Genomic DNA, 455860 nt, shown 5'->3' on the forward strand with positions numbered 1-455860 from the left:
CCCCGGCGAACGAGCCGTGAACAGCCGGGTCTTTGCGTGTTTTTCCCGCACCATGCCCGGCCGCTGCCGAACGCTGACCATTCCCGACGCCGCCCGCCGCCGAATCCTCCCGCGGAGGCCGCGCGATCTTCCCCGGCCATGGTCCCGCTCGTCCGGCGGGCCAGGGCGGCACGCCACCGAAACCGACAGAACGGTCACGTACCGTACGGAACTTTTTACGGATGGTTGCCTGTCGTGCACGTCCCCGTAGCGGACGGCGGGAATTGCTGATCTAGATGTCTCCAACACACCCGGGGTGACCCATGCACGGCCAGCCGAACAAACCCACCAACAGCACGTCCGACCAGGTCACCGGGCCGCAGGCGGCCGTCCGGCTCGGCCGGGGAGCGGCCGGCGCGCCGGCCGCGGGGGCGGTCCCCGACCCGTTCGGCGAGGAGAGACCGCGTACACCGCACTGGTTCAAGACGGCGGTGTTCTACGAGGTGTCGGTGCGCGGGTTCGCCGATTCCAACAACGACGGCTACGGCGACCTGCGCGGGCTGATCTCCCGCCTGGACCACCTGCAATGGCTGGGCATCCAATGCCTGTGGCTGCTGCCCATCTACCAATCCCCCCTCAAAGACGGCGGCTACGACATCTCCGAATACACCCAGATCCTCCCCGAATTCGGAGAACTCGGCGACTTCGTGGAACTCATCGAACAAGCCCACGCCCGCGGCATCCGCGTGATCGCCGACCTGGTCATGAACCACACCTCCGACCAGCACCCCTGGTTCCAGGCCTCCCGCACCGACCCCACCGGCCCCTTCGGCGACTTCTACGTCTGGGCCGACGACGACACCGGCTACCCCGACGCCCGCGTCATCTTCATCGACACCGAATCCTCCAACTGGACCTACGACCCCATGCGCGGCCAGTACTACTGGCACCGCTTCTTCTCCCACCAACCCGACCTCAACTACGACAACCCCGCCGTCCAAGACGCCATGCTGGAAAACCTGCGCTTCTGGCTGGACCTGGGCATCGACGGCTTCCGCCTGGACGCCGTCCCCTACCTGTACGCCCGCGAAGGCACCAACTGCGAAAACCTCCCCGAAACCCACACCTACCTCAAACGCGTCCGCGCCGAAGTCGACCGCCTCTACCCCGACCGCGTCCTGCTCGCCGAAGCCAACCAATGGCCCGACGACGTCGTGGAATACTTCGGCGACCCCGCCGCCGGCGGCGACGAATGCCACATGGCCTTCCACTTCCCCGTCATGCCCCGCATCTTCATGGCCGTCCGCCGCGAACAACGCTACCCCATCTCCGAAATCATGGCCCAAACCCCCAAAATCCCCGAATCCTGCCAATGGGGCATCTTCCTCCGCAACCACGACGAACTCACCCTGGAGATGGTCACCGACGAAGAACGCGACTACATGTACACCGAATACGCCAAAGACCCCCGCATGAAAGCCAACATCGGCATCCGCCGCCGCCTGGCCCCCCTCCTGGACAACGACCGCAACCAACTCGAACTGTTCACCGCCCTGCTGCTGTCCCTGCCCGGCTCCCCCGTCCTGTACTACGGCGACGAAATCGGCATGGGCGACAACATCTGGCTCGGCGACCGCGACGCCGTCCGCACCCCCATGCAATGGACCCCCGACCGCAACGCCGGATTCTCCGCCTGCGACCCCGCCCGCCTCTACCTGCCGGTCATCATGGACCCCATCTACGGCTACCAGGCCGTCAACGTCGAAGCCCAGGCCAACAACCCCGGATCCCTGCTGCACTGGACCCGCAAAATGATCGAGATCCGGCAACGCCACCCCGTCTTCGGCGTCGGCTCCTACGTCGAACTGTCCGCCTCCAACCCCTCCGTCCTGGCCTTCACCCGCGAGATCACCGAGGACGAGAGCCCGTGGGGCCAGATGGACACGATCCTGTGCGTCAGCAACCTGTCGCGCTTCCCGCAGCCGGTCGAACTCGACCTGCGGCGCTTCGAGGGCTACTTCCCCGTCGAGTGCATGGGCGGCGTCCAGTTCCCGGCCATCGGTGAGCTCCCCTATCTGCTGACGCTTCCCGGGCACGGCTTCTACTGGTTCCAGCTCGTCCCGCCGGACGACGACGACGCGGAGCAGATCGTGGGCGCGGGAAGGACCGTCTGACCGTGCTGCCACCCCGAACGGACCTGACCCGAGACCTCGCGGAATGGCTGCCCCGGCAGCGGTGGTTCGGCGCCAAGGACGGCGACATCGGCGACGTGTCCGTCGGCGCCGCCACCGAACTCCGCGCCGGCGACCCCGCCCTGCACCACCTCGTCCTCGATGTCCGGCGGAACGGAGTCCCCGACCGCTACCAGCTGCTTCTCGGCGTCCGCAGGCACCTGCCCGACCGGCTCCGGCACGTGGAGATCGGCGGCACGCCCGAGGCGCGCCTGTACGACGCCGCCCACGACCCGGAGCTGACCCGTGTCCTGCTGGACGCGCTGGCGGGCGGGGCGTCCATCGGGCCGCTGCGGTTCCATCACCTCGACGGCGCCCGCATCCGCACCGACCTGGCGAGCCTGCCCATCACCGCCGAGCAGACCAACACCTCGCTGCTGTTCGGCGACGCCTACATCTGCAAGCTGTTCCGCCGGCTCGGCGACGGCGTCAACCTCGACCTGGAGGTCAACCTCGCGCTGACCCGCGGCGGCTGCGCGCACGTCCCCGCCGTGCGCGGCTGGATCGAGCTGGAGCCCGGCCCGGACGGCGCCGGACCCGTCACGCTCGGGCTGCTGTCGGACTACCTGTACACCGGCGCGGACGGCTGGAGCCTGGCGATCGCGAGCGTCCGCGACTGGTTCGCCCACCCGCCGCCGCCCGGCGACGAGTGGGCGGAACTGGATGCGAGCGCCGCCGGCGGCGACTTCGCCGCCGAGGCGGAGCGGCTCGGCGCGGCCACGGCGCAGGTGCACCGGGCGCTCGGCGACGCGTTCGGCGTGACGGTCATCCCCGCGGAGGAGGTGCGCGCCATGGCGGCGCGGATGCACGCCGAGCTGACCGCCACCTGCCGCTCCGTGCCCGGCCTGGCACCGCACGCGAGGGCGCTCACCGCGGTCTTCCTCGATCTGGCCGCGCAGGCGTCGCCGCTGACCGTCCAGCGGCTGCACGGCGACTACCACCTCGGCCAGGTGCTGCGGACCGAGTCGGGCTGGGCGCTGCTGGACTTCGAGGGCGAGCCGGCCCGCACGCAGAGCGAGCGCCGCGCCCTCGCGCATCCGCTGCGGGACGTCGCCGGGATGCTGCGCTCCTTCGAGTACGCGGCGCGGTTCCTCATCACCAAGGCGGGGACGGTGCCGACCGAGTCGGGGCCGCATCTGGAGACCCGGGCGCACGCCTGGGCGGCGCGGAACCGGGCGGCGTTCTGCCGCGGCTACGCGGCCGCCGGCGGGCCCGACCCGGCCGCGCATTCGGTGCTGATGCACGCGTTCGAATTCGAGAAGGCCGTCTACGAGGTGCGGTACGAGGCACGAAACCGGCCGGCCTGGCTGCCCGTCCCGCTGAAGTCGCTCGCCCATCTGATCACTTGATCAAAAACACCGATGCGCGCATCCAATTCCCCGCCATGATCATGTAAAACCATCCGGCTCTCTCAATTCCGCGGCGATCAGCGGGTACCCGGGTTCTCGGCAGGTTGTTGATCTGCCACCGGAGAAAACCCGACAATGGGAACGGAGAGCACGGAAATGTTCATCGCACGCAACTCGCATGACGACCGCACCGGAAACGAAATATCCGGCGGCCATTCCGGCCACACCCGGACGTCCGGGCGAAAACAGGGAATGCTCCTCGCGGCCGTCACCGCGACGGCGACCGGGCTCGTGCTGGCCGTCCCGCCGAGCGCGCCGGCACGGGCGGTCCCGCTGAGCGCGCCGGCGCAGGCGGCGGTCAATCCCATGGCGGTCAATCCCATGGCCGTCAATCCCACGGGACTCGATTCCATGTCGCCGCAGAGCCTGCGTCTGGACGCCGGAACGCTGGCGCAGGTGCGGGCGTACGACAGGTACCGGGAGAGGGAGGCGGCCCAGCGTGCGAAGGCGAAGAAGGCGCTCGGGTTCGCCCGCAAGCAGATCGGCAAGCCGTACCGGTGGGGCGCCGAGGGCCCGGACAGCTACGACTGCTCCGGCCTCACGATGGCGGCCTGGCGCAAGGCGGACGTGAAGATTCCGCGCGTCACCTACGACCAGTACCGCGAGGTCAAGCGGAAGGTGAAGCTGAAGAACCTTGAGCCCGGGGATCTCATCTTCTTCCACGGCCGCGGCCACGTCGGCATCTACGCCGGTCACGGCCGATTCCTGCACTCTCCCCACACCGGTGCGAGAGTGCGCATCGACGAGCTCTCCGCATGGCGGAAGAGCCAGTTCGCAGGTGCGGTACGCCCCGGCGCCCCCGCCTATAAGAAGTGGTCGCCGTCGGTGAAGGAGCTCGCCAGGGAAACCGGCCGAAAGGGCGTGCGGGAGACGGCGCTCCGGAAACCGCCAGATGATCAGCGGACCCCCCAGTCTCCGCCCGCCGCCGACGCATTGCCCGCTGCGACTGGCACTCCCCGGATGACCGCCCCCCGATACACCCCGGCACAACAGGACGCGCCACCCGGCCGTCCCGCATCAAAACCGAACACTCGCCCATGGGCCGAATACACCGCCCTGTGACATCCATTGCGCCGTCCCGGTGCCGGGCATCCGGCGCCGGAAGGCGTTCGCCCGCCGGGTCCGCCGCCGGCCCGTAAGGACCTGGCCGACGATCTGCGCGTACACGCGTTCGGGACCGGGTGCCGGCGGCGTGGACGGCGCCCATTCCGCCGCGGCCGAGGGGGAGCTCGGCCAGCTCATACCTGTCCGCGATGAGCATCGTCCTCCCGGGGGCCGAGGTGGCCGTCGAGCAGGCCGTCAAAGCTCAGCCGGACCAGGGCCTCCCCCAGGGTGGACATTTCGCGCAGTGTCTCGGTCAGGCCGGTCAGCTCGCGGAGGACGCGGCCGTAGGCGCGCTGGCGTTCCAGGGAGAGGCGGGGGACGCGCGTCCGGCGGACGTCCATGCGGCTCGACGAGGTGGTGCCGGTGCGGGTGTTGTGCGCGAACGTGAGGACGCCGGCGAGGAAGTGCGCGTCGAGCCGCTCCGGGTCCGGCCGGTAGAGGGTGAGGTGGGGGCCGAGGGCGGCGCCGGGTTCCTCGACCACGCGGGCCGAGCCCGCCGCGGTGGCGACGACGTCGCCGGATTCGAGCATGATCAGGCCGGGGCCCGCGGCGGCCGTGCCGGAGGGGCCGGTCCCGGCGCGCACGTCGTCCACGGTGAGGACGGGGACGCCGCCGCCCGCCGGTGGCCGGGCGGGGGCGTGGCTGATCGCGACGGCGCCGGCCTTGGCCAGCTCGGAGATCGTGGTGACCGGCAGCGGGCGGGGCGGGATGCGCAGTTCCAGGCCGGGTGGGGCCGGGGCGGTGGCGCGCAGGCGCTCGGTGACCTCGGTGAAACGGCGGCCGAACGCCTCGGCGGTCTGCCGGGGGCGGTGCCGGGCCGGGCTGAGATCGACCTCGTCGTCGAGCAGGTCGATGACCGGTACGCAGAACTCGCCGTCCGGGTGCCGCGCCAGTTCGTCCTCGGCTCGCGCGGGGTCGCCCCCGGCGTCCAGCAGCAGGACGGCGGCGGGCGGACGCTCGCCGGGGCGGGGGCGGCGCAGCAGCCACAGGTCGGGGCCGCCGGGGGCCGCCGTGATCACGGCTCGCAGCGCGCCCGCGCGCAGCAGGTTGCCGCGGATGCGGCGGCCGGGCCGGCGGCTCGCGGCGGCCGCGGGCATCAGCACCGCGGCGTGCCCACCGGGCCGGACGCGGGCCAGGCAGTGCTGCGCCCAGGCGAGCTCGGGCTCGCCGCGCGGCGGCAGCCCGTACTCCCAGCGCGGGTCGCCGGCGAGTTCCTCGTGGCCCCACGCGCGGTCGCCGAACGGCGGGTCGCAGACGACCGCGTCGGCGGCCTCGCCGGGGAAACCGTCGGCGCGCAGGGAGTCACCGGGGACGATCTCGGCGGGCGTCCCGGCGAGCCGCAGCCTGACCGCGGCGATGCGCGCGGCGGACGGGTCGCTCTCCTGGCCGAGCGCGCGCCGCGCTCCGGGGGCCGCCAGCAGCAGCGTGCCGAGGCCGCAGGCGGGGTCGAGGACGGTGCCGAGGACGGTGTCGCCGCCGCGGCACACGAGCCGTGTCATCAGCCCGGCCACGTCCGCCGGGGTGACGCCGAGCCGCCGCGAGTGCGCCCGGACGTAACGCTGGAGGAGCAGGTCGAACGCGGCGGCGTGGCCGTGTTCGGCGGCGAGGTCCGCCAGCATGCCGGGAAGGCCGGGATCGTCGGGTTCGAGGTCCGGCCACGGGAGTTGCCCGGCGTCGCCGCGCAGGTCGAGGAGGCGCAGCCCGGCCCAGCCGACGAGGTCGGCGAGACCGAAGTCGTCGCCGGACGCGCGGAGCCGCTGCCAGACCCGGTCGCCGAGGGACACCTCGAAGGGCTTGCCGTTGCGGCGGAGCCAGTCCTCGACGTCGGCGAGGGAGAACAGCGGGCTGGCCGCCGTCCCGCCGGCGGGGCGCGGGAAGTCGTCGTGCCGGCGGCGCCAGTTGCTGACCGTCGCGCGTCCCACCCGCGCCAGCCGGGCGATGTCGCCCGCGGTCACACCCGGATCGCCGCTCATGCGCGGCGGAACCGGCGGCCGAGCCCGGCCGGGCGTCCGGAGCCGGTTCCGGACGCGGCGCCGAGCAGCAGCGGTTCCGCGGCCGGGGCGTCCGCGGCCGGGACGACGTCCGCGACGACGCAGGTGATGTTGTCCGGGCCACCGGCGCGGTTCGCAAGGTCGATGAGACGCGGGACGGCGTCCGCCGGACGGGCCGCCGCGGCCAGGGCGGCGCGGAGCGCCTCGGGCGGGACGACCCCGGACAGGCCGTCGGAGCACAGGAGGTACCGGTCGCCGGGCAGGGCATCGTGCCGGAACACGTCGGGCTCACCGCTGCCGCCGCTCTGCAGCGCCTTGACCAGCGCCGATCCCGCCGGATGCTGTGCGGCCTCGGCTTGTGTGAGCTGCCCGGCGTCCACGAGCGACTGCACCACCGTGTGGTCGCGCGTCAACTGGAACAGGTCACCGCGGCGCAGCAGGTAGGCGCGGGAGTCGCCGATGTGCGCCACCGCGAACCGCGTCCCGTCCCACGCCATCGCGGTCAGGGTCGTGCCCATCCGGGCCAGTTCGGGCTCCTGGCGGCCGAGTTCGTCCAGCCGCGCGGCGATCTCGGCCACCGCGGCGGCGAGGCCGGCGGCGGGGTCGCCGGTGAGCGGGCGCCCGGCCAGCGTCGTGATCGCCGTCCGGCTGGCGAGGTCGCCGTGCGGGTGGCCGCCCATTCCGTCCGCGACCGCGAGCAGCCGGGGGCCGGCGAACGCCGAGTCCTCGTTCACCTTGCGCCGCCTGCCGATGTCCGTTCCGGCGGTGAACCTGAGCGCATGGTGAGCCATGCACCTCAGGGAAACACGCTAAAACTCAATTCACAAGCATTTCATGGGCATACTCGGCTTGCGGCAGCACAGTTGCCCTCCCCGCCCACGCCCCCGGTGCGGCCGGAGCGGTGCGGGTGCGGCACGGGTGGACGCCTGGCACGCGGCGCTCCGGGCATTCCGGGTCCCGGGTCGCCAGGACGTTGCCATTCACTTACCCGGCCATGAGCATCACCGCAGGTCACAAGGGCATCAACAAGACTCTTGCGACTTTCGGGGCGATTGGGAGGACGCGATGTGGGATTTCGCGGGCCGCGACACCGCTATCGACCTGGGCAGCGCCACCGTGCGGATGCACGTGCGGGACCGCGGCGTCGTGTGCCGGGAGCCGTCCGTGCTCGCGCGGTCCCGGGAGACGGGGCGCATCCTCGCGCTGGGGCTGCCCGCGCGGGAGATGGCCGGCCGCAATCCCGACGTCACGATCGTCCGGCCGATCCGCGAAGGTGTGCCGACGGAGACCGAGGAGGCCGAGTACCTGATGCGGCACCTGGTCCGGCGGCACCACAAGCGGCACCACACGGCCCGTCCCCGGATGGTCATCACGGTGCCGAGCGGGATGACCTCCGTCCACTACCGGGCCCTGCAGTTCTCCGCGTACCAGGCCGGGGCGCGGCATCTCACCCTCGTGCCGACGCCGATCGCCGCCGCCATCGGCATGGGGATGACCTCCTCCAAGCGGCCCGAGATCGCGGTCATCGCCGACATCGGCGCGGACATCACCGACGTCGGTGTGATCGCGTTCGGCGGCCTCGTCACCGCGCACACCGCGCACGTCGGCGGCTCGGCGATGGACAGGGCGATCGTCGCGCTGGTGCGGCGCGAGCACCGGGTGGCGCTGTCGCCCTCCGCCGCCGAGGTCGCGAAGCTGGAGGTCGGGGCGGTCCCGCCGCTCGACCGCCGCCCGGTCCGGGAGATCGTGGTGACCGGGCGCGACCTCGCCACCGGGATGCCGCGCGGGATCGTCCTCACCACCCTGGACGTCGGCCGCGCGATCGCCGGTCCGGTGGCGCGGATCGTGGACGCGATCTGCACCGGGCTGACCGGCTGCTCCTCGGAGATCTCCGGCGAACTGCTGCACGTCGGCATCACGCTCACCGGCGGCTGCGCCCGGCTGCCCGGCCTGGAGCGGCTGATCCGGGAGCAGACCGGGCTGGAGGCGCGGCCCAGCGACGACCCCGGCGACGCGGCCGTGCTCGGCGCCGGGGAGGTACTGCGTTCGGCCGGGTCGCAGGAGCCGTCCGCGCGCATTTCGTCGCCGCGTCCCAGCGTGCTGACGACCGTGCCCGAGTACTGACCTGCCCCGCCCGGCCTGCCCCGCCCGGCCTGCCCCGCCCGACGCGTCAGCGGAGTTCGGCCGTGGTGAGGAGCCGGATGTGCGCGCCGGCTCAGGCGCGCACGGTGCGGGCTGGCTCGTCGGCCGTCAGCGCCGCCGCCAGGTGTCCGGAATCGTCGGTGTGTCCTCGTCGGGGAAGTGATCTTCCATGGCGGCCAAGGTAGAGGAACAAGCCGGCGAATCCGTAGGATCCTGCACATGATCGACGCGGTGTGGCAGCGCGGCGATGTCGTGCTCGATCTGTACGAGGTGCGCGACGTGGTCGCCACCGGCGGCATGGGGCTGGTCTACCGGGTGCGGCACCGCGGCTGGGACGCCGAGCTGGCCATGAAGGTGCCCCGTCCCGAGCTGGTCAGGTCCGAGCCGGCGCTGCGGGAGTTCGAGGCGGAGGCGGAGACGTGGGTCGGGCTCGGCATGCACCCGCACATCGTGAACTGCGCCTATGTGCGCCGGCTCGGCCCGCTGCCCGGCGTGTTCGCCGAGTGGGTCGGCGGCGGCAGCCTCGCCGACGCGATCCGGGACCGGCGGCTGGGCGACCCGGACCCGCGCCGCGCCACGGGCCGGATCATCGACATCGCGATCCAGTTCGCCTGGGGGCTGGACCACGCGCACCGGAACGGGCTCGTCCATCAGGACGTCAAGCCCGCCAACGTGATGCTCACCCCGGACGGGACGGTCAAGGTCACCGACTTCGGGCTGGCGAAGGCGCGGATCCGGGCGGGTGAGGACGGGATCCCGCGCCCGGACGCCGACCCGGCGGTCAGCTTCGCCGGGCTGACCCCGGCGTACTGCTCCCCCGAGCAGGCACGGGCCGCGGCGGGCGACCGGGCGCCGCTGACCCGCGCGACGGACGTGTGGTCGTGGGCGCTCAGCGTCCTGTCGATGTTCACCGGCGGCCCCCCGACCCGGTCGGGCGCGCTGGGCGGGCAGGTGTTCGAGGAGTTCGCGGTGCGGGCGGCGGGAATCCTGCCGCCGGGCCTGGCGGAGCTGCTCCGCGCGTGCTTCCGGCCGGACCCCTCCTCGCGTCCCGACCGGATGGACGAGCTGGCCGACGCGCTCGCCACTGTGTACGCGCAGGTCACCGGCGCCCCGTATCCGCGGGACCGGCCCGCCCCCGCGACGCTGCTCGCGGACGGGCTGTCGAACCAGGCGCTGTCCATGCTCGACCTCGGCCACCCCGAGGAGGCGGAGGCCCTGTGGGAGCGTGCGTTGCGGGCGGACCCGCACCATCCGCACGCCGTCTTCAACCGGGGCCTGCGCCTCTGGCGCGCGGGGCGGATGACGGACGCGCAGCTCATCGGTGAGCTGGAGCAGGTCCGCGCGGCGCACCGGGACGGCTGGATCGGCGATCACCTGCTCGGGCTCGTCCATCTGGAACGCGGCGACACGGCCGAGGCGGCGGCGCTGCTGGAGGCGGCCGCCCGGCGGGCGCCGGACGCCCCGGAGCCCGCCGCCGCGCTGGAACGCGCGCGGCGGCTGCCCGCCGCGGCGCCGCCCGCGGTCCTGGCGGGTCACGCCGGCTCGGTCAGCGCCGTCGCGCTCGGGGCCGACGCGGACCTGGCGGTGAGCGGCGGCCGGGACGGCTCGAACCCTCCCCCGCCCGGTTCCGAAGGCGGCACCGTGCGCGTCTGGGACCTGGCGACCGGACGCTGCGTCCACACGCTGCCCGCGCATTCCGCCGGGCTCGCGGGCGGGGTGAGCGCGGTCGCGCTGAGTCCCTGCGGCCGGTTCATGGCCTCCGCCGGCGCGGACCGGGCCGTGCTCGTGTGGGACGTCCGGTCCGGAACCCTCCTGCACCGGCTCGGCGACCACGCCGGCCGGGTCGACTCCCTCGCGTTCACCTCGGACGGCTCACACCTGGTGTCGGCCGCGGAGGACGGGGCGGTCCGGCTCTGGGAGACGGGCGGCGGGCGCTGCGTCCGCACCCTGCAGAAGGAACAGGACCTCGCGCACCGCCTCGGCGGAGCCGTCGCGGTGACCGGCGACGGCCTTGTCGTCAGGTGGGAGCCCACCACCATGCGCCTGCGAGTGTGGGACGCCGCCAAGGGCATGCTCGTCCGGACGACATCGATACCGCGAGCGCGCGTCGCGCTCAGCGCGGGGGGACGTATCGCGCTCGCCGTGACCGGGACGGAGCTGCGCGTCTGGGACGCCGTGGCGGGCCGCCCGCTGCGGACCGTGGAACTCCCGGTCGGACGCGACACCCGGTTCGCGGTCAGCGGCGACGGCACGCGGGCACTGGCGAGCGGCCCGGACGGACTGCAACTGTGGGACCTGGACGAAGGGCGGTGCCTCCGCACGCTGCCGGGCCGCGGCACCCTCGCCGGGGCGCTGACGCTGAGCGACGACGGGCGCCACGCGGTCACCGCCCCGGGCGGATCGACCGTCCAGGCGTGGCGGCTCGCGGACGCCGGGCCGCGCGCACCGTGGAGCCACGCCCGTCCGCGCACGGCGGCGGAACTGGCACGGGAGGCCGACATGGTGGGCCTCGCCCTCTCCCGGGCCCGCCGCCTCGCGGAGGGCGGAGACTGGGCGCGGGCCTCGGCGGAGCTGCGCGCCGCGCGGAACGTTCCCGGTCACGAACGCAGCCGCGAGCTGCTCGCCCTGTGGCGTGCGGCCGGGCGGCGCGGCCGCCGGACGGACCTGCTGGGAGCCTGGCGGGGGCGGGAGCTTCCGGACACCGAACGCAAGGCGGTGAGCAGGAGCGTCCTGAGCCCCGGCGGCGTCCTCGCGGTGGCGTTCGGCGGCTGGTCGATCGTGTGGCTCGTGGACGCGGCGTCCGGCGACCTCCTGCACAGACTCCAGGTGGGCGGCACGTCCGTCGACTGCGCCGCCTTCACCCCCGACGGCCGCCGGCTGCTGACCGGGGCGAGCGACGGGAGGGTCCGGGTGTGGGACGTGGCGTCCGGCGAATGCGCCGACGTCCTCGGCGGGCACCGCGCCGAGGTCAGGGCGCTGACGGTGAGCCCGGACGGACGTTTCGCCGCATCGGGCGACGAGGACGGCGTCGTCCGTGTCTGGGACCTCGCCAAGGGCAAGCGCAAACACGTCCTCAAAAGGCACAACGGGATCGTCTTCTCCCTTCGCTTCGGTCCCGACGCCCGGACCCTCCTGGTGGGCGATCTCGGCCGTGTGGTGAAGCTGTGGCGGCTGGACGAGCGGCGCGCGCACATCCTGCCGGGCCAGACACCGGCCGCCATGAGCGCGGACGGCCGCACGGTGGTGTCGTGCGGGCACACGGTCGGCACCCTGTGGACGGCGGACGGGACGACCGGCGAGGCCACCGGCTACGTCCGGGGCCCGTCGCAGAGCCTCGCCTCGATCCGCGTGCACGCCGACGGCGGCATCGCCGCCACCGTCGGCCCGAACCACGCCCTGCGCGTCTGGGACCTGCGCGCCGAACGCCTCCTGCACCACCCGCCGGAGCCGGTCACCTGCCTGGCCCAGGGCACCGGCGACAGGTTCGCGGTCTCCGGCGGGGCCGACGGGACGCTGCGCGTCTGGGACCTGCCGGCCGGGCGCTGCCTGCACACCCTCAAGGCGCACACGACCGCCGTCGAGTGGGTCGGCCTCAGCGCCGACGCCCACCTCGCGGTGACGCGCGGCCGGGACCACGTGATGCGGGCCTGGGAACTCGACTGGGACCACACGTTCGAGGACGGAAAGGGACGACCATGATCCTCAGCTGTTCGGGCTGGGCGTGCACGCGGCTCATCTCGGTGTCTAAGGTGCCGGGTGGCAACCCGGTGGCGCGCAACGACCCCGAGGGCTTCGCGATCAAGTTCATGATCTGCGCGGACTGCGGGAACAACTACTGCGACCGCTGCCACGCGCCCGGCTCCCTCTTCCGCGTGCCCCGGTGCGCGGCCTGCGGAGGCAAACTCATCCCCGGCGCGCAACTGGAGCGGCTCAGCGGCCGTCCCCGCCCGGCCGAGGTCGAACACCACAGGAGAGGGGTCGAACTGGTCGAGTCCGGCCGCCCCGGGGACGCCCTGCGGGAGTTCGACGCGGCCGTCCGGCTCCGCCCCCGCTACGCGGCGGCCCACTACTGGCGCGGCGGCGCGCTGGTCCAGCTGAACCGGAACGCCGAAGCCCTCGCCTCCTTCGAGGAGGCCCTGCGCTGCAACCCGTCCGACGTGGCGGCGCTCTACGAGAGGGCCGGCGCACTCTCCCGGCTGGAACGGACGGACGAGGCGCTCGCCGCCTACGACCAGGCGATCGCCCTCCAGCCCGGCTATCCCGCCCCGCAACTCAGCCGGGCCCTGCTGTTCCTCGACCTCGACCGGGACGCGGACGCGCTGGCCGCCGCCGACCACCTCATCGCCCTCATCACCGCCGGGCGGGCGGTCGGCGGCCGGCGGTACGACGCCGCCAACGCCCACAGCGTCAGGGGCGCCGCGCTGGTCCGGACGGGCCGCTACGAGGAGGCGCTGCCCGCCATCGACTACGCCATCGACAACGGCCCCGACTCCTGGAACAACTACTACAACAAGTCCTACGTCCTCGAACGCCTCGGCCGCCTGGAGGAATCGGAGGTGGCCCGAGGCATAGCCGACTCTCTTCGCAGCTCCTGACTCCCCCGCGAGGAGTACGGCGTGATCTCCGGAGGCGGCGGGTCTTAGCGCGGCCCGCCATGAGCGTCAAGGGGGCGGTGGTCGGCCGGTCAGTGTCCGTAGCGTGAGGGCGGTGAGGTCGGCCTCCATGCCGTGCCCATCGCCCAGGACCGCCGTCCGGAACCGCCGCGCGGAGAGCAGCGACAAGATCCACCACGCGCCGGTACCGGGGTCGAGGTCCGGGCGGATGTCACCGTCCTCCTGGCCGCGGCGCAGCAGGCCGGTGAGCATGGCGGCCATCCTCTGCACGGCGCGCCGGGCGGCGTCGGCCACGCCGGGCTCGTCGGTGAGGGCGGCGGCGTCGGCGAACAGCATCCCGAGGGACCCCGGGGCGTGCAGCGCCTCGACATGGCCCGGCGACAGCGCCTCGGCCAGCGACTCCGACACCGATCCCGCCTGGTCGGCCATGGCCGAGAGCGTCGACTCGACCGCGGCGAGCGCCCGGTCCAGCACCGCGGTGAACAGGGCCGCCTTGGACCCGAAGTTCTGGAAGATCACCGGCTCGCTGACCCCGATCCTGTCCGCCACGTCCCGGACCTTGCCGGCCCGGTATCCCGTGGCGGCGAAGACCTCGGTGGCCGCGGCGAGGATCGACTCGCGGCGCTGCTCGGGGCTCAGCCGCGCCCGGCGAGACCGGCCGGACGTCTCGGTGCTGTCGTTCACCCCGGCAGTCTAGAGCCCCCATCCCCCGACTTAGTCGCGACTAAGTTAGAGTCGTACTTAGTCGCGACTAAGCAAGGAGGTCGTCATGGGACTCGGACGGTTCCTGCACACGCACGGCGAACGCGAGGACGCCGGTGGCACGATCGAGCGCGCCCGCGCCTACGAGGTGATGGCCGCGGTCTGGTTCGCCGGACGACGCCGCCGGGTCTTCACCCGGCTGGCGGCGCTGGCGGACGCCCGCAGCGGCGACACGGTGCTGGACGTCGGCTGCGGCACCGGGTATCTGACGTCGCTGCTGGCCGCCCGGGTCGGCCCGGAGGGCCGGGCGACGGGGCTCGACCCGTCCGGGCCGATGATCGACTACGCCCGGCGGCGCGCGCCCGGCAACTGCTCCTACGTCCTCGGGGAGGCCCAGGACCTGCCCTTCGGCGACATGGCCTTCGACCGGGTGGTCTCAAGCCTGGCCGTCCACCACATCCCCGTGGACGCACGCGACGCGGCGATGCGCGAGATGTTCCGGGTCCTGCGCCCCGGGGGCCGGCTGCTGATCGCCGACTTCCGTCCGCCCACCGGGCGGACGGGTGCGCACCTGACCTCGGCGCTCGCGGGCCCGGCCATGGCCCGCAATCCGATCGGACGGCTCCGCGGCCTCATCACCGATGCGGGATTCGACGTCCGGGACGAAGGCGACCAGCGGCCGCTGCTGCACTACGTCCGGGCGACCCGGCCGCGATCGTCGACCCCGGCCCCGCCCCTCGCACGGGACGCGGCCGAATGAGAGCCGCCATGAGCGCCGGACGCCGCCCCGCGCACGTGCTCGCCGCCCTGCTCCTCCTGATCTGCTCGATCGCCACTCATCTGTGGATCAGCAGCCGGCTGGGCCTGGTCTTGCTGGCCTGCTGGGGTGCGCTGCACGTCGCCGCCGGAGTGACCGCCGTCCACCGGCTGCACCGCAGGGCTGCGGGCCGCGGCGCCGAGACCGGGAGGGACGAGCACGGTCCACCCGACCGCTGACCAGGGGACGGGTCGGAGGTGAACCCGAGCAGGGCCTGGCTAGGGAACGGTGAGGTTCGTCAGGTCGGTGAGGAGTTCGGAGACGAGGACGGGGTCCATGTCCGCGAAGCCGCCCTCGATCACGAGAGACGGCACATGGTCTCCGGGCGCCCTGCCGACCCAGACGCGCTCGATCGTCTGGACGGGATTCAGGTCCACGTAGCCGACCACGATGCCTGGATCCAGGTTGACCACGACGGTCATGCCGGGGGCGAGCGTCCAGGAGATCCAGTGCTCGATGCCGTTGTCCTGGGATGCGCCGCGGCGCCACGAGGTCCGGGAGAACGACAGGTCCCACACCTCCGCCCCGAAACGGGCCCCAAGGGGACGGAGCGAATGGGCGATATCCCATGTCACGTCCGGGTGCCAGTCGGCCAGGAGCGGCCGTGCGAGGTGCTCGGGCGCCTGCGCGAGGAACGCGGCCTGTGTGGGGACGTAGTGCATCCGCCCGTCCCGGAACCGCTCGGCGGCTTCCTCCCGCTCGTCGTCCCGCCGGGATTCGTCGGGCCGGATCTCGGCCCATTGCCCGCGCTCCCCGGGTGCCCACAGGATCGTGCGGTCATCCGATGTCTTCCGCGTGTTCTCATCGGCCGCCGTCGTGCTCATGGCGCCCCGCGTTAGGGGAGAACACCGACATACCGGATCGAGATCGGGCACACCTGTCGCCGCGCCCGGCCGGACGGCACCTGGTGGATCATCGATGACGGGGGTGCGGCACCGTGTGCCGCACCCCCGTTACCGGACGCCGATCAGGCGCGGCCGTCGTCGACGATGGCCACGATGCTGGCGGTCTGGAACTTCTTGTGCCCCTTGGCGTTGGAGCCGACCACCTTCCGGTAGGTCTTGTTCGTCCAGCCCAGGCTGTACACGATCCTCAGCTTCTCCCGACGCTTGCACCGGTTGTGCCAGTACACGGTGACCGAGGTGTTGCCGTCGCCGTAGGACCAGGCGAAGCAGCCGGAGACGCCGCGGTGGACCTTGGCCATGGCGGGAGTGGCGCCGACACCGACGCCGAGACCGGCGGTCGCGACGGCGGCCGTGGCGATGACGGCCGCGCGGGTGCGCAGACCGGTCTTACGTGAACGCGCGGACATGCTTGGTCCCCCTGATGCGAGTTCGCTGGCGGGTGGGGCGTGTCAGCAGGAGCCGCCGGGCAGGATCGTGACCTTGTACGGCATGCTGTTCTGGATCTTCTTGTGGCCCTTCTTGCGGGCCGGCGCGACGAAGCACTTGTTGAAGTACGTGCCGTTGCTGCGCCTGAAGTCGAGTTCGATGGCCCGCTTCTGGTTGCAGTGGTTGTTGTAGTAGACGGTCGTAGAGACGTTGCCGTCGCCCCAGGAGATGTTGATGCGCTGGCCCCTCGGCGTCTTGCAGGCCGCCGACTTGTGGTGGGTCGCCTTGGCGGAGACGCCGGTGGTCGACGCCGAGGCGACCGCCGGGGCGCTGACCATGGCGGCGGTCAGCCCGGCGCCGAGCAGAACGGGAACGATCGTGCGGTACTTCACGTGCACCCTCCGTTGATTCGGACCCTGGCCCGCGGATTGGTCCTGCCGGATTGGCTCCCAGTCGATCCGCGGACGGACCAACCCTGCCACTTGATGATCTTCGCGGCAAGATCGCACGGCATCCCCCGCCGGGCGCGGGCCGCACCGCCCGCGCATGTCACCGGGAACGGTCCAGCTCAGCGTGATGACCAACCGGTCATTGTGATCTTGGCCGCGTTGCCGGCCCGCCCTGAGCCCCGTCCGAGGACGGGTCACGTCCCGGAGCGCATGTCCGCTTCGACGGCGTCGGCGGCCTTGCGGGCGGCGATCAGGACGGGATCCCAGACGGGCGCGAACGGCGGCGCGTAGCCGAGGTCGAGCCCCGTCATCTGCTCGACCGTCATCCCGTTCCACAGCGCGATGGCCAGGCCGTCGATCCGCTTGGCGGCGTTCTCCTCGCCGACGATCTGCGCGCCGAGCAGCCGCCCCGACCGCCGCTCGGCGATCAGTTTGGTCTTCATCGTGGTGGCGCCCGGGTGGTAGCCGGCGCGGGTGGTGGACTCGACGGTCACGCTCAGCGTCTCGAACCCGGCGGCGGCCGCCTCCCGCTCGTTCAGCCCCGTCCGCGCGACCTCCACCCGGCAGATCTTGGACACGGCGGTGCCGACGACGCCGGGGAAGGTCGCGTAGCCGCCGCCGAGGTTGATGCCGGCGACGCGGCCCTGCTTGTTGGCGTGCGTGCCGAGCGCGATCGCGACCGGGGCGCCGGACACCAGGTGCCGGGTCTCGACGCAGTCGCCCGCCGCCCACACCCGCTCGGCCGGGGTCCGCATCCGCCGGTCGGTGACGATGCCGCCCGTCGGGCCGATCTCGATTCCGGCGTCGCGGGCCAGGGCGGACTCGGGCCGCACGCCCAGGCCGAGGACGACGAGGCCGGCGGGCAGGGTCCGGTCCGCGGTGCGGACGGCGCTGACATGCCCGTCCGGGCCGGTGTCGAAGCCCTCGACCGGCTCCCCCAGGTACAGCTTGATCCCCAGGCCGCGCATCGCGTCCGCGACGACCGCGCCCATGTCCGGGTCGAGGGTCCGCATCGGCTGGTCGACGGCGTCCACCAGGGACACCTCCAGGCCGCGCCTCACCATCGCCTCGGCCATCTCCAGGCCGATGTAGCCGCCGCCCACGACGACGGCCCGGCGCGGCGCGCGCTCTTCGAGGAGGCGGCGGATCGCCACCCCGTCGTCCAGGATCTGCACGCCGTGGACGCCCTTCGCGTCCGCTCCGGGCAGCCGCGGCCGGGCCGGGACGGCACCGGTCGCGACCATGAGGTCGTCGTAGGGTTCCCAGCGCTCGCCGCCGCCGTCCACGCCGCGGACGCGCACCCGGCCGCCGGCCAGGTCGATCTCCACGGCCTCCTCGCGCAGCCGCAGGTCGATGCCGCGGTCGCGGAACTCGGCGGGGGTGCGGGCGATCAGCTTGCCGAGGTCGTCGACCACGCCGCCGACGAAGTACGGGATGCCGCACGCCGAGTAGGACGCGTGGTGCCCGCGCTCGACGACGGTGATGTCCAGTTCGTCCGGGCCGCGCAGCCTGCGGGCCTGGGACGCGGCGCTCATCCCGGCGGCGTCGCCTCCGATGACGAACAGGCGTGCACGTGCGGCCATGCCGGTCTCCTCCCAGAAAGATCGTCTCGTTCACCGGCCGTAGACACGGCGGGCGTTGCCGGACGCGACCATTCCCGCGACGCGCTCGGCGTCCCGTGCCGTCCAGGCGCCGTCCTCCATCCCGCCCGCGAGGAAACCCGCGAGGCCGCGCCGGAACAGCAGTGCGCCCAGGTGGTACAGCTCGGCGAGCCCGAACGCGTCCGAGGAGTACAGCACCTTCCCGAACGGCGCCAGCTCCAGCAGTTCGGCGATCAGCGCGGGCGACCGGTGGCCCAGGTTGTGCGTCGCGAGCCCGGCGTCGACGTAGACGTTGGGGAGCACCTGGGCGAGGTAACCGGCGTGCCGGTGGAACGGATAGTTGTGCAGGAGGAGGGCCGGGGCGGGGTCCATGGCGCGCAGCAGTTCGGTCAGCAGCAGCGGGTCGCCGCGGCGCAGGTCGGCGTCCACGTCCCCGTACCCGACGTGGAACTGGACGGGCAGCCCCGCGTCGACCGCGCACCAGACGAGGAACCGGTGCAGGACCTCCTCGCACACGCGCGGCCCGGTGCCGCCCGCCTCCGCCGCGCGCATCAGCCGCCCGGCCGCCCGCGCGACCTCGGTCTCGGACGGCCGCGGGCCGGACAGCTCCAGCCCCGCCCGGTAGGCGGCGATCGACTTGGCGCCGGCGGCGTCCCGCGCGTCGAGCCGGGCGCGCACCTCGCCGGCGAAGCCGGCGGCGCCGGTGCCGCCGGCCGCGACCTGCTCCGCCACCGTCTCCAGCCGGACGATCTCGCGGGCGTCCGCGCCGGCGAGCCGGCCCAGCTCGGGCGGGCCGAGTATCGCCTCGGGTGTGTAGCCGGTGTCCACATACAGCGCGTCCAGCCGGGCGGCGGCCAGGAAGCGCCGGTTGACCTCGGCGGCGCCGAGTTCGGCCCGGCGCGCCAGGTAGTCGTCCGGTTCCGCGTGCGCGTCGAGGTCCAGGACGGGCGGGCACCAGCGCCGCAGCGCGAACCCCACCTGCGTGTCGAACATGCTCACGCCGGGCGGGCCCGCCGTCTCCGCCTCGGTCAGCGACTCCTCGAACGCCGTCCGGTCCAGGTCGCGGCCGAGGACGCCGTGGCAGTGGTGGTCGACCAGCCGCAGCGACTCCAGATGTTCGAGCATGGCACCCGCCTCCCTCCCAGAACCCCCTTCCCTGCGCCGGGGCGGGGTTCTCCCTACGATGCCCTTACGGACCCGTGCCCGCGTCCTTCGCCGCCACTCCGACCGGGAGCCAGCACCGTGGAACAGAGCCAGGAGACCACCGCCGCCGATCCCGGCCTCGCCGCGTACGCGCTCAGCGGATCCACCCGCGCGCGGCTCGGCGAGCGGGCCGCCGAGACGGCCCGCAGGCTGGCCGGGGAGGGCATCGTGGCCGTCGCGCTGACCTGGGTGGACGTCAGCGGCATCACCCGCACCAAGACCGTCCCGGTGGACCGGCTGGAGCACGCCGCCAGGTGGGGCGTCGGGATGTCCCCGGTGTTCGACGTGTTCCTGCTGGACGACTCGGTCGTCTCCGGCCGCTACATCGGCGGCCCGACCGGCGATCTGCGGCTGCATCCCGTCCTGGAGCGGCTGGTGCCGATGGCGGCGCTGCCCGGCTGGGCGCACGCGCCGGCGCTCCGGTACGCGCAGGACGGCTCCGCCCACCCGCTGGACGCGCGGACCCTGCTGCGCCGCGAGACCGACCGGCTCGCCGCGCTGGGCTGGTCGGTGAAGGCGGCGTTCGAGATCGAGTGGGCGGTGTCGAAGGGCGGCGGGGACGATTTCTCGCCCGCCTGCAAGGGCCCCGCGTACGGGATGACGCGGGTCACCGAACTGGCCGGCTACCTGCGGGACGTCCTCGGGGCGCTGAAGTCGTCGGGCGTCACGGTCGCCCAGTTGCACCCCGAGTACGCGGCCGGGCAGTACGAGGTGTCGGTGACCGCCGAGGACCCGGCCGGCGCGGCCGACACCGCCGTCCTGGTCCGGGAGACGGTCCGGGCGGTGACGCTGGAGCACGGCCTCGCCGCGTCCTTCTCCCCCAAGGTCGAGGCCGGCTCGGTCGGCAACGGCGGCCATGTCCACCTCAGCCTGTGGCGGGAGGGCCCGGCCGGCGGCACGGCGAACGCGACGGCACGCGGCACGGCCAATTCCCTGCCGGGCGGGCCGGCGAACGCGACGGGGCGCGGCTCGGTGAACGCGATGGCGGGCGGCTCCGGCCCGTACGCGATGACGGGCGCCGGGGAGTCGTTCACCGCCGGCATCCTGCACCGGCTGCCCGCGCTGCTGGCGATCGGCGCGCCGACGGTCGCGAGCTACCTGCGGCTGATCCCGTCGCACTGGGCGGGCGCGTTCGCGTGCTGGGGGCTGGAGAACCGGGAGGCGGCGCTGCGGCTTGTCACCGGCGCCGAAGGCGAGCGGGAGACCGCGGCGAACGTGGAGGTCAAGTGCGTGGACGCCGCCGCCAACCCGTACCTGCTGCTCGCCGCGCTGCTCGCCGCCGGACGCGACGGGCTCGGCACCGGCCTGCGGCTCCCCGAACCGGTCGACGTCGACCCGGCCGCCCTCGGCGAGGACGAGCGCGCCGCCCGGGGCATCGCGCCGCTGCCGGCGTCGCTGGCGGAGTCGGTCGCGGCGTTCGAGGCGGACCCCGTGCTGCGGGACGCGCTCGGCGAGGCGGTGATCGACACGGTGTCGGCGGTGCGGCGCGGGGAGATCGCCCTGCTGGACGGCGCGACCCCGCAGCAGATCGCGGCCGCCACCCGCTGGCGCCACTAGGGGCGGCCCGTGCGGATCCCCGGGTACAGGAGCCACGGCGTGGCGGCGGCGGTGGCGCTGGTCAACGCCGTGACCAGCACCGGCGGCGACGCCTCGGCCGGCGCGCTGCGCCGTCTCCTGCGCGAGAACCGGTTCTTCTCGGAGGAGTTCGAGGACGCCGACGCCGCGGAGTTCCGCCGGTGGGGCCGGACGCTGCGCCCGTTCTTCGAGGCCACCCGGCTCCAGGAGGCGACGGCGCTGCTGAACCGGCTCATGCTGGAGAGCCCCCCGCGTCCGCACCTGTCCGACCACGGGCCGCACGGCCTGCACCTGCACTACGCGCCGCCCTCGTCCCGGCTCCCGGACCGGTTCCGCGCGACCACGCTGATGAACCTGGCCGAACTGCTCGTCGAGCACGGGCTCGGCCGGACCGGCGTCTGCGCCGCCGGGGGATGCGACCGCGTGTACGCCGACACGTCCCGCTCGGGGCGGCGCCGCTTCTGCTCGGAGACGTGCGCGAACCGGACGAACGTCGCCGCGTTCCGCGCCCGGCGAAAAGAGTGACCCGTCCGATCACGCGGGAAGACCGACGGCATGTCACTTCCGTTCTTGCGCCGCCGTCCCGGCCGCGGTGACCGCGCCGGCCGCTCGCCACTGCGCGTCACGACGGAGGCGCAGTCCACGGTCTACCGCATCGCCCGGCTGACGCTCACCGCCGTGCTGTCGTTCGTGCTGGCGACCGCGGTCCTGCCGCCGGGCGGGCCGCAGCCGCTGCTGTCGCCGCTGACCGCGCTGCTCGTCGTGCAGTTCTCCGTCTACCAGACGATCAAGGCGAGCATTCTGCGGGTCGCGGCGGTCACCTCCGGGGTGCTGGTCGCGGTGCTGGCCGCGTCCACGATCGGGTTCTCCTGGTGGACGCTCGGCCTCACCCTCCTCGCCGCCCTGGTCATCGGGCACGTCCTGCGGCTCGGCGAGCACGTGCTGGAGGTGCCGATCTCGGCGATGCTGATCTTCGCGCTGGGCGGGGCCAGCGAGCTCGGCGCGACCGAGCGGGTGCTGGAGACGCTGATCGGCGCCGCGACGGGACTGGCGGCGACGCTGCTGGTGCCGTCGGTGCGGGTGCGGCCGGCGGAGGATGCCGTCCAGGAGACCGCGGAGAAGCTGCGGGCCCTGGTCGAGGACATCGCCGACGGGCTGCGCGGCGAGCGCACCGACGGCGAGGCGGCCCGCTGGCAGCACGAGGCGGAGCGGCTCGCCCGCGAACTCGGCCGGACCGACCGCGAACTCGGCGCCGCCGAGGAGAGCGTCCGGCTCAACCCGCGGGCGCGGCGGCTCGTGGACGCCGGCGTCGCGCTGCGCAACGCGATGGAGACGATGGAGCACTTCACGCTGTCGCTGCGCGGCCTGACCCGGTCCCTCGCCGACGACGAGCGGTTCGGCGAGCGGGGCCGGCTGCTCACCGACCCGACGCTGCGCCACGAACTCGGCGACGCGCTCGCCGGGATCGCCGCGAGCATCGCCGCCTACGGGCGGCTCGCCCGCTCCGACCTGGCCCGCGACGCCCGGCCGTTCCACGCCGAGCACGACCTGGAGATGCGGGTGGACGTGGCCCGCGAGCGGCGCGCCCGGCTCACCCGCAGGCTGCACCAGCGGGCCGCGGGCGGCGACCTGTGGCCGCTGTACGGGGAGGTGTCCATGGACGTCGACCGGCTCATCGAGAACCTGCGCGTCGAGCACCGGGCCCGCGCCCGCGAGCACTGGCGGCGGCATCGCGGGGCGGAGCGGCACCTGCCGGCGCGTCCGGTCCGCGCCGTCCAGCAGGCCGGGCACCAGCTGCGCCGGGCCGCCGGGTCCGCCGTCGCGGCGGCCGAACGCAGCGCCCGCGCCCCCGGCGACTCCGACGACGAACCCTGACGGTGGAGGCCGGCCGGGCCCGCGTCCGCCGGACCGCTACCGCTGAGCCAGGCGGTGCGCCAGGGCGGTGTGGCGGCGGCCCGCGCCGGCGGTGCGGACGGCGGCGGCGAGGGCACGGCGCGAGCCGACCAGGACGACGAGCTTCTTCGCCCGGGTGATGCCGGTGTAGAGGAGGTTGCGGCGCAGCATCATCCACGCGCCGGTGGTGAGCGGGACGACGACGGCCGGGTACTCGCTGCCCTGCGACCGGTGGATCGTGATCGCATAGGCGTGGGCGAGTTCGTCCAGCTCGTCGAAGGCGTAGTCGATGCTCTCGTCCTCATCGGTCAGGACGGTGAGCGACTGCTCTTCGAGGCCGATCTTCGTGACGACGCCGACCGTGCCGTTGAAGACGCCCGCCTCACCCTTGTCGTAGTTGTTGCGAAGCTGGGTGACCTTGTCGCCGACGCGGAAGACGCGTCCGCCGTAGCGGCGTTCGGGCCGGGCGTCGTCGTGCGGGGTCAGCGCCTCCTGCAGCAGCGCGTTCAGGGTGCCCGCCCCGGCCGTGCCGCGGTGCATGGGCGCGAGGACCTGGACGTCGCGGCGCGGGTCGAGACCGAACCTGCGCGGGATGCGGTTGGCGACGACGTCCACGGTCAGTTCGGCGGCCTCCTCCTGCTCCTCGCAGGGGAACAGGAAGAAGTCGCCGTACCCGCGCGTATGGGGGTGGTCGCCGGCGTTGACGCGGTGCGCGTTGACGACGATGCCGGACTCCTGCGCCTGCCGGAAGATCTTCGTGAGCCGGACGCGCGGGATGACCTCGGCGCCGAGCAGGTCGGCCAGCACCTCGCCCGCGCCGACCGACGGCAGCTGGTCGACGTCCCCGACGAGCAGCAGGTGCGCGCCGCGCGGGATCGCCTTGACCAGCTTGTTCGCCAGGATCAGGTCGACCATGGAGCTTTCGTCCACCACGACCAGGTCGGCGTCGAGCGGGTTGTCCTGGTCGAACTTCGGGTCGCCGCCCGGCTGGAGCTGGAGCAGCCGGTGGACGGTCGCGGCCTCGTGGCCGGTCAGCTCGGCGAGGCGCTTGGCGGCGCGTCCGGTCGGCGCCACCAGGACGATCTTGGCCTTCTTCGCGGCGGCCAGTTCCACCACCGAGCGGACGGTGAAGCTCTTGCCGCATCCCGGCCCGCCGGTCAGCACCGCGACCTTGGCGGTCAGCGCGAGCCTGACCGCCTCCTCCTGCTCGGGGGCGAGCGCCTGACCGGTGCGCCGCTTGAGCCACGGGAGGGCCTTGTCCCAGTCGACGTCCGCGAAGGCCTTGAGCCGGTCGACGGGGGCGTTCAGCAGTTCGAGGAGGCCGCGGGCCAGGGAGCGTTCGGCCCGGTGGAACGGGACCAGGTAGACGGCCGGGATCGTCGCCGCGTCCTCGCCCGCCCCCGGGATCGGCTCGCGGACGACGCCCTCGTCGCGGGCCAGCTCCTCCAGCGCCGGGACGATCAGCTCCCGCTCCACGCCGAGGATCTTCTCCGCCGCCGTGACGAGGTTCGGTTCGGGCAGGAAGCAGTGCCCGTCGTCGGCGGCCTCCGACAGCGTGTACTGGAGGCCGGCCTTGATCCGCTCGGGGCTGTCGTGCGGGATGCCGACGGCCTGCGCGATCGTGTCGGCCGTCTTGAACCCGATGCCCCACACGTCCGACGCGAGCCGGTAGGGCTCCCGGCGGACGGTGTCGACCGACGTGTCGCCGTACTGCTTGTAGATGCGGACGGCGAGGGAGGTGGAGACGCCGACGCCCTGCAGGAAGACCATCACCTCCTTGATGGCCTTCTGCTCCTCCCACGCCTCCCCGATCCGCTTGGTGCGCTTCGGGCCGAGGCCGGGGACCTCCACGAGCCGTTCCGGCTCCTCCTCGATGATCCGCAGGATGTCGGTGCCGAAGTGCTCCACCATCCGGTCGGCCATCACCGGCCCGATCCCCTTGATCATCCCGGAGCCGAGGTAGCGGCGGATGCCCTGCACGGTCGCCGGCAGGACGGTCGTGTACGACTCGACCTCGAACTGCCTGCCGTACTTCGGATGCGAGCGCCACCGGCCGGCCAGCCGCAGGCTCTCCCCCACCTGCGCGCCGAGCAGCGCGCCGACGACGGTGAGCAGTTCGCTTCCGGTCTTGGCGGTCGCCACGCGCGCGACCGTGTAGCCGGTGTCCTCGTTGGCGTAGGTGATGCGTTCCAGGACGGCCTCAAGCTCCGCAGGCCGCGGCGCGGGGTGGGATGTCGGGGAGGACGGCACGCTCACCATGATGGCCGATCGGACCGACGGGACGGCCGGACCCGGCGGTCACCGGGCGTGACGCCCGCCGCGACCTCCAGCACGCCCGTCTCGGTGACCAGCGCGGTCACCAGGCGGGCGGGCGTGACGTCGAACGCGGGGTTGACCGCGCCCACGCGCTCCGGGGCGGTCCTCTCGCCGCCCCAGGCCAGGATCTCCGCGGCGGGACGTTCCTCGATCGGGATGCCGTCCCCGGCCGGGAGCGCGAGGTCGACGGTGCTCCACGGCGCGGCGACGACCAGCGGGATCCCGGCGGCGTGGCAGGCCAGCGCCACGCCCACCGAGCCGATCTTGTTGGCGGTGTCGCCGTTGGCGGCGATCCGGTCCGCGCCGATGATCGCCGCGTCGACGAGGCCGCGCAGGATCGTGCTGGGCGCGGCCCCGTCCGCCTGGACGACGCAGGGGATGCCGGCCCGGTCGAGTTCCCAGGCGGTGAGCCGGGCGCCCTGCAGCAGCGGGCGGGTCTCGTCGGCGTAGACGATCTCGACGCGCCCCCGCCCGTGCAGTTCCCGGACGACGCCGAGCGCGGTCCCCCATCCGGCCGTGGCGAGCGCACCGGCGTTGCAGTGCGTGAGAACGCGCAGGGGGCGGTCGCCCACCCGGTCCCGGAGCCAGTCGGCGCCGTGGGCGCCGATCGCCCGGTTGCCGCGCACGTCCTCCTCCAGCAGCGCCTGCGCCTCGGCCGCCACCGCGCCGGCGCCCTTGCGGGCGAACGGCAGGACGCGGTCGACGCCGGCCGCCAGGTTCACCGCCGTCGGACGGGCCGTGCGGATCCGCGCGATCGCCGCGTCCCGCGCCGCGTCGTCCCAGCCCTCGCGGCCGGCCTGCAGGACGGCGAGGGCGACGCCGAACGCGCCCGCGACGCCCAGCGCCGGCGCCCCGCGCACGGCCAGCCGCCGGATCGCGTCCACGAGCGTGCCGACGTCGCGGGCCACGAGGTACTCGACCCGCCCCGGCAGGGCGGTCTGGTCCAGCAGCCGCAGCCCGTCGCCCGTCCACTCCAGGGTCCGCACGTCGCTCGTCATACCGCCCATCATGCCCGCGCGGTGTCGCGGACCCCGTCGAAGATCGGAGGGCGGACGCTAGAACCTCAGCCCGCCCTCTGCCATCGTATGGAAGCGTTGGGGTCGCGTGCCGCCGTGGGGCGGCCGCCAAGACGCGGCTCCATGGGGGCGGAAAGGATCACTCCATGGATGGGCCGCGAGCGTCATCCCAGCGCGACCCGCGTCCGGACGACCCCACGCGGATCGGCCGGTACCGGATCGAGAGCAAGATCGGCGAAGGCGGGATGGGCGCGGTCTACCTGGGCCGCGACGAAGCCGGGCACCTCGTCGCGGTCAAGGTCGTCCGGGCGGAGCTGGCCGGCGACCGGACGTTCCTCGCCCGCTTCCACGACGAGGCCGCCAACGCCCAGCGGGTCGCGTCGTTCTGCACCGCGCAGGTCCTCGAACACGGCGAGGACCGCGGCCTCGCCTACATGGTCACCGAGTACATCGACGGGCCGTCACTGCTGGAGCACGTCAGCGAGAAGGGCGCGCTGTCGCCCGGGATGCTGCACGGTGTCGCGGTCGGCGTCGCCGCCGCGCTCGTCGCCATCCACAGCGCCGGGCTCGTGCACCGCGACCTCAAGCCGAGCAACGTGCTGCTGTCCATCTCCGGTCCCCGCGTGATCGACTTCGGGATCGCCCGCGCGCTGGACATGGCCTCCTCCCACACCCGGACCGGGCAGGTCGTCGGCACGCCCGGGTGGATCGCGCCCGAGCAGATCACCACGCAGCAGGTCACCCCGGCCGTGGACGTGTTCGCCTGGGGCTGCCTCGTCGCCTACGCCGCGAGCGGCCGCAACCCGTTCGGGCAGGGCTCCTTCCAGCTGCTCGCGGCCCGCGCCGTGCACGCCGACCCGGAGGTCGGCGACCTGCCGCCGTCGCTGTCCGGGCTCGTCCAGGCGGCGCTGCGCAAGGACCCCGGCGCCCGGCCGAGCGCCCGCGACCTGCTGCTCGCGCTGGTCGGCGGCGCCGGTGAGGCCGCCGTGCCGACCGAGCTGGGCGAGTCGTGGACGGCGGTGGTCGGCGGCCCCGGCGGCACGTCCCGCGACGTCCCCGCTCCCCCTCCGCCGCCGGTACCGGTGCCCGCGACCCGGCCCGGCCATGAGCACCCCGCCGAGCGCCCCACCGAGCGCGAGTACGCGGTGCCCCCGCCCGTCCTTCCCACAACTCCGGGGCGGGGCGACCGGCCGTCCCGGCGCACCGCGTTCATCGCCTCGACCGTGGCGGGCGTACTGGTGGCCGGGGCCGTGGCGGGCGGCATCTACTATCTGACCCGGCCGTCCGAAAAGGCGAAGAACACGGCCGCGCAGGCGGCGGCGTTCCCGTCCGAGCCGCTGCTCGTCCGCATCGACACCGCACCCGGCTGGCCGAAGACGTGCCACGCCGACATCGGCCTCTACACGCCCGGCAAGCCCGCCGTTCAGACGCTCGCCGGCGGGTCGCCCTGTGACATCCTGCCCGAACGGTCGCCGGACGGCAGGCTGATCGCGTTCACCCGGTCGGACGGCGGGGCCAGTGAGGCGTGGGTGATGAACGCCGACGGCAGCGGCCCCCGCAAGGTCACCGACATCGCGGGCGGACGGGTGACCTGGTCGCCCGACGGCAAGCACCTGGCCTACATGGGCCGGCAGGGCGACACCAAGCAGATCTTCGCCATCGGCCTGCGGGACCGCAAGGTCACGCAGCTCACCGATGACGCCTCGGTCAAGGACGACCCGATGTGGTCGTCCACCGGACGGCTCGTCTTCTGGAGCAAACGCGACGGGGTCGAGCAGATCTACACCCTCGACCCGGACCGTCCCGGCGCCCCCTGGACGCGGCTGACCAAGGACGGCGTCCGCTCGGTGGACCCGGAGTGGTCCCCCGACGGGTCGAAGATCGCCTTCGCCCGGGGAACGCCCGACGACGGCACCATCTGGACGATGAGCGCCGACGGGTCCGGGCCGCGCGCGGTGACGACCGGCGGACGGCACGACATGGACCCCGCCTGGTCGGCCGACGGCCGCTGGATCTGCTACGTGCGCGGCGCGGTCGAGGACCCGGTGATCCACGCCGTCCGCGCGGACGGCACCGGCGACCAGGTCATCACGCCGGCGGGTCGCGCCTTCGGGCACCCGAACTGGTCGTGACCCCCGCCGCGCTCAGCCGGTGATCATGTCGAGGCGGCGCAGGATGACGCCCTCGCGCAGCGCCCACGGGCAGATCTCCAGCTCGGCGAGGCCGAACAGGTCCATCGCGGCGTCCGCGACGATCGCGCCCGCGAGCAGCTGCTCGGCGCGGCTCTCCGACACGCCGGGCAGCTCGGCGCGCTCCGCGGACGGCATCGGCGCGAGTTTCTCCGCCCAGTCCGTCACGTCGCCGCCGGCCAGCGTGCGCCGCTGGTAGGGGCCCTCGGCGCTGGGCGCCGCCCCGGCGATCCGGGCGAGCTGCTTGAACGTCTTGGACGTGGCGACCGCGTGATCGGCGGGCCCGTACCGGGCGACGTCCCCGACCCGCCGCGCGATCTCCGTCCGGACGTGCCGGCGCAGCTCGCGGATCTCCTCGGGCGGCGGCGGGTCGGCGGTGAACCGGTCGCGGGTGAGCCGGCCCGCGCCGAGCGGCAGCGAGATCGCCACGTCCGGTTCCTCGTCGATGCCGGAGGCGATCTCCAGCGAGCCGCCGCCGATGTCGACGACCAGCAGCCGCCCCGACGACCAGCCGAACCAGCGGCGGACGGCGAGGAACGTCAGCCGCCCCTCCTCCTCGCCGGACAGCGCGCGGATGTCGATCGACTTGTCGGCGCGGATGCGGGCCAGCACGTCATCGCCGTTGGCGGCGTCGCGGACGGCGGAGGTGGCGAACGCGACCAGGTCCTCCACACCCTTGTCCTCGGCGACCTGCAGCGCCTCGTCGACGAAGTCGCGCAGCAGCGTCTCGCCCTCCTGCGACAGGCGGTCGGCGTCGTCGAGGTGGGCGGCGAGCCTCAGCTCCGCCTTGTGGGAGTACGCGGGGAGGGGCCGCGCCCCCTGATGGGCGTCCACCACCAGCAGGTGCACGGTGTTCGAGCCCACGTCCAGTACTCCAAGTCGCATAAGTGCGACGGTAGCGGACGGCCCGGCGGCCCCGGTGGCCGCCCGCTGCGGCTACGGTGGCGGGCATGAACGCGGGAGCACAGCGGCGGTGGCGGGTACCCCCGGGTCACGTGGCGGTCAAGTGCGCCGCCGCGGCGGCCGTCACGGCGCTCATCGTCCTCTACAGTCACGATCCGCAGTTCCTGTTCCTGGCGGGCGCGGCGGCGGTCGGGCTGAACGCGCTCGCGCTGCGCGACCTGGTCGCGCCGGTCCGGCTCGCCGCCGACAGGGACGGGCTCACGGTCGTCACCGGCTATGCGGGGCATCGCCGGATCGGCTGGGAGGAGGTGACGACGATCCGGGTGGACGAGCGGCGCCGGCTGCTGCTGCACACGCGGATGCTGGAGATCGAGACCGCCGGCGGCGGCCTGCACCTGCTGAGCGCGTTCGACCTCGGCTCCGACGTCCACGACGTCGCCGACGAGCTGTACCGGCTGCGGGCCCGCACGAGCCGCTAGGGCGCGGGCAGTTCGTCCGGTGTGGGGAAGGAGCTTTGCGCTCCCCGTCTGCGGACGGCGGCGGCGCCCGCGCGGGCGGCGTACCGGGCGGCGGCGCGCAGCGAGTCGCCGCGGGCCAGCCGGAGGCAGAGCGCGGCGGTGAACGCGTCGCCCGCGCCGGTGGTGTCCACGGCGTCCGCCTTCGGGGACGGGATCGCGGTCGTCCCCTCCCCGTCCGCGACCACGGCGCCGTCGGCGCCGAGCGTGACGACGGCCGAGCGGGGCCCGGAGCCGGCGAGCGCCGCCGCCATCGTGCGGGCGTCGCCGCCGCCGTCCAGGAGGAACGCGGCCTCGTGCGCGTTGACGACGAGGGGGTCGCAGAGGGCGAGCAGCTCGCCGGGGACGGGCGCCGCCGGCGACAGGTTGAGGACGACCCGCACGCCCGCCCGCGCGGCGATCCCGGCCGCGGCCCGCACGGCGGGCAGCGGCACCTCCAGCTGGACCGACACGACGGACGCGCCGGTGACCATCGCGCGGGCGGCCGCGACGTCGTCCGGGCCGAGCCGGGCGTTGGCGCCGGGCGAGACGATGATGCTGTTGTCGCCGTCCGGGCCGACCGTGATCAGCGCGACGCCGGTCGGCGTCCCCGGCGTGGTCACCAGGTGGGCGAGGTCCACGCCGTCGCCCGCGAGCGCGCCGCGCAGCAGCTCGCCGTGCCCGTCGTCGCCGACCCGCCCGACGATCCCGGCCCGGCCGCCGAGCCGCGCCGCCGCGACCGCCTGGTTGGCGCCCTTGCCGCCCGGATGGGTGGCGAGATCGGAGCCGAGGACGGTCTCCCCCGGCGCGGGCCGCCGGTCGACACCGACCACGAGGTCCGCGTTGACCGATCCAACGACGACGACATCCCAGCGCTCACCCACGAGGTACGGACTACAGGTGCCGGGGCCGTTCCCGCAACCGCGCTGTACTACCGCGCCCGCCGACCGGGTACGACGGCATGGAGTTCTCGGCCGCGGCGGCCGTCCCGCTCGGTCCGGGCGCGGCGGCCCATCCGCTTTCTGGAGGCGCCGCTTGAAAGTCGCGTTGTTCCTCACCTGCGTCAACGACACGATGTACCCGGGGACGGGCAAGGCGGTGGTGCGGCTGCTGCGGCGGCTCGGTCATGACGTCGAGTTCCCCGGGTCGCAGACCTGCTGCGGGCAGATGCACCTCAACACCGGCTACCGGCGGCAGGCGCTGCCCCTGGTGAAGGGGTTCGCGGAGACGTTCGAGCGGTACGAGGCGATCGTGACGCCGTCCGCGTCGTGCGGCGCGATGATCCGCGACTGGCATCCGAAGCTGGCGCCGCGCACCGCCGGGGTCGCCTCCCGGGTGCATGAGCTGTCGGAGTTCCTGGTGGACGTCCTCGGCGTCACCGATGTCGGCGCCCGGTTCCCGCACCGCGTCACCTACCATCCGACCTGCCATTCGCTGCGGATGCTGCACGCCGGCGACCGTCCGCTGCGGCTGCTGCGCGAGGTCCGCGGCATCGACCTGGTGGACCTGCCGGACGCGGCGGAGTGCTGCGGGTTCGGCGGGACGTTCGCGCTGAAGAACTCCGAGGTGTCGGCGGCGATGTGCGCGGACAAGGTCACCGCCGTCCGGGAGACGGGGGCGGAGGTGCTGTGCGCGGCCGACAACTCGTGCCTGATGCACATCGGGGGCGCGCTCACCCGCACCCGCGCGGGGGTGCGGACGCTTCATCTGGCCGAGATCCTCGCGTCCACGGAGGAGGACCCCACAAAATGAGCGGAGCAGGGCCGGCCATGCCCACGTATCTCGGGATGCCGTCCTTTCCGGACGCCGCGCGGCGGGCCGTGGCCGATGCGCGGCTGCGCGGCAACCTCGCGCACGCGACCACCACGATCCGGGAGCGGCGGGCCGCCGCGGTCGCCGAGCTGGACGACTGGGCGGCGCTCCGCGAGGCCGGCAAGCAGATCAAGGACCACGTCCTGGAGAACCTCGGCCACTACCTGCGCCTGCTGGAGGAGAAGGTCACCGAGGCCGGTGGGACGGTGCACTGGGCGCGGGACGCCGGCGAGGCCGGCCGGATCGTCGCGGACCTGGTGAAGGCGACCGGCGAGACCGAGGTGGTCAAGGTCAAGTCGATGGCCACGCAGGAGATCGGCCTCAACGAGTTTCTCGCCGGGGAGGGCATCACCGCCTACGAGACCGACCTCGCCGAGCTGATCGTCCAGCTCGGGGACGACCGGCCGTCGCACATCCTCGTCCCGGCCATTCACCGGAACCGCGCCGACATCCGCGCCATCTTCCTGCGCGCGATGGAGGACGCGCCCGGCGACCTGACCGACTCCCCCGCCGCGCTGGCGGAGGCCGCGCGGCGGCATCTGCGCGCCAAGTTCCTGTCGGCGAAGGTCGGGGTGTCGGGCGTGAACTTCGCCGTCGCCGACACCGGCACGCTCGTCGTGCTGGAGTCGGAGGGCAACGGGCGGATGTGCCTCACGCTCCCCGAGACGCTGATCTCGGTGATGGGCGTGGAGAAGATCGTGCCGAGCTGGCGGGACCTGGAGGTGTTCCTCCAGTTGCTGCCCCGCTCGTCCACCGCCGAGCGGATGAATCCCTACACCTCCGCCTGGACGGGCGTCTCCCCGGGCGACGGGCCGCGCGACTTCCATCTCGTCCTGCTCGACAACGGCCGCACCGGCACCCTCGCCGACGAGGTGGGCCGGCAGGCGCTGCGCTGCATCCGCTGCTCCGCGTGCCTGAACGTGTGCCCGGTCTACCGGCGGGCGGGCGGCCACGCCTACGGGTCGCCGTACCCGGGGCCGATCGGGGCGATCCTGTCGCCGCAGATCCGGGGCGTCGGGTCGGACGTGGACGCCTCGCTGCCCTACGCGTCGTCGCTGTGCGGCGCGTGCTTCGAGGCGTGCCCGGTCGCGATCGACATCCCGGAGGTGCTCGTCCACCTGCGGGCCCGCGTGGTCGAGCAGGGGCCGCGCCATCGGCTGGAGCGGATGGCGATGGCGGCGGCGGGGTGGATACTGCGCTCCCCCGCCCGGCTCGCGCTCGCGCAGCGGGCCGCGTCCGCGAGCCGCCGGATCGTGGCGCGCGGCGGCCGGATCCGGCGGCTGCCGGGCCCGCTGCACGCCTGGACCGAGACGCGGGACGCGCCCGCGCCGCCGCCGGAGTCGTTCCGCGCCTGGTGGGCCCGGACGGGCGGCGGCCGGAGGGGAGGGAACGGGTGAACGCGCGCGAGGAGATCCTCCGCCGGGTCGAGGCGGTGGCGCCCACCCGCCCGGCCGCCGACGTCGCGGCCTCCTACGCCCGGATCGACCGCGGCTACCTGCGCCGTCACCATGAGGGCGGCGTGCTGGACCTGTTCGCCGAGCGGGTCGCCGACTACCGCGCGACGGTCCTGCGGGTGCCGCCGTCCGAGGTGCCCGCCACGGTCGCCGAGCGGCTGTCGGCGCGTCCCGGCTCCTACGGCGTTCCCCCGGACCTGCCCGCGCAGTGGACGTCCGCGACGGACGCGCCCCTGGTGCGGGACTTCTCCGTCGCCTCCCTGGACCGGCTGGCGGGGACGGTCACCGGCTGCGCCGCGGCCGTCGCGGAGACCGGCACGATCGTCCTGGACCACGGCTTCGCGCAGGGGCCGCGCGCACTGTCGCTCGTGCCCGACTTCCAGCTGATCGTCGTCCGCGCCGCTCAGATCGTCCCGGACGTGCCGGAGGTGCTCGAACGGCTCGACCCGTCCCGTCCGCTGACGTTCGTGTCGGGGCCGTCGGCGACGAGCGACATCGAACTGTCCCGCGTCGAGGGGGTGCACGGGCCCCGCACGCTGGAGGTGCTGGTCATCGAATGAGCCGGGCGAACGGGGCGGTCTCCCGGCAGCGCCCTTGCCCGCCCACTCGCCCGCCCGCCCGCCCGCTTGCCCCCGCGGATGTCACGGCTACGGAACGGTTACCCTCCCGATGTTGACAGGGGGCGCCCGACAACGGTTGATAGCTATGTACATACGGTCACGGAGGAGGCCGTTTCGTAGAGATCACGCATGAGCTGGGGCGTGTTGGCCCGGCTCATTGACGTTGTCGCCGATAAGGTAAATCCCGTCAATTCTCAGGGACCACGACGAGAAGCATGATCACGGCGTATCGACCCTCCTGGCGCTGTTGGGGTGTGGACGTGACTCCCCGCACGCGTGAACGCCCTGTGCGCACCCGCCTCTCACGATGCGGCGCGCACCGGCGAACCGTGGTCATCGAGGTCCGGCGGCGTCCGGCGGCGGGGACGGGGAAGCGATGCACCGGCCGGCCGAGGACGGCGCTCCTCCTGCTCGAAGAGGCATGATGGGCGGTTCCGGTAATCCCCCGCTGGTCGGACGGCGGGAGGCGCTCCAGGAGATCGGCCGCGTCCTCGACGCCGCCGAGGACGGCTACGGCTTTCTCGCGATGGTCGGCGAGCCCGGGGCCGGCAAGACACGGCTGCTGAACGAGCTGGCCGACGGGGCGATGGCGCGGAAGCTGCCGTTCGTGGCCGGGCGGGCGGCCGAGTTCGAGCAGGAGATGCCGTTCGGCGCCGTCGTCGATGCCCTGGACGACCGGCTCGAAGAGCACACCTTGAGCCTGCCACCGGCCGCGCTGCGGCTGCTGGGGACGGTGTTCCCCGCTCTTGCCGACCTGACCGGCGAGCCGCCGGCCGCCTCTCCCGAATCGCAGGTGGCGCGGTATCAGCTGCACCGCACCGTCCGGCATCTGCTGGAGGAGCTGGCCGAGCCGTCCGGGCTGGTGCTGATCCTGGACGACCTGCACTGGGCCGACGACGCGACGATCGAGCTGCTGGACCATCTGGTGCGGCATCCGCCGCGCGCGCGGGTGCTGGTGGCGGTCGCCTACCGGCCGGCGCAGGCGTCGCCGCGGCTGGCGGCGCTGGTGGACGCGGCCGGGCCGCAGGGCGTGCGGGTCACGGTGGAGCCGTTCACCCAGAGCGAGGTCAGGGAGTTCCTCGGCCCGGACGTCAGCCGTTCGCGGTGCCAGGCGCTGTTCAAGGCCAGCGGCGGGAACCCGTTCTACCTTGAGGCGCTGGCCAAGATGGCGGACGGCGCGCCCGCGGCCGGCACCGCCCTGGACCGGCACTGGGAGAAGGGCGTCGCGCCCCTGACCGAGATGCCGCCGGCGGTGCGGGCGGCGCTGCAGGTGGAGCTGAGCGCGCTGCCGCCGCAGGCGCTGCAGATGGCCCGCGGCGCCGCCGTCGCCGCGGACGTGTTCGAGCCCGCGCTCGCGGCGGTGGCCGCGGAGATGGAGCAGAACGCCGCGCTCACCGCGCTGGACGTGCTGACCGGGCACGACGTGGTGCGTCCCACCACCGGCGGCCGGTTCCGGTTCCGGCATCCGCTGGTCCGGCACGTCGCGTACGCCTCGACGGCGGCGGGGTGGCGGATCGCGGCGCATTCGCGGGTCTCCTCGCGGCTGGCCGAGCTGGGCGCGCCGGCGGCCGTGCGCGCCCACCATGTGGTGCGGTCGGCGCGGTTCGGGGACACCGAGGCGATCCGGACGCTGGTGGAGGCCGCCCGCGTCGTCGCGCTCCAGGCGCCCGGCACCGCCGCGTACTGGCTGCGGGCCGCGCTGGATCTGATGCCCGACAACGCGGACGGGACCTACCCCGACCGGGCCGAGCTGCTGGTCGAGCTGACCCACATGCAGGCCGTCAGCGGCCACGCGGAGGAGGGCCGCGAGACCGCGCGGACCCTGCTCGGGCTGCTGCCCCTGGACGACACCGTCCGGCGTGCGCGGACGGTGCACATGTGCGCGGTGATGGAGCGGCAGCTCGGCCGCATCCACGAGGCGCGGGCGCTGGTGCTGGACGAGCTGCGCCGCATCACCGACCGGCAGACCCCCGAGGCCGTGCTGCTGCGCATCCGGCTCGTCGCCGACCGGATCCAGAAGATCGACACCCGCGGGGCCCAGGCCGTCCTGGACAGTCTCCCCGAGAGCGCCCCCGGCTGGGGTCCTGGGCTGACGGCTGCCGTCACGTCGATGCGGACGATGGTGTCCTACGGGCGCGGCGAGGTGGAGGAGGCGATCGGCTACGCGCGGACCGCCGACCAGCTGTTCTCCGCCGCGTCCGACAACGACTTCGCCGACTGCCTGGACTGCTTCGCCTGGCTGGTGTTCGCCGAGTCGTTCCTCGGCATGTACGACGAGGCGCTGCGGCACGCGGAGCGGCTGGTGTCGATCTCCCGGACGACCGGGCAGACGTTCATCCTCGGCTACATGCTGACCGGGCGGTCCCGCGTGCTGGCCCAGCTCGGGCGGCTGGAGGAGGCCACCGCGGTCGCCGACGAGGCCACCGCGGTCGGCCGTGACCTGCGCTCGCAGGAGGTCCTCGCCTACGGGCTGATCCAGCAGTGCCTGACCGCGTCCTGGCGGGGCGATCACGAGCGGGCGGTGCGGGCCGGGGACGAGGCCGTCGCCAACGACACCGGCTCGGGCGAGTGGTGGACGCACATGGCCCATGTCGCCCGCGCCCTCGCGATGATCAACGAGGGCCGGCTGGAGGAGGGCGCCACCGCGCTGATCGCCACCTGCGGCGACGGCACCCTGGGCCTGGACTTCAGCACGCTGGTGATCTGCGCGGAGGCGCTCGCGTGCGTCCGCGCCGCGCAGGAGAACCCCGCCGACGCCGCGAACTGGGCCGACATCGCCGAGGCGATCGCCAATCCGGCGCTCACCGGCGATGTGGGGGTGGCCCGGCTGGCCCGCGCGCACGCGATGCGGGCCGCCGACCCGGCCGGGTCCGCCGTGGTGGCCGCCGAGGCGGCCGGGCTGCTCGCCAAGGTGGGGCGGCGGCCCGAGCAGGGACGGGCCGAGCTGGCCGCCGGGCTCGCGCACGCCGCCGCCGGCGACCGTTCCCAGGCGCGGGAGCGGCTGCGCGCGGCGGCGGAGATCTTCGAATCGTGCGGGATGAGGGGCCTGCACGCCCAGACCCTGCGCGAGCAGCGCAAGATCGGCGTCCGGGTGCCGGCCACCGGGCCGCCCGCCAAGGGTTCCAGGGGCGGCAGGAAGAACCTGCCGTTCGGGCTGTCGCCGCGCGAGCACGAGATCGCGCTGCTCGTCGCGGAGGGGCTCGGCAACCAGCAGATCGCCGAGCGGCTGTACCTCAGCGTCCGGACGGTCGAGACCCATCTGTCCCGCGTCTTCGCCAAGATCGGCGTCTCCTCGCGGGTCGGTGTCGCAACCGCAATGAACCGTTCCATGGAGATCTGACTCTTAATTCGCGTAGGTCCCGTACGTTCCGTGGGCCCGGTGACGCACGTAAGTACGGGTTCTCCACGATGCCGCGCCGATATCCGCGTTTGGCAGGGTTGGAGCGGCAGGAAGCGGAGGGGATGACCATGGAACAGCAGCGGATCGCGCGCTTCACGCTCGCGGGCGTCACGGACGCCGAGGCGTCCGTGCATCCCTTCGCCACCGACGACGGGCTGGGCCTGTACCTCACCCGGTTCCGCCGCGCGGACTGCGACGACGTGGTCCTGCTGGTGCACGGCCTGACGACGTCCAGCGACATGTTCATCATGCCGGAGCACACCAACATGGTGAACTTCCTGCACGACGCCGGGTTCGGCGACGTGTGGACGGTCGACTTCCGGATCAGCAGCCGCTTCCCCTACAACTCCGAGACGCAGCGCCACAACCTCGACGCCGTGGCGCTCCACGACCACCCGGCGGCACTCGCCGAGCTGCGGCGCCACATCGGGGACCGGCGGGTGCACGTGATCACGCACTGCCTGGGGGCGGTCTCGTTCGCGATGGCGCTGTTCGCCGGCACCGTCACCGGTATCACCAGCCTGACCTGCAACAGTGTCGCGCTGACCCCGCGCACCCCGCGCTGGTCGAAGATCAAGCTCGGGTACGGGCCGCCGCTGATGGAGTACCTGCTCGGGCCGTACCATCTGGACCCCCGGTACGGGACCGCTCCAATCATGACGCGCGGCTGGATGCTCGCCAAGGCGGTCGCGCCGTTCCACCGCGACTGCGAGGAGCCCGCCTGCCACATGCTCAGCTTCATGTGGGGCGGCGGGAAACCGATCTTCACGCACGCGAACATCTCGCCGGTCACGCACGGCCGGCTGCCCGACCTGTTCGGGGCCTGCAACGTCAACTACTACCGGCACATCCGCAAGATGGTGTGCTCCGGCCGCGCGGTGAAGTACGACCCGCGCGACCCCCGCTACGCCGCCCTGCCGGACGACTACCTGTCGCGCGCCGAAACGGTCACGACACCGATCCTGTTCCTCACCGGAGACCGCAACCACGTGTTCACCGACTCCAACATCGTCTGCCACCGGTTGCTCGAAAAGGCCACGCCCGGCCTGCACGAGCTGGCGATCCTGCCCGGCTACGGCCACCAGGACCCGTTCATCGGGCTGCGCGCCGACACCGAGGTGTTCCCCCAGGTCGTCGACTTCCTGAAGCGGAAGGCGGGCTGAGCGATGGCCGGAGCAGAGCATGTCGGCGCCGTGGTCGTCGGGTCCGGGTTCGGCGGGTCCGTCGCCGCGTTCCGGCTGGCGGAGGCCGGTGAGCAGGTCGTCCTGCTGGAGCGCGGGCAGCCCTACCCGCCGGGCACCTTCCCCCGGTCGCCGGCCCAGATGGGACGGGCGTTCTGGGACCCGGCCGAGGGCCTGTACGGGATGTTCGACGTCTGGGGCTTCCAGGGCTGCGACTCGGTGGTGTCGTCCGGGCTCGGCGGCGGATCGTTGATCTACGCCAACGTGCTGCTGCGCAAGGACGAGCGCTGGTTCGTCGACGAGCGCCCGGACGGCGGCCACACCCCCTGGCCGATCTCGCGTGCCGACCTCGACCCGCACTACGACGCGGTCGAGAAGATGCTGGGCGCGACGCCGTACCCGCTGGAGCAGGCCCCCTTCGACGACACGCCGAAGACGCACGCGATGCAGGACGCGGCGGCCGAGCTGGGGCTGCAGATCTCGCTGCCGCCGCTCGCGGTCAGCTTCGCCTCGCGGCCGGGCGGCGCCCCGGGCCTGGGCCTGCCGATCGCGGACGCCGGCTACGGCAACATCCACGGCGCCGGGCGGCGGACGTGCAGGCTGTGCGGCGAGTGCGACATCGGCTGCAATGACGGTGCCAAGAACAGCCTCGACCACACCTACCTGTCGGCGGCGGCGCACCACGGCGCCGACATCCGCACGTGCCGCGAGGTGAAGGCGATCCGGCCGCGGCCGGGCGGCGGGTACGAGGTCGACTACGTCCACCACGCCGACCTGACCGCGAAGAAGCGGCGCCTGCCCGTCCGGACGATCTCCTGCGACCGGCTGATCCTCGGCGCCGGCGCCTACGGCACGACGTACCTGCTGCTGAAGTCGCGGGAGGCGTTCCCGGGGCTGAGCAAGGCGCTCGGCACCCGGTTCAGCGGCAACGGCGACCTGCTGACGTTCCTGCTGCGCGCCAAGGACCGCAACCGGGTCCGCCCGCTGAACGCCAGCCGCGGCCCGGTGATCACCACGGCGATCCGGCTGCCGGACGAGCTGGACGGCGTGCCCGGCGCGGGCCGCGGCGCCTACATCGAGGACGGCGGCTACCCGGGGTTCACCGACTGGATCGTCGACAGCCTCGACCTCCGCAACGACTTCGAACGCGCCGTGAAGTTCCTGTGGAACCGGTTCACCGAGTTCTTCAAGGACGCGCCCGACACGAACATGTCCAAGGAGATCTCCGACCTGATCGGCGACGGCGCCCTCACGGTCAGCTCGCTGCCGCTGCTCGGCATGGGCCGCGACACCGCCGACGGGCGGCTGCATCTGCGGGGCGGCCGGCTCGCCGCCGACTGGACGGCCGAGAGCAGCGAGGCGCTGTTCCGCCGCCTCCGCAAGACGATGCGGGGTATCGCGGACGTGCTCGGCGCCGACTACGCCGACAACCCGATGTGGTTCCGCAAGCGCATCATCACCGTTCATCCGCTGGGCGGCGCCCCCATGGGCGGCCACCCGGGCGAAGGCGTCTGCGACGCCTTCGGCGAGGTGTTCGGGTTCCCGGGCCTCTACATCGCCGACGGGGCGGCGATGCCGGGACCGGTGGGCCCGAACCCCGCGCTCACCATCGCCGCGCACGCCGATCGTATGGCCGCGCGGCTGCTGGAGGACGTGCCCGCACCACGCGGTGCGGCCCCCTCCGGCACCGTCCCGTCCGCCACGGGGGCCGAGCCGGCCGGGGGCGCCGGCTCGCTGGGCGGGGCGGGGAACGGCTCGGCGTACGGCCCGGACTCGGGGGGCCGCGGTGCGACACGGGGACCGTCCACCGCGGCCGCGGGCCGTACGTCGCTGTCGTTCACCGAGGAGATGAAGGGGTTCGTCACCTACGGGGAGATCGACCCGCGGGCCGGCGGGCTGGCGGAGGGGCGCCGGCACCTGTCGTTCCGCCTGACGATCACCGCGGAGGACGCCGACCGGTTCCTGGCCGATCCCGATCACGAGGCGAAGGCCGAGGGGTGGGTGGACGCCGCCGGGAACGGGGGCCGCTGCCCGGTCGAGCGGGGCACGTTCAACCTGTTCGTCGCCGGCGGCGCCCAGGACCGGCGGCTGATGAGGTACCGGCTGCTCTACACCGACGGCGAAGGCCGGCGGCGGACGCTGAGCGGGCACAAGAACGTCCTGCACGGGCCGCCGACACGCATCTGGCCGGACACGTCCACGCTGTACGTGCGGCTGCTGGACGGCCATGTCGGCGCGGACGAGGAGGACGGCGCGCGGGTCGTCGCGGCGGGCGTGCTGCACATCCAGCTGTCGGACTTCGCGCGGCAGCTCACCACGCTCCGGGCGATGGGCCCGGACGGGGCGGGCAAGCTCCTCGACTTCGGGAGGTTCTTCGCCGGGGAGCTGTGGGAGGTGTACGGACCCGATCCCGCCTGACGGGTTCCGCACGGGGGTCACGATCGTGCAGGCCGAGAGAACTGCGGGGTGCTCTCGGCCTGCACCTTTTCACCGGGGGCCGCACCGGGGGTGGTGCGGCCCCGGCCCGTTCAGAGGTCGGCCCGGCGCGCGGGGCAGCCGGCGGGACAGTGCTCCAGGTGCGCGGGCAGCCACCGGGTGAACATCGACAGCAGCGCCCGCAGCATGAACCGGGCGACCGGGCGGGTGCCGGGGACGAGCGGCTCGAACACCGCCTCCCAGCGGATGGAGGTGCCGGAGCCGCTGGCCTCCAGGTGGACGTCCGAGCGGTAGCGGCGCACGGGCAGCCCCGACAGGGCGACATAGCCGAAGTGCGTGTACGGCTCGTAGGCGACGGTCTGCTCGCTGACGGGCCAGATCTTCTTGACCGTCCCGACGCCGTAGGTGGTGGTGTCGCCGTTGCGCACCTGCTTGGCGGGCGCGGGGAACCTGCCCCAGGCGCCCCACGCCTCGGGGACGGCCAGGTGCCGGAACACCTCTTCGGGCGCGGCGCTGGTGGTGGCTGTGGCCTGGATCACCGTCAAACCGTAACCACTCGCGCACCACCGGCACAAACGAACCCGATGACCGGCCTCGCGGCTGATCAACGAACGGCCAGGGCGGGGAGCGTCAGGACGCGTGCGTGCCGCGGGGCGGACCGGGATGCCGGTCCGCCCCGCGCGCCGTCGGCGTCGGCCTGGCGGCGGGCCGCGCGGCCGGTGTGGATGTGGCCGCGGAACGCGGTGCCCTTCGCGACGACCTTGACGGCCTGGAAGTCGCGCGGCGGCAGCGCGCAGAACCCGGTCCGGACGACGTCGTCGAACAGCGAGTCCGATACCACGTAGGCCAGGTCGCGGCCGGCGTCGCCGGACAGCAGGCGGCGCAGCGGCGTCGCGTCCAGCAGCCGCTGGACGACGATGGGCGCGTCGCCGGCGGGCCCGAACGGCCCGGCGGTCAGCGTGCCGTGGTGCAGCGCGAGCCGCACCCGCAGCCGGAACCGGCCGGCGTCCTGGTTGACCTCGCCCAGTGCCTCGTCGAGGAGGATCACGAAGTCCCCGGCCACCGGCGCGGGGTCGACCCCCTCCGGCAGCGTGGCGAGCTCGCCGTCTCCGCCGACCTGCTTGTCCCAGGCGGCGCGGTCGAGGCCGACGCCGCGCGCGGCGTGGTCGAGCGCGTCCGACAGCTGCCGCTGCGCGAGCAACTGCTCGCGCGTGTCGCGCCTGCTGTACCCCTGGATGTCCACCGCCAGCAGCAGGCGGTAGCTGAGCTGTGCTTCCCCGTTCCCTCTCACTGTGCCGATCCCGCCCCTCGGTCCTCTTGGGCAAATGGGCCCGATGCCCGCATTCGCTCCAAAGCGTGGAGTGAGCGTTGCCCCGTGGAAGACGTCCGCGCCGGAATCTCGTCGCTGACCGTACGCACCTTTGGACGCCGCGCAGCGATCGCCCGCACCGGAGGTAAGAGAAAGGTGGCGAACTAGTTAGGGATCTTCTGGAAAATCCGTCTCGGACCGGTCCCAGTTGAACCGGGCGTCACCGGAGCACGTACTACCTTCCAACGTGACGCCCTGCTCACATCGCTCCCAATGTGGCATCCGGCTCACGGTCACCCGCGCTGTCCTGTCCCCGCACCCCGCCCGGAGACCCCGATGGCCCACAGAGCACCGGCCGCCCCGCCGGCCACCCGCGAAAGCCTGCCCGGACCGTGGAGCTGGTTCCACGGTCCGCGGCCCGCCGGCGACGTGGACGACCAGGTGATCGTGACCGAGCTGTACCGCGTCTACGGCCGCCCGCTGCTGTCGTTCGTCCTGCGGCTGACCGGCGGTGACCGGCACTGGGCCGAGGACGTGGTGCAGGAGACCATGATCCGCGCGTGGCGCAGCGCGCACCAGCTGGACGAGAACGCGGCCTCGCTGCTGCCGTGGCTGGCGACGGTCGCCCGCCGGATCGTCATCGACGACCAGCGCCGCAAGAACGCACGGCCGCAGGAGGCGGGCGAAGGCCCGCTGGAGAACATGCACGTCCCCGACGGGTTAGAGGATCTGCTGCGCTCCGTCGTGGTGTCCGAGGCCCTCCTCGCGCTGTCGCCCGCCCACCGCGAGGTCCTCAACGAGACCTTCTTTCGGGACCGCTCGGTCAACGAGGCGGCCGAACGTCTCGGCATTCCCGTGGGCACGGTGAAGTCCCGGGTCTACTACGCCCTCAAGTCACTGCGCATCGCCCTGGAGGAGAGAGGCGTGACGCCATGAGCGCGGACACGCTGCACATCGACGTCGGCGCCCACGCCCTCGGCCTGCTGGAGGAGCCCGACCGCCGCGCGTTCGAGGCGCATCTGGCCGCGTGCCCGGCCTGCCACGAGGAGCTGGGCACGCTGCGGGAGGTCGCCCGGATGCTGGACGGCGTCGAGCCGATCACCGACGGATGGCAGGCACGACCGGAGACCCGCGTCTCATAGGCTGACGTGGTGAGTGCGAGCCGATCTTCCACCGGCCCCGAGCTGATGCTGCCGGGGCTTCGCGAGGTGTACGCGGCCTTCGTCCGGGAGGCTGACGCGTTGCCGGCGCTGCCGGGCCCGCTGCAGGCGGAGGTGTGGGCGTCCGCGCAGCTCGGCGCGTTGGAGGCCGCGGCCCCGCACGCGCAGGCCCGGCGGGCCGCGCTCGGTGACCTGATCGGCTGCCTGCGGGCGGCGGCGACCCCGGGGGCGCGGGCGTTCCTGCGGGCGATCGCCGCGATCGGCCCGGTGGAGGGACGCCGGGCCGCGGGCCGCGCGGCGGACGGGCTGGGCGGCACCCCGCCGGCGCCCTGGGAGGGATCGCTCGGGCGGGTCGTCCCCGGCGCGGTGTGGCTGATCCAGGAGGGGCCGCTGGACGGCGACCGCCTGGTCTGCGAGTTCCGCTACGAGGGTGCCGGCATCGCCGGGATGCACGCCCTCGCCGTCCGGCTGGCCCATGCGGACGCCCCCGCCGAGATCGTGATCGTCGGGGACGTCCCGGCGCTGATGGGGGCGGCGCGGCAGGCGATGCGGGCCGAGCTGTGCGTGGTCCAGCCCTGCGACGCCGCCGCCGCGGGCGCGAGGCTCCGCACCGCCTTCGCCAATGCGGTTCCGGCGGGACGCGGGGGGTCCTCCCCCCGCACGGGAACCGGCGCGGAGCCTCTGCCCGAGGCGTGTTATCCGGCGCTGGCGCTGGCCCGCCACCGCGCCGCGCTCCTGCCCTAGCGGCCGAGGGCGCGGTAGCGGCGGACCGACAGCGGGGCGAACACCGCCGCGATGACCAGCGGCCACACGACCGCCATCAGCACGCTGTGCTGCGCCGCCCACGAGCCGCCGGCCACCGGGTCGCCGAACAGTTCGCGGCACGCCGTCACCGTCGCCGACATCGGGTTCCACTCGGCGACCGCGCCCAGCCAGCCGGGCATGGTGCTCGGCGCGACCAGCGCGCTGGACATGAACCCGACCGGCCACACCAGGATCTGCACGGCCACGACCGACTCCGGCCCCCTGGCGACCAGGCCCAGGTAGACGCCCATCCAGATGAGCGAGAACCGCAGGAGCAGCAGGAGCCCGAACCCGGCGAGCGCCTTCGCGGCGCCGTCGTGGACGCGCCAGCCGATCAGCACGCCGCAGCCCGCCATCACGGCCAGCCCGGCGACCGAGTAGACCATGTCGGCGGCGGCCCGTCCGGTCACCACGGCCGAGGGGGACATCGGCATCGTGCGGAACCGGTCGGTCACGCCCTTCGCCGCGTCGCCCGCGACGCGCACGAACGTCTCCTCCATGCCGAACGCCATCGTCAGCGCGAACATGCCGGGCACGATGAACGCCCGGTAGCTGCCGCCGCCGGGCACGTCCATCTGGCCGCCGAACAGGTAGCCCATCATCAGCACGACCATCACCGGGAACAGCAGTCCCATGGCGATCTGGCCGGGCTGGCGCGCCCAGTGCGCGAGGGCGCGGCCGGTCAGCGTCCACCCGTCCGCGACGGCCCACCGCAGCGTCTGGAGGCTTCCCGCCGCCTGCGGGGAGGCGGCCGCCCCCCGGTTCGCTCCGCTCATGAAGACACCTCCTCCTTGTCGGTGAGGTGCAGGAACACCTCGTCCAGCGTGGGGCGGCGCAGGCCGATGTCGGCGACCTTGACGCCCGCGTCGTCCAGGGCCCGGACGGCCTCGGTCAGCGCGGCGGCCCGTCCGGACACCGGCGCCCCGATCCGCAGGGCCTCGGCGTCCACGTCGACCCCGCCGGACGCGACCCGGCCGACGATCTCGGCGGCGGCGGTGAGGGAGCCGGGATCGTCCAGGGCGACCTCGATGCGGTCCCCGCCGAGGCGCTTCTTCAGCTGGTCGGGGGTGCCCTCGGCGATGACGCGGCCGCGGTCGATCACCGAGATGCCGGCCGCGAGCCGGTCGGCCTCCTCCAGATACTGGGTGGTCAGCAGGACGGTCGTGCCGCCGTCCACCAGCGCGCGGATCGCGTCCCAGACCTCGTTGCGGGCGCGCGGGTCGAGGCCGGTGGTCGGCTCGTCCAGGAACAGCACCGGCGGCGCGAGGATCATGGACGCGGCCAGGTCGAGGCGCCGCCGCATGCCGCCGGAGTACTCCCCCACCGCCTTGCCGGCGGCGTCGGCCAGCCGGAAGCGCTCCAGCAGCTCGTCCGCCCGCCGCCGCGCCCGCGCGGCGCCGAGGTGGTAGAGGCGGCCGAACATGACGAGGTTCTGCCGGCCGCCGAGGATCTCGTCGACCGCCGCGTGCTGCCCGACGAGCCCGATCCTGCCGCGCACCGCGCGCGCCTCGCGCACGACGTCGTGCCCGGCGACCCGCGCGGTCCCGCCGTCCGGCCTGGCCAGCGTCGTCAGGATGCGGACGGCGGTGGTCTTGCCGGCGCCGTTCGGGCCGAGCAGCCCGTGCACGGTGCCGGCGGGCACGCGCAGGTCCAGCCCGGCGAGCGCCTCGGTGTCGCCGTACCTCTTGCGCAGCCCCTCGGCGACGACCGCGAACCGTGGTTCCGCCACACGCCCTCCCAAACTATGTACACAGTACGGATTTACCATCGCGACCAATATAACGTACGGCGTACAGAGTTTCATCCTGGGAGGATCGGACGGTGACCGAGTACAGCGGGAGCGGGGACCCCAAACGCAGCCTGGAGCTGCTGTGGGGGGTGCGGGAGAAGCCGAAGCGCGGGCCGAAGCCGCGGCTGACCGCCGAGGAGATCGTCCGGGCCGCGATCGGGCTGGCCGACGCCGAGGGCCTGGACGCGGTGTCCATGCGCCGCATCGCCGACGAACTGAGCGTCTCCCCCATGTCGATCTACACCTACGTCCCCGGCAAGGCCGAACTGATCGACGTCATGGTCGACCGCGCGTTCGGCGAGCTCACCCCGCCCGAGGGCGAGACATGGCGGGCCCGGCTGGAGCACATCGCACGCGGCGGCTGGGCGCTGTTCCACCGGCATCCGTGGATGCTGCAGATCACGACGGTGCGCCCGCCGATGGGCCCGAACCTGCTCGCCAAGTACGAGTACGAACTGCGCGCCGTGGACGGTCTCGGTCTCACCGACCTGGAGATGGACTCGGTCGTCGCGCTCGTCACCGGCTTCGCCGAGAGCGCCGCCCGCGTCTCGGTCAACGCCGCCGAGGCCGAGCGCCGCAGCGGTATGAGCGACGAGCAGTGGTGGGAGTCGGTCGCGCCCGTGCTGGACACGCTCGTCGACGAGGCCGACTACCCGCTCGGGACCCGGGTCGGGACCGCCGCCGGGCAGGAGTACAACGCGGCCGTCGCGCCCCGGCGGGCGTTCGAGTTCGGGCTCGCCCGGGTGCTGGACGGCATCGAGGTCCTGGTCAGCTCCCGCTAGCGCGCCTGGTCCGTCTCGTCGGGACGGCGCTCGCGGGGTCCTGCGGCCAGGGGTGTTTCGGGTAGCGTCCGCGCAGCTCGGCCCGGACCGCCCGGTAGCCGTCGCGCCAGAACGAGGCCAGGTCGGCGGTGACGGCGGCGGGTCGTCCCGCCGGGGACAGCAGGTGCACCACCAGCGGGACCCGGCCGCCCGCGAGCGCGGGCGCGGCGTCCCAGCCGAACAGCTCCTGCAGCTTCACCGCGAGGACGGGCCGCTCACCCGAGTAGTCCACCCGGATCCGCGACCCGGAGGGGACCTCGACGCGTTCGGGCGCGTACTCGTCCAGCCGCCTGGCCTGGTCCCAGGGCAGGAGGCCGCGCAGCATCCCCGCGACGTCGACGCGCGCGAGGTCGGCCCGGCGCCGCGCCCCCGCCAGCCACCCGGGAACCCGCTCCAGCAGTGCCGCGTCGTCGACGGCGGGCCACGGCCCGCCCAGTTCACGGTGCAGGAATCCCAGCCGTTCCCGCAGCGCGACGGCGGCCGGCGGCCAGGTGAACAGCCCGAGCCCCTCAAGGCGGACGCCCTCCAGCAGGGCGGCCCGGACCAGTTCCGGGTCGGGATCGCGCAGCGGCCGGGCGTCCAGCTCGATCGCGCCGAGCCGCTCGACACGGCGGGCGGCCACGTCCCCGTCCCGCCAGGCGACCTCCTCGGCCGTCTCCAGCAGCGGCGCCGCCGCGGACCGCGCCACCTCCTCGTCGATCACCACGGCCCGCCGCACCCGCGCCGACGCCGACCCGGCCGGGCGGTCGGCCTCGGCGATCACGAGCCATTCGGGCCGCGCCCCGGCCAGCGCCGACCCCTCCGCGAGCACGGCCCCCGTCCCGGACGCCATCAGATACCCGCTCCCCCGCCGCGCCCGCGCCACCCGCTCCGGAAACGCCAGCGCCACCACGGTCCCCGCCACGTGATCGTCCGTCCGGCCACCTGGGGCCTCGGCCGGGGGGAGGCCGGCCGGGGAGAGGGCGGCGCGGAGCCGGGCCGCCTCGTCGTGCCAGCGGGCCGCGTGCGCGTCGGCGGGCCGGTTCCGGCGGCGAAGGGTGCGCCAGACGGCGGTCAGGTCGTCGCCGGCGGAGCGGGGCGGGGGCTCCGACAGCAGGGCGACGATCTGGGCCGCGTCGCGCGCGCCGACCTCGGCGGCACCGTCGACCAGCGCGCGGGCGAGCCGGGGGTGCAGGCCGACGCGGGCCAGGCGCCGGCCGCGGCCGGTCACCCGGCCGTCCTCGACGGCGCCGAGGGCGCGCAGGGTGGTGCGGGCGGCGTCCATCGCGGCGGGCGGCGGCGGGTCGGGCAGGGCCAGGCCGGTGGCGTCGGGGTCGCCCCAGCAGGCCGCCTGGAGGGCGAAGCCGGTGAGATCGGCCAGTTCGATCTCCGGGCGCGGGCGGGCCGGGAGCCGGTCGTGCTCGGCCCGCGTCCAGCAGCGGTAGACGGTGCCGGGGGCCTCGCGCCCGGCGCGTCCCGCCCGCTGCCCGGCGGTGGCGCGGGACGCGCGGACGGTGGTGAGCGACCCGAGCCCGCGGGCGTGGTCGGTGCGGGGCTCACGGGCGAGGCCGCAGTCCACGACCGCCCGGACGCCCGGGACGGTGAGGCTCGACTCGGCGACCGAGGTGGCCAGCACGACCCGGCGGCGGGACGCGGGCGCGAGCACCGCGTCCTGCACGGCGCGGGGCGCCTGGCCGTGGACCTGCAGGACGTCGGCGGACACGTCGCCGAGCATCCCGGCGACGCGGGCGATCTCCCCGGCGCCGGGCAGGAAGCACAGCACGTCGCCGTCGCGTTCGGCCACGGCACGGCGGACGGTGGCGGCGACATGCGCGAGGAACGCCGGGTCGACGCGCATGCCGTGCGGCGGCGGGACGGGACGGGCCGGCGGCGCCCAGATCGTCTCGACCGGGTGCAGCGCGGCCTCGGTCTCCACGACGGGCGCGCCGCCGAGCAGGCGCGCCCACGGGCCGGTGTCGGCGGTGGCGGACGCGGCGACCAGCCGCAGGTCGGGGCGGAGCGTGCCGCGGACGTCCAGCAGGAACGCCAGGGCGGTGTCGGCGTCCAGGTGCCGTTCGTGGCATTCGTCCAGGATCACCGTGCCGACGCCGGCGAGTTCGGGGTCGGCTTGCAGGCGCTGCAGGACGACGCCCGTGGTGACGACGTCCACCCGGTCGCCGGGCCGGCTCTCCCCGCGGACGGTGACGCCGACCCGCCCGCCGACGCGTTCGCCGAGGAGCCAGGCCATCCGGCGGGCGGCGGCGCGGGCGGCGAGCCGGCGGGGCTCCAGGACGAGAACCTTCCCGGCGGCGGGCGGGCCGCCGAGGGCGAGGCCGGCGAGGGCGAGCGGGACGAGAGTGGTCTTGCCGGTGCCCGGCGGCGCCGCCAGCACCGCCGCGCCGCCGTCGTCCAGGGCCGCGCGCAGTCCGGGGACGGCCTGGCGGACGGGCAGGTTCTCGGCGGCGCTGAGGTGCATCGTCCCAGTCTGCCGCGCCTTCCCGGCACCCTGAAATCAATGGCGATGAAAAAGGCTCTGTTTGTTGCGGTGATACTTGCACCGCGCCTTTCATCCATTCATCTTCGTGACGTTACGAATTCTTCCCGTCACCATCCCGCTCCAATCATCGCAAAAGGGCAGGTGAGCAATGACCGACGACCGGGAAGTGACTTCGGAGTTTGATTTAAGTCACCCTGCGAACTGTAGCGGCAATGCCGACCAGGTCCTCATAATGAGGGCGTCATCGCAGGTGCTGGGAGGAACGTCATGTTCGGCAGCTCCATCTACCTCAGAGACAGGCCCGCGTTCACCGGCGGTTCGCCGCAGGCGGTCTACGAGGAGCTCTGGCAGCGCGGCCGAAAAGGGAGATTGCGGACCCGCGTATTTCTGGCGGCGGCGACGCTCATACTGTGCGGGCTGCTCGTCAACGCTGTTTTCGGAATCATCATGGCCGTTTTGGTGGCGGCTGCTGACGTGTTCGTCCATTGGCGCGTTTACCGCTCGTCGCGGGTGTGGCGGCTCGGGTTGCGCGGCGAGGAGCGCATGAACCGGCTGCTGCGCCACACGCTGGAGCGGCGCGGGCACCGGGTGCTGCACGCACGGACGGTCCCCGAACACGGCTCCGCCGACGAACTGGTGATCGGGCCGGGCGGGGTGTGGCTCGTCCACAACGAGGCGTGGCACCCGGACATGGAGATCTCCCAGCACGGCGGCAAGCTGTTCATCGACGGCCGCACCCAGTCCAAGCTGGTGGGCGCGCTGACCGCCCGCACCGCGGCCGCCGCCGCCGCGATCTCGGCGGTCGCGGAGGTGCCGGTGCAGGTGACGCCCGTGCTGGCCGTGCACGGCGGCCGGCTCGCCCGCCCCCCGTTCACCGCGGACGGCATCGTGTTCGCGCCGCCGCTGAAGCTGATCCGCTGGATGCTGCGCAACCCGGCCACCGACCTGTCGGCCGACGAGGTGGAGGCGATCACGCGCGCCGCCGTGCACGCCCTCCCGATCGGCGGCCGCTCCCTGTCGGCAGCGGCCTAGGCGACGGCATGATCATCAGACACCTGTGGCCGGAGGGCTCACGCACCGCCGCCCACAGGGCGCCCACCGCCCGCGGGGGTCCCGCCGACCCGGCGGGCGGTGCGGCGCAACCAGAGCAGCCCCGCGACCGGCAGCACCAGGGGAACGAACCCGTAGCCGCGCCCGTACATGGACCAGACGGTCTCGTCGGGGAACGCGGCGGCGTCGGCGACGCTGAGCGTGCCCACGATCAGCACCCCGGCCAGCTCGGTCGAGCAGGCGGCAACGGCGACCCGCAGCGAGGTCCGGCCGCCGCGGGCCAGCGCGACCGTCGCCAGGACGTAGACGGCCGCGGCGAACGCCGACAGGGCGTAGGCGAGCGGCGCCTCGGAGAACTGGACGGCGATCTGCACACCCGCCCGCGCACTGGCCGCGAGCGCGAAGATCGCATAGACGGCGACCAGCAGCCGTCCCGGCCCGGCCGCGGTACCGGGACGGGTCCCGCCGCCCGTGCGGACGGCGGCGCCGGCGCGGGCGCCGCCGTCCGCGCGGGTCTCGGACCGGACGTGCTCAGGCTCAGACACCGGTGCCACTCCACAGCTGGTTCATCCGGACGATCATGACGGCGACGGCCACCCCGGCGACGACCAGCACCGCCGACCCCCAGCGCGACCGCTCCAGCAGCCCCCACCCGGCACCCGCGACCGGGATGAGCAGCGAGCCCAGCAGATAGCCGACGAAGGTGGCCGGGCCGTCCGGCCCCTCGCCGCCGGACAGCTTGACGAACCCGACGACGGCCTGCGCGATCAGCAGCACCTCCAGGGCGCCGAGGGCGGCGAGGTGCCCGGCGTCCATGGCCCGGTTGCGCAGCGCCGCCACCAGCGCATAGGCGGCGACCAGCAGCGCCACCACGATGATCGGGGTCGCCAGGGCATTCGTCACGGCCCCGAGAGTACTACCGGGTGTAGCGGACGGCCGCATCACCCGAGGCTCCCCGCCGCGCGGGCATGGCAGCATGGCGGGCGTGAGATCGCTGCAGTGGCTGAACCTGACCCGGCACGGTGAGAGCACCGGCAACCTCGCCCACCAGGCGGTGCAGGGCACCGACGCGGAGGAGGCCGGCATCCCCGAGCGGGACGCCGACGTCCCGCTGACCGGCACCGGCCGCGCCCAGGCGGCGACGCTCGGCCGCCGGCTCGCCACGCTGCCGAAGGAGGAGCGGCCGACGCTGGTGATCGCCTCCCCGTACCTGCGCGCCGTCGACACCGCGAAGATCGCGCTCGCCGAGACCTCCTACGCCGCCCCGCAGGATCCGGGCGGCCTGCGGCTGCGGGTGGACGAGCGGCTCCGCGACCGGGAGCTGGGCATCCTGCAGGGCCTCACCCCGCTCGGCATCCGGCGCCGGTTCCCCGACGAGGCGGCCCGGCTGCGGCAGCTCGGCAAGTTCTACTACCGTCCGCCCGGCGGCGAGTCCTGGGCCGACCTGGCGCTGCGGCTGCGCAGCTTCTACCGCGACCTGGAGGCCGACGCCCCCGGCGGCCGCGTCCTCCTCGTCACCCACGACGCGATCATCGTCATGACCCGCTACCTGGTGGAGGACCTGACCGAGCGGGACATCATGGAGATCGAGAAGGTGCCGGTCGCCAACGCCTCGCTCACCCGGTGGCGCGACGACGGCTCCGGTCTCCAGGCCGTCTGCTACAACGACTGCTCCCACCTCACCGACGCCGGCGCGCCCCTGCGCTAGGGGTGCTGCCGGGTCTCGGCGCCGAGAAGGCGGTCGCTGCGCGAGGCGACGGCGGCGCGGCGCGGGTCGCCCGCGGGCAGGACGGTGCGCAGCCGTTCCAGAACCTCCAGGTCGGCGTGGCCCGGCTCGGTCTGGACATAGGCCCACAGCGTGTCGGCGCCGCCCCGCTCCAGCGCCTGCCGCCGGACCCGCACCGCCAGCTCGTCGCGTTCCGCGCGGATCGCGGGCGCGTCGGAGCGGGGCAGCAGTTCGCCCCCGTACAGCCGCACGGCACCGGCGACGTCGCCCTCGTCCAGCAGCCGCCGGACGGTGCGGAAGTCGGCCTCGACCGCGCAGTCCAGCCGGTAGGGGCGGGCGCGGACGAGGCCGCCGAACCGGCGGCGCAGCCGGTGGATCTCGGGACGGACGGTCGCGGGGCTGCCCACGTCGCCGTACAGGTGGAACGAGAGCCGGTCGCCGCTCAGCCCGCGCGGGTGCAGGGCGAGCAGCGCGAGGATCTCGGCGTGCCGCAGCGTCAGGTCGAAGCGGCGGCCGTCCAGCAGGGCGTGCGGCTGCCCGTCGCCCAGGAACGACAGCGTCAGCAGCGGCCCGTCGCCGCCGGACTTCGCCACCGCCCGCGGACGCGGGACGCCCGCGCCCGCCCGCCGGCCGCGCAGCCGCAGCAGGAACGCCTCCCCGAGCGGCTCGGCGACGGCGGTGCGGCCGTCCGGCAGCGTGACCGTCCCGCCCGGCTCGGGGGCGGCCACCCGCAGGCCGCGCCACTCGGCCGCGCCCGCCGCGAGGACCCGCCCGGTGGCGGTGACGAGCAGTCCGGCCCCCTCCAGCCCGCGCAGATGGGGAAGCAGGCGCTCGCGCAGCCGCTCGTCCCGCGCGAGCATCGCGTTCTCCAGCCGCGACTCGGCCAGCCGCGCGGCGGCGGTCACGAGCGCGACCGCCGCGGGATGCAGCGCCCGCGCCGTCGCGCTGACGTCGATGCAGCCGATCACCCGCGCCGAGTCGGGGTCGACGATCGGCGCGCCGGCGCACGACCAGCGGTGCAGGACGTGCGCGACGTGCTCGGCGGCGTAGACGTACTCGGGCCGCCCGGCGGCGAGCGCGGTGCCGATCCCGTTGGTGCCGACGGCGTCCTCCGACCAGCGGAACCCCTCCGTCAGCCCGACCGCGTCGGCGGCACGGCGGACCGCCGGCGGGCCCTGCGTCCACAGCACGTGCCCGTCCGCGTCGCTGATCACCATCAGGTGCTCGGTCTCGTCGACGACGCCCCGCAGCAGCGCCTCCAGCATCGGCAGGTGCGGTTCGAGCGGATGTGCGCCGCGGGCGTCGGCGATGACGTCGCGGTCGAACACCAGCGGAGCCGCCTGGACGGAGGCGTCCACACCCGCCGCCCGGGAGCGCCGCCAGGACGCGGAGATGGGCGGGCGGGCGGTCACCCGATCGTGCATCGACCCTCAGTCCTTCCCCCGCGAGAACCTCGGCTCGTCTGAGAATCGGGCCGGCCGCGGGTTCGGCGCAACCGATTCCACGAATCCCGCACGGCCGGATCCCGACACACTTTGTACAGATTTGACCGCAACCTGCATGCAACCCGCGGGCGCCTACCGTGCCCGGAGGCCGGGAGGGGCGCTCCAGGCCCGTGGGGAGGACCTGGGCCGGCCGCCCGGGAACCCGCTCGTTCCCCGAAATAAACATCTGAGTTCATAAAAGCTTCACGGGCGGGTCGCCTAGAGTTTAAGAACAATCCTTCGACCGGCCCCAGGAGGGAGCGCCATGACCGTGATCCCGGGTCTCGTCCGCCGCGTCGCCGCCGAGGCGGAGCGCCATCTGCGGGAGGGCGTCGTCCTTCTCGTCAGAGTAGGGCGAGATCTGGAACGGTCTGCCGAGCTCGGGCGGCTCCTGCCCGCCTACATCGAACGCGTGGCGCTCCTGGAGCAGGCCGTCCGCGACCAGGACGCCGAGCTGCACACGATCCGCACCGAGCTGGACTCCCTCGTCGTCCAGCTCAACGACCGGCTGCTGCCGCGCATCGACGAGCGGATGGACGACACCGAGCGTGACCTGGCCGCCGTCGCCACCAGCCTGATCCGCACCGGCCGCGACACCGCCGGCCACGGCACCCGGCTGGAGACCGCCGAGCGGCGCATCGGCGACCTGCGCACCAAGATCGCCCAGCTGGAGCAGCGGACCGGGCTCTGGCGCGACCTGCAGTCCACCGTCGCCCGGTTCGGCGACGACCTGGACGCCATGCGCGCCCGGATGGCGCTGCGCTCCGCCGAGCCCCCGCCGCCCGCCGAGACCGCGCCCGCCCCGGTGCAGAACATCACCGAACGCCCCGCCTGAGAACGCCCGCCCGGGAAGGGCGCGCCCGGCGTCCTGGAGAATGGGCGCATGACGCAGCCGACCGAGAACCGTCCCGCCGCGCGCGGATTCGCCAGTGACAACCAGGCGAGCGTCCACCCGGACGTCCTCGCGGCCCTTGCCGAGGTCAACGACGGGCACCAGCCCGCCTACGGCGAGGACGCCGTCACCGGCCGGCTCCGCGACGTCGTCCGGCGGCACTTCGGCGCGCGGGCCGAGGTGTTCCCGGTGTTCAACGGGACGGGCGCCAACGTCGTCTCGCTGCAGGCGATGTCGGAGCGGTGGAGTTCGGTCGTGTGCCCGGAGTCCGCGCACATCAACACCGACGAGTGCGGCGCCGCCGAGAAGATCGCCGGGCTGAAGCTGATCACCGTCCCGACGCCGGACGGCAAGCTGACGCCCGACCTGGTCGAGCGGTACGCGGTCGGGTTCGGCAACATCCAGCGGCGCCTGCCCGCCGTCGTGTCGATCACCCAGAGCACCGAGCTGGGCACCGTCTACACGGCGGAGGAGACCGCGGCCGTCGCGGCGGCGGCGCACGAACGCGGCCTGACCGTGCACATGGACGGCGCCCGCATCGCCAACGCCGCCGCGTCCCTCGGCGTCCCGCTGCGCGCCCTCACCACCGACGCGGGCGTGGACGTCCTGTCGTTCGGCGGCACCAAGAACGGGCTGCTGCTCGGCGAGGCGATCGTCGTGCTGAACCCGGACACGGTGCGCGGGATGGCGTACCTGCGCAAGTCGAGCATGCAACTGGCGTCCAAGATGCGGTACGTGTCGGCGCAGCTCGTCGCGCTGCTGGACGGCGACCTGTGGCTGCGCAACGCCTCCCACGCCAACGCGATGGCCCGCCGCCTGGAGGCCGCCGCCCGCGCCGTCCCCGGCGTGGCGATCACGCAGGCCGTGCAGGCGAACACGATCTTCGCGCTCATCCCGAAGGACGTGGCGGAGCGGCTGCGCAAGCGGTTCCCCTTCTACACCTGGGACGAGGCGACCGGCGAGGTCCGCTGGGTCTGCTCGTTCGACACCACCGGGGACGACGTGGACGCGTTCGCCGCCGCGCTCGCCGCCGAAATGGCCGGCTGACCGGTCATCCCGATCATCGGGATGCGGCCCGGCCCGCCGCCCGGCCCGCGCGTTATCGTGACGCCGAACAGGATTCGGTACAGGAGGCGAACCCGATGGCCAACCGCACCTTCGTCGTCGGCGTGGGCATGACCAAGTTCGAAAAGCCCGGCTCCCGCGACTGGGAGTACCCCGACATGGCCAAGGAGGCCGTCGGCAAGGCCCTGGAGGACGCGGGCGTCGGCTACGACACGATCGAGATGGCCTACGCCGGGTCGATGTACGGGTCGATGGGCCAGCGCGCCCTCTATGAGACCGGCATGACCGGCATCCCCGTCATGACCGTCATGAACGCGTGCGCGACCGGGTCCAGCGCGCTGTTCCTCGCCCGCCAGGCCGTCCGCGGCGGCCTCGCCGACTGCGCGCTCGCGCTCGGCATGGAGAAGATGAAGAAGGGTTCGCTTGGCGCCGGCATGGGCGAGTCCAAGGTCACCATCATCGACCACCACCTGCGCTCCATGGCCGCGGGCCGCGAATGGGAGCTGGACAAGGCCCCCATGCCGCAGATGTTCGGCAACGCCGGCCGCGAGCACATGGAGAAGTACGGCTCCACCCCCGACCACTACGCCTGGATCGGCTGGAAGAACCACAAGCACTCGGTCAACAACCCCTACGCGCAGTTCCAGACCGAGTACTCGCTCGACGACGTCAAGAACGCCACGATGATCTTCGACCCGCTGACCAAGCTGCAGTGCTCCCCCACCTCCGACGGCGCCGGGGCCGCGATCGTGGCCAGCGAGCGCTTCGTGGACGAGCACGACCTGTGGGACCAGGCCGTCGAGATCGCCGGCCACCACATCGCCACCGACACGCCGCAGAGCTTCGCGGACCACTCCTCCATCCAGGTCGTCGGGTTCGGCGTCTCCCAGCTCGCCGCCCGCAAGGCCATGGACGAGGCCCAGGTCTGCATCGAGGACGTCGACGTCATCGAACTCCACGACTGCTTCAGTGCCAACGAGCTCATCACCTACGAGGCCCTCGGCATGGCCGAGGTCGGCGAGGGCCACAAGCTCGTCGACGACGAGGCCACCACCTACGGCGGCACGTGGGTCGTCAACCCGTCCGGCGGCCTCATCTCCAAGGGCCACCCCCTCGGCGCCACCGGCCTCGCCCAGTGCGCCGAACTCACCTGGCAGCTCCGCGGCAAGGCCGGCGACCGCCAGGTCGAGGGCGCCCGCGTCGCCCTCCAGCACAACATCGGCCTGGGCAGCGCCTGCGCGGTCGCCGTCTACAAGCCCGCATCGGCCTAGATCGCGTTCCTCCTCGCGGCGCACCGCCCCTCTCCGGGCGGTGCGCCGCTTCACGCCGGCCGCACCCCTGCCGCAACGTGCGACAGAAGTTGACTCTTGTCTCAGGCTCGTTACGCCGAACATAAGTGTCCACTTGCCAGGAGGTGCGATGCCCGCCTCGTCCCCGCCGGTCGCCCCCGTCCGCCCCCGCGGCATCCGGGACCGGCACCGGCACCGGCACCGGCACCGGCACCGGCCGCGTGACGCTCACCCGGCCGCGACCATCCGGGGACGCAGATCCTCGCACGCGGCCAGGATCCGGTGGACATCACCGTCGGTCAGGCCCGCGTGGGCGGACAGGCGCACCAGCGTGCGCCTGTCCGCCGACGCCGCCGGCGGGAACAGGGCCGCGCTGAAGATGCCGCGGCCCGCCAGGGCGTCCCGCATCAGCGTCGCCTCCGCCTCCGAACCCGCCTCCAGCGCGATGATCGGCGCATCCGACTCGACGAGCCGGTAACCGAGCCCCGCCAGCCCGTCCCGCAGCCCGGACGTGACGGCGCGCAGCCGCGCACGCCGCCGGCCCTCCCGCCGGATGACCTCCAGCGCCGCGGCGAGACCCGCGATGTCGTGCGGCGGCAGCGCCGAGCCGCACCCGGCCGGGAGCACGGGGTGCGGGAAACGGCCCCCGAAGCCGGAACGGTCACAGGTGATCAGCCCGGCACGCCCCGGGAAGACCTTCGCCAGGCTCGCCGTGCGGAAGTCGACACGGCCGGTGAGACCGAGCGCGGCCACCAGGCCCTCGCCGCGCTCGCCGTACGTGCCGAGTGAGTGCGACTCGTCCACCACCAGCAGGCAGCCGTGCTCCTCGGCCACCTCCACCAGGCGGGCCAGCGGGCACACCGAGCCGTCGGTGCCGTAGACGGCGTCCACCGCGATCACGCCGGAGCCGCCCGCCTCGATCCGCCGCCGCAGGTGGTCGAGGTCGTTGTGGCGGAACCAGACCGGCTCCGCGCCCGCCTCCCGCGCCCCCGCCCACAGCGACCTGTGCGCGAGGACGTCCAGGTAGACGGGGACGTCCGGGCCGGCGACCAGCCGCAGCAGCCCGGCCCCGGCGGCCCGGCCGGAGGGGCACAGGACCCCGGTCCGCGCGCCCAGATGCCGCGCGAACCGCTCACCGACGACGGTCTGCGGGTGGTCGCCGGCCAGGCGGCCGGTCGCGGGCACCGCGGCGTCCGCCGCCCGCAGGCCCGCGAGCGCCGCCTCGGTGATCGCCGGATGCTCGGCAAGGGCGAGATAGTCGCTACAGGTCAGCACGATCGCCCGGCCACCGGGGGGATCGGCGGACGCGGCCCGGCGCCCGCCCCGTGTGTTGCGGAACACCCTGATGCGTTCCCCCAGCCGCTGGTGGGCGCTGGTCATGGTCGTCACCCTCCCCGATCAAATAATGGTCACGTCCTGTAGCGGCCTCAAATCATAGTGTGAATAGGATCTCAAGCGAGGACCAAAACCCGCGCGCCACGCGGGAAAGTTCGCCAGCGCGGAAGGGAACGTCCACGTCGCGACCGCCGATGCGCATCGGCGGTTGCGTACTCTTGAACGACGCAGCCGAACACTGAGGTGTGGAGACGATCACCGCCGGTGCCACACGCGCGGCGTCCGCCAAGTTCCCCGGCCTTGGCGCCGGCGCTCCGCTGTTCTCCATCCTCCAGCGGATCCGCCGGACCCGCTGGGTCGGCCTCGGAGTGCTCCTGGCCGGGCTCGCCGCGGTCCTGCTGACGGCGGGCGACCCGCTGCGTCAGGCGGTGTCGGCGCTCGGCCATATGCGCTGGGAGTTCCTGCCGGCGCTCGTCCTGCTGTCGCTGCTGCACTACGTGTTCGCGGCGGTCGCGCTGCGCGGCGCCGCGGGCCGCCGGCTGCCGCTGCTCCCCACGACGCTCGCCCAGTTCACCGCGTCCGCGGCCAACCGGATCACCCCGAGCGGCCTCGGCGCCGCCGCCGTCAACACCCGCTACCTCGTCTGCCGCGGGCTGCCACTGCCGCGCGCCGCGGGCGCGGTCACCGTCCTGCAGGTGGCGGGGGTTCCGGCGGACCTGCTGCTGATGAGCGCCGTGCTCGGCGTCAGCGGCGGGAACGGCCGGACGCTGCACGCGCTCGGCGCGCACGCCGCGCGGGTCGCCGAGCTCGTCCCGCCCCTCCCGCTGCTGATCGCGGGCGGGGTGCTGCTGCCCGCCGCGGCGCTGTGGGGCCGGCGCCTGGTCCGCTCCGCCGCGGTGAGACGGGCCGTCGCCGGGTTCACCGGCCTGTGCCGCCGCCCGCGCGACCTGGTGATCACCCTCACCGCGTCCGCCGGGACCACCTTCGTCCTGGGGGTGGCGTTCGCGCTGAGCGTCCTCGCGGTCCCCGGGACCTTCGTGAGCCCCGCCGACATCCTGCCGCTCGTGGCCGCCTACCTGGTGGGAGCCGCCGCGGGCTCCGCGATCCCCCTGCCCGGCGGCATCGGCTCCACCGAGGCGCTCCTCGTCGCCGCGCTCGCCGCCCTGGGCATCGCCGCGGGCCCGGCCCTGCCCGCCGTGCTGCTGTTCCGGGCGATCACGTTCTGGGCGCCGGTTCCGCTGGGGCTGCTGTCCTACCGGACGCTCCGGCGCTGACCTTTACGTTGTAGATCACAAGAAGACCTTCCGGGCGTTGCCCGCCAGGAACGCCTCCCTGGCCGCATCGCTCAGGCCCAGGTCGTCCAGGCCCTTGAGCGCCCGCTCCGCCGTCAGCATCGGGAAGTTGGTACCGAACATGACCTTGTGATGACTGTCCTGGGTCATGTACCGGACGAGTTCGGGCGGATACCTGCGCACCGTGTACGCGGACGTGTCGATGTAGACGTTCGGGTGCTTGCGGCAGACCGCGACCATCTCCTCCGTCCACGGGTAGCCGATGTGCCCGCCGACGATGACGAGTTCGGGGAAGTCGAGCGCGACCTGGTCGATGTAGGGAATCGGCCGCCCCGTCTCGCTCGGACGCAGCGGACCGGTGTGACCGACCTGCGTGCAGAAGGGAACGCCCAGCTCCACGCATTCGGCGAACAGCGGATAGTAGCGGCGGTCGGTGGGCGGCAGTTCCCAGAGCCACGGCACCACCCGCAGCCCCTTGAACCCCAGGTCGCGCACACATCGCCTCAGCTCCCGCACAGCCTCCATGGGCTTGTGCAGGTCCACCGACGCGATTCCCACAAGGCGGTCTGGGGCGTGTTCGACGAACGAGGCGACCTCGTCGTTGCTCACCAGGGCGCCTTCCGGCCCGTACCAGGCACTGATGAGGCCGACGTCCACTCCCCCGGCGTCCATGGCGGCGACCGTGGCCCCCACCGGAACCTCCTCCGCCGGAGGCTTCTGCCCGGTCCACCGCCACAGCGAATCCAGCATCTCGTGCTGCAGGAACCGGAGCGTTCCATGCTGCATCCACGCGTCAATCACCATCGTGCCTCCCCACCGACCGCCATGCGGCCTCGCTCAGCTCCCTGACCTGCTCGTCGCCCGGCTCGGCGCTCTGCCCGTTCAGCCACAGCCGGCACAGCTCCTGCGCGGGGCCGAGCCATAGGACGAACGCGGTCACTCCATCGGCATCTCTCAGCGCGCCATGCCGTGCCTGGACGCGCCACCAGCTCCGCACTTCGCGGAAGAACATCCTGTTGCGCTCGGCGAGCGCCTCACTTCCGGCAGGACGCTCGGTGAACATGAAGCGGGCCCGGTCCCGATGCTCCCGGCACCACCGCACATGGAAGGCCACGACGCCCTCCACGGCCGCACGCGCACTGTCGTGCGCCTTCAACTCGGCGAGGAAGGCGTCCTGGTACATCGCGACGCACTCGACGAACAGTGCCTCCGCGACCTGCTCCTTGCCCGAGAAGTGGTGGTAGAAGCTCCCGACGCTCACCCCGCTCGCCGCCCGCAGCGCGCTCAGCGTCGTCCCGGTGACGCCGTCCCGCCCGAACAGTTCCAGCGCCGTCCGCAGGACCCTCTCCCGCCCGTCCGCACTCACAGAACAAGATTCTGGCATGACAGAACATCATTCTGTCAACGGCCGCCGGCCCGGCCACCGGGGGACGGTGGCCGGGCCGGCGTGATCGGGCTTCCGGTCGCTCAGGCCTGCTTGCGCAGGGTGAGGCCCGCGGAGCCTGTCAGGGCGGGCAGGTAGCCGAGCCGGTGGCCGCGTGCGGTCGGGTGGTAGGACGACTCGATCGGGATCGTCACCGCGTTGAGCCAGTCGTCGCCCGAGCACAGCTCGTGCCCGGCGAACTCGTCCCGGACGTCCGACCAGGTGAACCCGGCGCGCCCGGCCGCCTTCGCGATGACGCCGTCGAGCGTGTCGGCGGCCTCGTTCAGTGCGGTGCGCTTGGCGTTGCCGAGCCCCGCGCACACGGTGACGATCTTGTAGAGGTGGGGGTAGCCGAGCACGACCACGCGCGCGGACGGCGACTTCGAGCGGATCTGGGAGTACAGCGAGTCGAGCCGGCCGGGCAGCGTGCCCGTCATGTAGGCCTCGGCCTTCGCGACCCTGCTCTGGCACGTCGACGTCGAGTACAGCACGCAGGTCTCCATGACGTCGCTGAACCCGGCGTCGTTGCCGCCGACCGTGACGCTGACGAGCGTCGTCGAGGAGTCGAGCGCGCCGAGCTGGCCGCTGGAGACGCTCGACGTGGTCGCCCCCGAGCAGGCCACGAACTTGAACGACTGCGTCGTGTGCGCCCCCGCCCACAGGCTTGGGTAGGCGTTGGCGCTGCGGTTGCACGACCCGCTGGCGGGGTCGTAGCTTCCGGCCCCCGTGCCGGACGAGTAGGAATCCCCCAGTGCGACGTAGTTGGTGCCGGCCGCCGAGGCGGAGCCGGACCCGAGCAGTGAAGCGGCGGCGAAGACCACCGCACCGAAAGCGACCAGACAGGGGTGGGCGAGGCGCATCTGCACTCCGGAGCGACGAAGCGAATTGTGATGCCCGCATTATACCCGGGCCACCATTCCTTGAAGTCCAGTCTTGATCATTAGTGTTTGTCAGAATATGCCCTTGCGATCTGCAATATCAGAGAATCTCCGGCCGCCAGGACAAGGGGGTGATAACCATTTTCCGATGATTTCCGCCGGCCCCGGAGATCATCCGGCCTCCTCGTCATCCCACGCCGCTCCGCCAGGGACCGGTTCCGGCCGTCCGGTGGCCGCGGACGCGGAGGGTGTCGCCGAACACGCGCTGGCGCGCCGGGATCCCGTGGACGAGCATGATCTCCCCGGCCGCCACCTCATCGGCGATGTCGAGAAGGCCCCGGCGATCGGCGTGCACGGAAAGGCGCATGGTGTCCACGCGGGCGCGGACCGGGACGGTGATCTCGCGGCCGTGATCACAAAGCCGGAATTCCCCGCCCTTTCGCGCGAGGTCGAGCAGCGCGCGTCCGGGCGACTCCTCGTCCTGATATCCGGAGAGGAAGAGCGCGCTGCCGGGTTCGGGGAGGATCCGGCTCGCCCACTGGACGGCCGGGCCGCCGGTCAGCATGCCGGAGGTGGAGATGACGACCCCGGTCCGGAAGGCGTCCAGTTCGGCGGGACGGTTCGCGACCGCGGTGCCGCCCTCGAACACCCGCAGCGCCGGGTCCAGGGACTCGAAGACCGCGGCCAGGTCGGCGGCCATGCCGTCCACCCGGACGGGAACCTCGGGCAGGTGCCGACGCATGATCAGCGCGATCTCCTGGGCGCGGCCGAGCGCGAACGCGGGGATCAGCACCCGGCCACCGCCCCGGTGGATCTCGGCGACGGCGCGCACCAGCTCACCGACCCGCAGGTCCCGGCCGTCGTGGTCCTCGGCGCAGCAGGTGGACTCCAGCACCAGCAGGTCGGCGGCACGGGCCGACTCGGGGACGGCGTGGCCGCCGACGGTCTCCTGCCGGAAGCCCGAGATGTCGCCCGTGACGACGACGCGGCGGTCGCCCGCGCGCACCACCGCCCCCGCCGCGCCCAGGATGTGCCCGGCCGGGAACAGCTCGGCGGTCAGCGCCCCGATCCGGCGGGCCACGCCGAACGGAAGCTCCTCGCAGCGCCGGGCCGCGGCCTCGGCGTCCGCCCGGCCGTAGAGGACGTCTCCCGCCTCGCCCCAGCGGGCCCTGCCGCGCTCCCTCTCCGCGAGCACCTTGGCGGTGTCCGCCCACATCACCGGCATGAGCACCGCGGTCTCCGGCGACGCGATCACCCGCAGGTCCGGGCGGCGGGCGACCAGGGCGGGCACGTAGCCGCAGTGGTCGTTGTGGGCATGGGTGACGATCACCGCGTCCAGCGGGCCGTCGAGGGCGCGGCCGATGTCGCGGGGCGGCTCGGCGCGGTCGCCCGGCCGGAGCCCGGCATCGACGAGGATCCGCGTCCCGCCGGCCTCGATGAGCAGGCAGGACCCGCCGATGTGGGTGTCACCGCCGAGCGGGACGACCCGCAGGTCCAGTTCGGCCGTCACGGTGACGGGCGGCGGGGCCGGGTCCGCGACGGCGCGCAGGAACGCGAGTACCTCCGCCGGGGGCGCGGCCATGCCGGGTGCCGTAGCCCCGGGCGGGCGCCGTTCGAGCGCGCCGAGGAGGGCGGCGGCGAGGGCCCGCGGGTCCCGCCACCGCCGCCGCTCGGTCACCAGCCGCCGGGTCAGGTCGCCGGCCCGCTCCTCCTGCTCGGCGAGCGCCTCCCGGGCGCCGGCGAGCAGCCGGGACGCGTCCCGCACGTCCCGCCGCGCGTACTCCAGGCGGCCCTGCTCGGCGCTGAGGCGTTTCCGCAGCCGGTCGATCTTGCGGGCGGCGCGTTCGGCGTCCCGCCGCGCGCGCTCGGCCGCCCGGTCGCGGCCCCTGATCCAGGCCAGCCCGGCCCGGACGACGCCGTCATCGGGATGCAGCAGGACGGCGGCCAGCGCGCGGGCCTCGTCCCCGGCGTCCCCGGCGTCCGCGAGACGCCCGGCGGCCCGGTCGCGCACCGCGGGGAACCGCTCGACCGCGTCCAGCAGCAGCGGGGTGTGCTCCCTGACCAGCGCGCCGGGGTCGGACGGGAGCCGGGCGGCGGACGGGCGCTCCAGCATCACGAGCGCGACGGCGCGCAGCACCGGTTCGAGCGCTCCCCCGGCGGCGGCGGGTTCGCCGGCGGTCACGCGCCCTCCGCCCACCGGGTGACCTCGGCGAGGACGGGCTCGCAGCACAGCGCGCCGTCCACGGGCTCCAGCGCGCCGAGCACCCGCAGCGCCTCGACCAGGTCGCCTGTCCCGGCGTAGCCGTGGTCACGCAGCGCATCGGGGGTGAGCCCGGGCCAGTCCTCCTCCCCGTAGGCGGTGAGGAGCGCGCCGAGGTCCTCGGCCGTCCCGCGGTCGTCCTCCCGGACGAGGACCCGCCACGCGATGGCCAGGCACGGGTCCGCCCGCATCCCGACCCCGGTGTCGTCCAGGAACGCCGCCGGCCTGCCGCGCACCTGCCGCAGGACGTTCTCCAGCGCCTGGTCGCGGTCGCGTCCGGCGAGGGCGGTGACGACCCGTCCGACCAGCACCGGCCAGCCGCCGGTGCGCCGGAGGAGCTCGCGCTGCCCGGCGTCGTCGGGGAAGCCGAGCGAGTCCTCCAGCATCCACTGCCGGATCGCGGGCGGGTCGAGCCGCCGCAGCGGCACCAGCTCGACGTCGTCGTCGCCCGCGTGCCGGAGCCAGCCGGCGGCCGAGGCGGGACCGGCGACGAGCACCACCGCGAGCGTGCCCTCCCCGGACCGGTCGGCGACCGCGAGCCGCGCCTCGGTGAACCGCCGTTCGAACTGCTCACCGTCCCGCACCGCGTGCAGGTCGAGGACGATCACGTCGTGGCCGCGGTGCCGGCGGGCGCGCAGCACCGCGCTGTCGAACGTCCCCTCCCCCGGCCGGACGACCCGGATCTCCAGGTCGGACCGGCCGGACGGCATCGCCTCCAGCGACGCCACGACCCGCTCGGCGTGCAGCGCCGCCGACCCGGCCACCACGTGGACGAGCCGGCCCGGCCGCAGCAGCCCGGTGATCTGCCCGATGCTGAGCGGCGCCCGGTCCGGCCCGTTCAGGTGCACCATCCGGTAGGAATGCGCGTCGAATTCGTCCGGGCCGTCGAAGTCGGCCGCGTTCTCCAGCGCGTTCTCGATCTCCCGGACGCCGCCGAGCAACCGCAGGACGTGCGGGGTGCGCAGCCGGTACCGGCCCTCGTCCACCCCGAGGACGCCGAGGTTGACGCATTCGGCGAGGAGGCTGCGGAAGTCGTCGCCGCTGCAGCCCTCGAACCCCCGCGCCCACCAGTACCGGCACTCCTCGCGCAGCCGCCGCACGGTGAGGGCCTCCCCGGCGCCGTCGCCGAGGGCGTGCAGCGCCACCGTGTAGGCGATGACCTTGTACCGCTTGTCGAGGTCGAGCGTGTAGTCGAACCGTTTCTGGAAGCCGTCCACGAGCTTCTGGTCGCGCCACACCTCCGCCACGTCCGCCGCGGTGATCTCGTACGGGAGGGGCCGGTGGCCCTCCCGCAGCCGGCCGAGCAGCTTCTCGGCGAACAGCTGGACGAGCGCCGGGGCGTTGTTGGCCTCGGCGATCACGCGGGCGGCGAGCGTCTCGGGGAACACGAAGCCGAGCGTGGCGAGCGGCCGGACGAGCAGGTTGAACGCGTCCTGCGGGTCCAGCGGGCCGATCGCGATCGGCTCGCCGAGCTGCGCGAGCGGCTGGTTCGGCAGGCCGTGGAACCGCGCGGTCTGGTGCAGGCCCGCCCACACCACCTTGACGCGGCGGCCGGTGTCCTCCATGAGGGTGCGCAGGGCGGTGACGTCCTCGAAGCGGCCGCCCTCGGCGTCCCGGTTGAGGAAGCCGTCGGCCTCGTCCAGCAGGATGAGCAGTTGCCGGTTCCCGTCGGCGTCCGCCCACCCGCGCACCGCCTCGATCACCTGGTCCCGGCCGGTCAGCCCGGACCGCACGACCCCGGCCCTGGCGAGCCGGTCGCCGAGGATCGGCCACAGCGACAGCGACCGGACCTTCCCGACCGTCTGGATCGTCTCCAGGATCACCGTCCGGTTCGGGTCGGACGCCAGATCGCGTTCGGCCTTGCGCAGCAGCGCCGACTTGCCGAGCTGCCGCCCGCCGAACACGAACGACGGCCCCATCCGGTCGGTGACCTTGCGGAGCTGCTCGGACCGCCCGTAGAACATCTCCTCCGGGACACCGCCGGTCGGGGTGTAGGGGTCGGTGGCGGTGAACGGCGCCATCAGCGCCACCGCGACCGACCAGTCCTGCGGCCGGCACGCCAGGTAGGCGATCGCGGCGTCGTCGAGCACCCCGGCGACCGGCGCCGGGCGGCTGCGGGCGGCCTGGCCGAGCTGCGCGCGGTCGCCCGCCGACAGGACGCCGAAGTAGAACACGAGCACGGTCTCGCCTTCGGGCTGCCCGCCGAGCAGGTCGAGGAGCTGCTGCGGGCCGGGGCGCCCCCAGTGCAGCAGCAGCCGGAGCCGTCCCCCGGACGGGCTCTTCTGCGAGCCGAACGCGGGCAGCAGCGCCCCGCCGACCGAGCCGACGTGCCGGACGTCGTCCAGCACGATCCACATCCGGTCGGGGGCCTGGTCGGTGTCGCCCTGCGTCCCCTCCAGCCCGACCATCTTGAGGATCGCGTCGATCAGCGACCGCAGGTTGCCGGGGGTCTTGGCCCGGCCCTCCCGCAGGTTCAGCCACTTGCGCAGCCCCTCCCCCGCGACCCGGCGGGACGCCTCGCGCAGTTGCGGGATGTCGAGGCCCGCCCCGGCGAGCAGGTCGTACAGCTCCGGTTCGGCGACGTCGTGCCCGGCGATCAGGGCGTCCTTCAGCGCGTCGATGTACCCGCTGGTCTCCTGCTTGCGGGCGCGTTTGCCGGTCCGCCGGGAGTGCCGGTGGAACACGTCGGGGAACGCGGGATAAAAACGCCCGAAATCGGGGTTCTCACGCTGTTCCGGGAGCTGTTTGCCGGCCTTCAGCTGCGCGAGGAACTCCCGCGCGGTCGTCAGGTCGCGGGCCTCGATGTGCCGTTCGATGCGCCGCACGTCCGCCTCGCGGAGATTCCCGGCGCGGCGCGCTTCGGCGAGCGCCTCCCGCGCCTTCCGGGCGCTCGCCTCGCAGCACCGCTCCAGCCGGGCGAGCAGCGCGTCGAGTTCGCGTCCGATCCGGTCGAAGTCGTGCCGGTCGCCCGCGATGAGGAGCCGCACCGCCTCCTCGGCCCCGCGTTCCTCGCCCTCGGTGAGCAGCCCGTCCCGCCGCGCCATCGCGACCAGGTCGCGGACCTGCTCGACGCGCTCGTCCCGCGCGGCGCGGGCGCCGCGGACCAGGCCCTCCCGGCGGACCCGCAGCCGCGCGGCGGCGTCGGGGTCGAGCGTCCGCAGGACGGAGACGACCGCCTGCGTGCCGTCGTGATCGAGCCGCGCGGCCCGCGCCTGGAACACCTCCGCCCAGTCGGGCGGGCCGGCGTGCGCGACGGACGCAAGGCCGGCCACTGCGACCTCGCCCTCCGGCTCCAGCGTGCGCGGGTTCACCGGCAGGTCGGCGGCCGGCAGCAGGTCCCGGTGCAGGACATGGCCGGCGGGCGGCTCGGTCTCGGGCAGCTCCGCCCCGTCCAGCAGGCCGAACGCGCAGTCGAGCAGGAACCGCGCGGCGTCCGCGGCGGCCTCGCCCACGGTGTCCGCCATCGCGGTGAGCGCCTCGCCGATCTCCCGGCGCCGCCCCGCGATCGCGTCCCGCAGTTGCTGCAGCGGCCCGGTCCGCCAGTCGCGGTCACCGGACGCGGCGTCCTCATGCTCCTTGACCGCCACCGCCCACTGGCCGGCGGTGTCGAGCGCGCCGTCGATCCACGCGTGCAGCTTCGCCCGCGCGCCCGCGATGATCGGCTTGCCCTTCTGGGGGTCGTTGACACGCGCGTCGGTCTCGTCGATCAGCCGGTCGACACCGGCACCGCCGCGCAGCCGGACGACCTCCGCCGCCACCTCGGCGGCCCGCGCCGGATCGTCCTCGGCGGCCGGTCTCAGCAGCTCGCGGAGTACGCCGTCCGGCAGCAGCAGCGACTTCCACACCTCGGTGGCGCGGGCCAGCTTGATCGTCCGGTGCGGCGCCTCCTCCAGCAGCCGCGCCGCCTCCCGGGCCGCGGCGCCGCGGGCCCGCGCCAGCTCCGCGGCGCCGCGGAGCTGGCCGTCCATGCCGGGGCTCAGGTACAGACCGGCCCGTGCCGCCTGCGTGAACGCCTCACCGCACTCCCTGAGGACGGTATGCCGCGACACGACCACGTTCAGGTTCTCCACCAGCCGGGTCGCCTCCGGATGCACGAGCCCCGCCCGGATCGCGGCCGCCCACGCCAGCAGCCCGCCGGCGGGGTCGTCGGCGAGCACCTTGGCGTCCAGCTCCCGGGCCGCGGCGGCGAACTCCGCCGACAGCGGCCCCGCGAACACCGCCGTCTCCGGCGCGAGCGCCGCGCACCATCGCGCGTTGACCTCGGCGTCCGGCCGCCCGGCCGCCCTGCGCAACCAGCCCGCGAGCCCGAACCGCCGGGCGTTCAGCGCCGCGGCCTCCGCCTCGTCCGGCTCACCGGCCGACTCCGGCTCGGCGGGTCCGGGCTCCGCCGGCACCTCCTCGGCCGGAGGCGTCCCGGCGCCGGCGTGCGGTTCGGCACGCGGACCGGACGGCTCCGGCGGGGGTTCGGTGCCCGCGGGAACCGCTTCTTCCAGGAAGGCGTCGAGAGCCCTCAGCGCGGCCTCGTCCTCCCGGACGGTCTCGACCGCGGGCGCCTGCCGGGGAGCGGGCACGCCGGGCACGCCGGGATCGTCCACCGCGCGGGTCTCCGCCTCGCGTTCGGGTTCCGGCTCGGCCGGTGTCCGCGCGGGGGCGGGCTCGCCGGGGTCGATGCCGATCGCGAGCTCCCCCATCAGCGCCACATCGATGAGGCGGTGCCAGCGCTCCGGCAGCTCCGCCCGCGCCCGATCCGCCAGGGCCGGGGCGCGCAGCCGGTCCTCCGCACGCACCTCGATGAGCTCGGCCAGCACGGTCAGGCCGTCGCTCTCATCCCCGGCCTCGGCGGCCTGCCGCACCTCCGCCAGCAGGCCGGCCACGACGTCCGGCCCCTCGATCCCCCGCAACGCGCGCACCCGGTCGTCCCGCAGGCCCGCCTCCGCCGCGGCCTGGACCGCGGCGGCGAGAGCGGCCAGCTCGGCGGGGCGCTCGCCGGGGGCGGCGGTCTCGATCCGCGCCCGGAGCCCATCGAAGTCGGCGGCGGCACATTGGAGGAGGATCAGGTCGCCGTCCTCGGGCCGATGCCCGTCCCGCAGGAGCACGGCGGTGCGCTCGGCCGCGTCCGCCGCGCTCTCGAACCGGCCGCGCAGCTCGTCCAGCTCCACGGCGAGCTCCTCGGGGCCGGGCACGGGCTCCGCCGCGCCCCCGGCGGCGATCTTCCCCAGCTCCAGTACACCGGCGGGCCGCGCGGGCAGTTCGGGATGCTCCTCCCTGACCGCCTCCCACACGGCCCGCGCGCCGGGCATCCTCTCCACCGGCTCCGCCGCCAGCAGCCCGAGCGCCACCACCGCGAGCGGACGGTCCGCCAGCACGACCCGCACCAGCCCCCAGCGCACGAAGGCCGCGGGCACGCCCCATCCGAGGAGGACCCGCAGGCCGGGGGCCCGCTCCAGCACCTCCGCGGCCGTGTCCGCGACGAGCAGCTTCACGCAGTCGTCCGGGTCGAGCCCCTCCGAGTTCCCGAAGCCGTGCACGAAGAAACCGCCGAGGAGCTGCCGCAGCGGGTTCCGGCGTCTTTGCTCGCCGTGCCGCATGGTGCGCAGCACCAGCTCAGGCGCCCTGGCGGGCATCTTCTTCCCGCCGCCCAGCCGCACGATGTCGAGCACGGCCCGCACCAGCTCGGGCGGCCCCAGCCGCAGGACCTCCCGCACGTCCTCGGCCGACAGCAGCGCCAGCGCCACGTCCTCAAGCTCGGTCAGGTCACCGGCCCGTGCACCGAGAGCCCCGAAGGGCGCGGCCCCTTCATGACACTCATCACATCGAAACCCCTGGCCCATGTCGCCCCACCCCTCACCGTCCGAACACTGTGTGATCAGCCGATGACAAAGTAACGCGATCTTTCATCAGTTGCCATCAAAACGCAAACTTGATGTTGATCGAGTTCACAAGAACACCACTCTCTGGTCCCCGCCATCGACCCGCTGACCAGGGCCGGTGGGCTCTGCCACCACCACGCGGCCACTAGCGGCCACATGGGGGACAATTCCCACCTTGTCCGACCTTGCCGGACCGATCGGCCGCCCCATCTTCTCTCCGGCTGTTAATCTGCGCGTTGATCGGGTTCACGCAACACACGGGCGACGGCCGGACCGCCACGGGCTCCCGGTGCCTCCGCCGCCCCGGCACGGCAGAAAGGGCGGCCCCCGCATGCACGGTCACGGCCGGCGAGCATGACGACGAGCAGACCGCTGACCTCCCGCGACCCCGAGCGGATCGGCGGCCACCACCTGCTCGGGCGGCTCGGCGAGGGCGGCCAGGGCGTCGTCTACCTCGCCGAGGACGAGAGCGGCGCCCGAGTCGCCCTGAAGGTCCTCCACGATCGCGGCGGCTCCCACGACACGTTCCTCAAGGAGATCTCGGCGGCCCGCAAGGTGGCCTCCTTCTGCACCGCGGAGATCCTCCACGTGGACGAGGACGAAGACCTCCCCTACGTCGTCACGGAGTTCATCGACGGCCCGTCCCTCCGCGAACTCGTCGAGGAGAAGGGCCCCCAATCCGGCCCCGCCCTGTACCGGCTCGCGATCGGCACGGCCACCGCGCTCGCCGCCATCCACCAGGCCGGCATCGTGCACCGCGACTTCAAGCCCGGCAACGTCCTGGTCGGCCCGGACGGCCCCCGCGTCATCGACTTCGGCGTGGCCCGTTCCATGGACGCCACCGTGACCGCCGCGAGCACGGTCATCGGCACGCCGTCCTACATGGCCCCGGAGCAGCTCGCCGGCGAAGTGGTCGGCCCCGCCGCCGACGTGTTCGCCTGGGGCGCGACCATCGCCTACGCGGCGAACGGCCGCCCGCCCTATGGCCAGGACACCATCCCCGCCGTCATGAACCGCATCGTCACGGGCAAACCCGACCTGGGCGGCCTGGCCGGCCCGCTCCGCGAACTCGTGACCCAGGCCCTGCACAAGGACGCGGCCAAGCGCCCACACAGCCGCGACATCCTGCTCCGCCTGCTGGAGCACTCCCAGGGCCCGATCTCCGCCCCCGAAGCCCTGGCCCAGGGCCGCGCCCTGGCCATGGCGGACGACGTGACCCTCACCAGCGCCCGCACCGCCCGCTGGGCCACGCTCGAACTCCCCACCGAGCCCATTCCTCGTTCCCCGGCCTACCGCCGGGTCATCTTGATCGGCATCGCGGCAGCGAGCATCCTCCTCGTGATCACCACGGCGATCGCCATCAGGCTGGGACTGGACGACCATACTGAGCCACTCGCCACGGATTCGGCCCCTGGCACCTCCTCTAGAGACCTCAGGGCGAAGCCACTCTCGTCCAGTCCCGCTCCGGCCACCATTCCGTCGGCACCCCCCGCCGTCGCGGCCGCGGTCGAGCAAGCCATAGCCCTGCATAAGACAGCCGCGTTCTACGCAACAGGTGCGATAAGCCAGGGGGACGACTCTTTCCGTGCCCATGGGCGGCTGGAATATCGATCGCCGCAGAACACCAACTACGATCTCACGGTCGGTAACCGCGATGGATACGACCTTACCCCGCCGGCACATGTCGTACTCATCGGAAAATGTGTGTATCTCACTGCTTACCCTCAGGCCTGCCATATCGCACGAAGCACACCCTCCGGCCAGGACGATGATCCGCACATCTGGCTGGCCAGCGAGGTGCGATGGGTGAGCTCCCCGAACAACATTTTCGCACTGCTGCATAACTCGACGTCACTCGAACGGGAGACCAAGGATGGAAACATCACCTACCGCGGTACGGCCCATATCGAGCAACTCACGAAAGGCCCAGGGGCGCTCTTTTACGAGACTTATGCAGCGGATAAGACCGAGCTCAGTTACAGGCTGGTCACCGGGCCCGACAATCTACCTCAGCGGCTGGACATCGACCTGGCGGTCACCCTTGAGCCGACCAGCATTGTCCGCTCGCTCTACTCTGCCACTTACCGGGATTGGGGCAAAGGCGGCCGGATCGACGCACCAACGCTGAAGCCCTAGAAGAGCGACTACCCCCAACTGCGAAAAGCCACTTCAGGAGCGAGCGATGGACAACGAGATTCAGCTGATCAGTGACGGTGATGGACTGGCGGTCATCGGGGATGCGCCGGATATCGAACGCTTCCTCGTCTCGGAGAGACTGCCGTCGAAGGACCTCGGACTGCAACGGCTCAAGTCCGTCGCCGCTACCGGGGCTGTAGCCGCGCAGGCAGGTTCGGAGATCGCCGCCAACTCCGGTCGCTGGGTGAAGCTGACTCAGGAGTCGGCACAGGCCATCCAGAAGTACGGGCTGAGGGAAAGCTCGAAGTCGGGTCTCAGCACAGGTGTGGTGAAGGGGAACAAGGGCCAGATCAGGGGGTTCGTCGAGTTCGCGAAGGCGCCCGGGTCGCTGCTGACCAACCCGGCGATGCTCGCCGGCGCTGCGGGGATCATGGCGCAGATCGCGATGCAGCAGACCATGGACGAGATCACCGACTATCTCGCCACGATCGACGAGAAGGTCGACGACGTGCTGCGCGCCCAGAAGGACGCCGTGCTGGCCCGCATGATCGGAGTGGGCTTGGTCATCGAGGAGTCCATGACCATCCGAGAGAAGAGGGGCCGGGTCGACGAGGTCACGTGGTCGAAGGTGCAGACCGCGCCGGCGACCATCGCAGAAACCCAGGCGTACGCATTGCGGCAACTCGACGCACTCGCGGAAAAGATGGAGCGCAAGACCAAGATCGGTGATCTCGCTACGACGGCCAAGGAGGCCGAGTCCGCGGTTCGGGAGTGGCTCGCAGTTCTGGCACGCTGCTTCCAACTGCAGGACGCGATCGCCGTGCTCGAACTCGACCGGGTGCTGGACGCGTCTCCGAAGGAACTGGACGGGCATCGCCTCGGACTGATACGGCAGCTGTAGATCGTGAATTTGGGGATGTCGCTGCTGGTCAGCGGGGCAGCTTGAGATGATCACGATCGGGTGGAGTCCCGGACATGCGGGACGGCCGCCGTGATCTTTGCTTTGTGTGACGAAAACCAAAACCCCGACGACCGTCGGGGGCACGATAGCGCATGCCGAACAGCAGCGGCGGGCCCGGTTTCTGGACGCGGTGATGACCCGGATCGCGGGGTGTTTCCGCAGGTGTGAGCCGCGACGGCTGGCCCGGGAGTTCGTGCTGGGCCTGCTGATGGAGCTGGAGGACCACAACTGCTGGACCTTGGGCGAGGCGCTCGGGCACACAGGCCCGCACCGGCTGCAGCACCTGCTGTCGAGGGCGAAATGGGACGAGCGGCAGGTCCTGGACGAGGTCGCGGCCTGGGCCGTTGAACACTTGACCGGCGGCGACGGTGGCGCCGACGGTGACCAGGACGCGGTGTTCATCGTGGACGAGACCGGCGACGCCAAATCCTCCACCGATTGTGTCGGGGCGGCGCGCCAGTATTCGGGGAGCCTGGGCGGGGTCGCGTTGTGCCAGGTGACGGTGAATCTCACCTACGCCACCGGCCATGGCCACACCATCATCGACCGCCGCCTGTACCTGCCCAGAGACTGGGCGGCCGATGAGGAACGCCGCGAGCTGGCCGGTGTCCCCGAACAGGTCGAGTTCGCCACCAAACCGCAGTTGGCCGCCGCGATGCTCGCCCGCGCCCGCGGCCGCGGGATAGGCGCCGGGTTCGTGGCCGGGGACGAGGTCTACGGCGGCCGAGACCTGCGCACCTGCGTCCGGAGCCTGGGCATGGGCTATGTGATGGCCGTCAAGCACGACCACACCGTGGCCCTCGGCCCGCACACCACCACCGCCCGCAGGGCCGTCCGGCTGATCAGTGACGGCGGGTGGCAGCGCATGCGCACCGGCACCGGGACCAAAGGCGTCCGCTCCTACGACTGGGCCATGCTCGCCATCACACCCGACGACACCCCCGACAGCCACCAGGCCGGTGACCAGGCCGGATGCACGGTCCTGCTGGTGCGCCGGCACCGCTACACCCGCAAACTGTCCTACTACCGCTGCTACAGCCCGACCCCGGTGCCGCTGGCCCGGCTGGTGGCCATCGCCACCGTCCGCTGGAAGATCGAAGAAGACCACCAGCTCGCCAAACAGGCCTGCGGCCTGGACAAAGGCCAGACCACCCGCTGGGTCTCCTGGCACCGCTGGACCTGCCTGGCCCTGCTCGCCTACACCTACCTCGCCGTCACCACCGCCACCGAACGCCACCCCGGCGACCCCGAATTGATCCCCATCACCGTCCCCGAACTGCTACGGCTCATCCGGGGGACCGTCGTACCCCCGCCCCGCACCGACCCCCAGCACCGACACGCATGGTCACTATGGCGCCGACGCCACCAGCAACGAGCCCGAGCCTGCCACCACGCCTGGCACACCTACGCCGAAACCACCCCATGATCACAGCAGGTCAGAGCCGAAATTACAGCTGCCGTAACTGAAGGCCGCTCGGCAGGACCGGCTGGAACTCATCTTGCGGTGCACCGAGCGTCTGGTGGCCCGGATGGATGCGGCTGCCGGTACGGCCAACGCGAAGGTGCTGCTGCACCCGACCAAGTCCCCGGCTGTAGTCCAGGCGAGCAACCATGTCGCGACCGGCGTCTATGACTTCCACGGGCGGCTTGGGATTGAGTCTGGTCAGCGGTCATCGGAGGCGCGACGATGGGCGGACGCGGCCTCAGAGGTGAGGGACAAGGCGCTCGAGACAGGAGCAAAGGGAGTCGATGCGGCCAGAAGCCGCGGCAGCGAGACCCTCGACCGGGCCAACTCGGTAAAGGGCAAGCTCTCCAGCGGGATCGCCGAGCGAGCGCGCCGTTGGCGTGGGGACGAGGAGGAACGCGATGAGGAAAGCTGAGTGAGCGCCGACCGTCAGCCACGTGCGCAGCCCGACTACACCCTCAACTGCGAAGAGCCCCGTTTCCGTCTCCTGCCCGCCCAGGCGCCGACCGGGAGGCGTTCACCGCATGTGCGGAGAATACGAAGGCCGGTGTCGCGTGCCGGACGACGTGCTGTCAGGGCTTTCTCGTGCCGAGGCCAGGCATAACGGTCCGGAGTTTGTGCCAGGCGGTGCGGGCCTGGGTGTTCAGGGTCGTGCTGATACGGCGGGCGGTGGGGAATTCGGTGCCGAGGAGGCCGAGGCCGGCGAGGATGGCCACGATGCCGGGGCCCGGCAGGACGAGCATGGCGACGCCCGCGACGATCAGAGCGAAGCCGGCGAGCGCGACGGCGGTCTTGCGCAGCAGGCGGACCGGTGCCCGGCGCCGGGGCTCTGCCCGTGTCTCGATGCGTTCGATCGTGGTCGTCGTCACAGCGTCCCCCTGTCACTCGGCCTTTTGTCTGGGACGAACGACGGTGCCGCCGGGGATCCCGATCCGACGCGATGTGACCAGTCCCATAGCGGACGGCCGGTGCGCGTCGGGGCGGCTAGCATCTCGGTGATGAAGATCCCGTTCGGCGTGGTGCGTCGTGCGCGCGGCCGGCTCGGGCGGGTGGCCGCGCCGGTGTGGAGGCGGCTCGGCGGGCGGGTGCAGTGGCGGATCGCGCGGCTCCGGCATCAGACGTTCCTCGTCTACGCGGGCGGGGTCGTCCGGGACGAGCGGGGGCGGATCCTGCTGCTGCGGCACCGGCTGTGGCCCGGATACCGCGCCTGGGGGCTGCCCGGCGGCTACGTCAACGCGGGTGAGCGGCTTGAGGACGGGGTCGTCCGGGAGGTGCGGGAGGAAACGGCCCTGCGGGTGGAGGTCACCGGGCCTCCGCTGCGGCTGGCCAGCGGTTTCCGGCACCGGATCGAGGCCTACTACGAGGCCCGGGTCGTCGGTGGGCGGCTCGAACTGGACACGGCGGAGATCCTTGAGGCGCGCTGGTTCCCGCTGGACGGGCTGCCGGCCGAGATGTCGCCCCGGCTCCGGAACGTCATCCGCACGCTTGACCTCAAGTCAAGTTGAGGTCACAGGCTGGGGGCATGAGCCTCACCGATCTCGAACGCGAATACCTGTCCGCTCAGCGCCTCGGGCGCCTGGCCACCGTGGGTCCCAAGGGCGATCCGCAGAACAACCCAGTCGGGTTCGCCTACAACGAGGAGACCGGCACCATCGACATCCGCGGCTGGAACCTCGCCGAGAGCCGCAAGTACCGGAATCTGCGCGACAACGACCAGGTGGCCTTCGTCGTCGACGATCTGGCGTCCGTCCAGCCGTGGCGTGTGCGCGGCGTCGAGATCCGGGGACGTGCCGAGACCGCCGTCGTGGAGGCGCCGGAAGGCTCGCCTTTCGGCGGTGACGTCATCCGGATCCATCCCCGCACCGTTTTCTCCTGGGGCATCGACCCGGACGCCGAAGGCATGGTCAAACGCATCGTTGCCTAGGCGCGGGCGGCCTTCTCCTTGTAGCCGTCCAGGTTCGCGGGCAGCGACCCCGCGAGCGGGCGCAGCGCGTCCAGGAGAAGGTCGGCGTCCGCTTGCGGGAGGCGCAGCAGAGGACGCCGCAGACGGACGCTCCAGCTTCGGACGTCGGGAAACGCTTCGAGCCGTGCCACCAGCGGACGCAGCTCCACGCCCCGCCCCCACGGAGCCAGCGATTCGACGCGCAGATCGCAGCCGCGCGGATACACGCGTTCGGCGAAGCTCACCGGCTCCTCCAGCGGGGAGACGGGGGAGGTGACGACGGCGTGGCCGATGACGCGTCCTCGGTTCCGGGCCGGGTTGCCGAACGCGCCGCGGGTCGCGTAGATGAGGAGGTCGTCGCCTTCGGAAAGGCGGTCGACCTCGGCCCTGGCGGTGGCGGGGAAGGCCGTTCGCTCCTCGCCCAGCACCCACGCGATCGCGTCCCGGTCCCCCAGGATCAGCAGGTAACTCTCGCTCACACGGCCACCGTAGCGGCGGTTCCTCAGGTGCCGGGAAGAGGTTCCTGAAGATCGAACCGGTCGGCGGCGGCGTGGCATTTGGGGCAGCGGGCCGGCGGGTGCTCACCGCGGACGATCTCACCGCAGGCGGCGCACGCCCATTCGGTGGTCAGCAGCGCCATGACGTCCGAGCGGGCGACGACGCCGACGAGGTCGCGTCCCGCCAGCACCGGGACGCGGCGGATGCGCCGCTCCAGGAGCAGGTGGCGGGCCTCCTCGACGTCGGTGTCCTCGGTGACGCTGATGACGCCGGTGGTCATCACGTCGGCGGCGGTCTCCCCCTCGCGGGCCAGCAGGTCGTACTCGCTGACCAGGCCCACCACGGCGCCGTCCGGGTCGACGACGGGGACGGCGCTGATCCGGCGGCCGCGCAGCAGGGCCGCGACATCGGGCACGGGCGCGTCCCGCTCCACGGTGATCACCGGACTCGTCATGATCTCTTTGACCTTCACAGCTGCATCCCCAGAGCCGAACGGGCTTCGCGCACCATCCGGTGCCTCCGCCCATTGTCGTACCGACTAGTAACTTTTGTCGAAGTGCCGTTCACCACATCTGCCGCCGCCCCTCCTCATCCGACGACATGACTCCTTCCCCGCTACCGCCCGGTTGATCCATTCGCCCGCCGGGCACCTCGCGCCGGCCCGGCCGCCGGAAACTCGATCTTGCGGGCGCGGCCACCTCGATCTACAACTGGTAGTACTACTAGCCGTAGAGGACGGATCATGCGTGTTCTCATCGTGGGGGCCGGAATCGCGGGACTCGCCGCGGCCCGGGGGCTGCTCGCCGCCGGGCACGAGGTGACCGTCCTGGAGCGGGCGCCGGCCCCGCGCGACGGTGGCTGCGCGATCGTGCTGTGGTGCAACGGCACGGCGATCCTCCGCGATCTCGGGGTGCGGCTCGGCGGGGCCGGCGAGCGGATCACCGCCATCGATGTGCGCAGCGTCCGGGGGCGCCCGGTGATGACGGTGGACGCCGAACGGCTGCAGGCCCGGTTCGGCGCCCCGGTGATGGGCGTCCGCCGCCGCGCCCTGCACGCCCGGCTCGCCGGTGGACTGCCGGACGGCACCGTCCGGTTCGGCGCCGGCTTCGCCCGCCTCCACGACGACGGCGCGTCCGTGCGGGTCGAGACCGAGGACGGCGCGGAGTACACCGCCGATCTGCTCATCGGCGCCGACGGCATCCGTTCCCGGGTGCGTCCGGCGCTGCTCGGCCCCCGCGATGGCGCGGACGCGCGGCCGACCGGCACCGTCACCTGGCAGGGGTTGGTCCCCGCCCCCTTCGAGGCCGGGTCCCGGTCCCGGCTGTTCCTCGGCCGCCACGGCGACATCGGGCTGAACCCGGCGGGCGACGGCCTGCTGCAGTGGTTCTTCAACATCGCGGGACGGCCGGGCGACGGCACCGACCACCCGGGCCGCACCCTCGCGATGCTCCGGGAACGCTCCGCGAACTGGGCCGCGCCCGTCCGGGAGTTGCTGGCCGCCCTGTCAGAGGACGACTTCGAGTACTTCCCGCACCACCGTCAGCGCGTCCCGTGCCGGTGGGGGCGCGGGCGGTGCGTCCTGATCGGGGACGCGGTCCACACGATGCCGCCCAACCTGGCGCAGGGCGCGGGCCAGGGGCTGGAAGACGTCGCCGCGCTGCTGCGCGCGCTCGGGGACGTCGACGGCGCGTCCCGGTCCGCTCTGGCCGCGGCCCTGCGCTCGTACGGCACGAGCCGCCGCCGGCGGGCGAGGCTGGCCTCGGCGGTGGCCGCCCGGAGCGTCGTGACCAGCGGGCCGCGCACCCTGCTCCAGAGCGAGCCCGCGCTGCGCGCCGGCACGATGCCCGGCGGCGTGGCGACCCGGACCGTCGGGCTGCTCCTGCGGCGCACCAGCAACCGGCTGTCGGCCCCCTGCCCGGCCGCGTGACCGCGCCCGGCACCCGCGCCGGGACCGGCCGGGGCCGGCGGCCGGTGCGGGCGGCGGCGCCGTGCGGGGTGCGGCGGTCACGCGGCCCAGTGCCCCGCGAAGACGGCGGTGACCGTGCGGCCCTCGCCGTTGCCGTGCCAGCCCCAGCTCGCGGCGGTGAGCGAGATCGTGCGCAGCCCGCGGCCGGACTCGGCGAGGTCGCCGGCGTCCAGGGCGGCGGGCTCGCCGGGGCCGCCCTGGTCGGCGACGGAGACGGCGACCATGCCGCCGTCCTGGGCGACCTCGACGACGAAGATGCCGCCGTCCTGCCCGGACTTGGTGTGCCGGAGGGCGTTGACGACCAGCTCGTCGGCGGCGAGCAGGACGTCGTCGAGGAAGGGGCAGCCGGCCAGCAGGCAGCCGACGAACCGGCGGACGTCGCGGGCCTGCTCGGGCCCGCCGGGGAAGGAGCGCCGCCAGCGCAGCGGCGCGGGCTGTGCTGCCGGGAGCAGCGTCGGGGTCATCGGTAACACCTCGGGTCGCATCGGACGTGGTGGACGTATGGCGGTTCGTTCGGGTCACCCCTGGTCCGCACAGCGATCGTCACAGAAAGTCGCCCCCCGGTCACGAAGAATCCGCACAATGCGTGCCCCGCCCCGCGGATCGGCACAGGCGTCTCTCACATGCCCAAATCCCGCACGTGCGGTATTCGCCCACGCGTTCCCCATGGGCACAATCGCCGCACGCACATTATTCAAACGCTCACATTCCCCATCCGAGCCATTCCATGATGGCAAGAAGCACGACATTTCGCCAATGTTGGCGATGCCCACGTAAGGCGTGATAAAAAATGCCGCGTGGTCGCGACCGCGAACCATTCCGCAGGGCCGCCGGCGCAGGTGGCGGCCCGGTGTGGACGACCGTCAGGGAGCACGATGAACAGAGAGCCGGAAGGGCCGCGGCCCTGGTCGCCGGCGGTGCGCACCGACTGCCCGGTCGGTGTGGCGCACCAGGCGTGGATCGAGGCGTCGATCACCTGGTTCGTCCGCCAGTTCGGCCTGGAGCCGGTGTTGCGGGGGATCGCCGTGCCGGGTCCGGAGCTGTGGTCCGCCGCGTACACGGGGACGCCGGAGCAGATCGACGGCCTGGTCGCCAAGGTGTGCGAGGTGATGGGGATCGACCCGTCCGGCCTCGTCGTGGAGCTCTTCGGCCGGGCGGACGAGGGCACCGCGGCGACACGGGACCAGCGGCGCGCGGTCGGGCACCACCACGTCCGGGACGGCCGCGCGGTGATCGGGCTGGACATGACGGAGGCGTCCGACGCCGCCTACCTGATCGCCGTCATCGCACACGAACTGTGCCACGTCCGGCTGCTGGGCGAGAGGCGGATCACCACCGAACGCAAGGACCACGAGCGGCTGACCGATCTCCTCACCGTGTTCTTCGGATTCGGCGTCTTCGCCACGAACGCGGCGCTGCGATTCGGCGAAACCGGCCGCGGCTTTTCCGTCCAGCCCCTCGGCCATCTGGACGAGCGCACCCTGAACGCGGCCCGCAACGACGGCTGTTCGCGGCTCGGTTATCTGACGGAGCGCGAATTCGGTTACGCGATGGCCTGCTACGCCTGGCTGCGCCACGAGACCGAACCCGCGTGGGCGGCCCATCTCGACCCGGGCCCGCGCGCCTTCCTGCGGCAGGGCCTCGCCTACCTGTCCCGCGGCGCCGGACCGGGCGAGTTCCCGACCCGCGGGCCCGGCACCGCCGCGATCGCGGTCCGCGTGGTGCCGAAGACCGACCCGGTATGGCTCAGCGGGCTGCACTGAGGCCCGCGCGGCCCAAGCGGCCGCCGGAACCCCCGGGGCACCGGCCGCGGTGACTCCGTCACCTCGGCGAACCCGCCCGGCACGCCCGACTCCGAAGTATCTGGATTTTTTGTGTTATCGCCCGTCCTGGCCGGGGTCTGCACGGTGTCCACACACCCCGACGAGAAAGGATGGGGCATCGCATGAGCACCCCCACTCCCCCCAAGAGCGAAGGGCCGGGTCACCGGCGGCCGCGGAAGGCGTCCAGGCGCGCAGTGGCGTGGACGGCCGCGGGCGCGGCGGGGCTGGTGCTGGCCGGCGGGATCGCCGGGACGGTGAGCGGCGCGTTCGGGGACGGCTCCGACGCCGTCCCGGCGGCGGGCACCTCATCGGTGTCGCCCGCCGCCACCAAGCTGGCGGTCCCCGCCGTGACACAGCCGTCGCCCACGGGGACGGCCCGCCACAAACAGGCCCGCAAGGAGAATCGGAAGACCTCGAAGCCGCACCCCCGGGCTTCGCGCACGCCGGTTCCGCGCACGCCACGGCACCGTCCGACCGCCCCCGTGCCGTCCCGGCCGAAGGCACCGGCGAACGGCCGGGCCGGAAGTTACGCCGCGCAGATCGTCACGCTGGTGAACGAGGAGCGCGCCAGGAGCGGATGCGGCGCGCTGACGCCCAACCCGCTGCTGGAGCGGGCCGCGCAGGGCCATTCGGAGGACATGGCCCGGCGGAACTTCTTCGACCACACCAACCCCGACGGGCAGGGCCCCGGCGACCGGATCACCGCCACCGGGTACAACTGGTTCACCTACGGCGAGAACATCGCCATGGGGCAGCCGACCCCCGAGAGCGTGATGCAGGCCTGGATGAACAGCCCCGGCCACCGGGCCAACATCCTGAACTGCCGCTTCGCCGAGATCGGCGTCGGCGTGGTGACGTCGGGCGGCCCGTACTGGACCCAGGTGTTCGGCAGCACCCGCTGATCAGCGGGGCGTCGCGAAGACCTGGGTCCACCACGGTCCTCCGGCGCCCCGCACGACCCCGATCCCGACCATCGTGAGCCGGCAGTCGAGGATGTTGGCCCGGTGGCCCGGGCTGTTCATCCAGCCGGCCACGACGGCGGGCGGGGTCGAGGGGCCCTGGGCGATGTTCTCCGCCCAGACGCTCCAGCCGAAGCCGGCGGCGGTGATCCGCTCCCCCGGGTCGTCGCCGCCGGCGCCGCCGTGGTCGAGGACGCCGCGGGCCGCCATGTCCGCGGAGTGCCGCTGCGCCGCCCGGTGCAGGGCCGGGGAGACGCGCAGCGGGCGGCATCCCGCTCCGGCCCTCTCCGCGTTGATCAGCTCCACGACCTGCTGCTCGGCGGTGGGGCGCGGCGCGACCCAGCCCTTGTCGGTCTCGCGTGCGGGCGTGCGCGGCGGCGTCCGCAGGAGGGGTGCCGTGACGGGAGGCGCGGGAGGCGCCGGGTCGGGCGGGTCCGGCAGGCTCCAGTAGACGACCGAGGCGGCGACACCCGCCACCGCCGCTCCCGCCACCCAGCGGGCGGCGCCGGCCGGCCCGAATCCCGTCCCCGCACTCGCGCTCGCGCTCGCCGTGGCCTTCGCGCCGGTCAGCACGGCGTGCAGCGGGGAGTCGGCGGGCAGCGGCACCATCACCAGGCCCGCCAGCAGCGCCTCGGGCGGGACGAGATCCCGCTGCCGGGCGGCGCAGTGCCGGCACCCCCGGATGTGCTTGGCGATCCGCTTGCGCCACAGCGGGGACGGCCGCCCGTCCCAGCCGGCGAGCACCGGGCCGAGCCCGTCGCAGCGCCGGCCGCTCACCACCCGGACGACCGCGCGGCACGTCACGAGCTGCTTCTTCATCCGCTGCACCCGGACGGCCGCGTGCGGGACCGACAGCCCCAGCCCGTCCGCCAGTTCCGTGCGGGTGAGGTGCCCGGACGCCTCCAGCCACCACAGCGCGAGCAGGTCGCGCTCGCCCGGGTCCAGCCAGCGGGTCGCCTCGGCGATCTCCCGGCGCTGCTCCGACAGCTCCAGCCGCAGGACGGCCAGCTCGGCGAAGTCGCCTTCGGCGCCCGCCACCTGGGCCATGGCCTGCGGATCCATCGGCGTCCTGCCGCGCTGCGCCGACCAGCGGCGGCGCACCTGGTTCATGGCGATGGAGATGAGCCAGGACCGGAACCGCGCCGGCTCCCGCAGCCCGCCCAGCCCGCCGAGCGCGCGCAGCACCGACTCCTGGACGACGTCGTCCACGTCGGCGTGGCCGCTGAGCGCCCAGCCGACCACGTTGTACAGCAGCGGGAGATGCTCGGCGACCAGCCGCTCCCGGGCGTCGGCATCTCCGTCCTGTGCCGCCCGGACCAGCAGGTCCACATCCGTGCCCACACTCATCCTCGTCCTCCAGAGTCTCCGCCGATCCCTCTGGAGACCTCACGAATCACCACAGATAACAAGAATCCCGCCGATTCTCCTCGCCCCGCCCCCGGGCGGCAGGCGTATCGCTGGAACGACGACCGCCCCCGCCCGTCTCCGTCCCGCGGACCTGTCCGAATAGGCTGCGCGGATGACGGAGATCGTGACGTATGTCGAGATGACGGCTCGCGACCAGCTCGCCCCGGCGGCCCCGGTGCCCGGCCTGGCCCTGGCCCCCCTGGAGCCGGACTCACCGCTGATCGTCGAACTGCACGCCGGGGTCGGCACCCCCTACGGCTGGACGAGCGCCAGCCGGACGCAGGAGGAATGGGCCACCGGGTTCCCGGCCCGGACGGTCTGGATGCTGTCCTTCGAGCGCGAGCCCGCGGGCACGATCTCCTACCGGCTCCACCCCGGCGAAGTGGAGATCGAGACCTTCGGGCTCCTGCCCCGGTTCATCGGCCACGGCCTGGGCGGATACGCGCTGACGCTCGGAGTCCGGCGAGCCTGGGAACTGGCCCCCGCCGTGACCAGGGTCTGGCTGCACACATCGTCGCTGGACCACCCCCGCGCACTGTCCAACTACCACCGCCGAGGCTTCCGCACCTTCAAAACCGAAAAAGGCGACCCCACCTGACCGAAGCGGCCCCCTCCCGAGCACCGTGAAAGATCGAGGTCAGCGTTCGTCGGTCACCGGGGTTCGATGGCCAGACCGGTCTTGATCAGGCATCCCTTTCGGCTGGGGCCGGTACTGGATCTTCTTCAGCCTGCGTTCGACGATGCGGACCAGCCGGCAAGGCCCGGTGGCGGCGAAGCCGGCCATGGCCGCGCTTGAGCAGCGCCCAGACGTCCTCGGCGGGGTTGAGCCCGGGTGCATGCGTGTCACCGGCCGCATAGGAGACCGGGTTCGCGTGATCGGATCGCGGGTGCCGGGACGCCGGCATCGTCGCCGGGGACCTGACCGCGCACGTGCCGTGCGCCGCCGCAGCGGTACCGGTCATCAGCCGGGCCGGTCGCCGGAGCGCCGCAGGCGGTGCGGATTTCAGCGATGAGTTCGTCATCGCTTTTCGTCAGCGGTAGATCCGAGCTCGCCCGGAACTCCTTGAAAAGTTCTTGCAATATTCCGGCGGTGGCGCCCTCGTTTCGATGTCCGCTGGATGGGGTGTGCGGGGTTTCGCTCATGGGCGTGTCGTTTCTGGATCGGGTCCTGATCTCCAGCGTCATGGGATGGGGAATCGCATCGCAAAAGGGAGCGGAGTGTGGCCAGTGCCCGGGAGGTTTGGCTGCGCACCGTCGCTGGTGCGCAGCCTAGGGCATCCGCAATTTCACGTACGGTCAGTTGCTCCCAGTAGCGCAGCACGATGGTCGCGCGCTGCCGGTGACCGAGCCTGTCAAGAGCTGACAGCAGCAGCCGATGGTCGAAGTGATCCCGGTCAACCGGCTCGGGCTCGGGATTGTGCTCGGTGAGAACCTCCCGTGACCATCGGGCGGCTCGATGATCGCTGATGTAGGTGCGAACCATGACCGTGCGAGTGAAACCGGTCAGTTGCCGGCGGTTGTCCAGTTGCGGCCATTGAGAAAACACCTTGACCAGGGTCTTCTGAGTCAGGTCGTCGGCCTCGAACCAGTCGCCGCAGAGCAAGAACGCCCTCCGCCGCAGTTCGGGCCTGACCTGCTTGACGTACTGGGAGAAACCATCGTCGGAGTTCGGATCCACAGGGCACATCCAAGATCTTGAGCCACCGATGCAACGGACGGCTTCGGATGATGCGTGTAAGACGGTAAGGCAGTCAACAACGACATTGACAGACAGGTCGAAAGCTACTGACAGACCCGCCTGTACGACCATCGTGGAAAACCCTTACGTGGGCGCCCGTCAGAAGCGAGGCAGGAGGGGAGGCGAGACACGCGCCCTGTCTTCATGTCCCGAACCGAACCCGCTCCGGCGTTTGGTCAGCACAGATCAAGATCCGAGCAATCAGCCGATTCGATACCCTGGAGGTTGATCAACCGATGCGCTCTGTCCTTCTGGTCGCCGCTGCGACCATCGCGGCCACCACCAGCACGGTTCTCTCGCCCATGGCGGCCAGTGCGTCCCCGTCACCGACCAATGGAACAGTTCCGAAGCCCGGCCGGAACTGTGTAGTTCATTTGGCCGCATCCGGCAGCGTAAGCTGCTACGACACGTTCACCGAGGCCATCAACGACGCGACCAACGGGAAGATCACAGACGCTCCCCGAAACGCCCGTACCGCCGTGGCCAGTGCAACCTTCAACGACCGCATCAACGCCATCGCTCAGACAAAAGGCCAGTCGGCCGGACAGAAAGCCGCGACCGTCATCGAAATCTCGTACGAACACATCAATTTTCAAGGCGCCTCTCTGACATGGGAGACGTCCGGCGGCTGCGACAACTCGAGTGACGTGGACTGGCAGGCCGGCAGCATCACCGGATGGTGGAACGACCGAATCTCATCGTTCAGGACCTATGCCAACTGCCTGAGCAGGCATTGGGAGCACACGAACTTCCAAGGCGCCAGCACCGGCTACTGGGGCACCACCGGATACATCGGCGATGCCATGAACGACAGGGCTTCGTCCATCAAATGGATCTGAATTCCTGTTCTGAACCCCGCGGAACCATATGACCGTAGTGCGGAGCCGCAGCAAATTCTACGGCTCCGCACCGCGGTCCCACATCGTGCCGACAGACGGCGGATCGGCCGGCTTGCCGGTGGTGGGCGGCCTCGGCACGGCGGGCTGTTCCCATCGCTCCCCCTCAACGACGGCAGAGGCTTGGAAGCAGGTTCTGAGGCGACCTTATTCGGCCAGGTCGGACAGTTTCAGTTGCCGGCACGTAGTGCCCGGGAACACCGCGACCTGCCCGGAGGGCAGTACGCACGCCGCCAGCCTCGGCGTCGGCCGGGTGGGCTCACCGTCCGTTTCGTGATGCAAGCGAGGGTCTCCCTCACGCAGGAAACCTTGCCGGAACAAGGTCGCACAGGCGTCAAGCACATCGTTGACATCGGCGGGACCGGCACCGGCTCCCGCGGGAACGGCCTGAGCCACCTCGCTGTAGAAACTCTTGTTGTCCCACTCGCCGGTGCTGTAGCAGCGAATGGTGTGCCGCTGCGCCGCGGGCTCCTGGTGGGCGACGAACGCGAACGCGCCGGTGGTGCCGAGTGCGACGGCACCGGCGAGAGGCATCGCGATCGCCAACCGTCGCCGCCATGACCAGCGGCGGCGGGCGACCGCCCGGGTCAGCAACTCGGTACGGGCCGCACGCCGGTGCGGCGGCATGGGCCTGGGCCGTGGGATACGGGTCTCGTCCATCGGGTCGTTCATCGCAGTTTCCTCTCCTGACCGTCTTCGAGGGTGTCGTCGGGGAGCATCTGACGCAGCCGCGACCTGGCCCGCGCGAGCCTGGACTTCACCGTGCCGACCGGTACCTCCAACACGACGGCGGCGTCGGCGTAGGACAGCCCCGACCATGCCACCAGCGACAGCACTTCCTGATCGGCTGCCGGCAGGCGGTCGAGTCCCTCCCGGATCCGCCGCATGGTGCGCTCGTCGTCGAGCCGGGCCGCCAGTTCCTCCCCCATGTCGGGCTCGGTATCGGGCTCGGCGGCGGGCCGCAGCCGAGCCAGGAGCCGCCGTTGCCGGCGGCTCATGCGGTCGGCGTTGCGCAGCAGGTTGTTGGCCACCGCCAGCAGCCACGGCAGGATCGACTCGCCGGTCATGCGGACCGCGCGGCGGCGGCGCCACGCCTGTAGGAACACCAGCGAGGTGAGGTCCTCGGCCACGGCCCAGTCGGCGGTGCGGCGGAAACAGTGGTTGTAGACCGCGTCCGCATGCCGCTCGAATAACGCGCCGAACGCATCAGCGTCACCACCGGCCGCAGCCGACCACAGCTCTGCGTCGGCGCGCGGCCAGTCGTGGGCGCTCCCGGGCTCGGGGGTGTCGACGAAGATGTTCACATCCTCTTATGTCCGCCCACGGCAACGGGGTTCCGTGTCCGGGCGGCGGGGACACGTGTCCGGATCGGGCCACCGGGGCCTGCGCACGACGAATCACCGCACCCATCACCGCGGCGGTAGCCGGTGACGCGGGCGATGTGCGCGTCGGCCGGACCGGCGACACCAGTCGCGGCGGCGCGGGCACGGCGTTGCTGGAGGCGGTGGAGCGATGGGGCATCGTCTTCGCCAAACCGCTCACCCGCTGACACCACGTCCTGTTGCCGCCGCCCATTGAACGGCTATGCGGAATTTTCCATGGCCGGGGGCCGGGTCGCCGGCCGGGCTCGGAGGACCAGAGCCCCGGCATCCCGCAGCAGCGATCACGCACGGCGATCTGGACGTTGCCCAATTCCCTACGGTCACCCTGGCAACTTCTGTGAAGTCCCAGATTACGGCGGGAATCGCCGCGCGGACGGCCGGTCGGTCACTGGACGGCGCGTATAGTGCGGCGGCCGTCCCGCCGCTACGGTAGTGCAATATGAAACCGTACTGGTCCCTCCCCGCCCTCGCCATCGCCCTTGCCGCCGCGCTCGCGCCGGCGGGCGCCGCCCAGGCATCGCCAGTGTCCCCCGCCGACGGCGGGCACCAGGCCCGGTGCGTGTTCACTCCCACCCCCGACAACCCGGCCGCGAAGCCGGTGCGTACTCCCCGTCCCAAGGCCCGCGCCCACGGCAAGGTGGACGTCGTCATGGTCACGAACTTCGGTCCCATCAGCATCCGGATGGACAGGGCGAACGCGCCGTGCGCGGTGCACAGCTTCGTGAGCCTGTCCCGGCAGAAGTTCTACGACCACACGCGGTGCTGGCGGCTGACCAACTCGACGCGGCTCGGCGTCCTGCAGTGCGGCGACATCTACGCGGCGGAAAAGGGCGGCCCCGGCTACAAGTTCGACGACGAGCTCACCGGCGAGGAGACCTACCCGCGCGGGACGGTCGCCATGGGCAACTGGGGTCCCGACACCAACGGCAGCCAGTTCTTCCTCGTCCACTCCCGCGCGGACATCCCGCCCGCCTACACCGTGCTCGGCCAGGTCACCCGGGGCCTTCCTGTCCTCGACCGGATCGTGAAGGTCGGGATCATCCCCGGCGAGAACGGCCCCCTGGACGGCGAGCCCGCCGAGCCCGTCAAGATCCACCGCGTCTTCATCCGGGGCTGATCACCAAAGCCGATGCCACCCGCGACCGGCTCATAGTGGCCGGGGTGCTCCCGAACGTCGATCCCGCGCCGACGATGCTAGCCGGCGAGGCTCACCGACTGACGGACGTAGCCGGGCAGGGCGTTCCACCATCGGCATTCGTCGCGGACGGCGAGCGCCTGGTCCCGGTCCTCCGCCAGCAGGCGGAGGACGTCGCGCCGGTCTCGTCGGCCGCATGCCGCCACGGCCGATCTCAGGGCCGTGGTGGCCTGGGCGCCGAAGGAGCGGCCGCGGCAGAACTCCAGCATGGTGTCGGGCACGTCCGGGGGCATCCGGGGGGCGGCATTGGCGAGTGCCCAGCACGCTTGGACGCGCGTGTCGGTTTCGATCCGGTCCGCACCGATCATGTTCAGGAGCGTCCACCCGTCTTCGCGTCCCTCGGCGACCTTGCCGAACAGACGGATGACGGCCCGCAACAGGCCAGGGTCCTGGTGGTCTGCGCCCTGGTGCAGCCAACGGGCGAGAGTGTGCCGTAAGGCGTCGCGATACCCGGAGTTGACCAGCAGCGTCGTGTACACCGACCGGGTGGTGTCGTCGTGGCCGAGCAGGCTCTGGACGAGGATGTGCCCGAGCAGCGAGTCCTCGCCCTGCTCCCATTTGGCCTGCCAGACCAGGCCGATGCCCTGGATCTCGGCGGCCAGGCGCAGGCATGCGGCCTGGTACCGGCTTGTTTGCGGGTCCATGCGGGCGGGCTTGGCGAGATAGACGAGGTCGGGTCCCACTTCCCCGTGCAGTCCCAGGTGCGGGGCCGGGTGCAGGCGGCGGGAGAGCTGCACGGCGGCCCGGCGGACTTCCAGCTCGACCTGCGCGTCGTTGATCGTCTCCTGGCACTCCCTCCGCAGCGTGTTCAACTGCTGCGCGGAAGGCCGCCAGGATCCCGCGTCGACCAGTGCCGCCACGGTGGTGAACAGCTCACGCAGCAGCCAGCGGTCCGGCGGATCCAGCAGCGCCCGCACCACCCAGGCGGCGGGTGCCCGCGAAGGGGCGCGCTGGTAGATCTTCAGGGGCTGGAAGGATGCCGGGTTGCCCCGCTGGGTCATGGCGCCGATGGCGACCTCCCCGGCGAGGCCGACCGCGATCTCCGCCCGCCCGATCCGCAGCAGGGCCTCGGCCCTCAACTCCTGATCGATCCCCTGGGCGGCGCAGATCTCCAGCATCAGCCGCTCCACCAGGGCGCCCCAGGTGCGCCTGCCGAGTCTGCGTCCCGTCGCGAGCAGATGCGCCGACAGCAGGTCCCAGTCGGCGGCCGTGACCGTGTCGGCGGCGAGGACGCCGTCGATGATGTCGGCGGCCCGCTGCTCGGCCGCGGCCGCGGACCGGAGCCACGACCGGTCGTCGCCCCGATCGCCGTGCGCCCGCAGCACTTTCTGCGCGGGGCCCGCGAGCCGCCCTCCGGGCAGGCCCAGCGCCCGCTCGTAGGACGCCAGATGCTGGGCCTGCCAGGACGCGGTCCCGCGTTCCAGGCGCGAGATCATGGCCGGGCCGATGCTCCGGGGCGCTCCTGCGGCGGTCATCCGCGCGGCGAACGTGGCGGCGGTCGCCGATTCGGCGTCGGACGCGTTGTAGCGGTGGGTCCGGGCGAGCCAGCCCACCAGTGCGTCCGCGCCGGCGCGGGCGGGATCCGCCGCCTTGGCCGGTCGTCCGAGTTTCGCCTCCATGAACCGCCCGCCGCGTGCAGGGCCCCGGGCACCGGGACCGGACTTATTTACCGTCTGCGTCACCGATTCAAGCACCGGCCTCGGGACGTCCACAGACATCAAACTCGACACATGTCGCTCACCACGGCAGACCACCGGCGAAGCATCGGAGGGGGCACGACCATGCACGTTTCAGGCCACGACACGTTGATGAATCCCCGGGGCATCACACCGCCGCCCGCGTTTCGCCCGATCTTCGGCGTGGACATCGCCGGTTTCGGCGCGCCCGAGCGTGACGACGAGGTGCAGCTCGCGGTCAGGGAAAGGCTGTACGAGGTGCTGCTGGAGTCGTGGGAGGGGGCGGGCCTGTCGTGGGGTGAGGCGATCCGGGAGGACCGCGGCGACGGGGTGCTGCTCATCGGCGGCCCGCAGGAGTCGCCGGGCCTGCTCATCGACCCGCTGCTGGATCTCATCCGAGCCCGGCTTCAGCGTTACAACAGGTTGTCGAGCACCGCCGGACGGATCCGCTTGCGAGCCGCGCTGCACCTTGGCCCCGTCCACCAGGACGATCACGGCGTCGTCGGCACGGCGATCAACCACATGTTCCGTCTGCTGAACGCCCCGCAGTTGCGCGAAGCCTTGGACGAGCCCAACGTCGACCTGGCGTTCATCGCCTCCCAGCAGGTTTATGACAGCGTCATCGTCACCCACGGCTCTCTGGGGCCCGAAAACTACCTGCCTGTCGAATGTCATGTGAAGGAGACCGCGGCACCGGCCTGGATCACCATCCCGGTACGCGGCCGCCGTCCCCTGATCACCCACTCGCGAGCCGGCGTCGCCAGCGTGATCCCCCTGGACCGGCGAGCCGACTGACGTCCGCCGACCCGGCTTCCACCGTCCCGGCGGACGGCCATTCGCGACGAAGTCGCGGTACTCGCCGGACAGCACTCCTTGGCCGCCCATCGTCCGGTGTCGGAAGCCGGAGGTAAGGGCGCGGCGGCCGGGGCTGCGGGCGTGGTTGGCGGCGGTTGGCGGGCCTCAGCCTTGAGTGCTGGGTGACGGCGGCGGGTCATCTTTGCCGGGCCATCCTGGACTCTCGGGACGCCGGGCGCGGTGCTCAGTGCTGAGCGAATTGACACTCACAAAGGCGGGGGCACAAATCCGGCACATGCGGACATGTGGGCTTTGTGATTAGGATTTTTGCGACCGAATCAGACACACAAAGGCCGCACGTGCGGATTTGAGCGTGGCGATATGGCTTATGGCGCTGTTAGCGGTGTGCGTGTCGAGCATTTGCCCGAATGTGACCATACGATTACTCCACAGCGGTTGACCGTGAAGAGTTAACGAACAGCACGGACTGTGTTCGACGCGATATCGGGAGGACGGCCATGCCGATCCCCTACGTCCGCCGCCGCCGGCTGGCGGCCGAGATCCGCAAACTCCGGGAGAGCCGCGGCCTCACGACCGATGGCCTGGCCCGCCTCATGTTCTACAACCGCGCGAAGATCTCCCGGCTGGAGAACGCCCAGATCCGCCCGGACCTCATCGAGATCATGAACATCCTTGACGCCCTCGAAGTCACCGGCAGCCAGTACGACCGGATCTGCCAGCTCGCCCGCGAGGCCGGACAGAAGGGCTGGTGGGACCAGTACGGCATGTCCATGGGGCCGCGCCAGAAGCTCGCGGCCGATCTGGAGTACAACGCCGCTACTGTCCGCAGCTACGACCAAACCGCGATGCCTGGCTCCCTACAGTGTCGCCCGTTCATCGACGCCCTCGTTAAGCTCGATGAGAGCCAGCGGACGCTCGACTACCAGCCGGAGCGGATGGCCGAGGCTCGCGCGGCCCGGCAGCGCCAACTGCTCAGACCAGACGGCCCGACCTACGAGACCATCCTCGACGAATGCGTGATCCACAGGCTGGCAGTATCTCCAAAAGTGATGGCCGCCCAGCTCCGCCACATGATCACGACGGTCACGAAGAGAAATCTGATCAGCGTCCGGGTACTCCTACACAACGCCCGCATTCCCGGCGGTCTTCCTCCCCAGTCGTCGTTCTACCTCTACGCCTTCGCTGAGCCCGGTGATCCGCCGATAGCAGTAGTCGATACCGTTACCACTGACCTCATCCTCACCCAGCGCGGCGAACTCGCGAGGTACAACGTTATGTACGACCGACTGCGAGAGGCCGCCCTGCCCCCAGAAGACAGCATTGCCTTCCTTGAACAGGTAGCCAACCGGGTGACCGACCAGGCATGATCGGGAACATGAACAAGCACTATTCCGGATGGCGCAAATCCACTCACAGCGCTCCGGACGGCCACTGTGTCGAAGTTGCCCAAGCCAACGACGGGAGCATTGGCGTCCGTGACACCAAGCTCAACCACAGCCCTATCCTCGAGTTCACCCCCACCGAGTGGCGCGCCTTCCTCAAGGCCGTCCGGCCCGATCAGCTCTGACGGAATCGAGCGATGAACGAACACTTCACCAACTGGCGCAAGTCACGCCACAGCGAACCCAACGGCCACTGCATCGAAGTGGGCCGAGCCACCAATGGCACCATCTGTGTCCGCGACACCAAGCTCAACAGCAACGGCCCAACCCTGGAGTTCACCAGGGACGAGTGGCGGATCTTCCTTCACAAGATCCGTGCGGACGACCACTGACCCCCTACGGACATCATCGGCCTTGAGACGAGCCTGCCCCGTCTCAAGGCTGCTGGCGTTTTGAAGCTCCCACGTTCACCTGTCCGGGTGGCGCGGCCCTTCTCCTGGAGGCGGATCGAGGATCGTCTTGTACGGCTCCCCTGTCTCCATGGCCCGCGCCATCGCGTCATACACATCCAAGATCAGCGCCTTGGTCCGCGCGAACCGTTCAGGATCGTTGCGCTGGAAGGCACCAAAGCTGTCCATGATGTAGCCGACATCATCACGACCGACGCCGCAGAGGTGGAAGTACGCAGCGTCCAACTCAACTCGCATCGCAAACCGCCGCTCCTCATCCCAGATAAAGGGCGCCCCGTTGGTGAGCAGGATGTCCGGCTTGGCGCTGATGACGCGGTCGCGCTCCTCCGGGAGCTCCTGGCCGGTGCAGCAGGCGAACGTGACGGGACAGTCACCGGCGGCCATCCCCCACGTCAGATACTTCTCCAGCTCGTGGAGCTGGCTGTTCGCCAGCGCGTTCATCGGGTAGACGACGATCGCCTTGATCCGGCCGGGCTCCGGGTCGCGCAGCACCGAATCGACGATGGGGACGATGTAGGAGAGGCTCTTACCCGAGCCGGTGCCGGTGGTGAGAACGTAGCTGTCCTTCTCGCGCGCCGCCTCGATCGCCTCGCGCCGATGCCTGTGCAGGATGAGGGGTGCGCTCCCCCTCGTCCTCGACGAGTTCGCAACGGTGCCGCCGGGCTCGAAATTCGGGTTGAGCGGCAGCCAGGGGTCGGGCCAGCGGACCTTGCCCTTCTCCTCCTCCCGCAGGTGCTCGGCGATGCGCTCGTCGCGGACCTCGACCAGGGACGCGGCGAAGGCGGAATAGTCCCTGATCAGCCGGTCGTGTACCTCGACACGTCCATGTGCCGGTCACCGCACCCGGCGTGGCCGACAGCGCGAGTATGACCGAAACACTTCTTCTGATCGCGGGGTGGAGACCCGCAGAATGTAGGGTCCCGTCCGATCAGACGCTCGGACGGGGACCCTTTCTCTGTCATCTTACGGAAGGAATTCCAGAGGGCTTCCAGTCAGACGTGTCCGGCTTCGCAGAAGGTGCCGGGAATTGTCTTCGTCTTGGGCGGCTGGTCGGCGACTTCCGCGAATATCGAGGCAGAGAACGGCCATAGACCGTCGCCGCCGTTGAGGTCCGCTCCATCCTCTCCGTAGTCGTTGAAGTCCAGCATGATTTGACGCTGCGGCTTGCCGTAGGTGAGGCAGACCTGCACCAGCGGGCCGGTCTGCTCACTATCGATTTCCGCCTGGACCGGACCACTGAGCGGCTCGGCGAAGTACCGGACCAGCCAGGCGGCGCCCCTGTCGGCGTCCGGGCCACCACGTCGGCCCTTCTCGTCCAGGTCGAGATGGGCCAGCCCAGCGGTGTCCCGCTGACGGATCTTGGTAATGACCTCGCCGACGCGGGCACGAAGGTCGGCGTCGTCGTAGCCGGTGAAAGTGACATTCGCCGGCGGTTCAGGCGCGCTGTCATGCTGCGAGCACGCCGCCATGGCCAATGTCCCGGCCAGGGCGGCCGAGGCCATCAGGAGACGGCCGCGCCGATGCCCTGTGCACCGAACCGGGATCACCACGCCACCCAGGCAAAGCCGACGCCACCCTTATAGATCCCGTAGACCTGCCACAACGGCTTATAGGTGTCGCCGTGCGGCTTATGGTTCACGCGATTTTGCTGATCCATACAAATCCCGTACACGCTGTTCGCGGTCTTCTCCTGCCGTTGTCCACAACGTCCATGGGCCGTAGGGCTAGCAGATGGTGCCGGTGAGGTCGATGGTGCGAGAGGAGGTGCCGACCATGGCCTTGGCGCAGCCGGGTGCTCTCTTCCATGCCCGGGTGCGCTGGTCCCAGTAGGCGAACGCGCGGGCGTCCAGCGGGAAGGTCACCTTGACCGACTGCCCCGGCGCGAGGCCGGCCTTGGTAAAGCCCTTGAGCTGTTTGGGTGGCTGGGCTGCGCCGGGGGCGGCCCGCAGGCCCAGGTACAGCTGCGGGACGGCGAGGCCGCGGCGCTTGCCGGTGTTGGTGACGGTCACGGTGACGGCGGTGCGGGTCGCCTTCAGGCCGGTGAGTTTGAAGGTGGTGTAGGACAGGCCGTGGCCGAAGGGAAAGGCTGGGGTGATCTTGCGGGTGTCGTAGTGGCGGTAGCCGATGTTGACGCCCTCGGCGTAGGTGACCTTGCCGCCGGTGCCGGGATAGTGGGCCGGGTCGCCGGAGGCGGGAGCGTCGCCCTCGGTGGCGGGGAAGCTGACGGGCAGGCGACCGCCGGGGTCAGTGTCGCCGTACAGGACGCGGGCGATGGCGGCGCCGCCGCGCTGGCCCGCGTACCAGGTCTCCACGATGCCCTTGGTCTTGGCCGCCCAAGGGGTCAGGACGGGGCCGCCGGTCTGCAGCACGACCACGGTGTTGGGGTTGGCGGCGGCGACGGCGTCGATGAGGGCGTCCTGGTCACCGAGGGTCTGGTCCTTGGCGGTACCGCACTTGAGCGTCAGACAGGTCACGTCGGCGTCCTCGGCGCGGGCGTCGGCGGCGACCACGACCGCGACCTGCGCGGCGCGGGCGGTGTCGGCCGCGGCCTGCGGGTCGCTGCCATCGTTGTAGGTGACGTTGCCCGCGCCGGCGCGGGCGATGATGCCCTGCAGCGGGGTGGTGGTGGAGGTCGGCTTGACGTACATCGAGCCGATGCCGCTGCGGAACTGGTCGGCGGCCCTGCCGATCACCGCGACCTTGGTGCCGGTGTTCAGTGGCAGGACGCCGCCGGTGTTCTTCAGCAGGGTGATGCCCTGCTCGGCCAGGTCCTGGGCGGTGGCGGCGTTGCGGGTGTAGCCGGCCTCGCCGTCATTGGCGCGCTTGGGCTTGTCGAACATGCCGTAGGCGAACATCACCCGCAGCCTGGCCTGTAGCCGGGCGTCGATGTCGGCCCATGTGATCTTCCCCGATGTCAGGGCCGAGGCCAGCGCCGGCGGGGTGTAGCGCACCCCGACCGGCATCTCCAGGTCCAGGCCGGCCTTGATCGAGCCTTCGGTGTCCTTGGCGGCCAGCCCCCAGTCGCTGACCACCATGCCGTCAAAGCCCCACTGCTTGCGCAGGACGCCGTCCAGCAGGGTCTTGCCCGAACAGCTGGGCCGGCCGTTGACCAGGTTGTAGCCGCACATCACGCTCGCCACCTTGCCCTGGCGGACGGCGGCCTCGAACGGCGCGAGGTAGATCTCACGCAGCGTGCGCTGGTCGATGACCGCGTTCACGGCGTAACGGTTCTCTTCCTGGTTGTTGGCCGGGAAGTGCTTGACCTCGGCCAACAGCCCGGCCTTCTGCACCGTCCTGATCCAGGCCACGCCCATGCGCGAGGCCAGCAGCGGGTCCTCGCCGTAGGACTCGAAGGTGCGTCCGCCCTTGGGGGTGCGCACGATGTCCACCGCCGGGCCCAGCACCACGTCGTTGCCGCGGTGCGCGGCCTCGTCGGCCACCACCCCTGCCGCCCGTCCGGCCGCGGCGGTGTCGAACGTCGCCGCCAGCGACAACCCGGCCGCGAGCGCGGTGTTGGGGCCCTGCTTGACGCCCATCGACCCCGCGTCCACCAGGTACAGGTCCGGGATTCCGAGGCGGGCGACCCCGTGCACGGTTCCGGCGCGGAACCGGGCGTCGTCGGTGGCGCGCAGCGGCCCCACCAGGTCATCGCCTGCCAGCAGGGCGAGCTTCTCGTCCCCGGTCAGCGCCTTCACCACCAGCTTCGCCCGGGTGCCCGGAGGCAGCGAAGTGTCGCACCACGGGCGGCCCTTCGGCGTCGCGCACGGCGCGGCGGAGGTGCCGGCGGTCAGGGAGGCCGGACGGGAAGCGCCGGTGTCCGAGAACGCGAGGGAGGTCAGGCCCGTGGCCACAACAGCTGCCCCGACGGCAGCCAAAAAAGTCCGCTTAGGCACGAGCTGAAACAGTAGACCAGGAAAGCGATCTTGTACACGGGTTCAACAAGGAAAGTTCCTGACAAGCAGACACCGCGACACGACCCCGCGCGACCTGGGGTTTGCGTGATCACGCCACGGTACTTGATTGGCCCTTCCACGCTGCTTAGTGCAACCAGCCATTGCGGCCGCCTCCGGGCGGCGAGATGCCCGGACGGCCGCTGAACATGACTTTGGATCAGTCGATGTGTCCGGACTCGCAGAAGGTACCGGGAATTTTCTCCATCTTGGGTGGCCGGTCAGGAAGGTCTGCGAATCTCGAGGCAGAGAAGGTCCATAGCCCGGGACCATGGTGGATGGTCAGTCTATCCTCTTCATAGTTGTTGAAGTCCAGCATGATTTGACGCTGCGGCTTGCCGTAGGTGAGGCAGATCTGCACCAGCGGGCCGGTCTGCTCACTATCGATTTCCGCCTGGACCGGGCCACTGAGCGGCTCGGCGAAGTACCGGACCAACCAGGCGGCGCCCCTGTCGGCATCCGGGCCACCACGCCGGCCCTCCTCGTCCGTGTCGAGATGGGCCAACCCCGCAGCATCCCGCTGCCGGATCTTAATGATGACCTCACCGACGCGAGAACGGAGGTCTGCGTTGTCATAGCCGGTGAAAGTGACATTCACCGGCGGTTCGGGCGCGCTGTCGTGCTGCGAGCACCCCGCCATGGCCAATGCCCCAGCGGCGGCGGCCGAGGCCATCAGGAGACGGCCGCACCGGTGCCCTGTATGCCGGACCGGGATCACCACGCCACCCACGCAAAGCCGACGCCACTCTCATAGATCTCGTGGACCTGCCACAACGGCTTATAAGTGCCGCTGTGCGGCTTACCGTTCACGCGTCTTTGCCGGGCCATGTAATCTCGTCCATGCTGTTCGCGGTCTTCTTTGACACGATCATCGCATGACTTAGGATTTTATCCTTGAAGCGCATGAAGTGGATCGTATCCCTCGCCAGATAGCACCCCAACTCGGTGATCGAGCCGGGCAGGTTGAGGAAGTTGTGCGTCTCGTCGATATAGGCGGCCGCATCGCGCTGCTCGTGCCGGGTGGCGCGCGGGTGATCACGGCTCGGGCGGCAGAGGCGGGCTCCTGGTAGGAGGCCCAGAACCGCACAGCAGCTCGCCGGTGAGCCGTGTGGTGACGGGGGTGCGGTAGTGCCTGACCCGCACGCCGGGGTCGGACGGTTCGGAACGGAGGCCGCACGGCTGGCGCCCATGAGCCCGCAACAGCTTGGGGCGTCTGGAGCGCGGCCCACGTCGTCCCACAGGCGCTACTGGCCCCGATACGCGGCTCGCAGCGGCACGGCGGCGATGGGCCTGGTCGCGCGGCTCGCGGCACGGGGGCCGAGGTGGCACCCGAATTGGCGGGCATCGATCTCGTGCCGGGTGAGCCGCCGGTCGTTGTCCGCAGCCGGACAGCGATTGCCGGAGACTCGTCCAAGGTTCAACCACCGGCTGATTCGGGTGGCTCCTAGGATGTGAGGTTGAAGTGGGCGTCGATTGTTAGGCGGTGCGGGGTGGCTCAGCTTGCTATTGCGGATTCGTTCATGCCGCAGTATGCGAAGTTGCAGCCGAAAGTACGCAGGAGTGTGGACGCGGCGGTGGCGAAGTTCGCCGAGCACACGCACGCGGGGCTGCACCTGGAGAAGATCAGCAATGCCAGGGACCCGCGGATCCGGACGATACGGATCGACCAGTTCTGGCGCGGGGTGGTGCTGGCGCCGGAGAAGGGCGACGTTCACTGTCTGCTGGCGGTGATGCCTCACGATGACGCGATCACGTATGCGAGGAGCAAGAAGTTCTCCGTCAACCAGGCGCTCGGGGTGCTGGAGGTCCGGGACCAGGTCGCCCTGGAGGAGATGTCACCCGCGCTTGAGAAAGTCGCCGAGCGGACGAACTTCCGGCTGCTGGGGCATGTTTTCGACAAGGATCTGGTGCGGCTCGGGATCGACAGGGAGCTGATCCCGCTCGTCAAGCTGCTGACGGAGGAGTCGCATCTGCAGGCGATGGAGAAACTGCTGCCGGAGCCGCAGTACATCGCCTTGCTGGCGCTGGCGCAGGGCATGAACGTGCAGCAGGCGTGGGACGAGGTCGCGCAGTGCCTGCCGGTCGAGGAGAAGCCGAAGGCGGTCGATCCGGACGATCTGGTGACCGCCATGCGGCGGACGCCGGGGAAGGTCGTTTTCGTCAACGGGCCGGAGGAACTGCGGGACGTTCTGGCCCACCCGTTCGACATGTGGCGGGTCTTCCTGCATCCGGTGCAGCGGCGGGTGGCGCTCCGGCCGTCCTACAGCGGCCCCGCACAGGTGACGGGTGGCGCTGGGACGGGGAAGACCGTGACGGCGCTGCACCGGGCGAAGTTCCTGGCGGGCAGGGGCGGGCGGGTTCTGCTGACGACGTTCACGCGGAATCTGGCGGAGGCGCTGGAGAAGCAGCTTTCCCTGCTCGTGGACGATGAGGACGTTCGCGGGCGGATTCAGGTCAAGAACGTGGACGCGCTTTCGTATTCGATCGTCGGGCGGCACCACAAACCCGGTATCGCCGGGGCCGACGTGCTGGAGCCACTGTGGGAGGAGGCGGCGGAGGGGACTCAGTTCTCGCCGACGTTCCTGGAGCGGGAATGGGAGCAGATCATCCTGGCTCAGGGGCTGGAGAGCGAGGAGGAGTATCTCGGGTGCACGCGGGCCGGGCGGGGGGTTCCGCTGGGAAAGGCGCAGCGGTCGGTGGTGTGGCGCGCGATCGGGCATGTGGCGGACGGGCTGGCGGCCGAGGGGAGGTCGACGTTCCACCAGCTCGCCAACGAAGCGGCCGAGTTGGTGCGGCAGCCCGAATACGACCATGTGATCATCGATGAGGCGCAGGACATTCACACGGCGCAGTGGCGGCTGCTGCGGCGGCTCGTCGCGGAAGGGCCCGATGACCTGTTCATCGTCGGGGATCCGCATCAGCGGATTTATGACAGTCACGTGTCGCTGGCCAGTCTCGGCATCAATGTGCGGGGGCACAGTACCAAGCTGAAGCTGAACTACCGGACTACGCAGGAGATCCTGGCGTGGTCGGTGCCTTTGCTGGGGCATGCGCCCGCTCATGGGCTCGATGATTCCGCGGACACGCTGGACGGGTACCGGTCGCCGATGCATGGGCGGCGGCCCGTGGTGAGGGCGTATCCGGATATGGACGCGGAATTGAACGGGCTCGTCGAGCAGGTGCGGTCCTGGCTGGACGCTGAGGTCGAGCCCGGCGCGATCGGGGTCGCCACCCGGTATGTGTGGGTGGCGCGGAAGGCCGCCAGGCGGCTGAAGGAGGAGGGCATCACGGCGTATCAGGTGCCCAGTAAGTCGCCGGGTGTTCAGGTCGGGTCGATGCACAAGATGAAGGGTCTGGAGTTCCGGTGCATCGCCGTCATCGGGGCCGATGAGAACTCGCTGCCGTCGGTGAAGGCGATCACGCCGGAAGACGAGGACCCGAAGGCGCACGCGCAGGACGTCCAGAAGGAGCGGTGCCTGCTGTTCGTGGCCTCTACGCGGGCGCGGGACCACCTGTATGTGTCGTATTCGGGGTCGCCTAGCCCGTTCCTGCCTGGCTGAGGTCGTAGAGAAGGGTTTGCAGGCCGGCGATCTGCGGATGGCCGTCGCCGTACAGGCCGGTGATGTCGGCCAGGAGTTCGGTGAGTTCCTTGTGGGCCTCGCCGGTGCGTCCCGCGGCGAGTTTGAGGCGCGCTATGCGTTCGCGGACGCGCAGGGTGAGGGTGTCGTAGGGGCTGCCGGGTGAGAGGTCGTCCAGGAGTTCTTGCAGGTGGGTGAGGGCCGTGTCGGTGGCTCCCAGGTGGGCTTGGCTGACGGCCTCTTGTTCGCGGCAGTCCAGGACGTGCGGGTCGTCCGGCCCATAGAACTCGGACAAGGTCACGGCGGCGGCGCGGTAGGCGTGGACGGCTCGGCGGTAGTCGCCGCTCTGGAACAGGACATCGGCCAGGTCCAGGCGGAGCCCCATGTATTCGGGGTCGTCGTCGCCCAGGGCGAGGCGGGCGGGTTCGGTGAGGCCGGAGAGGAGTTCGGCCGCCTGCGTGTAACGGCCCGCGTCGGCCAGGTCGCCTGCTTCCGCGCGCGCTTGGACGACTTCATCGAAGGTGGGCAGTTCCACCGGTTCTTCGGGGCGGGGTGGAGTGGCCGTGCCGGTTATGCGGATGCGGCTGAGGGCGGTCGAGTACAGGTGCTGCGGGGCGATCGTGTCGACGATTCCCGGCAGCGGGTTCAGGGAGGAGACGAACTCCAGGAGGCGGCGGTGGACCTCATCGGCGTTCGCGGGGCGGCCGGCCGGCTGCTTGGCGAGGAGTTGCAGGATGAGGGCGTCCAGGGCGGGAGGCACGTCGGGGCGCAGGACGCGGGGTGGCGTCGGGTCCTCGTCCTCGTGGCGGCGCAGTACCTCGTATGGGGTGCCGCCGAGGAAGACCTGGCGGCCGGTGAGCATCTCGTAGAGGACGCATCCGAGCGAGTACAGGTCGCTCTGCGGGCCTGGGCTGCCGTACACCTGCTCCATGGCCGTGTAGCCCGGCGTGTAGGGCGCACCCAGGCCGGTGGTGGTTCGGCGTACGTCGCCTGGGCCGAGACCCACCGCGGCACCGAAATCGAGGACCTTCACCGAGCCGTCCCGGCACAGCATCAGGTTGCTGGGCTTGAGGTCACGGTGGACGAGCGGGCGGCGGTGTGCGACGTTCAGCACGGCGCACACCTGAGCGGCTATGAGGGCGGCCCAGGAGATGGACAGCTTCTCTTCGGCGTCCAGGACGTGGTCGACCGTCGTGCCTTCGACATACTGCATGACCAGGTAGAAGCACCCGTCGTGGCTGCCGAAGTCGTAGACCGTCGGGACTCCGGGGTGCTCGAACCAGGCCGTGCTGCGGGCCTCCTGCTCGAACCGTCCGACGAGCGACTCGTCCGAGACGCGGGTGAACTTGACGGCCAGGCGCCGGTCGAGGAAGCGGTCGTAGGCCCGCCACACCTCGCCCATCCCGCCGCGCCCGATCGCCTGGTCGAGCTCGTACCGTTCGCGTTCCCCGAGGAGATCGCCCCGCCGCAACGCCCACCTCCCCTGGCCCGTGCAGGCAGCGTACCGGCGTCAGCCGGACGGGCGGAGGGTGCCGGCGCCCAGTCCTTCGAGGCCGAGGCGGAGGACGTCGGCGCCGCGCCGGTACGTCTCGCGGAGGGCGGCTTCGAGGTCGGTGAGCTTGCGGAACGCCCTGCCGAGTTCGGTCTGCTCGTCCAGGGTGAGGCGGGGCAGCCGGGCGCGGCGGACGTCGAAGCGGGCGGAGGAGGTGGAGCTGCGGAGCGAGGCGCCCTGCGCGCCGAGGAGCAGCCAGCCGGCGACGAAATCGGGGTCGAGGCGGGACGGTTCGGCGCGCACGAGGGCCAGGCCGGGGCCGAGGACCGCACCGCCCTCTCTCATGACGCGGGCCACGGGATGGCGGGCGGCGAGCGAGACGACGACATCGCCGGCGGCTGTCTGCACGTGGTGCGGGTCGTGTGCGGCCGTTCCCGTGGGCTCCTGGCCCAGAGCGATGTCCTCCAGGGTGAGAACGGGGACGTTTCCTTCGCCGGTGCGTACCTTGGCCGAGGGGCGGAGTATCTGCAGCACACCTGCCTTGGCCAGCTCACCGATCGTCGTCATGGGGACATCGGCGCGCGCGCGGGCCTGGGCGAGGAACGACAGGTCGGCGACCGTTTGCGGTAGTGCGGCGGCCCTCTTCTCCAGGGCTTCGCGGGCGGCGATGAACGAGCCCTCCGCCGTGGGCGTGGTTCGCTGCGGAAGGTAGCGGGCCGGGGTCAGGTCGACCTCGTCATCGAGCAGGTCGATGATGCGTACGACGACACTGGAGTCGGTCTTGGCGGGCTTGCCCTTCGCGTAGCGGCCCCAGGCGTCCAGGGCCGTCTTCTGGAAGTTCTCGGGGTCGGCCGACGTGTCGACCATCAAGACGTCGTCCGCCGGGGTGTCGCCTGAAGCCGGACGGCGGAGCACCCAGATGGCGAGCGCGACGGCCATGTTCGGCACCGCGCCCGGGGGCAGGCCGATGACGGCGCGAAGCGCCCCGCGGCGGAGCAGTTCGGAACGGACACGGCGTCCTGAACGGCGGTTCGCCACGGCCGGAGGCATGAGCAGGACGACATGCCCCCCAGGGTGGACGTGGGCAAGACCGTGTTGCAGCCAGGCGAGTTCCGATTCCATGCGCGGTGGAAGCCCGTACTCCCAGCGTGGGTCGCCGGTCAGTTGCTCGTAGCCCCAGCCACGGTCGTTGAAGGGCGGGTTGGAGACGACGAGGTCGACCGTGCGTCCGGGGAAGGCGTCGGCCAAGAGCGAGTCGCCTGGGCAGACCTCGGCGGGGGCGCCGCGTAGCGCCAGCTGTATCGCGGACATGCGGGCGGTCGTGTCGTCGATCTCCTGGCCGAGGAGCCGATCGACGTCCTTGAACAGCTCGTGGGCCGTCTTCAGGAAGGTGCCCGTCCCGCAGGCGGGGTCGAGGACGGTCCGGGCGGGGCCGCCGAGTTCGAGCATCAGCCGGACGACCGGCTCCGGCGTCAGGTAGACGCGGCGGCTGTGATGCTCCAGGTAGCGGGTGCGCAGGAACTCGAACGTCTCCGAGACGCCCAGTTCGTCCACGAGCTGGGCGAGGGCGCGGGCGATCGCGGCGCAGGACGGCGGCACCGAGCCGGTGCGCGCGCGCAGGGTGCGCGCGATCTCCTCGTCCGAGGCGTCCGGCAGCTCCCGCCAGTGGCCGGGGTCGTCGCGCAGGGAGAGCAGGAACGCGCCGGCGAAGGTGAGGACGTCGGCGAGGTCCATGCCCTCGGACCCCGCCGCGCGCAGGGACTGCCAGACGCGCTCGCGGACGGGCGAGTCGGTCAGCTTCCCCTGGCCGCGGAGCCAGTTCTCCACCTCGGCGAGGGAGAACGTCGGGCTGACCGCCGTCCCGCCGACGGGCTGGGGGAAGTCGTCGTGGCGGCGGCGCCAGTTGCTCACGGCCGCGCGCCCCACCGCGGCCAGGCGGGCGATGTCCGCCGCGGTCACCGTCGCGTCGTTCGACACCAGCACTCCCCTCAGCCGACATGCACGATGGCCTCACCCTAGCGCCTGCGATACCGGTTGATCTGATTCACGTCCTCCCCGGCGAGCATCTCCGTTCGCGCACATACGCATCGCACTTCATAGGTTGATCACATTCACATATACATGTGTACAGCCGTTCCGCCGAAGGCCGGCGAACTGCACGACTCGATGTTCTCCGGCGGCGATCACCTCGCGCGTAATCGACGGGCGAGGGCGATGATCGTCGTCCGGGGGTGCTGCGGGGTGCGGGAGAATCGGGGCATGCAATTCGGCATCCTGGGGCCCGTCGAGGTTCGCGTGGACGGGGCCGCCGTGCCGGTCGGCGGGCCGCTGGTCCGGGCGTTGCTGGCGATGCTGGTCCTGGACGCGGGACGGGTCGTCCGCACCGGCAGGCTCATCGACGGGCTCTACGGGGAGGACCCGCCGCAGGGGGCCGCGAACGCCCTGCAGTCGCAGGTGTCGCGGCTGCGGAGGGGGCTCGGGAACGCGGGCCTGGTCGAGGGGCACCCGGCGGGGTACCGGCTGGCCGTGAAGCGGGAGGACACCGACGTCCACCGGTTCCAGTCGCTCGTCCGGGACGGGCGGCAGGCCATGGCGGAGGGGCGGCACGAGGCCGCGGCCGTCCTGCTGGAAGAGGCGCTCGGCCGGTGGCGCGGGCCCGCCCTGGCCGATGTGAGCGCGCCGTTCGCCGCGGCGCAGGCGGCGCGGCTGGAGGAGGAGCGGGCGTCGGCCGCCGAGGAGTACGGCGAGGCGCGGATCACCGCCGGTGACCCGGCGGCGGTCGTCGCGGTGCTGCGCGACCTGGTGGACGCCCGGCCGCTGCGCGAGCGGGCGCGGGCGCTGCTGATGCGGGCGCTGCACGGCGGCGGGCGGCAGGCGGAGGCGCTCGCGGTGTTCGAGGACGGGCGGCGCGTCCTCGCGGGCGAGCTGGGCGCCGACCCGTCCAGGGAACTGGCCGAGGTGCATCTGGCGATCCTGCGGGGCGACCTGGAGGCGGGGCCGCGGGCCGTCCGACCGGCCCTGCCCGCGCAGCTCACCAGCTTCGTCGGGCGCGAGGGGGAACTGCGGCGCGTCGGGAAGATGCTGGCGAGCGGGCGGCTGGTGACGCTGCTCGGCCCCGGCGGGGCGGGCAAGACGCGGCTGGCGATCGAGGCGGCGGGACGGCGGGACGGCGAGGTCTGCTTCGTCGACCTGGCGCCCACCGTGCCGGAGGAGGTGCCGAAGACGCTGCTCGCGGCGCTCGGGCTGCGCGAGGCCGGGATGCTGCCGGTCCCCGGCGAAACGCAGCCGGACGCGGTGGAGCGGCTGGTCACGGCGCTGAACGGGCGGCGGCTCCTGCTCATCCTGGACAACTGCGAGCACGTCGTCGCGGCCGTCGCCGGGCTGGCGCACCGGCTGCTCAGCGCGTGCCCGGACCTGCGGGTGCTCGCGACCAGCCGGGAGGCGCTCGCGATCACGGGTGAGGCGCTGTGGCCGCTGCCGCCGCTGGCGCTGCCGCCCGAGGGCGCGCCCGCCGGCGAGCTGGCGGAGTACCCGGCGGTGCGGCTGTTCCTGGACCGGGCCGAGGCGGTCCGTCCCGGTTTCGCGGTGGACGAGGGGAACGCCGGGGCCGTCATGCGGATCTGCCGGGCGCTGGACGGGCTGCCGCTGGCGATCGAGCTGGCGGCGGCGCGGCTGCGGTCGCTGCCGGTCACCGACGTCGCGGCGCGGCTGGACGACCGGTTCCGGCTGCTGTCGCGCGGGAACCGGGCCGCGGCGCCGCGCCACCAGACGCTGCGGGCGGTCGTCGAGTGGAGCTGGGACCTGCTGGACGAGGCCGAGCGGACCCTCGCGCGGCGGCTGACGGTGTTCTCCGGCGGGTTCACGATGGACGCGGCCGTCGGCGTGTGCGACCTGGACGACGCCGACGAACTGCTCGCCGAACTGGCCGACCGGTCCCTCCTGCAGAGCGACGGCGTCCGGTACCGGATGCTCGACACGATCCACGCGTTCTGCGCCGAGCGGCTGGAGGAGGCCGGGGAGAGGGACCGGTTCGAGCGGGCCCACGCGGAGTACTTCACCGGGCTCGCCCGGCGCGCCGACCCGCACCTGCGCGGCACCGGGCAGCTGGAATGGCTCGGGCTGCTCGCCGCCGACCACGGGAACCTGCACGCGGCGCTGCGGTGGTGCGTCCGGTCCGACCCGGCGCTCGCGCTGCGGCTGGTCGCGTCGCTGTCGTGGTACTGGTGGCTGCGGGGACGCGTCGAGGGCGCGCCGCTGGCGTCGGAGCTGCTGGAGGTGATCGGCGCCGATCCTCCCAAGGGGTCCGAGGAGGAGTACGTCCTGTGCGTCGCGAACGCGCTGTCGGGCGGAATCACGGGTGAGCGCACGGCGGCGTGGCTCGACCGCGCGGAACGGCTGCTGCACGGCGTGGGCGGCCCGCTGCGGTACCCGGTCGTGATCGTGCTGTGGGCGCTGACCGCCGGGCCGGCCCGCACCGACATCGCGGTGTTCGCCGAGCAGATCGGGGACGACCCGTGGTCCCGGGCTCTGGTGCGCATGAGCGACGGGTTCCTGGCCCAGTACGGCGGCGACATCGCCGGGGCGGAGGAGGCGTGCGGCGAGGCGCTGCGCGGGTTCCGCGCCTGCGGCGACCGCTGGGGTGCCGCCAACACGCTCGACACCCTCGCGCAGATGGCGGCCTGGCGCGGCGACCGAGACCGGGCGCTGGCGCTCCTGGACGAGGCGCTGGACATGCTCGGGAGGCTCGACGCGCTGGAGGACACCTCCGACCTGCTCTACCAGCGCGCCCTCGTGCTCCTGCACGGCGGGAGGCCGGACGCGGCGCGGGCGGCGCTCGAACGCGGCGTCGAGCTGGCCCGCCGGGCCGGCACCCCGGACAAGGTCGCCGGCTGCTGCCAGGGGCTCGGCGAGGTGGCGCGGCTGACCGGGGATCTCGGCGAGGCGCGGCGGCTGTACGACACGGCGCTGACCGGCTACACCTCCGACCGGTTCATCGTCGTCGCGGTGCGGGGGGCGGCGCTGGTCGGGCTGGGGTGGGTGGCGGTCGCGGAGGGCGACACCGCGCGGGCCCGGGAGCTGTTCTTCCAGGCGCTGGACATGTCGTTCGACCACCCCATCTTCATGTACCAGGCGGCCGCGGCGACCGGGCTGGCGGGCGTGGCCGCCGCGGAGCGGGACGGGGAGCGCGCGGCTCACCTGCTCGGCGTGGCGGCGGCGCTGCGCGGCGTCCAACCCGCCGGGGACCTCGACGTCCGGCGCGTCTCCGCCGCCGCCCGCGCCCTCCTCGGCGACCGCGCCTACGAGACGGCGTTCGGCCGGGGCGCCGCGCTCCCCCGCGACGAGGCCATCGCCCTGCTGACCGTCCGCTGACGGCCCGGCCGGCCGCGGCGGTCAGCGGACGGTGCGGGGACGGTCAGCGCCGGCGGCGAACCTGCGGGCATGAACTCCTCAGCCCGTAAATGGGGCACGTTCGCGATCTGCCTGCTGGTGTCGCTCGTGCCGAACATCGACCTGACCGCGCTGAACCAGGCCGTCCCGCACCTGAGCGCGGACCTGCGCCCCTCTGCCACGCAGATCCTGTGGATCGCCGACGCCTACGGGTTCGCGCTCGCCGGCCTGCTGATCACCATGGGGGTGGTCGGCGACCGCATCGGCCACAAGAAGCTGCTGCTCGTCGGGACGGCGGTGTTCGCCGCCGCGTCCGCCGTGACCGCCTACGCGCCGAGCGCCGAGTCGCTGATCGCGGCTCGCGCGCTGCTGGGCGTGGCGGGGGCGACGCTGATGCCGTCCTGCCTGTCGCTGATCCGCCGGGTGTTCACCGACCCGAAGGAGCGGACGGTCGCGATCGGCGCGTTCAGCGGCGTCGCCGGTCTCGCGGTCGGTCTCGGGCCCGTCATCAGCGGTGCGCTCCTCGACCACTTCTGGTGGGGCTCGGTCTTCCTGATCAACGTGCCGCTGATGGCGGCGGCGTTCCTCGCCGGCGCGGTCGTCCTGCCGGAGTCGCGCAACCCCGCCCCGGGGCGGCTCGACCTGCCGAGCGTGCCGCTGTCGATCATCGGCGTCATCGGCCTGGTCTACGCGGTCAAGGTGGCGGCGGCGGACGGCCCGGGCGAGCCCCGCGTCCTCGTCTCGGCGCTGGCCGGGGCGCTGGCCCTGGCGGTGTTCCTGGTCCGGCAGGGGCGGCTCGCCGAGCCGCTGATCGACATCCGGCTGTTCCGCCGTCCCGCGTTCGCCGGGGCGGTCGGCACCAACATGATCGCGATGTTCACCCTGGTCGCCCAGTCGCTGATCTTCTCGCTGTTCTTCCAGCTGGCGCTCGGCTGGTCGCCGCTGAAGGCGGGCCTGGCCGGGCTGCCCGGCGCCGGCGGCGCGATCATCGGGGGCGCGGCACTCGCCCCGCCGCTCATCACCGCCCTCGGCCGCGCCCGCGTCGTCGCGATCGGCATGCTGGTCGCCGCCGCCGGCTTCACCCTCTACCTGACGATCGGCCTGCACACCTCCTACTGGCTGATGCTCCCGGCGATGCTGCTGGGCGGCTGCGGGATGGGGATGGCGATGACGGTCACCGCCGACACCGTCCTCGCGTCGGTGCCGAAGGACCGCTCCGGTGCCGCGTCCGCGATCTCCGAGACGGCCACCGAACTCGGCGGCGCGCTCGGCATGGCGGTGCTCGGCAGCATCCTGACCGCCGTGTACCGCAACGTCCTGGACCTGCCCGCGGGCCTGCCCGCCCCGGCCGCGTCCGCCGCCCGCGACGGTCTCGGCGCCGCCCTCCAGGCCGCCGCGGAGCTGCCCGGGACCCTCGGCGCCCAGGTCGCCGCCGCGGCGCGGGGGGCCTTCGTGGACGGGATGCACGCCGCCCTGGCCTGCAGCGCGGGGTTCGCCGCCCTGGTCGCGGTCTTCGCGCTGGTGACGCTCCGCGGCGTCCCGAAGGTCATCTCCGAGCCCGAAGAGCCCGAGCTGACCCCCGTCCGCTGAGCGGCCGCCCGATCCCGCCCCGGCCGGCGCGGTATCGGACATTTCCCCCACTCGAAAAATGTGATATCACTTTGCTATGACAGTGATAACACAGCAGGAGGACGGCATGACGGATGCGGCGGGGACGGTGGAGATGCCACGGCCGAAGATCGCCGAGCGGGCGGCGGCGGACCGCGGCGGGTGGGCGATGCTGGGGATCGCCCTCCTGCTGATCGCGGCGGGGGCCGCGGCGACGCTCGCCGGGGTCGCGGCCGGCGGGAGCGCCGCCATCGCGGCGGGGATCACGGCGGGGGTGCTGTCGGCGCTCGCCGGGCTCGTCATCGCGGCGGGGCTGACACCGGTGGCGCCCGGTGAGGCGCGGGTGCTGCAGCTGCTCGGCCGGTACACCGGGACGGTCCGCACCGACGGGCTGCGGTGGGTGAACCCGCTGACCGGGCGGCGCCGGGTGTCGACCCGGATCCGCAACCACGAGACCGGGCTCGCCAAGGTCAACGACCTGGACGGGAACCCGATCGAGATCTCCGCCGTGGTGGTGTGGCAGGTCGCCGACACCGCGCGGGCCATGTTCGAGGTCGACGACTTCGTGGAGTTCGTCGCGTTCCAGACCGAGGCGGCCGTCCGGCACATCGCGGGCAGCTTCCCCTACGACGCCGCCGACCGGACATCGCTGCGGGACAATGCCGACGAGATCACCGCGCAGCTGTCGGAGGAGCTGGCGCAGCGCGTCGCGTCCGCCGGAGTGGAGATCATCGAGTCGCGGATCACCCGGCTGGCGTACGCGCCGGAGATCGCGCAGGCGATGCTGCGCCGGCAGCAGGCGGGCGCGGTGGTGGCGGCGCGGCAGCGGATCGTCGAGGGCGCGGTCGGCATGGTGCAGTCGGCCCTGGACAAGCTGGACGAGGAGAACGTGGTCGAGCTCGACGAGGAGCGCAAGGCGGCGATGGTCAGCAACCTTCTGGTCGTGCTGTGCGCCGACCGGGACGCCCAGCCGGTGGTCAACACCGGCACTCTCTACCAGTGACCCGGGCCATTGAGCACGGAGCGCAAGAAGATCCTGCTGCGGCTCGACCCCGCCGTCCACGACGCGCTGGCCCGGTGGGCCGGGGACGAGCTGCGCAGCACCAACGCGCAGATCGAGTTCCTGCTGCGGCAGGCGCTCGCCGACGCGGGCCGGATGCCCGGATCGGCGGGACGGATGCGAAGGCCCGGGCGTCCGCGCAGGCGGCCCGGGGACGGGGAGAACGAGGACCCGCCGCCCGGCGGGGGCGAGGACTAGCGATGGTCGAGGTTCCAGAATCGCTGCCGGCACGGATGTACCTGCTGGCGTACGACCTGCGAAAGCAGAAGATGGCCAAGGGCGGCACGCGGCTCGGCTACGTGCTGCGTGCCGCCGCGCTGACGGAGCTGTACCTGGACGGGCGGCTCGGCGAGGAGCGGCGCGGCCCCGTCCCGGGGACGCCGGGCGACGATCCGTACGGGGTGGTGGCGCAGATCGCGGCGTCGCGGCCCCGGCCGTGGCGGCACTGGGTGCGCAAGGACGCGAGGGCCCTGGTGGGGACGGTCCGGGACGAGCTGATGCGGGACGGCTGGATCAAGGTGCGCGACCGCCGCGTGCTGGGCCTGTTCCCGCACCGGCAGATCACGGTGCGGGACCCGCGGGTCGTGAAGACGCTGTACGGCGGGGCGTCGTCGGCGCTGCGGGGACGTCCGGTGGCGCATGTGCACAGCTACGACGCGGCGGCGGCCGCGCTGGCGGCGGCGGGCGAGCTGACACCGGTCCTGACGGGGCGGGACCGGCGGCGGTACAAGCGGCGGATCGAGGAGCTGTCGGCCCGGACGGGCCCGGCCGTGCCGGCGGTCCGCGCGCTGAACGCCTCCGCCGCGGCGGCCGGCGGCTGACCGGCAAGCGCGGAATCATACAAATTCCGCAGCATTGACCTTGTATCGGGCATTAACGGCGGCGAGGACGACCCGCCCCATAGCGTGATCGGACATGGACCCCGAACGCCTGATCTATCCGCTGCTGAAGCACGTCCTCATGGGCCCCGCGATGCGCGCCGCCTTCCTGCCCCGGGTGAGCGGCCTGCGGCACGTCCCGCGGATCGGTCCGGTGATCCTCGCCGCGAACCACCTGGCGTTCCTCGACTCGTTCGTCCTGCCGCTGATGGTGCCGCGGCGGGTGCACTTCCTCGGCAAGCACGAGTACTTCACCGAAGCGGGGCCGAAGGGCCGCGCCACGGCGGCGTTCTTCCGCAGCCTCGGGGCGATCCCGGTCGACCGGTCCGGCGGGCGGGCGGCGCTGGACGCGCTCGACACCTCCGCGGCGGTGCTGGAGCGCGGCGGCGTGTTCGCGATCCACCCCGAGGGCACCCGCTCCCCCGACGGGCGGCTCTACCGGGGCCGGACGGGGGTGGCGCGGCTGGCGATGCGGACCGGCGCGCCCGTGGTCCCGGTCGCGATCCTCGGCACCGACAGGGTGCAGCCGCGGGGCCGGGCCGTCCCGAGACCGGGGCGGATCGGGCTGCGCATCGGCCCGCCGATGCACTTCGGCGGACGGGACGAGGGCGTCCCGCGCGGCAGGGCGGCCCGGCAGGTCACCGACGAGATCATGGTGGCGATCCAGGGCCTCTCAGGTCAGGAGTACGTGGACGGCTACGCGCCCCGGCCGGGCGATCCGGCGTGACCGGCCCCATGTTTGAGCGTGCCCGGAAGGGCACGATTCAGGGGGACGGACGGAGATGATGTGGAAATCAGCCTGGACCTCCAGCTTCCCCGGGACGCCGCGAGCGTCCCGGCCACCCGGAGGCTCCTGGACGCGGCGCTCGCCGCACTCGGAGTGGAGGACCACATCCGCGACGACATCGAGGTGATGCTCACCGAGGCGTGCACCAACGTGATCAAGCACGCCGAGCACGGGGCCGACTACACGGTGCGGGCCACGATCCAGGGCCGGCGGTGCGTGATCAAGGTGATCGACTCGGGCGTCGGGTTCGACGCCGGGAGCATCCTGCGTCCGGAGGCGTCCGCCGAGCACGGCCGCGGCCTGCTGATCATGCGGTCGCTGGCGGACGACGTGCGGTTCCGCTCGTTCGCCGAGGACGGTGCGCTCGTGTCGCTGGAGAAGCGCCTCAGCTACGGGGAGGACAGCCTCGGCGGCGTGCTCCTCGCCGGAAGCCGAATGCAGGTGCTGACCGGGGCGGGGCCGGAGACGGAGGAATTCGCGTCCCGGCTGTTCCAGATGGCGCGGGCCGGCGACACCGCGGGCCTCGTCGGGCACCTGGACACCGGGACGCCGGTGAACCTGGCCGACGACAGGGGCGACACCCTGCTCATGCACGCCGCCCGCCACGGGCACGCCGGCACCGTCCGGGCCCTCGCGGCGCGGGGCGCGGACCCCGAGCGCGCGAACGACCGCGGCCGGCGGCCCCTCGCGGGCGCGGTGTTCGGCAACGAGCCGGCGGTGGTGCGGGCCCTGCTGGACGCGGGCGCCGACCCGCGGGCGGGGTCGCCGTCCGCCATCGACACGGCGCGGATGTTCGGCAACACCGAGTTCCTCGCCTGGTTCTCCCAGGAGGCTCCCCCATCCGCCTGACCCCGGCGGATCAGTGCCGGACGCGCCGGCGCCGGCCCGGACGCGGCGGGTCAGAAGGCCAGTTCGTCCTTGCGGGGGACGCCGTTCGCGCGGGACGGGTCGTCCACGACCACGCGGTGGTGCCAGTACGGCGGGGCGATGCCCTCCTCGCGGAGCACCCGGTGCAGGCGCTTGAGGAACTCGTGCTTGATCGCGAACTGGTCGCCGAACTCGCTGGACCGCAGGATCACGTGGAAGCCGACGGTCGCGTCGTTGAAGTCGTCGAACCGCACCAGGACGTTGGAGTCCTCCACCCCGCCCTGGACGTCCTTCATGACGTCGTGGCCCACCTGGAGGAGGAGCTTCTCCACCTCATCGAGGTCGACCTCGTAGTGCACCTTCGCGTACACCATCACCGACATGTCCTGCGCGGGACGGTGGTAGTTGGTGAGGATCGTGTCGGAGAAGCGCTGGTTCGGGATGACCTCGATGTTGTCCGACAGCGTCCGGATGGAGGTGTTGCGCCAGTTGATGTCGACGACGTACCCCTCCTGGCCGGTGGCCAGCCTGATGTAGTCGCCGGGCTCGATCGTCTTGGACGCCAGGACGTGCACGCCCGCGAACAGGTTGGCGAGCGTGTCCTGGAGGGCCAGGGCGACCGCGAGACCGCCGACGCCCAGCGCGCCCAGCAGCGGCGTGATCGACACCCCGATGCTCTGCAGCATGATCAGGATGCCGATGCCGAGCACGATCACCCGCGTGATGTTCGCGAAGATCGTCACGTTCGCGGCGACGCCCTGCCGGGCCATCGCGATCGAGGTGACCGACGCCGCGATCAGCCGGGCCATCGCCAGCGAGATCACCAGGATCGCCACCGCCGTCAGCACCTTGGCGATCACGTCCAGGGTGCCGCGCGGCAGTTCCAGCACCCGCGCCGCCGTCCACAGGCCGAGCAGCAGCGCGAGCGGCATCGCCAGGTCCTTGACGAGGCGGGCGACGAGGTCGTCCCAGGCCCACCTGGTGTCGCCCGCCCTCCGGAACAGCCGTCCGGTCAGCAGCCGCAGCAGGACGGCGATCACCAGCGCCGCCGCAATCACGACGGCGGCGCCGATGACTCGCTCCCACCTCAGGTCACCCAGGTCAACCATCACGCGTGAAACTCTCCCTCCGCGGTACGTCCGCGAGATCCCGTTTTGTCGTCTTGCGGGTCCCGATCGTAGTGAAGACCCGGCATGGTGCGAGGCACATCACGGACATGTGGCTCCGAGTGCGGCGGGCCTGGCGGTTACGATCGACCAGGTGGTAAGCGTGGGAATGATGCGCCGGCTGGGGGTCACGGCGCTGGGACTGCGGAACGGCCCCCACCGCGTGACGGTCGAGCGGGACCTGGAGGTCCCCACCGCCGACGGCGTGACGCTGCTGGCCGACCGGTACGCCCCCGTGGACGTCGAGAAGGCGCCGACCGTCCTCGTCCGCTCCCCCTACGGGCGGCGCGGGCCGTTCGGGCTCATGTGCGGGCAGGCGTTCGCGTCGCACGGGTTCCAGGCCGTGGTGCAGAGCGTCCGCGGCGGATTCGGCTCGGGCGGCGTGTTCGAGGCGCTCGACGAACGCGAGGACGGCCTCGCCACCATCGAGTGGCTGAAGGCGCAGCCGTGGTTCGGCGGCACGTTCGCCATGCACGGCCCCAGCTATCTCGGCTACGTCCAGTGGGCCGTCGCCGCCGAGGCCGGGCCCGAACTGAAGGCGCTGTCGATGCAGGTCACCGCCTCGACGTTCCGGGACGCCGTCAACGTCGGCGGCACGTTCGCGCTGGAGTCGGCGCTCATCTGGGTCGACCTGACCGCGCGGATGAAGAACTCCCTGTCCGGCATCACGACCGGCATCATGTCGCCGCGCCGCGCCCGCCGCGCCACCCTGTCCGGGCGCCCGCTCGCCGAACTCGACCGGCTCGCGACCGGCGCGCAGCAGCGCTTCTTCCAGGAACTCCTCGTCAACGGCCCCGACACCCCGTTCTGGGACAAGCGCGACTTCTCCCCGACCGTCTCCACCGTGACCGCGCCGGTGAACATGACGGGCGGCTGGTACGACATCTTCCTGCCCTGGCAGATGAAGGACTACGCGGCGCTGCGGGCCGCGGGCCGCCGCCCCTACCTGACGATCGGCCCCTGGTTCCACGCCGACCAGCGGATGATGCGCGGCTCGGTCGCCGACTCCGTCAAATGGTTCCGCGCGCACCTGCTGGACGACCCGTCCGAGCTGCGGGAACAGCCCGTCCGGCTCTACATCACCGGCGCCGGCGAGTGGCGCGAGTTCCCCGACTGGCCGGTCCCCGGCATGCGCGAGGAACGCTGGCACCTGCACCCGGCCGGAGTCCTGTCCCCCGGCGCCCCACACGACTCGGCCCCCGACACCTACCGCTACGACCCGAACCACCCGACGCCGTTCCTCGGCGGCCCCACGCTGCTCGGCGAGACCCGGCCGTCCACCGACCAGCGGCGGCTGGAACGCCGGCAGGACGTGCTGACCTACACCTCCGCCATCCTGGACGACGACGTCGAGATCATCGGCCCGGTCACCGCCGACCTGCACATCCGCTCGAACCGCGAGCACACCGACTTCGTCGTCCGGCTGTGCGACGTCACCCCGGACGGCGAATCCCTGAACCTCTGCGAGGGGATGCGCCGCCTCGTCCCCGGCAGCCCGGAACCGGGCGCCGACGGCGTCCGCCGCGTCGCCGTCGAACTGTGGCCCGCCGGCCACCGCTTCCGCCGCGGCCACCGCATCCGCGTCCAGGTGGCGAGCGGCGCCTACCCGCGCGTGGCCCGCAACCCCGGGACCGGCGCCCCCATGGGCACCGCCACCGAGATGCTCACCGCGGATCAGGAGATCTTCCACACTCCCGCCCACCCGTCGGCGATCACCCTCCCCATCGTCCCCTGACGGCGCGGACACCCGCCGGGGCCGCGCCGGCGAGGCGGCGGCGCAATTAGAATCGTGTTCATTTCGGCGCGGCGTTCCCGCAGGCCAGCGGGGTTTGCAGAGGCCGAGCCCGGGGAGACGGCGATTCGTCAGGTTTGACGGCGGGCGGGGAGGGATATGAAACTGGCCGAGCAGGTGTCTACGACGCAGATACCTCCGTGCTTCCCCTGTGTTGTCCCGGAGGATCCGTCATGCATCGCTCGCTCAATATCGCTCTCGTGTCCGCCTCCGACCTTGACGGCGAACACCTGGAGTCCATCCACGTCCGGGATCTCGCTCGTTCGCTGACCCGCCCGCTCCTCGCGGACGGGAAGCCGAACCAGGTCACGGTGTACGCGCGGCGGCACAACACGTCCGCCCGCGGCCGGGTCCGGCTCGCGCCGGGCGCCGCACTCGTGCACCTTGACGCCGGGCCCGCCCGGCCGCTGTCCGATGACGAGCTGCTGCGGCACCTCCGCGACTTCGCCGACGGGCTGCGCCGCCGCTGGAGCGGTGCCGCCCGGCCCGACATCGTGCACGCGCACGGCTGGATCGGCGGGCTCGCCGCCTGCGCCGTCGCCCGCGAACTGGGCATTCCGTTCGCGCAGAGCTTCCACGGCGTGGCCGCGTCCGAGCGCCGCGCCGGGCACCGCGTGCACCCGCACCGCGACCGGCTGGAGAAGGCCATCGGACGGGACGCCGACGTGGTGCTCGCCGGGCACGTGGAGGAGGCCCAGCAGGTCGTGCGGATGGGCGTCCCGCGCCCGTCGATCGCCGTCGTGCCCTACGGCGTGGACGGTGAGCACTTCACGCAGGTCGGCCCGGCGATGCCGCACGGCGGCCGGCCCCGCCTCGTGCTGGTGTGCGACGACCTGGAGAGCGGGGACGTCGCGACCGCGCTGCGCGCCCTCGTGCACGTCCCGGACGCCGAGCTGGCCGTCGCCGGCGGCCCGGAGCGCGAGGACCTGGAGGGCGACCAGGACGTGCACCGGCTGCGCATGCTCGCCAAGGAGCTGCACGTCGCCGACCGGGTGATCTTCCTCGGCCGGGTGCCGCACAAGAACCTGCCGAAGCTGCTGCGGACGGCGAGCCTCGCGCTGTGCCTGGCCCCGTACCAGCCGTGCCCGTCGGTGCCGCTGGCGGCCATGGCCTGCGGCGTGCCCGTCGTCGCGGCCCCGGCCGGCGGGAACGCCGACGAGGTCCTCGACCAGATCACCGGCCTGCACGTCCCGGCGGGACGCCCCGTCGTGATCGGCCGGGCGGTCCGCCGGCTGCTGACCGAGGAGACGACGCTGCACGGATACTCGATCGCCGCCGCCGACCGCGCCCGCTCCCGCTACTCGCTGGAGCGGGTCGCCGCCGAGACGCTCCGCGCCTACCACAGGGTGCTGCCCGTCCCCGAACCCGCGCCGGCGGAGGAGGACGCGGCGGGGCGCGACACCGGCAAGATCCCCGCCCTGGTCGGCTGACACGCCCCGTCCCCGCGGGCCCCGGTTCCCTCCCCGGTTCCGGGGCCCGTTCACGTCCGCTCCGATGCGATACTCGACGGGACGAGCGGAGGGGCATGCTGATCGGCAGGGCGGCGGAACTGGCGGAGCTGACCGCCGCGCTGGAACGGGCCGCGGGCGGCAGCGCGGCCGTGGTACTGGTCAGCGGCGACGCGGGCGTCGGCAAGTCGCATCTGGTGGCGGCGCTGACCCGGGCCGCGCGCGGCAAGGGCTGCGCGGTGCTCGTCGGGCAGTGCGCCGAGCTGGGCGAGAGCATGCCGTACCTGCCGCTCGCGGACGCGCTGTGGGCGGCCGCGCAGGACGGCACCCCGGAGGCCGCGCAGATCCGCGCGGCGCTCGACGCCCGTCCGGTGCTGAAGAGCCTGCTGCCGGACGGTGACGGCGGCGTCGGCGCGGCGTCGGAGCTGGGCCAGCAGCGGCTGTTCGGGGCGGTGCTCGGGCTGCTCGGCGAGCTGGGCCGCGACCGGCCCGTCCTGCTCGCCCTGGAGGATCTGCACTGGGCGGACCGCTCGACCCGGCATCTGCTGACGTTCCTGAGCCGCGTCCTGCAGCGCGAGCGGGTCTGCCTCATCGGGACGTACCGGTCGGAGGACCTGCACCGGCGGCATCCGCTGCGGCCGGTGGTGGCCGAGCTGCTGCGGCTGCCGAACGTGACCGGCGTCGAGGTGCCGCCGTTCGGCCCCGGCGAGACCGCCGAGTATCTGGCGGAGCTGGCGCGCGGCGCCGCGCCGGTGACGCCGGAGGCCGTCGAGCGGGTGCACCGGCGCTCGGAGGGCAACCCGTTCTACGTCGGCGAGCTGTACTCGGCCGATCCCAAGCTGCGGGACGGCGGGGCGGAGCTGCCGTCCGGGCTCGCCGATCTGCTGCTGTCGCGGGTCGAGCGGCTGTCGGACGGCGGGCAGCGGGTGGTGCGGGTCGCGGCGGTGGCGGGGCGCCGCGTCGACGACGAGCTGGTCCGCCGCGTGTCCGGGCTGGACGAGGCGGCGGTCGGCGAGGCGCTGCGCGAGGTCGTGTCGCACCAGCTGCTCGTCCCGTCCGGGGCGGGGTACACCTTCCGGCACGCGCTGCTGCGCGAGGCCGTGTACGCCGACCTGCTGCCGGGCGAGCGGACCCGGCTGCACGCCGACTTCGCCCGCCTCCTCGCCGACCTGCCCGCCGGGACGCGCGGGTCGGCGGCGGAGCTGGCCCATCACAGCCTCGCCGCGCACGACCTGCCGGCCGCGTTCGCCGCGTCCGTCCGGGCGGGCCGGGAGGCCGACCGGCTGGGCGCGCCCGCGGAGGCGTTCGAGCACTACGAGCGGGCGCTGGAGCTGTGGGAGGCCGTCCCCGGCGCGCAGGAGGCGGCCGGCACCGACCGGATCCGGCTGTCGCTCACCGCCGCGCAGGCGTCCGCGCGGGCCGGGGAGCCGCGGCGGGCCGTGCACCGGCTGCGCCGCCTGCTGGACACCGCCGCCCCCGTCGACGTCGCGCTCGGCTCGCAGATCCGCGAGCACCTCGCGTCCTACCTCGGCGACATCGACGAGGACGAGGAGTCGCAGGTCATGGCGCGGGAGGCGGTCACGATGCTGCCCGCCGACCCGCCGACCCCCGAGCGCGCCTGGGCCCTGGCCACCTACGCCCGCACGCTGCTCTACCGGGACGAGGACGGCGAGCTGCCCGCGTTCGCCGAGAAGGCGGTCGAGGAGGCGCGCGCGGCCGGGAACACCGGCGCGGAGGCCAGCCTGCTCGTCACGCTCGGCCTGTACCGGGAGTCGCGGGAGGCCGCCGCCGGCGTCGCGGACGTGTTCGCCAGGGCCCGCGACCTCGCCGCCGCGGACGGCGAGACCTCGATGACCGCGATGCGGGCCGCGTTCCACTACGCGCGGACGAAGTTCGACCGCGGCGACGTCGCCGGCGCGGTCCGCGCCGCCGACGAGGGCGTGAAGTTCGCGCTCGACAACGGGGTCGGCTGGAGCATGTTCGGGATCGTGCTGCGGTGCCTGCGGTACCTCATCCACTACACGAGCGGGAACTGGGCGGAGGCGGACCGGCTGGCCGATGAGTTCGCCGTCCATGTCGTCCGGCCGGCCGAGGCGGAGGTCTCCGCGTACGCGCTGTTCACCGAGGTCGCCCAGGGCGGCCCCCGGGTGGCGGAGCGGCTGCGGTGGATCGAGCCGCTGTGGGGGCGGGACCCGTTCCTGAACTACGTCGCCCGGGGTCTCGCCGCCGAGCACGCGCTGTGGCGCGGCGACCCGGACACGGCGATCGAGCACGTCCGGAGCATCCTCGGCACCGTCTACGCCCGCAGCGCCGGGGCGATCCGCATCGCCGCGACCGGGCTGTGGGCGCAGGCCGAGCGGGCGGCCCGGGCCCGCGCCGCCGGCGACGAGGACGCGCTGCGGGCCGCGGCCGCGGCCGGGGACGCGCTGCTGCAGGTGGCGCGCAGCGTCGGCGCGCTGAACGTGGACGGCCTGCCCCGCACCTGGCTCGGATACGAGGGACAGGCGTGGCTGGCGCGCGCGGAGGCCGAACGGCGGCGCATCGACGGCCTCTACGACGTGGAACTGTGGCGCAGGACGGTCGACCTGTTCACCTACGGCGACCCGGACGGCGGGTTCGTCTACGAGGTGGCGCGGTCGCGGTGGCGGCTGGCGGAGGCGCTCGCCGAGAACGGCGACCGGGACGAGGCGGCGGCCCAGTGGCGGTCGGCCGTGCGGACCGCCGAACGCCTCGGCGCCAAGCCGCTGCTCGCGGCCCTGCACGACCTCGGCACCCGCGCCCGCCTCGGCGGCGCCGCCCGCACGCCGTCCGCCCCGTCCGGCCCGCTCTCCTCCCTCACCGCACGGGAGCGGGAGGTGCTGAAGCTGGTCGCGGAGGGCCACAACAACCGAGAGATCGCGGCGGCGCTGTTCATCTCCCCCAAGACGGCGAGCGTGCACGTCTCCAACATCCTCGCCAAACTGAACGTCACAAGCCGCACCCAGGCCGCCGCCCTCGCCCACCGCGAAGGCATATGACCCCGCGAAAACTCCCGCTCATGGCTTGAGGTGATCTGGCGGTCGGCTCGTGCAGGGCCCGCCTCAGGGCTTGTGTGCCATGATCGGGCTACCGGCCGTTATCGTCGGCGGGGAACCTGTTTCCGTCTGTTCCGCGTCGGACGGAGGAAACCGCCCTCGCCCCTGGAGAACGTCAATGCCCCTCGAACCGCGTTTCCGGCGGGTCGCCGCTCTGCACCGCCCGTTCGTGGACAGAGAGGCAGTGATGGCCGCCTTCGCCGACGTGTTACGAGCCGGGCAGGGCTCGCCCCGCGTGTTCAACGTGGTCGGGGTCGGCGGCATCGGCAAGTCCCGGCTCCTGCAGGAGCTCAGGCAGCGCAGCACCGAGACACACCGGACCGCGACGATCGACCTGCAGGTGCCCGCGATGCGGCAGCAGGAGGACGCTCTCGCGGTTCTGCGCGTCGAACTCGGCCGCCAAGGTGTCCGATTCGACCGCTTCGACATCGCCTACGCCGTCCTCTGGCAGCGGCTCCACCCGCACCTGCGGCTCTCCCGCAATGAACTTCCGTTCGTGGACGAAAGCGAAGCCCTCTCCCAGATCATCGACGGCGCGGCCGGTGTCCCGGTGTTCGGAACCGGTGTCGGACTCCTCCGCCTGCTGGGCAAGGCCACGAGCGGAATGCGGCAGCGGCACCGGATCAAGGCCGACGACACGCTCAGCCAGTTGGACGACCTCACCAACGCCGAACTCGCCGACGCCGTCACCTACCTGTTCGCCGAAGACTTGCGCGACGGCTCCGACCGCCCCTACGTCATCTTCGTGGACGCCTACGAGGCGCTCGTCCCCGCGTCGGCACACTCTGGCAGGGCCATGGCCCAGGACGTCTGGCTCCGTGACCTGATCGCCCAGCTCGACAGGGGAACGGTCGTCCTGGCCAGCCGTGAACCGCTCTCCTGGGCGTCCCACGATCCCGGCTGGACGGAGGTGATTCACCATCAGCGCGTGGACGGCCTCCCGATGGCGGCCAGGCTGGAACTCCTGGCGGACGGCGGCATCACCGACCACTCAGCGCGCGAGGCGATCGCGACCGCCAGCCAGGGCCTGCCCTTCTACCTCCACCTGGCCGTGGACACCCGCACGACGGCCAGGCAGGCGGCGGCGGTCTCCTCCGAGGAGATCCTGCAACGCTTTCTAGCCCACGTCGCCCCCGACGAGATCCGCACGCTGGAACTGCTGAGCATCGCCCGGATCTTCGACTACGAGATCTTCCAGTCCGTGGCGGACGCGTTCGACCTGCCCCGGCACCGGATGGCCTGGGAGTCACTGACCGCCTACTCCTTCGTCTACCCGGCCGGCGCCAACGGGCGACGCCTCCACCAGCTCATGCGGGCCGCACTGCACGACCGGCTGTCCCGCGACACCGTCCGGGACGTCCACGCCCTTCTCCGCAGCGTCTGGGACTCCCGCGCCGGCGGCGACCACACGGCCGAGGACGGTGTCGCCACCCGGGCCCGCGCCGTTCGCGAGGCGGCGTACTGCGGCCTGCACGCGAGCGTCCTCGACGGCGCGGACATCCTCGCGTACGCGGACAGGGCCATGACGTACGGCGGCAAACAAGGTATCGACGGCGTGACCCAGGACCTGCGCGACTACCTGGACGCGGGTCTCGGCGACCTGGACCTCGCCCAGACTGCCCTCTGCCTGGAGGCCGAGTCGGCCGTCCTCCTCGGGGACGCGGAGGCCGCCACACGGCTGACCCCGTCGATCGACTGGCCGCTGGACGGCGCACCGGGCGCACGCCTCGCCCTGGCGGGCGCGCACGGCCGCCGCATCGCCGGAGCGACCAGCGAAGCGCAGCGACTCTTCCGCCAGGTATGGAACCACCACTCCGGCCCCGTTCGCCTGCGGGCGGGGTTCTGCATGGCGGACCTTGACATGTGCCAGGGTCGATTCGGCGACGCGTTGTCCATCACGCAGCAGCTCCTCACCGAGGCCCCGCAGGACGACCTCGTGCTGCGCGGCGACGTGGTCCGCCTCCAGCACCTCGGGTATCGGTTCGGGTTCGACCTCGACGCGTCCGCCCGATCCCTGGAGACGGCCGCCGCGCTCTACACCCGGGCGGGCGCCATCATCGGCCAAGCCGACATCAAGACCAACCGGGCGGAACTGCTCGCCTGGACCGACCCGTCACGCGCCCTTGACGCCGCCGCCGAGGCCATCGACGCGCAGACCGACCTCGGCGCCCACCACGAGATAGGCAAGGCGTTCACCGCGCTGGCCATCGCGCAGTTCCGGCTCGGACAGCACGCCCCGGCGGCGGCGTCGTTCCAGGCGGCCACCGAGGCCCTGGACCGGGCGCGCTACCGATCCGGCCGGGCCCGCGCGGAACTGTTCCGCGCCTTCCTGCACGCCCGGACGGGCGACACCGGCGCCGCCGTGGCGTCCGCCCGCTGGGCCGTCGCCGAGCTGGTCGCCGCGGAGGTCTACCCCACCCTGCTCATGGTCGCCGGTCACCTGCTGGACGCCCTCGGCGCGGCCGACGAGCACACCACGGCGGTGACGGACCGGGCCCGTGCCCAGATCAGCCCACCGAACCTGCCGCCATTCTTGGACGACCGGGCGCGCGCCCTCGTGACGGCCATGCTGGAGGACGGATGAACTGGCGGGACCTGTACGAGCGCGCACGCGCACACGGCGACTCGGCGGCCGGGTACTACAACGACAACATCCGGGTCGACACCCCCGACGGGCCGGTCATCGTCCGGATACCGATCCACGGCGCCGACATGATGGACCTGCGGCCATGGCGTGAGGACCGCGTCCTCGCCGCCATCGCCCCGCACGTCCGGGACGCCCCCCGGCTGCTCCACGCCTCCGACGCCCCGCCATTCCAGGTCCACGAGTTCATCGCCGGCGACGTCCTCAACGACGTCGCGCCGCGCGGCATCCCCGTCCCACCGCACGTCCTGGACGATGTCGTGCGGCTGTTCACACAGCTCACCCGCGTCCCCAGGCTCCCCGACATTCCCGCCTCCTGGCCGGCCGACAAGGATACGACCGCCTTCGCGCGTCTCCTGTCCGGCCTGACGCAGCGCGTGTACGACACCTTCAGCGCCGAGTACGCCGCCCTCTTCACCGCCCTGGCGATCCCTGCCGACCCCCTCACCTCGGTGGGCGACCTGTGGCGCGGCCTCACCCCCCGCCCCTTCACCTGCGTTCACGCCGACGTCCACCGCCGCAACATGATCGTCGGCAACGGCGTGACCACGTTCCTCGACTGGGAACTCGCCCTCTGGGGCGATTCCGTCTACGACCTGGCCGTCCACATCCACAAGATGGGCTACCAGCCGGAGGAACAGGACACCCTCATAACCCGCTGGCAGGCCGCCATGCCCTCCGACCACACCACCGGCTGGCGGAAGGACCTGGACGCCTACCTGACCCACGAACGCATCAAGTCGGCGATCGTCGACTCCGTCCGCTACTCCCAGCTCTTCGCCCGCGGCGGCCCCTACCCGTATCCGGAACATCAGCTGGTCGAAAGCATGACCACCAAGCTCAACGCCGCACGGCGATGCTGGCGTATCCCGGAGCCCGCCGCCCCGGACATGGTCGAGGCGGCTTTGCGGGGCGGGGGAAGGTGATCTTGCGTTGGAGGGTGGGGTTCAGTAATCTGCGGTTTGTGACTGCCGGGTCGGCCTTGGGCCATGAGCGAGTGAGGTTCCCGGCCTCCGAGTGAGGCCGGGGCGGGCACGCGGCCCGCCTTTTCCGCTTGCGTTCTCCCCTCTTCTCTTTACGCACGTCGTGCGACGTCAGCGGGCATGCCCGTGTCTTCGGCGTGTCGTTCTTCATTGTTTCTTCAGCCATGGGCGCGTGTCGTTTCTGTGGCTTATTCGTCATGCCCGAAAACAGGTCAGGAGACAGATGGATTTCAACAGGCAGGTCATTGCGGAGTTCCGCGCCAACGGCGGGCGGGTCGGCGGGCCGTTCGAGGGTGGGCGGCTGCTTCTGCTGACGACGACGGGGGCGCGGTCCGGCGCCCGGCACACGACGCCGCTCGGGTATCTGCCGGACGGGGACGGACGCGTCCTCGTCATCGCGTCGGCCGGAGGCGCGCCCAAGAACCCGGCATGGTTCCACAACCTGGTCGCTCACCCGCGCGTCACGGTCGAAAGCGGCGCCTTCACGTATGAGGCGGACGCCGTCGTCCTCGAAGGGGACGAGCGGGATGCCGCGTTCGCGCGGGCCGTGGAGGCCGATCCCGGGTGGGGCGAGTACGCGGCCAGGTCGGGGCGGACGCTGCCCGTCGTCGCGCTGGTCCCGGTGGTGGCCGGGCCGCCCGCCGGGCCGGAGTCGCCGAGCGCCATGCTGGTCGCTGTGCACGACGCGTTCCGCAGGGAGCTGGCGCTGATCCGCGGGGAGGTCGCGGCGTCGGGGGCCGGGGTGGGCGCGCAGCTGCGGGTCAACTGCCTGACGCTGTGCCAGGGCCTGGGCAACCATCACATGGGCGAGGAGCAGCAGATGTTCCCGCTTCTGGAGCGGCGGCATCCGGAGCTCGCGCCGGCGCTGGCGCGGCTGAAGGACGAGCACGAGACGGTGAAGGGGCTGCTGGACGAGCTGCGCCGGGTCCTCGACGGGGGTGAGGCGGCTTCGCTGCTCGCGGAGGTCGAGCGGCTCACCGCCGCGCTGGAGGCGCACCTGGATCACGAGGAGGAGCGGCTCGTCCCGCTGCTGGACACGCTCGGCCTCTGAGAGCAGGCCGGAGGCGGCACGTGCGCGCGGTGCCGTGATCGGCGCGTGACAGGGGCCGGTAGATCTTCACGGGGCATTCGTTATTTCCGCTACTAGCCGCTCCCCCGGCGGTCCTGCAATTCTTTGTTCCGGACACGCCAACGGGCGGGCCAAAGCGGAAGGGAATGCGGCCGTGGACAAGGGGTATGAGCTTTACTGCCTCGCGGATGAGGTGTTCTATGACGCTCCCCCTGTCACCCGCCGCACGGACTTCGCCATCACGGGACGTGATCTTCCGGAGGGCTGGGAACAGGTCTTCGGCGACGAATGGGTGGTCTATGTTCCGCCGGAGCAGCGCGCCCCGGCGCAGGGCTGGAAAGTACATGTCACCGGGTGCGCGGAAAGCGCCGAGCGGATTCTTTCCGGGACGTGGGAGTACTGCGTCGCGGGCGGCATCGAGTTCAAGCACCTGCGCGGTCCGGGAACGCTGCGGATGCGGAACGCCAAGTACGCGCCGCGCGGCGCGAGCGGCAAGCTCGTCACCATCTACCCCGCGGACGAGCGCGAACTGGAGCGGGTGCTGACCGGACTCGGCGCGGCGCTGGACGGCCTTCCCGGCCCCTACATCCTCAGTGACCTGCGCATCGGCGGCGGGCCGCTGCACGTGCGGTACGGCGGGTTCGCCGAGCGGCGGTGCCTGGACGAGCAGGGCAGGCTCGTGCCCGCGCTGGAGAACGGCGCCGGCGAACTGGTGCCCGACCGCCGCGCTCCCGTCTTCTCCGTCCCCGACTGGGTGAGTCCGCCCGCCTGTCTCGAACCGCACCTCAAGGCGCGCGGCGCCACGACGACGGCCGATCTTCCGTACCGGATCGAGAAGGCCCTGCATTTCTCTAACGGCGGCGGGGTTTACGCGGCGACCGACACGAGGACCGGGGCCAGAGTCGTCCTGAAGGAAGGGCGGCCGCATGCCGGACTCGCCGCCGACGGGGCCGACGCCGTCACCCGGCTCGAACGAGAACGCGATGTTCTCCGGAGGCTCAGCGGAATCGAGGGCGTGCCCGCCGCGCTCGACTGGTTCACGCTCGGGGAGCACCATTTCCTCGTCCAGGAGTTCATCGAGGGACGCACGCTCAACACGTTCTTCGCCGAACGCCATCCGATGCTCGATCCCGAACCGGATCCGGGGAAGACCGCCGAATACACGAAATGGGCACTGCGCGTCCACGAAGGAGTGGAACGCGTCGTCACCGCGATCCACGAGCGCGGCGTGGTGTTCAACGACCTGCACATGTTCAACGTGATGGTCCGCCCGGACGACTCGGTCGCGCTGATCGACTTCGAGACGGCGGCGCCCGCGTCCGACGGCGGGCGGCAGACGCTGGCGAACCCCGCGTTCCTCGCCCCGCGGGACCGGCGCGGCATCGACGTCGACCGCTACAGCCTGGCCTGCCTGCGGCTCGCCCTGTTCGTCCCGCTGACGACGCTGTTCGTCATCGACCGGGGCAAGGCGCGGCAGCTCGCCGACCTGATCGCCGAGAACTTCCCGGTGCCGCGGCCGTTCCTGGACGAGGCCGTCGCGGAGATCGCGCGGGACGTCCCGCCGGTGGCCGTGCCGGAGTTCGTCCCGGATGCGCCCGGCTGGGTGCGCGCCAGGGACGCCCTGTCCCGCGCCGTCCTCGCGAGCGCGACCCCGGACCGGGACGACCGGCTGTTCCCCGGCGACGTGGAGCAGTTCTCCGGCGCGTCCCTCGGGCTCGCGCACGGCGCCGCCGGCGTCCTGTACGCACTGGACGTCACGGGCGCGGGCCGTTTCCCCGCGCACGAGGAGTGGCTGGCCGAGCACGCCGCCGCCCCAAGGCGCGGCACCGGCCTAGGCCTCTACGACGGGCTGATGGGCGCCGCCCACGTGCTGGCCCGCCTCGGTCACGAGGACGCGGCGCTCGCCGCCGTCCGCCACTGCCTCGGCGAGAAGTGGGAGCGGCTCGGCGACGACCTCTACGGTGGCCTGCCCGGTTTCGCGCTCGTCCTGGACGACCTCGCCAACAGGACGGGCGACGCCTCCCTGCGCGCGGCGGCCCGCCGCGCCGCCGGGATCGTCGCGGAGCGGTCGCCGGACGGGCCGAGCGCGCGTCCCGGCCTCATGCACGGCGGGGCCGGTGCGGCGCTGATGTTCGTCCGGGCCCATGAGCGCACCGGCACCCCCCGGCTTCTCGACCTCGCCGCCGCCGCGCTGCGCCGCGACCTCGCCGCCTGCGTCACCGACCACAACGGCGCGCTGCACGTCGACCAGGGCAGCCGGGTGCTGCCCTACCTCGGGCGCGGCAGTGCCGGCATCGGCCTGGTCCTGGACGAGTACCTCGCGCACCGGCCGGACGAGGAGTTCGAGACCGCGCGCAAGGCCGTCCGCACGGCCGCGATGTCGCGGTACTACGCGCAGCCCAGCCTGTTCAGCGGGCGCGCCGGGATGCTGCTCTACCTGGCCCGCCACGACCGCGACGACCGGCGCGTGGCGGGGCACGTCCGCGACCTGGCCTGGCACGCGCTGCCGTACGGCGGCGGGCTGGCGATGCCGGGAGAGCACATGTACCGGCTGTCGATGGACCTCGCGACCGGCACCGCCGGGGTGCTGCTCGCGCTCGGCACGGCCCTGCACGACACGCCGGCCGGGCTGCCGTTCTTCGGGACGGCTCACGAACCCCCCGCGGGAACCCCCGCGGCGGTCACCTCTATCCAGCCCGAAAGGGGGTGAAGGATATGGCGCTTCTCGACCTTCAGGGAATGGTGAGCGAGAACGGCGGTGGCGGCGGTAACAGCAGCCTCAGCCTGCTCTGCCACAGCTCTCACAGTGTCACCATCTGCCTGTGACGGCCGCTGACGGCCATGGTCCCCTCCACGGGGGGCCATGGCCGTCCTCGTCATGGAGACCCTCATGACCGCTGAACCCGTGCCGGCCGGTGCGAACCGGCTGCTGCTGCGCGCCACCGGGCGCGCCCGCGGCTGGACGGCGCTCGTCGCGGCGGCCGCGCTCGCGGACGCGGCGGCGGCCGTGCTGCTGCCGTACGCGCTCGCCCGCGCGATCGACGCGGTGCCGCCCGGCGGGTCCCCCGCGTCCGCCGCGCTGTGGCCGTGCGTCGCGCTCGTCGCGGTGGCCGCGCTGGCCGAGGTGCTGTCGGAGCTGGCGGCCGGCAGCGCCGCCGCGCGGGCGACGGCCTGGCTGCGGCACACGCTGGTGCGGCACATCCTCGCGGTGGGGCCGGCGCTGCGCGTCCCGCCCGGCGACGTCGCGGGGCGGACGGTCGGCGGCGCCGCCGAGGCCGGGGTGGCGCCCGCCGCCGCGCCGGAGGCCGCCGCCGGGCTGCTGCCCGCCGCCGGCGCCCTGGTCGCCCTCTACCTCATCGACTGGCGGGCGGCGGCGGCGATCGCGGTGGCGCTGCCGGCGGTGGCGCTGCTGATGCGCGCGTTCGTCCGCGACATCACCGCGTCCGCGACCCGGTACCTGAACGTCCAGGGGACGATCGCGGGACGGCTCGCCGAGGCGCTCGGCGGCGCCCGCACGATCGCCGCGGCGGGCACCGCCGGGCGCGAGACGGCACGCATCCTGGAACCCCTCCCGGACCTGCGCGCGGAGGGCGAGACGATGTGGCGGGTGCAGGGCGGGGTCGCCGCCCGGGGCCTGCTGGCGCTGCTGCTCCTGCAGGTCGCCGCGGTCGCGATCGCCGGGGTGGAGCTGGCGGCGGGCCGCATCACGCCCGGCGAGCTGGTCGCGACCGTGCAGTACGCGGGGCTCGCCGCCGGGTTCGGGCCCGTCCTCACCCAGGTGCTGCGGCTCGGCCGCGCCCGCGCCGGGGCCCGCCGTGCCGCCGAGATCCTCGGCCTGCCCGCACCGTCCCACGGCACCGAGCCCGCCCCGCCCGGCCCCGGCCGCCTGGAGTTCCGCGATGTCGCCGGCCTCGGCGTGCTGGACGGCCTGGACCTGACCGTCCCCGGCGGGCTGGCCGTCGCCGTCGTCGGACGCTCCGGCTCCGGTACCTCGGAACTCGCCGCGCTCGCCGGGCGCCTCACCGACCCCGACCGGGGCGAGATCCGGCTGGACGGAACACCGCTCCCCCGGCTGACGCGGGCGGCGCTGCGCCGCGAGATCGGCTACGCGTTCGCCCGCCCGGCGCTGTTCGGCGCGACCGTCCGGGACGCGATCGCGTTCGGCCCGGCGCGCCCGCCGGAGGCGTGGCTGCGCGAGTCCGCGCGGGCCGCCCGCGCCGACGGCTTCGTCCAGCGTCTCCCCCACGGCTACGACACGCCGCTGGCGGACGCGCCGATGTCGGGTGGCGAACTGCAGCGGATGGGCCTCGCCCGCGCCTTCGCGCACACCGGCCGCGTCCTCATCCTGGACGACGCCACCTCCAGCCTCGACACCGTCACCGAGGTCGAGATCACCGACGCGATCCTGGACCGCTTCGCCGGCCGCACCCGTCTGATCATCGCCCACCGCGCCTCCACCGCCGCCCGCGCGGACCTGGTCGTCTGGCTGGACGGCGGCCGCGCCCGCGCCGTGGGCCGCCACGCCGACCTCTGGCGCGATCCGGCCTACCGTGCCGTCTTCACCGCCGAGGACGCCGGGGAATGAGGGGGAGGCGGGAGGCCGCGCGGGTCCTGTGGCGGACGGCCGGGAACGCCGTCGCGGCCCGGCCCCGGGCCGCGGCGCGGGCCGCGGCGTGGTCGGTCGTGGAGGCCGTGCCCGCCGCCGTGTTCGGCCGGGCCGTCGGGGAGGCGGCCGACGCCTTCCGGACGGGGCGGACGCGGGACGCGGCCGGGTGGCTCGGGATGCTCGCGGTCGCGGCGGTCGTGGGGGCGGCCGGGAGCCGGCGGCTGTATCCGGCGCTGGCGGCGATCGTGGAGCCGTTCCGCGACGACCTGGTGCGGCGGGTCACGGGCGGGGCGCTGCACCGGTCGCTGCGGGGGCGGCCCGACACGGGCGCGGTCGCGCGGCTCACGCACCAGGTGGAGATCGTCCGCGACACCTTCGGCGGGCTGCTCGTCGTCGCACGCGGGTTCGTGTTCTCGGCCGGCGCGGCGCTGCTCGGGCTCGCGACGATGATGCCGGAGGTGGCGGCGCTGGTGGTGGCGCCGCTGCTGTTCGGGCTGGTGCTGTTCGGGGCGGTGTTCGGCGCGGCGGCCGTCCGGCAGCGGAACCTCGTCGTCGGCGAGGAGGACATCGCCGAGCGGACGGCGGCGCTGGCGGAGGGGCTGCGGGACGCCGTCGCGTGCGGCGGCGAGGAGGCGCTGGAGGCCGAGTTCGGCGCGGCGGTGGAGGCGCAGGCGGCGGCCGGGCGGGCGGTGGCGCGGTTCGCGGCGCTGCGCGCGGTGGCGCTGGCGGTGAGCGGATGGCTGCCGCTGCTGCTCGTCCTCGCGGCGGCGCCGTGGCTGATGCGGCGCGGCGCCACGGCCGGGACGGTGATCGGCGCGCTGACCTATGTCCTGCACGGGCTGCAGCCGGCGCTGCGGACGCTCGTGCAGGGCATGGGCGGCAGCGGGCTGCGGCTCGCGGTGACGCTCGGCCGCATCCTGGAGACGAGCGCGCCGGACGCGCCCGCCCGGCCGGCGGCGGGGGCGGCAGCCGCGGACGCGCCGGCGGTCGAGCTGCGCGGGGTGACGTTCGGCTACGGGGCCGGCGCCCGGCCGGTGATCGAGGACCTCGACCTCGTCGTCCCGCGGGGCGGCCACCTGGCCGTGGTCGGGCCGAGCGGGATCGGGAAGTCGACGCTCGCGGCGCTCATCGCGGGGCTCGCCGTCCCGGACGCGGGCGAGGTCCTCGTGGCGGGACGGCCGGCGGGCGACCCGGAGCACCGGGTGCTCATCCCGCAGGAGGCGTACGTGTTCACCGGCTCGCTGCGCGACAACCTCGCCTACTACGCGCCCGGCGCCGATCCCGGGCAGATCGGGCGGGCCGTGGACGCGCTGGGGCTGGCGGGGCTCGTCCGCGACCTCGGCGGCTACGGCGCACGGCTGGAGCCGGGCGCGCTGAGCGAGGCGCAACGGCAGCTCATCGCGCTGTGCCGCGCCTACCTGGCGCCGCAGCCGCTGGTCGTCCTGGACGAGGCCGCGTACCGGCTGGACGCCGCCGCCGAGGCACGGGCGGAGGAGGCGTTCGCGCGGCGCGGGGGCACGCTTATCGTCATCGCGCATCGGATCAGCTCCGCCGTGCGCGCGCGCCGCGTCCTCGTTCTGGACGGAACCCGCCCATACCTCGGCCGGCACGCGGATCTGCCCGCGGTCTGCCCGCTCTACCGGGACCTCATCGGCCGCTGGGAGGCGGGTTCACAGCCATCCGGCGTCCTCGGCGATCCGGATGGCCTGGACCCGGTTCTGCGCGCCGATCTTGCGGTTGATGCGGGACAGATGGTTGCGGACGGTGCCGATCGTCAGGACGAGGTCCTCGGCGATCTGCGCCGCGGAGGCGCCCCGTGAGGCGAGCGAGAGCACCTCGATCTCCCGCTCGGTGAGCGGGCTCGCGGCGGAGCTCAGCTCGGTGAAGGCGATGTCGGGGTCGAGGACGCGCGCCCCGTCCGCGGCCCGCCGGATGGCGTCCACGAGGTCGCCGGGCGAGGTGTCCTTCAGCACGAGCCCGGACGCCCCCGCGGCCACCGCGCGGCGCAGGTCGCCGTTCCGGCAGCGGCCCGCCATGAGGACGGTGCGGCACTCGGGCACGGCTTCGCGGAGCGCGCAGGCCACGGTGAAGCCGTCCACCCCGGGGAGCCCGGCGTCGATGAGCGCGATGTCGGGGCGCTGCCCGCGCGCGGTGCGCAGCGCCTGCTCACCAGAGCCGACCGCGGCGACGACATCGAGGTCTTTCATACCTTCGAGCAACGCGACCAGCCCGCCGCGGAGGAGAGGCGCCCCCTCGGCGAGAAGAATCCGAATCATTTTCGTCTCCATTGGCCGGCCACCCACAGTGGCCCTGGAAGGACATCATTACCGAACACCATTCGAGGGGTCGCGGTGATCATGGAGGCGATCGCGAAGGCAGACCGGGGATTCGGCCGGGAGGTAAACAGGGGTTCATGGGTCACCTGGCGTGGGGTGGGTGATCTTACCGAGAGGAGTCAACTTTATTCGGGGCGTCATTGCAAAGCGGCGTATGCATCGATCCACGGACCGGTATTCCGCGAAAAAAGCGGTACACACCTGATCACGCCAAGAAATCGAACTTCGTCCCGGTACCGGTCGCGCGGGCCGCCTCGTAGGCGGTCCAGCCGAGCGCGAGGTCCTGCCAGGGCAGCCCGACCGGCGCGTACACGGTGACCTCGTCGCCCTTCACCCGGCCCGGCATCCGGCCGCGCAGCAGGTCGCGGAGCGTCCCGGCGGCGTGCCCGGCGCCGAGTCCCGCGGCGGCCAGCACGCCCATCTCGGCCGCGAGCGGGACGTCGTCCACCACGACGCGGGCGCCCTTCAGCAGGTCGGTGCCCAGCTCGGCCTTGCCGGGCTCGTCCGCGCCGAGCGAGGTGACGTGCGTCCCGGGCAGGACGTCGGCGGCGTGCAGGAGGGGGCGGCGCGCCCAGGTCGCCATGACGACGATCCCGGCGTCCCGGACGGCGGCGCGCGGGCCGGCCGCGACGGCCGCGCCGATTCCGAGCCGGGTGCCGTGCCGTTCGGCGAAGGCGGCGGCGCGGCCGGCGTCCAGGTCGCAGACGGTGAGCCCGCGCACCTCGCGCAGCTCCGCCAGTCCCCGCATGACCAGGTCGGCCTGCGCCCCCGCGCCGATCACCGCGACGGTGCCGGCACCCGGACGGGCCAGCGCGTGCGTGCCGAGCGCGGCGGCCAGCCCGGTCCGCCACGCGGTCACGGTCGCCGAGTCGAGCTGGGCCAGCAGCTCGCCGGTGCCGAGGTCGTGCAGGCAGACGACGCCGCGCAGCGCCGGGCGGCTGCCGGGGAACTTGGCGTTGACCTTGACCGTGTAGGCGGGGATGCCCGCGACCAGGCCCGGCAGCAGCGCGGTCGCGCTGCCCCGGCCGGGCAGTCCCGCGATCACCCGGCGCGCGACCGTCCCGTCCCGCTCGGCCGTGAATCCGCGGCGCAGCGCGTCGAGGCACGCGCCGGGATCGAGCAGCGCCTCCAGGTTGGAACGAGCCAAAAGGAGCGTCACCAAGCCATTCTCACATCTGGCCCGTCCGGTGACCACCCGGGCATTTTGCTCCCTGGGAACCGGAACGCGGGGATTCGCGTCGAATATCCGATCCCCAGTGTTCTTGACCACATGTCGGATTCACTCCGCCGGGGAGATCCGCCGGACGCGCTGACCACGCTCCCCCCGCCAGGGTGCCAATGATCTTGCTGGGAATTGGTCAGCTTCTGCCCCTTACGCCCGCATTGACAGTTCTTACACCATGTCCAAGACCTCCGGCGCACCACAAGGGTGCGCCAATCCCCCCGCTGGAGGCACAAGTGAAGACGCGTCACACCCTCGTCGGTACCGCCGTCGTCGCCACGGCCGCGGCCGGCGTGGCCGCGGCGACCCTCGCCGCCGCTCCCACCACGCCCACCGCGACCGCCGCTCCCGCGGCGCACGCCGCGCCGGCCGCTCCCGGTGGCATCGCGGCGTCGCTGGAGCATCGGCTCGGCACCCACACCGCGGGTTCCTATATCAGAGGCGGCAAGCTGGTCGTCACCGTCACCGACGCCAAGTCGGCGCAGACCGTCCGCGCCGCGGGCGCCGTCCCGCAGACCGTCGCGCGCAGCGGCACCGACCTGAACAAGGTCATGGCGGCGCTCAAGCGCGAGGCGACCGTGCCCGGCACGGCCTGGGCCGTGGACCCGGCCTCCAACCAGGTCGTCCTCAGCATGGACGGCACGGTCAAGGGCGCGAAGCTCAAGAAGGTGAAGGCCGCCGCGGCCCGGCAGGGCGCGGCCGTCCGCACCGAGAAGGTCGCCGGGCAGTTCCGCACGTTCACCCTCGGCGGCGAGGCCATCTACACCGGCGGCGCCCGCTGCTCGCTGGGCTTCAACGTCCAGAGCGGCGGCACGTACTACTTCGTCACCGCCGGGCACTGCACCAACATCGGCTCGACCTGGACCGACCGGTCCGGGCGGACGCTGGGCAACACCGTCGCCAGCAGCTTCCCGGGCAACGACTACGGGATCGTGCAGTACAACTCGACGCCCGCCGACACCCAGGGCGCCGTCAGCCTCTACGGCGGCACCCAGGACATCACCGACGTCGGGAGCGCCACGGTCGGGCAGACCGTGTACCGCAGCGGCAGCACCACCGGCCTGCACAGCGGCCGGGTCACCGCGCTGAACCAGACGGTGAACTACTCGCAGGGCAGCGTCAGCGGACTGATCCGCACCACGGTGTGCGCGGAGCCGGGCGACAGCGGCGGCTCGCTGTTCGACGGGTCGAGCGCGCTCGGCCTGACCTCGGGCGGCAGCGGCAACTGCAGCTCGGGCGGGACGACGTTCTTCCAGCCGGTCGCCGAGGCGCTCAACAGCTACGGGCTGAGCGTCTACTGATCCCGCGGCTTCCGTGACAGGCGGGCCGTCCCCATCCGAACTCCGTGGGGGCGGCCCGCCGCCGCACGTCCGGGCCGGCGGGCGGGGGCTCAGCCGGTGGCCGGGACCTCCAGGGTGCGGTGGATCTCGGCGATGACCGCGGACTGCTGATCGGTCAGGTAGAAGTGGCCGCCCGGCAGCACCTTGAGCGCGAACCGCCCGCCCGTGACCTCGCCCCAGCCGCGCGCCTGCTCCTCGGTCACGTGCGAGTCGGCGTCCCCGATGATGGCGGTGACCGGGACGGTCAGCCGCGTCCCGTCCCGGTGCGCGTAGTCCTCGATCAGCGTGAAGTCGTTGCGGACGTACGGCAGGACCAGCTCGCGCAGTTCCGGGTCCCGCAGGGCATCGGCATCGGTGCCGCCCAGCTTGATCATCTCCTCGACCACACCGTCGTCGTCCCTGCCGGACACGCGGTCGGCGCCGCGGTCGTGCGGCGGCCGGGCCCCGGAGGCGAACACGTGCACGGGGGCGCTGCCCCGCTCCTGCAGCAGCCGCGCCACCTCGTAGGCGAGGACGGCGCCCATGCTGTGCCCGAACAGCGCGGCGGGACGGTCCGTCAGCGGGGCCATCGCACCCGCGATGAGGCGGGCGAGCTGGTGGGCGTCGGTGACGAACGCGTCCGCCATCCGGTCGGCGCGGCCCGGGTACTGGACGGCGTGCACCTCGACGGCCGGGCTGATCTCCTTCGCCCACGGCCGGTAGAACACCGCCGACCCGCCCGCGTGCGGCAGGCAGAACAGCCGCATCGACGCCCAGGGGCGCGTCTCGGTACAGCGGAACCAGGTCACGTGATCAACTCCTCCTGCTCGTTCCGGCGGGAGGCCGTGCGCGGGTCGTGCGGCAGTGGCCACGGCGCGACCCTCGGGTCCGGGACGAGCTTGGGCGCAATGGTCTCCGCGGCCACCTTAAAGCCCCGCCGCCGGTAGTTGGCGATCGCGTTCGGATGGTCGAGGCTGCTGGTGCGCAGCCACACCCGGGAGGCGGGGCCGCAGTCCGCGGCCCACAGCTCGCCGCGCTGCCAGGCGCGGCGTGCGCACTGCTCGACGAGGTAGCCGCCGTAGCCGCGGCCGACGAACGCGGGGGTGAGGCCCACCAGGTGGATCTCGGTGTCCCCGCCGGGCTGCGCCTCGATCTCGAAGAAGCCGGCGACGGTGCCCTCGGCCATGGCGATCCACGTGCTCAGCTCGGGCCGCTCCACCCAGGCCCGCCACTGCTCGTACGTCCAGGGGAAGCGGTCCGTCCAGCAGACGCGGGCGCCGACCGTCGCGTACAGGGCGCGGTTGACGTCCGCGGACGGCAGCGCGGCCAGCGTGAACGTCATCTCGACGCCCGGCAGCGGCGCGGGACGCAGGTCCGCCGCGTCGAGCATCTCCATCTCCCACTCGGTGACCGAGGGGATTTCGAGATCAGCCACCCATCGCCTCGATGAGGCTCTTGGGCCGCATGTCCGTCCAGTTCTCGTTGATGTAGTCGAGGCACGCCTGCCGGGTGTCCTCGTCCTTGGCCACCGTCCAGCCGGGGGGGACCTCGGCGAAGGACGGCCACAGCGAGTGCTGGCCCTCGTCGTTGACGAGGACGACGTACGTGCCGTCGGGGTCCTCGAACGGGTTGCTCATCTGTCTCCCTTTCATTGGCTGCTGTGCAGCTTGTCGAGTTTGGCGGCCAGGACGGCGCCCATCTCGGCGGCCGGGTCCGGCTCCATGAGCAGGTGGTGGTCGATGTCGATCGGGTAGTCCTCGATCCCGCCCTCGACGAGCGGGCCCCAGTTGGACCGTCCGGTGGGCGAACCGCCGGTGCGGCCCCGCAGCGCGGTGAAGAACACGATGTCGCCGCGGAACCGGCCGGGGCGGTACTCCTCGGCCTGCCGGAGCCCGTTCTCGTAGTTGCGGTAGACGTTGACGAGGTCGTCCTCGCCGAGGGTGGCGAGGGCGTCGTCGCGGTCGGCGAGCACCGCCATGATCTGGGCCATGTTCGGGTTGCCGTCCTCGGCGACCATCGTCGCGTCGATGCCGATGGACTCCAGCAGTTCGGGGAGGACCTCGCGCCGCTCGGATTCGAGGTCCTGGCCGTGGTAGGCGTCGATGAGGGCGAGCAGGCCGACGCGCTCGCCGGCGGCCTGGAGCCGGACGGCCATCTCGTAGGCGACGAGCCCGCCGAGCGACCAGCCTGCGAGGTGGTAGGGGCCGCGCGGGCGGACGGCCCGGATCTGTGCCAGGTAGTCCTCGGCCATCTCCTCGATGGAGCCGGGCAGCTCGGTCCGCGTGAACGCGCGGGCCTGCAGCCCGTAGATCGGCTGGTCGGGGCCGAGGTGCCGCTGGAACTGCAGGTAGCCCCAGGCCAGGCCGCCCGCCGGGTGGACGAAGAAGACCGGCGGGCGGGTACCCGAGGTGCGGATGGGCAGCAGGACCTCGAAGCCGAGCCTGTCTTCGGGGGCGCCGGCCCGGGTCAGCGCCTCGACGGTCTGGTGGGTGAACACGTCGCGCGGGGTGAGCTCGATGCCCGCCCGGCGGGCGCGGGTGACGAGCTTCAGCGCGGCGATGCTGTCGCCGCCGAGGTCGAAGAAGCTGACGTCGGCGCCGACACGGTCGAGGCCGAGGACGTCCGCGACGATCCCGCAGAGCCGCTCCTCGTCGGGTGTGCGGGGGGCGCGTCCCGCGGCGGCCTCGCCGTAGTCGGGCGCGGGCAGGGCGCGCCGGTCGAGCTTGCCGGTCGGGCCGACGGGGAAGGTGTCGAGCCGGACGAACGCGGCGGGCACCATGTACTCGGGCAGCCGGTCCCGGACGAACTCGCGGAGCCCGTCCACCATGCGCTCTTCACCGTGGGGTTCAGAGGGGTCGTCCCCCCTGGCGGACAGGGCCGGTGCGATGACGTAGGCGACGAGGGTCTTGACGCCGGGGGTGTCCTCGCGGGCGATGACGGCGACGTTCGCGACGGCGGGGTGGGCGGCGACGGCGGCCTCGATCTCGCCCAGTTCGATGCGGAACCCGCGGATCTTGACCTGGAAGTCGGCGCGGTCGACGTACTCCAGGTTCCCGTCGGCCCGCCACCGGACCAGGTCGCCGGTCCGGTACATGCGGTCGCCGGGCGCGCCGAACGGGTCGGCGACGTAGCGTTCGGCGGTGAGGGAGGGCCGGCGCAGGTAGCCGCGGCCGAGCCCGGCGCCCGCGATGTACGCTTCGCCGACCACGCCGGGCGGGACGGGCCGCAGCCCCTGGTCGAGCACGTACACGCGCATGTCGTCGATGGGGCGGCCCAGCACGGCGGACGTCTCGGACGGGTCGGCGAGCGGCGCCCGCAGCCCGGTCACGGTGGTGTAGGTGGTGGCCTCGGTCGGCCCGTACACGTTGCCGACCTCGGTGTCCGGGCAGGCGGCGAGGACCTTGCGGATCGCGGCCGGCGAGCCGGCCTCGCCGCCGGTCAGGACCTCGCGCAGGCGCGCGAACGCGTGCGGCCGCTCGTCGGCGACCAGGTTGAACAGGGTGGTGGTGAGGAACAGGCCGGTGAGGTCCTCGGCGGCGATGATCTCTTCGAGCGCCTCGCCGTTCAGGTGGCCGGGCGGCGCGACGACGGCCGTGCCGCCGTGCAGCAGCGGCGTCCAGATCTCGTAGATCGACGCGTCGAACGCGTGCGGCGAGTGGACGAGCACCCGGTCGTGGGCGCCGCCGCGCAGCCGGCCGTCGGTGGCGAGGTCGAGGGCGTCGCGGTGCCGCAGCATGACGCCCTTGGGGACGCCCGTGGAGCCGGAGGTGAACAGCACGCAGGCGAGCTGCTCGGGATGGCAGGGGACGCCGGGGTCGGTGGCGGGCCGGGCGCCGGTCTCCGGGTCGTCGTCCACGACGAGCACCGTCGCGGACGTCTCCAGATCGGCCACGCGGTGCCGCATCGGCGTGTTGACGACGAGCACGGGCGCGTCGACCTCGGCGACCGCCCACGCCATCCGCTCGGCCGGGTAGCTGCGGTGGATGGGCGCGTAGGCCCCGCCCGCCTTGAGGATCGCCAGCGAGGCCACCACGGTGTCGGCGGATCTTTCGAGCAGCACCGCGACCGGGGTGTCCCGCCCGACGCCGAGCCCGATCAGCCGGTGCGCGAGACGGTTCGCCCGCTCGTCCAGCTCGGCGAATGTGATCGGCTTCCCGGCGGCGCGGACGGCGGTGGCGCCGGGGGTTCGGGCCAGCTGTTCGGCGAAGCGGGAGGTGAGGGTCTGCGGGCGGCGGCCGGTCCGCGGGCCCTGCCAGGTCTGGAGGACCCTGGTGCGTTCGTCGTCGTCCAGGACGGCGATGCGGCCGAGCGGCAGGCCGGGGCGGTGGGCGATCGCTTCGAGGATGCGGGTGAGGCGGCGCATCAGGCGCGCCGCGTCGTCCCCGGCGAACAGGTCGGTGCGGTGGTCGATGCGCAGGGACAGGGCACGCCCCGGGACGGCGGCGAACGTCAGCGGGTAGTGGGTGGCGTCGTAGCCGTCGACGGCGTGGAGGGTGAGGCCGCCGAGGTCGGTCCCGGCGGCGTCCGGGTCGAACGGGTAGTTCTCCAGGACGGTCATGGTGTCGAACAGCGTCCCGGCGCCGGTGAGGCGCTGGATGTCGGACAGGCCGAGGTGGTGGTGCTGCATCAGCGCGGCCTGCTCGTCCTGGAGGCGGGTCAGGGCCTCGGCGACGGTGTCGGCGGGCCGGACGCGGGCGCGGATCGGCAGGGTGTTGATGAACAACCCGATCATCTGCTCGACGCCGGCCAGTTCCGGCGGGCGGCCGGACACCGCGGCACCGAACACCACGTCGCTGGAGCCGGTGAGGCGGCCGAGCAGGGTCCCCCAGGCGAGTTGCAGGACGGTGTTGAGGGTGACGCCCTGGGCGCGGGCGCGCGCGCTGAGCGCCGAGGTGAGTTCTTCGGTGAGGCGGGTCCGGACGCGTCCGGGGGCGCCGGTGCCGGGTTCGGGGGCGCCGGGCACGACGAGGGTGGGTTCGTGGACGCCGTCGAGGGAGCGGCGCCAGGCGTCCTCGGCCGCGGAACGGTCCTGGGCGGCGAGCCACGCCAGGTAGTTCTTGTACGGGGTGACGCGCGGCATGCCGCTGTCGTCTCCCTCGGCGAGGTAGAGCGCGAACAGCTCGGTCTGCAGGACGGGCGTGGACCAGCCGTCGAGGAGGATGTGGTGGTTGGTGAACACCATGCGGTGCAGGCCGTCCGCCAGCCTGATGAGCAGGAAGCGCAGCAGCGGCGGCCTGGTCATGTCGAACGGGCGGGCGCGCTCGGCGTCGGCCAGCCGGCGGGCCTGCGCCTCGCGGTCGGCTTCGGGCAGCCCGGACAGGTCCTCGTCCCGCCACGGCAGCCTGACCGTGCGGTGGACGACCTGGACCGGTGACCCCTCCTTGCGTTGCCGGAACCCCGCGCGCAGGTTGGCGTGGCGGCGCAGGAGGGTCGCGGCGGCGGCCTTCAGCGCGTCCACGTCAAGGGGGCCGCGCAGGTCGAACACGATCTGCGCGGTGTAGACGTCGCGGCCCGAGTCGTAGAGGGCGTGGAAGAACAGTCCCTGCTGCAACGGGGACAGCGGGAGGATGTCCTCAAGCTGCGACTTGCTCAATCCAGCTCCCATTCACCGTCGAGCTCGGCGGCGAGCTCGTCGATCTCGTCCTGGCTGACGTCCACCAGGGACAGGTCGGATGGGGTGAACCCGCCGACGGGCCCGCCCCCGGCGCCGGCGGCGACGTGGGCGACGAGGCCGCGCAGCGCGGTGAACCAGCGCTCCGCGAGGTCCTCGATCGCGGCGTCGTCGAACAGCCCGCCCGCCCATGTCCAGGTCGCGGACAGTTCGGGGCCGTCCGGCAGGTCGCGGGTGTGCGCGTTGACCTCGATGGCGTGGACGAGGCCGAGTGCCGCGTCCTGCCCAGGGCCGAGGGCGTCGCCGTCGGCCTGGTCCGCCGGCCCCCAGTCGGTGGCCTCGGGCACGGCGGAGCGGCCGAGGTAGTTGAACCCGATCTGCGGGTGGGCGCGCAGCCGCGCCCCGGCCGCCGGGTTGAGGTAGCGGAGCAGCCCGTACCCGATGCCGTTGTCGGGGATCTCGCGGAGCTGCTCCTTGACCCGCTTGAGCGCGGTGCCGACGGCCTGGCCGCCGTCGCGGACGTCGGCGGGCTCGACCCAGCCGGCGTCCAGGCGGACCGGGTGGATGGAGGTGAACCAGCCGACGGTGCGGGACAGGTCGACGCCGGGGACGATCTCCTCGCGGCCGTGCCCTTCGAGGCCGATGAGGACGGCCGTCTCGTCGGACACGCCGCGTTCACGCCGCCATTCGGCGACGGCGAGCGCGAGGCCGGTGAGCAGGACGTCGTTGGCGCGCCCGTGGAACGCGGCCGGAACCTCGGTGAGGAGGGGCTCGGTGACGCCGGCGGGCAGGTCGAGGGTGAGGTGCCTCGCCGCCCCGAACGTGTCGGCCGCCGGGTCGAGCGGGCGGGAACCGAGCACCGGGTCGGGGGTGGCGAGAACGTCGTCCCACAGCGGCAGCTCGGCCGTGCGGGCCGGATCGGACGCCTCGGCGGCGAGGCGCTGCGCCCAGCGGCGGAACGACGTCGGGACGGGGGCGAGGTCTCCCCCGGCCCAGGCGGTGACCAGGTCGGGCAGCAGGATCCGCCAGGACACGCCGTCCACGACCAGGTGGTGGAGGGTGAGGAGGAGGCGTCCGGACGCGGCGGGGCCCGCGTCGAACCAGACGAGCTGCGCGACCGTCCCGGCGGCCGGGTCGAGGCGAAGCCTGGCCGCCTCCGCCTCCTCGGCGAGGATCGCGCGGAGCGCCTCGGTACCGAGGCCCGTCACGTCCACCCGGCGGACGAGCGCCGCGGCATCGGCCGTGCCGGGTTCGGTGACCTCGAACTCGGTGCCGTCCACGCGGAGGCGGAGCATGTCGTGGTGGTCGAGGACGGTCTGGAACGCCCTGGTCAGGTCGTCGAGGCCGAGGCCCGGCGGGACCTGGAGCAGCATCCGCTGGCTGTAGCCGCGGGCGGGGCCGTTCAGGTCCTGGAACCAGCGCATGATCGGGGTCGCGGGGACGCGGCCGATGCCCGCGCCGGGTGCCTCGGTCTCGGTCTGTTCGCCTTCGCCGACGGGCTTGGCAGTGGCGGCCAACTCCTCGACGGTCTGGTGCTGGAACACCTCCCGGGGCGTGATGACCAGACCCGACTGGCGGGCCCGCGACACCAACTGGATCGCGATGATCGAGTCACCGCCCAGATCGAAGAACCCGTCATCGATCCCCACCCGCTCCAACCCGAGCACCTCGGCGAACAACCGCGCCAGAGTCTCCTCTTCGGAATTGCGCGGCGTGCGCGAGGAAACCTTCGCGGTGAAGTCGGGTGCGGGCAGCGCCTTGCGGTCCAGCTTGCCGTTGCCGGTCAGCGGGAGAGCATCCAGCTCCACGACCACGGCCGGGACCATGTAGTCGGGCAGCGACCGTCCGGCGAAGCGGCGTAGTTCGGCCGGGTCGACGCCATTGGCGGCAATGTAGGCGACAAGCCGCTCGTCCCGGACGATCACAGCGGCGTCCCGGACGGCCTCGTGCCGGACGAGGACCGATTCGATCTCGCCGAGTTCGATCCGGAAGCCGCGCAATTGCACCTGCTGATCGGCACGGCCCAGATACTCCAGACGGCCATCGGCCAGCCACCGCCCGACATCGCCCGTCCGGTACATACGGGTACCGGGCCCACCGTGCGGGTCAGCGACAAACCGCTCGGCCGACAACCCCGGACGGTTCAGATAACCGCGCGCCAATCCGGCACCGGCAACGTACAGTTCGCCGACCACACCGGGCGGGACCGGCTGCAGACGGTCGTCCAGGACATAGACCCGCAGGTCCGGGATATCAACACCGATGACACTGCCGGGCGCGGTCGCCGCATAAGCCCGGTCCAGCGCAAGGTAGGACACATGCACGGTGGTCTCAGTGATCCCGTACATGTTGACCAGCACCGGCGCGTCCTCGTGATGCCGGGAGTACCAGTCCTCCAACCGCCCCAGATCCAGGGCCTCACCACCGAAGACGATGTAACGCAACACCAGATCGGTGCCCGGATGCTCCCTGTCGGCGGCCATCAACTGGTAGAACGCCGACGGGGTCTGGTTGAGGACGGTGACCTTCTCCTTCTCCAGGAGAGCAAGGAAGTCCTGCGGTGACCGCGATGTCAGGTACGGGACGACCACGAGCCGGCCGCCGTACAGCAGCGACCCCCACAGCTCCCACACCGTGAAGTCGAACGCATAAGAGTGGAACAACGTCCACACATCATCCGGGCCGAACCCGAACCACTGCTCGGTAGAACGCAGCAGCCGCACCACGTTCTGGTGCGGAACCACCACACCCTTGGGACGCCCCGTCGAACCCGACGTGTAAATCACATACGCCGGATGAGCAGGGTCGATCACAACACCCAGATCGGTGTCGTCGTACCCCTCGGCATCCAGATCATCCGGGCCGAGGGTCAGAACGGGCTTGGCATCCTGCACCATGTACGCGATCCGGTCTGCCGGATAGTCGGGATCCATCGGCACATACGCCGCACCCGTCTTCAGCACCGCCAGGATCGCCACCACCAGATCGGCCGACCGCGGCAACGCCAAAGCCACGAACTGCTCCGGCCCCACACCCCGCTCCACCAACCACCGCGCCAGACGATTCGCCCTCGCATTGACCTGCGCATACGACCACGACACACCCTCGAACGTGACCGCCGGCGCATCCGGACGAACCGCCACCTGCGCCTCGAACAACGCAGGAATCGTCGTCCGCTCGACGTCGCCGCCCTTACCTCCGGCCCAGCGGCGCAGCAGTGTCCGCCGTTCGCTCCGGTCGAGGATCTCGGCGGCGGTGATGGGCATGTCGGGGTCGGCGACCAGTGCGCGGACGAGCCGCTCGAAGCGGTCCGCGATCGTCCGCGCGGTGCCGGGGTCGAACAGGTCGAGGGCGAATTCGAGCCCGGCTTCGATGCCGCCGGGCGTGCCGTCGTCGCCGTGCCGTTCCTCCAGGTAGAGGGACAGGTCGTACTTGGCCGTACCCGCCGTCAGGGGTTCGGCGCCGCCGGTGAGCCCGTCCAGCTCAAGCCGTGCCTCGGGGTTGTTCTGGAACGACAGGACGACCTGGAACAGCGGATGCCGGGCCATCGACCGCGCCGGGTTCAGTACCTCGACCAGCCGCTCGAACGGGACGTCCTGGTGCGCGTAGGCGGCGAGGTCGGTCTCCCGTACCCGTCCCACCAGTTCCCGGAACGACGGGTCCCCGGACGTGTCGGTCCGCAACACGAGCATGTTGACGAACATCCCGACAAGATCGTCCAGAGCCTCATCGGTACGCCCGGCAATAGGCGAGCCGATCGGCACATCCGTCCCCGCACCCAGCCGGGTCAGCAACGCGGCGAAGGCGGCCTGCATGACCATGAACAGGCTCGCGCCGCTCTCCCGCGCGAGGGTCAGCAGCCCGGCGTGGAGATCGGCGTCCAGTTCGAACGCGTGCGTCCCGCCCCGGTAGGACGCCTCCGCCGGACGCGGCCGGTCGGCCGGCAACACCAACTCCTCCGGCAGCCCGGCCAACGCCTCCCGCCAATACGCGATCTGCCGGGAGATCAGACTGTCCGGATCACCCTCCGAACCGAAGAGCTCCCGCTGCCAGAGCGTGTAGTCGGCGTACTGGACGGGCAACGGCGCCCACTGCGGCGCGTGTCCCTGCGAACGGGCCGCATAGGCGAGGATCACGTCGCGGGCCAGCGGCGCCATCGACCAGCCGTCCACCGCGATGTGGTGCAGGACCAGCATCAGCACGGAGGTGTCGTCGCCGAGCGCGAACAGCCGGGCCCGCAGCGGCGGCTCCACCGACAGGTCGAAGCCGCGCCCGACCTCGGCGGCGAGCGCCGCCGGCAGGGCGGCCTCGCCGGTCTCGGTGATGTCGAGGCGGGGCCGGGCGGCGGCCGGGTCCAGGACGAGTTGCCGGGCGGTGCCCGAGCCGTCCGGGAAGATCGTGCGGAGCGTCTCGTGCCGGGCCACGACGTCGGCGAGCGCGGCGCGCAGCGCCTCCAGGTCGAGGCGGCCGTCGAGGCGCAGCGCGATCGGCATGTTGAACGTCGCGGACGCGCCCTCGAACCGGTTGAGGAACCAGAGCCGCTGCTGCGCGTGCGACAGCGGGATCACGTCGAGTCGCTCGGCCCGTACCAGCGGGGGACGCACGCCGCCCGCCGCGTCGGTGAGGCGCTCGGCGAGGCCCGCGACGGTCGGCGCCTCGAACAGCGCCCGGACGGGCAGTTCGGCGCCCAGCGCGGACCGGATCCTGCTCACCAGCCGGGTCGCGGTGAGCGAGTCGCCGCCGAGGTCGAAGAACCCGTCGTCCACGCCCACCCGCGGCACGCCGAGGACCTCGGCGAACAGACCGCAGAGGATCTCCTCCTGCGGGGAGCGCGGCGCGCGGCCGGCGGCGGAGCCGGCGTCGGGCGCGGGCAGCGCGGCCCGGTCGAGCTTGCCGTTCACGGTGAGCGGCAGCGCGTCGAGGACGGTGAACGCCGGGACCATGTAGTCGGGCAGCCGCTCCGCGGCGTACCGGCGGACGGCCGCGGCATCGATCCCGGGCCCCACCAGGTAGGCGGCGAGACGCTTGCCGCCGGGCCGGTCCTCGTGGACGACCACGGCGGCCCGCGCGACACCGGGGCACCCCGCGAGGACGTTCTCGATCTCGCCGGGCTCCACCCGGAACCCGCGGATCTTGACCTGGTCGTCGGCGCGGCCGAGGTACTCGATCGTCCCGTCCGGGCGCCACCGGGCCAGGTCGCCGGTGCGGTACATGCGGTCGCCGGGCGGGCCGAACGGGTCGGCGACGAACCGTTCGGCGGACAGCCCGGGCCGGTCGAGATACCCGCGGGCGAGTTGCACGCCCGCCAGGTAGAGCTCACCGGGGACACCGGCCGGCACGGGCTGGAGCGCGGTGTCCAGCACGTACGCCCGGAGGTTGCGGTAGGGGCCGCCGATCGACGGCCGCTCGCCGCGCGCGACGACCTGGTTCATCGTGTCGATGGTCGCCTCGGTGGGCCCGTAGAAGTTGCGCGTGGTGAGGCCGGGGATCGCGCGGAGTTCGGCCCACAGGCTCTCGCCGATGGCCTCGCCGCCGAGGAGGAGCTGTGCGGGCCGATGCCGCCCGTCGTCGTCCAGCAGGCCCGCTTCGCGGAGCGAGGCGAAGTGCGACGGGGTGGTGTTCACCAGGTCGATCTGCGCGCGCGCCACGTACTCCGTGTACGCCTCGACGTCGCGGCGGGTGGCGTCGTCGATGAGGTGCAGCTCGTGGCCGTACATCATCCACAGCAGGCCCATCCAGGACGTGTCGAACGAGAACGACGCGAGATGAGCGAACCGCATCCGCCGCCCGCCGGCGGCCTCGACCGCCGGATCGATGAACGCGTCCCGATGCGCCTCGAAGTAGTTGAGCACGCCCACGTGCGGGACGGTCACGCCTTTGGGCCGCCCGGTGGACCCCGACGTGTAGATGACGTACGCGGCGTTCTCCGCCCGCAACGCCCGCACCCGGTCGTCATCGGACGGATCGTGCGATGGCCGCCCGGCCGCGTCCGGGAAGTCGCCGGTCGTGATGGTCAGGGCCGGGCGGGCGTCGTCCAGCATGGAGGCGATGCGCTCGTCCGGGTACTCCGGGTCGATCGGGACATAGGCCGCGCCCGCCTTGAGAACGCCGAGGATCGCCGCCACGATCGCCGGGGTGCGCGGAAGGACGAGCGCCACGCGGTCCTCGGGGCCGATGCCACGCGCGATGAGTTCGTGGGCCAGGCGGTTGGCGCGTTCGTTCAGAGCGGCGTAGGTCAGGTGGGTGTCGCCGCAGACGAGCGCCACATCCGCCGGGGTGCGGGCGGCCTGGGTCTCGAAGAGGGCGGGGAGGGTGCCGGACGGGATCTCGGCGGCGGTGTCGTTCCAGGCCGACAGGGCCGCCCGCTCGGTCTCGCCCGCCAGGTCGACGGCGCCGATGACGCGGCCCGCGTCGTCGGCGAAGACCTCCAGGAAGCGGCGGACACGGGCCAGCAGCGCCTCCACGACCGCGTGTTCGTAGACGTCGGGGCGGTAGTGCAGGCGGAGGGACAGCCTCTCACCGGGGATCGCGACGAACGACAGGGGGAAGTGGGTCGCGTCGTAGGAGTCGGCGGCGGCGATCCGGACGCCGTTGAGGGGGCCGTCCATCGAGGACGGGTCGAACGGGTAGTTCTCCAGCACCGTCATGGTGTCGAACAGCGCGCCGCCGTGGCCCGCCACCCGCTGGATGTCGGTGAGGCCCAGGTGGTGGTGGGCGAGGAGTTCGGTCTGCTCCTCCTGGAGGCGTTCCATGAGGGAGCCGAGCGACTCGTCCGGGCGGTAGCGGACGCGGATCGGCAGCGTGTTGATGAACAGGCCGATCATCTGCTCGACGCCGGGGAGTTCGGGCGGGCGGCCGGAGACGGTCGCGCCGAACACCACGTCGTCCGAGCCGAGGAGGCGGCCGAGGACGAGACCCCAGGCGCCCTGCAGGACGGTGCTCAGCGTGACACCGTGGCGGCGGGCCGCGCGGGTCAGGCGGCGGGTGGTGCGCTCGTCGAGTTCGGTGCTGGTCCGCCGCGGGTGCCGCGGGGCGCGGGTGGCGGCCTCGGGGGCGACGAGGCTGGGTTCGTCCACGCCGTCGAGTGCGCGGCGCCAGGCGTCCTCGGCGGCGGCGCGGTCCTGCCGGGCGAGCCACGCCAGGTAGTTCTTGTACGGGGTGACGCGCGGCATCCCCGTGTCGTGGCCGCCCTGCATGTAGAGCAGGAACAGCTCGGTCGCGAGGATCGGCGTGGACCAGCCGTCCAGCAGGATGTGGTGGTTGGTGAAGATCAGCCGGAACCGTTCGGGCCCCATCCGGACGAGGACGAACCGCAGCAGCGGCGGCGCGGTCATGTCGAAGCCGCGCGCCCGCTCCCGCTCCACGATCGCGTCGGCCTCGGGCCCGGACGCGGTGATCTCCTCCCAGGGCAGCTCGACCGTGCGCGGGATCACCTGGACGGGACGCGACAGGTCCTCGTGCCAGAACGCGGCGCGCAGGTTGGCGTGCCGGCGCAGCAGCGTCCCGGCGGCGATGCGCAGCGCGGCGGCGTCCAGGGGCCCTTCGAGGTCGAGGACGAACTGCGCCGTGTACACGTCGGCGTCGCCGGCGTCGAAAAGGGCGTGGAAGAAGAAACCCTGCTGCAACGGCGACAGCGGCAAGATGTCCTCAAGGTCGCCCCGGTTCACGATTTCTGCCTCCACGCGGTCTGCAGCTTGTCGATCTCGCTCTGGTCCAGCTCCACGAGCAGGTCGGACGGGGTGAAGCCGCCCGCCTCCCCGGCGGCGACGTCGGCGACCAGGGCGCGCAGCGCCGTGAACCAGCCTTCGGCCAGGTCCCGGACGTCGGTGGCCGCCAGCAGGCCGCCCGGCCACGTCCAGGTCGCCGACAGCACGGGCCCGCCGGGCAGGTCGCGGGTGACGGCGTTGATCTCCAGGACGTGCGTCAGCGGCATCGCCGGGTCCTCGCCCGCGGGCAGCTCCTCGGACGCGAGCGTCCAGTCGCCGCCGTCGTCGCCGGGGGCGACCCGGCCGAGATAGTTGAACGCGATCTGCGCGGGCGGCAGCTCGGCCAGCTCCTCGGCGGCCTCCCCGTCCCCGTAGCGGAGGAGGCCGTAGCCGATGCCGCCGTCCGGGACGGCCCGGAGCTGCTCCTTCACCGTCTTGACGGCCGCGCCGCCGGTCACGTTGCCCGCGTCCAGCCGGACGGGGTGGATCGAGGTGAACCAGCCCACGGTCCGGGAGACGTCGGCGCCGGGGACGACGTCCTCGCGTCCGTGGCCCTCAAGGTCGATGAGGACACCGGTGCCCCGCCCGCCCCGGTGCCGGCGCCACTGGGCGACGGCGAGCGCGAGGCCGGTGAGCAGGACGTCGTTCGCCCGCCCGTGGAACGCGGCCGGGACGTCGGTGAGCAGCGGTCCGGTGACGTCGGCGGGCAGGTCGAGGGTGAGGGACCGGGCGCGGGCCGCGATGTCCACCCGCGGGTCGAGCGGACGCTTCGCAAGGTTCTGCGGCGGGCCGTCCACGATGTCGAGCCAGTCCTCCAGCTCGCCGGCGTCCCGCTCGGACGCGGTGAGCTTCTGCGCCCAGCGGCGGAACGACGTCGGGACGGGGGCGAGGTCTCCCCCGGCCCAGGCGGTGACCAGGTCGGGCAGCAGGATCCGCCAGGACACGCCGTCCACGACCAGGTGGTGCAGGACGACGAGGAGACGTCCCTGTTCCTCGCCCGCGTCGAACCAGACGAGCTGCGCGACCGTCCCGGCGGACGGGTCGAGGCGGCCGCGGGCGGCGATGGCCTGCTCGGTGATGACGGACTGCAGCTTGTCCACGTCCAGGCCGGCGACGTCCACGCGGGTGACGAGGCCGGACGCCTCGCACGAGCCGGGCTGCCGGACGACGGGCTGCCAGCGGCCGCCCGCTACGTCCAGCCGGAGCCGCAGGATGTCGTGGTGGTCGAGGAGGGTCTGGAACGCGGCCGTCAGCCGCTCGATGCCGAGGTCCGGCGGGGTGCGCAGCAGCATCGCCTGGTGGAAGCCGCTGATCGGCGACGCGTCCCCGGCCACCCGGTCGCGCAGCCACCCGACGATCGGGGTGACCGGGATCGGACCGACCCCGGCGCCGGGTGCCTCGGTCTCGGTCTGTTCGCCTTCGCCGACGGGCTTGGCAGTGGCGGCCAACTCCTCGACGGTCTGGTGCTGGAACACCTCCCGGGGCGTGATGACCAGACCCGACTGGCGGGCCCGCGACACCAACTGGATCGCGATGATCGAGTCACCGCCCAGATCAAAGAACCCGTCATCGATCCCCACCCGCTCCAACCCGAGCACCTCGGCGAACAACCGCGCCAGAGTCTCCTCTTCGGAATTGCGCGGCGTGCGCGAGGAAACCTTCGCGGTGAAGTCCGGCGCCGGGAGCACCTTTCGATCCAGCTTGCCGTTGGAGGTCAGCGGCAGCACGTCCAGCTCCACGACCACGGCCGGAACCATGTAGTCGGGCAGATCCTTGCCGACGAAACGCCGCAGCTCGGACGAATCAACATCGGACCCGACGACGTAGGCGACAAGCCGCTCGTCCCGGACGATCACGGCGGCGTCCCTGACGGCCTCATGCTTGGTGAGGGCGGCCTGGATCTCGCCGAGTTCGATCCGGAAGCCACGCAACTGCACCTGCTGATCGGCACGGCCCAGATACTCCAGACGGCCATCGGCCAGCCACCGCCCGACATCGCCCGTCCGATACATACGGGTACCGGGCCCACCGTGCGGGTCAGCGACAAACCGCTCGGCCGACAACCCCGGACGGTTCAGATAACCGCGCGCCAACCCCGCCCCCGCCACATACAACTCGCCCACGACGCCGGGCGGGACGGGCTGGAGACGGTCGTCCAGGACATAGACCCGCAGGTCCGGGATACCAACACCGATGACGCTGCCGGGCGCGGTCGCCGCATAAGCCCGGTCCAGCGCAAGGTAGGACACATGCACGGTGGTCTCAGTGATCCCGTACATGTTGACCAGCGTCGGCGCGTCCTCGCGATGCCGGGAGTACCAGTCCTCCAACCGCCCCAGATCCAGAGCCTCACCACCGAAGACGATGTAACGCAACGCCAGATCGGTGCCCGGATGCTCCCTGTCGGCCGCCATCAACTGGTAGAACGCCGACGGGGTCTGGTTGAGGACGGTGACCTTCTCCTTCTCCAGGAGAGCAAGGAAGTCCTGCGGTGACCGCGATGTCAGGTACGGGACGACCACGAGCCGGCCGCCGTACAGCAGCGAACCCCACAACTCCCACACCGTGAAATCGAACGCATAAGAGTGGAACAACGTCCACACATCATCCGGCCCGAAACCGAACCACTGCTCGGTGCACCCCAGCAGCCGCACCACGTTCTGATGCGGAACCACCACACCCTTGGGACGCCCCGTCGAACCCGACGTGTAAATCACATACGCCGGATGAGCAGGGTCGATCACAACACCCAGATCGGTGTCGTCGTACCCCTCGGCATCCAGATCATCCGGGCCGAGGGTCAGAACGGGCCTGGCATCCTCCACCATGTACGCGATCCGGTCTGCCGGATAGTCGGGATCCATCGGCACATACGCCGCACCCGCCTTCAACACCGCCAGGATCGCCACCACCAGATCGGCCGACCGCGGCAACGCCAAAGCCACGAACTGCTCCGGCCCCACACCCCGCTCCACCAACCACCGCGCCAGACGATTCGCCCTCGCATTGACCTGCGCATACGACCACGACACACCCTCGAACGTGACCGCCGGCGCATCCGGACGAACCGCCACCTGCGCCTCGAACAACGCAGGAATCGTGGCCCGGTCCACCGGGGCCGCGTCTTCCCCCGCCCACTCGCCGAGGATCAGCGACCGCTCCTGCGCGGACAGGACCTCGGCGGCGCCGATGGGCGCGTCCGGGTCGGCGAGCAGCGCGGACAGGTACCGCTCGAACCGTTCGACGAGCCGCCGCGCGGTGGCCGGGTCGTACAGGTCGAGCGCGTACTCCAGTTCGCCGTCGAGCCCGTCCTCCCGCTCGGTGAGGATCATCAGCAGGTCGAACCGGGACACCCCGGCGGTCAGCGGTTCCAGCTCGGCGCTGAAGCCGGGCATCTCAAGCCGTGCCTCGGGGTTGTTCTGGAACGTCAGCCCGACCTGGAACAGCGGGTGCCGGGCCAGGTGGCGCGGCGGGTTCAGTACCTCGACGAGCCGCTCGAACGGGACGTCCTGATGGGCGTAGGCGGCGAGGTCGGTCTCCCGCACCCGTCCCACCAGTTCCCGGAACGACGGGTCCCCGGAGGTGTCGGTCCGGAAGACGAGCATGTTGACGAACATCCCGACAAGATCGTCCAGAGCCTCATCGGTACGCCCGGCAATGGGCGAGCCGATCGGCACATCCGTCCCCGCACCCAGCCGGGTCAGCAGGGCGGCGAAGGCGGCCTGCGCGACCATGAACGGGCTGGCGCCGGTCTCCCGCGCGAGGGCCAGCAGCCCGGCGTGGAGATCGGCGTCCAGTTCGAACGCGTGCGTCCCGCCCCGGTAGGACGCCTCCGCCGGACGCGGCCGGTCGGCCGGCAACACCAACTCCTCCGGCAGCCCGGCCAACGCCTCCCGCCAATACGCGATCTGCCGGGAGATCAGACTGTCCGGATCACCCTCCGAACCGAAGAGCTCACGCTGCCAGAGCGTGTAGTCGGCGTACTGGACCGGCAACGGCGCCCACTGCGGGGCCGTGCCCCCGGCCCGCGCCGCGTAGGCGGTGATGAAGTCGCGGGCGAGCGGGGCCATCGACCAGCCGTCGCCGCCGACATGGTGCATGAGCAGCAGCGCCACATGCTCCTCCGGCCCGACCCGGAACAGGTGGGTGCGCAGCGGCGGCTCGGCGGTGATGTCGAAGGCGTACCCGGCGGCCATGGCGAGCCGTGTCGGCAGCTCCGCCTCGGTCGTCTCGGTGACCTCCAGCTCGGGCCGGGCGGCGGCCGGGTCGAGGACGAGCTGGCGCGGCGCTCCCCCGGCGTCCGGCAGGATCGTGCGGAGCGTCTCGTGCCGTTCCACCAGGTCGCCGACGGCGGCGCGGAGCGCGGCCACGTCCAGGGGGCCGCGGATGCGCAGCGCGGCCGGCATGTTGTAGGTGGCCGACGGTCCCTCGAACCGGCTGAGGAACCAGAGCCGCTGCTGCGCGTGCGACGGCGGGATCACCTCCGGCCGCTCACGTGGCCCCAGCGCCGGTCGTCCGGGCCGGGCGCCGCCGCCGAGCAGCGCGGCGAGACCCGCGACGGTCGGCGCCTCGAACAGCGCCCGGACGGGCAGCTCCACGTTCAGCGCGCGGCGCACGCGGCTGACGACCCGCATCGCGATGAGGGAGTTGCCGCCGAGCGCGAAGAAGTCGTCGTCGGCGCCGACCCGGTCCACGCCGAGCAGTTCGGCGAAGACGGCGGCGACGCTCTCCTCGGTCTCCCCGGCCGGGGCCCGGTACGCGGTCGCCGGGACGATCGTCAGTTCCGGCTTCGGCAGCGCCTTGACATCGACCTTGCCGTTCGGGGTGAGCGGCATCTCGTCCAGGACGACGACGGCGGCGGGCACCATCGACTCGGGCAGGCTCTCCCGGACGTGGGCGCGCAGCTCCACCGGGTCGAGCGTCTGGCCGGGCGCGGCGACGACGTAGGCGACGAGCCGCTTCTCCGCCGGTCCCTCCTCGGGGACGGCGACGCCCGGCAGGTCGAGACCCTCCACGGTGACGGCGCCGCCCGACGCGACCGCGGCGTCGAGCGTCCGCCGGAACCAGCCGGCGAGCCGCTCGGCGGTGTCCCGGTCGAACAGGTCGAGGGCGTATTCGAGGGTCCCCGCGAACGCGCCGGAGCCGTCGCGGGCTTCCTCCAGCAGGAACTCCAGGTCGAACTTGGCGACTCCGGCGTCCACCGGCTCGACGGCGACGTGCAGGCCGGGCAGCTCGACCGACGCCTCCGGGTTGTTCTGCAGCGTCAGCATGACCTGGAACAGCGGGTGCCGGGCCAGCGACCGCGCCGGGTTCAGCACCTCGACGAGCCGCTCGAACGGGACGTCCTGGTGGGCGTAGGCGGCGAGGTCGGTCTCCCGGACGCGGGCGAGCAGCTCCGCGAACGTCGGGTCGCCGGAGGTGTCGGTCCGCAGCACGAGCGTGTTCACGAACACGCCGACGAGATCGTCCAGGGCCTCGTCGGTGCGGCCCGCGACCGGCGAGCCGATCGGCACGTCCGTCCCGGCGCCGAGCCGGGTCAGCAGCGCGGCGAGCGCCGCCTGCAGCACCATGAACATGCTGACCTGGTGGTCGCGGGCGAGTGTCCGCAGCCCGTCCGCCAGTTCCGCCGGGACCTCGAAGGCGACCTGGCCGCCCCGGTGGGAGGCGCGGTCCGGGCGCGGGCGGTCGTGCGGCAGCCGGATCTGGTCGGGCAGCCCGGCGAGCGCGTCCTTCCAGTAGGCGATCTGGCGGGCGGCGAGGCTGCCCGGGTCGTTCTCGTCGCCGAGCAGCTCACGCTGCCAGAGCGCGTAGTCGGCGTACTGCACGCCGAGCGGCGCCCACTCGGGGGCGGCGCCGGCGCGGCGGGCCAGGTAGGCGGTGATCACGTCGCGGGCGAGCGGCGCCATCGACCAGCCGTCCCCGGCGATGTGGTGCAGGACGATGAGGAGCAGGTGCTCGTCCTCGCCGAGCCGGTAGAGGTGGGCGCGGACCGGCAGCTCGTTCGCCAGGTCGAAGCCGCGGGTGGCGTCCGCGAACAGCGCGCCGTGCAGGTCGGCGGGCGCGGTGACGGTGAGCCGCGGGTCGGCCTCGTCCGGGGCGAGGATCACCTGGTGCGGCTCGCCGTCGGCGTCGGCGAACAGCGTCCGCAGCGACTCGTGCCGGGCGGCGACGTCGCGGAGCGCGTCCCGCATCGCGCCGGGGTCGACCGCGCCGGTGAGCCGCAGCGGGATCGGCATGTTGTAGGTGGCGGTGAGCCCTTCCAGCCGGTTCAGGAACCAGAGCCGCTCCTGCGCGTGGGAGACCGGCAGCGGGACGGGCCGCTCCACCGGGCGCAGCGCGGGCCGCGCCGCACCGGCCGCCGACGCGAGGTGCGCGGCGAGGCCCGCGACCGTCGGGGTCTCGAACAGCGCCCGGACGGGCAGTTCCACGTTCAGCGCGGCGCGGGCGCGGGCGACGACGCGGGTCGCCTTCAGCGAGTCGCCGCCGTGGTCGAAGAAGTTGTCGTCGATGCCGACCCGGTCCAGGCCGAGGACGTCGGCGAAGATCCCGCAGAGGATCTCCTCGCGGGCGTCGCGCGGGCCGCGCGCGGTGAGGTCGGCGGTGAAGTCGGGCGCGGGCAGCGCGGCCCGGTCGAGCTTGCCGTTCGGGTTCAGCGGCATCGCGTCCAGCACGACGACCGCGGACGGCACCATGTAGTCCGGCAGCGTTCTCCCGACGAACGCGCGCAGCTCCGCCGGGTCGGTCCCACCGCTCCCGGGCGCGCCAACGACGTAGGCGGCGAGGACGGTGTCGCCCGCGTTGTCGCGGCGGGCCACGACGACGCTCTGCGTGACCGCCGGGTGCGCCGACAGGGCCGTCTCGATCTCACCCAGCTCGATCCGGAAACCGCGCACCTTCACCTGATGGTCGAGACGGCCGAGATACTCGATCTGACCCCGGCCGTTCCAGCGGACAAGGTCCCCCGTCCGGTACATCCGCTCGCCCGGCTTCCCGAACGGGCAGGCGACGAACCGCTCAGCGCTCAACCCGGGACGCCCCAGGTAACCGCGCGCCAAGCCGTCACCCGCCAGATACAGCTCACCCGGAACCCCGGCCGGAACGGGCCTGAGCGCCGCATCCAGAACATAGGTGCGGGTGTTGGCGACGGGACCGCCGATCGGGGCATGGCCGGCGGCGTTGCCGTCATCGAACCAGGCCGTCGCATAAACGGTCGCCTCGGTCGGACCGTAGATGTTGGAGACGCGGGCGTCCGGCAGCAGCGCCCGGAGGTCCCGGACGAGCTGCGGCGGCAGCGCCTCCCCCGCGAGCACCACGTCCCCCGCCCCCAGCCGGATCTGGGAGGACGACCCCCCAGGCCCCCCGGCGGCGGCATCGGGGAGCCCGCCCCGCGCGAGCAGCGCCGACACCGCCGAGGGGACGCCGGAGATCAGCGTGCCGTGCCAGCCTCCGCGCTCGGCCACCTCCAGCAGGTCGCGGACGACCTCGATGTGACCACCGACCGTCAACGGCGTCAGCCACTCGAACACCGACACATCGAAGTTCAACGACGTGGAGAACAGAACACGGGCGAGACGTCCGGGCCCGAAATCCTCCTCCGCCCACGCGCACAGGTCGACGGCATTGGCGTGCGAGACGACGACACCCTTCGGCCGCCCCGTCGAACCCGAGGTGTAGATGACGTACGCCGGGTTCGCGGGGCGCAGCGGGCGGACGCGTCCGGCGTCGGTGACGTCGTCGCCGCAGAGCCCGTCGAGGGACAGTGCGTCGAGTTCGACGCGGGGCGTCCCGCCGGGCAGGTCCGCGGCCCGGGTCGTGATGACGCAGGCGGGGGCGGCGTCCTCCAGCATGTAGGCGATGCGGTCGGCCGGGTACGCCAGGTCGACCGGCTGGTAGGCGGCGCCCGCCTTGAGGACGGCCAGCGCCGCCACGATCAGATCGGCGTCCCGCGGCAGCGCGAGGGCGACGAAGTCCTCGGCGCCGACGCCGAGCCCGATCAGGTGGCGGGCGAGCCGGTTCGCGCGGGCGTTCAGCTCGGCGTAGCCGAGCCGGGTCTCCCCCGCGATGACGGCGGTCGCGTCCGGGGTGCGGGCGGACTGCGCCTCGAACAGCTCGGGGACGACGGCGGGCGCGACCGGCAGGCCGGTGTCGTTCCAGCGGTTCAGGAGGGTGTCGCGTTCGGCGCCGTCCAGCAGGTCGACGGCGCTGAGCGGCAGGGACGGGTCGGCGGCGACCCGGGTCAGCAGCCGCTCCAGGCGCGCCGCCATCGACGCGGCCGTCTCCGGGTCGAACAGGTCGAGCGCGTACTCCAACCGGCAGTCGATCCCGGCCGGGTCGCCGTCGGCGTCGCGCGTCTCGTCCACCAGGAGGGCGAGGTCGAAGCGGGACACGCCCGGGTCGACCGGTTCCAGGGCGACCGTCAGGCCGGGCAGCTCGACCCGCGCGGACGGGTTGTTCTGCATCGAGATCATCACCTGGAACAGCGGGTGCCGCGCCAGCGACCGCGCCGGGTTCAGCACCTCGACGAGCCGCTCGAACGGGACGTCCTGGTGGGCGTAGGCGGCGAGGTCGGCCTCGCGGACGCGGGCGAGCAGCTCCGCGAACGTCGGGTCGCCGGAGGTGTCGGTCCGCAGCACGAGCGTGTTCACGAACACGCCGACGAGATCGTCCAGGGCCTCGTCGGTGCGGCCCGCGACCGGCGAACCGATCGGCACGTCCGTCCCGGCGCCGAGCCGGGTGAACAGGCCGGCGAGCGCCGCCTGCAGCACCATGAACAGGCTGGCGCGGTGGTCGCGGGCCAGCGCGGTGAGCGCGGCGTGCAGTTCGGGCGGCAGCGTGAACGGGTGCTGCGCGCCCCGGTAGGTGGCGCGGGGCGGGCGCGGCCGGTCGGACGGCAGTGCCAGCTCCTCCGGCAGCCCGGCGAGGGCGTCCTTCCAGTGCGCGATCTGCCGGCCCATGACGCTGCCCGGGTCGGCCTCGTCGCCGAGGACCTCGCGCTGCCAGATCGCGTAGTCGGCGTACTGGACGGGCAGCGGCGCCCACCCCGGCTCCGCGCCCGCGGCGCGGGCGGCGTAGGCGGTGATGAGGTCGGTGGCGAGCGGCTCCATCGACCAGCCGTCCCCGGCGATGTGGTGCATCACCAGCAGGAGCAGATGGTCGTCCTCGGCGATGCGGAAGACGTGCGCGCGGACGGGCGGCTCGGCGGCCAGATCGAACCCGCGCGTCGCGGCCTCGAACACCGCCGCCTGGAGCCCGTCCGGGCCGCGGTGCCCCTGTGCGGAGGCGGCCTCCCCCGCCCCCCGCAGAGGGGTGCAATCGATGATCTCCGGCTCGGCCCGGGCCTCCTCCGGTGCGAGGACGCGCTGGTAGGGCTCGCCTTCCACCTGCACGAACACGGTCCGGAGCGCTTCGTGGCGCGTCATCATGTCGCGCATCGCGGCGCGGACCGCATCCAGGTCGAGCGCACCGGTCAGCCGCAGCGGGATCGGGATGTGGTAGGTCGCGGCCGCGTCCCCGGCTCCGAGCCCTTCGAGGTCGTGGATGAACCACAGGCGCCGCTGCGCGTACGAGACGGGCACGAGGCCGGGGCGCTCGGCCGGGACGAGCTTCGGCCTGGGCTCCCCGTCCGGTTCACCGAGCACGGCGGCGAGCGCGGCGACGGTCGGCGCCTCGAACAGGGCGCGGACGGCCAGCTCGGTGTCCAGCGCGGCACGGGCCCGCGACACCACGCGGGTCGCCTTCAGCGAGTCGCCGCCGTGGTCGAAGAAGTTGTCGTCGATGCCGACCCGGTCCAGGCCGAGGACGTCGGCGAAGATCCCGCAGAGGATCTCCTCGCGGGCGTCGCGCGGGCCGCGCGCGGTGAGGTCGGCGGTGAAGTCGGGCGCGGGCAGCGCGGCCCGGTCGAGCTTGCCGTTCGGGTTCAGCGGCATCGCGTCCAGCACGACGATCGCGGACGGCACCATGTACTCCGGCAGGACCGCCGCGACCGACCGTTTGAGGTCGGCGGTGTCGACGCCTCCGGAGACGACGTAGGCGGCGAGGACGGTGTCGCCCGCGTTGTCGCGGCGGGCCACGACGACGCTCTGCGTGACCGCCGGATGCGCCGACAGGGCCGTCTCGATCTCGCCCAGCTCGATCCGGAAACCGCGCACCTTCACCTGATGGTCGAGACGGCCGAGATACTCGATCTGACCCCGGCCGTTCCAGCGGACAAGGTCCCCCGTCCGGTACATCCGCTCGCCCGGCTTCCCGAACGGACAGGCGACGAACCGCTCAGCGCTCAACCCGGGACGCCCCAGGTAACCGCGCGCCAAGCCGTCACCCGCCAGATACAGCTCACCCGGAACCCCGGCCGGAACGGGCCTGAGCGCCGCATCCAGAACATAGGTGCGGGTGTTGGCGACGGGACCGCCGATCGGGGCGTGACCGGCGGCGTTGCCGTCGTCGAACCAGGCCGTCGCATAAACGGTCGCCTCGGTCGGACCGTAGATGTTGGAGACGCGGGCGTCCGGGAGGAGGGCGCGCAGATCCTGGACGAGCCGGGCCGGGAGCGCCTCACCGGCCAGCACGATGTCGCCCGTTTTCAGGTCGAGTCCCCGCCGGGGGGACGGCCCCCCGGTCGCGAGCAGCGCCGACATCGCGGACGGGACCCCGGAGACGAGCGTGCCGTGCCAGCCGCCGCGCTCGGCCACCTCCAGCAGGTCGCGGACGACCTCGATGTGACCGCCGACCGTCAACGGCGTCAGCCACTCGAACACCGACACATCGAAGTTCAGCGACGTGGAGAACAGAACACGAGCGAGACGTCCGGGCCCGAACTCCTCCTTCGCCCACGCGCACAGGTCGACGGCATTGGCGTGCGAGACGACGACACCCTTCGGCCGCCCCGTCGAACCCGAGGTGTAGATGACGTACGCCGCGTTGCCCGGACGGAGGGGCCGCACGCGGTCCTCGTCGGCGGGGGCGGTGGCGGGCACGCCGTCCAGGTCGAGGCCGTCCAGCAGGACGCGGGGGGTCGTCCCGGGCAGGTCGGCGCCGGACGTCGTGATGACGCAGGCCGGGGACGCGTCGTCCAGCATGAACGCGATGCGGTCGGCCGGGTACGCCAGGTCGACCGGCTGGTAGGCGGCGCCCGCCTTCAGCACCGCGAGGGCCGCGACGATCAGGTCCGTGTTCCGCGGGAGGGCGAGGGCGACGAAGTCCTCGGCGCCGACCCCGAGCCCGATCAGGTGGCGGGCGAGGCGGCTGGCGCGCTCGTCCAGCTCCCGGTAGGTGAGCGTGACGCCGTCGTGGGTGACGGCGGGGGCGTCCGGGGTGCGGGCCGCCTGCGCCTCGAACAGGTCGGGGACGACGGCCGGCTCGACGGGCAGCACCGTGTCGTTCCACTCGTCCAGCACGCGGGACCGCTCGGCGTCGTCCAGCAACTCGACCTCGCGGAGCGGCGTGGCCGGGTCGGCGTCGCCGAGCGCCTGTAGGAACCGGACGTAACGGTCCAGATGCGTGTCGACCTGGTCCTCGGTGTAGAGGTCCGGGTGCGCCTCGAAGTCGACGCGCATGCCGGTGCCGTCGAAGTTGTCGTAGATGTTGACCGACAGGTCGTCGATCGGCCCGGTCGTGATCGCGTGCATCCGCGCCGGCAGGCCCGCGAAGTCGAGCCGGTAGTCGTAGGCCATGATGTTGATGACCGGCCCGTACAGCCGGCGGCGCTCGCCCAGCAGCTTCAGGTCGCGCAGCAGGTCCTCGCGCCGGTAGCGCTGGTGGCGCAGCGCCCGCGCGCTCGCCCGGGTCGCCGCGCGGACCAGCCCGTCCACCGTCATGTCCGGGCGGACCCGCACCCGCAGCGGCAGGATCGTCGCGAGCATCGCCGGGGTGCCCAGCGCGACCTGCGTCGTACGGCCGCTGACGGCGAGGCCGAGGATGACGTCCTCGGTGCCCGTCATCCGCGCCACGTACGCGGCGGTCGCGGCGATCGCGAGGCCCGGTGTCGCGGTGCGCAGCCGGCGGGCCCCGGCGGCCAGCTCGGCGGTCCGGCCGGGCGGGATGACGGTGATCCGGCTCAGGTAGTCGGCGGTCGGCTCGGCCATCTCCTCCGACAGCGACACCGCGACCGGCCGGTCGGCGAACCGTTCCGTCCAGTAGGCGCGGTCGCGGTCGAACTTCTCCGACGCCCGGTACGCCGCCTCCTCGGCGAGGACCCTGCGGTAGTCGCCCAGTTCCGCCGGCACGTACTCGCCGCCGTTCGCCAGCGAGGTGTAGACCTCCGCGGCGCGGCGGCTGATCAGCGAGCCGCTGATGGCGTCCTGGATCACGTGGTGCGCACGGATGAACCACCGGTGCAGGTCCGGGGAGAGCCGCAGCAGGGCCGTCATGAACAGCCGCTCGGCGTCCAGCGGCAGCGGCGCCGCCATCCGCTCCCGCATCCACGCCCGCGCGGCGGCGTCCGGGTCGGGCTCCCCGGACAGGTCCACAAGCGGGATCGACACGCTCGCGTCCGGGTCGAGGACCTGGTGCGGGACACCGTCCAGCTCGGTCAGCCGGGCGTTCATCGCGAGCACCTCGTGCGCGCCGATCCGCGCCACCCGGTCGAACAGCTCGTGGTCGAGCGGTCCCTCGATCTCGATGTACTGCGCGATGTGGATCGGCGTTTCGGGCGCCAGCTGCTGCGCGTACCAGACGCTCTGCTGAGCGGCCGAAAGAGGAACGAACTCGGTGGACATCAAGCGGCACTTTCCCGGTCGAAGAGGGTTTTCTTTACGCCCGGCATCGGAACCGGCGAGGCGCCGGCGGGCGGAAAATCAAAGAGAGTGACCACAGAACTGATCGGGCTTTCCCCGTCCCCTTTCACCCCGAGTCTCCACGGGGAACGCGACCGGCCCGCGATATCCCGGAGTCAACGCCCCGTGCCCTCACCCATGCAGAGCGCCGTCACTTTCCGCTTTCGACTGGAACCGCTCTCGACCCACGTTCTACTCAGGAGTAGCGGAGTCACAGTCAACCAGCCTGTCACATGCCTCGCAATCCCCTCGAAAGTAGAACTTGACCCGTCCCATTGCTAACGGGAGTGACAAAACGTCCGATGGGCGTCCCGGCACGGTCCGGCGGCGACGCCCGCCGGACGACAAAGGTTGACGACCGGATCGGGCCAATCTGATTACGGAGCGTGATATTTCAGCGGGACGGGTACTCGTGCACGACCACCGCGGCGGCCCCCACCGCCGGGTGCCGCTGGAGCACCGCCTCGATCTCGCCCAGTTCCATCCGCACCCCGGCGATCTTGACCTGGCGGTCGACGCGGCCCAGGTACTGCAGGGTGGGACGGTCCTCGCCGCCCGCGCCCGCCGGCAGCAGCTTCACCGCGTCGCCCGTCCGGTACAGGCGGCCGGTCGGCGACGAGGGGTCGAACGGGTCGCGGTAGAAGGCCTCGCGGGTCCGCTCGTCGTTGCCGAGGTAGCCGCGGCCGACGACGACCCCGCCGACGAACAGCTCACCGGTCTCGCCGATGTCGCAGGCCGCCCAGCCTCCGCCGTCGTCCTCGCGGAGCACGTACAGGCACGCGTTGACGATCGGGGTGCCGATCGGGAGGCGAAGAAGGCCCAGGTCACCGGCCGTCACGGTGTGGTGGGTGACGTCGTCGGAGCACTCGGTCGGGCCGTAGGCGTTGAGCAGCCGGGCGTGCGGCATCGCCTCCAGCCAGCGGCGCGACAGCTCGGCGGGCAGTTCTTCGCCCGTGGCGATCATCCACCGCAGACCGGTGAGCGAGCCGGGGGTCAGGTCGTCCAGCAGGTGCCTGACCATGGTCGGGACGAGCTCGACGACCGTGATGCCCTGCTCGTCCACCGCGCGGGCGAACGCGGCCGGGTCGTGCGCGACGCCGTCGCCGATCACGTCGATCCGGCCGCCGAGCAGCAGCGGGCACAGCATCTGCCAGATCGAGATGTCGAAGCCGAGCGGGGCGGTGAACGCGACGACGTCCGCACCGGTCAGCTCCAGGTCGATGATCTTCGCCCAGAGGTGGTTGAGCATGCCCCGGTGCTCGACGACCGCGCCCTTGGGACGGCCCGTGGAACCCGAGGTGAACAGGACGTACCGGGGCTGGTCGAGGGCGGCCAGGCGGGGTTCCCCCCGCCACGGTGCAAGGGTTGCGGCCCTGGCCGCCGCGACGACGCGGCACCCGGCCTCCGCGGCCCCCTCCAGCAGCGCCGGCGCGGTGGCTTCGTCCACGGTGACCAGCACGGACGCGCCCGCCTGGGCGAGGACGTCGCGGACGCGCCCGGCCGGCCAGGTCTCGTCCGCCGGCACGTACAGGGCGCCGATCAGCTCGATCGCGAGGAACGCGGCGATGACGGTGGCGCGGCGCTCGCCGCCGACGCCGACGACCGTGCCGGGCTCGACGCCCTCCGCCTCCAGCAGCGCGGCCAGGCGGCGGGCCTCGGCGGCCAGTTCGGCGTAGGACAGCGCGCGGTACCCGTCGGTCACGGCCGGACGATCGCGCTCGGCGGCGAACCGCTCCACCCGGGTGATGACCGGGTCGGCGAGGTCGACGTCCCGCTCACCGCGCATGCCGTGCCGTACGGCCAGCTCACGGGCCCGCTCGGCCTGCGCCGCGGGGACGTCCAGGGCGGGCAGCCCGGTCAGGGGGAGCAGCCGGTCCACGACGGGTCCGCGAGCACTCATCATTACTCTCCGCGATCTAGAACCACTCCGCTGTAACGGCAATACAAGCGGAGGCCATAGCTTATGTCCGGCGTTGACCAGAAGGCACCGCACATTGTGTACTACCGACCGGTAAGAAGGGGTTGCGGGGGGAAGATGGGCGCAGGTACGGTGATGCCTCGCCATGGCTCGGCGCGAAGCCCGCGGCGAACTCGGGGGAAGATGAGGGAATTGTTTCTTCATTTCAGGGTGGCAGCGTGCCGATAATCACCTCGCCGCAGGATTTCAATGTCGATGATCTTTACGTCGATCTGCGGCATGTCATCGACCGTCCGCTGTACCTCAAATGCGAGGGATTCAATTTTGCGGGGTCGGTGAAACTGAAGGCGGCCGCCGCGATGGTGGAGGCGGCCGAACGCGAGGGCGCGCTCACCGCGGACTCGATCATCGTCGAGTCCTCGTCCGGCAACCTCGGGATCGCGCTCAGCCTCATCGCCGCGAGCCGGGGACTGAGGTTCGTGTGCGTCACCGACCCGCGCTGCAACCCGGCGTCGATGCGGGTCATGCGGGCGCTCGGCGCCGAGGTCCGCGTCGTGTCCGCCAAGGACGCCAACGGCGGCTACCTCGGGGGCCGCATCAGCTACGTCCGGAACCTGTGCGAGTCGGACGGGCAGTACGTGTGGCTGAACCAGTACGCCAACCGCAACAACTGGCTGGCGCACTACCGCGGGACCGCGCCGGCGATCGACCGCGAGTTCCCTGACCTGGAGGTTCTCTTCGTCGGAGCCGGGACGACCGGCACCTTGATGGGCTGCGCGCGCTACTTCCGCGAACATGATCGTCCGGTCACGATCGTGGCGGTCGACGCGGTCGGCTCCGTCACGTTCGGCGGCATCCCCGAGCGGCGGATGGTGCCCGGCCTCGGCACCAGCAGCCGGCCCGCGCTGGTGGACGAATCGTTCATCGACGACGTCGTGCACGTCGCCGAGCCGGACACGATCCGGACCGTGCACGCGCTCGCGTCGCGGGGGTTCCTGTTCGGCGGCTCCACCGGCACCGTCGTGTCGGGCGCGGCGCGCTGGCTGGAGGCCAAGTACCCCGGCGAGGACCCGGTCGCGGTGGCCATCGCCCCCGATCTCGGCGAACGCTATCTGGACTCGATCTACGAGGAGGGCTGGCTGCGCGAGCACTTCGGCGACCTGCTGCCCGACCTCGATATCCCGGCCGCCGCTATTCTCGGCGCCTGATCATCTAGGAAATCGGAGTTTCGCACCATGAGCCAGGTCCCCGCTTTCGCCGTGATCTCCGGCGCCCAGGTCCACGACGCGGTCGCGGGGCGCGAGGCGGAGGTCACCCGGATGGTCGAGGCGGCCTACCGGCTGCACGGCGAGGGGCAGACCGTCAACCCGGACTCCTACTTCCTGCGGTTCCCGGACCGTCCGGCCGACCGGATCATCGCGCTGCCCGCCTCGGTCAAGGGCGACGTCGGCGTGCACGGCATCAAGTGGATCTCCAGCTTCCCCGGGAACGTCGCGAACGGCGTCCCGCGCGCGTCCGCCGTGCTGATCCTCAACGACGCCGAGACCGGCTACCCGTTCGCGTGCCTGGAGAGCTCGATCATCTCCGCCGCGCGCACCGCCGCGTCCGCCGCCCTCGCCGCCGCCGCCCTCGCCGATGCGCGCGGCGACCGCCCCCGCCGCATCGGCTTCGTCGGCGTGGGCCTCATCGCCCGCTACATCCACACCTACCTGGCGGGCAACGGCTTCACGTTCGACGAACTGGGCATTCACGACCTCTCCCGCGAGCACGCCGAGGGCTTCAAGGGCTACCTGGAGCGTTCGGAGAAGGGCGAGATCACGATCCACGAGTCGGCGGAGTCGCTGATCCGCGCTTCGGACCTGGTCGTCTTCGCGACCGTCGCCGGCGAACCCCACGTGACCGACCCGGCCTGGTTCACGCACAACCCCCTCGTCCTGCACGTGTCGCTGCGGGACCTCTCCCCCGAGATCATCCTGTCGTCGTACAACGTGGTGGACGACGTCGAGCACTGCATGAAGGCCAACACGTCCCCGCACCTGGCCGAGCAGCAGACCGGCCACCGCGACTTCGTCGCCGGCACCCTCTACGACGTCCTCACCGGCGCCACCACCCCGCCCGCCGACAAGCCGGTGGTCTTCTCCCCGTTCGGCCTCGGCGTCCTTGACCTGGCGGTGGCCCGCTACGTGTACGACCAGGTCGCGTCGTCAGGCGCCCTGCACACCGTCCCCGACTTCTTCCACGACCTCAAGCGCTACGGCTGACCCCATCCGGCCGGACGAACCCAGACGGTGGCCGGTGAAACCGGCCGCCCTCTGGCGTCTTAGACGAACTCGGACGTGTCCAGTTCGAACCCGAACGGCTCCGGGAGCGCCAAGCCCTTCCCGAAGGGCGCCCGGTCGATGCTCGTATAGTCCTTGCCGTCCGGCTGGCTGAACAGCACCGCTTGCTTCTCGTCCCGGTCCACCAGCAAGTACAGCGGGATCTCCGCCCGCGCGTATCCGTACCGCTTGGCCTCGCGATCAGGCCCCGGTTTCGAGGACGTCACTTCGACGACCATGGCGATGCCGTCCGGCTCCGACCACGAATCTTCGTTGTCGTAGACGTCCAGGTCGAGGGGGGCGAACGTACCGTCCGGGATGACGTAACTCGGGAGGCCGCCGTCGCCGGGCAGGACCAGGCCCATGTTGCCGGAGAAGTCGAACGCGGTCGAACTGCACAGCGTGACCTGGCGGTTGATCCTGGCCATGTTCCGCTCGTGCCTGCTGCCGGGGGGTGGTGACACGACGATCTCTCCGTCGATCAGTTCGGCTCGGAAGCCCTCCGGGGTGTCGAGGGCGAGGAAACCTTCCAGGACGACGTCATCGTCTCCGTGCGACAGAGGCTCATGAACCATCACAGTCATGCCCTGCTCCCTTCCTCGCGAGCGAGTCTGCGAACAGAGCGCCACCCTTCGCATACAGATCGTAGTAATCGGGCCTTCTGGTCTCAGCCTACGGTCCGAGTCCTCCCGCCGGGCAGATAGAAGCGGGCCGAGTGGGCACGGTCTGGGTATGGACGAGCGAGATGCCGGGCGCGGAGACGTCCAGGAGCTGACGGACTTCGAGCTGGCCGTGTACGAGACCGTGGCGGAGATCGACAAGGAGGGCGGGGCCGCCGACTTCGACACGCTCGGGCGGCTCGTCGGCGGGCCCGAGGAGGATCTGTGGGCCGCGCTCGGGCACCTGGTGGCGATCAACCACCTGCATTCGACCACGAAGGGGTACGTGCTCGGCCCGCACGACTGGGCGCCCTGACCGTCCCGGTGGCCGGGACGGCGCGCGGCCCGGCCGCGGGCGCGCGGCAGGATGGGTCCGCAAGCGTTGGGGTCACGTGCGGGAGGCCGCCGGATGAAGCTCGTCGTCACCGAGGAACAGCGGGAGCTGCGGGACGCGCTGCGGCGCTTCTTCGCCGACCGGTCCCCGTCCGCCGAAGTGCGGCGGCTGATGGAGACCGCCGAGGGCTACGACCCCGCGGTGTGGGCGCAGATGGCCGAGCAGCTCGGGCTGCAGGGCCTCGCGATCGCCGAGGAGCACGGCGGCGCCGGGTTCGGGATGCGGGAGCTGGCCATCGTGTTCGAGGAGATGGGGCGGGCGGTGGTGTGCGCGCCCTTCCTCGCGACGATCACAGCGGCGGCCGCCCTTGCGGCCGGCGAGGGCGGGCACGACCTGCTGGCCGGCATCGCGGACGGGTCGGCGGTCGCGACGCTGGCGGTGGCGGAGGACGGCGGGTCCTGGAACCTCGATGCCGTGCGGACCGCGTTCGAGGGCGGGACGCTGCGGGGCGTGAAGAACTTCGTCCTGGACGGGCATGTCGCCGATCTCGTGCTCGTGGCGGCGCGGGACGCCGATGGCGTCGGGGTCTACGCCGTGCAGGACGCGGCGCGGCTCGTCCGGCGGCCGCTGCCCACCGTCGACCAGACGCGGAAGCTGGCGCGGATCGAGTTCGACGGCGTCCCGGCCCGGAAGGTGGGGGGCGAGGACGCCCTGCTGCGGGCCCTGGACGTCGCGGCCGTGGCGCTGGCCGCCGAGCAGCTCGGCGGGGCGCAGCAGACGCTGGACATGACCGTCGAGTACGCCAAGGTGCGGCACCAGTTCGGGCGTCCGATCGGGTCGTTCCAGGCGATCAAGCACCGGTGCGCGGACATGTTCGTGCTGGTGGAGTCGGCGCGGTCGGCGGTGCTGAACGCGGCGGCCGTCGCGGACGAGAGCCCGGACGAGCTGCCCGCCGCCGCCGCGCTGGCGAAGGCGTACTGCTCGGACGCCTACCTCCACACCGCCGGCGAGGCCATCCAGCTGCACGGCGGCATCGGGTTCACGTGGGAGCACGACGCGCACCTGTACTTCAAGCGGGCGCAGGGGTCGCGGGAGCTGTTCGGGTCGCCGGACCGGCACCGCGAGCGGCTGGCGGCGCTCGCCGGGCTCACGGGTGCAGCCTCAACCCCTTGAGGACCTTGTCCACGCCGTTCCTCGGGCCGTGGACGGCGAAGCCGACCAGGGGCATCTCCTCGGCGGTGACGGCGCGGACGGTCTCCCGGTTGGCCTCGTCGTGGCCGGTCTTGAACATGTCCTCGATGTAGACGGCGATGTCCATGCCGCGTGCGAGAGCCCGGCCGTGGGCCGTGGAGATCGCTTCGGCGCCGGCCTCGTAGACCAGGACGGGCTGCCGGAACATCGCCAGGTACCGGTTGCCGGAGGCGTCCTCGTACGGCTCGCCGATGACGCCGGGCACGCCGCCCGCGACGGCACTGGCGAGGAACGCGGTCACGTTGAGCCGCTGCCACGCGGCCAGGTCGTCGCGGACCACGATCCCGATCTTGGTGTCGAAACGCATGCGGACGAGGATGCCGTGGACGGCGGCGGCCCGTCTTGAACGCTCGTGCGCCAGACTGGGACGCGTGGACTGGAGCCGGTACTGGCGGTCGCCCGACCGTCCCCTGGAGGCGATGCACGCCCACTTCGAGCGGCACGTGTACCACCGGCACAGCCACGAGACGTACTCGTTCGGCGTGACCGAGGACGGCTACCAGGCGTTCCGCTGCCGGGGCGGCGCCCACACCAGCGCGGCCGGGATGGTCATCGCGTTCAACCCCGACGACCCGCACGACGGGCACGCCGCCGACGAGCTGGGCTTCACGTACCGGATCGTGCACATCGGCCCGGAGCTGGTGTCCGATGTGCTGGCCGACATCGCGGGACGGACGGCCGGGCTGCCGCTCTTCGGCTCCCCCGTCGTCAGCGATCCCGTGCTGGCGCGGAACCTGCGCGGCCTGCACGCGGCGCTTCTCGGCACCGCCCCGGCCCTCCGGCGGGACGAGCTGCTGACCGCCACGGTCGGGGCGATGGTGCACCGGGCCGCGTCGAAGGGCGTGCGCGTCCCGTCCGTGACGGGTGCCGTCGAGCGGGCGCGGCGGCGGCTGGAGGAGTCCTTCCCGGACGACATCGGCGCCGACGAGCTGGCCGAGGCGGCGGGGTGCAGCCGGTTCGCGCTGTACCGGGGGTTCCGGCGGGCGTACGGGATGGCGCCGAGCGACTACCAGCGCCAGCTCCGGCTCCGCGCGGCCCGGCGCCTGCTCGCCGGGGGCGGTGCGATCGGGGACGTCGCGGCGCGTACCGGCTTCGCCGACCAGAGCCATCTGACGCGCTGGTTCATCCGCTGCTACGGAATGACTCCGGGCCGCTTCCAGCGCTCCGGTTGAGGAAGAATGCCCGCCATGAGACGGGCGAGCGGGGCGATGTTCGGGCTGGCGTACGGGGACGCGCTGGGCGCGCCCACCGAGTTCCTCACCATGGAGCAGATCCACCGGCGTTTCGGTGAGCATGGCCCCAGGGAACTGGAGGGTGACCCCGCGCTCGTCACCGATGACACGCAGATGACGATCGCGGTCGGGCTCGCCATGCTCGACGCGCTCGCGAATCCGCCGTTCACCCCCGACCTGATCACCCCGATGTGGCGGAGGCGGTTCATCGACTGGCTCAACAGCCCCGACAACGACCGGGCGCCCGGCAACACGTGCCTGCGCGCGTGCCGGAACCTCGAAGCCGGCATGCCCTGGGTGAGGGCGACCGTGGCGGGTTCCAAGGGCTGCGGCGCGAACATGCGGGTCGCGCCGGTCGGTCTCGCGCCCGGCCTGACGGACGAGACGCGGGCCGGCGCGTCCCAGCTCCAGGCGGCCCTCACCCACGGCCATCCGACCGGGCTGGCCGCCAGCGAGCTGACCGCGTTCGCCGTCCGGTGGCTGGCCGACGGGATGGCCCCGTCCGACCTGCCGGAGGCGCTCCGCGCCCGCTGCCACGAGCAGCGCACCGTCTACCACGGGCGCTGGCTCGGCGAGCTGTGGCGGCGGCCCGGCATGGACGCCGCCGAGACGTTCATCGCCCGGGGCTGGGACGAGTGCCTGGCCGTCCTCGACCGGCTGGACGAGGCCCTCGCACGCGGCGACCGCGCGTCCGACCCGTGCGAGATCACCGGCGCCGGCTGGGTCGCCGAGGAGGCGCTCGCCACCGGCCTGCTGTGCTTCCTGCTGTTCCCTGGCGAGCCGGTCGAGGCGATCCGGCGCGGCGCCGCCAGCTCCGGCGACTCCGACTCGATCGCCTGCCTGGCGGGGGCCTTCGCCGGCGCGCACCTCGGCATGGGCGCCTGGCCGGACGAGTGGTCCGCCCGCATCGAGTACGCCGGCGACCTCGCGAAGATGGGCCGGGCCTTCGACTAGCGGGCCTTCGGCTAGGACGCCGACCAGCCCGTCCACCCGTCGATGGTGATCGCGATGACCGGTCCTTCGGGTGGGTGCTCATGGTACTGGGGGTAGCGGTCCGCCAGGAGCCGGACGGGCTCGGCCGTCTTCGCCGGGTCCTCGACGATGTGCGCGTGGCCGTCCACGCGGACCCACCACAGGCGGTCCCAGTCGTCCTCGTAGTGGTCGGCGAGCAGCGCGACACGGGGGTTGGCGCGGATGTCGGCCAGCCGCCGCAGCTCCCGGGTGCTCTTCGGCTTGTGGTCGACGGCCGTGTAGACGCTGCCCCGGTGGACGGCGAACGTCACGGGGACGATACGGGGCCGCCCGTCCTCCCCCACGGTCGCCAGGCGCGCGACCGGGACCGTCGTCAGCAGCCGGCGCGCCTCGTCCGGCGAAAGCTTCGGCACCCCTTCACCCTCCCATGCGCGCCGGTCAGCGCTGACCGGCGCCCGGTTCCGCTCGCGGGAACTCCGGGGGCGTGAGGCCGCGCTCGACCACCTTCGCCAGTTCCCCGTCCGTCAGGATGCGCGGTTCGCCGATCATCTTGGCCCGCACGTAGACGCCGCACAGCCATTCCAGCAGCCGCGCGTTCTCGAACGCCTCGTCCAGGTCGCGCCCGATCGTGACGCCGCCGTGGTTGGCCATCAGCGCGGCGCGTTTGCCGCCGGCCATGGCGGCCCGGACGTTCTCCGCGAGTTCGGGCGTCCCGTAGGTGGCGTACCCGGCGACCTTCACCACGCCGCCCAGCAGCAGGGTGTTGTAGTGGATCGGCGGCAGCTCGGACATGGTCGTCGCCACGACGGCGCCGTAGGTCGAGTGCGTGTGGACGATCGCCGCGGCGGGGGTCGCCTCGTAGAGCGCGAGGTGCATGGGCGTCTCGGACGACGGGGCCCGATCCCCCTCGGCGAGCCGGCCCGACAGGTCCACGACCGGGCAGTCGGCGGGCTCCATCCGGTCGAGCATCATGCCGGCCGGGGTGACCGCGACGAGGTCTCCCGCCCGGACGCTGATGTTGCCGGACGCGCCCGTCACAAGGCCGGTGTCGGCCAGCCTGCGCCCGATGGACACCAGCTCATCCCGTTCGTCCCGCAGCAGCATGCGAATACCTCTCACGTTCTACCGTCGTCACCGCGTACGCTACGGCCCTGACGATCACGAAGGGGCGAGTCATGACCGTTGTCACTCTCGGTGCGCACATCCTGGACGTCCTCGCCCGCCCCGTCGAGGGCATCCCGGACGGGCAGGGCACCGTCGTCGTGGACGAGATCCGGGTGACCGCCGCGGGCGCCGCCGCCGGGACCGCGGTGGCCCTCGCCCGGCTCGGCAACGAGGTGATCTCGGTCGGCGCGATCGGAGACGACGACCTCGGCGACCTGCTCGTCACGATCATGGCCCGCAACGGCGTGGACGCGACCGGGCTCGTCCGGCGGACGGCCGACCAGACGAGCACGTCGATCCTGCCGATCCGCCCGGACGGCGGCCGGCCGAGCTTCCACGTCCCCGGCGCCAACCTGACCCTCACGACGGGCGCGGTCGGCCCGGGCCTGCTCGCCGCCGCGAGGTTCGTGCACCTCGGCGGGCCGGACGTCACGTTCGGGCTCAACGACCCGGCGTTCTTCGAGATGCTCGCCGCCGCCCGCCGGACCGGCACCGTCGTCACGATGGACCCGCTGTCCGCCATGCCCGACCTGCTGGCCGGCGCCGCCGCCTTCCTGCCCCATGTCGACCACTTCCTGCCGAACGAGGAGCAGGCCGCCGCGATGACCGGCGAGAGCGACCCGGAGAAGGCCGCCGCCGCGCTGCTCACGCAGGGCCCGCGCACGGTGATCGTCACGCTGGGCGCGGACGGCAGCCTGGTCGCGACCGCCGGGGAGGTCCACCGGCTGCCCGTCCCGCCGGTCGAGGTCGTCGACACCACCGGCTGCGGCGACGCGTACTGCGCCGGGTTCATCACCGGGCTCGCGCACGGGAAGGACGTTCTGGAGGCGGCGCGCTGGGGCACCGCGGCCGCGGCGACCGTCGCGCAGGGGCTCGGCTCCGACGCGTGCCTCACCGGCCTGGACGCGGTGCTCGCCCTGCTGAAGTGACGGCAGGGCCGAAGTGATGGCGAGTACGCCGGAGACCGGGTCAGCCGGCGGGCTGCCCGGCCGGGGCGCCGTGCAGCACGGCGTCGGCGGCGCCCGCGAGCTGCTCCAGCCGGAACACCTCCGTGCGGTGGAACGGCGGCGCGCCCGTGCGGGCGGCGACCAGCGCGACGGTGCCCCCGGCGAGCGGGCAGGCCGCGTACTGGGTGCCGTCCGGCGCGGTGAACGCGCGCGGGCGCAGCGGCAGCAGGCCGGGGAGGCCGGCCCCCGGCACGCCGCCGGCACTGGCGTGCACGAGCACCGCGCCCTCCTCGCCGCGCGGCTCGGCGAGGCCCGCCCAGTCGGCGCTCAGGATGGCCGGGACGGCGTCGGCGAGGATCTCCGCGCCGCGTTCCGGGAGGGCCGCGACCTGGCCGATCACGGCCGCGTCCGGGAAGGCGCCCAGCGGCTCGGCGGTCGGCCAGATACCGACGACGTCCACGCCCGGCACCGCCCCGAGACCCGCTACCAGCCGTTCGATGCCCGTCCCGGCGGGCCACACGACGGTGAAGTCGTCCATCGCCCGGCCGTTGCCGCGTTCCAGTACCGCCATCTGCACCACGTCGGCCCCTGCCGCGCCCAGGGTGCGGGCCACCTGGCCCAGCGATCCCGGGCGGTCCGGCAGCCGGACGCGTATCCGCAGCAACATCCCCGCCTCCCGTTCTTCGTGCGGATTCCCAGTTTCACCGAAGCGCGTTTCCCGGGTGTTACCCCGTTGTGTCGTCCCGGGAAAACGGCACCGCACGTCGGTGCTGGAATGACGGGGGCGAGTCAAACTAGAGTCCAGACGAGGTCATCAGCTGACCTATCGCACGCCTGCCGCCACGATTAAGGTAACTGCACGTGTCGATGGACGGGGAACCCCCAGTCAACGAGGACTCCGGAGCCGAGCCGGAGCCCGCCGCCACCGGGGACGCGGGGGACGAGGCGGCACAGGCCGCCGTGCCCGGCGCCCCCGGCGAGGCGGCGGCGTTCCGGGCGGAGATCAGGGAGGCCCTCGCCGGGCTCGTGACGCGGCTCGACCGCGAGCACGAGCGGGCCGCGCACCGCGAGGCCGTCATCGACCGGCTGCACGAGGAGAACCAGCGGCTGCGGCGCGGCGAGCTGCAGTCGATGCTGGAGCCCGTCCGCGCCGCGCTGTACCGGCTGCACGACCAGGCGCGCCGCGAGTCGGACCGGCTGTCGGCGCCCGGCCTCACCGACCCGCCCGACCTGCGGCGGACGGCGCTGCTGCTGACGGCCGTCGCCGACGATGTCGCGGACGCGCTGGCGCGGCTCGGCGTGGAGAGGTTCACGGTCGAGCCCGGCGCCCCCTACGACGCGTCCCGGCACCGTCCGGTCGCGGTCACGCCCGTCGCGGACCCGCTGCGGGACGGCACCGTCACCGCCGTCCAGTCCGACGGGTTCGAGCAGGGCGGGAAGGTGCTGCGCAAGGCCACCGTCAGCGTCGGGAAGCTCGACGGGAACGCGAACGGCACGGGGCCCGCCGTCAAGGCAGGGTCAAGTGGCCACGGCGAGGGGGGACGTGGCGACACGATGAACTCAGGACTCGGGACCGACAGGTGAGAGGGACATGGCTGTCTACGGGATCGACCTCGGAACCACGTACTCCTGCATTGCCTCCATCGACGATGTAGGGCGGCCAGCGGTCCTGCGGAACCTGGAGGGCACCGACACCACCCCGTCCGTCGTCTTCTTCGAAAGCGGCGAGAACGTCATCGTGGGCGCGACCGCGAAGGACACCGCGGTCCTGGAGCCCGACAACGTCGTCAGCCTGATCAAGCGGGACATGGGCCGGGACGTGACGCGTCCCGTCCACGGGATCGACTTCACCCCGGAGGAGGTTTCGGCGTTCATCCTGCTGAAGCTGGCGACGGACGCGCGCACCACGACCGGCGAGGACGCCCGCGACGTCGTCGTCACCGTCCCCGCCTACTTCGGCGCGGCCGAGCGCGACGCGACCCGCAAGGCGGGGCGGATCGCCGGGCTGAACGTCATCGACATCGTCTCCGAGCCGATCGCCGCCGCGATCACCTACGGCGTCCTGAACCCCGACACGGACCGGACCATCCTCGTCTACGACCTGGGCGGCGGAACGTTCGACACCACGGTCATCACGCTGCGCGGCGGCCACATCGAGGTCGTGTGCACCGACGGCGACCACGAGCTGGGCGGCGCCGACTGGGACGCGCGGCTCGTGGAGTACCTGGCCGAGCGGTTCCGCGCCGAGCATCCCGGCGCGGGCGACCCGCTCGACGACAAGCAGACCGAGCAGCAGCTCCGCCGCGACGCCGAGGACGCCAAGAAGGCGCTGACCACGCGCACGTCCCACACCGTCCGGGTGATGCACGACGGCCGGGTCGCGGCGGTCGAGGTGACGCGGGAGAAGCTGGAGGAACTGACCAAGGACCTCCTCGACCGCACCGTGGAGATCACCGGCCGGACGCTGGCGACCGCCGCGGAGAAGGGCGTGGACGACTACGACGACCTCGTCCTCGTCGGCGGGTCCACCAAGATGCCGGTCGTCGCGGCGCGGCTTGAGACCGAGCTGGGCCTCGCCCCCCGCCTGCAGGACCCCGACCTCGCCGTCGCGAAGGGCGCCGCCCTGTACGCGTTCGAGGAGACCTACCGGCGGCTCCTGCGGGAGGGCGCCGCCGAGCGCGCCGAGGAGATGGCGAACCGCGCGGGCCTGTCCGCCGAGCAGCAGAAGCAGATCGCCGGGCGGCAGATCAGGACGGTCGCCTCGCACGCGTTCGGGATCGTCGTCGTCGACCGGGAGACCGGCGCCGAGAACGTCGCGCACCTCGTGCACGCCAACGACGAGCTGCCCGCCGCCAAGACCGAGGACTTCTTCACCGTCTACGACGACCAGACCTCCGCCGACATCCGGGTGATGGAGCAGGCCGGCGTCGTGGAGTCCGCCGACCTGATCGACAACACCGAGATCGCGACCGGGGAGATCCGGGTCCCGCCGGGCAAGAAGGCGGGCTGGCCGATCGGCGTCACCTTCGAGCTCGACGCGTCCGGGCTGCTGAACGTCACGGCCGTGGAGAAGGAGACCGGCGAGAAGCTGGAGCTGAAGGTGGACGTGGGCGGGATGTCCGAGGAGGAGGTCGAGCGCTCCCGCAAGGCGCTCTCCCGGGTCCAGGTGAGCTGAGCGGCCGCCGGCTTGCGGGAGGCGCCCGTGGCGTTCGACGACGACTACCGGCGGGAGGTGCTGGAGCCCGCGCGGGCGGCGGGCGACCAGCCTCCCGAGGACCTGCGCGTCCGGTACGCGCTGGACGGCCCGGCGGCGGCGGACGTCGCGGCGCGGGTGAAGCAGGTCCGGCAGTGCTGGCGGCGGGCCCGCGGGCAGCTGAAGTACCGCAAGCTGATCGACCGGCTGGAGGCCGAGCACCGGGAGCTGGCCCCGCTGTTCGCCGCCGCCGAGCGCGGCGACCCGCGCCCGCTGGAGGCACGGCTGCGCGGCGGCCGGGAGCAGGCGCAGCGGCGCCTCGCGCAGGCCCGCGCCCGCCTCGCCGACGCGGCCGGGACGCTGCGGATGGCGGCGCCCGCCGAGGTCGAGGGCATCGCCCGCGCCGGCGGCGTGACCCGCGCCGAACTGGCGGAGCTGGCCGCCGCCGACGGCATCGAGATCCGCGAACCGGACCCGCTGCCGTCCGCCGCGCCCTACCCCGCGTACCGGAAGGTGCGCGAGTCGCTGGACGTCCTCGGCAAACGCCACCTCGCCGACTTCCTGTTCGGGCCGCGGCTGACCGGCCCGATCCGCCTGCTGGACGGCTTCGCCGCGCCCGGCGGGGCCCTGCGTCTCGACGACGAGGCCGTGGCGGCGGCCGGGGCCGGCTGGGCGCGCCGCAGCCGCGACACCAGCACCACCCACGCCGACACCGTCCTCGCCGCGCTCCGCTCGGACGCCGATCCGCACGCCCTGCTGCTGTTCGACGTGGTGGACCGGCTCCGGGAGCGGCTGCGGCAGCGGGCGTCCGAGCGGGCCCTGCTCCGGCACGCGGTCGAGGACCTCGGCATCGACCGGGCCGACGCGCGCCGCCTGGTGTTCGCGATCGTCCGCGAGACCGGGCCGGGCGGCGGCCTCCCGGGGCGGCTGCGCGCGCTGCTGGACGCGGGCGAGGTGTACGCCGCCGCCGAACTCGCCGACGCCGCGCGGATCCCGCACCCGTCCCCGCAGGGTGATCCGCCCGAGGAGGAGGTCCTCGCCGCCGAGGCCCGCCACCGCCTCGACACCGCCCTCCGGCTGCGCGAGGTCGCCACCGCCGAACCCGACCCGGACCGCGCCCATCGGCTCCTGTCCGACGCCCTCCGGCTCGTCCGCGACCTGCCCGGCGCCCGCAACCACCAGCGCCGGCTTCCGCCGCGCCCCGTCCCCGCCGCCCGCGCCGACGTCGACCGCGGCGCCGTGCGGCTGTCGTGGGAGCGGTCGCCGTCCACGGCGGGCGACATCGGCTACCACGTCGTGCGGCGGGCCGGGCGGGCGCCGCGGGACGCCCGGGACGGGGACGTCGTCGGCGGGGCGCTGGACGAGCGGCCGCCCGTCAACACGCCCCTGTTCTACGGGGTGTTCGCGGTCCGGGGCGAGGGTGTGGCGGCGCCGGCCGTGGTGGGGCCCGTCGTGGTGCGGCCCGAGCCCGGCGATGTCGCGCTGATCGCCGGGGACGGGCAGGTCACCGGGCGGTGGCGGTGCCCGGCGGAGGCGGCGCGGGTCGTCGTCCTGCGGGACGGCCGGACCGTTCCGGGCGGACGCGACGGATTCCGGGAACGGGTCCCCAACGGGCGCACCCATCACTACCTGATCCGCGCCGTCTACCTCGACGCGTCCGGGCGCGAGGTCATGACGGACGGGGTGCGGGCGTCGGTGACGCCGAGCGCCCCGCCGGAACCGGTGTTCGAGCTGAGCGCCGAGACCGACCCGTCCGATCCGGGGCTCGTGCGGACGCGCTTCGACCGGCCCGCGAACGGGGCGGTCGAGCTGGTGCTGTCGGACGGGCCGCCGCCGTGGCCGCGCAGCGCGCTCGTCCCGCTGGAGGAGGTGCGGGCGCGGACGCGGCGGCTGGCGTGCACGCCGGCCGGCGGCGGGCTGGCCGTCCGGCCGGAGGCCGGCGGGTGGCTGCTCGCGGTGACGGTGGCGGAGGGCACCGCCGCGATCGGCGCGTACCACCGGCATGTGAACCTGCCGCCGCCGCGCGGGCTGGTCGCCGAGCGCCGCGGCGCGTACGTGCACATCGGGTTCGACTGGCCGCAGGACGTCACCGAGGTCGATCTGGTCTACCGGATCGGGGTCGCGCACCCCCCGGTCCGCTCCGCCCGGACGGTCACCCGCGCCGCCTACGACACGCAGGGCGGCATCCGCCTGCCGGTCCCCGAGGACGAGCCCGTCGAACTGTCGGTCGCGGCGGCCGGGACGGTGGGCGGCGCGCGGGTGACCGGGCCGCCGGTGACCGCCGGGGTCGCGGCGCGCACCATCGTCCGCTACGACGTGCTGCGGTCGGGGCCGCCGTGGCGGAGGTATCTGACGATCCGGCTCAGCTCGTCCCGTCCGCTGCGGGTGGCGCGGCTGTCGCTGGTGCTGCGCGCCGGGCGGGTCATGCCGCACCGCGCCGCCGACGGCGACACGCTCGGGGAGTGGGAGCAGGTGCCGGTGCCGGGCGAGCTGTCCTTGGCGGTGCCGGACGCGTCCGGGCCGTACTGGCTCCGCTGTTTCGCCGACGACGACGGCGTCGAGCTGAGCGATCCCCCTGTCCGCCGACTTCAGGTCACATGATGACGCGACCACTGGCCCGCGTGGGGATTCCCGGGGTGCCGTCCAGGCGGGAGATCACCTGCCCCTACTGCTTCGCGCCGGTGGCGCCGCAGCGGATCCTGTTCCGGTGCCGGGGGCAGGCGGGGCGGCGGCAGGGCTGCGCCCCGGTCCTCGACAGGGAGCTGGCCGAGTACACCGGGTCGACGGCGGGCGCGTCGCTGCCGCCGGTGTTCGCCGCGCCCGGCCGCAGGGGACGCGCGGACTGCCCCGGCTGCGGGCTGCCGACCGGCAACCGGGCCTGCCCGCACTGCCACAACCCGCTGCCGTCCGCCTACTGCGACTCGCCGGGCCGCATCGTCGCGCTGGTGGGGGCGAAGAACGCCGGGAAGAGCACCTACATCGCCGTCCTGCTGCACGAGCTGATGAACCGGGTCGGGACGGAGCTGGACGCCTCGCTCGTGGCGTGCGACGACCGGACGATCGAGCGGTACAAGCGCGACTTCGCGCGTCCGCTGCTGGAGGAGCGGCGGCTGCTGCCGACGACGGCCAGCGCCGCCACCGGGCCGCGCGAGCCGCTGGTGTACCTGCTCACGCGGACGCGCCGGGGGCGTTTCTCGCGTCCGCGCAACGACTCGCTGGCCCTGGTGCTGTTCGACACGGCGGGCGAGGACCTGCGCAGCAGGGAGGTCACCGACCTGCACCTGCGGTACCTGGAGGCCGCCGACGCGATCGTCTTCCTGGTCGATCCGCTGGAGCTGCCCGGCGCGCGGGCGGGCGTGCGCGACGCCGTCCCCGGGCCGCGCGCCGCCGGCGATGATCCGGACAGCGAGCCGCTGAACGTGATCGCGCGGGTGACGGAGGCGCTGCGGCAGCGGCACGGCACCCGGCCGGGCGAGCCGCTGCCGGTGCCGGTCGCGGTCGCGCTCACCAAGATCGATGTGCTGCGGCCGGCGCTGCTGCGGCAGTCGGCGCTGCACCGGTCGCGGTCCGGGCGGGGCGTCCTCGACCTGGACGACAGGGACGCGGTGGACGAGCAGGTCCGGGCGCTGCTGCACGACTGGCAGGCCGGGCAGCTCGACACCTATCTCGGCCAGCAGTACGCCGACCACGCGCTGTTCGGGCTGTCGGCGCTCGGCGGCGTCCCGGACCGGGGACGCGTCGGCGCGGGCGGCGTCCGCCCGTACCGGGCGGAGGATCCGCTGCTGTGGCTGCTGTACCGGTTCGGGATGCTCGACGGCGTCCGCCCGGGAGGTGGGTAGTGGCCTGGCAACTGCACTACACGTCCGCGCGGCGCGGGCCGACCGGCCGGGCCGGGTTCCAGTTCGTCGCGGAGACGCCCGGCCTGCCGGACGGGGTGCGGGCGGGGGTGACGCCGTATCTGGCGTATCGCCCGCCGCCGGACGCGCCCCTGTCGCCCGACGACCGCGAGCTGGCCCTGTTCCCCGTCTCGCTGCTGTACGACCGGGTGGACGGGCGCCCGCTGCTGCTGCGCTGCCGCTATCTCGGCCGCGACTATTCGGGCCGGTACGGCAACTTCTTCGCGCACGCGGTGGTGGCGGAGCCCGAAGAGCTGGAGGGGCTGCGTCCCGCCGAGCTCTGGCACGCCGCGCACTGGACGCCCTCGCCCGCGACCCGGTCCGTCCTCGATCCGCTGGACGAGCTGACCCCGGGCGCCGCGCTCGATCCCGAGGCCCTCGCCGCGTGGCTCGCCGTGTCCGGCCCGGGCGACCCGTACGCGCTGCTCGCCCAGCTGGTGGACGCGGTCGCGGGCGTGCTCGGCCGGGGGCACGGGCGCGTCGTGCTGGTCGCCGACGACGTCGAGCTGATCGCGCGCTGGATCGCGGTCGTGTCCTACTCGCTGCCGGTCGAGGCGGCGGCGCGGCTGTCGTTCGTCACCTACACCGCCGACCCGGACGGCGCCGCGCAGCGCCTCGTCGGCACGACGCCCGCGATCTGGGCCGCCGCGCAGCACCACGCCTCGCACGCGTCCGCGTTCGACCTGCACCGGGGCCCGGCGGGCGGGCGGGCGAGCCGCTTCGCGCGGACCGTCGCGGACTGCTGGCGCGCCGCCGACCTCGGCGGCCTCGACGCCCTCGGCGAGCTGGCGCCGCCGGACGATCCCGCGCGGGAGGGCGCCGCCGCGCTGCTCGCGCTGTGCCGGGGCGACGCGTCCGTCACGGCCGGGGAGGAGGGCGCGGCGGCGGCGCTGCTGGCACGGCGCAGGGCACGGATTCCCGAGTGGGTGTGGCGTGATCTCGTGCCGGCCGTCCCGTCCATGGGCCTGGACCTCGCGCTCGCCGTACACGCGCATGCTCCCGCCGGGCTGCGGAACGCGGTGCTGGACGGGGTGATCGCCGGGCCCGCCACGGACCCCGCGGTGCTCACGCCCGCGAACTGCGATCTGCTGTACGCGCATGCCGAGCGGCTGCGGGCCGTCCCCGCCGTCGCGGTCCCCGTGCTGGCGTCGGTCGGCCGGAGGCATCCGGGCCGGCGGATCGCCGTGACTGGTGAGCTGCTGCGGCTGGAGGGCGCCGACACCGCCTCCGATGCCGCCTACAACACCGCATCCGATATCGCCGGGGCGCTCCGCGAGGTGTGGGCGGCGCCGCCGTCCGCCGGCGAATGCGCCGACCTCCTGGACGCCCACGGGCCGCACCCGGCCCTGGCGGAGCTGCTGTCCCGCACGTTCACGCGGCTCGCCTTCCCCGGCGGCAAGGACCTCGCCGACACCGCGACGCTGCGGCTCGCCGAGCGGGTCCGCGCGATCATGCCGGAGGGGCGCGCCGGGCGCGACGCCGCCCTCGTCCAGGCGTACGGGAAGGCGATCACCGGGGGCCCGGCGCGGGCGGCGCGGGCGCTGGAGGAGATCGCAAGCCCGGGGGCCGCCACCCGGCAGCTCGCCGACGAGGCGTTCGCCGGCGCGGCCCGGCGGCTGCTCCGCCGCCCCCGGCGTTCCGGGCGGAGCTGCTCGCGGCCGTGCCCGCGCCCCTGCGCGCCCGGCTCGGCGAGCGCTGGACCGCCGAGCTGCCCGGACGCGCCCGCGCCGGCCGCGCCCCGCTGCGCGGCGGCGAGATCGAGCAGCGCAACGACCTCGTCGAGGTCGTCCTGCGGCTGCGCAGACGCGGCGTCAGCGAACCGTCCCTGGAGGCGTGGGCGCGGGCGGCGGCCGGACGCTGGCTCGCGGCCAAGCAGCTCGACGCGCACCTGGCGGGCAGGCCCGAGCTGAGGGTCGTGCTCCAGGACCTCCTGGCCGGCGGCGAGGGGAGGTGAGCGCGTGCATCCGATCATCGTGCTGCTGCTGATGGCCGTGTGGCTGGGCGCCATGTGGCTCGGGTTCATGTACGTGTTCCCCGTGCTGTTCGCCGCGACGCTGGTCGTCGCGGGGGCCGCGGCCCTCGGCGTCTACTACCTGCACGCGTGCCGGACGCTCGCGCCGTCCAGCCTGGACGGCCCGTCGCCGGTCGCCGCGCCGGACGTCGCCTACCGGCACTACCTGCTCGGCCAGGTGTGGCGCGACTGGTGGACGATCAGCCGCACGGTCGTCCCGCAGGTGTACCGGACGGCCCGGAGCATCGTGCTGCGCCTGACCCGGACCCTCCTCGGCGGCCCGTGGGGGTTCTTCCTCTTCCCGGTCTGGCTGGCGCTGTGCGCGGGGATCGCCGCCGCCGCCGTGCCCGCCTCGGTGTTCGTGCTCGCGCTGACCGCCCTGTACGGGCTGGTCGCGGCGGTCGGGCTCGGCGCGTGGCTGGCGTGCGTGCTCGCCCTCGCGGCGGTGGAGCGCGGCTTCATGATGTACGGGCGGATTCTGCAGACCTGCCCGCATCCGTTCTGTTACGAGCGGATCGGCCTGCCCGAATACGAATGCCCGGGATGCGGGGCCCGGCACCGGCGGCTCACGCCCGGTTCGCGGGGCGCGTTCCGGAACGTGTGCCGGTGCGGGGCGCGGTTGCCGACGACCGTCCCGCTCGGACGTTTCCGGCTGGCCGCGTACTGCCCGCACTGCGGTGGGCGGCTGCCGGAGCGGATCGGGCGCGTCCGGGTGGAGCCGCTGCCGTTCGTGGGCGGCCCGGCGGCCGGCAAGACGACGTTCATGGTCCTCGGCATACGGGCCCTGCACGCGCGGGCCCGCGCCGTGCAGGGACGGCTCACGTTCGTCGAGCAGCGGCACGCGCAGGCGTACGCGGGCGCGATCCGCGAATTCCAGCGCGGCGGACGTCTCGCCAAGACCGGCCCGGAACTCCCCCTGGCGACCATGGTGGACGTCGAGCTGCCCGGCCGCGCGCGCCGCATCCTCTACCTGTTCGACCCCGCCGGTGAGCACTACACGGGCGCGACGGAGGTCGAGTCCCTGCGCTACCTGGACCACAGCGAGGCGCTGCTGTTCATCGTGGACCCGTTCGCGCTCCCCCACCTCCGCCACGCCCTGACGGGGGACGAACGCGAGTTCATCGACCACGCCGCCGTGTCCTCGGAGGAGGATCCCGCCGACACCCTGCAGCGGGTGCTGAACGCGCTGCGCTCCCGTCCCGACCAGGGGCGGCAGAAGCGCATCGCCGTCGTCGTCACCAAGACCGACCTGCTGACCCGCACGGAGATCGGCCGCTGCCTGGACGACGGCACCGATCTGCGCGAATGGCTCGGACACGTCGGGCTCGGCAACACCGTCCGCACGCTCGACCAGGTCGCCGCGCAGGTGCGCTACTTCGCCTCCGGCCTCACCACCGACCCCGCGGACGTCGCCGACCTGCTCGGCTGGGTGACCGGGCTCGGCCCCGCCGGGACGTCCGGCGCCGACCGGCCGCTCACCGACGCGCCCCAGGAGCCGCCCGGGACGGCGCCTTTGCGCGCCCCCTGGCCGGTGCGCGGCCGGGGCTCGGGCCGCGTCCCCGCCGGATACCAGATCGGGCGCTGGGCGGTGCTGTCGGGGGTGTCGGCCCTCACCGTCGCGACCGTCACCGGTGCCGTCGTCGCCGCGGCCGAGCGTTTCCCGTTCTGACGCCACCGTGATCGCCGCCCCTCCTTCCATGGTTGCGTCACGGAACTGACGCCGCGTACGGTCGAGAGGTGATCGTTCGCATCGGCATGGCCCCCACCGCGTCCCCGCTCGGCCCGCAGACGCCGGCCGCCCTCGCGCTCGGGCTCGAACGCGAGGGGTTCGACTCGCTGTGGGTCTCCGAACGGGTCACCGGGCCCGCACTCGACCCGGTGGTCACGCTCGCCTACGCGGCGGCGCTGACCTCCCGGATCAAGATCGGCACCGCCGTGCTGACGCTGCCGGGCCGCTCCCCCGCCGTCCTCGCCGGGCAGCTCGCCTCGCTCGACGTGCTCTGCGGCGGGCGGCTGCTGCCCGCGTTCGGGCTCGGCCAGCGGCACGCCGGCGAGCAGCAGGCGTTCGGCGTGCGGCGGGAGGAACGGGCGGCGATCTTCGAGGAGGCGCTGCCGCTGCTGCGCCGCTTCTGGGCCGGGGAGGAGGTCACCCACGACGGGCCGCGGTTCCGCTACGAGGGGCTGCGCGTCCTGCCGCAACCGGCGGCGCGGGGGTTCGACGTGTGGATGGGCGGAACCTCCGAGGCCGAGCTGCGCCGCACCGGGCGGCTGGCGGACGGGTGGCTCGCCTCCTTCATCACCCCGGCGGAGGGGGAACGCGGGCGGGCCGCCGTCCAGGAGGCGGCGGCGGGCGCGGGACGCGAGATCGAGGAGGAGCACTTCGGCGCCGTCGTCCCCTACCGGCGCGGGCCGCTGTCCGCGCAGGCCCGGGACCGGTTCGACCGTGTCCGGCGGCGGGTCAGCGGGCCCGCTCCGCTCAACGACGTCGCCCCCGACCTGGACGGTCTGGAGGCGCATCTCAAGCGGCTCGTCGAGGCGGGGCTGTCGAAGTTCGTGCTGATGCCGCTGTCCCCGCCGGGCGACTGGGACGCCGAACTCGGCGACGTCCGCGACGCCGCCCTGCATCTGCAGGCGAGGCGCTAGCCGAGGGCGGCGAGGACGAAGCCGGCGACCTCGTCCGCGAGCCGCCCGGCGGTCTTCGGGCCGTCCGGCCGGTACCAGGACGGCATCTGGTTCACCATGCCGAGTGCGACGAGCGTGACGGTCTCGGCGGGCGTGGCGGTGCTGAACACGCCGTCCCGCAGGCCCTGCTCGATGAGGCCGCGGAACATCACGTGGTAGCGGCGGCGGTCGGCGCGGACCGAGCGCATCCGGGCGTCGTCCAGCCGGTGCATCTCGCGGGAGAAGACCTTCGCCTCGTCGATGTGCTCCGCCGTGCTGCGGATCAGCCCGGTCAGCACCGCGTGGACCGTCTCGCGCGGCGGCAGGCCGCGGGCGAGCACCGCGCCGAGGTCGGCGAGCTGCCGGGCGATCAGCGAGTGGTAGATCTCGTAGAGGAGATCGTGCTTGGAGTCGAAGTAGTGGTACAGGGCGCCCTTGGTGACCTCGGCCGCCGCGACGATCTCCTGCACGGACGTCCCGTCGAAGCCGCGTTCGGCGAACAGGCGGAGCGCGGCGTCCAGGATGCGCCGCTCGACCTCGCTCCGCCGGACGGGCGCCATCGGCTCCGGCCCTGGTCTCGATTCCGTGTCCGTCACCTGGGCACCTCCCATTGACGCGGGTGCGTTCCACGTCCCAGCTTGCCAGAAACCGACCGGTCGGTATGCATCCGTGGGGTGCGCGGAGGGAGAGCCGCGGCATCACCACGATCGCCGACCCGGCCGTGTGGGGGCTCGGCCGCCACATCCCGCGCATCCAGCGGATCGCCGAGCAGGTCCCCGAGCTCAACATCATCGCCGCGACGGGCATCTGCCCCTACAGCGACCTTCCGTTCCAGTTCCACTTCCGGGGCCCCGGCACGATGCTGGACGGCGGCCCCGACCCGATGATCGCCCACTTCACCCGCGACCTCACCGAGGGCATCGCCGGAACCGGCGTCAAGGCCGCGTTCCTCAAGTGCGCCATGGACGCCCCGGCGTCACCGGCGCGCAGCTCGACCAGATGCTGATCGAGAACCCCCGGCGCTACTTCACCCGCTGACGCGGCGCACCCCGGCGCCCCCTCCCGATCCGGCACTTTCTCCCATCTCGGACTATTCCCTGGGAATCGGGAATCATGGAAGGACCCTGGGGGAGGAGGCGCCGTGGTGAGCGCGAGCCCTGGCGGCGCCCGTGCCGCGATTCTGATGCTCCTGGCCATGCCGGCGGCCCTCCTCGTCCCCGGCTGCCGGGTGCCGGACAGCGGCCGGCACGAGAACGTCCCGCCGCCCGTCACGACCCCCGCGACCGGGCACGCCAAGCCCAGCGGACGCCGGCCCGGCGTCGTCAACATCGAGACCGAGCAGCCCCTCGACGGAACCCGCGCCGCCGGGACGGGCATCGTGCTCACCGCGGCCGGGTTCGTGCTCACCAACAACCACGTCATCAGGGGCGCCACCACGATCAGGGGCACCGACACCGACAACCGCCGCACCTATCCGGCGGAGGTCGTCGGCTACGACCGGGCGGGCGACATCGCGGTGATCCGGTTGACCGGCGCGTCCGGGCTGAAGGCCGCCTCGTTCGCGTCCGTGGCCGGGGCCGGGGTCGGCGACCCGGTGACCGCCGTCGGCAACGCGGGCGGCAGGGGCGGGACGCCGGCCGTCGTCACCGGCGAGGTCACCGCGCTGGAGCAGTCCATCACCGCCCGCGACGACAGCACCGGCACGTCCGAGCGGCTCACCGGGCTGATCGAGACCAACGCGCCGATCAAGCCGGGCGACTCCGGCGGACCGCTGCTGAACACCGCCGGGAAGGTGATCGGCATCAACACCGCCGCGTCCGCCGGGCTCCCCACCAAGGGGACGAAGGAGGCGAAGTACCACCGCGGCTACGCCATCCCGTCCAACCGGGCGCTGGAGATCGCCCGGCGGATCCAGCGCGGCGAGGCGTCCTCGACCGTGCACATCGGCCCCACGGCCATGCTCGGCGTGAAGGTCCGCCCCAACGGCCGCTCCCCCGGCGCGCTGGTCGCCGAGATCGTGCCCGGCACCCCGGCCGAGGCCGCCGGCATCCCGGTCGGCGCCGCGATCATCGCCTTCGGCGACAGCGTGGTGGACAGCCCGTCCACCCTCACGACGCTGATGCTGTCACATCATCCGGGCGACACCGTCCGCGTCGAGTGGACGATCCCCCAGGGCACCCGGATGGCGAGCACGCTCCGCCTGACGGAAGGCCCGCCCCAGTGAGCACGTGCGCGGGCGAAAGCGGGACGAGACGCAGTGGCCCGGCTGCTCAGGGCCTCCCGCCGGCGCCCCGCTCCGGCCGCCGGCCACGCCACGGGCGCGCCTGCTCGTAGGCGGCGCAGGCGGTCATGACCAGGGCGTCGGCGTGCCGGGCGCCGATGACCTGCAGGCCGATGGGCAGCCCGTCCGCGGTGAAGCCGCACGGCAGGCTCGCGGCGGGCTGCTGGGTCATGTTGAACGGGTAGGTGAACGGGGTCCAGCTCGTCCAGCGCGGGGACGGCGAGCCCGCCGGGACCTCCCGGCCGGCCTCGAACGCGGCGATCGGCATCGTCGGCGTCAGCAGCAGGTCGTACCGCTCGTGGAACAGGCCCATGACGCGGCCCAGCTCCATGCGGCGGGCGGTGGCGGCGAGGTAGTCGGCGGCCGAGTACCGCGCACCCTGCTCGCAGATCTCCCGAAGGCCCGGGTCGAGCCGCGTCCGAGCCTGCGCGGACAGGTGCTCGACGACCTTGGCGGCACCCGCGAACCAGAGGATCTCGAACTCCTCGACGGGGTCGCCGCCGAGCCCCGGATCGACCTGCTCGACCTTCGCGCCCAGTTCGGTGAACACCTCGGCGGCGGCCGCCACGGACGCCGCGACCTGCGGATCGACCTCCGCGAACCCGAGGTCGGGGCTGAACGCGACGCGCAGGCCGGTCAGCTCGTCCGGCCCGCCGCCGGTGAACGGGACGTCCGGCGGCGGCAGCGACGACCAGTCCCGGCCGTCGACGCCGCACACCGCGTCCAGCAGCAGCGCCGCATCCGCGACCGTGTTGGTCATCGGGCCGGTGTGCGCGAGCGTGCCGAACGGGCTCGCCGGGTAGTGCGGGACGCGGCCGTACGTCGGCTTGAGGGCGAACGTGCCGGTGAACGCGGCCGGGATGCGCACCGAGCCGCCGCCGTCGGTGCCGAGCGCGAGCGGCGCCATGCCCGCCGCGACGGCCGCCGCCGCGCCGCCGCTCGACCCGCCCGGCGTGCGGGAGGTGTCCCACGGGTTGCGGGTGACGCTGGTGAGCGGGCTGTCGGTGACGCCCTTCCACGCGAACTCGGGCGTGGTCGTCTTGCCGACGAACACCGCGCCCTGCTCGCGGAGCCGCGCCACCGCCGGCGCGTCCTCGTCCCACGGGCCCGCCGGGTCGGTGGTCGTGGAGCCGCGCAGCGTGGGCCAGCCGCGGGTGAGCAGGACGTCCTTGATGGAGACGGGCACGCCGTCCAGCGGGCCGAGCATCGCGCCGCGCCGCCACCGGTCGGCCGCGGCGCGCGCCATGTCGAGCGTCGTCTCCTCGTCGACGAGGCAGAACGCGTTGATGCCCGGGTCGTCCCGCGCGATCCGGGCGAGGACGGCCTCGGCGGCCTCGACCGGGGAGAGCGCCCCGGCCCCGTACTCCGCCAGCAGTTCGGTCGCGGTCAGGTCGGCCGCGTCGCTCATGACCGCCTCCTCTTGTCCATGGTCGATCCGACATAGCCGAGCCGCTTGTCCACGACGTTGCGCAGCGGGCGGCCGGACACGTAACGGCCGAGGTTGTCGGTGAACAGCCGGACGAGCTCGTCCCGCCAGCCGATCACGTCGCCGGACATGTGCGGGGAGACGACGACGTTCGGCATCTCCCACAGCGGCGAGGACGCCGGGAGCGGCTCGTCCTCGAAGACGTCGAGCGCGGCGCCCGCGATCCGGCCGTCGTGGAGCGCCTTGACGAGGTCGGGCTCGCACACCAGCGCACCGCGCCCCACGTTGATGAGCCGCGCGGACGGCCGCATCCGCGCCAGCGCGGCGGCGTCGATCATGCCGCGGGTCTGCGGGGTCAGCGGCGCGGCGAGCACCACGTAGTCGGCCTCGGCGAGCGCCTCGTCCAGCCGTTCCACCGGATGGACGGTGCCGAGGTCGGGGTCGACATCGCGGGCGGTGCGGCCGGCGCCGGCGACGGCGAGCCCGGCCGCGCCGAGGCGGCGGCCGATGGCGCGGCCGATCGGCCCGGTGCCGATGACGAGCGCGCGGGCGCCGGTGATCCGCTCGGTCTCGCGGTGCCGCCAGCGGCGCTCGCCCTGCAGCCGGAGGGTGGTGTGCAGGTCCTTGGCGAACGCCAGCACGAGCCCGAGGACGTACTCGGCGATCGGCTCGTCGAAGATCCCTCGCGAGTTGGTGACGATGGTGTCACCCTCGACCAGGGCGGGGAACAGCAGGCGGTCGACGCCGGCGCTCGCGATGTGCACCCAGTCCGGGCCCCCGCCCGGCGGCCACGCGCCCGCCAGCGCGTCCGACAGGAAGTCCCACATGAAGACCGCGTCGGCACCGGGAAGGGCCTCCGCCAGCTCCGTCTCCCGCACGTACCGGACACGCGCGAGCCGCTCCGCCTCCGCCATGCCGCGCGGATGGACGTCCCCGACGAGTACCACCACGTCAGGGGACCCACCGGGTCCGTGCTGGACAGGCTCCATCGGCGTCACTTCCGGGGTGTGCGGAGTTAGGTGAAGGCACCTCGGAGAGGCATTGACACGCTAGGAAGCGTTCGTAGGATTGTCAACAATCAGCGCGGTGCCCCGCGACCCCGGGTTCACCGCCCTGACCACGTGTGCTGCAAGACCGTCGCAACCGCTGCCCAGCAGGGCCAGGACGGATCCCAGAGCGCTCTAACGGAAAGAGTCCTTCGGGTGGCGACGCTCTCGCCCACCCCTGTCGCGGGGAGGCCCAGCATGCCCAAGCTCATGACCATCACTCTGGAACGTCGCGGCGTCTCATGCGTCGCGGAGCTACTGGAGAAGGACGCCCCGCGGACCTGCGAGGCGGTATGGCGCGCCCTGCCCCTCGGCGGCGAGGCGTACCACGCCAAGTACGCCCGCAACGAGGTGTACACGATGGTCGAACGGTTCTCCGAGGAAGAGGTCGGCCTGGAGAACCCCACCGTCACCCCCATCCCGGGCGACGTCGTCTACTTCTCCTTCCCCGGCGGGATGCTCGACCGGAAGTTCAAGGAGGAGAAGAACATCCACGCGCTGCCCGGCGTCATCGACCTCGCCATCTTCTACGGCCGCAACAACCTGCTGCTGAACGGGGACGTCGGCTGGGTCCCCGGCAACGTGTACGCGACGATCGTCGACGGGCTCGACCGGATGGCCGAGGCCTGCAACGACGTCTGGCGCTCCGGCGGTATCGGCGAGCGCCTCGTCTACAGCCGCGCCGAGTCCTAGAGCGGCGGGCACCCAGATGGCATTCGACCCCACGCTGGTCGTCGGCCCCGAACTCCTGGCCCAGCACGGTATCGGGGTGGTCGCGCCGTTCGACTTCGCCCTCGACCGCGAACTGTGGCGGTGGACGCCCGACGACGTGTCACTGTTCATGACCCGGCTCCCGTACGTCCCCGTCCCGGTCACCGTCGAGATGGCCGCCGCGCTGTCCGACCAGTCGATCGTCCGGCAGGCGACCCGGGACGTCCTCGCACCCGAGCCGCTCGCGGTCGCCTACGCGTGCGCGTCCGGCAGCTTCATCCGCGGCAAGGCGGGCGAGCTGGAGCTGCACCGGTCGATGCTGTCGGCCGGCGCACCGGTGTCCACGACGACCTCGGGCGCGCTCGTGGAGTCGCTCCGGCTGCTCAACGTCTCGCGCATCGCGGTCGTCACCCCCTACATCGACGCGGTCACCGACCGGCTCCTGTCGTTCCTCGGCGAGTACGGCATCGAGGTCGTGTCGTCGGTCGGGCTGGGGCTGCTCAGCCACATCTGGAAGGTCGGCTACGGCGAGATCGTGGCGGCGGTGTCCACGGTGGACGTCCCCGAGGCCGAGGCCGTGTTCATCAGCTGCACGAACGTGCCGACGTACGACATCATCGCGCCGCTGGAACAGATGATCTGCAAGCCGGTGCTCACCGCCAACCAGGTGACGATGTGCTCGGCGCTGCGCGCGATGGGCCGTACCGCGGCCGGTCCCGGGCAGTCGCTGGTGGAATTCGCCCCGTCCACGGCGGCTTGAAGGGAGCGGCGTCCATGATCCGCGAAGGTATGATCGCCCGCAACATGCGGCCGAACATGGTGAGCGCCGGGTTCCTGTACCCGGGCTACAGCGCCGAGGACGACTACCCCGCCATCGAGCGCGCCCTCGGCGAGGTCAGCCTGCCGGTCGTGCACACGCTCATGCGCGAGGACGCCCACCGCGTCGACGCGCTGCTGGACATCGGCGGCCCGGACGTCCTCGGCGAGGGTGCGCGCGCGCTGCGCGCCATGGGCGTCAAAGCCGCCGTCTGGGCCTGCACGAGCGGAAGCTTCGTGTTCGGCTGGGAGGGCGCCGCGCGGCAGGTCGCGGACGTCCAGGAGATCACGGGCGTGCCCGCGTCCAGCACGTCGTTCGCGTTCGTGCACGCGGCGCAGGAGCTCGGCGTGACCAGGGTCGCGGTCGCCGCGACCTATCCGGCCGACGTCGCCGCGCAGTTCGCCGGCTTCCTCGGCCACGCCGGCGTCGAGGTGGTGGCACTGTCCTGCCGGGGCATCGTCACCGCCGCCGAGGTCGGCACCCTCGGACGTGACGAGGTGCTCGCCTTCGTCGCGGCCAACGACCATCCGGACGCCGAGGCGGTGCTGGTGCCCGACACCGCGCTGCACACCGTGGCCTGGCTCGACGAACTCGAGGCGCTGGTCGGCAAGCCCGTGCTGACCGCCAACCAGGTGAGCGTGTGGGAGGGGCTGCGGCTCGCGTCCGGCCCCGGGGGGCTCCCTCCGCGCACCGGGCTGGGCCGGCTGTTCGCCGTGCCCGCCACCGTCTCCGCCGGTATCACCGGGCTGGGACGGCATACCTGGAAGCTATGAGGAAAGGGGCCTGCGGCATGGGCCGATTGGGTGAGCTGGAACCTGTCCCCCGCAAGTCGACCGTCGAGCTCGTCTCGGACGAGCTGCGTTCGGCGATCATGTACGGGTCGCTGGAGCCCGGCGCGCAGCTCGGCGAGGCCGAGCTGGCCGGGCGCCTCGGCATCAGCCGCGGGCCGCTGCGCGAGGCGATGCAGCGGCTCGTCCAGGAGGGGCTGCTGGTCAGCGAGCCGCACCGCGGGCTGTTCGTGATCACGCTGGACGAGGGGGACGTCGAGGACGTCTACCTCGCCCGGCTCGCGATCGAACGGGAGGCGTGCCGGCTGATCATGGCGCGGAACCGCGGTGAGGCGGTCGCCCGGCTCACCGAGGCCCTCGAAGCGCTGGTGGGTGCGGCGCGGCAGCGCGACCGGGTCGCGATGAGCGACGCCGACCAGGCGTTCCACGAGGTGCTGGTCAGCTCGTCCGGCAGCCCCCGGCTGGAGCGGATGGCGCACACCCTGCTGGTGGAGACGCGCATGTGCCTGAACGCGCTGCAGGACACCTATCCCGAGCCGTCCGACCTCGTGGAGGAGCACCGCCGGCTCGTCGACGCGATCGGCGACGGCGAGGAGGAGCGGCTGCTGGCGCTCATCGAGGAGCACATGACCGACTCCATCCAGCGGCTCCGCACCTCGCAGCCGTAGCGGGAACGCCCCTGGACACCCGGCCACCGGACACTTAGATTGCAGATTGTCGACAATCTACCGGAGGACGCATGGCTACGCTCTCACCCCTGCTCAAGCAGGCCACCCCCGTCCTGGCCGCCCGCGGCGAGGGCGTGTACCTCTACGGCACCGACGGCCGCCGGCACCTGGACTTCACCGCGGGCATCGGGGTCACGGGCACCGGCCACTGCCACCCGCGGGTGGTGGAGGCGGCGCGGGAGCAGGTAGGCACGCTGATCCACGGGCAGTACACGACCGTCATGCACGAGCCGCTGCTGCGGCTGGTCGACGCGCTCGGCGAGGTGCTGCCGGACGGCCTGGACTCGCTGTTCTTCCTCAACAGCGGCAGCGAGGCCGTCGAGGCGTCCATCCGGCTCGCCCGGCACGCGACCGGGCGGCAGAACATCGTCGTCTTCCACGGCTCGTTCCACGGCCGGACGATGGGCGCCGCCGCGCTCACCACGGCGGGCACGAAGTTCCGCGCGGGCATCGGCCCGCTGATGCCCGGCGCCGCCATCGCACCGTTCCCGCAGTCCTACCGGTACGGGTGGGACGAGGAGGAGGCGACCCGGTTCGCGCTGCGCGAGCTGGACTACCTGCTGGTCACCGCGAGCCCGGCGTCCGACACGGCCGCGTTCGTCGTCGAGCCCGTCCTCGGCGAGGGCGGCTACATCCCGGCGCCCCCCGCGTTCCTGGAGGGGCTGCGCGAACGCGCCGACCGGCACGGCATCCTGCTGATCGCAGACGAGGTGCAGACCGGGTTCGGGCGGACCGGCCGGTTCTGGGGGCACGAGCACGCGGCCGTGCGCCCGGACGTCCTGATCACGGCGAAGGGGCTGGCCAGCGGGTTCCCGCTGTCGGCGATCGCGGCGCCCACCGCGCTGATGGAGAAGGCCCGGCCGGGCTCGCAGGGCGGCACGTACGGGGGTAACGCGGTCGCGTGCGCCGCCGCGCTCGCCACGCTCCAGGTCATCGCCGAGGAGGACCTCGTCGGCAACGCCGCCCGGCAGGGCGCGCGGCTGCACGACGGGCTCCGCAAGGTCGCCGCCGACCATCCGGGGATCGGCGACGTGCGCGGGCTCGGGCTGATGCAGGCCAGCGAGTTCACCACGCCGGACGGGGAGCCGGACGCCGCCACCGCGCAGCGGGCGCACAAGGCGGCGGTCGAACACGGGCTCCTGCTGCTGACCTGCGGAGCGTACGGCAACGTCGTCCGGATGATCCCGCCGCTGATCGTCACCGGGGAGCAGATCGACGACGCCCTCGGGCTCTGGGCGCGGGCCGTGGCGGACGCGACCGGCTGACCCCGGGAAAAGCGGCGCCCAGCGGGGTCCGCCGGGCGCCCTGGGGCTCATGCCTGGGCTACGGCGCCCTCCTTCAGGAGGGTCTCGGCGTCGTCGAAGCCCAGGTCGTCCAGGACGGCGCGGGTCTGGCCGCCGGGAAGGGCGGGGACGCCGTCGGTCGCGGTGGCGGTGCGCGAGAAGCGGGGCGCCGGGGCGGGCTGGCGATGGCCCGCGAGGTCGGGGAAGACGTCGCGGGCCGTGTTGTAGGGGTGCTCGGCGGCCTCGGTCAGGGACAGGACGGGGGCCACGCAGGCGTCGCTCGGGACGAAGATCTCCGCCCATTCGTCACGGGTCTTCGTGCGGAAGACCGCGGCGAAGCGCTCGCGGAGGGCCGGCCAGCCGGCGCGGTCGTGCTGGTGCGGGAGGTCCTCGCCGTCGAGGCCGAGGAGGCGGAGGAACTCGGCGTAGAACTGGGACTCGATGGCGCCGACGGCCATGTGGCGGCCGTCGGAGGTCTCGTAGACGTCGTACCAGGGGGCGCCGGTGTCGAGCATGTTGACGCCGCGGCGGTCCTCCCAGAGCCCGCCCGCGAGGAAGGCGTGGATGAAGGTCGACAGGTGCGCGGTGCCGTCCACGATGGCGGCGTCGACGACCTGGCCGCGTCCGCTCGTCCTGGCTTCGAGGAGGGCGGACAGGACCCCGACGATCAGGTACATGCTGCCGCCGGCGAAGTCGCCGAGGAGGTTCATCGGGACCTGCGGCGGGCCGCCGGCGCGGCCGATCGCGTGCAGGGCGCCGGTGACGGCGATGTAGCCGACGTCGTGGCCGGCGGTGTGGGAGAGCGGGCCCTGCTGCCCCCAGCCGGTCATCCGGCCGTAGACCAGGCGCGGGTTGCGGGCGAGGCAGTCGTCCGGGCCGATGCCGAGGCGTTCGGTGACGCCGGGCCGGAACCCTTCGAGGAGGACGTCGGACCTGTCCACCAGGCGGAGCACGACCTCGCGGCCCCGCTCGTTCTTCAGGTCGATGGCGATCGACCGCTTGCCCCGGTTGGTGAAGTCGGTGCCGCCGGTCCGCTCGCCGTCCCGGACGGCGGAGGCGCGGTCGACGCGGATCACGTCGGCGCCGAGGTCGGCCAGCAGCATCGCGGCGAACGGGCCCGGCCCGATCCCGGCCAGCTCGATCACCCGTACTCCGGACAGCGGCCCCTTGCCCATCTGCGACTCCCTGAATCTTGTTCGGTCTCCCCCAGTGTGCACCATTCGGGTAAGCGTTCGCTGACGCGGGTTCCGGTCAGCGGGCGGTCAGGGTGACCGGTGCCTGCGGGGTGCCGGTGCCGACGAGCAGGCCGTTCCAGCTCGTCGAGCGGCGGAGGCCGGCCGCGTGCGGGACGCGGCCGTGTCCGGCCGCCGCCAAGTAGTACCAGCGGCCGGACGGGGCGCGCCACCAGGTCCCGCTGACCGGGCGGCCGGGGTCGCAGGCGCCGGTCGGCCGGACCTCCCCGCCGAGGAGCGCCGCCTGGGCGCCGGTGCCGCCGGCGGCGTAGGTCAGGCGGGTGCAGACCCACTCGGCGGACGTCCCGCCGTACGGCAGCTCCCCGGACCAGAAGCCGGACGCCGTCGCCTCCGACACCGGCTTCGCCGGATCGGCCGCCGCGCAGGCCAGCCGGTCCCAGATCCCGCGGCCCCGCGGCCCGAGGCGAGCCGGCCGCCCGGTGCCGTCCGGGCGGTCCTCGGGCAGCCGGTAGGCGAGGGCGGTGGCGCGCGGCCCGCCGAGGTCGCCGAACGTCCGGGAGCCGAGGTGGAACAGCGGGCCCCGGCCGCATCCGGTGCGGGCGCGGGCGGGCGCGGTCACCCCGCCGGACACGGCGAGCGGCCGGCCGGTGAGGGTCTCGGGCCCGGTGTCCCAGGGGGCGAGGAGGTAGCGTCCGCCGCCGAGGGCGATCGGGGCGGACGGGTCGGTGCCGGCGGCGGCGACGTCCAGCCGGCCGGGCGTGTAGCGGGCCAGCAGGCCGCCGCTCCGCATGACGGCGAGGGGCGTCCCGTCGAGGCGGCCCGCGTAGAGGAGCCGGGCGGTGCCCCGCGCGGCGCGCCGGTCCCCGGTCGCGGCCGACCAGGCGCCGGCGGCGCGGCGGGTGAACGCCCGGTCGCCGGCGAGGTCGCCGCGCGCGGGCCAGGCGTCGAGAGTGCGGGCGCCGCGCGTCCAGGCGTCCGGGGCGGCCGAGACCAGCCGCAGGGAGTGCGCGGACGCCTCCCGCGGGCCGCCGCCCCCGGTCGCGACCACCGCGGCGACGAGCCCGCCGGTCAGCACGACGACGGCCGCGAGCGGCAGCACCGACCGGTTGCGGACGGGGCGCAGCGTCTCCGGCCCGAACCGGTCGGCGCCGCGCGGCGCGGGCACCTGGACGGCCTCGGCGGCGCGGATCGCCGACCACGGGGCGCGCACCCCGAGCTCGATCAGCTGGTCGCGGATCTCATAGCGGGGCAGCCCCTCGATGCGGCCGAGCACGTAGGCGGCGCGGACGTGCGGGGCGAGCCGGGACAGCACCGTGGTGAGCGCGGGGTCGGGCAGCTGCGCGGGCAGTGCGCGCAGCCAGGGGCCGAGGCCGATCTGGAGCCGGCGGGAGGGGCGCAGCGCCCGGCGCAGCACGCGGGTCCGCCGCCGGGCGCGCCCGGCGGCGGAGCGGTCGCGGGTGCCGCGCGCGGTGCCGTCCACGATCCGGCGGGCGATCGCCAGCCGGTGGACGCGCTTCCCCCGGCCCGGCAGAACAAAATACGCCATTCGGACAAGGTCCGCATAAGCCGAATCGGTCGGCGGCGTTTCCGGCCGCGCCTTCGTCAGGACATCGTCGGTCACGGGGGGCCACTCCCTCTGGGCCGTTCCATCGTCGCGGAACCCGAGGGTAGGGCGCGGCGGTCCGCCGCCGGCCGGACTTGGGACAACGATTAACCAGCCGAATAGAAATGTCATTGCATTTCCGTATATGTCACTTGGCCGGGGGCGGGAGCCCGCGGGTCGGCGCGAGAGGTCACGCCTGATTCGTCCCCGTACTACGCTGTTGACCTTCCGGGGAACGGTCCCGCGCCGCGCGGCGCCGGACGTTCGCGCCCCGCCGCACCCCGGGCGAGACGAGTGAGGAAAGGCATCCCCGGACCCATGACCGAGGACGTCCCGGGCTACCGGGTGCTGGAGCAGATCGGCGAGGGCGGCTTCAGCGTCGTCTACCGCGCGCACCAGGAGCGCCTCGACCGGACGGTCGCGCTCAAGGTCCTGTCGGTCGGCACGGTGGACGCCGCGGCGATGCGCCGCTTCCAGCGCGAATGCAAGATCACCGGACGGCTCTCCGGGCATCCCAACATCGTGACCGTGCTGGACACCGGCACCACCCGCGCCGGCCGTCCCTACATCGCCATGGAGTACTTCGAGCACGGCGCGCTCACCGACCGGCTCGCGAAGGAGGGGCCGCTGCCGGTCGCGGACGTGCTGCGGATCGGGGTGAAGACGGCGGGCGCGCTCGCCGCCACGCACGAGACCGACGTCCTGCACCGGGACGTCAAGCCGCAGAACGTGCTGCTGTCGCGGTACGGGGAGCCCGCGCTCGCCGACTTCGGCATCGCCCGCCTGGTCGACTCCTTCGACGCCACGCACACCCAGGCGTTCACCCCGCACCACGCGGCGCCCGAGGTGCTGGAGGGCCGGCCGCCCGGCATCGGCGCCGATATCTACTCGCTCGGCTCGACGCTCTACCAGTTGCTCGCCGGGCAGCCGGCGTTCAAGGGCCCGCCCGGTGAGGGCATCGCGCTGCTGATGCTGCGGATCCTGCACGACCCGCCGCCGCCGATCCCCCGGCCGGACGTGCCGAAGCCGGTCGCGGACGTCATCGGGCGCGCGATGGCCAAGACGCCCGAGCAGCGTTACACGACCGCCGTGGAGTTCGCGCAGGCGCTTCAGCGGGCGCAGGCGGAACTCGGCCTGCCGGTCACGGACGTGGCGTACAGCGGCGGCGCGGTGACACCGGGCCCGGCGCCCGGCCTGCCGGGGCCGCCGCTCGTCCCGGAGTGGGCGCCCACCACCAGCGACCCGCGGGCGAGCGGCTCCACCACGAACGGCTCTCCCACGGGCGGCTTCGCCGCGGGCGGCGCACCCGGCGTGACGGGTCCGATGACACCGCACCCGAGCCCGCCCGGACCTCTCCCCGGCCGGCCGCAGGACGGGCCGCGCCGGGGGCTGATCGTCGCGGCCGGCGTCGCGCTCGTCGGCGGGCTGGTGCTCGGCATCGGGGCCCTCGCGCTGGCGGGCGGCGGCGATCCGGGGAAGCGGGCCGGCGGCTCGCCGGCCCCGACCGCCCCGCAGGGCCAGGTCACGCAGGCGCCGCAGCCCGTGACGGCCGCGCAGCTCGCCGCGGCGCGCCCGCGCCGGCTCGCCGTCCGCCAGGCCGGCGGGACGGCCGCGCTCACCTGGGCGCTGCCGCCCGCCGCGCGGGGACTGCCGCTGCTCGTCCAGCGGCAGCCCGCCGGTTCGCAACCCATCGTGACGGTCGGGGCCGGGTCGCGTTCGGCGACCCTGCCGGGCCTGCGGCCGGAGACGGCCTACTGCTTCAAGGTCGGCGCGGTGCTGCGCCTCAACCAGGGCCGGGCGCCGGACGTGTCGTGGTCGGCGCCCGCGTGCATCCGCTCGGGCAAGCCCCCGGGGAGGAAGCCGGGGAAGAAGCCGAAGCGGCACTGACCGGCTACTTGCATCTCCAGACGGTGGGGCCGGCGTAGCTCGTCCAGCCGCCCGGCGTGCTGATCAGGTAGCCGAGGACGTAGCCGGTCTTCCCCCGCCAGGTGATCTTGGTGTACATGTCGCCGGCGAGGCTGGAGTCCCGCGGGTGCCGGTAGTAGGCGCCCTTCTCCTTGCAGTGGACGGCGACCATCTCGCCGTTGTTGTCGTACATGGTGGCGACGATCGCGCCGTTGTTGCCGTCGGGCGTCGCCCGGATGTAGGCGTTGGACTTGCCGTTGCTCTGGACGGCGTAGTTGCGCGTGGGGCCGGTCAGCGTGGTGTCGAGGGTGGTCGCCGAGCCTGCGCCGGCGTCGTTCGCGGCCGTGAGGGTGAAGGTGTAGGCCCCGTTCGTCCACACGTTGCCGAGCGTCACCGACGTGCGCGATCCCATCGCGGTGCCGCTGACCGGGCCGCTGTAGGCGAGCCGGTAGGTGACCGCGCCCGCGCCGGGCGGCGGCGCCCACGCGACCCTGGTCCCGGACGCGGTGGCCTGCGCCGTGAGGCCGGTCGGCGCGCCCGGCGCCACGCACGGCCGGACGGGATCGCCGGCGGCCGACACCTGCTCGCGCGTCCGGCCGGCGGCGTCCCGGTAGCGGACGGCGACGCGGAACCGGTACTCGCGCCCGCAGTCGCCGCCCCGGACGGTGAACGTGAAGGGCCCCGCGCCGGGCCGGATCGCGGACGGGCTCACGGTCATGCCGGACGGGACGTCCTTCAGCACGTAGCCGAGGACGCCGTCGCCCTGCGAGGGCTGGAAGTCGATCCGCATCGTGCCCGAGCCGGGCGTGACGGACACGTTGGACGGTGCGCTCGGCGGCTCCCCGGGGCCGGGCCGGTTCGGCCGCCGGGACGGCGGCCGCGTGCGCGGCGGCGGGGCCTCGCCGCCGGGCAGCGGGAGGGTGCGGCGCTTCGGGCCGCCCGGCACCCGGTCCGTGTACTTGTCGATGCCCTTCTCGCCGCCCTGCCGGTCGATCACGACGGCGTGGGGGCCGGACGGGTCGTTCGCCCAGAGCATCCCGTCGCGGACGAAGACGTCCAGCCGGGCGGGCCGCCCGGTCACCGGGACCGGGCTCTCGAACCGGTTGGCCGCCGAGTCGTACACGAGCAGGGCGCCGGCGGTCTCGTCCGGGATGTAGACCTTCGCGCCGAGCGCCTGCGGCGGCCGGTAGCGGTGCGCCGGCATCGCGAGCCGCGTGCTGGAGTACCGCCCGGCGTCGGTGTCGACGGTGACCAGCGACCCGGTGCCGGGCACCAGCAGCGGGACGATCTTCCCGTCGGTGGCGGCGGGCGCGAGGACCCCGCCGCGTCCCGCCTGCCGGACGGTCGTCGGCAGGCTCACCGTGAGCCGCGCCCCGGACGGCTTGACGACGGTCGCGGTGGCGGCGGCGGAGTTGGTGACGACCGGGTCCCCGGCCGCGATGGTCAGCGCGAGGCCGTCGCCCGGCTTCCCGGCGCGGACGGGCGGCTGGAGACGGCCGTCCCTGAACGCCGCGACCTCCCCGTTCCCCGAGACCGGCACCCACAGGGTGCCCCTGGCGTCGATGCCGGCCTGCCCGAGGATCGGCGGCAGCGTCGCGGACGCGCCGACCGGGGTCAGGCCCACCGGGTCGATCTGCTGGACGACGCCCTTGACCGAGTCGACCGTGTACGCCTTCCCGGCCCCGGCGAGGACCTGGATGCCCTTGCCGAGCGGGCGGCTCGTCCCGATGTCCAGCTGGGACGGGTCGAGCCGGCTGACCACACCGGTGTCCAGATCGATGATCAGCACCGTGGCGCCGTCCTGGACGACCTTGATGTTGTGGCCGCGCATCTGCGGGATCACGCCGGTCTTGCCGTCGACCTTGGCGGCCGGGCCGTTGACGTGCACGACGAGGCCCTTGCCGCGTGCGGTCAGCCATGCGCCGACGTCGGCGAGCCGGTACTTCGCGCTCGCGACGCCGACCCCGTAGACGGCGGCGGCGACCACGAGCACGCCGGCGAGCCCGACCGCGATCTGCCCCGTCAACCGGTCACGCCGGAACAAAGACCCCAGAAATGACACGCGCACGTGTTCTCACCCGCCCCGTTCGCAGGGGACACCGTAGCGGGTCCCCCCTCGGGGAGACCCGCGTTTCGCCCGGAAAGATCAACTCTCGCGGATCGCGTCGATATAGGTGGGGACGGTGATGTTGCGTCCGGAGACGACCACCACGGTGCGTCCGGTGACCTCCGTCCGGCCGGCGAGGACGGCGGCGAGCCCCGCGGCGCCCGCGCCCTCGGCGACGAGGCCGTGCTCGTGGAAGAGCCAGCGCAGCGCCGTCCGGAGCTGGTCGTCGGTGACCGACGTCAGCTCGGCGGTGTCCCCGATCACCGCCGGGGTGACGCAGCCGGGTTCGAGGTTGCCGGGCAGGCCGTCGGCGAACGTCTCGCCGACCTCGACCTCGACGACGCGTCCGGCCGCCACCGAGGCGGACACGCCGCGCGACACCGCCGACTCGACGCCCACGACCCGCACGTCCCCGCGCTCTCGCGCCCAGAGGCAGAGGCCGGCGAGCAGCCCGCCGCCGCCGACCGGCGCGATGACCGTGAGCGGGCCGTCCACCTGGGTGTCGAGTTCACGCCCGATGGTGCCCTGCCCGGCGATGACCGCCGGGTCGTTGTAGGGGGAGACGTAGTGGCCGGGCAGCGTCATCGCGTGCGCCTCGGCCTCGTCGTAGGTCTGGCCGTGCAGGATGAGCCGCACCGGATACGCACCGATTTTGTCGATCTTGGCCATGGACGCCCGCGCCGAGGTGACCACGGTCACCTCGGCGCCGGACCGCGCGGCGGCGTAGCCCATGCCGAGCCCGTGGTTGCCCGCGCTCGCCGTGACGGCCGGCACGCCCTCCGGCAGCGCGGCGACGGCCGCGAGCGCGCCGCGCGCCTTGAACGAGCCGGTCGGCTGGAACGTCTCCAGCTTCAGCAGCGCGTCCGGAGCCAGGCCGCCGGACGGGATCAGCGGCGTGGGTTCGAGCACGGCGGACACCGCCTGCCAGGCGCGGTCCAGGTCGCCCGGGCCGGGCGTCCGGACCGGGCGCGCCGTCACGGCCGCCTCCCTGACGCCTCGACCGGCCGCTCGTGCCGCCGGTTCCGGATCTCCCCGGGCGCGCGGGAGCGGCGGCGCCGCCCGGCCCGCACGACCATCGTCCCGGCCGCGGTGACGCCGATGAACCCGGCGATGCCCAGAATCTTCCCTAGGCTCGGCGTCTTCCGCCGGCCATGTTTCCCTCGCATACGGCTACGGTAGCGATCATGCCGGGCCGGGGACATCTCCCCCGCCGAGACCGCCGAGCGGGGCGTGAGCCTGGAGGCGGGCGCGGTGCCGGGCGGCGAGATGCCGGTCAGCGTGCCGTCCCCCGGAGAGATCGCGGGTGCAGGCGGCGCCGGATCCGGCGCAGGCGTCCGGCCCTGGCGGTGACGAGACGCCCCAGCGCGTCGGTGTGGTGCCAGGCCCGGTCGGCGGCGCGCTGGCCGGGCGGGGACGCGGCGAAGCGGCTCTGCTCGACGAGCTCGGCGAGCGGCCCCAGATGGCCGCGGGCCTCCGCACCGATGCCGGCGGCGCCGAACCGCGCGACCTCGTGCGCGGTCAGCGTCCGTACGGTGGTCAGGCCGACGTCGGCGAGATGATCGAGCGCCTGATGCCAGGCACCGATGATGCGGGTGGCGGGTGTGCCCGTCCGGCGGCGTCGCCTGCGCAATGCGGGGGCGAGGAGGACGGCGGACAAATAGCCGAGAAGGAGAACGCCTACCGCGATCGAAGCGAAAACCCACCACGGTGTGGGCGAGTCGTGGGCGGGGGCTGGTCTCTGGGATTGCTTCTGCGCCGTCTTGCCCGAGCCGGGGTCCTGCTCCTGGGAAGCCGCGGCCTTCTGTGCCTGCTCCAGGTTCTGTTCCGTCTCCCCTGCCGCGACACCGTCGTTCCTCTTGGACGGACGGGCACTGTCGGGGAGCGGGTTGAAGCGGATCCAGCCGAGACGGTCGAACTTGATCTCGGGCCACGCCACCACGTCCCCGGAACGGACCCGCACGGTGTCGCCCGCGCGTTCGCCGCCCTCGAACCCCACGACGACGCGGGACGGCAGGCCGAGCGTCCGGGCGAGCAGAGCGTAGGCGGTGGCGAAGTGCTCGGGAGTGCCGCGCCTGCCCTCCCCCAGGAAGTAGTCGAGCTGACGGTAGCTGTGCCCTGGCGGCGCGGTCACATCGTACTTGGCGTACCCCTTGAGGTACTCGGCGAGCATCGCGGCCTTCTGGAGCGGCGTCCCCGCGCCTCGCGTCGCCGCCTCCGCGAACTTGCGGAACTCGGCGAGCTGGACGGGCGGCCTCTCCGCGCCCGGCCCCCACGGCAGTTCCCGCGTCGCGTCCGCCTCCGCGCCGGTCGCGATCGCCGCGCCGGCCAGGTCGCCGGCCGTCCACCGGGGCACGGCGGCGCCGACCCGGTAGGTCCGGCCGGGGCGCAGCGGCTCGGCCGCGGCGAGCGCGCCGCTGCCGGGGTCGACGACGACGGGGAGCCCGTCCACCCGCCGGGGACGGTCGGGCGCCGGCACCCACACGCCGGGCAGGTCCCGGATCGTGATGTGCTGTTCGACCTCGTGCCGCCCGCCCGGCCCCGGCCCCTGCGGCACGCGGCCCCCGGTCGGGACGAACCGGGCGGTGGACGACCAGGTCACACCGTCGAACCGGTCCAGCACGGCGAGCCGCTCGACCTCGCTGCGCCGCGACCGGACGGTGAACAGCACCTGGCCGGGGCTCAGCAGCCAGCCCCCGACGCGGTCGAGCGGGCTCACACCGTCGCGCTGCCGCGGCGGCGGAGCCTGCACCTGCTCACGCGGGTCGTAGGGGTCGGCGGCGACGGGGACGAGCGGGCCGGCGGCGAACGCCAGCGCCCCGAGGACGGCGGCGGCCGGCACCCCCGGCGCGAGCGTCCGCCAGGGGACGGGCGCGTCGGGGCCGTCCGCGCGGACGAGGACCAGCACGGCGATGAGCACGACGCTCACGGCGGCGAGCGGGATGGTGTGCGCGGGGCCGTCCACGCCGAGCGGCAGCGCGACCGCCCACACCCCCAGCGCCGGGAGGGCCGGGGCGGCGCGCAGCGGGGTCCGCAGCGCCAGTTCGGCGGACGCGAACGCCGCCGGCCACACCACCACGGCGACCAAGACGAGGAGCTCGGGCTCGGCGGGCGCGGGCGGCAGCGTGGTCAAGACCGCCTTCCACGAGCCGAGCACGCCCTCGCGGAGGGCCTGCGGCAGCGTCCCGCCGGACAGGGCCGGGCGCAGGACGGTGAGCGAGACCGTTGCGGCCCAGCCGAGCACGGTCAGCACGAGCGAGATCCACAGCGGCCACGGCGCCTTGCGGCGCGGGCCGGACAGCAGCCCGCAGAGCACCGCCGGGACGGCCGCGGCGGCGAGCGCGACCGGCAGGACCGGCCCGAGGCCGAAGACGCGCTGGAACGACAGGCCCGCGACCGCGACCAGGCAGGCCGTCACGGCGAGCGAGACGTACCGGGTCACCGGGCGCTTCCCAGCCGCCGCCACGATTCCGCCAGCCCGTCCAGGTCGTGGACATCGATCACCTGGACGCCGGGGGGCGCCGGCACGGGCTCGGGCGGCCTGACCCGCAGCACCACGACGCGGTCGAACCGGGACCGCACGGACGCGACCGGCCCCAGTTCGGCGGCACCGTTCGCGACGACGACCAGGGACCCGCCCGCGGGCACACCGCGCACCGCGTCCACGGCCGGCCGCGGCCCCTCCCCCGTCCCGACCGGCGTGAGCCCGTCGAGGAGGGTCTCCACGTCGCCGGGGCCGCCCCGGGTGGCGGCCAGCGGGCCGCCGCCGGTGAGGATCCGGACGGGGAAGCCCGCCGACGCCGCCCCGGCCGCGGCCGACGCCGCCGCGTCCACGGCCAGCTCGAAGTCGTCGGGCTCCGGCCACGCCCCGGACCGCGTCTCCAGCACGACCGTCGTCGTCGGCAGGCTCGCGTCCACGAGCCGGCGGACCATCAGCGTCCCGGTGCGGGCCGACGACTTCCAGTGGATGTGGCGCATCTCGTCACCGACCACGTACTCGCGCAGCGCGTGGAACGTCGCCGTCCCGGCCGGGGACCGGTCGCTCGTCGGGCCCTCCAGGTGGTGGGCGCGGCCCGACGGCAGCACCGCGAGCCGCACCGTCCGCGGCCGGACGAGCAGCACCCGCGGTGCGCCGTACTCGCGGACCCGGCGGGCCAGCCGCAGCGGATCGGCCCGCACCAGCCGCAGCGGCCCCACCGGGATCTCGCCGCGCCGGGCGGTCGGCAGCCGGTAGGTCACGGTGCGCCTGCCGCCCGGCCGCAGCCGCGGGATGTCCACCGCGATGTCCGCGGGCCCGGCCGCGTCCCGGGCGCTGAGCCCCCTGACCGCGCGTCCCCCGTTGGCCACGTGCAGGACGGCGACGGCGGGTTCTCCCCGCTCGACCCGCACCGGCGCGATCTCCCGGCGGACGTCCAGGCTCGGCTTCGGCAGGGTCCACAGCAGCGCGCCCGCCACCGCCGCGAGCCCGGCGAGGGCCAGCATCGCGGGCTCGGGGTAGCCGAGCCACCAGCCCGCCGCGTACAGCGGCACCGAGACGGCCGCCGTCCCCCATCCGAGCGGTGTCAGCACGTCGTCACACCCGCTCCTCAGACACCGGCGGCCTGCGGGGTCGGTACGTTCCCCAGCGCCTCCCCGACGACGTCGGCGCCGGAGCGTCCGCGCAGCTCGGCCTCCGGCGTCACGATCAGCCGGTGCGCGATGACCGGGACGGCGAGCGCCTTGACGTCCTCGGGGACGAGGTAGGACCGCCCGGCCGCCGCCGCCCGCACCCGCGCCGCGCGCAGCAGCGCGATGCCGGCCCGCGGGCTCGCGCCGAGCCGCAGGTCGGGATGCTCGCGGGTGGCGGCGACGACCCGCACCAGGTAGTCGTGCAGCGGCGGCGCGACATGCAGCCGCCCGGCGAAGTCGATCATGCGGGCGAGGTCGTCGCGGCCCAGCACCGGCGGCATCCGGTCGAGCGTCGCACCGGTCGGCGCGCCCGCGAGCAGCTCGACCTCGGCCCGGTGGTCGGGGTAGCCCATGGAGATCCGCATCAGGAACCGGTCGAGCTGCGCCTCCGGCAGCGGATACGTGCCGTCCATGTCCACCGGGTTCTGCGTGGCGATCACCATGAACGGGCGCGGCACCGGATGCGGGACGCCCTCCACGGTCACCCGGCGCTCCTCCATGACCTCCAGCAGCGCCGACTGCGTCTTCGGCGAACCGCGGTTGATCTCGTCGGCGACCGCGAGGTTCGCGAAGATCGGGCCGGGGTGGAACTCGAACGTGTTCGCCCCCTGGTTGAAGATCGAGACGCCGGTGATGTCGCTGGGCAGCAGGTCAGGGGTGAACTGGATGCGCGTCCACTGCGCCTCCACCGAGGCCGCCAGCGCCCGCGCGAGCGTGGTCTTGCCCACCCCCGGGACGTCCTCGACGAGCAGATGCCCCTCGGCGAGCAGGCAGGTCAGCGCGAGCTCGACCTTCTCCCGCTTGCCGCGCACGACGCGCTCGACGCCGCCCGCCAGGGCCGCGAACATCCGCGCGAACCGCCCGGCCAGCGCGTCCGCGTCCGTCCCCGTGTTCTCGGTCATCCGTCAGGCCCCCCACCGCGCCCCCACCGCACCCATCGACGCGAAGGGCACCTTAACGTCAATACGGACCGGAGGCCGAAAGATCCCCGAACATCACCGCGATCCACGACGAACCGAACGCGGATGTCATCTCCGGCGTCCTAATGTTGGGCATCGCGACGACGACTTCCGAGGTGGACGTGGACAACGCAAGCATCGCCGACCTGTGGGACCGGGTGACGGGAACGCAGCCGGACCCGCCCTGGTGGCTGGTCGCCCTCGTCGGCCTCGTCGCGCTCGCCTCGGTGCTCCACGGCCCCACCTGGCGGGTCGCGCGCAACACCGTCACGATCGCGCACGAGGGCGGGCACGCGCTGATCGCGCTGCTCACCGGCCGCAAGCTGGACGGCATCAAGCTGCACTCCGACACCTCGGGCGTCACCGTGTCGCGCGGCAAACCGCACGGCCCCGGCATGATCTTCACGGCGCTGGCCGGGTACGTCACCCCGCCGCTGCTCGGCCTGTTCTTCGCGCTGCTCCTCGCGGGGGGCCGTATCACGCTGATGCTGTGGTTCTCCCTCGCGCTGCTCGCGGCGATGCTCGTGATGATCCGCAACGCCTACGGCGCGCTGTCGGTGATCGCGACCGGCACGATCGTCTTCGGGGTGTCGTGGTTCGGCAGCACCGCCGTCCAGGCCGGGTTCGCCTACCTGGCCGCCTGGTTCCTGCTCCTCGCCGCCACCCGCCCGGTGATCGAGCTGCAGCGGATGCGCGCCCGGCAGATGGCGCCGAGTTCGGACGCCGACCAGCTCGCCCACCTCACCGGCGTCCCCGGCCTCGCCTGGGTGGGTCTCTTCGGCGCCACCGCCCTGCTCGCCCTCCTCGCCGGCGGCGCGCTCCTCGTCCCCGACATCTCCCTCCCGGACCTGCCCGTACCGCTCGTCCCCTAGCGTTTTGCCACCGCCACCTGCGGTTCGTAGGGTGATCTGCGAACCCGGCCGGCAGCGGGAAAGGCGGTGACGATGGTCCGCGGTGGTGTGCGGCCCGGCGTCATCGCGCTGGCGCTGCTCGTCCTCGCGGCGGCGCTGTGCACGAAGGCGCTCGGCGCGGCCCCCGCGCAGGACACCTCCGTGCGGGGCACCGTGGTGGGGGACGCCGTGGTGGGGAATGCCGCCGTGGCGGACGCCGCCGTGGCCGGCCAGGCCTGGGCCGCCTCGGCTCCGGACACGGCCGCCGCCGATTCCGGTGACGGGTCGCGGTGCGCGAAGAAGCCGCCGTCCACCGGTGCGCATCCCGCTCCGCGGCCCGCCGCCGACCCCGTCGTCCCGTCCGCGGCCCGCGCACCGGACGCTCCGCACCGGGTACACCTCCCGCGGGCGGCGGACGCGCGGGCGGGGCCCGCGCCGCCCGCGTCCAGACACATCCTCCTGTCCGTCCTGCGGATTTAGAGCGCTCCCCGAGTCCTTCTCCGGGTCCGGCCATGGCGTCGGCCCGGCATCTCGTCCTTCACTCAAGGGAGCCTCATCATGCCCGGCAACACCTCGCCCCGCCAGAACCGGAGCGTCGCCGCGGGAGCGGCCGTCGTGCTCGTCGGGGCGCTGACCTTCGGCGTCGTGTCCATGACCGGCGACCGCGGCGACCGCGACACCGCCCGCCCGGCCGGCGCGTCCGCCGGCCCGTCCACGAAGCCGCCCACCAGCCCGTCCGCCAGCCCGTCGGCGAGCCGGTCCGACGAGACGGCGCAACTGCCGGACATGGCGCGGCGGGAGGCCGCCGACCCGCGCGCCAAGGGACGCCCGGACGCCCCGGTCGTCATGATCGAGTACGCCGACTTCCAGTGCCCGTTCTGCGGGAAGTTCGCCCGCGACACCGAGCCGGAACTGGCCGGATACATCCAGGACGGCACCCTGCGCATCGAATGGCGGGACTTCCCGATCTTCGGCAAGGAGTCCGAGGCCGCCGCGCGGGCCGGGTACGCCGCCGGGCGGCAGGGCCGGTTCTGGGAGTTCCACGACGCGGCCTTCGCCAAGGACCGCAAGCGCAACAGCGGCGCGTTCACCGAGCCGAAGCTGGTCGAGATGGCGCGCCGGGCCGGGGTGCCCGATCTGGCCCGGTTCCGCGCCGACATGAACGGCAGGGAGGCGGCGAAGGCCGTCCAGCGCGACACCGACGAGGGCTACGACCTGGGCGTTCCGAGCACGCCCGCGTTCATCATCAACAAGCGTCCCTTCCTGGGCGCGCAGCCGCTCGGCACGTTCAAGGCCGCGATCGAGAAGGCCAGGTGAGCGACATCGGCCTGCTCGCCGCGTTCCTCGGCGGGCTGCTCGCGCTGCTCAGCCCGTGCAGCGCGCTCCTGCTGCCCGCGTTCTTCGCCTACGCGTTCAGCGACAAGGCCCGGCTCATAGGGCGCACGCTCGTGTTCTACGCGGGGCTGTGCACGACGCTCGTGCCGCTCGGTGCGGCCGGCTCGTTCGCCGGCCGGCTGTTCTACGGGCATCGTGACCTGCTGGTGGCCGCCGGCGGCTGGACGGTCATCGCCCTGGGCGTCGCGCAGATCGCCGGACTCGGGTTCGCGTTCCGCCGCGTCCAGGACGCGGCGGGACGGATCAGGCCAGGCTCGGCGGGCAGCGTCTACCTTCTCGGCACGGTCTACGGCCTGGCGGGGTTCTGCGCGGGGCCGGTGCTGGGCAGCGTGCTGACAGTGTCCGCCATGGGCGGCGATCCCTGGTACGGGGGCGCGCTGCTGGCCGTCTACGCGCTCGGCATGGCGTTCCCCATGGTCGTGCTCGCCCTGCTCTGGGACCGGTTCCGGCTGGGTGAGCGGCGCTGGCTGCGCGGCCGGGCGTTCGGTGTGGGACGTCTTCGCCTGCACACCAACTCGCTGGTGTCCGGGGTGTTCTTCATCGTGCTGGGGGCGATGTTCCTCATGTTCGACGGAACCTCGGCGCTCCCCGCGCTGATCGACGTGGACACCGAGTTCCGGGCCCAGCAGTGGGTGAGCCGGATCTCCGGCCGGGTCTCCGACGGCACGGTGGCGGCGTTCGCCGTCGCGGCCGCCGTGCTCGCGTGGAATGTCCGAGGTCGCCGATAGTTTCGGCGATGTGAGCAAGCGAACCGAGGAGCGGCGGGCCAGGCGCGTCGAGGACGGGCTCACCGAGCTTGACCAGTGGCTGCGCGACCAGGTCGCGCACGGGCTCGCCCAGGCCGACAAGGCGCCCTACCGGGTGTGGGACGACGCGGCACGGCGGCTCGTCGATGCGCAGGCCGGGGCGCTCGCCGGGCAGGTCAGGGGGCTCGCCGCGCTCCCGCGCCGGCCGGGGTGGCCCGATCGGCTGCTGGAGGAGTACGCGCTGCTGCGGCTGCTCGTCCGGGCCCACCGGCGGCGGGACGAACTGCCGGAGGGGCTGCGCGACACCGTTCGCGCGCGGATCGGCTTCACGGTGCCGCAGGAGGAGGTCCTGGCCGGCGGGGAGCGCGTCCGGGATCTGTGGTGGGTGATCGGCTCGCGTGACACCGCGCAGGATCTGCTGACCACGCGGCGGGTGTGGCTGCGCGGACGGCGCACGGGGCGGCCGGGGCTGGTGCTGTCGTTCGCCGCGCCGGGCACGTCCTTGGACGCGTCACTCGTGGCGGGTACGCGGGTCGATGCCGAGCTGGCGTTCTATCCGGGGTCACAGCCGCTGCGGGCGCTGGTCGCCGAGCGGTACGGGCCGGCCGAGCCGGGCACGCCGGACGGGACGTCCGTGCAGGGGTTCCTGGACGAGCACGCGGCGGCGCTCGCGAACGATCCCTGGCTGGACCGCTGGCCCGCGACGCTGCGCAACGTCCGGCCGGCCCGCGCGGAAGGGGGCGGGCTGTACGCGGCCGACGAGGCCGGGGACGCGCTGCCGCTCCGGACGGGCGATCCGTGGCGGCTGCTCGCGCTGTCGGGCGGCGGGCCCGTCACCCTGGCCGGGGAGTGGAGCCCGCGCGGCCTGCGCCCGCTGGCGGCATGGCACCGGGACGAGGGGGCGGCGGTCCTGTGAGCGTGTGGAACGAGCACGTCACGGCGGCGCTTCTCGGCACCGAGCGCCGTGAGCCGCCCGTCCTGCCGGAGGCTCCCGGCGCGCCGGACGACAGGGCCGGCCGGCTGCTCGACCAGGCGGCGCTGCTGGCCGTCCGGCGGCGGGCGGGGCGGATGCCGGCGGGCGCGGCGCCCGAGCCGGTGGCGCCGGCCCCGGTGGAGGACGCGCCGGTCGTGCCGCGGGCGGCGGCGGCCCGGCTGCGGCGGATCCTCGGCGGGGAGCAGATCCGGGTGCTGCCCGAATGGCTGGACGCCGCGGCGGCGCACGGCTGGCGCGTCCCCCCGCAGGCGCTTCCCGACCTGCTGGACCGCGGCCGCAGTGACCGGGTGCTGCGGCCGTCGATCGCGCGGGCGGCCGGGCGGCGCGGAGTGTGGCTGGCCCTGCAGAACACCGACTGGGCCTACCTTGTCGGTTCCGGGGACGATCCGGGCGGCGGTCACGAGGTGTGGGAGACCGGGACGCGCAACCGCCGGGTCGCGTACCTGACCAGGCTCCGCAAGACCGAGCCGGGCCGCGCAAGGGAGTTGCTGCGGCAGACGTGGGGCAAGGAGCCCGCACCTGATCGCGCCGCCTTCATCGCCACGTTCGAGCACGGGCTGTCGCCGGACGACGAGGAGTTCCTGGAGGCGGCCCTGGAGGATCGGGGGAAGGACGTCCGGCAGCGCGCGTCCGACCTGCTGGCCCGCGTGCCCGGGTCCGCCTACGGGGAGCGGATGGCGGCGCGCGCCCGCGCCTGCCTGACGCCGGAGGTCCGCACCGTGCGGGGGCGCGAGCAGACCTGGATCCGGGTGAGCCCGCCGCAGGCCCATGACGAGGACATGGCCCGCGACGGCATCCCCTTCCATCCCAGCGGGTCGTTCGCGCCGCGAAGCGGGGGCGAACCGGTCGGTACGCGGGCGGCGTGGCTGCGCGAGATCCTCGCCCGCACCCCCCTGTCCACCTGGACGGACCTGTTCGGGCTGCCGCCGATGGAGGTCGTGTGCCTGCCGGTCTCCGATCCGGGCGGGCGCGACGTCCACATCGGCTGGGCCAAGGCGGCGCTCGGCCGGCGCGACGGCGCCTGGGCGCGGGCGCTGCTCAAGGGCGGCGTCATGGTGGACGAGCCGGAGGCGCTCGCCGACCTGCTGTCCGTCCTGCCGGAAGGCGAACGCGACGCGGCGGCGGCCGACCTGATCCGCTGGGTGGAGGGGCGGCCCGATCTGCTTCGGGTGCTGGAGCGGGTGCCGGGGCCGTGGACGGGCGCGCTCGCGGCGGCGGTGGCCGCCACGCTGAACGCGTCCGCCGGGCGTCCCTCGCGGCCCGCCGAGCACCTGATCATCCAGCTGTGCCGGCTCGCCGACCAGCGGCTCGATCCGTCCGCCGTGTCCCGCATCGCGCTCGTCGGCACCGTCCCGCACGCCCTCACCGAACTGATCGCCACCCTGCGTTTCCGCGACGAGATGCTGAAGGAGCTCACGCCTTGACCGACGACCAGGTGCCGGGTGGTCTGGAGGGTCGCCCCTCCAGAGAGGGCAGGGACGCGGTTCTGCGTCCGCACGCCGAGCAGGAGTACGCCGGCGAGCTGGCGCGGCTGGCCGAGCACGACGACCGGCCCCGCCCGCCCGGCTGGCGGCTGTCACCGTGGGCGGTGACCACGTACCTGCTCGGCGGCGGCCTGCCCGACGGCACGGTGATCAGCCCGAAGTACGTGGGGCCGCGCCGGCTGATGGAGGTCGCGGTCGCGACCCTGGCGACCGACCGGGCGCTGCTGCTCCTCGGCGTCCCCGGCACGGCGAAGACGTGGGTGTCGGAGCATCTCGCCGCCGCCGTCAGCGGCGACTCCACGCTGCTCGTGCAGGGGACCGCGGGCACGGCGGAGGAGGCCGTCCGCTACGGGTGGAACTACGCGCGGCTGCTCGCCGAGGGGCCGTCCGAGCGGGCGCTGGTGGAGAGCCCGCTGATGCGGGCCATGCGGCGCGGCGCCGTCGCCCGCATCGAGGAGCTGACCCGGATGCCGTCCGACGTCCAGGACACGCTGATCACCGTCCTGTCGGAGAAGACGCTGCCCGTCCCCGAACTGAACACCGAGGTGCAGGCGCGCAGGGGGTTCACGGTCATCGCGACCGCCAACGACCGCGACCGGGGCGTGAACGAGCTGTCCAGCGCGCTGCGCCGCCGGTTCAACACGGTCGTGCTGCCGCTGCCGGAGACCGTCGAGGACGAGGTCGACATCGTGGCCCGCCGCGTCGGCCAGATCGGCGCCGGGCTGGAGCTGCCCGAGTCTCCGGCGGGCCTGGCGGAGATCCGCCGCGTCGTCACCGTGTTCCGCGAGCTGCGCTCCGGGGTCACCGCCGACGGGCGGACGAAGATCAAGTCGCCCGGCGGGACGCTCGGCACCGCCGAGGCCATCTCGGTGATCACCAGCGGGCTGGCGCTCGCCGCGCACTTCGGCGACGGGGTGCTGCGCGCCGCCGACGTCGCGGGCGGGCTCGTCGGCGCCGTCGTCCAGGACCCGGTGTCCGACCGCGTCGTGTGGCAGGAGTACCTGGAGGCCGTCGTCCGCGACCGCCCGGAGTGGCGTGACTTCTACCGGGCCTGCCGGGAGGTCTCTTGAGCCACGTCGAGGTCTTCGGCGTCCGCCACCACGGGCCGGGCTCGGCGCGGGCGCTGCGCGGCGCCCTGGAGGAGTTCAAGCCGGACGCGGTGCTGGTCGAGGGCCCGCCGGAGGCCGACCCGATCGTGGAGCTCGCCGGCGACCCGGGCATGGTGCCGCCGGTCGCGCTGCTCGCCTACTCCCCCGCCCCGGACGGCGGCGGCCACAAGGCCGCGTTCTGGCCGTTCGCCGAGTTCAGTCCCGAGTGGCAGGCGATCCGGTACGCGCTGGGGGCGGGCGTTCCCGTCCGGTTCTGCGACCTGCCGGCCGCGAACCAGCTCGTCCCGTCCGGACGGGAGCGGGACATGTCCGGCCACGCGGCCGAGGGGATCCGGCTCGACCCGCTGGGCCGGCTGGCGGAGGCCGCGGGGTACGACGACGCCGAACGGTGGTGGGACGACGCGGTCGAGCACCGCGGCGCCGGGCCGTCCCCGTTCCCCGCGATCGCCGAGGCGATGACGGAACTGCGCGCCCGGCTCGCCGAGCAGCCGGAGGGGACCGCGCCCGCCGGGCCGCCGCCCGGCCGGTCCCCGCGCGAAGAACGGCGCGAGGAACAGCGCGAGGCCCACATGCGGCGGACGCTGCGCCGCACCCTCAAGGAGGGGCATGAGCGGGTCGCGGTCGTCTGCGGCGCCTGGCACGTGCCCGCTCTGCGGGCGAGGATCCCGGCGGCCCGCGACGACCGGACGCTGCGCGGGCTGCCGAAGACCAAGGTCGCCATGACCTGGGTCCCGTGGACGCATGGGCGCCTCGCCGGCCGCTCCGGCTACGGCGCCGGCGTCCGCTCCCCCGGCTGGTACCACCACCTGTTCACGGCCCGCGACCGCCCGATCGAACGGTGGCTCACCGCCGCCGCCCGCGTCCTGCGCGAGGAGGACCTGCACGTCTCGTCCGCGCACGTGATCGAGGCCGTCCGGCTCGCCGAGGCCCTGGCCGCACTGCGCGGGCGCCCGCTCGCCGGGCTGGACGAGGTGACCGAGGCGGCCAGGGCCGTGCTGTGCGAGGGCGCGGACCTGCCCGTCGAGCTGATCCAGCGGCGCATGGTGGTCGGCGAACGGCTCGGCGCCGTCCCGGAACGGGCCCCGATGGTCCCGCTCCAACGCGACCTGCAGGCCGAGCAGCGGCGGCTGCGGCTCAAGCCGTCCGCGCTCGGCAGGGAGCACGATCTCGACCTGCGCAAGCCCACCGACCTCGAACGAAGCCGCCTGCTGCATCGGCTCCGCCTCCTGGACGTCGACTGGGGCGTCCCCGCCGGCACGGGCCGCTCCAAGGGCACGTTCCGCGAGACGTGGACGCTCACGTGGCGGCCCGAGTTCGATGTGGAGCTGATCGAGGCGAGCGCGTGGGGCACGACCGTGCGCGGCGCGGCCACGGCCCGTGCCGAGGCGCTCGCCGACCAGGCCGCCGCGCTCGCCGACCTGACGTCGGTGGCCGAACGCTGCCTCCTCTCCGACCTCGGTGACGCGCTCCCGAGCGTCATGGGCGCCCTCGCCGACCGCGCCGCCGTGGACACCGACGTGGCGCACCTGATGTCCGCGCTGCCCGCCCTCGTCCGCGCGCTGCGCTACGGCGACGTCCGCGGCACGTCCACGGGCCCGCTCCGCACGGTCGTCGACGGCCTCATCGTCCGCGTGTGCGTGGGCCTCGCACCCGCGATCACCGGCCTGGACGACGACGCCGCCCGCGAGTTCCTCGCCCACGCCGACGCCGTCCACGGTGCCCTGTCCCTCCTGGCCGACGAGGCCCACCTCGAACGCTGGCGGACCGCCCTGGAGGGCCTGCTCACCCGCCCGGACGCCCTGCACGGCCGCATCGAGGGCCGCCTCACCCGCCTCCTCCTCGACGCGGGCCGGCTCGACGACGTCCCCGACCGGATGGCGCGCGCCGTGTCCGCCGGCGCCGCCCCCGCCCGCGCCGCCGCCTGGATCGAGGGCTTCCTGTCCGGCGGCGCCCTCCTGCTCCTGCACGACGAGGCCCTGCTCCGCCTGGTCGACGGCTGGATCGCGGGCCTGCCCGCCGGCTCGTTCACCGACGTCCTGCCCCTGCTCCGCCGCACCTTCGGCGCCTACTCCGCCGCCGAGCGCCGCGCCATCGGCGAGCGGCTCCGCCACCGGGCCGGGCCCCGCCCGGGCACCCCCGGCCATCCCGAGGATCCCGTGGACGAGACCCGCGCGGCCCCGGCCGCCGCCACGACCCTGCGAATCCTCGGCTGGGCGAACTGATGGGGGAGGGCATGGCCGAAGGTGGGACGGAGAGCGGCGAGCGGCTGCGGCGGTGGCGGCTGGTGCTCGGGGGCGAGGGGGCCGACGGGACCGGGGTGACGCCCGCCGGGGACGACGCCCGGATGGACGGGGCGCTGGAGAAGCTCTACGGGGGCGGCCGGGAGGGGCGGCCGCGGCCGGGGCGCCGGAGTGCCGGGCTCGGCGACTCCGCGCCGTCGGTGGCGCGGTGGCTCGGGGACATCCGCGAGTACTTCCCGTCGAGCGTCGTGCAGGTGATGCAGAAGGACGCGATCGAACGGCTCGACCTCACGCGGCTGCTGCTGGAGCCGGAAATGCTGGACGCCGTCGAACCGGACGTGCATCTCGTGGGGACGCTGCTGTCGCTGAACCGGGTGCTGCCGGACCGGGCGCGGGAGTCGGCGCGGGCGGTGGTGCGGAAGGTCACCCGGGATCTGGAGCGGCGGCTCGCGCAGCGGACGCGGTCGGCGGTCGGCGGGGCGCTCGACCGGTCCGCGCGGGTAGCGCGGCCGCGGCGGCTCGCCGACGTGGACTGGGAGCGGACGATCCGCGCGAACCTGCGGCACTACCTGCCCGAGCACGGAACGCTCGTCCCCGAGCGGATGATCGGGTACGGGCGCCGGCGGCGGGCCGTCGAGCGGGACGTGGTCCTCGCGATCGACCAGAGCGGGTCGATGGCGGCGTCCGTGGTGTACGCGAGCGTGTTCGGGGCGGTGCTGGCGTCGCTGCGGTCGCTGCGGACGTCGCTGGTCGTGTTCGACACCGGCGTCGCCGACCTGACGGACCGGTTGCACGATCCGGTGGAGGTGCTGTTCGGGACGCAGCTCGGCGGCGGCACCGACATCAACCGGGCCGTCGGGTACTGCCAGGGGCTCGTCACGCGGCCGGAAGACACGATCATGGTGCTGGTCAGCGACCTGTACGAGGGCGGCGCCAGGGCGGAGCTGCTGCGCCGGGTCGGGACGCTGACGGCCGCGGGCGTGCAGGTGGTGGTGCTGCTCGCCCTGTCGGACGAGGGCGTCCCCGGCTACGACCACGACAACGCGGCGGCGCTGGCCGCGATGGGCGTGCCCGCGTTCGCCTGCACCCCGGACGCGTTCCCCGGCCTGATGGCCGCCGCGATCGAGCGCCGCGACCTCAAGGAGTGGTCCGAGCGGCACGCCTCAGCGGGGTGACCGGGACAGTCCCCGGGCGAGGAGGATCACGACGACGGCGGTGAGCGCGGCGTGGCCGGCGAGCGCGGACACCTGGATCTGCACGAGCGCGCCCCACGCCGCCCACATCGCCACGCGGGCGACGCGCGCGGCCATCACCGTCCACGCGGCGGGACGGCTGCCGCGCCACGCGAGGATCACCGCCACCAGCGTGACCACGGCGACGACGGCGAACGAGGACGCCACCACGGGCAGCAGGCCGCCGCGGTGCCCCGCCGACAGGGAGGGCCGCGCGATCAGGATGGCGAGGGCGGCGACGTCCAGGGCCGCCAGCAGCCCGGCGAGGACGAGCGCCGTCAGCAGGGCCGGTCCGCGGCGCGGCGCCCGGGGCGCCGCGGCCACCGGGGTCCATGGCGCCGCCGGGGTCGTTCCCGGGGACGGGACGGCCGGCCCGGCCGGTTCGGGGGGCGGGCCGGCGTTCCGCGTCGTCCCGATGGCCGGCCCCGGCGCGGGCTCCCCGCCGGCGGGAACCGGGCCGACCGCCGTGCCCGGGCCCGGGGTGAGGGCGGGCCCCTGGCCGGTGGACGCCCCCATGCCCGTGCCGGGGGCGGGAAGGGTGGGCGCGGGAAGGCGGTCGGTCGGGGCCTCCGGGGAGCGTTCGCCGAGGAGCCAGAGGAGGACGTCCTCGGAGGTGGGCCGGGCCTTCGGGTCCTTGGCGAGGCAGGCGGCGGCGACCTCGGCGAGCGGGCCCGGCAGGACGCTCAGGTCGGGCGTCTCGTGCATGATCCGGTACATGACGGCGGGCAGCGGGCCGCCGGCGAACGGATCGCGGCCGGTGGCGGCGAACAGCAGGGTGCCCGCCCAGGCGAACAGGTCGGTGGCGGGGCCGACCCGGCCGGAGAACTGCTCGGGCGCCATGTAGGCGGGGGTGCCGACGACCTGGCTGGTCAGCGTGGAACCGGCGTCGAACGCGCGGGCGATGCCGAAGTCGATCACGCGCGGGCCGTCCGGGCCCATCAGGACGTTCTGCGGCTTGAAGTCGCGGTGCACGACGTTCGCGCGGTGGATCGCCGACAGCGCCGTGACCGAGCTGATCGCGAGCCGGTCGAGGTCGGCGCCGGTGCGCGGCCCCTCCTCCAGGACGAGGGTGCGCAGCGACGGCCCCGGCACGTACTCGCTGACGATGTAGGGGCGGTCGCCCGCCATGTCGGCGGCGAGCATCTGCGCGGTGCAGAACCCGGCGACGCGCTGCAGCAGGGACAGCTCGCGGACGAACCGCTCCCGCGCGTTCGCGTCGCCGAGCAGCTGGGCGTGCAGCAGCTTGACCGCGACGCGGGACGGCCCGGGCCCCGGTTCGGCGGGGCGGCCGAGATACACCGCGCCCTGCCCGCCGGTGCCGATCCGGCCGAGCAGCTCCCAGCCGCCGAGCCGGGTCGGATCGGCTGCGCCGAGCGGAACCGGGCCCGCCATTTCGCACCCCCGCAGAAAATCGAGCATTCCGCCGCGCACAAATCCGCTTCGCCCGGCATCGAAGAGTATAGGTTCGGCGAGCCCGGAGCGGGAGAGACGACGCATGCTTGAGATCCATTCTGCAATTGCCCGGCCACGGGCCGTCGCGGGGGCGGCCCTGGCCCTGGTGCTGGCGGCCGGCGCGCTGGCCGGCTGCGGGGACGCGGGCGCGACCATCACCCGGCTGACCGTGGGGTCCCCGGGGCCCGACCCGTACGCGCTGATGTCCAACACCGACAAGATCGACGTCAAGCAGCGGCCGCGGGCGGGCGGGACGAAGGAGGGCGACTCCCCCGGGCTGTACGGCGGGACGCGGCAGGCGTCCACCTGCGACCAGCAGAAGCTCATCGCCTTCCTGCAGGCCAACCCGGCCAAGGCGCGGGCGTGGGCGGGCGTCCAGGGCATCCCGGTGAGCGACATCCCGCGCTATGTGTCGCGGCTGACGCCGGTGCTGCTCCGCACCGACACGCTGGTGACCAACCACGGCTATCACGACGGTGAGGCGACGAGCGCGCCCGCCGTCCTCCAGGCCGGAATGGGCGTTCTCGTCAATGGCTACGGGGTGCCCACGGTGAAGTGCAATTGCGGCAATCCGCTGACCCAGCCGGCGAAAAAGATCGCCGCCGGGAACGCGTCCTACACCGGCCGGTCCTGGCCGGGATTCGAGAAGCGGAATGTGACCCGGATCCGGCCGCGGGATGCCGGGAAGGGACCGATCACCACCTTCGTGCTCGTCGACCCGGGGGCGACGATGGGGTTCGAGCGGCCCCGCGCGACCGAGGGGGCGCAGGACGGGCCGCCGGCCGAGCTGCCGCCCACCGAGACCGAGGTCCCCGCGAGCGACTCGCCGGCGCCGTCCGACTCCGGTCTGGAGTCGCCGGGCCCGGAATCGCCGGGGCCGGAGTCGCCCGGCCTGGAGTCGCCGGGCACGCCCGGCCTCGAATCCCCCGGCACGCAGCCGCCCGGCCTCGGCCCTGAATCACCGGGCGTGACGCCGGACGACCCGGGTACGGGCACCGGTGGGATGGATTCGCCGGGGGACGACCCGCAGAGCCCGATCTCGCTGCCGCCGTCGCAGGAGCCGGCCCCGGAGATCTCCTGATCGTCCGTGCGATACATTTGCACATATGAGCAGTACTTCAGATGTGGCGCCCGCCGGGGTCCCCGCCGACGCGTGCGCCGTCCGGGTGGTCGACCCCGAGAAGGTCGCGATCGTCTCCGCCGCGCTGCCGGGCGCGGAGACGATCGCCGAGCTGGCGCAGGTGTTCGGGCTGCTGGCCGACCCCGGGCGGCTGCGGGTGATCATCGCACTGCTGGAAGGGGGAGAGATGTGCGTGTGCGACATCGCGGCGTCCTGCGGGCACTCGGAGTCGGCGGTCTCGCACGCGCTGCGGCTGCTGCGCGCCAACCGGGTCGTGCGGGTCCGCCGCGCCGGCCGGATGGCCTACTACCGGCTCGCCGACTCGCACGTCCGGATGCTGCTCGATCTCGCCCTCACCCACATCGGCCATGGAGAGGAGGGCTCATGATCGGCGGCGGCCGCGGACACGGAGCAAAAGACCACGGTCACGGCCACGGTCACGCCGTCTCCGCGGGCACCGACCGGAGGCTGCTCGCCGCCGCGCTCGCGCTGATCCTCGTCTTCATGGCCGGCGAGGTGGTCATCGGCCTGGTCTCCGGCTCGCTGGCGCTGATCTCCGACGCGGCGCACATGATGACCGACGCGTTCGCGATCGCGCTGGCGCTGGTCGCGATGCGCATCGCCGCACGCCCCCCGAAGGGCGGCTACACCTTCGGCCTGCGCCGCGCGGAGATCCTGTCGGCGCAGCTGAACGGGCTGACGCTGATCCTGCTCGCGGCGTACTTCGTCTACGAGGGCGTCCGGCGGCTGATCGAACCCCCGCATGTCGAGGGCCAGTTCGTGTTCTGGACGGCCCTGGCCGGCATCGCCGTCAACATCGTGGCGACCGTCCTGCTCAGCCGGGCCAACCGGCGCAGCCTGAACGTCGAGGGCGCGTTCCAGCACATCCTCAACGACCTGTTCGCGTTCGTCTCCACCGCGATCGCGGGCCTCGTGGTGTGGACGACGGGCCTGACCCGCGCCGACGCCGTCGCCTCGCTGGTGGTGGCGGCGCTGATGCTCAAGGCCGGGTACGGGCTGCTGCGGGCCGCGGGGCGGGTGCTCATGGAGGCCGCCCCGGCGGGTCTCGACCCGTCCGAGCTCGGGACCCGGCTCGCCGGGCGCCCCTGCGTGGAGGAGGTCCACGACCTGCACGTGTGGGAGCTCGGCTCCGGCTACCCGGCGCTGTCCGCGCACGTGCTCGTGGACGCGCAGGGCGACTGCCACGCCGTCCGCCGCGATCTCCAGGAACTGCTCCGCGACGCCTACGGGATCACCCACACGACGCTGGAGGTCGACCACGTGGACGGGCCCTCCGGCGGCGCGCACGTCCACTGCGAGGACGCGCACGGCCCCCGCCACGTGTCGGACACCGGCGAACCTCACGAGCACGCCGGAAGCACACCCTGCGAGCACTGACACGCCCCCGGGTCCGCCCGCTACGGCAGCCCGCTACGGCAGCCCGAAGAGCTTGGCGGGGCCGTTCCAGCAGACGGCGCGGAGCCAGTCGTCGCCCAGGTCGAGCGCGGCGAGCGACTCCAACTGGTGCGCGTACTCGTAGGGGATGTTGGGGAAGTCGGTGCCGAGCAGGATGCGTCCCTCCAGGCCCAGCTCGCGGAGGCGGGGCAGCAGCGCGTCCGGGAACCCGGCCAGCCGGGCGAAGCGGGTGAAGACCATCGTCGTGTCCAGATGGACGCCCTCGTAGGCGTCCGCGAGCGCGAAGAAGCCCTCGAACTCCGGGGCGCCGAGGTGCGCGACGATCGTGGTGAGGCGCGGATGGCGGGCGAGGACCTCACCGAACGGGCCGGGACCGGTGTAGCCGTTGGCGACCGGGCCCGAGCCGGCGTGGACGAGGGCGGGCACACCGGCGTCGGCGAGCATCCCCCACACGGCGTCGAGTTCCCCGGCGCGCGGATCGTACCCGCCGACCTGGAGGTGGACCTTGAACACGCGGGCACCGGCGTCCAGGGCCCGGCCGACGTAGTCCTCGACGCCGGGTTCGGGGAAGAGCGTCGCGGTCTGGAGGCATTCGGGGACGCGGGCGGCGAACTGGGCGGTCCACTCGTTCAGCGACTCGGCCATGCCGGGCCGGTGCGGGTAGGCCAGCGACGTGAACGCGCGGACGCCGAGACCGCGCAGGAACGCCAGCCGCTCCTCCTCCGAATCCCGGTACCGGATGGGCCATTCGGTGCCGATCAGCGGACCGGCCTCGTCGAAGTACCCCCAGACCGCGCTCATCAGCCGGGGCGGCATGAAATGAACGTGGACGTCGATGATGCCGGGCAGCCCGAGCGCCTGCCAGAACGAGGGGACAGCTGAATCAGAATGAGGTTCGGCCACCCCCCGACCCTAGCCGGAGCTCAGGTGATCTCGGCCAGCAGGGCGGGCAGCGTCGCACGAAGCTCCCGGCGCCAGTAGGGCCAGGTGTGGGTGCCCCGGTAGAAGTGCGTCGTGACGGGGATGCCCAGTTTGCCGAGCTTGCCGGCGAACTCCCGGTTGACAGTGCGGGCGAGGACCTCCAGCACGTCCCGGCTCCCTTCACTCCGCCGGCGCTCCGCTCCCCGGGCCGGGTCGCACGGACCGGGGGCGCCGTCGCCGGCGCTGACGTGCAGGCGCACCCCGGCGAGCCGTCCGGCCAGGTCGTACGGGTTGTGCTGCCGCCACACGACGCGCTGCTCGTCGGGGTCGCCCCACACGTTCGTCCAGTCCAGGGCCGGCGCGCCGATCGCGACGCCCAGCTCGACGAGGTCGGCGACATCGAGCCCGGACGGGTCGCGGTACAGCGTGTGCACGGGCCCGCTGAACGAGGCCGCGGCCCGGAACAGGCCGCGATGCCTGGCCGCATACGCCAGGGCGCCGAGACCGCCCGTCGCGTTTCCGGCGATGGCGCGGCCGGGTCCGGCGCGGTATCCGCGTTCCAGGATCTGCCGGAGCTCGGCGAGATGGAACGTCTCCCACTTCGGCGCACCGCCGCCCCCGCGATTCCACCAGTCGGTGTAATGGGCGCACGGGCCGCCGTCCGGCATGACGACGAGCACGCCGGCGTCCTCGGTCAGCTCCTCGATGTCGGAGTGGTCGCTCCAGGCGGTGTGGCCGTCCCGGCCGGCGCGCGCCCCGTGCAGGAGCCAGAGCACCGGCCAGGTGCGGGAGGCGGCCCGTGACCAGCCGCGGGGCAGCAGGAGGCGGGCATGGGCGACGCTTTCCAGGGCGGGTGAACGGACGGTGAGGTCGAGGACGCGGCGGCGGATCCGGCGCTCGCCGACCACCACGGCGCCGTCGTCGGCGGGTGCCGCCGAGGGGGCCGCGCCGCCCGCCGCGACGGACGCCGCGAGCCCGGCGACCATCGCGATGAATCCCGCTCCCGCCACACCGCGCAGCCACATGATTTTCGCCCCGGGTCAATCAGAAGTGCGTCACTTGTAAGGTTCCCACCCGGCACCATGTTTCAACGCTCCGTAATCGGTTTATAAAAAGTCGGGCCGGTTGTTCCGGTCCACGTTCCTTGTAGGGTGACGCGGACGAGGGGGGCGACCGGTCGAGATGCGGAGCGTCGAGATGCGGAGCAAGGCGGAACTGGAATCGGTCATCGCGGGCGGCGGACGCGCGGTGCTGGTGATCAACTCCCGCTCGCGGCGGGGCCGCCGGCTCTACGGCACCGCCCGCCGGCTGCTGCGCGAGTCCGGGCTGGAGTTCCTGCACGTGTTCCCGGTCACCGACCCGACCCGGCTGCGGGAGCTGTTCACCGACGTCCTCGCCCTGGAGCCCGACCTCGTGGTCGTCGGCGGCGGGGACGGCACGGTCGCCGAGGCGGTCGGGCATCTGGCGCACCGCGACATCGCGCTCGGCGTGCTGCCGCTCGGCACCACCAACAACTTCGCCCGCAGCCTGGAGCTGCCGCTCGACCTGCCCGGCGCGGTCCAGACCCTCGCCCTCGGCGGGCCCGACGGCGGGAAGGTCGCGGACGTGGACGTCGGCTGGTTCGAGTCGACCGGCGACCCGCAGGGCGCGGGGCCGGGCGCCGACCGCGAGCACATCTTCGCCAACATGGTGAGCCTCGGGCTGTCGGTCGATGTCGCCGAGCACGTCCCGCACACGCTCAAGCGGTTCGTGGGACGTCCCGCGTACGCGCTGACGGCGGCGCGGCTGCTGCCCCGGCACGAGGCGTTCACCGCGCGCATCACGATCGACGGCGAGACGCACGAGCTGGTGACGCACCAGCTGAACATCGCCAACGGCGCGCACCACAGCGGGCAGCGGATCGCCCGCGACGCCAGCCCCGACGACCGGCTGCTGGCCGTCTACCGGCTGGGCGACGAGCGGCGGCTGCGGCTGGCGTCGGCGACGGCCCGGCACGTCCTCACCGGGCAGTGGCGGTCCCTCGCCGAGGACGCGTTCCTCACCACCGCGCAGGTCGAGATCGAGACCGATCCGCCGATGCGGGTGGACGTGGACGGCGAGATCCGGGGCCGCACCCCGGTGTCGATCAAGCTGCGCGGCAACGCGCTGCGGGTGATCGTCCCGCGGTCGTTCAGCGACAGGTGACCGGCTACTTCGCGGCCTCGCCCGCCATGACGTAGGCGCCCGCCTCCAGCCGGTCGATCAGCCCGCGCGTCCACGCCGTGGCGGACTCGGCGGAGTGCACCCACCAGCCGAGCAGCTCGCGCAGATGGTCGGACGGGTCCCGCTCGGCCAGGTGCGGGGCGACGGACGCGCGCCATCCGGCGAGCCCGTCCAGCCGCTCGCGCAGCAGCCCGATCGCCTCGGCGCGGGTCAGCTCGGTGAGGAACCCGATCCCGGCCGTCAGCATCTCCGGGTGGCGGACGTCGACCGTGGCGATCGCGCAGCGCAGCAGCCGCATGAACTCGGCCCGGCCCGCGTCGGTGATCTCGTAGTCGGTGTGCGGCGGCCCGGCCTCGCTCTCCTCCACCTCATGGGCGCGCAGCAGGCCCTCCTTGGCGAGCTGCTTCAGCGCGTGGTAGATCGAGCCCGGGTTCACGTGGGCCCACTCGTCCGAACCCCACGACATGAGTTCGCGGCGCACCTCGTATCCGTGCGCCCGCCCGAACCGCCGCACTCCGCCGAGCACCAGCAGCCGCGTCGTCGACATCGTCTCCCCCTGATCACAAAACCCGTCCAGGGTAGACGGTGCGGGCGGCGCGGATGGTCAGCTCCGCGACACGGCGAGATCTTCCGGGTGAAGGGCCAGGCCGGCGGCGGCCATGTTCTCCTCCAGGTGGTCCGGGGAGCCGGTGCCGGGGATCGCGAGGGTCACCGGCGACAGGGCGAGCAGGCCCGCGAGGAGCACCTGCGCGACGGTCGAGCCGTGCCGCGCGGCGATCGCGGCGACGCGGGCGTCGTCGGGGATGCCGAAGCCGCCGAGCGGGAAGTACGGCACGTAGGCGATGCGGTCGCGTTCGCAGATCTCCAGGAGTTCGGTGTCGCGGGGCCGGGTGATGTCGAAGCGGTTCTGGACGGCGGCGACGGGCGCGATCTCGCGCGCCTCGGCCAGCTGCGCCGCGCTGATGTGGCTCAGCCCGAGATGCCGGATGAGGCCCTCCTCGCGTAGCCCGGCCAGGACCGCGAACCGCTCCCCGACCGGCTCGGCCACCGGGGCCCGGTCCACCGCCTCGACCGGCCGCAGGTAGACGAGATCGAGGTGGTCGCGGCCCAGTTCGCGGAGGTTGCGTTCGACCTCGGCCCGCAGGCCGGACGCGGGAATCGCGCCGGACGGGAACGGGTCGCCCGGCCCCCGGTACGGCCCGACCTTCGTGGCGATGACCAGGCCGGGCGGGTAGGGGCTCAGCGCCGCGCGGATCATCTCGTTCGCCGCCGGCCCGTCCGGGTGATAGTAGAACGCGGCGGTGTCGATGTGGTTCACGCCCAGGTCGACGGCCCTGCGCAGGATCTTCAGCCCGGTGCCGCGGTCGTTCGGCGGGCCGCCCCGCCGGCTCGCGGGCAGCCGCATCGCGCCGAAGCCCATCCGGGCGACGCGCAGATCGCCGCCGATGTCGAACGTCTTCTGTGTCGTCATGCCCCCACGGTGCCGCGTGCCGCCGTCCCGGCCGAGCCGCTGGCAGCTTGCTGCCAGTGCCCGCGTGGCAGACTGAACGTCGATGAGCCTCGATCCGGACCGGAATGTCGTGCTGCGCGGTGAGGCGGAGCTGGCCGAGCGCGCCGGGCGGCTGTTCTTCGCACGCGAGGAGTTCGCCTGCGCCGCGACGGATCTGAACACGTGGGCGCTGCCGGGGTTCCGGGAGCGGATCGTCGCCGAAAGCCGCCGGGTCCGGCCCCGGCCCGCCGTCCGCAAGCTGTACACCCCGGCGGCGCTCGCGGACGAGGAGTCCGAACGGCGGCTCGTGGAACTCGCCGGGGCCGGGGTCCGGGTACGGATCTGCCCGGCCCCGCTCCCGCACGAGACGATCATCGTGGACCGGCGGGTCGCGATCCTCGCCGGCCCGCCGCGGGGCGGCGTCCGCGAGTACACGGTCGTCCGGTCTCCGGGCGTGGTGCGGGGCGTCGTCTCGCTGTTCCGGGCGGCCTGGGAGACGGCGGACGAGCTGGCCGACCACCGCCGCGACCGGCCGCCCGCGCTGTCCGAAGAGAGCCGGCGCATCCTGCGGCTGCTCGGCGGCGGGCTGAAGGACGAGGCGGCGGCGCGGCGGCTCGGCATGCCGCTGCGCACCTACCGCCGCCGCGTCGCGGAGATCCTCACGCTGCTGGACGCCGACTCCCGCTTCCAGGCGGGCCTCCGCGCCCACGAGTACGGCCTGCTCGGCTAGGGGCTTCAGCCTCCGGCGAGGGGGACCAGTTTGATGAAGACCAGGCCGGGGTCGGTGGTGAGGTCGATCTCCTCGTCCAGGTCCTCCACCTGGCGGTCGCCGGCGAGCACGAAGAACCCATTGGCGAGGAAGGCCCGCTCGGCGATGTCCGCCTGCCGTTCCCAGTCGAGGCGGCGCGGCTCGCGGAGCCGGTAGCCGTTCAGTTCGGTCTCGGCGTCGTCCGGGCGGACCAGGCCGTTGAACCGGTCGGACGGCCGCGCGTTGTGCCGGGCGACCTCCTCGCGGACCCGCAGCCGGATCAGCTCCCGGAGGGTCATCCGCTCCGGCACTCCCTCGACCCGGAACGCGGCGCCGGGCGTGCCCGCCGCGGTCTCGTCCCGGAAGCTCACGGCGGGCATCAGGCACCTCGCCTGATCTGCCGCAGGACGGTCTCGTCGCTGATCCTGTGGTCGGCGGCGAGCAGGAACGCCTTGCCGAGGACCAGCGAGAGCCGCTCGTCCTCGAAGGGCAGGAACAGCCCCCGCTGCCCCGGCCGGCGGGACGGCTCGACGCGCAGGCGGACGTTGCCCGGCTCCATCAGCACGCCCGCCGACCCCAGGTGGATCTTGTAGGTGCGCAGGTCGCCGCGGACGACGAGGAACCGGCCGTCGACCGCGCAGCGGTCGGCGATCCTCGTGCCGGGCAGGATGCGGCGGAGCGCGTCCCCGCGGATCTCGGCGGCGGCGGACAGCTCGCCGAACGGTTCCTCCCGCGTGGTCGAGGTGACGCGGAGGAGCAGATCGACCTCCCGTGTCCCCTCGCTGAACACGAGCGGTGGCACGTCCGCCGGGCGGATCTCCCGCCAGCGTCCGGAGACCCGCCGCTCGAACCGCGTGCCGTCGTGGCGGCAGACCCGCCACGCACCCTCGGCGAAGACGCGCCGCAGTTCGCCGTCGAAACCGCCGCGGGGCGGGGCGGGGCCGGCGCCCGCCGGGGCGGGCCGGTAGGTCTCGCGGAACGCCTGCTTGAACGACTGCGTCATCCGGTTGCCGGTCACGAAGCCGCGCCAGGCCCGCACCGCGCCCGGGAACGCGCGCGCCGGATGCCACAGCCGCACCCGCGCGTCGCCGGACGGGACGGGCAGCGCCCGGCCGTCCAGGGTGACCAGCACGTCCTCGCCGGGGGTGGCCGCGTGCCACCGGCCGTCCGGCGTCTCGAACTCCCAGATCAGGCCGCGCGCGACCATGCCCGTGACCGGGTGGTCTCGGTAGTGGCGGCACCACTCGGCGAACGGCCAGGTCCGCTCGACCGCCAGCAGCGCCTCGATCCGGGTCCGCTCGGCGGCGAGCGTGGCCCGGACCTGCTTCACCAGCGACTTCAGCTCCTTGATCTCGGCGGCGAACGGCACCTTGAGCGCGCCCGGGACGGTCCGCAGCGGGCGGCCGTCCGCGCCGGTGAAGGTGAGCCGGACGGTCATCGGGTCCTCGATGACGAGCACCGCCTGGTAGGCGCCGATGTCGCGGGCGAGCGAGCCGTCGCGGCCGAGGCCGTGCGCGGGCACGCCGCGCTCGACGAGCTGCGCGGGGGTGATGCCGCGGCGGGCCGCCGCCGCCTCGATGGCGGCCGCGATCTGCCGGCCGAGGCCCGGGTAGCGGACGTCGCGGCGCAGCCCGCGCAGCACCTCCAGCGCCTGCGGGTCGGCGAACTCGCTCAGCGCGTTGACCGCGCCGCCCGCCAGCTTCACGGACGGCTCGAACTCGCGGGTCGCCCCGGCGGCGCGGCGGACGATGGCGTCCAGCAGCGGGATCACGCCCGGGTCGCCGAGCAGCGCGGCGGCCCACACCCGTCCGCGGGCGCCCTGCTCGTTCCGCAGCGAGGGGTCGGAGAACGGGCGGTCGCCGACGAGGCTCGGTTCCTTCGTCGCGTACCAGCGCACCCGCCGCAGCACCTCGTCGCGGGCGGCGGGGTCGGCCAGGAGTTCCAGCGTGCGGCGGCGCCACGTGCGCGTCGGCCGTGGCGCGTTGAGCGCGTCCAAATGCGCCCTGAGGTCGTCGGACATGAGGTGATCTTTCCAGAAGCCACCGACGCTTCCCGGTGTTTCAGGTGACCGGGCGCCTGATCTGGGTCAGGATCGCCGCGTCGGTGATCCTGTGGTCGGCGGCGAGCAGGAACGCCTTGCTGAGGATCAGCGAGAGCCGCTCGTCCTCGAACGGCAGATGCACCGAGCCCCCTCCCCCGCCGCCGGCTCGAACGACGCACAGGTAGGAGTCATCGGGTTCCATCAGGATGTTGGCCGAGCCCAGGTGGATCTTGTAGGTGCGCAGCTCGCCCCTCACCACCAGGTAACGGCCGTCGATCGAGCAGCGGCCGGCGATCTTCGTGCGCGGCAGGATCCGCTCCAGCGCCGCGCGGCGGACCTCGGCGTTCGCGGTCAGCTCGCCGAACGTGGCCGCACGCCAGTAGGCGGCGTAGCGGTCCGCGCCGCGGTCGCTCCACCGCGGGTCGGCGGCGATGGAGGTGACGGCGACGAACAGGTCCACGTCCCGCATCGCCTCGCTGAACACGACCGGCGGGACGTCCGCGAGCGGCGTCTCCCGCCGGCGGCGGCCGTGCCCGCGCTCGAACCGCACCTGGTCGGTCGTGGCGTACTCCGGCGTCCCCCAGCCGGCCTCGCTCACCGGATCGTGGAAGAAGCACGCCCGCCACCGCCCACCGCCGAACTCGCCGCACGCCTCGCCCTCGCGGCCGCCGCCGTGGCCGCTGAGGAAGTTCGCCCGCCATCCGCGCTCCTTGAACAGCGCGTAGAGCCGCCGGTAGCGCACGATGTGCGCGGCGAACCGGTTCGAGTACGTCCCGGTCTCCTTCTCGGCCGGGGTGAGCAGGTAGATCTCGCGGAACGCCTGCTTGAACGGCTGCCTGATCCGCTCGCCCGCGATCCGCTCCCGCCAGGCCCGCACTTCGCCCGTGGTCGCCCGGATGGGGTGCCACAGCCTCACCTGGACGGGCCCGCCCCCCGAGTCGGCCAGCGCGGCGTGCCAGCCGCCGTCCTGATCTTGGAACTCCCAGATGAGGCCGCGGACCAGGGCGCCGGTGATCGGGTGGTCGCGGTAGTGCTCGCACCATTCGCCGTACGGCCAGACGCGGTCGTCCGACATCAGGCCCTCGATGCGCGCCCGCTCGCTCGACAGGACGCCCCGCACCTCCTTGGCCAGCGCCTTCAGTTCCTTCAGCTCGTCCGGGAAGCCCTCCTTGACCGCCGCCGGGACCGTCCGCGAGGCGCGTCCGTCCGCGCCGGTGCAGGTGAGCCGGACGCTCGCCGCGTCCTCGATCGCGACCCGCACCGTGTGGGCGCCGAGCGTCCGCTCCACCGAGCCGTCCGGCCGCAGGCCGTGGGCGGGGACGCTGCGCTCGGCGAGCTGCGCGGGCGTGATGCCGCGCCGTTCGGCCGCCGTCCGCAGCGCGGTGTCGATCTGCTTGCGCAGCGCCCGGTTCTTGGTCTTCCCCTGGAGCCGCCACAGCGACTCCAGCGCCCCCGGATCGTCCACCGCGGCGAGCGCGTTGATCGCCGCGCCCGCGAGCTTGAGGTCCTCGTGGACGTCACCGCCGGGCGTGCCGGCGCGCAGGGCGAGGGCGCCGAGGCGCGCCGCCGTCCCGGGGCCGCCGGTCAGGGCCGCCGCCCAGACGATGCCGCGTGCGATGTCCCCGTGGTTCTGGTGGACCAGGTAGTGGTAGTGGTGGGAATGCTCGTCGGAAATCCAGTCCGCGTGCGCGCCGCGCTCCGCGCTGCACAGCGGGTCGTCCCCGGCGAGGGCGCGCAGGCATGCGGCCACGGCGTCCCTCGCGGACGCCTCGTCCGCGAGGGAGACGCACGTCCTGCGCCACTTCTGGGAGGGGCGGGGCGCCGACAGGCTCACCAGGTGCCGGACGAACCGGCTCAGCCCGGCCGTCGGGCTCGCCGCCGTCAGGTCGCGCAGCGGCGCGGCCCACGCCTCGCACACGGGCAGCAGCCCCTCGGGGATGTAGTCCTCGTCCAGGTTCTCCAGCAGCGCCGACAGCCGCCTGGTGACCGGCCGGCGATACCCGATCGGGACGTCGGCCCTGGCGAACCGCCCGTCGACGTGCCTCAGCCAGGGCAGGAGTTCCCGGCGCCCGCCGGGGTCGAGGCGGTCGGCGACGGTCAGGGCGGTATCGAGCATCTCGGCGAACCAGTAGCCGTTCCTCGGGAACTCGCAGGCCCGCTGGAGCAGCACCGCGACCTGGCCCGGCGTCCACGGCCCGGCCACCGGCACGAGAGATCTCACGCGCCGCAGAAGTTCCCAGAAGCCGACGTCATCGAGGTCGGCCACCAGCGCGACGGAGAGGACGGCCGCGCCGGCGTCCGCTCCGGCGCACGCGGTGAGGCGCCGGTGGATCTCATCCTCGATCTCCTGGCGCCGCCGCAGGTGCGCTTCGAGTTCCCGGTCGTCCTTCCAGAGCGTCCCGTCGCCCTGGCTCTCCACGTGCCGGCGGCGCAGGAGGTCGAGGAGCCACTGGGAGCGGCCAAGGGCGGCGAACCGGACGTCGTCCAGGCCGTCGTCCTTGCGGGCCTCGGCGGCGAGGGTGTCGTAGCGCATGGCGGAATGCTGGCAGGAGGCGCGGACAGAAACCCGGCGATCGGGGGCATCTGGTCAGTGACCTCATGGTCACCTAGGCTCGGGAGAGCGCGATAGAACAAGATTCGGGACGGCCATGACGCACAGCGTGGTGATCATCGGAAGCGGCTTCGGCGGGATCGGGATGGCGATCCGGCTCCGGGAGGCCGGCATCCGCGACGTGGTGATCCTGGAGAAGGCCGAGGAGCTCGGCGGCACCTGGCGGGACAACACCTATCCGGGCGCGGCGTGCGATGTCCCGTCGCACCTGTACTCGTTCTCGTTCGAGCGCAAGACGGACTGGTCGCGGCGGTTCCCGCCGCAGCCGGAGATCCTCGGCTACCTGCGGCACTGCGCCCGCAAGTACGGCGTCCTGGCGAACATCCGGTTCGGTACCGAGGTCACCGAGGCGCGGTTCGACGAGGACGCGGCGCTCTGGCGGATCTCCACGACGTCCGGCGCACTGGAGGCGCGGGTGCTGGTCTCGGCGTGCGGGCAGCTGAACCGGCCCGTCCTGCCGCCGATCGGGGGACGCGAGTCGTTCGCCGGGCGAAGCTTCCACTCCGCCCGCTGGGACCACGGCGCCGGCCTGCGGGGCAGGCGGGTCGCGGTGATCGGGACGGGGGCGAGCGCGGTCCAGATCGTCCCGGAGATCGCGAAGGAGGCGGCCGAACTGCGGGTGTTCCAGCGGTCCGCGCCGTACGTGATCGACAAGCCCGACCGGGCGTACCGGAAGTGGGAGCAGGCCGTCCTGAGGAACGTGCCGGGGATGTGGGAGCTGAGCCGCGCCCGCACGTACGCGCTCTACGAGGCGCGGGCGCTGGGGTTCGTCAAGTACCCGAAGCTGATGGCGATGCTGGAGAAGCGGTTCACCAGGACGCTGAAGAACGGCATCGACGACCCCGTCCTGCGGGACGCGCTCATCCCCGGCTACCCGATGGGCTGCAAGCGCATCCTGATCTCCAACGACTACTATCCGGCGCTCACCCGGCCGAACGTCGACCTCGTCACCGACCCGATCGAGCGGATCACGCCGTCCGGTGTCGCGACGGCGAAGCGCGCGTACGACGTGGACGTCATCGTGTACGCGACCGGGTTCCAGGCCGGCGGGTTCCTCGCCCCCATGAAGATCGTCGGACGGGACGGGCGGGAGCTGAACGAGGCGTGGCGGGACGGCGCGCAGGCGCACCTCGGCATCACCGTCAGCGGTTTCCCGAACATGTTCCTGCTCTACGGCCCGTACACCAACCTCGGGCACAACTCGATCATCTACATGCTGGAGTCGCAGTTCCGGTATGTGCTCGGCTGCGTGGCGGCGCTGCGCCGGGCCGGGCTCGCCTGGATCGACGTCCGGCCGCAGGCGCAGGACGCGTTCACCCGCGAGATGCGGGAGCGGATGCGCGCGACCGTGTGGGAGGCGGGCTGCCGGAGCTGGTACATGACGGCCGACGGCACGGTCGTCAACAACTGGCCCGGGTTCACCTTCGCCTACCGCCGCGCGACGCGCCGTCCCGACCCGCGTCACTTCACCGCACGGCCTGCGGCTTAGGCTCGGTGCCATGCCGACCGCCTTCATCACCGGCGCGACCGCGGGGATCGGTGCCGCGTTCGCCCGCCGCCTCGCCTCCGACGGGTTCGACCTGGTCCTGCTGGCCCGCGACGCCGAGCGCCTGGAACGGGCCGCGGCCGAGCTGCGCGACACCTACGCCGTCCGCGCCGAGGCCCTGCCCGCCGACCTGTCCGCCGAGGAGGGCGTCGCCGCGGCCGAGGAACGCCTCCGCGAGGGCGTGGACCTGCTGGTCAACAACGCCGGGTTCGGCCACAAGGGCGTCTTCCTGGACGTCCCCGTGTCGGACGAGGTGACCATGCTCAAGGTGCACTGCGAGGCGGTCCTGCGGCTCACGCACGCCGTCCTGCCGGGGATGCTGGAGCGCGGCCGGGGCGCGGTGATCAACGTCTCCTCGATGGCGGCGTTCGCGACGCGCGGCACCTACGGGGCGTCCAAGGCGTGGGTGGTGAGCTTCAGCCAGGGCGTCGCGGCCGACCTCGGGCGGCGCTCGCACGGCCGCGTCCGGGTGATGGCGCTGTGCCCCGGCTTCGTGCACACCGAGTTCCATGAACGCGCCCAGATGGACATGTCGGACCTGCCCGGCTTCATGTGGCTGGACAAGGACGACGTCGTGGACACCGCGCTCCGCGACCTGCGCCGGGGCGCGCAGGTCAGCATCCCGGGCGCGCAGTACAAGGCGATCGCCGGCGTCGTCCGGTTCGTCCCGCGCGGGCTGATCACGCGGCTGTCGTCCGGGACCGGCCGCAGGTACGACTGACCTCCGCCCATGTGCGGGCGCTGGACGCCGCCCGGCCCGGCCGGCGGCGCCGAGGGTGATCTGCGACGCCGCCGCGATCCGGGCCGATCCCGGCCGGCGGCCCGAGCGGTCCGCGCGGCCGGAGATCATCGCCGGTTCGTGGAACGCCCTGGTTGACGCGGGCGGATAAACTCACCGGCGTGTCCGAGCCGAAGTTCGAAGTCCAGATGCTCCACGACCGGGTCATGATCAAGGTCGAGAAGGACAGCGGCGAGCGCCGCAGCACCGCGGGGATCGTGATCCCCGCGACGGTGGAGCAGGGGAACCGCCTGGTGTGGGGCGAAGTCTGCGGGGTCGGCCACCATGTGCGGATCGTCAAGCCCGGCGACCGCGTGCTGTTCCACCCCGGCGACCAGTACGAGGTCGAGATCCAGGGGGAGAACTACCTCGTCATGCGGGAACGCGACCTGCACGCGATCGCCAGCGAACGGCCCGAGCACGGCACCGGCCTCTACCTCTGACCGCTCCCCCGCGCCACCCGCGAGCGTGCCGGACGGCGGCCGCGGTCAGATACCGCGGACGGCGGCGATGGTGAACGGGATCTCGGGGGTTCCGTCGCCGAGCGGGCCGCCCTTGTCGAACTGGGAGCGGACCACGTAGAGGGTGCCGTGGCGGCGGACGAGCGTCGTCGGCACCTGGAGGGACGCGTCCGCCAGGCTGTGCTCCAGCCGGACGCGGGTCCCGTCGCGCGCCACCCGCCAGCGGCGGATGACGTTGTCGAGGTTGTGGGCCGTCCACAGCCGCCCGTGCTGGAGTTCGAGGCCGTCGGCGTTGCGCATGTCGCCGCCCTGGAGAGCGACCTCGCGGACGGCCCCGGTCGCGAGGTCGAGCCGGTAGAGGTCACCGCCGAGCATGTCGTCGGTCAGCAGGAAGCGGCCGGTGGGGTCGGCGACGATCCCGTTGAGGGTGAAGTCGCCGGGACCGTGCGGTTCCAGGGCGTCCCCCAGGTCGAAGCCCACCGCCAGCGTGGCGGGTCCTCCGCGGGCGCCGGCCAGGTCGCGCGGTGTGACGCGGTAGACGACGGAACGGAGGCTGTCGGTCAGGTAGGCGCCGCCGTCGCGGGCGATGGCGAGGTCGTTGACGAAACGGGCGCCGGTGCCGGGGACGACGAACCGTGCAAGGAGGCGGCGGCTCCCCGTGTCGTACACCGAGACACCGGAGGAGGAGTCGGTCACCCAGAGCCGTCCGGCCCCGTCGACCTTCAGTCCGTTGGCGGTGCGGCGGCCGTCCGCGCCCGCCGGGAGGAACACCTCGGCCGCGCGGTGGCCCGGACGCATCCGGTAGACGGTGCCGTCCTGGAAGGACCCGGCGTACAGGGTGCCGGTGCGGGGGTCGGCGGCGATGCCTTCGGGGTACACGCGGTCGCCGGGCAGCACGTAGGCCGCGGAGATCCGCGCGTGCGGCGCGTGCGGCGCGGCCCGGTGCGCGGGCTCGCGGGCGAGGGCGGGCGGGGCCGCGGCGACGGCCGCGGACACGGCCAGGAGGACGGCCGCGGTGGAGCGGTTGACGCGGAACATGAATCTCCGTTCGAGATGAATCATTAGAACGCGTCCATACAGTAGTTAGAACTCTAACTTACGTCAATGAGCTTCCGTTCGACGGCTCGCTACCATGGGGGACATGACCTCGATGCCCGTCTCGGAGCGGATCGGCTCCCACCTCAAGCGCGCGGAGCAGGCGCTCAGCGGGGCCAAGCACGCCGCGCTGAAACCGAGCGGGCTCACGGTGCCGCAGTACGCCGCCCTGCTCCACCTCGCCGACAACCCGGGCATGTCGGCCGCCGCGCTCGCCCGCAAGTGCTCGGTCACCCCGCCGACGATGAACACCGTCCTGAAGAACCTCCGGGAGCGCGGGCTGATCGAGCGCACCCCGCACGAGTGGCACCGCAACATCCTGGAGACCCGGCTCACCGCCGAGGGCGAGGAGGTGCTGGCGGACGCCGACGCCCGCGCGGTCAAGGTCGAGCGGGGGCTCGCCGCCGAGTTCACCGAGGCCGAGCGGGAGACGCTCATCGCCCTGCTCGGCCGCTGCGCCGGCTTCCTCGACGCGGTCCGTTCCGCGCCCGGCGGCTGAGACACCCGCCGCGGAACGGGACGGGCCGCGGCGTGTCCGGCGGGCCGCCGGGCACGCCGCCGGTCAGACGACGATCGTCGCGGTGGAACCGGCCCGGTTCTTGGTCACCCGGAGCTGCGCGGGGATGCGGGCGCGCAGTTCCGCGACGTGGCTGACGATGCCGACCGCCCGGCCGCCGTCGCGCAGGCCGTCCAGGACGTCCATGACCTCGTCGAGGGTCTCCTCGTCGAGCGTGCCGAAGCCCTCGTCGACGAACAGCGTGCCGATCTCGGTGCCGCCCGCCTCGGCGGTGACGACGTCGGCGAGGCCGAGCGCCAGGGACAGCGAGGTGATGAACGACTCGCCCCCCGACAGCGTCACCGGGTCGCGTTCGAGGCCCGTCCAGGCGTCGGCGACGCGCAGCCCGAGACCGCCGGCGCCCTTCGTGCGGTCGCCCGCCGCCTTGTCGGTGGTGTGGACGAGGGCGTAGCGGCCCCCGGACATGCGGGACAGGCGCTCGTTCGCGGCGGCGACGACCTGTTCGAGACGGGCTGCCAGCACGTACGCCGACAGCGACATGGCGTGCCGGTTCGCGGCGTGCTTGCCCGAGGTCAGGCCCGCGAGCCGCTCGGCGACCGCGTGGCGGCCCGCGGCGGGACGCCACGCGCCGACCGCCGCGGCGAGGTGCCCGCGCAGCTCGGCGAGGCGCTCGCAGCGGTGGCGGGCGCGGTCGGCGGCGCTGAGCGCCGCGGCGTGCACCGCGTCCGCCGCGTCGGCCGCCGCCCGCAGGGCGGCCAGGTCGGGGGCCGGTTCGGCGGCCGCCGCGACCAGCGCCGGGTCGCCCAGCAGGGCGCGGACCTCGGCCTCCTGGTCGTCCCACACGCGGATCTTGTCGCGCAGGACGCCCTGCTCCTCCTCGGAGAGCTCGGCTTCGAGGACCTGCTCGGGCGTGTCGAAGCCCTGTTCCCCGGCCTCTTTTCTCGCCTTGGCGCGGGCGGCGGCCAGTTCCTCGTCGGCGCGGGCCAGGACGCGCAGCGCCTCCACGGCGTTCGCGAGCGCGTCCGCCTCCCCGGTGAGGCGGGCGATGCGGTCTTCGAGGGTCGGGGCGTCGCCGCGCGCCGCGTCCAGCTCGGCGCGGAGCCGGGCCTGCTCGGCGTCGAGCTCCTTGTCCCGGGTGCGGTTCCGGGTGAGGTCGCGGGAGACCTGGTCGCGCTCGGCGCGGACCGCTTCGAGTTCGCGTTCGCGCCGGTCCAGGACGGCTTTCAGCCGTTCGGCGTCCGCCGCCCGGGTCTTCGCGGTTTCGCGCGCCGCCTCGGCCGCGGCGAGATCCGCGGCGAGCGCCTCGGCGGTCAGGTCTTCGACGTCCTTCACAAGGCCGTCGCGTTCGGAGCGCAGCGCCCGGACCTCGCCGGTGCGCTGCTCACGCCGGGCCTGCGCCTGCTCGTAGGCGGCCTGGGCGCGGTCGATCTCGTCCTCGGCCGGGACGACGGCCGGCGACGCGACGGGCGCGGGATGCTCGGTGGCGCCGCAGACCCGGCAGGGTTCGCCGTCCTTCAGGTCTTCGGCGAGGACGGCGGCCATCCCGTCCAGGCGGGCCTGCCGCAGTTCCTGCGCGCGGTCGCGGGCCTGCTGCGCGGCGTCGATCGCCGCGCGCCGCGCGTCCTCGGCGGTGGCGAGCAGCCGCTCCACCTCGTCGCGGCGGCGCGCGGCGGCGAGGCGGCGGGTCGCCTCCCGGACGGCGGCCTCCGCTCCGGGACGTGCCGCCGCCGCGACGGCGGCCTCGTCCAGTTCGGCGCGGCGGGCCTCCACGACACCGGGGAGTTCCGCCAGCGCGGCGGCGAGCCGGGCGTCCCGCGGTTCGAGCCGCCGCAGGCCGTCCGCCAGTTCCGCACGTTCCCGTTCGATGTCGCCGAGCCGGGCGGCGGTGGCGCGCTTGCCCTCCAGCATCGCGACCTCGTTCCGGCGGTCGCGTTCGGCCTTGGCGAGGACGTCCTCCGGCGCCTTCGGCGGCAGCAGCGCGGCGACCTCGGCGCGGGTCTCCTCGGCCCAGCGGCGCGCCCGCACCGCCTCGGCATGCCGGGCCTGCACGTCCCTCACCAGCGGGGCGGCCCCGCGGGCGCGTTCCGCGGCGTAGAGGCGGGACGCGATCCGCGACTTCTCCCCGGCGTGCCCGGCCAGGGCGTCGCGCCGGGCGAGGGCCTCGGCGTGGCGGCGCCGCCGGTCGGCGAGCCCCTTCGCGTCCTCCCATGCCTCGCGGGCGGTCCGCAGCGCCGCCGCGGCACCGTCGCGCAGTTCTTCGGCCACCGCACGGAGGTCCTCGTGCGCGCCGGCCAGTTCCGCGGCCCACGCGGGCAGCGCATCGACCTCGGCGAACGGCTCCACGACCGGTTCCCCCCGGCGCGGGGGCGGGACGGCCGGACGGTCCCCGCGCGGCGGCCGGGCCCCGGTCGCCTCGGCGATCCGGTCGGCGATCGAGGCCGCCGCGCCGTCCAGTTCGGCGGCCTGCCGTCCGGTCGCGGCGCGCCGGTCGGCCAGCCACTTTTCGACCTGCGTGAACACCTCCGTCGCGAACAGCCGCTCCAGCACCCGGCGGCGCTCGTCCGCCCCGGCGCGCAGGAACCCGGCGAACTCGCCCTGCGGCAGCAGCGCGACCTGGCAGAACTGCACGGCGTTCATGCCGAGCATCCGCGACACCAGGTCGCCCGCCTCGTCCAGCCGCGTGGTGAGGCCGGTCCACTCGCCGTGTTCGAGTTCCTCAAGGACGACCTTGGCGTGCTCGGTCGTCGTCCCGGAGCCGCGCAGCTTCGGCCGCTCCCACGCCGGCGACCGCGTGATGCGGAGCCTGCGGCCCCGGATCGTCGTCTCCAGCACCACGCGCGGCCCGGTGCCGGGCGGCGCGTGATCGCTCCGCAGCCCCTTCACCGCGTTCCGCACCCCGGGGACCTGGCCGTAGAGCGCGAAGCACACCGCGTCCAGGACGGACGTCTTGCCCGCGCCCGTCCGGCCCTGGATGAGGAACAGCCCGGCGTCCGACAGCGCGTCGAAGTCGATGACCTCGGTGCCCGAGAACGGCCCGAACGCGCTGACCTCCAGCCGGTGCAGTCTCAAACGAGGGCCTCCTTCCGGCGGCAGTCCTCGAACGCCTCGTGCAGGAGGGCGCGCTCGGAGGCGGTGGCGGGACCGTCGGTGACCTCGGCGACGAAGTCGCCCGCGATGTCCAGCTCGGAGCGTTCGCGGACGCGTTCGGACCAGGTGCGGGCGTCGCCGGTCCCGCCGCCCTCGGGGTCGAAGCCGAGGACGAGCGTGTGCGGGAAGCGGCGGCGCAGCCGTTCCATCGCGGCCGGCGGCCGCCGCGCGTCGGTGAGCGTGATCTGGAGCCAGCGGTCCTCGAACTCGTCGTAGGACGCGCCGGTCAGCAGGTCGTCGATGCTGCCGCGCAGCCGCGCGAGCCGGCGCGGCACGGGCGCCTCGACGAACTCCGCCTCGACTCCACCGGCGCGCAGGTCGACCAGCCAGGAGCCCTTGACGTGCCGCTCCTCGGAGAACGAGTACGCGAGCGGCGAGCCCGAGTAGCGGACGCGGTCGGTGATGCGCCAGGCGCCGTGCAGGTGCCCGAGCGCCGCGTAGTCGACGCCCTCGAACACCGACGCCGCCACCTGCGCGGACCCGCCGACCGAGATGTCGCGCTCGCTCTCGCTCGACCGCCCGCCCGTGACGAACGCGTGCGCCAGCACGACCGAGCGCCCGGGGCGGCGGGCGGCGTCCTCCCGGACACGGCGCATGGCCTCGGTCAGTGCGGCGGCGTGGCTGCGCTCGTCCAGATCCCACGGGTGGCGGACGAGTTCGGGCTCCAGATACGGGATGCCGTAGACGGCCGCATCACCGACGATGACGGGTTCCCCCACGGTCGCGAAGTCGGTGCGGACGTGCACACCCGCCTTGTCCATCAGCGACGCCCCGAACCCGAGGCGGCGCGCCGAGTCGTGGTTGCCCGCGATCAGCACCACGCGGGTGCGTTCGGCGAGCCGCTCCAACGCCTCGTTGCACAGCTTCACCGCGTCCACGGCGGGCAGCGCCCGGTCGTAGACGTCCCCGGAGATCAGCACGCACTCGACCCGCTCCGCCGTGACGGTCTCGACCAGGTGGTCGACGAACGCCGCCTGCGCGGCCAGCAGGTCCTCACGGTGGAACGATCTGCCGAGATGCCAGTCGGAGGTGTGCAGGATTCGCATGTCCCGGCAACCATAGGCGCCCCCTGCGGCACATCCGGCACAGAAACGCCGAGCCGCCCCAAACGATCTTGAATGCCGCGCCGGCGGGGCTCCCGTAGGGTGACGGCGTGAGCGACCGTCCCTATGTGCTGCTGAGCTGCGCGATGTCCGCCGACGGCTACATCGACGACGCGGCCCCGCAGCGGCTGCGGCTGTCCAGCCCGGCCGACTTCGACCGGGTCGACGCGGTGCGCGCCGGCTGCGACGCGATCCTGGTCGGCGCCGGAACCGTGCGGGCCGACAACCCCCGGCTGCTGATCCGTTCCGCCGCACGCCGTGCGCAGCGGGCGGCCCGCGGGCTGCCCGCCGACCTGACCAAGGTCACCCTGACCTGGAGCGGCGACCTGGATCCGGGCGCCCGTTTCTTCACCACGGGGGAGGCGCCGAAGCTGGTGTACGCGCCGTCCCCCACCGCCGCCGGGCTGTCGGCGCGGCTGGACGGCCTGGCCGACGTCATCGACGCGGGCGACCCGCTCGCCCTCCCCGCGGTGCTCGGCGACCTCGCGTCCCGCGGCGTCCGGCGGCTGATGGTCGAGGGCGGCGGCGCCGTCCACACCCTCTTCCTGACGGCCGACGCCGTCGACGAACTGCAGCTCGTGGTCGCCCCGTTCTTCATCGGCGACCCCGCGGCGCCGCGTTTCGTCCGGCCGGGGACGTTCCCGCAGTCGCCCGGCCGCCCGATGCGCCTGGAAGAGGTCACCCGCATCGGTGACCTGGTCCTGCTCCGCTACCTGGCCGGGGCTGGGCGTGGATGACCTCGGCTGGCTGGAACTGGCCTGCGACCTGGCGGAACTGTGCCCGCCGTCCGATACCGCGTTCTCCGTCGGCGCGGTCATCGTCGGCGCGGACGGACGCGAGATCGCGCGCGGCTTCTCCCGCGAGAACGACCCGCACGACCACGCCGAGGAGGCCGCGCTGGCCAAGACCACCGCAGACCTCACCGGCGCGACCGTCTACAGCTCCCTGGAGCCCTGCGGGCACCGCGCGTCCCGTCCCCGCCCCTGCGCCGAGCTGATCATCGCCTCCGGCGCCCGCCGCGTCGTCTTCGCCTGGCGCGAACCCCGGCTGTTCGCCGAGGGCACCGGCGCCGAACTCCTCGAAGCAGCCGGCATGACCCTGCTGGAACTTCCGGAACTGGCCCTCCGAGCCCGCGCCCCCAACGCCCACCTCCTCTGACCCGAGGCATGAAACTCACCGGTGACGGTCGGTCCCGGCCATCTCCCGGTTATCGGACGATGGGTGAGACCCGAGTCTCATTGCTCTTGCCAAGGCACGGGGCGCCCATGCGATGCTGGGCCAAGCAAGCATTCGGTTACACGAATTCGGCCCGTCGGGCAGGGAGGCACAGCAGCATGCGCGAGCACGATCGGCTGTTCATCGGCGGTGAGTGGGCCGCCCCGGCCGGAACCGGCACGATCGACGTCATCTCCCCGCACACCGAGGAGGTCGTCGGACGGGTGCCCGAGGGCACCGAGGGCGACATCGACGCGGCGGTCGCGGCGGCGCGGCGCGCGTTCGACGAGGGGCCCTGGCCGCGGATGACGCCCGCCGAGCGCGCCGAGATCGTCGGGCGGCTGTCGGCCATCTACGCCGAGCGGCAGCAGGAGATGGCCGACCTCGTCACCGCCGAAATGGGCTCGCCGATCATGTTCTCGGTGTTCGGGCAGGCCGCGATCCCGCAGATGGTGCTGCAGTACTACGTGGACCTCGCCGGCACCTACACGTGGGAGGAGCAGCGGCAGGGCATGCTGGGGCCGGTCACGGTCACCCAGGAGCCGGTGGGCGTCGTCGCGGCGATCGTCCCGTGGAACGTCCCGCAGTTCACGCTGATGCTCAAGCTCGCGCCCGCGCTGATCGCCGGCTGCACGGTGGTGGCCAAGCCGTCCCCGGAGACCCCGCTCGACTCCTACCTGCTCGCCGAGTGGATCAAGGAGGCGGGCATCCCCGACGGCGTGGTCAACGTCGTCCCGGCCGGCCGCGAGGTCGGCGCCCACCTGGTCGCGCACCCCGACGTGGACAAGGTGTCCTTCACCGGCTCCACCGCCGCCGGGCGCAAGATCGGCGCGGTCTGCGGCGAGCAGCTCAAGCGGGTCACCCTGGAGCTCGGCGGCAAGTCCGCGGCGATCATCCTGGACGACGCGGACCTGGCGTCCACCATCGAGGGCTTCAAGCTCGCCTCGCTGATGAACAACGGGGAGGCGTGCGCCGCGCAGACCCGCATCCTCGCCTCCCGCCGCCGCTACGACGAGGTCGCCGACGCGCTCGCGGCCATGGTCGGCGGGCTGGCCGTCGGCGACCCCGCCGACTACGGCACCGAGATCGGCCCGCTGGTCACCCGGCGGCAGCAGGAACGCGTCGAGAACTACGTCCGGATCGGCCAGGACGAGGGCGCCAAGGTGATCACCGGCGGGCTGAACCGCCCGCACGACCGCGGCTGGTACGTCGCGCCGACCGTGTTCGGCGACGTCGGCAACGACATGCGCATCGCCCGCGAGGAGATCTTCGGCCCGGTGCTCGTCCTCATCCCCTACGACGACGAGGCCGACGCCATCAAGATCGCCAACGACAGCGACTACGGCCTCGGCGGCTCGGTCTGGACGTCCGACGTCGACCACGGCATCGAGGTCGCCCGCCGCATCCGCACCGGAAGCTGCGGCGTCAACATGTACACCCTCGACCCGAACACCCCCTTCGGCGGCTACAAGAACAGCGGCATGGGCCGCGAACTCGGCCCCGAGGGCCTGACGGCCTACCTGGAGCACAAGTCCATCCCCCGCCCCGCCCCGCCCGCCTGATCCCCGGCCCCGCGCCGGATGAAGAAAAGCGGATGAATCCGGACGAGTGATCCGGCACGATGCGCCCCATGCGCGCCGATGATCTGCTCGCCGAGATCGAGCCCCTGCCCCACCCCGCCCGTGTCCGCCGCCTGGTGGAGCTGCGGAACGCCGCGGGCGGGCGGGAACTGGCCGCGCTGCTGGCCGATCTCGGCGGACGCGGGCACTACGAGCGGTCGATCGCGCTGTTCGTCGCGTCCGTCGTGCGGGACGAGGCGTCGATCGCGCACATCCTCGCGGCGGCGGCCGATCCCGACGCGGCGCTGGCGCTGCGGGCGACCCGGCTGGCGGTGCGGTACGCGCCCGCGCCGCAGCCGCTGGCGGCGGGCCTGCTGGACGCCCCGCCGGCGATCCGGGCGGCGACGTACCGGGCGATCCGCCGGCACCGGCGCGGGGAGCTGGCCGACGCGCTCGTCGGGCCGGTCGCGCTGCGTTGGGGCGCCGACGAGGCCGCCCGCCTGCTGCCGGCCTGCACGCATGAGCACGCGGCGGAGCGCATCGGCGAGCTGGCGCACGCCGTCCCGAACCCGCACGCGCTCGGCCGCGCCCACCCCGCGGCGTTCCTGGAACAGGCGGAACGGGAACTCGGCGCGCGGGCCCCGGGCACGCTGAACTCCTGGTGGGACTGGAACGGGCCGGGCGTCGCGGCGGCACTGCCGCACGACCCGGGACGTGTCCTCGCCCTCCTGGAGGACCACTGGCACGCCGGCGACCTGCCGCAGGCGATAAGGCCCTGGATCGGCACGCTCCTCGACGCCGAACCGGAGCGGACGCTGCGGCTGCTCCTGTCGGACGGATGCCGGCCGACGCTGCCCTCGCTGGTGCGCCGCCGCTCGATGCGCCACCGGCTCGTCCGCCTCGGCGGGGACGCGCTCGCCCGCACCGCCCGCGCCGTCCGGGAGGACGAGCACGCGCTGCTCCTGCTGCTGAAGGCCGTCCCGCCGGGCCGGCGCGGCGAGCTGTTCGACGCGGCGATGGCCGGTGTCGACCTGACCACCGCGGACCTCGGGGACGCGCTGCCGGACGTCCTGCCGCGCGCGGTGCGGGTCCGGGAGGCGCGCCGGATGCTGACGCTGCGCGCGGTCGCCGACCGGCCGCGGCGGGCGCGGGCCGTCTCGGCGTTCCTGCCGTTGGAGGAGGCCCGGCCCGTCCTGGAGGAGCTGATCCGCCGCCCCGACGCCGACGAGCGCGCCGCCGGGTACACGCTGCTCGTCCAGTGCGCCGGACGCGAGCGCGACCCGGCCGTGCTGACCGCGCTGCTCGAATCCCTCGGGCGGCTGCGCAACGAGCAGGACCCGGTGCGGGCCGCCGCGCTGCGGGCACTGGTGTCCGTCCCGGCCACGGTGCTGCGGGCCGGGCACACCGCGGCCGTCGAGCGGCTCACCGAGGACGCGCTGAACGCCCGCGACTCCTCCCCCGCGACCCACCTGGCGCTCGTCCAGATCGCCTGCCTGTTCGCCGAGCAGGGCAGCGCACCGATCTCCTTCACCTCGTCCTGTCCGGCCCCACGCCCGCCGGGCGGTTCCGGCGCGCCGACGTCACCTACGTCCCGCGGCTCGACCCGCGCTGGACGCGGGGCTGGACGGCCCGGCAGCACGACGCCTATCTGCGGCTCCTGGAGCGGGTCGCGAACGACCGGCGGCTCCCGGACGCCGACCGGGGGCGCGCGGTCACGGCGATCGCGGCCGTTCCCGGCGTGGACGCCGCCCGGCTGCGCCCCTACCTGCGGTCGGATGAGGCGTACCTGCGCCGGATGGCGCTGACCGCCGCGCCGTGGACGGCCCGGCCGCACGACGTCCTGCCCGATCTGCTCGCGCACGCCTCGTCCGACGACGCGCACGTGGCCGTCTACGCGGCGGGACGCGCGGCGCGGTTCGTCCGGCCGTCGGCGCTGCCGGCGCTGCTGCGCCCGGTCCTCGCGGGCGGCAGGATCACCGCGCGCAAGGAGGCGCTGCGGATCCTGCTCCGCACCCGGGCGCCGGAGGCGATGCACACCGTCGCCGAGGCGTGGGACGACCCGGGCCAGCACCGCGACGTCCGGGCGGCGCTCGTGTCGGCCGTCCGGCCGCACGTGGCCGACCCGGTCGCGCGGCGGATCCTCACCGAGGCGGCGCAGGGTCCCCGTGACCTCGCCCGCCAGGTGCTCGGCGCGTGGCCGTACGAGATCGAGGACGGGTTCCGGGCCGACTACGCCGCGCTGGTCGTGCGGGTGGCGCGCTCCCCCGACCCGGAGGCGTCCGATCCCGCGCTGTCCGCGCTCGGCCGGTGGGCGCGGTGGGCGCCGGAGATCCCGGCGCTGCTGGCGGACGTCCTCACCGACCTGGCGGAGACGCGGCGCTGGCGCACCGCCCTGTCCGCACTGGTCGGCTGTGCCGTCGGCGGCACGGGGACCGGCGAACTGGGCGAGGCCGCCGCGACCCTCGCCGCGGCCGGTGACGGGGCGAACGCCGAGGCCGAGCGGGACCTGCCCGCGGCGCAGCGGCTGGCGGCTCTGGCCGAGGCGCTCCGGACCACGGCCGCGAGCCGGCGCGCCGCCGCCGGCCCCGTTCTGCGGGCCGTCACGGCACGGCTTCCGGTGCGGCTCGCACGCGAACTGTCGGCCGCGACGCTGCACTGGGACGGCGCGGCCGTGGACGCGCTGGCCGACGCGTGCGCGGACGCCCCCGTCCCGGCCGTCCAGCGGGTCGCCGCGGCCCTCGCGGGCGGCCCGCACCCCCCGAGCCCGTACGGCTTGAGCCCGTACGGCGCCGCCCGGTCCGGCCTCCCGGAGGCGGACGGCGTCCATCCGCACGCGGCGCGGCTCGCGCGGCGCGGCGACCTGGCGGGCGGCCTGTTCGCGTGCGCGCTCACCGAGCGGCACGGCCCGCGCGCGGGCTGGCCGCCGCGGTGGCGGGACCTCCTGCGCGGCCTGCGGGCCCACCCGGTGCCGGACGTGGCGTTCACGGCGCACGGAATCTATTCGGCCGGCGAGTGAGCCCCGGTCGCCTCTTCCAGTTCGTGGGCCAGTTCCTCCAGTTCGCCGCCGCCCGCCATGAGGCCGGTCAGCTCGTCGCGGGTGACCTCTTCCTTGGTGTGGTAGCCGATGCTCCGGCCCCGGTTGAGGATCAGGAAACGGTCCCCGACCGGGTAGGCGTGGTGCGGGTTGTGGGTGATGAAGACGACCGCGAGCCCCCGCTCCCGTGCCTGGACGATGTAGCGCAGCACCACCCCGGCCTGCTTCACGCCGAGGGCCGCCGTGGGCTCGTCCAGGACGAGGGCCTTGGCGCCGAAGTAGACGGCGCGGGCGATCGCCACGCACTGCCGTTCGCCGCCCGACAGCGTTCCGATGGGCTGGTCGACGTCCCGCAGGTCGATCCCCATCGCGGCCAGTTCGCCGTGGGTCGTCTTCCGCATGAACCCGACGTCCAGGCGGCCGAAGCCCTTGCGCCTCTCCGAGCCGAGGAAGAAGTTCCGCCAGACCGGCATCAGCGGGACGACGGCGAGGTCCTGGTAGACGGTCGCGATGCCCCGGTCGAGCGCCTCGCGGGGGGAGCCGAACGCGACCTGCTCCCCCTGGACCTCATAGGTGCCGGTGTCGTGCCGGTGCAGCCCGGCGATGATCTTGATGAGGGTGGACTTGCCCGCCCCGTTGTCGCCCAGCACGCACGTGACCTCGCCCGCGGAGACCTCCAGGTCCACCTCGCGCAGCGCGATGATGTTGCCGTAGTTCTTGCCGGTGCCCGTCAGCCTGATCAGCGGCGTGCCCGTCATGACGACCGCTCCACCCTGCGCCGCACGATCAGGTTGACGACGGTCGCGATCAGCAGCATCGCGCCGAGGAAGAACCGGAACCAGTCGGGATTCCACTCCGCGTACACGATGCCCTTGCTGGTCATGCCGAAGATGAACGCGCCGATCGCCGCGCCGATCGCCGACCCGTAGCCGCCGGTCAGCAGGCAGCCGCCGATGACCGCGCAGATGATGTAGAGGAACTCGTTGCCGACGCCCTCCCCGGACTGGACGGTCGCGAACGCGAACACCAGGTGCATCCCGGAGAACCAGGCGCAGAACGCGACCCCCATGAACAGGCCGATCTTGACGCGGGCGACCGGCACGCCGACCGCGCGGGCGCTGTCGGCGGAGCCGCCCACCGCGAAGATCCAGTTGCCGAGCCGGGTGCGCAGCAGGAGCCAGGTCGCGAGCGCGACGAACAGCAGCCACCAGAACACGGTGATCTTGACCTGGACGCCCAGCACGCCGACGTCCGAGGCGAAGATCGCGCGGGCGGTGCCGAAGCCGTCCATGTCGCGGACGGAGTCGCTGGCGACGTTGCCGGTGAGCGCCTTCGTCACGCCGAGGTTCAGCCCGGCGAGCATGAAGAACGTGGCCAGCGTGATGATGAAGCTCGGCAGCCGCGTCCTGACGTACAGCACGCCGTTCACCACGCCGAGCGCCAGCGTCAGCACGAGCGAGATCACCACGCCCGCCCACACGTTCAGCGTGAACTGGTAGGCGGTCAGCGCGGCGATCAGCGCCGAGGACGTCACCATCACCCCGGCGGACAGGTCGAACTCGCCGCCGATCATCAGCAGCGACACCCCGACCGCCATGATCCCGAACGTGGAGCTCGCGTACAGGACGGTGGAGAACGACCCGGCGCGCAGGAAAGCGTCGGCGACGATCGAGAAGAACACGAACAGCGCGACGGCGCCGAGCAGCGCGCCCAGCTCCGGCCGGCCCAGCAGCCGCCGCAGCGGCGACCGCCGGGCCAGGCGCTCGTCGGAGCCGGGATCGGCCACCGGCGGCTGCGCCACCGCGTGGGTCATCGCGTCCCCCGGTCCGCGAACGCCTCCAGGTCGCCGGCGTTCTCCTTGGTGACGACCGCGGGCCCGGTCAGCACCGGACGGCCGCCGCCGAGGACGTTGCCGTTGTTCTTCAGCAGCCACAGCTGGTCGACGGCCTCGTACCCCTGCAGGTAGGGCTGCTGGTCGACGGCGAACTCGATCGAGCCCGCCTTGAGCGAGGCGATCAGGTCCTTGTTCAGATCGAACGTGCCGATCCTGGCCTTGCCGCCGGTCTCCTTGACGGCGTCCACGGCGGTCGCCGCGAACGGCGCGCCGAGCGTCAGGATGCCGTCGATGCCCTTGTCGGACTGGAGCTTCGCCGTGATGGACGACTTGACGTCCGGCATGTTCGTGCCCTGGACGAACAGGTTCTCCAGGTCGCCGCCGAACGTCTTCTTCGCCCCGGCGCAGCGGGCCTCAAGGCCGACGTTGCCCTGCTCGTGGACGACGCACAGCGCCTTCTTCGCGCCGATCTTCCCCAGCTCGGTGCCGGCCGCCTCGCCGGCGATGGACTCGTCCTGCCCGAAGTGGGCGAGCGCGCCGAGCTTCGCCGACTCCTCCGCCCCCGAGTTGATCGACACCACCGGGATCTTCGCGGCGGCGGCGCGGGCCAGGACGTCCTTCATCGCGTCCGGCTTGGCGAGCGTGACGATGATGCCGTCGACCTTCTTGTCGATCGCGGCCTGGACGAGCTGGGCCTGCTTGCCGCCGTCCGGGTCCGCCGAGTAGAGGAACTCGACGTTGTCCTTGGCGGCCGCGGCCTTGGCGCCCTTCTGCACGATGTCCCAGAACGTGTCGCCGGCGCCCGAGTGGGTCACCATCGCGATCTTCAGCCGGGGCCCGGCGCCCTGCGGCGCCTCCTCGGACTTCTTGCCGCCCGAGCTGCTGCAGGCGCTCAGTGCCAGCAGACCCGCGGCCGCCAGGACCGCCAGCCCCCTGGACGACCCGCGCGTGAAAACGCCTCTCATCGGCTGCACTCCGTTTCTCCCCGAATGGTCGGTCTGAGGAGTTGATCACAGATGGTGACGGCATGCTCGCCGATATCCCCCACAACGGGCACGAGCCTCCTGCCGCGGTCCGGCACCCGCACCTCCATGATCGGAATGTCCCACCATGCCGCACCGGCGGGGGCGCCTGCCACGGGGGTCTCTCAATGTGGATGACCCTCGTCCGCGCCATCGGCCTGCGGGCGTCCCTCCGGCGACGTCAGGGGCAGGCGCGGGTCGGCGGGCTGGTCCTTCCAGGTGTCGCGGATCCAGGCGTGGGCGGGATCGTCGCGGATCCGCCAGGCCCGTTCCGGGGACGGCCCGGCCATCACGTTGAGGTAGTACAGGTCGGTGCCCGGCGGCGCCATCGACGGGCCGTGCCAGCCGTGCGGGATCAGGACGACGTCTCCGCTGCGGACCTCCGCGAGCACGTCGATGGGGCGTCCGGGCGAGCCGTAGACGCGCTGGTAGCCCATGCCGCCCCGGGCGGCCTCGAAGTAGTAGATCTCCTCCAGGACGGCCTCGCCGGGCGCCTCCTCGTCGTGCTTGTGCGGCGGGAAGGACGACCAGCAGCCGCCCGGCGTGAGCACCTCGCACGCGATCAGCTTCTCGGCGAACGGGAACCCCTCGGGCGTCCCGAAGTTGTTGACCTGCCGGCTCGCCGCGCCGGCGCCGCGGAGTTCCACCGGAACCCTTCCGGCGGGGCCGTAGCGCGGCTCCCGGCGTCCCTCGCAGCGGGCGCCGGCCAGCGCGAACCGGCCGCGTCCCCGCACCGTCACCCGCGCGTCGCGCGGCACGTAGGCGAAGTCGCTGACGCGGCTGAACACGTCGGCGCGGCCTTCCAGCTCGAACCGCGACCCATCGCACTGCACCGCGCACGACCCGGCCAGCGGCAGCACGATCATCTCGAACTCACCCGTGCCGAACGTGTGCTCACCGCCGTCCGGAAGATCGAGGACGCGCAGCGCGGAGTGCGCCCACCCGGCCGACTCGGGGGTGACGACGACGCCGTACGGGCCTTCCGCGGCGCTGCCGGCGGGCAGGTGGTACCTCATCGCGGCTCCTTGAGGAGTGCTTCGACCTCGCCTTGCGCGGGCATCGCGTCCGAGCAGGCGATGCGGGACGCGACGATCGCGCCGGCGGCGCCCGCGAACTCGACGAGGCGCCGCAGGTCCCAGCCGGACAGGAGGCCGTGGCAGACGGCGCCGCCGAACGCGTCCCCGGCGCCGAGCCCGTTGACGACGTCGACCTTGACCGGCGGCACCTCCACCGTCTCCCCGGCCGTCGCGGCGAGGACGCCCTCCGGGCCCATCTTCACGATGGCCAGTTCCGGGCCGCGTTCGAGGAGGGCGCGGGCGGCGGCGCGCGGCTCCCGCTCCCCCACCGCGACCGCGCACTCGTCCAGGTTGCCGACCGCGACTGCCGCCTGTTCCAGCGCGAGGCCGGCCCAGTGCGGGGCCTCTTCGGGGTCGTCCCACAGCATCGGCCTGTAGTCGAGGTCGATGACGGTCTGTCCGGGGTGTTCGGTGAGCGCGGTCAGGGTGGCTCCACGGCTGGGCTCTTGGGAGAGGCCCGTGACGGTGGCCCAGACGATGCGGGCCTCACGGATCGCTTCCAAGTCCAGCTCATGCGGCCGGATCTCCAGGTCGGGCGCCTTGGGATAGCGGTAGAAGTACAGCGGGAAATCGTCCGGCGGGAAGATCTCGCAGAAGGCGAGCGGTGTCGGCAGACCGGGAACGGCCGTGACGTAGCGGTCGTCCACGCCGTACCTCTGGAGCGCCTTGTGGACGAACCGGCCGAAGGGGTCGTCGCCGGTACGGGTGATGACGGCGGCGCTGCGGCCGTACCTGGCCGCCGCCACGGCGACGTTGGTGGGGCTCCCGCCGAGATACTTGCCGAACGACTCGACGTCCTCCAGCGGGACGCCCACCTGATTCGGATAGACGTCCACGCTCACCCGTCCCATCGTGATGAGGTCGAACGTCATCGGGACATCCCGGAGAGGAAGCCGAGGCTTCTGCGGACATCGTCGTACGGCCCTTCGCCCGCTGCGGGCTCGCCTGCCAGGACGGTGTCCTGCTCCATCACGTACCAGCCTTCGTACCCTGCGCCCTCCAGGGTGCGGATAATGCCGGGGATGTCAATGTCACCGTTCCCCAGCGGCCGGTAGAGGCCGTCCCGCACCGCGTGCGTGTAGGCGACCTCACCGTCCAGCACCTGTTGGGCCAGCCCCGCGTCGACGTCCTTCAGGTGGACGTGCGTTATGCGCGGTGCCGCGAAATGTGCCAGCCATACCGGATCGGTGCCGCCGACCAGGAGATGACCGGTGTCGAGGCACAGCGGGACGCTGCAACCGTCCAGCACCCGCTCGACCTCGTCGCGGCGTTCCACGACCGTCCCGACGTGCGGATGCAGCGTGACCGGCCGGCCGCGCGCCGCCGCCCGCGCGGTGATCGCGTCGAGGTTCGCCAGCAGCGCGGACCACGCCTCCGTGTCCAGGACGGGCCGCGTGTCGTAGCCGTCGAGGCCGGTGGCGGCGGCCAGGACGAGAACGCCCTCGACGGCGTCCATGGCCCGGTCGATCTCCGGCATCGGATCGTAGTCCGGATCATGCAGGACGACCGGGACGAACGCCCCCACGAGACCGAGACCGTAGGACGCCAGTAACGCGCTCCGGGCCCGCGCGGCGGCGGGCAGGAAACCGGCCGGGCCCAGCTCCGTGGCGGCGAGGCCGAGGTCGCGCATCTCGCCGAGGACGCGCCCCGGCTCCATCTGGTGGCCCCAGCCGGGCACCTCGCACACGCCCCACGAGATCGGCGCGCCCGCGACCCTCATCGGCGCACCTCCTCGGTGCCGACGATCCGGCCCTGCCGCATGGACAGCTCGCAGGCCTCGGCGAGATAGAACGCCTCCAGGGCCTCCTCCGGCGGGCACGGGTTGGCGCGGCGGCCCGCCGCCACGTCCACGAACGCCTGGAGTTCGGCGTCGTAGGCGTCGGAGAAGCGCTCCATGAAGCCGCTGTAGGCGGGCCTCGGTTCGGCGTCCCGTTCGGGTAGCGGGGTGGCGGGCGTCTTGGCGTCCAGGCCGGTGACGACGCTGTCCTTGGACCCGAACAGTTCCAGTCTTGCGTCGTACCCCGCGGCGTTGTAGCGGGTGGCGGAGACGACTCCCAGTGTCCCGTCGTCCAGGACGAGCAGCGCCGACCCGGTGTCGATGTCGCCGTACTCGCGGAAGAAGTCGTCGCCGCGGTTGGCGCCCGAGGCCATCACCCGGACGACCTCGCGTCCGGTGACGAACCGGATGAGGTCCAGGTCGTGGATGACGCAGTCACGAAAAAGCCCGCCGGACGACGGGACGTACGCGGCGGGCGGCGGGGACGGGTCGAAGCTGCACGACCGGACGGTGTGCAGCCATCCCAGCCGCCCGGACGCGAGGGCCTCGCGGGCCGCCGCGTTTCCGGCGTCGAACCGGCGCTGGAATCCGACCTGCACCGGGACGCCGGCGGAGGCCGCCGCGGCCACGGTCTGGAACGTTCCATCAAAGTCGGAGGCGAGCGGTTTCTCGCAGAAGACGGGAATACGGGCGGCGATGGCCCGTCCCACCAGGTCCGCGTGCGCGTCGGTCGCCGCCGCGACGACCAGTCCGTCCAGCTCGGCGGTGAAGAGCTCGCCTACGGTGTCCAGTGCCCGTCCCCGCGAGGGCAGCCGGGCGGCGAGGTCGCGGGCGCGGGCGGCGTCCGCGTCGGCGATGGCCAGGGAGTCCACCTCGGGCAGTGCGCAGAGAGCGGCGGCGTGGCGCGCACCGATGCGCCCCGCGCCGGCCAGTCCGATCCTCATTGATCCCCTCCCGGTCGGCGGTCAGGTGAGACACGAGTGTGCTGGACCGTTCCAGAAGCGTCAACGGCCGTCTGTCCGCCTTCGGTTAGGGAGATGTCCGAAATCGCGGCGGCTACTCTGAAGGGGTTGACATGGATGGGCTGTCGCACAGATGTGCCCGAACGCTAGTTTTGCCCCATGCGGATCTTCGTCACCGGCGCCTCGGGGTTCGTCGGCTCCCACACAGTCCGCGCCCTCTTGGACGCCGGACACCGGCCGCGCGCGCTGGTCCGCGACCCCGGTAAAACAACCAAGGTCCTGCACTCGGTGGGGGTCGCGGCAGAGGACGTGGAACTCGTCCCCGGCGACATGCTGGACGCGGACGCCGTGTCCGAGGCGATCGACGGCTGTGATGCCGCCATCCACGCCGCCGCCGCGATCGGCGTGACCGGCGGCGCCGGTGACCTGATCGAGGCCAACCTCCGGGGCACCCGCAATGTGGTCGGCGGCGCCGTCGCCCGCGGCCTGGCCCCGGTGATCCACGTGTCGACCGTCGCGGTGTTCGTACCGCCGTCCGGGCCGGTCATCACCGCCCACAACGCTCTGGCCCACCCCCGCACCGCCTACGGCAGGTCCAAGCTGGCGGCCGAGCATTACGTGCGCGGACTGCAGGCGGACGGCGCGCCGGTCACGATCATCTACCCCGGGGGTGTGTGCGGCCCGAACCAGCCCAGGCTGGACGCGCTCATGGAAGGGCTCGCCGCCGCGCTCGGCAAGGTGTGGCCACTTCCGGGCGGCGGGGTTTCGGTCCTCGACGTCCGCGATCTCGGCGAGGCGTTGGCGCGTTCCGTCGAGGCCCGGCAAGGGCCGAGCCGCTGGGTGCTCGGCGGCCACTACCTGACATGGCCGCAGTACGCCGACCTTTGCGACCGCCTCACGGGGGTGAGGTGCCGCCGTGTCCGCGTCCCGTCCCGGGCCATGCTCGGGCTGGGGTCGGCGCTGGACACGGCCAAGCGCATCCACCACTTCGACTATCCGCTCACCCGCGACGCCGCCGAATACATGGTCACGCTCGCCCCCACGGACGACCGCCCCATCCTGGAGGCGCTGGACCTCACCCTGCGTCCCGTCGAGGAGACCGTCGCCGACGCGCTGCGCTGGCTGGCCGAGAGCGGTCATCTGAACCCGCGCCGGGTGGGGTGGCTCGCCTCGAAGGAGAAGCCTGCGCCGACCCTCGTCCAGCGCACGCTCGGCCCCGTCTTCCAGCAGATCTCGGCCGCCGAATGGTTCTCCAAGGTGGGGCCCAAGGTCGTCCCGCCCGTGGACCGGACGCTGCACAAGGTCTCCGGCGGACGGCTCATGCTCGGCCAGCTCCTCGTTCCGAGCCTCGTCCTGACCGCGACCGGCGCCGTCAGCGGTCTCCCCCGCAAGACGCCGCTCGCCTGCCTTCCGGACCCGGACGGCGGCTGGTACGTCGTCGGCTCCAACTTCGGCCGCGAGAAGCACCCCGCCTGGACGGGCAACCTGCTGAAGAACCCTGACGCCGAGGTCAGCTTCCAGGGCCGCAGCGTTCCGGTCACCGCCCACCTCTTGGACGACGCGGAACGCGCCAAGATCTGGCCCCGCCTGACCGCCGTCTGGCCCGTCTACGACCGCTATGTGGAACGCGCACACCGCGAGCTGAGGGTCTTTCAGCTGACCCCTCGTTAGGTGCCGCGGAGGGTTCTCGATAGGCGGCGGCCCAGGAGCAGGTAGGCGAGCACTACGCCGGCCACGTTGAGGATGACGTCGTCTATGTCGAAGGCTCGGCCCATCACCAGGGTGCCTTGGACGGTCTCGATGGCGAGGGAGAGGACACCGGTCACCAGGGCCAGGCGTATGGGGCCGCGTAGGGTCGTCCAAACAAGGGGAAGCAGGATGCCAAGGGGCGCCAGGAGCGCGAGGTTGCCTCCTATCTGGAGGAGGGCTTCCTTAGTGGGACGGTCCATGTAGAAACGGAGCGAGTCGCCCGGATCTGTGTTCCCGCCCGCCTGGCCCTTGTCATGGACGGGCGTCAGCGTGAGCTTGAACGCGACATAGAAGAAGACACCGAGAAGGCCCAGCGCGATCGCCACCACGACCGCGCGCAGTGCGATGACGTACCACGGAACTCGTTCGCCCGCCGCCGCGGGCTGCCACATCTCCACCAACATCTGACCTCAGATCCCCGCTTCACCCCCGTCCATGCAGGTCCCGTGGTTTCGGCAATCCGTAATGCCCCATATGAGAACGCCCGCGCCACCCGGCGCGGGCGTTCTCACGGCATCAGACCGCCACGGGGGTGGTGGCCGGCTCCAGGGCCAGTTCCAGCACCTCGCGGACGTCGCTGACGGTGAAGACCGTCATGTTCTCCAGCACCTCGGCCGGGACGTCCTCAAGGTCGGGCTCGTTGCGCTTCGGCACGATCGCGGTGGTGATGCCGAGCCGGGACGCGGCCAGCAGCTTCTGCTTCAGGCCGCCGATCGGCAGCACCCGCCCGGTCAGCGACACCTCGCCGGTCATCGCCACGTCCGCGCGGACCGGCCGTCCCGACAGCAGCGACGCGAGGGCCGTCGTCATCGTGATGCCGGCGCTCGGGCCGTCCTTCGGGATCGCGCCGGCGGGCACGTGGACGTGCACGCCGCGGTCCTTCAGGTCGCCGACCGGGAGCTCCAGCTCCGCGCCGCGCGAGCGCAGGTAGGACAGCGCGATCCGGGCCGACTCCTTCATGACGTCGCCGAGGTGCCCGGTGAGCGTCACGCCGGTGTCACCGGTCTCCTTGTCGGCCAGCGACGCCTCGATGTAGAGGACGTCTCCGCCCGCGCCGGTCACCGCCAGGCCCGTCGCGACACCCGGCACGCCGGTGCGGCGCTCGTTGCGGCTCAGCTCGACCTCCGGGGTGAACCTGGGCCGTCCCAGGTAGTCCTTCAGGTCGTCCGCGCCGATACGGACGGGCAGCGCCGCCTTCTCCAGCGCCACGTTCGCGGCGACCTTGCGCAGGACCCGCGCGATCGAGCGGTCCAGGGACCGGACGCCGGCCTCGCGGGTGTACTCGGCCGCCAGCAGCCGCAGCGCGTCGTCGCCGAACGCCACCTCGGACGCCTCCAGCCCGGCCTTGTCGAGCTGGCGCGGCAGCAGGTGGTCGCGGGCGATCGTGACCTTCTCGTGCTCGGTGTAGCCGTCCAGCTCCACCAGCTCCATCCGGTCGAGCAGCGGCCCGGGGATGGCCTCCACCACGTTCGCCGTGGCGAGGAACAGCACGTCGCTGAGGTCGAGCTCCACCTCCAGGTAGTGGTCCCGGAAGGTGTGGTTCTGCTCGGGGTCGAGGACCTCCAGCAGCGCCGCCGTCGGGTCGCCCCTGTAGTCGGCACCGACCTTGTCGACCTCGTCCAGCAGGACGACCGGGTTCATCGAACCGGCCTCCCGGATGGCACGGACGATGCGTCCGGGGAGGGCGCCCACGTAGGTACGGCGGTGCCCCCGGATTTCGGCCTCGTCCCTGACGCCGCCCAGGGCGACACGGACGAACTCGCGTCCCATGGCCCGCGCGACCGATTCGCCAAGCGAGGTCTTGCCCACGCCAGGAGGACCGGTCAGCGCGAGCACCGCACCGCTACGGCGTCCGCCCACGACGCCCAGGCCGCGGTCCTCACGCCGCTTCCGGACGGCCAGGTACTCGATGATGCGTTCCTTCACGTCATCGAGCCCGGCGTGGTCGGCGTCCAGGATCTCCCTGGCGCCCGCGATGTCGTAGGCGTCCTCGGTCCGGTCGTTCCACGGGATGTCGAGGACCGTGTCGAGCCACGTGCGGATCCAGCCGCCCTCCGGCGAGGCGTCGGACGACCGCTCCAGCTTGTCGACCTCCTTCAGCGCCGCCTCGCGCACCTTCTCCGGGAGGTTCGCGGCCTCGATCCGGGCCCGGTAGTCGTCCTCCTCGTCGGCGGGGTCGCCGTTCAGCTCGGCCAGCTCCTTGCGGATGGCCTCCTGCTGCTGCCGCAGCAGGAACTCCCGCTGCGTCTTCTCCATGCCCTCCTGGACGTCCTTGCGGATCGTCTCCGCCACGTCCAGCTCGGCCAGGTGGTCACGCGTCCACCCGATCAGCAGGGTGAGCCGCTCCACCACGTCGACGGTCTCCAGGACCTCGATCTTCTGCTCGTCCGTCAGGTACGGGGCGTATCCGGCGTTGTCGGCCAGCGTGGACGGGTCGTCGATCTGCTGCACCACGTCCACGACCTGCCACGCGCCGCGCTTCTGCAGGATCGCGCTGACCAGGCCCTTGTACTCCTTGGCCAGTTCCTGGGCCCGCCCGGACGCCGGCGGCGCCTCGATCACGGTCCCCTCGACCCACAGCGCCGCGCCCGGCCCCGTGGTCCCGGTGCCGATCCGCACCCGCGACACGCCGCGGACGACCGCGCCCGGCTCCCCGCCGGGCAGCCGTCCCTCCTGCTCGATCACGCCGAGCGTGCCGACGCCGGCGTACCGCCCGTTCAGCCTGGGCACCAGCAGCACCCGCGGCTTGCCGGCCGGCCGGATGCCCGGGCCCGTGGATTCGGCCACCGCCCGCGCGGCCTCGATGGCCGCCCGCACCTCGCCGTTCCCGGAGAGGTCCAGGGGGACCACCATGCCGGGCAGAACGACCCCGTCCTCCAGGGGCAGCACCGGCAGCGTCAGGGTTTCGCTCATGCTCAGCTCCAAGTCCGTTCGCAGACCCAACCTCAAGTTGAGTCATACACACTCAAGAAAACGGAGCACAACTTTGTTTCCGCAGCAACGTTCGCTCTCAGCGATCACCCGCCACCGCCGGTTCCGCGGACGAAGCCGCCTGCCGCGCGCGGATGGCCGGCCGCCGGCGCCCGTTCCCCGGTTCGGCGGGCCGGGCGGGCAATGCGCAGGTAAAGGCCGCTTCGCGATCTTGATTCTTTACTCGGAACGCGTTTACATGCGCATGACGGAAGGGTACCTAAAGCAACGAGTTCGTGACTCAGGGTGAACGAAGGGTTCTCGGGGCGGCAAAGTCCCGGGCCGGAAACGTAGGAGGGGCCGGATGCGGCGCACAGAACGCACCGAGCACGAGGCCCCGCCTGTTCTCGTCTCCCTCTCCCCACGCGGCCCGGTCCGTACGGCCGAGGACGTTCGCGGCGCGCTCCGCCCCGGCGGACCCCGTCCCCCAGCGGGTACCGGGGCGGCGGCGCGCCGCGACACACCTCGGGCCCTCGGCCGTACCGGACCGGCCCCGCGCATCGGCCTCCCCCGGGCCCCGGCGCCCCCCGCCCCCGTGGCGTTTCTCCCCCCTCGCCGGGCGGGCCGTCACACCCCCGCCCGGCCGGACCGGAGGGGAGGTGGGAATCAGCCCTCACAACAACCGGCGTCACGCCGGTAGGCACAGGCGGCCGGAACTTCGTCCGACCCCCGTCCCGGCCGCCAACGCAGTAAGGGATCGCTGCGAAACTGAGGCCCGTGGAAGAGCGACACCCTCCACGGGCCTCGGTTCACAGCTTCCTGCGCCAGACCTGGCCGTGCACCACGTCCCCGAACATCTCGGCCGGGGGCTCCTCCTCGTCGAGGACGAACCCGGCCCGCTCGTAGAGGCGGTGCGCCGGACGCTGCAGCGCCGTCGTCCACAGCATGATCTCGCGGTAGCCGGCCTCGGCCGCGAACCGGACGCACGCGTCGACCAGCGCGGCCCCCGCCCCCATGCCGCGGGCGTCCGGCTCGACGTGCAGCAGCCGGAGCTGGGCGACGCCGTCCTCCCGCTTGACGCAGAACACACCGCCCACCCGGACGCCGTCCGACTCGGCGATCCACGCGTTCTCCCGCTCCGGGTCGTGGTCGCGGACGTAGCCGGCGACGACCGAGGCGACCAGCGCCTCGTAAGTGCGGTCCCAGCCGCATTCCGCGTCGTAGAGGGCGCCGTTGCGCTCCACCACCCAGCCGAGGTCGCCGGGACGCAGCGGGCGCAGCACGACACCGTCCGAGCGCGGGCGGTCGCCGAGAACGGCGTGGATCGCGCGCATCGCGGCGAGCAGCCGGCGGCGGTCACCGGGAGCCAGCCCGTCCAGCAGGCCGCGGATCTCGGCGACGGTCCGCTCGTCCAGCATGGCGAACACCTCGCGGCCCCGCGGCGTCAGCCGGACGATCTGGCGGCGGGCGTCACCGGCGGCGCGCTCGCGGACGACGAGGCCGTCGGCCTCGAAGCGGGCCAGCATCCGGCTGAGGTAGCCGGCGTCCAGACCGAGCGCGCGGCGCAGGGCGAGGACCTCGGTGTCCGTCCGCTGGGCCAGTTCGAAGATCACCCGCGCTTCGGTGAGGGAGTAGGGCGACCGGACGAGCCCCTCGCCGAGCACCCCGATGACGCCGGTGTAGAAGCGGTTGAACGCGCGGACCGTGCCGACGTCCTCCTGGGTCACCTCCATGCCCTGCCTCCTACGTTTGACTGAGTCAAACGTTACGCCGGAAGGAAGGTGATGTGCCAGCCCCCGGGGTGGGGTCAGGCGTTCGCTTCGGCCTTGGCCGGCGGCAGCGCGCGCACCTCACGGACGATCTTGTGTTCGACGAAGAACGTCATCAGCGGCACGACACCGCCGAGCACGATCCACACCATCTTGGTGAGCGGCCAGTCCGTGCGCCGCCACAGATCGAAGGCGAGCCCCACGTAGACCATGTAGAAGAGGCCGTGGATCGGCGACACGACGGCCACCATCTCCGGCATGTCGGTCGGCCCGTACTTCAGGACCATCCCGATCGTCAGCAGGACCAGCAGGGTCCCGACGATCAGCGCCAGGATCCGGTACCTGGTCACCGCGCCTTCCACAGGAGCACACCTTTCGTTCAGCGGGCCGGGACGCCCGCCGGAGGGGTCAGCGGCGTCCGCGGCCCTCGGAGTTGAGCCGGGCGAGGTAGCGGTTGTAGGCCGCGAGTGCGGGGTCCTCTTCCTCGTGCCGTTTGATGATCTCCCGCTTGACCTCGGCCTCCGCGGGCTCCTCCAGCACCATGGGCGCGGGCTTGATCCCGGCCCGCTCGTCCCGGATCATCTTGACCCACATCACGATCACGAAGATCGCGAAGATCGGCCATTCGAACGTGTAGGCCCAGCTGCGGTCGTTGCCGGACTGGGCGCGGTCGAACTGCCACCAGCCGAACCCGAGGAACGCGCCGCACAGCATGATCGCGAGCGCGTGGAGCCCGAGCCAGCCCGGGGTGAGGAACCGTCGCACGCCACCGAGCCTACCCCCGGTTCCGCGGGCCGCGCCCCCGACCCCGTCTCACGGCGGCGGGCCCACATAGACGGCGCGGGGACGCAGCGGGCCGCGCCGGCCGTACTCCTCCAGCGCGTGCGCGAGCCATCCGGCGGTGCGCGCGACGGCGAAGATCGCCTCCCCCGCGCCCGGGACGAGCCCGGCGACCGCGCCCAGCGTCGCCAGCGCGAAGTCGATGTTGGGCGGGGGCAGGCGGCGGCGCGCGGCCTCGTCCAGGACGGCCTCGGCGGCGGCGAGCCGCTCATGACCGGGCGCCGCGGACCGGATGAGGCCCATCAGCAGGGTGCCGCGCCCGTCGCCCGACTTGTAGACGCCATGCCCGAAGCCGGGGACGCGCTCGCCGGCGCGCAGCCGTTCGCCCAGCGCGCGGGACGCGGACGCCGGGTCGGCGACCTCGGCGATCAGCCGTTCCGCACCGTAGGACGCGCCGCCGTGCAGGGGCCCGCTGAGGACGCCGAGCCCGGACGCGACGACCGCGTAGGGGTCGGCGCGCACGGACGCGGCGACCCGCACGGCGACCGTGGAGGCGGCCAGCTCGTGGTCGGCCAGCAGGATCATGGCGGCCTCGAACGCGCGCGGCAGGCCGCCGGGCTCGGGCGGATGCGGGCACAGGCGGCCCCAGAGCCGCTCGGCGACCCGTCCCGTGCCGGGGGTGCCGCCGGCCGGGGGCAGGGCCTCGATGAGGCCGGCGACCAGCGCCCGCCCGGTCGCGGTGACGCCTTCGGGGTCGAGGTGGTGGCGGAGCGGGTCGGTGGCGGCGAGCGCCGTGACGATCAACTGGAGCCGGTCGAGCGGGAGGAGGCCGGCGGGCAGCCCGGACTGGGCGGCGACGGCCGCGGCGACACCGTCCTCCCGGGCCCGCCAGGCTCCGGGGTCTTCGTCGCGGCCCGTCCAGAGCCAGGTGGCGGCGTCCTCGAACGTGCGGGTCTCCGCCATGGCCAAGGCGTCCCGTCCCCGGTAGAACGGGCGGTCGGCGCCGAGCGCGGTGATCGCCGACTCGATCGCCAGCTCTCCCGGGCCGGGCGGGCGGCGCGGTTTCCCGCGTCGCGCCAGTTCCTCGACCTGCGCGGCGTCGAAGAGGCTCCGGCGCCCGTCCGGGGCGTGCTTGCGGCGCAGGACGCCCCGGCTCACATACGCGTACAGCGTGGCGGGCTTCACACCGAGCCGCTCGGCGGCGGTCTTGGCGTCGATCCAACCCCTGACCTGCGGGTTCTCCATCGTCATCGCCTCTTAATATTGATTATCGTCAATATTGATACATATAGATTCCGCTGTCAATCTGAGGACATGCCCCAGATTCACTTCCTGGACGTCACCAACCGCGACGGCGTCCAGACGGCCCGGACCGGGCTGTCCAAGTTCGGCAAGACGATGGTCAACTTCTACCTGGGACGACTCGGCGTGGCGCAGTCGGAGATCGGCTTCCCGTTCCTGTTCCACGAGGTTCCCTACGTGCGGGCGCAGATCGCGCTCGCGGCGGCGGGCGCCTTCGGCGGGCTGCGGCTGTCGGGCTGGTGCCGGGGCGTCGCGCGGGACGTGGAGAAGGCCGTCCAGGTGCGGGCCGGCGGCACCGGGCTCGCGCACTACAACCTGTCGATCTCGACGTCCGACTACATGATCGCGAACAAGTTCCGGGGCCGGCTCGACCGGGACGCGATCATCCGCGAGATGGTCGCGGCCGTCCGCACGGCCAAGGCGGGCGGTGCCCGGACGGTCGGGGTCAACGCCGAGGACGGTTCCCGCACCGACGACGGCTTCCTCAAGGAGTTCGCCCTGGCCGCGAAGGAGGCCGGGGCCGACCGCGTCCGGTACTGCGACACGATCGGCGGTGACACGCCCGACCGCGTCAGGGAGCGCTTCGCCAAACTGGCGTCCGCCGTAGGGATGCCGGTCGAAACCCACTGTCACAACGACCTCGGCCTGGCCGTGGCCAACTCCGTCAGCGGCGCGCTCGGCGACCTGGAGGCCGGCCAGGACGCGTGGATCAACACGTGCATAAACGGCATCGGCGAGCGGTCGGGCAATGCCGACCTGCTGGCCACCATCCTCGCGTTCCGGCACGGGTTCGGGCTGGAGGATCGCGGCATCGAGATCGGCGACCCGATCGACCTGTCGTGGGCGCGGCGGTTCGCACTGTGGGCGAGCTACGCGTTCGGCCAGCCGCTCCCCTACAACCAGGTCGGCGTGGGCCGGAACGCCTTCGCGCACGAGTCCGGCATCCACGCGGACGGCGCGCTCAAGGACCACGGCAACTACGAGCTGTACGACGAGGAGACCCTCGGCCCCTTCCCGGACGACTGGCACACCCGTCCCGGACGCGTCGTGCTCACCGGCGAGTACGGCGGCAAGGCGGGCTTCAGGCACGTCATGGACGGTCTGGGCATCGAGCCCGCCGACGAGGACCTCGCCTTCAAGCTCGTCCAGTTGTGCAACGCCCAGACGGGCCGCCCGCTCACCGACGACGAACTCCGCCTCATCGCCACCCATCCCCGCGAACTCGCTCTCCTTTTCCCAGGTCAAATCCCCTGATCGCGAATTCGGACGGATTTGTCGGGGGCGTGCCCTACGTTCCCGGACATGGCGAGCAGCACGGTGGCGGCGGGGGCCGCGCAGGCGTACACGTACATGCGACCGTCCGGACTGGACGGCGGCCTACTCGGCCTGTCCACGTCGGGCGGGACGACGGCCGGCGGGCCGCGGGCGCATCCGCACTTCTTCAGCGGGGTGCTCACCCAGGCGGCGCCGGCCGCGGCGGCGCTTCTCGCGCTGGCCGACGTCGCGCAGACGCGGTACTTCCAGCCGCGTCCCACGGCGTTCCGCGATCCGGTCGTCACGTGCGGCGGCGACCGGATCCGGATGGAGTCGTTCTCCGCGTGCGGTGGCGTCTACGCGCGGCTGGACGTGCTGGAGCCCGCGCTGGACGGCGAGATGCACGAGCGCGGCACGACGAACGTGGACGTGAACGGCCCGCTGCGGGAGGCCCTCGCCCGGGTGGGCGGCTCCGATCCGCTGCATCTCGCGGTGGGCGCCGGGGAACTGGCCGTGACGACCATGGACGGCGCCGTCGTGGAGAAGAAGGTGCCGCTGCCCGACCGGTGGCTCCGGGGTTTCGCCGAGGTGCAGGTCAGCACGGCCGGGTTCGATCCGCGCGGCGAGCTGAGGGGGCCGGACGCGGTGCGGTTCCTGCGGTCGCTGCCCCGCGGGTCCCGCGGGGTCATGTGGGCCGTTCCGGCGGGCCGTACGCTGCGGCTCACCACCCGTCCGGCCGCCGGGGCGGTGTGCCTGGCCGGGACCGACCGCCTGCGGACGATGCTGCCGCTGCTCCGCTTCGCCAGAACCCTGCGCGTCTACGGGCCGCCCGTCACCGGCGGCAGCGGACCGGTGTCGAGCGCCTGGGAGCTGGAGCTCCCGGGGATGCGGTACATCCTGACGCTGTCGCCGGAGAACTCACGTGGTTTCTCCGGCGAGGGCGCCGTGCTGGACGCCATCTCGACCGACGAGGCGGCGGGAGACGCCGACCTGCTCGGGGCACTGCTGTCCTTCGAGCCGCGTGTCGAACCCGGCCTCCTCGCCGAGCGCTCTGGCCTCACGCTCGCGCGGACGAAGGCCGGGCTGATCCAGCTCGGGACGTCCGGACGCGTGGGTTTCGACGCCGCCGAGGCCGCGTTCTTCCACCGCGAACTGCCCTACGACCCGGCGCGTGTCGCGGGCCTCAACCCGCGGCTGCGTTCGGCGCGCGCGCTCGTCGAGGATGGTGCCGTGCGGTTCACCGGCGGCGACACGGCCACCGTGCTGAGCAACGGCAGTGAGCGCCGCGTCCGCTTCGACGGCGACCGTGTCACGTGCACGTGCCCGTGGTGGTTCGACCACCGAGGGGAGCGTGGGCCGTGCAAGCACGTGCTCGCCGCCCGCATCGTCCGCCGCGAGGTGCGCGTGGAGGCCGGGCGATGAGCGCGTGGGACGACATCCGGAAGGCGATCGACGCCGGCGACCGGGACACGACGGCGCGCCTGGTCATGGAGCTCGACAACACCGCCCGCCGCACCGTCGCCGGGCAGCTCCCCGGACGGATCGGGGAGATGCGCGCGGCGTCGCAGTACGGGTTCCTGTGGCAGGAGGCGATGGAGTCGCTGCTCGTGGCCGGGGCGGGGACGATCAGCGGTGTAGTGGCCGCCGCCACCTGGCTGTGCCGCAGGGACCTGCGCCTGTGGTGGAGCAGGGACCGCTATGCGGGCCTGTGCGAGGCGCTGTGCGCGGTCACGGCCGCCCGTCCGGCCGAATGGCGCGCGGAGGTCGCCCGCCGTGTCGCCGACCGCATCCGCCTTACGGAGGGCAACTCGCCGCTGTGGCACATGGCGGCGGCGCTCACCAGATCCGCGGGGGCCAGGCCGCCCGTGTCGGATGGTTTCGTGGTGGGCTGGGCCACCGAAGGCGTACGTCCCCGCGAACTCGCCGAGGACCCGTTCCTGGACACCCTCGTCCCCAAGCTGTTCGAGGTGGACGGGGTGGGAGCCGCCCTCGCCGATGACCGGGCGAGAGCCGGATGGGACGATGCCCGAGGCGGCACCTGGGCCGGCTCGCTCACCGCTCTGGCCCGCGCCGGCCGGCTCGACCGCACGGCCCTCCTGGACGGCTGCGTCAGCCGTTTCCTGCGGGGCGGCACCGCACGCGATCTCCGCTGGTTCGCCCAGCTGCACGACGGGCTGGCGCCGACCGACGACGAGACGGCCGCCCGCGTGCGCGACTACGTCCGGCTGCTGCCGGCCGCTCCCTCGACCGTCGCGGATCTCGCGCTGAAGCAGGTGCGCCGGGCCGACGACCTCGGGCTCCTCGACGCCGAGCTGTTCGGCGAGGCCGCCGGCGCCCTGCTGTTCCGGCCGGAGAAGAAGCTCGTCCGGGCCGCGCTGACCTGGCTCGACAGGACGGCCCGCGGGCGCGACCGGGTCGAGCCCACCCTGCGCGCCCTCACCGCCGTGTTCGGGTCCGACGCCCTCGACCTCCGGGAACGCGCCGTCAAGATCGCGGCCAGGCACGCGGCCCACGCGGGCGGGTCCGTGCGGGCGGAGGTCCGGGACGCCGCCGCCGGGCTGCCCGCAGCCCTGCGCGAGCCGGTCGCGGAGGCGTTCGGCGAGATCGAGGCGGCCGCCGAGCCCGAGCCGCCGGCGGGTCCGCCGCCGTTCGTCCCGCGCGAGGCGCCCGCCCCGATCGGTTCCCTCGCCGAACTGGCCGACGAGTTCACCGTCCTGCTGCGCTCCACCGGCGAGTGGCGGGCACAGGAGCGTTTCCTGGCCGCACTCGTCGAGTTCGCCTACCGCGACCTGGAGGCGACCCGCGAGGCGCTCAGGAGACCCGCCGATGACATGGCGCCGTGGCTCGCGAACCCCGCAGGCCACTCGTACATGCAACACGTTGTCCAGGAAAGCTGGGTCCAGTTCCCGGTGCGGAGCCTTCTTCTCCCGAGGACGTCGCACCACCTGCCCAGAGTTCTCGCCGCCCTGCTCAGGGGCCGGTCCCGCAAGTCCGGGACGGTGTCCGAGCCGCAGCTGGAGCGTTTCCTCACCCTGCGCAGGCACGAGATCGCGTCCGCCGTCGGGACGGTGCCGGTGCTGCTCGCGACGCCGACCGAAGGCAGCGGCCACATCGCCCCGGACGTCCTGGTGAGGCGGCTCGAACGCCTGGAGGAGACGGGCACGGAGCCGGGACGGGCCGATCTCGCGCAGGCGATGCTGCGCGTCCCCCGCGACATCGACCGGGAGGCCGTGGCGCGCGCGAGGCGGCTGGTGTCCGAGGCCGGGCGGACGGTCGCGGCCTGGCTCGCCGCGGGCGGGCTCGCCGACCCGGGCGTCGAGTGCCGGATCCTCGACGAGCCGGTCGCGACCGTCCGCGGCCGGGCGCTCCGGCTCCCGACCCGCATCCTGTCCACGGTGGACGTGCCCGGTGACTCCGACATCGCCCACCTCTGCCGTTTCCCGGAGGACGGCTGGACGGACTTCGGCCGGCCGAACCACACCGCCTCCACCGTGTTCTGGCCGTCGATGCTGCCCTCCCACCGGGAGGTCGCCGCCGCGCATCTCGTCCCGCGCCTGGCCGGCACCGACGAGGAGACCCTGGCCCAGGGCGCCATCCTGCTCGACCTGGCCGAGGCGGACGGTCCCACCGGCGCGGCCACTGCGACCCTGCTCGCCATGACCCTCGCCAACCGGCACCGGGACGAGCGCGCGAACGCCGTCGAGGCGCTCCTCGCCCTGAGCGCCCGCGGCGCCCTCCCCGCGGAGGGCACGGGCGCGGCGCTCGGAAGGCTGGCCGCCCGCGGCCGCCTCACCCTGACCCGCGCCGTGAAGTCCCTCACCGCCGCCGCCGACGCGGGCGCCCACGCCGATGTCTGGACGCTGCTCGCCGCCGCGCTCCCGCACGCGCTCCCGGCGCCCGGTGAACGGGCCGCGGCCGGCCTGCCCGACCTCATCGCGCTGGCGACCCGCCAGGCCGAGATCATCGGCGCCGGGGGCACGATCCCGGCCGTCGCGGAGACGGCGGCCCGCGGCGGCTCCAGCCGCCTGGTGCAGGAGTCCGCGCGGCTCCACCGTGCGCTCGCAACGTAAGGACGCGCTCCGGTGTTACAGGAAGAGCCGGTGCCGCGAGGAACACCGGCCTCATATGGGACGCTGAACCGCCGGGAAGGAGCGCTGAACGATGACCGAGACCCTCGCGTTCGGCACGGTCGACACCGTGCTCGGCCGCCTGCTCGTCAGCGAGACCGAGACGGGCGTCGTCTCACTGCACTTCCGCGACACCCCCGCCGCCCGCGCCCGCACCGCGAAGGCGACCGGCCTGCCCGTCGTGGCCGCCCCCGGCCGGACGGCTCCCGCCCTGTCGGCGCTGCGCGACTACTTCGCCGGCGACCTGAAGCACTTCGAGGTGCCGATCGACTGGCGTCTCACGACCGACGTCCAGCGGCAGGTCCTCCGCACCCTGCACGAGTCCGTCCCCTACGGGCAGGTCGTCACCTACGGGGAACTGGGCGAGCGCAGCGGCACCGGCGTCCACGCGCAGGTCATCGGCCAGGTGATGGGCGGCAACCCCATCCCGCTGATCGTCCCCTGCCACCGCGTGGTCGCCTCCAACGGCCTCGGCGGCTACAGCGGCGGCTCCGGCGTCGAGGTCAAACGCTGGCTCCTGACGCTGGAGGGCGCGGTTCCCGCCACCCTGGACTGGGACATCACCCGCGGCCCGAGCTGAACCCTGGAGCCGAGGCGGGAGCGTGGCCGACGCCCGTGAGGGCCGCGGAGACCGTCGCGATGTGGCGCGATTCACACCCCGACCGGGACGCGCCCTCCGGGGCGGAGGGCGCGTCCGTTTCAGGCGGGAAGGTGCTTCTCGATGGCGGAGACGACCTCGTCCGCCTCCGGTTCGACCTGGGGCGCGAACCGCGCCGCCACCGTGCCGTCCGGGGTGATCAGGAACTTCTCGAAGTTCCACCGGATGTCGCCGGTGTGCCCCCCGGCGTCCGGGGTGCCGACGAGGTCCCGGTACAGCGGGTGCCGGCCGTCGCCGTTGACCTCGATCTTCTCGGTCATCGGAAACGTGACCCCGTACGTCGTCGAGCAGAACTCGGCGATCTCGTCCGGGGTACCGGGCTCCTGGCCCATGAACTGGTTGCAGGGGACGCCAAGGACGGTGAAGCTGCGTCCGGCGTACCGTTCCTGCAGCCGCTCCAGGCCGGAGTACTGCGGGGTGAGGCCGCACTTCGAGGCGACGTTGACAATGAGGACGGCCTTGCCTCGGTACTGCCCGAGGTCCGCCGAGCCTCCGCGCAGGTCGCCGATCTCTACGTCGAAGACAGACATGGGCCGATACTAGGAGATCACCCCCGAGACCGGCCCATCCTCACCGGTCATGCCGCCGGCGCGGGACGGGGGGACCCGCACCGCCGGCCCGGTTCAGCCGCCCGCGGCGATCACTTGCCCAAGGCGTTCACGAAGGCGGCGAGCTGGTTGCCCGCCTGACCCAGCTGCGTGAAAGCGTTGTTGACCACTCCCGCCGCGTCCGTCGGTGAGCTCAGCAGGTAGAAGATGACGAAGGCGATCGCCACATAGCGGAGGTTCTTCTTCATCTGTACGCCCGTCCCTGGTTGTAGCACGCGACACAATTGACCCGATCCCAATTGTGCCCAGCCGTGTCTGCCCGCAAAGCGCGATTTTACTGTGCCGTGGGAGCCACCGCTTGGTGCCCCGCGCGCACAGAAGCCCCGCGCCGGCGGGAGCGGGGGGCGGGGAGCCGCCCGTCAGTTGGGGAGGGCGCTCATGAACTGCGACAACGACTCCGCCGCGTTGCCGAGCCCGCTCAGGGCGCTGGTGACGAGATTCGCGGCCCCCTCCGGCCTGCTGATGACGTACCACACCACGAAGGCGATGGCGGCGATCTTCACGGGCTTCTTGCTCACTTCAACCACCCTCTGCGGTCGATTGTCTACGCAGAGTGTTTCCCATGGGCGGTCGAACAGAGATCAAGAAGGCACAAAGAGACGATCAGGTCCCCTTGGCGTGCTCGGCGAGGTACTCGATGTACAGGGGCCTGAGCGCGTCGCCGACCTCGCCCTCACCCGCGTGCGTGAACTCCTCCAGCAGCGACAGGCCGTGGAACAGGTCGAACTCGGCGCGGCCGACTTCGCCGGTGGCCGCCGCGGCGGCCGGGATCGCGCGCAGCAGGTCCCACACGAAGCCGACGTCGTGCCGCTCCCTGGCGAGGTTCATCGCGCGCTCGTGCAGCTCCCTGGTGGACAGCTCGTCCAGCTCCGCGCCCTCTGGCGTCACATCGGACATGATCCGACTGTATCCGCGCCCGTCACCGAGCCGTCCGTCACTTGGTGATGGCGTCCTGCGGGATCGGCTGGTCCTGCTTCAGCGCGTCGAAGAGCCGGGACGCCTTGGCCCTGTCCCACGTGATGTAGGAGCCGGCCGCCGCCGAGCTGCCGCCGCCCCCGATCGGGACGGTCGTCGTCACACCGCCACCGCCGCTGACGCCCTTCATCGCCCACATCATCCGGACCAGGTCGTACAGGTGGTCGCCGTCGTCCACCAGGAAGTTGCTCGTGGCGTTCATCGCCAGCGGGATGCTGCGGAACGGGTTCAGCATCGTCCCCGGGCTCGTCGACTTCTTCATCAGCGCGGCGAAGAACTGCCGCTGGTGCTCGACCCGTTCGAGGTCGGCGCGGGCGAACGCGCGGGTCCGGACGTAGCCGAGCGCCTGGCCGCCGTTCAGCGTCTGGCAGCCGGCCTTGAGGTCGAGCCCCGCCTTGTGGTCCTTGATGTCGTCCTTGACGCAGATGTCGACGCCGCCGACCGCGTCCACCACGCCGACGAAGCCGCCGAAGCCGATCTCGGCGTAGTGGTCGATGCGGATCCCGGTGCTCTTCTCCACGGTCTGCACGAGCAGCTTGGGGCCGCCGAACGCGAACGCCGCGTTCAGCTTGTTCGACCCGTGCCCCGGGATGGGGACGTAGGAGTCGCGCGGCAGGCTGATGAGGGACGTCCCGCCGGAGCCGTAGTGCAGCAGCATCATCGAGTCGGTGCGGCGGCCCCCGGCGAACCCGGTGGCGAGCCGCTTCTGGTCGGCCTTCGACAGGCCCTCCCGGCTGTCGGACCCGACGATCAGCCAGTTCGTGCCCGGGGTGTCGGCGACCCGGCCGGGATAGTCCACCAGGACGGACTCCCGCTTCAGCCGCGAGTCCAGGTAGAAGTAACCGCCGACCACGAGCAGCAGCAGAACGGCCGCCAGTGCGCCGAGCACCCGCGGCCAGCGACGCCGGCGCCGCGGCCGCGCCCCACCGCGCGGCCCGTCCCCGTATCCGCCCTGGTCGAACCGGCCGCCGGCGAGCTGGTCGCCCGCGTGCGGGTCGTCATGCGGGTCGTAACGGTCCTCGTACGGGTCGCGCCCGTAGGCGCTGTGGCGTTGCTGCCGGCCATCGTTCATGGCGTAGACCCTAGACAACCCGCCGGATCCGCGCGTCCATCCTCCGCATGAATGTCCGACCGAACAAATAACCGCGCTATGTGACAAATGAAGCGGACACCGTCCCCCTCACGGCGCACACTGCCCCCTGACCGGCACTAGGCCATGGAGGGCGGCGTATGGGGACAGGACGGCGGTTTTCAGGGCGGCCGGGCCGGCGGAGAGCCCACCGGGACGAGCGGTCACGTCCCGGGCCGGACCTTCCGGAGCTGTCCACGCACCTCTGGCACGCGAAGGACCGGGAACTCGCCGAGACGGGACTCGGCACGGTCGCGCGGCGGCTCCCGGCGGTGATCGTCCAGGCGGCGGGGCTGGCGTGGCGGGCGAGCCGGGCCGACACGGTCGCGACGATCTCCCTCAACCTCGCGGCGGGGATCTTCACGGCGTTCTGGCTGCTGGCGACGACCGGCGTGCTCACCGCGCTGTTCAGCGCCGGGCCGACGCCCGGCCGGGTCCGCGACGCGCTGCCGTCGCTGGCGCTCGTGGCGGGCGCGGTGGCGCTGCGCGCCGGGCTGCAGGCGGGCGCGGGCTGGGCGCAGTCGCGGCTGCGGCCCCAGGTCACCCGGCTCGCCGAACTGCGGCTGTACGAGGCGACGACCGCCGTGCATCTCGCCGCGCTCGACGACTCGGACTTCCTGGACGAGTTGCAGCGCGCGCAGACCCGGGGCATGGCGTCGGCGTCGCGGGTCGTCCAGCAGGCGGTGGACGTCCTCACCGGGGCCGTCGGGATGCTCGCGGCGGCCGGGACGCTCGGCGTGCTGCATCCGCTGCTGCTGCCGCTGCTGCTGCTGACGGCCGTGCCGGAGGGCTGGGCGTCCCTGCGCAGCGCCCGGATGCAGTACCTGACGATGCTCGCCCTGGTCGAGGTCACGCGCCGCAAGTGGATCCTGTCGGACCTGATGGTCGAGCGGAAGCACGCCGCCGAGGTGCGGTCGTTCACGATGCGGGCGTTCCTGCTGGACCAGTACGACCGGTCGGCCGCCTACCAGCGGGGCGTCGAACTCGACCTGGCCCGCCGCCAGACGGTCGCGCGGGTCACCGGGGACGTGCTGAAGGGCGTCGCCACGGCCGCCGTCTACGTCGCGCTGGGCCTCATGCTGTGGAAGGGCGCGGTACCGCTGGCCGTGGCGGGGACGGCGGTCCTCGCGATCCGCGCGGGCCAGTCCTCCCTGGCGAACCTCGTGTTCGCCGTGAACCAGTGCTACGAGGAGGGCCTGTACTTCGGCGACTACCTGGCCTTCTGCGATGCGGCGGAGAAGCGGATCCCGCACCGGGCGCTGCCGGCCGCCCCGGCGCGGGAGCGTGGGCGGCTGCCGGACGACTTCGCGTGCATACGCGTCCGCGACGTCACGTTCACCTATCCGGGCGCGGACACGCCGTCCCTCGCGGGCGTCTCGGTGGACCTGCGCAAAGGCGAGGTGGTCGCGCTCGTCGGCGAGAACGGGTCGGGCAAGACGACCCTCGCGAAGATCATGGCGTGCCTGTACGACCCCGACGCCGGGGAGGTGCGGTGGGACGACGTGCCGCTGACCGAGGTCCCGCCGCAGGAGGTGTGGGAGCGCATCGCCGTCATCGCGCAGGAGTACACGCATTGGCCGATGACCGCGCGGCAGAACATCACGATGGGCCGCGGGCGCGAGCCCGCCGAGGGCGGGGAGGAGGACCCGGCGATGCTCGCCGCGGCCCGCGCGTCCGGCGCGGACGAGGTCGTCGCGGACCTCGGCCGCGGCTACGGGACGCTGCTGGACCGCCGGTTCAAGGGCGGCGCCGAACTGTCGGGCGGCCAGTGGCAGCGGCTCGCCGTGGCGCGCGGCTTCTTCCGCGACGCCCCGCTGCTGGTCTGCGACGAACCCACCGCCGCCCTCGACGCGCGGGCCGAGCACCAGCTGTTCGAGCGGATCCGCACGCACGCCGGCGGCCGGACGGTCCTGCTGATCACCCACCGGCTCGCCAGCGTCCGCCACGCCGACCGGATCTACGTCCTGGAGCGGGGCAAGGTGATCGAGGAGGGCGACCACGCGACGCTGATGGCCCGCGGCGGCCTCTACGCCGAGCTGTACTCCCTCCAGGCGGCGGCGTACGGGGGCGAGGGGGCGCAGGCGCAGGCGCAGGCGGGCTAGATGTAGAGGCCGTAGCCGCCGTCCTCCTCGCGGGGCGGGGCGTCGGGCAGGTCCTCGGGGCGCAGCAGCCCGACCTCCGCCGCGTCGATCTCACGGCCCTCGTCGTCCTTGGCGGTGATGCGCTGCGCCTGCCGGGAGATCGCCGCCTCCAGCAGGTTCCGGACGAGCCGGGCGTTGCCGAACGAGGCACCGCGCGGCTGCGCGGCGACGAGGCCGCGCAGCTGGTCCAGGACGCCGGGCGCGAGCTCGAACCCGGCCTCCGCCGCCATGAACTCGAAGATCGTGACGAGTTCGTCGTCGGCGTAGTCGGGGAACCGCAGCTTCTTCGGGAAACGCGACTTCAGCCCCGGGTTGGCGCCCAGGAACCGCTCCATCTCGGCGTCGTAGCCGGCCACGATGACCACCAGGTCGCCGCGGTGCTCCTCCATCAGCCGCAGCAGCTCGGCGATCGCCTCGTGGCCGAAGTCGCGCCGGTCGCCGCCGGACGACGACAGCGCGTACGCCTCGTCCACGAACAGCACGCCGCCGAGAGCGCGCTCGACCGCGCCCCGCACCCGCGGCGCGGTCTGCCCGACGAACTCGGCGACGAGGTCGGCGCGGGTGACCTCCACCAGATGGCCGGACGACAGCAGACCCAGCCGGGCGAACACGGCGGCGATCAGCCGCGCGATCGTCGTCTTGGCCGTGCCCGGACTGCCCATGAACACCATGTGCCGGGCGGGGGACGCCGGGGAGACCTTGGCATCGCGCCGCAACTGCTCGGCGCGGACCTCGGCGACCAGCGAGGCCACCTCCCGCTTGATGTCGGCGAGGCCGATCAGCCGCTCGACCTCGGCGAGCGGGTCGCCGGGCACGTCGTCGCGGCCGCGGGTGAGCGTGTCGGGGACGTCTTCCAGCAGGATCACATCGAGGGACTCGGTCTCGTCCACGATCCCGTCGGCGAGGACCCGGCGGCCCTGCATCGCGACCGCCCGGTCGAGCAGGTTCGTCATGATGCGGACGTTGCCGAGGCCGCGTTCGCGCGGCGCCGCCTCGACCAGCCCGCGGACCTTGTCCACGACGCCGGGGGCCAGCTCGAACCCCGCGTCGGCGGCCTTGGCCGCGAACACCTCCACCAGCTCGTCGTCGGTGAGGTCGGGGAACCGGATCGTCCGGGGGAAGGACGCGGCGAGGTCGGGATGCGCCTTCAGCAGCCCGTTCATCTCCGCGTGCGGGCCGGCCAGCACCACGACGAGGTCCTCGGTGTGCGCCTGGACGCTGGTCAGCAGCACGTCCAGCACCTCCCGGCCGCGCGCGGCGTCCGCCGACACCGACACCAGGGCGTGCGCGTCGCGGACCAGCAGGACGCCGCCGTGCGCCTGTTCCACCGCCCGCCGCACCCGCAGGACGCTCTCGCTGGCGTACTCGCCGAGCAGGTCGGCGCGCTCCACCTCGACCAGGTGACCGGACGACAGCACGCCGAGATCGGCATAGACACGGCCGAGGATCCGGGCGACCTTCCCCTTGCCCGTGCCGGCGTTCCCGGTGAAGACCAGATGCCGGGGACGCGGCCTGGCCGACATGCCCGCCTCGCGGCGCAGGCGGGCCGCCTTGGCCTCGGCGACGAGCGCCTCGACCTCGCGTTTCACCGGCCCGATGCCGATGCAGGCGGCCAGCTCGGCGAGCGGGTCGGCCTCGGCGGGACGGCCCGCGATGAGGCGCTGCGGCAGGTCGGCGCCGGTGACCTCGACCGGGTCCTCCTCCCGCGCGACGGCGGCCGCGACGGCCTCGCCCGCCATGTGCGCCACCAGCCGGGCACCGCGCAGGTTCAGCAGCGGCGGGGTACGCCGGAGCATGCCGCCGGCGGCCGCCGCGACCTGCGGGGCGACGCGTGCGCCGCGCCGCGCGACGGCCAGCGTGAACAGCTCGGCGAAGTCGTCCTCGGTGAAGTCGCGGGTGCGGGCGACGTCGAACGCGCGCACCAGCGCCGGGTTGGCGTCGAACAGCCGCCGGTCGCCGCCGGGGCGGCACAGCGCGACCACGCTGAGGGACGGCGCGCGGGCCATGAGCCGCCGCAGCTCCTCCACGGCGGCGGCGCCGCAGCGCTCGCTCGCGGCGAGCTTCTCCAGGTCGTCCACGACGAGGAGCATCCGCCCCTCCAGGCAGTCGCGGACGCGGGCCTGCAGCCACAGGACGGCGTCGCTCACCCCCAGCGACGCGAACACCTGATCGGAGATCCACAGCGCCTCCCGGACGGCGCCGCCCTCGGCGAGCAGTTCCTCGACGATCTCGGCGGCGGTGCCCTTTCCGGTGCCCTCCGGCCCGGCGACGAGCAGCCGGACGGCCCGCTCCCCCGCGAGCCGCGCCCTCACCGCGTCCCGCAGCGCCCGGGACAGTTCCGGCTGCCCGACGAGCCCCGGTTCCGCCACCTCGGCGGGCCGCTCCCGCCCGGCGTCGTTCTCCCGCTCACCGGTACCGAACGTCAGCGTGTTGAGGACCCGGCGGGCGGTGAACAGCCGCCGCAGGTCGGCCTGGAACGGCCGCACCGGCACCCGGCAGCGCGGGGTGACCGGCGCCCCGGGCAGGCCCTGCACGGAGCCGGTGAAGCGCACCGCCATGTCCAGCCAGGCGCGGGCCGCGTCCGCCTCCCCCGCGACCAGGCCCCGGGCCAGCCACGCGCGCACGTCGAGCTGCCACTCCTCGGCGGAGAACCCCTCGCGCGCCGCGCGGAACCGCTCCTCCACGTTCTCGTAGCGCGCCGTCCCCAGCACCACCGCCAGCTCGGCCGGGACGACCGGCGCCTCGGCCGCCAGCAGCAGCCGGGCCAGCGCGGCATCGGGCTCGTCCCCGTCGGCGACGGCCCCGGCCAGCCGCTCGTGCGCCGCGTCCAGGCCCTCGCACGCCCACCCGAGGTACCCGACCGGCCCCGCCAGCTCGGGCAGGACGGCCAGTTCCTCCTCGGTCAGCCCGGCGGTCCAGGCGTCCTCCAGCCGCCGGTTCGGGACGGTCATGTCGGCCTTACGCAGCGCCGGGTCGGCGGCGCGCCGGTCGAACAGCCCCATCAGCGCCTTCCGGCGCCGCTCCACCGGTTCCAGGCCCTCGAAGACCTCCAGCCCGGCCCGCGCCAGCTCGAACATCACCGCGCGCCGCTCGGGGTCGTCCCCCGCGGGTTCGGGCAGCCACAACCCCGGCGGACGCCACTTCCCGCCCTGGGTGAACCAGGCCACCGGTTCGCGCACCGCCGGCTCCGGCGTGGCCAGGAAGTCCGACAGCAGCTCGTAGTCGACATCGCCGCGCGACCCGCCCCGGACCGCCGAGGCGCCCAGCAGGAACGTCAGCAGCGACCACTGCTCGGCCCCCGCCGCGCTCGTGCGGTCTCCGTAGAAGTCGCTGAGCTGCCGCGTCAGCACGACGGCGCGCTGGTCGGTGTTGTAGGCGACCGCGCGTTCTCGCATCTCCTCGTACAGACCGTCCGGCACCCGCCAGGGACCGTGCGCGTACACGTCCAGGACGGGCTCTTCAGTGAGCAGCACTTCAAGATGGTCCGGCAGCCGGGGAGCACGCACCTGAGCCTTCTCCTACGCAGCGGAAGCGGGCAATCACGTCCGACAGCACCCTATGGCCCGGCGAGATCGCGCACACCCCGTCGTGCCGGGTTGGCAGGGGACCCGTCGTCGGCGATAGTTGTCGGATGGAAAGCATCTGCCGGGCGGCCCTCCGGCCGATGCCGTGCTCTCAGGAGGGGAACCCCCCGTGCCACTTTTGGAAGTGACCACGCGGTCGGACGGCGGGCGCACCGTCGTGCGGCTGCGCGGAGAACTCGATATCGCCTGCTCGGAGGAGTTGCGCAGGAACCTGAACGAGGCGCGCCGCGAACACGGCGAACACCTCGTTCTCGACCTCGCCGAACTGGAGTTCATGGACTCGGGCGGCCTGTCGGTCATCGTCGCCTGCTACAAGGCGACGACCGCCGCCGGCGGCAGCCTCACCCTCGCCGGCCCCCGTCCCATCATCCGCCGGGCCTTGGAGATCACCGGCCTGCACCGCCGGATCCCCGTGACCGCGACCCTCGACGAGGCCCTGACCCGCTGAGCGGACGTCCTACAACGGGAGGGGGGTCGGGCGTTTCGGGGTCCGGCCGTCGCCGGAGGATCGGCCGGTGGCCCGGCGGCCGATCCAGGGGACGAGGTAGGTCCGGGCCCAGCGGACGTCCTCACGGCGCATCGTGAGCCAGTCGGCACGGTCCAGGGGCGGCCAGGGTTCCCGCCAGTCGTCCGCGACGGGGACGCCGAGCACGTCGGCGACGAGCAGGGCCATGCGGCGGTGACCCTCGGGCGAGAGGTGCAGGCGGTCCTCGTGCCAGGCGCGTGGATCGTAGAAGACGCGCAGCGGCCACAGGTCGACGACGTCGCAGCCGCGGTGGTCGGCGATGGCGCGCAGGTGCATGTTGTAGGTCGCGGCCTTGCCGCGGATGCGCGAGCCGGAGCGCAGGCCGCGGGTGTCGAAGCCGGTGAAGACCACGACCCGGGCGCCGGTGCCGCGCAGCAGGCGGACCGCGTCGTCGAACACGACCGCGAGCGCGTCCGGGTCGGCGCCCGGGCGGATCATGTCGTTGCCGCCGGCGCACAGCGTGACGAGGTCGGGGCCCAGTTCGACGGCGCGCGGCACCTGATCGTCCACGATCTGCCGGACGAGCTTGCCCCGGACCGCGAGGTTGGCGTAACGCAGACCGGGGTTCCGCTCGGCGAGGTGCTCCGCGAGCCGGTCCGCCCAGCCGCGGAAGGAGTCCTCCTCGCCCGGGCAGGGGTCGTTCAGTCCCTCGGTGAAGCTGTCGCCGAGGGCCACGTACGTCCGGATCTGCCCTTCGCTCATCGCAACCCCCGCACGGATTCATGGTCGATCATGGGGATCAATCATGCATCGTGCATACGACCTACGCGACCGTAGGCAAAGCGGTCACTACGTCCAGCTCGGGGACGTGGTGCCGGGCTGCGCGGGCGCGCCGGCGTGCGCACCGCCCGCGTGCATCGACATCGCGTGCTTGACGAGCGTGATCAGCACCTGCTTGGTGGACTCGCGGCTGCGCGCGTCGCACTGGACGATCGGCACGTGCGAGCTGATCGACAGCGCGTCGCGGATGTCCTCCACCGCGTACTGGAACTCGCCGTGGAACCCGTTGACGCCCACCACGAACGGCAGGCCGAGCTCCTCGAAGTAGTCCACCGCGGCGAAGCAGTCCTCCAGCCGGCGGGTGTCGACGAGGACGACGGCGCCGATCGCACCGCGGACCAGGTCGTCCCACATGAACCAGAACCGGTGCTGCCCGGGGGTGCCGAACAGGTACAGGATCAGCTCGCTGTCGAGCGACACGCGCCCGAAGTCCATCGCGACCGTGGTGGTCGTCTTGTCCGGCACGGCCGACAGGTCGTCCACATCGGCGCTGGCCGCGGTCATCACCGCCTCGGTGGTGAGCGGCATGATCTCCGAGACGGAGCCGACGAAGGTGGTCTTGCCGACGCCGAAGCCGCCCCCGACGACGATCTTGACCGAGGTCAGCTCGGTCTCCCCGCCGCGCGGCCCGGGAGCCGGGACCTGGTCAGAGCTTCCGAAGGCCACTGAGCACCCTTTCTAGCAAGCGGAGGTCCGGCTGTCCGCCGGCGGTGGTGGAGGGCTGCGACTGGTGCAGGCGCAGCAGCCCCTCGGCGGCCATGTCGGCAACGAGGACGCGCGCCACCCCGAGCGGCAGGCGCAGCAGCGCGGAGACCTCGGCCACCGAGCGGGCGGACCGGCACAGGTCCATGATCGCCCGGTACTCCGGGGTCAGCACGGCCACGTCCCGCGGCGGGTACGGCGCAGCGGTCACCAGCGCCTCGATGGCCAGGTCGTAGCGCGGCTTCGTGCGCCCGCCGGTCACCGCGTAGGGACGCACCAGCGAACTGGCCTCGCCCTCCTCGGGCTCGGGAGGCCGGCTCTGCGCCGGGGCCCGTCCCTGGTCACCCGGCCAGCGCCCGGGTCCGCCCGGACCGGGTCCGCCCGGACCGCCCCCGAAGGAACTGCCTCGATCCATCTCGCCGTCCTCCGTCAGAGTCAGTCACGGTCAATAGCGGGCGGGCCCGGCGCCCATCTCGGACACGGACGGCCCCGAGGTCGGCTGCTGCTCCTGGCCGCGCAGCGCGGGTGTCAGCACCCGTCCCACCCGCTCCACCAGCAGCGTCATCTCGTAGGCCACCAGCCCGAGGTCGCAATCGGGCGCCGCCAGCACCGCGAAGACCGACCCGTTCGCGATGGACATGACGAACAGCAGCCCGCGGTCCATCTCGACGACGGTCTGGTTCACCCCGCCCGCGTCGAAGATCTTCGCCGCGCCCTGCGTCAGGCTCATCAACCCCGAGGCGATCGCCGACAACTGGTCCGCACGCTCGGGCGGGAAGCCCGCCGAGTACGCCATCGGCAATCCGTCCGAGGAGACAACGACGGCGTGCGCGACCTTCGCGACACGGTCCGCGAAGTTCGTCACCAACCAGTTCAGATCCTGCCCGCTCACCGGGTGCCTCCTGTCTCGCCGTCATCCTGTGACGGCACCTCACCTGACGTGCTTGAGCCGCGAGTCTCGGTGCGTCCCCGGTGGACGCCGCGCTGCAGGCTCGCGAAGCGGCTGCGTACAACGTCGGCCGACTGGCCGTGGCCCTGCCGGCCTTGCCCCTGCGCAGGCTGTCCCGGTACAGCCTGCCCATTGACGGCCTCGCCTGGCAATGGCCGGTCCTGCGCCGGCGCCGGCCGGGGCGGGTTCTCCGCCGCGCGCCCCACCGCGCCCGGCACCCGGTTCTTGCCGGGGACGCGCTTCGGCAACCCAGCCTTGGTGCGGCTGCTCGCCACCGGCTGGCGGACGGCCTCGGCGGCGCGGAAGCCGGCGTCCGCGGGCGACTCCCAGCCGCGCGCCGGGTTCTCCGCGGCGGTGCCCTCGGACCTGTGCTGGAACCATTCCGACTGCATCGCGTCGAAGATCGGCGAGCGCTCCGGCCGCCGCGGCGGGGGCTTGCGGTCGACCAGCGGGGGCGCGGCGGGCTCGGCGATGGCGTCCTGCGGCGGGCTCGGCATGGACGCGGGCGGGGGGCCGGCGGCGTAGCCGGACGGTGCGGCCGCGGGGTCGGTGCCGACCTGCTCCAGCGGCCCGGTCTCCCAGGGGATCTGCCGCGCGCCACCGGGCTCGGGCACCATCGGCTGAGCCTCCGGCACGACGGGCTGCGGCCCGGTGTGCCCCGGCCGGTATCCGCCGCCGTCCCCGGTGTCGCGCGGGTGCTCGCCGCGCGGCTGGAACAGCCCGTTCGGCGGGTCCCCGGCGGGACGGCCGGGCAGGTTCGCGCCCGGTTCACGGACGGGCAGTTCGCCCGGCCGGCGCGTCGGCTGCCGGTCGCCGGGCTGGTGAGGGTCCTCGGCGGCGCGGCGGCGGTCCCGCGGCGGGCGCCGCTGGATGGGCGGCACCGACGCCGGCCCGGTGTCATTGCCGCCCACCGGGGTCGGCCCGCTGTCGTTGATGGCGGGCTGCGGGCCGGTGACGCCGCGGATGGACCGCAGCGGACCGGTGCCCCCGACCATGGGGTGGGAGCCGGTGCCTCCGACCGTCGGGTGCGAACCCGTGCCCCCGACCGCCGGGTGCGAACCGGTGCCCCCAACGGTCGGGTGCGAGCCGGTGCCCCCGACCGCGGGATGCGAACCCGTGCCCCCGACCGTGGGGTGCGAGCCGCTGCCGCCGCTCATCGGGGCGCCGGGCGATGCGCCCATGGGCTGCCCGGCGGTGCCGTAGTCGTCCTGCCGGTGGCCGCCCATGCCGGCGGACGTGTCGGCGGCGGACGTGGTCAGCGCGGCGAGCTGCCCGGGAGGGGCGACCTCGCGCGGGGCGAGGCCGCTGCGGGAGCCGATGCCGCCGGACTCGCCGGGCACGACCGCGGCGTCCGGCAGCACCACGAACGCGGTGAGGCCGCCGCCCTGGGCGGCGCGCAACTCGACCCGGACGCCGTGCCGGACGGCGAGGCGGCCGACCACGAACAGCCCCATGCGGCGGGCCGCGGAGAAGTCGATGACGGGCGGGTTCGCGAGCCGCCAGTTGGCCTGCTCCAACTCCTCGGGCGACATGCCGACGCCGTTGTCGGTGATCTGCAGCATGGCGCCGCCACCGCTGAGCATCTGCCCGGACACCGTCACGCTGGTGTGCTCGGCGGAGAACGCGGTGGCGTTCTCCACCAGCTCGGCCACCAGGTGGACGAGGTCGTTGACCACGGGACCCGCGACCGCCATGTCGCCTTGAACCCGCAGCGCGACCCGCTCGTACTGCTCAACCTCGGACAATGACGCGCGGACGACGTCGATCAGCGGCACCGGCTTGTTCCACCGCCGGACCTGGTCCTGACCGCCGAGGACGAGGAGGTTCTCAGAGTTGCGGCGCATGCGGGTGGCGAGGTGGTCCAGCCGGAACAGGTTGGCGAGCTGTTCCTCATCGCGTTCGCTCTGCTCCAGCTCCTCGATCAGGCGCAGCTGGCGCTCGATGAGGGACTGGCTCCGGCGGGACAGGTTGACGAACATCGCGTTGATGTTGCCGCGCAGGACGGCCTCGTCGGCCGCCAGCCGGACCGCCTCGCGGTGGACCTCGTCGAAGGCCCGCGCGACCTGGCCGATCTCGTCGGTGGAGTCGATCTCGATCGGCCGGACCTCGATGCCGCCGGCGGCGGCCTCGGGATCGCGGAGCCGGTCGACCAGTCCGGGCAGCCGCGTGTTGGCCACCTCCAGCGCACCGGCCTGGAGCCGGCGCAGCGGCCGCACCAGCGACCGCGCCATCACCACGGTGATGAGCAGGAGCACGATCAGCAGCGCGGCGACCACCGCGATGTCGGTCATCGCGGAGATCCGGGCCGCCGAGCCGCTCTCGTCGCTGCGCGTCCGGATGTCGTCGGCGAGGTACTGCTCGACCACGTGCATCTGGTCGACCATCTCGGTCATCGACGAGCGGATCACCTTGGCCGACCGGGCGGTGCCGAGCGTGGTGGGCAGCAGCCCGCCGCTGGTGGACGCCGCCTCGATCACCCGCTGCCGCAGGTCCCGGGCCTGGTCGATCTTCGTCCCGACGACGGTGTCCTCGAACCGCTGGTTCTGCTCCAGGGACGCCGAGTTGCGGAAGGCCGCGAGCTCACTGTCCTCCTGGGAGCGCGCGGCGGTCAGCGCGCTCAGCTCCTGGGGGGTCAGGCGCCGCATCCGCGCGCCGATGAGCAGTACGGCGCGCTCCCGGGAGAGCGCCTCCTTGGCGCGGGAGAGAGCGCCCAGCGCGCGGCTGCTCTCCGCGAGGGCGTCGTCGGCCACGTTCTGGGAGATACCGTCGAGGACGGCGACCAGTTCCTGGGCGGGCTCCGTGTACTTCTGCAGGACGACGAAGGCGGGGACCTTGGTGCCGACGACGAGGGAGCGCAGCGCCCTGAGCCCGTCCAGGCGGCTGCTGACCGCCGTGGCGTCGCGGACGGCCTCGGTGCCGTAGGAGCCGTCGATGCGAGATGCCGCCGTGCGCACCTGTCCGACGAGGGCGTCGGTCTTGCGCTGCTGTGCCTCCAGGCCGGGGACGAGGGCGCGGGGACGTCCCGCCGCGATGTACTCGATGGCCTGGTCCCGTTCGGCGGAGAACTCCTGGACGAACCGGGTGATCCCCTGTCCGAGCTCCGCCATCCGCTCCATGCGCCCATACGTCTGCGCCTCGCTCAGGGAGCCGGAGATGCGCAGTCCGGAGAGCACGACGGCGGCGACCGTCGGGACCAGGATCAGCACGATGAGCCGCTGCGGCACACGCCAGTTCCGCAGGCTCAGTCTGCCACCTGATCGTGTCGAACGGTCCGACTGCACCTCGACGTCAGCAGGCCGAGGACGGTCGCGACCTTCGTCGCTTGGTTGCATCCGCCGTTTACACCCTCTCCCTCACAATGCCACACTCTCTGTGACTAAGCCGCAGCGAAGGGTTATACGACCTCATCTCCGCCTCCGGCGCACGACATTGCAGCACATCCACGGATAGGCCGCAAAGGACCATATGCGAGTCCATATGTGCCAATGCCACGATCATGACTATATGCCCGCATGTCCGATTTGCTGAGCACGGACCGTCACTCTCGGCATCCGAACGCTGCGTCATGACTCGGGTCCAGAAGGTGACCGCGGCTGATCGCCCTCGGCACGCAAGCGACCGACCGGTCACTGTTCGGCTACAAATCTGTATCCGATGATCACTCTCCGAATTGGAATGACAATGGATTGTCACCGAAACGGCGCCGGCCCATTAGCGGGCGAATGCGGGCTCGGCGGGAATCCTTGTTCGACGCGTTATGGATTGGGTCCGCGGCCCATCCTGTGGTTCCGGCGTCCCGGCGGCACCGAAAACCGCATGTCACCGGGAAGAACATCCGCGGCGCACCGGCCGCGCCATTGGCCGCCGCGACCGCCATAAGGACACAAGAGAGTCACACAATTCGACCTGAAACCACCCATGACGGGCGGTCCGCGATACGCTCCCGGCGCAGGTGATCTTCAGGCGTGGCAGGTGGCGTGGCTTACGGCCGTTCCCCTGGCTCTCATGCCTTCGATCCCCCAGGGCCCGCCGAAGCAGCTTCCCCATCAAGTTAAGGAGTGCCCGATGCGGCAATCCCTACGTCTTTCAGCGCTGGTCAGCGCGGTCACGCTGGCCGTCTCGGTCGTCGCCGGCTGCGGAGATTCCGATTCCTCCGGCGGCGGCAAGGGCCTGGAGGAGACGACCGTCAAGGTGGCCTCGCTGCCGCTGGTCGACGGCGCCGCCCTCTACGTCGCCCAGAAGGCCAAGCTGTTCGAAGCCGAGGGCCTGGACGTCAAGGTCATCCCCGTCCAGCAGAGCATCCAGGCACTGCCCGCCCTCGCCAAGGGCGGCGTGGACGTCATCGCCGGCGCGAACTACGTCTCCTTCCTCCAGGCCAATGAGAAGGGCGCCCTGAAGCTCAGCATCCTGGCCGAGGGTGCCCAGCTCACCTCGAACATGATGAACGTGCTGGTCATGCCCGACTCCAAGATCAAGAGCCCGAAGGATCTGGAGGGCAAGAAGATCGCCGTCAACATCCTGAACAACATCCAGACGGTGACGCTGAACGCGATCCTCAAGGCCAACAACGTCGACCCCACCAAGGTCGAGTACGTCCAGGTGCCCTTCCCGCAGATGGCCACCGCCCTGCAGAAGAAGCAGGTCGACGCGATCCACACCGTGGAGCCCTTCCTCTCCGACACCGAGAAGAAGCTCGGCGCCCGCGTGGCCGTCGACGGCGGCAGCGAGCCGGTGACGGGCCTGCCCATCAGCGGCTACGTGACCACGCAGGAGTTCGCCAAGAAGAAGCCGAAGACGGCCGCCGCGTTCCAGCGCGCCATCATCAAGGCGCAGAAGCTGGCCTCCCAGGACCGCAAGCGCGTCGAGGAGGTGCTGCCCGGCTACGCCAAGATCGACGCGCAGGTCGCCTCGGTCATCACGCTTCCGGACTTCCCCACCTCCCTGAGCGTCACCCGCATGCAGCGGATCGGAGACCTGATGCAGCAGGAGGGCCTGCTCAAGCAGCAGCCGGACATGAAGGCGATCCTGTTCCAGCCGACGTCGTGACGGCGGGACGCTGATCAGCTCATGACTCATGAGTCGGCGCCGCCCCGCGGCCTCTCGCGTCCCGGAAAGTGGGCGCGGGGGGCCGCCGGGGTGGCGATCCTGTTCCTGGCGAGCGAGATCCTCGGCAGAGCCGGCGTTGTGGACCGTTCCTATCTGCCCCCCGCGTCCAGCATCACCGCCCGCGCGTTCGAACTGGCCGGTGACCCGGACTTCCTGTTCAACGTGCGCGTCACCCTGACCGCATGGGCGCTCGGGCTGCTGATCGCCACCGCGATCGCGGTGCCGCTCGGGCTGCTGTTCGGCAGCGTCCCGGCGGTCAACACCGCCGTCCGGGCCATCGTGGAGTTCCTGCGCCCGATCCCGTCGGTGGCCCTCATCCCGCTGGCCGCGCTACTGCTCGGCTCCGGCCTGAAGATGGAGGTCCCGCTCGTCGTCTACGCCTCCTCCTGGCCGATCCTGTTCAACACCGTCTACGGGCTGGACGACGTCGACCCGACGGCGAAGGACACGCTGCGCAGCTTCGGCTTCAGCCGGTTCCAGGTGCTGCTGCGCGTGTCGCTGCCGAGCGCCGCCCCGTTCATCGCGACCGGCGTGCGGCTCGCCGCGTCCATCGCGCTCATCCTGGCCGTCGGCACCGAGATCCTGTCCGGCTTCGGCGACGGCCTCGGCATGTTCATCGCCCAGGCGGGCAACGTGCCCGGCGGCACGCTGGACGTCCTCGCCGGGACGGTGTGGGCCGGCTGCCTCGGCCTGCTCATCGACATGCTCCTCGGGCAGGGCGAGAACCGCGTGTTCCGCTGGCACAAGGCACAGAGGAGTGGTGCATCGTGACGGCGGCGACCCTCGGCGCGGGCACCGCCCGCCGCGGCGGCCCGGCCGGCCGGGCGGCCCGCGGGCTGCTGCACCGGCTGCTTCCGCTGGTGCTCCTGATCGCCGGCTGGGAGGCGGCGACGCGCGCGTCCGACAGCCCGTTCTTCCCGCCGCCGTCGCAGATCGTCCGGCGGATGCGGGACATGTGGCTGTCCGGGCCGGCGAACCATCTGTACTTCAGCGCCGAGGCGGGCGACTCGATCATGCCCAGCCTCGGCCGGATGTTCCTGGGGCTCGCGCTCTCGGTCGTGGTCGGCGTCCTCCTCGGCCTCGCGCTCGGCCGCTCCGAGCAGGCGCTGGCCTACCTGGAGCCGCTGCTGCAGTTCTGCCGCGTGATCCCGCCGCCGACCCTGGTGCCGGTGTTCATCGTGCTGTTCGACCTCGGCACGCAGATGCAGGTCGCCTCGATCATCTTCAGCGCGATCTGGCCCATCCTGCTCAACACCGCGGACGGTGCGCGCAGCGTCGACCCCGTGCAGATGGCCACCGCCCAGGCGTTCCGGCTCTCCGCGGTGCAGCGGCTCCGGTTCGTCATCATCCCCTCCGCACTGCCGAAGATCTTCGCCGGGCTGCGGCTGGCGCTGTCCCTGGCGCTGATCCTGATGGTCTTCTCCGAACTGCTGCCCGGCACCTCCGACGGCCTGGGCTTCGAGCTGACCAACGCGCAGAGCCAGTCCGACCTGCCGACCATCTGGTCGGTGATCGTGCTGCTCGGGATTCTCGGCTACCTGTTCAACACGATTCTTCTCGCGGTGGAGCGGCGGATCCTCGCCAAGCACCGCGCAGGCGCGAAAGGCTGACGCATGACCACCCAGATCACCGTCCGGGAAGCATTCTTCGACTTCTGCCGGGCAGTGGGGATGACCACGTTCTTCGGCAATCCGGGCTCGACCGAGCTGCGGATGTTCCGCGGCTTCCCGGCCGACTTCCGGTACGTCCTGGCGCTGCAGGAGACCGTCGCGGTCGCGGCGGCCGCCGGGCACTCCCTCGGCACCGGCGGCGCGACCCTGGTCAGCCTGCACTCCGCCGGCGGCGTGGGGCACTCGCTCGGCGCGGTCTTCAACGCCTACCGCGACCGGGTGCCGGTCGTCATCGTCGCGGGCCAGCAGTCCCGGGCGATGCTGCCGACCCGCCCGTTCCTCGGTGCCGACGAGCCGGCGCTGTTCCCCCGCCCCTACGTCAAGTGGAGCCGGCAGCCCGAGCGCGCCGAGGACGTGCCGGCCGCGCTCGCCGAGGCGTACCGGGTCGCGATGACGCCGCCGCGGGGGCCGGTGTTCCTGTCCGTCCCCGAGGACGACTGGGACGCTCCGGCCGAGCCCGTCCCGCCCCGCGAGGTCCACGCCGACTTCGCCGCCTCCCCGGCCGCGCTCCGGGAGGTGGCCGAGGCGCTGGACAACGCCGCGAACCCGGCCATCGTCGTCGGCTCCGGCGTGGACGACGAGGGCGCCATGCCCGGCGTGGTGAGCCTGGCGGAGCGGACCGGTGCGCGGGTGTGGATCAGCCCGCTGTCGGGCCGGTCCGGATTCCCCGAGGACCACGCGCTGTTCCGCGGTTTCCTGCCGCCCGTCCGCGACCAGCTCGCGGGGCGGCTGGAGGGGCACGACGTCGTCCTCGTCCTCGGGGCGCCGATCTTCACCTACCACGTGCACTCCGGGGGCCCCTTCGTCCCGGAGGGGACGCGGCTGTTCCACTTCGACTGCGATCCCGCGCAGGCGGCGTGGGCACCGGTCGGCACCAGCGTCCTCACCACGATCGAGGCGGGCGTGTCCGGGCTGCTCGAACTCGTCGACAAGGCCGACCGGCCCCTTCCCGAGCCGCTGCCCCGGCTGGCCAGGCCCCAGGCCACCGACCCGATCGACGCGGCCCTGGTCATCGAGACGCTGCGCGAGAGGATGCCGGCCGACGCGGTCATCGTGGAGGAGTGCCCGAGCCACCGGGAGATGTTCCACGCGCGGCTGCCGATCACCCGGTCCGGCGGTTTCCTGACCACCGGCAGCGGCGCACTCGGCTGGGGCCTGCCCGTCGCGGTCGGACGGGCGCTCGCCGGTTCGGGTGAGCGCATCGTCTGCGTCATCGGCGACGGCTCGATCATGTACTCCGTCCAGGGGCTCTGGACGGCCGCGCAGTACAACGTCCCGATGACCGTGGTCGTCCTCAACAACCGGGGCTACGGGGCCGTCAAGGCGCTCGGCCGCCGGATCGAACTGGAGACCGTCCCCGGCACCGACATCCGCGGCATCGACTTCGTGTCGCTGGCGGCCGGCCTCGGCTGCCCCGGCCGGTCCGTGACCGGCGCCGCCGACCTGGACGCCGCGATGGCCGAGGGGCTCGCCCACGACGGCCCGTTCATCATCGACGTCGACGTCGCCCCCGACGACTCACCCGCCTACCAGCCGCTGGAGGGGTGACCCGCGATGCTGGAGATCACGGGACTCGGGCACGCCTACGGGGCGCACCGGGTGCTGGAGGGCATCGACCTGGAGGTCGGCGAGGGAGAGCTCGTCACGATCGTCGGGCCGTCCGGCTGCGGGAAGTCCACCCTGCTGCGCTGCCTCGCCGGGCTGATGGCGCCGGGCGAGGGGAAGGTCGTGCTGAACGGCACCCCGGTCACCGGTGTGCCCGACGACCTCGCCGTCGTGTTCCAGGACTACAGCCGCTCCCTGATGCCGTGGCTCACGGTGCGCGACAACGTCGCGCTGCCGCTGCGGCGCCGCGGGCTCGGCCGGTCCGAGCGGCGGGCCGGGGCCGCCGAGGCGCTGGCGTCGGTCGGGCTCGGGGACGCGGCGGGCAAGTACCCGTGGCAGTTGTCCGGCGGCATGCAGCAGCGGGTGTCCATCGCCCGCGCGCTGGCCTACCGGCCGTCCCTGCTGCTGATGGACGAGCCCTTCGGCTCGGTGGACGCGCAGACCCGGGAGGACCTGGAGGACCTCGTCCTGCGGGTGCACCGGTCCGAGGGCGTCACGATCCTGCTCGTCACGCACGACATCGACGAGAGCGTCTATCTCGGCGACCGCGTCGTCGTCCTCGCGCGCGATCCCGGCCGGATCCGGGCGGAACTGCCCGTCACGCTGCCGGCCGGGCGCGACCAGATCGGGACGCGGAGCGACCCGGAGTTCGTCCGGCTCCGGGCCGAGGTCGGCCGGCTGGTCCGCGGCGTGGCCGCGGACCTCTCCGAAGCGGCGAGCCGGTAACGCGCCGCATCCCCCGCCCGATCAAAAGGTCAGGTCTTCGACAGCCCCCCGCGTACGGAGCCTTCGCTCATGGCCGCTGGTCGCCCGGTACGCCGGCGCCCAGCGGCCGGCGAGCCCTTCGACGACCGGCCCTTCCGCCGACGAATCCTGCCGACGTCCACACAGAAAAGGCGGCCGCGATGCTCCAGATAACCGGCCTCACCCATTCCTACGCCGACGGGCACCTGGCCCTCGACGGCCTCGACCTCACGGTCCCGGACGGTGAGCTGGTGAGCATCGTCGGCCCGTCCGGCTGCGGCAAGTCCACGCTGCTGCGCTGCACCGCCGGGTTGATCCGCCCCACCGGCGGGAGGCTCACACTGAACGGTGCGCCGATCAGCGGGGTGCCCGACGACCTCGCCGTGGTCTTCCAGGACTACAGCCGCTCGCTGTTCCCCTGGCTGACCGTCCGCGACAACGTGGCGCTGCCGCTGCGCCGGCGCGGCAAGTCCCGCGCGGAGCGGCGCGCCGCCGCGCAGGAGGCGCTGGAGTCGGTCGGGCTCCCGGACGCGGGACGCAAGTACCCGTGGCAGTTGTCCGGCGGCATGCAGCAGCGCGTGTCGATCGCGCGGGCGCTCGCCTACCGCCCGTCGCTGATGCTGATGGACGAGCCGTTCGGTTCGGTGGACGCGCAGACCCGGGAAGACCTGGAGGACCTCGTCCTGCAGGTGCACCGGAACGAGAAGATGACGATCCTGCTGGTCACGCATGACATCGACGAGAGCGTCTACGTCGGTGACCGGGTGGTCGTGCTGAACCGGTCGCCCGCCCGGGTGCACGCCGACCTGCCGGTCTCGCTGCCGGCCGTGCGCGACCAGATCGGGACGCGGAGCGACCCGGAGTTCGTCCGGCTCCGGGCCGAGGTGGGGCGGCTGGTCCGGGGCGGGGCGAAGGTGGCGGGGGCGGCGCCCGCGGACGCGGACCGGGGGACCTAGCCGGGCCCGGGAGGGCGCGCGGACGACGAGACCGGAGGCGGACGGAGGGGGAATTCATGCGCGTACTCATCGTGGGGGCCGGGATCGGCGGGCTCACCGCGGCGTTAAGCCTGCACGAGGCCGGGTTCGAGGTGCTCGTCGCCGAGGCCGCCGCCCGGCTGCGGCCGCTCGGCGTCGGCATCAACCTGCTCCCGCACGCCGTGCGCGAGCTGACCGAGCTGGGGCTCGGCGAGGAACTGGCCGACCTCGGCGTCCCCACCGCCGAGATGGTCCATTTCGACCGGTTCGGCGGGCGGATCTGGGGCGAGCCGCGCGGGCTGGCGCTCGGCTACAGCTGGCCGCAGTACTCGATCCACCGCGGCGAGCTGCAGATGGCGCTGCTGGAGGCGGTGCTGGCGCGGCTCGGCGAGAAGTCCGTCCGCACCGGCACCGTCTTCGAGGGCTTCGAGCAGGACGGGACGCGGGTGCGGGCGCGGCTGCTCGACCGGGCGTCCGGCACCGTGGAGACCGTCCCGGCGGATGTGCTCGTCGGCGCGGACGGTCTGCACTCCGCCGTCCGCGCGCAGTTGTACCCGGACGAGCCGGCGCCGCTGTGGAACGGCATCCGGATGTGGCGCGGCCTGACCGAGGGCGAGCCGTTCCTGACCGGGCGGACGATGGCGGTGGCGGGCACCAACACCGCGGCCAAGGTGGTCGTCTACCCGATCTCGGGGCGCGCCGAGCGCGACGGCCGGGCGCTGCTGAACTGGGTGGCCGAGGTCAACATGGTCCGGGCCGGGCACTCCGGGGGGCCGTCCCCCAACGGCGAGGCGGCCGGCGGCCGGCCCGGCGGCACCGCCGACTGGAACCGGACCGGGCGGCTCGACGACGTGCTCCCCCACTTCGCGGGCTGGACGTTCGGCTGGCTGGACGTGCCGGCCCTCCTGCGCGGCACGGCGCAGATCCTGGAGTACCCGATGGTCGACCGGGACCCGCTCGGCCGCTGGACGTTCGGCCGTGTCACGCTGCTCGGCGACGCCGCCCACCCGATGTACCCGATCGGGTCCAACGGCGGGTCGCAGGCGGTCCTGGACGCCCGCGTCCTGGCGCATGAGCTGGCCAGTGCCGCCGACCCCGCCGCCGGGCTGCTCGGCTACGAGCGGGAACGCCGCGAGGCGGCCAACGCGGTCGTCCTGGCGTGCCGCGACATGCCCGCGGACCGCGTCCTGCACATGGTCAGCGAGCGCGCCCCGCAGGGGTTCTCCTGCATCGAGGACGTCCTGACCCCCGAGGAGCTGACCGCCATCAACGGGGCCTATCAGCGGACGTCGTTCTCCGACGTGGAGGCCCTCAACACGCGTCCCTCGTACACGGTCACGAGCTGACGGCGGCCAGGCGGGCCCGCACGGCCCGCGCGGCGCGGTCGTGGAAGGACGGGTCGTCGTGGAGGAGCGCATGGGCTCCGCCCGTGCGGCACAGGGCGTCCAGCTCGAAGGCCAGCTGCGGGACGTCGGCGGACGCGTCGATCTCGCCCCGGTCCCGCGCCTCGCGGAGGCACTGTTCCAGGAACGCGTCCCAGTCGCGCTGTGAGGCGGCGATGGCGTCCCGGACCCGGCCGGGACGCGCGTCGAACTCGGCCATCGTGGAGTGGAAGAAGCAGCCGCCGGGAAAGACGGGTTCGCGCTGGTAGCGCTGCCAGGCGTCCAGGAGCGCGCGGACGCGCCCGAGCCCCGCGGGGACGGCGAGGGCGGGTGCGATGACGTGCTCGCGGAACAGGCCGGACGCCTTGCGAACGGTCGCGAGCTGCAGTTCCTCCTTGGAGCCGAAGTGCGTGAACACGCCGCTCTTGCTGATCTGCAGCTCGGCGGCCAGCCGGCCGATCGACAGCCCCTCCAGGCCCTCCGCCGAGGCGATGTCGGCGGCCCTGCAGAGGATGACGTTGCGCGTCTTCTCGCCTTTGAGGAGCCGTCCGTCGGTGCTCACGCGCCCTAATGTGCACGACCGTTCGTGCAAAGTCAATGCGGCACCCCCCTTGACGGCCGGGGGCTCCAGAGAAGAAAGTACGACCGTTCGTTTATTTTTCTCTGAGAGGCCCGACCCATGACCGCCGAGACCACCGCGGCACCGCCCCTCGCGGCCGGCGCGCGGCGGGACGTGCCCTGGCTCGCCGCCGGGGCGACGTTCCTGGCCATGCTCGACGCGACCGTCGCGAACCTGGCCGTCCCCGACCTGCACGCCGACTTCCCGGGCAGCTCGCTGTCCGGCCTGACCTGGGTGATCACCCTGTACGCGGTGCCGTTCGCGGCACTGCTCGCACCCGCCGGGCGGCTCGCCGACCTGGTCGGGCGGCGGACGCTGTACCAGTGGGGCACCGGGCTGTTCACGCTCGCCTCGCTGGCCTGCGCGCTCGCCCCGACCGTGCCCGTCCTGCTGGCGACGCGCGGCGTGCAGGGCGGCGCCGCCGCCGCGCTGATCCCCGCGTCGCTCGCACTGCTGCTGCACGACACGCCCCCGGAGCGCCGCGCGGGCGCCATCGGGCTGTGGAGCGCGGCGGGCGCGTTCGCCGCCGCCATCGGCCCCGGTCTGGGCGGGGTGCTCGTGGACCAGTTCGGCTGGCGCTCCCTGTTCGTCATCAACGTGCCGGTCGGCCTGGCGATGCTGCTCGGCGGGCTGCGGCTGCCCCGCGCGAAGGGCGGTGCGGGGCGGCTGCCCGACCTCGCCGGGACGGTCCTGCTCGGCGCCGGCGTGGGCGGCGTGGCGCTCGGCGTGACCCAGGCCCGCGACTGGTCCTGGACGGACGCCCGCACGCTCGCGCTCCTGCTCGGCGGCGCCGTCCTCGTCGGGCTCGCGCTGTGGCGTTCGGCACGGCACCCGGTGCCCGCGCTGGAGATCTCGCTGTGGCGCAACCGCCCGTTCGCCGCCGCCAACGCCGCCTCGTTCCTGTACGGGACGGCCCTGTACTCATGGCTGCTGCTCGGTGTGCTCTACCTGACGGCCGAATGGCACTACTCGATCCTCAAGGCGGGCTTCGCCTCGACGCCGGGCGCGTTCACCGCCACCGCGGCGGCGGTCGTGATGGGCCGCCTCACCGGCCGCATCGGGGTCCGTCCCGCGGTGACGGGCGGCGCGCTGATCATGGTCGTCTCCGGGGTCTGGACGGTCGCCGCACTGCCGGCCGGCCCCCACTTCGTCACCTTCTGGCTCCCGGTCGGCCTCCTCGTCGGGACCGGCATGGGGATGCTCAGCACCGGCACCGCCTCGGCCGCCGCGCTGTCGGCCGGGCCGCTGCGGTTCGCCGGGGCCACCGGCCTCAACACCACGGCGCGCCAGCTCGGCGGCGCGCTCGGCATCGCCGTCCTCGCCGCGCTGCTGCCCGCCCGCGCGGCGCACGACGACTACACCGCCGTCTACCTGTTCTGCACGCTCGCCGCCGCCGGCGCGGCGCTCGCGGGCCTGCTGCTGACCGCCCGGCCCCGCACCTCCGGAGGAGAATGACCATGACCGAGACGATGCCGTCGGAGTGGACGGACCCGGCCGTCCTGCCCGCCGCCGAGTTCGGGGCCTGCCACGTCGACAACCCCTCCGACCACCCGGTGGCGGCCGACCCCGGCGTCTACAGCGGTGACCGGCTTCATCTGAACGCGCGGGGGCACGCGTTCGCCGCCGCCAACACGGTCCGCGCGCTCGCGGCTCACTTGGCGTCGGCGTAACGGTCGACGACGGCGATCTCCATCGGGAACACGACCGGCGTGTCGCCGAACAGCAGGCGGCGCGCCTCGTCGGCCGCGGCGAGCACGGCGGCGGCGACGTCCCCGGCCAGCTCGGCCGGGGTGTGCACGATGACCTCGTCATGCTGGAAGAACACAAGACGGGGGAAGGTGAGCACGGTGAGGCGGCGGCGCAGCGAGCCGAGCAGGGCGAGCGCCCAGTCGGCGGCCGTCGCCTGCACGACGAAGTTGCGGGTGAACCTGCCCCGGCTGCGCAGCGCCCGCGCCGCCGTGCCCTGCTGGGAGCCGGGCGGCGTGTCGCCGTCGCCCGCCGAGGTCAGCTCGCGCCACCCGGCCGACGGCGGCGGGCAGGTGCGGCCCAGCCGGGACCGGACGAGCCGGCCGCTCTCCCCCGCCCGCGCGGCGGCCTCCACGTAGCCGAACGCGTCCGGGAACCGGTTCTTCAGGACCGCGAGCAGTTGCACCGCCTCACCCGTCCCTCCCCCGTACATGGCGGAGAGCAGGGCGAGTTTGGCCTTGGCGCGTGCGGTCAGCCCGCCGTCACCGTCGCCGGTGAACGCGTCGGACAGGGCCGCGTACAGGTCGCCGTGCGCGGCGGCCTCGGTGAACGCGCGGTCCCCGGCGAGCGCGGCGAGCACGCGGGGTTCGAGCTGCGCGGCGTCCGCGACGACGAGCGACCAGCCGGGATCGGCGACGACGGCCCGGCGCAGCACGCGCGGGATCTGCAGCGCGCCGCCGCCGCTCGTCGCCCAGCGTCCGGACACCACGCCGCCGACCACGTACTCGGGGCGGAACCGGCCACCGCTCACCCACGTGTCGAGCCACGTCCAGCCGTGCGCGGTGTGCAGCCGCGACAGCTCCTTGTACTCCAGCAGCAGCGGGACGGCGGGGTGGTCGAGCCGCTTGAGGACGTGCGCGCGGGTGGACGGGATCGGCAGCCCCGCCGCCGCGAACGCCTTGAGGATCTGCGCCGGGGAGTCGGGGTTGACGTGCACGCGGGGTCCGAACGCGGCGCTGATGCGGTCGGCGAGGTCCTGCAGCCGGCGGGGACGCAGCCCGCCGGGCGGCCGCGGCCCGAGCAGCTCGGTGAGCAGCGCGTCGTGCTCCTCGGCCGACCAGGGCAGCCCGTCGTGCCCCATCTCGGCGGCCACCAGCGCCCCCGCCGACTCGGCCGCGGCGAGCAGCGCGAAACCGTCCAGGCCGGCGATGGCGCGCTGCTGGGCGGCGTGCACCGCGACGACCTGCTCGATGTCGTCGGCGGGCTCGTCCTGCCCGGCGTCGTCGCCGAACAGCGACGGCTGCGCGGGCCTGTCTCGCGGCTGACGATCGGGCGGGACGGGTTCGCCGCGCAGCCGCGCCCACGCCGCCCGCACCGAGCGGGGCTCCCCGTGGCGGCCGGCATGGCCGAGCAGCAGGTTCTCCGCCAGCTCAAGGTCATGGCAGCGGGCCACCCGGACACCCGCGTCGAGCAACCGCGGGTAGAGCCGCGCCGTGGACGGCCACACCCAGCGCGGCGCGTCGGCCCGCTCCTGGCCGTCGATCGCCGCGACCAGGTCGGGCACCGCACGCGCGGGGGCCGCGGGCGTCCCGTCCTCGGCGAGCGTCCGCAGCACTCCCCCCGTGCCCGGCCCCACGGCCACCGCTGTTCTCACGGGCTCATTGTGACGCCGACCTCGGACGAAACCGCGGCTCCGGACGCGCCGAACCCCTCCGCGACGGGTGATGCGCGGAGGGGTTCGGCGTGATCTTCAGCGGGGCCAGGGCCGTAGCCCCCGGTGGTGATCAGGCGGCCAGGGAGACCTGCTGGCCGGCCGGGGTGTCACCGTAACGGTCGATGACCTTGTTCAGCTGGAGCTGGTAGTACAGCACGCCGAAGCCGAAGATGCCGAGCAGGAAGCCCATGCCGCCGCTGCAGCTCGGCTGCAGGCCGGCGGCGCGCTGGGCCTCGGCGATGCGGCCGCCGAGCTTGACCCACATGATCAGCGGCCAGATGCCGAGGGTGATGCCGCCGAAGAGCATGGACAGCAGCGCGTTGGTGGCGGCGTCGTCGATGCGGCGGTCGTACTGGTGCAGTTCGGTGTGGACCTTGAAGAACCAGACCAGGCCGTAGATGCCGAAGGTGATCATGGGGAGGCCGAGCCAGGCGCCGGCCGGGTTGCGGCGCTTCATGTTGTAGCCGGCGCCGGCGGCGGCGGCGGGAGCCTGCTGCTGCGCGGGGACCGGCGCGTGGCCGCCCTGCTGCTGGTACTGCTGGCCCTGGCCCTGCTGAGGGTAACTCATCGAGTTGCTCTTCCTGTGGGACGCGGTCGTTTTCCGGCCGACCGTCCGTTACCGTTCACCCGTATGGTGATCAATGACTGTAACGGTCCATGGTCACGTCGGGAGAGTGAATAGCCGACTTCGGCCAGATTCCCGACGTTTTTCCCGCAGCGGAGGGCTAGCGTAGCGGGATCGTCACCTCGTCTTCGCACGGCGGTGCCGTCTCGTGGTCGCCGCAGCCCGTCGCGGCATAGCACCGGATCCGGAGCTGCGACTCCGTCACGTCCAGGCGCAGGAAGCTCTTGAAGAACGGCGGCCGGTCCCAGTCGGCCATCTCGGAGCGGAAGCGCTGCGGGAGCCGGTGCACCGGCAGCCGCAGGAGGCGGGGGCGGCGCCGGCCGTCGCGCGGGACACCGAGGACGGAGGCGACAAAGCGCGCCCGCCGGGACGGTCTCACCTCGGTCGCGGCGCTCCGGTAGCCGCGACCGGGCCTGATGCCGAGGCGGTACCGGACGGCGGCCGTCGCCTCCTCCGGCGTCAGCTCGAACAGCCTCGGCAGCCGCAGCCACCGCCCGTACAGCTTGCTGTAGCGGGAAAGGGAGTCGCCGCGCAGCGGGTAGCAGCGGAACTCGCCCTCCTTCACCACGCTCGTCCGGGGGATCGTGTGGGTCGCGTGCATGAACGCGCCGCCGCCGCCCGAGACGATGTACTGGATCGTCCGGCCGTCGCCGGCCCGCACCGGGTAGCGCTGGTAGTTGTGGATGTCGCCGCCGATCGCGGCCACGTAGTGGTGCGCCGGATCGCGGACGATCTCGTCGACCGTGCCGCCGCCCTCGACCGGCCCCGGACGGTGGTCGTCGTCCACGTACAGGGGCTTGCCGGTCACCAGCAGCTTGGGCTTGGGCCCGCCGGACACCTCGCGCAGCCACCGGCCCTGGTCGCGGTCGACGACTCCGGTGATCCCGGTGTCGATGCCGATGATGCGCAGCGACGGCGTGTCGATCGCCCAGTACGGCCCCGGCTGGACGGCCTGCTGGCCGGGCGCGCCCCGGTACGTGCGGCGGGCCTCGGCGAGGGCGGCCCGGTCGATCGGGCCCGGGTGGCGCCAGAGCAGCCGGGGAACGAACGCGAGCGCGCCGCGCCAGGGCGGCGGGGAGCAGTCCGCGTCCAGGGCGCAGAAGACGTGCAGGAAACCGCGCAGGCCGTCGTACCAGTCGTGATTGCCGGGGACCGCGTAGATGGGGGCCGGATAGTCCTTGTAGGGGCGGAAGAACTTCTCCGGGTACTGGCCCCCGTCCCCGGCCGGGTAGACCACATCACTGGCGATGATCATGAAGTCGGTGCCGGCCGCGGCGTGCAGCAGCGGCGGCACCACCGCGTACTGCGACCGGTCGCCCTCGCCGGTGTCGCCGAGCAGCACGAACGAGAACTCCGGCGCCGAGCGGTGCACGGTGAACGCGGCCGGCGTGCCCCGTTCGCGCAGCGCGGCCACGCAGCGGCGGCGGATCGCGTTGGACGGGTCACCGAACAGGCGCGCGAGCACGTCGTTGCGGGACCGCCACAGCACGGCGGGCCTGCGCCACGAGAAGTCGAGGACGCGCGGAGGAAGCAGGTCGTTGAACGTGCCCGGGCTTCCACAGACCCACCCGGCACCCGCCTCGGAGGTGCGCGAGTTGTCGGGTCCGGGGGAAACCTCGGCACACACGAAACGCCTCCGGAAGGGGTGAGGGGATGCTCACACCCTGTCCGGAGGCGATCGTCGCGTCAAGCGAACGCGCGGAAGAGCGTGGTGGACGCCGGCGCCACCCCCAAAGACGCCGGCGCCACCACGTCAAGGGTGTCCGCGGTCATCATGAGTCCCCCCAGAACGGCGAGCGTGCGGTCGCCTCTCATGATGTCTCCACAGACAACCCCCAGGTCCCGAAAGCGGGACGTAACCGACGTTATACGGAGGGCCGTAATGGAGACGTAAACCACCCCAAATGTGGGGCCAAAACCTCGGGGACCGCCACGGAAGCGCAGGTGAGCGGGGGGTGTCAGGGCGCCAGGACGCGGAGCGCGCCCGGCATCACCCTGGCGGTGACCGGCAGCACCCCGGGCAGCTCGCCGTCCGCCCCGTAGGGGAGCGTCCTGCCGGACGGCCCGGCCAGCTCGATCCGCACCTCCCGGCCGCGCATGACCTCCACCTCGGGCCGCCTGACGTGCGTCCCGTCCGCCAGCTCCCGCATGACGGAGAAGAACAGGGTCTTCGGGGCCTTGCGGATGAGGACGACATCGAGCAGCCCGTCGTCGACGCGCGCGTCCGGCGCGATGTGCTTGCCGAACCCGTAGTAGCCGGAGTTCGCCGCGACCACCGTGTAGCCCTCGCGCCGGTACTCCGCGCCGTCCACGCCGATCAGGTAGTCGGCGGGCCGCCACGTGATGATCGCCCGCAGCGCGCCGACGTAGTAGGCGGCGGACCCGCGCAGCAGCCGCGTCCTGTTGGCGTTGTCGTTGGCGACCGCGTCGACGCCCGCGTACACGCTGCCGAGGACGGGCGTCCCGTTGGCGTCGATGGCGTCCACGGCGCGGGGCTCGCCGTCCAGCAGCAGCGGGGCGAGCGCCGCCGCGCCGGACGGGACGCCGAGCTGGCGCGCGAAGTCGTTGCCGCGCCCGGCCGGGACGATGCCGAAGACCGCGCCGGTGCCGGCGAGGGCGCCGCCGACGCAGCCGACCATGCCGTCCCCGCCGACGCCGAGCACGACGCGGCCGGCCTCGGCGGCGGCGCGGGCGACGTCGGCGGCGTGCACCATGCCGCGGCTGTACTCGACGTGGACCTCGGCGCCCGCCTCCCGCAGCAGCCGGCTCAGCGGGATCAGGCAGGAGGCGGACGCCGGGCCGCCCGCCGCCGGGTTCACGATCGCGGTGAACGCGCGCATGGCCGTCACTCCCCCGCGGCCGGCGGGACGAGGACGCCCGGGTTGAGGATTCCCGCCGGATCGACCCGCTCCTTGACGGCGCGCAGCACGGCGGCGCCGAGCGGCCCGATCTCCCGGGCGTACCAGTCGCGGTGGTCGGTGCCCACGCCGTGATGGTGGCTGATCGTGCCGCCCGCGCGGGCGATCGCGTCGTTGGCGGCGTGCTTCGCCCTGTCCCAGTGCGCGATCGGGTCCTCGCCCTGCGCGGACACGACGGTGAAGTAAAGGGACGCGCCGGACGCGTAGACGTGCGAGATGTGGCACATGACCAGCGGCGGGGTCCCCGTGCTCGACAGGGTCCCGGTCAGGGCGGACCGGACGGCCTCGTACAACCCCGGGATGTCCGACCAGAACGCGGCGGTCTCCAGCGTCTCGACGAACGCGCCCACGTCCAGCAGCGAGTCGCGCAGATAGGGGGCGTTGAAGCGGCCGTGCTCCCACTTGTCGCCCGGCCCGGTGCCGAGGGGCTCGCCGCCGGCGTCGCGCAGGACGTCCGCCGCCCGCGCCCGCCGCTCGGCGACCCGCTCGGGGACGCCCTCGAACCCGACCACGGCCAGGCATCCGGCGGAGGGCGACCCGCCCCCGATCGCGGCCGGGTCGGCCAGCCCGACCATGGTCTCGGTCTCGTCCGACAGCCGGAGCACGGTGGGAAGCGGGCCGTCCTGGGCCAGCCGGCGCAGCGCGGCGGCGCCCTGGCCGAACGACGCGAACCGCCAGCCCTCGTACCGCCTGGCCTGCGGAACCGGCCGGACGCGCACCCGCACGGACGTGATCACGCCGAACGCGCCCTCCGAGCCGAGCACGAGCTGCCGCAGATCGGGCCCGGCCGCCGACCTCGGCGCCCGGCCGAGATCGAGCGTCCCCTCGGGGGTGGCCACGGTGAGGCCGACCACCATGTCGTCGAACCGCCCGTACCCGGCGGACGCCTGCCCGCTCGACCGCGCCGCCGCGAACCCGCCGATCGACGCCCACTCGAACGACTGCGGGAAGTGCCCGAGCGTGAAGCCGTGTTCGGCGAGCAGCGCCTCCGCCGCCGGAGCGCGCAGGCCCGGCTGCAGGACGGCCGTGCGGGACACCTCGTCCACCGAGACGAGGGCGTCCATGCGCCGCAGATCGAGGGCGATGAACGCGGCCACGCCCCGCGGCGCCAGCCCGCCGACGACGGACGTGCCGCCGCCGAACGGGACGACCGCGATCCGCTTTCGCGCGCAGAGCCTCAGTACCGCGAGGACCTCGTCATGACCGCCCGGCAGCACGACCGCGTCCGGCGCGTCGGAGGTCTCCCCGGCGCGGATGCGCAGCAGGTCGGGCGTCGATTTGCCGCGCGTGTGCCGGACGCGCGACTCGGTGTCGGCGCGGACGTTCGCGTCCCCGACGATCCCGGCGAGCGCGTTCAGGTCCGCGCCCGGCAGGCGGGGGGCCGCGATCTCGATCTCCGCCAGCGCGACCGGGGGCGCCGCCGCCGGCCGCACGCCGAGCAGGTCGCGCAGCAGCCCGACCGTCGGCTCGGGCAGCGGCGCGGCCTTGGCCGGATCGCCCCAGCCGCTCCACAGCATGTCCCGCGTCTGCACGCCGCCTCCCTCGTCGTCCCATGTCCTGTTGCCTTACACTGTGACATATGACGTCGAACCGTCACAACAGGACCGGGGCACGGACCGCCGACGACACCGTGCTCGACGCCGCGCGCGACTGCGTGCTGGCCGTCGGGGTGCGCCGCACGACGCTGACCGACATCGCCCGCCGCGCGGGCGTGTCCCGGATGACGCTCTACCGCCGCTGGCCGGACGTCCGCATGATCGTCGCCGATCTGATGACCCGCGAGTGGACCGGCATCGGCGACGCGCTGCAGCCCCCCGACGACGGCCGTCCCGTCCGGCCCCGGCTGATCGAGGGCCTGGTCACCGGCGTCCGCACGTTCCGCGGCCACCCGCTGCTCCGCAAGATCATCGAGGTCGACCCCGAGCTGCTGCTCCCCTACCTGCTGGACCGCTGCGGCGCCAGCCAGCACGCCTTCCTGACCTGGTTCGAGGAGGCGATCATCGCCGGGCACCGGGACGGCACGATCCGCGCCGGCCACCCCGGCCGGCAGGCGCGGGCGCTGCTGCTGGTCGTCCAGTCGTTCGCACTGTCGGCACCGACGATGCTCGACGACGCCGACCCCGACCTCGGTTCCGGCGCCTTCGACGCCGAACTCCGCGACACCCTGGAAAGGATGCTCGCACCGTGAACACCTCCGGACCCGACCCGCGGACGTCGCTCAACGCGGCGCGCCGGGAACGCGAACTCGCCGCCCTGCCCGGCGAGGTGGTGGACGTGCTGGTCGTCGGCCTCGGCGCGACCGGGGCGGGCGCCGCGCTGGACGCCGCCTCGCGGGGGCTGTCGGTCGCCGCGATCGACGCGCACGACCTGGCGTTCGGCACGTCCCGGTGGAGTTCCAAGCTGATCCACGGCGGGCTGCGCTACCTCGCGTCCGGGCAGGTGGACGTGGCGCACGAGAGCGCGGTCGAGCGGGACGCGCTGATGCGGCGCACGGCCCCGCATCTGGTGCGCGCGCTTCCGTTCGTCCTGCCGCTGACCCCGCTGGTGTCGCCCGCGCAGGCGGCCCTGGCGCACGCGGGGATGCGCGCGGGGGACCTGCTGCGGCTCGCCGCGCGCACCCCGCGCTCGGTGCTGCCCCGGCCGCGCCGGCTGTCGGCGGTCGAGACGCTGCGGCTCGCGCCCGCGCTGCGGCCCCACGGGCTGCGCGGCGGGCTGCTGTCGTGGGACGGCCAGCTCGCCGACGACGCGCGCCTGGTCACCGCGCTCGCCCGCACCGCCGCCGGGCACGGCGCCCGCGTCCTCACCCGCTGCCGCGCGGTCGAGCTGACCGGGGACGGGGCCCTCGTCCGGGACGAGCTGACCGGGCGGGAGTTCACCGTCCGGGCGCGCGCGGTCGTGAACGCGGCCGGCGTCTGGGCGGGCGGGCTCGTGGACGGGGTGCGGCTGCGCCCGTCGCGGGGCACCCATCTGGTGCTGCGGGCGGCGACGCTGCGCGGGCTCGCGGCCGGGATGCACGTCCCGATCCCGGGCGGCGGCGCCCGGTTCGTGCTGGTGCTGCCGCAGGGCGACGGCCGCGTCTACGTGGGGCTCACCGACGAGCCCGCGGACGGGCCGATCCCCGACGTGCCCGAGCCGACGGAAGGCGAGATCGGGTTCCTGCTCGACGTGCTGGGCTCGGCGCTGGACGTCCCGGTGCGCCGCTCGGACGTCGCCGGCGCGTACGCCGGGCTGCGTCCCCTGCTGGACCGGGGGCACGGCCGCGAAACCGCCGACATCTCCCGCCGCCACGCGGTGCTGACCTCGCGGGACGGCGTCGTCACGATCGTCGGGGGCAAGCTCACCACCTACCGGCGGATGGCGCAGGACGCGGTGGACGCGGCCGTGCGCGGCCGTGGTCTTCGCGCCGGGCCGAGCCGGACCGCGCGCCTCCCCCTCGTCGGCGCGGCCCCGCGGGCGCGGCTGGACGCGCTGCACGCGCCGTCCCGCCTCGTCCAGCGGTACGGGGTGGAGGCGCCGCTGCTGGCCGCGCTCGGCGGGGACGACCCCGCGCTGATGGAGCCGGTCGTCGCGGGCCTGCCGGTGACGGGCGCGGAGCTGGCCTGGGGGATGCTGCACGAGGGCGCCCTGGACGCCGGCGACCTGCTGGACCGCCGCACGCGCATCGGTCTCGTCGCCGCCGACCGGGAGGCCGCGCTGCCCTTCGCGAAGGGCCTGTTCTCCCGCACGGCCCTACACTGAGACCTCCGTCACCCCGTCGTCCCAGGTCCTCCTGGTTTGACAGGGAGTCATTAGGTTACCCTTACCTAATTGCTCGAAGATCTACCAGGGGGACCACGTGACGCGCTCCAACGGCTGCGGGCACTGCCCGGGAAGCCACACGGGCGAGCGGCCGTGCCTGGCGACCGCGACCACCAAGGCGCGCGCCTGGCTGCTCGTCGAGCATCCCGGCCCCTGGCCCGAGCACATCACCGATCTGCCCGGCCCCGATCCGGTGGCCGAGGCCGTGCGCGCCGCGAAGAAGGCGGGCGTCCGGCCGCAGCTGATCCGGCGGCCGGGACGCCGCCGCGCGACTCCGCCGGTCCAGGTCTACGCCGCGTTCTCGCGCGGTGGCGAGGTCTGGATGGAGGGGCGCGAGCTCGCCGACCCGGCGGAGCTGGCGGCGCTCGACCTGGACGCGCTCGCCGCGGGCCGCTCGCCGGGGCTCGGCGGGCCGGTGACCGAGCCGGTGGTGCTGGCCTGCACGCACGGGCGGCACAACGCCTGCTGCGCCCGCACCGGGGCACCGCTGGCCCGCGCCCTCGCCCGGCGTTTCGACCGCCGCATCTGGGAAACCACCCATGTTGGCGGCGACCGATTTGCAGCGAATTTGGTGTGTCTTCCCCACGGGCTCTACTACGGCGACCTCGGCGAGACCGAGGCCGTGCGGGCGGTGGACGCCTACCTGCGGGGCGAGGTCGTCCTCGACCGGCTGCGCGGACGGGCCGGGATGCCCGAACCCGCGCAGGCGGCGGAGCACTTCGTCCGTGCGCACACGGGCCGGCTCGGGGTGGACGAGGTGACCGTGGAGTCGGTCACTGGAGCATCCCGGTACGAAACCGTCGTCGCCGTACAGCAGAGCCGTTACCGGGTGACCGTGGAGGCCGTCCGGCAGCCCGATCCCTGCGGGGCGGACTGCGGAGAGAACACGCGAACCTATGTTGTTAGGGAACTCACCCTTCTCAACGAGGCGACCCTCGTGTAATCTCGCTGAGGCCCCATTCGAGGGTCTCCTGTCGCACGTCCCCAGGTTTCCGGAGTAACCGGACGGGGAACAGAGCGGCAACTCCAGACGTTGGAACATTCGGCGCTTCTGACTCATGTCACCCGAAGTACGTCGAGCGTCCATGTCCCGATTTTTGTTCGAAACCAATCAAGGTGGGTGTTCCATGGCTCAGGTACGTCGGCAGGCAAACCTCCCTCGTCCCAGCTGGGGCTGGCAGGACGCCGCGGCGTGCCGGGGGGAAGACCTCGTCCTCTTCTTCGGTCCCGACGGCGAACGCCAGCCCGAGCGCGAGATCCGCGAGCGCAAGGCCAAGCAGATCTGCATGGGCTGCCCGGTCCGCACGGAGTGCCTGGACTACGCGGTGTCCCGGCCCGAGAAGTACGGCACGTGGGGCGGTCTGAACGAGGACGAGCGCGCGTCCGAGCGCCGTCGCCGGATGCGTCGCGCCAACGCCGCCTGACCGAGTACGCAGGCCGCCGAAACGCTCCCAGCGCGAACCCCGGCACGCCACCTGAAAACGACACGGCCCCGCCCCGCGGGGCCGTTTGCGTTGCCTCCGCCCGGCCTCTCCCGGCCGGGCGGGGGCGCGGCATCACATCGGAGTCCCCGCCGGTTCACATCGTGCCGCGACATTCCGCGGGGGACGCCCTTTTACCGCAATCGTCTCCGCGATGTGACCCATTCACCGAAATTCGTGGCGCACCATTTCGCGTGGAGCGGCTCACACCGTGCGGGGCGCGACTCGCGCCCCCTTCCGGGTCCCCTGCCCGCTCACGAACCCGTGAGCCACCTCAGCGGGTTGTCGTGCAGGACGGCCTCCAGCGTGGCGTCATCGGCGCCGGCGGCGCGCAGCGCGGGCAGGAACGTGTCGAACAGGTACCCGAAGCCCGCGCCGCCGTAGCGGCGGATCTGCGCCATCCGGGACACTCCGGTGCTCAGCAGCACCCGGCCGGCGTGCCCGGCCTCCAGCAGGTCCATCACGCAGCGGACGCGGGCGCCGAGGGCGGCGCGGTCCGCGCCGGCGAGGCCGAGCGTGCCGAACGAGACATAGCCGCCCGTCTCAGCGATCTTGCGGTGCTGACCGGGGTCGTCCACCCGGTCCTGCTGGCCGACCGCGACCCGGTGCGGGGCGAGCCCGGCGGAGGTGAGGATCTCCAGCTGGGCGAGGCCCGCCCGGCCGTAGGTCGCCACGGACAGCCCGGAGTAGCGGGCCGCCTGCGCGGCGGCGCGCAGGCACAGTTCCTCGGTCTCGCTCGGCGCCTCGCCCCAGGTGCCGATCTCCCCGATGACGCCGGGCAGGGCGTTCGTGCCGTCCATGCCGAAGCCGACCTCGGCGAGCAGCCGCTCGGTGAGCCGCTCCACGGCGGACGGGCCGTCCGGGCCGGTCCCGGCGGCGAGGACCTCGCGGACGAACGCGGGATGGAACGGCTCGGTGAACACGCCCGTCCCGGCGACCACGGCCACCCTGGCGCCGGCGCCGATCCGGGCGAGCGCGGCGGCGTTACGGCCCATGCCCGCGCAGGTCAGGTCGACGACCAGGCCGAGGCCGCGCTCCTTGCGCAGCGCGGACAGCTCCCGCTGGACGGACTTCTCCTCGTCCAGCCAGCGGCCGGGGTCGGAGCCGAGCAGCCGGGGCCGCGCGGGCCAGCGCAGGTCCATCTGCAGGTGCTCGTGGGAGAGCACCGGCCCGGTGATGTCGGACGTCGCGATCGTGCCGGTCACGGTCCGCAGCCGACCGGGCTCCTCACGGGGGGTCATGACAGGCGAGGTTACGACATGTTTGACCTTTTCAATGCCTTATCCGGGGTTGTTTTTACCCGTGCTCCCCCGGTCGCGCGGAACCTGGGTGACCTGCGCCTCCCGCACGGCGCGCGCCCGTTCGGTGTCGCCGCTGGGCCACAGCCGGTCGATCTCGGCGTTCAGCGCGGCCCCGATCAGCACCGCGAGCGCCGCGACGTACAGCCAGGCGAGCACCGCGATCGCGGCGGCGAGCGACCCGTACACCGACACGCCGCGCAGCGACCCGGCCAGGTAGATCCGCAGGCTGACACTGCCGACGATCCAGATCAGCAGCGCCAGGGCGGCGCCGGGGACCTCGCGCCACCAGGACGTCCGCACCGGCACGCTCATGTGGTACAGCAGCGCGAGGAACACGATCGACAGGCTCACCACGACCGGCCAGTACAGCGCCTGCACCGCCTCGGCGCTCTCCGGCAGCGCCTCCCGCACCAGCGCCGGACCGGCCACCAGCATCGGAATGACGATGATCATGACCAGGATTCCGATGACGTACAGGAAGAACGCGCGCAGCCGGGTGCGGATCACGCCGCGGACGCCGGACAGCCCATAGGCGATGGTGATGGTGTCGACGTAGACGTTCGTCGCCCGCGACCCCGCCCACAGCGAGATGAGGTAGCTGACGGACACGATGTCGGGGCTGCCGCCCCGGATCACGTCGTCGATCAGCGGGACGACGACCGAGTCGACCGCCGGGCCCGTCAGCACGGTGCGCGCCTGCTCGATCGCCCAGGAGCGGACCTCGGTGACGGTGCCGGCGCCGAGCAGTCCGCGCAGGTGCCCCATGGTGCCGATCAGCCCGATCACGAGCGGCGGCAGCGACAGCAGCGCGAAGAACGCGGCCTCGGCCGCGAGCCCGGTCACCCGGTACCGGAACGCGGTGACCGTGGTGCCCTTGGTCAGTGTCCAGGAGACCCGGGCGGACGTCCGCGCCGCCGCACGGACCCGCGCGGCCAGCCGGTCGCGTGCGCGCGGACGGGGGCCGTGCGGGCGAGGTGCGGGCGGGCGGGGTGCGGGCGGGCGGGGGCCGCGCGGGCCCGGTCCGGAGTCGGAGTCCCCAGCCGAGGGGACGCCCTCGGCGTCGGAGACGGTCGTCACACCGCCCAACCGTAGAGCGTTACACGCCCGGAACATGTCGCATCGCCCATTTCCATGGTCTGCTCCACGCGTTGCGTGCCGATCGCCTCCCCCGCCGGATCGTCCCGCTCCGGGGTCCCGGCCCCGTCCATGTCCTTGCCCATACCCGGTAGGACGGATCAGAACGTCGCCCGGACCATGATCGTTCCGCCCGGCCACCGGCGCCGCCCCGGCATTCGCCTTCATGGGCGACAATGGGAGACATGATCTGCCCGGCGTGCCGTGACCGCCGCCACGAGGAGTGCCGCGGCGGTTCCTGGTGCGACTGCCAGCACCGCCCTCCGCCCGCCACGCCCGAGGGCGGGCGCCGGCCCGGCGACCGGGCCGGCCGTCCGGGCGGCGAGGACGCCGAGCCCCCGGTGAACTGGAAGCGGCAGGGATAGCCGCGGGGATGACGCAGCTCACGCGTCCGCATGGCGGACGCCGCTGGACAGCCCGCGAGACGTCATGTCAGAGTCGGAGTATGACTGCTGCGGACCCGTTGCTGGCCAAGCGCCGGCACGTGGACTTCCTGCGCGTCCGCAGCGCGATCTGTCGGTGACGCCCCGACCACGCCCCCCGCTCTGCGGGCGCGTGGCGCATCGGCGTCCCTTTTGACCTGATCCTGCTCAGCGTTGAGCCGGCCGTCCGCGACCGCCGGTGCGTTACGCGTCCCTCATGACCAACAGATCCAACAGATGAGGACGCGCGCCGTGCCAACCGCGATCAAGCGCAAGAAGGGCGAGGGCCAGTGGGCCCTCGGCTACCGGGAACCTCTGAACGCCACCGAGGAGAACAAGAAGAACGACGACGGGCTGAACGTCCGCCGCCGCATCATCGACATCTACTCCAAGTACGGGTTCGACTCGATCGACCCGTCCGACCTGCGCGGCCGGTTCCGCTGGATGGGTCTCTACACCCAGCGCAAGCCCGGCATCGACGGCGGCAGGACCGGCGCGCTGTCGGACGAGGAGATCGAGGACCGCTACTTCATGATGCGGATCCGCATCGACGGCGGCCAGCTGAGCGGACCGCAGCTGCGCACGATCGCCGACGTCTCCCGCAAGTACGCGCGCGGGACCGCCGACATCACCAACCGGCACAACATCCAGCTGCACTGGGTCGGGATCGAGGACGTCCCCGCCATCTGGGACGCGCTCGGCGCCGTGGGGCTGCACACCACCGAGGCGTGCGGCGACGTGCCGCGCACGATCATCGGCTGCCCGCTGGCCGGGATCGCCGCGGACGAGGTGATCGACGCGACGCCGCAGATCCGCGAGATCCACGACCGCTACATCGGCTCCCCCGAGTTCTCCAACCTGCCGCGCAAGTACAAGACGGCGCTGTCGGGCTGCACCTCGCACTGCACCGTCCACGAGATCAACGACGTGGCGTTCGTCGGCGTGGTGAACGAGCAGGGCGCGACCGGCTACCAGCTGTTCGTCGGCGGCGGGCTGTCCACCAACCCGATGTTCTCCAAGAGCCTCGGCGTGTTCGTCGAGCCGGAGCAGGTCCGCGAGGTGTGGCACGGCGTCACCTCGATCTTCCGTGACTACGGCTACCGGCGGCTGCGCAGCCGCGCCCGGCTGAAGTTCCTGATGAAGGACTGGGGCGCGGACAGGTTCCGCGAGGTGCTGGAGCGGGAGTACCTCGGGTACGCGCTGCCGGACGGCCCCGAGCCCGCGGCCCCGGACGTCCACCGCGACCACCTGGGCGTGCACCCGCAGAAGGACGGCCGCTGCTACGTCGGGTTCGCGCCCCGCGTGGGCCGGCTGAACGGGGATCTGCTCGGCGTCATCGGCGAACTGGCCGACCGCTACGGCTCGGGCCGGGTCCGCACGACGCTCGAACAGAAGATGATCATCTTGGACGTGCCGGAGGAGCACACCGAGGCGCTCGTCGAGGCGCTCGCCGAGCACGACCTGCACGCCCGCCCGTCCACGTTCCGGCGGCACATGATGGCGTGCACCGGCATCGAGTACTGCAAGCTCGCGATCGTCGACACCAAGCAGCGCGCCATGGACCTGATGGACGAGCTGGAGAAGCGGCTCCCGGACTTCGACCAGCCGCTGACCGTCAACATCAACGGCTGCCCGAACTCCTGCGCGCGCATCCAGGTCGCCGACATCGGGCTCAAGGGCCAGTTGGTCGTGGACGAGAACGGCGACCAGATGGAGGGCTTCCAGGTGCACCTGGGCGGGCGGCTCGGCGCATCGTTCGGCAAGAAGGTCCGCGGGCTGAAGACGACGTCGGCCGGGCTGACCGACTACGTCGAGCGGGTGGTCCGCGCGTTCGACGAGCAGCGCGCCGAGGGCGAGACCTTCGCCGAATGGGTGGACCGCGCGGACGAGGCCGATCTCAAATGAGCGGGGCGGACCTCACATGAGCGAGCGCATGGCGCCGTTCTACTGCCCGTACTGCGGCGAGGAGAACCTGGAACCGCGCGCCCCCTCCGAGTTCCCCGGGGAGCGTGGGGGGCCGTCCCCGCACGGGGACGGGCGCGGTTCCTGGTTCTGCCCCGACTGCCTCCGATCCTTCACGCTGAAGTTCCTCGGTGTCGGAGCTCCCAACACCGCGAGCAAGGAGACCCCTCGGTGACCCTCCTGGAGACCGACAGACGCACCCTTGACCTCGAAGACATCGTCGAATCGGCCGCCCCCGCACTGGAGGACGCGCCCACGCCGGAGGTCATCCGCTGGGCCGTCGCCACGTTCGGCGACCGCATCTGCCTCACCTCGTCCATGTCGGACGCGGCACTGATCCACCTGGTGTCGAAGGTGAAGCCCGGCATCGACGTCCTGTTCGTCGACACCGGCTACCACTTCGCCGAGACGATCGGCACCCGGGACGCGGTGGAGGCCGTCTACCCGGTGAACGTCATCAACGTCACCCCGTCCCGGACGGTCGAGGAGCAGGAGGCCGCGCTCGGCCCCCGGCTGTTCGGCCGCAACCCGGACCTGTGCTGCCACCTGCGCAAGGTGGAGCCGCTCGGCCGCGCGCTGGAGGGCTACCTGGCCTGGTTCAGCGGCATCCGCCGGGACGAGACCGCGAACCGCCGCGACCGGAGGGTCGTCGAGTGGGACCGCAGGCGCGGCATGGTCAAGGTGAACCCGATCCTTGACTGGTCCCAGGAGGACATGGACCAGTACATCGAGGACAACGGCGTACTCGTCAACCCGTTGCACTACGACGGCTACCCCTCGATCGGCTGCGCCCCGTGCACCCGCCCGGTCCCGCCCGGCGAGGACCCGCGCAGCGGCCGCTGGGTCGGCCTGGGCAAGACCGAATGCGGCATCCACCTTTGAGCGTGCCCATGGTGGCGGTGGCGCACGGGAGCAGGGACCCGCGCGCCGCCGCGACGGTCGCCGCGCTGCTCGGCGCCGTCCGGGCGCGCCGCCCGGACGTGCCCGTGCACGCCGCGTTCCTGGACCACGCGCCGCCGGCCCCCGGCCGGGTGCTGGACGGCCTGGCCCGGGACGGCGCGGACGAGGCGGTCGTGCTGCCGCTGCTCCTCACCGCGGCCTACCACAGCAAGACCGACCTCCCGGGCGTCCTGAACCGGGTGCGTGCCCGGCACCCCCGGCTGGGTCTGCGCACGGCCGGGACGCTGGGCCCGCATCCGCTCCTCATGGCCGCTCTGGAGCACCGCCTCGCCGACGCCGGTGTGGAGCCCGGCGATCCGGACACGGCGGTCGTGCTCGTGTCGGCGGGGTCGAGCGACGCGGCCGCCAACGCCACGGTCGCGCGGCTCGCGCGTGAGTGGCGGTCGCGGGGATGGCGGGACGTCGTCCCGGCGTACGCGTCGGCGGCGGGCCCGAAACCGGGCGAGGCCGTGGCGGCGCTGCTCGGCGCGGGGGCGCCGCGCGTGGCGGTGGCGTCCTACTTCCTCGCGCCCGGCCACTTCGCCGACAAGGTCCGGGCCGAGGCCGTGGCCGCCGGCGCCGCCGCGGTGTCGCCGGTTCTCGGCGCGGCCCCGCAGGTCGCGGACCTCATCGTGCGCCGCTACGCCGAGGCGCTGCGGACCGGCCGCGCGGCGTCCGCCGGACGCCGCGGCGACGGCCGCTGACGGCGGTCACCCGCGGCCGTTCCACCACTCGGTGATGCCGCGGCGGACGGGCGCGTGGTGCTCATCGTCGATGATCTTGATGTCGCCCATCACGACGGTGGCGGTGACGCGGACGACGGGGACGCGGGCGCCGGGGTGCGCGCCGCGGACGTTGACCCTGCGGTCGCCGAGGAAGTTGTGGCCGGTCAGCTCGACGCTGACGCCGTTCGGGACGATGATCTTGACGTCGCCCATCACGGCGGTCGCGGAGATGTGGACCTCGCCGGTCGGCACCTGCGCGCCGCGCAGGTCGAGCTCGACGTCGCCCATCACCGACACCGCCTCCAGCGGGCCGTCGATGCGGCCGACGATGCGCTCCTTGCAGTCGCCCATGACGGCGCTGAACCGCCGCTTGACCTGCACGGGCGCGGGGTTGGCGCCGGGGGCGCCCAGGCCGGGCAGATCGGCGGTGATGTGTTCGAGGTCACCGCGGCTGACGGCCGTGTAGGCGGCCTCGGTGCGCTCGGTCAGCTCCTCGAAGGTGAGCCGTCCCTCCACGGAGGCGATGCGCAGCCGCTCGACGGCGGCCTCGCGCTCGGCGTCGGACGCCCGGATCGCATCGGGCGCGGTCGTGACGTCGAAGGGTTCCGGAACGGGCCGGTCCGCAGGGGGGTCCTGTCGCCGGGCCGGCGGGCGGCTGGGACGGGGCCGCTCGGGCTGCGGACTGGACTGACTCATGGTTTCGAAGGTATGCCCCCGCCGGCGTCGGACAATCCGCCGGGGGGACGAGATCGCCCCACCCCTTGAGGAGGATGAGCGCCCGGTCACGGCCGGGCACGATCACCTCCCCAACCCGAACGTGATTCTGTATTCTGCGGGTAACGGCACGACCATCGGGAGCGGACGTGGAGGGCGGCGCGGTGACGCACGAGGTGTTCAATCAGGTTCCCCCGCTCGCCGGGCACGACGTCGCCGACGAGGCCGTCCTGCTGGACGGGCTGGCGCGCGAGGGCGCGGGCTGGGCCGAGGCGGAGGTGCGCGAGCTGGGCCGCCTGGCGGGCACCGAGCGTGCCCAGGAGTGGGGCCGGCTCGCGAACGAGCACCCGCCCGCCCTCCGCACGCACGACCGGTACGGGCACCGGATCGACGAGGTCGAGTTCCACCCGGCGTGGCACGAGCTGATGACCGTCGCGGTGACGCACGGCCTGCACGGCTCCGCGTGGGCCGACTCCCGCGAGGGCGCCCACGTCGCACGCGCCGCGAAGTTCTACACCTGGCGCGTCGACGCGGGGCACGGCTGCCCGGTCTCGATGACGTACGCGGCCGTCCCCGCGCTGCGGCAGTCCCCCGAGCTGGCCGCGCAGTACGAGCCGCTGCTCGCCAGGCGGGAGTACGACTTCGGCCTGCGCGCACCGCTCACCAAGAACGCGCTGCTCGCCGGCATGTCGATGACGGAGAAGCAGGGCGGCTCGGACGTCCGGGCCAACACCACGCGGGCCGCACCCGGGCCGGACGGGACCTACCGGCTCGTCGGCCACAAGTGGTTCACCAGCGCCCCCATGTGCGACGTGTTCCTCACCCTCGCCCAGGCGCCCGGCGGCCTGACCTGCTTCCTCGTCCCGCGCGTCCTGCCGGACGGGAGCCTCAACCCGCTGCGGCTGATGCGGCTGAAGGACAAGCTCGGCAACAAGTCCAACGCGTCCTCCGAGGTGGAGTACGAGAACGCGGTCGCCTGGCGGGTCGGGGACGAGGGCCGCGGGGTCCGCACCATCATCGAGATGGTCAACATGACCCGGCTGGACTGCGTGATCGGTGCGGCGTCCGGGATGCGCCAGGGCGTCACGACCGCCGCGCACCACGCCGCGCACCGCAAGGCGTTCGGCGGGTACCTGATCGACCAGCCGCTGATGCGCAACGTCCTCGCCGACCTCGCGATCGAGTCGGAGGCGGCCACGATCACGATGCTGCGGCTGGCCGGCGCGACCGACCGCTCGGTGCGCGGGGACGCGGCCGAGACGGCGTTCAAGCGGCTCGCCCTCGCGGTCGGCAAGTACTGGATCTGCAAGCGGTGGCCGGCGCACGCCGCCGAGTCCCTGGAGTGCCTGGGCGGCAACGGCTACGTCGAGGAGTCCGGCATGCCCCGGCTGTTCCGCGAGTCGCCGCTGAACTCGATCTGGGAGGGCTCCGGCAACGTCGCCGCGCTCGACGTCCTGCGGGCGATGGTGAAGGAGCCGCAGACGGTCGAGGCGCTGTTCGCCGAGTTCGACCGGGCGGCCGGCGCCGACCCGCGGCTGGACGCGGCCGTCCGCGAGGTCAAGACGTCCCTCGCGGATCTGGAGACCATCGAGATCCGGGCCCGCCGCGTCGTCGAGCGCATGGCGCTCACCCTGCAGGCGTCCCTGCTGGTCAGGCACGGTCATCCGGCCGTCGCCGACGCCTTCTGCGCGTCCCGCCTCGCCGGTGAGGGGGGCGCCGTCTTCGGCACCCTGCCCGCCGGACTCGACCTGGCCCCGATCATCGACCGCGCCACCCCCAAGCTCGGCTGACCGCACCGGCGGGCGTCCCCGCGCCGGCTCAGCCGGCCGCGCGCAGCCGGCGGGCGGCCTCCTCCGGGAGGACGTCGTTGATGAACGCGCCCGCCCCCGACTCGCTCGCCGCGAGGTACTTGAGCCTGCCCTCCGCCCGGCGCGGCGTGAAGATCCGGAAGTACAGGTGCGCCAGGCCGGCGTCCGCGCGGGCGGGCGCCTGCTGCAGGTGGGCGATGTAGGGCGCGGGCGCGTCGAAGAGCCGGTCGAAGCGGCGCAGGACGTCCCGGTAGAGCACCATCAGCTCGGAACGCTCGCCGGGTTCCAGCTCGGGCAGCCCCGTGACGTGCCGGTACGGGTAGACGTGCACCTCGTACGGCCAGCGCGCCGCCTCGGGGACGAACGCGATGAAGCGGTCCGTCCGGGCGACGACCCGTTCGCCCGTCCGCTCGGCGGCCACGATGGAGCAGAAGAGGCAGGAGCCCTGTTCGGCCCGGTGCCGGCGCGCCATCTCCAGCGCGCGCGCCGCGCTCGCCGGGACGAACGGGTAGGCGTAGATCTGCCCGTGCGGATGGTGCAGTGTCGTCCCGATCTCCACGCCGCGGTTCTCGAAGATGAAGACGTACTCGGTGCCGGAGAGCCGGTTGAGTTCGGCGGTCCGGTCCGTCCAGGCGCGCGCGACCGTCTCCAGGCGCCGGTCCGGCAGGAGGGAGAACGAGGAGCCGTGCTCGCTGGTGAAGCACACGACCTCGCACCGGCCGCCGGCGGGCGGGCCGCCGAGGGAGGGGAAGCGGTTCTCGAAGGTGACGACGTGGTAGTCGGCGGCCGGTATCTCGCTGTGCCGCCCGCCCGCCGAGGGGCAGAGCGGGCACTCGCTCTGCGCGGGCAGGTGCGTGCGGTTCTGCCGGTGCGCCGCCATGACCACCCACTCGCCCATCACCGGGTCGAACCGCAGCTCCGATCTCGGCCGGTGCGCGGGCAGCGGGCGCGGGTCGGGCGCCGAGCGGTCATGGCCGGGCTCGTCGTCGAAGTAGATGAGTTCCCGCGAGTCGGCGAGCCGGACCGACGTGCGAAGGGAGCTTCGGGTGTCCAGGACGTGATCCCTTCTCGCGACCGGGTGGTGCCGCCATTCAGCCACTATCGATCAGTTTCTGTCAATAACAATCAGATGTGATGTGCGTCGATGACAGAACTTGATCGCTTCTCTCAGGTGGCGACCCGGACCTCGACCCCCGCGCTCGCCAGCCCGGCCAGTTCCGTCTCCGGCGCCCCCGCGTCCGTCACCAGGTAGGAGATCTCGTCGGCGGGGACCGTCTGGAACATCGTGTCCACGCCCACCTTCGTGTGGTCCACGAGCGCGACCACCTCCCGGGCGGCCTGCGCCAGCGCGCGGTCGACGCCCGCGACCAGCATGTTCGGCGTGGACAGGCCGCGCTCCGCGGTGAGGCCGTTCCCGGAGATGAAGGCCCGGCGGACCCGCAGGCCGGCCAGCATCTGCTCGGCGGCCCCGCCGACCAGGGCATGAATCGCGCCGCGCAGCGAGCCGCCCGTCATCACCACCTCGACGCCGCGCGCCTCGGCGAGCACCTGGGCGACGAGCAGCGAGTTGGTGACGACGGTGAGCGCGCCGAAGCCGGCCAGTTCCCGGGCCAGCTCCCGGGTGGTCGTCCCCGCGCCGATCACGATGGCGTCGCCCTCGTCGACCAGGTCCGCCGCGAGCCGCGCGATCGCCGCCTTCTCCGCGGCCGCGACGCCGGCCTTCTGCCGGTAGGTCGGCTCCCGGGACAGCCCGCCCGGCGCCATCGCGCCGCCGTGCCGGCGGTCGAGCAGCCCCTCCGCCTCCAGGGCCCGGATGTCGCGGCGCACCGTCGCCTCGGACGCCTCCAGCGAGGACGCGAGGTCGCGCAGGGAGACCGCGCCGGTCGCGCGGACCATCTCCAGCAGCCGCTGCCGCCGCTCGGCCGCGAACCCCGGACGACGTGGCATACGGGCCCTTCCCGAAACGATCCGGCGTTACCGAGGACACCTCTTCGCCGAGGGCGCCGCCTGGCGAGGGCACCTCGATGATGCCAGATCGGGGGTCAGGGTTTGCGGGCCACGGCGCCGTAGGCGTCGATGGGGACCGGAGCGGTGTCGGGACGCCACTCGCTGATCGGGACGAGGCCCGGCTCGACCATCTCCAGGCCCTCGAAGCAGCGGGCGAGCTGCTCGGGGCCGCGCAGGACGTACGGGACGCCGCCGCTCTCCACGAGCTTCTCCGCGCCCTCGACGACCTCGGCGCCGGTGTCGGTGCCGTCCCACAGCACGAGGTGGCTGCCGGACGGCGTCGCGTCCATCACCCGCCCGACGATGCCGCGGACCACGGCCAGGTCGGGCTCGTATCCGAGCACGCCCATGAACATGACCGCCACGGGCTTGCCGAAGTCGAGCATCTCGCGGGCGCCGTCGAGGATGCGGTCGGGGTCGTGGTAGTCGGCGTGGACGTACGTGGTGGCCCCCTCGCCGGTGACGCTGCCCATCAGGGCACGGGCGTGCACGAGGACGAGGGGGTCGTTGTCGACGTACACGATCCGCGACTCGGGCGCGATGCTCTGCGCGACCTCGTGGGTGTTCTGCATCGTGGGGAGCCCGGTCCCGATGTCGATGAACTGGCGGATGCCGCACTCGCCCGCCAGGTGGCCCACCGCGCGGACCAGGAACCGGCGGGACAGCCGCGCCATGGTCACGATCTGCGGATACACCTCGGCCACCGCGTCGCCGGCGGCACGGTCGGACGCATAGTTGTCCTTGCCGCCCATCCAGTAGTTCCAGATCCGCGCGGCGTGCGGAACCTCGGAATCGATGGCGGCGGGGTCGACGGAATCGGCCATGGGGTCCCTTTCGGTCACGGCGTGCGAACTGCTTGAGGAGGGCGGGCGTGCGGCGGGCGCGGCACGGTCAGGGCTTGCGGGCGACCCCGCAGAGGGTGGAGGTGCGGGGCGTCTCGCCGAACGGGCTCGGCTCGGGACGCCACTTCTCGCATGCCACCACGCCGGGCTCGACCAGTTCGAAGCCGTCAAAGTAGCCGATGATCTGCTCCGGGCGGCGCAGCCGGTACGGGACGGCGCCGGTGTCGTCGTACCCCTGCTGCGCCTTGTTGTGGGCCTCGTCGGCATCGGTGTCGTCGTACAGCACGAGGTGGCTGCCGGACGGCAGGCCCCCCATCAGCGTCCTGATGATGTGCAGGATCTCGTCGTAGGAGTCGATGTGCCCGAGGACGCCCATCAGCATCAGGGCGACCGGCCGGTCGAGGTCGAGCCTGTCGCGGGCGATCCGGAGAATCCGCTCGGGGTCCCGCATGTCCGCCTCGATGTAGCTGGTCTCGCCCTCGGGGCGGCTCGTGAGAAGGGCGTACGCGTGGGAGAGGACGAGCGGGTCGTTGTCGACGTACACGATGCGTGTTTCGGGCGCGACGCGCTGTGCCACCTCGTGGGTGTTGTCGACGGTGGGCAGCCCGGTGCCGACGTCGAGGAACTGGCGGACGCCCACCTCCCCGGCCAGGTACCGGACGGCGCGGGCCAGGAAGTGCCGGCCGGTCCGCGCGATGTCGATGATCCCCGGATAGACGCTGACATACTGGTCACCGGCCTCGCGGTCGACGGGGTAGTTGTCCTTGCCGCCGAGCCAGTAGTTCCATATCCGGGCGGAGTGCGGAACGGACGTGTCGATGACGTCGGCCGGCTCGTCAGCCATGGGCCTCTCCCTGCGGTGCTCCATCGGTGGTCGCGCATAAAATAAACCATTCTTCTGGCGCTGAGAACAATGACCGATGAAGTGAGGCCGGAGTGTGTTTTGGGCGGCTTGCCGCGGGCGCGGTGACACTGATCGCGCTCGCCGTGCTCGCCGGCTGCGGCGGCGGAACGCCGGTTCGGGAACAGCGGGCCCGGATCGAGGTCGCCGTCCTCCACGACGGAGGCGCCCACGTCGATCTGTACGCGGTGGGCCGGCTCGGGTCGGACGCCGAAGTACGGGCCCTCGCCGGAGACATCGCCCGAGAAATGTTCCCCGGTGCCACAAATATCCGTATTCGAATGAGAAAGGCGCGCGGCGTCCCGTTCGCTCGGGCGGAGATGGAACACGTCTATCGGACAGGCCGAAAAGTGTCACTGCGGATCGACATGTCCGGCGCGCTGCGGCGCCTCACCGCGCGGGGCTTCCAGAACACCGCCATGAAGCTGAGCGTCCCACCGGTCCCGGCCACGGTTCGGGCGGGCGGAGAGCCGTCCGGGCCGCGGGGCTGGCGGCTGCGCGAGGGTGCCCCGGCGCCGGTCGTGGCGGTCGAGATGAGACCGCGGCCGGTCCGCTGGTGCGGGGCGATGGCGCTGCCCGTGCTCGGCGCCCTCGGGGTCGCACTCGGGTTCTTCGCGCGGCGCCGCGTCCTGGCCCTTCCGGCGGCCGGGCTCGCGGTCGTCACCGCGGTCCTCGCGGTCGTCCTCCCGGCGGGCCGGCAGGGCGCCAACCTCGGCGTCGCGGGCCTCCTGCACGGGACGGCGCTGGAGGTCGCGGCCGTCGCGCCGCTGGTGGCCGTCCCGCTCGGCCTGCCCGCCGGGATGCTGCTGGCGGCGGTCCTGGTCCGGGGGCTCACGGGCCCGGCGACCGGCGGCACCCCCGAGACACGGCCCCGGGACACCGGCGTCTTCTGGTGATCCGGAGAGGGACGGCGCTCGCCGAGGGTCGATTGATCGTAAACTGAGGGTCATGTCCGGCGACCGCCCCCCGTGCACCTGCGTGATCTGTCGTGGCCACGGCGACCGCGACCGTCTGGACAACTTCCAGCTCCGCACCATCGTGCACGTCACCCAGTACGGGTGGAGCGTCGTCCTCGTGCAGCCGGACGAGGACGGGCCCGGCTGGGCGTACACGATCGGCCTCTGGCACAGCCACCGGGCGCCCGAACTGGCACTGTTCGGCGGCGATGTGTACGAGACCGAAGAGGTCCTCAACAGGCTCGGCCGGCAGACCGCCGAGGGGAACGGCCCGGCGGACGGCGAACGCCGCGACGGCGTCGTCCGCGGGCAGCAGGCCGCGTTCCGGGAAGCCGACCCGCGCTGGCACGACGGGCTGTTCGCCGGCGTCCTCGCGTTCTACCGGTGCCCCACGCCGCCGATCCTGCAGGTCGTCTGGCCCAACCGGGAGGGCCTGTTCCCCTGGCAGCCCGGCACCGACCTGCCGTTCCGGCGCACCCAGCCGTGGCTGTGGCTCGACCCGAAGCAGCACTCGGAGGGCATCTGGACGCGCCGGCTCACCGCACGCGGCACCACGCGGCCCTGACCCGCCGGGCGGGCTTACGATCGGCGGGTGTACGGGCCGATCGCCGAGACCATCCGCACCCAGCGTCTCGTCCTGGAGCCGCTGGCGGTCCACCACGCGGACGAGATGGCCCCCGTCCTGGACGATCCGCGCCTGTACCGCTACATCGGCGGAGAGCCCCCCACCCTGGACGAGTTGCGCGCCCGCTACGCGCATCTGGTCGCGGGCCCGGCGCCGTTCCACCAGGAGTCCTGGCTGAACTGGATCGTCCGCCGCGTCCGGGACGGGCAGGCCATCGGCTACATGCGGGCGACGGTCGCACCCGCGGCGCCGGGCTTCACCGTGGCCCCCGTGTCCGCCGGGTCGACGGTCACGCCAGGCCCGCCGCGGCGGATCGCGTCGCTCACCTGGGTCATCGGCATGCCCTACCAGGGGTTCGGCTTCGCCACCGAGGCCGGCCGCGCCCTGCTGGACTGGCTTCGCGCGCACGGCGTGGAGAGCATCGTCGCGACCATCCATCCGGGCAACCGCGCGTCCGCCGCCGTCGCGGCCGGGATCGGCATGCGCGCCACCGCGCAGACCAGCGGTGACGAGATCGTCTGGCGGCTGCCGCCGGCGCCGCCCGCGTGACACTCTGCGGGCGGGTCGTGGCGCGCGAGCGGTGAGCGGGTACGCCACAATCAACGGGCCAGGACGAACCGGCCGGGAAGGAAGAGCATGCGGGAGGTGTGGCCCGGAGACCCCTATCCGCTGGGCGCCACCTGGGACGGCACGGGCACGAACTTCGCGCTGTTCTCCGAGGTGGCCCGGCGGGTCGAGCTGTGCCTGTTCGACGCCGACGGCCGCGAGACGCGGCACGGCCTGCCCGAGGTCGACGGGTTCGTCTGGCACGGCTACCTGCCCGGCGTCGGACCCGGGCAGCGCTACGGATACCGGGTGCACGGGCCGTTCAGCCCGGCCGACGGGCACCGCTGCAACCCGTCCAAGCTGCTGCTCGACCCGTACGGCAAGGCCATGGAGGGCGAGGTCCGCTGGCACGAGTCGCTGTTCTCCTACCGGTTCGACGACCCCGACGCGCTGAACGAGGACGACAGCGCCCCGTACATGCCGAAGAACGTCGTCACCAACCCGTTCTTCGACTGGGCCGACGACCGGCCGCCGCGCGTCCCCTACCACGAGAGCGTCATCTACGAGGCGCACGTGAAGGGCCTGACGAAGCTGCATCCCGGCATCCCGCAGGAGCAGCGCGGCACCTACGCGGGCCTCGCACACCCGGTGATGATCGACCATCTGCTCGATCTCGGCGTGACGGCCGTGGAGCTCATGCCGGTGCACCAGTCGGTTCCCGAGCACGCGCTGGTCGCGCGGGGCCTCGACAACTACTGGGGCTACAACACGATCGGGTTCTTCGCGCCGCAGAACACCTACAGCTCGTCCGGCCAGTACGGGGAGCAGGTGCTGGAGTTCAAGGCGATGGTCCGCGCCCTGCACGAGGCGGGCATCGAGGTCATCCTGGACGTCGTCTACAACCACACCGCCGAAGGCGACCACCTGGGGCCCACCCTGTCGTTCCGCGGCATCGACAACGCCTCCTACTACCGGCTGCGGGACGACGACAAGCGCTACCACCTCGACTACACCGGCTGCGGCAACTCGCTGAACGTCCGCCACCCGCACGCGCTGCAGCTCATCATGGACTCGCTGCGCTACTGGATCCTGGAGATGCACGTCGACGGGTTCCGGTTCGACCTCGCCTCCGCGCTCGCCCGCGAGCTGCACGACGTCGACCGGCTCGCCGCGTTCTTCGACCTCGTCCAGCAGGACCCTGTCGTGTCCCAGGTGAAGCTCATCGCCGAACCGTGGGACGTCGGCGAAGGCGGCTACCAGGTGGGCAATTTCCCTCCCCTGTGGACGGAGTGGAACGGCAAGTACCGCGACACCGTCCGCGACTTCTGGCGCGGCTCCTACGCGACCATGCCGGAGTTCGCGTCCCGGCTGACCGGCTCGTCCGACCTGTACGAGCACAGCGCGCGCCGCCCGTTCGCGTCCATCAACTTCGTCACCTGCCACGACGGGTTCACGCTGACCGACCTGGTCTCCTACGACCACAAGCACAACGAGGCCAACGGCGAGAACAACCGGGACGGCACCGACGACAACCGCTCCTGGAACTGCGGCGTGGAAGGCCCTACCCGCGACCCCGCCGTCCTGGATCTGCGCGCCCGCCAGCGCCGCAATTTCCTGGCCACATTGTTTCTGTCGCAGGGCGTCCCCATGCTCTCCCAGGGGGACGAACTGGGCCGCACCCAAAAGGGCAACAACAACGCCTACTGCCAGGACAACGAGATCTCCTGGGTCCACTGGGAGGACTCCGACGACATGGAGTTCGTCCGCCTCCTGTCCCGGCTGCGGCACGACCATCCGGTGTTCCGGCGCCGCCGCTTCTTCACCGGAACGGGCACCGGCGCCGCCGCCGACATCGCCTGGCTCACCCCGGCCGGCGACAGCATGACCGACCAGGACTGGAACGTCGGCTTCGCCAAGTCCCTCGGCGTCTTCCTCAACGGCGACGCCATCACCGAACCCGACCCGCGCGGCCGCCGCGTCCGCGACGACTCGTTCCTCCTGCTGATCAACGCCGGCTCCGAGCCCCTGGAGTTCACCCTCCCCGGCGCCGAATACGGCGAACGATGGGAGTTCACCCTCGACACCGCCGAACCCGGCGCGGTGGGCGAACGCCCCCGCCTCAAGGCCCGCGACACCATCCTGCTCACCGCCCGGGCCCTCCTCGTCCTCAGGCGGCTGCCCTGACGGCCGCCTAGGCGCGGGTCACCTCGATCGCGGTCAGGAAGACCAGGACGATCGTGGTCACCGCCACCGCGCCGTGAACGGCGACGGCGGTGCCGGGGAAGGTCTGCCCGGCGCCGCGGGCGTGGCGGCCGCCGTGGCCGACGAGCCAGCGGGTGAACAGCACGAAGCCCTGCAGGATGACGACCAGCAGGGCGGCGAACGCGACCCACGCGTAGCCGGGGTTCCGGGTGAGCAGGTAGGTCACCCAGACGGCGAGGCCGCCGAGGGCCGCGAGCGGATGCGCCACCACGACCAGGACGGGGAACCGCGTCACCTTCGTGGAGCGTCCGCCGTCCCGCATCCAGACGACCAGCAGAGGGCCGCCCGCGACGGCGGCCAGAATCCACGCGCCCAATGCCGCGAACTCCACCCCCGCTCCCTTCTGTGAGATTCTCATCCCGGTCCCGGGGGGCAAGTGTCACCCCCAGACACTCCCGCCATGACGGATTCGTACAGATTTGTGTACGTACCGTTATCGGAGGGGGGCGGCGCGGCGTGCAGTAGCTTGAGAGATCTATGCGGACTCTCTCTCCGGAGCCCGGCGAGGTCGATCTCGCCGAGCGGTACGCCTATCCGGCCGGCACCACCTGGATGCGGGCCAACATGGTCGCCAGCCTGGACGGGGCCGCGCAGCGCGACGGGCGCAGCGGCGGTCTCGGCAACGCCGCCGACCGGCATCTGTTCCTGCTGCTGCGCGGGCTCGCCGACGTGGTCATCGTCGGGGCCGGGACGGTGCGGGCCGAGGGGTACGGGCCGGTCAGGCCCAGCGAGGGCTGGGACGGCGTCAGGAACGGCAGGCCGCCCGTACCGCCGATCGCGATCGCGTCCCGGACCCTCGACCTGGACTTCGACGCGCCGATCTTCACCGAGGCGCGGGTGCCGACGATCGTGCTGGCGACCGCGACCGCCGACCCGGTGCGGCTGAAGGCCGCACGGGAGCGCGCCGACGTCATCATCGCCGGGCGCGACTCGCTCGACTTCCCGGCCGCGGTGCGGGAACTCGCCGCCCGCGGCCACCGGCGCCTGCTGTGCGAGGGCGGTCCGGGTGTCCTCGCACAGGTGGTGGCGGCCGGGCTGCTGGACGAACTGTGCCTGACGCTGAGCCCGATACTGCTCGGCGGGCACCCCGCGCGGATCCTGAACGGGCCGCCGGTGCCCGTCCCGCCGGAGATGACGCTCGCCCACGCCCTGCAGGACGAGGATCTCCTCTTCCTGCGCTACACCCGCAGCCGGTAGCGGACGAACAGCACGCCCTCGTCGATGTAGAGGGCGGTGGGGTCGAGCGGCACCTCGGTGTCGAGGCCGTCCAGGAGGCGGGTGTGGTGCGCGCCTCCGAGGAGTGTCGGGGCGAGGTTGAGGCATAGTTCGTCGACGAGGGACGCGCGGATCAGCGCGGCCGCCAGAGTGGGGCCGCCTTCGCAGAGGAGATGTTCCCGGCCGAGGCCGCCGCGGAGCGTATCGATGGCGGCGGGCAGGTCGATGTCGTCTTCGCCTTCCGCGACCACCTGAATGTGGGCTGGGACGTTCTTCCGGCCGTTCTGGCACGTCACCACGATGGTGGGTGTCTCGGCCTCGGTGAACAGCGGCAGCGTCCAGTCGAGGTCGGCGGAACGGCTCACCACGACGATGGGGGCGGGCGGTCCGCCGCGGCGCGCGCGCAGGTCGGGACGTAGGCGGGCCGGTCCCAGGCGCCCTGTGCGGACCGTGCCGGCACCCACGAGGATGGCGTCGGCCAGCGCGCGCAGGGTCCGGAAGACGCGGAAGTCGGCGTCGCCTCCGAGGCCGTCCGTCCAGCCTTCGGCGTCGGTGACGGAACCGTCCACGCTCATGACCATGCCCAGCCGCAGTCCAGGCCGGTCGCCGTAGACCTCGTACGGGTCGACGCCGGCGGCGGGCTCGGGCAGGAGGCGGCGCATGACCCGCACGTTATCGGACCCCGGAGGCCGCTCTTTTGTCGGTGCCGGGGCGCAGGATGGGGGGATGGACCTGCCGATCAGCCCGCCGCTGCCGCCGATGCTGGCCAAGGCGGTCAAGACCATGCCCCGGGGCGACCTGCTGTACGAGCCGAAGTGGGACGGCTTCCGCTGCGTCGTCTTCCGCGACGGCGACGAGGTGGAGCTGTCCAGCCGCGGCGAGAGACCGCTCACCCGCTACTTCCCCGAGCTGGTCGAGGCGGTGAAACGCGAGCTGCCGGAGCGGTGCGTGATCGACGGCGAGATCGTGCTGCCGAACGGGACGCGCCTGGACTTCGACGCCCTCCAGCAGCGCATCCACCCGGCCGCGTCGCGGATCAAGCTGCTGTCGGAGCAGACCCCCGCGTCGTTCGTGGCGTTCGACCTGGTGGCCCTCGGGGACGAGTCGCTGATGGAGGTGCCGCTCGGCGAACGGCGGCGGCGGCTCGTCGAAACGCTGTCCCGGGTGAGGGCGCCGATTCACGTCACGCCCGCGTCCGACTCCTACGAGCTGGCGCTGCGCTGGTTCGACGAGTTCGAGGGCGCCGGGCTGGACGGCGTCATCGCCAAGCCGCTCGACGTCCCCTACGAGCCCGACAAGCGCGTCCTGTTCAAGGTCAAGCACGAGCGGACCGCCGACTGCGTGGTGGCGGGCTTCCGGTGGCACAAGTCCGGGCCCATCGTGGGGTCGCTCTTGCTCGGGCTCTACAACTCCGAGGGCAAGCTCCAGCACGTCGGGGTCGCGGCCTCGTTCACGATGAAGCGCCGCGCAGAGCTGGTCGAGGAGCTGCGGCCCTACCGGATGGAGGATCTCGCCGGCCACCCGTGGGCGGAGTGGGCGAACCAGACCGAGGCGACCGTCGACCGCATGCCCGGCGCCATCTCCCGCTGGACGGGCAAGAAGAACCTCAGCTGGGTGCCGCTGCGTCCGGAGCTGGTCGTGGAGGTCGCCTACGAGGCGATGGAGGGCGACCGCTTCCGGCACACGGCCAGGTTCCGGAACTGGCGTCCCGACCGGAGGCCGGAGTCCTGCACGTACGAGCAGCTGGAGGTTCCGGTCGCCTACGACCTGGACGACGTTCTGGGCGGCTCGGCCACGAGCGCCCGCGCCGACCGCTGAACGGGCCCGGCACCGGCCCCGTCCAGGGGCGGTGCCGGGTCACCAAGATCAGGAACGCGGGGGTGCCACCCGCCACAACGCAATAGTGGAACCACGCCGGAAGATCATGCGGCGCGGAGCGAGGAATGCTAGGCTGAAGGCTTGCGACTTGCGCAGAAAAAAGCCCAATCCTATAAATAGGAGTGTAGTCGAAGCATGGGACTCCGTCAAGCGGACGCTGTCAACCCCGATTGCGAGAAATCTGCGCCGCTGCGCACCGAGCAGGCATACGTGTCACGCCTGTACGCGCGACTGGACGTCGAGCGCGCGAACGCCGAGGCGGCGCTGCGCGAAGGCCCCGCGGCGGGCGGCGGCGCCGCCTTCCAGGCGCGGGTGGAGAGCGCCGTCGCGACCGAAGAGGCGGCCCGCCGCCTCGCCCGGCTCGGCGGTGTCGAGCACGGCCTGTGCTTCGGCCGCATCGACCACCGCGCCGACGCGGACGGTCCCGGTGACACGTTCTACATCGGCCGCATCGGCCTCCGCGACGAGGACCACGAGCCCCTGCTGATCGACTGGCGCGCCGCGGCGGCCCGGCCGTTCTACACCGCCGCACCCGGCGCGCCCGGCACCCTCGCACGCCGCCGCCACCTGCACCTGCGGCACCGCGAGGTCGTCCGGCTGGACGACGAGGTCTTCGACCTGGAGGGGCTGGAGGAGTCGGAGCGGCGCGGCATCGTCGGCGAGGCCGCCCTGCTCGCCACCCTGCGCCGCGGCCGGACCGGCCGGATGAGCGACGTGGTCGCGACCATCCAGGAAGAGCAGGACCAGGTCATCCGCTCGGGCCTGCACGGAGTGCTCGTCGTCCAGGGCGGTCCCGGCACCGGCAAGACGGTCGCGGCCCTGCACCGCGCCGCGTACCTGCTCTACACGCACCGGGACGTCCTCGAACGGCGCGGTGTGCTCGTCGTCGGCCCGAACGCGACGTTCCTCCGCTATATCGAGCAGGTTCTTCCCGGCCTGGGCGAGACCGACGTCGTCTTGGCCACGGTCGGCGAGCTCTACCCCGGCCTCAAGGCGACCGCGAGGGACACCCCGGCGGTCGCCGTCGTCAAGGGCGACCTCCGCATGGCCGACCTCGTGCAAGCGGCCGTCCACGACCGGCAGCGCGTGCCCGCCGACGGCCTCCACATCGACATCGACGGTCTCACCCTCGTCGTGGACGCCGACAAGTGCGAACAGATCCGCGACCGTGCCCGCGCCCTGCGTCTCCCCCACAACGTCCAACGGCGCCGCTTCGTCCACGACATGCTGGAGGCCCTCGCCATCAACAGGGCCGAGCAGTACGACCGCATCATGGACGAGCCTCTGGAGGAGATGGCGAAATCCGGCGGGCTCCCCGACTGGCTCCAGGAACTCATCGACGAGGCCGAAGAAGAACCCCTCCTGGACGAAACGGACCTCCGCCTGGCCAAGGAGGCCCTCTGGCAGGACCCGGCCGTCCACGAGGCCCTCAACGAACTCTGGCCTGAGCTGACCCCTCAACGGCTTCTGACCGACCTCTACGCCTCCCCCGACACCCTCGCCCGCCTCGGCACGCGGGCCGTCCTTCCCGACTGCGCGCTCCTGCACCGTCCGGCCGGCTCCCCGTGGACGGTGTCGGACGTCCCCCTCCTGGACGAGGCGGCCGATCTCCTGGGCAAGGACGACTCCGCCGACAGGGCCCGCCGGCGCGCCGCCGACGCCGCCCGCGCCGCGGAAGAGCGCTACGCCCGCGAGGTCATGGAGACGACCGGCACCGCCGAGCGGATCTCCGCGAGCGAGCTGGTCGAACGCCACCTCGACGACGGCCCGTCCCTCACCACCGCGCAGCGGGCCCTGGCCGACCGTGAATGGGCCTACGGGCACGTGATCGTGGACGAGGCGCAGGAACTGTCGGAGATGGCCTGGCGGGCGGTGATGCGCCGCGTCCCCACCCGTTCCCTGACCGTCGTCGGCGACATCGCGCAGACCGGCAGCGCCGCCGGCGCCACCACCTGGGGCCAGATGCTCGACCGCTACGTCCCGGGCCGCTGGCGCGAGCAGCGCCTCCTCGTCAACTACCGCACCCCCGCCGCCATCATGCGGGTCGCCGCCGACGTCCTCGCCGCCGTCGACCCGGGCCAGACGCCGCCCGAGCCCGTCCGCGACGACGGCCCGCCGCCCCTCGCCCTCGCGCTGCCGCCCGGCGAACTGCCGGCGCTCGTCCGGTCCGAGCTGTCCCGCATCACCGGCGACGCCTCCACCGAGGGCCGGCTCGCCGTCATCACCTCCGGCGCCCGCCGCGCCGCCGTCCTGGACGCCCTCCCGGGCGCCGCCGCCGGCGCCACCCCGGAGGCCCTCGACTCCCAGGTGGTCGTCCTCACCGCCGAGGAGGCGAAGGGCCTGGAGTTCGACTCCGTCATCGTGGTCGACCCGGCCGGCATCGTGACGGAATCCCCCAAGGGCGGCCAGGACCTCTACGTGGCCCTGACAAGGGCCACCCGCCGCCTGACGGTCGCCCACGACAACGACCTGCCCCCGCTTCTAGCGTCCTTGAAGTAGGACGGCGAGGGTCTGGGTGAGCTCGGTCTTGATGGTGCGGCCGGCGGCGGAGGGGGCGCCGTCGCGGATGGCCGCGACCAGGGCGGCGTGGGCGGCGCGGCCGGGGGCGGCGTCGGACGTGCGGACGTCCACCAGGGTGACGAGGTCGAGGAGGCCGTCGCGCAGGACGGGGACGAACTCGGCGAACAGGTCGGCGAGGATCGGGTTGTGCGCGGCGGCCACGACGGCGGTGTGCAGGGCGATGTCGGCGTCGATGAACGCCTCGATGGCGGGGCCGGCGAACGCGTCGTCGCGGGCGGCGAGGGCCTTGTCGAGGGCGGCGAGGTCGGCGGCCGTGCGGCGCTCGGCCGCCAGCTCGGCGGCGCGGACCTCCAGCATCATGCGGATCTCGTAGACGTCGGCGACCGAGGCGCGGCGGAGCCGGGCGGGCCAGTCCTCGGCCGGCTCCGCCGCGATGACGAACACGCCGGCGCCCTGGCGGGCCTGGACGAGCCCGGCGCCGGCCAGGGCGCGCAGGGCCTCGCGGACGGTGGAGCGGCCCACGCCCAGTTCGCGGGCGAGGGTCGTCTCGCCGGGGAGTTTCGTCCCGACCGGCCACGAGCCGCCCGCGATCTGGTCGCGGAGCCGCTGGGCGGCCTGCTCGACGAGGGGGCTGGGGCGGAGCGGGCCGAGCGGCATCTGGGTTCCTCCGGAAGAGCGGGCCCCCAGGCTATCTTCACTTCAGCTTGTCTGAGGAGCTGAGGTGTGGTTGGGTGGCCGTCATGGCGTGGCGGGTTCTTCTTCTCGGTCGCCGCGGCGGGACCTGATCCGGACCGGCACCCCGCCGCGGGGTCCGGTGCCGCCGGTCATCCGGCGATCGTGAGGACCACGCCCATGAACTTCCCGACTCTGCGCACCCCGTCCGGCCCGGTGGCCGGGCCCTTCTGGAATCCCCAGCGCGGCAGTTCCATGCCGTTCCACCGCTACCGGTCGATTCACGACCGGGTGCCGTCGCCCGTTCCCGAGGTCGAGCGGACCTGGCCGTCCCGGCGGATCGAGGATGCCCCGCTGTGGGTGCCGGTCGACCTGCGGGACGGCAACCAGGCGCTGGCCGAGCCCATGGACACCGCGCGCAAGAGCCGGATGTTCGGCCTCTTCGTCGCGATGGGGTTCAAGGAGATCGAGGTCGGCTACCCGTCGGCCAGCCGGACCGACTTCGACTTCGTCCGGCACCTCGCCGAGACGGGCCTGCCGGACGATGTGACGCCCGTGGTGTTCACGCCCGCGCGGCGCGAGCTGATCGAGCGGACGTTCGCGTCCATCGAGGGGCTGCCCAGGGCGGTCGTCCACCTGTACGCGGCGACGGGCCCGGTGTGGCGGGACGTCGTGCTCGGGTCCGATCGCGAGGGGGTGCGGCGGCTGGTCCTGGACGGGGCGGCGGACGTGGCCCGGCTCGCCCGGCCGGGAGTGCGGTTCGAGTTCTCGCCCGAGACGTTCAACCTCACCGAGCCGGACTACGCGCTGGAGGTGTGCGACGCGGTCACCGGCCTGTGGGACGCCTCCCCCGACCGGCCGGTGATCCTGAACCTGCCGGCGACCGTCGAGATCGCCACGCCGAACGTGTACGCCGACCAGATCGAGTACATGCACCGGCACCTGGCCCGGCGGGACGCGGTGATCCTGTCGGTCCACCCGCACAACGACCGCGGGACGGGTGTCGCCTGCGCCGAACTGGCGATGCTGGCGGGGGCGCAGCGGGTCGAGGGATGCCTGTTCGGCAACGGCGAGCGGACGGGCAACGTCGACCTGGTCACCCTCGCGCTGAACCTGCACGCGCAGGGCGTCGACCCGCGGATCGACCTCTGCGACATCGACGAGATCCGGCGGACGGCCGAGCACTGCAACCGGCTGCCCGTCCACGAGCGGCATCCGTACGCCGGCGACCTGGTCTACACGGCGTTCTCCGGAACGCATCAGGACGCGATCGCCAAGGGGATGGCCCGCCACGCCCGGCGGGCGCGGGAGTCGGGCGTGCCGCCGGAGGAGCTGCCGTGGGACGTCCCGTATCTGCCGATCGATCCCGCCGACGTGGGGCGCGGCTACGAGGCGGTCGTCCGGGTCAACAGCCAGTCCGGCAAGGGCGGGATCTCCTACCTGCTGCGGACCGGGTACGGGCTGGAGCCGCCGCGCCGCCTGCAGATCGAGTTCTCCCGGGTCGTGCAGCGGGCGACGGACGACAGCGGCGGGGAGATCACGGCGGCCGGGCTGTGGGACCTGTTCCGCGCCGAGTACCTCAACCCATCCGGGCCGGTCTCCGTGGCCGGCTGGCGGACGTCCCGCACCGGCCCGGCGCGGCACGACTTCACCGGCGTCATCCGCGTGGACGGCGACGAGCGCGAGCACACCGGCTCCGGCAACGGCCCGATCGACGCCCTCGTCGACGCCCTGTCGTCCGCCGGGATCAAGGTGGAGGTCCTGCAGTACGCGGAGCACTCCACCGAACCGGGCCCGGGCGCCGCGGCCGTCGCCTATGCCGAATGTCGTGTGGACGGCGTGACCCGCTGGGGCGCCGGGCGTGACGCGTCCGTGCTCACCGCGTCGGTGGAGGCCGTCCTGTCGGCGGTGAACCGCGCGAAGAGCGGCTAGCGGCGCCGGTGCAGGGGGCGCCGCCAGGACAGGCCCGTCCCCGGGATGCGGAACGTCATCTCGCGGCGTCCGTCCGCCGAGCGGGTGTACCGGGCGCCGCGCGTTCCGACGCTGTGCCCGACGCCCTTCTTGGAGAAGTTGATCCGGAACGGTCCCATCCGAAGTGATTTCCGATAGCTCCAACCCATAGTGGCGGGGATGCCCGGCGGACGAGCCGGGCATCCCCGGCGCCGTTAAGAGACAGACCGATATCTCTGATACGGACAGACCGATGGGTGCAAGGGCAGGACGTGACCAAATCCCGCCCGAGTTCGTCATGCGCCGCCCTTTACCCGGCGCCCCCGGGCGAGGAGCGTGTGCCCCCGTAGAGATCACTTCTCAGCTCCCGGAGGTGCGGGTTGGCCAGGAGATCCCTGAGACGAACCCGGAGGACGACGACGGTGGCCGTGCTGACCGGCGCGGCGCTCGCCGCCACGGCGGGCGGCGCGACGGCACTCGCGCGGCCGTCCCCGAAGATCGTGGTGAAGGACGGCGTGACCCAGCCCGTCTTCTCCTACAAGGACGCGATCCGCGAGCACGTCTACGTCGAGTCGAGCGTGGACAGCGACCGGGACGGCAGGCGCGACCGCGTCAACGTGGACATCATCCGGCCGAAGGAGACCGAGCACGGCCTCAAGGTGCCGGTGATCATGGATGAGAGCCCGTACTACGACAACGCCGGCCGCGGCAACGAGAGCGAGCGCAAGACCTACGACGCCGACGGGAACCCGCTGAAGTTCCCCCTGTTCTACGACAACTACTTCGTCCCACGCGGGTACGCGTTCCTCGCCGTGGACATGGTCGGGACGACCCGCTCGGACGGCTGCCCGGTCAGCGGCGGGCCGACCGACGTCCTCGGCGGCAAGGCCGTGGTGGACTGGCTCAACGGCCGGGCGACGGCCTACCGGCCGGACGGCACCCCGGTGAAGGCGACGTGGACGACCGGCCGCACCGGCATGATCGGCAAGTCCTACGACGGCACGCTCGCCAACGGCGTCGCCGCGACCGGCGTCGAAGGGCTGGAGACGATCGTCCCGGTCGCCGCGATCAGCAGCTGGTACGACTACAGCCGCATGAACGGCGTGAAGTACTGGACGGACGAGCAGCCGTGGCTCGCCGGCTACGTCGACACCGACCCGCCCGCCAAGTGCGCCGCCGTCAACGCCGACCTCGACAAGGGCGAGGACGACGCGACCGGAAACTACAACGCCTACTGGAAGACCGCCGACTACCGGGACGGCACCATCGCCCGCGCATCCCGCGTCCGCGCGAGCGTCTTCGCCGCCCACGGCGTCAACGACCTCAACGTCAAGGACAACCATTTCGCCCTGTGGTGGGACGCGCTCGCGCGGCGCGGCGTGCAGCGCAAGGTGTGGCTGACGCAGCGCGGCCACGTCGACCCGTTCGACATCCGCCGGGACGCGTGGGTGGCCACCCTGCACCGCTGGTTCGACCACGAACTGCAGAAGATCCCGAACGGCATCATGCGGGAGCCGCGCGCCGACATCGAGATCGGCCCCGACCAGTGGATCACCCAGCGGGACTGGCCGTCCCTCGACGCACGCGACATCGTCCTGCGGCCCGGCGCCGGCGGCACCCTCGGCCTGAACCGCGCCGCGCCGGGGGCGACGGCGACCTTCACCGACGCGCCCGGCCCGGACGGCCAGGGCAACTCCGAGAGCGCGATGGTCGCCGACCCGACGGCGGCGCGGCCGTTCCGGGCCGCGTTCGTCTCCGGCCCCCTGCCGAGGACGGGGCGCCTGTCCGGCACCCCCGACGCCCGCCTGCGGATCGCGCTGGACCGGCCCACGTCCAACCTCACCGCGCTGCTCGTCGACTACGGCGAGGACACGCGGGTGAACTACCTCGGCGCCGGCTCCGGCATCCGGACCCTCGCCACCGAGGACTGCCACGGTGAGAGCACGCCCGCCGACGACGCCTGCTACAAGCAGACCGAGGTCACGACGGTCACGTCCCCGGTGAACGTGGTCGCCCGCGGCTGGCTCGACGCCCAGAACGACCGGTCGCTGAGCCACCCGACGCCCCTGGAGCCGGGCCGCGCCTACACCGTCCGCTGGGAGACGCTCAGCCAGGAGTACCTGCTGAAGAAGGGGCACCGCCTGGCCCTCGTCCTCGCCGGCACGGACGCCGACTACAACACCGAGACCCCCACGGGCGCCCAGGTGACCCTCGACCTGCGGGGCACCTCGATCACCGTCCCGGTCGTCGGCACCGGGGACGGGGCGACCACCATGATCGCCCCGCCGCGCTCGGCCGCCGCCTGGCGAGGCCCGTCCAAGGTCTCCCTCCCCGTCCAGGAACGCGACCTCCACTGACCCACCCGCTGACCCACCCGGTGGCCCGCCGCCCGCCCCGGCGGCGGGCCACCGGCAACCGCACCCGGCCGCCGAGGGCGATCAGGTGTGGTTGCCGGTGTCCTTGCTGGGCTGGACCCGCTTGGGCTCGCCCGGCATCTTCGGGTAGTTCGGCGGATAGGGCATGTCGCCGAGGCCGTGCTCCTTCTCGTCGCGGTCGGCCATGTCGAGCAGGGGCTCCAGGGAGAAGGACGCGTCGTCGATGGACGCGTGGAGGTCGCCCAGTTCGGCGAAGCGGGCCGGCATCGTGGCGATGGTGAAGTCGCGGGGGTCGACGTCGGGCAGTTCGTCCCAGGTCACGGGGGCCGAGACGGGGGCGTGCGGGGCCGGGCGGACGCTGTAGGCCGAGGCGATCGTCCGGTCGCGTGCGTTCTGGTTGAAATCGATGAAGATCTGCTCCCCCCTCTCCTCCTTCCACCACTTCGTGGTGACCTCGGCGGGGGCGCGGCGCTCGACCTCGCGGGCGAAGGCCAGGGCGGCCCGGCGGACCTCGGTGAACGTCCAGCGGGGCTCGATGCGGACGTAGATGTGCACGCCCGCCTTGCCGGACGTCTTCACATAGCCGGTGCAGCCCAGCTCGGACAGCAGGTCGCGGACCGGGCCGAGCGCCACCCGGACGGCGTCGGCGAAGCCGGTGCCGGGCTGCGGGTCGAGGTCGATGCGCAGCTCGTCCGGGTGGTCGACGTCGCCCTCGCGGACGGGCCACGGGTGGAACGTCAGCGTGCCGAGATTCGCGGCCCAGGCGATCACCGCGGGCTCGGTCGGGCAGACCTCGTCGGCGGAACGCCCGCTGGGGAACACGATCCGCGCGGTCCGCACCCAGCCTGGCGCGCCCTTCGGGACGCGCTTCTGGTAGAACGCGTCGGACTTGCCGGCGCCCATGCCGGCCTGGCCGCGCGCGTAGTCCTCACGGGTGGCCATCCGGGCGCCCTCGAACACCCCGGCGGGCCAGCGCTCCAGGGTCGTCGGGCGGTCGCGGGTCGCGCGCAGGATGCCGTCCCCCACGGCCAGGTAGTACTCCACCAGCTGCCGCTTGGTGTAGCCGTGCTCCGGAAAGTAGACCTTGTCGGGATTGGTCACCTTGACGAGCCGATCCCCGACCGGGATCTCGATGAAGGGCGAGGCCATGACGGCACGGTAACCCACGGGCACGACAGTCCCCCGGGACGGCCGCGCCGGGTACCGTCGAGGGATGGAGAAGATCCGCAAGAGCGAGGAAGAGTGGCGGGCACGGCTCAGCCCCGAGGAGTACCACGTGCTGCGCGAGGCGGGCACGGAGAAGCCCTTCACCGGCGAGTACACCGACACCAAGACCGTCGGGGTGTACCGGTGCCGCGCCTGCGGGACGGAGCTGTTCCGGTCCGGCACCAAGTTCGAGAGCCACTGCGGCTGGCCGTCGTTCTACGAGCCGTCCGGCTCGGACGCGGTCACGCTGGTCGAGGACCGCTCGCTCGGCACGGTCCGCACGGAGGTGCGGTGCGCGGCGTGCGACTCGCACCTCGGGCACGTCTTCCACGGGGAGGGCTACGACACCCCGACCGACGACCGCTACTGCATCAACTCGATCTCCCTGACCCTCGAACCCGCCGAGTAGGCGGCCCGCGGGCACCGGCGGGTCTCGCCGGCGAGGACGGCGCCGTCCGCGAGACCGCCCGGCGGGAGACTCCCCCGCGGCCGGCGCCCTGCCGCCGTTCCGCCCGTCCCCGGGCGGATCAGGCCAGGTTGGCGACCAGTTCGGCGACCGGCTTGCGGCGGCCGGTGTAGAACGGCACCTCCAGGCGGGTGTGCAGCCGCGCCCTCGCGCCGCGCAGGTGGCGCATCAGGTCGACGATGCGGTGCAGCTCGTCGGCCTCGAAGGCGAGCATCCACTCGTAGTCGCCGAGCGCGAACGCCGACACGGTGTTGGCCCGGACGTCGGGGTATTCGCGCGCCATCTTGCCGTGCTCGGCGAGCATCGCGCGGCGCTCCTCGTCCGGCAGCAGGTACCACTCGTAGGACCGGACGAACGGGTACACGCACACGTAGTCGCGCGGCTCCTCGTCGGCGAGGAACGCGGGGATGTGGCTCTTGTTGAACTCGGCCGGGCGGTGCAGCGCCATCTGCGACCACACCGGCTCGCTCGCGCGGCCGAGCGCCGTCCGGCGGAACCGGGTGTAGATCTCCTGCAGGTCGTCGGGCGTGGACGCGTGCCACCAGAACATGTAGTCGGCGTCCGCGCGCAGCCCGGCGACATCGTAGGAGCCGCGGGTGGTGACGTCCTTGCGGGCGGCCTGGTCGAGAAGGTCCTGGACCTCGGCGGCGTCCTGCTCGCCGACCGTCCCGGGCTTCGCGACCCGGAAGACCGACCACATGGTGTAGCGGATGACGTTATTGAGTTCGCGTGCCTTCGGCTTGCCCGCCGGCTCGGTCATGATCCACTCCTTCTCGACTGCGCAGATGGTCCAGCACCCGGTTCGCCGCCGCACGCGCCGAGGCGATGCACGCGGGGATGCCGAGGCCGTCGTAGGCGGCGCCGGCGACGGCCAGTCCCGGCGCGCCGGCGACCGCGGCCCGGATCTTGGCCACGCGGTCGGCGTGGCCCACGTTGTACTGCGGGAGACCGCCGCCCCACCGGGTCACCCGGCTCGCGGCGGGCAGCTCGGTGACGCCGCAGGTCGCGGCGAGTTCCGCCATGGCGGTGGCGGTCAGCTCCTCGTCGGGCCGCTGGAGCAGGTGCTCCTCGCCGAACCGCCCGATGGAGCAGCGCACCGCGATGACGCCGGGATCGCGGTCGCGCAGGTGCGGCCACTTCACCGAGCTGAACGTGACGGCCTTGACCCCCCGGCCGCCGCGCTCGGGGTCGCATTCCACGGCCGGGACGAGGTAGCCGCTGGTCTTCGGCAGCCGCGGGAACGCGGTGGTCCGGTACACCAGCGTGATGATCGCCATGCTCGCGTACTCGATGCCGGCCAGTTCCCGGGCGGCGGCGGGGACGTCCGGCGTGAGCAGCCGGGACGCGGGGGCGGCCGGCAGCGCGAGCAGCACGGCGTCGGCGTCCAGGTACTCGGGGTCGCGGGCCGGGCCGACGGTGAGCCGCCAGCCGTCCTCGCGGCGGCGCAGCTCGCGGACCATCGCGCCGGTCCGGACCGTTCCGCCGGCGGCGGCGATGTCGGCGGCGACCAGGTGCGGGAGCGTGCCGAGCCCGTCCGGCAGGGTGGCGAACACCGGGCCGGGGTCCTTGGGCGCGGCGGCCCGGATGCCCTGGACGGCGTTGATCAGCGAGCGGTGGCCGCGCGCCGCGGCGGCGACGGCGGGCAGCGTCGACTCGAACGAGAGCCGCTCGACCCGTCCCGCGTACACGCCGCCGAGCAGCGGCTCCACCAGCCGGTCGACGACCTCGCGGCCGACCCTGGCGCCGATGTAGCCGGCGACGGACACGTCCCCGCCGCGCGGCGTCTCGGGCAGCACCAGGTCCAGCGGGACGCGCGCCAGCCCGGCCGGCGACAGCACCTGGGAGGCGGCGAGCGCGCGCAGGTCGGACGGGACGCCCATCACCTGCCCGGCGGGGAGCTTGCGGAGTGCGCCGCGGCTGAAAATCGCCGAGGCGGCGGTGCCGGGATTCACCAGGTCGGCGGTGCGGCCGAGGTCGCGCACCAGGTCCATGCCCTCGGGCCGGCGGGCGAGCATCGACTCGGCGCCCTCGTCCACCGGGATCCCGGCGATCTCGCTCACGCGCAGCTTGCCGCCGATCTGGGAGGAGCCTTCGAGCACGGTGACCCGAACGCCGCCCTGGGCGAGCACGCGGGCGGCGGCGAGGCCCGCGATACCGCCCCCGACGACGACGGCATGGGACGTGGTCATGCCCCCAGCCTTCCAGACGGAAGGCCGGATCGCGCATCGGGGCGGCCGGAGCGGCGAGCATCACACCGGACACCGGCCGGAACCGTGACCGGTGCGTGCCCGCACCGTGCCCGGACCGCGATTCGCCCGGCGGAACGGTGATCGGTCTCCCCTCGTCCAAGCCTCATGCGGATCGTCAGGAACGCCATATGCGCGCTGGTCGTCCTGTTGCTGGCCGGGGTGCTGGCGGCGTGCGGGGCAGGCAGTCATTCGTCCGGTTCGCCGGCGGCCGTGGACCGCGGCGGGGCGCCCGCACCGGCGGTGGCGAGCAGCCGCGGCGGGGAAGGCTCGGCGGGGAAGACCGCCAATGGAGCGCAGGCGCCGCCGCCCTCCGCAAGCGCGGTGATCCACACGGCTCGCCTGGGAGTCAGGGCGGGCGACGTGGAGGCGGCCGCGGCCAAGGCCAAGCAGATGGTCACGGCGGCCGGCGGCTACGTCGAACGGGAGTCGAGTTCCAGCGACCCGGCCCGCTCGGAGATCGCGTTGAAGATCCCCGCCGACCGCTACGCCGACGTGCTGAACCGGCTCGGCACGCAGCTCGGCACCAGGCTCTGGCTCTCCCAGGAGGCCGAGGACGTCACCGCCGAGGTCGCCGACGTGGACGCCCGGGTCCGGTCGGCGAAGGCCACGCTGGAGTCGTTCCGCAAGCTGCTCAACCGCGCGAACTCCGTCGGCGAGGTCATCGACATCGAGCGGGAGATCGCCCAGCGCGAGGCCGATCTGGAGGCGCTGCAGGCGCGGCAGAAGTCGCTCAAGCACCGCACCGAGTACGCGACCGTGACCGTGTCGCTGGTGAGCAAGTCCGCGCAGGCCGGGAACGACAAGCCTCGCGGCGGGTTCCTCGGCGGGCTCCAGAGCGGCTGGGACGCGTTCACCGCGTTCACCGGCGGCGTCGTCACCGTGCTCGGCTGGCTGCTGCCGTTCCTCGTCGCCGCCGCCGCGATCGGGTTCCCGCTCCTGGCGTTCCGGCACCGGCTCCCCGGCCGGTCGCGCCGCAGGCCGAAGGCCGAGCCGGAGCCCGGACCGGAGCCCGAGCCCGAGAAGGCCGTCACCGGCTCGCAGCCTCCGCCCGCCTAGACCCGTTCCTGGAGCCCGTCCCCTACTGGAGCCTGTCCTCCGTGCTCGCCTCGTGGACGAGGTCCGCGAGGCGGGCCAGCACGTCCGGGTCCGTGGACGGCAGGACACCGTGGCCCAGGTTGAAGATGTGCCCCTCGGCGGTGCGGCCCCGGGCCAGGACGTCGCGGGCGCGGCGCTCCACGATCTCCCACGGCGCGAACAGGATCGCCGGGTCGAGGTTGCCCTGCAGGGCCTTGCCCGGCTCGACCCGGCTGACGGCCTCGTCCAGCGGGACCCGCCAGTCGACGCCGACGACGTCCGCGCCGGCCTCGCCCATCGGGCCGAGCAGCTCACCCGTCCCCACGCCGAAGTGGATGCGCGGCACCCCCAGCGGCTCCATCGCGGCGAAGATGCGGCGGGTGTGCGGCAGCACCGACTCGCGGTAGTCCACCGCGGCGACCGCGCCCACCCACGAGTCGAAGAGCTGCACGGCGCTCGCCCCGGCCGCCACCTGCACCTTCAGGAACGCGATGGTGAGGTCGGCAAGGCGGTCCAGGAGGCTCGCCCACAGCTCCGGCGCGCCGTACATCATCGCCTTGGTGCGCTCGTGGTTCTTGGAGGGGCCGCCCTCGATCAGGTACGAGGCGAGCGTGAACGGGCCGCCCGCGAAACCGATCAGCGGCGTCGTCCCCAGCTCACCGGCCAGGCCCTGGACGGCCTCGGTCACGTACGGGACGTCGTCCGGGACGAGGGGGCGCAGCGCGTCCAGGTCCGCCGCCGTGCGGATCGGATCGGCGATGACCGGCCCGACGCCCGGCTTGATGTCGAGGTCGACGCCGATGGCCTTGAGCGGCACCATGATGTCGCTGAAGAAGATCGCCGCGTCCACCGCGTACCGGCGCACCGGCTGCATCGTGATCTCCACGATCATGTCGGGGCGGGTGCACGACTCCAGCATCGGGACGCCCTCGCGGACCCGCAGGTACTCGGGCAGCGAGCGTCCGGCCTGCCGCATGAACCACACGGGCGTGTGCGGCACCGGCCGCCGGCGGCAGGCCAGCAGGAAGGGGCTCGCGGCAAGGGCGCCGCTCGCGGGCGTGTTCGCAGAGTCGTCGTTCGGGCGGGCAGCGTCAGCGGTCACTCTGTGATGGTCCCACGAAACGCAGGTGGGAACGCACGGGAAGCGACAGGTGAGACGGCATGAACTTCCGGACACGCCGAGCGAAGTCCCGCATTCTGTCACCGGCGCGTGCGAACGTGATGCGTGTCATAGCCGAGGGAGGTTCCCCCTTGTACTGCTCCACCTGCGGTGATGAACGCGCGTTCGAGCAGCCGCCGTGTCCGGACGGTCACGGTGCGCAGTGTCCGGAGCGGGCCTGCGCCGAGTGCGGCACGGCCGTCCTGGTCGGCCTCCCGCCCGCCACCGTGCGAGCCGTGGCCTGACCGGCCCGGCCCCCGAAACGAAACCACCTGTGCCGTGCCTGTGTCCCCTCCGCATCCGCCCGTCGCCGCACGCGGCGGCGCCCCGTCCCGGCCGCACCGCCCCGAGTCGTTCTCCCGCACCCAGCCACGTCCCCGCGATCAGGCCGGTCCTTCCATGAACCCACCCGCCTTCCAGCGGGCCGTCGACACGCTGCGCCGGTTCCTCGACGGTCCCGCCGTCCGGCCGGAACTCGACCTGGAGGACATGCCCGCCCCGCAGAGCCTCGCGCCCTACGCGGCCGCCATGTCCGGCAGCGTCTACCGCGACGACGACACCGAGGTCGCCACCGGCCGCCTCATCGTGCTGTACGACCCGGAGGGCAGATCCGGCTGGACGAACGGGTTCCGCATCGTCGCCTACATCCGCGCCGACCTGGAGCCCGACATCGCCGCCGACGAGCTGATCGGGTCCGTCGCGTGGGACTGGCTGCTGGAGGCGCTGGAGCCCGCCGGGTACGCGGGCGTGTCCGGTACTGTCACCCGGGCGGTGTCGGAGAGCTTCGGCGACAAGCGCGGCGAGCCGTCCACCACCGAGCTGGAACTGCGCGCCTCCTGGTCCCCGACGGGCGACGATCTCACCGGCCACGTCGCCGCCTGGTGCGAGATGATGTGCACCACGGCCGGGCTGCCCCCCTCCGGTGTCGCCGCGCTGCCGGATCGGCCGGGCGGCGCGGGCGGTTGAACCACGTACGGTAGGGGGCGTGAGCACAGCTTCCGAGACCGAGGCGGCGGGGGAGAACACGGAAACAGTGGGAATGCCCGAGACGCGCACCACCGGTCCCGAGGAGGGAACCGGTGCGGAGGAGACGGCCGCCGGCGGGCGGCCCGGAACCGTTCCCGAGCCGGGCGGAACGCTCCCGGGCCCGGCGGACGCGGAGGCCGGCACCGGTCCCCCGGCCGTCCCGCTGCTGGAGCCGCGCGAGGGCGTCCCCCCCGTGGTCGTCGACACCGCCGGGTTGGACCGTGTCATCGCGGCGTTCGCCGCGGGCGCCGGCCCGGTCGCGGTCGACGCCGAGCGCGCGTCCGGCTACCGGTACGGGCAGCGCGCCTACCTGATCCAGTTGCGCCGGGCGGGCGCCGGCACCGCGCTGATCGACCCGATCGCCTGCCCGGACCTGTCCGAGCTGGACGCCGCACTCGCCGACGCCGAGATGGTGCTGCACGCCGCCAACCAGGACCTGCCGTGCCTGTCGGAGGTCGGACTCGCCCCGCGGCGTCTGTTCGACACCGAACTGGCCGGGCGGCTGCTCGGCTATCCGCGGGTCGGGCTCGGCTCCATGGTCGAGAACGTGCTCGGCTTCCTGCTGGAGAAGGGGTACTCGGCGGCCGACTGGTCCACGCGCCCCCTCCCCGAGGACTGGCTCCGCTACGCCGCGCTGGACGTCGAGCTCCTCGTCGAGCTGCGCGACGCCCTGCTGGAGGAGCTGGAGACCGCGGGCAAGCTCGGGTGGGCGTTCGAGGAGTTCTCCGCGATCCTGACGACGCCGCCGAAGCCGCCGCGTCCCGACCCGTGGCGCCGCACCTCCGGGATCCACCGGGTGCGGAACCGGCGGGCGCTCGCCATCGTCCGCGAGATGTGGGAGACCCGCGACCGGATCGCCCGCGAGCGGGACCTGTCCCCCGGCCGGGTGCTGCAGGACGCGGCCATCATCGAGCTGGCGCAGAAGGCCCCGAAGACCCCGGCCGACCTGCAGTCCCTGCCCACGATGCGGGGCCGCGGCGCCCGCCGGCACCAGTCGGCGTGGCTGCGTGCCGTCGCCCGCGCCCGCGAGCTGCCCGACCGGGCGCTGCCGGAGCCCAGCCTGCCCGGGGACGGGCCGCCGCCCGCGCACCGCTGGGCCGACCGCGACCCGGAGGCCGCCAGGCGGCTCACCGCCGCCCGCGCCGTCGTCGCCGCGCTCGCCGACGAGCACTCGATGCCGTCGGAGAACCTCGTCCAGCCCGACTACGTCCGCCGGCTGGCCTGGACGCCGCCGCCGGAGCCGTCGGCGTCCGCGATCGGCGCCGCGCTGCGCGAGCTCGGGGCCCGCGCCTGGCAGGTGGAGCTGACCGCCCAGCCGCTCGCCAAGGCGTTCCTCCGCCTCGAAAGCAAAGGCGGGCTCTGACGCACTTGCCGGGGGGCGACCGGCGGACGCAGACTGGGTTAGGTTAGCTTTGCCTAAAAGGTCTGTGCCATTCGGAGGAGTGCGGCGATGCTACTGGGCAACTTCCTCATCGGGCTGCGCGAGGGGCTTGAGGCCGCCCTGGTCGTGAGCATCCTGATCGCGTACCTGGTGAAGACCGGCAACCGCCGGGCCCTGCTCCCCGTCTGGGCGGGGATCGGCGCCGCCATCGCGCTCGCGGTCACCTTCGGCATCACGCTGAGCGCCGCGTCCTCGGAGATGCAGTTCAAGACGCAGGAGCTGTTCGGCGGCGTCCTGTCGATCCTGGCGGTGGGGCTCGTCACCTGGATGGTCTTCTGGATGCGCAAGACCGCCCGCTTCATGAAGGCGGAACTGGAGGGCAAGCTGGAGGGCGCGCTCAGCGTCGGGCCGCTCGCCCTCGCCGCCGTCGCGTTCCTCGCCGTCGGACGCGAGGGACTGGAGACCGCGCTGTTCCTGTGGACGAACATCTCCAACTCCTCCGGCGGCTCCACCGAGCCGATCATCGGCGCGTTCCTCGGCCTCGCCGTCGCCGTCGCGCTCGGCTACCTGCTCTACCGCGGCGGCCTCAAGATCAACCTGAAGCGGTTCTTCACCTGGACGGGCGCCGCGCTCATCGTCGTCGCCGCGGGCGTGTTCGGCTACGGCTTCCACGACCTGCAGGAGGCCGAGGTCTTCCCCGGCCTGAACTCCGTCGCGCTGGAGCCGCACGCGCTGTTCGCCAAGTTCGGCGGCGCGGGCGACTGGATGCAGACGGTGTTCCAGGGCGTGCTGAACGTCACCCCGCAGATCACCTGGCTGCAGCTGGCCATGTGGGCCGCCTACCTGGTGCCGGTGATGTTCTTCTTCCTGCGCAACCCGGCGCCGCCCAAGCCCGCCACCGCCACGGCCACCGAGCCCGCGGCGACGTCCTAAAGGTCGGGCAGAGGGTCGCGGGGAAGGCTGTCGCGGGCGAAGATCTCGGCGTCGGCCGCGTTGACGACCGGGACGTACTCGTCGTCCACCTCGAAGACGGCGCCGGCGAACTCGAACGACGCGCCGGTGCCGGTCTCCACCGGCCCGATCCGGGTGCCGCGCGGGTAGCTGCCCCAGACGCTCTGCGGGGTGCTGCGGCTCAGCGAACCGGTGGAGACCACCGCGACCTGGTCATCGGTGACGACGAAGACGAAGCCCGCGCCGCCGCCGTAGGCCATCGCGGGGAAGATGTAGCGGATCTCTCCGTCTATTCCGAGGAACTCCCGGCAGCGCTCACGTAGCGGGCGTGGCACCGGCATGGCTGTTGAGCCACCTCCCCCAGGCGGGACGTCGTCGGCGTCACAATCATGCACCGGCCCGGCGGAGCGTGACCAGTGTCAGGCCGACGCCAGCGCCGTCGTCGGCGGCAGCCGCGCGGCCCGCATCGCCGGATACAGGCCGGCGACCGTGCCGATCGCCAGGGTCGCGGCGAGCGCACCGCCGAGCGCCCACACCGGCACGACCGGCGGCCACCCCTTCCACAGCGCGAACCCGGCGGTGACGGCGGTGCCGAGCACCGTCCCGGCGGCGCCGCCGAACGCCGACAGCAGCAGCGACTCGGCGAGGAACTGCGTCCGCACCTGGCCGCGGGTCGCGCCGAGCGAGCGGCGCAGCCCGATCTCGCGGCGCCGCTCCAGCACCGAGATCACCATCGTGTTCGCGACACCGACCCCGCCGACCAGCAGCGCGACCGCGCCGAGTCCGAGCAGCAGGCCGGTGAACGCGCCCGCCGCCGCGGCCTTGGCCTCCAGCGCGTCCGAGGGGCGGCTGACCTCCACCTCCTCGGGGCGCTCGGGACTGACCGTACGGGCGAGGACGTCGCGGACGTCGTCCACGGACGCGTCCGTGGAACGTTCGTAGACCGTCGTGGGGTGCCCGTCGAAGCCGAGGTAGCGGCGGGCCGCGTCCCAGCCGACGAGGGCGGAGCGGTCGATCTCCGGCGCCAGCTCGGCGGGCCGCAGCACGCCGAGGACGACGAACCACCGGCCGCCGATCCACACCTGGCCGCCCGCCCGGTCCAGGCCGAGCCGCCGCGCCGCCTCGGCGCCGAGCACGACACCGGGATAGCGTTCCGTGCCGGCGTTCAGCCAGCGTCCGCTCGCCGTCCGCACGTCGAGCGTGCCGAGCAGTTCGGTCGTGGCGGCCTGCACGGCGATGCCCTGGGTGACCTCGTCCGGGATCTTGTCGGTGCGGCGGACGGTCGCCTCCACCGACCCCGTCGCGCCCACGGCGGTGACCGGGCCGATCCGCCGCACCATCTGCGGCGCCGACTCCGGCAGCTCCGCCTTCTCCCCGAACAGGGTGTCGCCCGGCTTCACGGTCAGCAGGTTCGTGCCGAGCCGGTCGAGCCGCCGCAGCAGGTCCTCCTTGCCGGACGAGGAGATCCCGATGACCGCGACCATCGTGGCGATCCCGATCGCGATGCCGAGCGCGGACAGCACGACCCTGGCCGGACGGGCCCGAAGGCCGCCGAGCCCGACGCGCAGGACGTCGTTCGCGCCGAGCCGCGCGGGTGCGAGCGCGGCCCTCATCGGCCGGCCACCTCCGCCCGCTCGTCCGCGACGATCAGCCCGTCGCGGACCCTGACCCGGCGCGGCGCCCCCGCCGCGACGTCCAGGTCGTGCGTGATGATCGCGACGGTGGTGCCGGCGCGGTTCAGCTCGTCCAGCAGGGCCAGCACCCCGGCGCCGGCGGCGGAGTCGAGGTTGCCGGTGGGCTCGTCCGCCAGCAGGAGGTCCGGTTCGCGGGCGACGGCCCGCGCGACCGCGACCCGCTGCTGCTCGCCGCCGGACAGCTGGTGCGGGCGGTGCCCGGTCCGGTTTCCGAGCCCGACGCGTTCGAGCGCCGCCCGTGCCCGCTCCCGCCGCTCTTTCAGCCTGGCACCGCCGTAGAGGAGGCCGTCGGCGACGTTGTCGAGCGCGGTGACACCGGCGGCCAGGTGGAACTGCTGGAACACGAAACCGATATGCCGGGCCCGCAGCGCCGACAGTTCCCGGTCGGTGAGCCCGGCGACCTCGTGCCCGGCGACGCGCACGCTGCCGCCGGTCGGCCGGTCCAGCGTCCCGATCATGTGCAGGAGCGTCGACTTGCCCGACCCGGACGGCCCCACGATCGCGACCAGCTCCCCCGGCGCGATCCCCAGGTCGACGCCCTTCAGCGCCGTGACACCGCCCGCGTACTCCTTGGTCACCCCGGACAGCTCGACGATCTTCGCGCCCTGCCCGTCCATGCCCAGCGTGTTCATTCGGCGGGCACCCCGACCTTCATGCCCGCGCGGACGCCGGTCCCGCTGATCTCGACGCGTCCGCTGCCGAACGTACCGGTCTCCACGGGGAGGAGGCGGCGGCCGGCGGCGTCCACGACCTCGACGCCGAAGCCGCCCTCCCGCAACGCCAGCAGTGCCTCCACCGGCACCGACAGGACGTTCTCCCGGCGCTCGCTCTCCATTTCCACGGTGACCGGCGCCTCGTCCAGCCGCCCCGTCCCGGCGCCGGCGATCGAGATGTCGACGTCGACGGTGGTCTTGCGGTCCTGCCCGGCCCCGGTCTGCTCCGCGACACCGCCGACCCCGGTGATCGTCCCCTTGACGGTCGCGCCGCCGGGCAGTTCCACCGAGACCTCGGCGCCCTTCTGCGCGAGGTCCTGCTTGTCCGCGTCGAGGTCGACGTGGACGACCCGCCTCGTCCCGGCCACGGTGAGAACGGGCTGCCCCCGGCCGACGCGCCTCCCCTGGGGCGCCTTGACGTCCCTGACCCGCACGGCCCCGCCGAGGAACACGACCTGGCTCGCGTCGACCCTGCCGGTCTCGGGCAGGCCCCGGTCGTCCTGCCACTCCCTGACCGCGGTCTCCGTCGCGCCGGTGAACTCCCCGTCCACGGTCATGCCCCCGTACCCGAGGGCCCGCAGGTTGTCTTCGAGTTGCCGGACGTCCGTGCCGGAGTCGCCGTTCTTCAGCGTCCGGTACATCGGGCCGCCGCCGTACATCAGCGTGACCGGCCTGCCCGCCACTCTCAGCAGCGTTCCGCCCCGCCTGACGGTCCGGCCCTGCTCCGGCGCCCATGTCACGACACCGGACGCCCCCGTCCACACCTCACGGACGTCGTCGTAGGTGAGCCTCCCGTCCACCTTCTCGGTGTCGACGAGGTCGCCTCTGCTCACCACGGCGGTGGCGAGCCGGGCCGCATGCCCGGCCTCCGCCTCGCCCCCGTCCCCCGTCCAGGCGAGGACGCTCACCCCGCCCGCCGCCACCACGACGGCGGCACCACCCGCGGCCACGACCCGCCTCACCGCCCGAACCCCGGCAGGTCGCCGCGGCACGCCTCACGCGCCTTCTCCGTCTTGCCCTGGTCGACGCGCTCCTTGGGGATCGTCAACTGCCCGTCCGGCCCGGGATCGGGAATGTTCACCCCGTGCTCGCGCATGCACTGCGCGAACTTCACGTACTGGTCGCGGACCTTCGGGTCCTTCAGGTCCGGCAGGCTCCCGCCCGCCTGAAGCCACTGCTTGCACTTCTCCAGCGCCGCCTGCAGCTTCGCCCGGTCGGTCCCCTCGCCCAGCCGCCGCGCCCTGGCGCCCCCGCTGCCGGGATCGGGCACGTTCACCCCGTTCTCCCGCATGCACTGCGCGAACTTCAGCTGCGCGTCCTCCGCCGAGAGCGACCCGGTGGGCGACGCCGACGCCGACACCTTCGCCGCCCCGCCGGCACTCGCCACCCCGCTCCCGCCGCCGTCGTCACCGCACGCCGCGACCCCGAAGACCACCGGCACCGCGAGCACGGCACCCCACATGCGCATTCCCATCTCGTCCTCTCCGCCGAGACCACCCGCCCCAGCGAAAAGCCATGAGACCGCCCCAAGGGTTAAACCCGCATTAGACGGGTTCGGTGGGGTGGTGCTTATCGGGGTTTAACGTCCGGCGCGTCATGCTCGGAGGCATGCGTGTTCTGATCGTCGAGGACGAGCGGGTGCTCGCCGACACCATCGCCGAGGGGCTCCGCGACGAGGCCATGGCCGTCGACGTGGTGTACGACGGTGACGATGCGCTGGAGCGGGCGTTCTACAACGAGTACGACGTGGTGATCCTCGACCGGGACCTGCCGACCGTCCATGGCGACGACGTGTGCCGTGAGCTGGTGGAGCGGCGCGGTTCCGGGCGCATCCTGATGCTGACGGCGGCGGGCGACGTCGACGATCGGGTGGACGGGCTGTCGCTCGGCGCCGACGACTATCTGCCGAAGCCGTTCGTGTTCAGCGAGCTGGTCGCGCGGGTGCGGGCGCTGGCGCGCAGGACGGGGCCGCCGGTGCCGCCCGTGCTGGAGCGGCGCGGCATCAGGCTCGATCCCCATCGGCGCAGGGTCGCGCGGGACGGCCGGGAGCTGCGGCTGACGAACAAGGAGTTCGCCGTGCTGGAGGAGCTGATGCGGGCGGAGGGCGGCGTGGTGAGCGCCGAGCGGCTGCTGGAGCGTGCGTGGGACGAGAACATCGACCCGTTCAGCAACATCGTCCGGGTGACGATGGCGACGCTGCGCCGCAAGCTGGGCGGGCCGCCCGTGATCGAGACGGTGACGGGTTCGGGATACCGGCTGGAGGCGCGGTGAAGAGGCTGAGCGTCAGGACGCGGCTGACCCTGGTGTACGGGTCGCTGTTCCTCGTCACGTCGGCGGTGCTGGTCGCGGTGACGTACCTGCTGACCGTCCGGACGATGGACGACCGGCTCTCGGTGAGCAGCGGCGGCGTCGACGCGACGACGCTCGCGCGGCTGCGGGCGCTGGCGCTCAACGGCGACGTCGGCCGGCTGCTGGAGCTGAAGGCCGACGCCGACCGGCGGCTCGTCGAGCAGAAGCACGACGTGCTGGAGCAGCTTCTGCAGAGTTCCCTGGTGACGATGCTGGTGCTCGGCGTCCTCGCGGTGGGGATCGGGTACGTGGTCGCCGGGCGGATGCTGCGTCCGCTGCACAAGGTGACGGCGACGGCGCGGCGGCTGTCGGAGAGCAACCTGCACGAGCGGATCGCGCTCGACGGTCCGCAGGACGAGATCAAGGACCTGGCCGACACGTTCGACCGGATGCTGGACCGGCTGAACCGCGCGTTCGACGCCCAGCGGCGGTTCGTCGCGAACGCCTCGCATGAGCTGCGCACGCCGCTGACCATCAACCGGACGGTCCTGGAGGTGGCGCTCGCGAGCCGGAAGAACCCGCCGGAGACCAAGGCGCTCGCGGACGTCCTGCTCGGCAACACCGCCCGCCACGAGCGGCTCATCGAGGGCCTGCTGCTGCTCGCCAAGTCCGAACGGGGGCTCGGCACCCGCGTCGGCACCGCGCTGCCGGACGTGGTCCGCGCCGCGCTCGACCAGCTGGACGACCTGGTCGAGGAGGCGGCGGTGGACGTCGAGGCGAAGCTCGCGCCGGCCGCGGTGACCGGCGATCCGGTCCTGCTGGAGCGCTGCGCGGTGAACCTGGTGGAGAACGCCGTGAAGTACAACGTGCGGGACGGCCGGATCTGGGTCCGCACCGGCACCCGGGACGGCGCGGCGTTCCTCCAGGTCGTCAACACCGGACGCGCCGTCCCCGGCTACGAGATAGCGACGATCTTCGAGCCGTTCCGGCGGCTGCGCGCCGACCGCACGGGGTCGAAGGACGGCGCCGGACTCGGCCTGTCGATCGTCCGGGCGGTGGTGGACGCGCACGGCGGCACGATCGAGACCGTCCCGCGCGCGGACGGCGGCCTGTCGATCACCGTCCGGCTGCCGCTCGCGGAGCGGCCCGCGCTCGCGGCCTAGCCCGGCCGGGGGGCGCCCGGCGGCGGCCAGGCGACATGCCCCTCCGGCGGCGTCCGGCCGGGGCGCGCGGTCAGCCAGCGGTGCACGACCTTGCCGGTCGCGTTGCGCGGCAGCTCGGGGATGAAGTGCACGTCGCGCGGCACCGCGTACCGGGCGACCTGCGCGTGCACGTACGCGCGGACGGCGTCCGCGTCGAGCCGGGCACCGGGCCGCAGGACGAGGTAGGCGGCGAGCCGCTGCCCCCACGCGTCGTCGGGAACGCCGGTGACCGCGGCTTCGCGGACCTCCGGCAGCCGGAGCAGCGCGTCCTCCACGTCCTGCGGGACGATGTTCTCGCCGCCGGACACCACCATCCCGTCGCTGCGGCCCTCCACGAACAGCAGCCCGCGATGGTCGATGTGGCCGAGGTCGCCGGTGGCGAGGAGCCCGTCGCGGACCTCCATCGGCTCACCGGCCGTGTACCCCTCGAACAGCAGCTCGTTCGCGGCGAAGATCTGGCCGCGGGTGGATCGGCCCAGCCGGCGGCCGTCGGCGCCGAGGATCGCCAGCGCGGTGTTGCGCGGCGGGCGTCCGGCGGTGCGCGGGTCGAGCCGCAGGTCGTGCGGGGTCGCGATGGACACCCACGACGCCTCGGTGGACCCGTACACGTTGTAGAGCCGGTCGCCGAACGCGTCCATGAACCGGGTGGCGAGGTCGCCGGGCAGCGCGGCACCGCTCAGCGCGAAGATCCGCAGCGCGGACGTGTCGTAGCGGTCGCGGACCTCGGGCGCCAGTTCCAGGATGCGCTGGCACATGACCGGGACGGCGAACACGGCGGCGGCGCGGTGGGAGGTGATGGCCCGCAGCGTCTGCTCGGGGTCGAACCGGCGGTGCAGCACGACCGGCGCCCGCAGCGCCCACGCCATCTGCAGCGCGGCGTACCCCCAGGTGTGGAACAGCGGCGCCTCGACGATCATCGCCTGCCCGGCGCGCAGCGGGATCCGGGACGTCATCGAGGCGAGCGGCCACAGGCCGGGCCGGGGCGGGCGGCGGGCGCCCTTGGGGCGCCCGGTGGTGCCGGAGCTGAGCATGATGGTCCGGCTCTGGATCTGCGGCGGCCCGGCGACGGCGTCGGACGCGGGCACCGAGGCGATGATCTCCTCGATGCCGCGTCCCGTCCCGGCGGCCGGGCGGGGAGCCGCGTCCACGGGGGGACGCGGCGGGGGCGGCAGTGTCGCGGTGGGTACGGGGGCGGCGAGCGGCATCCCGGCGGACGGGTTCCCGGCGGGCGGCGGGCGGTCGGCCCACAGCACGGTCCGGCGCAGCGCGAGCGGGACGTTCGCGAGCAGCGGCGCGAACTCGGCGTCGATGACGATGACGGCGGGGCGCAGCTCGCCGAGCACGGCGCGCAGCTGGCCCGCTCCGAACCCGGTGTTGAGCAGGACGACCTCGGCACCGCGCCGTGAGCAGGCGACGAGCGTCAGCGCCATGCCCCGGTGGTTGCGGCACAGGACGCCGACGCGCGGGCGGGGACCGTGCAGGGGCAGCCCGGCGGCGAGGCGGGCGGCTCGCTCGTCCAGTTCGGCGAACGTCAGCACGCCCTCGTCGTCGATCAGCGCGGGCCGGGACGGGGAGCGGGCGGCGGACGAGGCGACGAGCCCGGCGAGCGTGGTCCCCCAGCGCCGCAGCGTGCCCATCTGCCGGACGAGGCGGCGCGGCCCGCCGTCGAACAGCAGCCCGGTTCGCAGCAGCAGCGCGGTGAGGTCGCGGATGTGGCCGATCCGCCGGCGCATCCCCGGCCGGTACGCGGGCTTCGCGTGCGTCACACTCCGCCTCCTCCCGAATCACGGTACCCACAGGTCCCCGGCCGAACAAGGGCACCTCCACGTCAGTGGTTACTGACGAGTAGCGTTCTGGGTTACCAACAAGTAGCATCGTTGGCGCGGGTACTCGTGCCGCCCTTTACAGCCGGGCGCGGCACGAGGCTCGACATCTTTCATCGAGCCCATCGCAGGGAGGACGATCCCGTGCCTCGCACCGCACGCGACGTCGTGTTCGTCGACGGCGTCCGCACGCCATTCGGCAAGGCCGGCCCCAAGGGCCTGTACGCGGAGACCCGCGCCGACGACCTGGTCGTCCGCGCGATCCGCGAGCTGATGCGCCGCAACCCGTCCCTGCCGCCCGAGCGGGTGGACGAGGTCGCGATCGCCGCCACCACGCAGACCGGCGACCAGGGCCTGACCATCGGGCGGTCCGCCGCCGTGCTGGCCGGGCTGCCGAAGAGCGTCCCCGGCTACGCCGTCGACCGGATGTGCGCGGGGGCGATGACCGCCGTCACCGCGACCGGCGCCGGCATCTCGTTCGGCTCCTACGACGTCGCCATCGCCGGCGGCGTCGAGCACATGGGACGGCACCCGATGGGCGAGGGCGTCGACCCGAACCCGCGGTTCCTCGCCGACAAGCTCGTCGACCCGTCCGCGCTGGTGATGGGCTCGACCGCGGAGAACCTGCACGACCGGTTCCCCAGCATCACCAAGGAGCGCGCGGACGCCTACGCCGTGCGCAGCCAGCAGAAGGTCGCCGCCGCCTACGCCGCCGGGAAGATCCAGCCGGATCTCGTGCCGACCGCGATCCGCGGCGCCGAAAAGGGCTGGGGCCTCGCCACCGAGGACGAGCCGCCGCGTCCCGGCACCACGATGGACGACCTGGCCGCGCTGAAGACGCCGTTCCGCGTGCACGGCAACGTCACCGCCGGGAACGCCGCCGGGCTCAACGACGGCGCCACCGCCTGCCTGCTCGCCGCCGAGGACGTCGCCCGCGAACTCGGTCTCACCCCGAAGATGCGGCTCGTCGACTTCGCCTTCGCCGGCGTGGAACCGGAGGTCATGGGCGTCGGCCCGGTCCCGGCGACCGAGAAGCTGCTGGCCCGCAACTCGCTGACCATGGACGACATCGGCCTCATCGAGATCAACGAGGCGTTCGCCGTGCAGGTGCTCGCGTTCCTGGAGCACTTCAAGATCGCCGATGACGACGCGCGGGTGAACCCGTGGGGCGGCGCGATCGCGCTCGGCCACCCGCTCGCCTCGTCCGGGGTCCGGCTGATGAACCAGCTGTCCCGGCTGTTCGAGGAGCACGCGGACGTCCGCTACGGGCTGACCACGATGTGCATCGGCATGGGCATGGGCGGAACCGTTCTCTGGGAGAACGCGAACTGGGAGGGCACGAAGTGACCAGCCTTGGAGAAGTCTTCGCGGGCGAGGTCGTCACGCACGCACGCGTCCGCGACGTGACACTGCCCTACGGCGCGGGCACGCTCGCGCTCATCACCCTGGACAACGGCTTCGACCACACCAAGCCGAACACCTTCGGCCCGAACGGCCTCGCCGAGCTGAACGCCGCCATCGACACCGTCGCCGGACGCGACGACATCGTGGCCGTCGGCGTCACCGGCAAGCCGTTCATCTTCGCCGTGGGCGCCGACCTCAAGGGCGTTCCGCTCATCACGGGCCGCGAGGACGCGGCGGCCATCGGCAAGCTCGGTCACGACGTGTTCCGGCGGCTGGGCGAGCTGGCCGTGCCGTCCTTCGCCTACTACAACGGCGCGGCGATGGGCGGCGGCGTCGAGATCGGCCTGCACTGCGCCTACCGGACGATCTCCTCCGGCGTCCCGGCGTTCGCGCTGCCCGAGACGTTCCTCGGCCTGGTACCGGGCTGGGGCGGGACGTACCTGCTGCCGAACCTGATCGGTGCGGAGAGGGCGCTCAAGGTCATCATCGACAACCCCCTCGCGCAGAACCGGATGCTGAAGGGCGCGCAGGCGTACGAGCTGGGCATCGCCGACGCGATCTTCGACTCGGCCGACTTCCTGGAGGAGTCGCTCGCCTGGACGGCCCGCGTCCTGAAGGGCGAGATCACCGTCCGGCGTCCCGAGGTGGACAGGGGCAAGGCGTGGGACGACGCGGTCGCGGCGGCCCGCTGGAACGTGGACGGCAAGCTGCACGGCGCGGCCCCGTCCTATGTGAAGGCGCTCGACCTGGTCGCCGCCGCCAAGGACCGCTCCCGCGACGAGGGCTTCGCCGCCGAAGACGAAGCGCTGTGCTCCCTCATCATGAGCGACGAGCTGCGCGCCGGCCTCTACGCGTTCGACCTCACCCAGAAGCGCGCGAAGAAGCCGGCCGGCGCACCGGACAAGGCCCTCGCCCGCAAGGTCACCAAGGTCGGCGTCGTCGGCGCGGGCCTGATGGCCTCGCAGCTCGCACTGCTGTTCGCGCGCCGTCTGGAGGTCCCGGTCGTGCTGACCGACCTCGACCAGGAACGCCTGGACAAGGGCGTCGGTTACGCGCACGGCGAGATCGACAAGCTGCTCGGCAAGGGACGCCTCTCCCCGGACAAGGCGAACCGCCTCAAGTCGCTCATCTCCGGCTCGCTCACCAAGGACGCCTTCGCCGACGCCGACTTCGTCATCGAGGCCGTGTTCGAGGAGATGTCGGTCAAGAAGAAGGTGTTCGCCGAGGTCGAGGAGTACGTCTCGGCCGAGTGCGTCCTCGCGACCAACACCTCCTCGCTGTCGGTCGGCGAGATGGCGTCCGGGCTCGAGCACCCCGAACGCGTCGTCGGCTTCCACTTCTTCAACCCGGTCGCGGTGCTGCCGCTGCTGGAGATCGTCCGGGGCGAGCAGACCGGCGACGCCGCGCTCGCCACCGCGTTCGCGACCGGCAGGGCGCTGAAGAAGTCGTGCGTGCTGGTGAAGGACGCCCCGGCGTTCGTCGTCAACCGGGTCCTGCTGCGCCTGCTCGCCGAGATCGTCAAGACGGTCGACGAGGGCACCCCGATCGAGGTCGCCGAGCGGGCCGCCGCGCCGCTCGGGCTGCCGATGCCGCCGTTCGTGCTGATGGGCCTGGTCGGCCCGGCGATCGCGCTGCACGTCAACGAGACCCTGCACGAGGCGTTCCCGGACCGGTTCCCGCTGTCGGACAACCTCGCGAAGATGGTGGCGGCCGGCAAGTCCGGCGTGTACCTGCCCGACTTCTCCCTCGACCCGGAGGTCGTGCAGATCTTCGCGGGCGGGACGAGCCCGTCCACCGAGCAGCAGGTCCTCGACCGGGCGCTCACCGCGCTCGCCGAGGAGATCCGCATCATGCTGGACGAGGGCGTCGTCGCCGCACCGCAGGACATCGACCTGTGCATGATCCTCGGCGCCGGCTGGCCGTTCCACCTCGGCGGCATCACCCCGTACCTGGACAGGTCGGGCGTCGCCGAGCGGGCGACCGGCCGCCGCTTCCTGGCGCCGGGGGTCGCCTCCCTCCCCGCCTGATCCCGGCCGCTCCCGGCGAAAGAGGCGTTCCGAGCCGCGTTCGGAACGCCTCTTTGCCAATTTTTCCGCAGGTCAGAGCATATTCACGGGGCCGCTGATCATAAGTCGCGCATATCTGGGCATACGCCGGGAAAACGCGACGAGCACGATGGGATGCGGAAGGGCGCCGAGGATGAACCTGCTGCGCACGAAGTCGGTCGAGCAGTCGATCCGGGACACCGAGCAGCCGGCGCACCGGCTCCGACGCGACCTGTCGGCGCTGGACCTGACCGTCTTCGGCATCGGCGTCATCATCGGGACCGGCATCTTCGTGCTCACCGGGCAGGTCGCCAAGGAGAAGGCCGGGCCCGCGGTCGCGCTGTCGTTCATCCTCGCCGCCGTCGTGTGCGGGCTCGCGGCGCTGTGCTACGCCGAGTTCGCCTCCACCGTCCCCGTCGCCGGATCGGCCTACACCTTCTCCTACGCGACGCTCGGCGAACTCCCGGCCTGGATCATCGGCTGGGACCTCATCCTGGAGATGGCCCTCGGCGCGGCGGTGGTCGCGGTCGGCTGGTCCGGTTACTTCGCCTCGCTGCTGGACGACATGGGGATCACCCTGCCCGCCTCGATCGCCGCCCCGCCGGGCGAGGGCGGGACGGTCAACGTCCCGGCCATCTGCCTGGTGCTGCTGGTCACCGCGCTGCTCGTCCTCGGCATCAAGGTCTCCTCGCGGGTGAACGCGGTGGTCGTCGGCATCAAGGTGTCCATCGTGCTGCTGGTGATCTTCGCCGGGCTGTTCTTCATCGACGGCGCCAACTACAAGCCGTTCATCCCGCCCGCCCAGTCGACGCCGGAGGTCTCCGGCCTCAAGGCGCCGCTGATGCAGGAGCTGTTCGGGATCACGCCGGTCAGCTTCGGCTGGCTCGGCATCTTCGCCGCCATCGCGATCGTCTTCTTCGCCTACATCGGTTTCGACATCGTCGCCACCGCCGCCGAGGAGGCCCGCCGCCCGCAGCGGGACCTGCCGATCGGGCTCATCGGCTCCCTCCTCGTCACGGCCGTCCTGTACGCCGCCGTGTCCACCGTCGTCGCCGGAATGCAGAACTACAAGAAGCTGAGCATCGAGGCGCCGCTCGCGGACGCGTTCAAGTCCGTCGGCCACCCGGTCTTCGCCACCATCATCAGCGTCGGCGCGGTGATCGGCCTCACCACCGTCGTGCTGATCCTGCTGCTCGGGCAGAGCCGCATCTTCTTCGCGATGAGCCGGGACGGCCTGATGCCCGGCTGGCTCTCGGCCGTCCACCCGCGCTTCGGCACCCCGTACCGCGCGACCGTCATCATGGGCGTCATCGTCGCCGTCCTCGCCGGGTTCATCCCGCTGGCCGAACTGGCGGAGCTGGTCAACATCGGGACGCTGTTCGCGTTCCTCGTCGTCTCGATCGCGGTGGTGATCCTGCGCCGCACCCGCCCGGACCTGCCCCGCGCGTTCCGCACGCCGTGGGTGCCGCTCACCCCGATCCTGTCCGTGCTGGCCTGCCTGTTCGTGATGATCAACCTGCCGGTGGAGACATGGCTGCGGTTCCTCGCCTGGATGGTCGTCGGCATCGTCTTCTACGGCTTCTACGGCTACCGGCACAGCCGGGTGCGCGGCGCGGAGGCGGTCTCGGTGAAGTCCTGACCCGTGATGGGACCCGCGGTGTTCTTTCACCCGCCGGGTAGGCACAATGACCCGCATGGCTTCTCCAGCGCTCGTTGCGGTGATCGGCTCCGGCCCGGCGGGGATCTACGCCGCCGAGGCCCTCGTCAAGCAGACGGGCGGTAACGTCCGGGTGGACGTGTTCGACCGGCTGCCGACGCCGTACGGACTGGTCCGCTACGGGGTCGCGCCCGACCACACGTCGATCAAGTCGATCGCCCGGTATCTGCAGCGAGTACTGGAGGACCCGGCCGTCCGCTTCTTCGGCTGCGTCGAGCTGGGTCGCGACCTCACCCGCGCCGACCTGCTCGACTGCTACGACGCCGTCATCTACGCGACCGGCGCGATGGTCGACCGGCACATGCGGATCCCCGGCGAGGACCTGCCCGGCAGCATCGCCGCCACCGACTTCGTCAACTGGTACTGCGGGCACCCCGACGCCGCCGACCACGAGTTCGACCTGTCGGTCGAGGAGGTCGCGGTGGTCGGCGTCGGGAACGTCGCCGTCGACGTCGTCCGCATCCTCGCCAAGACCGCCGCCGAGCTGCGCGACACCGACGTGCCCGAGCAGGTCATCGAGGCACTGTCGCGCAGCAGGGTCGAGCGCATCCACATGATCGGGCGGCGCGGCCCGGCGCAGGCGAAGTTCACCACCAAGGAGGCCCGCGAGCTGGGCGAGCTGCCCAACGCGAGCATCCACGTCAGCCCCGCGGACATGGACCTCGACCCGGCGAGCGCCGCGCTCGCCGAAAGCGACCGCCACGTGCGCGGGAACATCAAGGCCCTGAGCGCCTGGACGGGCGAGCCGGCGCCCGGCCGGGCCCGGCACATCGACGTGCGGTTCTGGCGCGCGCCCGCCGAGATCCTCGGCACCGGCCGCGTCGAGGGGCTCAGGCTGGAGAAGACCCGGCCGGACGGGTCGGGCCGCGTCACCGGAACCGGCGAGTACGAGACGCTTCCCGTCGGGATGGTGCTGCGGTCGGTCGGCTACCAGAGCGTTCCGCTGGACGGGGTGCCGTTCGACGAGCGCTCCCGCATCGTCCCGAACGACGGCGGCCGCGTCCTCGGGCCGGACGGCGCACCCGTGCCCCGCGAATACGTCGCCGGCTGGGTCAAGCGCGGGCCGTCCGGTGTCGTCGGCACCAACAAGTCGGACGCCGCCGAGACCGTCCGCAACCTCCTGGAGGACCTCGCCGGGACGCGGCCGGCGCCGAAGCGCACCATCGAGGAGCTGCTGGAGTCGCGGGGGCTGCCCGTCGTCACCTACGCCGACTGGCTCAACCTCGACGCCGCCGAAATCGCCCTCGCCCGCACCCTGGAGCGCGGCGAGCGGGTCAAGCTGGCCCGCTGGGAGGCCATGACGTCGGCGTGCCGCGGCGGCGGGTGATTCCCCTCCGGGCGAATATCCCGCCGGGAAGGTAGTGACGGGCAGGTGACGCGGGCGCTACGGTGCCGCGTGTGACCGGCGGTCCAGAACTGCACGGGTTCCCCCCTCCCGAGACGGTCCCCGACCTCAGGTGGCTGGGCCCCGACTACGTGTCCGTACTCGTGTACGACCTGACGCAGGGGCTCCTGCGCCAGGACCCGCGCACGTCCGTCATGGGCGTGCGGTGCGAGGGCGAGCCCCGGCTCTCCCCCTCGGTGGATCCGGCCGGCGTCATCCGCGCGCACGACGCCTGCTTCCCGCTGCAGGTCTTCGTCCAGGACGGTGCCGGACGCCCGTGGCGCCTGCGTGGGCAATGGACGTACTCGGGACGCGGGCTCGGCACGTCCGCCGCGTCCATCACCCACGTCTGGCGGCTGCTGTCGGCCGAGGGCGTCTAGAGGCGGGGTTTCACGTCTTCTTCCGCCCCCTGGCCGGGCCGCCCGCCGACGCCGTCTCCCGGCCGCCCCGTCCCGCGGACCCGTGCTGCTCCAGGGCCTTCAGGATCTCGGGAGTCAGGGCCTCCGCCAGCGCGGGCGCGAGGGCGTCGGCCAGCGAGGACGCCAGAACCTGGGCGAGCAGGAGCCGTTCGAGCCCCGAGGACCGCGGTGCGGCGGTTCCCGCCGACATGAGCGTCCTTTCGATCAGGCTCGCCATCGGCTCCCCGGCGCCCGCCCGGGTCTTCCCGGCATGGGCGGCGTCATTGAGTATGTCGCGGATCAAATCGTCGATCAGCGATTCTGTCGAGTCATGGCCGGTCGGCTCACCGGATTCCTGCGCCGCCATGAATTGCTCCTCTACTGTCGAATTGAACCGTCCCCCAGTTGCCGCTTTCCTTCCGGCAACTGGGGGCGTCTTCTCTGCGGTCCGGAAATCGGCGTTACCGCCCCGCGAGCGCGGCGAGGAGAAGCGGATGCTCGACGATGGACTCGCCCCGGTTCTCACGGCGGCGCGCCAGCGCCGCGAGGAGGAGCGGGTGCTCCACGATGCTCTCCCCCTCCTCCCGGCGCCGCATCAGCGCGGCGAGAAGAAGCGGATGCTCGACGATGGACTCGCCCCGGTTCTCACGGCGGCGCATCAGCGCCGCGAGGAGGAGCGGGTGCTCGATGATGCTCTCGCCGCGCTGCTCACGGCGGCGCGCCAGCGCCGCGAGGAGGAGCGGGTGCTCCACGATGCTCTCCCCCTCCTCCCGGCGCCGCATCAGCGCGGCGAGAAGAAGCGGATGCTCGACGATGCTCTCGCCGCGCTGCTCACGGCGGGACGTGAGCGCGGCGAGCATCAGCGCCTCGAATGCCCGTTCTTCGCTCTCGGTGGTCTCGGCAGGTGCGGCTTGCTCTGCCGTCGTGGTCATGTGATCCCCTTTCGAGCAGGTGGGCAGGCGCACAACTTTCGTTGGCGGCGGTACCCGTGATTTTCGTAGGCGGCGATACCCGTGGCCCGCACTTCCTACCTGCAGAGGGGATTTTCTGCACACATGTTGACCCGCCCATGACAACGATTGTCCAATTCTCTCATTCTGGACAATTGCCCGGGCGGCGGACGCTACCGGAGGCCCTGCCGGCAGGCCCCGGCTCAGTCGGAGGTCGCGGGCTCGTGATCCTCCGCCGAGGTGATGCGCGCGATGGACTCGGTGATGTCACGGGCCAGGGCCTGCGGCGTCAGCCCGATGTCGGTGAGGATCTCGCCGCGGGACGCGTGGTCGAGGAACTCCTGCGGGATGCCGAACGTGCGGATCGGGGTGTCCACCTCGGCGTCGCGCAGCAGCCGGGCGACGGCGTCGCCGACGGCGCCGGTGCGGCCGTTGTCCTCGGCGACGGCGACGAGGGTGTGCTCGCGGGCGAGGTCGAGGAGCGCCGGGTCGAGCGGCTTCACCCACCGCGGGTCGACGACAGTGACGCCGATGCCCTGCGCGGCGATCAGTCCGGCGGCCTCGGCCGCGGGCGCCGCCATCGAGCCGGCCGCGACCAGCAGCACGCGGGTGCCGTTGGAGCCGTCGTGGCGGGCGAGGACGTCCATCTCGCCGGCCTTGCCGATCGCCTCGATGTCGGCGGCGGCCGGGCCCTTGGGGTAGCGGATCGCGGTCGGGCCGTCGGAGACGGCCACGCACTCGCGCAGCAGTTCGCGCAGCCGGGCCCCGTCGCGCGGGACGGCGATGCGCAGGCCCGGGACGAGCTGCAGGATCGACAGGTCCCACATGCCGTTGTGGCTGGCGCCGTCGTCCCCGGTCACACCGGAGCGGTCCAACGCGAACGTGACGGGCTGCCTGTGCAGTGCCGCGTCCATCAGGACCTGGTCGAACGCCCGGTTGAGGAACGTCGCGTACACCGCCACCACCGGGTGCAGGCCGCCCATGGCGAGCCCGGTGGCGGAGGTGACGGCGTGCTGCTCGGCGATGCCGACATCGAAGATGCGGTCGGGGAACGCCTCGGCGAACGGGGCGAGCCCGGTCGGATACAGCATCGCGGCGGTGATGCCGACGACGTCGCGGCGCTCCCGCCCGATCGCGACCATCTCCTCGCCGAACACCTTCGTCCAGGCGGGGCCGCCCTTCTTCGTGACGAACTTGCCGGTGGCGGGGTCGAACGCGCCGCCGCCGTGCATGCAGTCCTCGGTGTCGTTCTCCGCGGGCGCGTAGCCGCGTCCCTTGGTGGTGATGCAGTGCACGATGACGGGGCGGCCGAACCCGCGGGCGCGGCGCAGCGCGTGCTCGACGGCGTCCTCGTCGTGACCGTCGATCGGGCCGACGTACTTCATGCCGAGGTCCTCGAACATGGCCTGCGGCTGCAGGACGTCCTTGAGGCCCTTCTTGATGCCGTGCAGCGCCTCGTAGGCGACGTTGCCGACCACCGGGGCCTTCGGCACGGTCTTCTTGATGAGGTTGAGCGCGTTCTCGTAGCCCTGGGTGACGCGCAGGTCGGCGAGGTGGGACGCGAGGCCGCCGATGGTCGGCGAGTACGAGCGGCCGTTGTCGTTGACGACGATGATGACCGGACGGTCGACGCCGGCGGCGATGTTGTTGAGCGCCTCCCAGCACATGCCGCCGGTCAGCGCGCCGTCACCGACGACCGCGACGACCGCGCGGTCGTCCTCGCCGCGCAACTGGAACGCCTTGGCGAACCCGTCGGCGTAGGAGAGCGCCGTCGAGGCGTGCGAGTTCTCGATGATGTCGTGCTCGGACTCGGCGCGGCTCGGGTAGCCCGACAGCCCGCCGCGCTTGCGCAGCAGCTCGAAGTCGTGCCGGCCGGTGAGGATCTTGTGCACGTAGGCCTGGTGCCCCGTGTCGAAGAGGATCTTGTCGTGCGGCGAGTCGAAGACGCGGTGCAGCGCGATCGTCAGCTCGACCGCGCCGAGGTTGGGCCCCAGGTGCCCACCGGTCTTGGAGACCGCCTGAACGAGAAACTCGCGGATCTCCTCCGCGAGTCGAGCCAGTTGAGCGGCGTCCAGTCGTTTGAGGTCGTCGGGACCTTTGATCGACTCCAGCAGGCTCACTCGTTTCAACTCCTCCGTCGGGGACCGGGTTTCCCCTGGCTCGGGCCGTTCTGAGTTTAATCCCGTTCTTCCGCGCCGCGCCGGACGCCACCCGCCGCGCGGACGTGAAATGGCCGACCCTCCGGCGTCGATGAGGTAGGAAGGCAGCATGGGCGTCGAAGAGATCGTGCTGCTCAACGCGGACGACGAAGCCGTCGGTACCGCCCCGAAGAGCACCAGCCATCATGAGGACACGCCGTACCACCTGGCTTTCTCCTGCTATGTGGTGGACACGCAGGGTCGCGTCCTGATCACCCGGCGCGCCCTGGACAAGCGGACGTTCCCCGGTGTCTGGACGGGGAGCTGCTGCGGCCATCCCGGTCCGGGCGAGAAGCTGCGCGACGCCGTGCTGCGGCGGCTGCGCGACGAGCTCGGCATCCCGGCCGCGGAGCTGACGTCCGTCCTGCCCCGGTTCCAGTACCGGGCCGTCGCCGAGGACGGCACCGTCGAGCACGAGCGCTGCCCCGTGGTGCGCGCCACCGTCCCGGCGGGCGGGCCCGTCCACCCGAACCCCGACGAGGTCGAGTGGGCCGAGTGGTGGACGTGGGAGCGCTGCCTGGAGCTGGCCGGACGTCCCGAGTCCTCGCCGTGGTACCGCCTCCAGCTGGCCGAGCTGGCACCGCTCGGCGCCCCGCCGGACTGGCCGGACGCCGGGCCGGCCGGGTTGCCGCCCGCCCTCGCCTGGTAGGCCGCCGCGACGGCGCCCCGGGCAGTAGTCACTCCGGCACGTCAACCTCACACCCTTCTCCGGCGTCACATGGGTGATCGAAAGTGATCCGCATGGGAATCGAACGGCCCGGCAGCCGTCCCATGACGCCCATCAACCTTTCGACCCGTCCGTTGGCAATTCAGCCGAGATGCGCCTAGCCTCTCGGGCATCGTCGCGCGGCGACCGGCGTCCCGCCGGGGCCTCGGCGATCCCGGGCCGGCCGAGTACGGGGCGATCAGTGGAGGTGACCGCGTGCAGGCGATGAGTGTTCAGCAGCCCTGGGCATTCGCGATCGCACGGGGCGGCAAGACCGTCTCGAACCAGGGCCTGCCCACCGCCTACCGCGGCCCCCTCCTCGTCCACGCCTCCATGCGCGTCGACCTGAAGGCGTGCGACTCCCCGCTCATCCGGGCCGCCGGCTGGGACCCCCGCGACCCGCTCGCCACCATCGGCGCCGTCATCGCCGTCGCCGACCTCGACGACGTCTGCTCCGCCCGCGACGGGTCCTGCGACTGCGGCCCCTGGTCCGAACGCGGCTTCCACCACTGGCACCTGACCGGCGTCCGGCCCCTCCCCCGCCCCATCATCGCCCTCGGCCACCCCGGTCTCTGGGAACCGCACCCCACCCTGCTCACCGAGGTGAACACGATGTTCGCTCTCAACAATGCCTCCTGAGAGTAAACATATCGCTACGCTCAGTCCCCGAAAGTCGGGCGGGGTAACGTAGTCCCTGCATTGATCTGTGGCACCGTTGATGGGAGCAGGGCCGTGAGCGTCGCGCATGACCATGGCGGTTTTGGTCCGTACACGATGGACGATCTGCACGCCCGAGAGGATGAAGGCCGCGGCCTGGAACTCGAAGACGGGTGGCTGATCGAGTTGTCCCCGAGCGCAACCCACAATTGGGCCGCCATGCAGGTGCAGGACATCATCAAAGCGGCCGCGACGGATGCCAAGGCCACGATCTTCGTCGCCGGCGGCGGCGAATGGGAGATCAGCACACCGGGCGGCATCCGTAAGCCGGACGTGTTCGTGGTGCCCAGGAGCGTGGCCCGCGCCTCGATCGTGGAGCGCAATCCGGTCGTGATTCCGGGCCGGGAGGTTCTGCTGGTCATCGAGGTCATCTCTCCGGGCAGCGCCAGCGAACGCGCCGACCGGGTGCGCAAGCTCAAGGAGTACGCGACCCTCGGCATTCCTCAGTACTGGCTCGTCGAATTCTCGCCTCACCCCAAAGTCCAGGTCTTCGTCCTGGAGAACGGGGCCTCCACCTATCGGCGGCTCTGCACAGCGGGAGCGGGGGAAGAGCTGAAGGCCGAGGTGGAGGCGGACAGGCCGTTCACCGTGCGGTTCGACCCGCGGGTTCTCACGGAGTTCTGAGCGCTTCGGCGGCCTCGCGGAGGCGGCGGAGTTCGGCGGCGATCCTGTCGAGCGGCCAGCTCGCGTTGAGGCCGCTCGGGTTGGGCAGGACCCAGAGTCTCGCGGGGCCGAACATCTCGTCCTGCGGGCCGATCCGGGTGCGGGGGCGGCCGAAGGCGGTGCGGTAGGCGGTGACGCCGGCCACGGCCAGGTAGGCGGGGCGGTAACGCTCGACGAGGGCCTCCAGGCGGCGTCCGCCCTCACGGAGTTCGGCGTCGGTCAGCTCGTCGGCGCGGGCGGTGGTGCGGGACGCCAGGTTCGTGATGCCGAGGCCGTAACCGGGCAGGAGGTCCTGCTCGGACGGGTCGAGCAGGCGGTCGGTGAAGCCGGAGCGGTACAGCGCGGGCCAGAAGCGGTTGCCCGGACGGGCGAAGTGGTGGCCGGTCGCCCCCGAGTAGAGGCCCGGGTTGATGCCGCTGAACAGGACGTGCAGCGTCCCGCCGTCCGGGGGCAGGACATCGGGGACGACACGGTCGCGGGCGGCCTCCAGGTCGGCCTTCGTGGGACGCATCAGACCAGATTACGGACGATCAGCACCACCGCGGACGATCCGACGACGATGAGCAGCGCCACGCGCAGACGCCCGGCGTCCAGGTAGCGGCGCAGCGGTCCGGCGGCGAGGAACCCGGCGAGGACGAACGGGAGAAGCCCCAGGCCCGCGACGACCTGCCGTACCGGAAGGTGCCCGGCGAGGCCGAGGGTCACCAGGGACAGCAGCGTGCCACCGCAGAAGAAGACCGCCAGCGTCGCGCGGACGCGGGGGCCGCTCTCCCGCTGGTAGAGCAGCGCCATCGGCGGGCCGCCGATGCCGGACGCGGTGCCGGTGGTGCCGGAGATGACGCCGGCGGCGGCGAGGGTGCGGCGGTTGCGCGGCACCTCGCGCGACCACGTCGTCACGGCGAGGGCGGCGAGGACGACGAAGCCGATCACGACGCCGAGGACGCGGTCCGGGACGGCGGCCACCAGCCACGCGCCGAGCGGCGTCCCGGCGAGGCGGCCGCCGAACGCCCAGCCGAGCCCGCGCGTGTCGACGTGCCGGACCTCCTGGGCGAGCGTCGCGAACGGCAGGGCGAACGCGACGACGAGGATCGCCCCCGGCATCAGCGACGGGAACAGCATCGTCACGATCGGCGTCGCGACCAGGCCGACGCCGAGGCCGACACTGCCCTGCACGATCGCGCCGACCAGCGCGGCCAGCCCGCCGAGCAGAAGAAAATCGAAAGGCGGCACCCGCCGACGCTATAACCCCACTTATCCGGTCTAGTACTCCAGTCGCACTTAGTGATCTTTGGTGTGTTGTTGCTGGTGGTGGCGTTGTCGGGCGCGGGCTTGGTGTTGTAGCCGCCGGCAGGAGCAGCGCTGGATATGGTGAGTGTCGGCCGGTGGGCGGGTGAGCGCGGTCACCCACCCGGACGGTGCCTGGGCGGCGATGGCCCGCTCGATCATCACGGCCAGTAGTTGCGGCTTGGTCGCACATCCCACGCCGGTGGGGACCTTGGCGCGGGCCCGCCGGTCCGGATCGGCGATCCGGGAGGCGGCCGGCAGATACGACTCCCGGTCGATCAGTGCCCGTCCACGCGGGCCCGCATAACCCGGGAACACCCCGCTCTGGCAGTTGGTGATCTTCCCGGCAGTGCCGGTGTACTGCCGCTGCACCCCTGCCGAGCAGGTCCCCTTCTTCTCAAATCCGGTGTCGTCTCCGACCGGCACACCGCCGGGGTCGCCCAGGTGTTCCACCCCATAGCCGCGCACATCGTCACGGACTCCATGGCTGGTTCGCCGATCTGGTCGCCTCGGCGAAGAAGCCGGTCCTGGATTTCGTTGCCCGGTCGTTGATGGGCACCCCGGAGATCAACTCCACGAGCATGCAGCGAGCGCGGGAGATGTGGGGCGTGACCCGCACCGTTGCCGACACCTGCTGCTCCAGGCCCCCGCCGTCACCGACCCGGCCGACCCGCGCTTTTGACGGCCTTCCGCTTCCGAACGTGTCCCAACCGCCAGGTAACGGGGTGAGAGACCACACGGGCGATCATCGATTCCGCTGGGCCATCGCGGTGATTCCGTCGAGCAGGGCGCGCAGGCCGAGGTCGAACGCGTTCGCGGCCGCCTTGGCCGCGTTGCGGTTGAAGCCGCCGTTCTGCCAGGTCTGTTCGATCGCCGGGTATCGCGCCGGGTCGAAGATGGTTTCCCAGAACACTTGGCGGGCGGCCCACCAGTCGTCGCCGGACTGGCCGCTGATCCGCTCGGCATGGGTGTGTTCGGCAAGGGCGGCGGCCGCGCCGTCGACGAAGGTGACGATGGAGTCGGTCGCCGCAGACGTCTCGGCGGCGGACAGCCCGGTCATGGACAAAGCAGCCAGCAGGAAGTTGTCCCTGGCGAGCAATCCGGGGCCGAGGGGTGGTCGCACGGTCGACACAATGCGCAGCCACGGGTGGCGTTCGTGCAGGGCCACGTTCTGTTTCGCGTAGTGCTCGATCTGGTCACGCCACGAGCCCGATGGGGTCAAGTCGAGTTCCCGCCAGGCGGAATCCACCATCAGGTCGACCAGTTCGGCCTTGCCGGGCACGTGCGTATACAGCGTCATCGTGCCGACGCCGAGGGACCCGGCGAGCCGGTCCATGGTCATGGCGTCGAGTTCGTCCCGGTCCGCCAATGCCATGGCCGCGGCGACGATCTTGTCCAGGGAGACCTTTGGTGGCCGGCCACGACCCGATCGAGCCTGCGGGGAGCGCCAGAGCAGGCGCAAGGTCTCCCGAGGATCTCCGCCACCGCTGCGTTCCATCAGGCCTCCCGTTTCCCGTAGATGATACGGTATTGTTTATCCGTAGGACGTACGAAAAAGGAGGACGCGGGTGCGAGTGCTAGTGACCGGGGCAACCGGGAACGTGGGGCGGAACGTGACAACAGGCCTGGTCAAGGCGGGAGTTCAGGTACGGGCGCTGACCAGGGACCCGGGGCGGGCCAAACTGCCCGGCGCTGAGGTCGTCCAGGGAGATCTCACCAAGCCGGAGTCTGTGCCGTTCGACGGCGTGGACCGGATGTTCCTCTTCCCGGAGCCGTCGACGGCGAAGGAGATCGTCGAACGTGCCGGGCAAGCAGGCGTCCAGCGGATCGTCGTGCTCTCATCGGGCGCGGTGACCGGCGGTTTCGACACGACATTCCATCCGCCGGTCGAACACGCCGTCGAGGAGTCCGGTCTGGAGTGGACACACCTCCGGCCGGGTGAGTTCGCGGCCAACAAGCTGTCGCTGTGGGGACCGTCGATCCGGGCCGAGGGGGTGGTGCGGGACGCGAATCCGGACGCGGGCTGGTTTCCCGTGCACGAGCGGGATGTCGCCGATGTGGCGCTGAAAGCCTTGTTGGAGGACGGACATCACGGCAAGGCGTACGACATCAACGGTCCGGAGTTGATCAGCTTGCGCGAGCAGGTCAAAGCCATCGCCGATGCGCTCGGCGAAGAGGTCAGGTTCGAGGAGGTCACTCCGGCGGAGGCGCGCGAGATCTACATGAGGATCGGGGGATTCGCCGCCGAGGCTGCGGACTTCCTGCTGGGATTCACCGACTACGACGGCAATCCGGGCGATCCGGCGGACATCGAGGACTTCGATCCGAGTGTCCTGGGCCCGTTGCCCACTGCGCAGTCCGTGACGGGCAGTCCGCCGCGGACGTTCGCGCAGTGGGCACGGGATCGGGTCGAGGACTTCCGCTAGTGTCCTGCGCCAGGAATTCGATCAAGATATGAGGCGAGGCGCTCGAGAATCTCGTCGGCGGTCTTGGTCCAGGTGAAAGGGCTGGGGTCGTTCCAGGTCTTGATCCAGTCGCGGATGCCGTTTTCCAGGGCGCGCAGGGTCTTGTGCACGCCGCGCACTGCGCAACCCGGCCGGCCCGGCCTTCTCCCCATGCCACAGCCCCCACCCGATCTCGATACAGCAACCGGTGCAGGGTGACCGGGACTCGCCGGGCGATCGAAGAATGCTCCCAGGCCGCCAAGAACCAGACCAGTCTGGATCACTACCAGGCCCGGTTGCATCCGGCCCGTCACCCGGTTCTTCCGCACCGATCTCCACCAACGAGATCCGCCGTCTCTACGCCACGCCCGACAATGCCACCACCAGCAACAACACACCAAAGATCACTAAGTGCGGCTGGAGTACCAGATCAGGCGGACGCTTCGGTGAGGCGTTCGAGCTGGTCGCCGGTGAGCGTCGTGCGCGGCACCTCGATGAGCGGCGGCAACTGGTCGAGGGTGCGGGCGCTGGCGATGGGCGCGGCGACGGTCGGCTGCGCGGCGAGCCAGGCCAGCGCCACCGTCGCGACGGCGGCGCCCTGCTCCTCGGCGACGATGTCGAGCGCGGCCAGGACCCTGCGCCCGCGCTCGGTCTCCAGGTATCCGCCCGCGCGGCCGGCGCGGACGCTGTCCACCCTGGCGCCGGGACGGTACTTGCCGGTCAGGAAGCCCGAAGCGAGCCCGTAGTAGGGGACGGCGGCCAGCCCGTGCCGTTCGGCGATGTCGCGGCGCGGCCCCTCGTAGGTGCCGCGGGACACCAGGTTGTAGTGCGGCTGGATGGCCGCGTAGCGGGCCGTCCCCTCGCGTTCGCTGAACTCAAGGGACGCCTCCAGCCGGTCCAGTTCGATGTTCGACACCCCGATCTGCCGGACCTTCCCGGCGGTGACCAGGTCGTCCAGCGCCGTCATGATGTCCTCGACGGGCACGGACGGGTCGTCGAAGTGCGTGTAGTACAGGTCGATGCGGTCGGTGCGGAGGCGCCGCAGCGAGTCCTCCGCGGCGGCCCTGATGTTCGCGGGGGCCAGGCCCCGGCGCTCGGGATGCCGGCCGACCTTCGTCGCGATGACGACGTCGTCCCGGTTGCCGCGCGTCCGCGTCCATTCCCCGATGATCTCCTCGGACTCGCCGCCGCCGTTGCCGGGCGCGGACGCCATGTACGAGTCGGAGGTGTCGATGAAGTTGCCGCCGGCCGCCGCGTAGCCGTCCAGGATCTCGAACGAGCGTTCCCTGCCCGCGGTCCAGCCGAAGACGTTGCCGCCCAGGCAGAGCGGAAAGACGTCCAGGTCACCGATCTTGTTCATGTCGAACCTTCTTGTCCCGTCGGGGCGTTTCAGGGAGCATTACCCCGTGCTGACCGCCTGCCTCGCCTTCGCCGTCATGGCCGCGCTGCTGACGATCACACCCGGCGTGGACACGATGCTCGTCGTGCGCAGCACCGTCGCCGGCGGGCGGCGGGCCGGCCTGCTGTCCTCGGCGGGCGTGGTCACCGGCCTGATGTGCTGGGCGATGACGAGCGCGGCCGGGCTGACCGCGCTGCTGGCCGCGTCCGGGATCGCGTTCGGCGTGCTGCGCGTCGCGGGCGCCTGCTACCTGATGTGGCTCGGCGCGCGGGCCCTGTGGAACGCCCGGCACCGGACGCGCGAGACTGCCGAGGCCCCGTGGACACCGGCGTCCGGCCCCACCGCCTTCCGGACGGGCCTCACCACCAACCTGCTCAACCCCAAGGTCGGCGTCTTCTACATGAGCCTGCTGCCCCAGTTCGTCCCGGACGGCGCCCCGGTGTTCTGGACGAGCATGCTGTTCGCGGCCATCCACGCCGCCGAGGGCCTGCTGTGGCTGGCCGCCGTCGTCGGCGCCGCCGGGGCCGCCCGCCGCGCCCTCACCCGTCCGGCCGTCAAACGGCGCCTCCAGCAGATCACCGGCCTCGCCTTCATCGGCTTCGGCCTGCGCCTGGCCCTCGACCACTGAGCACGGTCACGCAGGCATCCGCCGCCGGCCGTCCGCCGCTCACAGAACCAGACGCAACCCCACGGCGGACGGGGGGCCATGCGTCTTCGGCGTCCACGGCCTCATGTGAGATCCACAACGATCACACCTGCAATGATGCCGATGACCAGGAGTACCTGCCCGATGATCGACCGCAGGGCAAGCCACATCATGGTTGCGGCCATGACACCGGCCGACCCGATCAGTTTGTGGTCTCGCGCCGTTGAGGCAATGGCGAGGACGAGCATGACCAACACGGATGCCAGGGCCATGTTCAAGCCTCCGCCGAGGAGGATCTATGGCATTCGGCCTGACATCTCCGCTGAACAAACCCAGTGAGGGTTCTTTGTAGCGGCGGAACGGGCCGCCCCTTCCGGAGCGGCCCGTTCGGTGGTGCCGGTTACTTGCGGATCAGGTTGCGCAGGACGTACTGGAGGATGCCGCCGTTGCGGTAGTAGTCCGCCTCACCCGGGGTGTCGATGCGGACGGTGGCGGTGAACTCCTTGTCGTCGGCCTTGACGGTGACCTCGCCGGGGACGCCGCCCTCGTTCATCGCGGTGACGCCGGTGATGTCGAACGTTTCGGTACCGGTGAGCCCGAGGGACTCCGCGGACTCGCCGTCCTTGAACTGCAGCGGCAGGACGCCGAGGCCGATCAGGTTCGAGCGGTGGATGCGCTCGTAGGACTGCGCGATGACCGCGCGGACGCCGAGCAGCGCGGTGCCCTTGGCGGCCCAGTCGCGGGACGAGCCGGAGCCGTACTCCTTGCCGGCGATGACGACGAGCGGGGTGCCCTGCGCGGCGTAGTTCTGCGCGGCGTCGTAGATGAACGCCTGGGGCGCGCCGTCCCGGGTGAAGTCGCGGGTGTAGCCGCCCTCGACGCCGTCCAGGAGCTGGTTGCGGAGCCGGATGTTGGCGAACGTCCCGCGGATCATGACCTCGTGGTTGCCGCGGCGCGAGCCGTAGGAGTTGAAGTCCCTGACCTCGACGCCGTTGTCCTGGAGGTACTGCGCGGCGGGCGTGCCGACCTTGATGGCCCCGGCCGGGGAGATGTGGTCGGTGGTGACCGAGTCGCCCAGCTTCGCCAGCACGCGGGCGCCGCGGATGTCGGTGACCGGCTCCGGTTCGGCGCTCATGCCGTCGAAGTACGGGGCCTTGCGGACGTAGGTGGACGCGGGGTCCCACTCGAACAGGTCGCCGGTCGGGATGTCGAGGCCGCGCCAGCGCTCGTCGCCCTTGAAGACGTCGGCGTAGTCCTTGACGAACATCTCCTGCCCGATCGACGACTCGACGATCGAGGCGACCTCCTCCGGCTCGGGCCAGAGGTCGCGCAGGTAGACGGGGCCGTCGGTGCCCTCGGCGATCGGGTCGTTCAGGATGTCGATGTCCATCGTCCCGGCGAGCGCGTAGGCGATGACCAGCGGCGGCGACGCGAGGTAGTTCATCTTCACGTCGGGGCTGATGCGGCCCTCGAAGTTACGGTTGCCGGACAGCACCGCGGTGACCGCCAGGTCGTTGTCGTTGACGGCCCTGGAGATCTCCGGCTGCAGCGGGCCGGTGTTGCCGATGCAGGTGGTGCAGCCGTACCCGACCAGGTTGAAGCCGATCTTGTCGAGGTACGGGGTGAGGCCGGCGCGCTCGTAGTAGTCGGTGACGACCTGCGACCCGGGCGCGAGCGAGGTCTTGACCCACGGCTTGCGGGTCAGGCCCTTCTCGACGGCGTTCCTGGCCAGCAGCGCCGCGGCGATCATCACGTACGGGTTGGACGTGTTGGTGCAGGACGTGATGGCGGCGACGGCGACGTGCCCGTGGTCGAGGACGAACTCCGTGCCGTCCTCAAGGGTGACCGGGACCCGCTTGTGCGGGCGGCCGGAGCCGTTGGCGTCGACCTGCCGGGGCTTGTCGCCCTCGGTCTCCTGGGTGATCGCCGGGGTGTCCGAGGCCGGGAAGCTCTCGTTGGACGCCTCGTCCAGCGCGCCCAGGACGCTCTCGACGTAGTTCTGCACGTCCCGCCGCCAGGTCGTCTTGGCGTTCGCCAGGGAGATGCGGTCCTGCGGGCGCTTCGGGCCGGCCAGCGACGGGACGACCGCCCCGAGGTCCAGCTCCAGGTACTCGGAGAACTCCGGCTCCACCGACGGGTCGAGCCACATGCCCTGCGCCTTCGCGTACGCCTCGACGAGCGCGGTCTGCTCCTCGCTGCGCCCGGTCAGCCGCAGGTACTTCAGCGTCTCGTCGTCGATCGGGAAGATCGCGCAGGTGGAGCCGAACTCGGGGCTCATGTTGCCGATCGTGGCGCGGTTCGCCAGCGGCAGGGCGTGCACGCCCTCGCCGTAGAACTCGACGAACTTGCCGACGACGCCGTGCTCGCGCAGCATCTCGGTGATGGTCAGCACGAGGTCGGTCGCGGTCGTGCCGGCGGGCAGCTCGCCGGTCAGCTTGAAGCCGACCACGCGCGGGATGAGCATCGAGATCGGCTGGCCGAGCATCGCGGCCTCCGCCTCGATGCCGCCGACGCCCCAGCCGAGGACGCCGATGCCGTTCTCCATCGTGGTGTGCGAGTCGGTGCCGACGCAGGTGTCGGGGTAGGCGACGCCGTCGCGGTCGAACACCACGCGCGCGAGGTGCTCGATGTTCACCTGGTGGACGATGCCGGTCCCGGGCGGGACGACCTTGAACTCGTCGAACGCCGTCTGCCCCCAGCGCAGGAACTGGTAGCGCTCCTTGTTGCGCTCGTACTCGCGCTGCACGTTGCGCTCGAACGCGTCCGGCGAGCCGAAGTAGTCGACGATGACGGAGTGGTCGATCACCATCTCGGCCGGCGCCAGCGGGTTGATCTTGGACGGGTCGCCGCCCAGCTCCCGTACCGCCTCGCGCATCGTGGCGAGGTCCACCACGCACGGCACGCCGGTGAAGTCCTGCATGATCACCCGCGCGGGGGTGAACTGGATCTCCTTGCTCGGCTGCGCCTGCGGGTCCCAGCCGGCGAGCGCGCGGATGTGCTCCGCGGTGACGTTCGCGCCGTCCTCGGTGCGCAGCAGGTTCTCCAGCAGCACCTTCAGGCTGTATGGGAGACGGGCCGCGCCCTCGACGGCGTCCAGCCGATAGATGTCGTACGACTTGTCGCCAACCTGCAGCTTGTCACGGCTGCCGAAGCTGTTCGCGGACACGGACTCCTCCTCCGTCGCCACCGCACGGCCGGTCCGGGACATGTGCGCGCGGCGCTCGTCATGGTCTTCGATGTGCCCGTCCCCGGGGCCGGCACAGGGCGGCGCGCTGCGGGACGGGCGCTCGTCTTCCTTGATCCTGCCCTAGTCGGCCTCCCGACCGGCAATCAGGGCGACCTAACTTCCGCAAGTTTTCTCTTGACGTCAAGCTATCTGCAATTTATCTCGATATCAAGTTATTCGCCCCCGGGGCGGCGGCCGTTCGGCCGTGGCCGGATGCGGCCACACCGCCTGACCGGCACGGTCCAAAAAGTTGATCTTGCGCTATTGATCATGATCCGCCGGGCTGCTTACCGTGCCCCCATGTTGATCAAGAGGAGATCCCTTCTCAAGGGCATGGTCGCCGCCCCCGCAGCCTTCGCCCTGGGAGGGGCGCTGGACGCCACCGGCGCCCTCGCCAACCCGGCTCCGCTCCCCAAGCCGTCCCTGCTCAACGTCACCTACCCCACGAAGACCGACTTCGATCTCGTCCCCGAGGACAAGGCCGCCGGCCAGACCGCCACGTGGGCCGCCCTGATCACGGCCCTCAAGCGCACGCTGCCGAGCAGCACCGTGGACGACGTCCTGAACTCCGCCAACCGCTACGGCGTCGGCGGCCTCCCCGACACCCCGCCGACGATGACGCACTGGCTCTGGCAGGACGGCGACAACAGGGACCCCTACTGGTACCCGCAGGGCCTGACCACCAGCGCCGACCACGCGGGAACCGGCAAGTACAACGGCCGCGAGGTCCAGCTCGCCTCGTGGTACAGCAAGCACACGGTGAACAAGGGCGTGCGGGTCAGCTTCGTCGACATGACCGACCCGGCCCGGCCCGCCTACCGGCACGTCCTGCTCGTCGAGCCGACCGGCAGCACGCTGACGCCGGACTTCGACCCCATCAAGATCCACGCCGGCGGCATCATGTGGTACGGCGACCTGCTGTACGTCGTGGACACCAACAGCGGCATCCGGATCTTCGACATGCGGGACCTGTTGAAGATCACCGCCCCCGGCGACGAGACCAAGATCGGCAGGCAGCCGGACGGCACGTTCCAGGCGCACAACTACGCCTACGTGCTGCCGCAGTCCGCCGCCTACTCCTCGGTCGTGCGCAACCAGCAGCAGCAGGTGCTCTACTCCTGGATCTCCCTGGACCGGACCTCGGTCCCCGACAGCATCGTCATCGGCGAGTTCCTGGAGACGCCGCAGCGGGCGAGCCGCCTGTTCAAGTGGGACATCGACTACCAGACCCGCCGGCTCAAGGAGACGAACGGCGTCGCCCACCCGTCGTTCGCCGCGGTGGTCGACATCGACCGGATGCAGGGCGGGACCTGCATCAACGGCAAGTTCTACATCACCCGCAGCAACACCAACAACGCACCGGGCAACCTGCTCACCTGGACGCCGGGCAGCCTGGTCCAGTACCCCATCAACCTGCCCCCTTACCCGGAGGACGTCTCCTACGACGGCACTAAGGACTGGCTCTGGTGCCACACCGAGTCTGAGAACTCCCGCCAGGTCTTCGCCCTGAAGGCCTCGCAGATCTGAGGGGGCCCGCGGGACGGCGTCCGCCGTCCCGCGGGGCTCACCAGCGCTGGCGGGCCTCCTCCGCCCAGCCGGTGAGGCCGTCGAAGTCGATCCAGGCGCCCTCGTCGGTGCGGGCGTGCCCGCTGAAACGCCCGAAGCACTGGTGGGTCTCGGTGCCGACGACGCCCAGCTCGACCCGCGCGGCCCGCTCATGGAACGGACGGAACTCGACCTCGACGCGCTCCCCGGTGATCGTCCAGGGGCGCAGCCAGTCGGCCCGGTCATACGTCCAGGTGAGCTCCTCGCCGATCTTGTGCAGGCGGCCGTCGACGAACAGGGCGTTCTCGGTCATGCCGGTGCCGTCCGTCCATTTTCCGCCGAGTTGCAGGGCCAGGCCGGGGCCGCTCGCCGCCGCCCAGTTCCACGTCATCCGGTACGGCCACTTGCCGCGCCCGTGGTCGAGGACGGCGAAGGCCCCCTCCCCGATCTCGTGCTCCCCCGACGGCAGGCTCAGCCGCCCCCGCACGGGGCGCCCGACGTCCTTGACCGTGTACTGGAAACGCCGGGAACTCCACGGGATCACCACACCGAGCGATTCGTGCCCCTCCGGCAGCGGAATCTCGACATCGAGATCGAGCACACCCGGCGCCAGCGCCCGCACCCGGGAGCCGGACGGGCGCTGCCGCACCCCGATCGCCACTCCCCCGCCCCGCACCGACACCTCACCGGCACCGCTGCGGTCGGGGAGAACGGCACCGCGAGCGAACGGCACCACGGCGTCCTTACCGGTCTCCTCGCCGGTCTCGCGGTCCAGCACGTACACGCCGTGCACTCCGGCGTAGTCGAGCGAGGAGGCCACCAGCCCGATGATGTGCCGGGGCGTGACGATGCCCCAGTACTCCCACCGCTTCGCCCGGCTCCATCCGCGCAGGTTCGCCCGGTGCAGCGGCCGCCGCGTCCAGCCGACGGCGCCGGGGTTGAGGCGTCCGTCCGGCAGGCACAGGTCCACCGGCCCTGTGATCTCGCGCTCATGCGTGCTCGGCATTCCCCGAGGCTACTCGCCGGATGACAGAGTCGATCACATGCCCGGCATCGTCCCCTCCACCCTCGCCCGGCACGCGATCGAGACCTGGGGCGCCGACGGCCGCCGCTGGCTGGACGCGCTGCCCGCCACGCTGGACGCCGTCGCCCGCGACTGGGGGCTGCGCCTCGGCCGCCCCTTCGACCTGAGCTGCCACTGGGTGGCCGAGGCGACGCCGGAGGACGGCGGGGCCGCAGTCCTCAAGCTCGGACCGCCGGGAGCGGACCATCTCGCCGCCGAGGCCGCGGCCCTCGCCGCCTACGACGGGCACGGCGCGGTACGGCTGCTGGCCCACGATCCGGCACGCGGCGCGTTCCTGCTGGAGCGGGCCGTCCCCGGGACACCCGCGAGCGCCCTCGTCCCCGACCGCGACGAGGAGGCCACGGCCGCCGCGGTCAGCGTGATGCGGCGCCTGCACCGGACGCCCCCGCCGGACTGCCCGCTCCCCCGCCTGGAGACGGAAGGCGCCTCCCTCAAGGACCATCTGCGCCGCCACCCCGGAGACGGCCCTTTGCCGCGCCACCTGGTGGAGCGGGCGGCACGGCTCTTCGACGAACTGTGCGCCGACCCGTCCGGCACGGTCGTCCTGCACGGCGACCTGCACCACGACAACATCCTGCGGGCGACCCGCGAACCCTGGCTCGGCATAGATCCGCACGGGTACGTCGGCGATCCCGGCTACGAGGCCGGCGCCCTCCTCTACAACCCCGACCCGGAGGACCGCGACGACGCTCTGCTCAGGCTCGTCCCCGCCCGTGTCGAGCAGCTCGCGGACGGTCTCGGCCTTCCACCTGAACGCGTCGTGGCCTGGGGATTCGTCAAGGCCGTGCTGGCCGAGGTGTGGACGCTCGAGGACGGTGGAACGCCGGGCGACCGGTCCCTGGACGTCGCCCTCCGGCTACTTCCCCGGCTGCCCTGACAGCACCCTTAAATAAGTCCATACCTCGGCCAGAGTTTCTCTGGTGCCGGTCCGGTCGATCCCATCAAGGTGATCACTGAACCGCCCTGGAGCGTCGAGGAGCACGATCGCGCGCTGGACCGGCTCGCGGCGCGGGAGAACTTCCCGGTGGCGGCGGGGCTGCTGCCCGCCCGGCACCGGGCCGGTCTGCGGGCCGTCTACGGGTTCGCGCGGCTCGTCGACGACATCGGCGACGAGGCGCCGCCGGACCAGCGGGCCAAGCTGCTCGGCCTCGTGGACGACGACCTGGACCGCGTGTTCGCCGGCCGGACGCCGGACCTGCCGCAGTTACGCCGGCTGGCCGGGGCCGTGCACGCGCACCGCCTCCCGGAGGCGCCGTTCCGCGATCTGGTGCGGGCGAACCGGCGGGACCGGGCCGTCCAGCGGTACGAGACGTTCGACGAGCTGACGGAGCACTGCGCGCTGTCGGCCGCGCCGGTGGGACGCATCGTGCTGCATCTGTTCGACGCGCACGAGCGCGGCCTCGCCGCGGCGTCCGACGATGTGTGCACGGCGCTGCAGGTCATCGAGCACTGCCAGGACGCGGGCCGGGACTACCGGGACGGGCGGATCTACCTGCCCGGCGAGGACCTGCGGCGGTTCGGCTGCACCGAGGACGACCTGGCGCGCCCGATGACGCCGACGCGGCTGCGCGGCGTGCTGGCACTGGAGGCGCGCCGCGCCGCGGACCTGCTGGACCGGGGCACGACGCCGCTGATGGCGGGCCTGCCCGGATGGGGGCGGATCGCGGTGGCGGGCTACGTGGCCGGGGGCCGCGCGACGCTGTCGGCCCTGGAACGCGGGCGCTACGACGTCCTCGCGCGCCCGCCGCGCCCGCGGCGGGCCGCGCTGCCCGGCCTCTGGGCACGGACGCTCGGGCCGCGCGCGCTGAGAGGGGGACGGCGATGACGGTTTCGGAGGCGTGCGAGCGTTCCGACCAGGTGGCCGAGGCGTACCGGCACTGCGAGCGGGTGGTGCGCGAGGAGGCCCGGAACTTCTCCTACGGGATACGGCTGATGGCGCCGCCGAAACGGCGGGCGATGAGCGCGATCTACGCGTTCGCGCGGGGCATCGACGACATCGGGGACGGCCCGGAGCCGGCGTGCGTGCGGCTCGATCTGCTGGACCGGTCGCGGCAGCGGTTGCTGACCGTCCAGAAGGCAGTACGGCAGCAAGCGGACGTGCGGGCGCTGGAGGGGCATCCGGTGCTGACCGCGCTGGCGGACGCGGCGAGCCGCTACCCGATTCCGCTGGAGGCGTTCGGCGAGCTGATCGACGGCTGCGAGGCCGACGTGCGGGGCGCCGACTACGACACCTTCGACGACCTGCTGCGGTACTGCCAGCGGGTCGCGGGGACGGTCGGGCGGCTGTCGCTCGGCGTGTTCGGCTCGGCCGGCCGGCAGCGCGCGGAGGGGCTCGCCGACTCGCTCGGCGTCGCGCTGCAGCTCACCAACATCCTGCGCGATCTGCGCGAGGACCGGCTGGCGGGCCGCGTCTACCTCCCGAAGGAGGATCTGGTCCGGTTCGGCTGCACGCTGGAACTGGACGAGTCCGGCGTGTTCATCGACCCGCCGTGGCGGCTGGCCGAGCTGATCGGCTTCCAGGCGGAGCGGGCCCGGGCCTGGTACGCGGAGGGGCTGCGGCTGCTGCCGCTGCTGGACCGGCGCAGCGCCGCCTGCACGGCGGCGATGGCGGGCATCTACCGGCGGCTGCTGGAGACGATCGCGGAACATCCGTCGATCGCGCTGAACGGCCGTGTCTCACTGCCGACATGGCAGAAGGCCCTCGTCGCGGCGCGCGCGCTGTCGGGGGTGGAGCGGTGAGCGTCGTCATCGTCGGCGGCGGTCTCGCGGGCATCAGCGCCGCCATCGCGCTGCAGGAATCGGGTGTGCCGGTGACGCTCGTCGAAGCCCGGCCGTGGCTGGGCGGCGCGACGCATTCGTTCGCCCGGGGCGAGCTGAGGGTCGACAACGGGCAGCACGTCTTCCTGCGCTGCTGCACGGCGTACCAGGGGCTGCTGCGCAGGCTGCGCGCCGAGCACCTGGTGGAGGTGCAGGACCGCTTCGACGTTCCCGTGCTGCGGCCGGGCGCGGCGGCGGCGCGGCTGCGGCGGGCCGACCTGCCGAGCCCGCTGCATCTGCTGCCCACGCTGGCCCGGTACACGCCGCTGCCGCCCGTGGACCGGCTCCGGGCGGTGCGCGCCGCGATCGGCCTGGCCCGGCTCGATCCCGCCGACCCCGCGCTCGACATGGTCTCGGCGGGAAGGTGGCTGGCCGGGCACGGGCAGCGGGCGTGGGCGCGGCAGGCGCTGTGGGGCGTGTTCCTCACCTCCGCGCTGAACGCCGACCCGGACGACGCGGCGCTCGGCCTGTCCGCGATGGTCTGCAGGCGGGCGCTGCTCGGCCGCGCCGACGCCGCCGACATCGGGGTTCCGGTCGTCCCGCTGGAGGAACTGCACGGCGGACCCGCGTTGCGGCGCATCGCGGAGATGGGCGGGACCGTCCGGCTGAAGGCGAAGGTCGAGGCCGTCACCACCGACCCGAAGGTCGTGGTGGACGGCGTGCCGATCGCCGCGGACGCGGTGATCATGGCGGTGCCGCACGAGACGGCGGCGCGGCTGCTGCCCGCGCAGGCGCTGCCCGACCCGCTGCGCTGGCCCGAGCTGGACGCCAGCCCGATCGTGAACGTGCACGTCGTCTACGACCGCACGGTCATGGACGCGCCGTTCGCCGCCGCCGTCGCCTCGCCCGTCCAGTGGGTGTTCGACCGGACGGCGGCGAGCGGGCTGCGCCGCGGCCAGTACCTCGCGGTGTCGCTGTCGGCCGCCGACCGGTGGATCGACATGCCGGCCGCCGAGCTGCGCTCCCGGTTCGTCCCGGAACTGCGGCGGCTGCTGCCGGCCGCGCGGGGCGCCCGGGTGCGGGAGCTGTTCGTGACACGGGAGCGCCGGGCGACGTTCCGGCAGCGGCCCGGCACCGCGGCGGCCCGGCCGGGCGCGGCGACGCGAGCGCCGGGACTGTTCCTGGCCGGCGCGTGGACCGACACGGGCTGGCCCGACACCATGGAGGGAGCAGTGCGCAGCGGCGTCACCGCCGCGCGGCTGGTCCGTCGCCACCTGGAGGGGGTGAGGGACCGGTGACGACCGTTCCGGTCTCGATGACCGATGTCCGCGGGCTGGTCGACGGCGCGCTGCGCGCCGCGGTGGGCCGGCTCGACCCGCGCACCTACCGTGTCGCGGCCTACCACCTCGGCTGGACCGACGAGGAGAGCCGTCCGCGCAGGGCGCCCGCGGGCAAGGCGCTGCGTCCGGCGCTGGCGCTGCTGTCGGCGCGGGCCGCCGTGGCGCCGCCGGAGAGCGCGCTGCCCGGCGCCGTCGCGGTGGAGCTGACCCACGCGTTCTCCCTCCTGCACGACGACATCATGGACGGCGACCGGACCCGCAGGCACCGTCCCGCGGCATGGACGGTCTTCGGCGAGCCGTCCGCGATCCTGGCCGGGGACGCGCTGCTCGCCCTCGCCGGCGAGGTCCTGCTGGAGGCGCCGGGGCAGGGCTCCGCGCGGGCGGCGCGGGCGCTGTCGACCGCCACGCGCCGCCTCCTCGCGGGCCAGTCGCTCGACATGGACTTCGAGACCCGCAGGCAGATCAGCGTGGACGAATGCATCGCCATGGCGTCCGACAAGACCGGCGCCCTGCTGGCATGCTCCTGCGCGATCGGGGCGATCCTGGACGAGGCGCCCGAGTCCCTCTCGGACGCTCTCGAGGCGTTCGGCGCGGAGCTCGGTATCGCCTTCCAGCTCGTGGACGACCTCCTCGGCATCTGGGGCGACCCCGGCACCACCGGGAAGCCGGCGATGTCGGACCTGCGGTCCCGCAAGATGTCGCTGCCCGTCGTCGCCGCGCTGAACTCCGGCACCCCGGAGGCGGCCGCGCTCGCCGAGCTGTACGCGCGGCCCGAACCGTCCGAGGACGACCTGGCCGAGACCGCCGCGCTGGTGGAGGCGGCGGGCGGGCGCGCGTGGGCCGAGGCCGAGGCCGAGAGCCGGGTCCGGCGCGCCGCCGGGCAGTTGCGGTCCGCCCGGATGCCGGACTCCGTCCGCGCCGAGTTCCTCAGCATCGCCGAGTTCGTCACCGGGCGGGACCACTGATGACCGCATCACCTACCACCCGTACCGGCTCGTTCCCGCTCCCGGCACCGGGCCGGTACCCGAAGGAGACGTCCTGAATGGCGATGCCACTGCGCCAGAGCCTGCGGATCGGCGGGTACATCCTGCGCAACAAGCTGGCGGGGCGGGCGAAGTACCCGCTGATCGTGGAGCTGGAGCCGCTGTACGCGTGCAACCTGGCCTGTGCGGGCTGCGGCAAGATCCAGCATCCCGCAGACGTGCTGAAGCAGCGTATGCCGGTCGAGCAGGCGGTCGCGGCGATCCGCGAGTGCGGCGCGCCGATGGTGTCGATCGCGGGCGGCGAGCCGCTGATGCATCCGCAGATCGGCGAGCTGGTCGCCGAGCTGGTCCGGATGAAGCGGTATGTGTTCCTGTGCACGAACGCGGCGCTGATCCCGAAGAAGATCGACCAGTTCCGGCCGTCGCGGTACTTCGCGTGGGCGGTGCACATCGACGGGCTGCGGGAACGGCACGACGCGTCCGTCTGCAAGGAAGGCGTGTTCGACCAGGCGGTCGCGGCGATCAGGATGTGCCGGGAGCGCGGATTCCGGGTCACGACGAACACGACCGTGTTCAACACCGACACCCCGCAGACCGTGATCGACGTGCTCGACTACCTGAACGACGACCTGCGCGTCGACCAGATGATGATCTCGCCCGCGTACGCCTACGAGAAGGCACCCGACCAGGACCACTTCCTCGGCGTGCAGGAGACCCGGAACCTGTTCCGCAAGGCGTTCGCGGACGGCCGGCGCGAGCGCTGGCGGTTCAACCACTCGCCGCTGTTCCTCGACTTCCTCGAAGGCAGGATCGACTTCCCGTGCACGGCGTGGGCGATCCCGTCGTACTCGCTGAAGGGCTGGCAGCGGCCCTGCTACCTGCTGGACGACGGCTACTGCGACACCTACCGGGAACTGCTGGACACGACCGACTGGGACGCCTACGGGCGCGGACGCGACGACCGGTGCGCGAACTGCATGGCGCACTGCGGCTACGAGCCCACCGCCGTGTTCGCGACGATGGGGTCCCTCAAGGAGTCGCTGCGCGCGATGCGGAGCGTGTGACCCCTCACTCCGGCCCGTCCCCGAGTTCCTCGATCACGTCGTGGACGGCGTCCATCAGCGCGTCGGCGTCGTCCGCCAGGCCGGGGTCGAGGGACAGGCCGAAGCACAGCTCCCGGGCGACGCCCAGCCCCGCGATCGCGAACGGCGCGCCGGGCGCGAGCGGGACGATCGGGTACACGGCGGTGAGCGGGGCGCCCGCCAGCCGCAGCCGCCTGTCCGACGCGGGGAGGCTCGACACGGTGCCCTGCAGGAACCGCCCGCTGTAGGACATCCGGGCGAACCGGGCGTGCAGCGGGGCGGGCATCACCCGGCCCGCCTGCCACATCACGAACCAGGCGGCCTGCGCGCGGGTCCCGGACCGCAGCACGCGGCTGCGCTCGGCGATCAGCGCGAGCCGGTCGGTCTCGGCCATCTTCCCGAGCGGCAGATCGACCATGACGGCCGTGGTGTGGTTGCCGACCATCGCGCTGCCGGGCGGCCGCATCATCAGCGGCACGGCGACGCGGCAGGTGCCCGGACGGCCGCCCTCCTCGCTGACGACGCGGGTCAGCGCGCCCGCGACCGCGCACAGCACGACGTCGGTGACCCTGGCGCCGTGGCGGCGGCCCACGTCCCGCACGGTCGCGAGCGGCAGGTGCATGGTGCTGAAGCGGCGGTCGGACGTCCCGCTGGAGGGCAGCGGCTCCGGCCTGGTGACGGCGGTGGCGAGCTGGCCGAGCCCGATCACGGTGGCGAGCGCCTTGCGCAGCGGCCTGCGCGGGAACCGGGCGCCGAGGTCGTCCGGCGGCGGCTCCATCAGGTACACCGCCTGCGCGACGATCCCGACGCCGTCGGCGACGACGTGGTGCATCAGGTACACGACGGCGGTCCGGCCGGGCTCGGCGCCCTTCATCACGACCATCCGCCACGGCGGCCGGTCGAGCGGCAGCCGCTCGGACTGGAGCTCGGCGACCGCGGCGCGCAGCCCCGCCATGCCGTCCACCCGCCGCTCGGTGACGTGCCACGCCCAGTCGATGGGGTCGTGGTCATGCCAGACCGGGCGGCGCCACCGGCCGCGACGGACGAGCCGCTGCCGGAAACGCGGCAGCCCGGGCAGCCGCTCCTGGATCACCCGGACGAGATCGGCCCGGCCCACCTCGGCCCGCGAGGTGTCGAGCATGATGACGCCGCCGGCCTGCTGCGGCGCGGCGGGCGTCTCGACCGACAGGAAGAACGCGTCGGGCCCCTGGACGCGGGGGGCCGGCGGGCGGGCGACGCGCTCGGCGGCGTAGCCGGCGGCCACGACGAACGGGACGGCGGCGGCCGCGTCCAGCAGGTAGTGGTTCGCGGTCGCCAGGATCACATAGAGGGTCACCAGGATGTGCCCGGCGTTGAGCCACTGCACCCACCGTTTCGCCTTCACGCGGACGAGCTCGACGCCGACCCACAGTGTCCAGGCCATGTGCAGCGACGGGACGGCGGCGACCCGGTCGGCGTGCTCGACCATCGGCGAGCCCCACGATCCCCAGGTGCGGCCGCCGCGGACGGTGTCGACGAACCCGAGGTCGGGCATCAGCCGAGGCGGCATCACGGGGAACAGCGCAAAGCACGCCAGGCCGGCGAGGTTGAGCATGACGAAGGCGTTGCGGGCCGTCCGGTACCGCTCGGGATGACGCAGAAGTAACCAGGTGAGCAGGGCCAGCGCGCTCGCGACGTAGGTGATCGCGTACTCGTAGTCGGCGAGGACGCGCAGGGCGGGCTGGTGCGCCAGCCAGCCGTTGAGGGTCGGCTCGATGTCGATGCGCAGCGCCTGTTCGAGCCGGAACAGCGCCGCGCCGTGGTCGCGTGCCGCCTGCCGCCGCCCCTGCTGGGGCAGCATCGTGACCAGCGAGTACACGGCGAACAGCGCCAGGCCGAGCAGCAGCTCGTTCCTGGCGCGCGGCCTGCCGCCCGCGACGCCCGGTGTGAGGGCCGCGTCCTGCGCGGTCACCGCCTCGTGTGTGCCCATCGTCCCCCTCGAACCGGGTGGTACCCAAGATTCGGGAAATCAGACGGCGGCGCCGGACCCGGGATCTTACCGAAATCCGCTGCCGGCGAAGACCGGTCCGCCGCTCCGGATGTCCGGGAACCAACTGGCCCATCCGTACGTCTTCGATATATCGTTGTCGTATCGCGAGAGATCATAGAGAGATCTCAGAAGGTGGTGTCAGAACATGGGACACACGCATGGACGCGGGCCCTGGGGACGCGGCGACTTCCCGAACTTCGGCGCGCTGTTCGGCGGTCCGGGCCCCTGGGGCCCGCCCGGCGGATTCGGGCACGGGCCCGGACCGCGCCCGCCGTGGGCGCGCGGCCGCGGCGGGCCGTGGGGCCGGGGCGCCAAGGCGCGCAAGGGGAACGTCCGCGCGGCGATCCTCGTCCTGCTGGCCGAGGAGCCGCGCAACGGCTACCAGATCATCCAGGAGATCAACGAGCGCAGCGGCGGCGCCTGGAAGCCGAGCCCCGGCGCGGTCTACCCGGCGCTCCAGCAGCTAGCCGACGAGGGGCTGATCGCCGGGGACGAGGCCGGCGGACGCCGCACCTACCACCTCACCGACGAGGGCCGCGACTACGCCGAGGAGAACGCCGACCGGCTCGCCGAGCCGTGGGCGGAGATGACGCCCGACTTCGGCGAGGGCGTTCCCGAGCTGTTCAAGCAGGCCGCGCAGACGGGGGCCGCGGTGATGCAGATCGTCCACTCCGGGTCGCCCCGGCAGGTCGCCCAGGCAAGGGACGTCCTGTCGGAGACCCGGCGCAGCCTGTACCGCATCCTGGCCGACGACCTCGGCGAGGACGCGGGGCCGACGGCGGACGACGAGGAGTAGACATGGCACCACAGGACGAGATCCGCATCGGCGACGCCGAACGCGACGCCGTCATGGTCGCCCTGCACGACCACTTCGCGGCGGGACGGCTGGACCGCGGCGAGCTGGACGAGCGGCTGGACGCCGCACTGTCCGCCAAGACGCGCGGCGACCTGCGCGCCCCCGTCCGGGACCTGCCGTCCCCGACCGGGCTGCCCGCACCCGAAGAGGCGGCCGCCCCCTGGCCGGCGGCTCCGCCGGGGTTCGGCGGGCCGGGGCATCCCGCATGGCGGCACCACCACCGGCGGACGGCCCGATACCACCGGCACGGGCCGCACTTCCCGGCGTTCCCGCTGCTGCTCGGGGTGTTCCTGGTGCTGACGTTCACGGTGGGACCGGGGGCGGGGTTCCTCGCCGTCCTGCAGGTCGCGCTGGCCGTCTGGGTGATCCGCGCGGTGCTCGTGGCGTTCGGGACGCGCCGGCCCCGCCGCCGCATACCCGGCGCGTGACCCGGCTCAGCCCAGATCGGCGTCGCGGGCGATGAGCCCGGCCTGCGTGCGGTTCGCGCAGCCGAGCTTGTCGAGGACGCGGGAGACGTGGCCCTTGACCGTGGCCTCGCTCAGGTGGAGGCGTCCCGCGATCTGCGCGTTGGACAGGCCCTCGCCCAGGCAGGCCAGCACCTGCGTCTCCCGCCCGGTGAGGCCGCCGAGGAGCGCGCGCGTCCGGTCCCGGTCGGACGCGCGTCCGGTGGCGGTGCCGAGCAGCCGCATGGTCGCGGCGGCCGACATCACCGTGTGCCCGTCGGCGGCGACCTGGACCAGCTTCACCAGGTCCTCCGGCGGCGTCGACTTCAGCAGGAACCCGGCGGCGCCCGCGCGCAGCGCCCGGATCACATACTCGTCGGCGTCGAACGTCGTCAGCGCGACGACGGCGGGCGGGGAGCGCAGCGCGGCGATCCGCTCGATGGCGGCGAGGCCGTCCACGCCCGGCATCCGCAGGTCCATGAGCACGACGTGCGGGCGGTGGCGCACGACGGCCTCGATCCCCGCGGCCCCGTCATGGGCCTCCCCGACCACCTGGACGTCGTCGGCCGCTTCGAGGATCGTGCGCAGATGCGCGCACACCATCGGCTCGTCGTCCACCACCACGACCGTGATCTGCGTTCTCTTGCGGGAGGGCGGCCTCCCGCACTCCCCGCCGTTCATGAGGCGGGCCCCGTGACGGGGACGTAGGCGGGCAGCGACGCCTGGACGCGGAAGCCGTCCCGGTGCGGGCCCGCCGTGAACGTCCCGCCGAGCAGCTCGACACGTTCGCGGAGCCCGGCGAGGCCCCTGCCGGAGCCGCTGGCGGCCAGCTCGGCGTCGGGTTCGCGGGCGGGGGCCGCATTGCGCACGGTCAGGCACACCCCGTCGGTGGTGTAGCGGACGTCCACATGGACGGCGGCGCCGGGCGCGTGTTTGCGGGCGTTCGTCAGCGCCTCCTGGACGACCCGGTACGCGGTCCGCCGGGCGGCGGGCGACGCCGGCGGCGGGGCGCCGTGCTCGGCCAGCTCGACCGGGACGCCGACCGCCGCCGACTCCGCGACCAGCGCGGACAGGTCGGGCAGCGGTTCCGCGGGGGCCTGCCCCGGGTCCCGGCGGAGCAGGCCGATCACGTCGCGGAGTTCTTCGAGCGCCTGGCAGCCGGTGCCGCGCAGCTCCTCGGCCGCCGCGCGGGTCGGCTCGTCCGGCGCCCGCACGCGCAGCGCCCCCGCCTGCAGCACCATCAGCGTCACCCGGTGCGCGACGACGTCGTGCATCTCGGCGGCGAGCCTCGCCCGCTCCTGCACGCGGGCCCGCTCCGCCAGCAGGTGCCGTTCCCGCTCGGCCCGCTCCGCCCGCTCGGTGAGACCCTGCAGGACCCGGCGGCGCGCGGCGACGTACATGCCGAGCAGCGCCCCGCCGATCACCATGGTGAGGCTGCGGAACACCATCGCATCGACGCTGTCGGTCTCGGCGGCCGCGAACTGCCGCATGGCCGAGTGGGGGAGGACGTCGCCGATGCAGCCGATCGGGACGAGCAGCGCGACGACCGGCGGCCAGCGCGTCCAGGCCGGGCGCCCCCCGTCGCGGGGCCACGCGGTCACCGCGTAGGCGGCGAGCGGTGCGGTCGGCGGCCACCAGATCACCGGGCTGAGGCTGTGGTCGGCGTGCACCCGCAGCAGCGTGCCCGGCGCGGCCAGCTCCACCAGCCAGACCAGGACCGCGAACCCGGCGGTGACCCAGCCGGCCGTCAGCGGAGCGCGGCGGCGGAACGCCAGCGCGATGACGGGCACCAGGAGCGGCGCCATCGCCGCGCCGCCGTACCGGTGGACGATCGTGCCGGGGTCCGTGAAGGTCCGCCAGGTGAGGAACGCCCCGGCCGCCACGACGACGGCGTCGGCGGCCAGGTCGCGGGGCCGTCCGGGCGGCAGCAGCCGCGCGAGGAGGGAACGCGGCGAACGCAGGAGCACATCTGCCACCCGCGGGAGGACGACCCTCCGCATCCCCCGGTTCACTCCGCTCATCCCTTTACCGTACGCAGTCCGAGCAGGCCCGCCACCCCTACGAAAGTCGCGTTCGCCGGGTCGTTCGTAGCGGGCGGTCACGACGATCCGCGCTGCCGGCGGGCGGTGCGGGCGGGCTGGAATCGTCCGCATGATGGTCAAGCTCGTATTCCGGGGCCTGCGCGCGCACCGGGCCCGCCTGGTGCTGTCGATGGTCGCGGTGGTCGCCGGGGTCGCGTTCGTCGCCGGCACGCTGATCTTCTCCGCCACGCTGGACCGCTCGTTCGACCGCGCCTTCGCCGATCTCGGCCGCGGCACGGACGTGGTCGTCCGGTCGCCGCGGGCCTTCGAGCCTGGGCCGGGTGAGCGGGCGCCGGAGCGTCCCGTTCCGGCATCGGTGCTGAGGGCGGTGCAGGGGGTGGACGGGGTCGCGAAGGCGCACGGGGTCGTCACCGGGTTCGCCGCCGTCCTCGACCGGCACGGCACGATCGCCGGCGCCGAGCCGCAGACGGGCGTCGCCTGGGACGGGGACCGGGATCTGTCGCTGCCGCGCCTGACGTCCGGGCGTCCGCCGTCCGCCGCCGGCGAGGTCGCGATCGACGTCACCACCGCCCGCGCCGCCGGCCACCGGATCGGCGACCGGGTCACGGTCGCGCTGCCGTCCGGAACGCGGACGTTCCGGCTCACGGGCCTGTTCGAGGTGGGCGACTCGGCACTGAGCGAGCAGATCTCGATGACCGCGTTCGCGCCCGGCACCGCGGGGCGGCTGCTGTCCGACCCCCCGGGGACGTATGCGCGGATCGTCGTCCACGCGGACGACGGCGTGTCCCAGGAGCGGCTCCGGGACGCGGTGGCGGCGGTGCTACCGTCCGGGGTCGAGGCGGTCACCGGGCGGCAGGCCATCGACGAGCAGGCCGGCCCGCTCAAGGACACCCTCACGATCATCCGGACGTTCCTGCTGGTCTTCGCCGTCATCGCGGTGTTCGTCGGCTCGTTCATCATCTTCAACACGTTCGCGATGCTGGTGAGCGGACGCGTCCGGGAGTTGGCGCTGCTGCGCGCGATCGGGGCGTCGCGCGGGCAGGTGACGCGGTCGGTGCTCGGCGAGGCGGCCGGGGTCGGGCTGGCCGGCTCCACGCTGGGCCTGTCGGCGGGCCTGGGGGTCGCGATCGGGCTGGCCCGGCTGATGACGGTCGCCACGGGCGGTGAGGAACTGCCGTTCGGGACGCCGGTGGTGCCGGTCTCCGCGGTGGTCGCGTCCTTCGCGGTGGGGACGCTCGTGACGCTGGCCGCCGCGTTCGTCCCGGCCCGGCGCGCGTCGCGGGTCCCACCTGTGGCCGCGCTCCGCGCGCAGACGGCGGCGCCCCGTCCGCTGCGGGGCCGGCTGGCGGGCGGCGCGGCCGCGTTCGCGGCGGGCGGCGGGCTGGTCGCCGCCGGTCTCGCCGCGGACCGGCTCTCGCTGACCGGCGCCGGCGCGCTCATGCTGTTCACCGGGATCGTGGTGGTCTCGCCGGTGCTGTGCCGTCCCGCGATCTGGGTGCTGGCCTGGCCGTTCGCGCGGTTCGGCGGGAGCACGGGCCGGATGGGCGGGCGCAACGCGCTGCGCGATCCGCGCCGGACGGCGGCGACGGCGTCCGCGCTGACGATCGGGCTCGCGCTGGTCGCGGCGGTGTCGGTGATCGTCCAGTCGATGGCGTCGTCGGTGGACCGGCAACTGGACGCCGGCCTGACCGCCGACTACCGGGTCACCGGGCGCAGCCGGATCACGCCCGTCGGGCCGGACGCGGCACGCGCGGTGGCGGGGGTCGCGGGCGTGCGGTCGGCGATCCCGGTCCGCACCGCCCGGTTCGAGCTGGACGGCTCCGTGCGGACGGCCGCGGCCGGGTCACCGGGCGAGCTGCTCAGCCATTTCCGGCTTCCGCTCCGGTCGGGGTCCTCGTCCATCGGCGGGGACGAACTGCTCGTCGGCGGCAGCATCGCGAAGGCGAGGGGCTGGACGGCCGGAACCACCATCAAGGGCCGCTACCGGGACGGGACGGAACGCACCTTCCGCATCGCGGGCATCTACGCCGACCGCCCGTCGATCACCCCGTCCGCCCCCACCATGATCATCAGCTGGGCGGACTACCGGGCGCACGACCCGGCCGCCCCCATCGACCGCATCGAGGTCAACGTCACCACCGCGTCCCGGGCCGCGCTGGCGGCGGCGCTCGCCCCGTGGCCCAACCTGGAGCTGAAGGACCGCGCCCAGGTCAAGGACGACACCGCCGGCGACATCGGCCGGTTCCTCGACCTCGTCCTCGGGCTGCTGGTGCTGTCGGTGATCGTCGCCGCGCTCGGCATCGTCAACACGCTGGCGCTCGCGGTGACCGAGCGGACACGCGAGATCGGGCTGCTGCGCGCCGTCGGCATGCAGCGCCGCCAGCTCCGCCGGATGATCCGCTACGAGGCGGTCGTCGTCTCGCTGTTCGGCGCGGTGCTGGGCGTGGCCGCCGGGGTGCTGCTCGGGATCGTCGTGCAACACGCGATGGCGGCGGGGGACGGCGGGATGGAGGTCCTCGCGATCCCCTGCGCGCGGCTGGCGGTGTACGTCGCGGCGGGGGCGCTGATCGGCGTCGCCGCGGCGGTGTGGCCGGCCCGGCGCGCCGCCCGGATGAACGTCCTGCAGGCGATCGCGGGCGAGTAGCTCAGGCCGCCGCCCGCGTGCAGCGGTCGGGGACGGCGTCGTGCAGGGCCCGCAGGCCGCGCGCGATCAGCGGGTTGCCCCGGCTGCCCCGCCGCACGCAGGTCAGCACCAGCCGCTTCGGGACGCCGTCGCCGGTCAGCGGGACCCGGACGACCGGCTGGTCGGACGGCCCGCCCGCCAGCCGCGGTACGAGCGACACGCCGAGGCCGTTCGCAACCAGCGCCCAGATCACCGACCAGCTGGTGGCGTGGTGCGCGAACCGGGGCGTGAACCCGGCCGCCGCGCAGTACGTCAGGACCTGCTGGTGGTGGGCGCAGATCGCGGACTCGACGCTGATCCACACCTCATTCGCCGCGTCCGCGAGCCGGGCGCCGCCCCGGTGCGCGAGCGGGTGACCGGGCGAGACGATGAGGTCGTACGCCTCCTCCAGCAGCGGTTCCCGGTCGAAGCGCGGATCGCCGGGCGGCGGCGCGTCCGGGGTCGGCTCGATGACCGCGATGTCGGTCTCCCCGGCGGCGAGCAGGCCCACGGCCACGTCGGTGTCGCACTCGCGCACCTCGACCGCGAGCCCCGGGTCGTCCCGCAGCAGCGTCCCGGCGGCCGGGGCGACGAGCCCGCCGACCGCCGTCGTGAACCCGCACATGCGCAGCGGGCCGGCGGCGCCCGCGCGGTGCGACTCCAGGTCGGCGAGGGTCTCCTCCCACTTGGCGAGCAGCCCGTCGGCATGCCCGATCAGCAGGTGCGCGGCCGGGGTCAGCCTGACCTTGCGGCCCTGCGGCTCCAGCAGCGGCACCTTCAGCTCCCGCGCCAGCTCGCGCAGGTGGTGCGAGACCGCCGACGGCGTCAGGTGCAGCGCCGCCGCCGCGGACGTGACGGTCCCGTACTGGTGGACGAGCCGGAGCATGTGCAGCCGCCGCAGATCGATCATGCAATCATCTTGCATGGTTCACTGAGGAAATCTGAAATGGACGGCAACGTTCGGCCGGTCGCAGACTGCTGCCATGAGCACTCGGAGCACGCTTGTCTCCCGGCATCTGACCAGTGACGGCGTCGTCGTCTGGACCCGCTGCGCCTGTGGGCGGCTGCGCATGGACCTTCTCCCCCACGGAGGCGCCCCCAGCCTGAGCGCGGGTCCGTGCCCGCACCGCCCTAATCGAGGGTGACCTCGTAGTGGAGCGTCCTGTAGCGCTTCATCCGGTGGAACAGCGGCACCGCGAACCCCTGCAGGAACGGGTGCTTGCGGGCCAGCAGCCGGCGGATCGGCCTCGCCTCCTCCTCGGTGAGCAGCCGGACGCGCCCGTGCGTCCCCGGTCCGGTGACCTTGCCCCGATGGGTGCTCGGCGCGATCTCCACTTCGGGGTTGCGCGCCAGCCGCTTGGTCTTGAACGCCTTGTCGTAGGTGCGGAAGTAGGCGTGGTCGCCGCGCACGACGACGTTGACGGGCGTCCCCACAGGTGATCCGTCCTTGCGGTAGGACGTCAGCAGGACGGTCTTCTGCTTCTTCAGGTTCTCAAGCGTCGATGTTGTGTTCATGCCCAGGAGACGGGATGTCCGCCTCCGCATGTGACATCACCGGACGCGCAGGGCCGCCGCTTCGGAGGCGTGCTTGCGGATGAGGTCCCAGTCGCCGCCGCGCTCGGCGAGCACCAGGCCCACCCCGGCGTGGACGACCTGCTGTTCGTCAAGGTGTCCACCGCCCTGGCCACCCGCAGCCTCCGCATCGAGCCGAGCCGGCTGGGCGAGCAGGCGGGCCTGACCGGCTGCGCCGCGATGGTCCTGGACAACATCCTCTCCCCCGAGGCCATCGACACGGCGGCCCACTGACGTCCAGAAAGACGAAAACTATTCACTGGTACGTTCCGAATATCGGGACGGAAAGCGCAGTTACCACAGCCGGACGCCGGGTCACCAGGGGCGGGCCTGGCAAAAATCGGTCATGACTGGGGCCGAAACCGGTTCGAAACCGAACCGGCAAAACGATCACTGATCTAGCGTAACGGCAAAGCAGACATATCCCCAGATTAGGGAATCCTAACCGGCCGTTCCCGCTACTCTCCGCACACATCCCCGGAGAACGCCCCACGTCAAGTAAGACTTCTATGCCGATGCGGTTGGTACTCTCCGCGAAGACGCGGGCTGGCGTTCGGGGGGGTCCTATGGTTAACGTCTCCTCGGTCAACGGAAAGGCCCTGGATGATCACTTCCGGGGACTCACTCCAAAAGACCAAAAACGGGCAATCGCGGCCGGCGGACGCCGGCGGGCGAGAAGGAGGGCGGCGGGCGGACATGGCGGATTTCCATTTCAGCGTCTTCTCCGGGGCGGCGGCCCCGGAGACCGGCGACACCCGCCTGCTCGACGTCCTCGACCGGGCGCTCGCCTCGGCCCCTGGCCCGGCCCGCTGGACGGCGAACCGGAGCGGCATGTGGTTCCACGTGCTGCCGGAGGGCGGCGGCTGCCCGGCGCAGGGCTGGAAGCTGCACGTCTCCGCCACCCCGGTGTCGGCCGAGGAGGTGCTCGCCCGGTCGCTGGCGGTGCTCCTGGCGGGGAACTCCATGTTCAAGTTCGCCGCCACCCACGATCATGTCGCGGCGCTGAACGCGCGCAACACCTCGCGCGGTCATTCGGGAAAGTTCATCACCATCTACCCCGAGAGCGACGACGAGGCCGTCCGGCTCGCGGCGGAACTGCACGAGGCGACGGCCGGCCTTCCCGGCCCGCGCGTTCTCTCCGATCGCCCCTACGCGCCGGGCAGCCTCGTGCATTACCGCTACGGCGCGTTCACCGAAGATCGCCGGATCACCACCGACGGATTCTACGCCTGGATGATCCTCGACCCGGACGGCAATCCGGTCGAAGACCGGCGCATCGGCAGATACACGCCTCCCTCCTGGGTGACAAATCCCTTCCCGGATCACCGGGCGAACGGCGCGGAGCACGCGAACGAGAAAGAAAATAATAGCGGCGAAAAGCAGAACGAAATTCTGATCGGTACCCGTTTCGCCGTCCGGGAGGCTATCCGCCACACCAACAAAGGCGGCGTTTACCGCGCCGTGGACACGAGCACCGGCGACCCGGTCGTGATCAAGGAGGCGCGCCCGCATGTGGCCGCCGACGAGAGCGGAAGGGACGCCCGCGACGGCCTCCGCGCGGAGGCCCGCGCCCTGGAGGCGGTCGGGCGGCTGGGGCTCGCGCCGCGCCCGGTCGCGCTGTTCACCCAGAGCGGGCACCTGTTCCTGGCGCAGGAGATGGTCCCCGGGGCGTCGCTGCGCGAATGGATCGCCGACCTGATCGGCGAGGCCGGATGGGGCCGCCACCTGCCCGCCGCGCTGGAGATGGCCGGCCGGCTGACCGGCCTGATGGCCAGGGCGCACGATGCCGGGCTCGTCCTGCGCGACTTCAACCCGAACAACATCATGGTGCGCCCGGACGGCACGCCGGTACTGATCGACCTGGAACTGGCCGTGACCGCCGATGCCCCGGACCCCGGCCCGCTGCGGGCCGGCACCCCCGGCTACGCGGCGCCCGAGCAGATGGCCGGGGCCGGCCCCGACCCGGCCGCGGACCGCTTCGCCCTCGGCGCGACCCTCTGCCACCTGGTCACCGGCGGTCCGCCGTTCCTGCTGGAGGAGCGCCCCGCGGCGCGGCCGCTGAGCGAACGGCTCGCGGAATGGCTGACCGCGCGCACCGAGGGCCTGGACCTGTCCGCCGCCCTGATCCCGCCGCTGCTCGGGCTGATGGCGGACGAGCCCGCGCACCGCTGGGCCCTCGGACGCGTCCGCGCGGCTCTGGCGCCGGGCTCCGGCGGGCCGACCGCGGGTCCGCCCGCCCGGCCGTCGTGGCCGCGCGAGCAGAGCCGGCACGCGATCGGCGGCATCACCGGCCATCTGCTGGCGTCCATGAACACCGACCCGGCCGACGCGCTGTGGCCGGTGTCCTGCGTCCACGGGGCACCGGACCCGTGCAGCCTCCAGCACGGCGCCGCGGGGCCGCTCGGCGCCCTCGTCCGCTGCTACGAGGTCACCGGCGACGCCCGCCTGCCGGAGGCGATCGCCCGCGCGGGCCGCTGGATCCTCGCGCGGCTGGAGGAGGAGACGAGCAGGCCCTCCGGGCTCTACTTCGGCACGGCCGGGGCCGCGTGGTCGGTGCTGGACGCGGGTCTGGCGGTGGCCGACACCGACCTCACCGACGGCGCGCTGGCCGTGGCCGACCGGCTCCCGGTGGCGGTCGACAGTCCCGACATCACGCACGGGACGGCCGGCATCGGGCTGACCGCACTGCACCTTTGGGCCCGCACCGGGCACGTCCGGTACGCCGAGCGGGCCGCCGCCGCCGCCGACGCGCTGGCCGCCACGGTCGAGGACCGGTCGGGCCGGCTCGGCTGGAGCACCCCCGCGCAGTCGGAGTCCAAGCTCGCCGGGCGCCGCTACTACGGGTTCGCGCACGGCGTCGCCGGGGTCGGCTACTTCCTGCTCGCGTGCGCCCGGGCCACCGGCCGTGACGACCTCCGGACGCTGGCCGCCGCCGTCGGGCGGAACCTGCTGGACGAGGCGACCGTCACCGGACGCGCCGCGAAGTGGGGCGCCGGGCCGGGCGACGCGCCCACCGCGCCGTACTGGTGCCACGGCGCGGCCGGCATCGGCACGTTCCTGGCGCGGCTGGGCGAGGACACCGGCGAAACCGGATTCATCCGGGCCGCCGAGCAGTCCGCGCAGGCCGTGATCGACGACCACTGGCGCGCCCCCCTCGGGCAGTGCCACGGCCTCGCCGGCAACGGGGACTTCCTGCTCGACATGGCCGCGCTCACCGGCGACGACCGCTACCGGGACGCCGCCTGGCGGCTCATCCAGATCATCCTCGCCAACCGGGCGCACGTCGACGGGCGAACGGTGTTCCCCGACGAGTTCGGGCAGGTCTCGGTGACCTGGGGCGACGGAATGAGCGGCATCCTGGCCTTCCTGCTGCGGGCGCTGCACGGCACACCCCGGCCGTGGATGGCCGACGGCTCGCCGGACCACGCGACCACCGGTCCGGCCGCCGGTTCGAGGCGGGTGTCATGAGCGCCGCCGCACCGGGCCTCCCCCCGATTCCGACCCGGTTCGGGTTCGCCTTCTCCACGGCGGGCGGATGGGCGGCCTGCCTGAGCGCGCTCCAGGACGAGGTGACCCTGGAGCAGTGGGACCTGACGCGTCCGGTCCCGTCCCGGCGCACGCTGGGCGGCGGCCCGGCCGCACCTGCCGACGGCGCCCCGCTCCTCGACCGGCGCTGCGGCGTACTGCCGCTGGACGACGGCCGCGTGCTGATCCTGCGGCCCGCGACCGGCGACCACGGGGAGCCGGCCGGGCACGGGTCCGTTCTCCTGGCGCAGCCGTCCGGCGCGGGGCTGCGCGTCACCCGGGCCTGGCCGGTGCCGCCGATGCTCGCCGGGTTCCTGCTCGCCGCGCCCGGACCGGACGGAACCGCGCTGCTGGTGACGGCCGAGGACGAGCGGCACTCGCGGATCTGGCGGCTGACGGCCTCGTCCCCCGCTCTCGACCCCGTCCTGCGCATCCCCGGCGTGCTGTCGGGAGGCGTCTGGCTCGACGGCGGACGCACCCTCGCCCTCGATCACGCGGAGGCCGGGCACCGCGCCGACGGCATCCTGGTCGACCTGCGCGAGCGGGGCTGGCGGCGGATCTGGTCGGTGTCCGACACCACGGCCGACCGGATAGCCGGCTACAGCCGGCGCTCCGGTGTCCTGGCCGTCACCACCACCGCGCCGGGCGCGCAGCAGCCGGGCACCGAGCAGATCGGGCTGCGGCTCCCGGAGGACGGCCCCGTCCGCTTCCCCGAGACCCTCAACGGGCCGGACCATCTCCGGGCCCCGCTCGCCCTCGACCACGGCGGCGAGAACCTGCTGGTGCGGGAGACGCACGGCGCGACCGAGCGGCTCGCGGTCTACACGCCCGCGGCGGATCGCCTCTCCGCCGTCCCCGGCCCGCCGGGGCTGGTGTCGCCGCCCGCCTGCTGGGCCCCGGACGGCCGGATCCACCTTCGCTTCACGTCCCCGAACCGGCCCCCGACGCTGGCGACGGTGACGCCCGCGGGCCAGTGGCGGCCGGCCCCGCACCCGCACGACGCCGGCGGATGGGCGGACGCCGAACTGGTCGAGCTGCCGGGCCCGGACGGGCCGATCGAGACGATCGTCTACGGCGGCCCCGGCTGGCGGCGCCACCGCCGGCTGGTGCTCGCCCTGCACGGCGGCCCGCTGGCGGCCTGGCGGTTCGAGTTCGAGCCGCTCTTCCAGCACCTGGCCGCCGCGGGCATCGCCGTGGCGGCGCCCAACCACCGCGGCAGCACCGGCTACGGCGACCGGCACCTGCGCCCCGTCCTCGGCGACTGGGGCGGCCCCGACCTCGCCGACGTCCTGCACCTGGCCTGGGCGATCGCCGACGAGCGCGACCTCGTCGGCCTGCCGCGCCCGGTCGTCCTCGGCGGCAGCTACGGCGCCTTCCTGGCGCTGCTCGCGGCCTGCCACAGCCCCGATCTGTGGTCCGGATGCGTCGCGCTCGCACCGTTCACCTCGGCCGCGAGCCTGCACCGCACCGCGCCCGGCACCGTCCGGGACCGCGTGTCACGGCTGAGCCGGTGCGACACGCAAACCGGCATCGGGCGGGACGTCCTGCGCGTGTGCCGGGCGCTCACCGCACCGCTGCTGCTCGCGCACGGTGCCCGCGACGAGGTCATCCCCGTCGCGCAGTCCAGGGCGCTGCGGGAGCGCCTTCTCGAACTCGGCAGGACCGAGGGAGTCGACTTCGACTACCTGGAGGCCGACGACGACCACCACGGCGTCGTCCAGGCCTGGTCACCGGTCCTGCGCGAAGCGGTGGTCCGCTTCTGCCTCGCGGCGGAGCGGACCTACGTCCTCGACCAGGAAGGGAGGTGAATCATGGACGCGTTCGAAAATGACATCGTGGCGGCTCTGCAGGAGCTCCCCGAGACGGACCCCGTCGAGATCGACGGGATCCAGCTCGGTGGCACCTGCGCGTGCGTCGGCCTGCTCACGCTGCTGAACACCGTGTGCGTCGGCATCTCCTGCATCTGATGCCGCGCATCCCATGCGGAATCCGGGACCCCTGAGTGAACCCCGGCCCGCAGACCCCGGTCACGGACCGGCCTCAGAGCCGGTCCGTGACCGGACCCATGCACGAGTGTAGAAGACGCCGCCGACAGCGAACGGAGCCGACACGCGTGGCCCTCACCGGCACATCGGGCGACTCCGCGGCACTGCGCGCCGGCGGCAGGCGGCTGCTGCGCACCGCCATGGGCCGCTTCCGGCTGTCGATGGGCGTGCTGGCCGTCCTCACGGCGATCCGCGTCGCCGGGACCCTGGCCGCGCCGGTCCTGCTGGCCCGCGCGATCGACGCGGCCCGCGCCCAGCAGGACGTCGGCACCGCCGCGGCATGGCTCGGGCTCGTCCTGGTCGCGGCGGCCGCGGCCGACACCGGCGAGGACGTCCTGGGCTCCTACTGCGGCAGCGAGATCACCGCATGGCTGCGGCACCGGCTGCTCGGCCGGGTGCTGGCGCTCGGTCCGGGCGGGCAGCGGCGCTTTCCCACCGGGGATGTGCTGTCCCGGCTCACCGAGTCGGCCTCGGGCCCGGCGGCGTTCCCCGTCCTGCTGCTGTCGGCCGCCGCCACGCTGGCGACCACCGCGGGCGCCCTGATCGGCCTCGCCCTGATCGACCGGTGGCTCGCCGCCGCGTTCGCGGCCGGGGTGCCGCCGCTGCTCGTGGCGCTGCGCGTGTTCGTCATCCGGGCCACCGAGCCGTTCGCCCGCTACCAGGCGAGCCAGGCGGCGATCGCGACGCGGCTGCTCGACGCCCGGCAGGGAATCCGGACGATCCGGGCGAGCGGCACCGCCGCGGCCGAGGCCGCGCGCATTCTCGCGCCGCTTCCCGAACTGCGCCGGGCGGGCCGCGAGACGTGGGCGGCGCAGGGCCGGGTGAGCCTGCGGCTCGCGCTGCTGGCCCCGCTCACCCAGGTCCTGGTGGTCGGTGTCGCCGGGGTCCGCCTGGCCACGGGCGACATCAGCACCGGGCAGCTCGTGGCGGGCGTGTCGTACGCCGCCATGGCCATGACGTCGGCGTCCGTCTTCGACACGGTCGTCGCGCTGCTCAACTGCCAGGTCGGGGCCGGGCGGATCAACGAGATCCTGACGGCCGTCCCGGCGGTGCGGCCGCCCGCGCGCCCGGTGCGGCTGCCGGACGGGCCCGGCCGGCTCCGGCTGCGCGGCGTCACCGTCCGGCTCGGCGGCCGTGCCGTCCTCGACGGCCTCGACCTCGATGTGCCGCCCGGGGCCACCGTCGCGGTCGTCGGCACGTCCGGGACGGGGAAGAGCGTGCTGATGTCGGTCATCGGGCGGCTCCTCGACCCCGACGAGGGGAGCGTCGAACTCGACGGCGTCCCCGTCACCGCCGTTCCGCTCGCGGACCTGCGGCGCGCCGTCGCCTACGCGTTCGAGCGGCCCGCGCTGCTCGGCGCCACCGTGCACGACACGATCGCCTACGCCCGTCCCGACGCGTCCCGCGCCGAGGTGCGCCGCGCCGCCCGGGACGCCGCCGCCGACGCGTTCATCCGGGCCCTTCCCGACGGATACGACACGCCCCTGGACCGGGCCCCGCTGTCCGGCGGCGAGCTGCAGCGGCTCGGCCTGGCCCGCGCCGCGCTCACCGGCGCCCGGGTCGTCCTCCTCGACGACGCCACGAGCAGCCTCGACACCGCGACGGAGATGAGGGTGACGCAGGCGCTCCGGCGGGTCCTGGCCGGCCGCACGAGCCTGGTGGTGGCGCGCCGCCCGGCCACGGCCGCCCGCGCCGACCTCGTCGCCTGGCTGGACACCGGACGGGTGCGGGCCCTGGCCCCGCACGCGGAGCTGTGGCCCGACCCCGGCTACCGCGCCGTGTTCTCCACCCGGGCGGTCCCCACCCGGGCGGCGGGCTCATGACGGCTCCGCCCGCCGCTTGCCTGCTGCACCGCCATCTTCGCGGGCAGTGGCCGGCGATGCGCCGCCTCGCCGCCTGGTCGGCCGTCGAGTCCCTGCCGATGCTCGCGTCCGGCCTGCTGCTGGCCCGCGCCGTCGACCACGGGTTCCTCGCCGGCCGCCCGCTGACCGGCCTGGGCTGGCTGGCCGCCCTCGCCGCCCTGTACGCCGCCGGGGCGATCGGGACGGGACGGGTCTACCCGTGGCTCGCCGCGACCGTCGAGCCGCTGCGCGACTCCCTGGTCGCCGAGGTCGTCACCGCGGCGCTGCGGCGGATGGCCGACCGGGCGCCGGACGCGGCGGGCGCCGGGGTGTCGCAGGTCACCGAGCAGGCCGAGGCCGTCCGGGCGCTGGTGGGGACCGCGCTGCGCAACGTCCGCCAGCTGGTGTCCGCCGGTGCCGCCGCGCTCGTGGGCCTGGCCCTGCTGTCCCCGCCGCTGGCACTCGTCGTCTTCCTGTCGGTCGCGCTCGCCCTGGCGGTGTACGCGGCGCTCGTCGGCGTGCAGGTCCGCCGCTACCGGTCCGTCATCCGGGAGGCCGAGCGGATCGGCGAGACCGCCGCCGTGATCGTGCACGGCGTCCGGGACGTCACCGCCTGCGCCGCCGAATCCCGTGCGGCCCGCACGGTCGGGAAGGTGATCGACACGCAGGCGGGCGCGCTGCGCGCGTACGCCCGCACCCGCCTCGTCCGGCTGCCCGTGCTGGCGCTGGGCGTGCATCTCCCGCTGCTCGCGCTGCTCGTCCTGTCGCCCTATCTGACCGCGCACCACGGGTTCACCGCCGGGCAGATCGCCGGTGCGGCCGGCTACCTCGTCACCGGGCTCCAGCCGGGCATCACCATCCTCGTCGACGCCGGCGGCACGCTGCTGCTCAGCCTGGCGGTGGTCCTCGGGCGGCTGGCGGAGATATGCGCGGCCCCCGGCACAACGCCGTCCGGCCCGCCGGTCACGGCCGAGTCCTTCGGCATCGAGGCCGACGGTGTCACCTTCGCCTACTCACCGCACGCCGCCCCCGTCGTCGAGGACCTGTCCCTGCACGTCCCGGAGGGCACGCACCTGGCCGTGGTCGGTCCCAGCGGCACCGGCAAGTCCACCCTCGCCAACCTGCTCACCGGCCTTCTGGAGCCGCAGCGGGGCGAGATCACGCTCGGCAAGGTGCCCCTGCCCCGCCTCGATCCGGCGCAGCTGCGGTCGACGGTCACGCTGATCCCGCAGGAGAGCTACGTCTTCGCCGGGACTCTGCGCGACAACCTGGCCTACCTGCGCCCCCACGCCACCGCGGCCGAACTGGACGAGGCCGTGGACGCCGTCGGGCTCCTGGACACCGTCGAGCGCCTCGGCGGCTACGGCACCGGCATCCCGCCCGGCGGCGGGGAACTCTCCCAAGGCGAACGCCAGCTCATCACGCTGGCGCGCGCCTACCTGTCCCCCGCGCCGGTCATCGTCCTGGACGAGGCCACCAGCCACCTCGACCCCGCCGCCGAGGCCCGCGCCGAACTGGCCCTCGCCGGCCGGGGCGGCACCCTCATCGTCATCGCGCACCGCATCACCTCCGCCGAACGCGCCGAGCAGGTCCTGCTCCTCGACGGCCTGACCCCCGTCCTGGGCAGCCACGAAACGCTCCTGGCCCGCAGCCCCCTCTACGCCGAACTCGTCGGCCACTGGCACCGGTGAACGGTCACCGCTCGTCGTTCTTGAACACCTTCTGCTTCTTCGACTCACCGGGGAAGCCGTGCCGCGCTGATCCGGAGTCAGTTCGTCATGGTCAGGTCGTAGTCCACCGCGAGCCGGAAGTTGCCGCTGGAGCCTCGGATGCCGACCGTGTGGGGGCCGGGAGACGGCGGCGGGATCATGGCCCAAAGGCCACATCCGTGTTCTTTGACCGGGCCTTCTACGGATGTCACGGGGTTGCCGGCGCTACCGGTGATCGTGATGGGGGTGGCGGCCCAGCGTTTGAGGGGGACTTCCTTGCCGTCCAGCTTCACGGTGCCCGCGGCGGTTCTCATGAATGCCGCGCAGTCTTCTTTGGAGCCGTGCAGATTGACGACCGGGGCCACCAAGGTGCGGTCATGCGGTACGGAACAGCGGCGTTTCACCGACCCGCCGAACGTGCCGGCCAGGAACCAGACTCCGGATGGTTGGCCCACGGCGCAGCGGGCCCCGGTGGCGTCCTCGACGGGGTTCTGCTTCGGCGGCGCGCTCGCGGCCCAACTCCACCAGGCCGACTGCACTTCACCGGAATTGCGCATCCCGATGGATGCGCGTTCGCTCGGCGAAGCCGGAGCGCTCGCCGTCGCGGCTTCGGCGCGTGGGGATTCGGCGGTGTCGTCCGGTCCGGTCTCGGTGCACCCGGTGGCCAATGCGAGCACGGTGAAAGGAACCACAAGTCGAGCGCGGATCATCGCCGTAGGCTAGCGCAACTCGATCTCGGTGAAGGGTCGGTTATCAGGCCGCTTTGGGGTGGGGGGCGGCGGCCGTTACGCGGCGGGCGAAGGTTCCTATTTCCTTGATGGCGGTCAGGCCCTCCCGGGAGAGGTCGGCGAAGATCTGGAAGACGTGGGCCTGGCCTTCCCAGATGTGGAGGGTGCAGGGGACGTTCGCGGCGCCGAGGCGGGCCGCCATCAGTTCGGCGTCGGCGCGCAGGACCTCTATGGAGCCCGCGTGGATGAGGGTGGGCGGGAGGCCGGCCAGGTCGGCGTGGACCGGGGAGAGCCACGGGTCGGTCGGTTCGGCGTCCGGGAAGCACATGCGGACCATGTCCCGCATGCGGAGCGCGGGGATGAACGGGTCGAGGGCCGCGTTCGCGTGCGCGATCTTGACGTCGATGTCGAGGTCGGTGAACGGGGAGAGGGCCGCTATGCCGGCCGGGCGGGGCAGCCCGTCGCGGAGGGCGTGGAGCGGGGCCATGAAGGACAGGTAGCCGCCCGCGGAGTCGCCGGCGATCACGATGTCGTCGGGTGCGTGGCTTTCGAGGAGCCACCTGTAGGCGTCGACGCAGTCGCCGATGGACGTCCGGATGGTGACCTTCGGCTGCATGCGGTAGGCGACCGAGAGGACCGGCATGCCGGCGGCCTGGGAGATCCGGGCGATCATGCGGCGGTGGGTGCGCAGTCCGCAGGCGACGAAGCCGCCGCCGTGGAAGTACAGGATCACCTGGCGGGAGCCGGCGGGGACCCCGCGGCCCCGGACCCATTCCGCGGCGCAGCCCAGGCCCTTGGCCTTGGTCGTCTTCGTGCCGCGCGGGGGCGCCAGGAGGGCCGCGCCCAGGTCGAGCAGCGGGGCGAAGCGCAGGGTGAAGGGGGTCCAGGGGAGGCGGGTGACGAGCGGCCGCATGAACCAGCGCATCAGCCGGGCGGCCAGCCGCGCGCCCCGGCCGCATCCCCGCCGTTCCTCGATCACCGGTGCGAGCGCCATCCGCCGTCCCTCCCGCCGTCGTGGCCGGGAGCTTACCAAGTAAGCGCTCGGGTATCCAAGGGATGGAGAGGATGGGGGCGCGTGTCGGATTGTGACCAACATTACCCATTTTGTGGGCCATGACCAGGTTAAACTACCCGAATGACCATGCTTGTGGCCCGCCGCCATGTCGACTACGGGCGCGTCACCAGCAGCAGCTGTTGCCGCGGGATGTGCTGACGCCGCCTTCTTTCCGGCGCCGTCCCGCGTACCGGCCGCTCTTCGCGCCGCGCACGCCACGCATCGTTCGCCCCCGTTTCAGCGGGACCCCCCGTTCCAGTGGGAACTCCGCGTCCAGACCCTTCGCCCCGCCACTCGCCCCTCCCCGAGGAGATCCATGAGTCAGCACCCCGACGCCGCCCCGTCCGCCGAGTCCGGCTGGTCGTTCGAGACCAGGCAGGTGCACTCCGGCACCGCACCCGACCCGGCCACCGGGTCGCGGGCGGTGCCGATCTACCAGACCACGTCGTTCGTCTTCCGCGACACCGAGCACGCCGCGAACCTGTTCTCGCTCGCCGAGACCGGCAACATCTACACCCGCATCATGAACCCCACGCAGGACGCGTTCGAGCAGCGCGTCGCGGCGCTGGAGGGCGGGGTCGGCGCGGTGGCGGTGTCCTCGGGGCAGGCCGCGGAGTCGATGGCGATCTGGAACCTGGCGCGCGCGGGCGACCACATCGTCTCCAGCGCCTCCATCTACGGCGGGACCTACAACCTGTTCCGGCACACGATGCCCAAGTTCGGCATCGAGGTGTCGTTCGTGGAGGACCCCGACGACCTGGACGCCTGGCGGGCGGCGATCCGGCCGAACACCAAGGCGCTGTTCGCCGAGAGCCTCGGCAACCCGCGCGGCAACGTCCTGGACGTGCGGGCCGTCGCGGACGTCGCGCACGGGGCGGGCGTGCCGCTGATCGTGGACAACACGTTCGCGACCCCGTACCTGCTGCGGCCGATCGAGCACGGCGCCGACATCGTGGTGCACTCGGCGACCAAGTTCCTCGGCGGGCACGGCACCACCATCGCGGGCATCGTGGTGGACGGTGGAACGTTCGATTTCGGGGCGCACCCCGAGCGGTTCCCCGACTTCACCGAGCCCGACCCGAGCTACAACGGCCTGCGGTACTGGCCGGCGCTGGGCCCCGGCGCCTACGGGATCAAGCTGCGGGTCCAGCTGCTGCGCGATCTCGGCCCGGCCATCGCGCCGCACTCGGCGTTCCTGCTGCTGCAGGGTGTGGAGACGCTCAGCCTGCGGATGGAGCGCCAGTCGGCCAACGCGCGGGAGCTGGCCGAATGGCTGGAGCGGCGCGAGGAGGTGTCGGCCGTCCACTACCCGGGGCTGGCGTCCAGCCCGTGGCACGAGGCGGCGCAGCGGTACCTGCCGCGGGGCACGGGCGCGGTGTTCTGCTTCGAGCTGCGCGACGGCATCGAGGCGGGGCGGCGCTTCGTGGAGGGCGTCCAGCTGTTCAGCCACCTGGCCAACGTCGGGGACGTGCGCAGCCTGATCATCCACCCGGCGTCCACCACGCACAGCCAGCTCACACCGGAGGAGCTCACGGCCGCCGGCGTCGACCCCGGGCTGGTGCGGCTGTCGGTCGGCATCGAGAGCCTCACCGACCTCAAGGCCGACCTGGAGGCCGGTTTCCGCGCGGCGAAGGGCGTGTCCTGACCGCCGGCACCGCGACCGCACCGGTCCCCCTCCCGCCGGCCTCCGGGGCCTGGCGGGAGGGGGATCCGCCGGGCCGGCGGCGGTGGGCGTCCCTGGACCGGCCGCTGCCGCTGGAGGCCGGCGGCACGCTGCCCGGGGTGCGGCTCGCGTACGAGACCTGGGGGCGGCTCGCCCCCGACGCCTCCAACGCGGTGCTGGTGCTGCACGCCCTGACCGGGGACGGCCACGTCGCCGGGCCCGCCGGGCCGGGGCATCCCACGCCCGGCTGGTGGGACGGGCTGGTCGGGCCGGGCCGCCCGCTGGACACCGACCGCTGGTTCCTCGTCGTCCCCAACGTGCTGGGCGGCTGTCAGGGCAGCACCGGGCCGTCCTCACGCCGGACGGACGGGCGGCCCTGGGGCGGGTCCTTCCCCTACCTGACGCAGCGGGACATGGTGGCCGCCGAGGTCCAGCTGGCCGACGCGCTCGGAATCGACCGCTGGGCACTGGTGACCGGCGGATCGATGGGCGGGATGCGGGCCCTGGAGTGGGCGGTGTCGCATCCGGAGCGCACCGGGTCGCTGCTGCTGCTCGCCACGACGGCGGCGGCGAGCGCCGAGCAGATCGCCATGGCCGCCGTGCAGCTGCACGCCATCCGCTCGGATCCGGGCTGGCGCGGCGGCGACTACCACGACGCCGCGCCGGGGGACGGCCCGCACGCCGGGCTGGGCACGGCGCGGCGGCTCGCCCACATCACCTACCGCAGCGAGCCGGAGCTGCAGGCCCGGTTCGGCCGCCGCCCGCAGGACGGCGAGGACCCGTGGCGGTCGGGGCGCTACCAGGTGGAGTCCTACCTCGACCACCATGCCGACAAGCTGGTGCGGCGGTTCGACGCGGGCAGCTACGTGGTGCTCACCGAGGCGATGAACGGCCACGATGTCGGCCGCGGGCGGGGCGGCACGGCCGCCGCGCTGCGCCGGGTGACGGCCCGGACGCTGGTGGCCGGCATCGACTCCGACCGGCTCTACCCGCTGTGGCAGCAGGACGAGCTGGCGTCCGGCATCCCGGGCGCGGACCGGCTGCGGGTGGTCGAGTCGCCCTCCGGCCACGACGGTTTCCTCACCGAGACCGAGCAGGTCGGCGCCCTCGTCCGTGAACTGCTCGACGGCTGAGCCCGTCCCGGGCCGGGATGCGGCAGGGTAGAAGGATGCTTCCTGTTCTCACCAGTGCCGAGGTTCCAGACGTGCCCGTGGCGGTGCTGCCGGTGGGGAGCTTCGAGCAGCACGGGCCGTTCCTGCCGCTGGCGACGGACACGGTGATCGCGTGCACGCTCGCGGCGGAGATCGCGAAGGCGCATCCGGTGCGGGTGCTTCCGCCCGTGACGATCTCCTGTTCGCATGAGCACGCGGACTGGCCGGGGACGGTGAGCATCTCGGCGGCGACCCTGCACGCGGTGATCAGGGACGTGGCCGCGTCCCTGCGCAGGGCCGGGGTGCCGAAGCTCGTGCTGGTGAACGGGCACGGCGGCAACTACGTGCTGGGGAACGTCGTACAGGAGGCGCACGGGGACATGGCGCTGTTCCCCGGGCTGGACGAGTGGGAGGAGGCCCGCGCGGCGGCGGGTATCGAGACGTCCGGCGACAGCGACATGCACGCCGGGGAACTGGAGACGTCGATCCTGCTGCACGCCCACCCGGAGCTGGTCGGGGACGGGTACGAGACCGCCGATCATCTGGCCGATGACCGGCGGCATCTGCTGACGGCGGGGATGGCGGCCTACACCGAGTCGGGCGTCATCGGGCGGCCCTCACTGGCCGGCGCCGGCAAGGGCCGGGAGGCGTTGCGGAACCTTGTCGCGGCGTTCGGGGACGTCCTTGCGGTGCTGCAGCAGCAGGGTCGCGGCGCCGGGCAGGCACGCGATGAGGGTCAGCACCCCGTACACGACGGAGACGGTCAGGCCCTGCGCTGAGCCGAGCCCCGCGGCACCGAACGCCAGGGCGAGGGCGGCCTCGCGCGGTCCCCAGCCGCCGACGTTCACCGGCAGCGCCATCACCAGCAGGGCCAGCAGCAGCAGCGGCAGCAGCCGGCCGAGCGGCGCCGTCGCGCCGGCCACGCGGGCGGCGACGACGAACAGGGCCAGATGCCCGGCCAGCGCCGCGGCGGACAGGCCCGCGATGCCCGGCCAGGCGCGCAGAGCGGTGAACGTGGACGCCAGGGCGCGGTGACGCCGGCGGGCCAGCACCGGCAAAGCCGCCAGGACGATCCCCAGGGGAATCAGGGTGGGCGCCATCGCCGACACCAGACCGGGATGCGCGAACAGCACGACGACGCCCGCGACGATGGCGACGCCCTGGCCCGCGACCCGTTCGAGGAACACGGCCCGCACCCCACGGGCGACGTCGCCCGACCGGTGGCCGTGGCTCACCGCCCGGTGAACGTCCCCCAGAACACCCGCAGGAAGCACCGCATTGAGGAACTGGGATCTGTAGTAGTCCGTGATGGCCGCGGCCAAGGGCAGGTGCAGGCCGAGGCGCCGGGCGACCAGCCGCCAGCGGGCCGCGTTGAGCACGGTCGTCACGAGCCCGATCACGAGGGCCAGGACGATGGATTCGATGTCGATGGCGTGGAGTGCGGCCACGAAGGCATCCGTGCTGTGCCACCACAGCAGCGCGGCGAGGATGCCCAGCCCGATGAGCAGGCGCCCCCACGGCCAGAGCTTCTTCATGACGCGCCCCCCGGTATGGCGAGCAGGTCCAGGTGGTGGACCTCGACGGTGAGCCGGCCCGCGGCGCATTCCGCGAGGCGGCGGCCGAGATAGCCGTCCGCGAACGGGGCGAGGTCCGGTTCCTGTTCGGCGGCGGCGCCGACCCAGCCGCGCAGCCATTCGGCGGTCAGCGCGGACTGGCCGGGGCCGAGCCGCCACGGGCTCGGACGCGTCAGGACCGACGCCCCGCGCCGTCCGAACGCCTCGGCGGCGGCGGTGACGGCGTCCGGCCCGAGGAGGCCGCCGCGGCGCTGGTGGGCGTCGAAGGCGGCGGCGAATCCGGCGTCGAGCGGCTCGGCCGGGAAGATCCGGACGCGGCCGACGACCGACAGGGTGAGCAGCGCCGGGCAGGCGGTCGCCGCGGCGATCGTCTCGACCTCGGCGGCGGTGAGCACGTCCAGCAGCGCGGACGCGGTGACGAGCGACGCGCCGGCCAGGTCGGACGCGCGCAACGCGGCGAGGTCGCCCGCGCGGGTCTCGATCGTCGCGGGCGGCCCGTCGGCGGTGCGGTAGGCGCCGGCGCGGGCGCGGTCGAGGAGGCCGGAGTCGCCGTCGTACAGGATCCAGTGCTGCGGGCCGCGCAGGCGCCCGGACAGCCAGCGCCCGAGGGAGCCGGTGCCGCAGCCGAGGTCCCAGATGACCAGCGGCCCGTCCGGCGGCAGCGCGGAGCGGAGCGGGCCGAGCAGCTCGGCGGCGCGGGCGGCGGCGTCGGCGCTCTCCCGGAGCGCGAGCCACGACGGGGAGTAGCCGGTCATCGCTCCTCCCTGCGGAGCCGGGACAGGACCGTCGCCATGCGGCGGGCCGTGTCGTCCCAGCCGGGCAGCATGCCGCGGCGCAGCCGGGCGGCGGCGCGCAGCCGGCCGCGCAGGGCGGGGTCGGTGAGCCAGCGGCGCAGCGCGGCGGCCAGCGCGGCGGAGTCGTCCGGCGGGACGAGCAGGCCGGGCACGGCGCCGGTCGGGTCCCAGCCGAGCGTGTCGGGGACGCCGTCCACCGACGTCGCGACCACGGGGACGCCGCGGGCGAGGGCCTCGGTCACCACCATCCCGAACGTCTCCGCGCGGGAGGACAGGACGAGCAGGTCGGCGGCGGCGTAGGCGTCGTCCAGCCGCTTGCCGGTCAGCGGCCCCCGCAGGTCGATCCGGCCGCCGAGGCGGTGCCGGCCGATCAGCCGGTGCAGGTTGCTCACGTGGCCGGGGTCGCGGTCCAGGGGACCGGCGCATTCGCAGTCCCAGGGCAGGTGCGCGATGGCGGCGAGGGCCTCCACGAGGACGTCGTGCCCCTTGCGCGGGGTCACCGACGCCACGCACAGCAGGCGGCCCGCGCCGCCGCTGCCGGACGCGAGCGGCGCCGGGTCGGTGCCCGGGACGACGGCGTGGACCCGGGACGGGTCGAGCCCGTGATGGGCGATCAGGTGGTCCTTCGCCCACGGGCTCGTCGCCACCACGGCCCCCGCCGCCTCCAGCACCGTGCGCTCGCCCGCGTTGAGGTCGGCCTGTCCGGGTTCGTCCGCCAGCGGGAGGTGGACGAGGACCGCCAGCCGCAGCCGCCTCGCCTCCGGGACGACGATGCCCGGCACCCCGCACGCCACCAGGCCGTCCATCAGCACGACGGCGTCGTCCGGCAGCGCGGCGAGCGCGCGGGCGAGGCCCGTCCGGGCGGGCTCGTCCGGCCGGGGCCACGTCCCCGGCACCGCCACCTCCCGGACGGGCCGCCCCGACGCCGCGAGCCCGTCGCACAGCCGCCGGTCGTAGCGGTTGCCGCCGCTCGGGGCGCCGGTGTCGTCGATGTCGCCCGGGACGACGACGCAGATCTCGTGCCCGGTCACAGGCCGCGCTCGTAACTGGCCCAGGCGACGTGCGACTCGTGCAACGTCACCGTGATGCCGGAGAGGCCGCGCGCGTTCTCGCCCAGCGCGCCCGCGTGGACGCGGTCGGCGAGCCGGTCGGCGATGACCCTGGCGAGGAACTCCGTCGAGGTGTTCACCCCGGCGAAATCCGGCTCGTCGTCCAGGTTGCGGTAGTTCAGCCCGCCCAGGACCTCGCCCAGTTCCCGGGTGGCGAGCCCGATGTCGACGACGAGCCCGTCCGGGTCGAGATCGGCCCGGCGGAACGTCGCGTCCACCACGTATGTGGCGCCGTGCAGCCGCTGCGCGGGACCGAACACCTCGCCGCGGAAGCTGTGCGCGATCATGACGTGGTCGCGGACGGTGATGCCGAACAAAGCGTCCTCCTCCTGGAAGATCCGATTCAGTGAACGATCCGGTGGCAGAGGGCGGGCAGCTCACCGCTCGCGAGCGCCGGCATGACCCGCGGCAGCTCGGCGAACGGGCTCTCCCCCGTGATCAGCGTGTCGAAGGCGGGGTTCGCGAGCAGCGCCAGCGCCAGCGCCAGCCGGTCGGCGAAACTGCGGTGCGCCCGGCGGGCGGGCGGGACCGCGCCCACCTGGCTGCCCCGGATGGTCAGCCGCCGCGAGTGGAAGAACTCCCCCAGCGGGACGCCGACCCGGCGGTCCCCGTACCAGCTCAGCTCGATGACCTCCCCCTCCGGCGCGAGCAGCTCCAGTGACCGCGCCAGGCCCGCCTCGGTCGCGCTCGCGTGCACGACGAGGTCGCAGTCCCCCGCCGCCCGGTCCGGCGGGGCGAACTCCACGCCGAACGCCTCCGCGACGGCGGCGCGGGACGGGTCGGTGTCGACCAGCTGGACCCGGCTCCCCGGGAACCCGGCGAGGACCCCGGCGACCGAGCAGCCGACCATCCCGGCGCCGACCACGGCGACGCGGTCGCCGACCAGCGGCGCCGCGTCCCACAGCGCGTTCACCGCGGTCTCGACCGTCCCGGCGAGGACGGCGCGCTCGGGCGGCACCCCGTCCGGGACGACGGCGACCGCGCCCGCCGGGACCACGTACCGGGTCTGGTGCGGGTAGAGGCAGAACACCGTCCGCCCGCGCAGGCCGGCCGGGCCCTCCTCGACCACGCCGACGTTCAGGTACCCGTACTTGACCGGGCCGGGGAACGTTCCGTCCTGGAACGGCGCCCGCATGATCGCGTGCTGGTTCGGGGGGACGCCGCCGCGGAACACGATCGCCTCGGTCCCGCGGCTGACGCCCGAGTACAGCGTCCGGACGACCACCTCACCGGGCCCCGGCTCCGGCAGGACGACCTCGCGGATCTCCCCCTTACCGGGCGACGGGATCCAGAAGGCCCGCGCGTCGCGCTCCATCCGTGCTCCTCTCTCCGCTCGCGCCGCTCCCCCGGCTCGGGCCGCTCCCCCGGCGGTCACGCCGCGCGAACAGCCACCGCACGTCCCGGCCGAACGACCACAGCAGCAGCGCGAGCGCGGCCGCCACCAGCAGGCCCCCGTGCGGGACGGCCCCCGACGCGGCCACGACCAGCACCACGCCCTGCACCACCGCGACGGCCTTGCGCGCGGCGCTCGGCCGCAGGTCGGCGCGCAGCCACGGCGCCACCCAGGCCGCCGCGCCGAACACGTACCGCATCGCGCCGATCGCGAGGACCCACGCCCCCGCCGACCACGCGACCTGGACGCTCAGCACCAGTACCAGGAGGGCGTCGGTCTCCATGTCGAACCGGGCGCCGAGCCTGGACGCCGTCCCGGTGCGCCGGGCGACCCGCCCGTCCACCCCGTCCAGCACGAGGGCCGCCGACGCGACCGCGACGAGCGCCGCCGTGCTCCCGGCACCGGCCGGATGCGCCGCGGCCAGCGCCGCGACGCCCCCGGTCAGGACCACCCGGGCCAGCGTCACATGATCGGCCGGCCCGAGCGTCCGGCGGCGGAACGCCCGGGTGAGGAGCACCCACGAGGCGAGCGCGTATCCGGCGCCCACGGCCAGGCCCACATGGCCGGGACGAAGCACCGCCAGCAGCGCGAGCTGCGCCGCCACCGCGAGCCCCAGTTCGGTTCCCCGGGTCAGCCGCGGCCGGCGCGGGGGCCGCGGCAGCTCCACCGGCCGTATCAGCGTTACGGGCCGCGTCACCAACGGACCTCACCGACCGGCGGCTCGCCGAGGACGGCCCCGTCCAGCTGCGGCAGGTCGTGGCCCAGACGGTCGCGCTTTGCGGTCAGGTACCGGACGTTGTCGGTGCTGACCGGGACGAGCAGCGGCACCCGCGACGCGACGTGCAGACCGCGGGACTCCAGCGCCCGGACCTTGTCCGGATTGTTCGACATCAGCCGCACCGACCGGACACCGAGGTACCGCAGGACGCGGGCGGCCGGGCCGTAGTCGCGGATGTCCACCGGCAGCCCGATGGCGGTGGCGGAGTCGACGGTGTCGAGCCCGTGGTCGTCCTGCAGGACGTGGGTGCGGACCTTCGCCACCAGCCCGATCCCGCGTCCCTCGTGCCCGCGCAGGTAGACCAGGACACCGGCGCCCTCGCGGACGATCGCGTCCAGCGCCGCGCCGAGCTGGTCGCCGCACTCGCAGCGGGTGGCCGCGAAGATGTCGCCCGTCATGCACTCGGAGTGCATCCGGACGAGCACGTCCCCGCGCCCCCGGACATCGCCCCGCACCAGCGCCATGTGCTCGTGCCCGTCGACCGGGTCCCGGAACGCGACGGCGCGGAACACGCCCCGCCTCGTCCGCAGATCCGCCTCCGCGATGTCCCTCTGGTCGATGCCCTGATCGCGCATCACTCCCCCTTCTCGGCTCCGCAGTCACCTCTGGTACGTGGTGACCGGGCCGGGTGGTTGCGTCCAAAACGGCCCATAACCGGTGGCACGCGGGGAAGGCGCCGCAGGGTTCACCCCAGGCGGGCACGGACCACCGGGTCGTGCAGAGCACGGCGGCCGGCGGGGGCTTCGGGAAGGTCGCTGCGGTCACGTTCGTCCTCCAGCCGGACCGTGAGCGCGGCGATGCCGGCCTGGAGGCGGGACACGCCGGGCGCGGTCTCCGGTAGCGCACCGTGCTCGGCGGCGCGCTTGGCCCCGATCAGCTCGGGCAGAGCAGATAGGACGGCCCGCCACCGGTGAGACGCGTCAGGTCGGCCTCGACCTCACCCGTCCGCATCAGATGGATGCCCGTCAGCAGCACCCGAAACGTGCGGAGCGGTGGCTTCAGCTCGCGAGACCGCTCGAACAGCCTCCACTGCGTCCGCGCGAACCCCCGGTAGCGGTGCGCCTGGACGCTCACCGGGGCATGGGCGCGGCCCATGCCGGGTTCAGGGCACGAGGTAGCGGGTGTCGCGGGCGTCGGTGATCGCCATGTGTCCGGGCGCGTGGCCGATGGCGAGCTTCGGCCGGGACGCCATCACGGCCGCCTGCGGGGTCACGCCGCACGCCCAGAACACGGGGATCTCGTCCACCCGGACCTCGACCGGGTCGCCGAAGTCGGGGGCGGCGAGGTCGTCGATGCCGAGTTCGACGGGGTCGCCGACGTGCACGGGCGCACCGTGGACGGACGGGTACCGCGCCGTCACCCGTACCGCGTCCGCGATTTGCGCGGCGGGAACCGGCCGCATCGACACGACCAGCGGGCCGCCGAACCCGCCCGCGCGGCGGCACATCCGGTTCGTCCGGTACATCGGGACGTTGCGGTTCTGCTCGATGTGCCGGATGGGGACGCCGGCCTCGCGCAGCGCGTCCTCGAAGGTGAAGCTGCACCCGATGAGGAACGACACGAGGTCCTCGCGCCAGTACCCGGTCACCTCCGGTACCTCGGCGACCGGTTCGCCGTGCTCGTAGACGACGTAGCCGGGCAGGTCGGTGCGCAGGTCGCCGGCGAACAGCGATGCGGACGTCTCACCCGGTCCGGTGACGTCCAGGACGGGGCAGGGCTTGGGGTTGCGCTGGGCGAACAGCAGCAGGTCGTAGGCGTACTCGCGCGGCACGGCGATGAGGTTCGCCTGCGTCCAGCCCGCGCACCAGCCGGAGGTGGGGACGCGGAGACCGTCCCGGAACAGCGCTCTGGCCTGCTCCGGGCTGAGCGTGCCCGGGTCGATGGGTGCGGTCATGGTCGGTCCTTTCCAAGGTTCGGCGCGGGGCACGGGCGGAAGCGGAGCCGCTGTCCGGGACGGGCCTGGGCGGCGCGCCCGATGTCGGCGGAGGCGACGACCGCGATGACGGGATACCCGCCGGTCAGCGGATGGTCGGCGAGGAACAGCACGGGCAGCCCGGACGGCGGGACCTGGAGCGCCCCGGTGACCGTCCCCTCGCTGGGCAGTTCGCCCCGTCCCGCATGGGGCAGGCCCGGCCCGTCCAGCCGCATCCCGACGCGGTCGATGTCGCTGGTCACCGTGTAGGCGGCGGTGAAGAGCACGTCCAGCGCGCTCGGGGCGAACCAGTCGGCGCGCGGGCCGGGCATGGCGCGCAGTTCGATGTCGCCGGCCGCCGGCGGCGGGGCGGGCAGGACGCCCAGCAGCGGCGCCTCGCGCGGCGGCGGGCCGACCGGGAGGAGGTCGCCGGGCTTGAGCGGGTCGGGGCCGAGGCCGGCGAGCGTGTCGGTGGCGCGGGAGCCGAGCACGGGCGGGACGGCGAGCCCGCCGCGCACCGCCAGATAGCTGCGCAGCCCGGTGGGCGGGACGCCCATCCGGAGTTCGGCGCCGTCCGGGATGTGGAAGACGGAGTAGGGCGCCTCGGGGCGCCCGTCGACCAGCAGCGGCGCGGGCGCGCCGGTCACCGCGGCGAAGATCCCGCCCCGGCCGCGGACGCGGAGTCCGCCGAAGGTGACCTCGATCGCGGCCGCACCGCCGGGGTTGCCGACGGCGCGGTTGGCGAGGCGAAAAGACACCGGGTCCGCGGCGCCCGACACCCCCACGCCGAGCGCCGCGTGACCCGATCGGCCGAGATCCTGGACTGTCGCCAGCGGCCCTGTAGCAAGAACGTCCAAGCCCCGTTTCATGGTTCCCGTTCAACGAAAAGAACTGAAATTCCTGGGCGGAGCAGCGCGGGCGGGTCGCGGTCGAGGTCCCATAGGACGACCTCCGTGCGCCCTATGAGCTGCCAGCCGCCCGGGGATTCGACCGGGTAGACGCCGCTGAAGCACCCGGCGAGACCGACCGCGCCCGCCGGGACGCGGACGCGCGGGGTGGCGCGGCGCGGGACGTCCAGCCGCGGGTCGCCGCCCTCCAGGTAGCCGAAGCCGGGCGCGAACCCGGTGAACGCGACCCGCCACGGGGTTCCGGTGTGCGCGGCGACGACCTCGGCGGGGGTGAGGCCGGTGAGTTCGGCGACCTCGTCGAGGTCCGCGCCGTCGTAGACGACGGGGATCTCGACGACGCCGGCGCCGGCGCCCGCCGGGCCCGGCCGGGTGGCGCGCACGGCGGCGGCGACCGCGGCCGGGTCGGCGGACGGGCCGAGCAGCAGCGTCAGCGTGCGGGCCGCGGGGACGACGTCGGTGACGCCCGGGGGCGGGGACGCGGCCAGCGCCGCGTACAGGCCCAGCATCATCGGCAGGTCCGGCAGTTCGACCAGCAGGGCCGCGTCGCCGCTCGGCAGGATCCGCACCTTCGGCTCAGCTCCACAGGTTGTCGAGTTCGGACAGGGAGTTCCAGCCCAGGTACAGGGAGAGCAGCCAGGCGGCGGCGCCGAGCACGAGCAGCCAGACCGGGTACCGGTAGCCGCCGAGCAGGTCGCGGCGGCGGGCGGCGGCCCACAGCAGCACCGCGAGACCGAACGGCAGGATCAGCCCGTTCAGGGCGCCCGCGAGGATGAGCAGTCTGGCCGGTGCGGTGCCGATCGCGAGGTAGATGCTCGCGGAGACGAGGATGAACGCCACGACCAGCCGGTTGCGGTGCCGCTCGACGAAGGAGGAGAACGACACCAGGAACGACACCGAGGTGTAGGACGCGCCGATCACCGAGGTGATCGCGGCCGACCACATGATCAGCCCGAAGACGCGCAGCCCCGCCTCGCCCGCCGCGTGCTCGAACGCCGACGCGGGGGCGTTGTCCTTGGCCAGGGTCACCCCGCCGGCGACGACGCCGAGGACGGCGAGGAACAGCAGCACCCGCATCACGCCGGTGACGAGGATGCCGGTGACGGCGCTGCGGTTGATCTCCCGGACGTTCTCGCTGCCGGTCAGCCCGGACTCGATCATGCGGTGCGCGCCCGCGTAGGTGATGTAGCCGCCGACCGTCCCGCCGATCAGGGTGGTGATGACGAGGAAGTCGACGGTCTCGGGCGCGATGCTCTGTTTCAGCGCGTCCCCGAGGGGCGGCTCGGACACGAACGCCACGTACAGGGTCAGCAGGATCATCGCACCGCCGAGCACGACGACGATCCGGTCCATCGCGGCGCCCGCGCGCCGGATCAGGAAGATCGCGATGGCGACCAGCGCGGAGAGCGCGCCGCCGATCTTGACGTCCAGGCCGAGCAGCGCGTTCAGCCCGAGCGCGGTGCCGGCGACGTTGCCGATGTTGAAGACCAGGCCGCCGAACACGTCCAGGGCGGCGAGGCCGTAGCCGGCGCCGGGCAGGACGCGGTTGCCGATCTCCTGGGCGCGCATGCCGGACACCCCGACGACGCGCCACACGTTCAGCTGGATCGCGATGTCCACCAGCACGGACACGACGATCGCGAAGGCGAACGCGGCGCCGAGCTTGGCGGTGAACACGGTGGTCTGGGTGAGGAAGCCGGGTCCGATGGCGCTGGTGGCCATCAGGAACATGGCGCCGAGCAGGGCGGCGCGGCGGGAGGAGGAGGTGGCGGATGCCGGGCCTGCGTCGAGGGTGGTCCGTTCCGTCATGGGGGGTGACCCTTCTGGGTGTCGGCTTTCCGTCAGCGTAGAGATTGTTCAACAATGGAGCAATCCCCTTGTTGATAGGTTCTCCTGCCCGTGGGATACGCTGGCCTCGCACACACGTTCGCGGCGGCGTACCGCCGCACCTGCGGAAAGGCGGCCGGTAACGGTGCGGGAGCGGTGGCTCGACGAACTCGCGGCGGCCCGGCCCGGCCTGGACCGGTCGAGCACCGCCGCGCGGGTCGCCGGCCTGCTCCGCGAGCAGATCACCGACGGCCGGCTGGTGCCCGGCGCGCGGCTCCCCGAGGAGGACCTGTGCCGCGCCGTGAAGGTGTCCCGCAACACGATGCGGGAGGCGTTCCGGATGCTCGCCCAGGAGCGGCTGCTCGTCCACGAGTTCAACCGCGGCGTGTTCGTGCGCCGCGTCACCGCCGACGCCCTCGCCGACCTGTACCGGGTCCGGCGCATCCTGGAGTGCGAGGGCGTGCGGTGCGCACCGGACGCGCCGCCCGAGGCCCTCGCCCGGCTGGAGGCGGCCGTCCTGGACGGCGAGCGCGCCGCCGGGGCGGGCCGCTGGGCCGACGTCGGCACCGCCGACATCCGCTTCCACCAGGCCCTCGCCGCGCTGGTGGGCAGCCCGCGGGTGGACGAGATGATCCGGCACCTGCTCGCCGAGATGCGGCTCGTCTTCCACGAGATGGGCTCGCCACGCGAGTTCCACGAGCCGTACCTCGCCCGCAACCGGCGCCTCCACGACCTGATGGCGCGCGGTGACCTCGCGGCGGCCGAACGGGAGCTGCGTTCCTACCTGGACGACGCGGAAGCGCAGCTCACGAAGGCGTACCGCGAGAACGAACGGCTTTGAACCGGCTCAGGGCGCGGGCGCGTAGTTCATGACGTGGTCGTGCAGCATCTGCGGCGCCTCCGGGTCGCCACGGCGGAACGCCTCGATCAGCTCCGCGTGCTCGGCCGACTTCGAGTAGATCTCCGTGTGGTGAAGGCGCAGGGACAGGGTGGTCCACAGCTCGATGCCGAGGCCCTCCCAGACCGAGACGAGCAGCCCGTTCTCCGCCGATTCGACGATCTCGCGGTGGAAGGCGATGCTGAGCCGCATCTGCTCGTGCAGGTCGCCGTCGTGCACGGCCTCGGTCAGCAGGCGGTTGTGCTCCTCCAGGACGTCCACGCAGCCGGCGAGGCGCGGCAGGGCCAGTTCCACGGCCGTCCGCTCCAGCCCGGCGCGGACGGGGAAGATCTCGGCGAGGTCGCGTTCGGTGAACTCGCGGACGCGGGCACCGCGGTTCGGCAGCGACTCGATCAGCCGCTGCGCCTCCAGCTGGCGGAGCGCCTCCCGGACCGGCCCCTGGCTGACGCCCAGCTCGGCGGCGATCCGGCGCTCGACGATGCGCTCGCCCGGCTCCCAGCGCCCCGAGCTGATGCCCTCCACGATGAACTCGCGGATCTGGTCGGCGAGTCCGGTGCGGAGCAGCTGAGCTGGCGTTTTCACGAAACTCGATCGTAGCGCCACGATGGGTAAGTACCTCCCGATGGGGTAGGCGAATCTTGACCGCGTGGAATATGATCGATCATAGATCAACGATGATCGGGCGTGTTGTGGCGATCCTACGACGCTGCCCCGCACAGAGGAAGGTCGCCGATGGCTGAGACCGTCAAGGCCGCTCCGGCGCGCAGCCGGGGGACACGCGGTGCCAAGGCCTCCGGGCCCGAGGCAGCCGCCACGCCGCCGAAGGGGTCCGTCCCGGCGGAGGACGCCGAGACGCTCGTCGGCTACTACCGGCAGATGCTGCTGATCAGGCGCTTCGAGGAACGGGCCGCCCGCGCCTACACCGAGGCCAAGATCGGCGGCTACTGCCACCTGAACCTCGGTGAGGAGGCCACGGTCGTCGGGCTGATGGCCGCGCTGCGTCCCACCGACTACCTCTTCACCAACTACCGCGAGCACGGCTACGCCATCGCCAAGGGCATCGGCGCGGACCGCGTGATGGCCGAGCTGTACGGGCGCTCCACCGGCGTGTCCAAGGGGTGGGGCGGGTCGATGCACCTGTTCGACGCCGAGGCGCGGCTGCTCGGCGGGTACGGCATCGTCGGCGGCCAGTTGCCGCTCGCGACCGGCGCCGCGCTCGCCGTCTCCTACAAGGGCGGCGACGAGATCGTCATGTGCCAGATGGGCGACGGGACGGCCGCGATCGGCGCCTTCCACGAGTCGCTGAACATCGCGGGCCTGTGGGATCTCCCGGTCGTCTTCGTCGTGATCAACAACGGGCTGGGCATGGGCACGACCGTGGAGAAGTCCGCCGCCGAGCCCGAGCTGTACAAGCGCGGCACCGCCTACCGGATCGAGAGCGCCCGGGTGGACGGCGGCGACGTGGTCGCGGTGCGGGACGCCGCGCGCGTCGCCGTCGAGCATGCCCGCTCGGAGAGCAGGCCGTACCTGCTGGAGACCGTCAGCCCCCGGCTGAAGGGGCACTCGGTCGTCGACCCGGCCCGCTACCGGTCCAAGGAGGAGAAGGAGGCCCTGAAGGAGGCCGACCCGCTGGCCCGGATGGCACTGGACCTGGAGGAGGCCGGGATCCTCTCCCACGACGACCGCGAGCGGCTGGACGCCGAGGTCACCGCCGAGGTGAACGCCGCCGCCGAGTTCGCCGACCAGAGCCCCGCGCCCGAGGTGTCCACGCTGTTCGACTACACCTACGCCACCCCCGTCGCGGGCGAGTACCGCCGGTTCCCCGCCGACCCCGTATTCCGTTCCTGAGAGGCACCTCCCCATGGCAACCGTGACCTACCGCCAGGCCCTCCGGGACACGCTCCGGTCCGAGATGATCCGGGACGAGAACATTTTCCTGCTGGGCGAGGAGATCGGGCTCTTCGAGGGCTCCTACAAGATCACCGAAGGGCTGCTGAAGGAGTTCGGGCCGCGCCGCGTCCGGGACACCCCGATCGCCGAGGAGGGCTTCGTCGGCGCCGCGATCGGCGCCGCCATGCTCGGGCTGCGGCCGGTCGTCGAGATCATGACGATCAACTTCTCGCTGCTCGCGCTCGACCAGATCGTCAACCACGCCGCGAAGATCTACGGCATGTTCGGCGGGCAGGCCAGCGTCCCGATGGTGATCCGCACCCCGGGCGGCGGCGGGCAGCAGCTCGGCGCCACGCACTCGCAGAACGTCGAGCTGTTCTACTCGTTCGTCCCGGGGCTGAAGGTCCTTGCGCCGAGCACGCCCGCCGAGGCGTCCGCGATGCTGAAGGCCGCGATCCGGGACGACGACCCGGTGCTGTTCCTGGAGAACCTCGCCCTCTACAACACCAAGGGCGAGCTGCCCGCCGAGATCGAGGACGTCGAGCCCGCCGAGATCGGCCGCGCCGCCGTCACCCGCGAGGGCACCGACATCACGATCATCGGCTACTCGCGGATGGCGCGCGTCGCCGCCGAGGTCGCCGACAGGCTCGCCGCCGAAGGGGTGTCCGCCGAGGTCGTCGACCTGCGCAGCCTGCGCCCGCTCGACCGGCAGACGATCGTGGACTCGGTCCGCAGGACCGGCTCCGCCGTGGTCGCCGAGGACGACTGGCTCACCTACGGCATCGGCGCCGAGATCGCCGCGACGATCCAGGAGGGCGCGTTCGACTGGCTGGACGCCCCGGTCCGCCGCGTCGCGATGGCCGAGGTGCCGCTCCCCTACGCCAAGTCCCTGGAGTCGGCGGCGCTGCCGTCCGCCGAGTCCCTGCTCACCGCCGTCCGCGAGACGCTCCGTGCGACCGGCCGTCCCGCCCTGGAGCCCACACGATGACCGAGATCCTCATGCCCCGCCTCTCCGACACGATGGAGGAGGGCGTCATCAGCTCCTGGCAGAAGCAGCCGGGAGACGAGGTCGCGGTCGGCGACGTCCTCGTCGACATCGAGACCGACAAGGCGGTCATGGAGTTCGAGGCGTACGAGGCCGGCGTGCTCGAAAAGATCCTGGTGCCGGAGGGCGAGTCCGCGGCGATCGGCGCGCCGATCGCGGTGATCACGCCGGCGGGCGGCGCGAAGCAGCCCGCACCGCCGCAGGCGGCCGCCGAACCGGAGGCCGCGCCGGAACCCGCGCCCAAGGCCGAGCCCAAGCCCGAGGCGGAACCGGAGGCCGCGCCGGCTCCGCAGCCGGCCGCCGAGGCGCCCGCACGGACCCCGGAGCGCTCCGCCGCGTCGCGTCCGCCGTCGTCGCCGCTGGCGCGCCGGCTGGCCCGTGACCACGGCATCGACCTGGCGGCGCTGACCGGATCGGGTCCGGGCGGGCGGATCGTCCGCGCCGACATCGAGGCCGCGATCCGCGCCGGCGCCCCGGCCGAGGCCCCGGCCGCCGCTCCCGCCGCCGCCGCCCCTGCCGCCGCCGTGCCGCCGGCCCCGGCCGTCCGGGCGCGGGCGGAGGAGGCCGACGTCGAGGCCGTCCCGCTGAACCGCTTCCGCAAGGTCGCGGCCAAGCGGCTGGCCGAGAGCAAGCGCGAGGCGCCGCACTTCTACCTGAACCGCGAGGTGGACGCCGAGGCGCTGCTGAAGTTCCGCAAGACGCTGAACGATGCGCTCGCCCCGGCGAAGGTCAGCGTGAACGACCTGATCGTGAAGGCGGTCGCGACCGCGTTGCGCGAGCACCCGGCCGTGAACGTCTCCTACACCGAGGAGAACCTGCTCTTCCACAAGCGCGTCCACGTCGGCGTCGCGGTGGCGGTCGAGGACGGCCTGGTCGTCCCCGTCGTCAAGGACGCGGACCGCAAGAGCGTGTCGCAGATCGGGCAGGAGTCCCGGGAGCTGGCGGGCAAGGCGCGCGAGGGCAAGCTCTCCCTCCAGGAGATGAGCGGCGGCACGTTCAGCGTCAGCAACCTCGGCATGTTCGACGTCGACTCGTTCTCCGCGGTGATCAACCCGCCGGAGGCGGCGATCCTCGCGGTCGGCGCGATCCGGGACGAGCCGGTCGTCCGGGACGGGCAGGTCGTGCCCGGCAAGCGGATGGCGGTGACCCTCTCGGTCGACCACCGCGCCACCGACGGCGCGACGGCCGCGAAGTTCCTCGCCCGGCTGGCCGAACTGCTGCAGAATCCGCTGCTGATCGTCGCCTGACGCCCGATGCCCGGCCGGCCTCCGGCGACGGCGGCCGGCCGGCATTCCTAGGCGAGCTTGTACAGGACGGGCATCAGGAAGCTCGGCTTCGTGAACTGGTGGACGGCGAAGCGGGCTAGGACGTGGTCCCAGCGCGCGCGGTTGACCAGGGTGAACGGCGCGTCGCCGATCGGCTGGAGCAGCGCGGAGTTGTCCAGGCCGGTCTCGGAGGCCGGTCTCGGCGGCGTACCAGCCGGCGAGGTGTTCCCACAATCGCCCCTTGTCGTCCGTTTGACGATATGTGATCATTGCCGGCATGTCGGTGAACGTCCCGCTCGGCCCGCTCCTCGATCCCGCCTTCCACCTGGGGGCGGTCCCCACGACCTGGGCCGAGCTGCTCGGTTTCGCGACCGGGGCGGTGAACGTGTGGCTCGTCGTCCGGCAGAACATCCTCAACTGGCCGATCGGCATCGCGAACGTGATCCTGCTCGGACTGGTGTTCCTGGACGGCGGGCTCTACGCCGACTCCGGGCTGCAGGTCGTCTACGTCGCGCTCCAGCTGTACGGATGGTGGGTGTGGCTGTACGGCGGGGACGGCCGCGACCAGCTCCCCGTGCGGCGTACCCGGCGCACGGAATGGGCGGCCCTCATCGCCGCGGGCGCGGCCGGGACCGCGTTCCTGACCTGGGCGTTGTCGGTATGGACGGACTCGACCGTGCCGTTCTGGGACGCCCTCACCACCGCGATCTCGCTCATGGCGGTCTACGGGCAGTCGCGGAAGCTGCTGGAGTCGTGGTGGCTGTGGATCACCGCCGATCTCATCTACATCCCGCTGTACTTCTCCAAGGACCTGAAGCTCACGAGCGTCCTGTACGTCGTCTTCCTGACGCTGTGCGTGTTCGGGCTGCTGGCGTGGCGCCGTGACCTGCGGACCCGTGCCGCCGACCCGGCGGTGGCAGCCGCGTGAGGCACGCGCACGGGCTGGTGATCGGCAAGTTCTATCCGCCGCACGCCGGACACCACCACCTGATCGACACCGCGGCGGCGGCGTGCACCCAGGTGAGCGTGGTCGTCGCCGCGTCCAGCGTCGAGAGCATCCCGCTCGCGCTGCGGACGGCATGGCTGCGCGAGACGCACCGGCAGCCGCACGTGGAGATCTTCCCCGTGGTGGACGACGCGGAGATCGACTACGAGTCCGACGAGATCTGGTCGGCGCACGTCGCGGCGTTCCGGGCCGGGCTCGCGATGCGCTCGGGGCTCGGGGTGACCGTCCCGCCGGTAGACGCGGTGTTCAGCTCCGAGGCGTACGGGCCGGAGCTTGCGGAACGGTTCTCCGCCGTCCACGTACCGGTGGATCCGCCGCGCGGCCGGTTCCCGGTGAGCGGCACGGCCGTCCGGGACGATCCGGTGGCGAACTGGGAGTTCCTGTCCCCGCCCGTCCGGGCGCATCTCGCGCGGCGGGTCGTGGTGGTCGGCGCCGAGTCGACGGGGACGACGACGCTGGCCCGCGCGCTCGCCGCCCACTACGCGCGGCGGGGCGGTGTGTGGGCGGCGACGCGGTGGGTGCCCGAGTACGGCCGCACGTTCACCGAGGAGAAACTGGCCGCCGCGCGCCGCGCCGCCGGCGACCCGTCGCTGTGGCTGGACGACCTGACGTGGGAGCCGGCCGAGTTCACCGAGATCGCCGAACGGCACGCCGCCCTGGAGGACGCGGCGGCACGGTCGGGTTCACCGCTGCTGGTCTGCGACACCGACGCGTTCGCCACCGCCGTCTGGCACGAGCGTTATCTCGGCGCCCCGGCGCCGGCGGTGGCGGCCGTCCACGAGCGGAACCCGCATCACCTGTGGATCCTGACCTCGCCGGAGGGCGTCCCGTTCGAGCAGGACGGCTGGCGCGACGGCGAGTCGATCAGGTCGTGGATGTCGGGGCGCTTCCAGGAAGGACTGGGGAGACGGGGCCTGCCGCACATCACGGTGACCGGCCCCCACGAACACCGCCTGGCCACCGCCGTCGCGGCGACCGACGCCCTGCTGGCCAGGGGCTGGGCGTTCAGCCCCCCGCCGGCTCCCCGCCCCATGGCTCCTTCGTCATCCGGGCCGGAACAGATTCCCGGTTAGGTGCGCGTCCCGTCGCGGTCGAGGCGGAACAGGTCCTCGTCGATCCGGTCGAGGGCGAGCCGGACGGCGCCGAGCCCCACCGACTCGTCCCCGAGCCGGGAACCCTCGATCCGGACGGGACTCAGGCACAGCGGCCGGACCCGCCGGCGCAGTTCGGCGACGAGCGGGCCACCGGCGAGCGGCCCGCCCACCACGATCATGTCGGGGTCGAGGGCGAGGGCCATCGCCGCGACGCCGCGGGACATCCGGGCGGCGAGCGCCCGCACCGCGGCCATCGCCTCGGCGTCCCCGCCGGCCGCCGCGCCCAGCACGCGCACCGCCTGGTCGAACACGGGACCGGTGCCCCCGGCGAGCGCCGCGGCGGTATCGCTCAGCCCCAGCTCGGGCAGCACGCCGAGCTCACCGGCGGCGCCGTGCCGGCCCCGGTGCAGCCGCCCGCCGATGATCGCGCCCGTCCCGGTGTGCAGCGCGGCGTAGACGCAGACGACGTCGTCGGCGTCGCGGGCGGCGCCGCGCCACCGCTCGGCCAGCGCGGCGAGGTTGGCGTCGTTCTCGACGAGGACGGGGCAGGAGAACGAGCGGCCCAGCTCGCGGGCGAGGTGGACGCCCGCCAGCCCGGGCATGATCGTGCAGGAGGTGACCGTGCCACCCGGCGCGACGACGCCGGGGGTGCCGGCGGCGATCGCCCACAGCGACCGCCGGTCGATCCGCACGGCGGCGAGGCACGCCCTGACCTCGGCGCGCACCGCCGCGATCCGCTCGCGGGGCGGGGCCTGGACGTCCAGCACGGCGCCGTGCCCGCCGATGATCTCGCCGGTGAGGTCGCAGATGAGCAGCCGCACCCGGCGGGCGCCGATGTCGATGCCGAGCACGTGCCCGGCCTCGGCGCGGAACCGGTAGCGGCGGGCGGGCCGGCCGACCCCCGCGCCCGGACGCGGCGCGCTCTCGGCGGCCAGGCCCCGCCGGATCAGCTCACCCAGCACGCCCTCGGTGGTGGGCCGCGACAGCCCGACCCGTCCGGCCAGCTCCGACAGCGTCGCCTCGCCGCCGTCGCGCAGCGCCCGCAGGGTCGCGGCCGAGTTGAGGCGGCGGAGCATCGAGGGGTCTCCCCCGTGCAGTGGACGTTGCGACACGGCACCTCTCGACGGCGATCGGCGGGCGGGAGATGCCCCGTCTCCGGCCGGCAGCGCCAAGGATACCCAGGTCAGCAGGCACGAACCGGCCATGCGGAGGGCTCAGGGCCATCGGCCGGGGTCGAACCGGCACCTCCAGGACCACAACCTGGCGTGCAGACCACTACACCACGAAGGCCATGTCTTCATGTTCTTGCGTGTCGAGTGCAGGAATCGAACCTGCCTGCTGCGGGATATGAATCCGCCGGACACACCAGCATCCTCACTCGACGCGGAGGGTGCGAGATTCGAACTCGCGCAGGGGGGATGACCCTGACCACGGTTTAGCGGACCGCTGCCTTTCCACTCGGCCAACCCTCCGGGAAACAAAAAAGACCGCCCCTGATTCCGGGGGCGGTCGAGGTCAGAACGCGTGCGTCACGTCCCTCGGCGGCTCCCGAGATGGGAAAGGCTGCTGCTATGCATTCGATGGCGACGCATCATCCTTCTCCTTTCCGATCTCGCCCGCTACAACGCCCATGGTGCAGGGGCGATTCCCATGCCGGCAACCCATTTACCGGCTCATGCGCCGGCCTCGGCGGTCGGCAGACCGATTCCCGGCCGTCACACGGCGGGGCGGGGCGTGTCTAAGGCCGCGTTCAACGCGTGGAGCGCGTGGTAGACGCGGACCTTGACCACGTCCACCGGCACCCCCAGCGAGGCCGCGGCCTCGTTGACCGACCGGTCCCGCAGGACCGTCTCGGTGAGGATCTCGCGGTGCGCGGACGGCAGTGCCTGGAAGGCCCGGGCGACCACCGCGGGGCGCATCCGCTCCCCCGGCAAACCGAGGACGAACGAATCGGTGTTCTTACCCATGTGCAGTGCCACGCGACGAACCTCCCACCCCCGGCTCCCCACGGCCCCGCCTTTATGGCCGCTTTAAGGATGCGTTGAGGGAGGGGGTTCGGGGAGGGTCTGGCGCAGGGGGACGCCGGAGGCCAGCAGGGCCAGGGCGGCGGCGCCGTAGAGGCCGGCGTCGCGGTCGAGGGCGGTGGGCTTCACTTGCAGATCGCGCAGGTAGGACATGCCGGCGCGTTCGGCGATCGTCCTGCGGAGCGGGTCGAGGAGCAGGTCGTCGGCGGCCGCGACGCCGCCGCCGATGACGACGTCGCGGACGTCCAGGACGGCGGTGGTGTTGAGGATCGCGGTGGCGAGGGCGCTCGCGGCGCGCTGGAAGGCGACGAGCGGGATGCGGGCGCCGGCGCGGGCGGCTTCGGCCAGGGCCTTGGCGTCGGGGCGGCCGGTCGCGAGGGTCCAGCCCTGGGCGAGTGCCCAGCGGACCAGGCCGGGGCCGGCGGCGATCGTCTCCAGGCAGCCGCGGGCCCCACAGACGCACGGTTCGCCGTCGGGGTCGATGAGGACGTGGCCGATGTGACCGGCGTTTCCGGTGCGCCCCATCCAGGGACGGCCGTCGATGACGAGGCCGCCGCCGACGCCGGTCGACACGACGATGCCGAGGAGGGATGAGCCGGAGTGGCCGCCGCGCCACCATTCCCCGAGGACCATGCACTGGGCGTCGCCCGCGAGGGAGACGGGGACGCCGGGTACGAGGCGCTGGACGGCGGCGACGAGCGGATAGCCGCGCCAGCGGGGGATGTTGATCGGGCTGACCGTGCCGGCCACCGCGTCGATCGGGCCCGCCGAGCCGATGCCGACGGCGGTGACGGAGGGGTCGGTGAAGTCGGCGACGAGACCGCGGAGGGTGGCGGTGGGCGACTGCCCGACGGGGTGCTCGGCGCGGTCGAGGAGCGTCCCGGACGCGTCGACGCGCGCGACGGCGAACTTGGTGCCGCCGATGTCGAGGGCGAGGACGGTCATGGCCCGATCCCCGGGAGGACGCGGTAGAGCGTGCCCTTTCCGGTGAGGCTGGCGGCGGGGGCGCCCGCGGGGATGAAGGCGGCTTCGCCGCGGGCGAGGGTCAAGGTGCGGTCTGCGCTGAGCCGGGCCTCGCCGTCCAGGCACAGGAGCGTCTGGGGAAGGCCGGCGGGCAGGGGCTCGGGGTCGTCGGTGAGGTCGTGGCGGATGAGGACGAATTCGTCGGCGTTCGCGCGGTAGCGGCGTTCCGCCGGTTCGACCCGGGCGGGGGTCGACGGGACGAATTCGACCACGCGCATCAGTTCGGGGACGTCGATGTGCTTTCCGGTGAGGCCGCAGCGCAGGACGTTGTCGGAGTTCGCCATGACCTCGATCGCGAGGCCGCCCAGATAGGAATGCGGCACTCCGGCGTCCAGGAAGAGGGCTTCGCCGGGCTTGAGTTCGACATGGTTGAGCAGCAGCGCGGCGAGGATCCCGCGGTCCCCGGGGTAGGTGCGGGCGATGTCTGCGTAGACGCCGGTCAGCGCGGGTTCGACCGCGGCCAGCACCGGGCCGGAACTGTCGTCCAGCATCTGGGTGAGGACGGTGCGAAGCGCTTCGGCGGGCGGCGCGGTCCGGAGTGCAACGATCCATGGGCGCAGTTCGGGAACCGCCAGGCTTTCCAGCAGGCCGGCCGTTTCCCCGGGGTCGCGGAAACCGCACAGGCCGTGGAAGTCGGTGAGCGCGCAGACCATTTCCGGCTTGTGGAACGGGTCCTTGTAGGTGCGGGTGTAATCGTCGATCGGGATGCCGCGCGCCTCTTCGGCGGCGAAACCCGCCCGGGCCTGCGCCATGGTGGGGTGCACCTGGAGGGAGAGCGGTCTCTCGACGGCCAGGACCTTGAGCAGGTAGGGCAGTGCCGGGCCGAAGCGGGCGATCGAGCGCGCGCCCAGCATCCCGGCCGGGTCGCGGTCGATGAGGACGTTGAGCGGCGTCCCGCCCACCGAGGAGGGCGCGGCGGGATGCGCGCCCGCCCACAACTCGGCCTGCGGGCGGCCGGTCGGCTCGGTGCCGAGCAGCTCCGGCAACGCGGTCCGCGACCCCCAGTCGTAGGGGCGGATCACGGTGGACAGCGGCAGGGGCACCAACCTGCGCCTTCTCCTTACTCGGTGCGCCATGTCGGTGGGTCGGCGCGCGTGGGCAACAGCGTACAAGCGCCGGGCGCCCGCGGACGCGGGGGCCCGGGCTCGTGATCAACACGACACCCCGGGCACTGCGCGTCACGCGCGCCCCCCGGCCGCGCAGACGGCGGGGCGTGTCGTGAGCCGCGGCACGCCGGCGCCGCGCCAGTCGGCGCGGCGGGCCGGCCGGGCGTAGCAGGGCCCGGCGTCGCCGATCAGCCTCTCCATACCGGGCAGGCCCAGCGACTCGGCCGCGAACTCGTACAGGCGGACGAGGCGCGGCATGATCACGCCGTAGTCGAGGGCGCGCGGCAGCATCCCCTCCGCCGCGACGAGATCGGCGCCGCCCAGCCCGTCCAGCGGATAGCGCTCGGGAAACGCGCGGCGCAGGTCGAGGAACAGCCCGACGGAGCCGCCGCGCGGGTCGCCGAGCAGCGCGCCGAGCGGCGCGAACACGCCCAGCGCGAGCCGGGGCCGCGCCACCAGCGCGTGCGCGTACAGGACGCGGACGAGCGCGACGTTCATCACGAACCGCTCGGCGGGCAGTTCGGCGCGGGCGAGCGGCTCGCTGTCCAGGTATCCGGTGACGACGCTGGCGTTGTGGGCGCGGTACCAGGACGCCGGGGACGGGTCCCGGACGAACTCTCCCCACAGCGCGACGCTCCGCGAGGACGGTTCGCCGCCGTCCAGCAGCGCCGCCTCGGCCTTGTCGTGCAGCAGCCGGTCGTTGACGGCCCGCCACCATGGGCTGCCCGCCGGCTCGCCGTCCGGCGGGTTCAGCACTCCCCGGGCGATCTCCCAGCGCAGGAAGCTCAGCTCGGCCCGCCCGTAGCGGGCGCGGTCGCCGACGTAGAACCCGGCGGCGAGCCAAAGCCTGCGCTCCACGCCGTCCGCGGCGTCCCGCACCCGCATGGCCGCCGTTCCCACCGCGTCGATCATGCCTGGCCTCCCAGCCCCCGTTGCGGGATTCATGCCCTTACCCCCTGCACGGTGACCCACGCGGCGCAGGTTCACGCCGCTCCGGGTGAACCTCCGGCGGCCCGGCATCGAACCCATGAACGGGGACGGCATCCGGCGGGCCTGCCCCATTAGGATGAACGCCGGAGAGGTGGTGGACCGTGGGCAAGCACAACAAGCCGGCGACGCGGTCGTGCCCCGGCTGCAACGGGACCGGGACCAGCACCGCCACCCACGAGCGATGCAACGTCTGCCGCGGCACGGGACGCATCTGAGCCGCCCCACCGGACGAGCTTGGCCATGGGCCGCGGGCGGCCGGGTGGGAGACTCGTGCCGGTGCCGGGTGGTTGACTGGGCGGGTGCAGACCGAGACCGTCCAGCCGGGGCTGTTCGCCCGGCTCGCTGAGATCGGGCGCGGCTCGGCCCGTGCCGGCGCGTCCCCGCAGATGCTGTACGACCGCCACGGAGTGCTCGTCGTACGGGTCGGTGACGTGGTGGTGAAGGCGCATCAGGCCGACCGTGACCACGGGGCCCCGTTCCTCGAACGGGTACGGCTCGCGGGCACACTTCCGGATCTCGTCCTGGGGCCGCTGGGGCGGCCGCTCACCGTGGACGGCCGGACGGTCACCGTCTCTGCCTACGGTGAGCCGGTGAGCCCGAACCTGGAACTCCCCTGGGAGGAGGGTGCTCGGCTTCTGGCGGCCCTCCATGTGCGGGACGTTCCCGCAGACGCGCCGTCGTGGGGGCGTCCGGCACGTGTGGCGCGCCTTGTTTCGAAACTGGGCGACGGTCCCGCCGAGGACGCGGTGCGACGCGCGTTCGCCACGCTTCCCGCCTGGATACGCGGCGAGGGGGACGAGCCCGGGGGGCGGGAGCAGCGCCTCATCCACGGGGACTGGCACTTGGGCCAGATGGTCCGCATGCAGGACGGCCGTTGGCGGCTCATCGACATCGAGGACATGGGCCGAGGCGATCCTGCCTGGGACCTCGCCCGCCCCGCGGCGCTCTACTCCGCCGGGGTCCTGCACCCGGACGAGTGGGAGCGTTTCCTGGGCGCGTACCGGGAGGCGGGCGGCCCGGCCGTCCCCGCGCAGGGCGACCCGTGGGCGGGCCTGGACGTGCCCGCCCGAAGTCTTGCGATCCAGATAGCCGCCACGTGCGTCATATCCGCGGGAAAGGACGATCGGCCGCTCGACGGGCCGGAGCAGGCGATGATCGACGCCTGCGTGAGAATATCCGCGGCGGGGGACGCGGCATGACGTGGCGCGAAACCTGCCCTACATTTAGCCTCTACCTGGGGATCCATACCGGAAGGACGGCAAGGCGATGCACTGCCCTAAGTGTCGTGGCGTGATGCGGACCTACACCCGCAGCGGCGTCCACATCGAGCAATGTGACAGCTGCCGAGGCATCTTCCTCGACTACGGCGAGCTGGAGGCCCTGAGCCAGATGGAGGCGCAGTACCGGGCGGCGCCGCCGCCCGCCGGCGCACCGGGCTGGGGAGCGCCCGCACCGTCGGTGCACCACCATCACCACGGCGGCCACCACCGCCCCCACCACGGGAGCGTCTTCAACATGCTCTTCTCGACCTGACCGACCGCGCCACGGCCCGCCCCCGAGCAGGAGGCGGGCCGCACGCATCGTGTCGTTCCCGGGAGCCCCGGGCTCCCGGCGGAATCAAAGACGCGGGTCGACGGGCTCGGACTCCAGCGCCAGGACGGCGAAGACCGCCTGGTGGACGCGCCACATCGGTTCCCCGGCGGCGAGCCGGGCGAGCGCCTCGGCGCCGAGCGCGTGCTCGCGCATCGCCAGCGACCGCTTCCTGCCGAGGGACCTGCGGCGCAGCCGGTCGAGGTTCTCCGGCTCGGTGTAGTCCGGGCCGTAGATGATCCGCAGGTACTCCGGCCCGCGGCACTTGAGGCCGGGCTGGATCTTCACCTCGTCCGGGAGCGGCCCCAGCGGCTTCACGACCATGCCCTCGCCGCCCGCCGCGGTGAGCTTCTCCCACCACTCGGTGACGGCGGCCTCCGATTGCGGCGACCCCAGGTCGACGGTCATGAACTCCGTCCGCTGAACGAGATCGCTCGTGTCGCTCTCCGCGAGCCGCCCGGCCACCGCCATGTGCCACTCGTGGTCGCGGGCGTCCGCCCAGGATCGGCCTTCCCCGGCGAGGATCTGGAACGGCGCGAACCGCAGGCCGGTCAGGCCGTCCACCGTCCAGCAGTACCGCGCGTAAGCGTCCCGGAACAGGGACGCGTTGACGGCGCGCCGGTCGATGTGCTCACGCAGGCCGCCGAGGTCGAGGCCGCGTTCGCTCGCGCGCGCGAGAACCTCGGACGCCATCGGCAGGGCGGCGCGGGCCGCCGCGCCGGCCGCCGCGTACTGCGTGCGGATGAGGTCCATGGCCTTGGCCGACCACGGCAGCAGCTCGCCGTCGATGACGAGCCATCCGGTGTCCAGCTCGTCCCAGAGCCCGGCCGCGCCGATCGCGGCACGGAGCCGGTCCAGGACCTCGGCCGTGCGGGACGGGTCGCGGAAGAACGAACGTCCGGTGCGGGTGTAGACGGCGCCAGTCGTCCCGTCGGGCATGCCGAAGCGCTCCGCCGCGACGGCGGCGTCGCGGCAGACGACGGCCACGGCACGGGAGCCCATGTGCTTCTCCTCGCACACCACGCGGGTGATCCCCTTGTCGCGGTAGGCGGCGAGGGCCTCGGCCGGGTGCTCCAGATGGCCGGGCAGCGGCGAGGTGGCGGCGGGCGCCATGGTGGGCGGCAGGTAGACGAGCCAGCGCGGGTCCACGGCGAACCGGCTCATCACCTCCAGCGCGGCCCTCGCGTTCTCCTCGCGGACGGCGACGCGCCCCATGAGACGGGTCTCGACCCCCTGCTCGCCCAGCACGTCCCCGATGTTGAGAACATCGTTCTCCCGGTGCGCTCCCGCACTGGACGCGGCGGGCGCCTCCAGCGGACGCGTCGGCTCGTACCAGACCTGCCGTGCGGGAACCGACACAAGCTCCCGCTCCGGATAGCGCAGCGCGGTCAGCTTCCCGCCGAACACCGCACCGGTGTCCAGGCAGATGGTGTTGTTCACCCATTCCGCCTCGGGAATGGGCGTGTGCCCGTACACGACCATGGCCTTGCCCCGGTAGTCACGCGCCCACGGATACCGGACGGGGAGCCCGTATTCGTCCGTCTCCCCCGTGGTGTCGCCATAGAGCGCGAACGAGCGGACCCGTCCGGACGCACGGCCGTGGTACTCCTCCTTCAGCCCGGCATGGGCCACGACCAGGCGGCCGTCGTCCAGCACGTAGTGGCTGATGAGACCGTCCATGAAGTTCAGCGCGCCGCCGCGGAAGTCGTCGTCCTCGGCGGCGAACTGCTCCAGGGACTTCTCAAGACCGTGCCCCACCCGCACCTTGCGTCCGCGTAGAGCCCGGACGAGTTTCGCCTCGTGGTTACCCGACACGCAGAGCGCGTCGCCGGCACCGACCATGCCCATCACCAGACGCAGCACGCCCGGCGAGTCGGGCCCGCGGTCGACGAGGTCGCCGACGAAGACGGCAGTGCGCCCACCGGGATGGTCCGCTCCCACGGCACGCCCCTGCGCGTCCCGCTCGATCTCGTAGCCGAGGCGGGTGAGGAGGTCCTCCAGTTCCGCGCGGCAGCCGTGCACATCGCCGATGACGTCGAACGGGCCGGTCAGCTCGCGCTTGTCGTTCCACGCCTTCTCGTAGACGATCGTCGCGGCGTCGATCTCGTCGGCGCCGGTCAGGACGTGGTGGCGGCGGAACTGGCGGGCGAGGTCCCGCATCCCGCGCCGCAGTTCGCGCCGTTGGCGCGGGATCACGTGCGGGGGCAGGTTCCGCTCCGGTCGGACCGCGTTCCGTTCGGCGGCAAGGCTCTCCGGCACGTCCAGGACGATCGCGACGGACATGACGTCGTGCTCCTTGGCGATCCGCAGCAGCGCCTCCCGCGACCTGCTCTGCACGTTGGTCGCGTCGACCACGGTCAGCAGCCCGCGCCGCAGCCGCTTGCCCACGATGTAGTGGAGCAGGTCGAACGCGTCGCCGGACGCGGACTGGTCGTTCTCGTCGTCCGACACGACCCCGCGGCAGTGGTCGGACGAGACGACCTGCGTCGGCTTGAAGTGGCTGCGCGCGAAGTGCGACTTGCCCGACCCGGTCACACCGACCAGCACGACGAGGCCCTTCTCCGGGACCCTGATCTCCGTCATCGGGTGAAAACCCCCATCTGGGTGGGCGCGCCGACCTCGGGGTCGTCGTCGCCGACGGGCACGTGGCGGACGCGGTAGCCGTGCGCGGCGGCGACCCGGTCGGCCCACGCGCGGAACTCGGCCCGCGTCCATTCGAAGCGGTGGTCGGGGTGGCGCATCGCGCCCGGCGCGAGCCCTTCGTAGCGGACGTTGTGCTCGGCGTTCGGGGTCGTCACGATCACCACCCGGGGCGCGGCGTGCCCGAACACGACCCGCTCGACCGCGCCGAGACGGGGCGGGTCGATGTGCTCGACGACCTCCATCAGCACCGCCGCCTCGTATCCGGCGAACCGGTCGTCCGCGTAGGTCAGCGCGCCCTGGAAGACGTCCCGGACGCGGCCGTCGCCGCGGCGCGGCCCGTCGTCCCAGTGGAGCCGCCGCCAGGCGTGGCTCAGCGCGCGGTGCGAGACGTCGGTTCCGGAGATCTCGGTGAAGAAGCCGTCCTTGAGCAGCCGCGCGAGAAGTTTCCCCGTGCCGCAGCCGAGGTCGATGACGCGCTGGGCGTTCTCGTCGTGCAGCGCCCGCACGACCGCCTGGAGACGGTGCTCCGCCAGCGAGACGGGCTGCTCCTTCGGCGTCTGGTCCTCGCCGTCCTCGACGGGGGCGGGTTCCTCCTCGACCTGCACGGGGTCGAGTTCCTCTTCGGGCGCGTCCTCGGCATCGGCGAGCCGGCCCAGCGCGGAACGGACGAGCCCACGCCGGTTGGCCAGGTAGCGGCGGGTGATGGCGCCGCGGTCGGGGTGCGCGGCGAGCCAGCCCTCCCCGGCCCGGATGAGCTTGTCCACCTCGTCCGGCGCCATCCAGTAATGCTTGGCGTCGTCCAGGACGGGCAGCAGCACGTACATCTGGTTGAGCGCGTCGGCGAGCCGCAGCGTTCCGGTCAGCTTGAGCGTCACGTACCGGGAATCGCCCCACTCGCCGAACTCCGGATCGAGCGGCACCGGCACCGCCGACACGTCCCAGCCCAGTGGCGCGAAGAATCGCTCGGCCTGCCCTGGCCCGCCCTTACACGGGAGAGCCGGAAGGGCGATCTCCAGCGGAATCGGGGTCTGCGCCAATTCGGGGCGCGCATCGCACCGTCCGCGCATGGCGGTCCGGAAGACGTTCGACATCGCGGAAGCCAGCAGCGACGACGCCGCATAGGGACGGTCGTTCACGTACTGGCCGAGCGAGAAGTCCGGCGTGCCTCTGCCGCGCGTGCGCACGAGTTCGATCGGATCGACGTCCAGCAGCAGCGCCGCCGTGCAGCGCCGCTCGTCCGCGTCCGGGTAGAAGACGTGCGCCGTGCCGTGGGACTGCTCGAACCGCTGCACCCGGTCCGGATGCTTGTGCAGGAGAAATCCCAGGTCCGTCGCCTGGTCCAGGGTGGTCGTGATCGTCAGAAGCACCCCCCAAGTGTGGCGGACGATATTGAAATGCCTCACATTCTTTTTTCGGGCAGAATCCGGGACGATATGAGCAGACATCCCCGCCGGAGGACCGCGCAGGAGACCGTGGCCATCCTCGACCGCGGCGGCTACCGGGCGCCGTCCGGCCGCACCGTCTCGATCGCGGACGGCCTCGCCCGCGCCGTCGCGGGCACCGTCCTGTACCGGCCGGACGACCTGGACGCGCTCCTTGAGCGGCTTCCCGCCGAACCCGCCGCCGGGACGCGCGTCGAGGTCACCGGCGAGACCACGCTCGCCGCCGCCCGCCGGCTGAGCGGCGGCGGGACGGTCCCGTTCGCGCTCAACTTCGCGTCCGCGAAGAATCCGGGCGGAGGGTTCCTGAACGGGGCGCACGCCCAGGAGGAGGGGCTGGCGCGTTCGTCCGGCCTGTACACGTCGCTGCGGTCGGCCAGGGAGTTCTACGACTTCCACCGTGCCCGGCGCGATCTCCTCTACAGCGACCACATGATCTACTCGCCCGGCGTGCCGGTGTTCCGGGACGACGCCGGGCGGCTGCTGGAAGAGCCCTACGACGTCGCGTTCCTGACGTCCCCGGCCCCGAACCGGGGGGCGATCCGGGACGCCGCCGAGGCCGGGCGGATCCCGGACGTGCTCCGCTCGCGCGCCCGCAAGGTGCTCGCCGTGGCGCTGGCCAACGGGCACGGCCGGCTCGTGCTGGGCGCCTGGGGCTGCGGCGTGTTCCGCAACGACCCGGCCGAGGTCGCGCAGGCGTTCGCCGGGCCGCTGGGTCCGGGCGGCGAGTTCGCCGGGTGTTTCGAGCACGTCGTCTTCGCGGTCTGGGACACCGCCAAGGGCGCCCCCAGGCACGCCGCGTTCCAGAACGCCTTCGCCTAGCCGGGGCGCTCCTCGTCCTCCACATAGGAGGCGACGCCCCGGACGAGCAGGTCGAGCCCGAACTCGAAACGTCCGTCGTTCCCCTCGGCGGTGAGCTCCTCCACCATGTCGGCGAGGACGGGGTAGCGGTCGCGCGGCAGGGCGGCGAAGTACTCCCGGATCTGCCCGAAGTACTCCTGGAAGTGCGCCCACGGGTCTTCGCCCGGGGGCACCTTCGCGAGGTAGAGCGTGTCTTCGACCGCGTCGGCGTCCAGGAACATGCCGAGCGTGTCGACCGCGATGCCGGCGATCTTCTTCGGGACGCCGCCCGCCCGCATGAGCGCGAGCTGCGCCTCGGCGACGTCCAGCAGATGGGGACCGGTGGGGACGCGCCCCATCGCGACCACCGCGATGTCGCGGTGCGAGGTGTAGACGCGGCGGATCTCGCGGGCCAGTTCCTTCAGCTGCTCCTGCCAGCGCGCCGGGTCGGGGACGGGAAGCCTGATCTCGGCGGCGACCCGGTCGAGCATCAGCTCGCGCAGTTCCTCCTTGCCCGAGACATGGGCGTAGAGGGACGCGGGGCCGGTGCCCAGTTCCTGGGCGACACGGCGCATGGTGACCGCCTCCAGCCCTTCGGCGTCCAGGACGCGGATCGCCGTCTCGACGATGGCCTCCTGGGTGAGCGGCTGTTTCGGCGGCGCGGCCCTGCGGGGCTTGCGTCCGGGCGGCGTCGGCATGGGCGTCGGCATGGCCTGCGCCGGGTCGTCCGGCGCCGATTCGTCCGGCGTCGGCGCGTCCGGCTCCGGGCGGGCGGTGGGCACGGCGGGACCTCCCCATCTCGCGATACATCTTGACACTCGCGAATCGCGATATATCTTCTCTACAAGAGAGAGAAGTTTCCTGGTTGCGAACATCGTACTTGACACGAACATTGTTCGCTCCTACGAATAGTGTTCGTAATCAACGAACACCGTTCCCGAGCGGAGATCACCATGACCGAGACACTGACGTCCCCCGGGCGGGACACCGCGGGGGCGGGCTACCACTGGCGCTGGGCCGCCCTGTTCGTGATCCTCGCCGCCGAGATCATGGACATGCTGGACGCGCTGATCACCAACATCGCGGCCCCCACGATCCGGGCCGAGCTCGGCGGATCGGCCGCCACCGTCCAGTGGCTCGCCGCCGGCTACACGCTGTCCATGGCGGTCGGCCTGATCACCGGCGGCCGCCTCGGCGACCTCTACGGACGCAAGCGGATGTTCCTCATCGGCGCGGCCGGCTTCACGCTCGGCTCGCTGCTGTGCGGCGGCGCCGTCTCCCCCGGGATGCTGATCGGCGCCCGCGCCCTGCAGGGGCTGTTCGGCGCGCTGATGCTGCCGCAGGGCATCGGGATGATCAAGCAGATGTTCGACCCGAAGGAGATGGGCACCGCGTTCGGGCTGTTCGGCCCGGTCATGGGCCTGTCGTCGGTCGGCGGCCCGGTGCTGGCCGGCTGGCTGATCGACGCCGACCTGTTCGGCACCGGCTGGCGGATGATCTTCCTGATCAACCTGCCGCTCGGTGCCGCCGCCGTGCTGGCCGGGCTGCGGTTCCTGCCCGCCGGGCGCGCCGAGCACGCGTCCCGCCTCGACCTCACCGGCGCCGCCCTGGCCTCCATCGGCGCCGGCCTGCTGATCTACCCCCTCGTCCAGGGCCGCGAGCACGACTGGCCGCTCTGGACGTTCCTGATGATGGCCGCGTCCCTCGTCATCTGGGGCGTGTTCGGCTGGTACGAGACCCGCAAGCAGCGCACCGGCGGCGACCCGCTGATCGTGCCGAGCCTGTTCCGCAAGCGCGGCTTCACCGGCGGCCTGGCCGTCGGCCTGGTGTTCTTCTCCGGGATGGCGGGCCTCGGCCTGGTGCTGGCCCTGTTCTTCCAGATGGGCCTCGGGTTCTCCCCGCTCAAGGCGGGGCTCGCGCAGAGCCCCTGGTCGGTCGGCATCATCATCGGGTTCGGCGTCGCGCAGGCCGTGCAGCGCTTCGGCCGCACGGTGATCCACGCGGGCACCGTCATCATGGCCGCCGGCATCGCCGGGACCTACGCCACGCTCCAGTACGCCGGGATCGACGTCACTCCCTGGCAGCTCATCCCCGCCCTGATCGTCACCGGGCTCGGCATGGGCCTGCTGATGGCGCCGTTCTTCGACACCGTCCTCGCCGGCGTCGAGCCCGTGGAGACCGGCTCGGCGGGCGGCACGCTCACCGCCGTCCAGCAGCTCGGCAGCGCGCTCGGCGCCGCGGTCCTCGGCACGATCTTCTTCGGCCTGCTCGGCGGGCATGTCGCGAACGCGGCCGACGACGGCGCGCCCACGCTGCGCCGCGACCTTGCGGCCGCGTCCATCCCCGCCGACCGGCGCGACCGCATCGCCGGCGGCCTGCGCGCCTGCGGCCACGACCGCGCCACCGCCAAGGACGCCGCCGCCGTCCCCGCGTCGTGCCGCCGGCTCCAGAACGAGGTCAAGGCCGCCATCGCCGCCGCACCGCAGTCGGCGCCCGCCGTGGGGAAGGCGGTCGCGCGGGCCGGCGAGCACTCGGCCAAGGCCGGCTTCGGCGACGCCATGAAGATCACGCTGTGGGTCGAGGTCGGGATGCTCGGCCTGACCTTCCTGATGACCTTCCTGCTGCCGAGGCACCCGCGGCCGGAGGAGGAGATGGTCTGACGGAACGGAAAGGGCCCGCGGCCGGAGCGTCCCCCGCCGCGGGCCTTCGCCGTGGTCACACCTTGCCGAGCACCTCCGAGGCCAGCAGCTCAAGGTGGTCCAGATCGTGCATGTCGAGCACCTGGAGGTAGAGGCATTCCGCGCCCAGCTCGGCGAACCGGCCGATCTTGTCGACCAGTTCGCCGGGCGTCCCGGCCAGGCCGTTGTCCCGCAGCTCGGACGCCTGCCGGCCGATGGCGTCGGCGCGCCGCCGCACCTCGGCCTCGTCCCGTCCGCAGCAGACCACCTGCGCGGCGGAGTAGACGATCGGCTTCGTCCGGCCCGCCGCGGCGCACGCCGCGCGGACCCGGCCGAACGCCTCGCCGGTGTCCGGCACCCGGTGGAACGGGACGTTGTACTCGCCGGCGTAGCGGGCGGCGAGCCGCGGCGTCCGCTTGGCCCCGAACCCGCCGATGATGATCGGCGGGCCGCCCGCCTGGACGGGCTTGGGCAGCGCGGGCGACTCGGTGAGCGTGTAGTGGTCGCCGCTGAACGAGTAGGTCTCGCCGGTGGGCGTCCCCCACAGCCCGGTGAGAATCCGAAGCTGCTCCTCAAGCCGCTCGAACCGCTCCCCCAGGCTCGGGAACGGGATGCCGTACGCGGTGTGCTCCTGGTCGAACCAGCCCGTGCCGATGCCGAGGTCGACGCGTCCGCCGCTCATCTGGTCGACCTGGGCGACCGAGATCGCCAGCGGGCCCGGGTGCCGGAACGTCGCCGCCGTCACCAGGGTGCCGAGCCTGATCCGGCTGGTCTCGCGGGCCAGCGCGCCCAGCGTGATCCACGAGTCGGTCGGGCCCGGCTCACCGGTCACGTCCCCCATCTTGACGAAGTGGTCGGAGCGGAAGAACGCATCGAAGCCGAGGGCCTCGGTGGCCTTGGCGACCGCCAGCTGTGTGTCGTAGCTCGCCCCCTGCTGGGGCTCAGTGAAGATCCGAAGACGCATGGTTCCATCCTCGTCCCCCGCCGGCCCCGGCCGCGCCACCGGGCCGGCACCGCCTGATGATCTTCATGCGGGCGACCCGATGTCACCAACAGTGACTGTTTACTTGCGCAGAGGTGCGAGCGTGTCCAATTTGCTGCGTCACAGAAGCGGAACCTGTTGAATCGGCCGGGACCGCTCCCCGACCGATGGAGTTGACATGGCTGTCTTCGGCGTCGACTACGCCTGGGGACGCCCGGGCGCCGCCGCGCTGAAACGCGCCGGCGCGAAGTTCGCGTGCCGCTACCTGTCGCACGACACGACCGGCAAGAACCTGACCCGCGCGGAGGCCGACGAGCTGTCCGGGGCGGGCATCTGGCTGGTGGTCGTCTGGGAGGACTCCGCGCGCCGCCCGCTGGCCGGGCGGTCCGCCGGCGCCGCGGACGCGCGGGACGCCACCGCGCAGGCCCGCGCCTGCGGCATGCCGGACGACCGCCCCATCTACTTCGCCGCCGACTGGGACGCCTCCCCCGCCCAGCAGGACGAGATCAACGCCTACCTGGACGGCGCCGCGAGCGTCCTCGGCCGCGACCGCGTCGGCCTCTACGCCGGTCACGGCCCGGTGAAGCGCGCGTTCGACGCGAAGAAGATCACCTACGGCTGGCAGACGTACGCGTGGTCGGGCGGCCGGTGGGACGCCCGCGCGCAGCTTCAGCAGTACTCCAACGACCACACCATCAACGGCGTCGGGGTCGACTACGACCGCGCCGTGAGCAGCGACTACGGGCAGTGGCGCGTCGGCGTCTCGCCCGAAGGAGAAGACGACATGCCCGACTACGTGTCCGTCGGCACCGACACCGAGCAGCGGCTTTCCCCCGGCACGTGGACGAACGTCACCTGGGACCACGAGTACGCCGATCCCCGGCACCAGCACTACGACCCCGGCGGCCCGAGCCTGCTCACCGGTTCCGCCCGCTACAGCCTCACCGTGGCCGCGACCGTCACCGGCGTCCCCGCAGGCACCCTCATCCAGGCCCGCGCCGTCGAGGTCGAGATGAAGGACACGAGCAGGTACGAGGTCGGCCCCGTCCAGGACTTCCTGTCCGTCGGCGAGCGCACCAACCTGGTCTACGGCCTCCCCGCCGACACCGTCCGCGCCGGACACCGGGTGCGTTTCCAGCTCATCCAGCACGGCACCGCCCCCGCGACCGTCACGGACGGCAGCGCGAAGCTCTTCTTCTGGCGGTGACCGGGGAAGGCCCAGGGGCCTCACTTCGCGGCGGCCGCCGGCGCGGACGAGTCAGAAGTCGTCGTTGATGTAGGGGGCCAGCGGGACGGCCGAGGCGGCCGCCAGCCGGGCCGCGGCTCCCGGAGTGTGCTCCGTCATGGCGCCGATCCGGGTGAGGGTGACCGGGCTGGTGCCGCCCAGGTAGGTGGCGGCCAGGTCGGCGGCGGTCACGGTCAGGTCCGGGGGCTCGGCCGTCGGGTCGCAGGTCGCCGCCGCGCCCGTCGTCAGGCGCCAGCGGCCCTCGTTGGCCGGGATGCGGGGATCTTCGACCTCCAGGACGAAGGTGTCCCCGGTGGCCCAGGACCGGGCGCGCAGCGCGGCCGGGACGTCAATGAGGCGGAGCCACAGCGCGCCGTAGTCGTCCTTGATGGCGACCTGGTCGGGGTCGGCGGCCATGTGCGGGAGCAGGTCGTCCACGGGACGGCTCGGCGCCTGGATGCGGGACGTCAGGTCGATCGCCGCCAGGTAGCGCCAGAGCGCGGCCTCGGCCTGCGGGGTGTCGGCGACGAGGTCGACGACCCTGATCGTCTCGTTCTCGTTGGCGCGGTAGACGGCGTAGCCGGCGGGGTGGACCACGATGCGCGGCTCGGTGAAGCCGCCGGCCTCGCTGTCGACCGGGCGCAGGACGGAACGCCTCCACCATTCCGGGTCGCGGAGCAGGCCGCCGGGGCGAGCGGAGAGCGAGCGGGTGTAGATCGGGTCCAGCAGTTCGGGCGCCGACTCGGCGTCGACCAGGCGGACGGGGCGGTCGTCCGGAGTGGTGCGCAGGCCCAGCGGACGGGACGTGTCGACCTCCATCCCGATCGCCCGGGTGGCGAGGCCGAAGCCGTACCGGCCGTAGATGGCGCCCTGCGACGCCCAGAGCACGGCCACCGGGCGGCCGGCGGCGACCGCGTCCGCGTGCATGCGCTCCATCATCGCGGTGAGAATGCCCTGCCGCCGATGGGTCGGCAGCACACCGACGAAGGTGACCGCCGAGCAGTCGAGGAACGTTCCCGGGACGGCCAGCCGCATCGGCATCGACGCGAGCTGGCCCACCAGGGTCCCGCCGTCGTAGGCGCCGACACGCTCGGCGCGGCGCGGCCTCCAGGACTCCCGTTCGGGGTCCTCGATGCGAAGGTGGAAGACCATGCCGGCGAAGTCGACCATGCGGCCGGCGTCGGACTCCGGCATGTCCCTGATCTCGATCATGGTTATACGGTAGGCGGGACCCGCAACCTGTTTTCGCGGGTCCCGTCAGCCGCGCACCAGCACCGCCAGGCACTCCACGTGCTGGGTCATCGGGAAGGCGTCGAAGGCCCGCAGGGACTCCAGCGTCCAGCCGCGCTCGCTGAAGTAGGACAGGTCGCGGGCCAGGGTGGCCGGGTCGCACGACACGTAGGCGATCTTGCGGCCGGCGAGCCGCGTGATGTGCTCGACGACCTCGCGGCCCGCGCCGGTGCGGGGCGGGTCGAGGACGACCAGGTCGGCGCGGCGGACCCGGGAGCCGCCCTGGTGCCCGCCGCCACCACGCTTGTTCTGACCGCGGGACGAGCCGCCCGCGCGCCCGAACTCCAGGTCGGCGACGACCTCCTCCACGGGCCCGCGCTCGATCGACACGTACGGCAGGTCGCGCAGGTTGTAGCGGGCGTCGCGGACGGCCTGCCCGTCCGACTCGACGCCGACGACGAGGCCGTCCGGGCCGATCCGGTCGGCGAGGACGCCGGCGAACAGGCCGACGCCGCAGTACAGGTCGAGGGCGATGTCGCCCGGCTTCGGTTCGAGCGCGTCCAGCACGGCGTCGGCGAGCAACTGGGCGGCACCGGGGTGGACCTGCCAGAAGCCGCTGCCGCTGACCTGGAACAGCCGCCCGGACACCTCCTCGCGGACGTAGGGGAGCCCGGAGCCCGGCTCCGGCTTGCCGCGCACGAGCCGGACCGGCACGTCCAGCCGCGGAACCCGGATCTTGCGGCGGTCCCGGCCGCGCAGCACGACGAGACGGTCGCCGGTGGTGGCCGAGACGATCCCCTCGACGCCCGATGCGCCCGGCCAGCGCTTGCGTTCGATGCCCATCAGCTCCACACCCGGGTGGGCGATCAGGCACTCGTCGATGGGCTCGATGTCGTGGGAGCGGTGGCGGCGCAGGCCGACGACGCCGGACGCGACGGAGAACTGCACGCGCGTGCGCCAGCCGAGGCCGGGCGGCGGCGCCATCTCGCTGTCGACCGGGTACGGCACCTCCTCGACCACCACCGTGCGGGTGATCCCGGCGAGGCGCTGGAGCTGCTCCTCCACCACGGCCGCCTTGAGCGCCCGCTGGGCGGGCAGGGACGCGTGCTGCCAGTCGCAGCCGCCGCAGCGGCCGGGACCGGCGAACGGGCAGGGCGGCGGCACCCGGTCCGGGGACGCCTCGATGATCTCCACGGCGTCGGCGCGCAGGAAGTTCCTGGTGCGGTCGGTGACGCGGGCCCGCACCCGCTCGCCGGGCAGGGCGTGCCGGACGAAGACGACGCGGCCCTCGTGCCGGGCGACGCAGAAACCGCCGTTGGCGACGTTTCCGACCTCCAGTTCGAGGACGTCGGGTTCGAGTTCAGTCACGGTCCGAAACACTACCGGCACCGGGACGCGCCCCGGTCTGCGGCGGGCGCCGGGACGAGCCCGGTCCGGGCCGCTCCTGCCGTCCCTTGAGCCGGGCCGAGGACTCCAGCTGCCACGCGACGCTCGTCACCATGACGCCCGGCTGGAACAGCAGCCGCCCCTTCAGCCGCAGCGCGCTCTGGTTGTGCAGCAGGTGCTCCCACCAGTGGCCGACGACGTACTCGGGGATGAACACGGTGACGACGTCGCGGGGGCTCTTGCGGCGCAGGCCCTTGACGTAGGAGAGCACCGGGCGGGTGATCTCCCGGTACGGCGAGTCGAGGATCTTCAGCGGGACGGGGATGTCGAGCGCGTCCCACTCCTCCTGGAGCCGCTGGGCCGCCTCGGCGTCCACCGCCACGCTCACCGCCTCCAGCGTCGACGGGCGGGTCGCGCGGGCGTAGGCGAGGGCGCGCAGCGTCGGCTTGTGCAGCTGGGAGACCAGCACGACGCCGTGGTTGCGGGCGGGCAGCGCGACGTCCTCGCCCGAGGGGGTCAGCTCCTCGGCGACCCGGTCGTAGTGCCGCCGGACGGCCTTCATCAGCATGAACAGCACCGGCATCGCGATGCAGACGATGTAGGCGCCGAGCGCGAACTTGGTGATCAGCACGACGACCAGGACGATGCCGGTGAGCGTGGCGCCGAACGCGTTGATGGCGCGGGAGGTCTTCATCCGGCGGCGCTGCGCCCCGCCCTGCTCGGCCCCCAGCAGCCGGTTCCAGTGCCGGACCATGCCGATCTGGCTGACGGTGAACGACACGAACACGCCGACGGTGTACAGCGGGATCAGCCGGCTGACGGACGCGTCGTAGGCGTAGATGAGCACCCCGGCCATCGTGGCGAGGATGATGATGCCGTTGCTGAAGGCGAGCCGGTCGCCGCGGGTGTGCAGCTGGCGCGGCAGGAACCGGTTCTGCGCGAGCACCGACCCGAGCACGGGGAAGCCGTTGAACGCGGTGTTGGCGGCGAGGAACAGGATCAGCGCGGTCATCGTGGTGACGAACGCGAACCCGATCTCGAAGTCGCTGAACACGGTGTGCGCGATCTGCGCGATCACCGGGTCGACGTTGAAGACCTCCTTGCCGGTGGACGGGTCGATCAGATGGCTGCCCTGGTCCGGTTCGGCGAACTTGACGTCGGTGATGTGCGCGAACGCGATCACCCCGGCGAACATCGTCATCGCGACGAGCCCGAGCATCAGCAGGGTCCTGGCGGCGTTCTCGCCCTTCGGCTTGCGGAACGCGGGCACGCCGTTGCTGATCGCCTCGACGCCGGTCAGCGCGGCGCAGCCGGACGAGAACGCGCGCAGCAGCAGGAAGACGAGCGCGAACCCCGCGACGTTCGTCTCGTCACCGTGGATGACGTAGTCCGCGGTCTCCGACTTCAGTTCGGCGCCCGCGAGCAGCCGGGCCGCGCCCCACACCAGGGTGCTGATGACCGCGAACATGAACAGATAGGTGGGGATCGCGAACGCGACCCCGGCCTCCTTGATGCCGCGCAGGTTGCCGAGGGTGAGCAGCACGACGACGACGATCGCGACGAAGACCTCGTGCGGCTGGAGGAACGTGAGCAGGGCGCCGAGGTTCTGCACGCCGGACGACACCGACACCGCGACGGTCATCACGTAGTCGACCATCAGCGCGCTCGCGACGACGAGGCCCCAGTTGCCGCCGAGGTTGGTGGTGGCGACCTCGAAGTCGCCGCCGCCGCTCTGGTAGGCCCGGACGTTCTGGCGGTAGGAGGCGACGACGGTGAGCAGGATCACCACCACGGCCGCGCCGACCCAGGGGGTGTAGCTGTACATCACCAGGCCGCCCGCGCCGAGCGCGAGGAGGATCTCCTGGGGGGCGTAGGCCACCGACGACAGGGCGTCGCTGGCGAAGATGGGGAGCGCGATCCGTTTCTTCAGCAGCTGTTCGTGCTGCTGGGCGCTGCTCAGCGCGCGGCCCAGCAGCAGCCGCTTCGCGAGGTCCGGAACCTTTGACACGAAAGGAGAGCCTATCCCGCGATGACACCACCCTTATCTTCCCTGGCCACGCACGTGCGGGGCCGTCCGCGGGGGCGTCGCGGCCCTGCCCGGAAACTGGTTGGGTAGTACTCGCCTGGGGGGATGTGTAGGTTTGCAGCCCGGCAGGGAGCATTGACGGAAAACGGTCCTCGGGTGCGGCACGGCGTCGGCGGCGCAGCGACGAACGCCGTGCGCGGCGCGGGGGGACAGGGGGAGCGTCCCCCTGGACGGAAGAGGGAACGGCCGTGCATATCGTGATCATGGGATGCGGGCGGGTCGGCTCGACGCTCGCCCACATCCTGGAGGACAAGGGCCATTCGGTGGCCATCATCGACCAGAACCCGGAGGCGTTCCGCCGGCTGCGCAGCGGGTTCCGGGGCCGCCGCATCACCGGGTTCGGGTTCGACCGCGATGTGATCGCCGAGGCGGGCATCGAGCGCGCGTCGGCGTTCGTGGCGGTCAGCAGCGGCGACAACTCCAATATCATCTCCGCCCGGGTGGCGCGCGAGACGTTCGGCGTCGACAACGTCGTCGCCCGGATCTACGACCCGCGCCGCGCGGAGGTCTACCAGCGGCTCGGCATCCCCACGGTCGCGACCGTCCGGTGGACGGCCGACCAGATCCTGCGGCGGCTGCTTCCGGAGGGCGCCGAGCCGCTGTGGCGCGACCCGACCGGGGAGGTCGTCCTCGCCGAACTGGACTCCGGGCATCTGTGGGTCGGCGCGAAGGTCGGCGCGCTGGAGGAGCACGCGGGCACCCGGGTCGCGTTCCTGTCGCGGATGGGCGATGCCCTCGTCCCCGACCGGGACACGGTGATCCAGGACGGCGACATCGTGCACATCATGGCGGGCGCCGACGATCTGGAGCGCGTCAACGCCGCCGTCGCGGCACGGAACGGAGAGGACGCCTGATGCGGGTCGCGATCGCCGGGGCCGGCGCGGTGGGCCGGTCCATCGCCCAGGAACTGCTGGAGAACGGGCACGAGGTGCTCCTGATCGACAAGAGCCCCAAGGCCATCAAGGTCGAGATGGTGCCGCGCGCGGAATGGCTGCTGGCCGACGCGTGCGAGATCTCCGCGCTGGACGACGCGGCGCTGGAGCGCTGCCAGGTGGTGGTCGCCTCGTCCGGCGACGACAAGGTCAACCTGGTGGTGTCGCTGCTCGCCAAGACCGAGTACGGGGTGCCGCGCGTGGTGGCGCGGATCAACCATCCGAACAACGAGTGGCTGTTCAACGAGTCGTGGGGGGTGGACGTCGCCGTGTCCACGCCGCGGCTGCTGTCGGCACTGGTGGAGGAGGCGGTCAGCGTCGGCGATCTGGTCCGGCTGATGACGTTCCGGCAGGGCGAGGCGAACCTGGTGGAGCTGACGCTGCCGGAGGACGCGCCGCTCGGCGGGCAGCGTGTCGGATCGGTGGACTGGCCGCGCGACACCGCGCTGGTGGCGATCCTGCGGGAGGGCCGGGTGCTGGTGCCCTCGTCCGATGACACCCTCGAACCCGGCGACGAGCTGATGTTCGTGGCCAGCCAGGACGTGGAGGACGATCTCGCCGAGCTCCTCGGCGGGCGCTGAGCCCACCGCGGTGCTCTCGGCCCCGGGCCCGGCGGCCCACGCCGAGGGCATCGCACCGGCGGCGCGCCGGTCAGGCGGGCTCTTTGCGTTCGAGGGGGGTGCGGCCGCGGGCGAGCAGCCACACCATCGCCGCGAGCGCGGCGACCTGCAGCGGCCAGCCCATCGCGATCTTGGCGGTGCCGAGCAGGCCGCTCTGGTCACCGTCGGCGAGGTAGATCGGGTACTGGACGGCGACGCGCACGATACAGGGCAGCACCAGCAGCCAGGTGAGCCGCGAGCACAGCTTCACGATGCCGCGGTCGGCCCGCCACGCGGTCGGGTCGCCGGTGACCGACCCGATGATGAAGCCGACGACCGGCCAGCGCACCACGATCGAGAAGATCATCGCGGCGGCGTAGCCGGCGTTGAGCATGATGCCGGGCAGGAAGGCGTTCTCGGCCTTGCCCGAGCGCAGCGCGAAGAACGCGGCGATCGCGATGCCGACGAGGCTGTTCAGCACGAACTGCGGACTGGAGCGCTGCGCGATCCGCACGGCCAGCAGCACGACGGCCGCACCGATGCCGGCCGCGACGGCGAGCTTGATGTTCTCCGCCGCGACGTAGATGCCGGTGAAGGCGATCGTCGGGACGGCGGCCTCCAACATGCCGCGCACGCCGCCGAGCGCCTTGCCCAGCTGGGCGCGGACGGCCGCCTCGACGGTGTCGTGCGCGGCGGTCTCCCGCCCGGTGCTCGCTGTCACTTCGCTCACGTCGGTCTCCCGGCGGCTCGGGGCGGCTTCACGAGCCGCCGCGCAGCTCGTATCGCGGATTGAACATGACCTTGCGTCCGTCCTGCACGCTGACCAGCCCCTCGGCGCGCAGCCGGCGCCCCGGGTCGATGCCCGCGATCTTGCGGCGGCCCAGCCACACCAGGTTGACCACGTCGGTGCCGTCGTAGAGCTCGGCCTCCAGAGCGGGAGCACCGCCCCGTGGACGGAGCGTCACGGTACGTAGCGTACCCGCCACGCAGTGGCGCTTGCGTGCGGCGCAGTCGCTGATCGGCGTCGCGCCCTCGTCACCGGTGGTCTTCTGCAGTTCCTCGGCCTCAAGCTCCGCCTTACCGGCCGTCATGCGCCGCAGGAAGCGCCGCAGGCCACCCCTGCCGCGCTCGCCCGGCCCCGGACCCGCCGGGGACGGCGTGCCGGCCGAAACCTCGTCCATACCTCGAAGCGTATGACATCCCCGCCCGAATCGGCCCCTCGGCCGGGTGCCCGGCCCTGAGCGGAGCCGGTCAGGACGGCGGCGATCGTGAAGAGGGAGGCGGCCGTCCCGCACATCATGGCGGTGAGAGTGAGCACCCCCGACTCCAGTGCCACGACGCCGAGCACCTGCCGCGGGGTCGCGCCCGCGAGCCGGGTCTGGCCGAACTCGCGACGCCGGTGCGCGGCCGAGGATGGGTCCAGCACGCCGATCGGGATAGGCAAAACCCCACCATCGCCGGGCGTTCGCGGGGACTTCACCCTCGCCAGGGACGCCCGAGTCGGACTAGAGTCACCTCCGGTGCGCCGGGAAGTCTGGTCGGCAGGTCCGTACATCCGCATGCCGACCGGGAGGCTCTGTGCAGGCCACCGCCGCGATCATCATCTTCGTCTGCGCCTACGTGGTGATCGCGTCGGAGAGGGTGCCCCGGACCGCGGTGGCGCTCGGCGGTGCGGGCCTGATGCTGCTGCTGCACATCACCGACGCCGGCGGCGCCTTCTTCTCCCCCCACTCCGGGATCGACTGGAACGTCATCTTCCTGCTGCTCGGGATGATGGTGATCGTCTCGGTGCTGCGGCGCACCGGCGTGTTCGAGTACGTGGCGATCTGGGCCGCCAAACGTGCGCGGGGACGGCCCTACCGGCTGATGGTGATGCTGGTCGTGCTGACGGCGACGGCGTCCGCGCTGCTGGACAACGTCACCACCGTCCTGCTGGTCGCGCCCGTCACGTTCCTGGTCTGCGAGCGGCTCGCGCTGCGGCCCGAGCCGTACCTGATCGCCGAGGTCATGGCGTCCAACATCGGCGGCACCGCGACCCTCGTCGGCGACCCGCCCAACATCATCATCGCGAGCCGGGGCGGGCTGTCGTTCAACGACTTCCTCGTCCATCTGGCCCCGCTGGTCGTGCTGCTGCTGCTCGTGTTCTGTGTGCTCTGCCGGTGGCTGTTCCGCTCGGCGTTCCACTACGACCCGGACCTGGCGGCCGAGGTCATGGCCCTGGAGGAGCGGGAGGCCATCACCGACCGGCGGCTGCTCGCCCAGGGGCTCGCCGTCCTCGGCATCGTGATCGCGGCGTTCGTGCTGCATCCCGTCCTGCACTACGAGCCGTCCGTGGTGGCGCTGCTCGGCGCCGGGCTGCTGGTCGCCGCGACGAAGGTGACCACCGAGGAGGCGCTCAGCGAGGTCGAGTGGCCCACGCTCGTGTTCTTCGCCGGGCTGTTCGTCATGGTCGGCGGGCTCGTCGAGACCGGCGTCATCGGCGACATCTCCCGCGCCGCCGCCGACGCCACCGACGGCCGCCTCGGCGTCGCCGCGATGCTGCTGCTGTGGGCGTCCACCGTGCTGTCGGCGATCGTGGACAACATCCCCTACGTCGCGACGATGAGCCCGATCGTCGCCGACCTCGTCCAGCAGCAGCCCGGCGGCCAGGGGCACGTCCTGTGGTGGGCGCTCGCCCTCGGCGCCGACCTCGGCGGCAACGCCACCGCCATCGGCGCCAGCGCCAACGTGGTCGTGCTCGGCATCGCCGCCCGCAACGGCACCCCGATCAGCTTCTGGCGCTTCACCCGCTACGGGATCGTCGTCACCCTCGCCACGGTCGTCCTCGCCACCCCGTACCTCTGGCTCCGCTACCTGTAGCCCTGCCGATCCGGATCGGCCAGGATGAAGGGATGGAAGCGGTACCGGAGGACTGGGAGCGGGCCCTGGCGATCGTGGCGCACCCGGACGACCTGGAGTACGGGGGCTCGACCGCGATCGCCAAGTGGACCGCGCAGGGCAAGACGGTGACGGAGGTGCTCGCCACCCGCGGCGAGGCCGGGATCGACGCGATGGACCCCGACGAGGTCCGGCGCATCCGCAGCGCGGAGCAGATCGAGGCCGCGCGGCGGGTCGGCGTCGACACCGTGGAGTTCCTGGACATGCCGGACGGCATGCTGGAATACGGGCTGCCGCTGCGGCGCGCGCTCGCGGGCGCGATCCGGTGGCACCGGCCCGAGGTCGTGGTGTCGATCAACTTCCGCGAGACGTTCCCCGGCGGCGGCTTCAACATGGCCGACCACCGGGTGCTCGGGCTGGCCGTCGCGGACGCGATCAGGGACGCCGCCAACCGGTGGGTGTTCCGCGACCTGAACCTCGAACCGTGGCAGGGCGTCCGTTTCGCGCTGTTCGGCGGATCGCCGCAGGCGACGCACTACGTGGACGTCACCGGCCACCTGCGGGCCGGGATCGACTCCCTGCTCGCCCACCACGTGTACTTCGCGAACCTGGGCGCGGAGTTCGACGCGGCGGAGTTCCTCACCGGCATGGCCGAGCAGGCCGGGCGGGCCGCCGGCGTCGAGCACGCGATGACGTTCGAGATGATCGGGGGCTAGCGGCGGGCGTTGGGCCGCTTGCCCTTGTTGTGCTTGCTGCGCTTGCGGGCCCGGCGTTTACGCGTCTTCTTCGACATGTTCCGATTGACCACCCGCGCGGCGGTCATGGCAAGGGGCCGGCCGGGTTCCGGACGGCAGAACCCACCCGGCCGCACGTCCGGAACGGCGTGCGGCACGGGCGGGCGGCGGTCGGGGTCAGCGGACCTCGGTGATCTCGGGGCCGCGCTCGAACGGGTCGAAGGTCTCCACGGCCTCCTCGTCCTCGTCCTGCCCGGCCTCGCTGAACTCCTTGGGGATCCGCAGCTCCAGCAGGTCGCGGGGCGGCATCGGGGCGTCGCCGCGGACCACGACCACGCCGCGCAGGACGTCCTCCAGGACCTGCCACTGCTCCTCGTCCTCGATCGCGGCGCCCTGCACCACGGCCTGCAGGAACCAGCGGGGGCCGTCCACACCGAGGAAGCGGATGATCTGCGGCGCCCAGCCCTGCTCGACGAACTCGGCCGGGATCTGCTCGCGGACCTCCTGCGGCATCTCCGCGAGGACCTCCTCGGTCAGCGCGGCCGGGACCATCGCCAGCAGCTCGGAACCGAACGGCCCCTCGCCCTCCTGGGTCTGGCCCTGCGCCTCCTCCTGGATGTCCTTGGCGGTCTCACGGCGCACGTCGTCCCAGATCCCGCTGCGCTTCGGCGCCGCGAACACCTGGAGCTGCATGGCGCTCTCCTCGTACTGCACCAGCACCGCGACGGGCCGCCCGTCGAGCGGGTTGCCCTGCTCGTCGACCTGGGTGGCCTCGAAGTTCACCTGGAAACCCAGCCCCGGCGCCACCGGCACCTGAAGGGATCCGAAGTCAAGCCGCTGCAGTTCGGGGAAGGAGTCCTCGGAGTCCCACGGGCCGCCCTTGGCCGACTCCGCCTTGGCGGGAGCCTCCTCGGCGGTCTCCTCCGCCGGCTCCTCGGTCACCTCGGGACCCTCCGCGGGCTCCTCGGCCTGCCGGCGACGTCCAAAAGCCACGACTCACACTCCTTCTTCACTGTGCTCATTGTCCCCGATGACACGCGCGGGACCGAATCCGCCCGTCGAACCGAAGCCGTTGGTTCCGCGCGCCGATCCGGGAAGGTCGGTGACCTCGTGGAACACCGCCCGTTCCACCCGCTGCACCACCATCTGCGCAATGCGGTCTCCGCGCCGCAGCCGCACGGTGGCGCGGGGGTCGGTGTTCAGCAGGGTCACCTTGATCTCACCCCGATAGCCGGCGTCGACCGTCCCGGGTGCGTTAACTATGGTCACCCCCAACCTAGCGCCCAATCCAGAGCGGGGGTGAATGAAAGCGGCGTAGCCGTCCGGCAGCGCGATCGCCATCCCGGTCGGGACGACGGCGCGCTCCCCCGGCGGCAGTTCGACGTCCGCGGCCGCGACGAGATCCGCGCCCGCGTCACCCGCGTGAGCGTAGCTCGGCAGCGGCAGCTCGGGATCCAGCCGCCGGATCAGCACATCGACCTTGCTCACGGACTCCACCTCACGCGTACCTGCCGGAGAACCACACGACCCTATCGACGGCGCCGTGCCCGGCCGCCGCTGGAACGCTGCCGCGCGAGTCCGGCAGTTGACCCTACCCGGTCCCGGACGTGACCACTTCCGGAAGGTTTGCCCCCGAAGTGATGAATTACGCGTAGCGTCTCGTCTGTTACCCGCGGTGCTTCTGTGGGGAATTGCGCCCCGCAGGAAGGGGTCGGCATGGGCACTTCGGAGCACACGGTCACCCACCGGTCGCTGGACGGCGTGCGGGTCCGGCTGACCGGCGCCCACGATCTCGGACGCCCGTGCACGTCGGTGGCGCGGATCGCGGAGAACGGACGGCTCCACGAGATCTCCGGCGGCACCCGGGCGGACGCCCTCGCCTGGGCCGAGGACATCGGCGTCGACCGGTTCGAGCAGGAGTTCCGCCTCCAGGGCGGGCGGCTGCGGGTGGGCCGGACCGCGGCCCGCGACCGCGACACCGGCCTGAGCGACCCCGTCCTCGCCGCCGTGTGGGAGGGACGCCGCCACGCGGTGTTCACCCACCTCTACCACGGGCGCCCCGCGGACGCCGTCGCGTTCTTCGGCACGATGCGGCTGACCGAGCACGAGGACGGGATCACCGCCGTCCCGCGCGGGCGGGCCCGGCGGCCCGAACCGGCGGAGATGGTCAAGGAGATCCCCGGGCTCGGGCTCCTGGAGATCACGCCGCTGACCGGGCGGACGCGCAAACGGCTGCCGTCGTGGCGCGGCGCACCGGTCGCGGGCGGCGAACTGTTCCAGGACACCGTGGAGGGCCAGGGCCCCTACTTCCTGCTGGCGCTGAAGTCGCTGCTGGTGACCGTCCTGCCGGAGGAGGACCGGGTGCGCGAGGTCCCGCGGCGGCTCGCCGCGCTGGCGGTCGAGGCGGTCCGGTGACCGGGCTGCTCGCCGGGATCGCCGCGGTCTGCGTCCCGCTCGTGCTGCTGGCGTCGGTGTACGGCCAGGTCAGGCGGCCTGGCGCGCTCGCCGCCGCACTGCGGGCGCAGCGGGTGTTCCCGCGTGGCTTCGCCGGTGCGCTGGCGGTGTGCGTGATCGCCGCGGAGGCGCTGGCGGGAGCGGGCGGCGCCGTGGCCCTGCTGTGCTGGCTGGACGGCCCGATGCGGGCGGCCTCCGGGGCCTCGGCCGTCCTGCTGGCCTCGTACGCGCTCTACGGGACGTATGTGTCCCGTGCCCGGCGGGGCGTCCCGTGCGGCTGCGCGGGTGACGGCACGCCGATGACCGGCTGGGTCGCGGGACGGGCCGCCGCGCTCGCCGCGGCGGCCCTCATCGGTGCCCTGAACGGCCTCCCCACCGGTTCGACCGCATACGAGATGTTCATCGCCGCCGCGGCGGGGCTGGGGTTCGCAGTGATCCTCTGGGCACTCCCCCGCGCACTGCTCACCGAGAGGAGGACGGCCGGATGAGCTTCCAGAACAGCGCGCTGCTGCTGTCGTGGGTCGCGATCCTGCTGCTCGCCCTGGTCGTCGCCGGTCTGGTCCGGCAGGTCCACGCGCTGGGCCGGGGGGCGCCCCGGCCGGCCGGTCTCGGCCTCGCGCCGGGCACGCCCGCGCCCGCCTTCGACCGGCTCGGTCCGGGCCTGCTGCTCTTCCTGGACCGCGACTGCGGCGTCTGCGCCGACGTCCTGGCCGCCGCCGGTTCACCGGACCGGCCGCTGCACGCGATCTTCGCCGGGCCGCCGCCGGACGAGGCGTCCCGCCCCGGCGTGCGGGTGCTGACCGGCGAGCAGGACGGTCTGTTCGCCGACTACCGCGTCCCCGCCACCCCGTTCGCCGTGCTCGTCGGCGCGGACGGGCGGGTGCGGGCCGCCGAGCCCGTGGGCTCTCCCGAAGCCCTCCACGAGCTGACCCTGGAGGCGGCACGATGATCGAGCTGGAAGACGTCCCCGCGCTGCGCGGCCCGCGGCCCGCCGGGGCCGAGCGCGTCCGGCGGCGTCCCGTCCCCGCCGAGGGGCCGAGGCTCCGCCCGGCGCGGCGCAGCATCCTCACCGGCCTCGCCGCCGCCGGCGCCACCGCCGGGCTGAAGGCGCTCGGTGTCTTCCCGCCCGCCCGGGAGGCGATCTCCTCCGGCTTCCAGCTGGCCGGGTACTACGACATCTATCCGCGATGCCCCTCGTACGCGTCCGACCACAACTGCTCCCCCGGCTGCGGGCCGAGCTACGTGTGCAGCTGGTGCTGCCGGACGAGCGGCAAGTACAAGGGCTTCCACAAGTCGGGCGTCTCGGACCCGGGCCGCTACAAACTGCGTCCCGACCAGTGCTACGGCGGTGGCTACGACGGATGGCTCTGGGCCTATTCCAAGAGCTGCGGCAGTTGCAAGAAAGGCGTCACCTGGCGCTGCCACGACGGCTGGAAGAAATCCAAGAGGGGCAACTGGTACAAGACCATCTGCCGTAAAGCGGTGGCATGCAAGAACTGACCGCCGGGCGGCTGCGGCGGGGCCTGACCGACCCGTTCCTCCCCGTCGCCGCCCTCGCCCTCCTCGCGGTCTCGGCCGCCGCGCTGGACGCCACCGTCCTGTGCTGGTCGTCGATCGGCGCCCTCGCGGGCTTCTCGCTGTCGGGCAGCGTCTGAACGCGTAACAGCGAATCCGTGCTGTTCTCGCCAGGTTGGCGGGCCCCCGTACGGCAGGGCGAGATCCTGGCCGTCTTCACCCTCGGGCTCCTGCTCGGGGGCCTCCCCAGCGCGACGGTGATCTGGCTGCTGTCCGGCCTCGCCGCCCCGTTCCCGCCCGCTTTCCGGACGTCCGCGATCCTGGCCGCCGCCGCCCTGGGCACCGCCCGCGAACTCGGCCTGATCCGCCTTCCCCTCCCCCAGAACGCCCGCCAGATCCCGCCGGACGTCCTGCAGACCCGCCTCCGCCGGGGCACCCTCCAATTCGGATTCGAACTGGGCACCGGCGTCCGGACCTACGTCCCCGCGACAACCCCCTACGTCCTGGCATCGGCCCTTTTCCTGGCCGGCCTGCCCCTCCCCGTCACCCTCCTGGCAGGAGCCGCCTTCGCCCTGGGCCGCGCGCTGAGCGCCGCCCTCACCTACCTGGCCAGAGACGACCACCGAGACACCGCGATAGCCACCCGGATGCCCCGCATGAAGACCACCGCGGCCATTGCCGTCCTGTCCGCCCTGGCACTCCTCCTCTTGTGACACCCCGCGAAACTCAGAACGGCCCGGCCGGCCGGGCCGTGTTCGCCGATGCTCGCGTCGGGCGGGGCGGTCGGGTGAGAGACTGAGGGCCGTTCGTATCGTCGGAAAGGTTCGCCCGTGGTCTGGTCTCTGGTGATCGCCGCGTTGCTGCGGGTGTTCGCCGCGGCCGAGTGGACCGCGACGGCGCCGGGGCAGTCGGTGCTGGTGGCGCTGGGGACGCTGACCGTGGCGGGCCTGCTGGTGCTGGCGGTCGTACGGGTCGGCGCGATACGGCGGGAGCGGCGGTCCGCACTGGCGCGGGTGCGCACGACCCTCCGGGAACGGACGTTGCGCACGGCCTTCCTGCCGCAGCGCGATCCGGACGCGGCCGGGCGTCCCCGGCCGAGAGCGCCGGGAGCGGGGATCGCGGCCGCCTGAGCGCGGCCGAGACGTTCCCGATCTCCTCTACCTCCGGAAGGCCCTCCCATGTTCGATGTTCCCGTTTCGATCGCCGCTGCCCTGGTCACCGGGCTGGCGGACGCCCTGCATCCGGTCGCCGGCGGGCTGTCCACCGCGCTGGCGATCGTGCTCTTCACCATGGCCGCGCGGCTGGTGCTCGTCCCGCTGGCCGTCGCGGCGGCCCGGGGTGAGCGGACGCGGGTGCGGCTGACGCCCAAGGTCCAGGCGCTGCAGAAGCGGCACGCGAGGAATCCGCAGCGGCTCCGGCGGGAGATGGCCGCGCTGTACGAGGCGGAGGGGACGACGCCGGTGGCGGGGTGCCTGCCGATGTTCGCGCAGGTCCCGTTCTTCATGGTCATGTACCGGCTGTTCGCCTCGGCGACCGTGGCCGGGCACCAGAACCTGCTGCTCGCGCACACGCTGCTCGCGGCGCCGCTCGGGCAGAACTGGATCGGGGTGCTGGGCGGCGGCCTGTTCTCGCCGCCGTCGCTGGTGTTCCTCGGGCTGTTCGTCCTGCTGGGGGCGGTGGCGCTGTGGTCGTCGCGGCGCGTCACCGCCGAGGGCCCGATGGGGGCCGTGGCCCGGGTGACGCCGTTCGGGACGGTCGTCTTCGCCGCGTTCGTGCCGCTGGCGGCAGGGCTGTACCTGCTGACGTCCGGGACGTGGACGGCCGTGGAACGGGCCGTGCTGCAGCGCGGGATCGTCGCCGCCGGCTGATCGCCCTCGCCGGCGTCAGGCGCCTGCCCTGCACGTCTGGGGCAGGGCAGGCGCCGCGACGCGTCAGGTGGACGGCGCCAGGACGACGTCGACGGTCAGGGCGGCGGGCGCGTCCTCCAGGGTGAGGTCGGCGATCCGCCCGGCCGCCGCCAGATCCGGCCGCGCGATCCGCATGACCTCCACGCCCCGGACGACCGCGCGGGCCACGTCGGCGCGCATCGACGCCTTCGCCTGCGACTTGGCCTTGCGGACCTGCCGGAGCGCCTCACCGGTCGCCGCGAGGACGGCCGGGTCGCCGCCGGGCGGCAGTTCGGCGGCCGACGGCCAGGACGCCGCGTGCACCGACCCGTGCCGCCACCACGACCAGACCTCCTCGGTCACGAACGGCAGGACGGGCGCGAACAGGCGCAGCAGCACCGACAGCGCCGTGCGCAGCGCGGCCCGCGCCGACTGCGCCTCGGGGCCGTCCCCGTAGGCGCGGGCCTTGACCAGTTCCAGGTAGTCGTCGCAGAACTCCCAGAAGAACCGCTCTGTGCGCTCCAAGGCGCGCGTGTAGTCGTAGCCCTCGAACGCCTCTGTCGCGTCCTGGACGACACCCGCCAGCGCCGCCAGCATCGCCCTGTCGAGGGGTTCGGTCACCGGCGCGTCCGCGGGGGCGTCTCCGAGGCCGAGGACGAACTTGGACGCGTTGAGGATCTTGATCGCGAGCCGCCGGCCGACCTTGATCTGGCCGGTGTCGAACGCGGTGTCGGTGCCGGGACGTCCGCTGGCCGCCCAGTAGCGGACGGCGTCCGAGCCGTACTCGCGCAGCAGGTCGATCGGCGTGACGACGTTCCCCTTGGACTTCGACATCTTCTTGCGGTCCGGGTCGAGGATCCAGCCGGACAGCGCGGTGCCCCTCCACGGCAGCGAGCCGTGCTCCAGATGCGACCGGACGACCGTGGAGAACAGCCACGTCCGGATGATGTCGTGCGCCTGCGGGCGGAGGTCGTAGGGGAAGACGCGGCCGAACAGGTCGGCGTCGCGCTCCCAGCCGCCCGCGATCTGCGGGGTCAGCGACGACGTCGCCCAGGTGTCCATCACGTCGGGGTCGCCGACGAAGCCGCCCGGCCTGCCGCGCCGGTCCTCGGTGAAACCCGGCGGGACGTCGGACGACGGGTCGACCGGCAGCGCGTCCTCGGGCGGGACGATCGGGTCGTCGTAGCGCGGCTCCCCGGAGTCGTCCAGCCGGTACCAGACGGGGATCGGCACGCCGAAGAACCGCTGCCGGGAGATCAGCCAGTCGCCGTTCAGTCCCTCGACCCAGTTCTCGTAGCGGGCCCGCATGTAGGCGGGGTGCCACTCCAGCTCCCGCCCGCGCGCGAGAAGCTCCGCGCGGACGCCCTCGTCACGGCCGCCGTTGCGGATGTACCACTGCCGGGTCGTGACGATCTCCAGGGGCTTGCTGCCCTTCTCGTAGAACTTCACCGGCCGGCTGATCTTCCGCGGCTCGCCGTCCAGGTCACCGGACTCGCGGAGCATCTCGACGACGCGTTCCTTCGCCGAGAAGACCGTCTTGCCGGCCAGTTCCGCGTACGGCCGCGCGGCGACACCCTCCGGCGGGTCGGCGGCCAGGCGCCCGTCCCAGTCGATGATCGCGCGGGTCGGCAGGTCCAGCTCGCGCCACCAGATGACGTCGGTGACGTCGCCGAACGTGCAGATCATCGCGATGCCGGAGCCCTTGTCGGGCTCGGCCAGCCGGTGCGCGACGACCGGGACCCGGGCGTCGAACAGCGGCGTGCGGACGGTCGTCCCGAACAGTTCCCGGTAACGCTCGTCGTCGGGGTGGGCGACCAGCGCGACGCACGCGGGCAGCAGCTCCGGGCGCGTCGTCTCGATGTAGACCGGGCGCTCGTCGCCGTGGAACCGGATCCGGTGGAACGCGCCGGGATGCTCGCGGTCCTCCAGCTCGGCCTGGGCGACGGCCGTGCGGAACGTGACGTCCCACAGCGTCGGCGCCTCGGAGACGTACGCCTCGCCGCGCGCCAGGTTGCGCAGGAACGCGCGCTGCGACGCCGTCCGGGCGACGTCCCCGATGGTCGTGTAGAGGTGGCTCCAGTCGACCGACAGGCCGACCTGGCGCCACATCTCCTCGAACGCCTTCTCGTCGACCTCGGTGAGGCGTTCGCACAGCTCGATGAAGTTGCGCCGCGAGATCGGCCGCTGCCGTTTCGGGTCCGGGTCGGCCGGCGGCTCGAAGTCCGGATCGTAGGGAAGCGACGGGTCGCACCGGACACCGAAATGGTTCTGCACGCGGCGCTCGGTCGGCAGGCCGTTATCGTCCCACCCCATCGGGTAGAAGACCGCCCGACCGCGCATGCGGTGGAAGCGCGCGACGGTGTCGGTGTGGGTGTAGGAGAAGACGTGGCCGACGTGGAGGGATCCGCTCACGGTGGGCGGCGGGGTGTCGATCGAGTAGACCTCGCCGCGCGGCCGGGTCCGGTCGAAGCGGTGGACGCCCTCGTCCTCCCAGACGCGTACCCACTTGTCCTCCAGGCCGTCCAGGGAGGGCTTCGGAGGGACGTGCGGAGTGCGCGGCTGCTCTGTCATGGGGCCAATGGTATTGACATCGGCATGGGCCGCACGCCGATTACCGGCGCCGACGCGGCGATCACCTCCACCGCCGGCGGCGGGCCTTTCCGGTAGCGTCGGAGACGACAGACGAGTGGAGGACGAATATGGCGGATAAAGGCGACCTCGGCTGGCGGGTGATGGCCGGCGCCGCGGCGTTCGCGGGCGGCTTCGTCGCGAAGAAGGCGATCACGCTGGCCTGGAAGAAGAGCACGGGCAAGGAGCCTCCGACGAACCCCGAGTCTCCCGACGTCGACCTGATGGAGGCGGTCGGCTGGGCCGTGGTGATGGGCGTCGGCATGGAACTGGCCCGTCTCCTCGCCACCCGCGCCGTGGCCCACCAGTACGCCAAGGGCACCGGCCGGCTCCCGTCCCACCTCAAGATCGAAGGATGATCCGGATCGTTCCAGGGGGCCGGCCCCTGGAACGATCGCCGGGCGGCTCGGTCAGCCCAGCCGGCGCTGGTGGTCGCCGGGGAGCGGGGGTATCACCCCGGCGGACCCGCGCAGGTCGTTGCGGACCTTCAGTGCGAGGCCCTTCGTCGCGGAACGGTTGAGGGCGGCACCCGCGGCGGCGCCGGTGAGGAACGGGCCCATCGTGCTCATGCTCCGGCCGAGGGTGCGCAGCATCCGTTTGCGCAGCGCCGACTTGGCGGCGGTACCGAAGGCGCTGGTGAGCGACCCGGCCTCCAGGGGGTTGATGCCGCGCTGCCGCGCCCAGGACGTGACGAACGCGGTACCGCGGGCGGTGCCGCCGCCCTGGACGCGCACGCCGTACACCTCGTGCAGTTCGGCGATCAGCTTGACCTCGATGGCGGCGACGACCAGGGCCTCGGCGGCGAGCTGGGCGGGCGCCGACAGCAGCAGCGGCGGGGCGGCGAACTCCACGGCGGCCAGCGCTCCGCCGGCGGCGCCGATGGCGGTCGTGGCGTTGCCGGCCACCTTGACGAGCCGGTCGGCGAGTTCCTCGCCCATCAGCCCGTGATGGTGTGCCTGCAGCGTCTCAAGGTCGCGGATCGGAATGTGCGGTGCGGCTTCGACGAGCAGGTCGCCGAGCCACCTCCCGCGGCCGATCCCCGCGGCCCCCACCTTGCGGGCGCTCCGGCCGAGCAGCCCGGCCAGGCGCCGGAGGAGGCGGCCGCGGGTCTCGCCGTCCATGCCGTCGTCGGCGGTGAGCCGTCCGATCAGCTCACCGAGTTCCGTGGAGCCGTCGCCGCGCACCGGCTCCACCTCGTCATGACGTCGCTCGATCTCCGTCACCCGGCGGCCACTCCCGGTCAGGCGGCGCACTCACGGCAGATCGGCTGGCCGTTCTTCTCGCCGGCCAGCTGGCTGCGGTGGTGTACCAGGAAACACCGTGTGCAGGTGAACTCGTCCGCCTGCCGTGGAACCACCCGGAAGGTGAGCTCCTCGTTGGACAGGTCGGCGCCGGGCAGCTCGGCGACCTCACCGGCGTCCAGGTCCTCATCGATGATGCTGGCGGACTTGTCGGCCCGCCGGGCCTGGAGCTCCTGGAGGCTGTCCTCATTGAGATCGTCGTCGGTCTTGCGTGGGCTGTCGTAGTCGGTCGCCATCTTCTGTCTCCATCCCCCTCAGTGCTTTATGCGCCCCGTCGCGCGGATCTAACGCTCGGGGGACCGTTCTTGTGCCCGATCCGGGCGGGAAATTCTGTCACGGTTGGTGACCTGCGACACACGAGGCGCGACCGTTCCCACGAGTGACACCGGTCACCCGGATCCTTCCTCGCATTGTGTCTTCCGTCACATACCCGGCGGGTGTCGATGGCCTGGTCCGGAGCCGGGGCACCCGCCGGGGGATCCCGCGGCGGCGGGGATCCTATCGGTCCCGGGGCCGTTGTGCGCACCGCCCCGCCCGGCGCGGCGGGACGCGCCGCGGGCCAGCCCGACCCGCCCGCCGGGAGGGCGAACCAGATTGATCGGTGAAACGTCTGAACTAACGCGATATCGTGCCCGCCTGAGGTTGGGGCGGGCCCCCTGCGGAGGTTTCACCCGGTGATCGCCGGAACGGGGCCCGCGGTGGGTCCAGCGCACAATGTCGCGGACATCACTGCGGGTCAATGGAGGGTCAGATGCCGGATGCCGCTCCGCTGGAGCCGGGCGATCCCAGGGCACTCGGACAGTACGAGGTCATCGGACGGCTGGGTGCCGGGGGCCAGGGTGCCGTCTTCCTGGGCAAGGCCCCGGGCGGCGAATACGTCGCGGTGAAGCTGCTGCACGCGCAGATGGCGGGCGATCCCGCCGCGCGTGCCCGGTTCACCCGCGAGGTGGCGGCGGCGCAGAAGGTCGAGCCCTTCTGTACCGCGCGGGTGCTGGAGGCCGACGTCCACGGCGACCAGCCGTACGTGGTCAGCGAGTTCATCGACGGGCCGTCCCTGCACGACGTGGTCGCGCACAACGGGCCGCGCAGCGCCGCGGAACTGGAGCGGCTCGCGATCGGCACGGCGACCGCGCTGGCGGCGATCCACGAGGCCGGGATCGTCCACCGCGACTTCAAGCCGAACAACGTGATGCTGGCGCCGGACGGCCCGCGCGTCGTCGACTTCGGCATCGCCCGCACGGTCAACTCGCAGGAGAGCGCCGTCACCGCGACCGGCATGGTGGTCGGCACGCCCGGCTACCTGGCGCCCGAGCAGCTGACCGGCGCGCCGCTCACCCCGGCCGTCGACATCTTCGCCTGGGGCGCGACCATGGTGTTCGCCGCCACCGGGCAGTCGCCGTTCGAGGCCGACACGCTGCCGGTCATCATCAACCGCATCCTCAACGAGGAGCCGGACCTGTCGGCGCTGCCCGCGGGCCCGCTGCGCGACCTGATCGGACGCTGCCTGTCCAAGGACGCGGGCCTGCGCCCGCCGGCCCCGCAACTGCTGCTGAACCTGCTGGGGGCCGTCGGCGCCGCGCCCGCCGGCCAGGCGGCCGGGCAGGAGGAACTGCTCAACCAGGGCACCCGGATCGCCTCGCAGCTTCCGCCGCCGCCCCCCGTCCCGCCGGCGCCGCGGCACCAGCCGCAGCCGCAGATCACCCCGCCGCCCATGCCGATGCAGCAGGGCGCGATGGCGGGCCCGGCCACGCCGCCGCCGCAGCCGATCACGCCGCCGCCCATGCCGATGTACCAGGGGCCGGGCACGCCCCCGCCTCCGCCCTCGCAACCGCCGATGCCGATGCAACCGCCGATGCCGATGCAGCAGCCGATGCCGATGCAGCAGCCGATGCCGCCGGGGCCGGGGTACGGGCCGCCCCCGAAGCGGTCCAGCTCGGCCGGGCCGATCATCGCGATCGGCTGCGGCGCGCTGGCGCTGATCGTGATCCTGGTGGTCGTGGTGCTGGCGATCATCGGCGCCAACAGCGACGACACGGACCCGGATCCGGTCCCGTACACGCCGCCGAACACCTACACGCCGCCGACCGACACCCCGACGCCGCGCACGACGGGCGGGCTGCTGGGCGTGTGGGACGGTGACGGCAACCAGCCGGACGCCGGGGCGGGGCACACCAACTTCAAGGCCCGGTTCGCCCTGCTGTACACGAGCGGCACCGCGCGCTACACCTACCCGTCCGGCTCGCAGGACAGCTGCTACACGCGGCTCACGCTGCTGTCGGACGGCGGTGAGGGCGGCAAGACCGAGTACCAGGAGACCCCGATGGCGGGGATGGACCCGAAGGAATGTGCCTCCGGCTACGTCACGTTCACGCCCACCTCGTCCACCTCGATGCGCTGGGAGTGGCGCCACCTCCGGTCCGAGACGAACCCGTCCGCGTACGGGACAGTGACAAAGCAGTGACCCCTTCGCAAGGGTGATCCGTCCTGACGGAAACGCCCTGATCGGCCTCCGCGGCCGATCAGGGCGTTTCGCGTTCGGACGGTCCGTCAGCCCGGCGGGAGCCGGACGGTGACGATCAGCCCGCCGCCGGGCCGGGGCACCGCGTAGACGGCGCCGCGGTGCGCCAGCACCACCGAGCGGACGATCGACAGGCCGAGTCCCGCGCCCTTGGACGATTCGACGCGGTCGGCGTTCAGCCGCCGGAACGGCTCGAACAGCCGCTCCACCTCATAGGCGGGTACCACGGGCCCGGTGTTCTCGACCTGGACGGTGGCGTAGCCGTCCAGCATTCCGGTGCGGAGCCACAGCTCGCCGCCCTCCACCTCGTTGTGCTTGATGGCGTTCTCGACGAGGTTCGACACCAGATGCTCCAGCAGCACCGGGTCGCCGAGCGCGGTCCCCGACGTCAGCTCGGGATGTGCGGCGACGTCGTTGTCGTGCTCACGGCGGGCCATGTGCTCCAGCACCGTCGCCGCCACCTCGGCCAGGTCGACCGGGGTGCGGGTGGTCAGCTCCCGCTCGCTGCGGGCGAGCAGCAGCAGCCCCTCGATGAGCCGCTCGTGCCGGGCGTTGGTGGCCAGCAGCGTCTTGCCGACGGTGCGCAGGTCGTCCGACGCCTCGGGGTCGCCGAGCGCCACCTCCAGCAGCGTCCGGTTGATCGCGAGCGGGGTGCGCAGCTCGTGCGAGGCGTTGGCGACGAACCGGCGCTGCGAGTCGAACGCCTGCCCCAGCCGCTCCAGCATCGCGTCGAAGGTGTCGGCCAGCTCCTTGATCTCGTCGTCCGGGCCCTCCAGCGCTATGCGTTCGTGCAGCGTGCTCTCCGACAGCCGGCGCGCGGTCGTGGTGACCCGCTGCAGCGGGCTGAGGGCACGGTCGGCGACGAACCAGCCGAGCACCAGCGTGATGATCCCGACCCCGCCGAGCGCGAGCAGCGACCGCCCGACCAGCTGCTTCATCGTCTGCTCGACGAACTGGCGCTGCAGTTCGGCGGACTCGTCCGGGGTGATGCCAAAGCCGATCACCTTGACATTGCCGAGGATGTTGGCCATCAGGAACGACATCACGAACAGCAGCAGCGCACCGGCCAGGAAGAACAGCAGCCCGTACAGCAGGGTGAGGCGCAGCCGCACGCTCATCCGGCTGGGCAGCACCGTCAGCTCGCCGAACGGGCCGCCGCCCTCGCCGCGCCACATGCCCTTCGCGGCCGGTGGCGGCTGCGGGACCTGCTGCGGGCCCGGCCGCCGCCACCGGCCGCCGCGCCGTCCGCCGTCGCCCCCGCCGGCCGCCGCCGGCCGGGCCGTCCGCGCGGCGGCCGGGCGGGCGTCGGTGTCGGCGTCCTGCACGTCGGCCCCGTTCACGGACGTGTCGGGTTCGGCGGAGCCGTGCTGAGGTGCGGTCACAGCCGGTACCCCACGCCGGGCACGGTCTCGATCACCGGTGGGTCGCCGAGTTTCTTGCGCAGCGTCATCATCGTGACCCGCACGACGTTGGTGAACGGGTCGATGTGCTCGTCCCACGCCTTCTCCAGCAGGTGCTCGGAGCTGACGACGGCGCCGTCCGCGCTGAGCAGCACCTCCAGGACGGCGAACTCCTTGCGGGTCAGCTCGACCGGGCGGCCGTCCCGGGCGACCTCGCGGCGGGCCGGGTCGAGGGTGATCCCGGCCCGCTCCAGGACGGGCGGCAGCGGCGCGGCGGCGCGCCGGCCGAGCGCCCGCACCCGGGCGATCAGCTCGGCGAACGCGAACGGCTTGGCGAGATAGTCGTCCGCGCCGATGGACAGGCCCTCCACCCGGTCGTCCAGCTCGCCCGCCGCGGTCAGCATGATGATCCGCGCCGGATAGCGCTGCGCGACGAGCTGCTTGCAGACGTCGTCGCCGTGGACCTTGGGCAGGTCGCGGTCGAGCACGATCACGTCGTAGTCGTTGACGCCGGCCCGCTCCAGTGCACCCGCGCCGTCGTAGGCCACGTCCACGGCCAGCGTCTCCCGGCGCAGGCCGGTGGCGATCGCGTCGGCGAGCACCCGC

General features: G+C 73.0%; 389 protein-coding genes, 3 tRNA genes and 4 pseudogenes (1 of these 396 cut by a window edge). 206 read left to right on the forward strand and 190 right to left on the reverse strand.

Translation table 11 applies throughout. The features are described from left to right. The first annotated feature begins 302 nt into the window (after positions 1–302). The 3 genes from treS (at position 303) to ACQP1N_RS21220 (ending at position 4681) form a co-directional block, all read left to right on the forward strand. Entirely contained in the window at positions 303–2153 is a 1851-nt protein-coding gene (treS, locus tag ACQP1N_RS21210) for a maltose alpha-D-glucosyltransferase (protein ID WP_433226165.1), read from the forward strand. A 2-nt stretch (positions 2154–2155) separates the two neighbouring features. Continuing rightward, the gene (locus ACQP1N_RS21215; RefSeq protein ID WP_433226167.1) at positions 2156–3559 is read left to right on the forward strand and encodes a maltokinase N-terminal cap-like domain-containing protein; all 1404 of its coding nucleotides are present in this window, start codon (positions 2156–2158) and stop codon (positions 3557–3559) included. 156 nt (positions 3560–3715) lie between these two features. Beyond that, positions 3716–4681, forward strand: a complete 966-nt coding sequence (locus ACQP1N_RS21220; protein WP_433226169.1) for a C40 family peptidase — start codon at positions 3716–3718, stop codon at positions 4679–4681. Positions 4682–4857: 176 nt separating this feature from the next. Here the strand turns inward: ACQP1N_RS21220 and ACQP1N_RS21225 are convergent, their stop codons facing one another. Beyond that, a complete protein-coding gene (locus tag ACQP1N_RS21225; protein ID WP_433226171.1) occupies positions 4858–6696 on the reverse strand; it encodes an N-6 DNA methylase in 1839 nt (612 codons plus the stop codon). After that, the gene (locus ACQP1N_RS21230; RefSeq protein WP_433226173.1) at positions 6693–7505 is read right to left on the reverse strand and encodes a PP2C family protein-serine/threonine phosphatase; all 813 of its coding nucleotides are present in this window, start codon (positions 7503–7505) and stop codon (positions 6693–6695) included. The genes ACQP1N_RS21225 and ACQP1N_RS21230 overlap by 4 nt, the downstream gene beginning before the upstream one ends. Before the next feature lie 274 nt (positions 7506–7779). Here ACQP1N_RS21230 and ACQP1N_RS21235 point away from each other — a divergent pair, with 274 nt between their 5' ends. The 3 genes from ACQP1N_RS21235 (at position 7780) to ACQP1N_RS21245 (ending at position 13451) form a co-directional block, all read left to right on the forward strand. Beyond that, positions 7780–8838, forward strand: coding sequence for a rod shape-determining protein (locus tag ACQP1N_RS21235; protein ID WP_067807184.1), 1059 nt, complete (start codon positions 7780–7782; stop codon positions 8836–8838). A 237-nt stretch (positions 8839–9075) separates the two neighbouring features. After that, the gene (locus ACQP1N_RS21240; protein WP_433226176.1) at positions 9076–12555 is read left to right on the forward strand and encodes a protein kinase domain-containing protein; all 3480 of its coding nucleotides are present in this window, start codon (positions 9076–9078) and stop codon (positions 12553–12555) included. A 68-nt stretch (positions 12556–12623) separates the two neighbouring features. After that, positions 12624–13451, forward strand: a complete 828-nt coding sequence (locus tag ACQP1N_RS21245) for a tetratricopeptide repeat protein (RefSeq protein WP_067804092.1) — start codon at positions 12624–12626, stop codon at positions 13449–13451. Between the two features lie 66 nt (positions 13452–13517). Here the strand turns inward: ACQP1N_RS21245 and ACQP1N_RS21250 are convergent, their stop codons facing one another. Further along, positions 13518–14153 carry a TetR/AcrR family transcriptional regulator gene (locus ACQP1N_RS21250; protein ID WP_433226179.1) on the reverse strand — a complete coding sequence of 212 codons (636 nt, stop codon included), beginning with the start codon at positions 14151–14153 and terminating at the stop codon, positions 13518–13520. 85 nt (positions 14154–14238) lie between these two features. Here ACQP1N_RS21250 and ACQP1N_RS21255 point away from each other — a divergent pair, with 85 nt between their 5' ends. After that, on the forward strand, positions 14239–14931 hold the full coding sequence (locus tag ACQP1N_RS21255) for a class I SAM-dependent methyltransferase (protein ID WP_067804085.1): 693 nt from the start codon (positions 14239–14241) through the stop codon (positions 14929–14931). An 8-nt stretch (positions 14932–14939) separates the two neighbouring features. After that, positions 14940–15167 (forward strand): hypothetical protein, encoded by a 228-nt coding sequence (locus ACQP1N_RS21260; protein WP_067804082.1) that lies wholly within the window; start codon positions 14940–14942, stop codon positions 15165–15167. A gap of 39 nt (positions 15168–15206) precedes the next feature. On the opposite strand, the gene ACQP1N_RS21265 is transcribed toward ACQP1N_RS21260, so the two are convergent. The 5 genes from ACQP1N_RS21265 to ACQP1N_RS21285 all read right to left on the reverse strand — a co-directional run bounded on the left by ACQP1N_RS21265 (position 15207) and on the right by ACQP1N_RS21285 (position 19494). Next, positions 15207–15812: a hypothetical protein gene (locus ACQP1N_RS21265; protein WP_433226182.1), complete on the reverse strand. Its 606-nt coding sequence runs from the start codon at positions 15810–15812 to the stop codon at positions 15207–15209. Positions 15813–15955: 143 nt separating this feature from the next. After that, positions 15956–16300 (reverse strand): hypothetical protein, encoded by a 345-nt coding sequence (locus tag ACQP1N_RS21270; RefSeq protein ID WP_067804076.1) that lies wholly within the window; start codon positions 16298–16300, stop codon positions 15956–15958. A 42-nt stretch (positions 16301–16342) separates the two neighbouring features. Then, on the reverse strand, positions 16343–16711 hold the full coding sequence (locus ACQP1N_RS21275; RefSeq protein ID WP_067804073.1) for a hypothetical protein: 369 nt from the start codon (positions 16709–16711) through the stop codon (positions 16343–16345). Between the two features lie 251 nt (positions 16712–16962). Next, complete coding sequence (locus tag ACQP1N_RS21280) at positions 16963–18351, reverse strand: FAD-dependent oxidoreductase (protein ID WP_433226184.1); 1389 nt, start codon at positions 18349–18351, stop codon at positions 16963–16965. A gap of 30 nt (positions 18352–18381) precedes the next feature. Continuing rightward, complete coding sequence (locus tag ACQP1N_RS21285) at positions 18382–19494, reverse strand: amidohydrolase family protein (RefSeq protein WP_433226186.1); 1113 nt, start codon at positions 19492–19494, stop codon at positions 18382–18384. Between the two features lie 117 nt (positions 19495–19611). On the opposite strand from ACQP1N_RS21285, the gene ACQP1N_RS21290 reads away from it, so the two are divergent. Genes ACQP1N_RS21290 through ACQP1N_RS21300 form a run of 3 tightly spaced genes read left to right on the forward strand, consistent with a single transcriptional unit; the run spans position 19612 to position 23022 of the window. After that, a complete protein-coding gene (locus ACQP1N_RS21290; RefSeq protein ID WP_433226188.1) occupies positions 19612–21129 on the forward strand; it encodes a hypothetical protein in 1518 nt (505 codons plus the stop codon). A gap of 39 nt (positions 21130–21168) precedes the next feature. Then, positions 21169–21672, forward strand: coding sequence for a CGNR zinc finger domain-containing protein (locus ACQP1N_RS21295; RefSeq protein ID WP_067804064.1), 504 nt, complete (start codon positions 21169–21171; stop codon positions 21670–21672). 30 nt (positions 21673–21702) lie between these two features. Further along, positions 21703–23022 (forward strand): FUSC family protein, encoded by a 1320-nt coding sequence (locus ACQP1N_RS21300; RefSeq protein WP_067804061.1) that lies wholly within the window; start codon positions 21703–21705, stop codon positions 23020–23022. A 36-nt stretch (positions 23023–23058) separates the two neighbouring features. On the opposite strand, the gene recD2 is transcribed toward ACQP1N_RS21300, so the two are convergent. Together recD2 and mtnA are read right to left on the reverse strand one after the other, a co-directional pair. Next, entirely contained in the window at positions 23059–25299 is a 2241-nt protein-coding gene (gene recD2, locus ACQP1N_RS21305) for an SF1B family DNA helicase RecD2 (RefSeq protein WP_433226190.1), read from the reverse strand. Next, the gene (gene mtnA, locus ACQP1N_RS21310) at positions 25293–26354 is read right to left on the reverse strand and encodes an S-methyl-5-thioribose-1-phosphate isomerase (protein WP_067804056.1); all 1062 of its coding nucleotides are present in this window, start codon (positions 26352–26354) and stop codon (positions 25293–25295) included. Before mtnA ends, recD2 begins: the two co-directional genes overlap by 7 nt. A 164-nt stretch (positions 26355–26518) precedes the next feature. Here mtnA and ACQP1N_RS21315 point away from each other — a divergent pair, with 164 nt between their 5' ends. Continuing rightward, positions 26519–28504, forward strand: a complete 1986-nt coding sequence (locus ACQP1N_RS21315) for a protein kinase domain-containing protein (protein ID WP_433226192.1) — start codon at positions 26519–26521, stop codon at positions 28502–28504. A gap of 12 nt (positions 28505–28516) precedes the next feature. On the opposite strand, the gene ACQP1N_RS21320 is transcribed toward ACQP1N_RS21315, so the two are convergent. Then, the gene (locus tag ACQP1N_RS21320) at positions 28517–29446 is read right to left on the reverse strand and encodes a Ppx/GppA phosphatase family protein (protein WP_067804050.1); all 930 of its coding nucleotides are present in this window, start codon (positions 29444–29446) and stop codon (positions 28517–28519) included. Between the two features lie 65 nt (positions 29447–29511). On the opposite strand from ACQP1N_RS21320, the gene ACQP1N_RS21325 reads away from it, so the two are divergent. After that, the gene (locus tag ACQP1N_RS21325) at positions 29512–29943 is read left to right on the forward strand and encodes a PH domain-containing protein (protein ID WP_433226195.1); all 432 of its coding nucleotides are present in this window, start codon (positions 29512–29514) and stop codon (positions 29941–29943) included. Here the strand turns inward: ACQP1N_RS21325 and ACQP1N_RS21330 are convergent. Continuing rightward, positions 29940–30842: a ribokinase gene (locus tag ACQP1N_RS21330; RefSeq protein WP_067804045.1), complete on the reverse strand. Its 903-nt coding sequence runs from the start codon at positions 30840–30842 to the stop codon at positions 29940–29942. The two genes, ACQP1N_RS21325 and ACQP1N_RS21330, sit on opposite strands and share 4 nt — an antisense overlap. A gap of 151 nt (positions 30843–30993) precedes the next feature. On the opposite strand from ACQP1N_RS21330, the gene ACQP1N_RS21335 reads away from it, so the two are divergent. The 6 genes from ACQP1N_RS21335 to ACQP1N_RS21360 all read left to right on the forward strand — a co-directional run bounded on the left by ACQP1N_RS21335 (position 30994) and on the right by ACQP1N_RS21360 (position 40843). After that, complete coding sequence (locus ACQP1N_RS21335) at positions 30994–31710, forward strand: (Fe-S)-binding protein (RefSeq protein WP_067804042.1); 717 nt, start codon at positions 30994–30996, stop codon at positions 31708–31710. Between the two features lie 35 nt (positions 31711–31745). Beyond that, positions 31746–33167: a LutB/LldF family L-lactate oxidation iron-sulfur protein gene (locus ACQP1N_RS21340; RefSeq protein WP_207394171.1), complete on the forward strand. Its 1422-nt coding sequence runs from the start codon at positions 31746–31748 to the stop codon at positions 33165–33167. Next, positions 33164–33784 carry a LutC/YkgG family protein gene (locus ACQP1N_RS21345; protein WP_067804095.1) on the forward strand — a complete coding sequence of 207 codons (621 nt, stop codon included), beginning with the start codon at positions 33164–33166 and terminating at the stop codon, positions 33782–33784. The genes ACQP1N_RS21340 and ACQP1N_RS21345 overlap by 4 nt, the downstream gene beginning before the upstream one ends. 481 nt (positions 33785–34265) lie before the next feature. Continuing rightward, the gene (locus tag ACQP1N_RS21350) at positions 34266–37184 is read left to right on the forward strand and encodes a helix-turn-helix transcriptional regulator (protein WP_067802806.1); all 2919 of its coding nucleotides are present in this window, start codon (positions 34266–34268) and stop codon (positions 37182–37184) included. A 122-nt stretch (positions 37185–37306) separates the two neighbouring features. Continuing rightward, positions 37307–38407, forward strand: coding sequence for an alpha/beta fold hydrolase (locus ACQP1N_RS21355; protein WP_242608976.1), 1101 nt, complete (start codon positions 37307–37309; stop codon positions 38405–38407). Between the two features lie 3 nt (positions 38408–38410). Further along, positions 38411–40843, forward strand: a complete 2433-nt coding sequence (locus ACQP1N_RS21360; RefSeq protein ID WP_067802802.1) for a GMC oxidoreductase — start codon at positions 38411–38413, stop codon at positions 40841–40843. 110 nt (positions 40844–40953) lie between these two features. Here ACQP1N_RS21360 and ACQP1N_RS21365 read toward each other — a convergent pair whose 3' ends face one another. Together ACQP1N_RS21365 and ACQP1N_RS21370 are read right to left on the reverse strand one after the other, a co-directional pair. Next, positions 40954–41400 (reverse strand): SRPBCC family protein, encoded by a 447-nt coding sequence (locus ACQP1N_RS21365; RefSeq protein ID WP_242608977.1) that lies wholly within the window; start codon positions 41398–41400, stop codon positions 40954–40956. 65 nt (positions 41401–41465) lie between these two features. Beyond that, positions 41466–42152 carry a hypothetical protein gene (locus ACQP1N_RS21370; protein ID WP_242608978.1) on the reverse strand — a complete coding sequence of 229 codons (687 nt, stop codon included), beginning with the start codon at positions 42150–42152 and terminating at the stop codon, positions 41466–41468. Between the two features lie 354 nt (positions 42153–42506). On the opposite strand from ACQP1N_RS21370, the gene ACQP1N_RS21375 reads away from it, so the two are divergent. Genes ACQP1N_RS21375 through ACQP1N_RS21385 form a run of 3 tightly spaced genes read left to right on the forward strand, consistent with a single transcriptional unit; the run spans position 42507 to position 44074 of the window. Next, entirely contained in the window at positions 42507–43106 is a 600-nt protein-coding gene (locus tag ACQP1N_RS21375) for a sigma-70 family RNA polymerase sigma factor (RefSeq protein ID WP_084263227.1), read from the forward strand. Beyond that, entirely contained in the window at positions 43103–43312 is a 210-nt protein-coding gene (locus tag ACQP1N_RS21380) for a zf-HC2 domain-containing protein (RefSeq protein WP_433226200.1), read from the forward strand. The genes ACQP1N_RS21375 and ACQP1N_RS21380 overlap by 4 nt, the downstream gene beginning before the upstream one ends. Positions 43313–43321: 9 nt before the next feature. Continuing rightward, positions 43322–44074: a hypothetical protein gene (locus tag ACQP1N_RS21385; protein WP_433226202.1), complete on the forward strand. Its 753-nt coding sequence runs from the start codon at positions 43322–43324 to the stop codon at positions 44072–44074. Here ACQP1N_RS21385 and ACQP1N_RS21390 read toward each other — a convergent pair. Next, positions 44071–44910, reverse strand: coding sequence for an ABC transporter permease (locus ACQP1N_RS21390; RefSeq protein WP_433226204.1), 840 nt, complete (start codon positions 44908–44910; stop codon positions 44071–44073). The two genes, ACQP1N_RS21385 and ACQP1N_RS21390, sit on opposite strands and share 4 nt — an antisense overlap. After that, positions 44907–45863, reverse strand: coding sequence for an ATP-binding cassette domain-containing protein (locus ACQP1N_RS21395; protein ID WP_242608979.1), 957 nt, complete (start codon positions 45861–45863; stop codon positions 44907–44909). Before ACQP1N_RS21395 ends, ACQP1N_RS21390 begins: the two co-directional genes overlap by 4 nt. A 92-nt stretch (positions 45864–45955) precedes the next feature. Between ACQP1N_RS21395 and ACQP1N_RS21400 the strand changes: the two genes are divergently transcribed. Further along, entirely contained in the window at positions 45956–46705 is a 750-nt protein-coding gene (locus ACQP1N_RS21400) for a TetR/AcrR family transcriptional regulator (protein ID WP_433226207.1), read from the forward strand. Here the strand turns inward: ACQP1N_RS21400 and hrpB are convergent. Beyond that, complete coding sequence (gene hrpB, locus ACQP1N_RS21405) at positions 46692–49199, reverse strand: ATP-dependent helicase HrpB (protein WP_433226209.1); 2508 nt, start codon at positions 49197–49199, stop codon at positions 46692–46694. The genes ACQP1N_RS21400 and hrpB overlap by 14 nt on opposite strands. Positions 49200–49487: 288 nt before the next feature. Here hrpB and ACQP1N_RS21410 point away from each other — a divergent pair, with 288 nt between their 5' ends. Then, entirely contained in the window at positions 49488–50252 is a 765-nt protein-coding gene (locus tag ACQP1N_RS21410; protein WP_131732944.1) for a nuclease-related domain-containing protein, read from the forward strand. A 38-nt stretch (positions 50253–50290) separates the two neighbouring features. Here ACQP1N_RS21410 and ACQP1N_RS21415 read toward each other — a convergent pair whose 3' ends face one another. Continuing rightward, positions 50291–50698, reverse strand: coding sequence for a hypothetical protein (locus ACQP1N_RS21415; protein WP_067802811.1), 408 nt, complete (start codon positions 50696–50698; stop codon positions 50291–50293). 109 nt (positions 50699–50807) lie between these two features. Next, positions 50808–51173: a hypothetical protein gene (locus ACQP1N_RS21420; protein ID WP_067802775.1), complete on the reverse strand. Its 366-nt coding sequence runs from the start codon at positions 51171–51173 to the stop codon at positions 50808–50810. A 73-nt stretch (positions 51174–51246) separates the two neighbouring features. Here ACQP1N_RS21420 and ACQP1N_RS21425 point away from each other — a divergent pair, with 73 nt between their 5' ends. Continuing rightward, positions 51247–51978, forward strand: coding sequence for a histidine phosphatase family protein (locus tag ACQP1N_RS21425; RefSeq protein ID WP_067802772.1), 732 nt, complete (start codon positions 51247–51249; stop codon positions 51976–51978). Here ACQP1N_RS21425 and ACQP1N_RS21430 read toward each other — a convergent pair. Next, positions 51975–53420, reverse strand: coding sequence for a GAF domain-containing protein (locus tag ACQP1N_RS21430; RefSeq protein ID WP_433226212.1), 1446 nt, complete (start codon positions 53418–53420; stop codon positions 51975–51977). The two genes, ACQP1N_RS21425 and ACQP1N_RS21430, sit on opposite strands and share 4 nt — an antisense overlap. Before the next feature lie 325 nt (positions 53421–53745). Here ACQP1N_RS21430 and ACQP1N_RS21435 point away from each other — a divergent pair, with 325 nt between their 5' ends. The 3 genes from ACQP1N_RS21435 (at position 53746) to ACQP1N_RS21445 (ending at position 56708) form a co-directional block, all read left to right on the forward strand. Then, positions 53746–54315 (forward strand): hypothetical protein, encoded by a 570-nt coding sequence (locus tag ACQP1N_RS21435; protein ID WP_067802767.1) that lies wholly within the window; start codon positions 53746–53748, stop codon positions 54313–54315. 48 nt (positions 54316–54363) lie between these two features. Then, complete coding sequence (locus tag ACQP1N_RS21440) at positions 54364–55419, forward strand: threonine aldolase family protein (protein WP_067802764.1); 1056 nt, start codon at positions 54364–54366, stop codon at positions 55417–55419. Positions 55420–55514: 95 nt separating this feature from the next. Continuing rightward, on the forward strand, positions 55515–56708 hold the full coding sequence (locus ACQP1N_RS21445; protein WP_067802761.1) for a thiolase C-terminal domain-containing protein: 1194 nt from the start codon (positions 55515–55517) through the stop codon (positions 56706–56708). A 246-nt stretch (positions 56709–56954) separates the two neighbouring features. On the opposite strand, the gene ACQP1N_RS21450 is transcribed toward ACQP1N_RS21445, so the two are convergent. Next, the gene (locus ACQP1N_RS21450) at positions 56955–58106 is read right to left on the reverse strand and encodes an aminotransferase class I/II-fold pyridoxal phosphate-dependent enzyme (RefSeq protein ID WP_433226215.1); all 1152 of its coding nucleotides are present in this window, start codon (positions 58104–58106) and stop codon (positions 56955–56957) included. A 200-nt stretch (positions 58107–58306) separates the two neighbouring features. Here ACQP1N_RS21450 and ACQP1N_RS21455 point away from each other — a divergent pair, with 200 nt between their 5' ends. Further along, complete coding sequence (locus ACQP1N_RS21455) at positions 58307–59335, forward strand: lysylphosphatidylglycerol synthase transmembrane domain-containing protein (protein ID WP_433226217.1); 1029 nt, start codon at positions 58307–58309, stop codon at positions 59333–59335. A gap of 15 nt (positions 59336–59350) precedes the next feature. On the opposite strand, the gene ACQP1N_RS21460 is transcribed toward ACQP1N_RS21455, so the two are convergent. The 5 genes from ACQP1N_RS21460 to ACQP1N_RS21480 all read right to left on the reverse strand — a co-directional run bounded on the left by ACQP1N_RS21460 (position 59351) and on the right by ACQP1N_RS21480 (position 69649). Next, complete coding sequence (locus tag ACQP1N_RS21460) at positions 59351–60157, reverse strand: amidohydrolase family protein (protein ID WP_433226219.1); 807 nt, start codon at positions 60155–60157, stop codon at positions 59351–59353. After that, entirely contained in the window at positions 60147–60719 is a 573-nt protein-coding gene (locus ACQP1N_RS21465; RefSeq protein ID WP_433226222.1) for a TetR/AcrR family transcriptional regulator, read from the reverse strand. The genes ACQP1N_RS21460 and ACQP1N_RS21465 overlap by 11 nt, the downstream gene beginning before the upstream one ends. Before the next feature lie 101 nt (positions 60720–60820). After that, positions 60821–61636: an SGNH/GDSL hydrolase family protein gene (locus ACQP1N_RS21470; RefSeq protein ID WP_433226224.1), complete on the reverse strand. Its 816-nt coding sequence runs from the start codon at positions 61634–61636 to the stop codon at positions 60821–60823. Between the two features lie 205 nt (positions 61637–61841). Beyond that, positions 61842–63836, reverse strand: coding sequence for an MBL fold metallo-hydrolase (locus ACQP1N_RS21475; RefSeq protein ID WP_433226226.1), 1995 nt, complete (start codon positions 63834–63836; stop codon positions 61842–61844). Beyond that, complete coding sequence (locus tag ACQP1N_RS21480) at positions 63833–69649, reverse strand: hypothetical protein (protein WP_433226229.1); 5817 nt, start codon at positions 69647–69649, stop codon at positions 63833–63835. The genes ACQP1N_RS21475 and ACQP1N_RS21480 overlap by 4 nt, the downstream gene beginning before the upstream one ends. A 489-nt stretch (positions 69650–70138) precedes the next feature. Between ACQP1N_RS21480 and ACQP1N_RS21485 the strand changes: the two genes are divergently transcribed. From ACQP1N_RS21485 to ACQP1N_RS21500, 4 genes are all read left to right on the forward strand, one after another. After that, on the forward strand, positions 70139–71920 hold the full coding sequence (locus tag ACQP1N_RS21485) for a serine/threonine protein kinase (protein ID WP_433226232.1): 1782 nt from the start codon (positions 70139–70141) through the stop codon (positions 71918–71920). 46 nt (positions 71921–71966) lie between these two features. Continuing rightward, positions 71967–72821 (forward strand): hypothetical protein, encoded by an 855-nt coding sequence (locus tag ACQP1N_RS21490; protein ID WP_433226234.1) that lies wholly within the window; start codon positions 71967–71969, stop codon positions 72819–72821. Positions 72822–72927: 106 nt separating this feature from the next. Then, positions 72928–74307 (forward strand): IS701 family transposase, encoded by a 1380-nt coding sequence (locus tag ACQP1N_RS21495; protein ID WP_433225973.1) that lies wholly within the window; start codon positions 72928–72930, stop codon positions 74305–74307. 73 nt (positions 74308–74380) lie between these two features. Further along, positions 74381–74761 (forward strand): hypothetical protein, encoded by a 381-nt coding sequence (locus ACQP1N_RS21500; protein ID WP_433226236.1) that lies wholly within the window; start codon positions 74381–74383, stop codon positions 74759–74761. A gap of 157 nt (positions 74762–74918) precedes the next feature. On the opposite strand, the gene ACQP1N_RS21505 is transcribed toward ACQP1N_RS21500, so the two are convergent. Next, positions 74919–75215, reverse strand: coding sequence for a PGPGW domain-containing protein (locus ACQP1N_RS21505; RefSeq protein ID WP_433226238.1), 297 nt, complete (start codon positions 75213–75215; stop codon positions 74919–74921). A gap of 129 nt (positions 75216–75344) precedes the next feature. Here ACQP1N_RS21505 and ACQP1N_RS21510 point away from each other — a divergent pair, with 129 nt between their 5' ends. Further along, on the forward strand, positions 75345–75851 hold the full coding sequence (locus tag ACQP1N_RS21510; RefSeq protein ID WP_067806031.1) for an NUDIX domain-containing protein: 507 nt from the start codon (positions 75345–75347) through the stop codon (positions 75849–75851). A gap of 17 nt (positions 75852–75868) precedes the next feature. Continuing rightward, positions 75869–76270: a PPOX class F420-dependent oxidoreductase gene (locus ACQP1N_RS21515; RefSeq protein ID WP_067806017.1), complete on the forward strand. Its 402-nt coding sequence runs from the start codon at positions 75869–75871 to the stop codon at positions 76268–76270. Here ACQP1N_RS21515 and ACQP1N_RS21520 read toward each other — a convergent pair. Next, positions 76267–76767, reverse strand: a complete 501-nt coding sequence (locus tag ACQP1N_RS21520) for a hypothetical protein (RefSeq protein ID WP_067806015.1) — start codon at positions 76765–76767, stop codon at positions 76267–76269. The two genes, ACQP1N_RS21515 and ACQP1N_RS21520, sit on opposite strands and share 4 nt — an antisense overlap. A 23-nt stretch (positions 76768–76790) precedes the next feature. Continuing rightward, the gene (locus ACQP1N_RS21525) at positions 76791–77240 is read right to left on the reverse strand and encodes a CBS domain-containing protein (RefSeq protein ID WP_207394198.1); all 450 of its coding nucleotides are present in this window, start codon (positions 77238–77240) and stop codon (positions 76791–76793) included. 288 nt (positions 77241–77528) lie between these two features. Here ACQP1N_RS21525 and ACQP1N_RS21530 point away from each other — a divergent pair, with 288 nt between their 5' ends. Continuing rightward, on the forward strand, positions 77529–78713 hold the full coding sequence (locus tag ACQP1N_RS21530) for an FAD-dependent oxidoreductase (protein WP_067806008.1): 1185 nt from the start codon (positions 77529–77531) through the stop codon (positions 78711–78713). Positions 78714–78790: 77 nt separating this feature from the next. Here the strand turns inward: ACQP1N_RS21530 and ACQP1N_RS21535 are convergent, their stop codons facing one another. Continuing rightward, positions 78791–79216, reverse strand: a complete 426-nt coding sequence (locus tag ACQP1N_RS21535) for an ATP-binding protein (RefSeq protein WP_067806076.1) — start codon at positions 79214–79216, stop codon at positions 78791–78793. Between the two features lie 411 nt (positions 79217–79627). Between ACQP1N_RS21535 and ACQP1N_RS21540 the strand changes: the two genes are divergently transcribed. Both ACQP1N_RS21540 and ACQP1N_RS21545 read left to right on the forward strand, forming a co-directional pair. Further along, positions 79628–80515, forward strand: a complete 888-nt coding sequence (locus ACQP1N_RS21540; RefSeq protein ID WP_131732828.1) for a hypothetical protein — start codon at positions 79628–79630, stop codon at positions 80513–80515. Positions 80516–80697: 182 nt separating this feature from the next. Continuing rightward, entirely contained in the window at positions 80698–81477 is a 780-nt protein-coding gene (locus ACQP1N_RS21545) for a CAP domain-containing protein (protein WP_207394140.1), read from the forward strand. On the opposite strand, the gene ACQP1N_RS21550 is transcribed toward ACQP1N_RS21545, so the two are convergent. Further along, complete coding sequence (locus ACQP1N_RS21550) at positions 81478–82881, reverse strand: sigma-70 family RNA polymerase sigma factor (RefSeq protein WP_084263430.1); 1404 nt, start codon at positions 82879–82881, stop codon at positions 81478–81480. Between the two features lie 172 nt (positions 82882–83053). On the opposite strand from ACQP1N_RS21550, the gene ACQP1N_RS21555 reads away from it, so the two are divergent. Beyond that, positions 83054–83539, forward strand: coding sequence for a GNAT family N-acetyltransferase (locus tag ACQP1N_RS21555; RefSeq protein WP_067806087.1), 486 nt, complete (start codon positions 83054–83056; stop codon positions 83537–83539). Between the two features lie 420 nt (positions 83540–83959). Here ACQP1N_RS21555 and ACQP1N_RS21560 read toward each other — a convergent pair whose 3' ends face one another. Beyond that, positions 83960–84619 (reverse strand): RNA polymerase sigma factor, encoded by a 660-nt coding sequence (locus ACQP1N_RS21560; RefSeq protein WP_242608936.1) that lies wholly within the window; start codon positions 84617–84619, stop codon positions 83960–83962. 296 nt (positions 84620–84915) lie between these two features. Between ACQP1N_RS21560 and ACQP1N_RS21565 the strand changes: the two genes are divergently transcribed. Beyond that, entirely contained in the window at positions 84916–85518 is a 603-nt protein-coding gene (locus tag ACQP1N_RS21565) for a hypothetical protein (protein WP_131732829.1), read from the forward strand. Between the two features lie 204 nt (positions 85519–85722). Here ACQP1N_RS21565 and ACQP1N_RS21570 read toward each other — a convergent pair whose 3' ends face one another. Further along, positions 85723–86247: a hypothetical protein gene (locus tag ACQP1N_RS21570; RefSeq protein WP_067806092.1), complete on the reverse strand. Its 525-nt coding sequence runs from the start codon at positions 86245–86247 to the stop codon at positions 85723–85725. Then, a complete protein-coding gene (locus ACQP1N_RS21575; protein WP_207394141.1) occupies positions 86244–86879 on the reverse strand; it encodes an RNA polymerase sigma factor in 636 nt (211 codons plus the stop codon). The genes ACQP1N_RS21570 and ACQP1N_RS21575 overlap by 4 nt, the downstream gene beginning before the upstream one ends. Positions 86880–87396: 517 nt before the next feature. Here ACQP1N_RS21575 and ACQP1N_RS21580 point away from each other — a divergent pair. After that, a complete protein-coding gene (locus ACQP1N_RS21580) occupies positions 87397–88074 on the forward strand; it encodes a peptidylprolyl isomerase (RefSeq protein ID WP_067806093.1) in 678 nt (225 codons plus the stop codon). A gap of 77 nt (positions 88075–88151) precedes the next feature. On the opposite strand, the gene ACQP1N_RS21585 is transcribed toward ACQP1N_RS21580, so the two are convergent. Further along, positions 88152–89771 carry a hypothetical protein gene (locus tag ACQP1N_RS21585; RefSeq protein ID WP_067806096.1) on the reverse strand — a complete coding sequence of 540 codons (1620 nt, stop codon included), beginning with the start codon at positions 89769–89771 and terminating at the stop codon, positions 88152–88154. Between the two features lie 111 nt (positions 89772–89882). Between ACQP1N_RS21585 and ACQP1N_RS21590 the strand changes: the two genes are divergently transcribed. From ACQP1N_RS21590 to ACQP1N_RS21605, 4 genes are all read left to right on the forward strand, one after another. Then, positions 89883–90623 carry a hypothetical protein gene (locus tag ACQP1N_RS21590; RefSeq protein WP_433226246.1) on the forward strand — a complete coding sequence of 247 codons (741 nt, stop codon included), beginning with the start codon at positions 89883–89885 and terminating at the stop codon, positions 90621–90623. Between the two features lie 518 nt (positions 90624–91141). After that, positions 91142–92011, forward strand: coding sequence for a helix-turn-helix domain-containing protein (locus ACQP1N_RS21595; RefSeq protein WP_433226249.1), 870 nt, complete (start codon positions 91142–91144; stop codon positions 92009–92011). Positions 92012–92019: 8 nt separating this feature from the next. After that, positions 92020–92211, forward strand: a complete 192-nt coding sequence (locus ACQP1N_RS21600) for a DUF397 domain-containing protein (RefSeq protein ID WP_067806117.1) — start codon at positions 92020–92022, stop codon at positions 92209–92211. Between the two features lie 12 nt (positions 92212–92223). Continuing rightward, entirely contained in the window at positions 92224–92418 is a 195-nt protein-coding gene (locus tag ACQP1N_RS21605; protein WP_067806106.1) for a DUF397 domain-containing protein, read from the forward strand. A 75-nt stretch (positions 92419–92493) separates the two neighbouring features. On the opposite strand, the gene ACQP1N_RS21610 is transcribed toward ACQP1N_RS21605, so the two are convergent. The 5 genes from ACQP1N_RS21610 to ACQP1N_RS21630 all read right to left on the reverse strand — a co-directional run bounded on the left by ACQP1N_RS21610 (position 92494) and on the right by ACQP1N_RS21630 (position 97636). Then, positions 92494–93297 carry a DEAD/DEAH box helicase gene (locus ACQP1N_RS21610; protein WP_433232777.1) on the reverse strand — a complete coding sequence of 268 codons (804 nt, stop codon included), beginning with the start codon at positions 93295–93297 and terminating at the stop codon, positions 92494–92496. Between the two features lie 191 nt (positions 93298–93488). Further along, the gene (locus tag ACQP1N_RS21615) at positions 93489–93998 is read right to left on the reverse strand and encodes a hypothetical protein (RefSeq protein WP_433226252.1); all 510 of its coding nucleotides are present in this window, start codon (positions 93996–93998) and stop codon (positions 93489–93491) included. Positions 93999–94220: 222 nt separating this feature from the next. Next, complete coding sequence (locus ACQP1N_RS21620) at positions 94221–96347, reverse strand: glycoside hydrolase family 3 C-terminal domain-containing protein (protein ID WP_433226254.1); 2127 nt, start codon at positions 96345–96347, stop codon at positions 94221–94223. A 259-nt stretch (positions 96348–96606) separates the two neighbouring features. Then, positions 96607–97119 carry a hypothetical protein gene (locus tag ACQP1N_RS21625; protein WP_131732832.1) on the reverse strand — a complete coding sequence of 171 codons (513 nt, stop codon included), beginning with the start codon at positions 97117–97119 and terminating at the stop codon, positions 96607–96609. A 133-nt stretch (positions 97120–97252) separates the two neighbouring features. Beyond that, positions 97253–97636 (reverse strand): hypothetical protein, encoded by a 384-nt coding sequence (locus ACQP1N_RS21630; RefSeq protein ID WP_433226256.1) that lies wholly within the window; start codon positions 97634–97636, stop codon positions 97253–97255. Positions 97637–97966: 330 nt separating this feature from the next. On the opposite strand from ACQP1N_RS21630, the gene ACQP1N_RS21635 reads away from it, so the two are divergent. After that, the gene (locus tag ACQP1N_RS21635; RefSeq protein ID WP_433226258.1) at positions 97967–100006 is read left to right on the forward strand and encodes a UvrD-helicase domain-containing protein; all 2040 of its coding nucleotides are present in this window, start codon (positions 97967–97969) and stop codon (positions 100004–100006) included. On the opposite strand, the gene ACQP1N_RS21640 is transcribed toward ACQP1N_RS21635, so the two are convergent. After that, on the reverse strand, positions 99984–101495 hold the full coding sequence (locus ACQP1N_RS21640) for a protein kinase domain-containing protein (RefSeq protein WP_433226260.1): 1512 nt from the start codon (positions 101493–101495) through the stop codon (positions 99984–99986). The two genes, ACQP1N_RS21635 and ACQP1N_RS21640, sit on opposite strands and share 23 nt — an antisense overlap. A gap of 39 nt (positions 101496–101534) precedes the next feature. Further along, the gene (locus ACQP1N_RS21645; protein ID WP_433226262.1) at positions 101535–103493 is read right to left on the reverse strand and encodes an N-6 DNA methylase; all 1959 of its coding nucleotides are present in this window, start codon (positions 103491–103493) and stop codon (positions 101535–101537) included. Between the two features lie 144 nt (positions 103494–103637). On the opposite strand from ACQP1N_RS21645, the gene ACQP1N_RS21650 reads away from it, so the two are divergent. The 7 genes from ACQP1N_RS21650 to ACQP1N_RS21680 all read left to right on the forward strand — a co-directional run bounded on the left by ACQP1N_RS21650 (position 103638) and on the right by ACQP1N_RS21680 (position 112086). Beyond that, a complete protein-coding gene (locus tag ACQP1N_RS21650) occupies positions 103638–106886 on the forward strand; it encodes a BTAD domain-containing putative transcriptional regulator (RefSeq protein ID WP_433226264.1) in 3249 nt (1082 codons plus the stop codon). 69 nt (positions 106887–106955) lie between these two features. Further along, on the forward strand, positions 106956–108494 hold the full coding sequence (locus tag ACQP1N_RS21655; RefSeq protein WP_067804441.1) for an MFS transporter: 1539 nt from the start codon (positions 106956–106958) through the stop codon (positions 108492–108494). Positions 108495–108600: 106 nt separating this feature from the next. Next, a complete protein-coding gene (locus ACQP1N_RS21660) occupies positions 108601–109515 on the forward strand; it encodes an SPFH domain-containing protein (RefSeq protein WP_433226267.1) in 915 nt (304 codons plus the stop codon). A 9-nt stretch (positions 109516–109524) separates the two neighbouring features. Further along, a complete protein-coding gene (locus ACQP1N_RS21665; protein ID WP_067804447.1) occupies positions 109525–109770 on the forward strand; it encodes a hypothetical protein in 246 nt (81 codons plus the stop codon). A 2-nt stretch (positions 109771–109772) separates the two neighbouring features. Beyond that, complete coding sequence (locus ACQP1N_RS21670) at positions 109773–110393, forward strand: GOLPH3/VPS74 family protein (RefSeq protein WP_067804449.1); 621 nt, start codon at positions 109773–109775, stop codon at positions 110391–110393. A 94-nt stretch (positions 110394–110487) separates the two neighbouring features. Further along, on the forward strand, positions 110488–111177 hold the full coding sequence (locus tag ACQP1N_RS21675) for a lysophospholipid acyltransferase family protein (protein ID WP_067804452.1): 690 nt from the start codon (positions 110488–110490) through the stop codon (positions 111175–111177). Between the two features lie 60 nt (positions 111178–111237). After that, positions 111238–112086: an ATP-binding protein gene (locus ACQP1N_RS21680; protein ID WP_433226270.1), complete on the forward strand. Its 849-nt coding sequence runs from the start codon at positions 111238–111240 to the stop codon at positions 112084–112086. Between the two features lie 50 nt (positions 112087–112136). Here ACQP1N_RS21680 and ACQP1N_RS21685 read toward each other — a convergent pair whose 3' ends face one another. After that, positions 112137–113213, reverse strand: a complete 1077-nt coding sequence (locus ACQP1N_RS21685; protein WP_433232780.1) for a mechanosensitive ion channel family protein — start codon at positions 113211–113213, stop codon at positions 112137–112139. 151 nt (positions 113214–113364) lie between these two features. Between ACQP1N_RS21685 and ACQP1N_RS21690 the strand changes: the two genes are divergently transcribed. The 10 genes from ACQP1N_RS21690 to ACQP1N_RS21735 all read left to right on the forward strand — a co-directional run bounded on the left by ACQP1N_RS21690 (position 113365) and on the right by ACQP1N_RS21735 (position 130706). Then, positions 113365–115005, forward strand: a complete 1641-nt coding sequence (locus tag ACQP1N_RS21690; RefSeq protein ID WP_306303189.1) for a CocE/NonD family hydrolase — start codon at positions 113365–113367, stop codon at positions 115003–115005. A 230-nt stretch (positions 115006–115235) separates the two neighbouring features. Beyond that, positions 115236–116492, forward strand: coding sequence for a glycosyltransferase (locus tag ACQP1N_RS21695; RefSeq protein ID WP_433226272.1), 1257 nt, complete (start codon positions 115236–115238; stop codon positions 116490–116492). Between the two features lie 95 nt (positions 116493–116587). Next, entirely contained in the window at positions 116588–119527 is a 2940-nt protein-coding gene (locus ACQP1N_RS21700; RefSeq protein ID WP_433226274.1) for a helix-turn-helix transcriptional regulator, read from the forward strand. Between the two features lie 175 nt (positions 119528–119702). Next, the gene (locus tag ACQP1N_RS21705) at positions 119703–122168 is read left to right on the forward strand and encodes an AAA family ATPase (RefSeq protein WP_433226276.1); all 2466 of its coding nucleotides are present in this window, start codon (positions 119703–119705) and stop codon (positions 122166–122168) included. Then, complete coding sequence (locus tag ACQP1N_RS21710) at positions 122165–123154, forward strand: aminoglycoside phosphotransferase family protein (RefSeq protein WP_433226278.1); 990 nt, start codon at positions 122165–122167, stop codon at positions 123152–123154. The genes ACQP1N_RS21705 and ACQP1N_RS21710 overlap by 4 nt, the downstream gene beginning before the upstream one ends. A gap of 280 nt (positions 123155–123434) precedes the next feature. After that, positions 123435–124262, forward strand: coding sequence for a nitroreductase/quinone reductase family protein (locus ACQP1N_RS21715; RefSeq protein WP_433226280.1), 828 nt, complete (start codon positions 123435–123437; stop codon positions 124260–124262). A gap of 172 nt (positions 124263–124434) precedes the next feature. Continuing rightward, positions 124435–126990 (forward strand): class III lanthionine synthetase LanKC, encoded by a 2556-nt coding sequence (lanKC, locus tag ACQP1N_RS21720; RefSeq protein ID WP_433226282.1) that lies wholly within the window; start codon positions 124435–124437, stop codon positions 126988–126990. 5 nt (positions 126991–126995) lie between these two features. After that, on the forward strand, positions 126996–127106 hold the full coding sequence (locus tag ACQP1N_RS21725) for a SapB/AmfS family lanthipeptide (protein ID WP_131732834.1): 111 nt from the start codon (positions 126996–126998) through the stop codon (positions 127104–127106). A gap of 64 nt (positions 127107–127170) precedes the next feature. Beyond that, complete coding sequence (locus ACQP1N_RS21730) at positions 127171–128865, forward strand: ATP-binding cassette domain-containing protein (protein WP_433226284.1); 1695 nt, start codon at positions 127171–127173, stop codon at positions 128863–128865. Further along, the gene (locus tag ACQP1N_RS21735) at positions 128862–130706 is read left to right on the forward strand and encodes an ATP-binding cassette domain-containing protein (RefSeq protein ID WP_433226286.1); all 1845 of its coding nucleotides are present in this window, start codon (positions 128862–128864) and stop codon (positions 130704–130706) included. The genes ACQP1N_RS21730 and ACQP1N_RS21735 overlap by 4 nt, the downstream gene beginning before the upstream one ends. On the opposite strand, the pseudogene ACQP1N_RS21740 reads toward ACQP1N_RS21735, so the two are convergent. After that, positions 130638–131174: pseudogene (locus ACQP1N_RS21740) on the reverse strand (response regulator); the annotation flags it as partial. The gene ACQP1N_RS21735 and the pseudogene ACQP1N_RS21740 overlap by 69 nt on opposite strands. 253 nt (positions 131175–131427) lie before the next feature. Beyond that, entirely contained in the window at positions 131428–132381 is a 954-nt protein-coding gene (locus ACQP1N_RS21745) for an ornithine cyclodeaminase family protein (protein ID WP_433226288.1), read from the reverse strand. A gap of 299 nt (positions 132382–132680) precedes the next feature. On the opposite strand from ACQP1N_RS21745, the gene ACQP1N_RS21750 reads away from it, so the two are divergent. Continuing rightward, positions 132681–133745, forward strand: coding sequence for a S1 family peptidase (locus tag ACQP1N_RS21750; protein ID WP_433226290.1), 1065 nt, complete (start codon positions 132681–132683; stop codon positions 133743–133745). Between the two features lie 89 nt (positions 133746–133834). On the opposite strand, the gene ACQP1N_RS21755 is transcribed toward ACQP1N_RS21750, so the two are convergent. The 7 genes from ACQP1N_RS21755 to ACQP1N_RS21785 all read right to left on the reverse strand — a co-directional run bounded on the left by ACQP1N_RS21755 (position 133835) and on the right by ACQP1N_RS21785 (position 161750). Next, entirely contained in the window at positions 133835–134572 is a 738-nt protein-coding gene (locus ACQP1N_RS21755) for a thioesterase II family protein (RefSeq protein ID WP_067807310.1), read from the reverse strand. Further along, the gene (locus ACQP1N_RS21760; RefSeq protein WP_067807313.1) at positions 134569–135198 is read right to left on the reverse strand and encodes a GNAT family N-acetyltransferase; all 630 of its coding nucleotides are present in this window, start codon (positions 135196–135198) and stop codon (positions 134569–134571) included. The genes ACQP1N_RS21755 and ACQP1N_RS21760 overlap by 4 nt, the downstream gene beginning before the upstream one ends. Then, positions 135191–135400, reverse strand: coding sequence for an MbtH family protein (locus ACQP1N_RS21765; RefSeq protein ID WP_067807316.1), 210 nt, complete (start codon positions 135398–135400; stop codon positions 135191–135193). The genes ACQP1N_RS21760 and ACQP1N_RS21765 overlap by 8 nt, the downstream gene beginning before the upstream one ends. A gap of 11 nt (positions 135401–135411) precedes the next feature. Next, positions 135412–139356 carry an amino acid adenylation domain-containing protein gene (locus tag ACQP1N_RS21770; protein ID WP_242609049.1) on the reverse strand — a complete coding sequence of 1315 codons (3945 nt, stop codon included), beginning with the start codon at positions 139354–139356 and terminating at the stop codon, positions 135412–135414. Continuing rightward, the gene (locus tag ACQP1N_RS21775) at positions 139353–147056 is read right to left on the reverse strand and encodes an amino acid adenylation domain-containing protein (RefSeq protein WP_433226293.1); all 7704 of its coding nucleotides are present in this window, start codon (positions 147054–147056) and stop codon (positions 139353–139355) included. The genes ACQP1N_RS21770 and ACQP1N_RS21775 overlap by 4 nt, the downstream gene beginning before the upstream one ends. Beyond that, on the reverse strand, positions 147038–159793 hold the full coding sequence (locus ACQP1N_RS21780) for an amino acid adenylation domain-containing protein (protein WP_433226295.1): 12756 nt from the start codon (positions 159791–159793) through the stop codon (positions 147038–147040). The genes ACQP1N_RS21775 and ACQP1N_RS21780 overlap by 19 nt, the downstream gene beginning before the upstream one ends. 451 nt (positions 159794–160244) lie before the next feature. Next, a complete protein-coding gene (locus ACQP1N_RS21785) occupies positions 160245–161750 on the reverse strand; it encodes an amino acid adenylation domain-containing protein (protein ID WP_433226297.1) in 1506 nt (501 codons plus the stop codon). 236 nt (positions 161751–161986) lie between these two features. Between ACQP1N_RS21785 and sbnA the strand changes: the two genes are divergently transcribed. Continuing rightward, the gene (gene sbnA, locus ACQP1N_RS21790) at positions 161987–162976 is read left to right on the forward strand and encodes a 2,3-diaminopropionate biosynthesis protein SbnA (RefSeq protein WP_067800049.1); all 990 of its coding nucleotides are present in this window, start codon (positions 161987–161989) and stop codon (positions 162974–162976) included. 27 nt (positions 162977–163003) lie between these two features. Then, the gene (gene sbnB, locus ACQP1N_RS21795; RefSeq protein ID WP_433226299.1) at positions 163004–164029 is read left to right on the forward strand and encodes a 2,3-diaminopropionate biosynthesis protein SbnB; all 1026 of its coding nucleotides are present in this window, start codon (positions 163004–163006) and stop codon (positions 164027–164029) included. A gap of 59 nt (positions 164030–164088) precedes the next feature. Here sbnB and ACQP1N_RS21800 read toward each other — a convergent pair whose 3' ends face one another. Further along, positions 164089–164670, reverse strand: a complete 582-nt coding sequence (locus ACQP1N_RS21800; protein WP_207394202.1) for a Uma2 family endonuclease — start codon at positions 164668–164670, stop codon at positions 164089–164091. Positions 164671–164818: 148 nt separating this feature from the next. Between ACQP1N_RS21800 and ACQP1N_RS21805 the strand changes: the two genes are divergently transcribed. Both ACQP1N_RS21805 and ACQP1N_RS21810 read left to right on the forward strand, forming a co-directional pair. Beyond that, complete coding sequence (locus ACQP1N_RS21805) at positions 164819–165061, forward strand: hypothetical protein (protein WP_067800041.1); 243 nt, start codon at positions 164819–164821, stop codon at positions 165059–165061. A 93-nt stretch (positions 165062–165154) separates the two neighbouring features. After that, positions 165155–166252, forward strand: coding sequence for an acyl-CoA dehydrogenase family protein (locus tag ACQP1N_RS21810; RefSeq protein ID WP_067800039.1), 1098 nt, complete (start codon positions 165155–165157; stop codon positions 166250–166252). On the opposite strand, the gene ACQP1N_RS21815 is transcribed toward ACQP1N_RS21810, so the two are convergent. Continuing rightward, entirely contained in the window at positions 166227–166637 is a 411-nt protein-coding gene (locus ACQP1N_RS21815) for a DUF2000 domain-containing protein (RefSeq protein WP_067800036.1), read from the reverse strand. The genes ACQP1N_RS21810 and ACQP1N_RS21815 overlap by 26 nt on opposite strands. 64 nt (positions 166638–166701) lie before the next feature. On the opposite strand from ACQP1N_RS21815, the gene ACQP1N_RS21820 reads away from it, so the two are divergent. Next, positions 166702–167502 (forward strand): AraC family transcriptional regulator, encoded by an 801-nt coding sequence (locus tag ACQP1N_RS21820; RefSeq protein ID WP_433226302.1) that lies wholly within the window; start codon positions 166702–166704, stop codon positions 167500–167502. Positions 167503–167517: 15 nt separating this feature from the next. Then, positions 167518–168516: an ADP-ribosylglycohydrolase family protein gene (locus tag ACQP1N_RS21825; RefSeq protein ID WP_433226304.1), complete on the forward strand. Its 999-nt coding sequence runs from the start codon at positions 167518–167520 to the stop codon at positions 168514–168516. An 11-nt stretch (positions 168517–168527) separates the two neighbouring features. Here ACQP1N_RS21825 and ACQP1N_RS21830 read toward each other — a convergent pair whose 3' ends face one another. Beyond that, positions 168528–168947, reverse strand: coding sequence for a TIGR03668 family PPOX class F420-dependent oxidoreductase (locus tag ACQP1N_RS21830; protein WP_433226306.1), 420 nt, complete (start codon positions 168945–168947; stop codon positions 168528–168530). Positions 168948–168972: 25 nt separating this feature from the next. Then, a complete protein-coding gene (locus ACQP1N_RS21835; RefSeq protein ID WP_067800030.1) occupies positions 168973–169638 on the reverse strand; it encodes a class II aldolase/adducin family protein in 666 nt (221 codons plus the stop codon). Between the two features lie 71 nt (positions 169639–169709). On the opposite strand from ACQP1N_RS21835, the gene ACQP1N_RS21840 reads away from it, so the two are divergent. Further along, the gene (locus tag ACQP1N_RS21840) at positions 169710–170627 is read left to right on the forward strand and encodes a carbohydrate kinase family protein (protein WP_067800028.1); all 918 of its coding nucleotides are present in this window, start codon (positions 169710–169712) and stop codon (positions 170625–170627) included. Positions 170628–170667: 40 nt separating this feature from the next. Here ACQP1N_RS21840 and ACQP1N_RS21845 read toward each other — a convergent pair whose 3' ends face one another. After that, the gene (locus tag ACQP1N_RS21845) at positions 170668–171312 is read right to left on the reverse strand and encodes an ACT domain-containing protein (RefSeq protein ID WP_067800027.1); all 645 of its coding nucleotides are present in this window, start codon (positions 171310–171312) and stop codon (positions 170668–170670) included. Positions 171313–171512: 200 nt separating this feature from the next. On the opposite strand from ACQP1N_RS21845, the gene ACQP1N_RS21850 reads away from it, so the two are divergent. The 7 genes from ACQP1N_RS21850 to ACQP1N_RS21880 all read left to right on the forward strand — a co-directional run bounded on the left by ACQP1N_RS21850 (position 171513) and on the right by ACQP1N_RS21880 (position 182388). Next, the gene (locus ACQP1N_RS21850; protein WP_433232782.1) at positions 171513–172229 is read left to right on the forward strand and encodes a nucleotide exchange factor GrpE; all 717 of its coding nucleotides are present in this window, start codon (positions 171513–171515) and stop codon (positions 172227–172229) included. A gap of 7 nt (positions 172230–172236) precedes the next feature. Further along, entirely contained in the window at positions 172237–173820 is a 1584-nt protein-coding gene (locus tag ACQP1N_RS21855; RefSeq protein ID WP_067800024.1) for an Hsp70 family protein, read from the forward strand. Positions 173821–173847: 27 nt separating this feature from the next. Beyond that, positions 173848–176439 carry a hypothetical protein gene (locus ACQP1N_RS21860; protein ID WP_433226309.1) on the forward strand — a complete coding sequence of 864 codons (2592 nt, stop codon included), beginning with the start codon at positions 173848–173850 and terminating at the stop codon, positions 176437–176439. After that, positions 176436–177677, forward strand: a complete 1242-nt coding sequence (locus tag ACQP1N_RS21865; protein ID WP_433226311.1) for a TRAFAC clade GTPase domain-containing protein — start codon at positions 176436–176438, stop codon at positions 177675–177677. Before ACQP1N_RS21860 ends, ACQP1N_RS21865 begins: the two co-directional genes overlap by 4 nt. Beyond that, the gene (locus tag ACQP1N_RS21870) at positions 177677–179644 is read left to right on the forward strand and encodes a hypothetical protein (protein WP_433226313.1); all 1968 of its coding nucleotides are present in this window, start codon (positions 177677–177679) and stop codon (positions 179642–179644) included. Before ACQP1N_RS21865 ends, ACQP1N_RS21870 begins: the two co-directional genes overlap by 1 nt. A gap of 48 nt (positions 179645–179692) precedes the next feature. Beyond that, on the forward strand, positions 179693–181414 hold the full coding sequence (locus ACQP1N_RS21875) for a TRAFAC clade GTPase domain-containing protein (protein ID WP_067800011.1): 1722 nt from the start codon (positions 179693–179695) through the stop codon (positions 181412–181414). Between the two features lie 68 nt (positions 181415–181482). Then, positions 181483–182388 (forward strand): LLM class flavin-dependent oxidoreductase, encoded by a 906-nt coding sequence (locus tag ACQP1N_RS21880; protein ID WP_433226315.1) that lies wholly within the window; start codon positions 181483–181485, stop codon positions 182386–182388. On the opposite strand, the gene ACQP1N_RS21885 is transcribed toward ACQP1N_RS21880, so the two are convergent. Continuing rightward, the gene (locus ACQP1N_RS21885) at positions 182385–183002 is read right to left on the reverse strand and encodes a TetR/AcrR family transcriptional regulator (protein WP_242609042.1); all 618 of its coding nucleotides are present in this window, start codon (positions 183000–183002) and stop codon (positions 182385–182387) included. The two genes, ACQP1N_RS21880 and ACQP1N_RS21885, sit on opposite strands and share 4 nt — an antisense overlap. Before the next feature lie 65 nt (positions 183003–183067). Here ACQP1N_RS21885 and ACQP1N_RS21890 point away from each other — a divergent pair, with 65 nt between their 5' ends. Together ACQP1N_RS21890 and ACQP1N_RS21895 are read left to right on the forward strand one after the other, a co-directional pair. Further along, positions 183068–183412 carry a hypothetical protein gene (locus ACQP1N_RS21890; RefSeq protein ID WP_433226317.1) on the forward strand — a complete coding sequence of 115 codons (345 nt, stop codon included), beginning with the start codon at positions 183068–183070 and terminating at the stop codon, positions 183410–183412. A gap of 138 nt (positions 183413–183550) precedes the next feature. Continuing rightward, the gene (locus tag ACQP1N_RS21895) at positions 183551–184630 is read left to right on the forward strand and encodes a S1C family serine protease (RefSeq protein WP_433226319.1); all 1080 of its coding nucleotides are present in this window, start codon (positions 183551–183553) and stop codon (positions 184628–184630) included. A gap of 46 nt (positions 184631–184676) precedes the next feature. On the opposite strand, the gene ACQP1N_RS21900 is transcribed toward ACQP1N_RS21895, so the two are convergent. Together ACQP1N_RS21900 and ACQP1N_RS21905 are read right to left on the reverse strand one after the other, a co-directional pair. Next, positions 184677–186095 carry an amidase gene (locus ACQP1N_RS21900; RefSeq protein WP_433226321.1) on the reverse strand — a complete coding sequence of 473 codons (1419 nt, stop codon included), beginning with the start codon at positions 186093–186095 and terminating at the stop codon, positions 184677–184679. Then, positions 186092–187102 (reverse strand): D-2-hydroxyacid dehydrogenase, encoded by a 1011-nt coding sequence (locus ACQP1N_RS21905; protein ID WP_433226323.1) that lies wholly within the window; start codon positions 187100–187102, stop codon positions 186092–186094. Before ACQP1N_RS21905 ends, ACQP1N_RS21900 begins: the two co-directional genes overlap by 4 nt. 267 nt (positions 187103–187369) lie before the next feature. On the opposite strand from ACQP1N_RS21905, the gene ACQP1N_RS21910 reads away from it, so the two are divergent. The 5 genes from ACQP1N_RS21910 to ACQP1N_RS21930 all read left to right on the forward strand — a co-directional run bounded on the left by ACQP1N_RS21910 (position 187370) and on the right by ACQP1N_RS21930 (position 191468). Continuing rightward, positions 187370–187852 carry a DUF3830 family protein gene (locus ACQP1N_RS21910; protein WP_207394231.1) on the forward strand — a complete coding sequence of 161 codons (483 nt, stop codon included), beginning with the start codon at positions 187370–187372 and terminating at the stop codon, positions 187850–187852. 16 nt (positions 187853–187868) lie between these two features. Further along, on the forward strand, positions 187869–188630 hold the full coding sequence (locus ACQP1N_RS21915; RefSeq protein WP_067799990.1) for a maleate cis-trans isomerase family protein: 762 nt from the start codon (positions 187869–187871) through the stop codon (positions 188628–188630). Between the two features lie 56 nt (positions 188631–188686). Next, a complete protein-coding gene (locus tag ACQP1N_RS21920; protein ID WP_067800052.1) occupies positions 188687–189460 on the forward strand; it encodes a maleate cis-trans isomerase family protein in 774 nt (257 codons plus the stop codon). A gap of 17 nt (positions 189461–189477) precedes the next feature. Continuing rightward, the gene (locus tag ACQP1N_RS21925) at positions 189478–190143 is read left to right on the forward strand and encodes a GntR family transcriptional regulator (RefSeq protein WP_067799987.1); all 666 of its coding nucleotides are present in this window, start codon (positions 189478–189480) and stop codon (positions 190141–190143) included. 71 nt (positions 190144–190214) lie between these two features. Then, positions 190215–191468 (forward strand): aspartate aminotransferase family protein, encoded by a 1254-nt coding sequence (locus tag ACQP1N_RS21930; RefSeq protein WP_067799986.1) that lies wholly within the window; start codon positions 190215–190217, stop codon positions 191466–191468. A 47-nt stretch (positions 191469–191515) separates the two neighbouring features. Here the strand turns inward: ACQP1N_RS21930 and ACQP1N_RS21935 are convergent, their stop codons facing one another. After that, a complete protein-coding gene (locus ACQP1N_RS21935; RefSeq protein ID WP_067799983.1) occupies positions 191516–192661 on the reverse strand; it encodes a CaiB/BaiF CoA transferase family protein in 1146 nt (381 codons plus the stop codon). A gap of 76 nt (positions 192662–192737) precedes the next feature. After that, positions 192738–194225: a hypothetical protein gene (locus tag ACQP1N_RS21940; protein ID WP_433226326.1), complete on the reverse strand. Its 1488-nt coding sequence runs from the start codon at positions 194223–194225 to the stop codon at positions 192738–192740. Between the two features lie 375 nt (positions 194226–194600). Between ACQP1N_RS21940 and ACQP1N_RS21945 the strand changes: the two genes are divergently transcribed. Further along, complete coding sequence (locus ACQP1N_RS21945; protein WP_433226328.1) at positions 194601–196169, forward strand: protein kinase domain-containing protein; 1569 nt, start codon at positions 194601–194603, stop codon at positions 196167–196169. Positions 196170–196173: 4 nt separating this feature from the next. Here the strand turns inward: ACQP1N_RS21945 and ACQP1N_RS21950 are convergent, their stop codons facing one another. The 6 genes from ACQP1N_RS21950 to ACQP1N_RS21975 all read right to left on the reverse strand — a co-directional run bounded on the left by ACQP1N_RS21950 (position 196174) and on the right by ACQP1N_RS21975 (position 203861). Beyond that, positions 196174–198213, reverse strand: a complete 2040-nt coding sequence (locus tag ACQP1N_RS21950) for a fibronectin type III domain-containing protein (protein ID WP_433226330.1) — start codon at positions 198211–198213, stop codon at positions 196174–196176. A gap of 120 nt (positions 198214–198333) precedes the next feature. After that, positions 198334–199272: a pyridoxal-phosphate dependent enzyme gene (locus ACQP1N_RS21955; protein WP_433226332.1), complete on the reverse strand. Its 939-nt coding sequence runs from the start codon at positions 199270–199272 to the stop codon at positions 198334–198336. After that, complete coding sequence (locus ACQP1N_RS21960) at positions 199269–199460, reverse strand: hypothetical protein (RefSeq protein WP_433226334.1); 192 nt, start codon at positions 199458–199460, stop codon at positions 199269–199271. The genes ACQP1N_RS21955 and ACQP1N_RS21960 overlap by 4 nt, the downstream gene beginning before the upstream one ends. 107 nt (positions 199461–199567) lie before the next feature. Continuing rightward, complete coding sequence (locus ACQP1N_RS21965; protein ID WP_433226336.1) at positions 199568–201733, reverse strand: DUF3488 and transglutaminase-like domain-containing protein; 2166 nt, start codon at positions 201731–201733, stop codon at positions 199568–199570. Next, complete coding sequence (locus tag ACQP1N_RS21970) at positions 201730–202860, reverse strand: DUF58 domain-containing protein (RefSeq protein ID WP_433226339.1); 1131 nt, start codon at positions 202858–202860, stop codon at positions 201730–201732. Before ACQP1N_RS21970 ends, ACQP1N_RS21965 begins: the two co-directional genes overlap by 4 nt. 17 nt (positions 202861–202877) lie before the next feature. Next, positions 202878–203861, reverse strand: coding sequence for an AAA family ATPase (locus ACQP1N_RS21975; RefSeq protein ID WP_067806718.1), 984 nt, complete (start codon positions 203859–203861; stop codon positions 202878–202880). A 143-nt stretch (positions 203862–204004) separates the two neighbouring features. On the opposite strand from ACQP1N_RS21975, the gene ACQP1N_RS21980 reads away from it, so the two are divergent. The 9 genes from ACQP1N_RS21980 (at position 204005) to ACQP1N_RS22020 (ending at position 213951) form a co-directional block, all read left to right on the forward strand. Beyond that, the gene (locus ACQP1N_RS21980) at positions 204005–204790 is read left to right on the forward strand and encodes a M50 family metallopeptidase (RefSeq protein ID WP_067806720.1); all 786 of its coding nucleotides are present in this window, start codon (positions 204005–204007) and stop codon (positions 204788–204790) included. 72 nt (positions 204791–204862) lie between these two features. Next, entirely contained in the window at positions 204863–205288 is a 426-nt protein-coding gene (locus tag ACQP1N_RS21985; protein ID WP_433226342.1) for a hypothetical protein, read from the forward strand. A gap of 78 nt (positions 205289–205366) precedes the next feature. Continuing rightward, entirely contained in the window at positions 205367–206125 is a 759-nt protein-coding gene (locus tag ACQP1N_RS21990) for a DsbA family protein (RefSeq protein ID WP_433226344.1), read from the forward strand. After that, positions 206122–206931, forward strand: coding sequence for a cytochrome c biogenesis CcdA family protein (locus ACQP1N_RS21995; RefSeq protein WP_433226346.1), 810 nt, complete (start codon positions 206122–206124; stop codon positions 206929–206931). The genes ACQP1N_RS21990 and ACQP1N_RS21995 overlap by 4 nt, the downstream gene beginning before the upstream one ends. A 10-nt stretch (positions 206932–206941) precedes the next feature. Continuing rightward, entirely contained in the window at positions 206942–207865 is a 924-nt protein-coding gene (locus tag ACQP1N_RS22000) for an SWIM zinc finger family protein (RefSeq protein ID WP_433226348.1), read from the forward strand. Beyond that, complete coding sequence (locus tag ACQP1N_RS22005; RefSeq protein ID WP_433226350.1) at positions 207862–209367, forward strand: DUF5691 domain-containing protein; 1506 nt, start codon at positions 207862–207864, stop codon at positions 209365–209367. Before ACQP1N_RS22000 ends, ACQP1N_RS22005 begins: the two co-directional genes overlap by 4 nt. Positions 209368–209390: 23 nt before the next feature. Further along, positions 209391–210497: an ATP-binding protein gene (locus tag ACQP1N_RS22010; protein ID WP_433232785.1), complete on the forward strand. Its 1107-nt coding sequence runs from the start codon at positions 209391–209393 to the stop codon at positions 210495–210497. After that, on the forward strand, positions 210494–212758 hold the full coding sequence (locus ACQP1N_RS22015; RefSeq protein WP_433226352.1) for a DUF5682 family protein: 2265 nt from the start codon (positions 210494–210496) through the stop codon (positions 212756–212758). The genes ACQP1N_RS22010 and ACQP1N_RS22015 overlap by 4 nt, the downstream gene beginning before the upstream one ends. Before the next feature lie 11 nt (positions 212759–212769). Further along, the gene (locus ACQP1N_RS22020) at positions 212770–213951 is read left to right on the forward strand and encodes a VWA domain-containing protein (protein ID WP_067805957.1); all 1182 of its coding nucleotides are present in this window, start codon (positions 212770–212772) and stop codon (positions 213949–213951) included. Here ACQP1N_RS22020 and ACQP1N_RS22025 read toward each other — a convergent pair. Then, on the reverse strand, positions 213940–215400 hold the full coding sequence (locus ACQP1N_RS22025; protein ID WP_067805923.1) for a serine/threonine-protein kinase: 1461 nt from the start codon (positions 215398–215400) through the stop codon (positions 213940–213942). The genes ACQP1N_RS22020 and ACQP1N_RS22025 overlap by 12 nt on opposite strands. A gap of 103 nt (positions 215401–215503) precedes the next feature. Between ACQP1N_RS22025 and ACQP1N_RS22030 the strand changes: the two genes are divergently transcribed. From ACQP1N_RS22030 to ACQP1N_RS22040, 3 genes are read left to right on the forward strand one after another with little or no spacing between them, the layout of a single operon-like run. Then, positions 215504–216541 carry a DUF6777 domain-containing protein gene (locus ACQP1N_RS22030; RefSeq protein ID WP_433226354.1) on the forward strand — a complete coding sequence of 346 codons (1038 nt, stop codon included), beginning with the start codon at positions 215504–215506 and terminating at the stop codon, positions 216539–216541. Positions 216542–216566: 25 nt separating this feature from the next. Beyond that, positions 216567–216968, forward strand: a complete 402-nt coding sequence (locus ACQP1N_RS22035) for an ArsR/SmtB family transcription factor (protein ID WP_067805930.1) — start codon at positions 216567–216569, stop codon at positions 216966–216968. Next, a complete protein-coding gene (locus ACQP1N_RS22040; protein ID WP_067805933.1) occupies positions 216965–217978 on the forward strand; it encodes a cation diffusion facilitator family transporter in 1014 nt (337 codons plus the stop codon). Before ACQP1N_RS22035 ends, ACQP1N_RS22040 begins: the two co-directional genes overlap by 4 nt. 33 nt (positions 217979–218011) lie before the next feature. Here ACQP1N_RS22040 and ACQP1N_RS22045 read toward each other — a convergent pair whose 3' ends face one another. Both ACQP1N_RS22045 and ACQP1N_RS22050 read right to left on the reverse strand, forming a co-directional pair. After that, entirely contained in the window at positions 218012–218899 is an 888-nt protein-coding gene (locus ACQP1N_RS22045; RefSeq protein ID WP_067805936.1) for an amidohydrolase family protein, read from the reverse strand. A gap of 20 nt (positions 218900–218919) precedes the next feature. Continuing rightward, complete coding sequence (locus tag ACQP1N_RS22050) at positions 218920–219942, reverse strand: alpha/beta hydrolase (protein ID WP_433226357.1); 1023 nt, start codon at positions 219940–219942, stop codon at positions 218920–218922. A gap of 172 nt (positions 219943–220114) precedes the next feature. Here ACQP1N_RS22050 and ACQP1N_RS22055 point away from each other — a divergent pair, with 172 nt between their 5' ends. Further along, the gene (locus tag ACQP1N_RS22055) at positions 220115–221101 is read left to right on the forward strand and encodes a diacylglycerol/lipid kinase family protein (RefSeq protein ID WP_067805961.1); all 987 of its coding nucleotides are present in this window, start codon (positions 220115–220117) and stop codon (positions 221099–221101) included. Positions 221102–221105: 4 nt separating this feature from the next. Here ACQP1N_RS22055 and ACQP1N_RS22060 read toward each other — a convergent pair whose 3' ends face one another. Together ACQP1N_RS22060 and ACQP1N_RS22065 are read right to left on the reverse strand one after the other, a co-directional pair. Further along, entirely contained in the window at positions 221106–221666 is a 561-nt protein-coding gene (locus ACQP1N_RS22060; protein ID WP_067805945.1) for a PadR family transcriptional regulator, read from the reverse strand. Positions 221667–221723: 57 nt separating this feature from the next. Beyond that, complete coding sequence (locus ACQP1N_RS22065) at positions 221724–222590, reverse strand: aldo/keto reductase (protein ID WP_067805948.1); 867 nt, start codon at positions 222588–222590, stop codon at positions 221724–221726. A gap of 82 nt (positions 222591–222672) precedes the next feature. On the opposite strand from ACQP1N_RS22065, the gene ACQP1N_RS22070 reads away from it, so the two are divergent. After that, on the forward strand, positions 222673–223338 hold the full coding sequence (locus tag ACQP1N_RS22070; RefSeq protein ID WP_067805951.1) for a response regulator transcription factor: 666 nt from the start codon (positions 222673–222675) through the stop codon (positions 223336–223338). 5 nt (positions 223339–223343) lie between these two features. Here ACQP1N_RS22070 and ACQP1N_RS22075 read toward each other — a convergent pair whose 3' ends face one another. Genes ACQP1N_RS22075 through ACQP1N_RS22085 form a run of 3 tightly spaced genes read right to left on the reverse strand, consistent with a single transcriptional unit; the run spans position 223344 to position 227930 of the window. Then, the gene (locus tag ACQP1N_RS22075) at positions 223344–223736 is read right to left on the reverse strand and encodes a hypothetical protein (RefSeq protein ID WP_131732975.1); all 393 of its coding nucleotides are present in this window, start codon (positions 223734–223736) and stop codon (positions 223344–223346) included. After that, positions 223736–225376, reverse strand: a complete 1641-nt coding sequence (locus ACQP1N_RS22080; RefSeq protein ID WP_067807028.1) for a DUF4132 domain-containing protein — start codon at positions 225374–225376, stop codon at positions 223736–223738. Before ACQP1N_RS22080 ends, ACQP1N_RS22075 begins: the two co-directional genes overlap by 1 nt. A gap of 40 nt (positions 225377–225416) precedes the next feature. Next, positions 225417–227930, reverse strand: coding sequence for a DUF4132 domain-containing protein (locus ACQP1N_RS22085; protein WP_433226361.1), 2514 nt, complete (start codon positions 227928–227930; stop codon positions 225417–225419). Between the two features lie 115 nt (positions 227931–228045). On the opposite strand from ACQP1N_RS22085, the gene ACQP1N_RS22090 reads away from it, so the two are divergent. The 3 genes from ACQP1N_RS22090 (at position 228046) to ACQP1N_RS22100 (ending at position 230775) form a co-directional block, all read left to right on the forward strand. Next, entirely contained in the window at positions 228046–229497 is a 1452-nt protein-coding gene (locus ACQP1N_RS22090; RefSeq protein ID WP_433226363.1) for a flavin-containing monooxygenase, read from the forward strand. 10 nt (positions 229498–229507) lie between these two features. Beyond that, positions 229508–230275, forward strand: a complete 768-nt coding sequence (locus ACQP1N_RS22095; protein WP_433226365.1) for an SDR family NAD(P)-dependent oxidoreductase — start codon at positions 229508–229510, stop codon at positions 230273–230275. A gap of 179 nt (positions 230276–230454) precedes the next feature. Beyond that, a complete protein-coding gene (locus tag ACQP1N_RS22100) occupies positions 230455–230775 on the forward strand; it encodes a GroES family chaperonin (RefSeq protein ID WP_067807038.1) in 321 nt (106 codons plus the stop codon). A gap of 45 nt (positions 230776–230820) precedes the next feature. Here the strand turns inward: ACQP1N_RS22100 and ACQP1N_RS22105 are convergent, their stop codons facing one another. Continuing rightward, positions 230821–231831 (reverse strand): SMP-30/gluconolactonase/LRE family protein, encoded by a 1011-nt coding sequence (locus ACQP1N_RS22105; protein ID WP_433226368.1) that lies wholly within the window; start codon positions 231829–231831, stop codon positions 230821–230823. A 103-nt stretch (positions 231832–231934) separates the two neighbouring features. On the opposite strand from ACQP1N_RS22105, the gene ACQP1N_RS22110 reads away from it, so the two are divergent. Continuing rightward, positions 231935–232387, forward strand: coding sequence for a MarR family winged helix-turn-helix transcriptional regulator (locus tag ACQP1N_RS22110; protein WP_433226370.1), 453 nt, complete (start codon positions 231935–231937; stop codon positions 232385–232387). 63 nt (positions 232388–232450) lie between these two features. Here the strand turns inward: ACQP1N_RS22110 and ACQP1N_RS22115 are convergent, their stop codons facing one another. Then, positions 232451–235474 carry an AAA family ATPase gene (locus ACQP1N_RS22115; protein WP_433226372.1) on the reverse strand — a complete coding sequence of 1008 codons (3024 nt, stop codon included), beginning with the start codon at positions 235472–235474 and terminating at the stop codon, positions 232451–232453. Continuing rightward, positions 235471–236598, reverse strand: a complete 1128-nt coding sequence (locus ACQP1N_RS22120; RefSeq protein WP_433226374.1) for an exonuclease SbcCD subunit D — start codon at positions 236596–236598, stop codon at positions 235471–235473. The genes ACQP1N_RS22115 and ACQP1N_RS22120 overlap by 4 nt, the downstream gene beginning before the upstream one ends. A gap of 107 nt (positions 236599–236705) precedes the next feature. Here ACQP1N_RS22120 and ACQP1N_RS22125 point away from each other — a divergent pair, with 107 nt between their 5' ends. The 5 genes from ACQP1N_RS22125 to ACQP1N_RS22145 all read left to right on the forward strand — a co-directional run bounded on the left by ACQP1N_RS22125 (position 236706) and on the right by ACQP1N_RS22145 (position 242445). After that, a complete protein-coding gene (locus ACQP1N_RS22125; protein ID WP_433226376.1) occupies positions 236706–237392 on the forward strand; it encodes a RibD family protein in 687 nt (228 codons plus the stop codon). Beyond that, entirely contained in the window at positions 237385–237813 is a 429-nt protein-coding gene (locus ACQP1N_RS22130) for a deaminase (RefSeq protein ID WP_242609061.1), read from the forward strand. Before ACQP1N_RS22125 ends, ACQP1N_RS22130 begins: the two co-directional genes overlap by 8 nt. A 176-nt stretch (positions 237814–237989) precedes the next feature. Continuing rightward, complete coding sequence (locus ACQP1N_RS22135; protein ID WP_067802916.1) at positions 237990–239432, forward strand: aldehyde dehydrogenase; 1443 nt, start codon at positions 237990–237992, stop codon at positions 239430–239432. Positions 239433–239500: 68 nt separating this feature from the next. Next, positions 239501–241234, forward strand: coding sequence for a hypothetical protein (locus ACQP1N_RS22140; RefSeq protein ID WP_433226379.1), 1734 nt, complete (start codon positions 239501–239503; stop codon positions 241232–241234). After that, positions 241168–242445: a hypothetical protein gene (locus ACQP1N_RS22145; protein WP_433226381.1), complete on the forward strand. Its 1278-nt coding sequence runs from the start codon at positions 241168–241170 to the stop codon at positions 242443–242445. Before ACQP1N_RS22140 ends, ACQP1N_RS22145 begins: the two co-directional genes overlap by 67 nt. Here the strand turns inward: ACQP1N_RS22145 and ACQP1N_RS22150 are convergent. The 7 genes from ACQP1N_RS22150 to ACQP1N_RS22180 all read right to left on the reverse strand — a co-directional run bounded on the left by ACQP1N_RS22150 (position 242427) and on the right by ACQP1N_RS22180 (position 249116). Next, positions 242427–243221 carry an ATP-binding cassette domain-containing protein gene (locus ACQP1N_RS22150; protein ID WP_433226383.1) on the reverse strand — a complete coding sequence of 265 codons (795 nt, stop codon included), beginning with the start codon at positions 243219–243221 and terminating at the stop codon, positions 242427–242429. The two genes, ACQP1N_RS22145 and ACQP1N_RS22150, sit on opposite strands and share 19 nt — an antisense overlap. Then, positions 243218–244276 (reverse strand): ABC transporter permease, encoded by a 1059-nt coding sequence (locus tag ACQP1N_RS22155; protein ID WP_067802925.1) that lies wholly within the window; start codon positions 244274–244276, stop codon positions 243218–243220. Before ACQP1N_RS22155 ends, ACQP1N_RS22150 begins: the two co-directional genes overlap by 4 nt. Next, on the reverse strand, positions 244273–245262 hold the full coding sequence (locus ACQP1N_RS22160) for a sugar ABC transporter substrate-binding protein (RefSeq protein WP_067802929.1): 990 nt from the start codon (positions 245260–245262) through the stop codon (positions 244273–244275). The genes ACQP1N_RS22155 and ACQP1N_RS22160 overlap by 4 nt, the downstream gene beginning before the upstream one ends. A gap of 182 nt (positions 245263–245444) precedes the next feature. After that, a complete protein-coding gene (gene iolB / locus ACQP1N_RS22165) occupies positions 245445–246335 on the reverse strand; it encodes a 5-deoxy-glucuronate isomerase (protein WP_067802935.1) in 891 nt (296 codons plus the stop codon). Further along, positions 246332–247267, reverse strand: coding sequence for a 5-dehydro-2-deoxygluconokinase (gene iolC / locus ACQP1N_RS22170; protein ID WP_433226386.1), 936 nt, complete (start codon positions 247265–247267; stop codon positions 246332–246334). Before iolC ends, iolB begins: the two co-directional genes overlap by 4 nt. Further along, complete coding sequence (locus ACQP1N_RS22175; protein WP_433226388.1) at positions 247264–248115, reverse strand: TIM barrel protein; 852 nt, start codon at positions 248113–248115, stop codon at positions 247264–247266. Before ACQP1N_RS22175 ends, iolC begins: the two co-directional genes overlap by 4 nt. After that, a complete protein-coding gene (locus tag ACQP1N_RS22180) occupies positions 248112–249116 on the reverse strand; it encodes a Gfo/Idh/MocA family protein (protein ID WP_433226390.1) in 1005 nt (334 codons plus the stop codon). The genes ACQP1N_RS22175 and ACQP1N_RS22180 overlap by 4 nt, the downstream gene beginning before the upstream one ends. 177 nt (positions 249117–249293) lie before the next feature. Between ACQP1N_RS22180 and ACQP1N_RS22185 the strand changes: the two genes are divergently transcribed. Continuing rightward, positions 249294–250805 (forward strand): nitroreductase family deazaflavin-dependent oxidoreductase, encoded by a 1512-nt coding sequence (locus ACQP1N_RS22185; protein WP_433226392.1) that lies wholly within the window; start codon positions 249294–249296, stop codon positions 250803–250805. On the opposite strand, the gene ACQP1N_RS22190 is transcribed toward ACQP1N_RS22185, so the two are convergent. From ACQP1N_RS22190 to ACQP1N_RS22215, 6 genes are all read right to left on the reverse strand, one after another. Next, the gene (locus tag ACQP1N_RS22190; RefSeq protein WP_433226394.1) at positions 250802–251287 is read right to left on the reverse strand and encodes a VanZ family protein; all 486 of its coding nucleotides are present in this window, start codon (positions 251285–251287) and stop codon (positions 250802–250804) included. The genes ACQP1N_RS22185 and ACQP1N_RS22190 overlap by 4 nt on opposite strands. 112 nt (positions 251288–251399) lie before the next feature. Next, positions 251400–253796 carry an endopeptidase La gene (gene lon / locus ACQP1N_RS22195; protein WP_067802953.1) on the reverse strand — a complete coding sequence of 799 codons (2397 nt, stop codon included), beginning with the start codon at positions 253794–253796 and terminating at the stop codon, positions 251400–251402. Between the two features lie 806 nt (positions 253797–254602). Then, the gene (locus ACQP1N_RS22200) at positions 254603–255526 is read right to left on the reverse strand and encodes a bifunctional helix-turn-helix transcriptional regulator/GNAT family N-acetyltransferase (RefSeq protein ID WP_433226396.1); all 924 of its coding nucleotides are present in this window, start codon (positions 255524–255526) and stop codon (positions 254603–254605) included. 74 nt (positions 255527–255600) lie between these two features. Further along, complete coding sequence (locus ACQP1N_RS22205) at positions 255601–255924, reverse strand: DUF3817 domain-containing protein (RefSeq protein ID WP_067802959.1); 324 nt, start codon at positions 255922–255924, stop codon at positions 255601–255603. Between the two features lie 46 nt (positions 255925–255970). Next, the gene (locus ACQP1N_RS22210; RefSeq protein WP_067802962.1) at positions 255971–256327 is read right to left on the reverse strand and encodes a hypothetical protein; all 357 of its coding nucleotides are present in this window, start codon (positions 256325–256327) and stop codon (positions 255971–255973) included. A 48-nt stretch (positions 256328–256375) separates the two neighbouring features. Next, a complete protein-coding gene (locus ACQP1N_RS22215) occupies positions 256376–257593 on the reverse strand; it encodes a citrate/2-methylcitrate synthase (RefSeq protein ID WP_433226399.1) in 1218 nt (405 codons plus the stop codon). Positions 257594–257656: 63 nt separating this feature from the next. Here ACQP1N_RS22215 and ACQP1N_RS22220 point away from each other — a divergent pair, with 63 nt between their 5' ends. The 4 genes from ACQP1N_RS22220 (at position 257657) to ACQP1N_RS22235 (ending at position 263605) form a co-directional block, all read left to right on the forward strand. Continuing rightward, complete coding sequence (locus ACQP1N_RS22220) at positions 257657–258898, forward strand: LeuA family protein (protein ID WP_067802965.1); 1242 nt, start codon at positions 257657–257659, stop codon at positions 258896–258898. Positions 258899–258946: 48 nt separating this feature from the next. Next, complete coding sequence (locus ACQP1N_RS22225; RefSeq protein WP_067802969.1) at positions 258947–260320, forward strand: SWIM zinc finger family protein; 1374 nt, start codon at positions 258947–258949, stop codon at positions 260318–260320. Then, on the forward strand, positions 260317–262968 hold the full coding sequence (locus tag ACQP1N_RS22230; protein ID WP_433226401.1) for a DUF6493 family protein: 2652 nt from the start codon (positions 260317–260319) through the stop codon (positions 262966–262968). Before ACQP1N_RS22225 ends, ACQP1N_RS22230 begins: the two co-directional genes overlap by 4 nt. A 91-nt stretch (positions 262969–263059) precedes the next feature. Next, positions 263060–263605 (forward strand): methylated-DNA--[protein]-cysteine S-methyltransferase, encoded by a 546-nt coding sequence (locus ACQP1N_RS22235; protein ID WP_433226403.1) that lies wholly within the window; start codon positions 263060–263062, stop codon positions 263603–263605. 119 nt (positions 263606–263724) lie between these two features. Here ACQP1N_RS22235 and ACQP1N_RS22240 read toward each other — a convergent pair whose 3' ends face one another. The 5 genes from ACQP1N_RS22240 to ACQP1N_RS22260 all read right to left on the reverse strand — a co-directional run bounded on the left by ACQP1N_RS22240 (position 263725) and on the right by ACQP1N_RS22260 (position 266338). Further along, on the reverse strand, positions 263725–264213 hold the full coding sequence (locus ACQP1N_RS22240) for a glutathione peroxidase (protein ID WP_433226405.1): 489 nt from the start codon (positions 264211–264213) through the stop codon (positions 263725–263727). A 110-nt stretch (positions 264214–264323) separates the two neighbouring features. Continuing rightward, entirely contained in the window at positions 264324–264479 is a 156-nt protein-coding gene (locus ACQP1N_RS22245) for a hypothetical protein (RefSeq protein ID WP_165488408.1), read from the reverse strand. A 171-nt stretch (positions 264480–264650) separates the two neighbouring features. Continuing rightward, positions 264651–264809, reverse strand: a complete 159-nt coding sequence (locus tag ACQP1N_RS22250; RefSeq protein ID WP_165488407.1) for a hypothetical protein — start codon at positions 264807–264809, stop codon at positions 264651–264653. Between the two features lie 85 nt (positions 264810–264894). Then, positions 264895–265188, reverse strand: a complete 294-nt coding sequence (locus tag ACQP1N_RS22255) for a hypothetical protein (RefSeq protein WP_067799642.1) — start codon at positions 265186–265188, stop codon at positions 264895–264897. Positions 265189–265225: 37 nt separating this feature from the next. Next, positions 265226–266338 carry an LCP family protein gene (locus ACQP1N_RS22260; protein ID WP_433226408.1) on the reverse strand — a complete coding sequence of 371 codons (1113 nt, stop codon included), beginning with the start codon at positions 266336–266338 and terminating at the stop codon, positions 265226–265228. Positions 266339–266496: 158 nt separating this feature from the next. On the opposite strand from ACQP1N_RS22260, the gene ACQP1N_RS22265 reads away from it, so the two are divergent. After that, positions 266497–268497 (forward strand): ABC transporter ATP-binding protein, encoded by a 2001-nt coding sequence (locus tag ACQP1N_RS22265; protein ID WP_433226410.1) that lies wholly within the window; start codon positions 266497–266499, stop codon positions 268495–268497. Here the strand turns inward: ACQP1N_RS22265 and ACQP1N_RS22270 are convergent. Next, on the reverse strand, positions 268494–272009 hold the full coding sequence (locus ACQP1N_RS22270) for an AAA family ATPase (protein ID WP_433226412.1): 3516 nt from the start codon (positions 272007–272009) through the stop codon (positions 268494–268496). The genes ACQP1N_RS22265 and ACQP1N_RS22270 overlap by 4 nt on opposite strands. A 235-nt stretch (positions 272010–272244) precedes the next feature. Here ACQP1N_RS22270 and ACQP1N_RS22275 point away from each other — a divergent pair, with 235 nt between their 5' ends. Further along, positions 272245–272568: an STAS domain-containing protein gene (locus ACQP1N_RS22275; RefSeq protein WP_067799636.1), complete on the forward strand. Its 324-nt coding sequence runs from the start codon at positions 272245–272247 to the stop codon at positions 272566–272568. Between the two features lie 9 nt (positions 272569–272577). Here ACQP1N_RS22275 and ACQP1N_RS22280 read toward each other — a convergent pair whose 3' ends face one another. From ACQP1N_RS22280 to ACQP1N_RS22300, 5 genes are all read right to left on the reverse strand, one after another. Then, positions 272578–273348, reverse strand: a complete 771-nt coding sequence (locus ACQP1N_RS22280) for an SGNH/GDSL hydrolase family protein (protein ID WP_067799634.1) — start codon at positions 273346–273348, stop codon at positions 272578–272580. A gap of 87 nt (positions 273349–273435) precedes the next feature. Continuing rightward, positions 273436–274032 carry a GTP-binding protein gene (locus tag ACQP1N_RS22285; RefSeq protein ID WP_067799658.1) on the reverse strand — a complete coding sequence of 199 codons (597 nt, stop codon included), beginning with the start codon at positions 274030–274032 and terminating at the stop codon, positions 273436–273438. A 40-nt stretch (positions 274033–274072) separates the two neighbouring features. Further along, positions 274073–274543: a DUF742 domain-containing protein gene (locus ACQP1N_RS22290; protein ID WP_084263022.1), complete on the reverse strand. Its 471-nt coding sequence runs from the start codon at positions 274541–274543 to the stop codon at positions 274073–274075. Positions 274544–274573: 30 nt separating this feature from the next. Next, positions 274574–275020 carry a roadblock/LC7 domain-containing protein gene (locus ACQP1N_RS22295; RefSeq protein ID WP_067799628.1) on the reverse strand — a complete coding sequence of 149 codons (447 nt, stop codon included), beginning with the start codon at positions 275018–275020 and terminating at the stop codon, positions 274574–274576. Further along, positions 275017–278301 (reverse strand): nitrate- and nitrite sensing domain-containing protein, encoded by a 3285-nt coding sequence (locus ACQP1N_RS22300; RefSeq protein ID WP_207394102.1) that lies wholly within the window; start codon positions 278299–278301, stop codon positions 275017–275019. Before ACQP1N_RS22300 ends, ACQP1N_RS22295 begins: the two co-directional genes overlap by 4 nt. 841 nt (positions 278302–279142) lie before the next feature. Between ACQP1N_RS22300 and ACQP1N_RS22305 the strand changes: the two genes are divergently transcribed. The 7 genes from ACQP1N_RS22305 to ACQP1N_RS22335 all read left to right on the forward strand — a co-directional run bounded on the left by ACQP1N_RS22305 (position 279143) and on the right by ACQP1N_RS22335 (position 286522). After that, a complete protein-coding gene (locus tag ACQP1N_RS22305; RefSeq protein WP_067799625.1) occupies positions 279143–280123 on the forward strand; it encodes an ABC transporter substrate-binding protein in 981 nt (326 codons plus the stop codon). A gap of 21 nt (positions 280124–280144) precedes the next feature. Beyond that, complete coding sequence (locus ACQP1N_RS22310; protein WP_067799622.1) at positions 280145–280954, forward strand: ABC transporter permease; 810 nt, start codon at positions 280145–280147, stop codon at positions 280952–280954. Continuing rightward, entirely contained in the window at positions 280951–281793 is an 843-nt protein-coding gene (locus ACQP1N_RS22315) for an ABC transporter permease (protein WP_067799619.1), read from the forward strand. The genes ACQP1N_RS22310 and ACQP1N_RS22315 overlap by 4 nt, the downstream gene beginning before the upstream one ends. A gap of 3 nt (positions 281794–281796) precedes the next feature. Then, positions 281797–283401 carry a benzoylformate decarboxylase gene (mdlC, locus tag ACQP1N_RS22320; protein WP_067799617.1) on the forward strand — a complete coding sequence of 535 codons (1605 nt, stop codon included), beginning with the start codon at positions 281797–281799 and terminating at the stop codon, positions 283399–283401. 6 nt (positions 283402–283407) lie between these two features. Beyond that, positions 283408–284184 (forward strand): ABC transporter ATP-binding protein, encoded by a 777-nt coding sequence (locus ACQP1N_RS22325; protein ID WP_067799614.1) that lies wholly within the window; start codon positions 283408–283410, stop codon positions 284182–284184. Positions 284185–284363: 179 nt separating this feature from the next. Next, positions 284364–285158: an ABC transporter ATP-binding protein gene (locus tag ACQP1N_RS22330; RefSeq protein WP_433226417.1), complete on the forward strand. Its 795-nt coding sequence runs from the start codon at positions 284364–284366 to the stop codon at positions 285156–285158. 56 nt (positions 285159–285214) lie between these two features. Then, positions 285215–286522, forward strand: a complete 1308-nt coding sequence (locus ACQP1N_RS22335) for a flavin-dependent oxidoreductase (RefSeq protein ID WP_067799606.1) — start codon at positions 285215–285217, stop codon at positions 286520–286522. Here ACQP1N_RS22335 and ACQP1N_RS22340 read toward each other — a convergent pair. Continuing rightward, positions 286512–287120, reverse strand: a complete 609-nt coding sequence (locus ACQP1N_RS22340; protein WP_433226419.1) for a TetR/AcrR family transcriptional regulator — start codon at positions 287118–287120, stop codon at positions 286512–286514. The two genes, ACQP1N_RS22335 and ACQP1N_RS22340, sit on opposite strands and share 11 nt — an antisense overlap. A gap of 117 nt (positions 287121–287237) precedes the next feature. Between ACQP1N_RS22340 and ACQP1N_RS22345 the strand changes: the two genes are divergently transcribed. Then, positions 287238–288632 carry an MFS transporter gene (locus tag ACQP1N_RS22345; RefSeq protein WP_433226421.1) on the forward strand — a complete coding sequence of 465 codons (1395 nt, stop codon included), beginning with the start codon at positions 287238–287240 and terminating at the stop codon, positions 288630–288632. A 2-nt stretch (positions 288633–288634) separates the two neighbouring features. Further along, positions 288635–288847: a hypothetical protein gene (locus ACQP1N_RS22350; RefSeq protein WP_433226423.1), complete on the forward strand. Its 213-nt coding sequence runs from the start codon at positions 288635–288637 to the stop codon at positions 288845–288847. Here the strand turns inward: ACQP1N_RS22350 and ACQP1N_RS22355 are convergent. The 5 genes from ACQP1N_RS22355 to ACQP1N_RS22375 form a co-directional block, all read right to left on the reverse strand. Then, positions 288829–290517: a bifunctional 3'-5' exonuclease/DNA polymerase gene (locus tag ACQP1N_RS22355; protein WP_433226425.1), complete on the reverse strand. Its 1689-nt coding sequence runs from the start codon at positions 290515–290517 to the stop codon at positions 288829–288831. The two genes, ACQP1N_RS22350 and ACQP1N_RS22355, sit on opposite strands and share 19 nt — an antisense overlap. 130 nt (positions 290518–290647) lie before the next feature. Beyond that, on the reverse strand, positions 290648–291145 hold the full coding sequence (locus tag ACQP1N_RS22360) for a DUF4234 domain-containing protein (RefSeq protein WP_433226427.1): 498 nt from the start codon (positions 291143–291145) through the stop codon (positions 290648–290650). A 157-nt stretch (positions 291146–291302) separates the two neighbouring features. Beyond that, positions 291303–292829 carry a metallophosphoesterase family protein gene (locus tag ACQP1N_RS22365; RefSeq protein WP_433226429.1) on the reverse strand — a complete coding sequence of 509 codons (1527 nt, stop codon included), beginning with the start codon at positions 292827–292829 and terminating at the stop codon, positions 291303–291305. Positions 292830–293160: 331 nt separating this feature from the next. Further along, positions 293161–294042, reverse strand: a complete 882-nt coding sequence (locus ACQP1N_RS22370; RefSeq protein WP_067799586.1) for a diacylglycerol/lipid kinase family protein — start codon at positions 294040–294042, stop codon at positions 293161–293163. A 5-nt stretch (positions 294043–294047) separates the two neighbouring features. Then, positions 294048–295637, reverse strand: coding sequence for an FAD-binding oxidoreductase (locus tag ACQP1N_RS22375; protein WP_433232788.1), 1590 nt, complete (start codon positions 295635–295637; stop codon positions 294048–294050). A 62-nt stretch (positions 295638–295699) separates the two neighbouring features. On the opposite strand from ACQP1N_RS22375, the gene ACQP1N_RS22380 reads away from it, so the two are divergent. From ACQP1N_RS22380 to ACQP1N_RS22395, 4 genes are all read left to right on the forward strand, one after another. Then, complete coding sequence (locus tag ACQP1N_RS22380) at positions 295700–296308, forward strand: TetR/AcrR family transcriptional regulator (RefSeq protein WP_433226431.1); 609 nt, start codon at positions 295700–295702, stop codon at positions 296306–296308. Next, positions 296305–297858 carry a glycerol-3-phosphate dehydrogenase/oxidase gene (locus tag ACQP1N_RS22385; protein ID WP_433226433.1) on the forward strand — a complete coding sequence of 518 codons (1554 nt, stop codon included), beginning with the start codon at positions 296305–296307 and terminating at the stop codon, positions 297856–297858. The genes ACQP1N_RS22380 and ACQP1N_RS22385 overlap by 4 nt, the downstream gene beginning before the upstream one ends. A gap of 97 nt (positions 297859–297955) precedes the next feature. Beyond that, the gene (locus tag ACQP1N_RS22390; protein ID WP_067799578.1) at positions 297956–298861 is read left to right on the forward strand and encodes a sucrase ferredoxin; all 906 of its coding nucleotides are present in this window, start codon (positions 297956–297958) and stop codon (positions 298859–298861) included. 184 nt (positions 298862–299045) lie between these two features. Continuing rightward, complete coding sequence (locus tag ACQP1N_RS22395) at positions 299046–299342, forward strand: WhiB family transcriptional regulator (protein ID WP_021600082.1); 297 nt, start codon at positions 299046–299048, stop codon at positions 299340–299342. A 311-nt stretch (positions 299343–299653) separates the two neighbouring features. On the opposite strand, the gene ACQP1N_RS22400 is transcribed toward ACQP1N_RS22395, so the two are convergent. The 3 genes from ACQP1N_RS22400 to ACQP1N_RS22410 are packed head-to-tail and all read right to left on the reverse strand — an operon-like array spanning position 299654 to position 301920. After that, positions 299654–300640, reverse strand: coding sequence for a phosphotriesterase family protein (locus ACQP1N_RS22400; RefSeq protein WP_433226436.1), 987 nt, complete (start codon positions 300638–300640; stop codon positions 299654–299656). Positions 300641–300679: 39 nt separating this feature from the next. Beyond that, positions 300680–301777, reverse strand: a complete 1098-nt coding sequence (locus tag ACQP1N_RS22405; RefSeq protein ID WP_242608803.1) for a YihY/virulence factor BrkB family protein — start codon at positions 301775–301777, stop codon at positions 300680–300682. Beyond that, positions 301774–301920 carry a hypothetical protein gene (locus ACQP1N_RS22410; RefSeq protein WP_157419257.1) on the reverse strand — a complete coding sequence of 49 codons (147 nt, stop codon included), beginning with the start codon at positions 301918–301920 and terminating at the stop codon, positions 301774–301776. Before ACQP1N_RS22410 ends, ACQP1N_RS22405 begins: the two co-directional genes overlap by 4 nt. A gap of 99 nt (positions 301921–302019) precedes the next feature. Here ACQP1N_RS22410 and ACQP1N_RS22415 point away from each other — a divergent pair, with 99 nt between their 5' ends. The 5 genes from ACQP1N_RS22415 (at position 302020) to ACQP1N_RS22435 (ending at position 305861) form a co-directional block, all read left to right on the forward strand. Beyond that, on the forward strand, positions 302020–302199 hold the full coding sequence (locus ACQP1N_RS22415) for a hypothetical protein (protein WP_433226439.1): 180 nt from the start codon (positions 302020–302022) through the stop codon (positions 302197–302199). A 294-nt stretch (positions 302200–302493) separates the two neighbouring features. Beyond that, on the forward strand, positions 302494–304161 hold the full coding sequence (locus ACQP1N_RS22420; protein WP_165488378.1) for a nitrite/sulfite reductase: 1668 nt from the start codon (positions 302494–302496) through the stop codon (positions 304159–304161). A 16-nt stretch (positions 304162–304177) separates the two neighbouring features. Further along, positions 304178–304393: a hypothetical protein gene (locus ACQP1N_RS22425; protein WP_067801647.1), complete on the forward strand. Its 216-nt coding sequence runs from the start codon at positions 304178–304180 to the stop codon at positions 304391–304393. Then, positions 304390–305100, forward strand: coding sequence for a phosphoadenylyl-sulfate reductase (locus ACQP1N_RS22430; protein ID WP_067801644.1), 711 nt, complete (start codon positions 304390–304392; stop codon positions 305098–305100). Before ACQP1N_RS22425 ends, ACQP1N_RS22430 begins: the two co-directional genes overlap by 4 nt. Continuing rightward, positions 305082–305861 (forward strand): sirohydrochlorin chelatase, encoded by a 780-nt coding sequence (locus ACQP1N_RS22435; RefSeq protein WP_433226442.1) that lies wholly within the window; start codon positions 305082–305084, stop codon positions 305859–305861. Before ACQP1N_RS22430 ends, ACQP1N_RS22435 begins: the two co-directional genes overlap by 19 nt. A gap of 6 nt (positions 305862–305867) precedes the next feature. Here ACQP1N_RS22435 and ACQP1N_RS22440 read toward each other — a convergent pair whose 3' ends face one another. Continuing rightward, entirely contained in the window at positions 305868–306578 is a 711-nt protein-coding gene (locus ACQP1N_RS22440) for a DUF1707 domain-containing protein (RefSeq protein WP_242608802.1), read from the reverse strand. Between the two features lie 167 nt (positions 306579–306745). Here ACQP1N_RS22440 and ACQP1N_RS22445 point away from each other — a divergent pair, with 167 nt between their 5' ends. Next, positions 306746–308386 carry an acyl-CoA dehydrogenase family protein gene (locus ACQP1N_RS22445; RefSeq protein WP_242608801.1) on the forward strand — a complete coding sequence of 547 codons (1641 nt, stop codon included), beginning with the start codon at positions 306746–306748 and terminating at the stop codon, positions 308384–308386. Positions 308387–308414: 28 nt separating this feature from the next. Here ACQP1N_RS22445 and galT read toward each other — a convergent pair whose 3' ends face one another. The 4 genes from galT to ACQP1N_RS22465 all read right to left on the reverse strand — a co-directional run bounded on the left by galT (position 308415) and on the right by ACQP1N_RS22465 (position 312097). Beyond that, positions 308415–309458 carry a galactose-1-phosphate uridylyltransferase gene (galT, locus tag ACQP1N_RS22450; RefSeq protein WP_067801663.1) on the reverse strand — a complete coding sequence of 348 codons (1044 nt, stop codon included), beginning with the start codon at positions 309456–309458 and terminating at the stop codon, positions 308415–308417. A 113-nt stretch (positions 309459–309571) separates the two neighbouring features. After that, the gene (locus tag ACQP1N_RS22455; RefSeq protein ID WP_084263166.1) at positions 309572–310351 is read right to left on the reverse strand and encodes a DeoR/GlpR family DNA-binding transcription regulator; all 780 of its coding nucleotides are present in this window, start codon (positions 310349–310351) and stop codon (positions 309572–309574) included. 95 nt (positions 310352–310446) lie between these two features. Beyond that, a complete protein-coding gene (locus tag ACQP1N_RS22460; protein ID WP_067801637.1) occupies positions 310447–311235 on the reverse strand; it encodes an SAM-dependent methyltransferase in 789 nt (262 codons plus the stop codon). Between the two features lie 67 nt (positions 311236–311302). Further along, a complete protein-coding gene (locus ACQP1N_RS22465; RefSeq protein WP_433226446.1) occupies positions 311303–312097 on the reverse strand; it encodes an SAM-dependent methyltransferase in 795 nt (264 codons plus the stop codon). Between the two features lie 122 nt (positions 312098–312219). Between ACQP1N_RS22465 and ACQP1N_RS22470 the strand changes: the two genes are divergently transcribed. From ACQP1N_RS22470 to glgX, 4 genes are all read left to right on the forward strand, one after another. Further along, entirely contained in the window at positions 312220–313050 is an 831-nt protein-coding gene (locus ACQP1N_RS22470; protein WP_433226448.1) for a hypothetical protein, read from the forward strand. Positions 313051–313102: 52 nt separating this feature from the next. Further along, positions 313103–313675: a DUF4262 domain-containing protein gene (locus ACQP1N_RS22475; protein WP_433226450.1), complete on the forward strand. Its 573-nt coding sequence runs from the start codon at positions 313103–313105 to the stop codon at positions 313673–313675. A 27-nt stretch (positions 313676–313702) separates the two neighbouring features. Beyond that, positions 313703–314284, forward strand: a complete 582-nt coding sequence (locus tag ACQP1N_RS22480; RefSeq protein ID WP_067801622.1) for a GNAT family N-acetyltransferase — start codon at positions 313703–313705, stop codon at positions 314282–314284. An 87-nt stretch (positions 314285–314371) separates the two neighbouring features. Further along, positions 314372–316465: a glycogen debranching protein GlgX gene (gene glgX, locus ACQP1N_RS22485; protein WP_067801615.1), complete on the forward strand. Its 2094-nt coding sequence runs from the start codon at positions 314372–314374 to the stop codon at positions 316463–316465. A gap of 7 nt (positions 316466–316472) precedes the next feature. On the opposite strand, the gene ACQP1N_RS22490 is transcribed toward glgX, so the two are convergent. Then, positions 316473–316874, reverse strand: a complete 402-nt coding sequence (locus tag ACQP1N_RS22490) for a hypothetical protein (RefSeq protein ID WP_433226453.1) — start codon at positions 316872–316874, stop codon at positions 316473–316475. Between the two features lie 146 nt (positions 316875–317020). Between ACQP1N_RS22490 and ACQP1N_RS22495 the strand changes: the two genes are divergently transcribed. Then, positions 317021–317740, forward strand: coding sequence for a pyrimidine reductase family protein (locus ACQP1N_RS22495; RefSeq protein ID WP_433226455.1), 720 nt, complete (start codon positions 317021–317023; stop codon positions 317738–317740). Here the strand turns inward: ACQP1N_RS22495 and ACQP1N_RS22500 are convergent. Beyond that, positions 317722–318420, reverse strand: coding sequence for a dihydrofolate reductase family protein (locus ACQP1N_RS22500; RefSeq protein ID WP_067801607.1), 699 nt, complete (start codon positions 318418–318420; stop codon positions 317722–317724). The genes ACQP1N_RS22495 and ACQP1N_RS22500 overlap by 19 nt on opposite strands. Positions 318421–318484: 64 nt before the next feature. Here ACQP1N_RS22500 and ACQP1N_RS22505 point away from each other — a divergent pair, with 64 nt between their 5' ends. Together ACQP1N_RS22505 and ACQP1N_RS22510 are read left to right on the forward strand one after the other, a co-directional pair. After that, positions 318485–319576 (forward strand): ATP-dependent DNA ligase, encoded by a 1092-nt coding sequence (locus tag ACQP1N_RS22505; protein ID WP_067801604.1) that lies wholly within the window; start codon positions 318485–318487, stop codon positions 319574–319576. A 195-nt stretch (positions 319577–319771) separates the two neighbouring features. Beyond that, entirely contained in the window at positions 319772–322135 is a 2364-nt protein-coding gene (locus ACQP1N_RS22510; RefSeq protein WP_433226457.1) for a HelD family protein, read from the forward strand. Here the strand turns inward: ACQP1N_RS22510 and ACQP1N_RS22515 are convergent. Next, positions 322118–322813, reverse strand: a complete 696-nt coding sequence (locus ACQP1N_RS22515; protein ID WP_433226459.1) for a FadR/GntR family transcriptional regulator — start codon at positions 322811–322813, stop codon at positions 322118–322120. The genes ACQP1N_RS22510 and ACQP1N_RS22515 overlap by 18 nt on opposite strands. Positions 322814–323008: 195 nt before the next feature. Here ACQP1N_RS22515 and leuA point away from each other — a divergent pair, with 195 nt between their 5' ends. Then, positions 323009–324760, forward strand: coding sequence for a 2-isopropylmalate synthase (gene leuA / locus ACQP1N_RS22520; RefSeq protein WP_433226461.1), 1752 nt, complete (start codon positions 323009–323011; stop codon positions 324758–324760). Here leuA and ACQP1N_RS22525 read toward each other — a convergent pair. Continuing rightward, entirely contained in the window at positions 324757–324918 is a 162-nt protein-coding gene (locus ACQP1N_RS22525; protein ID WP_242608800.1) for a DUF4236 domain-containing protein, read from the reverse strand. The genes leuA and ACQP1N_RS22525 overlap by 4 nt on opposite strands. A 282-nt stretch (positions 324919–325200) precedes the next feature. Between ACQP1N_RS22525 and ACQP1N_RS22530 the strand changes: the two genes are divergently transcribed. Further along, on the forward strand, positions 325201–327135 hold the full coding sequence (locus tag ACQP1N_RS22530) for a Xaa-Pro dipeptidyl-peptidase (RefSeq protein ID WP_433226463.1): 1935 nt from the start codon (positions 325201–325203) through the stop codon (positions 327133–327135). Between the two features lie 81 nt (positions 327136–327216). Here ACQP1N_RS22530 and ACQP1N_RS22535 read toward each other — a convergent pair whose 3' ends face one another. Continuing rightward, positions 327217–328302, reverse strand: a complete 1086-nt coding sequence (locus tag ACQP1N_RS22535) for a DNA polymerase domain-containing protein (protein ID WP_067801655.1) — start codon at positions 328300–328302, stop codon at positions 327217–327219. Positions 328303–328366: 64 nt separating this feature from the next. Between ACQP1N_RS22535 and msrB the strand changes: the two genes are divergently transcribed. Further along, on the forward strand, positions 328367–328768 hold the full coding sequence (gene msrB, locus ACQP1N_RS22540; RefSeq protein WP_433226466.1) for a peptide-methionine (R)-S-oxide reductase MsrB: 402 nt from the start codon (positions 328367–328369) through the stop codon (positions 328766–328768). A 118-nt stretch (positions 328769–328886) separates the two neighbouring features. Here msrB and hemQ read toward each other — a convergent pair whose 3' ends face one another. Both hemQ and hemG read right to left on the reverse strand, forming a co-directional pair. Then, complete coding sequence (gene hemQ / locus ACQP1N_RS22545) at positions 328887–329585, reverse strand: hydrogen peroxide-dependent heme synthase (protein ID WP_067801589.1); 699 nt, start codon at positions 329583–329585, stop codon at positions 328887–328889. Next, entirely contained in the window at positions 329542–331014 is a 1473-nt protein-coding gene (gene hemG, locus ACQP1N_RS22550; protein WP_433226468.1) for a protoporphyrinogen oxidase, read from the reverse strand. Before hemG ends, hemQ begins: the two co-directional genes overlap by 44 nt. A gap of 165 nt (positions 331015–331179) precedes the next feature. Here hemG and ACQP1N_RS22555 point away from each other — a divergent pair, with 165 nt between their 5' ends. Beyond that, positions 331180–332130 carry a DUF4349 domain-containing protein gene (locus ACQP1N_RS22555; RefSeq protein ID WP_433226471.1) on the forward strand — a complete coding sequence of 317 codons (951 nt, stop codon included), beginning with the start codon at positions 331180–331182 and terminating at the stop codon, positions 332128–332130. A gap of 22 nt (positions 332131–332152) precedes the next feature. Here ACQP1N_RS22555 and hemE read toward each other — a convergent pair whose 3' ends face one another. Continuing rightward, the gene (gene hemE, locus ACQP1N_RS22560) at positions 332153–333133 is read right to left on the reverse strand and encodes a uroporphyrinogen decarboxylase (protein ID WP_242608804.1); all 981 of its coding nucleotides are present in this window, start codon (positions 333131–333133) and stop codon (positions 332153–332155) included. Positions 333134–333706: 573 nt separating this feature from the next. Between hemE and ACQP1N_RS22565 the strand changes: the two genes are divergently transcribed. From ACQP1N_RS22565 to efeU, 3 genes are all read left to right on the forward strand, one after another. Then, the gene (locus tag ACQP1N_RS22565; protein WP_067801577.1) at positions 333707–334273 is read left to right on the forward strand and encodes a DUF3000 domain-containing protein; all 567 of its coding nucleotides are present in this window, start codon (positions 333707–333709) and stop codon (positions 334271–334273) included. Between the two features lie 19 nt (positions 334274–334292). Further along, positions 334293–335696 (forward strand): ribonuclease D, encoded by a 1404-nt coding sequence (locus ACQP1N_RS22570; protein WP_242608799.1) that lies wholly within the window; start codon positions 334293–334295, stop codon positions 335694–335696. A gap of 87 nt (positions 335697–335783) precedes the next feature. Beyond that, a complete protein-coding gene (gene efeU, locus ACQP1N_RS22575; RefSeq protein ID WP_067801489.1) occupies positions 335784–336647 on the forward strand; it encodes an iron uptake transporter permease EfeU in 864 nt (287 codons plus the stop codon). Here efeU and ACQP1N_RS22580 read toward each other — a convergent pair. From ACQP1N_RS22580 to ACQP1N_RS22600, 5 genes are all read right to left on the reverse strand, one after another. After that, complete coding sequence (locus ACQP1N_RS22580; RefSeq protein WP_067801486.1) at positions 336644–337006, reverse strand: hypothetical protein; 363 nt, start codon at positions 337004–337006, stop codon at positions 336644–336646. The two genes, efeU and ACQP1N_RS22580, sit on opposite strands and share 4 nt — an antisense overlap. Positions 337007–337084: 78 nt before the next feature. Next, complete coding sequence (locus ACQP1N_RS22585) at positions 337085–338278, reverse strand: ABC transporter permease (RefSeq protein ID WP_433226474.1); 1194 nt, start codon at positions 338276–338278, stop codon at positions 337085–337087. Beyond that, positions 338275–338991, reverse strand: a complete 717-nt coding sequence (locus tag ACQP1N_RS22590; RefSeq protein WP_433226476.1) for an ABC transporter ATP-binding protein — start codon at positions 338989–338991, stop codon at positions 338275–338277. Before ACQP1N_RS22590 ends, ACQP1N_RS22585 begins: the two co-directional genes overlap by 4 nt. Next, positions 338988–340034 carry a peptidoglycan-binding protein gene (locus ACQP1N_RS22595; RefSeq protein ID WP_433226478.1) on the reverse strand — a complete coding sequence of 349 codons (1047 nt, stop codon included), beginning with the start codon at positions 340032–340034 and terminating at the stop codon, positions 338988–338990. The genes ACQP1N_RS22590 and ACQP1N_RS22595 overlap by 4 nt, the downstream gene beginning before the upstream one ends. Next, positions 340031–340546, reverse strand: coding sequence for a hypothetical protein (locus ACQP1N_RS22600; RefSeq protein WP_433226480.1), 516 nt, complete (start codon positions 340544–340546; stop codon positions 340031–340033). The genes ACQP1N_RS22595 and ACQP1N_RS22600 overlap by 4 nt, the downstream gene beginning before the upstream one ends. Before the next feature lie 134 nt (positions 340547–340680). Between ACQP1N_RS22600 and ACQP1N_RS22605 the strand changes: the two genes are divergently transcribed. Both ACQP1N_RS22605 and ACQP1N_RS22610 read left to right on the forward strand, forming a co-directional pair. Next, positions 340681–341343, forward strand: a complete 663-nt coding sequence (locus ACQP1N_RS22605) for a response regulator transcription factor (protein WP_433226482.1) — start codon at positions 340681–340683, stop codon at positions 341341–341343. A 5-nt stretch (positions 341344–341348) separates the two neighbouring features. Next, the gene (locus ACQP1N_RS22610) at positions 341349–342524 is read left to right on the forward strand and encodes a sensor histidine kinase (RefSeq protein ID WP_067801498.1); all 1176 of its coding nucleotides are present in this window, start codon (positions 341349–341351) and stop codon (positions 342522–342524) included. On the opposite strand, the gene ACQP1N_RS22615 is transcribed toward ACQP1N_RS22610, so the two are convergent. Next, positions 342521–344329: an AMP-binding protein gene (locus tag ACQP1N_RS22615; protein ID WP_433226484.1), complete on the reverse strand. Its 1809-nt coding sequence runs from the start codon at positions 344327–344329 to the stop codon at positions 342521–342523. The genes ACQP1N_RS22610 and ACQP1N_RS22615 overlap by 4 nt on opposite strands. 201 nt (positions 344330–344530) lie before the next feature. On the opposite strand from ACQP1N_RS22615, the gene ACQP1N_RS22620 reads away from it, so the two are divergent. From ACQP1N_RS22620 to ACQP1N_RS22640, 5 genes are all read left to right on the forward strand, one after another. Continuing rightward, complete coding sequence (locus tag ACQP1N_RS22620; protein ID WP_067801478.1) at positions 344531–345733, forward strand: thiolase family protein; 1203 nt, start codon at positions 344531–344533, stop codon at positions 345731–345733. Next, on the forward strand, positions 345730–347817 hold the full coding sequence (locus ACQP1N_RS22625) for a 3-hydroxyacyl-CoA dehydrogenase NAD-binding domain-containing protein (protein WP_067801475.1): 2088 nt from the start codon (positions 345730–345732) through the stop codon (positions 347815–347817). Before ACQP1N_RS22620 ends, ACQP1N_RS22625 begins: the two co-directional genes overlap by 4 nt. Before the next feature lie 172 nt (positions 347818–347989). Next, positions 347990–349474 carry an amino acid permease gene (locus ACQP1N_RS22630; protein WP_433226487.1) on the forward strand — a complete coding sequence of 495 codons (1485 nt, stop codon included), beginning with the start codon at positions 347990–347992 and terminating at the stop codon, positions 349472–349474. 55 nt (positions 349475–349529) lie between these two features. Then, positions 349530–350879, forward strand: a complete 1350-nt coding sequence (locus ACQP1N_RS22635) for an FAD-dependent oxidoreductase (RefSeq protein ID WP_433226489.1) — start codon at positions 349530–349532, stop codon at positions 350877–350879. Between the two features lie 71 nt (positions 350880–350950). Beyond that, positions 350951–351316: a hypothetical protein gene (locus tag ACQP1N_RS22640; RefSeq protein ID WP_067801468.1), complete on the forward strand. Its 366-nt coding sequence runs from the start codon at positions 350951–350953 to the stop codon at positions 351314–351316. 10 nt (positions 351317–351326) lie between these two features. Here the strand turns inward: ACQP1N_RS22640 and ACQP1N_RS22645 are convergent, their stop codons facing one another. The 3 genes from ACQP1N_RS22645 to dxs all read right to left on the reverse strand — a co-directional run bounded on the left by ACQP1N_RS22645 (position 351327) and on the right by dxs (position 354404). After that, positions 351327–351701 carry a hypothetical protein gene (locus ACQP1N_RS22645; RefSeq protein WP_067801465.1) on the reverse strand — a complete coding sequence of 125 codons (375 nt, stop codon included), beginning with the start codon at positions 351699–351701 and terminating at the stop codon, positions 351327–351329. Positions 351702–351795: 94 nt separating this feature from the next. Beyond that, the gene (locus ACQP1N_RS22650) at positions 351796–352266 is read right to left on the reverse strand and encodes a hypothetical protein (protein ID WP_067801462.1); all 471 of its coding nucleotides are present in this window, start codon (positions 352264–352266) and stop codon (positions 351796–351798) included. 221 nt (positions 352267–352487) lie between these two features. Then, positions 352488–354404 (reverse strand): 1-deoxy-D-xylulose-5-phosphate synthase, encoded by a 1917-nt coding sequence (dxs, locus tag ACQP1N_RS22655; RefSeq protein ID WP_067801459.1) that lies wholly within the window; start codon positions 354402–354404, stop codon positions 352488–352490. Between the two features lie 148 nt (positions 354405–354552). On the opposite strand from dxs, the gene idi reads away from it, so the two are divergent. From idi to ACQP1N_RS22670, 3 genes are all read left to right on the forward strand, one after another. Beyond that, on the forward strand, positions 354553–355131 hold the full coding sequence (gene idi / locus ACQP1N_RS22660) for an isopentenyl-diphosphate Delta-isomerase (RefSeq protein ID WP_433226492.1): 579 nt from the start codon (positions 354553–354555) through the stop codon (positions 355129–355131). Positions 355132–355413: 282 nt separating this feature from the next. Next, positions 355414–355827 carry a hypothetical protein gene (locus ACQP1N_RS22665; RefSeq protein WP_242608795.1) on the forward strand — a complete coding sequence of 138 codons (414 nt, stop codon included), beginning with the start codon at positions 355414–355416 and terminating at the stop codon, positions 355825–355827. Positions 355828–355920: 93 nt separating this feature from the next. Then, positions 355921–356529, forward strand: a complete 609-nt coding sequence (locus ACQP1N_RS22670) for a Uma2 family endonuclease (RefSeq protein ID WP_207394037.1) — start codon at positions 355921–355923, stop codon at positions 356527–356529. On the opposite strand, the gene mug is transcribed toward ACQP1N_RS22670, so the two are convergent. The 4 genes and pseudogenes from mug to ACQP1N_RS22690 all read right to left on the reverse strand — a co-directional run bounded on the left by mug (position 356516) and on the right by ACQP1N_RS22690 (position 359350). Beyond that, on the reverse strand, positions 356516–357079 hold the full coding sequence (gene mug, locus ACQP1N_RS22675) for a G/U mismatch-specific DNA glycosylase (RefSeq protein ID WP_433226495.1): 564 nt from the start codon (positions 357077–357079) through the stop codon (positions 356516–356518). The genes ACQP1N_RS22670 and mug overlap by 14 nt on opposite strands. Then, a complete protein-coding gene (locus ACQP1N_RS22680) occupies positions 357079–357798 on the reverse strand; it encodes a sulfite exporter TauE/SafE family protein (RefSeq protein WP_067801446.1) in 720 nt (239 codons plus the stop codon). The genes mug and ACQP1N_RS22680 overlap by 1 nt, the downstream gene beginning before the upstream one ends. 165 nt (positions 357799–357963) lie before the next feature. After that, positions 357964–358335, reverse strand: a pseudogene (locus ACQP1N_RS22685) (transposase); the annotation flags it as partial. Positions 358336–358597: 262 nt separating this feature from the next. Beyond that, the gene (locus tag ACQP1N_RS22690; protein ID WP_433226498.1) at positions 358598–359350 is read right to left on the reverse strand and encodes a TetR/AcrR family transcriptional regulator; all 753 of its coding nucleotides are present in this window, start codon (positions 359348–359350) and stop codon (positions 358598–358600) included. 70 nt (positions 359351–359420) lie between these two features. Here ACQP1N_RS22690 and ACQP1N_RS22695 point away from each other — a divergent pair, with 70 nt between their 5' ends. After that, complete coding sequence (locus ACQP1N_RS22695; RefSeq protein WP_433226500.1) at positions 359421–360278, forward strand: NAD(P)H-binding protein; 858 nt, start codon at positions 359421–359423, stop codon at positions 360276–360278. Here the strand turns inward: ACQP1N_RS22695 and ACQP1N_RS22700 are convergent. Continuing rightward, positions 360275–360427: a hypothetical protein gene (locus ACQP1N_RS22700; RefSeq protein WP_207394036.1), complete on the reverse strand. Its 153-nt coding sequence runs from the start codon at positions 360425–360427 to the stop codon at positions 360275–360277. The genes ACQP1N_RS22695 and ACQP1N_RS22700 overlap by 4 nt on opposite strands. A gap of 299 nt (positions 360428–360726) precedes the next feature. Then, the gene (locus ACQP1N_RS22705; protein ID WP_067801435.1) at positions 360727–361656 is read right to left on the reverse strand and encodes an aldo/keto reductase; all 930 of its coding nucleotides are present in this window, start codon (positions 361654–361656) and stop codon (positions 360727–360729) included. Positions 361657–361702: 46 nt separating this feature from the next. Between ACQP1N_RS22705 and ACQP1N_RS22710 the strand changes: the two genes are divergently transcribed. After that, positions 361703–362323 (forward strand): LysE family translocator, encoded by a 621-nt coding sequence (locus ACQP1N_RS22710; protein WP_207394035.1) that lies wholly within the window; start codon positions 361703–361705, stop codon positions 362321–362323. A 101-nt stretch (positions 362324–362424) separates the two neighbouring features. Here the strand turns inward: ACQP1N_RS22710 and ACQP1N_RS22715 are convergent, their stop codons facing one another. After that, entirely contained in the window at positions 362425–362613 is a 189-nt protein-coding gene (locus tag ACQP1N_RS22715; protein ID WP_067801430.1) for a hypothetical protein, read from the reverse strand. Between the two features lie 128 nt (positions 362614–362741). After that, complete coding sequence (gene acnA / locus ACQP1N_RS22720; protein ID WP_433226503.1) at positions 362742–365507, reverse strand: aconitate hydratase AcnA; 2766 nt, start codon at positions 365505–365507, stop codon at positions 362742–362744. Positions 365508–365867: 360 nt separating this feature from the next. Between acnA and ACQP1N_RS22725 the strand changes: the two genes are divergently transcribed. After that, positions 365868–367094 (forward strand): hypothetical protein, encoded by a 1227-nt coding sequence (locus ACQP1N_RS22725; protein ID WP_433226505.1) that lies wholly within the window; start codon positions 365868–365870, stop codon positions 367092–367094. Between the two features lie 37 nt (positions 367095–367131). Here the strand turns inward: ACQP1N_RS22725 and ACQP1N_RS22730 are convergent, their stop codons facing one another. Continuing rightward, positions 367132–368118, reverse strand: a complete 987-nt coding sequence (locus tag ACQP1N_RS22730; protein ID WP_433226507.1) for a DUF2804 domain-containing protein — start codon at positions 368116–368118, stop codon at positions 367132–367134. A gap of 37 nt (positions 368119–368155) precedes the next feature. Between ACQP1N_RS22730 and ACQP1N_RS22735 the strand changes: the two genes are divergently transcribed. The 6 genes from ACQP1N_RS22735 to hpnH all read left to right on the forward strand — a co-directional run bounded on the left by ACQP1N_RS22735 (position 368156) and on the right by hpnH (position 374340). After that, positions 368156–369073: an aminoglycoside phosphotransferase family protein gene (locus tag ACQP1N_RS22735; protein WP_433226509.1), complete on the forward strand. Its 918-nt coding sequence runs from the start codon at positions 368156–368158 to the stop codon at positions 369071–369073. Positions 369074–369142: 69 nt separating this feature from the next. Next, entirely contained in the window at positions 369143–370021 is an 879-nt protein-coding gene (gene hpnC / locus ACQP1N_RS22740) for a squalene synthase HpnC (RefSeq protein WP_433226511.1), read from the forward strand. Then, a complete protein-coding gene (locus tag ACQP1N_RS22745) occupies positions 370018–370935 on the forward strand; it encodes a phytoene/squalene synthase family protein (protein ID WP_067806872.1) in 918 nt (305 codons plus the stop codon). Before hpnC ends, ACQP1N_RS22745 begins: the two co-directional genes overlap by 4 nt. Beyond that, on the forward strand, positions 370932–372251 hold the full coding sequence (gene hpnE / locus ACQP1N_RS22750; protein ID WP_433226513.1) for a hydroxysqualene dehydroxylase HpnE: 1320 nt from the start codon (positions 370932–370934) through the stop codon (positions 372249–372251). The genes ACQP1N_RS22745 and hpnE overlap by 4 nt, the downstream gene beginning before the upstream one ends. Continuing rightward, on the forward strand, positions 372248–373258 hold the full coding sequence (locus ACQP1N_RS22755) for a polyprenyl synthetase family protein (RefSeq protein WP_433226515.1): 1011 nt from the start codon (positions 372248–372250) through the stop codon (positions 373256–373258). Before hpnE ends, ACQP1N_RS22755 begins: the two co-directional genes overlap by 4 nt. 77 nt (positions 373259–373335) lie before the next feature. After that, positions 373336–374340, forward strand: a complete 1005-nt coding sequence (gene hpnH / locus ACQP1N_RS22760; protein WP_067806879.1) for an adenosyl-hopene transferase HpnH — start codon at positions 373336–373338, stop codon at positions 374338–374340. A gap of 4 nt (positions 374341–374344) precedes the next feature. Here the strand turns inward: hpnH and ACQP1N_RS22765 are convergent, their stop codons facing one another. After that, positions 374345–376327 (reverse strand): bifunctional phosphatase PAP2/O-acyltransferase family protein, encoded by a 1983-nt coding sequence (locus ACQP1N_RS22765; RefSeq protein ID WP_067806882.1) that lies wholly within the window; start codon positions 376325–376327, stop codon positions 374345–374347. A 205-nt stretch (positions 376328–376532) separates the two neighbouring features. Here ACQP1N_RS22765 and ACQP1N_RS22770 point away from each other — a divergent pair, with 205 nt between their 5' ends. Further along, positions 376533–377183 (forward strand): PadR family transcriptional regulator, encoded by a 651-nt coding sequence (locus tag ACQP1N_RS22770; protein ID WP_433226518.1) that lies wholly within the window; start codon positions 376533–376535, stop codon positions 377181–377183. A gap of 2 nt (positions 377184–377185) precedes the next feature. Continuing rightward, on the forward strand, positions 377186–377671 hold the full coding sequence (locus tag ACQP1N_RS22775) for a DUF1707 SHOCT-like domain-containing protein (protein WP_067806888.1): 486 nt from the start codon (positions 377186–377188) through the stop codon (positions 377669–377671). 6 nt (positions 377672–377677) lie between these two features. Here ACQP1N_RS22775 and ACQP1N_RS22780 read toward each other — a convergent pair whose 3' ends face one another. Both ACQP1N_RS22780 and ACQP1N_RS22785 read right to left on the reverse strand, forming a co-directional pair. Further along, the gene (locus tag ACQP1N_RS22780) at positions 377678–378367 is read right to left on the reverse strand and encodes a response regulator (protein WP_067806891.1); all 690 of its coding nucleotides are present in this window, start codon (positions 378365–378367) and stop codon (positions 377678–377680) included. Next, positions 378364–379707, reverse strand: coding sequence for a sensor histidine kinase (locus ACQP1N_RS22785; protein WP_433226521.1), 1344 nt, complete (start codon positions 379705–379707; stop codon positions 378364–378366). The genes ACQP1N_RS22780 and ACQP1N_RS22785 overlap by 4 nt, the downstream gene beginning before the upstream one ends. 130 nt (positions 379708–379837) lie before the next feature. On the opposite strand from ACQP1N_RS22785, the gene ACQP1N_RS22790 reads away from it, so the two are divergent. Then, positions 379838–382372 carry an ABC transporter permease gene (locus tag ACQP1N_RS22790; protein WP_433226523.1) on the forward strand — a complete coding sequence of 845 codons (2535 nt, stop codon included), beginning with the start codon at positions 379838–379840 and terminating at the stop codon, positions 382370–382372. Between the two features lies 1 nt (position 382373). Here ACQP1N_RS22790 and ACQP1N_RS22795 read toward each other — a convergent pair whose 3' ends face one another. Beyond that, the gene (locus tag ACQP1N_RS22795; protein WP_433226525.1) at positions 382374–383300 is read right to left on the reverse strand and encodes a LysR family transcriptional regulator; all 927 of its coding nucleotides are present in this window, start codon (positions 383298–383300) and stop codon (positions 382374–382376) included. A gap of 221 nt (positions 383301–383521) precedes the next feature. Continuing rightward, on the reverse strand, positions 383522–383905 hold the full coding sequence (locus ACQP1N_RS22800; RefSeq protein WP_433226527.1) for a PPOX class F420-dependent oxidoreductase: 384 nt from the start codon (positions 383903–383905) through the stop codon (positions 383522–383524). 69 nt (positions 383906–383974) lie between these two features. On the opposite strand from ACQP1N_RS22800, the gene ACQP1N_RS22805 reads away from it, so the two are divergent. From ACQP1N_RS22805 to ACQP1N_RS22835, 7 genes and pseudogenes are all read left to right on the forward strand, one after another. Next, a complete protein-coding gene (locus tag ACQP1N_RS22805) occupies positions 383975–384196 on the forward strand; it encodes a hypothetical protein (protein ID WP_433226529.1) in 222 nt (73 codons plus the stop codon). Between the two features lie 462 nt (positions 384197–384658). Beyond that, positions 384659–387430: a class IV lanthionine synthetase LanL gene (lanL, locus tag ACQP1N_RS22810; RefSeq protein ID WP_433226531.1), complete on the forward strand. Its 2772-nt coding sequence runs from the start codon at positions 384659–384661 to the stop codon at positions 387428–387430. Next, the gene (locus ACQP1N_RS22815; protein ID WP_433226533.1) at positions 387427–389295 is read left to right on the forward strand and encodes an alpha/beta hydrolase family protein; all 1869 of its coding nucleotides are present in this window, start codon (positions 387427–387429) and stop codon (positions 389293–389295) included. Before lanL ends, ACQP1N_RS22815 begins: the two co-directional genes overlap by 4 nt. 3 nt (positions 389296–389298) lie before the next feature. Next, positions 389299–389454 carry a VenA family class IV lanthipeptide gene (locus ACQP1N_RS22820; protein WP_433226535.1) on the forward strand — a complete coding sequence of 52 codons (156 nt, stop codon included), beginning with the start codon at positions 389299–389301 and terminating at the stop codon, positions 389452–389454. Between the two features lie 239 nt (positions 389455–389693). Next, a pseudogene (locus ACQP1N_RS22825) lies at positions 389694–390428 on the forward strand (ABC transporter transmembrane domain-containing protein); the annotation flags it as partial. Positions 390429–390485: 57 nt separating this feature from the next. Next, positions 390486–391355, forward strand: a complete 870-nt coding sequence (locus ACQP1N_RS22830) for an ATP-binding cassette domain-containing protein (RefSeq protein WP_433232792.1) — start codon at positions 390486–390488, stop codon at positions 391353–391355. Beyond that, entirely contained in the window at positions 391352–393064 is a 1713-nt protein-coding gene (locus ACQP1N_RS22835) for an ATP-binding cassette domain-containing protein (protein ID WP_433226537.1), read from the forward strand. The genes ACQP1N_RS22830 and ACQP1N_RS22835 overlap by 4 nt, the downstream gene beginning before the upstream one ends. A gap of 77 nt (positions 393065–393141) precedes the next feature. On the opposite strand, the gene ACQP1N_RS22840 is transcribed toward ACQP1N_RS22835, so the two are convergent. After that, entirely contained in the window at positions 393142–393792 is a 651-nt protein-coding gene (locus ACQP1N_RS22840) for a signal protein (RefSeq protein WP_433226539.1), read from the reverse strand. Between the two features lie 43 nt (positions 393793–393835). Continuing rightward, positions 393836–394804 (reverse strand): alpha/beta hydrolase, encoded by a 969-nt coding sequence (locus tag ACQP1N_RS22845; RefSeq protein WP_433226541.1) that lies wholly within the window; start codon positions 394802–394804, stop codon positions 393836–393838. A gap of 376 nt (positions 394805–395180) precedes the next feature. Here ACQP1N_RS22845 and ACQP1N_RS22850 point away from each other — a divergent pair, with 376 nt between their 5' ends. The 3 genes from ACQP1N_RS22850 to ACQP1N_RS22860 are packed head-to-tail and all read left to right on the forward strand — an operon-like array spanning position 395181 to position 398457. Further along, positions 395181–396509 (forward strand): bifunctional o-acetylhomoserine/o-acetylserine sulfhydrylase, encoded by a 1329-nt coding sequence (locus tag ACQP1N_RS22850; protein WP_067803513.1) that lies wholly within the window; start codon positions 395181–395183, stop codon positions 396507–396509. Further along, positions 396506–397660: a homoserine O-acetyltransferase MetX gene (metX, locus tag ACQP1N_RS22855; protein ID WP_084263270.1), complete on the forward strand. Its 1155-nt coding sequence runs from the start codon at positions 396506–396508 to the stop codon at positions 397658–397660. Before ACQP1N_RS22850 ends, metX begins: the two co-directional genes overlap by 4 nt. Positions 397661–397695: 35 nt before the next feature. Further along, positions 397696–398457, forward strand: coding sequence for a creatininase family protein (locus tag ACQP1N_RS22860; protein ID WP_242609016.1), 762 nt, complete (start codon positions 397696–397698; stop codon positions 398455–398457). A 3-nt stretch (positions 398458–398460) separates the two neighbouring features. Here the strand turns inward: ACQP1N_RS22860 and ACQP1N_RS22865 are convergent. The 13 genes and pseudogenes from ACQP1N_RS22865 to ACQP1N_RS22925 all read right to left on the reverse strand — a co-directional run. Beyond that, positions 398461–399282: pseudogene (locus ACQP1N_RS22865) on the reverse strand (lysylphosphatidylglycerol synthase transmembrane domain-containing protein); the annotation flags it as partial. Continuing rightward, positions 399210–400007, reverse strand: a complete 798-nt coding sequence (locus ACQP1N_RS22870) for a class I SAM-dependent methyltransferase (RefSeq protein ID WP_433226543.1) — start codon at positions 400005–400007, stop codon at positions 399210–399212. The gene ACQP1N_RS22870 and the pseudogene ACQP1N_RS22865, both read right to left, overlap by 73 nt. Next, positions 400004–401077 carry a glycosyltransferase family 4 protein gene (locus ACQP1N_RS22875; RefSeq protein WP_433226546.1) on the reverse strand — a complete coding sequence of 358 codons (1074 nt, stop codon included), beginning with the start codon at positions 401075–401077 and terminating at the stop codon, positions 400004–400006. The genes ACQP1N_RS22870 and ACQP1N_RS22875 overlap by 4 nt, the downstream gene beginning before the upstream one ends. Continuing rightward, the gene (locus tag ACQP1N_RS22880; RefSeq protein WP_067803524.1) at positions 401074–401472 is read right to left on the reverse strand and encodes a 6-pyruvoyl trahydropterin synthase family protein; all 399 of its coding nucleotides are present in this window, start codon (positions 401470–401472) and stop codon (positions 401074–401076) included. The genes ACQP1N_RS22875 and ACQP1N_RS22880 overlap by 4 nt, the downstream gene beginning before the upstream one ends. 26 nt (positions 401473–401498) lie before the next feature. Next, positions 401499–402470, reverse strand: a complete 972-nt coding sequence (locus ACQP1N_RS22885; RefSeq protein ID WP_067803527.1) for a zinc-dependent alcohol dehydrogenase — start codon at positions 402468–402470, stop codon at positions 401499–401501. Next, positions 402427–403245, reverse strand: a complete 819-nt coding sequence (locus ACQP1N_RS22890) for a CDP-alcohol phosphatidyltransferase family protein (RefSeq protein ID WP_433226549.1) — start codon at positions 403243–403245, stop codon at positions 402427–402429. Before ACQP1N_RS22890 ends, ACQP1N_RS22885 begins: the two co-directional genes overlap by 44 nt. Continuing rightward, positions 403242–403901, reverse strand: a complete 660-nt coding sequence (gene ribA, locus ACQP1N_RS22895) for a GTP cyclohydrolase II (protein WP_067803530.1) — start codon at positions 403899–403901, stop codon at positions 403242–403244. Before ribA ends, ACQP1N_RS22890 begins: the two co-directional genes overlap by 4 nt. Before the next feature lie 110 nt (positions 403902–404011). Further along, on the reverse strand, positions 404012–404146 hold the full coding sequence (locus ACQP1N_RS22900) for a hypothetical protein (RefSeq protein ID WP_255218831.1): 135 nt from the start codon (positions 404144–404146) through the stop codon (positions 404012–404014). A 53-nt stretch (positions 404147–404199) separates the two neighbouring features. Further along, positions 404200–404421 (reverse strand): DNA polymerase beta superfamily protein, encoded by a 222-nt coding sequence (locus tag ACQP1N_RS22905; protein ID WP_433226552.1) that lies wholly within the window; start codon positions 404419–404421, stop codon positions 404200–404202. 7 nt (positions 404422–404428) lie between these two features. Continuing rightward, complete coding sequence (locus tag ACQP1N_RS22910) at positions 404429–405220, reverse strand: putative hydro-lyase (protein ID WP_067803538.1); 792 nt, start codon at positions 405218–405220, stop codon at positions 404429–404431. Continuing rightward, positions 405217–406107, reverse strand: coding sequence for a biotin-dependent carboxyltransferase family protein (locus ACQP1N_RS22915; protein ID WP_067803541.1), 891 nt, complete (start codon positions 406105–406107; stop codon positions 405217–405219). The genes ACQP1N_RS22910 and ACQP1N_RS22915 overlap by 4 nt, the downstream gene beginning before the upstream one ends. After that, a complete protein-coding gene (locus ACQP1N_RS22920; protein WP_433226555.1) occupies positions 406104–406712 on the reverse strand; it encodes a 5-oxoprolinase subunit B family protein in 609 nt (202 codons plus the stop codon). Before ACQP1N_RS22920 ends, ACQP1N_RS22915 begins: the two co-directional genes overlap by 4 nt. Before the next feature lie 7 nt (positions 406713–406719). After that, positions 406720–407952: an NRAMP family divalent metal transporter gene (locus ACQP1N_RS22925; protein ID WP_067807768.1), complete on the reverse strand. Its 1233-nt coding sequence runs from the start codon at positions 407950–407952 to the stop codon at positions 406720–406722. Between the two features lie 163 nt (positions 407953–408115). On the opposite strand from ACQP1N_RS22925, the gene ACQP1N_RS22930 reads away from it, so the two are divergent. After that, positions 408116–408811, forward strand: coding sequence for a GntR family transcriptional regulator (locus tag ACQP1N_RS22930; protein ID WP_067807770.1), 696 nt, complete (start codon positions 408116–408118; stop codon positions 408809–408811). 6 nt (positions 408812–408817) lie between these two features. Here ACQP1N_RS22930 and ACQP1N_RS22935 read toward each other — a convergent pair whose 3' ends face one another. After that, positions 408818–409450 (reverse strand): GntR family transcriptional regulator, encoded by a 633-nt coding sequence (locus tag ACQP1N_RS22935; protein ID WP_242609071.1) that lies wholly within the window; start codon positions 409448–409450, stop codon positions 408818–408820. Positions 409451–409600: 150 nt separating this feature from the next. Between ACQP1N_RS22935 and pdhA the strand changes: the two genes are divergently transcribed. From pdhA to ACQP1N_RS22960, 5 genes are all read left to right on the forward strand, one after another. Continuing rightward, positions 409601–410716, forward strand: a complete 1116-nt coding sequence (pdhA, locus tag ACQP1N_RS22940; protein ID WP_067807773.1) for a pyruvate dehydrogenase (acetyl-transferring) E1 component subunit alpha — start codon at positions 409601–409603, stop codon at positions 410714–410716. Positions 410717–410729: 13 nt separating this feature from the next. Continuing rightward, entirely contained in the window at positions 410730–411746 is a 1017-nt protein-coding gene (locus ACQP1N_RS22945; protein WP_067807776.1) for an alpha-ketoacid dehydrogenase subunit beta, read from the forward strand. After that, positions 411743–413050, forward strand: a complete 1308-nt coding sequence (locus ACQP1N_RS22950) for a dihydrolipoamide acetyltransferase family protein (RefSeq protein WP_433226559.1) — start codon at positions 411743–411745, stop codon at positions 413048–413050. Before ACQP1N_RS22945 ends, ACQP1N_RS22950 begins: the two co-directional genes overlap by 4 nt. 295 nt (positions 413051–413345) lie before the next feature. Beyond that, a complete protein-coding gene (gene pnuC, locus ACQP1N_RS22955; protein WP_433226561.1) occupies positions 413346–413996 on the forward strand; it encodes a nicotinamide riboside transporter PnuC in 651 nt (216 codons plus the stop codon). Further along, positions 413993–415147 (forward strand): AAA family ATPase, encoded by a 1155-nt coding sequence (locus ACQP1N_RS22960; RefSeq protein ID WP_433226563.1) that lies wholly within the window; start codon positions 413993–413995, stop codon positions 415145–415147. Before pnuC ends, ACQP1N_RS22960 begins: the two co-directional genes overlap by 4 nt. On the opposite strand, the gene ACQP1N_RS22965 is transcribed toward ACQP1N_RS22960, so the two are convergent. The 8 genes from ACQP1N_RS22965 to ACQP1N_RS23000 form a co-directional block, all read right to left on the reverse strand. Beyond that, positions 415144–416280, reverse strand: a complete 1137-nt coding sequence (locus ACQP1N_RS22965; RefSeq protein ID WP_217999851.1) for an ROK family transcriptional regulator — start codon at positions 416278–416280, stop codon at positions 415144–415146. The genes ACQP1N_RS22960 and ACQP1N_RS22965 overlap by 4 nt on opposite strands. A 105-nt stretch (positions 416281–416385) precedes the next feature. After that, positions 416386–416459: transfer RNA gene (locus ACQP1N_RS22970), tRNA-His, on the reverse strand. A 19-nt stretch (positions 416460–416478) separates the two neighbouring features. Then, a tRNA-Met gene (locus ACQP1N_RS22975) sits at positions 416479–416551 on the reverse strand. A gap of 1 nt (position 416552) precedes the next feature. After that, positions 416553–416640: transfer RNA gene (locus ACQP1N_RS22980), tRNA-Ser, on the reverse strand. A gap of 243 nt (positions 416641–416883) precedes the next feature. Next, positions 416884–417147, reverse strand: coding sequence for a sigma factor-like helix-turn-helix DNA-binding protein (locus ACQP1N_RS22985; RefSeq protein WP_067805438.1), 264 nt, complete (start codon positions 417145–417147; stop codon positions 416884–416886). Positions 417148–417198: 51 nt separating this feature from the next. After that, positions 417199–418137 carry an ROK family protein gene (locus ACQP1N_RS22990; RefSeq protein WP_067805436.1) on the reverse strand — a complete coding sequence of 313 codons (939 nt, stop codon included), beginning with the start codon at positions 418135–418137 and terminating at the stop codon, positions 417199–417201. Then, positions 418134–419258 (reverse strand): mannose-6-phosphate isomerase, class I, encoded by a 1125-nt coding sequence (manA, locus tag ACQP1N_RS22995; protein ID WP_306303193.1) that lies wholly within the window; start codon positions 419256–419258, stop codon positions 418134–418136. Before manA ends, ACQP1N_RS22990 begins: the two co-directional genes overlap by 4 nt. A gap of 135 nt (positions 419259–419393) precedes the next feature. Continuing rightward, positions 419394–420233, reverse strand: coding sequence for a hypothetical protein (locus ACQP1N_RS23000; protein ID WP_131732863.1), 840 nt, complete (start codon positions 420231–420233; stop codon positions 419394–419396). Positions 420234–420610: 377 nt separating this feature from the next. Between ACQP1N_RS23000 and ACQP1N_RS23005 the strand changes: the two genes are divergently transcribed. Both ACQP1N_RS23005 and ACQP1N_RS23010 read left to right on the forward strand, forming a co-directional pair. Then, the gene (locus tag ACQP1N_RS23005) at positions 420611–421510 is read left to right on the forward strand and encodes a phosphotransferase family protein (protein WP_433226567.1); all 900 of its coding nucleotides are present in this window, start codon (positions 420611–420613) and stop codon (positions 421508–421510) included. A 94-nt stretch (positions 421511–421604) separates the two neighbouring features. Beyond that, entirely contained in the window at positions 421605–421844 is a 240-nt protein-coding gene (locus tag ACQP1N_RS23010) for a zf-TFIIB domain-containing protein (protein WP_067805458.1), read from the forward strand. An 84-nt stretch (positions 421845–421928) separates the two neighbouring features. On the opposite strand, the gene ACQP1N_RS23015 is transcribed toward ACQP1N_RS23010, so the two are convergent. Together ACQP1N_RS23015 and ACQP1N_RS23020 are read right to left on the reverse strand one after the other, a co-directional pair. Next, positions 421929–424484 carry a polynucleotide kinase-phosphatase gene (locus ACQP1N_RS23015; RefSeq protein WP_433226569.1) on the reverse strand — a complete coding sequence of 852 codons (2556 nt, stop codon included), beginning with the start codon at positions 424482–424484 and terminating at the stop codon, positions 421929–421931. Further along, the gene (locus ACQP1N_RS23020) at positions 424481–425911 is read right to left on the reverse strand and encodes a 3' terminal RNA ribose 2'-O-methyltransferase Hen1 (protein ID WP_433226571.1); all 1431 of its coding nucleotides are present in this window, start codon (positions 425909–425911) and stop codon (positions 424481–424483) included. Before ACQP1N_RS23020 ends, ACQP1N_RS23015 begins: the two co-directional genes overlap by 4 nt. Positions 425912–425977: 66 nt before the next feature. On the opposite strand from ACQP1N_RS23020, the gene ACQP1N_RS23025 reads away from it, so the two are divergent. Beyond that, positions 425978–426805, forward strand: coding sequence for a TIGR02452 family protein (locus ACQP1N_RS23025; protein WP_067805421.1), 828 nt, complete (start codon positions 425978–425980; stop codon positions 426803–426805). Here ACQP1N_RS23025 and ACQP1N_RS23030 read toward each other — a convergent pair. Further along, positions 426802–427605, reverse strand: a complete 804-nt coding sequence (locus ACQP1N_RS23030; RefSeq protein WP_433226573.1) for a TetR/AcrR family transcriptional regulator — start codon at positions 427603–427605, stop codon at positions 426802–426804. The genes ACQP1N_RS23025 and ACQP1N_RS23030 overlap by 4 nt on opposite strands. Before the next feature lie 171 nt (positions 427606–427776). On the opposite strand from ACQP1N_RS23030, the gene ACQP1N_RS23035 reads away from it, so the two are divergent. Further along, positions 427777–429483, forward strand: a complete 1707-nt coding sequence (locus ACQP1N_RS23035) for an MFS transporter (protein ID WP_433226575.1) — start codon at positions 427777–427779, stop codon at positions 429481–429483. A gap of 55 nt (positions 429484–429538) precedes the next feature. On the opposite strand, the gene ACQP1N_RS23040 is transcribed toward ACQP1N_RS23035, so the two are convergent. Continuing rightward, positions 429539–430465 (reverse strand): LLM class F420-dependent oxidoreductase, encoded by a 927-nt coding sequence (locus tag ACQP1N_RS23040; protein WP_433226577.1) that lies wholly within the window; start codon positions 430463–430465, stop codon positions 429539–429541. Positions 430466–430661: 196 nt separating this feature from the next. On the opposite strand from ACQP1N_RS23040, the gene ACQP1N_RS23045 reads away from it, so the two are divergent. Further along, entirely contained in the window at positions 430662–431690 is a 1029-nt protein-coding gene (locus ACQP1N_RS23045; RefSeq protein ID WP_433226579.1) for a DUF1906 domain-containing protein, read from the forward strand. 51 nt (positions 431691–431741) lie between these two features. Here the strand turns inward: ACQP1N_RS23045 and ACQP1N_RS23050 are convergent, their stop codons facing one another. From ACQP1N_RS23050 to ACQP1N_RS23060, 3 genes are read right to left on the reverse strand one after another with little or no spacing between them, the layout of a single operon-like run. After that, positions 431742–432920, reverse strand: coding sequence for a GNAT family N-acetyltransferase (locus ACQP1N_RS23050; protein WP_207394153.1), 1179 nt, complete (start codon positions 432918–432920; stop codon positions 431742–431744). Positions 432921–432965: 45 nt separating this feature from the next. After that, on the reverse strand, positions 432966–434306 hold the full coding sequence (locus tag ACQP1N_RS23055) for a class I SAM-dependent RNA methyltransferase (protein WP_067803610.1): 1341 nt from the start codon (positions 434304–434306) through the stop codon (positions 432966–432968). Next, complete coding sequence (locus ACQP1N_RS23060) at positions 434299–436332, reverse strand: APC family permease (protein WP_433226582.1); 2034 nt, start codon at positions 436330–436332, stop codon at positions 434299–434301. The genes ACQP1N_RS23055 and ACQP1N_RS23060 overlap by 8 nt, the downstream gene beginning before the upstream one ends. Positions 436333–436598: 266 nt before the next feature. Here ACQP1N_RS23060 and ACQP1N_RS23065 point away from each other — a divergent pair, with 266 nt between their 5' ends. Together ACQP1N_RS23065 and ACQP1N_RS23070 are read left to right on the forward strand one after the other, a co-directional pair. Next, positions 436599–437264: a potassium channel family protein gene (locus tag ACQP1N_RS23065; protein ID WP_067803603.1), complete on the forward strand. Its 666-nt coding sequence runs from the start codon at positions 436599–436601 to the stop codon at positions 437262–437264. Continuing rightward, entirely contained in the window at positions 437264–437923 is a 660-nt protein-coding gene (locus ACQP1N_RS23070) for a potassium channel family protein (protein WP_067803600.1), read from the forward strand. The genes ACQP1N_RS23065 and ACQP1N_RS23070 overlap by 1 nt, the downstream gene beginning before the upstream one ends. Positions 437924–437993: 70 nt before the next feature. On the opposite strand, the gene ACQP1N_RS23075 is transcribed toward ACQP1N_RS23070, so the two are convergent. Genes ACQP1N_RS23075 through ACQP1N_RS23085 form a run of 3 tightly spaced genes read right to left on the reverse strand, consistent with a single transcriptional unit; the run spans position 437994 to position 439502 of the window. Then, entirely contained in the window at positions 437994–438671 is a 678-nt protein-coding gene (locus ACQP1N_RS23075; protein ID WP_242608955.1) for a DUF3159 domain-containing protein, read from the reverse strand. Positions 438672–438699: 28 nt separating this feature from the next. Beyond that, complete coding sequence (locus ACQP1N_RS23080) at positions 438700–439122, reverse strand: OB-fold nucleic acid binding domain-containing protein (protein WP_067803597.1); 423 nt, start codon at positions 439120–439122, stop codon at positions 438700–438702. Next, positions 439029–439502, reverse strand: a complete 474-nt coding sequence (locus ACQP1N_RS23085; RefSeq protein WP_131732861.1) for an ABC transporter permease — start codon at positions 439500–439502, stop codon at positions 439029–439031. The genes ACQP1N_RS23080 and ACQP1N_RS23085 overlap by 94 nt, the downstream gene beginning before the upstream one ends. A 17-nt stretch (positions 439503–439519) precedes the next feature. Between ACQP1N_RS23085 and ACQP1N_RS23090 the strand changes: the two genes are divergently transcribed. Then, complete coding sequence (locus ACQP1N_RS23090; RefSeq protein WP_067803594.1) at positions 439520–440800, forward strand: ArsB/NhaD family transporter; 1281 nt, start codon at positions 439520–439522, stop codon at positions 440798–440800. Between the two features lie 32 nt (positions 440801–440832). Beyond that, complete coding sequence (locus ACQP1N_RS23095) at positions 440833–441534, forward strand: PIG-L deacetylase family protein (protein WP_067803591.1); 702 nt, start codon at positions 440833–440835, stop codon at positions 441532–441534. On the opposite strand, the gene ACQP1N_RS23100 is transcribed toward ACQP1N_RS23095, so the two are convergent. The 3 genes from ACQP1N_RS23100 to dut form a co-directional block, all read right to left on the reverse strand. Beyond that, positions 441531–441626, reverse strand: coding sequence for a 50S ribosomal protein L37 (locus ACQP1N_RS23100; protein WP_407642231.1), 96 nt, complete (start codon positions 441624–441626; stop codon positions 441531–441533). The two genes, ACQP1N_RS23095 and ACQP1N_RS23100, sit on opposite strands and share 4 nt — an antisense overlap. Positions 441627–441729: 103 nt before the next feature. Beyond that, positions 441730–442545, reverse strand: a complete 816-nt coding sequence (locus tag ACQP1N_RS23105; RefSeq protein ID WP_067803589.1) for a DUF3710 domain-containing protein — start codon at positions 442543–442545, stop codon at positions 441730–441732. A 3-nt stretch (positions 442546–442548) separates the two neighbouring features. After that, positions 442549–443040, reverse strand: a complete 492-nt coding sequence (gene dut / locus ACQP1N_RS23110; RefSeq protein WP_407642230.1) for a dUTP diphosphatase — start codon at positions 443038–443040, stop codon at positions 442549–442551. 228 nt (positions 443041–443268) lie between these two features. Between dut and ACQP1N_RS23115 the strand changes: the two genes are divergently transcribed. The 8 genes from ACQP1N_RS23115 (at position 443269) to ACQP1N_RS23150 (ending at position 447389) form a co-directional block, all read left to right on the forward strand. Then, entirely contained in the window at positions 443269–443967 is a 699-nt protein-coding gene (locus ACQP1N_RS23115) for a hypothetical protein (RefSeq protein ID WP_067803583.1), read from the forward strand. After that, complete coding sequence (locus tag ACQP1N_RS23120; RefSeq protein ID WP_067803580.1) at positions 443964–444494, forward strand: MauE/DoxX family redox-associated membrane protein; 531 nt, start codon at positions 443964–443966, stop codon at positions 444492–444494. Before ACQP1N_RS23115 ends, ACQP1N_RS23120 begins: the two co-directional genes overlap by 4 nt. Continuing rightward, positions 444491–444955 carry a hypothetical protein gene (locus ACQP1N_RS23125; protein ID WP_067803577.1) on the forward strand — a complete coding sequence of 155 codons (465 nt, stop codon included), beginning with the start codon at positions 444491–444493 and terminating at the stop codon, positions 444953–444955. Before ACQP1N_RS23120 ends, ACQP1N_RS23125 begins: the two co-directional genes overlap by 4 nt. Further along, positions 444952–445506, forward strand: a complete 555-nt coding sequence (locus ACQP1N_RS23130; RefSeq protein ID WP_067803574.1) for a hypothetical protein — start codon at positions 444952–444954, stop codon at positions 445504–445506. Before ACQP1N_RS23125 ends, ACQP1N_RS23130 begins: the two co-directional genes overlap by 4 nt. Then, entirely contained in the window at positions 445494–445661 is a 168-nt protein-coding gene (locus tag ACQP1N_RS23135) for a hypothetical protein (RefSeq protein WP_165488435.1), read from the forward strand. Before ACQP1N_RS23130 ends, ACQP1N_RS23135 begins: the two co-directional genes overlap by 13 nt. 18 nt (positions 445662–445679) lie before the next feature. Beyond that, entirely contained in the window at positions 445680–446234 is a 555-nt protein-coding gene (locus tag ACQP1N_RS23140; protein ID WP_131732860.1) for a hypothetical protein, read from the forward strand. Between the two features lie 117 nt (positions 446235–446351). After that, entirely contained in the window at positions 446352–446651 is a 300-nt protein-coding gene (locus ACQP1N_RS23145) for a DUF6412 domain-containing protein (protein ID WP_067803571.1), read from the forward strand. A gap of 48 nt (positions 446652–446699) precedes the next feature. Next, entirely contained in the window at positions 446700–447389 is a 690-nt protein-coding gene (locus ACQP1N_RS23150; RefSeq protein ID WP_067803568.1) for a YidC/Oxa1 family membrane protein insertase, read from the forward strand. A gap of 63 nt (positions 447390–447452) precedes the next feature. Here the strand turns inward: ACQP1N_RS23150 and valS are convergent, their stop codons facing one another. After that, positions 447453–449978 (reverse strand): valine--tRNA ligase, encoded by a 2526-nt coding sequence (gene valS, locus ACQP1N_RS23155; RefSeq protein ID WP_433226590.1) that lies wholly within the window; start codon positions 449976–449978, stop codon positions 447453–447455. 128 nt (positions 449979–450106) lie between these two features. On the opposite strand from valS, the gene ACQP1N_RS23160 reads away from it, so the two are divergent. Beyond that, positions 450107–450394 carry a DUF4235 domain-containing protein gene (locus ACQP1N_RS23160; protein WP_067803562.1) on the forward strand — a complete coding sequence of 96 codons (288 nt, stop codon included), beginning with the start codon at positions 450107–450109 and terminating at the stop codon, positions 450392–450394. A gap of 51 nt (positions 450395–450445) precedes the next feature. On the opposite strand, the gene ACQP1N_RS23165 is transcribed toward ACQP1N_RS23160, so the two are convergent. Both ACQP1N_RS23165 and ACQP1N_RS23170 read right to left on the reverse strand, forming a co-directional pair. Beyond that, positions 450446–451258, reverse strand: coding sequence for a hypothetical protein (locus tag ACQP1N_RS23165; RefSeq protein WP_067803558.1), 813 nt, complete (start codon positions 451256–451258; stop codon positions 450446–450448). 17 nt (positions 451259–451275) lie between these two features. Beyond that, the gene (locus ACQP1N_RS23170; RefSeq protein WP_067803555.1) at positions 451276–451572 is read right to left on the reverse strand and encodes a DUF4193 domain-containing protein; all 297 of its coding nucleotides are present in this window, start codon (positions 451570–451572) and stop codon (positions 451276–451278) included. Positions 451573–452087: 515 nt separating this feature from the next. On the opposite strand from ACQP1N_RS23170, the gene ACQP1N_RS23175 reads away from it, so the two are divergent. Next, entirely contained in the window at positions 452088–453797 is a 1710-nt protein-coding gene (locus ACQP1N_RS23175) for a serine/threonine-protein kinase (RefSeq protein ID WP_433226593.1), read from the forward strand. Between the two features lie 86 nt (positions 453798–453883). Here ACQP1N_RS23175 and ACQP1N_RS23180 read toward each other — a convergent pair whose 3' ends face one another. Together ACQP1N_RS23180 and ACQP1N_RS23185 are read right to left on the reverse strand one after the other, a co-directional pair. After that, positions 453884–455236 (reverse strand): sensor histidine kinase, encoded by a 1353-nt coding sequence (locus tag ACQP1N_RS23180; protein WP_433226595.1) that lies wholly within the window; start codon positions 455234–455236, stop codon positions 453884–453886. Continuing rightward, on the reverse strand, positions 455233–455860 hold the 3' portion of the coding sequence (locus ACQP1N_RS23185; protein WP_067805866.1) for a response regulator transcription factor. The gene runs 26 nt beyond the window's last position; 628 of the gene's 654 nt are visible here — the last part of the coding sequence; its start codon lies off the right edge, out of view; its stop codon occupies positions 455233–455235. The genes ACQP1N_RS23180 and ACQP1N_RS23185 overlap by 4 nt, the downstream gene beginning before the upstream one ends.

This window comes from Actinomadura formosensis, from assembly GCF_050948385.1.
Lineage (GTDB): Bacteria > Actinomycetota > Actinomycetes > Streptosporangiales > Streptosporangiaceae > Spirillospora > Spirillospora formosensis.

Excerpts from the sequence above, each read along its gene's own strand:
- ACQP1N_RS23045 (WP_433226579.1), top strand. The coding sequence starts at position 430,662 with ATGGCTGTCTTCGGCGTCGACTACGCCTGGGGACGCCCGGGCGCCGCC.
- ACQP1N_RS22035 (WP_067805930.1), top strand. The coding sequence starts at position 216,567 with ATGAGCAGTACTTCAGATGTGGCGCCCGCCGGGGTCCCCGCCGACGCG.
- ACQP1N_RS22765 (WP_067806882.1), bottom strand. The coding sequence starts at position 376,327 with ATGGGCACACACGAGGCGGTGACCGCGCAGGACGCGGCCCTCACACCG.
- ACQP1N_RS22225 (WP_067802969.1), top strand. The coding sequence starts at position 258,947 with ATGGCGAGCAGCACGGTGGCGGCGGGGGCCGCGCAGGCGTACACGTAC.
- ACQP1N_RS22475 (WP_433226450.1), top strand. The coding sequence starts at position 313,103 with ATGTCCGGCGACCGCCCCCCGTGCACCTGCGTGATCTGTCGTGGCCAC.
- ACQP1N_RS22745 (WP_067806872.1), top strand. The coding sequence starts at position 370,018 with ATGACGGTTTCGGAGGCGTGCGAGCGTTCCGACCAGGTGGCCGAGGCG.
- ACQP1N_RS23035 (WP_433226575.1), top strand. The coding sequence starts at position 427,777 with ATGACCGAGACACTGACGTCCCCCGGGCGGGACACCGCGGGGGCGGGC.
- recD2 (WP_433226190.1), bottom strand. The coding sequence starts at position 25,299 with ATGGTGAGCGTGCCGTCCTCCCCGACATCCCACCCCGCGCCGCGGCCT.
- ACQP1N_RS22950 (WP_433226559.1), top strand. The coding sequence starts at position 411,743 with ATGACCGAGATCCTCATGCCCCGCCTCTCCGACACGATGGAGGAGGGC.
- ACQP1N_RS21975 (WP_067806718.1), bottom strand. The coding sequence starts at position 203,861 with ATGACCGAGAACACGGGGACGGACGCGGACGCGCTGGCCGGGCGGTTC.
- ACQP1N_RS22795 (WP_433226525.1), bottom strand. The coding sequence starts at position 383,300 with ATGATCGATCTGCGGCGGCTGCACATGCTCCGGCTCGTCCACCAGTAC.
- ACQP1N_RS23160 (WP_067803562.1), top strand. The coding sequence starts at position 450,107 with ATGGCGGATAAAGGCGACCTCGGCTGGCGGGTGATGGCCGGCGCCGCG.
- ACQP1N_RS22160 (WP_067802929.1), bottom strand. The coding sequence starts at position 245,262 with ATGAGAGGCGTTTTCACGCGCGGGTCGTCCAGGGGGCTGGCGGTCCTG.
- ACQP1N_RS21230 (WP_433226173.1), bottom strand. The coding sequence starts at position 7,505 with ATGGCTCACCATGCGCTCAGGTTCACCGCCGGAACGGACATCGGCAGG.
- ACQP1N_RS23050 (WP_207394153.1), bottom strand. The coding sequence starts at position 432,920 with ATGATCGAGATCAGGGACATGCCGGAGTCCGACGCCGGCCGCATGGTC.
- ACQP1N_RS22020 (WP_067805957.1), top strand. The coding sequence starts at position 212,770 with ATGGCCGAAGGTGGGACGGAGAGCGGCGAGCGGCTGCGGCGGTGGCGG.
- ACQP1N_RS22925 (WP_067807768.1), bottom strand. The coding sequence starts at position 407,952 with ATGACGGAACGGACCACCCTCGACGCAGGCCCGGCATCCGCCACCTCC.
- hrpB (WP_433226209.1), bottom strand. The coding sequence starts at position 49,199 with ATGCACCTCAGCGCCGCCGAGAACCTGCCCGTCCGCCAGGCCGTCCCC.
- ACQP1N_RS21925 (WP_067799987.1), top strand. The coding sequence starts at position 189,478 with ATGGGCCGATTGGGTGAGCTGGAACCTGTCCCCCGCAAGTCGACCGTC.
- ACQP1N_RS22945 (WP_067807776.1), top strand. The coding sequence starts at position 410,730 with ATGGCAACCGTGACCTACCGCCAGGCCCTCCGGGACACGCTCCGGTCC.
- ACQP1N_RS23000 (WP_131732863.1), bottom strand. The coding sequence starts at position 420,233 with ATGATCGACGCGGTGGGAACGGCGGCCATGCGGGTGCGGGACGCCGCG.
- ACQP1N_RS21380 (WP_433226200.1), top strand. The coding sequence starts at position 43,103 with ATGAGCGCGGACACGCTGCACATCGACGTCGGCGCCCACGCCCTCGGC.
- ACQP1N_RS21785 (WP_433226297.1), bottom strand. The coding sequence starts at position 161,750 with ATGAGTGCTCGCGGACCCGTCGTGGACCGGCTGCTCCCCCTGACCGGG.
- ACQP1N_RS21815 (WP_067800036.1), bottom strand. The coding sequence starts at position 166,637 with ATGCGTTTCGACACCAAGATCGGGATCGTGGTCCGCGACGACCTGGCC.
- ACQP1N_RS21855 (WP_067800024.1), top strand. The coding sequence starts at position 172,237 with ATGGCTGTCTACGGGATCGACCTCGGAACCACGTACTCCTGCATTGCC.
- ACQP1N_RS22155 (WP_067802925.1), bottom strand. The coding sequence starts at position 244,276 with ATGACCCACGCGGTGGCGCAGCCGCCGGTGGCCGATCCCGGCTCCGAC.
- ACQP1N_RS21430 (WP_433226212.1), bottom strand. The coding sequence starts at position 53,420 with ATGCACGATCGGGTGACCGCCCGCCCGCCCATCTCCGCGTCCTGGCGG.
- ACQP1N_RS21845 (WP_067800027.1), bottom strand. The coding sequence starts at position 171,312 with ATGTTGCTGCGGATACGCGTCCGGCTGCCGGACCGCCCGGGATCGCTG.
- ACQP1N_RS22580 (WP_067801486.1), bottom strand. The coding sequence starts at position 337,006 with ATGCCGGTGCCACGCCCGCTACGTGAGCGCTGCCGGGAGTTCCTCGGA.
- ACQP1N_RS22245 (WP_165488408.1), bottom strand. The coding sequence starts at position 264,479 with ATGAAGAAGAACCTCCGCTATGTGGCGATCGCCTTCGTCATCTTCTAC.
- ACQP1N_RS21315 (WP_433226192.1), top strand. The coding sequence starts at position 26,519 with ATGGATGGGCCGCGAGCGTCATCCCAGCGCGACCCGCGTCCGGACGAC.
- ACQP1N_RS21525 (WP_207394198.1), bottom strand. The coding sequence starts at position 77,240 with ATGACGAGTCCGGTGATCACCGTGGAGCGGGACGCGCCCGTGCCCGAT.
- lanL (WP_433226531.1), top strand. The coding sequence starts at position 384,659 with ATGGCGGATTTCCATTTCAGCGTCTTCTCCGGGGCGGCGGCCCCGGAG.
- ACQP1N_RS23115 (WP_067803583.1), top strand. The coding sequence starts at position 443,269 with ATGGGCACTTCGGAGCACACGGTCACCCACCGGTCGCTGGACGGCGTG.
- ACQP1N_RS21765 (WP_067807316.1), bottom strand. The coding sequence starts at position 135,400 with ATGAGCAACCCGTTCGAGGACCCCGACGGCACGTACGTCGTCCTCGTC.
- ACQP1N_RS21440 (WP_067802764.1), top strand. The coding sequence starts at position 54,364 with ATGACGCAGCCGACCGAGAACCGTCCCGCCGCGCGCGGATTCGCCAGT.
- ACQP1N_RS22360 (WP_433226427.1), bottom strand. The coding sequence starts at position 291,145 with ATGAGTTACCCTCAGCAGGGCCAGGGCCAGCAGTACCAGCAGCAGGGC.
- ACQP1N_RS21590 (WP_433226246.1), top strand. The coding sequence starts at position 89,883 with ATGTCGCTCACCACGGCAGACCACCGGCGAAGCATCGGAGGGGGCACG.
- ACQP1N_RS22095 (WP_433226365.1), top strand. The coding sequence starts at position 229,508 with ATGCCGACCGCCTTCATCACCGGCGCGACCGCGGGGATCGGTGCCGCG.
- ACQP1N_RS23015 (WP_433226569.1), bottom strand. The coding sequence starts at position 424,484 with ATGACGGAGATCAGGGTCCCGGAGAAGGGCCTCGTCGTGCTGGTCGGT.
- ACQP1N_RS21705 (WP_433226276.1), top strand. The coding sequence starts at position 119,703 with ATGCCCCTCGAACCGCGTTTCCGGCGGGTCGCCGCTCTGCACCGCCCG.
- ACQP1N_RS21675 (WP_067804452.1), top strand. The coding sequence starts at position 110,488 with ATGGACCCCGAACGCCTGATCTATCCGCTGCTGAAGCACGTCCTCATG.
- ACQP1N_RS21805 (WP_067800041.1), top strand. The coding sequence starts at position 164,819 with ATGGACGAGCGAGATGCCGGGCGCGGAGACGTCCAGGAGCTGACGGAC.
- ACQP1N_RS21615 (WP_433226252.1), bottom strand. The coding sequence starts at position 93,998 with ATGGCCTCGGCCGCCCTGGCCGGGACATTGGCCATGGCGGCGTGCTCG.
- ACQP1N_RS23135 (WP_165488435.1), top strand. The coding sequence starts at position 445,494 with ATGCAAGAACTGACCGCCGGGCGGCTGCGGCGGGGCCTGACCGACCCG.
- ACQP1N_RS22525 (WP_242608800.1), bottom strand. The coding sequence starts at position 324,918 with ATGGGACCGTTCCGGATCAACTTCTCCAAGAAGGGCGTCGGGCACAGC.
- ACQP1N_RS22080 (WP_067807028.1), bottom strand. The coding sequence starts at position 225,376 with ATGTCCGACGACCTCAGGGCGCATTTGGACGCGCTCAACGCGCCACGG.
- ACQP1N_RS22465 (WP_433226446.1), bottom strand. The coding sequence starts at position 312,097 with ATGGCTGACGAGCCGGCCGACGTCATCGACACGTCCGTTCCGCACTCC.
- ACQP1N_RS22905 (WP_433226552.1), bottom strand. The coding sequence starts at position 404,421 with ATGGGCCGCGCCCATGCCCCGGTGAGCGTCCAGGCGCACCGCTACCGG.
- ACQP1N_RS22605 (WP_433226482.1), top strand. The coding sequence starts at position 340,681 with ATGCGTGTTCTGATCGTCGAGGACGAGCGGGTGCTCGCCGACACCATC.
- ACQP1N_RS22200 (WP_433226396.1), bottom strand. The coding sequence starts at position 255,526 with ATGGAGGTGACCCAGGAGGACGTCGGCACGGTCCGCGCGTTCAACCGC.
- ACQP1N_RS22775 (WP_067806888.1), top strand. The coding sequence starts at position 377,186 with ATGGCACCACAGGACGAGATCCGCATCGGCGACGCCGAACGCGACGCC.
- valS (WP_433226590.1), bottom strand. The coding sequence starts at position 449,978 with ATGACAGAGCAGCCGCGCACTCCGCACGTCCCTCCGAAGCCCTCCCTG.
- ACQP1N_RS22175 (WP_433226388.1), bottom strand. The coding sequence starts at position 248,115 with ATGAGGGTCGCGGGCGCGCCGATCTCGTGGGGCGTGTGCGAGGTGCCC.
- ACQP1N_RS22600 (WP_433226480.1), bottom strand. The coding sequence starts at position 340,546 with ATGGGAATGCGCATGTGGGGTGCCGTGCTCGCGGTGCCGGTGGTCTTC.
- ACQP1N_RS21460 (WP_433226219.1), bottom strand. The coding sequence starts at position 60,157 with ATGGTGATTGACGCGTGGATGCAGCATGGAACGCTCCGGTTCCTGCAG.
- mtnA (WP_067804056.1), bottom strand. The coding sequence starts at position 26,354 with ATGACGAGCGACGTGCGGACCCTGGAGTGGACGGGCGACGGGCTGCGG.
- ACQP1N_RS21375 (WP_084263227.1), top strand. The coding sequence starts at position 42,507 with ATGGCCCACAGAGCACCGGCCGCCCCGCCGGCCACCCGCGAAAGCCTG.
- ACQP1N_RS21260 (WP_067804082.1), top strand. The coding sequence starts at position 14,940 with ATGAGCGCCGGACGCCGCCCCGCGCACGTGCTCGCCGCCCTGCTCCTC.
- ACQP1N_RS22690 (WP_433226498.1), bottom strand. The coding sequence starts at position 359,350 with ATGGAACGCAGCGGTGGCGGAGATCCTCGGGAGACCTTGCGCCTGCTC.
- ACQP1N_RS22255 (WP_067799642.1), bottom strand. The coding sequence starts at position 265,188 with ATGTCCGATGTGACGCCAGAGGGCGCGGAGCTGGACGAGCTGTCCACC.
- ACQP1N_RS22140 (WP_433226379.1), top strand. The coding sequence starts at position 239,501 with ATGCGCGCCGATGATCTGCTCGCCGAGATCGAGCCCCTGCCCCACCCC.
- ACQP1N_RS21990 (WP_433226344.1), top strand. The coding sequence starts at position 205,367 with ATGCCCGGCAACACCTCGCCCCGCCAGAACCGGAGCGTCGCCGCGGGA.
- ACQP1N_RS21280 (WP_433226184.1), bottom strand. The coding sequence starts at position 18,351 with ATGGCCGCACGTGCACGCCTGTTCGTCATCGGAGGCGACGCCGCCGGG.
- ACQP1N_RS21220 (WP_433226169.1), top strand. The coding sequence starts at position 3,716 with ATGTTCATCGCACGCAACTCGCATGACGACCGCACCGGAAACGAAATA.
- ACQP1N_RS21530 (WP_067806008.1), top strand. The coding sequence starts at position 77,529 with ATGCGTGTTCTCATCGTGGGGGCCGGAATCGCGGGACTCGCCGCGGCC.
- ACQP1N_RS21660 (WP_433226267.1), top strand. The coding sequence starts at position 108,601 with ATGACGGATGCGGCGGGGACGGTGGAGATGCCACGGCCGAAGATCGCC.
- ACQP1N_RS21935 (WP_067799983.1), bottom strand. The coding sequence starts at position 192,661 with ATGGGCAAGGGGCCGCTGTCCGGAGTACGGGTGATCGAGCTGGCCGGG.
- ACQP1N_RS21360 (WP_067802802.1), top strand. The coding sequence starts at position 38,411 with ATGGCCGGAGCAGAGCATGTCGGCGCCGTGGTCGTCGGGTCCGGGTTC.
- ACQP1N_RS22180 (WP_433226390.1), bottom strand. The coding sequence starts at position 249,116 with ATGAGGATCGGACTGGCCGGCGCGGGGCGCATCGGTGCGCGCCACGCC.
- ACQP1N_RS22325 (WP_067799614.1), top strand. The coding sequence starts at position 283,408 with ATGCTGGAGATCACGGGACTCGGGCACGCCTACGGGGCGCACCGGGTG.
- ACQP1N_RS22060 (WP_067805945.1), bottom strand. The coding sequence starts at position 221,666 with ATGTCGACGACGCGGCTGCTGGTGCTCGGCGGAGTGCGGCGGTTCGGG.
- lon (WP_067802953.1), bottom strand. The coding sequence starts at position 253,796 with ATGAGCGAAACCCTGACGCTGCCGGTGCTGCCCCTGGAGGACGGGGTC.
- ACQP1N_RS22770 (WP_433226518.1), top strand. The coding sequence starts at position 376,533 with ATGGGACACACGCATGGACGCGGGCCCTGGGGACGCGGCGACTTCCCG.
- ACQP1N_RS21920 (WP_067800052.1), top strand. The coding sequence starts at position 188,687 with ATGGTGAGCGCCGGGTTCCTGTACCCGGGCTACAGCGCCGAGGACGAC.
- ACQP1N_RS21650 (WP_433226264.1), top strand. The coding sequence starts at position 103,638 with ATGTGTACAGCCGTTCCGCCGAAGGCCGGCGAACTGCACGACTCGATG.
- ACQP1N_RS22380 (WP_433226431.1), top strand. The coding sequence starts at position 295,700 with ATGACGTCGAACCGTCACAACAGGACCGGGGCACGGACCGCCGACGAC.
- ACQP1N_RS21985 (WP_433226342.1), top strand. The coding sequence starts at position 204,863 with ATGGTCCGCGGTGGTGTGCGGCCCGGCGTCATCGCGCTGGCGCTGCTC.
- ACQP1N_RS21850 (WP_433232782.1), top strand. The coding sequence starts at position 171,513 with ATGGACGGGGAACCCCCAGTCAACGAGGACTCCGGAGCCGAGCCGGAG.
- ACQP1N_RS21355 (WP_242608976.1), top strand. The coding sequence starts at position 37,307 with ATGACCATGGAACAGCAGCGGATCGCGCGCTTCACGCTCGCGGGCGTC.
- ACQP1N_RS22215 (WP_433226399.1), bottom strand. The coding sequence starts at position 257,593 with ATGACGATGGAGAACCCGCAGGTCAGGGGTTGGATCGACGCCAAGACC.
- ACQP1N_RS22185 (WP_433226392.1), top strand. The coding sequence starts at position 249,294 with ATGCGGATCTTCGTCACCGGCGCCTCGGGGTTCGTCGGCTCCCACACA.
- ACQP1N_RS22065 (WP_067805948.1), bottom strand. The coding sequence starts at position 222,590 with ATGACGACACAGAAGACGTTCGACATCGGCGGCGATCTGCGCGTCGCC.
- ACQP1N_RS21800 (WP_207394202.1), bottom strand. The coding sequence starts at position 164,670 with ATGACTGTGATGGTTCATGAGCCTCTGTCGCACGGAGACGATGACGTC.
- ACQP1N_RS21390 (WP_433226204.1), bottom strand. The coding sequence starts at position 44,910 with ATGAGCGGAGCGAACCGGGGGGCGGCCGCCTCCCCGCAGGCGGCGGGA.
- ACQP1N_RS22715 (WP_067801430.1), bottom strand. The coding sequence starts at position 362,613 with ATGGCCCTGGCATCCGTGTTGGTCATGCTCGTCCTCGCCATTGCCTCA.
- ACQP1N_RS22815 (WP_433226533.1), top strand. The coding sequence starts at position 387,427 with ATGAGCGCCGCCGCACCGGGCCTCCCCCCGATTCCGACCCGGTTCGGG.
- ACQP1N_RS22230 (WP_433226401.1), top strand. The coding sequence starts at position 260,317 with ATGAGCGCGTGGGACGACATCCGGAAGGCGATCGACGCCGGCGACCGG.
- ACQP1N_RS22785 (WP_433226521.1), bottom strand. The coding sequence starts at position 379,707 with ATGAGCGGAGTGAACCGGGGGATGCGGAGGGTCGTCCTCCCGCGGGTG.
- ACQP1N_RS21235 (WP_067807184.1), top strand. The coding sequence starts at position 7,780 with ATGTGGGATTTCGCGGGCCGCGACACCGCTATCGACCTGGGCAGCGCC.
- ACQP1N_RS22425 (WP_067801647.1), top strand. The coding sequence starts at position 304,178 with ATGAGCGAGCGCATGGCGCCGTTCTACTGCCCGTACTGCGGCGAGGAG.
- ACQP1N_RS22070 (WP_067805951.1), top strand. The coding sequence starts at position 222,673 with ATGAGCCTCGATCCGGACCGGAATGTCGTGCTGCGCGGTGAGGCGGAG.
- ACQP1N_RS22055 (WP_067805961.1), top strand. The coding sequence starts at position 220,115 with ATGCGGAGCAAGGCGGAACTGGAATCGGTCATCGCGGGCGGCGGACGC.
- ACQP1N_RS22190 (WP_433226394.1), bottom strand. The coding sequence starts at position 251,287 with ATGTTGGTGGAGATGTGGCAGCCCGCGGCGGCGGGCGAACGAGTTCCG.
- ACQP1N_RS22860 (WP_242609016.1), top strand. The coding sequence starts at position 397,696 with ATGCTTCCTGTTCTCACCAGTGCCGAGGTTCCAGACGTGCCCGTGGCG.
- ACQP1N_RS22505 (WP_067801604.1), top strand. The coding sequence starts at position 318,485 with ATGGACCTGCCGATCAGCCCGCCGCTGCCGCCGATGCTGGCCAAGGCG.
- ACQP1N_RS22845 (WP_433226541.1), bottom strand. The coding sequence starts at position 394,804 with ATGGCGCTCGCACCGGTGATCGAGGAACGGCGGGGATGCGGCCGGGGC.
- ACQP1N_RS23025 (WP_067805421.1), top strand. The coding sequence starts at position 425,978 with ATGAGCAGACATCCCCGCCGGAGGACCGCGCAGGAGACCGTGGCCATC.
- msrB (WP_433226466.1), top strand. The coding sequence starts at position 328,367 with ATGGAGAAGATCCGCAAGAGCGAGGAAGAGTGGCGGGCACGGCTCAGC.
- mdlC (WP_067799617.1), top strand. The coding sequence starts at position 281,797 with ATGACCACCCAGATCACCGTCCGGGAAGCATTCTTCGACTTCTGCCGG.
- ACQP1N_RS22820 (WP_433226535.1), top strand. The coding sequence starts at position 389,299 with ATGGACGCGTTCGAAAATGACATCGTGGCGGCTCTGCAGGAGCTCCCC.
- ACQP1N_RS23175 (WP_433226593.1), top strand. The coding sequence starts at position 452,088 with ATGCCGGATGCCGCTCCGCTGGAGCCGGGCGATCCCAGGGCACTCGGA.
- ACQP1N_RS21940 (WP_433226326.1), bottom strand. The coding sequence starts at position 194,225 with ATGGCGTATTTTGTTCTGCCGGGCCGGGGGAAGCGCGTCCACCGGCTG.
- ACQP1N_RS21225 (WP_433226171.1), bottom strand. The coding sequence starts at position 6,696 with ATGAGCGGCGATCCGGGTGTGACCGCGGGCGACATCGCCCGGCTGGCG.
- ACQP1N_RS21435 (WP_067802767.1), top strand. The coding sequence starts at position 53,746 with ATGACCGTGATCCCGGGTCTCGTCCGCCGCGTCGCCGCCGAGGCGGAG.
- idi (WP_433226492.1), top strand. The coding sequence starts at position 354,553 with ATGGGCGTCGAAGAGATCGTGCTGCTCAACGCGGACGACGAAGCCGTC.
- ACQP1N_RS21550 (WP_084263430.1), bottom strand. The coding sequence starts at position 82,881 with ATGAGTGTGGGCACGGATGTGGACCTGCTGGTCCGGGCGGCACAGGAC.
- ACQP1N_RS22535 (WP_067801655.1), bottom strand. The coding sequence starts at position 328,302 with ATGGCCTCGCCCTTCATCGAGATCCCGGTCGGGGATCGGCTCGTCAAG.
- ACQP1N_RS21605 (WP_067806106.1), top strand. The coding sequence starts at position 92,224 with ATGAACGAACACTTCACCAACTGGCGCAAGTCACGCCACAGCGAACCC.
- ACQP1N_RS21535 (WP_067806076.1), bottom strand. The coding sequence starts at position 79,216 with ATGACCCCGACGCTGCTCCCGGCAGCACAGCCCGCGCCGCTGCGCTGG.
- ACQP1N_RS21725 (WP_131732834.1), top strand. The coding sequence starts at position 126,996 with ATGGCGCTTCTCGACCTTCAGGGAATGGTGAGCGAGAACGGCGGTGGC.
- ACQP1N_RS21265 (WP_433226182.1), bottom strand. The coding sequence starts at position 15,812 with ATGAGCACGACGGCGGCCGATGAGAACACGCGGAAGACATCGGATGAC.
- ACQP1N_RS22515 (WP_433226459.1), bottom strand. The coding sequence starts at position 322,813 with ATGCCGCTCGGCCCGCTCCGCCCCAGCCCCCTCGTCGAGCAGGCCGCC.
- ACQP1N_RS21450 (WP_433226215.1), bottom strand. The coding sequence starts at position 58,106 with ATGACCAGCGCCCACCAGCGGCTGGGGGAACGCATCAGGGTGTTCCGC.
- ACQP1N_RS22410 (WP_157419257.1), bottom strand. The coding sequence starts at position 301,920 with ATGGGCAAGGACATGGACGGGGCCGGGACCCCGGAGCGGGACGATCCG.
- ACQP1N_RS22460 (WP_067801637.1), bottom strand. The coding sequence starts at position 311,235 with ATGGCCGATTCCGTCGACCCCGCCGCCATCGATTCCGAGGTTCCGCAC.
- ACQP1N_RS23095 (WP_067803591.1), top strand. The coding sequence starts at position 440,833 with ATGGAAGCGGTACCGGAGGACTGGGAGCGGGCCCTGGCGATCGTGGCG.
- ACQP1N_RS21300 (WP_067804061.1), top strand. The coding sequence starts at position 21,703 with ATGTCACTTCCGTTCTTGCGCCGCCGTCCCGGCCGCGGTGACCGCGCC.
- ACQP1N_RS21915 (WP_067799990.1), top strand. The coding sequence starts at position 187,869 with ATGGCATTCGACCCCACGCTGGTCGTCGGCCCCGAACTCCTGGCCCAG.
- ACQP1N_RS22840 (WP_433226539.1), bottom strand. The coding sequence starts at position 393,792 with ATGATCCGCGCTCGACTTGTGGTTCCTTTCACCGTGCTCGCATTGGCC.
- ACQP1N_RS22910 (WP_067803538.1), bottom strand. The coding sequence starts at position 405,220 with ATGACCGCACCCATCGACCCGGGCACGCTCAGCCCGGAGCAGGCCAGA.
- ACQP1N_RS21350 (WP_067802806.1), top strand. The coding sequence starts at position 34,266 with ATGATGGGCGGTTCCGGTAATCCCCCGCTGGTCGGACGGCGGGAGGCG.
- ACQP1N_RS21910 (WP_207394231.1), top strand. The coding sequence starts at position 187,370 with ATGACCATCACTCTGGAACGTCGCGGCGTCTCATGCGTCGCGGAGCTA.
- ACQP1N_RS22565 (WP_067801577.1), top strand. The coding sequence starts at position 333,707 with ATGAACCCACCCGCCTTCCAGCGGGCCGTCGACACGCTGCGCCGGTTC.
- ACQP1N_RS22310 (WP_067799622.1), top strand. The coding sequence starts at position 280,145 with ATGACTCATGAGTCGGCGCCGCCCCGCGGCCTCTCGCGTCCCGGAAAG.
- ACQP1N_RS21635 (WP_433226258.1), top strand. The coding sequence starts at position 97,967 with ATGCCGCAGTATGCGAAGTTGCAGCCGAAAGTACGCAGGAGTGTGGAC.
- ACQP1N_RS21585 (WP_067806096.1), bottom strand. The coding sequence starts at position 89,771 with ATGGAGGCGAAACTCGGACGACCGGCCAAGGCGGCGGATCCCGCCCGC.
- ACQP1N_RS22420 (WP_165488378.1), top strand. The coding sequence starts at position 302,494 with ATGAGGACGCGCGCCGTGCCAACCGCGATCAAGCGCAAGAAGGGCGAG.
- ACQP1N_RS22850 (WP_067803513.1), top strand. The coding sequence starts at position 395,181 with ATGAGTCAGCACCCCGACGCCGCCCCGTCCGCCGAGTCCGGCTGGTCG.
- ACQP1N_RS22435 (WP_433226442.1), top strand. The coding sequence starts at position 305,082 with ATGCGGCATCCACCTTTGAGCGTGCCCATGGTGGCGGTGGCGCACGGG.
- ACQP1N_RS22220 (WP_067802965.1), top strand. The coding sequence starts at position 257,657 with ATGCCCCAGATTCACTTCCTGGACGTCACCAACCGCGACGGCGTCCAG.
- ACQP1N_RS21980 (WP_067806720.1), top strand. The coding sequence starts at position 204,005 with ATGTTGGGCATCGCGACGACGACTTCCGAGGTGGACGTGGACAACGCA.
- ACQP1N_RS23080 (WP_067803597.1), bottom strand. The coding sequence starts at position 439,122 with ATGGACGAGGTTTCGGCCGGCACGCCGTCCCCGGCGGGTCCGGGGCCG.
- ACQP1N_RS22335 (WP_067799606.1), top strand. The coding sequence starts at position 285,215 with ATGCGCGTACTCATCGTGGGGGCCGGGATCGGCGGGCTCACCGCGGCG.
- ACQP1N_RS21810 (WP_067800039.1), top strand. The coding sequence starts at position 165,155 with ATGAAGCTCGTCGTCACCGAGGAACAGCGGGAGCTGCGGGACGCGCTG.
- ACQP1N_RS22395 (WP_021600082.1), top strand. The coding sequence starts at position 299,046 with ATGGCTCAGGTACGTCGGCAGGCAAACCTCCCTCGTCCCAGCTGGGGC.
- ACQP1N_RS22830 (WP_433232792.1), top strand. The coding sequence starts at position 390,486 with ATGACGTCGGCGTCCGTCTTCGACACGGTCGTCGCGCTGCTCAACTGC.
- ACQP1N_RS22150 (WP_433226383.1), bottom strand. The coding sequence starts at position 243,221 with ATGACGGGCACGCCGCTGATCAGGCTGACGGGCACCGGCAAGAACTAC.
- pnuC (WP_433226561.1), top strand. The coding sequence starts at position 413,346 with ATGTCGGTGAACGTCCCGCTCGGCCCGCTCCTCGATCCCGCCTTCCAC.
- ACQP1N_RS22650 (WP_067801462.1), bottom strand. The coding sequence starts at position 352,266 with ATGACCACGACGGCAGAGCAAGCCGCACCTGCCGAGACCACCGAGAGC.
- ACQP1N_RS22630 (WP_433226487.1), top strand. The coding sequence starts at position 347,990 with ATGAACCTGCTGCGCACGAAGTCGGTCGAGCAGTCGATCCGGGACACC.
- ACQP1N_RS21730 (WP_433226284.1), top strand. The coding sequence starts at position 127,171 with ATGACCGCTGAACCCGTGCCGGCCGGTGCGAACCGGCTGCTGCTGCGC.
- ACQP1N_RS22350 (WP_433226423.1), top strand. The coding sequence starts at position 288,635 with ATGACCGAGACGATGCCGTCGGAGTGGACGGACCCGGCCGTCCTGCCC.
- ACQP1N_RS21285 (WP_433226186.1), bottom strand. The coding sequence starts at position 19,494 with ATGCTCGAACATCTGGAGTCGCTGCGGCTGGTCGACCACCACTGCCAC.
- ACQP1N_RS21600 (WP_067806117.1), top strand. The coding sequence starts at position 92,020 with ATGAACAAGCACTATTCCGGATGGCGCAAATCCACTCACAGCGCTCCG.
- ACQP1N_RS21425 (WP_067802772.1), top strand. The coding sequence starts at position 51,247 with ATGGCGGGCGTGAGATCGCTGCAGTGGCTGAACCTGACCCGGCACGGT.
- iolB (WP_067802935.1), bottom strand. The coding sequence starts at position 246,335 with ATGAGGTACCACCTGCCCGCCGGCAGCGCCGCGGAAGGCCCGTACGGC.
- ACQP1N_RS21695 (WP_433226272.1), top strand. The coding sequence starts at position 115,236 with ATGCATCGCTCGCTCAATATCGCTCTCGTGTCCGCCTCCGACCTTGAC.
- hpnH (WP_067806879.1), top strand. The coding sequence starts at position 373,336 with ATGGCGATGCCACTGCGCCAGAGCCTGCGGATCGGCGGGTACATCCTG.
- ACQP1N_RS23070 (WP_067803600.1), top strand. The coding sequence starts at position 437,264 with ATGCGGGTCGCGATCGCCGGGGCCGGCGCGGTGGGCCGGTCCATCGCC.
- ACQP1N_RS22555 (WP_433226471.1), top strand. The coding sequence starts at position 331,180 with ATGCGGATCGTCAGGAACGCCATATGCGCGCTGGTCGTCCTGTTGCTG.
- ACQP1N_RS22330 (WP_433226417.1), top strand. The coding sequence starts at position 284,364 with ATGCTCCAGATAACCGGCCTCACCCATTCCTACGCCGACGGGCACCTG.
- ACQP1N_RS22030 (WP_433226354.1), top strand. The coding sequence starts at position 215,504 with ATGCTTGAGATCCATTCTGCAATTGCCCGGCCACGGGCCGTCGCGGGG.
- ACQP1N_RS22645 (WP_067801465.1), bottom strand. The coding sequence starts at position 351,701 with ATGGCGGCGCAGGAATCCGGTGAGCCGACCGGCCATGACTCGACAGAA.
- ACQP1N_RS21470 (WP_433226224.1), bottom strand. The coding sequence starts at position 61,636 with ATGCGCCTCGCCCACCCCTGTCTGGTCGCTTTCGGTGCGGTGGTCTTC.
- ACQP1N_RS21510 (WP_067806031.1), top strand. The coding sequence starts at position 75,345 with ATGAAGATCCCGTTCGGCGTGGTGCGTCGTGCGCGCGGCCGGCTCGGG.
- ACQP1N_RS21565 (WP_131732829.1), top strand. The coding sequence starts at position 84,916 with ATGCGCTCTGTCCTTCTGGTCGCCGCTGCGACCATCGCGGCCACCACC.
- ACQP1N_RS22135 (WP_067802916.1), top strand. The coding sequence starts at position 237,990 with ATGCGCGAGCACGATCGGCTGTTCATCGGCGGTGAGTGGGCCGCCCCG.
- ACQP1N_RS21685 (WP_433232780.1), bottom strand. The coding sequence starts at position 113,213 with ATGGTTGACCTGGGTGACCTGAGGTGGGAGCGAGTCATCGGCGCCGCC.
- ACQP1N_RS21840 (WP_067800028.1), top strand. The coding sequence starts at position 169,710 with ATGACCGTTGTCACTCTCGGTGCGCACATCCTGGACGTCCTCGCCCGC.
- ACQP1N_RS22120 (WP_433226374.1), bottom strand. The coding sequence starts at position 236,598 with ATGCGAATCCTGCACACCTCCGACTGGCATCTCGGCAGATCGTTCCAC.
- ACQP1N_RS23085 (WP_131732861.1), bottom strand. The coding sequence starts at position 439,502 with ATGCGGATGTACGGACCTGCCGACCAGACTTCCCGGCGCACCGGAGGT.
- ACQP1N_RS22800 (WP_433226527.1), bottom strand. The coding sequence starts at position 383,905 with ATGAACACAACATCGACGCTTGAGAACCTGAAGAAGCAGAAGACCGTC.
- ACQP1N_RS22440 (WP_242608802.1), bottom strand. The coding sequence starts at position 306,578 with ATGAGTCAGTCCAGTCCGCAGCCCGAGCGGCCCCGTCCCAGCCGCCCG.
- ACQP1N_RS22075 (WP_131732975.1), bottom strand. The coding sequence starts at position 223,736 with ATGCCCGCCGTGAGCTTCCGGGACGAGACCGCGGCGGGCACGCCCGGC.
- ACQP1N_RS21655 (WP_067804441.1), top strand. The coding sequence starts at position 106,956 with ATGAACTCCTCAGCCCGTAAATGGGGCACGTTCGCGATCTGCCTGCTG.
- ACQP1N_RS22235 (WP_433226403.1), top strand. The coding sequence starts at position 263,060 with ATGACCGAGACCCTCGCGTTCGGCACGGTCGACACCGTGCTCGGCCGC.
- ACQP1N_RS22705 (WP_067801435.1), bottom strand. The coding sequence starts at position 361,656 with ATGAACAAGATCGGTGACCTGGACGTCTTTCCGCTCTGCCTGGGCGGC.
- mug (WP_433226495.1), bottom strand. The coding sequence starts at position 357,079 with ATGCGTCCCACGAAGGCCGACCTGGAGGCCGCCCGCGACCGTGTCGTC.
- ACQP1N_RS21625 (WP_131732832.1), bottom strand. The coding sequence starts at position 97,119 with ATGGCCTCGGCCGCCGCCGCTGGGGCATTGGCCATGGCGGGGTGCTCG.
- ACQP1N_RS21445 (WP_067802761.1), top strand. The coding sequence starts at position 55,515 with ATGGCCAACCGCACCTTCGTCGTCGGCGTGGGCATGACCAAGTTCGAA.
- ACQP1N_RS23040 (WP_433226577.1), bottom strand. The coding sequence starts at position 430,465 with ATGCGTCTTCGGATCTTCACTGAGCCCCAGCAGGGGGCGAGCTACGAC.
- ACQP1N_RS22370 (WP_067799586.1), bottom strand. The coding sequence starts at position 294,042 with ATGCGCGCGTTCACCGCGATCGTGAACCCGGCGGCGGGCGGCCCGGCG.
- pdhA (WP_067807773.1), top strand. The coding sequence starts at position 409,601 with ATGGCTGAGACCGTCAAGGCCGCTCCGGCGCGCAGCCGGGGGACACGC.
- ACQP1N_RS21490 (WP_433226234.1), top strand. The coding sequence starts at position 71,967 with ATGGACAACGAGATTCAGCTGATCAGTGACGGTGATGGACTGGCGGTC.
- ACQP1N_RS22290 (WP_084263022.1), bottom strand. The coding sequence starts at position 274,543 with ATGGATCGAGGCAGTTCCTTCGGGGGCGGTCCGGGCGGACCCGGTCCG.
- ACQP1N_RS21580 (WP_067806093.1), top strand. The coding sequence starts at position 87,397 with ATGAAACCGTACTGGTCCCTCCCCGCCCTCGCCATCGCCCTTGCCGCC.
- ACQP1N_RS21240 (WP_433226176.1), top strand. The coding sequence starts at position 9,076 with ATGATCGACGCGGTGTGGCAGCGCGGCGATGTCGTGCTCGATCTGTAC.
- ACQP1N_RS21410 (WP_131732944.1), top strand. The coding sequence starts at position 49,488 with ATGTTCGGCAGCTCCATCTACCTCAGAGACAGGCCCGCGTTCACCGGC.
- ACQP1N_RS22260 (WP_433226408.1), bottom strand. The coding sequence starts at position 266,338 with ATGAACGATGGCCGGCAGCAACGCCACAGCGCCTACGGGCGCGACCCG.
- ACQP1N_RS21945 (WP_433226328.1), top strand. The coding sequence starts at position 194,601 with ATGACCGAGGACGTCCCGGGCTACCGGGTGCTGGAGCAGATCGGCGAG.
- ACQP1N_RS21700 (WP_433226274.1), top strand. The coding sequence starts at position 116,588 with ATGCTGATCGGCAGGGCGGCGGAACTGGCGGAGCTGACCGCCGCGCTG.
- ACQP1N_RS22915 (WP_067803541.1), bottom strand. The coding sequence starts at position 406,107 with ATGAAACGGGGCTTGGACGTTCTTGCTACAGGGCCGCTGGCGACAGTC.
- ACQP1N_RS22500 (WP_067801607.1), bottom strand. The coding sequence starts at position 318,420 with ATGCGCCGCCTCCTGCCCGAGCCCGCCGCCGGCGTCGACCCGTACGAG.
- treS (WP_433226165.1), top strand. The coding sequence starts at position 303 with ATGCACGGCCAGCCGAACAAACCCACCAACAGCACGTCCGACCAGGTC.
- sbnB (WP_433226299.1), top strand. The coding sequence starts at position 163,004 with ATGAGCCAGGTCCCCGCTTTCGCCGTGATCTCCGGCGCCCAGGTCCAC.
- ACQP1N_RS23010 (WP_067805458.1), top strand. The coding sequence starts at position 421,605 with ATGCGGACCTACACCCGCAGCGGCGTCCACATCGAGCAATGTGACAGC.
- ACQP1N_RS22590 (WP_433226476.1), bottom strand. The coding sequence starts at position 338,991 with ATGAACACGCTGGGCATGGACGGGCAGGGCGCGAAGATCGTCGAGCTG.
- ACQP1N_RS22110 (WP_433226370.1), top strand. The coding sequence starts at position 231,935 with ATGACCTCGATGCCCGTCTCGGAGCGGATCGGCTCCCACCTCAAGCGC.
- ACQP1N_RS23125 (WP_067803577.1), top strand. The coding sequence starts at position 444,491 with ATGAGCTTCCAGAACAGCGCGCTGCTGCTGTCGTGGGTCGCGATCCTG.
- ACQP1N_RS21835 (WP_067800030.1), bottom strand. The coding sequence starts at position 169,638 with ATGCTGCTGCGGGACGAACGGGATGAGCTGGTGTCCATCGGGCGCAGG.
- ACQP1N_RS23150 (WP_067803568.1), top strand. The coding sequence starts at position 446,700 with ATGTTCGATGTTCCCGTTTCGATCGCCGCTGCCCTGGTCACCGGGCTG.
- ACQP1N_RS22085 (WP_433226361.1), bottom strand. The coding sequence starts at position 227,930 with ATGCGCTACGACACCCTCGCCGCCGAGGCCCGCAAGGACGACGGCCTG.
- ACQP1N_RS22375 (WP_433232788.1), bottom strand. The coding sequence starts at position 295,637 with ATGCTGTGGAGCGGCTGGGGCGATCCGGCCAAGGCCGCGCCGCTGCCC.
- ACQP1N_RS21570 (WP_067806092.1), bottom strand. The coding sequence starts at position 86,247 with ATGAACGACCCGATGGACGAGACCCGTATCCCACGGCCCAGGCCCATG.
- glgX (WP_067801615.1), top strand. The coding sequence starts at position 314,372 with ATGCGGGAGGTGTGGCCCGGAGACCCCTATCCGCTGGGCGCCACCTGG.
- ACQP1N_RS23130 (WP_067803574.1), top strand. The coding sequence starts at position 444,952 with ATGATCGAGCTGGAAGACGTCCCCGCGCTGCGCGGCCCGCGGCCCGCC.
- ACQP1N_RS21670 (WP_067804449.1), top strand. The coding sequence starts at position 109,773 with ATGGTCGAGGTTCCAGAATCGCTGCCGGCACGGATGTACCTGCTGGCG.
- ribA (WP_067803530.1), bottom strand. The coding sequence starts at position 403,901 with ATGCGCGATCAGGGCATCGACCAGAGGGACATCGCGGAGGCGGATCTG.
- ACQP1N_RS21715 (WP_433226280.1), top strand. The coding sequence starts at position 123,435 with ATGGATTTCAACAGGCAGGTCATTGCGGAGTTCCGCGCCAACGGCGGG.
- ACQP1N_RS22835 (WP_433226537.1), top strand. The coding sequence starts at position 391,352 with ATGACGGCTCCGCCCGCCGCTTGCCTGCTGCACCGCCATCTTCGCGGG.
- ACQP1N_RS22495 (WP_433226455.1), top strand. The coding sequence starts at position 317,021 with ATGCGGACTCTCTCTCCGGAGCCCGGCGAGGTCGATCTCGCCGAGCGG.
- ACQP1N_RS21930 (WP_067799986.1), top strand. The coding sequence starts at position 190,215 with ATGGCTACGCTCTCACCCCTGCTCAAGCAGGCCACCCCCGTCCTGGCC.
- ACQP1N_RS22305 (WP_067799625.1), top strand. The coding sequence starts at position 279,143 with ATGCGGCAATCCCTACGTCTTTCAGCGCTGGTCAGCGCGGTCACGCTG.
- iolC (WP_433226386.1), bottom strand. The coding sequence starts at position 247,267 with ATGACGTTCGACCTCATCACGATGGGACGGGTGAGCGTGGACGTCTAT.
- ACQP1N_RS22265 (WP_433226410.1), top strand. The coding sequence starts at position 266,497 with ATGGGGACAGGACGGCGGTTTTCAGGGCGGCCGGGCCGGCGGAGAGCC.
- ACQP1N_RS22090 (WP_433226363.1), top strand. The coding sequence starts at position 228,046 with ATGACGCACAGCGTGGTGATCATCGGAAGCGGCTTCGGCGGGATCGGG.
- ACQP1N_RS21340 (WP_207394171.1), top strand. The coding sequence starts at position 31,746 with ATGCCGTCCTTTCCGGACGCCGCGCGGCGGGCCGTGGCCGATGCGCGG.
- ACQP1N_RS21515 (WP_067806017.1), top strand. The coding sequence starts at position 75,869 with ATGAGCCTCACCGATCTCGAACGCGAATACCTGTCCGCTCAGCGCCTC.
- ACQP1N_RS21485 (WP_433226232.1), top strand. The coding sequence starts at position 70,139 with ATGACGACGAGCAGACCGCTGACCTCCCGCGACCCCGAGCGGATCGGC.
- ACQP1N_RS21270 (WP_067804076.1), bottom strand. The coding sequence starts at position 16,300 with ATGTCCGCGCGTTCACGTAAGACCGGTCTGCGCACCCGCGCGGCCGTC.
- ACQP1N_RS21905 (WP_433226323.1), bottom strand. The coding sequence starts at position 187,102 with ATGGAGCCTGTCCAGCACGGACCCGGTGGGTCCCCTGACGTGGTGGTA.
- ACQP1N_RS21555 (WP_067806087.1), top strand. The coding sequence starts at position 83,054 with ATGACGGAGATCGTGACGTATGTCGAGATGACGGCTCGCGACCAGCTC.
- ACQP1N_RS21545 (WP_207394140.1), top strand. The coding sequence starts at position 80,698 with ATGAGCACCCCCACTCCCCCCAAGAGCGAAGGGCCGGGTCACCGGCGG.
- ACQP1N_RS22050 (WP_433226357.1), bottom strand. The coding sequence starts at position 219,942 with ATGTGGCTGCGCGGTGTGGCGGGAGCGGGATTCATCGCGATGGTCGCC.
- ACQP1N_RS22990 (WP_067805436.1), bottom strand. The coding sequence starts at position 418,137 with ATGACCGTCCTCGCCCTCGACATCGGCGGCACCAAGTTCGCCGTCGCG.
- ACQP1N_RS22790 (WP_433226523.1), top strand. The coding sequence starts at position 379,838 with ATGATGGTCAAGCTCGTATTCCGGGGCCTGCGCGCGCACCGGGCCCGC.
- ACQP1N_RS22040 (WP_067805933.1), top strand. The coding sequence starts at position 216,965 with ATGATCGGCGGCGGCCGCGGACACGGAGCAAAAGACCACGGTCACGGC.
- ACQP1N_RS22415 (WP_433226439.1), top strand. The coding sequence starts at position 302,020 with ATGATCTGCCCGGCGTGCCGTGACCGCCGCCACGAGGAGTGCCGCGGC.
- ACQP1N_RS22635 (WP_433226489.1), top strand. The coding sequence starts at position 349,530 with ATGGCTTCTCCAGCGCTCGTTGCGGTGATCGGCTCCGGCCCGGCGGGG.
- ACQP1N_RS22735 (WP_433226509.1), top strand. The coding sequence starts at position 368,156 with ATGCCCGGCATCGTCCCCTCCACCCTCGCCCGGCACGCGATCGAGACC.
- ACQP1N_RS21735 (WP_433226286.1), top strand. The coding sequence starts at position 128,862 with ATGAGGGGGAGGCGGGAGGCCGCGCGGGTCCTGTGGCGGACGGCCGGG.
- ACQP1N_RS21320 (WP_067804050.1), bottom strand. The coding sequence starts at position 29,446 with ATGCGACTTGGAGTACTGGACGTGGGCTCGAACACCGTGCACCTGCTG.
- ACQP1N_RS22240 (WP_433226405.1), bottom strand. The coding sequence starts at position 264,213 with ATGTCTGTCTTCGACGTAGAGATCGGCGACCTGCGCGGAGGCTCGGCG.
- leuA (WP_433226461.1), top strand. The coding sequence starts at position 323,009 with ATGAACTTCCCGACTCTGCGCACCCCGTCCGGCCCGGTGGCCGGGCCC.
- ACQP1N_RS21890 (WP_433226317.1), top strand. The coding sequence starts at position 183,068 with ATGCATCCGTGGGGTGCGCGGAGGGAGAGCCGCGGCATCACCACGATC.
- hemG (WP_433226468.1), bottom strand. The coding sequence starts at position 331,014 with ATGACCACGTCCCATGCCGTCGTCGTCGGGGGCGGTATCGCGGGCCTC.
- ACQP1N_RS22025 (WP_067805923.1), bottom strand. The coding sequence starts at position 215,400 with ATGGCGGGCCCGGTTCCGCTCGGCGCAGCCGATCCGACCCGGCTCGGC.
- ACQP1N_RS22455 (WP_084263166.1), bottom strand. The coding sequence starts at position 310,351 with ATGCCACGTCGTCCGGGGTTCGCGGCCGAGCGGCGGCAGCGGCTGCTG.
- ACQP1N_RS22665 (WP_242608795.1), top strand. The coding sequence starts at position 355,414 with ATGAGTGTTCAGCAGCCCTGGGCATTCGCGATCGCACGGGGCGGCAAG.
- ACQP1N_RS21960 (WP_433226334.1), bottom strand. The coding sequence starts at position 199,460 with ATGCGAGGGAAACATGGCCGGCGGAAGACGCCGAGCCTAGGGAAGATT.
- ACQP1N_RS21825 (WP_433226304.1), top strand. The coding sequence starts at position 167,518 with ATGAGACGGGCGAGCGGGGCGATGTTCGGGCTGGCGTACGGGGACGCG.
- ACQP1N_RS21595 (WP_433226249.1), top strand. The coding sequence starts at position 91,142 with ATGCCGATCCCCTACGTCCGCCGCCGCCGGCTGGCGGCCGAGATCCGC.
- ACQP1N_RS21325 (WP_433226195.1), top strand. The coding sequence starts at position 29,512 with ATGAACGCGGGAGCACAGCGGCGGTGGCGGGTACCCCCGGGTCACGTG.
- ACQP1N_RS21710 (WP_433226278.1), top strand. The coding sequence starts at position 122,165 with ATGAACTGGCGGGACCTGTACGAGCGCGCACGCGCACACGGCGACTCG.
- ACQP1N_RS22780 (WP_067806891.1), bottom strand. The coding sequence starts at position 378,367 with ATGAACGGCGGGGAGTGCGGGAGGCCGCCCTCCCGCAAGAGAACGCAG.
- ACQP1N_RS22725 (WP_433226505.1), top strand. The coding sequence starts at position 365,868 with ATGTTGATCAAGAGGAGATCCCTTCTCAAGGGCATGGTCGCCGCCCCC.
- ACQP1N_RS21780 (WP_433226295.1), bottom strand. The coding sequence starts at position 159,793 with ATGTCCACCGAGTTCGTTCCTCTTTCGGCCGCTCAGCAGAGCGTCTGG.
- ACQP1N_RS21865 (WP_433226311.1), top strand. The coding sequence starts at position 176,436 with ATGATGACGCGACCACTGGCCCGCGTGGGGATTCCCGGGGTGCCGTCC.
- hemQ (WP_067801589.1), bottom strand. The coding sequence starts at position 329,585 with ATGACCGAGCCGGCGGGCAAGCCGAAGGCACGCGAACTCAATAACGTC.
- efeU (WP_067801489.1), top strand. The coding sequence starts at position 335,784 with ATGCTACTGGGCAACTTCCTCATCGGGCTGCGCGAGGGGCTTGAGGCC.
- ACQP1N_RS22400 (WP_433226436.1), bottom strand. The coding sequence starts at position 300,640 with ATGACCCCCCGTGAGGAGCCCGGTCGGCTGCGGACCGTGACCGGCACG.
- ACQP1N_RS22105 (WP_433226368.1), bottom strand. The coding sequence starts at position 231,831 with ATGTTCCGCGTCAACCGCTCCACCGCGGCCGTCCTCCTGGCCGTGTCC.
- ACQP1N_RS22585 (WP_433226474.1), bottom strand. The coding sequence starts at position 338,278 with ATGAGGGCCGCGCTCGCACCCGCGCGGCTCGGCGCGAACGACGTCCTG.
- ACQP1N_RS22885 (WP_067803527.1), bottom strand. The coding sequence starts at position 402,470 with ATGGAGCGCGACGCGCGGGCCTTCTGGATCCCGTCGCCCGGTAAGGGG.
- ACQP1N_RS21630 (WP_433226256.1), bottom strand. The coding sequence starts at position 97,636 with ATGGGCGCCAGCCGTGCGGCCTCCGTTCCGAACCGTCCGACCCCGGCG.
- ACQP1N_RS22510 (WP_433226457.1), top strand. The coding sequence starts at position 319,772 with ATGGGACTCCGTCAAGCGGACGCTGTCAACCCCGATTGCGAGAAATCT.
- ACQP1N_RS22280 (WP_067799634.1), bottom strand. The coding sequence starts at position 273,348 with ATGAGCGAAGGGCAGATCCGGACGTACGTGGCCCTCGGCGACAGCTTC.
- ACQP1N_RS21540 (WP_131732828.1), top strand. The coding sequence starts at position 79,628 with ATGAACAGAGAGCCGGAAGGGCCGCGGCCCTGGTCGCCGGCGGTGCGC.
- ACQP1N_RS22345 (WP_433226421.1), top strand. The coding sequence starts at position 287,238 with ATGACCGCCGAGACCACCGCGGCACCGCCCCTCGCGGCCGGCGCGCGG.
- ACQP1N_RS22730 (WP_433226507.1), bottom strand. The coding sequence starts at position 368,118 with ATGCCGAGCACGCATGAGCGCGAGATCACAGGGCCGGTGGACCTGTGC.
- ACQP1N_RS22870 (WP_433226543.1), bottom strand. The coding sequence starts at position 400,007 with ATGACCGGCTACTCCCCGTCGTGGCTCGCGCTCCGGGAGAGCGCCGAC.
- ACQP1N_RS21900 (WP_433226321.1), bottom strand. The coding sequence starts at position 186,095 with ATGAGCGACGCGGCCGACCTGACCGCGACCGAACTGCTGGCGGAGTAC.
- ACQP1N_RS23170 (WP_067803555.1), bottom strand. The coding sequence starts at position 451,572 with ATGGCGACCGACTACGACAGCCCACGCAAGACCGACGACGATCTCAAT.
- ACQP1N_RS21255 (WP_067804085.1), top strand. The coding sequence starts at position 14,239 with ATGGGACTCGGACGGTTCCTGCACACGCACGGCGAACGCGAGGACGCC.